General features: G+C 28.8%; 431 protein-coding genes, 1 other RNA gene, 8 pseudogenes, 1 riboswitch and 4 other annotated features (1 of these 445 running past the window's edge). Of the genes and pseudogenes, 384 read left to right on the top strand and 56 right to left on the bottom strand.

Annotated features, from left to right (window positions below):
• Positions 1 to 156 precede the first annotated feature (156 nt).
• The 3 genes from psyc5s11_RS23170 (at position 157) to psyc5s11_RS23160 (ending at position 6,677) form a co-directional block, all read left to right on the top strand.
• Positions 157 to 1,803: a putative manganese-dependent inorganic diphosphatase gene (locus psyc5s11_RS23170; protein WP_224034825.1), complete on the top strand. Its 1,647-nt coding sequence runs from the start codon at positions 157 to 159 to the stop codon at positions 1,801 to 1,803.
• A 633-nt stretch (positions 1,804 to 2,436) separates the two neighbouring features.
• Complete coding sequence (locus psyc5s11_RS23165; protein WP_224034824.1) at positions 2,437 to 3,297, top strand: IS1/IS1595 family N-terminal zinc-binding domain-containing protein; 861 nt, start codon at positions 2,437 to 2,439, stop codon at positions 3,295 to 3,297.
• Positions 3,298 to 4,076: 779 nt separating this feature from the next.
• Positions 4,077 to 6,677: a calcium-translocating P-type ATPase, SERCA-type gene (locus tag psyc5s11_RS23160; protein WP_224034823.1), complete on the top strand. Its 2,601-nt coding sequence runs from the start codon at positions 4,077 to 4,079 to the stop codon at positions 6,675 to 6,677.
• Positions 6,678 to 6,829: 152 nt separating this feature from the next.
• On the opposite strand, the gene psyc5s11_RS23155 is transcribed toward psyc5s11_RS23160, so the two are convergent.
• Positions 6,830 to 7,258, bottom strand: a complete 429-nt coding sequence (locus psyc5s11_RS23155) for a hypothetical protein (protein ID WP_224034822.1) — start codon at positions 7,256 to 7,258, stop codon at positions 6,830 to 6,832.
• Between the two features lie 470 nt (positions 7,259 to 7,728).
• On the opposite strand from psyc5s11_RS23155, the gene psyc5s11_RS23150 reads away from it, so the two are divergent.
• The 11 genes from psyc5s11_RS23150 (at position 7,729) to holA (ending at position 20,901) form a co-directional block, all read left to right on the top strand.
• Positions 7,729 to 8,775: a DNA polymerase IV gene (locus tag psyc5s11_RS23150; protein ID WP_224034821.1), complete on the top strand. Its 1,047-nt coding sequence runs from the start codon at positions 7,729 to 7,731 to the stop codon at positions 8,773 to 8,775.
• A gap of 172 nt (positions 8,776 to 8,947) precedes the next feature.
• Complete coding sequence (locus psyc5s11_RS23145; RefSeq protein ID WP_224034820.1) at positions 8,948 to 11,260, top strand: AAA family ATPase; 2,313 nt, start codon at positions 8,948 to 8,950, stop codon at positions 11,258 to 11,260.
• A 332-nt stretch (positions 11,261 to 11,592) separates the two neighbouring features.
• Complete coding sequence (gene spoIIAA, locus psyc5s11_RS23140) at positions 11,593 to 11,928, top strand: anti-sigma F factor antagonist (RefSeq protein WP_224034819.1); 336 nt, start codon at positions 11,593 to 11,595, stop codon at positions 11,926 to 11,928.
• A gap of 14 nt (positions 11,929 to 11,942) precedes the next feature.
• Positions 11,943 to 12,374: an anti-sigma F factor gene (spoIIAB, locus tag psyc5s11_RS23135; RefSeq protein WP_224034818.1), complete on the top strand. Its 432-nt coding sequence runs from the start codon at positions 11,943 to 11,945 to the stop codon at positions 12,372 to 12,374.
• 9 nt (positions 12,375 to 12,383) lie between these two features.
• Positions 12,384 to 13,139, top strand: coding sequence for an RNA polymerase sporulation sigma factor SigF (sigF, locus tag psyc5s11_RS23130; RefSeq protein ID WP_224034817.1), 756 nt, complete (start codon positions 12,384 to 12,386; stop codon positions 13,137 to 13,139).
• A 392-nt stretch (positions 13,140 to 13,531) separates the two neighbouring features.
• Positions 13,532 to 13,981 carry a stage V sporulation protein AC gene (gene spoVAC / locus psyc5s11_RS23125; protein ID WP_375542022.1) on the top strand — a complete coding sequence of 150 codons (450 nt, stop codon included), beginning with the start codon at positions 13,532 to 13,534 and terminating at the stop codon, positions 13,979 to 13,981.
• A 12-nt stretch (positions 13,982 to 13,993) separates the two neighbouring features.
• Positions 13,994 to 15,013, top strand: coding sequence for a stage V sporulation protein AD (spoVAD, locus tag psyc5s11_RS23120; RefSeq protein ID WP_224034815.1), 1,020 nt, complete (start codon positions 13,994 to 13,996; stop codon positions 15,011 to 15,013).
• Between the two features lie 67 nt (positions 15,014 to 15,080).
• Positions 15,081 to 15,437, top strand: a complete 357-nt coding sequence (gene spoVAE, locus psyc5s11_RS23115) for a stage V sporulation protein AE (RefSeq protein WP_224034814.1) — start codon at positions 15,081 to 15,083, stop codon at positions 15,435 to 15,437.
• Between the two features lie 149 nt (positions 15,438 to 15,586).
• Entirely contained in the window at positions 15,587 to 18,106 is a 2,520-nt protein-coding gene (locus psyc5s11_RS23110; protein WP_224034813.1) for a P-type ATPase, read from the top strand.
• A gap of 4 nt (positions 18,107 to 18,110) precedes the next feature.
• Positions 18,111 to 19,811 carry a ComEC/Rec2 family competence protein gene (locus tag psyc5s11_RS23105; RefSeq protein WP_224034812.1) on the top strand — a complete coding sequence of 567 codons (1,701 nt, stop codon included), beginning with the start codon at positions 18,111 to 18,113 and terminating at the stop codon, positions 19,809 to 19,811.
• Positions 19,812 to 19,866: 55 nt separating this feature from the next.
• Positions 19,867 to 20,901: a DNA polymerase III subunit delta gene (gene holA, locus psyc5s11_RS23100; protein WP_224034811.1), complete on the top strand. Its 1,035-nt coding sequence runs from the start codon at positions 19,867 to 19,869 to the stop codon at positions 20,899 to 20,901.
• A 55-nt stretch (positions 20,902 to 20,956) separates the two neighbouring features.
• Here the strand turns inward: holA and rpsT are convergent, their stop codons facing one another.
• Complete coding sequence (rpsT, locus tag psyc5s11_RS23095) at positions 20,957 to 21,220, bottom strand: 30S ribosomal protein S20 (protein ID WP_224034810.1); 264 nt, start codon at positions 21,218 to 21,220, stop codon at positions 20,957 to 20,959.
• 173 nt (positions 21,221 to 21,393) lie between these two features.
• On the opposite strand from rpsT, the gene gpr reads away from it, so the two are divergent.
• From gpr to psyc5s11_RS22920, 35 genes are all read left to right on the top strand, one after another.
• Positions 21,394 to 22,377, top strand: a complete 984-nt coding sequence (gene gpr / locus psyc5s11_RS23090) for a GPR endopeptidase (protein ID WP_224034809.1) — start codon at positions 21,394 to 21,396, stop codon at positions 22,375 to 22,377.
• Positions 22,378 to 22,555: 178 nt separating this feature from the next.
• Complete coding sequence (locus psyc5s11_RS23085) at positions 22,556 to 22,765, top strand: alpha/beta-type small acid-soluble spore protein (RefSeq protein ID WP_224034808.1); 210 nt, start codon at positions 22,556 to 22,558, stop codon at positions 22,763 to 22,765.
• Positions 22,766 to 22,927: 162 nt separating this feature from the next.
• Positions 22,928 to 23,992 (top strand): stage II sporulation protein P, encoded by a 1,065-nt coding sequence (locus psyc5s11_RS23080; protein WP_224038255.1) that lies wholly within the window; start codon positions 22,928 to 22,930, stop codon positions 23,990 to 23,992.
• A gap of 544 nt (positions 23,993 to 24,536) precedes the next feature.
• Positions 24,537 to 24,866 (top strand): hypothetical protein, encoded by a 330-nt coding sequence (locus tag psyc5s11_RS23075; protein WP_224034807.1) that lies wholly within the window; start codon positions 24,537 to 24,539, stop codon positions 24,864 to 24,866.
• Between the two features lie 231 nt (positions 24,867 to 25,097).
• Positions 25,098 to 26,903 carry a translation elongation factor 4 gene (gene lepA, locus psyc5s11_RS23070; RefSeq protein ID WP_224038254.1) on the top strand — a complete coding sequence of 602 codons (1,806 nt, stop codon included), beginning with the start codon at positions 25,098 to 25,100 and terminating at the stop codon, positions 26,901 to 26,903.
• 307 nt (positions 26,904 to 27,210) lie between these two features.
• Positions 27,211 to 27,651 carry a hypothetical protein gene (locus psyc5s11_RS23065; RefSeq protein WP_224034806.1) on the top strand — a complete coding sequence of 147 codons (441 nt, stop codon included), beginning with the start codon at positions 27,211 to 27,213 and terminating at the stop codon, positions 27,649 to 27,651.
• A gap of 473 nt (positions 27,652 to 28,124) precedes the next feature.
• Positions 28,125 to 29,252: a radical SAM family heme chaperone HemW gene (gene hemW / locus psyc5s11_RS23060; RefSeq protein ID WP_224034805.1), complete on the top strand. Its 1,128-nt coding sequence runs from the start codon at positions 28,125 to 28,127 to the stop codon at positions 29,250 to 29,252.
• A 240-nt stretch (positions 29,253 to 29,492) separates the two neighbouring features.
• The gene (gene hrcA, locus psyc5s11_RS23055; protein WP_224034804.1) at positions 29,493 to 30,524 is read left to right on the top strand and encodes a heat-inducible transcriptional repressor HrcA; all 1,032 of its coding nucleotides are present in this window, start codon (positions 29,493 to 29,495) and stop codon (positions 30,522 to 30,524) included.
• 38 nt (positions 30,525 to 30,562) lie between these two features.
• A complete protein-coding gene (gene grpE, locus psyc5s11_RS23050) occupies positions 30,563 to 31,198 on the top strand; it encodes a nucleotide exchange factor GrpE (RefSeq protein ID WP_224034803.1) in 636 nt (211 codons plus the stop codon).
• A gap of 81 nt (positions 31,199 to 31,279) precedes the next feature.
• On the top strand, positions 31,280 to 33,127 hold the full coding sequence (gene dnaK / locus psyc5s11_RS23045; protein ID WP_224034802.1) for a molecular chaperone DnaK: 1,848 nt from the start codon (positions 31,280 to 31,282) through the stop codon (positions 33,125 to 33,127).
• 140 nt (positions 33,128 to 33,267) lie between these two features.
• Positions 33,268 to 34,389: a molecular chaperone DnaJ gene (dnaJ, locus tag psyc5s11_RS23040; RefSeq protein ID WP_224034801.1), complete on the top strand. Its 1,122-nt coding sequence runs from the start codon at positions 33,268 to 33,270 to the stop codon at positions 34,387 to 34,389.
• A 294-nt stretch (positions 34,390 to 34,683) separates the two neighbouring features.
• Entirely contained in the window at positions 34,684 to 35,637 is a 954-nt protein-coding gene (locus psyc5s11_RS23035) for an L-lactate dehydrogenase (RefSeq protein WP_224034800.1), read from the top strand.
• A gap of 296 nt (positions 35,638 to 35,933) precedes the next feature.
• Positions 35,934 to 36,593 (top strand): tRNA (guanosine(46)-N7)-methyltransferase TrmB, encoded by a 660-nt coding sequence (gene trmB, locus psyc5s11_RS23030; RefSeq protein WP_224034799.1) that lies wholly within the window; start codon positions 35,934 to 35,936, stop codon positions 36,591 to 36,593.
• A gap of 169 nt (positions 36,594 to 36,762) precedes the next feature.
• Positions 36,763 to 37,707, top strand: a complete 945-nt coding sequence (prmA, locus tag psyc5s11_RS23025; protein ID WP_224034798.1) for a 50S ribosomal protein L11 methyltransferase — start codon at positions 36,763 to 36,765, stop codon at positions 37,705 to 37,707.
• A gap of 8 nt (positions 37,708 to 37,715) precedes the next feature.
• Positions 37,716 to 38,483: an RsmE family RNA methyltransferase gene (locus tag psyc5s11_RS23020; protein WP_224034797.1), complete on the top strand. Its 768-nt coding sequence runs from the start codon at positions 37,716 to 37,718 to the stop codon at positions 38,481 to 38,483.
• Positions 38,483 to 39,886 (top strand): tRNA (N(6)-L-threonylcarbamoyladenosine(37)-C(2))-methylthiotransferase MtaB, encoded by a 1,404-nt coding sequence (gene mtaB / locus psyc5s11_RS23015; protein WP_224034796.1) that lies wholly within the window; start codon positions 38,483 to 38,485, stop codon positions 39,884 to 39,886. The genes psyc5s11_RS23020 and mtaB overlap by 1 nt, the downstream gene beginning before the upstream one ends.
• A 34-nt stretch (positions 39,887 to 39,920) precedes the next feature.
• On the top strand, positions 39,921 to 40,265 hold the full coding sequence (locus psyc5s11_RS23010; protein ID WP_224034795.1) for a histidine triad nucleotide-binding protein: 345 nt from the start codon (positions 39,921 to 39,923) through the stop codon (positions 40,263 to 40,265).
• Between the two features lie 144 nt (positions 40,266 to 40,409).
• Positions 40,410 to 40,586 carry a 30S ribosomal protein S21 gene (rpsU, locus tag psyc5s11_RS23005; protein WP_224034794.1) on the top strand — a complete coding sequence of 59 codons (177 nt, stop codon included), beginning with the start codon at positions 40,410 to 40,412 and terminating at the stop codon, positions 40,584 to 40,586.
• A 30-nt stretch (positions 40,587 to 40,616) separates the two neighbouring features.
• Complete coding sequence (locus psyc5s11_RS23000) at positions 40,617 to 41,066, top strand: GatB/YqeY domain-containing protein (protein ID WP_224038253.1); 450 nt, start codon at positions 40,617 to 40,619, stop codon at positions 41,064 to 41,066.
• Between the two features lie 206 nt (positions 41,067 to 41,272).
• Entirely contained in the window at positions 41,273 to 41,551 is a 279-nt protein-coding gene (yqfC, locus tag psyc5s11_RS22995) for a sporulation protein YqfC (protein ID WP_224034793.1), read from the top strand.
• Positions 41,552 to 41,554: 3 nt separating this feature from the next.
• Positions 41,555 to 42,685 (top strand): sporulation protein YqfD, encoded by a 1,131-nt coding sequence (gene yqfD, locus psyc5s11_RS22990; RefSeq protein ID WP_224034792.1) that lies wholly within the window; start codon positions 41,555 to 41,557, stop codon positions 42,683 to 42,685.
• 87 nt (positions 42,686 to 42,772) lie between these two features.
• On the top strand, positions 42,773 to 44,884 hold the full coding sequence (locus psyc5s11_RS22985) for an HD family phosphohydrolase (RefSeq protein ID WP_224034791.1): 2,112 nt from the start codon (positions 42,773 to 42,775) through the stop codon (positions 44,882 to 44,884).
• 8 nt (positions 44,885 to 44,892) lie between these two features.
• Positions 44,893 to 45,402, top strand: coding sequence for an rRNA maturation RNase YbeY (gene ybeY, locus psyc5s11_RS22980; RefSeq protein ID WP_224034790.1), 510 nt, complete (start codon positions 44,893 to 44,895; stop codon positions 45,400 to 45,402).
• 357 nt (positions 45,403 to 45,759) lie between these two features.
• Entirely contained in the window at positions 45,760 to 46,461 is a 702-nt protein-coding gene (locus psyc5s11_RS22975) for a diacylglycerol kinase (RefSeq protein ID WP_224034789.1), read from the top strand.
• A 285-nt stretch (positions 46,462 to 46,746) separates the two neighbouring features.
• The gene (gene era, locus psyc5s11_RS22970; RefSeq protein WP_224034788.1) at positions 46,747 to 47,637 is read left to right on the top strand and encodes a GTPase Era; all 891 of its coding nucleotides are present in this window, start codon (positions 46,747 to 46,749) and stop codon (positions 47,635 to 47,637) included.
• Between the two features lie 134 nt (positions 47,638 to 47,771).
• Positions 47,772 to 48,521, top strand: coding sequence for a DNA repair protein RecO (recO, locus tag psyc5s11_RS22965; RefSeq protein WP_224034787.1), 750 nt, complete (start codon positions 47,772 to 47,774; stop codon positions 48,519 to 48,521).
• A 6-nt stretch (positions 48,522 to 48,527) separates the two neighbouring features.
• Positions 48,528 to 49,166 carry a DUF4342 domain-containing protein gene (locus tag psyc5s11_RS22960; RefSeq protein WP_224034786.1) on the top strand — a complete coding sequence of 213 codons (639 nt, stop codon included), beginning with the start codon at positions 48,528 to 48,530 and terminating at the stop codon, positions 49,164 to 49,166.
• Positions 49,167 to 49,354: 188 nt separating this feature from the next.
• A complete protein-coding gene (locus tag psyc5s11_RS22955; RefSeq protein ID WP_224034785.1) occupies positions 49,355 to 49,993 on the top strand; it encodes a helix-turn-helix transcriptional regulator in 639 nt (212 codons plus the stop codon).
• A 76-nt stretch (positions 49,994 to 50,069) separates the two neighbouring features.
• Positions 50,070 to 52,697: a pyruvate, phosphate dikinase gene (gene ppdK / locus psyc5s11_RS22950; protein WP_224034784.1), complete on the top strand. Its 2,628-nt coding sequence runs from the start codon at positions 50,070 to 50,072 to the stop codon at positions 52,695 to 52,697.
• A gap of 513 nt (positions 52,698 to 53,210) precedes the next feature.
• Entirely contained in the window at positions 53,211 to 54,044 is an 834-nt protein-coding gene (licT, locus tag psyc5s11_RS22945; protein ID WP_224034783.1) for a BglG family transcription antiterminator LicT, read from the top strand.
• Positions 54,045 to 54,122: 78 nt separating this feature from the next.
• A complete protein-coding gene (locus tag psyc5s11_RS22940) occupies positions 54,123 to 55,955 on the top strand; it encodes a beta-glucoside-specific PTS transporter subunit IIABC (RefSeq protein WP_224034782.1) in 1,833 nt (610 codons plus the stop codon).
• Between the two features lie 22 nt (positions 55,956 to 55,977).
• A complete protein-coding gene (locus psyc5s11_RS22935; RefSeq protein WP_375541971.1) occupies positions 55,978 to 57,411 on the top strand; it encodes a glycoside hydrolase family 1 protein in 1,434 nt (477 codons plus the stop codon).
• A 372-nt stretch (positions 57,412 to 57,783) separates the two neighbouring features.
• Entirely contained in the window at positions 57,784 to 58,116 is a 333-nt protein-coding gene (locus psyc5s11_RS22930; RefSeq protein WP_224034781.1) for a PadR family transcriptional regulator, read from the top strand.
• Positions 58,117 to 58,118: 2 nt separating this feature from the next.
• On the top strand, positions 58,119 to 58,937 hold the full coding sequence (locus tag psyc5s11_RS22925; RefSeq protein WP_224034780.1) for a permease prefix domain 1-containing protein: 819 nt from the start codon (positions 58,119 to 58,121) through the stop codon (positions 58,935 to 58,937).
• A 4-nt stretch (positions 58,938 to 58,941) separates the two neighbouring features.
• On the top strand, positions 58,942 to 59,124 hold the full coding sequence (locus psyc5s11_RS22920) for a hypothetical protein (RefSeq protein ID WP_224034779.1): 183 nt from the start codon (positions 58,942 to 58,944) through the stop codon (positions 59,122 to 59,124).
• 53 nt (positions 59,125 to 59,177) lie between these two features.
• Here psyc5s11_RS22920 and psyc5s11_RS22915 read toward each other — a convergent pair whose 3' ends face one another.
• The gene (locus psyc5s11_RS22915; RefSeq protein ID WP_224034778.1) at positions 59,178 to 60,245 is read right to left on the bottom strand and encodes a CotS family spore coat protein; all 1,068 of its coding nucleotides are present in this window, start codon (positions 60,243 to 60,245) and stop codon (positions 59,178 to 59,180) included.
• Between the two features lie 259 nt (positions 60,246 to 60,504).
• Here psyc5s11_RS22915 and psyc5s11_RS22910 point away from each other — a divergent pair, with 259 nt between their 5' ends.
• The 7 genes from psyc5s11_RS22910 to rnpB all read left to right on the top strand — a co-directional run bounded on the left by psyc5s11_RS22910 (position 60,505) and on the right by rnpB (position 67,782).
• The gene (locus psyc5s11_RS22910; RefSeq protein WP_224034777.1) at positions 60,505 to 61,530 is read left to right on the top strand and encodes a deoxyguanosinetriphosphate triphosphohydrolase; all 1,026 of its coding nucleotides are present in this window, start codon (positions 60,505 to 60,507) and stop codon (positions 61,528 to 61,530) included.
• Between the two features lie 273 nt (positions 61,531 to 61,803).
• A complete protein-coding gene (dnaG, locus tag psyc5s11_RS22905) occupies positions 61,804 to 63,585 on the top strand; it encodes a DNA primase (protein ID WP_224034776.1) in 1,782 nt (593 codons plus the stop codon).
• Positions 63,586 to 63,614: 29 nt separating this feature from the next.
• Positions 63,615 to 64,724, top strand: a complete 1,110-nt coding sequence (gene rpoD / locus psyc5s11_RS22900) for an RNA polymerase sigma factor RpoD (RefSeq protein WP_224034775.1) — start codon at positions 63,615 to 63,617, stop codon at positions 64,722 to 64,724.
• Positions 64,725 to 64,856: 132 nt separating this feature from the next.
• Positions 64,857 to 65,549 (top strand): tRNA (adenine(22)-N(1))-methyltransferase, encoded by a 693-nt coding sequence (locus psyc5s11_RS22895; RefSeq protein ID WP_224034774.1) that lies wholly within the window; start codon positions 64,857 to 64,859, stop codon positions 65,547 to 65,549.
• Positions 65,550 to 65,560: 11 nt separating this feature from the next.
• The gene (locus psyc5s11_RS22890) at positions 65,561 to 66,352 is read left to right on the top strand and encodes a Nif3-like dinuclear metal center hexameric protein (protein WP_224034773.1); all 792 of its coding nucleotides are present in this window, start codon (positions 65,561 to 65,563) and stop codon (positions 66,350 to 66,352) included.
• A gap of 579 nt (positions 66,353 to 66,931) precedes the next feature.
• Positions 66,932 to 67,237 (top strand): hypothetical protein, encoded by a 306-nt coding sequence (locus psyc5s11_RS22885; RefSeq protein ID WP_224034772.1) that lies wholly within the window; start codon positions 66,932 to 66,934, stop codon positions 67,235 to 67,237.
• Positions 67,238 to 67,434: 197 nt separating this feature from the next.
• Positions 67,435 to 67,782: RNase P RNA component class A (gene rnpB / locus psyc5s11_RS22880), an RNA gene on the top strand.
• 128 nt (positions 67,783 to 67,910) lie between these two features.
• On the opposite strand, the gene psyc5s11_RS22875 is transcribed toward rnpB, so the two are convergent.
• A complete protein-coding gene (locus psyc5s11_RS22875) occupies positions 67,911 to 68,639 on the bottom strand; it encodes a gamma-glutamyl-gamma-aminobutyrate hydrolase family protein (RefSeq protein WP_224034771.1) in 729 nt (242 codons plus the stop codon).
• A 226-nt stretch (positions 68,640 to 68,865) separates the two neighbouring features.
• Here psyc5s11_RS22875 and psyc5s11_RS22870 point away from each other — a divergent pair, with 226 nt between their 5' ends.
• From psyc5s11_RS22870 to psyc5s11_RS22780, 19 genes are all read left to right on the top strand, one after another.
• The gene (locus psyc5s11_RS22870) at positions 68,866 to 69,627 is read left to right on the top strand and encodes a transglutaminase domain-containing protein (protein ID WP_224034770.1); all 762 of its coding nucleotides are present in this window, start codon (positions 68,866 to 68,868) and stop codon (positions 69,625 to 69,627) included.
• 167 nt (positions 69,628 to 69,794) lie between these two features.
• Positions 69,795 to 70,904 carry an ABC transporter ATP-binding protein gene (locus tag psyc5s11_RS22865; RefSeq protein WP_224034769.1) on the top strand — a complete coding sequence of 370 codons (1,110 nt, stop codon included), beginning with the start codon at positions 69,795 to 69,797 and terminating at the stop codon, positions 70,902 to 70,904.
• A gap of 188 nt (positions 70,905 to 71,092) precedes the next feature.
• Entirely contained in the window at positions 71,093 to 72,037 is a 945-nt protein-coding gene (locus tag psyc5s11_RS22860; RefSeq protein WP_224034768.1) for a PucR family transcriptional regulator, read from the top strand.
• 318 nt (positions 72,038 to 72,355) lie between these two features.
• On the top strand, positions 72,356 to 73,375 hold the full coding sequence (locus psyc5s11_RS22855; protein ID WP_224034767.1) for a LacI family DNA-binding transcriptional regulator: 1,020 nt from the start codon (positions 72,356 to 72,358) through the stop codon (positions 73,373 to 73,375).
• Positions 73,376 to 73,407: 32 nt separating this feature from the next.
• On the top strand, positions 73,408 to 74,898 hold the full coding sequence (gene malQ, locus psyc5s11_RS22850) for a 4-alpha-glucanotransferase (RefSeq protein WP_224034766.1): 1,491 nt from the start codon (positions 73,408 to 73,410) through the stop codon (positions 74,896 to 74,898).
• A gap of 3 nt (positions 74,899 to 74,901) precedes the next feature.
• Positions 74,902 to 77,262 (top strand): glycogen/starch/alpha-glucan phosphorylase, encoded by a 2,361-nt coding sequence (locus psyc5s11_RS22845; RefSeq protein WP_224034765.1) that lies wholly within the window; start codon positions 74,902 to 74,904, stop codon positions 77,260 to 77,262.
• Positions 77,263 to 77,395: 133 nt separating this feature from the next.
• Positions 77,396 to 78,355 carry a D-2-hydroxyacid dehydrogenase gene (locus tag psyc5s11_RS22840; RefSeq protein WP_224034764.1) on the top strand — a complete coding sequence of 320 codons (960 nt, stop codon included), beginning with the start codon at positions 77,396 to 77,398 and terminating at the stop codon, positions 78,353 to 78,355.
• A gap of 107 nt (positions 78,356 to 78,462) precedes the next feature.
• On the top strand, positions 78,463 to 80,622 hold the full coding sequence (locus tag psyc5s11_RS22835; RefSeq protein ID WP_224034763.1) for a type IA DNA topoisomerase: 2,160 nt from the start codon (positions 78,463 to 78,465) through the stop codon (positions 80,620 to 80,622).
• 285 nt (positions 80,623 to 80,907) lie between these two features.
• Positions 80,908 to 81,762, top strand: coding sequence for a HepT-like ribonuclease domain-containing protein (locus psyc5s11_RS22830; RefSeq protein WP_224034762.1), 855 nt, complete (start codon positions 80,908 to 80,910; stop codon positions 81,760 to 81,762).
• A 393-nt stretch (positions 81,763 to 82,155) separates the two neighbouring features.
• A complete protein-coding gene (locus psyc5s11_RS22825; protein ID WP_224034761.1) occupies positions 82,156 to 84,549 on the top strand; it encodes a hypothetical protein in 2,394 nt (797 codons plus the stop codon).
• On the top strand, positions 84,549 to 85,487 hold the full coding sequence (locus tag psyc5s11_RS22820) for an ABC transporter ATP-binding protein (protein ID WP_224034760.1): 939 nt from the start codon (positions 84,549 to 84,551) through the stop codon (positions 85,485 to 85,487). The genes psyc5s11_RS22825 and psyc5s11_RS22820 overlap by 1 nt, the downstream gene beginning before the upstream one ends.
• On the top strand, positions 85,487 to 86,395 hold the full coding sequence (locus psyc5s11_RS22815) for an ABC transporter permease (protein ID WP_224034759.1): 909 nt from the start codon (positions 85,487 to 85,489) through the stop codon (positions 86,393 to 86,395). Before psyc5s11_RS22820 ends, psyc5s11_RS22815 begins: the two co-directional genes overlap by 1 nt.
• Before the next feature lie 44 nt (positions 86,396 to 86,439).
• Positions 86,440 to 87,993 (top strand): pectinesterase, encoded by a 1,554-nt coding sequence (locus psyc5s11_RS22810; protein ID WP_224034758.1) that lies wholly within the window; start codon positions 86,440 to 86,442, stop codon positions 87,991 to 87,993.
• A gap of 467 nt (positions 87,994 to 88,460) precedes the next feature.
• Positions 88,461 to 88,715 (top strand): hypothetical protein, encoded by a 255-nt coding sequence (locus psyc5s11_RS22805; RefSeq protein WP_224034757.1) that lies wholly within the window; start codon positions 88,461 to 88,463, stop codon positions 88,713 to 88,715.
• Positions 88,716 to 88,878: 163 nt separating this feature from the next.
• Positions 88,879 to 89,862 (top strand): AAA family ATPase, encoded by a 984-nt coding sequence (locus psyc5s11_RS22800; protein ID WP_224034756.1) that lies wholly within the window; start codon positions 88,879 to 88,881, stop codon positions 89,860 to 89,862.
• Between the two features lie 81 nt (positions 89,863 to 89,943).
• On the top strand, positions 89,944 to 90,828 hold the full coding sequence (locus psyc5s11_RS22795; protein WP_224034755.1) for a DUF58 domain-containing protein: 885 nt from the start codon (positions 89,944 to 89,946) through the stop codon (positions 90,826 to 90,828).
• Positions 90,829 to 90,957: 129 nt separating this feature from the next.
• On the top strand, positions 90,958 to 91,467 hold the full coding sequence (locus tag psyc5s11_RS22790) for a VanZ family protein (RefSeq protein ID WP_224034754.1): 510 nt from the start codon (positions 90,958 to 90,960) through the stop codon (positions 91,465 to 91,467).
• 131 nt (positions 91,468 to 91,598) lie between these two features.
• Positions 91,599 to 93,371, top strand: coding sequence for a vWA domain-containing protein (locus tag psyc5s11_RS22785; RefSeq protein ID WP_224034753.1), 1,773 nt, complete (start codon positions 91,599 to 91,601; stop codon positions 93,369 to 93,371).
• Positions 93,372 to 93,382: 11 nt separating this feature from the next.
• Positions 93,383 to 96,235, top strand: a complete 2,853-nt coding sequence (locus psyc5s11_RS22780) for a VWA domain-containing protein (protein ID WP_224034752.1) — start codon at positions 93,383 to 93,385, stop codon at positions 96,233 to 96,235.
• On the opposite strand, the gene psyc5s11_RS22775 is transcribed toward psyc5s11_RS22780, so the two are convergent.
• Positions 96,232 to 96,429, bottom strand: a complete 198-nt coding sequence (locus psyc5s11_RS22775; RefSeq protein ID WP_224034751.1) for a hypothetical protein — start codon at positions 96,427 to 96,429, stop codon at positions 96,232 to 96,234. The two genes, psyc5s11_RS22780 and psyc5s11_RS22775, sit on opposite strands and share 4 nt — an antisense overlap.
• A 266-nt stretch (positions 96,430 to 96,695) precedes the next feature.
• Between psyc5s11_RS22775 and tnpC (psyc5s11_RS22770) the strand changes: the two genes are divergently transcribed.
• The 3 genes from tnpC (psyc5s11_RS22770) to psyc5s11_RS22760 all read left to right on the top strand — a co-directional run bounded on the left by tnpC (psyc5s11_RS22770) (position 96,696) and on the right by psyc5s11_RS22760 (position 100,878).
• Positions 96,696 to 98,165, top strand: a complete 1,470-nt coding sequence (gene tnpC, locus psyc5s11_RS22770) for an IS66 family transposase (RefSeq protein WP_224033641.1) — start codon at positions 96,696 to 96,698, stop codon at positions 98,163 to 98,165.
• Positions 98,166 to 98,372: 207 nt separating this feature from the next.
• Complete coding sequence (locus tag psyc5s11_RS22765) at positions 98,373 to 99,815, top strand: FAD-dependent oxidoreductase (RefSeq protein ID WP_224034750.1); 1,443 nt, start codon at positions 98,373 to 98,375, stop codon at positions 99,813 to 99,815.
• Between the two features lie 205 nt (positions 99,816 to 100,020).
• Positions 100,021 to 100,878: a DUF4261 domain-containing protein gene (locus psyc5s11_RS22760; protein WP_224034749.1), complete on the top strand. Its 858-nt coding sequence runs from the start codon at positions 100,021 to 100,023 to the stop codon at positions 100,876 to 100,878.
• Positions 100,879 to 101,000: 122 nt separating this feature from the next.
• On the opposite strand, the gene psyc5s11_RS22755 is transcribed toward psyc5s11_RS22760, so the two are convergent.
• Positions 101,001 to 101,387, bottom strand: a complete 387-nt coding sequence (locus psyc5s11_RS22755) for a hypothetical protein (RefSeq protein ID WP_224034748.1) — start codon at positions 101,385 to 101,387, stop codon at positions 101,001 to 101,003.
• A gap of 420 nt (positions 101,388 to 101,807) precedes the next feature.
• Here psyc5s11_RS22755 and psyc5s11_RS22750 point away from each other — a divergent pair, with 420 nt between their 5' ends.
• From psyc5s11_RS22750 to psyc5s11_RS22735, 4 genes are all read left to right on the top strand, one after another.
• The gene (locus tag psyc5s11_RS22750; protein WP_224034747.1) at positions 101,808 to 103,040 is read left to right on the top strand and encodes an ammonium transporter; all 1,233 of its coding nucleotides are present in this window, start codon (positions 101,808 to 101,810) and stop codon (positions 103,038 to 103,040) included.
• Between the two features lie 330 nt (positions 103,041 to 103,370).
• Positions 103,371 to 105,371 (top strand): methyl-accepting chemotaxis protein, encoded by a 2,001-nt coding sequence (locus psyc5s11_RS22745; RefSeq protein WP_224034746.1) that lies wholly within the window; start codon positions 103,371 to 103,373, stop codon positions 105,369 to 105,371.
• A gap of 393 nt (positions 105,372 to 105,764) precedes the next feature.
• The gene (locus tag psyc5s11_RS22740; protein WP_224034745.1) at positions 105,765 to 106,667 is read left to right on the top strand and encodes a metallophosphoesterase family protein; all 903 of its coding nucleotides are present in this window, start codon (positions 105,765 to 105,767) and stop codon (positions 106,665 to 106,667) included.
• Between the two features lie 162 nt (positions 106,668 to 106,829).
• Positions 106,830 to 107,264 (top strand): hypothetical protein, encoded by a 435-nt coding sequence (locus tag psyc5s11_RS22735; protein WP_224034744.1) that lies wholly within the window; start codon positions 106,830 to 106,832, stop codon positions 107,262 to 107,264.
• A 109-nt stretch (positions 107,265 to 107,373) separates the two neighbouring features.
• Here the strand turns inward: psyc5s11_RS22735 and putP are convergent, their stop codons facing one another.
• The 8 genes from putP to psyc5s11_RS22695 form a co-directional block, all read right to left on the bottom strand.
• Positions 107,374 to 108,849, bottom strand: a complete 1,476-nt coding sequence (putP, locus tag psyc5s11_RS22730; protein WP_224034743.1) for a sodium/proline symporter PutP — start codon at positions 108,847 to 108,849, stop codon at positions 107,374 to 107,376.
• Between the two features lie 208 nt (positions 108,850 to 109,057).
• Complete coding sequence (locus psyc5s11_RS22725) at positions 109,058 to 109,213, bottom strand: hypothetical protein (RefSeq protein WP_224034742.1); 156 nt, start codon at positions 109,211 to 109,213, stop codon at positions 109,058 to 109,060.
• Between the two features lie 316 nt (positions 109,214 to 109,529).
• A complete protein-coding gene (locus tag psyc5s11_RS22720) occupies positions 109,530 to 109,733 on the bottom strand; it encodes a DUF1657 domain-containing protein (RefSeq protein ID WP_224034741.1) in 204 nt (67 codons plus the stop codon).
• Positions 109,734 to 109,783: 50 nt separating this feature from the next.
• Positions 109,784 to 110,137, bottom strand: a complete 354-nt coding sequence (gene spoVAE, locus psyc5s11_RS22715) for a stage V sporulation protein AE (RefSeq protein WP_224034740.1) — start codon at positions 110,135 to 110,137, stop codon at positions 109,784 to 109,786.
• Positions 110,138 to 110,159: 22 nt separating this feature from the next.
• On the bottom strand, positions 110,160 to 111,161 hold the full coding sequence (gene spoVAD, locus psyc5s11_RS22710; protein ID WP_224034739.1) for a stage V sporulation protein AD: 1,002 nt from the start codon (positions 111,159 to 111,161) through the stop codon (positions 110,160 to 110,162).
• Positions 111,162 to 111,641: a stage V sporulation protein AC gene (gene spoVAC / locus psyc5s11_RS22705; RefSeq protein WP_224034738.1), complete on the bottom strand. Its 480-nt coding sequence runs from the start codon at positions 111,639 to 111,641 to the stop codon at positions 111,162 to 111,164.
• 13 nt (positions 111,642 to 111,654) lie between these two features.
• Positions 111,655 to 112,515, bottom strand: a complete 861-nt coding sequence (locus psyc5s11_RS22700) for a DUF421 domain-containing protein (protein WP_224034737.1) — start codon at positions 112,513 to 112,515, stop codon at positions 111,655 to 111,657.
• Between the two features lie 12 nt (positions 112,516 to 112,527).
• The gene (locus tag psyc5s11_RS22695) at positions 112,528 to 112,734 is read right to left on the bottom strand and encodes a DUF1657 domain-containing protein (RefSeq protein WP_224034736.1); all 207 of its coding nucleotides are present in this window, start codon (positions 112,732 to 112,734) and stop codon (positions 112,528 to 112,530) included.
• A 445-nt stretch (positions 112,735 to 113,179) separates the two neighbouring features.
• Between psyc5s11_RS22695 and psyc5s11_RS22690 the strand changes: the two genes are divergently transcribed.
• Positions 113,180 to 113,419, top strand: a complete 240-nt coding sequence (locus tag psyc5s11_RS22690) for a substrate-binding domain-containing protein (protein ID WP_224034735.1) — start codon at positions 113,180 to 113,182, stop codon at positions 113,417 to 113,419.
• A 33-nt stretch (positions 113,420 to 113,452) separates the two neighbouring features.
• On the opposite strand, the gene psyc5s11_RS22685 is transcribed toward psyc5s11_RS22690, so the two are convergent.
• Positions 113,453 to 115,084, bottom strand: coding sequence for a recombinase family protein (locus psyc5s11_RS22685; protein ID WP_224034734.1), 1,632 nt, complete (start codon positions 115,082 to 115,084; stop codon positions 113,453 to 113,455).
• Positions 115,085 to 115,492: 408 nt separating this feature from the next.
• On the opposite strand from psyc5s11_RS22685, the gene psyc5s11_RS22680 reads away from it, so the two are divergent.
• From psyc5s11_RS22680 to psyc5s11_RS22670, 3 genes and pseudogenes are all read left to right on the top strand, one after another.
• Complete coding sequence (locus psyc5s11_RS22680; protein ID WP_224034733.1) at positions 115,493 to 115,654, top strand: hypothetical protein; 162 nt, start codon at positions 115,493 to 115,495, stop codon at positions 115,652 to 115,654.
• Between the two features lie 416 nt (positions 115,655 to 116,070).
• The gene (locus psyc5s11_RS22675; protein WP_224034732.1) at positions 116,071 to 117,771 is read left to right on the top strand and encodes an RNA-binding domain-containing protein; all 1,701 of its coding nucleotides are present in this window, start codon (positions 116,071 to 116,073) and stop codon (positions 117,769 to 117,771) included.
• 378 nt (positions 117,772 to 118,149) lie between these two features.
• Positions 118,150 to 118,488: pseudogene (locus tag psyc5s11_RS22670) on the top strand (ABC transporter substrate-binding protein); the annotation flags it as partial.
• Between the two features lie 10 nt (positions 118,489 to 118,498).
• Here psyc5s11_RS22670 and psyc5s11_RS22665 read toward each other — a convergent pair.
• Together psyc5s11_RS22665 and psyc5s11_RS22660 are read right to left on the bottom strand one after the other, a co-directional pair.
• Positions 118,499 to 120,109 carry a recombinase family protein gene (locus psyc5s11_RS22665; protein WP_224034731.1) on the bottom strand — a complete coding sequence of 537 codons (1,611 nt, stop codon included), beginning with the start codon at positions 120,107 to 120,109 and terminating at the stop codon, positions 118,499 to 118,501.
• Positions 120,110 to 120,212: 103 nt separating this feature from the next.
• Complete coding sequence (locus tag psyc5s11_RS22660) at positions 120,213 to 120,710, bottom strand: ImmA/IrrE family metallo-endopeptidase (RefSeq protein ID WP_224034730.1); 498 nt, start codon at positions 120,708 to 120,710, stop codon at positions 120,213 to 120,215.
• A gap of 243 nt (positions 120,711 to 120,953) precedes the next feature.
• Between psyc5s11_RS22660 and psyc5s11_RS22655 the strand changes: the two genes are divergently transcribed.
• From psyc5s11_RS22655 to psyc5s11_RS22630, 6 genes are all read left to right on the top strand, one after another.
• Positions 120,954 to 121,715, top strand: coding sequence for an ABC-three component system protein (locus psyc5s11_RS22655; protein ID WP_224034729.1), 762 nt, complete (start codon positions 120,954 to 120,956; stop codon positions 121,713 to 121,715).
• The gene (locus tag psyc5s11_RS22650; protein ID WP_224034728.1) at positions 121,712 to 121,951 is read left to right on the top strand and encodes an ABC-three component system middle component 7; all 240 of its coding nucleotides are present in this window, start codon (positions 121,712 to 121,714) and stop codon (positions 121,949 to 121,951) included. Before psyc5s11_RS22655 ends, psyc5s11_RS22650 begins: the two co-directional genes overlap by 4 nt.
• On the top strand, positions 121,929 to 123,542 hold the full coding sequence (locus psyc5s11_RS22645; RefSeq protein WP_224034727.1) for a DUF2326 domain-containing protein: 1,614 nt from the start codon (positions 121,929 to 121,931) through the stop codon (positions 123,540 to 123,542). Before psyc5s11_RS22650 ends, psyc5s11_RS22645 begins: the two co-directional genes overlap by 23 nt.
• 172 nt (positions 123,543 to 123,714) lie before the next feature.
• Positions 123,715 to 124,470 (top strand): hypothetical protein, encoded by a 756-nt coding sequence (locus psyc5s11_RS22640; protein ID WP_224034726.1) that lies wholly within the window; start codon positions 123,715 to 123,717, stop codon positions 124,468 to 124,470.
• 205 nt (positions 124,471 to 124,675) lie between these two features.
• On the top strand, positions 124,676 to 125,752 hold the full coding sequence (locus tag psyc5s11_RS22635) for a hypothetical protein (RefSeq protein ID WP_224034725.1): 1,077 nt from the start codon (positions 124,676 to 124,678) through the stop codon (positions 125,750 to 125,752).
• A gap of 2 nt (positions 125,753 to 125,754) precedes the next feature.
• Positions 125,755 to 126,675, top strand: coding sequence for a reverse transcriptase family protein (locus tag psyc5s11_RS22630; RefSeq protein ID WP_224034724.1), 921 nt, complete (start codon positions 125,755 to 125,757; stop codon positions 126,673 to 126,675).
• A gap of 265 nt (positions 126,676 to 126,940) precedes the next feature.
• Here the strand turns inward: psyc5s11_RS22630 and psyc5s11_RS22625 are convergent, their stop codons facing one another.
• Entirely contained in the window at positions 126,941 to 127,309 is a 369-nt protein-coding gene (locus psyc5s11_RS22625) for a helix-turn-helix domain-containing protein (protein ID WP_224038251.1), read from the bottom strand.
• A 143-nt stretch (positions 127,310 to 127,452) separates the two neighbouring features.
• On the opposite strand from psyc5s11_RS22625, the gene psyc5s11_RS22620 reads away from it, so the two are divergent.
• From psyc5s11_RS22620 to psyc5s11_RS22355, 54 genes are all read left to right on the top strand, one after another.
• The gene (locus tag psyc5s11_RS22620) at positions 127,453 to 127,644 is read left to right on the top strand and encodes a helix-turn-helix domain-containing protein (RefSeq protein ID WP_224034723.1); all 192 of its coding nucleotides are present in this window, start codon (positions 127,453 to 127,455) and stop codon (positions 127,642 to 127,644) included.
• Positions 127,645 to 127,694: 50 nt separating this feature from the next.
• Positions 127,695 to 128,129, top strand: a complete 435-nt coding sequence (locus tag psyc5s11_RS22615) for a helix-turn-helix domain-containing protein (RefSeq protein WP_224034722.1) — start codon at positions 127,695 to 127,697, stop codon at positions 128,127 to 128,129.
• Positions 128,119 to 128,352 carry a hypothetical protein gene (locus psyc5s11_RS22610; RefSeq protein WP_224034721.1) on the top strand — a complete coding sequence of 78 codons (234 nt, stop codon included), beginning with the start codon at positions 128,119 to 128,121 and terminating at the stop codon, positions 128,350 to 128,352. The genes psyc5s11_RS22615 and psyc5s11_RS22610 overlap by 11 nt, the downstream gene beginning before the upstream one ends.
• A gap of 32 nt (positions 128,353 to 128,384) precedes the next feature.
• Positions 128,385 to 128,621, top strand: coding sequence for an AbrB/MazE/SpoVT family DNA-binding domain-containing protein (locus psyc5s11_RS22605; RefSeq protein WP_224034720.1), 237 nt, complete (start codon positions 128,385 to 128,387; stop codon positions 128,619 to 128,621).
• Between the two features lie 13 nt (positions 128,622 to 128,634).
• Positions 128,635 to 128,817 (top strand): hypothetical protein, encoded by a 183-nt coding sequence (locus psyc5s11_RS22600; protein ID WP_224034719.1) that lies wholly within the window; start codon positions 128,635 to 128,637, stop codon positions 128,815 to 128,817.
• Between the two features lie 231 nt (positions 128,818 to 129,048).
• On the top strand, positions 129,049 to 129,543 hold the full coding sequence (locus tag psyc5s11_RS22595) for a hypothetical protein (RefSeq protein ID WP_224034718.1): 495 nt from the start codon (positions 129,049 to 129,051) through the stop codon (positions 129,541 to 129,543).
• Between the two features lie 203 nt (positions 129,544 to 129,746).
• Positions 129,747 to 129,944, top strand: coding sequence for a hypothetical protein (locus psyc5s11_RS22590; RefSeq protein ID WP_224034717.1), 198 nt, complete (start codon positions 129,747 to 129,749; stop codon positions 129,942 to 129,944).
• Entirely contained in the window at positions 129,941 to 130,693 is a 753-nt protein-coding gene (locus tag psyc5s11_RS22585; RefSeq protein ID WP_224034716.1) for a ParA family protein, read from the top strand. Before psyc5s11_RS22590 ends, psyc5s11_RS22585 begins: the two co-directional genes overlap by 4 nt.
• Positions 130,678 to 131,799 (top strand): ParB/RepB/Spo0J family partition protein, encoded by a 1,122-nt coding sequence (locus psyc5s11_RS22580; protein ID WP_224034715.1) that lies wholly within the window; start codon positions 130,678 to 130,680, stop codon positions 131,797 to 131,799. Before psyc5s11_RS22585 ends, psyc5s11_RS22580 begins: the two co-directional genes overlap by 16 nt.
• A 15-nt stretch (positions 131,800 to 131,814) precedes the next feature.
• On the top strand, positions 131,815 to 132,705 hold the full coding sequence (locus psyc5s11_RS22575) for a hypothetical protein (protein ID WP_224034714.1): 891 nt from the start codon (positions 131,815 to 131,817) through the stop codon (positions 132,703 to 132,705).
• A gap of 1 nt (position 132,706) precedes the next feature.
• Positions 132,707 to 134,020: a replicative DNA helicase gene (gene dnaB, locus psyc5s11_RS22570; protein ID WP_224034713.1), complete on the top strand. Its 1,314-nt coding sequence runs from the start codon at positions 132,707 to 132,709 to the stop codon at positions 134,018 to 134,020.
• 5 nt (positions 134,021 to 134,025) lie between these two features.
• Positions 134,026 to 134,181 (top strand): MarR family transcriptional regulator, encoded by a 156-nt coding sequence (locus psyc5s11_RS22565; RefSeq protein ID WP_224034712.1) that lies wholly within the window; start codon positions 134,026 to 134,028, stop codon positions 134,179 to 134,181.
• Between the two features lie 114 nt (positions 134,182 to 134,295).
• Positions 134,296 to 134,535 carry a hypothetical protein gene (locus psyc5s11_RS22560; RefSeq protein WP_224034711.1) on the top strand — a complete coding sequence of 80 codons (240 nt, stop codon included), beginning with the start codon at positions 134,296 to 134,298 and terminating at the stop codon, positions 134,533 to 134,535.
• Positions 134,536 to 134,565: 30 nt separating this feature from the next.
• Positions 134,566 to 135,255, top strand: coding sequence for a DUF2786 domain-containing protein (locus tag psyc5s11_RS22555; protein ID WP_224034710.1), 690 nt, complete (start codon positions 134,566 to 134,568; stop codon positions 135,253 to 135,255).
• A gap of 149 nt (positions 135,256 to 135,404) precedes the next feature.
• Positions 135,405 to 136,337: an alpha/beta hydrolase gene (locus psyc5s11_RS22550; protein WP_224034709.1), complete on the top strand. Its 933-nt coding sequence runs from the start codon at positions 135,405 to 135,407 to the stop codon at positions 136,335 to 136,337.
• 403 nt (positions 136,338 to 136,740) lie between these two features.
• Positions 136,741 to 137,130 (top strand): nitroreductase, encoded by a 390-nt coding sequence (locus psyc5s11_RS22545; protein WP_224034708.1) that lies wholly within the window; start codon positions 136,741 to 136,743, stop codon positions 137,128 to 137,130.
• A gap of 353 nt (positions 137,131 to 137,483) precedes the next feature.
• Positions 137,484 to 138,212, top strand: coding sequence for a hypothetical protein (locus psyc5s11_RS22540; protein ID WP_224034707.1), 729 nt, complete (start codon positions 137,484 to 137,486; stop codon positions 138,210 to 138,212).
• A 65-nt stretch (positions 138,213 to 138,277) separates the two neighbouring features.
• Positions 138,278 to 138,583, top strand: coding sequence for an HNH endonuclease (locus psyc5s11_RS22535; protein ID WP_224034706.1), 306 nt, complete (start codon positions 138,278 to 138,280; stop codon positions 138,581 to 138,583).
• A gap of 538 nt (positions 138,584 to 139,121) precedes the next feature.
• Entirely contained in the window at positions 139,122 to 139,355 is a 234-nt protein-coding gene (locus psyc5s11_RS22530) for a hypothetical protein (RefSeq protein ID WP_224034705.1), read from the top strand.
• Positions 139,352 to 139,921, top strand: coding sequence for a tyrosine-type recombinase/integrase (locus psyc5s11_RS22525; RefSeq protein WP_224034704.1), 570 nt, complete (start codon positions 139,352 to 139,354; stop codon positions 139,919 to 139,921). Before psyc5s11_RS22530 ends, psyc5s11_RS22525 begins: the two co-directional genes overlap by 4 nt.
• Before the next feature lie 337 nt (positions 139,922 to 140,258).
• A complete protein-coding gene (locus psyc5s11_RS22520) occupies positions 140,259 to 140,891 on the top strand; it encodes a hypothetical protein (protein WP_224034703.1) in 633 nt (210 codons plus the stop codon).
• Between the two features lie 340 nt (positions 140,892 to 141,231).
• Positions 141,232 to 141,828, top strand: a complete 597-nt coding sequence (locus psyc5s11_RS22515; protein WP_224034702.1) for a hypothetical protein — start codon at positions 141,232 to 141,234, stop codon at positions 141,826 to 141,828.
• Entirely contained in the window at positions 141,803 to 143,626 is a 1,824-nt protein-coding gene (locus psyc5s11_RS22510; protein ID WP_224034701.1) for a phage terminase large subunit family protein, read from the top strand. Before psyc5s11_RS22515 ends, psyc5s11_RS22510 begins: the two co-directional genes overlap by 26 nt.
• Positions 143,627 to 143,639: 13 nt before the next feature.
• A complete protein-coding gene (locus psyc5s11_RS22505) occupies positions 143,640 to 143,873 on the top strand; it encodes a DUF6148 family protein (RefSeq protein WP_224034700.1) in 234 nt (77 codons plus the stop codon).
• A 27-nt stretch (positions 143,874 to 143,900) separates the two neighbouring features.
• Positions 143,901 to 145,433, top strand: coding sequence for a phage portal protein (locus psyc5s11_RS22500; RefSeq protein WP_375541970.1), 1,533 nt, complete (start codon positions 143,901 to 143,903; stop codon positions 145,431 to 145,433).
• On the top strand, positions 145,434 to 146,510 hold the full coding sequence (locus psyc5s11_RS22495; RefSeq protein ID WP_224034698.1) for a head maturation protease, ClpP-related: 1,077 nt from the start codon (positions 145,434 to 145,436) through the stop codon (positions 146,508 to 146,510).
• The gene (locus psyc5s11_RS22490; protein ID WP_224034697.1) at positions 146,510 to 146,917 is read left to right on the top strand and encodes a hypothetical protein; all 408 of its coding nucleotides are present in this window, start codon (positions 146,510 to 146,512) and stop codon (positions 146,915 to 146,917) included. Before psyc5s11_RS22495 ends, psyc5s11_RS22490 begins: the two co-directional genes overlap by 1 nt.
• A gap of 16 nt (positions 146,918 to 146,933) precedes the next feature.
• Positions 146,934 to 147,950 (top strand): major capsid protein, encoded by a 1,017-nt coding sequence (locus tag psyc5s11_RS22485; RefSeq protein WP_224034696.1) that lies wholly within the window; start codon positions 146,934 to 146,936, stop codon positions 147,948 to 147,950.
• A 27-nt stretch (positions 147,951 to 147,977) separates the two neighbouring features.
• Positions 147,978 to 148,205, top strand: a complete 228-nt coding sequence (locus psyc5s11_RS22480) for a hypothetical protein (protein WP_224034695.1) — start codon at positions 147,978 to 147,980, stop codon at positions 148,203 to 148,205.
• Positions 148,195 to 148,506: a hypothetical protein gene (locus tag psyc5s11_RS22475; RefSeq protein ID WP_224034694.1), complete on the top strand. Its 312-nt coding sequence runs from the start codon at positions 148,195 to 148,197 to the stop codon at positions 148,504 to 148,506. The genes psyc5s11_RS22480 and psyc5s11_RS22475 overlap by 11 nt, the downstream gene beginning before the upstream one ends.
• The gene (locus psyc5s11_RS22470) at positions 148,506 to 149,078 is read left to right on the top strand and encodes a phage tail protein (RefSeq protein WP_224034693.1); all 573 of its coding nucleotides are present in this window, start codon (positions 148,506 to 148,508) and stop codon (positions 149,076 to 149,078) included. Before psyc5s11_RS22475 ends, psyc5s11_RS22470 begins: the two co-directional genes overlap by 1 nt.
• Before the next feature lie 9 nt (positions 149,079 to 149,087).
• Positions 149,088 to 149,618: a hypothetical protein gene (locus tag psyc5s11_RS22465; RefSeq protein WP_224034692.1), complete on the top strand. Its 531-nt coding sequence runs from the start codon at positions 149,088 to 149,090 to the stop codon at positions 149,616 to 149,618.
• A 14-nt stretch (positions 149,619 to 149,632) separates the two neighbouring features.
• Positions 149,633 to 151,057: a phage tail sheath protein gene (locus psyc5s11_RS22460; protein WP_224034691.1), complete on the top strand. Its 1,425-nt coding sequence runs from the start codon at positions 149,633 to 149,635 to the stop codon at positions 151,055 to 151,057.
• A complete protein-coding gene (locus psyc5s11_RS22455; RefSeq protein ID WP_224034690.1) occupies positions 151,057 to 151,575 on the top strand; it encodes a phage major tail tube protein in 519 nt (172 codons plus the stop codon). Before psyc5s11_RS22460 ends, psyc5s11_RS22455 begins: the two co-directional genes overlap by 1 nt.
• Before the next feature lie 61 nt (positions 151,576 to 151,636).
• Entirely contained in the window at positions 151,637 to 151,960 is a 324-nt protein-coding gene (locus tag psyc5s11_RS22450) for a phage tail assembly protein (protein WP_224034689.1), read from the top strand.
• A 165-nt stretch (positions 151,961 to 152,125) separates the two neighbouring features.
• On the top strand, positions 152,126 to 154,207 hold the full coding sequence (locus psyc5s11_RS22445; RefSeq protein WP_224034688.1) for a hypothetical protein: 2,082 nt from the start codon (positions 152,126 to 152,128) through the stop codon (positions 154,205 to 154,207).
• Positions 154,200 to 154,418: a LysM domain-containing protein gene (locus psyc5s11_RS22440; protein ID WP_224034687.1), complete on the top strand. Its 219-nt coding sequence runs from the start codon at positions 154,200 to 154,202 to the stop codon at positions 154,416 to 154,418. The genes psyc5s11_RS22445 and psyc5s11_RS22440 overlap by 8 nt, the downstream gene beginning before the upstream one ends.
• Positions 154,419 to 154,422: 4 nt before the next feature.
• Complete coding sequence (locus tag psyc5s11_RS22435) at positions 154,423 to 155,337, top strand: phage late control D family protein (RefSeq protein WP_224034686.1); 915 nt, start codon at positions 154,423 to 154,425, stop codon at positions 155,335 to 155,337.
• Positions 155,337 to 155,525 carry a hypothetical protein gene (locus tag psyc5s11_RS22430; RefSeq protein WP_224034685.1) on the top strand — a complete coding sequence of 63 codons (189 nt, stop codon included), beginning with the start codon at positions 155,337 to 155,339 and terminating at the stop codon, positions 155,523 to 155,525. The genes psyc5s11_RS22435 and psyc5s11_RS22430 overlap by 1 nt, the downstream gene beginning before the upstream one ends.
• A 4-nt stretch (positions 155,526 to 155,529) precedes the next feature.
• Positions 155,530 to 156,081, top strand: coding sequence for a hypothetical protein (locus psyc5s11_RS22425; RefSeq protein WP_224034684.1), 552 nt, complete (start codon positions 155,530 to 155,532; stop codon positions 156,079 to 156,081).
• 4 nt (positions 156,082 to 156,085) lie between these two features.
• Positions 156,086 to 156,376 (top strand): hypothetical protein, encoded by a 291-nt coding sequence (locus psyc5s11_RS22420; RefSeq protein ID WP_224034683.1) that lies wholly within the window; start codon positions 156,086 to 156,088, stop codon positions 156,374 to 156,376.
• On the top strand, positions 156,369 to 157,520 hold the full coding sequence (locus psyc5s11_RS22415; RefSeq protein ID WP_224034682.1) for a baseplate J/gp47 family protein: 1,152 nt from the start codon (positions 156,369 to 156,371) through the stop codon (positions 157,518 to 157,520). Before psyc5s11_RS22420 ends, psyc5s11_RS22415 begins: the two co-directional genes overlap by 8 nt.
• Positions 157,520 to 158,212 carry a phage tail protein I gene (locus psyc5s11_RS22410; protein WP_224034681.1) on the top strand — a complete coding sequence of 231 codons (693 nt, stop codon included), beginning with the start codon at positions 157,520 to 157,522 and terminating at the stop codon, positions 158,210 to 158,212. Before psyc5s11_RS22415 ends, psyc5s11_RS22410 begins: the two co-directional genes overlap by 1 nt.
• Positions 158,209 to 158,508: a hypothetical protein gene (locus tag psyc5s11_RS22405; RefSeq protein WP_224034680.1), complete on the top strand. Its 300-nt coding sequence runs from the start codon at positions 158,209 to 158,211 to the stop codon at positions 158,506 to 158,508. The genes psyc5s11_RS22410 and psyc5s11_RS22405 overlap by 4 nt, the downstream gene beginning before the upstream one ends.
• Positions 158,505 to 158,873, top strand: a complete 369-nt coding sequence (locus tag psyc5s11_RS22400; protein WP_224034679.1) for a hypothetical protein — start codon at positions 158,505 to 158,507, stop codon at positions 158,871 to 158,873. The genes psyc5s11_RS22405 and psyc5s11_RS22400 overlap by 4 nt, the downstream gene beginning before the upstream one ends.
• A gap of 15 nt (positions 158,874 to 158,888) precedes the next feature.
• Positions 158,889 to 160,286, top strand: coding sequence for a hypothetical protein (locus tag psyc5s11_RS22395; protein ID WP_224034678.1), 1,398 nt, complete (start codon positions 158,889 to 158,891; stop codon positions 160,284 to 160,286).
• Positions 160,286 to 160,465 (top strand): hypothetical protein, encoded by a 180-nt coding sequence (locus psyc5s11_RS22390; protein WP_224034677.1) that lies wholly within the window; start codon positions 160,286 to 160,288, stop codon positions 160,463 to 160,465. The genes psyc5s11_RS22395 and psyc5s11_RS22390 overlap by 1 nt, the downstream gene beginning before the upstream one ends.
• A gap of 1 nt (position 160,466) precedes the next feature.
• Positions 160,467 to 160,610 (top strand): CD1375 family protein, encoded by a 144-nt coding sequence (locus tag psyc5s11_RS22385; RefSeq protein ID WP_224034676.1) that lies wholly within the window; start codon positions 160,467 to 160,469, stop codon positions 160,608 to 160,610.
• A gap of 89 nt (positions 160,611 to 160,699) precedes the next feature.
• A complete protein-coding gene (locus tag psyc5s11_RS22380) occupies positions 160,700 to 160,936 on the top strand; it encodes a hemolysin XhlA family protein (protein ID WP_224034675.1) in 237 nt (78 codons plus the stop codon).
• Between the two features lie 24 nt (positions 160,937 to 160,960).
• On the top strand, positions 160,961 to 161,467 hold the full coding sequence (locus tag psyc5s11_RS22375; protein WP_224034674.1) for a cobalt ABC transporter permease: 507 nt from the start codon (positions 160,961 to 160,963) through the stop codon (positions 161,465 to 161,467).
• Between the two features lie 63 nt (positions 161,468 to 161,530).
• Positions 161,531 to 162,472 carry an N-acetylmuramoyl-L-alanine amidase gene (locus psyc5s11_RS22370; protein ID WP_224034673.1) on the top strand — a complete coding sequence of 314 codons (942 nt, stop codon included), beginning with the start codon at positions 161,531 to 161,533 and terminating at the stop codon, positions 162,470 to 162,472.
• A gap of 215 nt (positions 162,473 to 162,687) precedes the next feature.
• Positions 162,688 to 162,858, top strand: coding sequence for a hypothetical protein (locus psyc5s11_RS22365; protein ID WP_224034672.1), 171 nt, complete (start codon positions 162,688 to 162,690; stop codon positions 162,856 to 162,858).
• Between the two features lie 636 nt (positions 162,859 to 163,494).
• Positions 163,495 to 164,157 carry a hypothetical protein gene (locus tag psyc5s11_RS22360; protein WP_224034671.1) on the top strand — a complete coding sequence of 221 codons (663 nt, stop codon included), beginning with the start codon at positions 163,495 to 163,497 and terminating at the stop codon, positions 164,155 to 164,157.
• Between the two features lie 11 nt (positions 164,158 to 164,168).
• Complete coding sequence (locus psyc5s11_RS22355) at positions 164,169 to 164,465, top strand: hypothetical protein (RefSeq protein ID WP_224034670.1); 297 nt, start codon at positions 164,169 to 164,171, stop codon at positions 164,463 to 164,465.
• A gap of 365 nt (positions 164,466 to 164,830) precedes the next feature.
• Here the strand turns inward: psyc5s11_RS22355 and psyc5s11_RS22350 are convergent, their stop codons facing one another.
• Positions 164,831 to 165,256: a helix-turn-helix domain-containing protein gene (locus tag psyc5s11_RS22350; protein WP_224034669.1), complete on the bottom strand. Its 426-nt coding sequence runs from the start codon at positions 165,254 to 165,256 to the stop codon at positions 164,831 to 164,833.
• Positions 165,257 to 165,292: 36 nt separating this feature from the next.
• Between psyc5s11_RS22350 and psyc5s11_RS22345 the strand changes: the two are divergent.
• The 3 genes and pseudogenes from psyc5s11_RS22345 to psyc5s11_RS22335 all read left to right on the top strand — a co-directional run.
• Positions 165,293 to 165,760 (top strand): annotated as a pseudogene (locus tag psyc5s11_RS22345) (ABC transporter substrate-binding protein); the annotation flags it as partial.
• Between the two features lie 36 nt (positions 165,761 to 165,796).
• Positions 165,797 to 166,564: an ABC transporter ATP-binding protein gene (locus tag psyc5s11_RS22340; protein ID WP_224034668.1), complete on the top strand. Its 768-nt coding sequence runs from the start codon at positions 165,797 to 165,799 to the stop codon at positions 166,562 to 166,564.
• A gap of 82 nt (positions 166,565 to 166,646) precedes the next feature.
• Complete coding sequence (locus psyc5s11_RS22335; protein WP_224038250.1) at positions 166,647 to 167,438, top strand: ABC transporter permease; 792 nt, start codon at positions 166,647 to 166,649, stop codon at positions 167,436 to 167,438.
• 122 nt (positions 167,439 to 167,560) lie between these two features.
• On the opposite strand, the gene psyc5s11_RS22330 is transcribed toward psyc5s11_RS22335, so the two are convergent.
• The 3 genes from psyc5s11_RS22330 to psyc5s11_RS22320 all read right to left on the bottom strand — a co-directional run bounded on the left by psyc5s11_RS22330 (position 167,561) and on the right by psyc5s11_RS22320 (position 168,340).
• Positions 167,561 to 167,734, bottom strand: a complete 174-nt coding sequence (locus psyc5s11_RS22330) for a hypothetical protein (protein WP_224034667.1) — start codon at positions 167,732 to 167,734, stop codon at positions 167,561 to 167,563.
• Between the two features lie 101 nt (positions 167,735 to 167,835).
• Positions 167,836 to 168,093, bottom strand: a complete 258-nt coding sequence (locus psyc5s11_RS22325) for a hypothetical protein (protein ID WP_224034666.1) — start codon at positions 168,091 to 168,093, stop codon at positions 167,836 to 167,838.
• A gap of 13 nt (positions 168,094 to 168,106) precedes the next feature.
• Positions 168,107 to 168,340 (bottom strand): hypothetical protein, encoded by a 234-nt coding sequence (locus psyc5s11_RS22320; protein ID WP_224034665.1) that lies wholly within the window; start codon positions 168,338 to 168,340, stop codon positions 168,107 to 168,109.
• A gap of 378 nt (positions 168,341 to 168,718) precedes the next feature.
• Between psyc5s11_RS22320 and psyc5s11_RS22315 the strand changes: the two genes are divergently transcribed.
• The 4 genes from psyc5s11_RS22315 (at position 168,719) to psyc5s11_RS22300 (ending at position 172,139) form a co-directional block, all read left to right on the top strand.
• Positions 168,719 to 169,075, top strand: coding sequence for a CidA/LrgA family protein (locus psyc5s11_RS22315; RefSeq protein WP_224034664.1), 357 nt, complete (start codon positions 168,719 to 168,721; stop codon positions 169,073 to 169,075).
• Between the two features lie 20 nt (positions 169,076 to 169,095).
• The gene (locus psyc5s11_RS22310) at positions 169,096 to 169,809 is read left to right on the top strand and encodes an LrgB family protein (RefSeq protein WP_224034663.1); all 714 of its coding nucleotides are present in this window, start codon (positions 169,096 to 169,098) and stop codon (positions 169,807 to 169,809) included.
• A gap of 144 nt (positions 169,810 to 169,953) precedes the next feature.
• The gene (locus tag psyc5s11_RS22305) at positions 169,954 to 170,796 is read left to right on the top strand and encodes a YitT family protein (RefSeq protein ID WP_224034662.1); all 843 of its coding nucleotides are present in this window, start codon (positions 169,954 to 169,956) and stop codon (positions 170,794 to 170,796) included.
• 188 nt (positions 170,797 to 170,984) lie between these two features.
• Positions 170,985 to 172,139: a hypothetical protein gene (locus tag psyc5s11_RS22300; RefSeq protein WP_224034661.1), complete on the top strand. Its 1,155-nt coding sequence runs from the start codon at positions 170,985 to 170,987 to the stop codon at positions 172,137 to 172,139.
• 331 nt (positions 172,140 to 172,470) lie between these two features.
• Here the strand turns inward: psyc5s11_RS22300 and psyc5s11_RS22295 are convergent, their stop codons facing one another.
• The 4 genes from psyc5s11_RS22295 to psyc5s11_RS22280 all read right to left on the bottom strand — a co-directional run bounded on the left by psyc5s11_RS22295 (position 172,471) and on the right by psyc5s11_RS22280 (position 176,768).
• Positions 172,471 to 173,079 carry a flavin reductase family protein gene (locus psyc5s11_RS22295; protein WP_224034660.1) on the bottom strand — a complete coding sequence of 203 codons (609 nt, stop codon included), beginning with the start codon at positions 173,077 to 173,079 and terminating at the stop codon, positions 172,471 to 172,473.
• A 107-nt stretch (positions 173,080 to 173,186) separates the two neighbouring features.
• Complete coding sequence (locus psyc5s11_RS22290) at positions 173,187 to 174,503, bottom strand: D-alanyl-D-alanine carboxypeptidase family protein (protein ID WP_224034659.1); 1,317 nt, start codon at positions 174,501 to 174,503, stop codon at positions 173,187 to 173,189.
• A gap of 170 nt (positions 174,504 to 174,673) precedes the next feature.
• Positions 174,674 to 175,396, bottom strand: a complete 723-nt coding sequence (locus tag psyc5s11_RS22285; protein WP_224034658.1) for a type 1 glutamine amidotransferase — start codon at positions 175,394 to 175,396, stop codon at positions 174,674 to 174,676.
• Between the two features lie 13 nt (positions 175,397 to 175,409).
• On the bottom strand, positions 175,410 to 176,768 hold the full coding sequence (locus psyc5s11_RS22280; RefSeq protein ID WP_224034657.1) for a Mur ligase family protein: 1,359 nt from the start codon (positions 176,766 to 176,768) through the stop codon (positions 175,410 to 175,412).
• 457 nt (positions 176,769 to 177,225) lie between these two features.
• Between psyc5s11_RS22280 and zapA the strand changes: the two genes are divergently transcribed.
• The 6 genes from zapA to psyc5s11_RS22250 all read left to right on the top strand — a co-directional run bounded on the left by zapA (position 177,226) and on the right by psyc5s11_RS22250 (position 186,825).
• Positions 177,226 to 179,808 (top strand): cell division protein ZapA, encoded by a 2,583-nt coding sequence (zapA, locus tag psyc5s11_RS22275; protein WP_224034656.1) that lies wholly within the window; start codon positions 177,226 to 177,228, stop codon positions 179,806 to 179,808.
• Positions 179,809 to 180,445: 637 nt separating this feature from the next.
• Positions 180,446 to 182,809 carry a DUF3656 domain-containing U32 family peptidase gene (locus psyc5s11_RS22270; protein ID WP_224034655.1) on the top strand — a complete coding sequence of 788 codons (2,364 nt, stop codon included), beginning with the start codon at positions 180,446 to 180,448 and terminating at the stop codon, positions 182,807 to 182,809.
• A 19-nt stretch (positions 182,810 to 182,828) separates the two neighbouring features.
• Positions 182,829 to 185,189, top strand: a complete 2,361-nt coding sequence (locus psyc5s11_RS22265) for an endonuclease MutS2 (RefSeq protein ID WP_224034654.1) — start codon at positions 182,829 to 182,831, stop codon at positions 185,187 to 185,189.
• Positions 185,190 to 185,200: 11 nt separating this feature from the next.
• Positions 185,201 to 185,926, top strand: a complete 726-nt coding sequence (locus psyc5s11_RS22260; RefSeq protein WP_224034653.1) for a DUF523 domain-containing protein — start codon at positions 185,201 to 185,203, stop codon at positions 185,924 to 185,926.
• 77 nt (positions 185,927 to 186,003) lie between these two features.
• Positions 186,004 to 186,270 carry a hypothetical protein gene (locus psyc5s11_RS22255; RefSeq protein WP_224034652.1) on the top strand — a complete coding sequence of 89 codons (267 nt, stop codon included), beginning with the start codon at positions 186,004 to 186,006 and terminating at the stop codon, positions 186,268 to 186,270.
• Positions 186,271 to 186,291: 21 nt separating this feature from the next.
• Entirely contained in the window at positions 186,292 to 186,825 is a 534-nt protein-coding gene (locus psyc5s11_RS22250) for a GNAT family N-acetyltransferase (RefSeq protein WP_224034651.1), read from the top strand.
• Positions 186,826 to 186,932: 107 nt separating this feature from the next.
• On the opposite strand, the gene psyc5s11_RS22245 is transcribed toward psyc5s11_RS22250, so the two are convergent.
• On the bottom strand, positions 186,933 to 187,265 hold the full coding sequence (locus psyc5s11_RS22245) for a YddF family protein (RefSeq protein WP_224034650.1): 333 nt from the start codon (positions 187,263 to 187,265) through the stop codon (positions 186,933 to 186,935).
• Between the two features lie 359 nt (positions 187,266 to 187,624).
• Here psyc5s11_RS22245 and psyc5s11_RS22240 point away from each other — a divergent pair, with 359 nt between their 5' ends.
• The 4 genes from psyc5s11_RS22240 (at position 187,625) to psyc5s11_RS22225 (ending at position 193,600) form a co-directional block, all read left to right on the top strand.
• Positions 187,625 to 189,316, top strand: a complete 1,692-nt coding sequence (locus tag psyc5s11_RS22240; protein WP_224034649.1) for an ABC transporter ATP-binding protein — start codon at positions 187,625 to 187,627, stop codon at positions 189,314 to 189,316.
• A gap of 184 nt (positions 189,317 to 189,500) precedes the next feature.
• Positions 189,501 to 191,180, top strand: coding sequence for a M3 family oligoendopeptidase (locus psyc5s11_RS22235; RefSeq protein WP_224034648.1), 1,680 nt, complete (start codon positions 189,501 to 189,503; stop codon positions 191,178 to 191,180).
• A 352-nt stretch (positions 191,181 to 191,532) separates the two neighbouring features.
• A complete protein-coding gene (locus psyc5s11_RS22230; RefSeq protein WP_224034647.1) occupies positions 191,533 to 192,315 on the top strand; it encodes a MerR family transcriptional regulator in 783 nt (260 codons plus the stop codon).
• The gene (locus psyc5s11_RS22225; protein ID WP_224034646.1) at positions 192,308 to 193,600 is read left to right on the top strand and encodes an MFS transporter; all 1,293 of its coding nucleotides are present in this window, start codon (positions 192,308 to 192,310) and stop codon (positions 193,598 to 193,600) included. The genes psyc5s11_RS22230 and psyc5s11_RS22225 overlap by 8 nt, the downstream gene beginning before the upstream one ends.
• A gap of 224 nt (positions 193,601 to 193,824) precedes the next feature.
• Here psyc5s11_RS22225 and psyc5s11_RS22220 read toward each other — a convergent pair whose 3' ends face one another.
• On the bottom strand, positions 193,825 to 194,730 hold the full coding sequence (locus psyc5s11_RS22220; RefSeq protein WP_224034645.1) for a LuxR C-terminal-related transcriptional regulator: 906 nt from the start codon (positions 194,728 to 194,730) through the stop codon (positions 193,825 to 193,827).
• A gap of 337 nt (positions 194,731 to 195,067) precedes the next feature.
• Between psyc5s11_RS22220 and psyc5s11_RS22215 the strand changes: the two genes are divergently transcribed.
• Positions 195,068 to 195,967, top strand: a complete 900-nt coding sequence (locus psyc5s11_RS22215; protein WP_224034644.1) for an FMN-binding protein — start codon at positions 195,068 to 195,070, stop codon at positions 195,965 to 195,967.
• Positions 195,968 to 196,169: 202 nt separating this feature from the next.
• Here psyc5s11_RS22215 and psyc5s11_RS22210 read toward each other — a convergent pair whose 3' ends face one another.
• Entirely contained in the window at positions 196,170 to 196,721 is a 552-nt protein-coding gene (locus tag psyc5s11_RS22210) for an NUDIX hydrolase (RefSeq protein WP_224034643.1), read from the bottom strand.
• 321 nt (positions 196,722 to 197,042) lie between these two features.
• On the opposite strand from psyc5s11_RS22210, the gene psyc5s11_RS22205 reads away from it, so the two are divergent.
• The 19 genes and pseudogenes from psyc5s11_RS22205 to psyc5s11_RS22115 all read left to right on the top strand — a co-directional run bounded on the left by psyc5s11_RS22205 (position 197,043) and on the right by psyc5s11_RS22115 (position 217,952).
• Positions 197,043 to 197,384, top strand: a complete 342-nt coding sequence (locus tag psyc5s11_RS22205; RefSeq protein WP_258712378.1) for a zinc ribbon domain-containing protein YjdM — start codon at positions 197,043 to 197,045, stop codon at positions 197,382 to 197,384.
• Between the two features lie 248 nt (positions 197,385 to 197,632).
• Positions 197,633 to 198,490 carry a Cof-type HAD-IIB family hydrolase gene (locus tag psyc5s11_RS22200; RefSeq protein WP_224034642.1) on the top strand — a complete coding sequence of 286 codons (858 nt, stop codon included), beginning with the start codon at positions 197,633 to 197,635 and terminating at the stop codon, positions 198,488 to 198,490.
• 264 nt (positions 198,491 to 198,754) lie between these two features.
• Positions 198,755 to 199,420 (top strand): phage replisome organizer N-terminal domain-containing protein, encoded by a 666-nt coding sequence (locus tag psyc5s11_RS22195; protein WP_224034641.1) that lies wholly within the window; start codon positions 198,755 to 198,757, stop codon positions 199,418 to 199,420.
• Between the two features lie 135 nt (positions 199,421 to 199,555).
• The gene (locus psyc5s11_RS22190) at positions 199,556 to 200,782 is read left to right on the top strand and encodes an exonuclease SbcCD subunit D (protein WP_224034640.1); all 1,227 of its coding nucleotides are present in this window, start codon (positions 199,556 to 199,558) and stop codon (positions 200,780 to 200,782) included.
• Complete coding sequence (locus tag psyc5s11_RS22185; protein ID WP_224034639.1) at positions 200,763 to 204,257, top strand: AAA family ATPase; 3,495 nt, start codon at positions 200,763 to 200,765, stop codon at positions 204,255 to 204,257. Before psyc5s11_RS22190 ends, psyc5s11_RS22185 begins: the two co-directional genes overlap by 20 nt.
• Positions 204,258 to 204,375: 118 nt before the next feature.
• The gene (locus psyc5s11_RS22180) at positions 204,376 to 204,519 is read left to right on the top strand and encodes a hypothetical protein (RefSeq protein WP_224034638.1); all 144 of its coding nucleotides are present in this window, start codon (positions 204,376 to 204,378) and stop codon (positions 204,517 to 204,519) included.
• Positions 204,520 to 204,578: 59 nt separating this feature from the next.
• Positions 204,579 to 205,163 carry a 50S ribosomal protein L25 gene (locus psyc5s11_RS22175; RefSeq protein WP_224034637.1) on the top strand — a complete coding sequence of 195 codons (585 nt, stop codon included), beginning with the start codon at positions 204,579 to 204,581 and terminating at the stop codon, positions 205,161 to 205,163.
• 150 nt (positions 205,164 to 205,313) lie between these two features.
• Positions 205,314 to 205,638: pseudogene (locus psyc5s11_RS22170) on the top strand (SbcC/MukB-like Walker B domain-containing protein); the annotation flags it as partial.
• A 341-nt stretch (positions 205,639 to 205,979) separates the two neighbouring features.
• The gene (locus psyc5s11_RS22165) at positions 205,980 to 206,570 is read left to right on the top strand and encodes a 50S ribosomal protein L25 (RefSeq protein ID WP_224034636.1); all 591 of its coding nucleotides are present in this window, start codon (positions 205,980 to 205,982) and stop codon (positions 206,568 to 206,570) included.
• A gap of 568 nt (positions 206,571 to 207,138) precedes the next feature.
• Positions 207,139 to 207,714 (top strand): 50S ribosomal protein L25, encoded by a 576-nt coding sequence (locus psyc5s11_RS22160; protein WP_224034635.1) that lies wholly within the window; start codon positions 207,139 to 207,141, stop codon positions 207,712 to 207,714.
• Between the two features lie 247 nt (positions 207,715 to 207,961).
• Positions 207,962 to 209,689, top strand: coding sequence for a phospho-sugar mutase (locus psyc5s11_RS22155; RefSeq protein ID WP_224034634.1), 1,728 nt, complete (start codon positions 207,962 to 207,964; stop codon positions 209,687 to 209,689).
• Between the two features lie 13 nt (positions 209,690 to 209,702).
• Positions 209,703 to 209,921, top strand: coding sequence for a hypothetical protein (locus tag psyc5s11_RS22150; protein WP_224034633.1), 219 nt, complete (start codon positions 209,703 to 209,705; stop codon positions 209,919 to 209,921).
• A gap of 150 nt (positions 209,922 to 210,071) precedes the next feature.
• Positions 210,072 to 211,172 (top strand): tetratricopeptide repeat protein, encoded by a 1,101-nt coding sequence (locus psyc5s11_RS22145; RefSeq protein WP_224034632.1) that lies wholly within the window; start codon positions 210,072 to 210,074, stop codon positions 211,170 to 211,172.
• A 15-nt stretch (positions 211,173 to 211,187) separates the two neighbouring features.
• Entirely contained in the window at positions 211,188 to 211,913 is a 726-nt protein-coding gene (locus psyc5s11_RS22140) for a WecB/TagA/CpsF family glycosyltransferase (protein WP_224034631.1), read from the top strand.
• Between the two features lie 93 nt (positions 211,914 to 212,006).
• On the top strand, positions 212,007 to 213,533 hold the full coding sequence (gene murJ / locus psyc5s11_RS22135) for a murein biosynthesis integral membrane protein MurJ (protein WP_224038248.1): 1,527 nt from the start codon (positions 212,007 to 212,009) through the stop codon (positions 213,531 to 213,533).
• An 8-nt stretch (positions 213,534 to 213,541) separates the two neighbouring features.
• Positions 213,542 to 214,849, top strand: coding sequence for a glycosyltransferase family protein (locus tag psyc5s11_RS22130; protein ID WP_224034630.1), 1,308 nt, complete (start codon positions 213,542 to 213,544; stop codon positions 214,847 to 214,849).
• Entirely contained in the window at positions 214,850 to 216,016 is a 1,167-nt protein-coding gene (locus psyc5s11_RS22125) for a glycosyltransferase (protein WP_224034629.1), read from the top strand. It abuts the gene before it with no gap.
• Positions 216,000 to 217,229 (top strand): O-antigen ligase family protein, encoded by a 1,230-nt coding sequence (locus tag psyc5s11_RS22120; protein WP_224034628.1) that lies wholly within the window; start codon positions 216,000 to 216,002, stop codon positions 217,227 to 217,229. Before psyc5s11_RS22125 ends, psyc5s11_RS22120 begins: the two co-directional genes overlap by 17 nt.
• 72 nt (positions 217,230 to 217,301) lie before the next feature.
• Positions 217,302 to 217,952 carry a cyclodeaminase/cyclohydrolase family protein gene (locus tag psyc5s11_RS22115; RefSeq protein WP_224034627.1) on the top strand — a complete coding sequence of 217 codons (651 nt, stop codon included), beginning with the start codon at positions 217,302 to 217,304 and terminating at the stop codon, positions 217,950 to 217,952.
• A 151-nt stretch (positions 217,953 to 218,103) separates the two neighbouring features.
• On the opposite strand, the gene psyc5s11_RS22110 is transcribed toward psyc5s11_RS22115, so the two are convergent.
• On the bottom strand, positions 218,104 to 218,244 hold the full coding sequence (locus psyc5s11_RS22110) for a clostri-philic family protein (RefSeq protein ID WP_224034626.1): 141 nt from the start codon (positions 218,242 to 218,244) through the stop codon (positions 218,104 to 218,106).
• Positions 218,245 to 218,545: 301 nt separating this feature from the next.
• Between psyc5s11_RS22110 and psyc5s11_RS22105 the strand changes: the two genes are divergently transcribed.
• On the top strand, positions 218,546 to 219,031 hold the full coding sequence (locus psyc5s11_RS22105; RefSeq protein WP_224034625.1) for a hypothetical protein: 486 nt from the start codon (positions 218,546 to 218,548) through the stop codon (positions 219,029 to 219,031).
• A gap of 65 nt (positions 219,032 to 219,096) precedes the next feature.
• On the opposite strand, the gene pdaA is transcribed toward psyc5s11_RS22105, so the two are convergent.
• Positions 219,097 to 219,984, bottom strand: a complete 888-nt coding sequence (gene pdaA, locus psyc5s11_RS22100; protein ID WP_224034624.1) for a delta-lactam-biosynthetic de-N-acetylase — start codon at positions 219,982 to 219,984, stop codon at positions 219,097 to 219,099.
• A 282-nt stretch (positions 219,985 to 220,266) separates the two neighbouring features.
• Between pdaA and ychF the strand changes: the two genes are divergently transcribed.
• From ychF to pyrE, 13 genes are all read left to right on the top strand, one after another.
• The gene (gene ychF, locus psyc5s11_RS22095) at positions 220,267 to 221,364 is read left to right on the top strand and encodes a redox-regulated ATPase YchF (RefSeq protein WP_224034623.1); all 1,098 of its coding nucleotides are present in this window, start codon (positions 220,267 to 220,269) and stop codon (positions 221,362 to 221,364) included.
• A 296-nt stretch (positions 221,365 to 221,660) separates the two neighbouring features.
• Entirely contained in the window at positions 221,661 to 223,421 is a 1,761-nt protein-coding gene (locus psyc5s11_RS22090) for a tetratricopeptide repeat protein (RefSeq protein WP_224034622.1), read from the top strand.
• A gap of 81 nt (positions 223,422 to 223,502) precedes the next feature.
• Entirely contained in the window at positions 223,503 to 224,480 is a 978-nt protein-coding gene (locus tag psyc5s11_RS22085) for a type I phosphomannose isomerase catalytic subunit (RefSeq protein WP_224034621.1), read from the top strand.
• 435 nt (positions 224,481 to 224,915) lie between these two features.
• Positions 224,916 to 225,770, top strand: coding sequence for an undecaprenyl-diphosphate phosphatase (locus psyc5s11_RS22080; protein ID WP_224034620.1), 855 nt, complete (start codon positions 224,916 to 224,918; stop codon positions 225,768 to 225,770).
• A 204-nt stretch (positions 225,771 to 225,974) separates the two neighbouring features.
• A complete protein-coding gene (locus psyc5s11_RS22075; RefSeq protein ID WP_224034619.1) occupies positions 225,975 to 227,072 on the top strand; it encodes a 6-phosphofructokinase in 1,098 nt (365 codons plus the stop codon).
• 92 nt (positions 227,073 to 227,164) lie between these two features.
• On the top strand, positions 227,165 to 227,941 hold the full coding sequence (locus psyc5s11_RS22070; RefSeq protein WP_224034618.1) for a serine hydrolase: 777 nt from the start codon (positions 227,165 to 227,167) through the stop codon (positions 227,939 to 227,941).
• A 449-nt stretch (positions 227,942 to 228,390) separates the two neighbouring features.
• The gene (gene pyrB, locus psyc5s11_RS22065; RefSeq protein ID WP_224034617.1) at positions 228,391 to 229,317 is read left to right on the top strand and encodes an aspartate carbamoyltransferase; all 927 of its coding nucleotides are present in this window, start codon (positions 228,391 to 228,393) and stop codon (positions 229,315 to 229,317) included.
• Positions 229,318 to 229,749, top strand: a complete 432-nt coding sequence (locus psyc5s11_RS22060) for an aspartate carbamoyltransferase regulatory subunit (protein WP_224034616.1) — start codon at positions 229,318 to 229,320, stop codon at positions 229,747 to 229,749. It abuts the gene before it with no gap.
• A 121-nt stretch (positions 229,750 to 229,870) separates the two neighbouring features.
• On the top strand, positions 229,871 to 231,073 hold the full coding sequence (locus tag psyc5s11_RS22055; protein ID WP_224034615.1) for a dihydroorotase: 1,203 nt from the start codon (positions 229,871 to 229,873) through the stop codon (positions 231,071 to 231,073).
• Between the two features lie 20 nt (positions 231,074 to 231,093).
• Positions 231,094 to 231,966 (top strand): orotidine-5'-phosphate decarboxylase, encoded by an 873-nt coding sequence (gene pyrF, locus psyc5s11_RS22050; protein WP_224034614.1) that lies wholly within the window; start codon positions 231,094 to 231,096, stop codon positions 231,964 to 231,966.
• A 144-nt stretch (positions 231,967 to 232,110) separates the two neighbouring features.
• Positions 232,111 to 232,854, top strand: a complete 744-nt coding sequence (locus tag psyc5s11_RS22045; protein WP_224034613.1) for a dihydroorotate dehydrogenase electron transfer subunit — start codon at positions 232,111 to 232,113, stop codon at positions 232,852 to 232,854.
• A 23-nt stretch (positions 232,855 to 232,877) separates the two neighbouring features.
• Complete coding sequence (locus tag psyc5s11_RS22040; protein ID WP_224034612.1) at positions 232,878 to 233,774, top strand: dihydroorotate dehydrogenase; 897 nt, start codon at positions 232,878 to 232,880, stop codon at positions 233,772 to 233,774.
• Positions 233,775 to 234,008: 234 nt separating this feature from the next.
• Positions 234,009 to 234,683 carry an orotate phosphoribosyltransferase gene (gene pyrE, locus psyc5s11_RS22035; RefSeq protein ID WP_224034611.1) on the top strand — a complete coding sequence of 225 codons (675 nt, stop codon included), beginning with the start codon at positions 234,009 to 234,011 and terminating at the stop codon, positions 234,681 to 234,683.
• 91 nt (positions 234,684 to 234,774) lie between these two features.
• Here pyrE and psyc5s11_RS22030 read toward each other — a convergent pair whose 3' ends face one another.
• Positions 234,775 to 236,151 (bottom strand): DUF2334 domain-containing protein, encoded by a 1,377-nt coding sequence (locus tag psyc5s11_RS22030; RefSeq protein WP_224034610.1) that lies wholly within the window; start codon positions 236,149 to 236,151, stop codon positions 234,775 to 234,777.
• Positions 236,152 to 236,754: 603 nt separating this feature from the next.
• Positions 236,755 to 236,831: riboswitch (ZMP/ZTP riboswitch) on the top strand.
• Between the two features lie 215 nt (positions 236,832 to 237,046).
• On the opposite strand from psyc5s11_RS22030, the gene pflB reads away from it, so the two are divergent.
• Both pflB and pflA read left to right on the top strand, forming a co-directional pair.
• Positions 237,047 to 239,278, top strand: a complete 2,232-nt coding sequence (gene pflB / locus psyc5s11_RS22025; protein ID WP_224034609.1) for a formate C-acetyltransferase — start codon at positions 237,047 to 237,049, stop codon at positions 239,276 to 239,278.
• Between the two features lie 138 nt (positions 239,279 to 239,416).
• A complete protein-coding gene (gene pflA / locus psyc5s11_RS22020; RefSeq protein WP_224034608.1) occupies positions 239,417 to 240,124 on the top strand; it encodes a pyruvate formate-lyase-activating protein in 708 nt (235 codons plus the stop codon).
• A 134-nt stretch (positions 240,125 to 240,258) separates the two neighbouring features.
• On the opposite strand, the gene rd is transcribed toward pflA, so the two are convergent.
• Together rd and psyc5s11_RS22010 are read right to left on the bottom strand one after the other, a co-directional pair.
• Positions 240,259 to 240,420, bottom strand: coding sequence for a rubredoxin (rd, locus tag psyc5s11_RS22015; RefSeq protein ID WP_224034607.1), 162 nt, complete (start codon positions 240,418 to 240,420; stop codon positions 240,259 to 240,261).
• Between the two features lie 367 nt (positions 240,421 to 240,787).
• Entirely contained in the window at positions 240,788 to 241,405 is a 618-nt protein-coding gene (locus psyc5s11_RS22010; RefSeq protein ID WP_224034606.1) for a 3'-5' exonuclease, read from the bottom strand.
• A gap of 321 nt (positions 241,406 to 241,726) precedes the next feature.
• Between psyc5s11_RS22010 and psyc5s11_RS22005 the strand changes: the two genes are divergently transcribed.
• Entirely contained in the window at positions 241,727 to 242,680 is a 954-nt protein-coding gene (locus tag psyc5s11_RS22005) for an L-lactate dehydrogenase (protein WP_224034605.1), read from the top strand.
• Positions 242,681 to 242,754: 74 nt separating this feature from the next.
• Here the strand turns inward: psyc5s11_RS22005 and psyc5s11_RS22000 are convergent, their stop codons facing one another.
• On the bottom strand, positions 242,755 to 243,729 hold the full coding sequence (locus psyc5s11_RS22000; RefSeq protein ID WP_224034604.1) for a biotin--[acetyl-CoA-carboxylase] ligase: 975 nt from the start codon (positions 243,727 to 243,729) through the stop codon (positions 242,755 to 242,757).
• A gap of 289 nt (positions 243,730 to 244,018) precedes the next feature.
• On the opposite strand from psyc5s11_RS22000, the gene psyc5s11_RS21995 reads away from it, so the two are divergent.
• The 3 genes from psyc5s11_RS21995 (at position 244,019) to psyc5s11_RS21985 (ending at position 246,961) form a co-directional block, all read left to right on the top strand.
• Positions 244,019 to 245,056, top strand: coding sequence for a phosphodiester glycosidase family protein (locus tag psyc5s11_RS21995; protein WP_224034603.1), 1,038 nt, complete (start codon positions 244,019 to 244,021; stop codon positions 245,054 to 245,056).
• A gap of 20 nt (positions 245,057 to 245,076) precedes the next feature.
• The gene (locus tag psyc5s11_RS21990; protein WP_224034602.1) at positions 245,077 to 246,114 is read left to right on the top strand and encodes a dipeptidyl-peptidase IV; all 1,038 of its coding nucleotides are present in this window, start codon (positions 245,077 to 245,079) and stop codon (positions 246,112 to 246,114) included.
• Positions 246,115 to 246,280: 166 nt separating this feature from the next.
• Positions 246,281 to 246,961, top strand: a complete 681-nt coding sequence (locus tag psyc5s11_RS21985; protein WP_375541969.1) for a site-2 protease family protein — start codon at positions 246,281 to 246,283, stop codon at positions 246,959 to 246,961.
• Positions 246,962 to 247,137: 176 nt separating this feature from the next.
• Here psyc5s11_RS21985 and psyc5s11_RS21980 read toward each other — a convergent pair whose 3' ends face one another.
• Positions 247,138 to 248,643 (bottom strand): Ppx/GppA phosphatase family protein, encoded by a 1,506-nt coding sequence (locus psyc5s11_RS21980; protein ID WP_224034601.1) that lies wholly within the window; start codon positions 248,641 to 248,643, stop codon positions 247,138 to 247,140.
• 214 nt (positions 248,644 to 248,857) lie between these two features.
• Positions 248,858 to 249,104 (top strand) — a binding site (T-box leader).
• Between the two features lie 120 nt (positions 249,105 to 249,224).
• On the opposite strand from psyc5s11_RS21980, the gene argS reads away from it, so the two are divergent.
• From argS to psyc5s11_RS21925, 11 genes are all read left to right on the top strand, one after another.
• The gene (argS, locus tag psyc5s11_RS21975; protein ID WP_224034600.1) at positions 249,225 to 250,916 is read left to right on the top strand and encodes an arginine--tRNA ligase; all 1,692 of its coding nucleotides are present in this window, start codon (positions 249,225 to 249,227) and stop codon (positions 250,914 to 250,916) included.
• 237 nt (positions 250,917 to 251,153) lie between these two features.
• A complete protein-coding gene (locus tag psyc5s11_RS21970) occupies positions 251,154 to 251,570 on the top strand; it encodes a MarR family winged helix-turn-helix transcriptional regulator (RefSeq protein WP_224034599.1) in 417 nt (138 codons plus the stop codon).
• 43 nt (positions 251,571 to 251,613) lie between these two features.
• Entirely contained in the window at positions 251,614 to 252,921 is a 1,308-nt protein-coding gene (locus psyc5s11_RS21965; protein ID WP_224034598.1) for a cytidylate kinase family protein, read from the top strand.
• A gap of 555 nt (positions 252,922 to 253,476) precedes the next feature.
• Positions 253,477 to 254,610: an AI-2E family transporter gene (locus tag psyc5s11_RS21960; RefSeq protein WP_224034597.1), complete on the top strand. Its 1,134-nt coding sequence runs from the start codon at positions 253,477 to 253,479 to the stop codon at positions 254,608 to 254,610.
• Between the two features lie 34 nt (positions 254,611 to 254,644).
• Positions 254,645 to 255,745 carry an acyltransferase family protein gene (locus psyc5s11_RS21955; protein WP_224034596.1) on the top strand — a complete coding sequence of 367 codons (1,101 nt, stop codon included), beginning with the start codon at positions 254,645 to 254,647 and terminating at the stop codon, positions 255,743 to 255,745.
• Positions 255,746 to 255,802: 57 nt separating this feature from the next.
• Positions 255,803 to 256,618, top strand: coding sequence for an EFR1 family ferrodoxin (locus tag psyc5s11_RS21950; protein ID WP_224034595.1), 816 nt, complete (start codon positions 255,803 to 255,805; stop codon positions 256,616 to 256,618).
• A gap of 30 nt (positions 256,619 to 256,648) precedes the next feature.
• Positions 256,649 to 257,185: a nitroreductase family protein gene (locus tag psyc5s11_RS21945; protein ID WP_224034594.1), complete on the top strand. Its 537-nt coding sequence runs from the start codon at positions 256,649 to 256,651 to the stop codon at positions 257,183 to 257,185.
• A gap of 379 nt (positions 257,186 to 257,564) precedes the next feature.
• Positions 257,565 to 258,293 (top strand): HAD-IB family hydrolase, encoded by a 729-nt coding sequence (locus psyc5s11_RS21940; RefSeq protein WP_224034593.1) that lies wholly within the window; start codon positions 257,565 to 257,567, stop codon positions 258,291 to 258,293.
• Between the two features lie 14 nt (positions 258,294 to 258,307).
• Complete coding sequence (locus psyc5s11_RS21935) at positions 258,308 to 259,036, top strand: ribonuclease H-like domain-containing protein (protein ID WP_224034592.1); 729 nt, start codon at positions 258,308 to 258,310, stop codon at positions 259,034 to 259,036.
• Positions 259,037 to 259,229: 193 nt separating this feature from the next.
• Entirely contained in the window at positions 259,230 to 260,891 is a 1,662-nt protein-coding gene (locus psyc5s11_RS21930; RefSeq protein WP_224034591.1) for a glutamine--tRNA ligase/YqeY domain fusion protein, read from the top strand.
• Positions 260,892 to 261,165: 274 nt separating this feature from the next.
• A complete protein-coding gene (locus psyc5s11_RS21925) occupies positions 261,166 to 261,930 on the top strand; it encodes a DODA-type extradiol aromatic ring-opening family dioxygenase (protein ID WP_224034590.1) in 765 nt (254 codons plus the stop codon).
• A gap of 316 nt (positions 261,931 to 262,246) precedes the next feature.
• On the opposite strand, the gene gltX is transcribed toward psyc5s11_RS21925, so the two are convergent.
• From gltX to psyc5s11_RS21910, 3 genes are all read right to left on the bottom strand, one after another.
• A complete protein-coding gene (gltX, locus tag psyc5s11_RS21920) occupies positions 262,247 to 263,908 on the bottom strand; it encodes a glutamate--tRNA ligase (protein ID WP_224034589.1) in 1,662 nt (553 codons plus the stop codon).
• 146 nt (positions 263,909 to 264,054) lie between these two features.
• On the bottom strand, positions 264,055 to 264,471 hold the full coding sequence (locus psyc5s11_RS21915) for an HIT family protein (RefSeq protein WP_224034588.1): 417 nt from the start codon (positions 264,469 to 264,471) through the stop codon (positions 264,055 to 264,057).
• A 102-nt stretch (positions 264,472 to 264,573) separates the two neighbouring features.
• Positions 264,574 to 264,807: a binding site (T-box leader), on the bottom strand.
• 446 nt (positions 264,808 to 265,253) lie between these two features.
• Positions 265,254 to 266,132, bottom strand: coding sequence for a ComEC/Rec2 family competence protein (locus tag psyc5s11_RS21910; RefSeq protein WP_224034587.1), 879 nt, complete (start codon positions 266,130 to 266,132; stop codon positions 265,254 to 265,256).
• A gap of 433 nt (positions 266,133 to 266,565) precedes the next feature.
• Here psyc5s11_RS21910 and psyc5s11_RS21905 point away from each other — a divergent pair, with 433 nt between their 5' ends.
• A complete protein-coding gene (locus tag psyc5s11_RS21905; RefSeq protein WP_224034586.1) occupies positions 266,566 to 268,317 on the top strand; it encodes a phosphoenolpyruvate carboxykinase (ATP) in 1,752 nt (583 codons plus the stop codon).
• A 37-nt stretch (positions 268,318 to 268,354) separates the two neighbouring features.
• Here psyc5s11_RS21905 and psyc5s11_RS21900 read toward each other — a convergent pair whose 3' ends face one another.
• Both psyc5s11_RS21900 and psyc5s11_RS21895 read right to left on the bottom strand, forming a co-directional pair.
• Positions 268,355 to 269,116 carry a putative ABC transporter permease gene (locus psyc5s11_RS21900; RefSeq protein WP_224034585.1) on the bottom strand — a complete coding sequence of 254 codons (762 nt, stop codon included), beginning with the start codon at positions 269,114 to 269,116 and terminating at the stop codon, positions 268,355 to 268,357.
• 178 nt (positions 269,117 to 269,294) lie between these two features.
• A complete protein-coding gene (locus psyc5s11_RS21895; protein ID WP_224034584.1) occupies positions 269,295 to 269,762 on the bottom strand; it encodes an Lrp/AsnC ligand binding domain-containing protein in 468 nt (155 codons plus the stop codon).
• Positions 269,763 to 270,057: 295 nt separating this feature from the next.
• On the opposite strand from psyc5s11_RS21895, the gene psyc5s11_RS21890 reads away from it, so the two are divergent.
• Complete coding sequence (locus psyc5s11_RS21890) at positions 270,058 to 270,390, top strand: hypothetical protein (RefSeq protein WP_224034583.1); 333 nt, start codon at positions 270,058 to 270,060, stop codon at positions 270,388 to 270,390.
• Between the two features lie 448 nt (positions 270,391 to 270,838).
• Here psyc5s11_RS21890 and psyc5s11_RS21885 read toward each other — a convergent pair whose 3' ends face one another.
• Complete coding sequence (locus psyc5s11_RS21885) at positions 270,839 to 271,843, bottom strand: CehA/McbA family metallohydrolase (RefSeq protein ID WP_224034582.1); 1,005 nt, start codon at positions 271,841 to 271,843, stop codon at positions 270,839 to 270,841.
• Positions 271,844 to 271,958: 115 nt separating this feature from the next.
• Between psyc5s11_RS21885 and psyc5s11_RS21880 the strand changes: the two genes are divergently transcribed.
• Both psyc5s11_RS21880 and psyc5s11_RS21875 read left to right on the top strand, forming a co-directional pair.
• Positions 271,959 to 272,462: a gamma carbonic anhydrase family protein gene (locus tag psyc5s11_RS21880; protein ID WP_224034581.1), complete on the top strand. Its 504-nt coding sequence runs from the start codon at positions 271,959 to 271,961 to the stop codon at positions 272,460 to 272,462.
• A gap of 49 nt (positions 272,463 to 272,511) precedes the next feature.
• Positions 272,512 to 273,348 (top strand): CvfB family protein, encoded by an 837-nt coding sequence (locus psyc5s11_RS21875; protein ID WP_224034580.1) that lies wholly within the window; start codon positions 272,512 to 272,514, stop codon positions 273,346 to 273,348.
• Positions 273,349 to 273,474: 126 nt separating this feature from the next.
• Here psyc5s11_RS21875 and psyc5s11_RS21870 read toward each other — a convergent pair whose 3' ends face one another.
• The gene (locus psyc5s11_RS21870; RefSeq protein ID WP_224034579.1) at positions 273,475 to 274,890 is read right to left on the bottom strand and encodes a spore germination protein; all 1,416 of its coding nucleotides are present in this window, start codon (positions 274,888 to 274,890) and stop codon (positions 273,475 to 273,477) included.
• Positions 274,891 to 275,280: 390 nt separating this feature from the next.
• On the opposite strand from psyc5s11_RS21870, the gene asnB reads away from it, so the two are divergent.
• A complete protein-coding gene (asnB, locus tag psyc5s11_RS21865; RefSeq protein ID WP_224034578.1) occupies positions 275,281 to 277,125 on the top strand; it encodes an asparagine synthase (glutamine-hydrolyzing) in 1,845 nt (614 codons plus the stop codon).
• A 405-nt stretch (positions 277,126 to 277,530) separates the two neighbouring features.
• Here asnB and psyc5s11_RS21860 read toward each other — a convergent pair whose 3' ends face one another.
• Positions 277,531 to 277,833: a hypothetical protein gene (locus psyc5s11_RS21860; protein WP_224034577.1), complete on the bottom strand. Its 303-nt coding sequence runs from the start codon at positions 277,831 to 277,833 to the stop codon at positions 277,531 to 277,533.
• Between the two features lie 574 nt (positions 277,834 to 278,407).
• On the opposite strand from psyc5s11_RS21860, the gene psyc5s11_RS21855 reads away from it, so the two are divergent.
• The 6 genes from psyc5s11_RS21855 to psyc5s11_RS21830 all read left to right on the top strand — a co-directional run bounded on the left by psyc5s11_RS21855 (position 278,408) and on the right by psyc5s11_RS21830 (position 283,472).
• Positions 278,408 to 278,827 carry a YaaR family protein gene (locus tag psyc5s11_RS21855; RefSeq protein ID WP_224034576.1) on the top strand — a complete coding sequence of 140 codons (420 nt, stop codon included), beginning with the start codon at positions 278,408 to 278,410 and terminating at the stop codon, positions 278,825 to 278,827.
• Between the two features lie 19 nt (positions 278,828 to 278,846).
• On the top strand, positions 278,847 to 279,848 hold the full coding sequence (locus psyc5s11_RS21850; RefSeq protein WP_224034575.1) for an ABC transporter substrate-binding protein: 1,002 nt from the start codon (positions 278,847 to 278,849) through the stop codon (positions 279,846 to 279,848).
• Positions 279,823 to 280,578: an ABC transporter permease gene (locus psyc5s11_RS21845; protein WP_224034574.1), complete on the top strand. Its 756-nt coding sequence runs from the start codon at positions 279,823 to 279,825 to the stop codon at positions 280,576 to 280,578. Before psyc5s11_RS21850 ends, psyc5s11_RS21845 begins: the two co-directional genes overlap by 26 nt.
• Positions 280,575 to 281,252, top strand: a complete 678-nt coding sequence (locus tag psyc5s11_RS21840) for an ABC transporter ATP-binding protein (protein WP_224034573.1) — start codon at positions 280,575 to 280,577, stop codon at positions 281,250 to 281,252. Before psyc5s11_RS21845 ends, psyc5s11_RS21840 begins: the two co-directional genes overlap by 4 nt.
• A gap of 139 nt (positions 281,253 to 281,391) precedes the next feature.
• The gene (locus psyc5s11_RS21835; protein ID WP_224034572.1) at positions 281,392 to 281,532 is read left to right on the top strand and encodes a hypothetical protein; all 141 of its coding nucleotides are present in this window, start codon (positions 281,392 to 281,394) and stop codon (positions 281,530 to 281,532) included.
• A 233-nt stretch (positions 281,533 to 281,765) separates the two neighbouring features.
• A complete protein-coding gene (locus psyc5s11_RS21830; RefSeq protein ID WP_224034571.1) occupies positions 281,766 to 283,472 on the top strand; it encodes an ABC transporter ATP-binding protein in 1,707 nt (568 codons plus the stop codon).
• A gap of 111 nt (positions 283,473 to 283,583) precedes the next feature.
• Here psyc5s11_RS21830 and psyc5s11_RS21825 read toward each other — a convergent pair whose 3' ends face one another.
• The 3 genes from psyc5s11_RS21825 to psyc5s11_RS21815 form a co-directional block, all read right to left on the bottom strand.
• Positions 283,584 to 284,024 carry a hypothetical protein gene (locus tag psyc5s11_RS21825; protein ID WP_224034570.1) on the bottom strand — a complete coding sequence of 147 codons (441 nt, stop codon included), beginning with the start codon at positions 284,022 to 284,024 and terminating at the stop codon, positions 283,584 to 283,586.
• A 362-nt stretch (positions 284,025 to 284,386) separates the two neighbouring features.
• Entirely contained in the window at positions 284,387 to 285,415 is a 1,029-nt protein-coding gene (locus tag psyc5s11_RS21820; RefSeq protein WP_224034569.1) for a branched-chain amino acid aminotransferase, read from the bottom strand.
• A 240-nt stretch (positions 285,416 to 285,655) separates the two neighbouring features.
• Positions 285,656 to 287,554 carry an NAD(+) synthase gene (locus tag psyc5s11_RS21815; protein WP_224034568.1) on the bottom strand — a complete coding sequence of 633 codons (1,899 nt, stop codon included), beginning with the start codon at positions 287,552 to 287,554 and terminating at the stop codon, positions 285,656 to 285,658.
• Positions 287,555 to 287,832: 278 nt separating this feature from the next.
• On the opposite strand from psyc5s11_RS21815, the gene psyc5s11_RS21810 reads away from it, so the two are divergent.
• The 24 genes and pseudogenes from psyc5s11_RS21810 to psyc5s11_RS21695 all read left to right on the top strand — a co-directional run bounded on the left by psyc5s11_RS21810 (position 287,833) and on the right by psyc5s11_RS21695 (position 313,859).
• Positions 287,833 to 288,255, top strand: a complete 423-nt coding sequence (locus psyc5s11_RS21810) for an NfeD family protein (protein ID WP_224034567.1) — start codon at positions 287,833 to 287,835, stop codon at positions 288,253 to 288,255.
• An 11-nt stretch (positions 288,256 to 288,266) separates the two neighbouring features.
• Positions 288,267 to 289,208: an SPFH domain-containing protein gene (locus tag psyc5s11_RS21805; RefSeq protein WP_224034566.1), complete on the top strand. Its 942-nt coding sequence runs from the start codon at positions 288,267 to 288,269 to the stop codon at positions 289,206 to 289,208.
• A 150-nt stretch (positions 289,209 to 289,358) separates the two neighbouring features.
• A complete protein-coding gene (locus tag psyc5s11_RS21800) occupies positions 289,359 to 290,165 on the top strand; it encodes an EcsC family protein (protein ID WP_224034565.1) in 807 nt (268 codons plus the stop codon).
• A gap of 294 nt (positions 290,166 to 290,459) precedes the next feature.
• Positions 290,460 to 290,975 (top strand): hypothetical protein, encoded by a 516-nt coding sequence (locus tag psyc5s11_RS21795; RefSeq protein WP_224034564.1) that lies wholly within the window; start codon positions 290,460 to 290,462, stop codon positions 290,973 to 290,975.
• A gap of 155 nt (positions 290,976 to 291,130) precedes the next feature.
• Positions 291,131 to 291,967: an amino acid ABC transporter substrate-binding protein gene (locus tag psyc5s11_RS21790; RefSeq protein ID WP_224034563.1), complete on the top strand. Its 837-nt coding sequence runs from the start codon at positions 291,131 to 291,133 to the stop codon at positions 291,965 to 291,967.
• Positions 291,968 to 292,063: 96 nt separating this feature from the next.
• Positions 292,064 to 292,705, top strand: coding sequence for an amino acid ABC transporter permease (locus tag psyc5s11_RS21785; RefSeq protein ID WP_224034562.1), 642 nt, complete (start codon positions 292,064 to 292,066; stop codon positions 292,703 to 292,705).
• A gap of 80 nt (positions 292,706 to 292,785) precedes the next feature.
• Positions 292,786 to 293,469, top strand: coding sequence for an amino acid ABC transporter ATP-binding protein (locus psyc5s11_RS21780; protein WP_224034561.1), 684 nt, complete (start codon positions 292,786 to 292,788; stop codon positions 293,467 to 293,469).
• A gap of 33 nt (positions 293,470 to 293,502) precedes the next feature.
• Positions 293,503 to 293,592, top strand: a pseudogene (locus psyc5s11_RS21775) (zinc-ribbon domain containing protein); the annotation flags it as partial.
• Between the two features lie 506 nt (positions 293,593 to 294,098).
• On the top strand, positions 294,099 to 297,845 hold the full coding sequence (locus psyc5s11_RS21770) for a phosphoribosylformylglycinamidine synthase (RefSeq protein WP_224034560.1): 3,747 nt from the start codon (positions 294,099 to 294,101) through the stop codon (positions 297,843 to 297,845).
• A 225-nt stretch (positions 297,846 to 298,070) separates the two neighbouring features.
• A complete protein-coding gene (gene purE / locus psyc5s11_RS21765) occupies positions 298,071 to 298,550 on the top strand; it encodes a 5-(carboxyamino)imidazole ribonucleotide mutase (protein WP_224034559.1) in 480 nt (159 codons plus the stop codon).
• A complete protein-coding gene (purC, locus tag psyc5s11_RS21760; protein WP_224034558.1) occupies positions 298,550 to 299,257 on the top strand; it encodes a phosphoribosylaminoimidazolesuccinocarboxamide synthase in 708 nt (235 codons plus the stop codon). Before purE ends, purC begins: the two co-directional genes overlap by 1 nt.
• A gap of 191 nt (positions 299,258 to 299,448) precedes the next feature.
• Positions 299,449 to 300,867 carry an amidophosphoribosyltransferase gene (purF, locus tag psyc5s11_RS21755; protein ID WP_311196385.1) on the top strand — a complete coding sequence of 473 codons (1,419 nt, stop codon included), beginning with the start codon at positions 299,449 to 299,451 and terminating at the stop codon, positions 300,865 to 300,867.
• A gap of 38 nt (positions 300,868 to 300,905) precedes the next feature.
• On the top strand, positions 300,906 to 301,907 hold the full coding sequence (gene purM, locus psyc5s11_RS21750) for a phosphoribosylformylglycinamidine cyclo-ligase (protein ID WP_224034557.1): 1,002 nt from the start codon (positions 300,906 to 300,908) through the stop codon (positions 301,905 to 301,907).
• A complete protein-coding gene (gene purN, locus psyc5s11_RS21745; RefSeq protein ID WP_224034556.1) occupies positions 301,895 to 302,506 on the top strand; it encodes a phosphoribosylglycinamide formyltransferase in 612 nt (203 codons plus the stop codon). The genes purM and purN overlap by 13 nt, the downstream gene beginning before the upstream one ends.
• A 12-nt stretch (positions 302,507 to 302,518) precedes the next feature.
• Entirely contained in the window at positions 302,519 to 304,027 is a 1,509-nt protein-coding gene (purH, locus tag psyc5s11_RS21740) for a bifunctional phosphoribosylaminoimidazolecarboxamide formyltransferase/IMP cyclohydrolase (protein WP_224034555.1), read from the top strand.
• Between the two features lie 211 nt (positions 304,028 to 304,238).
• On the top strand, positions 304,239 to 305,489 hold the full coding sequence (purD, locus tag psyc5s11_RS21735) for a phosphoribosylamine--glycine ligase (protein WP_224034554.1): 1,251 nt from the start codon (positions 304,239 to 304,241) through the stop codon (positions 305,487 to 305,489).
• Positions 305,490 to 305,646: 157 nt separating this feature from the next.
• Positions 305,647 to 305,857: a binding site (T-box leader), on the top strand.
• A gap of 50 nt (positions 305,858 to 305,907) precedes the next feature.
• Positions 305,908 to 307,185 (top strand): serine--tRNA ligase, encoded by a 1,278-nt coding sequence (gene serS, locus psyc5s11_RS21730; protein ID WP_224034553.1) that lies wholly within the window; start codon positions 305,908 to 305,910, stop codon positions 307,183 to 307,185.
• Positions 307,186 to 307,440: 255 nt separating this feature from the next.
• Positions 307,441 to 307,809 (top strand): BlaI/MecI/CopY family transcriptional regulator, encoded by a 369-nt coding sequence (locus tag psyc5s11_RS21725; protein WP_224034552.1) that lies wholly within the window; start codon positions 307,441 to 307,443, stop codon positions 307,807 to 307,809.
• A gap of 2 nt (positions 307,810 to 307,811) precedes the next feature.
• The gene (locus psyc5s11_RS21720) at positions 307,812 to 310,115 is read left to right on the top strand and encodes a M56 family metallopeptidase (protein WP_224034551.1); all 2,304 of its coding nucleotides are present in this window, start codon (positions 307,812 to 307,814) and stop codon (positions 310,113 to 310,115) included.
• Positions 310,116 to 310,341: 226 nt separating this feature from the next.
• Positions 310,342 to 310,677, top strand: coding sequence for a hypothetical protein (locus tag psyc5s11_RS21715; protein ID WP_224034550.1), 336 nt, complete (start codon positions 310,342 to 310,344; stop codon positions 310,675 to 310,677).
• On the top strand, positions 310,674 to 310,967 hold the full coding sequence (locus psyc5s11_RS21710) for a hypothetical protein (protein WP_224034549.1): 294 nt from the start codon (positions 310,674 to 310,676) through the stop codon (positions 310,965 to 310,967). The genes psyc5s11_RS21715 and psyc5s11_RS21710 overlap by 4 nt, the downstream gene beginning before the upstream one ends.
• Positions 310,954 to 311,163, top strand: a complete 210-nt coding sequence (locus psyc5s11_RS21705) for a M56 family metallopeptidase (RefSeq protein WP_224038246.1) — start codon at positions 310,954 to 310,956, stop codon at positions 311,161 to 311,163. Before psyc5s11_RS21710 ends, psyc5s11_RS21705 begins: the two co-directional genes overlap by 14 nt.
• Before the next feature lie 33 nt (positions 311,164 to 311,196).
• Positions 311,197 to 312,540, top strand: coding sequence for a TolB family protein (locus tag psyc5s11_RS21700; RefSeq protein ID WP_224034548.1), 1,344 nt, complete (start codon positions 311,197 to 311,199; stop codon positions 312,538 to 312,540).
• Positions 312,541 to 312,932: 392 nt separating this feature from the next.
• On the top strand, positions 312,933 to 313,859 hold the full coding sequence (locus psyc5s11_RS21695) for a tetratricopeptide repeat protein (protein WP_224034547.1): 927 nt from the start codon (positions 312,933 to 312,935) through the stop codon (positions 313,857 to 313,859).
• A gap of 84 nt (positions 313,860 to 313,943) precedes the next feature.
• Here the strand turns inward: psyc5s11_RS21695 and psyc5s11_RS21690 are convergent, their stop codons facing one another.
• Positions 313,944 to 314,534, bottom strand: coding sequence for a hypothetical protein (locus psyc5s11_RS21690; protein ID WP_224034546.1), 591 nt, complete (start codon positions 314,532 to 314,534; stop codon positions 313,944 to 313,946).
• Between the two features lie 432 nt (positions 314,535 to 314,966).
• Between psyc5s11_RS21690 and psyc5s11_RS21685 the strand changes: the two genes are divergently transcribed.
• From psyc5s11_RS21685 to phoU (psyc5s11_RS21330), 72 genes and pseudogenes are all read left to right on the top strand, one after another.
• A complete protein-coding gene (locus tag psyc5s11_RS21685) occupies positions 314,967 to 315,416 on the top strand; it encodes a MarR family winged helix-turn-helix transcriptional regulator (protein WP_224034545.1) in 450 nt (149 codons plus the stop codon).
• Between the two features lie 14 nt (positions 315,417 to 315,430).
• Positions 315,431 to 316,402: a beta-ketoacyl-ACP synthase III gene (locus psyc5s11_RS21680; protein ID WP_224034544.1), complete on the top strand. Its 972-nt coding sequence runs from the start codon at positions 315,431 to 315,433 to the stop codon at positions 316,400 to 316,402.
• 163 nt (positions 316,403 to 316,565) lie between these two features.
• Positions 316,566 to 316,793 (top strand): acyl carrier protein, encoded by a 228-nt coding sequence (locus tag psyc5s11_RS21675; protein ID WP_224034543.1) that lies wholly within the window; start codon positions 316,566 to 316,568, stop codon positions 316,791 to 316,793.
• A 199-nt stretch (positions 316,794 to 316,992) separates the two neighbouring features.
• Positions 316,993 to 317,934, top strand: coding sequence for an enoyl-[acyl-carrier-protein] reductase FabK (gene fabK / locus psyc5s11_RS21670; protein ID WP_224034542.1), 942 nt, complete (start codon positions 316,993 to 316,995; stop codon positions 317,932 to 317,934).
• Positions 317,927 to 318,856: an ACP S-malonyltransferase gene (gene fabD, locus psyc5s11_RS21665; protein ID WP_224034541.1), complete on the top strand. Its 930-nt coding sequence runs from the start codon at positions 317,927 to 317,929 to the stop codon at positions 318,854 to 318,856. Before fabK ends, fabD begins: the two co-directional genes overlap by 8 nt.
• 121 nt (positions 318,857 to 318,977) lie before the next feature.
• Positions 318,978 to 319,718, top strand: coding sequence for a 3-oxoacyl-[acyl-carrier-protein] reductase (fabG, locus tag psyc5s11_RS21660; RefSeq protein WP_224034540.1), 741 nt, complete (start codon positions 318,978 to 318,980; stop codon positions 319,716 to 319,718).
• Positions 319,719 to 319,736: 18 nt separating this feature from the next.
• Positions 319,737 to 320,972, top strand: a complete 1,236-nt coding sequence (gene fabF / locus psyc5s11_RS21655) for a beta-ketoacyl-ACP synthase II (protein ID WP_224034539.1) — start codon at positions 319,737 to 319,739, stop codon at positions 320,970 to 320,972.
• A 98-nt stretch (positions 320,973 to 321,070) separates the two neighbouring features.
• Entirely contained in the window at positions 321,071 to 321,598 is a 528-nt protein-coding gene (accB, locus tag psyc5s11_RS21650; protein WP_224034538.1) for an acetyl-CoA carboxylase biotin carboxyl carrier protein, read from the top strand.
• Positions 321,599 to 321,601: 3 nt separating this feature from the next.
• Complete coding sequence (gene fabZ, locus psyc5s11_RS21645) at positions 321,602 to 322,030, top strand: 3-hydroxyacyl-ACP dehydratase FabZ (protein ID WP_224034537.1); 429 nt, start codon at positions 321,602 to 321,604, stop codon at positions 322,028 to 322,030.
• 9 nt (positions 322,031 to 322,039) lie between these two features.
• Positions 322,040 to 323,392, top strand: coding sequence for an acetyl-CoA carboxylase biotin carboxylase subunit (locus psyc5s11_RS21640; RefSeq protein WP_224034536.1), 1,353 nt, complete (start codon positions 322,040 to 322,042; stop codon positions 323,390 to 323,392).
• Positions 323,385 to 324,266, top strand: a complete 882-nt coding sequence (gene accD, locus psyc5s11_RS21635) for an acetyl-CoA carboxylase, carboxyltransferase subunit beta (protein WP_224034535.1) — start codon at positions 323,385 to 323,387, stop codon at positions 324,264 to 324,266. The genes psyc5s11_RS21640 and accD overlap by 8 nt, the downstream gene beginning before the upstream one ends.
• Complete coding sequence (locus psyc5s11_RS21630) at positions 324,259 to 325,077, top strand: acetyl-CoA carboxylase carboxyltransferase subunit alpha (RefSeq protein ID WP_224034534.1); 819 nt, start codon at positions 324,259 to 324,261, stop codon at positions 325,075 to 325,077. The genes accD and psyc5s11_RS21630 overlap by 8 nt, the downstream gene beginning before the upstream one ends.
• Before the next feature lie 248 nt (positions 325,078 to 325,325).
• Complete coding sequence (locus tag psyc5s11_RS21625) at positions 325,326 to 326,093, top strand: ABC transporter ATP-binding protein (RefSeq protein ID WP_224034533.1); 768 nt, start codon at positions 325,326 to 325,328, stop codon at positions 326,091 to 326,093.
• Positions 326,080 to 328,059 (top strand): FtsX-like permease family protein, encoded by a 1,980-nt coding sequence (locus psyc5s11_RS21620; protein WP_224034532.1) that lies wholly within the window; start codon positions 326,080 to 326,082, stop codon positions 328,057 to 328,059. Before psyc5s11_RS21625 ends, psyc5s11_RS21620 begins: the two co-directional genes overlap by 14 nt.
• A 139-nt stretch (positions 328,060 to 328,198) precedes the next feature.
• Positions 328,199 to 328,924 (top strand): response regulator transcription factor, encoded by a 726-nt coding sequence (locus psyc5s11_RS21615; protein ID WP_224034531.1) that lies wholly within the window; start codon positions 328,199 to 328,201, stop codon positions 328,922 to 328,924.
• Positions 328,925 to 329,012: 88 nt separating this feature from the next.
• Positions 329,013 to 330,338: a sensor histidine kinase gene (locus tag psyc5s11_RS21610; RefSeq protein ID WP_224034530.1), complete on the top strand. Its 1,326-nt coding sequence runs from the start codon at positions 329,013 to 329,015 to the stop codon at positions 330,336 to 330,338.
• Between the two features lie 217 nt (positions 330,339 to 330,555).
• Positions 330,556 to 330,969, top strand: a complete 414-nt coding sequence (locus tag psyc5s11_RS21605; RefSeq protein WP_224034529.1) for a HutP family protein — start codon at positions 330,556 to 330,558, stop codon at positions 330,967 to 330,969.
• Between the two features lie 351 nt (positions 330,970 to 331,320).
• Positions 331,321 to 332,340 (top strand): ABC transporter substrate-binding protein, encoded by a 1,020-nt coding sequence (locus psyc5s11_RS21600; RefSeq protein ID WP_224034528.1) that lies wholly within the window; start codon positions 331,321 to 331,323, stop codon positions 332,338 to 332,340.
• Positions 332,340 to 333,254: an ABC transporter permease gene (locus psyc5s11_RS21595; protein ID WP_224034527.1), complete on the top strand. Its 915-nt coding sequence runs from the start codon at positions 332,340 to 332,342 to the stop codon at positions 333,252 to 333,254. Before psyc5s11_RS21600 ends, psyc5s11_RS21595 begins: the two co-directional genes overlap by 1 nt.
• Positions 333,220 to 334,014, top strand: a complete 795-nt coding sequence (locus psyc5s11_RS21590; RefSeq protein WP_224034526.1) for an ABC transporter ATP-binding protein — start codon at positions 333,220 to 333,222, stop codon at positions 334,012 to 334,014. The genes psyc5s11_RS21595 and psyc5s11_RS21590 overlap by 35 nt, the downstream gene beginning before the upstream one ends.
• A gap of 208 nt (positions 334,015 to 334,222) precedes the next feature.
• Positions 334,223 to 334,897, top strand: coding sequence for a YveK family protein (locus psyc5s11_RS21585; protein ID WP_224034525.1), 675 nt, complete (start codon positions 334,223 to 334,225; stop codon positions 334,895 to 334,897).
• Between the two features lie 14 nt (positions 334,898 to 334,911).
• The gene (locus psyc5s11_RS21580; RefSeq protein ID WP_224034524.1) at positions 334,912 to 335,640 is read left to right on the top strand and encodes a CpsD/CapB family tyrosine-protein kinase; all 729 of its coding nucleotides are present in this window, start codon (positions 334,912 to 334,914) and stop codon (positions 335,638 to 335,640) included.
• A gap of 27 nt (positions 335,641 to 335,667) precedes the next feature.
• On the top strand, positions 335,668 to 336,435 hold the full coding sequence (locus psyc5s11_RS21575) for a tyrosine-protein phosphatase (protein WP_224034523.1): 768 nt from the start codon (positions 335,668 to 335,670) through the stop codon (positions 336,433 to 336,435).
• A 490-nt stretch (positions 336,436 to 336,925) separates the two neighbouring features.
• Complete coding sequence (locus tag psyc5s11_RS21570; RefSeq protein WP_224034522.1) at positions 336,926 to 337,588, top strand: sugar transferase; 663 nt, start codon at positions 336,926 to 336,928, stop codon at positions 337,586 to 337,588.
• A gap of 73 nt (positions 337,589 to 337,661) precedes the next feature.
• Complete coding sequence (locus psyc5s11_RS21565; RefSeq protein WP_224034521.1) at positions 337,662 to 338,708, top strand: mannose-1-phosphate guanylyltransferase; 1,047 nt, start codon at positions 337,662 to 337,664, stop codon at positions 338,706 to 338,708.
• 84 nt (positions 338,709 to 338,792) lie between these two features.
• Entirely contained in the window at positions 338,793 to 339,527 is a 735-nt protein-coding gene (locus tag psyc5s11_RS21560) for a WecB/TagA/CpsF family glycosyltransferase (protein ID WP_224034520.1), read from the top strand.
• A gap of 11 nt (positions 339,528 to 339,538) precedes the next feature.
• Positions 339,539 to 340,036 carry a serine O-acetyltransferase gene (locus tag psyc5s11_RS21555; protein WP_224034519.1) on the top strand — a complete coding sequence of 166 codons (498 nt, stop codon included), beginning with the start codon at positions 339,539 to 339,541 and terminating at the stop codon, positions 340,034 to 340,036.
• A gap of 231 nt (positions 340,037 to 340,267) precedes the next feature.
• Entirely contained in the window at positions 340,268 to 341,359 is a 1,092-nt protein-coding gene (locus psyc5s11_RS21550; protein WP_224034518.1) for a glycosyltransferase family 4 protein, read from the top strand.
• 84 nt (positions 341,360 to 341,443) lie between these two features.
• Positions 341,444 to 342,001 (top strand): acyltransferase, encoded by a 558-nt coding sequence (locus psyc5s11_RS21545; RefSeq protein ID WP_224034517.1) that lies wholly within the window; start codon positions 341,444 to 341,446, stop codon positions 341,999 to 342,001.
• Positions 342,002 to 342,303: 302 nt separating this feature from the next.
• Complete coding sequence (locus tag psyc5s11_RS21540) at positions 342,304 to 343,311, top strand: glycosyltransferase family 2 protein (RefSeq protein ID WP_224034516.1); 1,008 nt, start codon at positions 342,304 to 342,306, stop codon at positions 343,309 to 343,311.
• A 129-nt stretch (positions 343,312 to 343,440) separates the two neighbouring features.
• The gene (locus psyc5s11_RS21535) at positions 343,441 to 344,586 is read left to right on the top strand and encodes a polysaccharide pyruvyl transferase family protein (protein WP_224034515.1); all 1,146 of its coding nucleotides are present in this window, start codon (positions 343,441 to 343,443) and stop codon (positions 344,584 to 344,586) included.
• The gene (locus psyc5s11_RS21530; protein WP_224034514.1) at positions 344,579 to 345,847 is read left to right on the top strand and encodes an O-antigen ligase family protein; all 1,269 of its coding nucleotides are present in this window, start codon (positions 344,579 to 344,581) and stop codon (positions 345,845 to 345,847) included. Before psyc5s11_RS21535 ends, psyc5s11_RS21530 begins: the two co-directional genes overlap by 8 nt.
• A 95-nt stretch (positions 345,848 to 345,942) precedes the next feature.
• The gene (locus tag psyc5s11_RS21525) at positions 345,943 to 347,457 is read left to right on the top strand and encodes a lipopolysaccharide biosynthesis protein (protein ID WP_224034513.1); all 1,515 of its coding nucleotides are present in this window, start codon (positions 345,943 to 345,945) and stop codon (positions 347,455 to 347,457) included.
• Between the two features lie 55 nt (positions 347,458 to 347,512).
• The gene (locus psyc5s11_RS21520; protein ID WP_224034512.1) at positions 347,513 to 348,670 is read left to right on the top strand and encodes a Coenzyme F420 hydrogenase/dehydrogenase, beta subunit C-terminal domain; all 1,158 of its coding nucleotides are present in this window, start codon (positions 347,513 to 347,515) and stop codon (positions 348,668 to 348,670) included.
• A gap of 47 nt (positions 348,671 to 348,717) precedes the next feature.
• Positions 348,718 to 349,359, top strand: a complete 642-nt coding sequence (locus tag psyc5s11_RS28130; RefSeq protein ID WP_311196384.1) for an acyltransferase — start codon at positions 348,718 to 348,720, stop codon at positions 349,357 to 349,359.
• Positions 349,360 to 349,595: 236 nt separating this feature from the next.
• Positions 349,596 to 351,575, top strand: a complete 1,980-nt coding sequence (locus psyc5s11_RS21510; RefSeq protein ID WP_224034511.1) for an ABC transporter ATP-binding protein/permease — start codon at positions 349,596 to 349,598, stop codon at positions 351,573 to 351,575.
• A gap of 579 nt (positions 351,576 to 352,154) precedes the next feature.
• Positions 352,155 to 353,399 carry a replication-associated recombination protein A gene (locus psyc5s11_RS21505; protein WP_224034510.1) on the top strand — a complete coding sequence of 415 codons (1,245 nt, stop codon included), beginning with the start codon at positions 352,155 to 352,157 and terminating at the stop codon, positions 353,397 to 353,399.
• 81 nt (positions 353,400 to 353,480) lie between these two features.
• Entirely contained in the window at positions 353,481 to 353,933 is a 453-nt protein-coding gene (locus psyc5s11_RS21500) for an RrF2 family transcriptional regulator (protein WP_224034509.1), read from the top strand.
• Between the two features lie 2 nt (positions 353,934 to 353,935).
• Positions 353,936 to 355,117 (top strand): cysteine desulfurase NifS, encoded by a 1,182-nt coding sequence (gene nifS / locus psyc5s11_RS21495; RefSeq protein WP_224034508.1) that lies wholly within the window; start codon positions 353,936 to 353,938, stop codon positions 355,115 to 355,117.
• Between the two features lies 1 nt (position 355,118).
• On the top strand, positions 355,119 to 355,556 hold the full coding sequence (gene nifU, locus psyc5s11_RS21490; RefSeq protein ID WP_224034507.1) for a Fe-S cluster assembly scaffold protein NifU: 438 nt from the start codon (positions 355,119 to 355,121) through the stop codon (positions 355,554 to 355,556).
• A gap of 11 nt (positions 355,557 to 355,567) precedes the next feature.
• Positions 355,568 to 356,644, top strand: a complete 1,077-nt coding sequence (gene mnmA / locus psyc5s11_RS21485; protein ID WP_224034506.1) for a tRNA 2-thiouridine(34) synthase MnmA — start codon at positions 355,568 to 355,570, stop codon at positions 356,642 to 356,644.
• Positions 356,645 to 357,474: 830 nt separating this feature from the next.
• Positions 357,475 to 357,975, top strand: coding sequence for a PRC-barrel domain-containing protein (locus tag psyc5s11_RS21480; protein WP_224034505.1), 501 nt, complete (start codon positions 357,475 to 357,477; stop codon positions 357,973 to 357,975).
• Positions 357,956 to 358,984 (top strand): AI-2E family transporter, encoded by a 1,029-nt coding sequence (locus tag psyc5s11_RS21475; protein WP_224034504.1) that lies wholly within the window; start codon positions 357,956 to 357,958, stop codon positions 358,982 to 358,984. Before psyc5s11_RS21480 ends, psyc5s11_RS21475 begins: the two co-directional genes overlap by 20 nt.
• A gap of 177 nt (positions 358,985 to 359,161) precedes the next feature.
• Positions 359,162 to 359,340 (top strand) — a binding site (T-box leader).
• Between the two features lie 193 nt (positions 359,341 to 359,533).
• On the top strand, positions 359,534 to 362,173 hold the full coding sequence (gene alaS, locus psyc5s11_RS21470) for an alanine--tRNA ligase (protein ID WP_224034503.1): 2,640 nt from the start codon (positions 359,534 to 359,536) through the stop codon (positions 362,171 to 362,173).
• A 138-nt stretch (positions 362,174 to 362,311) separates the two neighbouring features.
• Entirely contained in the window at positions 362,312 to 362,569 is a 258-nt protein-coding gene (locus psyc5s11_RS21465; RefSeq protein WP_158518138.1) for an IreB family regulatory phosphoprotein, read from the top strand.
• Between the two features lie 57 nt (positions 362,570 to 362,626).
• Positions 362,627 to 363,040, top strand: coding sequence for a Holliday junction resolvase RuvX (ruvX, locus tag psyc5s11_RS21460; RefSeq protein ID WP_224038245.1), 414 nt, complete (start codon positions 362,627 to 362,629; stop codon positions 363,038 to 363,040).
• 94 nt (positions 363,041 to 363,134) lie between these two features.
• Positions 363,135 to 363,413, top strand: a complete 279-nt coding sequence (locus tag psyc5s11_RS21455) for a DUF1292 domain-containing protein (protein WP_224034502.1) — start codon at positions 363,135 to 363,137, stop codon at positions 363,411 to 363,413.
• Between the two features lie 82 nt (positions 363,414 to 363,495).
• A complete protein-coding gene (locus psyc5s11_RS21450; protein ID WP_224034501.1) occupies positions 363,496 to 363,960 on the top strand; it encodes a Fur family transcriptional regulator in 465 nt (154 codons plus the stop codon).
• A gap of 61 nt (positions 363,961 to 364,021) precedes the next feature.
• Positions 364,022 to 365,689, top strand: a complete 1,668-nt coding sequence (locus tag psyc5s11_RS21445; protein WP_224034500.1) for a ribonuclease J — start codon at positions 364,022 to 364,024, stop codon at positions 365,687 to 365,689.
• Between the two features lie 494 nt (positions 365,690 to 366,183).
• Positions 366,184 to 368,010, top strand: a complete 1,827-nt coding sequence (gene typA / locus psyc5s11_RS21440; RefSeq protein WP_224034499.1) for a translational GTPase TypA — start codon at positions 366,184 to 366,186, stop codon at positions 368,008 to 368,010.
• 182 nt (positions 368,011 to 368,192) lie between these two features.
• The gene (mltG, locus tag psyc5s11_RS21435; RefSeq protein WP_224034498.1) at positions 368,193 to 369,218 is read left to right on the top strand and encodes an endolytic transglycosylase MltG; all 1,026 of its coding nucleotides are present in this window, start codon (positions 368,193 to 368,195) and stop codon (positions 369,216 to 369,218) included.
• Positions 369,219 to 369,518: 300 nt separating this feature from the next.
• Positions 369,519 to 370,163 carry an O-methyltransferase gene (locus psyc5s11_RS21430; RefSeq protein ID WP_224034497.1) on the top strand — a complete coding sequence of 215 codons (645 nt, stop codon included), beginning with the start codon at positions 369,519 to 369,521 and terminating at the stop codon, positions 370,161 to 370,163.
• Positions 370,164 to 370,170: 7 nt separating this feature from the next.
• Entirely contained in the window at positions 370,171 to 371,391 is a 1,221-nt protein-coding gene (locus tag psyc5s11_RS21425) for a peptidase U32 family protein (RefSeq protein WP_224034496.1), read from the top strand.
• A 63-nt stretch (positions 371,392 to 371,454) separates the two neighbouring features.
• Complete coding sequence (locus tag psyc5s11_RS21420) at positions 371,455 to 373,074, top strand: penicillin-binding transpeptidase domain-containing protein (protein ID WP_224034495.1); 1,620 nt, start codon at positions 371,455 to 371,457, stop codon at positions 373,072 to 373,074.
• Positions 373,075 to 373,200: 126 nt separating this feature from the next.
• Positions 373,201 to 373,899, top strand: coding sequence for an RNA polymerase sporulation sigma factor SigK (sigK, locus tag psyc5s11_RS21415; protein WP_224034494.1), 699 nt, complete (start codon positions 373,201 to 373,203; stop codon positions 373,897 to 373,899).
• 130 nt (positions 373,900 to 374,029) lie between these two features.
• Positions 374,030 to 374,346: pseudogene (locus psyc5s11_RS21410) on the top strand (type IV pili twitching motility protein PilT); the annotation flags it as partial.
• Between the two features lie 99 nt (positions 374,347 to 374,445).
• Complete coding sequence (locus psyc5s11_RS21405) at positions 374,446 to 375,702, top strand: cell division FtsA domain-containing protein (protein WP_375542021.1); 1,257 nt, start codon at positions 374,446 to 374,448, stop codon at positions 375,700 to 375,702.
• Between the two features lie 14 nt (positions 375,703 to 375,716).
• Positions 375,717 to 376,847, top strand: coding sequence for a cell division protein FtsZ (ftsZ, locus tag psyc5s11_RS21400; protein ID WP_224034492.1), 1,131 nt, complete (start codon positions 375,717 to 375,719; stop codon positions 376,845 to 376,847).
• A 402-nt stretch (positions 376,848 to 377,249) separates the two neighbouring features.
• A complete protein-coding gene (locus psyc5s11_RS21395) occupies positions 377,250 to 378,092 on the top strand; it encodes a sigma-E processing peptidase SpoIIGA (RefSeq protein ID WP_224034491.1) in 843 nt (280 codons plus the stop codon).
• Positions 378,067 to 378,774, top strand: coding sequence for an RNA polymerase sporulation sigma factor SigE (gene sigE, locus psyc5s11_RS21390; RefSeq protein WP_224034490.1), 708 nt, complete (start codon positions 378,067 to 378,069; stop codon positions 378,772 to 378,774). Before psyc5s11_RS21395 ends, sigE begins: the two co-directional genes overlap by 26 nt.
• A gap of 82 nt (positions 378,775 to 378,856) precedes the next feature.
• Positions 378,857 to 379,630, top strand: coding sequence for an RNA polymerase sporulation sigma factor SigG (sigG, locus tag psyc5s11_RS21385; RefSeq protein ID WP_224034489.1), 774 nt, complete (start codon positions 378,857 to 378,859; stop codon positions 379,628 to 379,630).
• 40 nt (positions 379,631 to 379,670) lie between these two features.
• A complete protein-coding gene (locus tag psyc5s11_RS21380; protein WP_224034488.1) occupies positions 379,671 to 379,934 on the top strand; it encodes a YlmC/YmxH family sporulation protein in 264 nt (87 codons plus the stop codon).
• Positions 379,935 to 380,004: 70 nt separating this feature from the next.
• Entirely contained in the window at positions 380,005 to 380,454 is a 450-nt protein-coding gene (nrdR, locus tag psyc5s11_RS21375; protein ID WP_224034487.1) for a transcriptional regulator NrdR, read from the top strand.
• A gap of 325 nt (positions 380,455 to 380,779) precedes the next feature.
• Positions 380,780 to 381,493, top strand: a complete 714-nt coding sequence (pgeF, locus tag psyc5s11_RS21370; protein ID WP_375542020.1) for a peptidoglycan editing factor PgeF — start codon at positions 380,780 to 380,782, stop codon at positions 381,491 to 381,493.
• Entirely contained in the window at positions 381,486 to 382,187 is a 702-nt protein-coding gene (locus psyc5s11_RS21365; RefSeq protein ID WP_224034485.1) for a winged helix-turn-helix domain-containing protein, read from the top strand. Before pgeF ends, psyc5s11_RS21365 begins: the two co-directional genes overlap by 8 nt.
• 2 nt (positions 382,188 to 382,189) lie before the next feature.
• On the top strand, positions 382,190 to 383,896 hold the full coding sequence (locus tag psyc5s11_RS21360) for a sensor histidine kinase (protein WP_224034484.1): 1,707 nt from the start codon (positions 382,190 to 382,192) through the stop codon (positions 383,894 to 383,896).
• A gap of 469 nt (positions 383,897 to 384,365) precedes the next feature.
• Positions 384,366 to 384,803 carry a GNAT family N-acetyltransferase gene (locus psyc5s11_RS21355; protein WP_224034483.1) on the top strand — a complete coding sequence of 146 codons (438 nt, stop codon included), beginning with the start codon at positions 384,366 to 384,368 and terminating at the stop codon, positions 384,801 to 384,803.
• Positions 384,804 to 385,218: 415 nt separating this feature from the next.
• Positions 385,219 to 386,112 carry a phosphate ABC transporter permease subunit PstC gene (gene pstC / locus psyc5s11_RS21350; RefSeq protein ID WP_224034482.1) on the top strand — a complete coding sequence of 298 codons (894 nt, stop codon included), beginning with the start codon at positions 385,219 to 385,221 and terminating at the stop codon, positions 386,110 to 386,112.
• On the top strand, positions 386,112 to 386,996 hold the full coding sequence (gene pstA / locus psyc5s11_RS21345; RefSeq protein WP_224034481.1) for a phosphate ABC transporter permease PstA: 885 nt from the start codon (positions 386,112 to 386,114) through the stop codon (positions 386,994 to 386,996). Before pstC ends, pstA begins: the two co-directional genes overlap by 1 nt.
• Positions 386,997 to 387,004: 8 nt before the next feature.
• A complete protein-coding gene (pstB, locus tag psyc5s11_RS21340) occupies positions 387,005 to 387,754 on the top strand; it encodes a phosphate ABC transporter ATP-binding protein PstB (RefSeq protein ID WP_224034480.1) in 750 nt (249 codons plus the stop codon).
• Positions 387,755 to 387,771: 17 nt separating this feature from the next.
• Positions 387,772 to 388,434, top strand: a complete 663-nt coding sequence (phoU, locus tag psyc5s11_RS21335; protein ID WP_224034479.1) for a phosphate signaling complex protein PhoU — start codon at positions 387,772 to 387,774, stop codon at positions 388,432 to 388,434.
• Positions 388,435 to 388,789: 355 nt separating this feature from the next.
• Positions 388,790 to 389,452 (top strand): phosphate signaling complex protein PhoU, encoded by a 663-nt coding sequence (gene phoU, locus psyc5s11_RS21330; protein WP_224034478.1) that lies wholly within the window; start codon positions 388,790 to 388,792, stop codon positions 389,450 to 389,452.
• Positions 389,453 to 389,768: 316 nt separating this feature from the next.
• On the opposite strand, the gene psyc5s11_RS21325 is transcribed toward phoU (psyc5s11_RS21330), so the two are convergent.
• Positions 389,769 to 390,497, bottom strand: a complete 729-nt coding sequence (locus psyc5s11_RS21325) for a UTRA domain-containing protein (RefSeq protein WP_224034477.1) — start codon at positions 390,495 to 390,497, stop codon at positions 389,769 to 389,771.
• Positions 390,498 to 391,058: 561 nt separating this feature from the next.
• Between psyc5s11_RS21325 and treP the strand changes: the two genes are divergently transcribed.
• The 25 genes from treP (at position 391,059) to psyc5s11_RS21200 (ending at position 419,103) form a co-directional block, all read left to right on the top strand.
• On the top strand, positions 391,059 to 392,468 hold the full coding sequence (gene treP, locus psyc5s11_RS21320; RefSeq protein WP_224034476.1) for a PTS system trehalose-specific EIIBC component: 1,410 nt from the start codon (positions 391,059 to 391,061) through the stop codon (positions 392,466 to 392,468).
• 23 nt (positions 392,469 to 392,491) lie between these two features.
• Positions 392,492 to 394,138: an alpha,alpha-phosphotrehalase gene (gene treC / locus psyc5s11_RS21315; RefSeq protein ID WP_224034475.1), complete on the top strand. Its 1,647-nt coding sequence runs from the start codon at positions 392,492 to 392,494 to the stop codon at positions 394,136 to 394,138.
• 113 nt (positions 394,139 to 394,251) lie between these two features.
• Positions 394,252 to 394,803, top strand: coding sequence for a PTS sugar transporter subunit IIA (locus psyc5s11_RS21310; protein WP_224034474.1), 552 nt, complete (start codon positions 394,252 to 394,254; stop codon positions 394,801 to 394,803).
• A 162-nt stretch (positions 394,804 to 394,965) separates the two neighbouring features.
• Positions 394,966 to 395,649, top strand: a complete 684-nt coding sequence (locus psyc5s11_RS21305; RefSeq protein WP_224034473.1) for a DUF421 domain-containing protein — start codon at positions 394,966 to 394,968, stop codon at positions 395,647 to 395,649.
• A gap of 121 nt (positions 395,650 to 395,770) precedes the next feature.
• Positions 395,771 to 396,271, top strand: coding sequence for a MarR family transcriptional regulator (locus psyc5s11_RS21300; RefSeq protein WP_224034472.1), 501 nt, complete (start codon positions 395,771 to 395,773; stop codon positions 396,269 to 396,271).
• A 107-nt stretch (positions 396,272 to 396,378) separates the two neighbouring features.
• Positions 396,379 to 397,545 (top strand): ArsA family ATPase, encoded by a 1,167-nt coding sequence (locus psyc5s11_RS21295; protein ID WP_224034471.1) that lies wholly within the window; start codon positions 396,379 to 396,381, stop codon positions 397,543 to 397,545.
• Positions 397,546 to 397,556: 11 nt separating this feature from the next.
• Positions 397,557 to 397,817 carry a hypothetical protein gene (locus psyc5s11_RS21290; RefSeq protein ID WP_224034470.1) on the top strand — a complete coding sequence of 87 codons (261 nt, stop codon included), beginning with the start codon at positions 397,557 to 397,559 and terminating at the stop codon, positions 397,815 to 397,817.
• Between the two features lie 17 nt (positions 397,818 to 397,834).
• A complete protein-coding gene (locus psyc5s11_RS21285; protein WP_224034469.1) occupies positions 397,835 to 398,995 on the top strand; it encodes an ArsA family ATPase in 1,161 nt (386 codons plus the stop codon).
• A gap of 54 nt (positions 398,996 to 399,049) precedes the next feature.
• Complete coding sequence (locus tag psyc5s11_RS21280) at positions 399,050 to 400,426, top strand: aldehyde dehydrogenase (RefSeq protein ID WP_224034468.1); 1,377 nt, start codon at positions 399,050 to 399,052, stop codon at positions 400,424 to 400,426.
• Between the two features lie 271 nt (positions 400,427 to 400,697).
• A complete protein-coding gene (locus psyc5s11_RS21275) occupies positions 400,698 to 402,083 on the top strand; it encodes a L,D-transpeptidase family protein (RefSeq protein ID WP_224034467.1) in 1,386 nt (461 codons plus the stop codon).
• A gap of 157 nt (positions 402,084 to 402,240) precedes the next feature.
• Complete coding sequence (locus psyc5s11_RS21270; protein WP_224034466.1) at positions 402,241 to 403,638, top strand: L,D-transpeptidase family protein; 1,398 nt, start codon at positions 402,241 to 402,243, stop codon at positions 403,636 to 403,638.
• 309 nt (positions 403,639 to 403,947) lie between these two features.
• Complete coding sequence (trxB, locus tag psyc5s11_RS21265) at positions 403,948 to 404,856, top strand: thioredoxin-disulfide reductase (protein ID WP_224034465.1); 909 nt, start codon at positions 403,948 to 403,950, stop codon at positions 404,854 to 404,856.
• A 322-nt stretch (positions 404,857 to 405,178) separates the two neighbouring features.
• Positions 405,179 to 405,811, top strand: a complete 633-nt coding sequence (locus psyc5s11_RS21260; protein ID WP_224034464.1) for a class I SAM-dependent methyltransferase — start codon at positions 405,179 to 405,181, stop codon at positions 405,809 to 405,811.
• 25 nt (positions 405,812 to 405,836) lie between these two features.
• A complete protein-coding gene (locus psyc5s11_RS21255) occupies positions 405,837 to 406,286 on the top strand; it encodes a MarR family winged helix-turn-helix transcriptional regulator (RefSeq protein ID WP_224034463.1) in 450 nt (149 codons plus the stop codon).
• A gap of 353 nt (positions 406,287 to 406,639) precedes the next feature.
• Positions 406,640 to 407,938: a histidine--tRNA ligase gene (hisS, locus tag psyc5s11_RS21250; RefSeq protein WP_224034462.1), complete on the top strand. Its 1,299-nt coding sequence runs from the start codon at positions 406,640 to 406,642 to the stop codon at positions 407,936 to 407,938.
• Between the two features lie 224 nt (positions 407,939 to 408,162).
• Complete coding sequence (locus psyc5s11_RS21245; protein WP_224034461.1) at positions 408,163 to 410,028, top strand: ComEA family DNA-binding protein; 1,866 nt, start codon at positions 408,163 to 408,165, stop codon at positions 410,026 to 410,028.
• Between the two features lie 32 nt (positions 410,029 to 410,060).
• A complete protein-coding gene (locus tag psyc5s11_RS21240) occupies positions 410,061 to 410,750 on the top strand; it encodes a response regulator transcription factor (protein ID WP_224034460.1) in 690 nt (229 codons plus the stop codon).
• Positions 410,740 to 412,086: a sensor histidine kinase gene (locus psyc5s11_RS21235; RefSeq protein WP_224034459.1), complete on the top strand. Its 1,347-nt coding sequence runs from the start codon at positions 410,740 to 410,742 to the stop codon at positions 412,084 to 412,086. Before psyc5s11_RS21240 ends, psyc5s11_RS21235 begins: the two co-directional genes overlap by 11 nt.
• Before the next feature lie 372 nt (positions 412,087 to 412,458).
• Positions 412,459 to 413,442, top strand: a complete 984-nt coding sequence (locus tag psyc5s11_RS21230) for an HlyD family secretion protein (RefSeq protein ID WP_224034458.1) — start codon at positions 412,459 to 412,461, stop codon at positions 413,440 to 413,442.
• Between the two features lie 16 nt (positions 413,443 to 413,458).
• Positions 413,459 to 414,112 (top strand): HlyD family secretion protein, encoded by a 654-nt coding sequence (locus tag psyc5s11_RS21225; RefSeq protein ID WP_224034457.1) that lies wholly within the window; start codon positions 413,459 to 413,461, stop codon positions 414,110 to 414,112.
• An 11-nt stretch (positions 414,113 to 414,123) separates the two neighbouring features.
• Positions 414,124 to 415,650, top strand: a complete 1,527-nt coding sequence (locus psyc5s11_RS21220; RefSeq protein ID WP_224034456.1) for a DHA2 family efflux MFS transporter permease subunit — start codon at positions 414,124 to 414,126, stop codon at positions 415,648 to 415,650.
• Between the two features lie 26 nt (positions 415,651 to 415,676).
• Positions 415,677 to 416,159, top strand: coding sequence for a MarR family winged helix-turn-helix transcriptional regulator (locus psyc5s11_RS21215; RefSeq protein ID WP_224034455.1), 483 nt, complete (start codon positions 415,677 to 415,679; stop codon positions 416,157 to 416,159).
• Between the two features lie 237 nt (positions 416,160 to 416,396).
• Positions 416,397 to 417,362 carry a tRNA dihydrouridine synthase gene (locus tag psyc5s11_RS21210; RefSeq protein ID WP_224034454.1) on the top strand — a complete coding sequence of 322 codons (966 nt, stop codon included), beginning with the start codon at positions 416,397 to 416,399 and terminating at the stop codon, positions 417,360 to 417,362.
• Positions 417,363 to 417,530: 168 nt separating this feature from the next.
• Entirely contained in the window at positions 417,531 to 418,043 is a 513-nt protein-coding gene (locus tag psyc5s11_RS21205) for a GNAT family N-acetyltransferase (protein ID WP_224034453.1), read from the top strand.
• A gap of 253 nt (positions 418,044 to 418,296) precedes the next feature.
• On the top strand, positions 418,297 to 419,103 hold the full coding sequence (locus psyc5s11_RS21200; protein ID WP_224034452.1) for a pyruvate, water dikinase regulatory protein: 807 nt from the start codon (positions 418,297 to 418,299) through the stop codon (positions 419,101 to 419,103).
• A 404-nt stretch (positions 419,104 to 419,507) separates the two neighbouring features.
• On the opposite strand, the gene psyc5s11_RS21195 is transcribed toward psyc5s11_RS21200, so the two are convergent.
• A complete protein-coding gene (locus psyc5s11_RS21195) occupies positions 419,508 to 419,825 on the bottom strand; it encodes a hypothetical protein (protein ID WP_224034451.1) in 318 nt (105 codons plus the stop codon).
• 35 nt (positions 419,826 to 419,860) lie between these two features.
• Positions 419,861 to 420,193, bottom strand: coding sequence for a hypothetical protein (locus tag psyc5s11_RS21190; protein ID WP_224034450.1), 333 nt, complete (start codon positions 420,191 to 420,193; stop codon positions 419,861 to 419,863).
• A 710-nt stretch (positions 420,194 to 420,903) separates the two neighbouring features.
• Between psyc5s11_RS21190 and psyc5s11_RS21185 the strand changes: the two genes are divergently transcribed.
• From psyc5s11_RS21185 to psyc5s11_RS21145, 9 genes are all read left to right on the top strand, one after another.
• A complete protein-coding gene (locus psyc5s11_RS21185) occupies positions 420,904 to 421,944 on the top strand; it encodes an inorganic phosphate transporter (RefSeq protein ID WP_224034449.1) in 1,041 nt (346 codons plus the stop codon).
• A 61-nt stretch (positions 421,945 to 422,005) separates the two neighbouring features.
• Positions 422,006 to 422,629, top strand: coding sequence for a DUF47 domain-containing protein (locus psyc5s11_RS21180; protein WP_224034448.1), 624 nt, complete (start codon positions 422,006 to 422,008; stop codon positions 422,627 to 422,629).
• Positions 422,630 to 423,225: 596 nt separating this feature from the next.
• Complete coding sequence (locus tag psyc5s11_RS21175; protein ID WP_224034447.1) at positions 423,226 to 423,480, top strand: DUF1653 domain-containing protein; 255 nt, start codon at positions 423,226 to 423,228, stop codon at positions 423,478 to 423,480.
• 57 nt (positions 423,481 to 423,537) lie between these two features.
• On the top strand, positions 423,538 to 424,245 hold the full coding sequence (locus tag psyc5s11_RS21170) for an SDR family NAD(P)-dependent oxidoreductase (protein WP_224034446.1): 708 nt from the start codon (positions 423,538 to 423,540) through the stop codon (positions 424,243 to 424,245).
• 423 nt (positions 424,246 to 424,668) lie between these two features.
• A complete protein-coding gene (gene tnpA / locus psyc5s11_RS21165) occupies positions 424,669 to 424,992 on the top strand; it encodes an IS66 family insertion sequence element accessory protein TnpA (protein ID WP_224033074.1) in 324 nt (107 codons plus the stop codon).
• A complete protein-coding gene (tnpB, locus tag psyc5s11_RS21160; RefSeq protein ID WP_224033073.1) occupies positions 424,985 to 425,335 on the top strand; it encodes an IS66 family insertion sequence element accessory protein TnpB in 351 nt (116 codons plus the stop codon). The genes tnpA and tnpB overlap by 8 nt, the downstream gene beginning before the upstream one ends.
• Positions 425,336 to 425,434: 99 nt before the next feature.
• The gene (gene tnpC / locus psyc5s11_RS21155) at positions 425,435 to 427,045 is read left to right on the top strand and encodes an IS66 family transposase (protein WP_224033072.1); all 1,611 of its coding nucleotides are present in this window, start codon (positions 425,435 to 425,437) and stop codon (positions 427,043 to 427,045) included.
• Positions 427,046 to 427,147: 102 nt separating this feature from the next.
• Positions 427,148 to 427,828: a helix-turn-helix domain-containing protein gene (locus tag psyc5s11_RS21150; RefSeq protein WP_224034445.1), complete on the top strand. Its 681-nt coding sequence runs from the start codon at positions 427,148 to 427,150 to the stop codon at positions 427,826 to 427,828.
• Positions 427,801 to 428,715, top strand: coding sequence for an IS3 family transposase (locus psyc5s11_RS21145; RefSeq protein ID WP_311196456.1), 915 nt, complete (start codon positions 427,801 to 427,803; stop codon positions 428,713 to 428,715). The genes psyc5s11_RS21150 and psyc5s11_RS21145 overlap by 28 nt, the downstream gene beginning before the upstream one ends.
• 43 nt (positions 428,716 to 428,758) lie before the next feature.
• Here the strand turns inward: psyc5s11_RS21145 and psyc5s11_RS21140 are convergent.
• A pseudogene (locus tag psyc5s11_RS21140) lies at positions 428,759 to 429,682 on the bottom strand (transposase); the annotation flags it as partial.
• Between the two features lie 578 nt (positions 429,683 to 430,260).
• On the opposite strand from psyc5s11_RS21140, the gene psyc5s11_RS21135 reads away from it, so the two are divergent.
• A complete protein-coding gene (locus tag psyc5s11_RS21135) occupies positions 430,261 to 430,482 on the top strand; it encodes a hypothetical protein (protein WP_224038243.1) in 222 nt (73 codons plus the stop codon).
• Positions 430,483 to 431,441: 959 nt separating this feature from the next.
• Here the strand turns inward: psyc5s11_RS21135 and psyc5s11_RS21130 are convergent.
• Positions 431,442 to 432,116, bottom strand: a pseudogene (locus psyc5s11_RS21130) (haloacid dehalogenase type II).
• A gap of 128 nt (positions 432,117 to 432,244) precedes the next feature.
• Between psyc5s11_RS21130 and psyc5s11_RS21125 the strand changes: the two are divergent.
• Positions 432,245 to 432,928 (top strand): ArsR/SmtB family transcription factor, encoded by a 684-nt coding sequence (locus psyc5s11_RS21125; protein WP_224034444.1) that lies wholly within the window; start codon positions 432,245 to 432,247, stop codon positions 432,926 to 432,928.
• 162 nt (positions 432,929 to 433,090) lie between these two features.
• On the top strand, positions 433,091 to 433,282 hold the full coding sequence (locus tag psyc5s11_RS21120; RefSeq protein WP_224034443.1) for a hypothetical protein: 192 nt from the start codon (positions 433,091 to 433,093) through the stop codon (positions 433,280 to 433,282).
• A 67-nt stretch (positions 433,283 to 433,349) separates the two neighbouring features.
• Here the strand turns inward: psyc5s11_RS21120 and psyc5s11_RS21115 are convergent, their stop codons facing one another.
• The gene (locus psyc5s11_RS21115; protein WP_224034442.1) at positions 433,350 to 434,210 is read right to left on the bottom strand and encodes a LysR family transcriptional regulator; all 861 of its coding nucleotides are present in this window, start codon (positions 434,208 to 434,210) and stop codon (positions 433,350 to 433,352) included.
• A gap of 202 nt (positions 434,211 to 434,412) precedes the next feature.
• Here psyc5s11_RS21115 and psyc5s11_RS21110 point away from each other — a divergent pair, with 202 nt between their 5' ends.
• The 9 genes from psyc5s11_RS21110 (at position 434,413) to psyc5s11_RS21070 (ending at position 443,728) form a co-directional block, all read left to right on the top strand.
• Positions 434,413 to 434,961 carry a DUF4865 family protein gene (locus tag psyc5s11_RS21110; RefSeq protein WP_224034441.1) on the top strand — a complete coding sequence of 183 codons (549 nt, stop codon included), beginning with the start codon at positions 434,413 to 434,415 and terminating at the stop codon, positions 434,959 to 434,961.
• A 454-nt stretch (positions 434,962 to 435,415) separates the two neighbouring features.
• The gene (locus tag psyc5s11_RS21105; RefSeq protein ID WP_224034440.1) at positions 435,416 to 435,598 is read left to right on the top strand and encodes a hypothetical protein; all 183 of its coding nucleotides are present in this window, start codon (positions 435,416 to 435,418) and stop codon (positions 435,596 to 435,598) included.
• 343 nt (positions 435,599 to 435,941) lie between these two features.
• Positions 435,942 to 436,574 carry a manganese efflux pump MntP gene (locus psyc5s11_RS21100; RefSeq protein ID WP_224034439.1) on the top strand — a complete coding sequence of 211 codons (633 nt, stop codon included), beginning with the start codon at positions 435,942 to 435,944 and terminating at the stop codon, positions 436,572 to 436,574.
• 413 nt (positions 436,575 to 436,987) lie between these two features.
• Positions 436,988 to 438,508 (top strand): glutamate synthase-related protein, encoded by a 1,521-nt coding sequence (locus psyc5s11_RS21095; RefSeq protein ID WP_224034438.1) that lies wholly within the window; start codon positions 436,988 to 436,990, stop codon positions 438,506 to 438,508.
• A gap of 233 nt (positions 438,509 to 438,741) precedes the next feature.
• Positions 438,742 to 439,320, top strand: a complete 579-nt coding sequence (locus tag psyc5s11_RS21090; protein ID WP_224034437.1) for a TetR/AcrR family transcriptional regulator — start codon at positions 438,742 to 438,744, stop codon at positions 439,318 to 439,320.
• Between the two features lie 285 nt (positions 439,321 to 439,605).
• Positions 439,606 to 440,826 carry an NADH:flavin oxidoreductase gene (locus psyc5s11_RS21085; RefSeq protein ID WP_224034436.1) on the top strand — a complete coding sequence of 407 codons (1,221 nt, stop codon included), beginning with the start codon at positions 439,606 to 439,608 and terminating at the stop codon, positions 440,824 to 440,826.
• Positions 440,827 to 441,066: 240 nt separating this feature from the next.
• Positions 441,067 to 441,642: an NAD(P)H-dependent oxidoreductase gene (locus tag psyc5s11_RS21080; protein WP_224034435.1), complete on the top strand. Its 576-nt coding sequence runs from the start codon at positions 441,067 to 441,069 to the stop codon at positions 441,640 to 441,642.
• 457 nt (positions 441,643 to 442,099) lie between these two features.
• Positions 442,100 to 442,591 (top strand): sigma-70 family RNA polymerase sigma factor, encoded by a 492-nt coding sequence (locus psyc5s11_RS21075; protein ID WP_224034434.1) that lies wholly within the window; start codon positions 442,100 to 442,102, stop codon positions 442,589 to 442,591.
• Positions 442,592 to 443,728 (top strand): anti-sigma-I factor RsgI family protein, encoded by a 1,137-nt coding sequence (locus psyc5s11_RS21070; RefSeq protein ID WP_224034433.1) that lies wholly within the window; start codon positions 442,592 to 442,594, stop codon positions 443,726 to 443,728.
• 111 nt (positions 443,729 to 443,839) lie between these two features.
• On the opposite strand, the gene psyc5s11_RS21065 is transcribed toward psyc5s11_RS21070, so the two are convergent.
• Complete coding sequence (locus tag psyc5s11_RS21065) at positions 443,840 to 444,493, bottom strand: flavodoxin family protein (protein ID WP_224034432.1); 654 nt, start codon at positions 444,491 to 444,493, stop codon at positions 443,840 to 443,842.
• A 140-nt stretch (positions 444,494 to 444,633) separates the two neighbouring features.
• Here psyc5s11_RS21065 and psyc5s11_RS21060 point away from each other — a divergent pair, with 140 nt between their 5' ends.
• The 6 genes from psyc5s11_RS21060 (at position 444,634) to psyc5s11_RS21035 (ending at position 452,126) form a co-directional block, all read left to right on the top strand.
• Positions 444,634 to 445,008, top strand: coding sequence for a winged helix-turn-helix transcriptional regulator (locus tag psyc5s11_RS21060; protein WP_224034431.1), 375 nt, complete (start codon positions 444,634 to 444,636; stop codon positions 445,006 to 445,008).
• 248 nt (positions 445,009 to 445,256) lie between these two features.
• Positions 445,257 to 446,027: a DUF2087 domain-containing protein gene (locus psyc5s11_RS21055; protein WP_224034430.1), complete on the top strand. Its 771-nt coding sequence runs from the start codon at positions 445,257 to 445,259 to the stop codon at positions 446,025 to 446,027.
• A 38-nt stretch (positions 446,028 to 446,065) separates the two neighbouring features.
• Positions 446,066 to 447,082, top strand: a complete 1,017-nt coding sequence (locus psyc5s11_RS21050) for a phosphotransferase (RefSeq protein WP_224034429.1) — start codon at positions 446,066 to 446,068, stop codon at positions 447,080 to 447,082.
• Positions 447,083 to 447,500: 418 nt separating this feature from the next.
• Positions 447,501 to 450,368: an ATP-binding protein gene (locus psyc5s11_RS21045; protein ID WP_224034428.1), complete on the top strand. Its 2,868-nt coding sequence runs from the start codon at positions 447,501 to 447,503 to the stop codon at positions 450,366 to 450,368.
• Positions 450,361 to 451,038 (top strand): response regulator, encoded by a 678-nt coding sequence (locus psyc5s11_RS28125; RefSeq protein ID WP_311196382.1) that lies wholly within the window; start codon positions 450,361 to 450,363, stop codon positions 451,036 to 451,038. Before psyc5s11_RS21045 ends, psyc5s11_RS28125 begins: the two co-directional genes overlap by 8 nt.
• 467 nt (positions 451,039 to 451,505) lie before the next feature.
• Complete coding sequence (locus psyc5s11_RS21035; RefSeq protein WP_224034427.1) at positions 451,506 to 452,126, top strand: hypothetical protein; 621 nt, start codon at positions 451,506 to 451,508, stop codon at positions 452,124 to 452,126.
• A 234-nt stretch (positions 452,127 to 452,360) separates the two neighbouring features.
• On the opposite strand, the gene psyc5s11_RS21030 is transcribed toward psyc5s11_RS21035, so the two are convergent.
• Entirely contained in the window at positions 452,361 to 453,125 is a 765-nt protein-coding gene (locus psyc5s11_RS21030) for a DeoR/GlpR family DNA-binding transcription regulator (RefSeq protein WP_224034426.1), read from the bottom strand.
• A gap of 156 nt (positions 453,126 to 453,281) precedes the next feature.
• Between psyc5s11_RS21030 and psyc5s11_RS21025 the strand changes: the two genes are divergently transcribed.
• The 11 genes and pseudogenes from psyc5s11_RS21025 to psyc5s11_RS20975 form a co-directional block, all read left to right on the top strand.
• Positions 453,282 to 454,067, top strand: coding sequence for an HAD family hydrolase (locus psyc5s11_RS21025; protein WP_224034425.1), 786 nt, complete (start codon positions 453,282 to 453,284; stop codon positions 454,065 to 454,067).
• A 21-nt stretch (positions 454,068 to 454,088) separates the two neighbouring features.
• On the top strand, positions 454,089 to 454,844 hold the full coding sequence (locus psyc5s11_RS21020) for a DeoR/GlpR family DNA-binding transcription regulator (protein WP_224034424.1): 756 nt from the start codon (positions 454,089 to 454,091) through the stop codon (positions 454,842 to 454,844).
• A gap of 105 nt (positions 454,845 to 454,949) precedes the next feature.
• Positions 454,950 to 455,630 carry a YczE/YyaS/YitT family protein gene (locus psyc5s11_RS21015; protein ID WP_224034423.1) on the top strand — a complete coding sequence of 227 codons (681 nt, stop codon included), beginning with the start codon at positions 454,950 to 454,952 and terminating at the stop codon, positions 455,628 to 455,630.
• 44 nt (positions 455,631 to 455,674) lie between these two features.
• A pseudogene (locus psyc5s11_RS21010) lies at positions 455,675 to 456,316 on the top strand (class I SAM-dependent methyltransferase); the annotation flags it as partial.
• A 92-nt stretch (positions 456,317 to 456,408) separates the two neighbouring features.
• Positions 456,409 to 456,561, top strand: a complete 153-nt coding sequence (locus tag psyc5s11_RS21005; RefSeq protein ID WP_224034422.1) for a hypothetical protein — start codon at positions 456,409 to 456,411, stop codon at positions 456,559 to 456,561.
• Positions 456,562 to 456,670: 109 nt separating this feature from the next.
• Positions 456,671 to 456,886: a hypothetical protein gene (locus tag psyc5s11_RS21000; RefSeq protein ID WP_224034421.1), complete on the top strand. Its 216-nt coding sequence runs from the start codon at positions 456,671 to 456,673 to the stop codon at positions 456,884 to 456,886.
• A gap of 58 nt (positions 456,887 to 456,944) precedes the next feature.
• Positions 456,945 to 458,216 (top strand): MFS transporter, encoded by a 1,272-nt coding sequence (locus psyc5s11_RS20995; RefSeq protein WP_224034420.1) that lies wholly within the window; start codon positions 456,945 to 456,947, stop codon positions 458,214 to 458,216.
• A 298-nt stretch (positions 458,217 to 458,514) separates the two neighbouring features.
• Positions 458,515 to 458,829 (top strand): GyrI-like domain-containing protein, encoded by a 315-nt coding sequence (locus psyc5s11_RS20990; RefSeq protein ID WP_224034419.1) that lies wholly within the window; start codon positions 458,515 to 458,517, stop codon positions 458,827 to 458,829.
• A 423-nt stretch (positions 458,830 to 459,252) separates the two neighbouring features.
• Complete coding sequence (locus psyc5s11_RS20985; protein ID WP_224034418.1) at positions 459,253 to 460,296, top strand: hypothetical protein; 1,044 nt, start codon at positions 459,253 to 459,255, stop codon at positions 460,294 to 460,296.
• 43 nt (positions 460,297 to 460,339) lie between these two features.
• Positions 460,340 to 460,600, top strand: a complete 261-nt coding sequence (locus tag psyc5s11_RS20980) for a CD3324 family protein (protein WP_224034417.1) — start codon at positions 460,340 to 460,342, stop codon at positions 460,598 to 460,600.
• Between the two features lie 410 nt (positions 460,601 to 461,010).
• Positions 461,011 to 461,373, top strand: the 5' end (the start) of a protein-coding gene (locus psyc5s11_RS20975) for a LuxE/PaaK family acyltransferase (protein ID WP_224034416.1). It continues 756 nt past the right edge of the window; only the first 363 of its 1,119 coding nucleotides appear in the window; it begins with the start codon at positions 461,011 to 461,013; the stop codon falls past the right edge of the window.

Raw genomic sequence — 461,373 nt, 5'->3', positions numbered from 1 at the left:
GGGGTATTTGCGAGGCCACCTATTAAAAATCTCTTAAATTATTCATCATTCATTTTTAATCATTCATCACAAAGTCTTTACATTATTTCACTTTATAAGTAAAATAAATAATGTATGAATTATGTAAATGAAATGAAAACTAGGGGAGGAATTATTTTGGAAAATATAGTTTATGTAACTGGCCATAAAAATCCTGATTCAGATTCTATTTGTGCTGCATATGGTTATTCTGAATTTAAAAATAAGACTAGCAAGATTCCAACTATACCTGTAAGATTAGGTAATGTAAATGCAGAAACACAATTTATTTTGGATTACTTTGGAGTTAAAGCACCAAAATTATTGGAAACAGTTAAACTTAAAGTGGAGGATTTAGATATTGATACTATTGCATCAATATTACCAGAGCTTTCTTTAAAGATGGCATGGAATATTATTCGAGATAATCATATTAAATCTTTACCAGTAGTTGATAATAAGAACAGATTAGTAGGAATTCTTTCAATATCAAACTTAGCATCATCATATATGGATATATCAGATGAGAATATATTGGCTAAAAGTAAGACGTCAATAGAAAATATATTAGATACACTTTCAGCTAGAAGTATATATATAAATGAAGATTGTAAAATATTTAAAGGTAAAATTGCAGTTACAGCAATGAAACCAGACAGCTTAAAGGAACTTATCAATGAAGGGGATATTGCACTTGTAGGAGATAGACCTGATGCTCAAGAAGCTTTAATTGATTTAAAAACATCATTAATTATAATAACTGGTTCTCATACACTTGCAGAAAATTTACTTTCTAAAGCTAAAGAAAATGGAGTTACTGTAATAAGTACACCTTATCATTCTTTTGTAGCTTCAAGATTATTAACTCAAAGTATACCAGTAAGTTATGTTATGGCTACTGGTGATTTAATATCATTTTCAAAGGATGACTTAGTTGAAGACATTAAAGATGTTATGGCTGAAACTAGATATAATAGCTATCCTGTAACTGATGAGGATGGAAGGGTTGTTGGAACTGTTTCAAGATATCATCTTATTTCAAATCATAAGAAAAAGGTTATTCAAGTAGATCATAATGAAAGAGGTCAATCTGTTGATGGACTCGAAGAAGCTGAAGTTCTTGAAATAATAGATCACCATAGAGTTGCAGATATTCAAACAAGTAATCCAATATATTTTAGAAATGAGCCACTGGGGAGTTCTTCAACGATAGTTGGTAAATGTTACTTTGAACTTAACATGACACCATCTAAAGAAGTTGCAGGATTATTATGTGGAGCAATTATTTCAGATACTTTATTGTTTAAAAGCCCTACTTGTACCGAACAAGATAGGATTGTATGCAAAAAGTTAGCTGAAATAGCTGGAATCCAAAGCTTAGAAGAATTTGCAAAGGCAATGTTTAAAGCAGGGACTTCTTTAAAAGGAAAGAGTGTATCTCAAATTTTCAACCAAGACTTCAAGCCATTTAAAATGGGAGAAGCTAAGGTTGGTGTAGCTCAAGTTAATACTATGGATATTGATGGATTTATGCCATTAAAAGATGAAATGTTAAGTTTCATGAAGAGTGAAGCAGATAGTAAAGACTATGATGTAGTTATGCTACTATTAACAGATATATTAACAGAAGGTTCACAAGTGTTAGTTGCGGGTGAAAGACAGGACTATATTGAAAAGACATTTAATGTTGAATTAAAGGATTCGATGGCATTTTTACCTGGAGTATTATCGAGAAAGAAACAAGTAATACCACCACTTACAAATGTAATTAATTCAATGAAATAAAAACATTATTAACATAAATTGAAATAAGCTACATACTGAGCAAGTATGTAGCTTATTTATTTGATTAGGGATAAAATTTATTCTAACATAGTTGGATTATTTAGATTTTCTAGAATAAGTTTTAGTTGAAGCATATAGGGAATTATAGCTTCGGGAGATTTTGGGATAACATTTAAAAGTAGTATAAATAGATGGTTGGTAAATCAATTTTAAATATGAATGAATTATTAACCCAAGTTATTAATAAGAAAATAAGAAGAATAACATAGTCTGAGAAACAGATTTTCTTCTTTGTTTATAGGAAATTATATTGATAAAAGTTGCAAAACACTAGTACCGATAATCAGTAAGTAGCCTACCTATATTAATATTTATTTCCATAGTGGGTATTTAAAATAAATGTTGTTAATATGTTTAGAAATTGTATGATATGTAAAGGATTAAAAAGGAAGCATGTATATACATATTTTATATTCATATTGCAATTAACAAGATAAATTCATATACAGATTAAAATATATATTAAAGTATAAAGTAGATTTATATTAAAATACAAAGTAGATTTGTATCAAAAATGTTAATTGTTATCTGTAAATTAATGAAAATTAAGAATTAGAGGAAGAAGTGACCTTTTTGATACAAAAAAATGTAAATTCAAAGAAATTAAAAGAGAATATAAATAGTTTGTTGAAAAACTACATTTATAAAAATAGAAATATTGAGTGTTGCCCATCTTGTGGGGGGAAAAAATATATTAAACATGGATCATATAAGGGAATACAACGTTATAAATGTAAAGAGTGCAAAAAAACTTTTTCAAATACTACAAATTCACTATGGAGTTACTCAAAGAAGGATATAAATGTATGGATAAAATTTGTTGAACTAATGATACAAAAGAAATCCCTAAGGTTTTGTGCAAAAAAGTTAAAGATAAGTATAACAACAGCATTTTATTGGAGGCATAAAATTTTGCATGGATTAAAATTAGATAGTGTACCCAACAAATTAGAAGGAAATGTACATATTAATAAAACTATAGTAATAGAGAATTTTAAAGGATGCAGAAATATACTAACAACTAGAAGAAGTAATATTTGGATTGTAGCAGCAAAAGGAGATGAAGACTCAATGCTTGTGATGCCAACATTTAGGGATTGTTGGAATTGGAAAACCTTTGATGAAAAGATATATTCTAAAATTCAAAAAGAGTCATATATTGTTGCATACAATGATAGATATATTGGTGTAAAAGCAAAAGCACATAATAAAAAAATAGTTAAAGAAGTAAAAAAGGATGATAGGGTAGGATATATTATGGCAAACATAATGGAATGGTTTGCTCCTTTTAAAGGAATTGCGACTAAGTATTTGGAGGAATATCTTTCATTTTATATTCTATTTTATTTAGATAAAATTTTTAATTATATTGATATAATATCTTATTTGTCTTTGGGAAGCAGATTCATAAGAATAAAAGAAATAGGAGCATAGAATATTAAATAATATGCTTGTACATAAAAATCTAAAATCAGCCTTGTACATGAAGTAGTAAAAATCACTGCATATGGCGAGCTACGAACAGACTTGTACATAATAGATTAAAATTATTTTTGCATGCAATGAGTTAAGAGCAGACTTGTACATGATGGATTGAAGTTATTTTTGCATAGAATTAGCTAAGAGCAGATTTGCACATGAAAAACTAAAATCATTCTTGCACATGATGAGTTAAAAGCAGATTGGTTGTGAGAAACTAAAAATACATTTGTCATAAATATTTAAAAAGGCTTATACATAATGTGAATTATCTAAAATATTTGCTATCTGATATTACTAATCTTAACAACATTTTTTTAAAACACTCACTATGGAATTTAAATAGGTATATTAATGCAACTCAGCATAGCAGATTTTATTTTTATATGCAAACAGCTTACGGAACTGGCTGTGGATAACATTTATACTCGACTGTAGGGAGATTTTGTTCTAAAGAGCTTTTTTTATATGTGGAAATATTTTGGTTGTGCTGATGTACTTTTTTAAAATGGGATAAGATCTTGGTTGTGCTAGCGCACTTTTTTTAATGTGGAAAGATATTGGCTGTGCTGACGCATTTTTTTTATATGTGAAAAGATCTTAATTGTGCTGACGCACTTTTTTAAAATGTGAAAAGATCATGGTTGTGCTAAAGCACTTTTTTAAAAGGTGCATAACTTTTCCAAAGTAAAATATATATAGTATATGAAGAATCTTATATAGGAGGAGAAGTTGTGATACAGGAAAAGGAATTTACATGTGGTCTTAGCACTAAGGAAGTAGAAAAGAGAATTAATAACTTTGGACTTAATGAATTAACACATAATAATAAAGTATCGGCATTTAAAATATTCTTATCTCAATTTAATGATTTTATTGTTTGGGTTTTAATTGCTGCTACTATAATTTCAGGGGTCATTGGAGATAAAGCAGATGCTATTACTATACTTATAATAGTTATTATTAATGCAATACTAGGATTTGTTCAAGAATTTAGGACTGAAAAATCATTAGAAGCATTAAAGGAACTAGCAGCACCAACTTGTAAGGTTTTAAGAAATTCAAGTATAAAAATTATAAATTCAATTTATTTAACAATTGGAGATATTGTTATTTTAGAGGCTGGAGATAGGATACCTGCTGATGGCTTTTTTGTTGAAAGTTCAGGAATAGTTGTTGATGAATCTTTATTAACAGGGGAATCAGTTGGTGTAAATAAAGATGCTAAACAATATAAAATTAATGATTCACAATTAAAAGTAGCGAATGGACAAAGCGCATCAAAGAAAAACAATATAGGATTTATGGGGACAACTGTAGTAAAAGGAAAAGGGTTATTTAAAGTTGATAGTATAGGCATGAAAACTGAAATGGGTAAAATAGCAGATTTAATTCAAAATATTGAGGAAGAAAAGTCTCCTTTAAATAAAAGATTGGATTCATTAGGTAAAATTTTAGTTGTTATTTGCATTATAATATGTGCTATTGTGACTGGGATGGGGATAATAAGAGGAAATGATGTAACGGAGATGTTCTTACTTGGGGTTAGTCTTGCAGTTGCTGCAATTCCAGAAGGATTAGCTGCCATTGTTACAGTTTCATTAGCTCTTGGAGTATCTAGGATGCTTAAAAAAAATGCACTTGTAAGAAAGCTCCCCGCAGTAGAGACATTAGGCTGTACATCAATAATATGTTCTGATAAGACTGGAACGTTAACTCAAAATAAAATGACGGTGAAAGAAGTTTATATAAATGGTAGACTTCATGAACTTGAGAAAGAAAAAATAAGTGACTATACAAAGTTTATGAAATCTCTTGTTTATTGTAATGATTGTAATTATGATTTTACTAAGAATAAAATGAGTGAATCGCTTCATGGAGATCCAACAGAAACGGCATTAATAAATATGTTTTTTCAGGAAGTTAAAGACCTTGAAAGTTTCATAAAAAAGACTACTAGAATATTTGATATACCTTTTGACTCAAATAGAAAGATGATGTCAGTTATAGTAAAAGAAGGAGAAAAGGAAACTTGTTATGTAAAAGGCGCTCCAGAAAGAGTAATAGAAAGATGTGATTATATATTAGAAAATAATAAAATTAAGCCTTTCACATATCAAAAGAAAAAGCAAGTAGCTGATTTTATTACAGCCATGTCATCTAGGGCACTAAGATGTATAGCTGGGGCATATAAAGAAGAACATCTAACTCACGGAGATGAGTTAGAAGAAAACTTAATTTTCTTGGGAATAGCAGGAAGCATAGATCCTCCTAGAGAAGAAGCTAGAGATGCAGTTTTAAAATGTAAACTTGCAGGGATAAAGCCTGTTATGATAACAGGAGATCATCAAAATACTGCACTTGCAATAGCAAAAGCTTTAAACATATGTAATACTTCTGAGCAAGTTATGACAGGTGACGAAATTGAGCAAATAAGTGATTTAGAATTAGAAGGTAAGATAAAAAAAATAAGGGTATTTGCTAGGGTTTCACCTAGTCACAAATTAAGAATTGTAAGAGCATTTAAGAAAAAAGGAAACATTGTTGCTATGACAGGCGATGGTGTAAATGATGCACCAGCTATTAAAGAATCTGATATAGGCATTGCCATGGGTATTTCTGGGACAGATGTAACTAAAGAAGCATCATCTATGATTCTTATGGATGATAATTTTTCAACTATAGTTGCAGCGGTGGAAGAGGGAAGAATAATATATGATAATATAAGAAAATTTATAAGATATTTATTATCTTGCAACCTTGGAGAAGTATTAACAATGTTTTTAGCAACATTATTTTATTTACCTAATCCATTAAGTCCAATACAAATTTTACTTGTAAATTTAGCTACAGATGGACTTCCAGCAATAGCACTCGGAATTGATCCACCAGAACAAGATATAATGAGACAGCCACCAAGAGAAAAGAAAGAAAGCATATTTGCTAGAGGACTTGTGGAAAAGATAGTAATTAGAGGGGCATTAATAGGGTTGTGTACTTTATTATCATTTATGGTAGGTAGATATTATAAAATGAATTTGGAAACATGTAGGACTTTAGCATTATGCACATTAGTTATGTCTCAGCTTATACATGTATTTGAATGTAGATCAGAAAGACATTCAATTTTCCAAATAAACTTATTTACAAATCCATATTTAGTTGGAGCAGTTACAATATCAATAATACTATTATGTTCAGTATTATATGTACCATTTTTGCAAGGTGTATTCCATACTGTAGCCTTATCCGTTAATCAATGGCTTATTGTAATATTCTTTTCAGGGATAATAGCATTTATTAATAGTGTTTATTTGTTGATTAAGTCAAAATAATTAAGGATGAATGATGAAAAATGAATGATTAAGGAAAAAATCCCTTACAGGGATTTTGGAAATTTATTCTTAAGAAAATCTGTAATTTTCCTCCATAATTATTCATTATTAATTATTCATCATTCATCAAAAAAAGGGCGTCAGCCCTTTTTTTATCTTCTCATGTTTGGTGCTTGTTGACGTGATTTTTTTAGTTGACTGTGATCTATCGGAACTAAATCTTTTTTTGTTGTAAGATTTAATACATTCATAATTTGAACTTGTTGTGAATTTTCCTTCTTGTTATCTTTTTCTCCTGTAACACCCATAATAATAACTTTATTACCTTGTTTTACAGTAATGAATTCAGGTTTCTTAAACCATCTATTTTTTTTGTACCAACATTTAACAATTGTCTTGCCAGCTTCAGGCTTGATAACCATTTCAACCATTAATCTATTGAAGATAATGTAACTTTTTTCAATAACTTTTATAGACAAAACAGTTCCAGATATACTTGTAATTCTGTCCCTATATTTTTCCATATAAGCATTTTGAAAGTAGTTACCAAATTTACCACTTAATTTTTCTTTAAGACTCATAATAATTACTCCTTCACATATAAATATCGATAATAAGACTATTATATATAATAATACTTTATTATTATATCATATGTAATGTTGCAATGGTAATGTTTTTAAAGATATTAGATAAGGCACAATCAAAAAAATAACAAATCCATCTGACAGCATATTTTCCATCATAAATGAAGCTCGACTCGCTGCGCTCACTGAGTAAGCGATTCACACAAAATCGTAGATTTTGGTTCTCTGCTCATCGGCAAAATGCCAGAATAGACGAGCTATGATGGCACTTCGTCTCCTTGTCTGATGAAAAATATTCATGCCAGCTTTGGAATTGTTATTTTATTTTATGTGCCTAATATGAAAAAACTTAATTTTGAAATCTAAAATTCGTTTATTATTGCTAATTATTCATTGTATTGTCTATAATATAAGAAAGAATAGTGAGTGATATATTTTAATATGATAATGAGGTGATATGTATAATGGAAAATGTAATATTACATGTAGATATGGATGCTTTTTTTGCGTCTGTTGAGCAAAGGGATAATCCAGATCTTCGTGGTAAGCCTGTTATTGTAGGGGGAGTAAGTGAACGAGGGGTAGTCTCAACGTGCTCTTATGAAGCTAGAAAATTTGGTGTACATTCAGCTATGCCAATGTTTATGGCTAGGGAGAAATGTCCAAATGGGATTTATGTTTCAGGAAGATATGGTAAGTATACGAAGGTTTCTCAAGATGTATTTAAAATACTTAATGGGGTTACCCCTTTAGTTGAACAAGTATCGATTGATGAGGGATTTTTGGATTTATCACAAGGGAAATTTAGAGATGGGATGGAAGCTGCAAGATATATTAAAAATAGAGTCTTTAGAGAAGTTGAATTAACCTTATCCATTGGTATATCTTATAATAAATTCTTAGCAAAGCTTGCTTCAGATTGGAATAAGCCAAATGGAATTAAAGAAATAAAGAAAGAAATGTTACCAGATATACTTATGCCTCTTCCTATATCAAAGATTCATGGACTCGGCAAAGTATCGGTAGCTAAACTAAATAATATGGGAATATATTTTATAAGAGATTTATATAGAATGCCGAAGGAATTCTACACAGAATATTTAGGGAAAAATGGTACTGAAATATATGATAGAATTCGAGGTATTGATAATAGAAAAGTTGAGATTGTCCGTGAAAGAAAGTCTGTTGGGAAAGAAAAAACTTTGAGATCTGACACGAAAAATAAGGAAGAATTGCTAGAATACATAAAAGAATTTTCTTTTGAAATAGAAGAGGTTTTAAGTAGAAAAAATATTAGTGGAAAAACGGTAACTTTAAAATTTAAAACTAAGGATTTTGAAAATCACTCGAGGAGTAAAACTTTAAATAATTATATTGGAACTCATAGTGAGATATTTAAGGTTGCGGAGGAATTATTAGAATGTGAAGATCTAAAAGAAGAGGTAAGACTAATTGGCGTTAGCATATCTTCATTCAAAGAAACAGAAGTTCAGCAATTAAGTTTGCTGTAAATAATGTATATATATAATTATTTCGATGGGATATAATTATAAAAGTTTTAAAAAAGTATATCTATTTTGGTAGTTAAAGAATATTAATATTATATACAATAAATTTAGGGAGGAGTCTGCTTTGGAATATTTTAGTATATTATTCAATAATAACTTCAAAGTAGGATAAAATATGAAAAAAGAGTTAACTCCAAGTGAAATTATTTTTTGTGCATCATGTGCAGATAACATTAAAAAAAGTAATATTAATAGAATCCCAGAAATTACATCTACGTTAAATAAAATAAAAAAGAATTTGAGCATTAAAAAGGACGGATACAATATATACTATGTAGATTCATTTTCAAAAGAAAAATTAGAAAATTTAGTGGAGTATGTTGAGAATATATATGAAAAACTTCCTCCACCTAAGGACATTTGTTATGTAACAAGTCAAGAACAAGTGAATCCAAAAGCCTTATTAATGCAAAATGGTAAAGGCAATATATTAAAAGAAATGATTGAAGATATTAAAGAAAAATATTTTGAATGCATAATAGATTTTTACAACAGTTCTTCAGATGATGAAAAGGAAGATATAATTGAAGATATAAGCGAAAAGAGGAATGACTATATAACTAAGCTTATGGATTCAGCAAAGACTAAAAATTTTGATGTTAAAGCAACTAGTGGTGGATTTGTTTTTATTCCTTTAAAAGATGAAGGGGATGAGATGAGTGAGAAGGAATATAATCAATTAAAAAGTCCCTCTCAAGAAACTATTGAAAAGCAAGCATCAAAGCTAAAAAAAGAGGCTGAAGTTATATTAGAAACATTAAAGGATATTGAAGTAAAATCAATCGAAAAACTTAAAGAGATTTATAGAGATTATATAAAAAATACTATGCAGAAAGATAAAGACGATTTATTATTGCAGTTTATATCTCAAGATGAGGTCTATAAATATTTACTTCAAATGTATGATGATTTTGATGAAACAATAGTTGATTGTTATACAATAAATTTAGAAGATGATGAGGAATATATAAAAGATATATTTTCTAAATATGATGTAAATGTAATTGTTGATAATTCTAAAAAAAGTCACCCGAGCGTTATATATGAAGAAGATCCCACTATTTCAAATTTAATTGGAAATATTGAGTATAGAAATAATAATGGGGCGTATAGCACAGATATTTCTTTAATTAATGGAGGAAGCCTAATAATGGCTAATGAGGGATGCTTAATATTAAGATTAAATTCATTAATAAGTAGTGGGCTTAGTTATTATTATTTAAAGAAATCATTGATTCATGGAAAGGCAAATTATAATTATACAAAAAGCTATTTAGAAATGCTTTCTATTGCAGGACTAAAACCAGAATCCATTCCTATCAGCGTAAAGGTTATTTTAATAGGAGATTATGAAAGTTATCAAATATTATATGATAATGATGAAGATTTTAAAAGGATATTTCCACTTAGAATTGAAGCAGATATGGAACTAAAATATACGGATACTAATAGAAACTCTATTTTGGAAATAGTTAAGGAGAAAATAAGAAAAGAAAATTTATTAAATATAACTGATGATGCACTTAATGAAATGATTAAATTTTTATCTAGAGTTACAGGTCAAAGAAATAAAATGTCTATAGATGATTATTATATAAATAAAATATTGTATTTAGCTAATAACAATGCGAGTGAGGACAACAGAACAAATATAGAAAAGAAAGATATAATAGATATTGCTTATGAAGATGAAAAGATTTTAGAAGATATTATGGAGAATTATAAAAATAAAAAAATATTAATTACTACAAGTGGTAAAAAAGTGGGGATAATTAATGCACTTGCCGTAGTTGGAAATGGTTGTTATAGTTTTGGTAAACCTATGAGAATAACATGCTTATCAAATAAAGGCGAAGGAAGAATAATTGATATTCATAAAGAATGTAAAATGAGTGGAAACATTCATGAAAAATCAATCGCTATACTTCGAGGACTTTTGAGTAATTTAATAAGTCCATATGAAAAATTACCGGTAGACCTTCAATTAAGTTTTGAACAAACCTATGGGATGGTTGAAGGTGATAGTGCATCTGTTGCAGAAATAATTTGCATTTTATCAGCCTTAAGCAATAGAGGAATAAGGCAAAATATTGCAGTAACTGGATCTATAAATCAATTTGGAGAAATTCAAGCAATTGGTGGAGTTAATGAAAAAATTGAAGGGTTTCATAGGGTTTGTACTATGATAGATAAAATAAATGGTAAGGGTGTTCTAATTCCAAATACAAATGCTGATGAATTAATACTACGAAGTGAAGTTGAAGAAGATATTAAAATAGGGAAATTTCACATTTATACTATGGAAACGTTAGAAGATGCAATTGAGGTTTTGATACTTGATGAAGGTGAATCTATCAAAAGCTTTTTTAAGGAAATAGAAAATGAAATTTCGAAATATAAAGGTGTAAAAAGAAAAAGTAAGATATAGAGAAGTGTACCCAAGAAGGTAAAGTCTAATAAAAAGAAACTTTACTTAAAAGGGTACGCTTTATCTTTATTCTATAAATTAATTATAAAAATATTAAAAAATAGAAATAATTGTAATAAATAGTTTGACGTTGAAGGAAGACCTATGTTAAAATATGGTAAATAGACAAAACAAAGGTAAAGAAGGAGGTGAAAGCAGAATATCTCAAAACTAGAATATTTGAGTTTATATTATAATATATAGGTTGCAATTATGACTTTACAATAATTATCAAATGTAAAGTTAAACATATATTTATATTTTTAACTTTAAATTGGGATATTCTTAATAATATGTATTTAAAATTTGAAAAACAAAAAAATATTCTAATTACTGCTCTTAGTGGAGAACTAGATCATAATAGTGCTGAGGAGGTTAGGGTAAGGATTGATGATAGAATTGATAGAGATAATATAGAAAAGGTAATTTTAGATTTTTCAGGAGTAACTTTTATGGATAGCTCAGGAATTGGAGCTGTACTCGGTAGATATAAGAAGCTAGTTAATAAAAATGGAGTGCTTTGTATTGCAGAGCCTAATAAAAATGTTAATAGAATATTTGAACTAGCAGGTTTATATAAGGTGATTAAAAATTATAATACTGTAGATGAAGCAGTAAGGAACATTTAGATGGAGGGGTTATCATGTCTGACAATAAAATGAGCATAGAATTTGTAAGCAAATCTCAAAATGAGGGTTTTGCAAGAGTTGCTGTTGCAGCTTTTGTTGCTCAATTGGATCCAACAATTGATGAAATAAATGATGTAAAAACAGCAGTATCTGAAGCAGTTACTAATTCTATAATACATGGATATGAGAATAGAGAAGATGGATTAGTTAAAATTGAAGCTGAAATTAATGAAAATGAAGTTACTATAGTGATCATTGATAAGGGGATTGGAATTGATGATATAGAGCAGGCTATGGAACCGTTGTATACATCAAGACCAGACATAGAAAGATCCGGGATGGGCTTTACTGTAATGGAAACATTTATGGATGATTTAAAGGTAGAAAGCGAAAAAGGGATTGGTACAAAGATAGTAATCAAGAAGAAATTTAACGTGGTAAGTTAGGTGAAATATATGGAAAAAGAGGATTTAAAACGAGAGGATTATAATTATGACAAGAATCCAGAGCTAATAGCTTTAGCTAGAAATGGTGATAGAGATGCTATGAACTCATTAATAGAAATGAATTTACCATTAGTATCATCTCTAAGCAAAAAGTTTCTAAATAGGGGATATGATTATGAAGATATATTTCAGATAGGATCAATTGGATTGGTTAAAGCTATAAATAATTTTGATTTAACTTACAATGTTAAGTTTTCAACTTATGCAGTTCCTATGATTATAGGTGAAATTAAAAGATTTTTAAGAGATGATGGAATGATAAAAGTAAGCCGTAATGTAAAAAGTTTAGCGAGAAAGGTATATTTTTATAAAGAAGTTTTAACTAAAAAGCTTAAACGATCACCTACTATAGATGAACTTGCAGAATATGCAGATGTTGATAAGGAAGAAATTTTATTTGCAATAGAATCTTCTAATAGTTTACAGTATTTATATGATACAATACATCAAGATGATGGAGCACCAGTTCTTTTAATAGATAAATTAAGTGAAAAAGGTGTTGATGATGGGAATATTATTGAAAGGATAGCTCTTAAAGAAGCTTTAAGTAGTTTAGATAAAAAATCAAGACAAATTATATTGTTACGATATTTTAAAGATAAGACACAAGTCCAGGTGGCTAAGATGCTCGGAATAAACCAAGTTCAAGTGTCTAGAATCGAGAAAAAGGTTTTAGCTGAAATGAGAAAAAAATTAGAAGAATAAAAAACACAGCAAAAATAAAGAAATAGAATGTATGTTTGTTCAAATTAAATTGGATAAATAAACATTCTATTTTTTTGATGATACTAGAAATGTATAGAATTCTAATAAAATCTAAGGCTAGAGATATTAAAAGAATTGACAATTGAAAAATGTATCTTACCAAAAAATAACATGATTAATTTTAATAATTTTGCAAATGATAAGTATATAGATAAAGTGAAATTTTTCAGGTGTAGTTTTATACTCCAACTGAATTTAGTTGAACTAATACCAAGAAGGGATACAACGTCCAGCAACGTGCAAGCGTTATCTCCCACTTAAAGAAGAGGGCGTATTACGGATGATAGCTATCAGATAAAGGAGCGTGAGTAATTTTGAGTAGCAATAGGGAAATGAGAGAAGCAAAAATTAAACAAAAGTATGAGACTATGGCAAATGAAGTTATACCAAAATCTAAAGTATTTCAAGATTGCTTAAAGGCTTTTTTAGTTGGAGGATTAATTTGTGATGTAGGTCAATTTATTAATAATATAGCAACGAACTATGGATTTCCTGAAGAGCAAGTTATGAGTATAGTTCCAATTATAATGATATTTTTAGGGGCACTGTTAACCGGAACAGGTATCTATGGTAAGTTAGCTCAATTTGGTGGAGCAGGTACAGTTGTTCCTATAACAGGCTTCTCAAATGCTGTAGTTTCTCCTGCAATAGAATTTAAAAAAGAAGGATTTATATTTGGAGTTGCAGCAAAGATGTTTACAATTGCAGGACCTGTTTTAGTATATGGAATTGGAATGTCTGTAATTATAGGCATGGTTTATTATGTAATCTCATTATTTTGAGGAGGGGTTAATATGCAAATGCATAATAAGAAAATAGGGAGGCAAACAGTAAAACTTGAGAATCCACCTAAAATAATAGCAGCACATTCTATAGTAGGCCCCAAAGAAGGTGAAGGTCCTTTAAGTGGATATTTTGATGAAATCTTAAATGATGATACATTGGGAAAAGATAGTTTTGAAAAAGCAGAAAGTCAAATGATGTTTACTGCTATAACAGAAACATTAAAGAAAGCAAAACTTAAAGAAACAGATATAGATTACTTATTTTCTGGAGATTTACTAAATCAAATAATTTCCTCAAGTTTTGCTGCAAGGGAATTTAGCATTCCATTTTTTGGATTATATGGAGCATGTTCTACCATGTCAGAATCTTTAAGTTTAGCGTCAATTATAATGGATGGTGGATTTGCTAAGTATGTAATTGCAACAACTTCCTCTCATTTTAGTTCAGCAGAAAGGCAATTTAGATTTCCACTGGATTACGGTTCTCAAAGAGCACAGACAGCACAGTGGACAGTAACAGGGTCAGGAGCAGTAATTCTTGGGCATGAAGGAAATTATCCAGAAGTAACTTATGTGACAACTGGAAAAGTAAAAGATTTTGGGCAAAAAGATGCTAATAACATGGGAGCTGCTATGGCACCAGCGGCTGTTGATACAATAGTAAATCATTTTAAAGATACAGGAAGAAAACCAAGTGATTATGATGTTATAGCAACAGGGGACTTGGGGATAATAGGGAGAGAGCTTGCAGATAAGTTAATTCAAGAGTTTGGTTATGATATTAGGAAACAACATATAGACTGTGGTGAGATTATATTTGATAAGGAAAAACAAAAAACTGAAGCTGGTGGCAGTGGCTGTGGATGTTCAGCAGTTGTATTTACAGGATATTTATATAAGAAGCTTATGAAAAAAGAAATAAAGAAATTATTATTAGTTTCAACAGGTGCACTTATGAGTACAACATCATCACTTCAAGGTGAAACAATTCCAGGAATAGCGCATGCAGTTGCTATAGAAATGATGTGATGATGAAAAATGAATAATGTTGCAGGCACTCTGTTCTAAAGAGTTAGCATAAAGGAAGGGAAATTTTATGGATTATATAAGTGCATTTATAGTTGGAGGTATTATTTGTATTATAGGTCAAATATTAATAGATGTTACAAAATTGACACCAGGTAGAATATTGGTTGTGTTTGTTGTACTTGGGGCAATATTCGGAGCTTTTGGCTGGTATGATAAATTAATTGATATTGGTGGAGCGGGAGCTACAGTGCCATTGCCAAGCTTTGGAAATTCCTTGGCTAAGGCTGCAATAAAGGAAGTAAAAGAAATTGGGTTACTAGGAGCATTTACAGGAGGGATTAAAGGAGCAGCAGCTGGAATTACTGCATCAATATTCTTTGGATATTTAATGGCGCTTATTTTTAATCCGAAAACTAAAAAATAAGAATATATTAAAATTTTGCCTTTTAATATATTTGCAAGTATAATTATACTATGAATGATTATACCTACATAAATTGATAAATTATAGTATAATAATTTAATAATGATAATAATGATAATAATGAAGTGATTTAGAATGGTGGGGTTCTTTTGGAAAAGTATTGTATTAATTCCTGGGCTCAAATAGTTGAAATATTAAATAGCAATGTTAAAACTGGAATTAGTGAAAATAATTGTGAAGCAATAAGGTTAAAATATGGTACAAATAAAATTGATTTGCCAAGTGGAAATGGCTTTTATAAACATGCTATTAATGTGTTAAAACAAAGATCCATAATGATATATATTGTAATTACAATAGCATTATTTGTATTTAAGTTTTATTTATTTGGTGGAATGTCAGCCTTAATGTTAATATCCAATATAATAACAATAATAATGCATACGATAAAAAGAGATAAAGAAATTGGGGTTTTAGAAAGACTAAATTCTGCAGATACGATAGTTATTAGAGATGGAACACAGAAAATTATTAAATCTGAAGAATTAGTAATGGGGGATCTAGTTAGGTTTAATAGGGATTCTGTTATTCAAGCAGATTTAAGAATAATAAGTGCTAAAGATATAAAGGTAGATGAAAAGAGTATAACAGGAGAAAATTTTTATAAAGAGAAGTTCGAAAGCAAAGTAATAGGAAGCATTTCTTCTCTTTCAGATATGAAGAATATATTGTTTAAAGGCTCTGTAATAAAATCTGGTGATGGCTTGGGAATAGTTATCGCTACTGGAAACTTCACTCAATTAGGAAGAATCCTTGCAATGCTTACGTATGCAAGTAATAGGAAACATAATTTTGGGATAATGTTATCAAAGTTTTTAGAAAAATATTTATTGATATATTTTCTGGCAATTGTAATTATAGGTTCATACTTTGTGTATAGTGGACAAGATTCTCAAAGGAACTATATATTTACAGCATTATTTATACTTAGTTGTTCTCCAATTGCTATAATTGCAAATATTATTTTTAAAAGTGTAGTTAAAATATTTTTCAAAGAAAATATTGAAATAATAAATTTCTCAGTATTTAATTTAATAAAAGATGTTAATATTTTATTTTTAGATAAAGTTGGAGCCATAAGTAAAAAGGAAATGATTGTAAAAAAGATATTTATTAATAATAATGTTATAGCTACTAGTGATCCTTATTTAAAAGAAATAACTTTTGATAGAATAGTAGAAATATCATTAATATGTAATAACGCCATTTATAACTCAAATGAGGATAATGCAAAAGGCGAATTAGATGAACTTGCTTTTATAAATTATGGTGCCAAAAAGAAAATTTATAAGGCAACTATAGACAAGACAAATTCAAGAACTTTAGAAATACCTATGGATTCTGATAAACGTTTTTTGACTGTTGTAAGTAAATTGAATAGAAGATATAGAGCAAATACTAGAGGAAATGTAGATGATGTTGTAGAACAATGTAAGTATATCATGCTTGAAGGCGTTGAGAGAGAACTTACAGATGAGTATAAGGCTATAATAAAAGATACAGATATGAATTTATCTATAGAGGGCTTGATAACAGAAGGTTTCGCGTATAGAAATTTTAGTTATGAACCATCTAGAGATGAAAATATAGAAAGTAATATGGTTTTTGTGGGTATAATAGGGCTTGAAAACCCTCTTGAAGAAAACCTTGAAAATAGTATAAATCGCATTAAAGATAAAGCGATAGTACCTATTTTATTTACAGAAGAAAGTAAATTAAGTGCTATAACAAATGCTAAACGCGCAAATATAATAAGAAATGATAATCAAGTAGTAGCAGGAATAGAATTAGACTCTTTAAATCACCAAGAACTTAGAGATTTGCTTTGTAGAGTTAGAGTGTTTTGTAGAGTAAATCCTGAAATTAAATCAAAAATAGTTTCATTATTCATAAAAGATGGACATAAAGTTGCGACTACAGGAGAAAATTTAGGAGATTTACCAGCACTTAATTTATCCAATGTTGGAATAGGAAAAGGAAAAGCATCTGTAATGGTAAAAAGATTATGCGATGTTTATATTCAAGAAAACTATTTAGATGGATTTTTCAAAATAAGAGATTTTTCAAGGCGATTTGAAAAGAATATAGATAGAGTTTTCAAAATATACTTTATGACTATTCTTTCGGAACTTTTAGTTTTATTAGGTTGCCTTATAATGGGACAAACAGAAAGTTTGGATTTTTGGAACATACTAGTTATAAATGGTATATTATTCATTCCATTATCTCTAATAATTTTGTTAAAAGGTGGCCGAGATATTAGTAATAATGAAGTAATAACTAGAGCTTCAATATTAAGTATAATTACTATGATTTCAATTTATAAGGTTGATGGTAAAGAAGCAACCTTAATACCGTTAGTTATAATATCTATGGGTATTTTGATTTACACATTGTTTAATAGCAATGTTTCTATAAGAAGATCATCTAAAGAGTTAGTTATGGGAATAGTATCATTTTTAATAATTATTATAGGTATAGTTGGTGTTATTTTAATTAATAATGTATTACCTAGAGATATAGTTGTAATAGAATTAGGGACTTCATTAATATTTTTTATTATTTTTGAAATTTTAGCTAGAAAGTGGCAAAACTCATTAATGAGGTGAGTTTATGTTTTCTAAAAAAATAGAGGAAGTAGGAAATCCTGTAGTATATATTTTTTTAACACTAGCAATTAGTTGTATTTCTTATGGAATAAATCAAGAAATTAGAGGGCTTGCAATATTTATTGTGGTCTTCTTTTTTCTTTCTTTATTTTATTACTGTGGAATAAGTTTTACCTGTATTATGATTATGTTTTTCACTATTGGAATTCTTATAAATTTTTCATATTATAGAATTGGAAATGAAATAAGTGGTGAAGTAAGAATATTGAAAATGAATAATTACGGTATTATGGGAAATTATGAAGGGAAAAATATTATATTAAAAACTGATAAAAAGAATTTAAATGTTGGGGAAAAATATGAAGTTACAGGGAACGTTAAAAATATACAAGATAAGATTAATGGAATAGTTGGAGAAGTTGAGCCAAAAGCAATAAATAAAGCTAATGGAGATTTTATAACTAAACTTTATGAGTTTAAAAGAAAGATATATAATAATTTAGAAGAAAACTTAGGCAAACGAAAAGCAGGGTTAATAGCCTCAATTGCTTTTGGATATTCTGATTATTTAGATGAAGAAGATAAAGACGATATGAAAAACTTTGGAGTCATACATAGCATAAGTGTTTCAGGATTGCATGTAGCTATAGTATATGGATTTTTAAGAATTTTTATGGGAGGTAAGGCAGGACTTTTGGCTACAATGATATATGTTATATTCACAGGAAGTAATTATTCAAGTATAAGAGCATTTTTAATGCTTTCTTCAGTAGAAGTGGGACATATATTGAAAAGGAATAATAGTTCAATCTCAGCACTATGTTTTTCAGCTATGATTTTAATAATTTATCAGCCTTATAGTATTTTCAGTATATCTCTTCATTTATCATATTTAGCTACACTTGGAATAATAATGTTTAATAATAAATTTAATAATATATTATATAAATTGCATGTAAAGCTCAGGCAATCACTAAGCTTAACATTAAGTGCTCAAATTTTTACAGTGCCATATTTGATTTTAATATTTAAAGATTTTTCTGTAAACTTTATTATTGGTAACTTATTTTTAGTTCCATTTGTAGATCTTATAGTTATTACTGGAAACATATTAGCACTTACATATGTATTTCCTAAACTATTTGATTTTTGTTGTTATTTAAATTTAAATATAATAAAAGTATTTGATTGGATGTTAAATATTATTGATAAAATTTCATTGCCTATGTTTTATGGAAATGAGTATGTAGTATTTTTTTATTTATTTTTAATGCTAAGTTTTTATTTTGTTCGGAAAGGTTATAAGAAATTTATTTATCTTCCACTTATATCTATTTTAGCAATAACATTTCAAATATATAGTCCGATTCTTAATATAAAATATTATAAAGAAGGAGCTATTTTAGTTAGTTATAGAAATCAAAGAGTTCTTATTGCTAATAAAAATCAAATTGATTGGAAAAGACTTTCAGAAATTACAATGGCAACACAATCTTATAGACAAGGAAGAGTAATTAATATAGATGGAATTTATAATGTTAAATTACAGGGAAAAAATTATATCTTAGAGACTTCAAAAGAAAAATATTTATTAAAAATGGTAAGTGGCAAGGAGTCAAGTGAATATGATATAATAAATTTTAAAGATGGACTTACTAAAAAGATATTTATAATAAATGGTAAAGCAATAGAAGTCTACTCATAGGTTGCAATTGTACATTGCATCAATAATTTATTTGTTATGCGAGAGGAAAATAAAATTGATTAATTATGAAGTTTATGAACAAGAAATTGAAAAAGGTAATGTGAAGAATGGATATATATTTTGCGGATTAGATGAAGAACTTATTAAAGATGGGATAAGTCTAATTATTAAAAGAGAAGTATCAGAAGAATTTAAAGAGCTTAATTTAATCAGAATAGATGGAATGAATACAAGTTTTGATGATATTATGAATGCCTGTGAAACAATGCCTTTTATGAGTGCTAAGAAAGTTGTTGTTATTTATAGAGCAAATTTTTTGCATGAAAAAAGTGATTCGACAGGTACTAAAATATATAATGATATTAAGAAATATGTTGAGAACTTGCCTCCAGATACTATTTTGATAATGTATTACTTGTTAAATGATAAGAGGGATAAACCTAACAAAAACAAAAAATTAAATACTACAGGTAAGTTTTTACATGTAGTATATTGTGATAAGCTAAAAAGGGATAAATATTTAAAAAAGGTTTCTGAGGTATTTAAGGAAAAAGGAAAGCAAATTGGGAAAGTTGAATTAATGTATTTTTGCGAGAAAGTACAAAGTAATTTTGACATTATAAAAAGAGAAGCTGATAAGCTTATATCATATTGTGAAGGTAGAGAAATAAAGAAAGATGATATTAATTTACTTATTTTAAATTCAAATGAAGATGATATTTTTGATTTAATAGAGTTGATAGCTACAAGAAAGATTGATAAGGCTATAGACATAATGAAAGAAATTCTGTATAAATCAGACCAACATATGCTTATAATAAGTGCAATTGAAAAACATTTTTTAAGATTATATGAAATAAAAATTAAAATTAGTAAAGGGAAAAGATTGGAAGATATTATATCAGAATATAGATTACCGCAGTTTGTATGTGAAAAATTAATGACCCAAACCAATAGATTTACTGAAAAACAGTTAATGGAGTTAATTAAAATTTGTGTTAAAACAGAAACAAAATTAAAATCCACAGGAATAGATAAGAATATGGAAATGGAATTTCTCCTTATAAATACTCTTACAGTGAAGAAATAAACTAAGGATTTTGCGCAAAAAAATAACCCATCTAGTGATAGATGGGTTTTTAAGATTATGCCATAGCGTGTAACTTTGTAGCTAATCTTGATTTCTTTCTAGCAGCCATGTTCTTATGAACAACTCCCTTAGTAGTCGCCATATCTAATGACTTAACAACTGATGTATATAAAGTTGTAGCTTCTTCGTTATTCTTAGCTTCTACAGCAGCTTCAAATTTCTTTATAACAGTCTTTAAAGCAGACTTAACCATTCTGTTCTTTAAAGTCTTAGTTTCAGTAACTTTAATTCTCTTTTTTGCTGATTGGATATTTGCCATTCTTAATTCACCCCCCTTAAATTTTTATAGGGTCTCTGCAGTTTTTGGGGAAATCTGCGTACGAGTTCATATTCAACAAACCTTATTATAGCATCAGAAGTTATGTAATTCAAGTATTAAATTCAAAGAAAAAGGAAAAATAAGACTGACTAAATATATAAAGAGGTGTTTATATGATAAATGTTAGAACAGACCTAGTACTTGAAGCAAGGGAAATCTATAAAGCAAACCATAAGGACGAGGGTGATATTGATGGAATAGAAGTTATTGAAGAAAGTGAAAAAGATATTAAGGTAACTACAGTAAAAGTAAAAAATGAAGAAGGATCTAAAAAAATTGGAAAACCAAAAGGGAATTATATAACTATAGATATTCCTGATTTTACTATTTATGATGGAGAAACTATGAATAGAGTTTCAGAAGTAGTATCAGAAATTTTAGGAAGATTAATAAAAATTGACACTGAAAAAACTGCTTTAATTGTAGGTCTTGGAAATTGGCAGGTAACTCCAGATGCATTAGGTCCAAAAGTTACAGAAAAAATAATGGTAACAAGACATTTAAGTGCAGTAATGCCTGAAGTAATTGATGACTCTGTTAGACCAGTTTGTTCAATATCCCCTGGAGTACTAGGAGTTACAGGTATTGAAACTGTGGAAATAATTAAGGGTGTTGTGGAAAAAATAAAACCAGATTTAGTAATATGCATAGATGCATTAGCTGCAAGACGGGTTCAAAGAGTAAATACAACAATCCAAATTGGAGATACAGGAATAGCTCCGGGTGCTGGAGTTGGAAATAATAGAAAGCAGATAAATGAAGAAAACTTGGGTGTTAAAGTTATTGCTATAGGAGTACCAACAGTTGTAGATGCAATTACAATTGCTAATGATACTATAGATTTAGTTGTAGATTCACTAATAAGCAATTCCTCAAGTGGAACTGATTTTTATAAAATGCTAAAATCTTTAGATAAAAATGAAAAGGAGAATCTTATTAAGGAAGTATTATCATCACAAGTTAGTACAGACATGATAGTTACACCAAAAGATATTGATTTAGTTATTAATTCTTTATCAAAAATAATAGCCAATGGAATAAATATGGCTGTGCAACCTAACATGAATATGGAGGAAATTAATAAATTTATGGGTTGAAATAGCTTACATATAGAGAAACTATAAAGAACTATAAAGGAAAAATATCTAAAGTTATCTAATACAAGCTATTAATTCTACCTTTGTCAGCATTTAAATAGATTATAATTTTGAATAGTGGTTAATATATTAATGCCGGTAGATAATAAATAATAAGATTTTGAGGAGGTAGATTTATATGGCTTCAAACAATAGTGGAAGTAACAGAACTTTAGTACCAGAAGCAAGACAAGGTTTAAACAGATTAAAAACTGAGGTTGCATCTGAAGTTGGATTAAGTGATTATGAAAACGTTGATAAAGGAAACCTTTCTTCAAGACAAAATGGAAGTGTTGGTGGAAACATGGTTAAACATATGGTAGAAAGCTATGAACAAGGACTTAAATAATAAACAAATAAATAAATAATAGTAAATGCACTAAGCTCGTCTTGGTGCATTTACTATTTATATTTAGAATACTGTTAATCTTCATTTTCTACTCCCAATTTAATTAGAATAATTATGTAAATTTATTAATATAATTATAAAAGAGTACAAGGGGGGAGAATGGTGATATATATGAGCAGAGGAGAAAGAAGAAATAGCATAAATAAAAAAATAAAAGTAAAACCGAATATAAATATAGGTATAGTAGTTCTCATTTTGTTTTTAAGTATTTTTTTTATAAGACTTGGTAATATTCTAAAAAATAATAGAGAAAGAGGAGCCTTTGCTTATGTTCAATTATTAAATTTAGGAATGCCAATAATACAATCTCAAGTTTATGATGAAGGGACTTATGCTGAAAATAAGCTTTCGCTAAGGAATGTTTGCTTTGAAGTATTAGGTTTAAACAATTTTAGCTATAGAGGAATAATACAAAATGAAAATAGCTTTTTTTATGATATAGATGATACGGACACTAAATCAGTGTTTACCTTTAATCCGTTCCAAGTAAGTGAAGATAGTATTTCTAAGTTGCCTGTAAATAATGATAGTAAAAATACACAAATTTACAATCCAAGTTTGAAAAAGGAAATAAATAAGTCAAAGCCAGAAATATTGATATACCACACTCATACAACTGAAAGTTATGGCACTGAATCAGAAAGCTCGGATGAAAATATAAATGTTGTGGGAGTTGGAGATGTTCTTGCAAATGAACTTGAGGGGAATTATGGAATCTCGGTAATACATGATAAAACAGATCACTGTATTTCTTATAATGATAGTTATACAAGATCTGGAGAAACAGTTGACAAGTACTTGAAAGAATATGGGGATTTTAAAATGATTATAGACTTGCATAGAGATTCATTGGAAAATAAAGCTGCAACAACAACAGAAATTTATGGTATGAGTGCATCTAAAATAATGTTTGTTAATGCTGAAAATAGTACAAGATATCCTAAAAATAAAGCGCTTACAGAAAAAATATTTAATAAAACAGGTGAATTATTTCCAAGTTTGCCTATAAAAATATTTACTTATCCTAGGGGGATTAAGGCATTTAATCAAAGTAAGAGCGATGGATGCTTGCTTTTTGAAATAGGTGCCAATAAAAATACCCCACAAGAATCAAAAGTTACGGCAGAATGTATGGCCAGAGTAATTGCAGAAATTATAAATAAATAGATACCAAGGGTGAAAATTGCACTTATGCGTATAATCCTCCGAAATTGGATACATGTGTGTTCCATCGGACTAAGAAAAGTTCGCTGGAAGCTTCTAAATGGCAGGTTGCACCCATTTCTGCATGATCCTAAGACGAGCTTAGGACAAGCAATAAATGGAACAACCTGCCATTAAGAGGCTTCAACAGCTTATTTTCTAATGCCGATTTAACAAACATGTATCCAATTTCTCTGTTTTGATAGACTCTTAAGTATTGAAAATAGTATATATATTCTCAAATAATATGCACCAATAAAAAAAGTTCAATAACACAATCAGAATTTTTACACATATAAAAATCCAAAGCATTTAGTTAGATATTATAAAACAATACGTAACATAGTGATACAGTAGAAAATTACCTGTAAATATGCATCGATAACATAATAATTTAGATTAATGAATAATACTTTATAAATATGGAAAGAATGTAAATAGAAAAAATAAAGAAAGTTTTAGGGATAGTTAAAAAATAAATCAACTAATTGAAAAGGGTGTTTATTTATTGAAGAATATTTTTAAGGGTTACATATTTAAAAAAGTAGTACCAGCAATTTTAATTTTATTTTCGGTCTTAGTTGGAATTATTAAAATTGATGTGATTAATACTAAAGCATTATCACCTCTTGGGAATACAAATGAAAATTATAAACTTGTAAGTGAAAAATTTGGAGAAGATTTTTCAAATTTCATAAAAGATAATTCATTTTTAAAAATTTATAAAGAATCAGAAAAAGACATATTGGTTAGACTAGGGGATAGTAATTTTAAAATAAGAAATGAATCTGATTTTATAAAAAAAATACAAGGAATTTTTAATAATATACATATATGAAAAAGTGTAAAACACAATTGAGAACTTATAGCATAAAGGAATTATGAAATTAAGTTAATCTTAGTTGAACTTATCTAGGAGCTAGCAGATAAACTTATATGTAATTATCATAGAAAAGTTTGCAAGTAGATTTTCTTGTAGCCTTTTTAAATGGATGTATGTTATAATTTAGCTGATTTAATTATAACGGGGGTGAATGAACTGCCTTAAGGTTAGAAGGTAGTTATGCGTATGAAAAGTGTAAGACAAGAACATATAAGAAATTTTTCAATAGTAGCACATATTGATCATGGTAAGTCAACCCTTGCTGATAGATTACTTGAAACTACAGGGACCTTAACTAAAAGGGAAATGGAAGAACAAGTTCTAGATAATATGGATATAGAAAAAGAAAGAGGAATTACAATAAAGTCTCAAGCAGCGAGACTTATATATAAAAGAGATAATGGTGAAGAATATATTTTTAATTTAATTGATACTCCAGGGCATGTGGATTTTAATTATGAAGTGTCAAGAAGTTTAGCAGCCTGTGAAGGTGCTATATTAGTTGTTGATGCAACGCAAGGTGTTCAAGCTCAAACTTTAGCTAATTGCTATTTGGCATTAGATAATAATTTGGAAATTGCACCAGTAATAAATAAGATTGATTTACCATCTGCAAGACCAGAAGAAATTAAAAAAGAAATTGAAGATGTAATAGGAATAGACGCATCAGAAGCACCAATGATATCTGCCAAGACAGGACTTAATATAGGCGATGTGCTAGAATATATTGTTAAGAACATACCGTCACCAGATGGGGACGAAGAAGCACCTTTAAAGGCATTAATTTTCGATTCATATTATGATAGCTATAAGGGTGTTGTGTGCATAGTAAGAGTAATGGATGGAAAAGTAAAAATTGGAAGCAAAATTAAGCTTATGGCGACTAATAAATTTTATGAGGTTACAGAAGTAGGTGTATTTACTCCTGGAGTACTTCCAATTGATGAATTAATAGCAGGAGATGTTGGATATGTAACAGCGTCAATTAAAAATGTTAGAGATGCTAGAGTTGGCGATACAATAACAGAAGCTAATAGACCAACACAAAAGGCACTTGTAGGTTACAAACCTGCTATACCAATGGTCTATTCGGGAATATTTCCAGTGGATGGAGCAAAGTATGATGAATTAAGAGAAGCTCTAGAAAAATTGCAAATAAATGATGCAGCATTAAACTTTGAACCAGAAACATCGATGGCCTTAGGGTTTGGATTTAGATGTGGATTCTTAGGATTATTGCACATGGAAATAATTCAAGAGAGAGTTGAAAGAGAGTTTAATTTAGATATAATTACAACTGCACCATCAGTTATATATAAAGTAATCAAAACAGATGGTGAAATATTAGAAATAACAAATCCAACTAATCTACCACCTTTAACTGAAGTGGATTATATGGAAGAACCAGTGGTTAAGGCATCTATAATTACTCCGAAAGATTATGTTGGATCGGTTATGGAATTGTGCCAAGACCGAAGAGGCGTATATATTGATATGGAATATGTAGAAGAAACTAGAGCAGTTGTAAAATATGATATTCCACTAAATGAAATAATATATGATTTCTTTGACACTCTAAAATCTAGAACTAAAGGATATGCATCTTTAGATTATGAATTAAAAGGATATATTAGAACTAAACTAGTTAAGTTAGATATATTATTAAATGCTGAGATAGTTGATGCATTATCAATGATAGTTCCAGAGGAAAGAGCATATCATAAAGGACGAGGAATAGTTGAAAAATTAAAAGAAGCAATTCCAAGGCAAATGTTTGAAGTTCCAATTCAAGCAGCAATTGGTGGTAAGATTATAGCAAGAGAAACTGTAAAGGCTATGAGAAAAGATGTATTAGCTAAATGTTATGGTGGAGATATTTCAAGAAAGAAGAAGCTCTTAGAAAAGCAAAAAGAAGGAAAGAAGAGAATGAGACAGGTCGGATCTGTTGAAGTTCCACAAGAAGCATTTATGGCAATCTTAAAGGTAGATTAATCAAGTGAAACTTGATTCAGGTGGGGTTTGATCCCCATCTGAATCTTAGTTGAACTTATCTAGGAGCGTGCAGCCGTTATCTCCCACTTTAAGAAGTGGGAGTGTTACGGATGCTAGCTATCAGATAAATATAATGGGGTATTTCATACATATAAATTAGGGGAATTAATCAAAATTCCAATTGAGTATAATAAAAAAATATAAATGTATGAAAGAAAAATATATTAATTTTAAGGAATTATTTGTATAATAATAATTAGTATTATACAAATAATTTTTTGTTGATAGAAATTTAGGAGGGGTTTGAATGTTTTTAAATGAATTAAGTAAAAATGAAGGAATTGCTTTTATGCAATTGGTCAAAGGTCTTGCAAATTCAGACAATACTTTCGCAAAAGAAGAAAAGAATCTTTATACTGATTATCTTGAGGAACTAAGTATAAAAGAAAATGAAATACCAGACGCAAATTTAAATTCCATATATGAAAAATTAAAAAATTCTTCTGAAAGAAAGAAAAATATTATTTATTTTGAGTTAATAGGTCTTGCGCTTATTGATGGAGAATACGATGAAAAAGAAGTGGAATTTTTAGAAGGAATAGGCGGAAAATTAGAGATAAAACGTGATAAAAGAATATCTTTTGCTAATTATTTCTATAACTTCGTAGATGTATATGGCTTTTCAGTTGTTGATGCAGAAAGCAAAATTAATTTACTAAAAGAACAAGCAGAAAAATTACTAGCATAAATAAGTTCACAATATGCGGATATTGCGGATTATTTAAAGTGCGGCGATAGCCCTCCGAAAGAGAATACAAACATGTTCCGCAGGACTAGAAAAACTTCGCTGGGTATATCTAAATGGAACAACTTTCCATTGAGATATGCCATCAGCTCATTTTTCAATGCCTGCTCCACACGTATGTATTCTCTTTCTTTGTATAGGAATAAGGCAAAATCAAAAAAATAACAAGTCAATATGCTAGTCTATTTCGTGTCATACTTCGTCAGTATGTTCACATAATAGCCCGCTATGAGGTAAACATACTTCCTCGTCTGACGCAAAATATACATCGAATTTTGGACTTGTTATTTTCTTTCATATGCCTAACTGCAATAGCATGACCGTTATTTCGGTAGTTTGTACAATTAACCTGAGTATTCATTAGGGTTAGCTATGTTACGCAATACCTATCAAAAAGAATTTTTAGGAGGATTATAATGGGAGAAATATCTTTATATATACATATTCCATTTTGTAAACAAAAATGTCTTTATTGTGATTTTCCATCTTATTCGGGAAAAGAAAAATTTATGGATGAATATGTAGATGCATTAAATAAAGAAATATTACAAAAAGCTAAAAAATATAGTATAAATAGCATATTTATTGGTGGTGGGACGCCTTCTTACTTAAATGAATCAAGTTTACAAAGTTTATTAGATACTATAAATAAATTAAATTTAAAGGAAAATTTGGAATTTACTGTTGAATGTAATCCGGGAACGTTGAATAAAAGAAATCTGGATATTATGAAAAAATATAATGTAAATAGAATCAGTATGGGGTTGCAATCCACAAAGAACTCTATTTTAAAAGAGATTGGAAGAATACATAGTTATGAGGAATTTAGAAACAACTATTATTTAGCTAGAGATATAGGATTTGACAACATAAATATAGATTTAATGTTTGGATTACCAAATCAAACTATTGAAGATTGGAAAGAATCATTAACGGAAATAGCAAAGCTTGAACCGGATCACATATCAGCATATAGCTTAATAATTGAAGAAGGAACACATTTTTATAATTTATATGAAAAAGATAAATTAAAGTTACCCAATGAAGATATAGAAAGAATGATGTATTTATCAACTAAAGATATTTTAAATAAATATGGGTATCACCAATATGAAATATCTAATTTTGCAAGGATAGATAAAGAATGTTTTCATAACAAAGTTTATTGGAAATGTAATGAATATTTAGGATTAGGCGTGTCAGCTAGTTCGTTTGTAGATGAAAAGCGGATTAAAAATATAGATGATATTGAAAAATATATAGAGAAGATTAATAAAAATGAAACTGTAATAGAAGAAATTCATGAAAATGACATAAATGATGACATGGAAGAATTTGTGTTTATGGGACTTAGAATGATTGAAGGAATAAAAATAAATGAATTTAAGAAAAAATTTAATAAAGATATATATGAAGTCTATGGAGATATAATTGAAAAAAATATAAAAAAGGAATTATTAATTTGTAATTCGGATAAACTATTCTTAAGTTCTAGAGGCATGGAAATATCTAATTATGTAATGAGTGACTTCATATTATCATAGAGAATTTATACTAAAAATATTAGAATAAATATCTAAAATTTGTATATGAAAATAAATAATATAGAAAATTAAAGCAAATAGGAGATATAAAGAGATAAAGTGATGAAATTAAATTATTATTACCTGTAGAAAGCTATAATAAATAGAATTGGAATTGACAAAAAACATCAAAAATAATATATTAAAAACATAGTCATTAGCACTCGAGGTTAATGAGTGCTAACAAAAAGAGGTGAAGTTATGAGTATTGATGGAAGAAAAATAAAAATACTTCAAGCTATTATCAATGACTATATTCGTACAGGAGATCCTGTAGGCTCAAGAACAATTGCTAAAAACTATAATTTAGGTATCGGTTCTGCAACTATAAGAAATGAAATGGCCGATCTTGAAGATATGGGATACTTAGAACAACCTCATGCTTCTGCAGGAAGAATTCCTTCTAGTAAGGGATATAGATTATATGTTGATAAACTTATGGATAGTCAAAGGCTAACAGTTGAGGAAGATTTGAAAATCAAGCAATATATAATTGATTCAGCAATGCTTGAAGTAGATAAAATTGTAAGGCAAACTAGTGCATTGTTGTCAGAGCTTACTAAATTGACTTGTGTGATTGAATCGCCATCAGTTAAAAAGAGTTTTGTTAAATCAATTCAGCTTATCAAGGTTGATGAATATAATTTAGTATCAGTTTTTTTAACAGATACTGGATTTATAAAAAATCATATGCTTAAGTTGAATAGTGGAGTTCCTAAAATTGAAACTTTAATGAGAATAAATCAAGTTATTAATAACAGATTGGTAAATCTCTCAATAGAAGAAATTAATCTAGAAGTAATTAATAATCTTAAAAAAGATTTAGGAGAATATGAAGAAATATTTAATGCAATTCTACCAGTTTTGTATGAGACATTAAATTCTACAGATTCGTCAGAAGTATTTATGGAAGGAACAACAAATATATTCAATTATGCAGAATATAACGACATTGATAAAGCTAAAGAAATATTATCGCTTTTTAATGATAAAAAATCTATAATGGATCTATTTAACCCACAGGATAATATTACAATTAGTATAGGCGATGAAAATTATAGAAAGCAAGCTAAGGACTGTAGTATAATATCTGCTGAATATTCTTTTAGAGATAGACCAATTGGTAAAATTGGATTAATTGGACCTAGAAGAATTAATTATTCAAAGGTAATAACAATTATGGCGGAAGTCATAAAAGAACTTAATAATATGTTAAGTAATGAAAAAATATAGATGTAAGATTTAAAGAGAAGAGGTGTGTTTTTAGAGCTATGAAAAAAAAGAAAGATATAAAAAATGAAGAACTAAATAATGAAGAAATTAAAGATGAAGCAGTAACTGAAAAAGAAACACAAGGAACTGTGAATAATGACCAAATGGAAAACGAGGAATCTAGTGAAATATGTGATGAAGTCTCTGAAAATGATGAGACTACAGAAGATGATGAACTAAATATAGTAAAAAAACAAAAAGAGGAAAATAAGAAATTGCAAGAAGAATTAGATGCGACTAAAGATAGACTTTTAAGAGTGACAGCTGAATATGATAATTATAGAAAAAGAACTACTAAAGAAAAAGAAGGAATATATAGTGATGCATATGTAGATGTATTAAAAGAAATTGTTCCAATTCTTGATAACTTAGAAAGAGCTATTGCAGCTGATGGAAGTGTAGAAGATTTGAAAAAAGGAATTGAGATGACAATAAAAGGGTGTCAAGATTCATTTACAAAGCTTGGAATTGAAGAAATAGATGCTTCTGGAGAATTTGATCCTAATGTTCACAATGCAGTAATGCATATAGAAGATGAAAGCTTAGATAAAAATGTAATAGCAGAAGTATTCCAAAAGGGATACAAAAAGGATGAAAAAATAATAAGACATACAATGGTTAAAGTAGCTAATTAAAAATTTATAGAATGTAAAAAAAATTAAATAAAAAATTTAAATTAAAATAAATTAATAAAGTTTTAGGAGGAATAATATATTATGGGAAAAATTATAGGAATTGACTTAGGAACTACAAATTCATGTGTAGCAGTTATGGAAGGTGGAGAACCAACAGTTATTGCAAATGCAGAGGGATCTAGAACTACTCCATCAGTAGTATCATTTCAAGCAGGTGGCGAAAGATTAGTTGGTCAAGTTGCAAAAAGACAATCAATAACAAATCCAGACAAAACAATTATCTCAATAAAGAGACACATGGGAACTGGATACAAAGTTGATATAGATGGAAAAAACTATTCACCACAAGAAATTTCAGCTATGGTACTTCAAAAAATTAAAGCAGACGCTGAAAGTTATTTAGGTGAAACAGTAACTCAAGCAGTAATAACTGTACCAGCTTACTTTAATGATAGCCAAAGACAAGCAACTAAGGATGCAGGAAAAATTGCAGGTCTTGAAGTTTTAAGAATAATAAATGAACCAACAGCAGCAGCATTAGCTTATGGTTTAGATAAAACAGATAATAATCACAAAATATTAGTTTATGACTTAGGTGGAGGTACTTTCGATGTATCTATTCTAGACCTTGGAGATGGTGTATTCGAAGTATTATCAACTAATGGAGATACAAAGCTTGGTGGAGATGACTTTGATGAAAAGATCATGCACTACATTGCAGACACATTTAAATCAGATAATGGAATTGACTTAATGCAAGATAAAATGGCACTTCAAAGATTAAAAGAAGCTGCTGAAAAAGCTAAGATTGAATTATCATCATCAACTCAAACAAATATAAACTTACCATTTATTACAGCAGATGCAACAGGTCCAAAACATATAGATTTAACTTTAACTAGAGCGAAATTTAATGAAATTACTAGTGACTTAGTTCAAAGATCAATTGAACCAATGAAAAAAGCATTAGCTGATGCTAAACTTTCATTAAGTGATATTGAAAAAATAATCTTAGTTGGTGGATCAACAAGAATTCCAGCAGTAGTAGATGCAGTTAAGAACTTTACAGGAAAAGAACCATCTAAGGGAGTTAATCCAGATGAATGTGTTGCAGTTGGTGCAGCTATTCAAGCAGGAGTACTAACAGGAGAAGTTAAGGATATAGTATTACTTGATGTTTCTCCATTAACACTTGGAATTGAAACAGCAGGTGGAATAGCTACTCCATTAATCGAAAGAAATACAACTATTCCAACAAAGAAGAGCCAAGTATTCTCAACTGCTGCAGACAGTCAAACATCAGTTGAAATCAATGTAGTTCAAGGTGAAAGACAAATGGCTATGGATAATAAGTCACTTGGACAATTTACACTTTCAGGAATAGCTCCAGCACCAAGAGGAATTCCTCAAATCGAAGTAACATTTGATATAGATGCTAATGGTATTGTTAAGGTATCAGCTTTAGATAAAGGAACTGGAAAGCAAGCTAATATCACAATTACAGCTTCAACTAACTTAAATGATGATGAAGTTGATAAGGCTGTAAAAGAAGCTGAGAAGTTTGCAGAAGAAGATAAGAAGAGAAAAGAAAAAGTTGAAACTGCAAACACTGCAGATCAAACAATCTATCAAATAGAAAAAACACTAAGTGAAGTTGGAGATAAAGCTACAGAAGAAGAAAAAGCTGGAGTTCAAGCTAAGATTGAAGAGCTTAAGAAGATTAAAGATAGCGATGATGTAGAAGCTGTTAAAGCTGCAATTGAAGCAGTAAACCAAGCATTCTATCCAATAGCTACAAAGATGTATCAACAACCAGAAGGCGCAGAAGGTGCAGGATTTGATCCAAATGCATCAGCTGGTAATGCTCAAAGTGCACCACATGATGATAATGTTGTAGATGCAGATTTTAAGGTAGATGAAGACAAATAGGATAAATAGGTTGTACTAAACACTAGTTATCTAATATAATGGGATAGGGAAGGCAACTCGTCTTCCCTTTTCTAAAGTATATAATTGGAATTTATATATACTTAAATTAAAAAATAAAACCAGGTGGTGAATATAAACAAATGGCAAGTAAAGACTATTATGAATTACTTGGACTTCAAAAGGGTGCAGGTGATGATGAAATAAAAAGAGCCTTTAGAAAAATGGCAGTAAAATATCATCCAGATAAAAATCAAGGAAATGATGAAGCCGAAGAAAAGTTTAAAGAAATAAATGAGGCTTATCAAATTCTTTCAGATCCAGAAAAGAGAGCTAAGTATGACCAATTTGGATCAGCTGCTTTTGATGGTAGTGGAGGCTTTGGAGGCGGAGGCTTCGATGGCTTTGATATGGGTGGTTTTGGTGATATATTCGAGTCATTCTTTGGAGGTGGCGGAGGAAGTTCTAGAAGAAAGAATGGACCAGCACGTGGAAGCGACCTTGAATATGCAATGACATTAACTTTTGAGGAAGCTATATTTGGTGTTGAAAAAGAAATATCAATTACTAGAAATGAAAATTGTGAACACTGCAGCGGAAGTGGTGCTGAACCAGGAACTAATGCAAAAACTTGTCCAACTTGTGGTGGGGCAGGTCAAGTAAGAGTACAAAGACAAACTCCTCTTGGAAGCTTTGTTTCAACATCAACATGTGATACATGTAGGGGTACTGGTAAAATAATAGAAAAACCATGCTCACATTGTAGAGGAAAAGGTAATGTTAGAAAGACAAGAAATATAAAAGTTAACATACCAGCAGGTGTTGATACAGGAAATGTAATGCCACTTAGAGGACAAGGGGAACATGGATTAAGAGGTGGAAGTCCTGGAGATTTATATGTGAAAATTAATGTGGCGCCATCAAAAATATTCACAAGAAAAGGAAATGATGTGTATATAGATACTCATGTTTCTATGGCTAAGGCTGCCTTAGGTACAGAAATAACTGTAGCTACAGTAGATGGGAATGTTAAATATAATGTTCCAGCAGGTACTCAATCAGGAACAATGTTTAGATTAAAGGGCAAGGGTATACAAAGAGTTAATTCAAGTGGAAAAGGAGATCAATATGTAAAAGTTGTAGTTGATATTCCTAAGACATTGAATAAGGAACAAAAAGAAGCATTATATGAATTAATGAGAGCATCAGGTGAAGAATTTGATGAAGCTAATGCTCCTAAGAAAAAATTATTTGGGAAAAAATAAATAATAAAAATATATACGTAAAGAGACTATTTTTAATAGGGATAAAGTTTTTATCGTTATTTAGATAGTTTCTTTTTTGCATAAAAAGTTAAGAAACATGAATGAGTATACTTAATTATTTTAGAGAAATAGTATATAATAAAATGATATATTGCCAGTAATTTATATATATATGAATGTGATAACTTTTGTGAGATTCATGAAGTGGTAGCAATAAGATTCGTCGTAAAGTGTAAAAAGATAACAATTAATAGTTAACTCTGAACTCATAACTAAATTAAAGGGGGCTTTAAAATGGGGATAAGAACTAGAAAAGTAGTGATAATAGGAGCTGGACATGTTGGATCTCATTGTGGATTTGCACTAGCAACTCAAGGTGTTTGCGATGAGATTATAATGGTAGATATAGATGAAGCGAAAGCTAATTCGCAAGCAGTTGATTTAAGTGATGCTGTAGCATATTTACCGCACCATGTTGAAACAAGACAGGGTTCACTTGAAGAATGTACAGATGCAGATATTGTTGTAATAAGCGCAGGACCATTACCAATGAAGGATCAAACTCGTTTGGATACATTAGAAGCAACAATAAAAATTGTTGATACAATAATTGATCCAATAGTTAAATCAGGATTTAAAGGTATAATTGTGTCTATTTCAAATCCGTGTGATGTTATAGCACATTATATTTGGAAGAGAACAGGTTTCCCTAAAAACAGAGTTATAGGAACCGGGACAGCTTTAGATTCATCTAGGCTTAGGAGAATATTAGCAAGTGAAATAGGTATAGATCAAAAATCTATACAAGGATATTCTATGGGAGAACATGGTGATTCTCAAATGGTTCCATGGTCTCATGTATCTATAGGAGGCAAGCCATTATTTGATTTAATTAAAGAAAAACCAGACACATATGGAAAATTAGATCTACCAGACATAGTTAAAAGAACAGCTTATGCAGGCTGGGTAGTGTTAAATGGAAAAGGATCTACTGAATTTGGAATAGGAACTGCATTAACAGAAGTAGTTAAAACAATATTCCATGATGAAAAGAGAATTTTACCATGCTCTGTTTTATTAGAAGGAGAATATGCACAAGAGAATGTGTTCGCAAGTGTGCCGGCTATATTAGGTAAAAATGGAGTAGAAGGAATAATTGAAATAAATTTAACACAACAAGAACAAAAAGAATTTGACAATACTTGTGGGATATTAAAAGATTATATAGAGAAAGCAAAAGCACTTTAAATTCACCAATTTAATGCAGGTATTGTAGAATAATCAAAGTATTTTACAATACCTGTAAATTTTGCAGATAAAAATTGCAATATAAATTTTTATAGGTATAATTATTATGAATGCTAAGGCACATTCATAAAAATAACAAGTCAGCATGCTAGTCTATTTTTTGTCATACCACGTCGGTATGTTCACCTAATAGGCCTGCTATGAGGTGAATATATCTCCTTGTCTGACAAAAAATATACATCGCATCATTGGCTTGTTATTTTCTTTCATGTGCCTAAAAGATGGAGTGAATTAACATGAGAATGAGAAAAAAACCGTGGGCGAGACCTGAACTTGAAAGTTGCAACTTTTTTGTTATAAGTCCTAAAGAATATAAAGGTAAATGGAAAGAATTATTTGGAAATGATAAACCTATATATTTAGAACTTGGATGTGGAAAAGGAACCTTTATAGCAGTGCATGGCTCTGAAAATGCTAGTATTAATTATATTGCAATTGATATAAAAGATGAAGTTTTAGGATTAGCCAAGAGAAATATCGAAGAAGCATATAATGAAAAAAATAAATGTGTAGATAATATTAAGCTAATGGCTCAAGAAATAGGACTTATTAATGAAATCTTAAATGAAGAAGATTTAATAAGCAAAATATACATAAACTTTTGTAATCCGTGGCCTAAGGAAAAAAATAAAAAGAGAAGACTAACACATACAAGACAGTTGAATCAATATAAGATATTTCTAAAAGATAATGGGGAAATTTATTTTAAAACAGATGATGATGAATTATTTGAAGAATCACTACAATATTTTAAGGATGCTGCGTTTAAAATTAAATATATAACTTATGATCTTCATAATAGTGATTTTGAAGGTAATGTAGAAACAGAACATGAAAAGATGTTTACAAAGCTGGGAATAAAAACTAAATTCTTAATTGCGATTAATGCACATTAAAAGAAATAGCTAGTTGAATAATTTATATAGATAATTTATAATGCCGAGAATTTTAGAATTTTAGAATTTTAGAATTTTAGAATTTTAGAATTTGCTTAAAAAATCCGGGTTAGAGGGATTAATGGTTAACAAAAATATTATTGTATTATAAAATGAAGGGATGATAAACATGGATGGAATATGGATTGAAATTAGTGTAATAACAAAAAGTGAGGCTCTAGAGCCAATAACAGGAATATTTTATGGATTAAATTGCCCGAACATTGCAATTGAGGATCCAGATGATTTACTTTTAAGAGAACAAGGACCATTAACTTGGGATTTTGCAGATATAAACATTTTAGAACATAAAGGAAATGCAGCTGTAATTAAAGCTTATTTTTCTCAAGATGATAAGGTTGAAGAAATTGTTGAATATGTAAAAGAAAAACTTATAGAAATTAAAGAACTTGGATTTGATATTGGTGAAGGCATCGTAGAAGTTAAAAAAATGCATGAAGAAGATTGGGCAAATAATTGGAAGCAATATTATAAACCAGTTAAAATAACAGATAAAATTGTCATTAAACCAATTTGGGAAGAATATGAGAAGACTGCTGAAGAATTAATCATAGAATTAGACCCAGGTATGGCATTTGGAACTGGAACTCATGAAACTACTAGAATGTGTATTAAAGCCTTAGATAAGTATGTAAAGCCTAATACAACAGTGTTTGATATTGGGTGTGGATCAGGAATACTTTCAATAGCCGCTGCAAAACTTGGCGCTAAGCATGTAGTAGGAGTTGATTTAGATCCTGTTGCAGTTGACTCATCTAATCAAAATATAAGCTATAATGATTTAAATAATATTGAAGTGCTAGAAGGAAATCTTTTAGATGTAGTAGATGGAAAAGCTGATATAGTAGTTGCTAATATAATAGCAGAAATTATTTGCGTATTAACAGCTGATGTTAAGAAGGCTTTAAATGATGGCGGAATATTCATCACATCAGGGATAATTCATGATAGAGTAGATATGGTTAAAGAAAAATTTGAAGAATGTGGTTTTGAAGTTATAGAAATCAATAAAGATGGAGAATGGAACTGCATAGTAGCAAAATCTATCGGTTAGGAGTTTGTATGCATAAGTTTTTTACAGAGCCTTATAATATTACTGAAACGGAAGGTAAGATACTTGGAGATGATGTAAAACATATTTACAAAGTTTTAAGGTTATCAGAAGGGGAAGAAGTAGTATTAAATAATTGTGAAGGCACCGAATACTTAGGAGAAATAAAATATATAGCTAAAAATGAAGTTATAGTTAACATAATTAAGAAGCTAGATATAAATAATGAAAGTAAAGTCAAAGTACATCTTTTTCAAGGGTTACCTAAAGGGCAAAAGATGGATTTGATAGTACAAAAGGGAACTGAGCTTGGCGTGTTTGAATTTATTCCTACAATTACAGCTAGAGTTGATGTAAAGCTTAAGGGAGAATTCAAAAAGCTTGATAGATTAAATAGAATTGCATTAGAAGCATCAAAACAATCTAAAAGAAGTATTGTTCCATGTGTTAAAGAAGTTATTGACTTTAATGAAGCTTTAAAAGAACTAAAAGAAATGGATTTAGTTATAATCCCTTATGAAAATGCAGAAGATTTTGGTATTAAAAGTCTTGTAAATCATTTTAAGAAAGAAAACATAAATTTAGATAATATAAAGGATGTTGGGATTTTAATTGGACCTGAGGGTGGATTTGAAGAAGATGAAATTAATATTTTAAAAGAACAGGGCTCTTATATTGTAACCCTTGGAAATAGGATATTACGTACAGAAACAGCTGGATTTACAGCAACTGCTTTAATTCAGTATGAACTTGGAGATTTAGGAGGGACGCTACTGTAATGGGAGAAAACCAAATAAAAATAGTCAGATCAAATAACGATAATGGTACACTAAAAAAATTATCTAAGAAAGAGCCAAAGATAAATTCAGAAGGAAAAAATCTTGTAGCCTTTTCCACATTAGGATGTAGAGTAAATCATTATGAGACAGAAGCCATGGCGGAGAAGTTTATTAGAGAAGGCTATGAGGTTACAGATTTTGAAAACTTTGCGGATGTTTATGTTATAAATACATGTTCAGTAACGAACATGAGTGATAAAAAATCAAGACAAATAATAAGCAGAGCAAGAAGAACAAATGAAAATGCTATAATTGCAGCTGTTGGTTGTTATTCGCAAGTATCACCAGAAGAAGTGTCTAAAATAGAAGGTGTAGATGTTGTCCTTGGAACTAGGAATAAAGGCGATGTTGTTTATTATGTAAATAAAGCTCGCGATGAGCAAAAACCACAATTAATGGTTGGAGAAGTTCTTAAAAATAAACAATTTGAAGAATTAAACATAGAAGAATATCAAGATAAGACTAGAGCCTTTTTAAAGATACAAGATGGTTGCAATAGATTTTGTGCATATTGTTTAATACCATATACAAGAGGAACAACTTGTTCTAAAGATCCAGAAAAGGTATTAAATGAAATAAAGAAGTTAAGTGAACATGGATTTAAGGAGATAATATTATCTGGAATTCATACAGCTTCTTATGGTGTTGATTTAGATGGAAATATAACTTTAATAACTTTATTAGAAGAAATTGAGAAGATGGATGGTATAGAAAGAGTAAGAATAGGTTCTATTGAACCAATTTTCTTTACTGATGAAGTAATAGACAAGATGAAGAATATGAAAAAGCTATGTCCACAATTCCATTTATCACTTCAAAGTGGATGTGATGCTACTTTAAAAAGAATGAATAGAAGATATACTGCTAAAGAATATGAAGATGCAGTTAATAAAATAAGAAAAAATCTAAATGATGCTTCCATAACAACTGATGTCATTGTTGGTTTTCCAGGAGAAACTGATGAGGAATTTAATGAAACATATGAATATTTAAAGAAAATTAAGTTAACTAAAACTCATATATTCAAATTTAGTCCAAGAAAAGGTACTAAAGCAGCAGATATGACACATCAATTAGATGGTACTGTTAAGGATAAACGAAGTAAGACTTTAATTGAATTAAATGCAAAAAATGAGGGCGATTTTAGTGAATCTTTAGTTGGAAGAGAATTAGATGTTTTAGTTGAACAAGAAGTTCCTAAAAAGCCAGGAGTATTTGAAGGTTATACTAGAAATTATGTAAAAGTTGAAATAATTAATGGTAATGAAGATATGATAGGCAAAATAATTCCTTGCTCTATAAAAGAAGCAAATGGAGATTGTGTTGCTGGAAAAATTATATAAATTTTGATATAATTTAAATAAGGAGGTGAAATTTATGAGAGACTGTTTATTTTGTAAAATTGCAAAAGGAGAAATTCCGAGTGAAAAAGTATATGAAGATGATAAAGTATATGCTTTTTATGATATAAATCCGGAAGCACCTACTCATTTTTTAGTAATACCAAAAGAGCATATTGAAAGTGCTAATGATTTAAATGATAATAATATTGATATTGTTTCACATATATTTAAGGTTATCAATAAGCTAGTAGTAGAACTTAAGATAGCTGATGCAGGATATAGAATTATCAATAATTGTGGCGAAGACGGAGGTCAAACTGTAAAACATCTTCATTTTCATGTAATTGGAGGGCGAAGTTTAAAGTGGCCACCAGGTTAAAATAAAGCTATTATTTAGGGGAGAAATGGGGAACAATTTTTTTCTTGAATTATTGACATTATCTGTTTGATTATTGTATAATATAGCATGTGTTATTAAGCCCATAGCTGAGTTAATATTAGCTAGCGGAGGGAGGGATAGTAAATGTCAGAGGTTAAAATTGGAGAAAATGAAACAATTGAAAGTGCATTGAGAAGATTTAAGAAGAAATGTGCTACAGCTGGAATTATTTCTGAAGCTAAGAAGAGGGAACATTATGAAAAACCAAGCGTTAAGAAAAAGCATAAATCAGAAGCTGCTAGAAAGAGAAAAATTAAATAGTAATTATTCCTTTTGAAAGAAGGTAGAAATATGACAGCAATTAAAGATAGATTACAGGATGATTGGAAAACTGCTTTAAAAGCAAAAGATAGATTCACAACTAGTGTAATTAGTACAGCTAGAGCTGCAATATTATTAGTTGAAAAAACTGATAATAGGAAGCTTGAAGAGGATGAAGTTATTAGTATATTAGCTAAAGAAGTTAAGCAAAGAAGAGAATCTATGCTTGAATTTGAAAAAGGGAATAGACAAGATTTGGTAGACGAGTGTGAAGCTGAAATAAAGATTTTGTTAGAATATCTTCCTCAGCAGTTAGGTGAAGAAGAAATAAAACAAATAGTAAAAGAATCAGCTGAAGAAGTGGGTGCAAATAGCATTAAGGATATGGGAAAAGTTATGTCAGCTGTTAGACCTAAGGTATTAGGAAAAGCTGATGGTAAACTTGTAAGCCAGATTGTTAAAGAATATTTAAATAAATAAACAAAAGAACTCAAGATTTTCTTGAGTTCTTTTTTGATTGTGCCTTATTCCTATAAACCAATTAATAATACATAATGTGTAGTGTTAATTGATTTATAGGCATATCTATTTTGATTGAAAAAGATATGTTAAGCATAAAGATTTTATGTATTAATTTTATAATCCTATCATAAGTTAAAATGAAGAAGTTTATGTAGGAGGATAATATGGAAGAGAAATTTCAGAATGGAAAAGAAAAAGTACTTAATAAATTAGATTTTCCACGTGATATTTCACTGGATCTACCAAAGATTATAGTTGTAGGAAATAGAGAAATAACAATTGAAAATCATAAAGGCATTATATTTTTTGAAACTAATGTGGTTAAAATAAATTCTAGGATTGGCGCTATCATAATAGAAGGGAAAGGATTTGAGATACTTTTCATTGCAGAAACAAGCATTACCATAAGTGGAATTTTTAATGGTATTTCATATGAGAGGTAAAATATGATATTTAACAAGCTAAGTTTAGGACAAATAACCATAGAAGTTAGTGCTTTAATGCCAGAGAAAATATTAAATATACTTTGGAATAATGAAATTTATACTTGTAATATTATTAAAATTGATTTGATGACAATTAGAGTTAGTATATATTTTAAAGACTATAAAGAAGCTGAGATGTTAATTAAAAAGTATAAAGGAAAAGTTAGAATAGTTAAGAAAAGTGGTATAATAGTGTTACTTATGAAAATGAAAAGGAAAGTTTCTTTGGTTATTGGAGCCGTGATATTTTTTATAGTTATATATATATTATCTAATTATATATGGGCTATAGATATACAAACACAAAGAAATTTAAGTCCTTTTGAAATAAGGCAACAACTTTCATCAATTGGAATTAAGCCGGGTCTTAATAAGTCACAAATAGATGTATATGCAATAGAAAAAAAGATGGAAGATTTAAATAATCAAATAATGTGGATTAGAATTAGAGTAGAGGGATCAACTCTAAAGCTTGTTATAAAAGAAAAGGTAAATCCGCCAGCTACAGAAAAAAAATTATTTAATCAAGTTGTTGCTAAAATGGATGGTGAAGTAAAAAGGGTATATACGAGTTCTGGTAATCCAGCAGTAGTTCCTGGGGATATAGTGAAAACTGGCGATGATTTAATATTACCTATCCAAGGGAGAGAAGGTTTTGAACAAGAAGTAAAACCTAAAGGAACAGTTATAGCTAATACTTTTTATGAAAAATTTATGGAAGTTCAAATAAGTGGAGAAAAACTTGAAAGAACAGGAGAAAAAAATAATGATATTTACTTAAGCTTTTATGGAAAAAAATTTTACTTGAAAAAAGCTATAAATCAATTTCAATATTATGATAAAATAGAAGAAAAGGATGGAGTTATTAATAAAATAATATATTTTAAAAAAAAGGGAAAGACTGTAAATTTGGATAGAGAGAATACAATTAAGGAAGCTACTCAAAAATTACAGGAATCATTAAGAAAGACACTTAGTAATGATGCTAAAATTATGGACAGCAAAACTACAGTAGAAAATATTAAAGATGGAAAGATATTAGTTAAAGTTATATTTACAGTAGAACAAGATATTGCAAGGAACATATCATAACTCATATTAAAAAAATTGTCAATTAATGATTGGTGTAACCACTTTATTTTGCTCAATTACTTATTATAAGATGAAAAGGTGAATAACATGAATATAAAAAAAAATTATAAAAATAATAATAAGATTCAAAGAATTGTATTATTTATACTTGTATTTGCTATAGGTTATTTATTGCTTGTTACTGAGATAACTCCAAAACAATATAGTTTAAAAGAAGGAGATATACCTAGCGTAGATATAAAAGCTCCAAGAGACACTGTGGATGAAAAGGCAACTAAAGAAAAGGAAGAACAAGCCCTTGAAAAAGTAGGAAAACAATATACGTTAAAACCTGAAGTTAAAAAAGAGGCGAAAGAGAATATTGAAGCTTTATTTGAAGAGCTTAAAAATTTATATGTTACTGTCAATTCTAAAGTTGAAAAAAATGAAAGTGAGAAAATAACTGAACTAGAAAAATTAACAGAATTTCAGCTTACAGAAGCACAATGTAAGACTTTAATAAGTATTCCTAAGGACAATTTAGCAGATTTGGAAACTAAAACAATTAATATAATTAATAAAGTATATGAAAAAAATATAAATGAAAATGATGAAGTTGCCCTTCAAGGAGTACGAGGAGCGGCTATGTTAGAAATAGATGCTCTAAAGCTAGATGATGGAGTATCAAGCGTATTAAAGCCAATTATTCAGAAGCAAATAAATGCAAATGTTTTTTTTGATGGAGAAAAGACAAATGAAAAAATACAAGAAACTCAAAAAAATATATCTAAAGTAATAATAAAACAAAATCAGATTATAGTAAAAGAAGGGGAACCTGTAACGCAAGTTCAAATAGATATTTTATCAGATTTAGGAATGTTGGATGATAAAAATGAAACAGTAAATATATATGTCTATGTAGCACTTGCAGTATTTTTAGCACTAGTTCTAGTTCTTCAATATAGTTATATTAAACTAAATTATAAGGAAATATTTAAGAGTAATAAAAAATTGATTTTAATAAGCGTTATAAATTTAATTTCACTAATATTTGCTAGAACAATAGGAATTATATCACCATTTTTAATTCCATTTGCTTGCGCACCTATGATGCTTACATTATTATTAAATTATAAAATATCACTTGTACTTAGTACCTTAAACATAATAATTATAGGAGCATTAAATGGATTTGATGCTCAAGTTATGATGTTAGGCATGGTAAGCTCAATACTCGGAGCTACATTGCTTAAAAAGATGCAACAAAGAAATGAACTATTATATTCAACAATAGCTATTGCAATTGTAGGTGCAATACTAACATTGTCCACAGGACTATTAATATCAAGTAATGTTGGAGATGTACTAATAAAAGCTGGTATTACAGTTATAGGAGGACTTCTATCAGGGGTATTTGCACTGGGAATATTGCCATTTTTGGAAGGTATGTTTAATGAGGTTACAACTTTAAAATTATTAGAATTATCAAATCCTAATAATCCACTTTTAAAGAAATTATTAATGGAAGCACCAGGCACATATCATCATAGTATGCTTGTTGCAAATCTTGCTGAGATGGCGGCAGAAGAAGTTGGTGCTAATTCAGTAATTACTAGAATAGGGTGTTATTATCATGATATTGGAAAAATAGAAAGACCATACTTTTTTGGAGAGAATCAAATGGGGGGAGATAATCCTCATAATAATATAACTCCTAGTTTAAGCGCCATGATAATAAAATCTCATGTGAAGGATGGTCTTGAGTTAGCCCAAAAACATAACTTACCCAAGGTAATTCAAGATATCATAGAAGAACATCATGGAAATACTTTGGTTAAATATTTTTATTATACGATGAAAAATAGTGCTGAAGATCCAAACAAAATAAAAGAAGAGGATTATATGTATGAAGGGCCTATACCAAGTTCCAAGGAAGCTGGCATAGTAATGCTTTCAGATAGCGTTGAAGCTGCTGTAAGATCAATTAAAGAGCCGGATAAAGAGAAAATAAAGGAAATGGTTAATAGTATTATGGATGATAAGTTATCATCTGGTCAATTAAATAACTGCGATTTGACATTAAAGGATATAGAAAAAATTAGAACATGCTTTTTAACTACATTAAATGGTATATATCACCATAGAATAGAATATCCTAAAGAGAAAATTAAAGACTTAAATGGCGAAAATAAAGAGAATAAAATCAAAACTAAGGGGTAGTTAAAATAATGATTTATGTAGATAATAGACAAAGCAAATTAGAAGTAAATGATAGTTTAATAGAAAACCTATCAAAAGTAATAGAATTCGCATTAAAAGAAGAAGAAGTTGATATAAAATGTGAGGTTTCTTTGGTCTTTGTAGATAATGATGAAATTAAAGAAATTAATAATGATACTAGAGGAATAAATAAGGAAACGGATGTATTATCGTTTCCTATGTTAGAATACGAAAATAAAAAAGTATTTAAGGAAATTTATAAAAATTATAAATTCGCTCAATCTGATTTTGATGGTGATGAACTTGTACTTGGTGATATTGTGATTTCACTAGAAAAAGCATTAGAGCAAAGCAAGGAATTTAATCACTCCTATGAAAGGGAAGCTTCATATTTAGTAGTACACTCAGTATTACATCTTTTGGGGTATGATCATATGGAAGATGGAGAAAAAAGTGTTATGAGAAGTAGAGAAGAAGAAATACTAAATAAACTTAGCATAACTAGAGAAGGCATATAGCATAGATACCACCGTGAAAACTTGACTTATGTGGATATCCGCCGAAATAAGGGATACTCAGTTGTTCCGGTTGCTAGAGAATAAGGCTGTGGATTTCTATCATTAGAAGTTGCACAATTTAGGCTTGCTCCTTAGGCAAGCTAATGACAAGCCTAAATGGAACAACTTCTAATGAAGAAATACCTACAGCCCTATTCTCAATGCAACACTCCACAACAGAGTATCCTTTATTTCTAGAATTGTATATACGCCTAGGTGTAGTAAATGTTGAATATAATACCAAGTATATGTATAACTTATAAGTTATACATATATATAATTTCTTGAATCACTAAATAGAAAAGTAGGTGAAGGTAAATGAAGATTAAAAAAACTTTAGAAAGTTTTAATAATGCAATAACTGGGATTATTGATACTGTAAGAACCGAAAGAAATATGAAAATACATTTGATTGTAGCTTTAGGGGTTCTAATTATAAGTTTTTTCTTTGATATAACAAAATATGAATTTCTTATTTTGGCAATTACAATAACTATGGTAATAACGGCTGAACTAATAAATACAGCTATAGAGGCAACTATAGATATGACAACTAATTATTATCATCCATTGGCTAAAATAGCTAAAAATGCAGCAGCAGGTGGTGTGCTCATTGCAGCTATAAATGCATTGCTAGTTGGGTATATTATATTTTGGGATAAATTATCTAGCTTTTCATTTGATTTAATTAAAAAAGTTAAGAATTCAGAGCCATACACAATATTTATTGTACTCGTAATAGTTTGTATAGCAACAATAATAGCAAAAGCAATATTTGGAGAGGGTACTCCATTAAAGGGTGGAATGCCAAGCGGGCATAGTGCACTTGGTTTTTCTATTGCAACTGCAATATCGTTGATAACAGAAGAACCAATTTGCATACTACTTAGTTTCTTATTAGCATTTATAACTGCGCAAAGTAGAGTAGATTCAGAAGTTCATAGTATTCTTGAGGTAATAGTTGGAGCAATTTTTGGGATAGTATTAACTTTATCCATATTCACTTTGTTTAGGCTTTAAGAATTTTGCGGAGCAAAATTGATGAATAATGAATTATCAATGATGAATAATTAAAGGATATTTTGCAGAGCAAAATTTAAATATATAAGTTGCAATGAACCCTAAATTAAAAATCCCTTAATGGATTTTTTCCTAAATTATTCATCATTCGTTTTTAATCATTCATCAAAAATGCTCCGGACTTTTTATGCATTGTCAATTAACTTATAAATAGAGTATACTATTTATAAAGTATCAGAATGTTATTGAAGCTTCCTATATGAAGCTTATTTCGAGGAGGAAAAAATGTTTAAATCAGGATTTGTTACAATAGTTGGAAGACCAAATGTAGGGAAATCAACTTTATTAAATTACATAATGGGAGAAAAGTTATCAATAGTTTCAAATAAGCCACAAACAACAAGGAACAATATTCAAACAATATTAACAGGTGATGACTTTCAAATGGTGTTTGTTGATACACCAGGTATACATAAGCCTAAGCATAAATTAGGCGAGTTTATGGTAAATTCAGCAAAGGAATCAACTAAGGATGTTGATTTAGTGCTGTTTTTAACAAACCCAGATGAGGAAATAGGAAAAGGGGACAAATTTATATTAGAAACCTTAAGAGATAAAAAGTGCCCAGTATTTTTAGTGTTAAATAAAGTTGATGAAAGTACACAAGATAGAGTGGCAAAAAGCTTAGAAATGTACGCACAAGAATTTAGTTTCGCGGAAATAATACCTATATCTGCGATTAAGGGAAAAAATGTTGATGTATTAGTAGAGCTTATGAAAAAAAGAATGCCAGAAGGACCTAAATATTATCCAGATGATATGATAACAGATGTTCAAGAAAAATTTGTAGTATCTGAAATAATCAGAGAAAAAGCTTTAAGAACATTAAGAGATGAAGTACCTCACGGTATAGCAGTAGATATAATTCAAATGAAACAAAATGATATTGGTACATATCATATAGAAGTAGATTTGATATGCGAAAAAGATTCTCATAAAGGAATAATAATAGGTAAGAATGGGCAAACACTTAAAAAAATTGGGGAAACTGCTAGATACGAATTGGAAAAATTCTTAAGAGCTAAAGTTAATGTAAAGATATGGGTTAAGGTTAGAAAAGAGTGGAGAGATAATCAAAACTTATTAAGGGAATTAGGTTATAAGTCTAAGAAATAAAATTAATGAATGATGAATAATGAAGGTGGAAATTACTTCGTAATTTCTTTGATTTATATTTTAATATAAATTACAAAGTAATTTCATCAGCAATCATTAATTATTCATCATTAATTCTTAATTATTTATAGGGGATGATTAATCTGTCAACTTTTGAAACTAAAGCTGTGATTATAAAAACACAAGATTTTAAAGAAAATGACAAATTAGTTTGGCTTTATACTGAAAAACTAGGCAAAATCACAGCTGTAGTTAGAGGTGCAAAAAAAAGTAAAAGCAAGTTTTTAGCATTGACATTACCGTTATGTTATGGCGAATATATGGTGTATAAAGGAAAGAACTTATACACACTCCAAGAAGGAAAGATAATTAATTCATTTCAAGGGCTTTTAAATGATTTGTATAAACTTACATATTCATCGTATTTATGTGAGCTCACAGATATTGCGTGTGCTGATAATGAAGTGAATATTGAGCTTTTCAAAAATTTAGTCACAACATTATATTTATTAAATACAGATGCAATAGATTATGAATTACTAATAAGATCATTTGAATTAAAACTACTTCGAACTACAGGATATAATTTAACATTGGATAATTGCAGTATTTGTAGAAAAAAAATATCTTCATCAAATTATATAAATTTATCTTACTATGGAGGAATATGTGATGAATGTCCCAAAGAACAAGGGATCTTCATATCAAAGGGTGCATATAATGCACTCAGATTCTTGAAGAATCTGAGTGTAGATAAGTTATATAGGTTAAATTTAAGCCAGGAGATAAAAGATGAAATAGCAAAGGTAACCACTTTTTTTATATGTAATAATTATGCAAGAAAACCTAAAAGTTTAGATATGTTAAAATTTATTAAGGAGTGATGATTTATGGAAAATATAACATTAGAAAAAGTTGATATGGTACGCGAAAGAACAGGGGTAAGTTATGAAAAAGCAAAGCAAGCCTTAGAGCTATGTGAAGGAGATGTATTAGAAGCTTTAATATACATTGAGAAGACTGAAGGTATATTAAATGACAATAGTGAATCTTTTGATGACGATGAAGAAAATAAAACTCAAATTTCTATAGAAGAGTTAAAAGTTTGGTTCAAACAAATAATAGAAAAAGGTAATATTGCTAGAATAAAAATTAAAAAAGATGATATTGAGATAATTGATATTCCTGTAAATGCTGGAATTGCAGCAGGCGTTGTAGCTATTATAATTCCACCAATACTTGCAGCAGGAGTTATTGCAGCAATAGCAACTAAAATCACAATAGAAATAACTAACGAAGATGGTTCTGTAGAAATAATAAACAAACAAGTTGCTAAAGTTGCAAGTGATGTTAAAAATAAAGCAAATGATTTTGCTGATATGGTTAAAAATAAAGTTAATGAAATGAAGAAAGATACTAATAAGGATAATTCTGATTCAAAGCAAAAGGTATATACTGGTTCTGATACAGTATATAGTTATACTGTTAATTTTGATGATGAAAAGAAAAAAGATAATTCAGAAGATTAAATGATATTAAGAGTAATATAGAGAAAAACAAACATAAAATTATTATACAAGAAATAATTAGTGAATTTATTTGATTTTTCTGAAAATTTAGTCTAGTCAAACAATAATTACGTGATATAATGAGAGAGTAGTAAAAATTATTGAATATTAACTAAATATTTCTTGTATTTATAGAAAGAGGGATAAGATTGAAATTATCACCTAGGCAAGAAGAAATAGTATGCTTAGTTAAAGAGAACCAACCAATAACAAGTGAAGCGCTTGCGGGGAGACTTGGAGTAACAAGAGCAGCACTTAGAGCAGATTTAGCAGTTCTTACAATGATAGGAACTTTAGATGCTAAACCTAAAGTTGGATATGTATATTCTGGAAAATCTTCTAGTGGATTAGTTTATTCGCACATAAGTAAAATCAAAGTGTCTGAAATAATGTCTAAACCAGTGACAGTAAATGAAGATACAATGGTATATGATGCAATCGTATACCTATTTCTTAATGATGTAGGGACATTATTTATAGAAAACAATGGAATACTTACAGGTGCAGTTTCTAGAAAAGATTTTTTGAAAATTTCAATAGGAGGAACTGATATACATAAAGTTCCGGTTGGCGTAATAATGACTAGAATGCCAAATATAATTTGTGCAAACGAAAATGACAATGCTTATGATTTAGCTAAAAAAATTATTGAACACGAGATTGATAGTATTCCAGTTGTTGAGATATTAAAAAAGACAAATGGAAAAGATCAAATAAAAGTAATTGGTAAGGTCTCAAAGACTAATATAACCAAATTATTTGTTAAACTTGGAGAAAATGAAAATTAATTATTATGGTAACTACGAAGTCTTTAGGCATCGATAGTAATATATGAGAAAATTATAGAAAAGAGGGAATATTGAGATGACAAATAAGTATGTATATCTTTTTAATGAAGGAAACGCTTCAATGAAAAATTTACTTGGAGGGAAAGGCGCTAATCTAGCAGAAATGACTAATATAGGAATTCCTGTACCATTTGGTTTTACTGTTACAACGGAAGTGTGTAATAAGTATTATGAAGATGGTAAAAAGATTTCTGATGATATAATGAGTCAAATTTATGATAGTTTAACAAAGCTTGAAGAATCAACTGGTAAAAAATTTGGAGATAATTCAAATCCTCTATTAGTTTCAGTAAGATCTGGTTCAAGAGTTTCAATGCCAGGTATGATGGATACTATTTTAAATTTAGGACTAAATGACGTGGCTGTAGAAGCTATGGCAGGATTAACTAACAATCCTAGATTTGCATATGATTCTTATAGAAGATTTATTCAAATGTTTTCTGATGTTGTTATGAATGTAGAAAAAAGATTGTTTGAAAACAAGATTGATGAACTTAAGGAAAGAAAAGGCGTTGAAATTGATACAGATTTAACTGCTGATGATTTAAAAGAATTAGTTGGTGAATTTAAAGAACTATATAAAAAAGAAAAGGGCGAAGAATTCCCTAGTGATCCTAAAATACAATTGATGGACTCTATAGCAGCTGTATTTAGGTCATGGGATAATCCAAGAGCTATAGTATATAGAAGAATGAATGATTATCCAGGAGAATGGGGTACAGCAGTAAATGTACAAGAAATGGTATTTGGTAATAAAGGAGAAACATCAGGAACAGGAGTTGTATTCTCTAGGAACCCAGCTAATGGTGATAATGAAATATATGGAGAATATTTAATGAATGCACAAGGTGAAGACGTTGTTGCTGGAATTAGAACACCACTGCCAATATCAAAATTAAAGGATCAAAATCCTACAATATATAAAGAGTTTGAAGATATTGTTAATAAATTAGAATCTCATTATAAAGATATGCAAGACATGGAAATAACAATAGAAGAAGGTAAATTATACTTCTTGCAAACTAGAAATGGTAAAAGAACAGCTCAAGCAGCTTTAAAGATTGCTGTTGATTTAGTTGAAGAAGGAATGCTTAGTAAAGAACAAGCAATTTTAAAAGTTGAACCTAAGCAATTAGATACATTGTTACATCCAGCATTTTATACAGAAGATTTAAAGAAAGCAGTTCCAATTGGTAAGGGGCTTCCTGCATCTCCAGGAGCTGCATGTGGTAAGATTGCATTTACAGCTGATGAAGCTAAAGATAGAAATGCACTTGGTGAAGATGTAGTACTTGTAAGACTTGAAACTTCTCCAGAAGATATAGAAGGTATGGTAGCTGCAAAAGGAATCCTTACAGTAAGAGGTGGTATGACATCTCATGCTGCTGTTGTTGCAAGAGGAATGGGAACTTGTTGTGTAGCTGGATGTGGAACTATTAAAGTTGATGAAAAAAAGAGAACTGTAGAAGTTAATGGAAAAGTTTATACAGATGAAGATTTTATTTCAATTGATGGAACTTCTGGTAATGTATATGGAGAAAAAATAAAGACAGTTACTCCAGAAATTTTAGGGCATTTCGCAATATTCATGGGTTGGGCAGATGAAATAAGAAAGTTAAAAGTTAGAGCTAATGCAGATAGTCCAAAAGATGCAGAACAAGCAGTTGAATTTGGAGCAGAAGGTGTAGGTCTTTGTAGAACAGAGCATATGTTCTTTGCAGAAGATAGAATAATGGCTGTAAGACAAATGATTACATCTAATGATTTAGAACAAAGAAAAGTTGCATTAGATAAAATATTACCAATGCAAAAAGCAGACTTTATAGGAATCTATGAGGCATTAGAAGGAAAACCTGTTACTATAAGATTGTTGGATCCACCATTACATGAATTCTTACCATCTGCAGAGACAGATATTAAAGAATTAGCAAATGAAATGGGAATAACTTTTGACGAATTACAATCTACAGTGCAAGAGTTGCATGAATTCAATCCAATGATGGGTCATAGAGGATGCCGTCTTGCAGTATCGTATCCAGAAATTGCAGAGATGCAAGCTAGAGCAATCATAGAGGCTGCTATAGAAGTTAAAAAGAACAAAGGCTATGACATTGTTCCAGAAATAATGATTCCATTAGTTGGAGAAATTAAGGAATTGAAATATGTTAAAGATGTTATAGTAAATACAGTAAAGAAAGTTATTGAAGAAAATGGAGTAACGTTAGAATATAAAGTTGGTACTATGATAGAAATTCCAAGAGCTGCTTTAACAGCTGATGAAATAGCTAAAGAAGCTGAATTCTTCTCTTTTGGTACAAATGACTTAACTCAAATGACATTTGGATTCTCAAGAGATGATGCTGCTAAATTCTTAGGTGCATACTATGATAAGAAAATATATGAACAAGATCCATTTGCTAAATTAGATCAAACTGGAGTAGGTGCATTAATTAAAATCGCAGTAGAAAAAGGAAGATCTACAAGACCAGACATCCATCTTGGAATTTGTGGAGAACATGGTGGAGATCCATCATCAATTGAATTCTGTCACAATATAGGTCTTGACTATGTATCATGTTCACCATTTAGAGTGCCACTTGCAAGACTTGCGGCAGCACAAGCACAAGTAAAACAACCAAGATAAAGTAAATAATAAAATAGTATGAGCATAGCATAAAAAGATTATATATTAAGTGTTCTTGATATATGTGCTATAAAAAATATGAGGTATAATTACTTGGAATCAAAAAGTGATTCTAGGTATAATACCTCATTTTTTATGCGAAAATAATCTAGTACGGACATTTTTCAACATTGATTTGATGAAAAAAAGAAGATGAGTAAGATATTTGCATAAAATTACAAAACTATTTAACATTAAAGTAATAAATTTATTGCTGGAATTTTGGCGTTAAAGCTCTTTAATATTAAAATTTATATTGCCAAAAGTTATTTATTATAATATAATATTATCAATGGATGGTGATTGCAAGAGCAAGCTATACCTGTTTATATATTATTATGAGATATTATATTCATAATAATATATAAGCAGGTATTTTTTTGTACAAGAGTAAAGTAGTATAACCAAGGTATAAAAAGTATATTTAATACTTAATTTAGATAAAAATAAAATTACTATAAAGGGTGGTGTATGATGGTAATTTATAAAATTTTCAATAATAATGCTGTATTAATTAAAGATGAAGAAGGCGTGGAAAAAATTGTTATGGGATGTGGACTTGCGTTTAAGAAAAAGTGCGGAGAAGAAGTTGATATGAGCAAGATAGATAAGGTATTTATATTATCTGACCCAGATATTAATAACAAGTTCCAAGAAATGATGACGTATATTCCATCTGAGTATGTTGAATTGGGCGAGGACATTATAAAATACGTTGCGAAGGCTTTAGATAAGACATTAAATGATACAATTTACATTTCTCTAATTGATCATTTATATGCGGCAGTAAAACGTTATCAAGAGGGCATTTCAGTGAAAAATGCTATTCTATGGGATATAAAAAGATTCTATAAGGATGAATATAAAATTGGATTGAAAGTTCTTGATATGATTGAAGAGCGATTTTTAGTTAGGTTGCCTGATGATGAGGCAGGATTTATAGCAATCCATATTGTTGAATCAGTATTAAGCGAAAATACTGAAGATATGCATAGAATAACAGAAATAATATCGGAAATATCAAATATAGTCAAATATAATTTTCATATTTCTTTTAATGAAGATTCAGTATATTATTATCGTTTCATTACACACTTAAAATTTTTCGCACAAAGATTATTAGAAGGAAAAACTTATCTTGATAATGCTCAAGATGATTTGCTATATACAATAAAAGAAAAGTATGTGAACTCATATGAATGTGCGGATACGATAAGTAAGTTTATTAAAACAAAGTACAGTTACGATCTATCTAATGACGAAAAGTTATATTTAACTATTCATATTGAGCGAATAGTTTATAAGTAAGTTCTATGACTGGATGGTGACATTAAGTTGGCTATACCTTCATATTTCAAATAAAAAAGAAAAATGGAGGAATAAAAAATGGGAAAGTATGAATTACTAGCAAAAGACATTATTAAAAATGTTGGTGGAAAAGATAACATTATCAGCTTATCACATTGTGTTACTAGGTTGCGTTTTAATTTGAAAGATGAAAGTCTTGCAAATGACCAAGTATTAAAAAATATGGATGGGATAATTACTGTTATGCACAGTGCTGGACAGTATCAAGTCGTTATTGGAAATCATGTACCACAAGTGTATGAAGATGTTTGCAAAAGTGCAAAGATAACTTCTACGTCATCTGTAGTTAAAGAAAAGAAAATGAGTTTTAAAGAAAAAGCGTTAGACTTAATTACTGGTATTATGATGCCATCAATTGCATTACTATGTGCATGTGGTATGTTAAAAGGTTTAAACTCTATTCTATCTTATATGGGGTTATATTCTAATGCTGATGGAATTTATGTATTGTTTAATGCAATTGGAGATTCAGTATTCTATTTCCTTCCAATTGTGCTTGGATACAATATGGCAAAGAAGATTGATATGAATCCTTTCATAGGGTTAATGATTGGTGCTTCTTTATGTTATCCCACACTCAACGGCGTGGATGTTAATTTATTTGGATATGTGATCAATGCAACTTATACTTCTACGTTATTACCAGTTATATTGATTGTTGCAATTGCAAAACCATTAGAAACTTTCTTTAATCGTGTAATTCCTGATATGGTTAAAACTTTTATTACACCAATGCTCGTATTATTGATTTCAGTTTCATTAGGTTTTGTTGTTATAGGACCAATTGCAAACATGATTTCCAACGCAATTACTGCTACAGTTTTATATGTGTATCAATTAAATCCTGTTATTGCGGGATTATTGGTTGGTGGATTATGGCAAGTACTAATCATTTTTGGAGTTCATATCGTTTTAGTTGTTTTATGTATCACCAATATCGCATCTGGTACTCCTGATCCAATTTTAGCGTTTACTACATTCGTAACATTTACTACTACCGGTATGGTTTTTGCGATTTGGTTAAAGACAAAAGACAAAGCTTTAAAACAAATTGCTTTACCAGCATGGATTTCTGGAATCTTTGGTGTTACTGAACCAGCAATTTATGGTGTATTGTTACCACGAATGAAACAGTTTGTACTTTCATGCTTTAGTGGAGCACTTGCTGGAGCGGCAACTGCTATTTTCGGATTAAAGTATCATACAATGGCAGGTATGGGCATTTTTGAAATACCTGCATTATTAGATCCTAGTCAACCTGGCACAAGTTTAGTTCGATGTTTAATTGTGACTGTTATAGCATTTGTAATTGGATTTTTTGTATCATTTATAACATACAAAGATGAAGATATTTCTGCAGATGAAAGCCAAGGACAGATTAGTACTAAAAACGGAAAAGAAGTTATCTCTTCACCAATGACTGGTACTTTAAAATCTTTAGACCAAGTGAAAGATGCCGCATTTGCAGAAGGAGCGTTAGGTAAGGGAATTTCTATAATACCAAGTGAAGGAAATGTTATTGCACCATTTGATTGTACAGTAATTGCATTGTTCCCAACTAAACATGCTATTGGATTACTATCAGACAAAGGTTGTGAAGTATTAATTCATATTGGCATGGATACAGTGCAATTGGAAGGCAAATACTTTGAAACATATGTAAAACAAGGTGATAAAGTAAAAAAAGGCGATTTGTTAATTTCTTTTGATAAAGAAGCTATTGTAAAGGAAGGGTATTCACTAGATACACCTATTTTAGTAACAAATACAAAAGATTATTTAGATATTGTAGTAGCAAAAGATAGTAATTCTTCTATTAATGCAGGTGAAGATTTAATAGTCGTATTATAATTAGGGCAAAGGAGGAATTAAAGTGTTTCCAAAAGAATTTTTATGGGGTGGAGCCGTAGCGGCAAATCAATGTGAAGGAGCTTGGAACATAGGTGGCAAAAAAGAAAGCATATGCGATCACTTAACAGCAGGGTCAATTAATAAAAACAGAAAATTTACGTCTAAGATATTATCAGAAGAAAATTATCCAAGTCATGAAGCGGTAGAGTTTTATCACCATTATAAAGAAGATATTGCATTACTTGCTGAAATGGGTTTTAAAGTATTTCGTTTATCAATAGCTTGGAGTCGTATTTTCCCAAATGGAGATGATGAGCAGCCAAACGAAGAAGGACTGCAATTTTATGATGATGTGTTTAACGAGTGTATTAAATATGGAATTGAACCACTAGTAACATTAAGTCATTTTGAAATTCCATATCATTTAGTGAAAGTATATCAAGGGTTTGCTAGCCGTAAAGTTATTGCATTTTTTGAACGTTATGCTAGGACTGTGTTTGAACGTTATAAAAATAAAGTGAAATATTGGTTGACATTTAATGAAATTAATTTTGGAACTATGCCAATGGGAAACTTAGAGGTTTTAGGTATATTAAATAAAGAAGATGAGGAAATAGCAAATCCTTTAGATGATATGCAATTACGCTTTCAGGCATTACATCATGTTTTTCTAGCAAGTGCAGGAGCAGTGAAAATAGCACATGAGATTAATCCAGATTTTAAAGTAGGATGCATGATTGCACATATTACTATGTATCCTTTAACTTGCAGACCAGAAGATTTACTTCTTCAACAGGAATTAGATAACATTATTAATAACTTTTGTGCAGATGTACAAGTAAGAGGGGTATATCCTTATTATATATTCCATTATTTAAAAAAGAATAATATTGAGATTAATTTTGAAGAAGAGGATGAGAAGATTCTTAAAGAGGGGTATGTTGATTTTTATTCATTTTCATATTATATGAGTAATTGTATAACTACAGAAGAAGGTCATGAGACTACCCTTGGAAATTTACTAGGTGGAGTAAAAAATCCATATTTGCATGTAAGTGAATGGGGATGGCAGATTGATCCAAAGGGTCTTAGATATACATTAAATAAGATTTATGATAGATATAAAATTCCTTTATTTGTTGTAGAAAATGGATTAGGTGCTGTTGACGAAATAGATGATGAGGGATGTATTAATGATGATTATAGAATTAGTTATTTAAAAAGCCATATTGTAGAAATGAATAAAGCTATAGAAAATAATGTGGATTTAATGGGATATACTATGTGGTCTGCTATTGATTTGGTTAGTTCTGGTACAGGCGAAATGAGGAAAAGATATGGTTTAATCTATGTTGATAAAGACGATAATGGAAATGGCACACTTAAGAGGATAAAGAAAAAATCATTTTATTGGTATAAAAAAATTATTGAAACGAATGGAGAAGAATTAGAATAAATAATTTAAATGTTAAGGCATAGTGAATAGCTCAAGATTTTAATAGATGTAAAAAAAATTTATATTAATGATTGCAGTTACACAAGCACAAGTGAAAAATAAAAGATAGAAATTAAAAGAGCCCCTTGAACTTTTAAGTTCAAGGGGCTCTTTTAATGAAAACTATACTTATGCAGATAAATCGCCGAAATAGGATACATATTTGTTCCGTAGGACTAGGAAAATTTCGATGGAAGCCACTAAATGGCAGGCTGAACCTATTTCAGTTTGCTCCCAATGTAAAATTGGGGCAAACTAAAATTGAACAACATACCATAAAGTACTGTACACTATAGAGTACTTTATGATACTCTATATATGGAGGTGCAAATATTGAAAATTAATAAAGAAATGATTAAAGGATATATAGAAAGTATAATTTTAAGTTTACTTCTCGTTGAAGATTTGTATGGATATGAAATTTCAAAAAGAATACGTACAATTAGCAACAATAACTTTGAAATTAAAGAAGGAACTATGTATGTTGTACTAAAAAGGCTTGAAAGCAACGAGTTGGTTACAACTTATTGGGATGATTCAGAAAGTGGAGGTGGAAGAAGGCGCTTTCACAAAATTACAGAGAAAGGTAAAGATTATTTACAATCTAAAAAAGAAGAATGGATATTTTTTAGAAATATTGTAGATACGTTTTTTAAGGAGGTATAGTAATGAAGAGAATTGAAACATATATTAAATCTGTATATAAAAATGTACAAGGAAATCAGAATGAAATAGAAGATTTAAAGCAAGATATGAGAAGTCATTTGTTACAAACAGTAGAAGATCTTAAAAATGAAGGAAAAACCGAAGAAGAAAGTATTGAAATAGCCATTAGTAGGTTTGGAGAGCGAGGACAAGTAGAAAATGAATTATCTAAGGTGTTTAAAGTTCAAAGAAAATTTGCAAAAACTTTATTAATAATATCAATAGTATCGTTATTATTATCAGCAATTTGTTACATTAGCTATGGGATAACTGATGATATGTTTAGGTTAAAGATTCCAGATTCACTTCGCACTGCTGTAGATTATAAGCTTGAAGCAGGAAAAATAATATCCAATGAAGAAGTAACTCAATTGCTTACAAAATACAAAAAACAATTTAGATATGTTGCTTTATATAAACAAGATAATTATAGCGAAACTCCTAATATCTTATATCCTTCAAATTTTTCAGTTGAAAAAGTTGAAAATGATGAGTGTACTCTTACTAAGTACCCAACTTCATTTGAAGGTATTGTCTGGAAAGTAAAATATGGATTTGATTATAATGGATTTAATTTTTCAATTCCAATTTATTTACATTATGCTGTAGAAATACTCTTTGTAGCGTATTGGTTACTATTTGCTATTTGGTGTGTTATTAATGCACATTATAAGAATAACTTAAGCTTAGTATGGATAATCTTATTTTTCACTTTAAATGTGGTTGGATATATGATTTATGTTTTAGATAGTATGAAGAGTTTAAGACTAAAGCATGCATAATATTTTGAATGTATCTAAAACTAGAACTAAAGGGTACTCTTTTGTGAAGTGTTACATCAGAGAATTTGGCTGTAGGTATTTCTTCATTAGAAGTTGTTCCATTTTTGCATGTCCTAAGCTTGTCTTAGGAGCATGCAGAAATGGTGCAACTTCTAATGTTAGAAATCCACAGCCAAATTCTCAGTAACCGCAACAACAGAGTACCCTTTAGTTCGAAGGGATGTATCCATAACCCTAGTTTTAAAGCAAAGTTGTGTCAAATTCTTTTTGTACTTCATCTACTATGCTTATTGCAAAGTCATATTGAAGATTTGTTTTTGAAGTTGCATTTGATAGTAAAGTTAAAAAAGCAGATTTATTGCACTTGTTAATATTTTTATAATAATCTCTTGATATTTTCCAGTATTTTTGTGGAAAACATATATATGAAATCAAATATCGTAAATCTGATTCTGTTAAAGGGGAATATTCGTTATAAGTTTTGAGTATAGATAAAGCTAAATCAAGGTTCCATTTCGTATTTTCACGTTTAAGTAATCTACGCATAAAGTATGCTAAGTCGCGTGCTGAATAATCTGTTTGACATTTGTCGAAGTCTATTATCCAAGGATCTAAATCAGATGGGAAAATCAAATTTTTATTTACATAATCACCATGGCATAAAGATTTACTTAAATCAGCATTATCAATTTTATAAGATATATCTAAAGAAATTTTAGCGAGACGTAGATTTGTATCAAAGGTTGAAATAAATTGTCTCGAAAATGTATCTTTATACTTAAAGGCTTCATTTGAAGTTTTAAGTAAATCTTGAAAATGTTTTAAGGTTGATATGTAATAATCATCATATCCTTCTTTTAATGAACTACCTAAAATGGGCTGAAAGTCACGAGATATTGAATGAATTCTAGAAAGCTTTTTTACAGAGCAAATAACATGGTCAATATTATCAAAACTACATTTCTCACCTTCAATCCAAGGGGTTAGTATAAAAAGCATATCGTCATAAGATACAAATCTATTATTGTCAACAGTAGGCAAAAGTTTTGGTGCTCTAATATTATTTCTATACAGCCATTCAATTGCTGAATATACATATAGCAAATCTTTCATATTATAATAAACTTTTTTTAGACAATAGCTTTTTTCTTTGAAATCTATTCGATATACTGCTCTTTGTTTATCTGTATCTTTAAATTTAATTATTGAAATTTGAGAGTTTTGTAAATTGTAGCATGGCAAAACATTTTGTTTTATGATTTCAGGGGAAAGATTACATTCGCGTAAAGATAAAACTTCATTACCCATAAATACACTCCTTTATAAGGTGATTATTGTGTTATAAGAAAGTAAAAAATTTTAAAGATAGTTTCAATACTCAAAAGAAAATTCTTTATTATTAAATAATATTAAAATTATTTTAGTAATATACTAAAATAATTTGATAAAAATAAAAAAAATATATGTAAACGATAGTATTTTTTAAATTTTTGCAAATAATAAATAAGGTCGATAAATAGAGGAATATAATGATAAATATAGAATACATAGAAAGAGGTGATAAAATATGATTGTGAGAGAAAAAATTCAGAGTTTTGAAAGCTTGACATTAATTAAAGAAGCGGCTTTTTCAAAAAATACGTTAGGTAGAAAAATTAGAGAAGAAGAAGACTGTATTAGAACCTGTTATATGCTTGATAGAGATAGAATTATTCAAAGCAAATCATTTAGACGCCTTAAACATAAAACACAAGTATATATAAAAACTTTTGGTGATCACTATAGAACTAGACTAACTCATACATTAGAGGTATCACAAGTTGCGAGAAATATTGGTGTTGGAATTGGATTAAATGAAAATTTAATTGAAGCAATAGCATTAGGACATGATTTAGGGCATGTTGCTTTTGCACATAATGGGGAAGAAGTGTTAAATGAATATTTAAAAGGTGGATTCCGTCATAATGAACAAAGTGTGAGAGTAGTTACTAGACTTGAAAATGATGGGCGTGGACTTAATTTAACAGAAGAAGTAATTAATGGAATACTTAATCATAGTGGGCTTGGAACCACAAAAGATATAATTACTTTAGAAGGAATTGTAGTTAAATTTAGTGATAAAATGGCTTATTTAAATCATGATATAGATGATTCTATAAGAGCAGGACTTTTAAGTGAAGAACAACTACCTAAAGATATTGTTGAAGTTTTAGGAGATAATTCTACTCTAAGACTAGATACTTTAATAAAAGATTTTGTGAAAACTTCAAATGATAATATTAATAATGGAATAAAAGAAGTTGGATTAAGTAAAGAAATTAATGCAGCAATGATAGAACTTAGGGAATTTATGTTTAAAAATATATATTTAGGAGATACATTAAAGGTTGAGAGAAATAAGGCAAAATTTATATTAGAGCAATTAATTAAATATTTTGAAGAAAATCCAGAAGAAATGCCAGAAATTTATTTAACAATAGCTAAAAAGGAAAGTCTACAAAGAGCAGTAGCGGATTATATTGCTGGTATGAGTGATGATTATTGCTTATTATTATTTAATAAAATATTTGTGCCTAAAGCAATAATAGATTAATATCTTTCAATTAAGAATTTATTTTATGGCTAACTGATCTATAAACCAATATGGTTTGGAAGTTATAAACAGAATTTTAAAATAAAAAAAGAGGATTTTAAAATAAAAAAAAGAATTATTAAATAATAGTGCTATCCAACTAGATATTATTTCAAAATGAGTTGAATTTTCAAATAAATTTTAAATTATTATTATAAATTAGAAGGAAAATTCGTTATTGTGTCGAATAATATATAATTGTTGGAAAAAAGCAGTAGGGAGGGAGATGTCTCCTTGCAGATACCAGAAGAAGTAATAGAAAAAATAAAAGAACAAAATGACATTGTTGATATTATTTCAGAAAATGTAAGGTTAAAAAAATCAGGAAGAAATTATATGGGGTTATGTCCATTCCATAATGATAAATCCCCATCATTTAGTGTTTCTAGTGAAAAGCAAATATATAAATGTTTTTCGTGTGGTGAAGCAGGAAATGTGCTTACATTTGTTATGAAATATAAAAAATTTACTTTTCTAGAGGCAGCAAAGCATTTAGCAGACAAAGCTAATATTACATTACAAATAGAAGGGCAGGAAAATGATAAAATTTCTAGAAAAAAGGAGCTTTTATACAAGATAAATGTAGATGCTGCTAGATATTATTTTGCAAATTTACAAAAAAATAAAATAGCAAAAGAGTATTTCTTAAAAAGAGGAATAAAAGAAGAAACTATAAAACGATTTGGATTGGGTTATTCACATGACAACTGGCATGGAGTAATAAATGGTTTAAGAGCAAAAGGATATAAGGATGATTTGTTATTTGAAGCTGGGTTGATTTCTAAAAATGAAAAAACAGGGAATACATATGACAGATTTAGAAATAGAGTAATGTTTCCTGTATTTGATGCCAAAGGAAAAGTTATTGGGTTTGGAGGTAGGGTTTTAGATGATTCAAAACCAAAATATTTAAATTCACCAGAGACAATGATTTTTCAAAAGGGAACTAATCTGTATGGATTAAATTTTGCAATTAAAAATATGCTGCAAGAAGATTACATTATTATAGTTGAAGGGTATATGGATTTAATAGCACTTCATCAATATGGTATAACGAATACTGTAGCATCACTTGGAACTGCACTTACTGTAAATCAAGCAAGACTTCTTAAGAGATATGTAAATAAAGTAATAATTTCTTATGATGCCGACTTGGCTGGGCAGACTGCTACAATAAGAGGACTTGAAATTTTAAGGAATGCTGGATTTGACGTGAAAGTATTAACAGTACCAGAGGGTAAAGATCCAGATGAATTTGTGAGAAAAAATGGAAGAGATGCGTTTTTAAGATTAGCAAAAGAAGCATTGCCTCTAATTGAATATAGAATTAAAAGAGCAGCAAACGGCATAGATTTAAAAAATGGGAATGAATTAGTTGCATACGGAGAGAAATTTGCGGAAATTTTGGCAGAGCTAAATCCTATAGAAAAAGATGTATATATAAAGAAAATTTCAGAAGAAACATCAATTAAGGAGCAATCATTATATGACCTACTTTCGCAAGTAATAGCAAAAAAACAGAAAGAGGAAAATTTTACAAATAAAAAAGAAGATTTTGGAACAAAATTATATGTAGAACCAGGATATCTAAAAGCCGAGAGAGCTTTAATTAAATTGATGCTGAAAGATGAATTTTATGAGGAACTTAAAAATCTCATAAAACCAGGAGATTTTGTAATAGAATCACACAATAAAATTTATTCATTAATATTACAAGGAAAAAATGTGGATACTATTAATATAATATCTTATGTAGAAAACAGATGTGATGACATAGAAAGTTCTAAAGAGCTTACTAAAATAAAAGAACATGAAATTTTAACTTTCGCACATAGCGATAGATTAATAGAAGATTATCTAAATGAAGTCAAAAGTTTTAAACTAAAATTACAAATTGAAGATTTAAAGAAAAAGCAAAATAGATTTGAAAAGAATGGGGAAATTGAAGAATCTATAAGAATTGCTATGGAGCTTACTAAATTGTCCAAAACACTAAAAAGGAGAGAGAGAGGTTAAAGGTTATAACGGAAGGAGGCAGTAATAATATGGAACAAAAAACTAGTGGAAAAGCAGCAAAACCAAAAGATGATAAAAAAGATAAGAATATCAAAATGCTGGCCGTGAAGGAATTACTTGATAAAGGTAAAAAAAATGGATCATTAACATATAAAGAGATTATGGAAACAATGGAGCACATTGACTTAAGTCCAGATCAAATAGAAAAGATATATGAGGTATTAGAACTGGCAAATGTTGAAATTATAGGTGATGTGAACGATACGGATACTGCACATGAAGAAATTGATTTATCAGTGCCAGAAGGTATAGCAATAGATGATCCAGTTAGAATGTATTTAAAAGAAATTGGAAAAGTGCCTTTATTGTCTTCAGAACAAGAAATAACATATGCTAGAGAAATAGAAGAAGGAAATCAAAAATCTAGAAAGAAATTAGCAGAGGCAAATTTAAGATTAGTTGTAAGTATAGCTAAAAGATATGTTGGAAGAGGAATGCTTTTCTTAGATTTAATACAAGAAGGAAACTTAGGTCTTATAAAAGCTGTTGAAAAATTTGATTATAGAAAAGGATACAAATTTTCAACTTATGCTACATGGTGGATTAGGCAAGCAATAACAAGAGCTATTGCGGATCAAGCTAGAACAATTAGAATACCTGTTCATATGGTAGAAACTATAAATAAGCTTATAAGAGTACAAAGACAATTATTACAAGAATTAGGTAGGGATCCATTCCCAGAAGAAATTTCAAAGGTTATGGAACTTCCAGTAGAAAAGGTTCGTGAAATTCAAAAGATAGCACAAGAACCAGTTTCGTTAGAAACTCCAATAGGTGAAGAAGAAGATTCTCATTTAGGAGATTTTATTCCAGATGATGAAGCACTAGCACCAGCAGAAGCTGCTGCATTTACAATGCTTAAGGAACAATTAATCAATGTATTGGATACATTGACTCCTAGAGAAGAAAAGGTATTAAGACTAAGATTTGGACTTGATGATGGAAGAGCTAGGACTCTTGAAGAAGTAGGTAAAGAATTTAGTGTTACAAGAGAAAGAATTAGACAAATTGAAGCGAAAGCTTTAAGAAAGTTAAGACATCCATCAAGAAGTAAAAAATTAAAAGATTATTTAGATTAAACAAATAAGCACCTATATTTTAGGTGCTTATTTTTCAAATTACGTAGTAATTTGTTCATTAATTGTTAACTGTCCACAGGATGCCCTAAAGGGTATACATTGTTAACTGTTAATTGAATTAAGGGGGTAAACATGGAATTAAGTAAAAGATTAAATTGGATTATAGAAAAACTTGATAAAGTCCAAATTATTATGGATGTTGGAACAGATCATGGCTATATACCTATTTATTTAGTTAAAAATAATATAGCAAAAAAAGTTATTGCATCAGATATAAACAAAGAACCTTTGAAAAAAGCAAAAATTAATGCATCATTAGATGGCGTGTTAGATAAAATAGACTTAAGATTAGGTGGGGGACTATCTCCTTTAAAAAATAAAGAAGCAGAGGCTGTAATAATTGCTGGAATGGGTGGAAATTTAATTAGAGATATATTAGAAAATGATTTGGATAAAGTTAAAAATTTAGATTATTTAATACTTCAACCTGCTCAAAACCCTGAAGTCTTGAGAAGATACTTATATAATAATAACTATGAAATTTTAGGTGAAGATATATGTTTAGATGAAAATAAGTATTATGAGATATTTAAAGTAAAATATAAAACTGGAGATTATATATTATTAGAAGATATATTCTATGAAATAAGTCCGACTATGTTAAGTAAAAAAATGCCTTTATTAAAGTCATATATACAAAGCAAAATTCAAAAAAATGAAAAAGTCATGGATTTTATTACAGATAATACTGAACATGCAATTGACCGTAAAAATGAATTAAGAGAAAAAAATCAAAAATTAGAGAAGTTATTAAAAAATTTTTAGGTGGTGAAATTATGACTAAAGTAATAGATATATCAAAAGAAATTGAAAAATTTGCTCCGAAGTTTCTAATGGAAGATTATGATAATGTTGGATTGATGGTTGGGGATGAAAATAAAGAAGTGAAGAAAGTTTTGTTAGCCTTAGATTGTACAAATGAAGTAATTAAAGAAGCTACAAGATTTAATTGTGATTTAATAATTACTCATCATCCACTATTATTTAAAAGACCTAAAAATATAATTAAGGGAGATCTAATAGGAGATAAAGTTATTGCTTTAGTTAAAGACGACATAGCACTTTACTCATGTCATACTAATTTAGATAGTGCTAAAAATGGCATAAATGAAACTATAGTTAAAATATTGGGATTTAATTCCAATATAATAATTGAACCTAATGAATCTGAAAACTACAAAGATGTTGGTATTGGAAGGTTAGTAAAATTAGACGAAGAAATTTTACTGTGTGATATCATAAAGATTGTTAAAAAGAATTTAAATATAGAAAATATGAGAATTGTTAGAGGATCTGAGAAAGTAAAAGTATTGGCAATAATAAATGGAAGTGGTCAAGATTTATTTTATAAAGCGAAAAGCCTCGGAGCTGATTGTATAATAACTGGAGACACAACTTATCATTTTGCATCAGACTTTAAAGAAATGAAAATAAGTATAATAGATGCAGGACATTTCTCAACAGAATATCTTGTATTTCTAAAAACATTAGAATTTCTAAAAGAAAAATTTAAATCTGTAGAATTCATTGCTTCAGAAAAATGCAAAGACCCATATGACTTTGTTTAGCAATATAGATACCCACAGTGGAAATCATACTTAGGCGTATACATCGCCAAAATTGAATACATATTTATTCTGTAGGACTGTGAAAGTTTCGCTGGAAGCATTCTAAATGGGAGGTTGCACCCATTATAGTTTGCTCCAAATGTAAAATTTGGACAAACTATAATGGAACAACCTCCCATTAAGAAGCTTCATCAGCTTATTTTCAATGCCTACTTCACAAATATGTATCCAATTTCTCTGTTTGGATATGCTCCTAAGTATAGTAAATGTTGAATATAATACCAAGCATAAGTAAAACTTTAGTAGTGGGCATCTATAGATAGATAAACAAAGTGAAAATTACATAGATATATTAAATAACTAAAATATTACTCATATGCATATACTGATAGTGTAAGGCACAATCAAAAAATAACAAGTCCATTTGCCAGCCTATTTTCCATCATGCTACGTCGGCAAATTGACTTAATAGGCTCTCTATGAGGGCAATTCGTCTCCTTGTCTGATGAAAAATATTCATGGCAACTATGGACTTGTTATTTATTTTCATGTGCCTAATAATAATTTTGTGGGTGGGTTATGAGTAGAGATGATGATTTTACTAATGGAGCTGGAGAAGACTTGAAGAAGGATTTTAAAAATATATTTAAACATAGTAAAAGAGCAGTTAAAGGCTTTTTTAGAGGCGGAAACAGAAGAAATAACTGTGGAAGACGACCCAATTGGTGTCCACCAATGTTCGCTTTTAAATCTCCTCTTTTAATGTTACTTTGGCCTAAGTTAATTGTTGGAGGAATAATACTTTTAGCATTATTATTTTGTGGGGTAAGTTTATATGGAGTAATAATAATACTTTTGTTAACAGTAATATTTATTTTAATATAGTTTCATATATTTAAATTCACAATATAATATTTAAACTTTTTAGTGGATATTTAGGGATTAGAAGAACAAATCCTTAGGCAGGTTTAGGAAAATTGTATACTAAAATTAACAGGTTAGGATTATAGTTCGTTTTATACCATATATTTAATTTAAAATTTATTTGTATAATTAAATAAAATATGTTAAGATAAATCTTGCGAGTGAGACGTGCAATCGCTGCTAGACTTAGATCTAGGAGAGGAAAGTCCGAGCTCCATAGGGCAGGGTGCTGGCTAATGACCAGTCAAGGCGACTTGAAGGACAGTGCAACAGAGATATACCGCCTAAGTTTTACTTAGGTAAGGGTGGAAAGGTGATGGTAAGAGCTCACCAGCGTGATGGAGACTTCACGGCTATGTAAACCCCACTTGGAGCAAGACCGAATAGAGAGGCATTAAGGGGCTGCCCGTCCCGCCTCCGGGTGCGTCGCTTGAGTCTAATGGCAACATTAGACCTAGATAGATGATTGCTTAATACAGAACTCGGCTTATGGCTTATCTCGCAACAAGTAATTGCAAGGATTTAAGGAATACATTATGTGTATTTTCCCTTAACTTTCCCTTGCTTTTTTTGCGTAAAGGATATTTGATATAGCATATGTAGCTTTATCATTCATTTCTTTATGACAAGTTAATTAATTTGATGAAGCATTAATAAATGCTTCAAAAAGTTTAAGCATATTTGTATCATTATAAACAGTCATAATTTCAGGGTGAAATTGAACTCCAACAACAAAGTTTTCATCACATTTTTCAATCCCTTCAATTACATTATCTTTAGAATAAGCAGTAACTTTAAAACCAGGAGCTAAAACTTTGATTGCTTGATGATGAAAACTATTAGTAACAATAGAATTCCCGAGTATACTGTGTAAAATTGAATTTGGAGTAATGTCTATTGTGTGTGTTGCGGCACCATCTTTTGTTTGTTGTTGATGTTTAATATAACTACCTTCCATATCGGACAAATCTTGATACAAGGTACCACCGAAGGCAACATTTAAAATTTGTTGACCTCTGCATATGGCTAAAATAGGCTTATTAAGTTCACAAGCTATTTTAACTATTAAAATATCAAAAGTATCTCTATCAGGGAATATATAACCTAATTTAGGAGACGGTTCTTCATTGTATACTAAAGGATTTATATCTATACCACCTGAAAGTAGAACACCATCAAGAAGTTCAATTTGTCTCCTAATTGATTCTTCATCATTAAGAATAGGAAGTATAACAGGAATTCCGCCAGCTTTGATTATTGATTCTACATAATCGTTACTGAGTGACTCTATAACAGAATGAGAATAAGCAGTTTCATGCTTAATAACTCTACTTGAATTTATACCAATAATAGGTTTTTTCATAATAATATTACCTCCATTAAAATGTCTATAAATTATACTATATAAGCACAAGTAAATATTGTCAATTGGAGTTTTATGGTATAAATATAGAAAGATTCTAAAGAAAATATAAACAAAATGTAAAATAAATATTTACAAAATAAATAAAGCAAGTAAAATAGAAATGAATAGAATGGATTTTTTTATAAACTTAAGATAAAAGGAATAGTTTTAGGGGGATATATTAATGAAAAGATTTTTAAAAACTATGATAATTGCATGTACTATAATGCAAATTATGACGATGACAGCATTTGCATATGAGAAAGTTCAGAAATTAGAAGATATGGAAAATAGTATTTATAAACATTTTGAAAATAGAGATTCAAATTTCACTTTTTTATATACAGGAACAAGGAAAGAATTTGAAGATAATATACGTAAGTGTATTGATGATGCATATTCTAAGGATGATTATTTGGAAAGATCATGGTTAGAAATAAAACCTAGGGCGAATAGTACAGAAAATGGTATAGAAACAACTATAGATGCAACTTATTTAACTACAAGGGAACAGGAAAAATATATAGAAACTGAATTAGAAGGTATTATCAAGTCTATAATCAATACAAAAATGTCTGATTTAGAAAAGGTAAGAGTTATAAATGATTATATAGTTAATAGATACGAATATGATTATACATTAAAATCAATAAGTGTTTATTCGGGATTAACTACATCAGTAGCTGTATGTCAAGGATATTCAATGACTGCTTATAAGATGTTTAATTATGCTGGTATAGAAAATAGGATTGTTGTTGGAAAGATTAAAGATATTCTACATTCATGGAATAGTGTTAAGATTCAAGGAAACTGGTATCAATTAGATATTACAAATAATGATTCTATTGAAAAAGATAAATATTTCTTAGTAGGAGATGATGACCTGATCGCCAATAATTATAGTTGGGATAGAGAAAAGTATCCTAAAGCACTGAAGAAATATTAATAATATAAAAGAATATTATTCTTTTATATTATTTCACAAAAAAGCTAATATAGTTTTGTAAATTTTCAATATAGTATTAAAAGGGTTACATATAGTAGAATAGATTTATAGCAAATAAGAAAATAAAAATCAGGAAATATATGAATGAGATAAGGGAGGAAATAATTATGGCAGATTTGTCACTACAACATATTTATAAAGTTTATGAAGGGGATGTAACTGCGGTTAAAGATTTTAACTTGGAAATTGCAGATAAAGAATTTATCGTTTTTGTTGGACCATCAGGTTGCGGTAAATCAACTACTTTAAGAATGATTGCAGGACTTGAAGAAATATCTAAAGGTGAATTATATATAGGTGGAAAATTAGTTAATGATGTAGAACCTAAGGAAAGAGATATAGCAATGGTATTCCAAAACTATGCATTATATCCACACATGACTGTATATGATAATATGGCTTTTGCTTTAAAATTAAGAAAAGCACCTAAAGAAGAAATAGAAAAAAAGGTTAGAGATGCAGCAAAAAGATTAGATATTGAACATTTATTAGATAGAAAGCCAAAGGCTTTATCAGGAGGTCAAAGACAAAGAGTTGCACTTGGACGTGCTATTGTTAGAGAACCAAAAGTATTCTTAATGGATGAACCTTTATCAAATCTTGATGCAAAACTAAGAGTTCAAATGAGAACAGTAATATCAAAACTTTATCAAACTTTAGAAACAACATTTATATATGTTACACATGACCAAGTTGAAGCATTAACAATGGGAACTAGAATTGTTGTAATGAAAGATGGTATAGTTCAACAAGTTGCAACTCCTCTTGACCTATATAATATGCCAATTAATTTATTTGTTGCAGGATTCATTGGAAGTCCTCAAATGAATTTAGTAAATGGTATTGTTGTAGAAAAAGAAGGAAAAATATATTGTAACTTTGAAGAAAACAGTATAGTATTTACTGACGATAAAGCAAAAGTATTAAAAGACAATGGATATGTAGGAAAAGAAGTAGTATTTGGTATTAGACCAGAGCACTTAGATGATAATGAAGAACTTATTTCAAACAACCCAGCTGCAACTCTTACTGGAGAAGTGGAAGTTGTAGAACGTATGGGAGCTGAAAGTTATATTTATTTCAAATCAGGAAATAATGATATGACTGCAAGACTTGATGGAAGTTCTAAATCTCAACCTAAGGATAAAATTAAATTGTATGTAGAACACGAAAATATTCATGTATTTGATAAAGAAACAGAATTAAGAATATGTTAATATAATCATACAAAGTGAAACTAAATTCAGGTGGAGTTTTATGCTCCGCCTGAATTTAGTTAGTATTTTCTAGGAATATATTAGTATTACAACGGTTAACATAAGATTAGATACCTTCTGCGGGGATATTGTGACACTTGAGGGCACATTGCGACCCTTGTGGGTGAAAAAATAGTTGAGGTGATAAAATGAAGGGATTAGTTAAATATCTTAAAGAAATATATGAAAATTGTGAAATACCTTTTGAGATTTATATGGATGATGAAATAATATTTAAAGCTAATCTCGATTCTCATAAAGATAATTTATTAGAAAGTAAATTTTTAATTGGAACAAAACAATTTAAAATAAAAATTGAAGAAAAGTACAAAGATTCTATGAAAATATTAGAATTTTGTATTAAAGATAAATATAAAGATGATTATAATAAAAAAGAAAAAGTTATTACTCAATTATTGCAAAATTTAAGTATATCAAAAGAGAAAATAAAAGAAGTTTTACCACAAACAAAGGAAGATACATTTTTAATTACAATAAGTGTAAAAGAGAAATTAATAGAATCATTAGATGCTTTAAAAAACATTTATAATGATACTGATATTATAATATTAAATTATGAAGATAGTATAATTTTAATAGGAGTATTTGAAGATATAAATGAGCATGTATCAAGTATAAGTGAGACAATATATATTTCTCTTTATCAAAAATGCCGTATAAGTTTTTCTCATATTCAAGATTATGAATTTTTAAGTGATTTATATAGCGAAAATATGTATAAAATTGCTTTGGCTAAAAAATATAAATTATCTTCAATGATATTTGGACAAAATAGTCTTTTATTTGAAAAAATTATGGATAATTTACATGAAGAGACTAAGGAAAAAGTTCTAGATGATTTTAATGATAGTTTCTCCAAATTAGATGAAGATATGATAAAAACAATAGAAGTTTTCTTTAAATTAGATTTAAATTTAAGTGAAGCATCAAAAGAATTGTATGTTCATAGAAATACTTTAATTTATAGATTAGATAAGATTCAAAAGTACACTGATTATGATATTAGAAAATTTAATGATGCATCATTGTTTAAAATAGCTTTCTTTATTTGGAAACAGAAAAATAAAATATAAGTTAAAATAGAAATAAGAGATCTTTTCAAAAAAATATTATAAAGGTTAATTTTTTTTGAAAAGATTTTTTATTTGTTAAATTATTGTATAAATATTTAAGGTTTGTTAAAATGTTATTAAGTTGAAGTAAAATAAATTATATTTCATAAACATTATTAAAAATGGAACGAATATAATATTGTATGTTTAAAATTTATTATAGAAGCTAAAATCAATAACAAGAATTTCAAATTCATAAACATAATTTAAGATTAAACTAACTAAAAACGGTAACGATACCGAAGTACTATATTTAAATAGTAGTACAGGAGAAAGCATATGAATATAAAAGATATAGCAAAATTGGCACAAGTTGGCGTTAGTACAGTTTCAAGAGTTCTTAATAATCATACTGATGTCAAAGAAAGTACGCGAGAAAAAGTTTTGGGAATTATAAGAGAGAGTAATTACATACCTAATAATAGTGCTAGGATATTAAAACAACATAATACAAAGAATATTGGTATTTTAGTAAAAGGAGTATTTAATCCATTTTTTTCTCAAATAACCAATGTTATAGGAAGAATTATAAATGAAAATGGATATACAATGATAATGCGCCAAAATGATTATAATATTTATCAAGATGTTGATACTTTAATAGCTTTTGTAAAAGAAAAAAGGCTACAGGGTGTTATATGTTTAGGCGGTAATTTTACTGAAATTACAGATGACTGTTTTAAAGAAATAAATGTACCTATAGTATTAACATCTGTAAATACTATTTCAAAACAAGGAAAGATATATTATTCATCAATAGGTATAGATAATGTAAAAGGCGCATATGATGCAACAACCTATTTAATAAATAAGGGTCATAAAAATATAGCACTAATTTTAGGGGACGTTAATGATATGGGAGTAAGCTTGTGGCGGTTAGAAGGATATAAAAAAGCCTTAGATGAAAAAGGAATAGACAAAGAAAATGATTTGATTTTAATAGGACAATATTCAAGCAAAGGAGCCTACACGGCAACTTTAGAATTATTGAAAAAAAGAAAAGACATTACAGCAGTATTTGCTTTTTCGGATATTATGGCAGTTGGAGCAGCTAAAGCAATACTTGATAGTGGATTAAGAATTCCAAAGGATATTTCAATAGTTGGCTTTGATGGTATGGATGAAAGTGAATTTTATAATCCAAGTATCACAACTGTAAAACAACCAAAGAAGTTAATGGCAGAAATGAGTATAAACTTATTAATGTCACTAATAAAGGGCGAGACGGAAAACAAACATGTACTATTGGAAACTAAATTAATTGAGAGAGATTCATGTTTTGATTTATGCAATCTATAATTTTAAACAATTGAGGGGTTGGGGGAATGAGAATGAAAAGAGGTAGTGGGATTATTATGCACATAGCATCTCTACCAGGTAAATATGGAATAGGTACATTTGGAAAAGAAGCATATGAATTTGCAGACTTTTTAAAAAAGGCTGGTCAAAGGTATTGGCAAATACTCCCTTTGGGTCAAACGAGCTATGGAGATTCCCCATATCAGTCATTTTCAGCATTTGCTGGGAATCCATACTTTATTGATTTTGATATTTTAGAAAAGGATGGATTACTAAATAAAAATGATTATAATCAGATAAGCTGGGGAGATAATTCAGAAGTAATAGATTATGGATTAATATTTACAGAAAAGATGAAAGTATTAAGACTTGCATATGAAAATTCTAAAAAAAATAATAAACCAGAGGATTTAAAAAGTTTTGAAGAAATAGAAGCATCTTGGCTTGATGATTATGCTTTGTTTATGTCAGTCAAAGCTGAGTTTAATTTAGAAAGTTCTCAAACATGGGATGATAATATTAGACTAAGAAAAGAAAAAACTTTAAAAATAAAAAAAGAGCAGCTTACGGATGAAATAGAGTATTGGAAATTTTTGCAATATGAATTTTTTAAGCAATGGAAGAATTTAAAAGATTATGTAAATAAATTGGAGATTGAAATTATAGGGGATATTCCAATATACGTGGCAGAAGATAGTTCTGATTTATGGAGTAATCCAAAAATATTTTTGTTGGATCAGAAAACTTTAAAACCAATAAAAATTGCAGGATGCCCACCGGATGCATTTTCAGAAACGGGGCAACTTTGGGGAAATCCTATTTATAATTGGAAATACCTTAATAAGACTGGTTATAGATGGTGGGTAGATAGAATTAAGCAAAGTCTAAAACTTTATGATGTACTCCGAATAGATCATTTTAGGGGATTTGAAGCTTATTGGGCGATACCTTATGGAGATACAACAGCAAAAAATGGAGAGTGGGTAAAAGGCCCGGAAATGAAATTATTTGATGCAATAAAAGAAGAGCTTGGAGATATAAATATTATAGCGGAAGATTTAGGATTACTAACTGAAGAAACTATAAGCTTTAGAAAAAAGACAGGCTTTCCAGGCATGAAAGTATTAGCATTTGCATTTTCTGGTGAAAGTGAAAATCCATATCTACCACATAATTATGAACAAAATTGTGTGGCTTATACAGGAACACATGATAATGATACAGCACGCGGTTGGATTGAAACTACAGGCAACAAAGCTGAAGTTGAAAATGCAATTGAATATTTAAAATTGACTGAAGAAGAAGGGTATAATTGGGGAACTATAAGAGGAATATGGGGAAGTGTTGCAAATACTTCCATTGCACTTATGCAGGATTTCTTAAATCTTGGCAATGAAGCAAGAATTAATTTTCCTTCGACAATGGAAAACAATTGGTGTTGGAGAGCAAAAGATGGCGTCTTCACAAATGAGCTAGCAAATAAAATTTATATATTAACTAGAATTTATGGAAGGTGTGAATAAACAGTGGAAAAACAAAAAATAAAAGAGGGTATTGAAAGATACTTAAAAGTAAAACATGGGGTAAAACTGAAGGATGCTCAAGATTATGAAATTTTTAATGCAGTTTCATTAACAGTTTTGGAGGAAATCGTTGATGATTGGAATACTACATCTGAAACTTACAATAAAGGGAGAATGGCATACTATTTATCAGCAGAATTTTTAATGGGTAGAGCCTTAGGTAATAATTTAATGAATTTAGGGTTATATGATGAAATTAAAGATGTATTAAAAGAATTGAATATAGACTTAAATAAAATTGAAGAAATTGAAGAAGATGCAGGTCTTGGAAATGGAGGACTTGGTAGACTCGCAGCATGTTTTGTAGAATCAGCAGCAACTTTAGACATGCCTTTAGTGGGATATGGAATAAGATATAGCAATGGATTATTTAAACAAAATATTGAAAATGGATTTCAAACTGAATGTGAAGATACATGGCTTAAATATGGAGAGGCATGGAGTATTAGAAAAGATGATGAAACTCAAATAATAAATTATTCTGATATGACAGTAAAAGCAGTTCCTTATGATGTACCAATAATAGGATACGGAACTAAAAATATTAATACATTAAGATTATGGCAATGTGAAGCTTTAAGAGAATTTGATTTTAATTTATTTAATAATCAACAATATATTGAAGCAGTATCAGGCAGAAATAAAGCAGAAGATATATCAAGAGTATTATACCCAAATGATACAGCAGAAGCAGGGAAAATATTAAGACTTAGACAACAATATTTCTTCTCAAGTGCATCAATGAAGGATATCATAAAGAAACATAAAGCTAAATTTGGAAGTGATTTTTCAGAATTTGCAAAATATAATGTGGCTCAATTAAATGATACTCATCCAACAATATCAATTCTTGAATTTATAAGAATATTGGTAGATGAAGAAAATGTTGATTTCTGGAATGCTTTGAATATTGCTAAACAATTTTTTGGATATACAAATCATACTATACTTGCAGAAGCTTTAGAAAAATGGGATATAAGATTAATAGAGAGATTATTCCCAAGAATATTACAAATTGCATATCAAGTTGATGATGCTTTAATGAATGAATTAAGACAAAAAGGTTATGATGAGGGCGCAATTTGGAGTTTTAGAATTATTGCAAATGATCAAATGAGAATGGCTAATTTAGCTATATTTGTAGGAAGAGCTGTAAATGGAGTTGCTGCACTTCATACAGAACTTTTAAAGACAACTGAATTAAATAATTGGTATAATTTATATCCAAATAAATTCCAAAACAAAACCAATGGAATTACTCCAAGAAGATGGCTTAGACTTTGTAACCCTGAATTATCTGAATTTATAACGGACTTATTGGGAAGTGAAGATTGGGTTAAACATTTAGAATTACTTAAGGGATTAGAAAAATATAAAGAAGATGATGAAGTACTTAAAAAACTTATGGCTGTTAAACATAAAAAGAAAGTTGAACTAGCAGAGTATATTAAACAAGAAGAAGGAATTGACGTAGATCCAAATTCAATCTTTGATATTCAAGTAAAAAGAATGCATGAATATAAGAGACAATTATCAAATGCTTTATATATTTTAGATTTATATTATAGAATTAAAGAAAATCCAAATTTAGACATACCAAAGACTACATTTATATTTGGAGCTAAAGCATTCCCAGGATATAGAAGAGCTAAAGGAATCGTTAAATTTATAAATGAAATAGCTAGACTTATTGACAATGACGTAGATGCTTCTAAGAAAATTAAAGTTGTATTTGTACATAACTATAGAGTATCCTATGCACAAAAGTTATTCCCAGGTTCTGATTTATCTAAGCAAGTTTCTACGGCTGGAAAAGAAGCTTCAGGAACAGGAAATATGAAGTTTATGTTAAATGCAACTCCTACATTTGGAACTTATGATGGAGCTAATATAGAAATTGTTCAAGAAAGTGGAGAAGAGAATAACTATATATTTGGACTTAGAGTTGAAGATATTGAAAGAATAAAGCATAACTATGATCCTAAGTGGTATTATAGAGAAAATCCAAGTATCAAGAGAGTATTAGATACATTAATTAATGGTACATTAGATGATGGTCATACAGGATATTTCGAAGATTTATATAATGCTTTACTAGAAGAAAGAGATCAATATTATGTACTTGCTGATTTTGACTCATTTAAAAATACACAAGAAAGAGTATTTGAAGATTATAAAGATCAAAAGAAATGGGCTCAAAAATGTTTTGCTAACCTTTATAATGCAGGCTATTTCTCTAGTGACAGAACTATAAAGCAATATGCTGATGAGATTTGGGACATAAAGCCAGCACCTGTTAAATAAAAACTAGTTAGAGATCTATAGATATAGGAATTTAAATTTTTATATCTATAGATCTTTATTTTGGTTATAATATAATTAGTAGGAATTTTATCGTGAAATGGAATCATTTTAAAGTTAGAAAAGGGGATTGAATATGAAGAAAATAGTAGTATTAGATGGTAAAACCTTAGGTAATGTAGATTACATTAGATTAAATGAATTTGGTCAAGTAATTTATTATGATTTAACTTTAAAGCAAGAGGTTGCTGAGAGAATTAAGGATGCTAATATCATACTAACAAATAAAGTCGTATTAAATAGGGAAAATTTAAGTGGTGCAACTGATTTAGAGCTTATATGTGAAATGGCAACAGGATATAATAATATAGACACAAAGTATGCTAAAGAAAATAATATTGCAGTAACTAATGTTACTGGATATTCTACTACTACTGTAGCGCAACATACATTTGCTATGTTACTTCACTTGTATGATAATATAAACTATTTTGATAATTTCATTAAAAGTGGTGAATATTCTAAGTCAGTAATGTTTACTAACTTAGAAATGCCATATAAAGATTTATGTGGTAAGGTATGGGGAATAATTGGACTTGGTAATATTGGAAAAAGAGTAGCCAAAATAGCTCAAGCTTTTGGTGCAAGAGTAGTATATTATTCAACTTCAGGAAAAAATGCAGATTCAGATTATGCAAGGGTAGAGTTTGATTCATTATTAAAGCAATGCGATATCATTTCTATACATGCTCCTTTGAATGAAAAAACAGAAGGCTTAATTAATTATGAAGCTTTTACTAGAATGAAAAAGGATGCTGTATTAATAAATGTAGCAAGGGGTCCTATAGTAGTAGATGAAGATTTGGCTAGAGCTATAGATGAAGAAATAATAGGTGGAGCAGCATTAGATGTATTTAAAGTTGAACCAATTCCAGCAAAAAATCCATTACTAGATATTAAAAATAAAGAAAGATTAGTATTAACACCACATGTAGCATGGGCAAGCATAGAAGCTAGAAATAGGCTATTTGTAGACCAACTCGAAAACATTAGTGCATACAATAGAGGCGAAATAAGAAACAGAGTAGAACTTTAAATATCCCATTGTATAGTTTTATGGATAACTTCAACTGGTTTTATTTTTGGTTTAGTGTTAATATATATATTGCTGAAAATAATAACTAAAGGAGGACAAAAAATATCATGGCGAAGGTTATTATTGCGGAAAAACCATCCGTTGCTAAGAATATTGCAGATGCATTTAAGATAAAAAATAGGAAAGATGGTTATTTTGAAGGTAATGGATATTATATAACATGGGCTTTTGGACATCTTTTGCAGCTTTATGATGCAAAGGATTATGATGAAAGCATGAAGGGCTGGAGATTTGAAAAGTTTCCGTTTATTCCAGATAATTTTTTATATAAGGTAAAATGTGATAGCGCAGATAGAACTATAGAAGATAAGGGTGCTAAAAAGCAACTTGGAATAATAAAGAGTTTAATAGATAAAGAAGATGTTGATGGTATTATTTCAGCTACCGATTTTGATCGGGAAGGTCAGGTTATAGCCGATGAATTATTTGGTTATTTTGAAGTAAAAAAGCCTATATATAGATTGCTTTTAAATGAATGGACACCTGATGAAGTTAAAAGTGGTATGGAATCTTTAAAGGACAATAAAGAAATGCAATCACTTCAAGATGCGGGAATAGGAAGACAATGGAGCGATTGGATTATTGGAATTAATTTAACTTCTGTTAGTACATTAAAATATAAGTTTGAAGAAAATAAGACTATTAATATAGGTAGAGTTTTATTACCTACATTAAAGATTATTTATGATAGAGATAAAGAAATAGAAAATTTTGAAGCAACAACTTATTATAAGTTAATATCAAATCTTAAAACTTCAAGAAATGAAGAATTTGAAGGACTTTATTATGAAAATGATTCTGAAAAATTTGAAAAAAAAGAAGATTTAGATAAGTATATTCCTTTTCTAGAAGGAGCAACAGCTAAGATTATTGATAAACAAACAGAACTAAAAAAGGAATATCCACCGTATTTATTTAACTTATCAAACTTACAAGGGTATGTTACAAGTAAATATAAAGGTTGGACATCTGACAAGGTTTTAAAGGTTGCGCAATCCCTTTATGAAAAGAAACTTACAACTTATCCTAGAACAGCAAGTGTAGTTTTAGAGGAAAGTTTGAAGGATAGGGCAAAAAAGGTTTTAGATACTTTAAAAGTAGGACTACCATATGAAAAGGATATTAAGTTTAATACATCTAAAAGAATTTTTGATAGTTCAAAGGTTGAAAGCCATAGTGCAATAACTCCAACATACATTAAACCATCAGGATTATCACCAGATGAAAGGACTGTATATGAAGCTATTAAAAATAGGTTTATAATGCAATTTATGCCTATAGCTGAGTCAGAAGAAACAAAGGTAACTTTAAAAGCTAATAACTCAGAAGTTAAGGGTACTTTTATTTCTAAGGGAAAAGTGAAACTTATTGAAGGTTGGAAGGTAGTAGAAAAAATAGAAAGTAAAGATATAATCCTTCCAAAGATTGAAATAGATGAAAATGTAGATATTATAAACTCAAAGGTAAGTTCTGTTACTAAAAAGCCACCGAAGTATCATACTGAAAAAACTTTACTTAGAGTTATGGAAACTTGCGGAAAAGGTGTTGAAGGCAAAGACGAAGATTCAGAAGAAATGATGCAAGCTATTTTAAGTGGATATAGTATAGGCACACCCGCAACTCGTGCAGAAACTATAAAAAAGTTAAAGGATATAGGATACTTAAATTCTAAAGGAAAAAATCTTATGTGCACACAACTTGGAAGAAATTTAGTGGAAATTTTCCCCGTGAAAGATTTATTGGATTTAGAGTATACAGGAAAACTAGAAAAAACTCTCTCGGATATTGAAAAAGGTAAATTTGCTAAAAGTGATTTTATGAAAATGATAACAGATTTTACTATAAAGTCTGTTGATTCAATAAAAAAGGATGAGGGTGCATTATCAAGATTTAAAGTGGAAATACCTAAAGATGTTGAAAGTTTAGGACCTTGTCCGATTTGTGGAAATCCAATAATTGAAGGCGAAAAAGGTTTTGGATGTAGCAATTGGAAAAATGGTTGCAAATATACCATTTGGAAGGATGATAAATATATTGCATCTTTTGGTAAACAAATATCTAAGGAAATGGTAGAGCTTTTACTCAAGAATGGGAAGGTTGGCTTTAGAAATTTGAAAAGTAAAAAAGGAAATACATTTTCAGCTTATTTTAGGTATGAAAAAAATGAAGAAACTGGATATTTCAATTGGAAGATTGAATTTATCTAATGGCTAGTAACTAAAATACTCCTATATCTGTGCATAGGAGCTAAGAATGTCATGAACATAGATGAAATTAATATTAAAGGTATAAATGGCTATCATAGTAGAAAAAGAATATATAATAAAAGTTATAATGTGGCAGATATTGATTTTAGAGAATTGATATCTGCTTTTTGAAGTACATTGTTCTAAGTTAAGGAAAATTTAAGGGCTGAATATATACATGTGTTTTAAAGTTACATATTGTATAATGAACTTATATAATAGTTTTTAGATGTGGAAGTGATGAAAGTGGATAAAATTAAAATTAGTAGTTGCAATTTAGATTTAATTAAACTTAAAGATATTATATGTATTGCTACATTTGGAAGTTATAATGAAGAATGTTTCAATAAAGATAGAAGTGATATAGATGTTATGATTTTAAGTGATAGGCAACTAGAATGGGAAGAGGAACTTGAAATTGAAGATTATTTGCAACCAATTCTAAAAAATCATTTTAGTCATGAAAATATACACTTAACATTTATTAATAATTTTGTTTATCCATTTAGTGAATTACTTATTACAAGTAAAGATAAGATAATTATCATAGAAGAAAATTATTTAGATTATAGCCTCGGATATTCTTGTTTCAAAAGGGAGAGAGAGTATTTGGAAATAATAAGGAAAGAAAATTTGAAAGAGATAAGAAGTATAAAAGTGGTCTATTATAAATATAAAAAAGAAAAAATAGAAGAAAAGTTCTCGGAAATCAAAGTTTTTTTAGTTAGAATAAGAGAATGTTTAAAAAGAAGTCCGAATAGTGAGGATGAAATAGTTGATGAAGCAATGATTTCATATTTTAATTCTTTTTGTGAGTTTATAATTGATATGTGTGAAACTTATTTAGTTTCTACAGATAATTTTATACCTAATAAATCAGGTCCAGATATAGTTGTGATATCTAGTGATTTTGGGTTTATATCGGCAGAAGATTCAAAAAAGTTGCAAGGAATTATTAAATTGCGTAATAGATATGTTCATGATTATTATCAACGAAAATTATCACGAACAAGAATTTTAGATGTTTGTAGAAAAGAAATGAAAACTTTAGATATGTTTCTTGACATATCTACTGAAAAAATAATGTTGGTATTAAAATAGTAGTTTTATATAGAGATGAAGTTATTTGATTATACGATTATCAATAGTAAATGAATTTAATTTTTTAGTGTAAGTGCATATAGCAGTATAAATAAAGAGGTTATCTTGAAATAAAGATAACCTCTTTATTTTAAATTCACTTAATTAAGCTGAAAGATAGTAATATATCTGCTTTTTGAGGTATATTATTCTAAATTAAGGAAAAATTAAGAAATTATCCGTTGATAAATACTATATTTTACTTTATAATCCAAGTGTACCAATTAAGGTAGTACACTTGGTACAATGGAAAGCGAAATAATAAAGAATTTCTTAAGAATAGCAAATATTTACAACGATATATGATAAATATGTTAAAATTTAATTAATTATGTAATATGGGGGAATAAATGAATGGAAAAATTTAATAATGCTAAGTTGCTAAGCATATTAGTTATGATTTTTATATTAGTTGGTTTTATGCCAACAATATGCAAGGCAGAGGAAAAAGCAGAAGAAAATAATTCAATTACAATGAATGTTAGTTATGGAATTGATGGGAAATTTAAAGGTTCTATGGCAATACCAGTAAATGTAGAAGTGGAAAATAAGGGGGAAGACATAGAAGGGCAAGTAGAGGTAAGAGTTCCTACAAATAGTTATAATACATATGATGCATTTGTATCTGAAGTTAAGTTAGCGTCTAAAGAAAAAAGAACAGTAACTATTCCAATTAATTTACCAGAAGATTGTTCTAAAATGTCAGTAGTGTTTACTAAAGGGAAAAATATTTTAAAGGAAAATAAGATTACAGTAAGTAGTGGGAGAGTTAATGAAAATGATTTGTTTATGGCTATATTAACAGATGATTTTAATGGTATTAATATTAAGGATTTAAATTTTGCTGATTTAAATAATAAGAATAGAAAGGGTGAAATTAACAAGACTGTTAATGTGCCTTTGAATTTAGATTCTTTATCAAAAGGTTCTAAGAATATTTCACAATTAGATGTAATTGTAATTAATAATTACAATATTTCTAATTTGCAAAAAGAACAATATGAAAATCTATCTACATGGATTAATAATGGTGGAACATTAATAATAGGAAGTGGAGAAAATGCTTCAAAGACAATAGGAAGTATCGATAAAGAATTTTTAGATGTAAATTATAAGGGGACTAAGGATGTCAACGGATATACTCTTGCTAACTTAAGCTTAAAAGATTCTTCTATTAAATTACAACAAGGAGAAAATCCGTTAATATATTTACTTAACAAAGGAAAAGGTAAGGTATATATTGGAGCGTTTGATTTAGGAAATAAAAACATAGCATCAAAAGATAATGTTATGAATACATGGAAGGAATCTTTAGGAAATGATTTTATAAATAAAAATAATATTCGTAATAGATATGGAAATGGTAATAATGTACCGCATCAAATGGATCAGTTAAGTAATGATGTTCCTGTGAAAGAAGATTTTAAAATGGGCGTATTAATATCTATATTCATATGCTATGCATTAATTGCGGGAATTATAGTTTATTTAATAATGAAGAAGTTAAATAAAAGAGAATGGTTATGGGGAGTTGTTCCTGCTATAGCAATAGGTTTTTCACTTGTACTTTATTTACTTGGAGGTAGCACAAGAATTCAAGATTTAGTATTAAATCAGGTAAATATTATTATAACTGATGAAAGTGGTACAAGCACAACTAGCGGATATGTAGGAATTGGTTCTAAATATAAGGATGATTTAATAGTTAAAGAGCCTAATGGAGCTAGTATTCAAGCGTATTATAGTAATAATGATAACTATAATGGCCGTAATAAAGATGCAAATGCTCTCACAAAATTAGGAACAAAAACTGTATATAGAGAAAATAATTCTTATTATGAATTTAAAGGTTTATCAGCATTACAAATGAAGAAATTTGAGATTTCTGGCCATAAAGAAATAGTCCCTAAGATTGAAGCAAATTTAAATTATAATTCTCAAAAATTAGTGGGAAAAGTAAAAAATACATTTGGATATGATATTAAAAATTTATTAGTAGTATCTTCTAATAGTGTTTGGGATTTGGGCGAAATAAAATCTGGAGAAGAAAAACAAACAGAAGTAGATACTTGTGCTTCTTCTGGATTAAATCAATATGCAAGTAATATAAGTAAGAACTATCGTGATTATAAAAATAGTAATGATAAAAAACAAAATAAAGAAGAGTTTAAAGATGTATTAAGAATGAGTTCTTTGTTAAGAGGTATAGAACAATCACAGTTATCAAAGAAATCAACTTATTTAGTTGCAATAACTAATATACCTGTAGATTATGGATTTGATTTTGGTGAAAAGTCAATATCTAAGTATGATACTACTGCAATTATTCAAGAGATAAATATAGATTTTACTGATACAGAAGGAAATTTAAGTTATCCTTTGGGATATTTTAAAGGAGAAGTAGCACAAGCTGATCAAAATATGGATATCGATACTCAAAATAATGTAGTTCATGGAAGTGGAGATATGGTTTTGGATTATTTAGTTGGCAATGAAATAAACTTATTAGACTTAAAGGTAGGATATACAGAGAATCAAAATCAAAAGAAATCAGGACTAAAGGGTACTGTATATATTTTTAATTATGAAAAAAATGATTATGAGGCAATAAATTATATAGTAAATGGTGAAAGTTTAAAAAATCCTAATCAATACATTAAAGATGGAAAAGTAACAGTAAAATTACAAGGTAATGATGAAGAAGGAATAGGAAGTCCACAAATTACTGTAAAGGGGAGGGCTAAATAATGTTATTAATTAAAGATTTAGAAAAATCGTATGGAAAATTTAAGGCCCTTAATAAAATGAATTTAGATATTAAAAAGGGTGAAATATTTGGATTTATAGGTCCAAATGGAGCTGGTAAAAGTACTACTATGAAAATAGTATCAGGATTATTATATCCAGATAGTGGTGAAGTATATGTTGATGGAATCGATGCTATTAAAAACAACAAGAAGCTAAAAGAAAAAATAGGATATATGCCAGATTTCTTTGGAGTATACGACAATTTGAAGGCTTATGAATACTTAGAGTTTTATGGATCAATTTACGGAATTTCAGGAAAAGAAATTAAAGATTTATCAATGGATTTATTAGCGTTAGTTAATTTGGAAAATAAATGTGATGCTTATGTTGATGGATTATCAAGAGGTATGAAGCAAAGATTATGTTTAGCTAGATGTTTAATTCATAATCCACAATTACTTATTTTGGATGAACCTGCGTCAGGAATGGATCCCAGAGCAAGATTTGAAATGAAGAACATCCTTAAGAATCTTAAGGATATGGGGAAAACCATATTAGTTAGCTCTCATATATTATCTGAGCTAGGGGAGATATGTACGAATATTGGAATCGTAGAAAGTGGACAGCTAGTATGTCAAGGGACAGTAGAAGACATAATGAATACAGCAACTGGAAATGAAAATATTATTATTACAGTAATGAATAAGGAAGAGAAAGCTGTTAAATTATTAAAGGAAATGCCAAAGGTCGGCAAAGTAAAATTTGAAAATAAAATAATAACAATAACTTTTAATGGAAATGAAGAGGAATGTGTGGGTTTACTTAAGACAATGATAATGAATGATATACCTATAATTTCGTTTAATAAAGAAGTGAGTAGTCTTGAAGATTTATTTATTAAGATTACTGATAAAAACGAATTAAAGGAGGCATTATAGTGAGAATTAATCCAGTTTTAAAAAATGAAACAAAGCTTGCAGTAAGAAGCTTTAAATTTACATTAATGATATTCTTTTATGTAGCACTATTATCTAGTGGAGCATTATTTATATTTAATATGAATGTTGGGGATGCATATTTTAATGGAGTAAATCTGCAATCTATAGTTTACTTCTATATTGGAATGGCTGTAATTCAAGCTATTTTATTAATGTTTATTGTACCATCACTAACATCTACAGCGATTTGCGCAGAAAGAGAAAAGCAAACCTTAGAGGTGCTTTTATCAACTAAAATGAGTACATTATCAATAGTAATTGGAAAATTATTAGCATCTATAAGCAGAGTTATAATTTTAATTATTTGTACTATGCCAATATATTCAATTACATTTTTAATTGGAGGAGTAAATTTAGTAAATATATTAGAATTAAGTTTATTCTTTATTGTAACTACAATATTTGTTGGTTCGATTGGAGTTTTTATATCAACATTTGTAAAAACATCAAGGGTAGCAACAGCAATAGCTTATGGAGTAACATTATTTATATATGTAGGAATAATAATTTTGGCATATATAGTTATAATGTATAATGCTTCTAAAGCTAATAATGCTCAAGACATAGCTATTCCATTATTTACTTATTTAAGCCCTACATTTGGTTTTGCAAGTTTGCTTATTAACCAATTAGGAAATGTAAGTGGTTTGGGCTTTTATGGAATGGATGTTGTTAATATGGCTCAATTTGAATATGGCAATATTATATCTATAGGAATTCAAATAGTATTCAGTGTAATATTAGTACTTGTATCTGCATATAAACTAAACCCATTAAATAAAGGAATTAAATTTAAGAGAAGAAATAAGAAAAAAGTAAAAAACGAATTTAAGAAAATAGCTGTTTGAACATCATTATATTAGGCACATGAAAATAAATAAAGGAGAATTTTATGAATGCTTTAGATAAGAAAATATTAGACTTTATAAAAAAATCTGGGCGAAGAATAAAATTGAATTTTCTTATAAGCAAAATATTAATGGGGCTTCAGGCCTCATTAGTTTTAACTTTAATTATCTTAACAATAGCTTTAGTTGTACCTTTTGAAAGCTGTTATAAGTTAAGTGGTGTAATTATAGTCATTTCTTTAATTGTTAGTATTATTTTTGGAATTATAAAGGCACCTAAGAAAAAGGAAATAGCTTTAATAGCGGATTCTAAAGGATTAAATGAAAGAGTAATTACAGCTTTAGAGTTTCTAGGAGATAATAGTGAAATAGCTATAGCTCAAAAAGAGGATACAGTAAGGAGTATAGAGTTATATAACTTTAAACGAAATTTGCCTATAAGCGTAGAAAAGAAAGAAATATATAAAATTATAATATTAATAATTTTATGTTTTATAACTACTGTAATTCCTACAGGTGCTAAAAAAGATGCGGAAAATTTAAGAGATTTTAACAAGATGAAAAGTGAAACTTTAAAGAAAATAGATAAGGAAGAAAAGAAAATTGAAAAAGAAGATGAGTTAACAAAAGAAGAAAAAGAAGAATTAAAAAAGATATTACAAGACGCAAAAAAGGAATTAAAGGAAACAAAGAAAAAAGAAGATACAAATAAATTAATGGATAGATTAGATAAGAAATTTGATTCGTTAAAAGAAAAAACAGATTCAGAAAAGAAAAAGCAATTAGTTGATGATATAAAGAAAAATTTAGTTGAAAAGCAAAAAAGTGAAGAAGCTCGTGAAGCTTTAAAAGATTTAAATGAAATAAATAAGAGTTTAAATAAAAGTAAATTGGGAAAAGAGCTTTTGGAAACTTTGAAAACTGGAGATAAGGAAGCTTTAGAAAATAAGTTAAAAGCATTAAATAATTCATTGCCAAATTTAAGTGATAAAGAAAAAAGTGAACTTTCAAATGCACTAAAGGAAGCAGCAGCAAATTTAAGAGATGAACAATTAAAAGAATTATTAGAGCAAGCATCAGATAATGCACTAGATGGACAAATAGATCCATCAGAACTTGCAGGAGCATTAGCAGCATTAAAATCTGCTTCAAATAGTGGAGCTAATAATGGAAACAAACCAGGGGATGGAAAGAGCCCAGGCTCAGGAAATGGTAGTGGATCAGGTTCTGGGAGCGGAAATGGCTCTGGTTCAGGAAGTGGTAGTGGCGCAGGTTCTGGAGGAAGTGGAAACGGTGTGGGATGGAATACTGGAAGTAAGAATGGGAAAGAAAATACTTCTATGCCAAGCAGTGGAGAGCAGGTATTTATTCCAGGTAGAGAAACTGGAGATGATGCTAATTTAAAAGGAAATAAAAATAATGGTGGAACATCTCAAAGTATTGAAACCCAAAATGGATTAAATTTTAATGGAGAAAAGAAAGATTACAACAGCATAGTAGGAGATTATAGTAAAGAAGAAATTGATTCAATGAATAATTCATCGCTACCAGAAAATTTACAAGGTGTAGTTAAAGAGTATTTTAACAATATCAAATAAGTAAAGTGAAGCTATTTATAGATAACCACAGCGGAGCTCATACTTATGCCTACATCCGCCGAAATTGAATACATATTTATTCCGTAGGACTGTGAAAATTTCGCTGGAAGCATTCTAAATGGGAGGTTGCACCCATTATAGTTTGCTCCAAATATAAAATTTGGACAAACTATAATGGAACAACCTCCCATTAAGAAGCTTCAGCAGCTTATTTTCAATGCCTACTTCACAAATATGTATCCAATTTCTCTGTTTGGATATGCTCCTAAGTATAGTAAATGTTGAATATAATACCAAGCATAAGTAAAACTTTAGTAGTGGGCATCTATATAGATATCCAAAGCAAGAATTAGAGTTATGATGTGACCTACAGAAATCATATAAATACTTTATAGTTATTCAATCAATAAGTCTATTTTATAAATTGCTTATCTATAAATATAGTTATAAAAAGGAGTAGTGAAATAATGAAGATAACAGAAAGATGGTTGAAGGGTATAAATATAATACTGATAATGGGAATGGCTTTTATAAATTTCTATGACAATCAACAATTAAGACATATAGCATTTGGTATATATTTGGTAATAACAGTGCCTTTATTAACATGGTATACATTAAATAAAAAGCCAATTAAGAAGTTTGATAAATTTGGATTAATAGGTTTTTATATAATTGTTATTATAGTGATAATTTATACATTTTTTAGAAACTTTAAGTGATGGATTATTAATATTGAAGGGTGGTGAACTTTAGTAAGAATTTAATAAGATATATAGCAAATTAATTATTTTTTAAATTTCAATTTTAATTGTCTACAGGATATCCTAAATGGCATGAATTGAGAATTGCAACATATATATAAATTCTTGCTGAAGATAAATAATGAATATAAATGAAGAGATAATAAAAGAAGTAGTAGAAAAGTTAGAAAAATGCAAAAGTGAAATAGGAAAAGGAATTATTGGGCAAGAGGAAACAGTTAGAGACGTTTTAATTGCTATTTTTTCTGGTGGGAATGTCCTTTTAGAAGGTATGCCTGGTCTTGGGAAAACACAGCTTGTTAAGACAATAGGAAAGGTTTTGAATCTTGGCTTTTCTAGAATTCAATTTACACCTGATTTAATGCCAGCAGATGTAGTTGGAACAAATTTAATTATTAAGGAAAATGGTTCTACTAAATTTGAATTTGAAAAGGGGCCTGTATTTACTAATTTGCTTCTTGCAGATGAAATTAACAGGGCAACACCTAAAACTCAATCTTCTTTATTAGAAGCCATGGGAGAAAAGTCTGTAACAGTTGGGAAAACAACTTATGAATTACCAAAGCCTTTTATGGTACTCGCAACTCAAAATCCAATTGAACAAGAAGGAACATATCCTCTTCCAGAAGCACAACTTGATAGATTTCAATTTAAGCTAAAGGTAGACTTCCCTAAGCTAGATGAGCTTATGAAAATAATGGATTTAACTTTATCTAATGAATCTGTTTCCATTGAATCTATTTTAAGTGACAATGAAATTTTAGAAATTAGAAAGATAATTTCAGAAATACCAATGGCAAAACCAGTTAAAGAATATGCTTTGAAAATAATACTTGCGACTCATCCAGAAATGGAAGAGGGACATCCTTTAGTTAAAAAATATGTAGAAGTGGGAGCAAGTCCGAGAGCAGCTCAAGGATTATTTAGTGGCTCAAAAGTTAGAGCAATAATGGAAGGTAGACTAAATGTATCATTTGATGATATTAAAGCTATTGCTTATCCAATATTAAGACATAGAATCATATTAAACTTTGAAGGAATAACTGAAGGAATAACCGAAGAATTTGTTATAGATAAAATTTTAGAGGATTTAAAGGTTGTTTAATATATTAATTGTTAACTGTTCATTGCCCACAGGGTACCCTAAAGGGCATTAATTGTTAACTGAAAAAGGGTTGTGTAAAGAATGGAAGAGAGAATTTTTAATGAGGATTTCTTTAAAAAGTTAAATAAAATAAATTTAAATATAAATTTAAGATTATCAAATGGTGCTCAAGGCGGAAGAAAATCTAAAGCAAAGGGAGCATCGGTTGAATTTTCGGATTTTAGAGAATATGCTCCGGGAGATGATTTTAGAAGAGTTGATTGGAATGCCTATGGAAGACTGGACAAGCTATTTATTAAAGTTTTTATGGAAGAAAGAGAAGGTGTTTTTAATTTCTTTTTAGATAAAAGTAAATCCATGGATTTTGGAGAAAATAATAAAAAGAATAAGGCACTTCAAATTATAGGGGCGTTAAGTTATATTGCATTAAATAATTTAGATAGAGTTTATGTTAATGTGGCAGAAGAAGCAAATCTCTCACTTTTGCGTGGAGGAACTGGAAAAAAAGGCTTTCAAATGATTTTAAAAGAACTTGAGAATGTAGAATTTAGTGGAGCCACAAAGCTTTCAGAGGCTATTAAAAAAAGAAGAATAAATAATAAGGGAGTAAGTATTGTTGTTTCAGATTTCTTCAATAATGAAGGGTTAGATTCTATAGAGCAAGGATTAAAATATTTAGCATATAAGAAGCAACAAATTGTTTTAGTTCAGATACTTTCAGATGAAGAAGAGAATCCATCTATGGAAGAAGAAGTTACATTAGTTGATTCAGAGACAGGGGAAAAAGTTAAACTAAATCTTAATTATAAACTTATTGAAGCATATAAAAATGCGTTAAAAGATTTTAATAAGAAATTGGAGAATTTAGCTACTAAATATGGTGGAACACTAATAAGTGTAAATACAAATAAAAGCTTAGAAGAAATAATTTTAAATGATTTTGGAAAGAAGAGAGTAATTTATTAGGCAGGACAACTTGTCAGTATATGGTGTTATGGATATGAAAAGAAAAATTATATTCTAAAAGAACGTATTTTTGAGCTTAAGAGCAATAGGAGAAGAGTAAAATTTATAAAAAACGTTACGGGGGTACATATGGAAAATAAAGAAACAAAACAACGGTTATTAACAACTTGCTTACTAGTAGTGTATTTGCTCATATTAACTTGGATTATAATATTCAAAATGCAATTTTCAATTCAAGAATTAGACCATTTGCGAAGTATTAACTTAATTCCATTTCATGAATCGGTAATAGTGAATAACAGGATTGAATTTTTAGAAATATATTATAACATACTTGTATTTGTTCCATTTGGACTTTATGTTGGTATGTTAAAAAACAATTGGTCTTTCTTAAAAAAAGTTGCTCCAATAGCAAGTGCAAGTTTACTCTACGAGGTATTACAGTTTATATTTGCAATAGGTGCGTCAGATATAACTGATCTCATAGGAAATACTCTTGGAGGAATAATTGGAATTGCAACTTATCTTGTTTTTCGTAGATTATTAAAAACAGATTTTAAAACAAATAAAATTCTTAATATTATTGCATTAATTGGGACAATATGTGTGGCTATATTGTTAGCACTTTTAGTTAGTTAATTTTAATGCACGATATTCTCATAAGATGAATTATTAACATGTTATACACATGAAAGAGTATAAAAAAGAAAGGAAGTGAATTTTAGTGAGAGCTCGGTACTTATAATACCCCCTCTCACTAAATATAAGAAATGGGAACAGGAAGTCTTTGGCCCTTAGCTTTGTTAATAACAATTCCTTTAGTAATTTTACTCTACATATTAAAAAGGAAGTATAGAGAAAAAGAAGTATCATCTTCATTACTATGGAAGGAAGCTTATAAAAATACACAAGCAAATACTCCATGGGAAAAGCTAAAGGTAAGCATAATGATGATACTTCAAATTTTAATAATATTGTTAATAATATTTGCTTTAATGAGTCCATTTTTAAAATTTGGTGGGAAGACTTATAAGAATTTAATAATAGTTATGGATACTACAGCAAGTATGAGTACTTTATATGAAAGGGACAAAACTAGACTTGATGAAGGCAAAGAAATGACTAAAGAATATATAAAATCAATAAAAGAAAGTACTAATAATTATATAATTGCTTTTAATGGAACATCTAATATAGAAACTAAAAATAGCATAGACGAAGTTACTCAAACCTATGGAAGTGGTGATATAAGTAGCGTTTTATCTTATGTAAGATCTTTAGGTGAAGGATTAGAAGAATACGAAGTTTTAGTAGTAACTGATAAAAATATTGATTTAGGTGATGTTAATGGAAAGGTAATTTCCCTTGCTAATAGCGGAGAAAATGCAGCTATAACAAATTTATCACATAAATTTGTAGAGGGCAAAATGAAGGTTATAGCAACTGTAAAGAATACTGGGAATAGTGATTATTCTGGTGATTTTTCATTATATAATGGAGACGAATTACTAAAGGTAGAATCATTAGATTTACCTAAGGGTGAAAGTAAGACCTTAAATTTTGAATTAGAAGACTTTAAAGGAGATTATTTAAAGGGAGAATTATCAAAGAAGGATTTAATATCAGGGGATAATACCTATTATGACGTAGTAAGCAATAATAAAGGTAAAAAGGTATTACTCGTAACTGAAAAAAATGTTTTTTTAGAAAAGAGTTTTAATAATATAGAAAATGTTGATTTATATAAGACAAATGATGTAAATAACATGACGGAAGAAGATTATGACTTATATGTTTTTGATAATGTAACACCAGAGATAATGCCAAAGAAAGGAAGTATATTATTTATAAATCCTACATCAAATGAATTTTTCAAGGTGGAAAACAAAGAAGAACTAGGACAAGCTACAGGAGTTCAAGAAGAGTTATCAAAATATACAAAAGATATTAAGTTTACTCTTTCAAGCTATAAGAATATAGAACTACCTTACTTTGGAAAAGCATTTTTAAAAGTCGATGGAAATACAATTGGATTTTTAGGAGAAATAAACGGAAGAAGTATTGCTGCTTTAGGATTTGATGTTCATAATAGTGATTTTGTACTTAAGAAAGAGTTTCCAATTTTAGTTTATGAGCTTGGTGAAAAACTAATTAAATCTGGAATTTTATATAAGAACAATTACAAGGCAGGGGATGAAATTGTAATTAAAGGAACTCCATTTGGAAAAAGCCTTAAGGTTAAATCTCTAAATAAAAATTATATAGGAGTTACGCAAGGTTCAAGATACAATAGTATTTCTGAGCTAGGTCTTTATAAGGTTCAAGAAGAGTCTAATGAAAATGAAAAGAGTGAAGAAATGTTTTCTATTAATTTCCCTACAGATGAGGAAACTAATTTAGGTGAAGAAAACATTGGGGAAGAAAATAATTTAAAATCAGAGGTAAAGATTTTAAAGAAAGGTTTAAGTTTAGTTCCATTATTGTTGATGCTTGCAATAATAGGTTTATTAACAGAGTGGATATTATACTTAAAGGGAAATTAGGTGTGTAATTTATGGGGATAGAAATAACAAGGCCATATGTGCCAATATTGGTACCAGTAATTTTACTTTTTATGTATTTAATTTTGAAGAAGTTAAAAGGTGTAGTAAGAAAAGACAAATTAATATTAATTAGCAGAATAATTATATTAATTCTTATAGTTACAGGAATTTCTGATATAACTTTAAATTTAAAGGGAGAAAATGTATCCACAGTATTTTTGTTAGATGTTTCAGATAGCATGAGTGGCTTTAAAAATGAAGGAATTAAATTTATTGATAATGCATTAAAAGAAATACCAAAAAATAATAAGGCTGGAGTAGTTGTTTTTGGAGATAATGCGTCCATAGACAAATTTATGGATGCTAGTAAAGAATATAAGCAAATTAAAAGTGCACCAGTTGTAAATTCAACTAACATAGAAGAGGCAATTAATAGTTCTTTGGGCTTATTTGATAAAGGAGCTGCTAAGAGAATTGTTCTTATTTCTGATGGTGAAGAAAATCAAGGAGATGTATTAAAGAATATACCTGTAATAAATAAGGAAAACATAGATCTAAAGGTGTATAAGGTTGAAAATGCTGTAGGTGACGAAGCTTATGTAGAAGATGTTAAGGTTCCAGATAACATTTCCATTGGAGAAGAATTTTCAGTAATTACAAAAATCCAATCAAATGTTCAAACTAAGGCAAAATTAACACTATTTTCAGGCAGAGATAAAAAAGGTCAGCAAGAAGTGCAGTTACAAAAGGGGACTAATACTTTTGTATTTAAAGATGTTCAAACTACTGGTGGATTTAAATCTTATAGGGTTTTAATTGAACCAGAAAATGATAGTAATAAAAGTAATAATGAATATAGTTGTTTTACTAATGTTATTTCAAAGCCGAATATATTAGTTCTTGAGGGGACCGCAGGTAGCAGCGCAGGAGTAGTAGAGACTTTAAAGTCAGCTAATAGTGAGTTCAGTGTAATATCAGCATTAGGTGCACCAACAACACTAAATGAGATGCTAGAATACAAAACTATAGTGCTTGCAGATGTTCATGTTGATGATTTAAACAAAGGCTTTATGGACAATATAGAATCTTATGTTAAAGATTATGGTGGTGGAGTAGTTACTTTTGGAGGAGAAAATTCTTATGCATTAGGTGGATATAAGGATACTGCTTTAGAAAAAATATTGCCAGTTAACATGGATAAGAAGGGGAAAAATGAAGTCCCTCAAATAAGCATAAGTTTAGTAATAGATAAATCGGGAAGTATGTCTGGAGGAGAAGGCAGTGTTAGTAAGCTTACTTTAGCTAAAGAAGCTGCTATGAATTCATTAGATAATTTAAGAGCTACTGACGAAATAAATGTAATTGCTTTTGATGATAAATATCAAAAAGTAGTTGAAAGACAAAAAGTACAAGATAAAGAAGCAATTAAAGGTATGATTGCAGGAATTGGTGGAGGTGGCGGAACATCAATTTATCCAGCCTTAGAAGAAGCATATAAGGCCCAAAGTGAAAGCAGTGCTAAAATTAAACACATTATACTTTTAACAGATGGGCAAGATAGCTTTGGAATAAGCAATTATACAGAATTAATAGGAAATATGAATACTGGAGGAATAACATTATCCACAGTGTCTGTAGGAGAAGATGCAGATAATGCTTTACTTGGAAAGCTAGCAGAAATGGGAAAGGGCAGAACTTATCATAGTGATAAGTATACTGATATACCTAGAATCTTTGCAAAGGAAGTCTTATTATCAAGTGGGACTTACATTATTAATGAAGAATTTACTCCTAAAATTGTAAGCAATCATGAGATCTTAAATGGAGTATTAGTAGATAATTCATTACCTACGTTGCTTGGATATGTAGGAACATCGACTAAGGATAAAGCTATAGAAATTTTATCATCAAATCATGATGAGCCAATCTTAGCTTGCAATCAATATGGACTAGGTAAGACTGTAAGTTGGACTTCAGATATTAATGGTCAATGGAGTAGAAATTTTCTAACATGGAATAAAGGCGCACAATTAATAAAAAATGCTATTTATTGGACTATTCCAGATCTTAGTGATGAAGGAAAAATATCAATAACTCAAAGTGGAGATGAAGCCGTTGTAGAATTTTATAGTGATTCAGTTAAAAATGGATCTAAAATAAAAGGAGTATACAGCAGTGAAAAAGGAGAAAGTGGTGAATTAGAATTAACACAAGAAGAGCCGGGAAAGTTTGTAGGACGAGTTAAATTAAGTGATTTAGGCTTTTATACTTTTAATATAAGAGAAGAAAATAATGATGAGGTATTAAATAATTATAATGGTGCCTTTTCATTTCAATACTCTGATGAATATAAGTTCAATAAAAATAAGGATAAAATAGATACCTTGGTTAGTGAAGTAAAAGGCAGTTTTATTAATAAACCTAAAGAAGTATTCATAGGTGATCTTAAGAGTTCTTATAAACCTATAAATTTAACAGTGCCAGTATTAATAATTGCTATTTTATTATTTCTTTTTGATATAACTTATAGAAGATTGAATTTAGATTTTAAAAAATATTTTCATAAGTTTAAAATTAGATTTAATATTAATAAAGGAAAATTAAATAGAGATGTGTATAAACAAAATGGGGAAAATGCTTCTGATAATAGGAGAGTATCAAGTACAGTAAATGATAAGGATTATAAAAGTGATTTAGATTCTAGTAAGATATCTAGTAGTCAAAGTAAGGAAGAGGTAATAACTAAAGAGTCTATAGAAAAAAGAAAAGATAAGAAAAATAAAAAGGTTGATAAGACTGAAAAAAAATCAGAAAGATTAGATACATCTTCTTTATTAAAAAACAAAAAGCAACGTGAAAATTAATCACGTTGCTTTTTAGCTACTACCATTATTACAATTACTGCAATTATAGAAGTTAGGAATAGTAAGCCATATATGATCATTAGATTATCAAAAATATTATCAGATAATTTATGATTTTGAGATACTGTTAATAACATTATAGATATTGTAATAAGTTGGAATATACTTATACAAAAAAGTTTTTTATTTTTCAAAGTAATTCACCTCAAGTGTGTTTATAAATTTATACTTTCTAAATTCATAATAACATTGTCAATATATTTATGCAATATATTGAAATGTATTAAGATTATGAAATATATGTAACAAATAATAAATAAAAAAATTTAAGTAACTATTCAGCTATTGAATAAATTTATTATATATTAAATAATTTTTCAAAAAATTATTCCTATTATTCTTAGCTTTTGGTATTATAAATATTGTCTTTTAAAAAACTAATGATAAGGTGGTGACTATCGTGAGCGAAGGCAAAATTATAGAAATCTATAATCAAGGATTAACGCAAGTTATGAGTGTTATAAAAGAACTTACAAATGAAATAAAAGGTCTAAATTCTCAAGTAGAAAAAATTTCAAAAGAAAATAAAGCTCTCGGTGAGCGTGTTCAATCTTTAGAAAAACAAACTCAAAAGAATAGTAATAACAGTAGCAAACCACCATCGACAGATGGTTTTAAAAAGAAAACTAAAACTTTAAGAACTAAATCAGGCAAAAAACCTGGTGGTCAAGAAGGTCATGATGGAAAGACACTTGAGCTTACTGAAAATCCAGATGAAATAATTGTACACACTGTAGATAAATGTGATATTTGCGGAGAATCCTTACAGGATGTAGCTCCGGACAGTATAATTGTACGACAAGTGGTTGATCTACCAGAGACTAAAGTAAAAGTTACTGAACATAGATCAGAAGTTAAAAAATGTCCAAAGTGTAGAAGAAAAAACACCGGTAAATTCCCTGAGGGAATAACAAACACAGTTCAATATGGCGATAAAGTAAAAGCGATAGCTGTTTATTTAACTCAATATCAATTAATTCCGTTTAAACGTGGTGCTGAATTGATTTCTGATATGTTTAATATAAGTTTAAGTCAAGGTACAATAGTCAATTTTAATAATAACTGTCATGAAAAATTAGAACTTGTTGAAGAAAATATAAAAAATGCAATAACTAATTATCAAGGTGCTGTACATTATGACGAAACTGGAATATATATAGATAAAAAACGCCAATGGCTACATGTTGCTTCAAATGATAAATATACTTATTATGAAGCACATGAAAAACGAGGTAAAGAAGCTATTGATGATATAAATATATTACCTAAATTTACCGGAACAGCAGTACATGACTGCTGGAAGACATATCATCAATACTCTTGTGAGCACGCTTTATGCAATGCTCACATATTAAGAGAGTTAAATGCTATATCAGAGCTAGAAAAACAAAAATGGGCAGAGCCTTTGAAAAATCTATTAGTAGAAATAAAAAAAGAAGTAGATTTATCTTGGAATACTGCCAATGCCTTAACTTTAGATAAAATTGAAGCCTTTGAAAAAAGATATGATCAAATATTAGAAGATGGCTTCAAAGAAGATTATATAGCAAATAGTAAAGCATACAGTAAAAAGAAAGTAAAGAAAAGTACTAGTCTTAATCTATTAAATAGATTAAGCGGTTATAAAAATCAAATACTTGCTTTTATGTATGATTTTGAAATACCTTTTGATAATAATCTTGCAGAGCGTGATCTACGAATGACTAAGGTTAAACAAAAAATCTCTGGAACATTTAGAAGTAAAGATGGCGCAAAAGCATTTACTAGAATTCGTGGATATGTATCCACGGTTCGAAAAAATAGCTTGAATACTTTGGATTGTATAAAATCAGTATTTACTTCAAATATAATCGATCCGACCTTAGTTTAACTAAGATATTTCTAGGGGTATTGAGAATAAGTTGATACCCCTATTTGCCATACCTAAAAGTATATCTATTAAAATTTTAAATGACTACAGCTGAATAGTTACAAATTTAATTATTAAGATGAAAATATAAAAAGTTCAATAGATTTTTATTCTATGAGTACGTTTATATTATCAAAAATATGGAATACTAAAGATGAGGTGAGTTACATGGAGAGTGTATGGAATTCTAGTGCTGAGTTTAGAAAAAGAGAATCATTAAGTGAAGACATAGAATGTGATATTGTTATAATAGGGGCTGGGATGGCTGGATTATTAATAGCATATATGCTTAATAAAAGTGGAAGAAAAGTTGTAGTTATTGATGCAAAAAACATTGCAAGTGGAAATACAAGAAATACAACTGCAAAAATAACAGCTCAGCATGACTTAATTTATGATAAGTTAATTAAAGAATTTGGTGAAGAAAAAGCAAGACAATATGCTAAGGCTAATGAGCTTGCAATAAAAAAATACAAAGAAATAATTGATGAAGAAATAATAGCTTGTGATTTTGAGGAAAAGGATGCATATGTATATTCTTTAACTAATGTTCAAAACATTGAAGATGAATGTGAAGCAGCTAAGAAACTAGGAATTGATGCAGAATTAGTGCATGAAGTAAATCTTCCTTTTGATATTGAGGTAGCATTAAAGTTTAAGCATCAAGCTCAATTTAATCCACTTAAATTCTTAGAGCGCATTTCAGAGAATTTGACTATTTACGAAAATACAAGAGCAATAGATATTAAAGAAAATTTAGTAGTTACAGAGGGTGGAAAGATTACTGCAAATCATATAGTAGTAGCAACACATTTTCCGGTTTTAAACGTTCCAGGGTATTATTTTATGAGAATGCATCAAGAAAGAGCATATGTATTAGCTTTAGAAAATGCTGCAGATATAAATGGAATGTACAAAGACAGCGATAAAAACGGATATTCCTTTAGAAATTATAAAGATTTATTATTGCTTGGAGGAGTAGCACAAAGAACTGGGGAGAATGAGGATGGTGGAGCTTATGAAAAACTTAGAAAAGTAGCAAAAGAGCTTTATCCAAATTCTATAGAAAAATATCATTGGTCAGCACAAGATTGCATGACCTTAGATAATATACCTTATATAGGATATTATTCATTTAAAATACCTAATCTTTATGTTGCAACTGGATTTAAAAAATGGGGAATGACAAGTTCTATGGTATCTGCAATGATAATAAATGATATGATTCTTGAGAATGAAAATGATTTTTTAGAAATATTTTCGCCTGCTCGTTTTGATATGTCAGCATCTATGGAAAATGCAGCTAAGGATATTACAATAACTGCAAAAAACTTTATTGCACAAAGAATAGATATTCCTGAGGATCATATAGGCACTATTGAAAAAGGCAGTGGCGGCATAATAGAATATAAAGGTCAAAAAGCTGGAGTATATAAAGATAAAGATGGCAAGGTATTTGCAGTATCAACAAAATGTCCTCATTTAGGTTGTGAGCTTCATTGGAATGCTGATGAATTAACATGGGATTGTCCTTGTCATGGCTCAAGATTTGATTATGAAGGAAATTGGGTAGAAAGTCCTGCAACTACATCTCTTCTTGATAATGTGTAAGTTTCATTTACACGGAGTAAAAGTAATAAAGTGTAGTACTTTCTGATTATAGAGAAAAATGAAAATAAAAAAGGTAAAAAAAGTATTAAATTTTATTTTATTATGTTATAATTAATTTATATTTAATAGACGAAGCTGTCTCAAAATGAGTAACATTTTGAGGCAGCTTTTTTATTCTTCAAAATGAGAAAGAAGGTTTGTAATAATGAAAAAGTATAGAGAAAAATTAAAAAATGTAGCGGATGGATTTGCAGAAACATATAGTGTAGAACTTTATATGAGGGAGCAACCAATTATTTTAGAAAATAAATTACTAGAAAATATCAAAAAATATTGCGGAAATGTTGAAATTATATCTAATCAAGATACAAATATTACATTTTCATTTACGGATTACGTACTAGAATATAAAAATGCAAGTGTTCCTGTTTCAATAATGATTAGTATGAGTGATGAAGAGCCAGATGGTGAAAAATTAAAAAGATCTTTAGAACAATCATGGAATTATGATAAGGATAGAGAATCAATTAAAAATTGTAAAATTAAAGTTATTGTTACAGATTTAATGGCCATTGGACTAGAGTATACTAAAAGAGTGGAACTTTTTCAAAAGGCACTTTATGCTATAGTGGAATTGATACCATGTGTAGGAATTAATTTTCATATTACAGAGCAAGTAATAAGCAGGGAAGATTACTTGGGAAATAATCCGTTAAATGATGAATATGATCCTTTGTTTGGTCTCTTAAATGTACGACTATTCAATATTGAAGGTAAAGAAAATGAGTATATAATGGATACATTAGGACTTTCAGCAGTGGGATTATGTGATTTACAATGTCATTTTAAGAATTTGAATACTGATGAAGTATCAAATATTTTATATTCTTATGGATATTATATTTTTGATAACCCAGATGCTGTAGATGATATGAAAGCAATAGAAGGAATTTCTGAGAATGATAAATGGAAATGCCAACATGAAGTTGCGCTGGCAGAGCCAGAACGTGTGGTATTAGATATTAATCCAGGAAAAGAATTCTCAAGTGAAAGTAGATATTAAATAAGTTAATTAAAAAAGTAGGATATGTTTTAATATAGTGTTGAAATAGAGTGGAAAAAATTATAGGTGGACTTGTTCACCTATAATGCTTAATAAAAGAACATTGCGTATTATTTAAAAAATTATTCATTTGTAATTCTCTTATTGAATATTTTATGTATAAAGATTATTAAAAAAGTCACTATCAGAGAAATAACTGTACTTGCTAAGCTATAAGAAACTCCCCGTCCATTATCAATACTCGAATATATCTTAAAAAAATCAATATTAAATCCATAACTAATAGATTGACCAATTAGAAAAGTAATAATAAAAATCATAGCAACACTTCTAAATTTATTTATCTGAAAAATTGCAAGAGCAACAGCTAATACACAACATATATTACCCGCTATAGCTACAAAATGATTTTCAAGCCCATATTGATTAGGTATTCCAATTAAATAAATAATAAACAAAATTGTTATTATAATTTTTAATCTGTTGTTGAAAATTATAATTATAATCATCTCCCTTGTATTATATATCAAAAATGTTATCGACTATTGTTTATTATGTTATAGTTTAATTATTCTTATTATAACATATTTTTCTAATTGAATTATAAATATATTATCGCTTTATTTTTGATTAAATTACTGATTCATTATAAAGTTTATAATTTGTAATATAACAGTGCATATAAAAACATAAAATGAAAAGAAAATTACATTTTGTATTGACATGTAAAACTTATGATAGTAAACTAATAAAAGAAATTTAAAAAAAATTAATAGAATTTGTAGAAAACAATGACGTTTTCATTTCGAAGAGAAGATATATCACATTATTGATATACCTTTTTGAAATGAGGACGTTTTTTTATTGTAAAAGGGCTTAAGAATAGGATTGAAAATTTAATAAGTAATTATTCAAGGGGGAATAAAAAAATGGAATTGTTAAATGGCGCAGACATGGGATTCGTAATTATTTGTGCTGCATTAGTAATGCTAATGGTGCCAGGATTAGCTTTATTTTATGGTGGTATGGTAAGGAGTAAAAATGTATTGAGTATTACAGTACAGAATTATGCAGCTCTTGTTATTATATCGTTGCAATGGATTTTCATTGGTTATACTTTAGCCTTTGGACATGATGTAAATGGCGTAATTGGAGGGTTAGAGTGGAGCTTTCTTAGAAATATAGGAATTGCACCTAATGTAGATTATGCAGGTACAATACCACATTTAGAATTTGTAGTATTTCAATTAATGTTTGCAGCAATTACTGCTGCCGTTATTTGTGGTTCTGTTGCTGAACGTATGACTTTTCCAGCCTTTTTGATATTTATTATTTTATGGAGTACATTAGTTTATGATCCTATTACTCATTGGGTATGGGGAACAAATGGATGGTTAAAAAACTTAGGAGTTCTTGATTTCGCGGGAGGACATCCTGTTGAGATAAATTCAGGTATTTCTGGACTTGTCGCAGCAATATTTATTGGTAAAAGAAAGAAATCAAGCCCAGAGCCACATCATATACCTATGTCTATACTAGGTGGAGGGCTTTTATGGTTTGGATGGTTTGGATTTAATGCAGGAAGTGCTCTTGCTATGAATTTTACAGCTGTTAATGCTTTTGTTACTACAAATACATCTGCTGCAGCAGGAGCTGTTGGGTGGGTAGCTTGTGAATGGATTATTTATAAGAAACCTACAGCCCTTGGAATAATCAGTGGAGCTATAGCTGGATTAGTTGCAATAACTCAAGGTGCGGGTTTTGTAAGTCCTATATCAGCTATGTTTATGGGACTAGTTGGAGGAGCATTAAGTTTCTTTGCTATAGCAGTATTAAAAAGAAGATTAGGATATGACGATGCTTTAGATGCTTTTGGTTGTCACGGAGTAGCTGGAATCTGGGGATCTATAGCTACAGCTATATTTGCATCAAAGGCAATTAATCCAGCAGGTGCTGATGGATTAATATATGGTAACTTTGCTCTTCTAAAGGTTCATTTAATATCAACATGTGCTACTGCACTTTATGCAGCAACTGTAACTTTTATAATACTTAAGATTATGAGTTATGTGATGAATATAAGAGTTTCTAAGAACGAAGAAGCAGAAGGATTAGATATTTCTTTACATGGAGAAGAAGCATATTCAGGTTTTAATAGATAGAAATTAGTTTGAATAAGAAAAGAGTCTGATTTTCTTAAAAGTATATAGGTGGTATTTTCATCTATATACTTTTAAGATTTTCAGGCTCTTTTTTATATAATCAATTATATGGATAAGAATAATAAAGATGATGCACATTTAAGAAAGTAATAAACTAATATGTCACTTGCAATCTAATTACCAATGTCGTAAAAAGAGTCGGAAAAAGATACCGATTTATTAACAGTAAAGGATTTTATGTAAGTAAATGTAGAAAAATATATAAAAATGACATGCAGGAAACGATTGTGAGGTATAATATAACGATAAAATTAAACTATGAGGTGAAATATGAGAAAAACTGAAAATAAAATTAAAGGTAGAAGTATAAAGTCGTATTTATTAATTACAATTATTATGTTAGCCATAATACCAGTCATAGTTCTAGGAATTATTTCTGGAATAATATCAAAAAATGCTAATGAAAAAAGCTTTGATGAAAATGGAATTTTACTTACTAATGTGAGTCAAGAAATCATAAATAATAAAACTATATATTATGAAAATGTATTAGAAACAATAATTAAAAGTGGGAAATTTAATATTGAAGAATCACCATATAACGATTTAAAAGAACAAATGAATTTAATTAAAGATACAGATAAAAGTATTTTAAATATATATTTTTCAGATAACACTGGAGGATTATTTCAATTACTAGATGCAAAACTACCAGAAGGGTATAATGCTACAGAAAAAGCATGGTTTAAAGATGCTATAAAAAATTCAGATACATATACTATACATATTCCTTACAAAGATACACTAACAGGTAAGAGTGCAATAACAATATATAAAGCTGTAATTAAAGATAATGTAAAGCGTGGAGTTCTTGCTATAGATATAGATTTAACTTCTTTAGCAGAACAATTATCAAGCATAAAATATGGACAAAGTGGAGAACTTATTATTACAGATAAAGATGGTAATGTTATTTCTGATAGTGATAAATCTAAAATTTCAGGAAAAGAACCAGCTGAATATAAGGTTTGGGATCAGATAGCAAATAATGATAATGGAAAAATTAAATTTGATTATAATAATATTAAATATGAAGGTTACTTTGAAACTTCAGAGTTAACTGGATGGAAGTTAATAATTAAAATACCTTCAGAAGAATTAAGACAATCTGAAATAAACTCTATAAAATCATCGATTATAACTATTTTTGTAATAATGATAATTGCATCAATTTCAACTTTAGCTATTGCTAGAAGGATAAGTAAAAATATAAATATAGTAAAAGATGGTATGGAAAGAACTGCAAATGCACAATTTAATGAAAAAATCATTGTGGATAGTTCTATTTATGAATTTACGATTTTAGGAAATAGTTTTAATAAGATGCAAGAACATGTTTCAGAATTAATTAAAAATGTTGAGAGTTCTGTAACTAATGTAAATGATAATGCAATAAATTCAGCTAATATGAGTAAAGATATAGCAGATTCAATGAATCAAGTTAGTGGAACAATAACTCAAATATCTGATGGAACTATTGAATCAGCTAATAATCTAGAAGAAATAACAAAAAGTATGCAGTCCTTATCAGATGCTATAAACAATATAAAAGAAGTATCGGAAGATGTAAATAATGTGACAGTAAAAACTAATAATTTAGGTAAAAGTGGAATAAGTGTTATAAAAACAGTAATGGATAAATCTAATGAAACTAAAGAAAGCACTGAATCAGTTAAAAAAGTAGTAAGTGAAGTTTCAGAAAGCATCATAAAAATAGGCACAATGAATCAAACCATAAGTGCAATTACAGAACAAACTAATCTATTAGCTTTAAATGCAGCAATAGAAGCTGCAAGAGCTGGAGAATCTGGAAAAGGATTTGCAGTAGTTGCTGATGAAATAAAAAAACTTGCAGAACAAACCTCAGGTTCAGCTAAGCAAATAGATCAAATAATAACAGAAATAAGAATTAAATCAGAAATGGCTGTGGAGAAAGTTTTAATAACAAGTGAAACAGTAGATAATCAAGAAACGGCTGTAAAAGAATCTCAAGAAATATTTGTAAAAATAGTCTCATCTATAGATGACTTAACAGAAAAAATAAAACAAATAGGTGAAGGAGCAATTTCTATAAAAGGCATGAAAGATGCTGTTGTAGTAAAAGTAGAAAATTTATCTGCAATATTAGAAGAAACAGTAGCAGGAGCAGAGGAAGTTTCAGCAACTGCACAGGAAGTTACAACGTCAACAGAACAGTTTGTTCATAATTTTAATAATTTAAAAGAAACAGCAAACGAACTTAAAGAAAAGATTAATAGATTTAAGTTATAGGATGAATCGTTCTTATAAATAAGCAAATAAATAAATAAATAAATAAAGTATACAAAGGGATAACTCAAGAATTAGTTTGAGTTATCCCTTTTAAAAAAATTATTATAGTTTTAATTATAATATTAAGACATATTAAAATAAATAACAAGTCAGTATGCTTGTCTATTTTGCGTAATACTTCGTCAGCAGTATTAGCTAATAGCCCGCTATGAACTAATATTGCTTCCTCGACTTACGTAAAATATACGTCGCATCTTTGACTTGTTATTTTCTTTAATATGCCTAAGTTGGAATTAGAAATAAATAATGTAACTTGGTTAAATCTTGGAAAGGTATCAAATTAAATATATATCCCATAGGATAATATTATCTTAATGAAAGTAGGTTGATTATATGAAGCTTCCACTTAAATTTGATACTAATGGTAATTTTAAAATTGTTCAATTCACAGATTTACACCAAGGTCCAGATAGAGATAAAACTATAGATTTAATGAACAAGATTTTAGAATATGAGAAACCTAATATGGTAGTATTAACTGGAGATAATATTGATGGTAAATGTAAAACAATAGATGATGTGAAAAATGCTATTAATTATATAGCTGAGCCAATGGAAACTAGAGATATACCTTGGTGCATTGTTTTTGGTAATCATGACGATGAACATAATCTGATGAGTAAAGAAGAAATGATGAATGTATATATGACTTTTGAACACAATGTAAGTCAAATAGGCTATAAAACATTTGATAGAATTGGTAATTATAATCTTCTTATAGAAAGCTCAAAAGAAAACATACCTAAATTTAATATTTACATGATTGATTCAGGAAAATATGCTCCATCTTTCATTGGTGGATATAATTGGATAAAGTTTACTCAAATTTGTTGGTATAAGAGAACTGCCTTAAAAATAAAACAAAAATATAACAAAAGGATACCATCTCTTATGTTTTTCCATATACCATTAAAAAGATTTAAAGACGCATGGAGTAGTGGGTTAATAGATGGTGAAAGAATTGAAGAAGAAAGTTGTGCCAAGATAAATTTATGTCTTTTTAATACTATTGTTAAAACTGGTGATGTAAAAGGTGTATTCGTAGGTCATGACCATCTAAATAATTATTTAGCTGCTATTAATGGAATTAAACTCGGATATGCAGGATATACTGGTTATGGGGGTTATGGGGGTTATGGACAAGATAATATTCCTCGTAGTGCAAGAGTATTTCTTATTAATGAATCAGATTCAGCTAATTTTAAAACATGGCTGCGGAAAGAAGGAGATAAATAATAAAGAAGTAGCATTTAAGATTGTTCTTTCATATTTTATAGTATTAAGTGAAACTTTTTAGGTTGGATTTTATATTCTAACTGAAGTTAGTTGAACTTCTTTACACATTAGACTAAGTATTTATTGAAGGTATAAAATAAGGAAGAAGGATGTTATATTTATATGTTAAAAACAGTTTTAAAACAATCATCTAAAGTGTTGAAAGGTAAATTAAATAAACTTGGATTAGAAGAAAAATTGGCAAAACGTGCAGATTACCTTGAAAAAGCAAAAGAGATTTGGGCGATGATAAATAAGGATTTAGGAATTTCATATACAGTTGTAAATAAGGTGATGTCAAAAGTAGATAAATTTGAAAAAGCATTACTTGCTAAGTTTCCAGAATTATCAAAAGATGATGTTATAGAAATAAAACAAAGTATAATTGGGGATGGTAATGCAAGTGAAGATGTATTGGATAAAGTAGATGTTATTAAGCAATTACAAGAAGAAAATGATAATCTTAAAAACCAACTAAGTAAGTTTCAAGGATTAGACACTGAAAATACTGTTACAACATCTAATGAAACTGATACAACAACTAATATAAATGTATAATAAAAAATATAAAAACTCAATAAATTCATAATGAAAAATACAGGAGTGAAACTATTTTGTTTTGGACAAAATTATAGAAGAAACTATTAATTAGTTTCTTCTATAATTTTTATTTCATGTCTGCTAATATTTTTTCCATATCAGAAAAATCTTTATCAACAGAGTCATCTTGTTTTTCAGTTAAAAGGCTAACAACTATAACTGCTATAAGAGATAGTGCAAATCCAGGTACCATTTCATAAATGTAACTAGATAGACCAGAAACGATCCATAGAATAACGGTTAATCCGCCAACAACCATACCTGATAGGGCACCCCACTTAGTCATTTTCTTCCAATGAAGGCTTAATAAAAGAACTGGACCAAATGCTGAACCGAAACCAGCCCATGCTTGTCCGACTATATTAAGTATGGTTTTGTTTGGTAAATATGCAAAGATAGTTGCAAAAAGTGCAACTACTAGTACAGACAATCTACCTATTACCATTTGTTGCTTATCTGAAGCTTCTTTGTTAAAAAATGTTAGATAAAAATCCTTTGTAATAGAACTTGAGCAAACTAAAAGTTGAGATGAAAGAGTGCTCATAATGGCAGCAAGTACTGCAGCGAGTATCAATCCTGTAATAAATGGATGAAATAGAATATCTCCAAGACGAAGAAAAACTGTTTCAGGATCACTTAAGGGAATGTTATGATCAGTAAAGTATACAAGTCCTATAAGGCCACTTGCAACTGCACCTAAAAGACCTATAGCCATCCAGCCAATACCTATTCGTCTTGCAGATTTTAATTCGTTTGCAGATTTAATTGCCATAAAACGAACAATGATATGTGGCTGACCAAAGTAACCAAGTCCCCAAGCCATGAAACCAATAATAGTAGAAATACTTGTTCCCCTAAACATATCAAATAATGCGGGATCAATATTTTTTACTTTATTTGCAAACATACCAGGATCTACACCTATATTCATAAATGCTACAATTGGTACCATAACTAAGCAAATAAACATTAATGTTCCTTGGAAGCAATCTGTAAGACTTACAGCTAAAAATCCACCAAAGTATGTATAAAGAACAACAACAGCTAAAGTAACTATGACACCCATTGTATAAGTGAATCCAAAAGTAGATTCAAATAATTTGCCTCCAGCTACAATTCCAGATGAAACATAAAGAACAAAGAAAACAAGTATTACTATACCTGATACAAGCCTAAGCATGTTAGATTTGTCTTTAAAACGATTTTCTAAATAGTCTGGAACTGTTAATGAGTCATTTGCAACTTCTGTATAAACTCTAAACCTTGGAGCTAATAAACGATAGTTTAAGTAAGCTCCTATTGTTAATCCTATTCCTAGCCAAAGACTAGAAATTCCAGTTAAATAAACTGCCCCAGGAAGTCCCATAAGCATCCAACCACTCATGTCACTTGCACCCGCAGATAGTGCAGTAACCATTGGGCCAAGCCCTCTGCCACCTAGCATATAGTCTGAAATATTAGATGTTTTTCTGTAAGAATAGTATCCTATTACAAGCAGGATAAGTAGATATATTGCAATAGCAATAATCGACCAATGTTCCATATTAAGCCCCCCTTAATGATTTGATTTTATGCAATATTACTTTTTAAAAAATTAATATTGCATAAAATATGTCTTTTATAAAAACGCTATCATTATATTATCATATTAATTAAAAATCGACAAATAAATTTACAAATTCACATCTTCTATATTAGTTTATAGGATGGGGGAGTTGAGACTGAATTTCTATTTTGCAACATCCCAATCTTTAGTTAAATGAATTACTTCCTTTTTTAGAACTATTAGTATTATTAATATTTTCTTTGGTGTTTGTAGCATTAGATGCATTAAGATTATTGTTTGATTCAATATATTCAATACTTTTATTCATTTTAACATTTTTAGTTTTTTTATTTCTATTCATAAGCAATCTCCTTTCAAATTATAATAGTTGTTTTTTTGTTTAGCAATTATAGTATTTGTAGATTGAGAGAGGATATGTGTGGGATTTTTTTCATATATTTAAATTTAGTTTTTATTGATTAAATCTATAAGCACTATAAATTGCTTTAAATTAAAACATGAGTGATTTTTGAGAAAATTATTTTATAAAGAAATATTTGTAGAACACAGAAAACTCACGACAAATATCGTGAGTTTCCATTAAGCTAAAGTGTTTAAATAATATAATAATTTCGTTGCAAATTTAGTATATTATTATTTTTTTGTGAATGTAAAAATTAACACTTATATTGAGGTTCTTGCTGTTGAATATAATCTTGTCGTCCTTTTAATATCTCTAATTGAGAATCAAGTTGTTGTGCTATTTGTTGAAAATCATTTTTTGCTTGTTGATCTTGAGTTTCTAGAGAAAATGTTTTCATTGTAGCAGCGGCACTTTGTATTCCAGCAATTGCTTGTTGCATTTGAGTTCCTACAGTCATTGTTGTCACCTCCCTTCAAAGGTATTTTTTAATTTACCAATAACTGATACTTAGCCTTTTGGTTTAAATATTATTGCAGCAATGAAACCGCAGATTATTGCTCCAGAAACTCCAGAACTTACTGTTTTTAAAATACCAGTAAAAATTCCTATAAAGCCTGTTTCTTCAGCATCAAGTAGGGCACCAGTAACAAGGGTATTTCCAAAGCTACTTATAGGTACAAATGCACCAGCACCAGCAAGCTTTACCAAAGGATCATATAAACCCAATCCTCCGAGTATCGCACCGATTACAACTAATGTACAAGTAGTATGAGCAGGAGTAATTTCTAATATATCCATTATAAGTTGCCCAATAACACAAATTAAGCCACCTATTATAAATGCAAAAATAAATTTTTCCATAAATTAAATCACACCTTCTTTTTTACATTTCTATAGAAACAGCATGAGCAATGCAAGGAATAGTTTCCTTTTGTTGAAAGGATATTGGAGACATCAAAGCACCTGTTGCAACAATTAGTATTCTCTTTAATTCTCCTCTTTTCATACGGTTAAGTAAATGCCCATAAGTTACTGTCGCAGAACAGCCACAGCCACTACCACCACCAAAGGATAGTTGATCTTCTGTATAGATTAAAAGCCCACAATCTGTAAATATATCTACGGGCATTTCTATGCCATGGTTTTTTAATAAACGATTAGCAAGTTCATGTCCTACCTTTCCTAAATCACCGGTAGCAATAAGATCATAATAGGAGGCATCAATATTCAAATCTCTAAAATGAGCTTCAATAGTATCTACAGCAGCTGGTGCCATAGCAGCTCCAACATTATATGGATCTGATATTCCCATATCTATTACTCTTCCTATGGTAGCAGAAGTTACTTTTGGTCCAACTCCATCAGCTCCGAGTACAGCAGCTCCAGCCCCTGTTACTGTCCATTGAGCAGAAGGGGGCCTTTGTACGCCGTATTCTGTAGGATATCTAAATTGCTTTTCTGCAGCTGCATTATGGCTACTTGCAGAGGCTAAAACATATTTAGCAGCTTTAGTTTCTATCAATTGGGCAGCTAGTGCTAAACTTTCCATGGAGCTAGAGCAAGCACCAAAGATTCCTAAAAAGGGTATTCCTAAAGTTCGTGCAGTAAAACAACTAGAAATAATTTGATTCATCAAGTCTCCACTTAAGAAAAAGTTGATATCCTCTTTTTTTATGGTTGATTTTTTTATTGCTCTTTCACAAGCATGTTCAAGAAGAACTCTTTCTGCCTTTTCATAGCTATCCTGTCCAAGCCATAAATCTTCATGAAGTATATCAAAGTCATCAGCTATAGCACCATTAGCTTCAAAAGGACCTCCAACGGCTGAAGAAGCTAATATTGTAGGCTTAGAATTAAAAATCCATGATTGATGCCCTTTAAGCATTTACATCACCCCCAGCCATTTTATTGTTATTTTTATAGTAGCAACTATAAAAGCAGAAAAAACTCCATAAACAATAATTGCTCCAGCAAGACCAAACATATTTCCAGCTACCCCAAGTACAAATCCTTCACTCTTATGCTCAATTGAAGCAGAAGCTATAGAATTAGCAAAACCTGTAATTGGAACAGCAGATCCAGCACCAGCCCATTGAGCAAGATGATCGTAGATTCCAAGACCAGTAAGCAGTGCTGAAGTAAAGATTAAGACTAGTGTAGTAGGAGAGACTGCTGTTTTTTCATCAAAATTAAAATAGGTTATAAAAAACACTTGTAAGATTTGACCTATGGTGCATATGATACCTCCTACAAGAAAGGCTCTAACACAATTTTTAAAAATGGGTCTTTTAGGTTCTATATCATCTACCAATTCATTATATTGTAACTGAGCTGCAGTTAATCTTTTCTTTTTCATATTGGACATTTACATTCACCTTCTAACGTAATAAATAGGGTTCTAATTTTTCTAAGACTTTTTTCAATTTTTCAGCATCGTTTAAGTACATAGCTTTTGCTACTTTATTATTAGTATCTAAAGAAAAAGTCATAAGGTCAGCCTGGGTTTTTTCAAGACTTGCATATAACATTTCTTTAATCTGTGTTTTAGGAACTTCTATTAAATCATCAAAGAGATCTACGTATAAATCCCCAGAAGAATCTACTTGCCCAATAAAAACATTTTCAAGTGCAACTCCTTTGTTTTCTAATTCGGATGTAAGCCAACCTTTATTTAAGCCACTATTAGTAAGTCCTTCATTTAATATATTTCCATCTAAAATAACCGTTTGTGGCTCAGTCTTACGTGCAACCTTTTTCCCTAAATCATAGGAGGTAACAGGGTTTTTGTCAGCTTTTAAACTAACATTTATATCTCCAGTTGTTTCCATTACAGCAAATTCAACGTTAGCTAAATTGAATACTTTTTTTGAACGTAATAATTGTAGAAATTCTTGTCCCGTCAATCTTTCTTTAGATAAGTTATCTTCCATTACTTTGCCATCTTTAATTAATACTCTTTCCTTACCATTTATTGTGTTGTAGATCCATTTACTTTTCATGGAGGCGTAATCTAAAACAATAGGCATAACTGCCCAAACAGCTAGGGAAAGCAGTCCAAAGTAAATGTTGGTAATAATATTTAATGAAATTAAAGTAATTATAATAGCAATAACAGCATAAGAAATAAAATCAAAAGGGGTAGCAGCAGATAAGGTTTTTTTCTTCATAAATCTTGTTATAACTAATGCAACGAAAAAGAAAATTATTGAATTAAATAATAGTATTAACCAAGTATCCATAGTTCACCTCACTTAATTTCCTTTATATTGTGGCTCTTCAAATTCCATAACGCCGACTCTTTTTTCTAAATCTATTTTAATTTTACTTATTTCTTCAAATGCTGCAGCATAAGTATCCCTAGCCTCTTTATCACGTTCCTGCAATGAGTAAACTCGCAAAGTAGCCTCAGCTCCTCTTAATGTAGCTAAAGTTTGTTTTACCTTTGAACCAACAGTCATATATAAGTCCCCTTTATTTTATTAAATTGTTTCCTAACATACTTTAACCAATAAGCTTAATATTAATTCATTTAATTAATATATTTCTAAAAACAACTTTTAAGTATTGTTAAAATACAAAGAACAATATTCGCAAATACTCAGTGGTAACTAAAAATGTATTCTAAAAGCATAAAGATATATTTTAATATGATCCACCATAGATATGGTTCACCATATATATGGTGAAGAATATGCGCCAAAAATGCGGACTGAGGGGTTACGGGAATAGAAAAGTAAAAATAAATACTATGATATTTATTGATAAATGTTATTATAATGGTAAAATTGGCGAGCGGTTTTAATATAAGGGAGTTGATTTTATGAAATGGAGTGGAGTTATAGAACAATCTTCGATTAAATATCATATTATACACCATGAATATTATTGGGAGATGCACTCTTTATGAGAAAGAAGCTAAAGGTGTTAACTGCTTTATTAATTTCAACTGTAACAGCTATATCTATGTTTGGATGTGGTAATGCCAAAACTAATGAAGGCAAAGTTACAGTACGTTTAAATGAAGTAACTCGTTCTGTTTTCTATGCACCAATGTATGTTGCAATGAGTGAAGGATTTTTTGAGGAAAATGGAATTGAGATTGACCTGCAAACAGGTCAAGGTGTTTACATTCACTTGCGATGAATTGGATATAAGTTGTAGTGAAAAATTTATTTTTTAAGCATGGTTACTACCAACAAAATAAAAATTAAAATCTCCAATATCTCCATCCCAGGTAATGCTATATGTTAGACCTCTAATAAGTTCTTTTGTTTCATCGTGAGAGAGAGTATCGATTATGGAGCATTTGTCTAACAATAGTTTTATGAAAGAGAGATTTCGTTCTTCGTTATCTAAGTGACTAATTGCAGTGTTTGATTTTTGTAAGTCACCTTTAAGTACGGATAGTTCCATTTTTAATTCTTTAACTTTAGGTATTATTAAATCTCCAAGATCTGGGTCTAGTGACAGTTTATTAAGAAGGTTATCTATTTGAGATTCTTTTTGCTTAATTAATATATTAAGAGTTCCTTCTTGTTTATCACATTCAACTATTTTTCTTTTTTGCTTAGTTCTATTTATAAGATCATTTAGGAAAACTTCTTTGTTTTTATAAAGGTCTTTTATTGCATCAATAACAACCGGATCTATTTGTTCTACTTTTCCGTTTGGATTATCACATCTTGTTCCTTTGGAGTCTTTTTTCATTGTACATACGTAGTAAAATAGTTTGGTTCCTGTTTTTTTACTAACTGGACCATGCATTATTCTCATAGGAGATCCACATTTAGCACATTTAATTATACCAGTTAATAGAGCATTATGACTTCTTGCTGATACTGTGAATTTATCACTATTTCCTGCGTATATTTTTTGCACATCAAGCCAATCAGAAGAATTGATAATACCTTTATGTTTAGCAATTGCAACTATCCAATCTGATGTATCTCTAAATTCACGACCATGATTACCATTTTTAAAATAGATTGTTTTAAGTTTATTGTAGGTTAAGAATCCATGAATTCCATCAGGTGTTCCACATAGCATCATACCTTGTGATGAAAGATAATCAAATATTTCTTCACTTGATTTTGCATAAACAGGATTAGTTAAAATTGATCTTAAGCTTGATTTTCTAAAATCTAATCCATTCCTTGTTTTATAGTAGTGCTCAAGCATATAAGCTTCAACATTACTTAAGGATTTAAGTTCGAGGTACTTATCAAATATAAGTTTAACTATTTTTAATTCTTCATCATCACTTGCTAATTTAACCATTGAGCGTTCTGTCATATTTTCATCAAAGTAGGAAACAGTCTTAGATTTATATCCAAGTGGGGGAGTTCCTCCAAGCCATCGACCTGACTTTGCAAGCTCAAGCATATTATCTCTAACACGTTCTGCAATTGTTTCACGTTCTAGCTGAGCAAATACTGAAGCTATATAAATCATGGCTCTACCCATTGGTGAACTAGTATCAAATTGTTCTCTTATACTTACAAAATCAACATTGTATATTTGAAGAGTTTCTAAAGTAGAAGAGAAGTCAGCTACATTTCTAGATATACGATCTAATCTATAGCATATTAATATATCAAATTTCTTTAAAGCAACATCACTCATTAGCCTTTGAAATTCAGGACGATTAGTATTTCCGCCAGAGAAACCTTCATCCTCATATATTAGAAACTCAAAGGATTTATTTCTATTTTGATTAAATAAGTAATCTTTACACATTTGAACTTGATTTTCTATACTTTCACCTTTTCCAGTGAATTTTGATTTTCTACTGTAAATTGCCACTTTCATAAGGACACCTCATTTCGTCGTCGTACACTTTATTTTGGAGGGGTTTACCACTTAGGCACATGAAAGAAAATAACAGATCAAAGATACGAGGTCACTGAAAAAGGAGCATTTTAGCTAAAATCACACTTTGTAAACATCATGAATGAATTGTGATTTTATTAAAATATTAACTTTTTCAGTGGCTTCTCCAAATGAAGTTTATATTTTTTTACATGCCTTATATATAATATGATTATTAATTTAGAAAATTATAGGTTTTATGTAATTTTAATTATTGTGGTAATACATGCAATTATATTTTTTATGCAGTATAGAGTCTCCTATAAACTTAACTGATTTACTGGAAATTAACGAAGTGTTGTGTATCTGCATATTATAAACTAATTAAGATTTAAGGGAGGGGTGAGTTTGAAGATAAATGTGCATATAAGATATCCAGATAACATGGAAGAGTTACAAAGAAAAGCAGCAGATTTATTATCTTCAATACTCATAAAAAAACTTAAGCCTAAAGAAATTGATCAATTAGTTAAGATACTTAAAGATGATTCAAATAATATTACTTGGTAGAAATAACTGGTTGAAAGTGAAATAGATATTATTACTTAATTTATAAATGATTCAAAATAGAAATACAAAAGTAAAAACTAAAGTAATTGCAATGATGAATATATACAATAAAATACACTAAGTTAAAATTTGGTATAATTATTCAACACACACCTCATGAGGAAACAAGTATCCAACATGAGGTGTGTTTTACAATGTTGAGGTTAAATATCTTACTAAAAAAATATTATCTGTTTTGATGAAATTCAAATCTTATATCAAACTTTTAGATAACATCAGATTAGTATATAATTTAATTACAAAATCAAATAATATTGATATAATAGAAGAAATAAATTACAATAAAATGGAAAAACTAAAGTAATTAAATTAAAATATGAATTTTTCATTTCAATATGAAGAAGGTGAGAGCTAAAATGACAGATATAGAATTATTGGAGATATTAAAAATTGGTGAAACTGTTGATGTAGAATGCAAAGAAGGAGAAAGTAAAATTCCTAATTCTTTGTGGGAAAGTTATTCTGCTATGGCAAATACAAATGGTGGAATAATAATTTTAGGAATAAAAGAAAACAAAAGTAAAGGCACGTTTGAAGTTCAGGGTGTAAAAAACATTGATAAAAGAATACAGGATTTTTGGAATACTATAAATGGAAGTAAAGCTAACAGAAATTTATTAAGAGATGAAGATGTACAAAAATTAGATATTGAAGGAATGGATGTTTTAATAATAAATGTTCCAAGAGCTAATTATAAAGAACGCCCAATATATTTAAATGAAAATCTATATAAAGGGACATATAAACGTAATGCAGAAGGTGATTACAAATCTACAGAAGATGAAGTCAATGCTATGATAAGAGATGCATCAGAAGAAGGTAATGATGGTGTAATACTTGAAGATTATATAGTAAAGGATTTAGATGAAGATACAATAAAGAAATATAGAAATAGGTTTAGTTCTAGAGAACCAGATCATCCTTGGAATGCACTTGATAATGAAGAATTTATGGAAATGCTAGGTGGAATAAAGGAAGATAGAAGAAGAAAAATCAAAGGAGTAACAGTAGCAGGAATGCTTATGTTTGGAAAAGGTCTTTATATTAGAGATTTATTTGCAAAGATAAATTTTGATTTTAGAGAAGAGATAGATGTAAATTCTAATCAAAGATGGTCTGATAGATTTACTATAGATGGAACATGGGAAAACAATCTTTATAATTTTTATTTCACAGTAATTAATAAATTAACAACCAATGTAAAAGTACCATTTAAATTAGAAAATTTAGAGCGTAAGGATGATACTTTAGTTCATCAAGCAATAAGAGAAGCATTTGTAAATCAAATAATACATGCAGATTTTAATATTCAAGGAACATTAAAAATTATAAAAACAAAAGATAGTTTGGAGTTTACTAATCCAGGGAGCTTAAAGATAGATTTAGAAAGTATATTTAAGGGTGGAAATTCTAAAAGCAGAAATCCTAGAATTCAAAAGATGTTTTCTTTAATAGGTCTAGGTGAAGGGGCAGGATCTGGATTCCCTAAAATTTTAGCAGCATGGAATGAACAAAGTTGGAGAACACCTGAATTAAAAGAAGAAATTAATTTAAGCCAAGTTTCTTTAAAATTATGGATGATATCTATGCTGCCAGAAGAATGTTTAGAATCATTAAAAGGAATATTTGGGAAAGCTTTTAATTCATTTAATAAGGACGAAGTATTAATACTTGCAACAGCATATTTAGAAGGTAGTGTGAATAATGCACGAATTCAATTAATGATGGATAAACATTCATATGACATAACTGGAATACTACATGACTTAGTAGAAAAGGAAACTTTAGTAGTAGATGGTTATGGTAAAGGAAAAGTATATTATTTAAATCATGAATATAATTCTGCAATAAAAGAGGCTAATGAAAGTAGTTTAAGTGAAGATGAAATTAAAATGATAGATTATATCAAGGAAAATGGATCTATAAATAATCAACAAAGTAGAGATAAGCTAGGATTTGGTAAGGATAAGAATGTTTCATTATTTAATAGTTTAATAAAAAAAGGAAAGATAAAAAAAGAAGGCTCGAGCAGCAGTACAAGGTATGTATTAAATTAAATTTATGCATATGAAATAAAATAACAAGTCAATATTTATGTATTTTTACATCAATACTGACTTGTTATTTTTATTTGAATACACTTTACTATTATTCTTTTATTAAAAATACGACGAGAGCCGACGAGATGACAACGTGACGTTAATAAAACCGACGAGAGCCGACGAGAATAAGTATCAAATAGCAGTACAATTGGAAATACTTTCAGCATTAATCATCTTAGCAAATTCTTTTCTTTCAATATTTCGAATTAATCGCTGTTTTAGAATTTTTTGACCAACAGTTTTAGTAGGTATTTGATTATAGAGCTCGTTGGTTAAATTTAATGTTAATGGAGTAAATATTTGGTGGAATATCGCAAGTGAGTTCGTGCAGCACAGGGTGCTGACAAGACTATGCAAGCAGTTTTAAGCAAGTCAGCAGATATTGGTTTTTGTGGACCTGAGCAAACAATTTACATTAACAATCAAGGAAGAGAGGATTATCCAGTACTTTTTGGACAGCTTACTCAAAAGGATGGTTCCTTCTTGGTTGGAAGAACTAAGGATGATAATTTTAATTGGAAGAATATAAAAGGAAAAGATGTTATAGGGGGAAGACCTGGGGGAGTTCCTGCCATGGCACTAGAATATGCATTGAAGCATAACAAAATTAATCCTAAGACTGATGTTAACATGGTTACTAATATAGATTTTGCAGCAACAGCTGGTGCATTCGCTCAGTACATTAAAGAACGACTTTTTTTTTAGCACAAAACAGCTTGATCTCAGTAAGTTTTGTTTTTGAATCATAAGATATTTTATTCACCAATGAATTTACAAGTAATCTTTTCATTTGATAATCTGCATTTTTAAATAGATCTTCAAAATTTAATAACATAGCAGTATAGGTATCAATTTTCTTAAGAGCTTCTTTTATATTACTTTGACTATTTTCTATTTCAAATTTTTTAAACTGTAAAGATTTAATCTCATTATTCAATTCTTCAATTCTTGTAGCTAATACATCATAGATATTAGGGTTTATACCTATTTTATCCACCAAATTTTTAACTTGTAACTCTTTTGTAGAAATTTGTGTGGATAAAGTTTTAATATCTACCTTACTAGAAGTTTCATTTTCTAAATCTTGCTTATATTTATTAATAGCATTAATTAAATCTCCATGATCACTAGTAACTTCAAAGATTTCTTTCATGACTTCATTTTCTAATTTATCTAATCTTATATTTTTGCAGTCGCAATCTCTACCATAGGTATTTGTTTTTGTAGAACATACATAATATCTAATTGTTTCACCAGTCTTTACAGATGCATGGCCTTGTTTAGATATCATTCTTCCACCGCACTTAGAGCATCGAAGAACAGAATTAAATAAACCACAGTCACTACCAGTAACGAGTCTTGGTGCAAGGATTTTATTTTTATCTAATAACCGTTGTACATTAAGCCATTCTGTATCACTAATAATTCCATCATGTTTAGCAACAGATAAGATCCATTCATTAACATCTTTAGCAACACCTTTAGAATTTTTTTTATTATATGAATTAATTCCATTTCCATTAGGAACACCTAGTACTGTAGCTCCTTTAGTTGCAAGATAACTAACTACTAGTTCAGAAGAGTTTACATAAGCAGGATTCCTAAGAACTATATTTAAGGCCTTGATATCCCATCTAGCATTTCTTTTAGTTTTAATATTCTCTTGAACTAAGTGTTTTTGTAATTGACCTAAGCTCCCAAGAGATAAATATTGTGAATAAAAATATTTAACCAGGTCAATTTCTTCAGCAATTGGTGAAAGAGTCATCATCTTTTTTTGTTTAGAATTATTATCTAAATAATAAATTGGCTCAGAACAAAAGCCAAAAGGGGGAGTACCACCAAGCCAGCGACCAGTCTTAGCTAATTCATACATATTATCTTTAATACGCTCAGCTATGGTTTCACGCTCCAATTGAGCAAATACACTACTAATAAACATCATAGCAGTTCCCATAGGACTAGAGGTGTCAAATTGCTCTCTTATAGATATGAAATCAATGCTTAAATCTTTTAACTTATCAATAAGAGTAGAAAAGTCAGAAACATTTCTGCTTATCCTATCTAATCTATAACAAATAATAGCATCAAACTTTTTTAATTTAGCATCCTTCATCATGGATCTAAACATAGGACGATTTATATTACCACCTGAAAACCCTTCGTCTTCATATATTGAAAAATCAGTATAGCCATTACTCGCACCATAAGTTTTGCATAACTCTATTTGATTTTCTACACTTTCACCTTTACCAGTAAATTTTGATTTTCTTGAATAAATAGCAGCTTTCATAATATCCCCCCATATTAATGTATACATTGATTGTAGTGTTATAAATAATTAAAGTTAATTGATTATAACTACATATATTTATTGAAAAGTAGTAGAAAAAATACTATATAGCACAACTATTATAGGGGACTTCTCTATTTTTAAAATTATTTCTAATATTAATATATTTAAGTTCGTTTAAAGTTATGGATAAAATTTTATAGTTTATTATTTCTTCTGTTACATTAAAATATTCAGCCATGGTATTTATAGAAGAAATACAAGAATTTAAAGCATGTACAAAGTCTTCATCACTTATTAAAAAGTTAGCAGCCCATAACTTAGCATTTTTCTCTTTTTTATTTTTTTGAAGTTCGTCAGAGTAAGTATTACAATCATCAAGCAAGTTACCTGAGGTTGTGAAATGATGTCCAAGTTCTTCAGATAATACTGATATGTATATAACGCTGTATGAAACAATAGATTTATCGATCCCTATTGTTGGTGGAATACCAGGGATGCTAAAATATATTCCTTTTAGGTAAGTATGACTAAGATTTGTTTCTTCAAGAATTATATTTTCATTGTCAATTATTTTAAAAATGCCATTTAATTTCTTCATTTGTCTATCACCACCATGTAATTTATGATGTTATTATAATACAACGCAAACGTACGTTCAAGAGTATGCTCGAATATTTTGAATTCGAATGAGAGTAAATTTACAAAATATGCTATAATAAGAACATATTTATAAATTTATCCCTAAAGTATATATATATACAAGAAGAAGTTGATAGAAACGTGATAGATAGTAAAATAAATTGAATTATTATAATAAAAGGTTGGGAGTGGGTGAGAAATTATGCAAGATAATAGAAAAGATTTTACAAATAATGAAAAAATGGTACTTTATAGTGAAGTAGAAGGACACTGCCCAGTTTGTGGAGATATCTTGACTCATAAAAAGAATGGACAGATACATAAAACATTTGAAGTTGCTCATATCTACCCTGCAAACCCTCGATTAAATGAGATTGAGTTATTAAAAAATGAAATTCGATTAAGTGAGGATGTTAATGATCTTAATAATGTAATTGCTGTTTGCCGAAAATGCCACAAGCAGTTTGATACGCCTCGTACGGTAGAAGAATATAAAAAATGGTATAGGATAAAGCAAAAATTAGTTCAAGATATAGAAAGAAAAAATACATATCAACTCTTCAATATAGAAGCAGAAATAAAAATAGTTTTAGAAAAATTAAATAATCCTAATAGTGAGAGTGAGTTAATTCATCTTAGTTATGAATCACTAAAAATCGATGTAAAGGCAAATGAATCACTATCATATATTATAAAGAGAACCATAAAAAGTGATGTGGTCGATTACTTTGATTTTATCAAAAGATTATTTATAGAGATTAACAAGGTTACGCCGTATAAATTTGAAACGCTAGCTTCTCAAATTAAAGTTTTTTATTTTAAATGTATGCAGATAAACCAAAGCCAGGATTATGTTTATGGTGCCCTAGTGGATTGGATTTATGAAAAAACTGACTGCTATTCAAAAAGGGCGTGTGAAGTAGTGGTTGCTTATTTTGTACAGGACTGTGAGGTGTTTTCATGATATTACCTAATAAACTGATACCATATAAAGATAGTATTTTAGCTAAAACGGTGTATGTTCTTGATGTATTGATTTTAGGAAATGAAAGTTTACAAACACTATATGAGAAAATAAAGAATAACTTTGAAGATATAAATCAATATATTTTAACATTAGATGTTTTATTTACACTTGAAAAAATTCAATTAGATGATGAATTAAGGGTGGTTAAATATGTTAAAACAAATAATATGTGATAAATTTGCGCAACAACAAATAAATTTTCATTATGGACTAAATGCTATTGTTGGGGATGATATTGCATCTAACTCCATTGGCAAATCAACTATGTTAATGATAATAGATTTTGTTTTTGGCGGAGAAGACTATATAAAAAAGAATCATGATGTTATAGATAATTTAGGTCATCATATGTTCAAATTTTCGTTCATATTTAATGATAGCGAATTATTCTTTATCCGAACAACAAATGAGTATAAATTTGTTTCGATATGCAATGAAAAATTTGAGGTTCAAAAAATAATAAAACTTGATAATTTTACAAAACTACTGCAAGGTAAATATAAAGCAGAACTTGAAGAATTATCATTTCGGAATATCATTGGTAGATACTTTAGGGTGTATGGGAAAGAGAATCTTAATGAGAGAAAGCCAATTCAATATTTTGAGAAAGAAATTACACATAAATCTATTATTGCATTACTAAAGCTATTTGATAAATATAAAATTATAAATGGGCTTGAAAAGCAAATCCAAAAGTTAACAGATGAAAAGAAGTTTCTAGTTGATGCTGCAAAAAAAGACTTTATACCTAAAATGACTAAATCTTTAGTTAATCAAAATGAAAATAAAATTAAATTATTAAATGGAGAATTGAATAGGCTTAAAGAAAGTATTGTTAGTGCTTCAGCGGATATTGAAGCTCTTGTTTCAAAGGAAATATTAGATCTGAGTAGAAACAAGAGTATCTTAATTACTAAAAGAAACATGTGTGAAAGTCGATTAACACGTACATTAACGAATCTAGCAAATAAAAATATAAACATTGAATCGGAATTAGAAAGGTTAGTTACATATTTTCCTGATTTCAATGTTGAACAGATAAAAAAGATTGATGCATTCCATGTGACTATAACAAAGATATTGAAGGAAGAACTTCAAAAAACTGAAAAAGAGATTAGAGCACAAATTATTGAACTTGATAACCAAATTGACGATTTAGATAAAAAGATTAATGAAAAATTGACAATTAAAAATGTTCCAATATATGCAATCGATAAGATTGTGGAGTTAGCGGCTAATGTTAAACAATTAGTAGACGAAAATGGGTACTATACAAAGAAACAAGAGCTTGAAGAATCAATTAAAACATCCATAGATAATTTGGCTGTTTTAAAAGAAACTTTGCAAGATAGTGTATGTAGTGAAATTAATACGAAATTGTATGAATTAAACAAAGAAATATATACTGATAATAGGCGAACACCTACGATTAATATACATGGTGATAAATATACTTTTAATACATATGGGGATACAGGTACGGGAACAGCATTTGCAAATTTAATTACTTTTGATTTAGCAATTTTGGATTTAACTTGCTTACCAGCTATTGCTCATGATTTACCATTGTTAAAGAATATTGAAAACCAAGCATTAGAAAATATAGTTGAATTGTATAGCAAAAGAAATAAGCAAATTTTTATAGCTATTGATAAAATCAACTCTTATTCTTATAATACTGAAAGTATTATAAGAAAGTATAAAGTTTTAGAATTATCAAAAGATAAACTCTTATTTATAAAAAATTGGAAAAAAGAAGATTGATAAGAAAAATAAATTACTAATAAATTTAATCTTAAATTTCAACAAAGTATAGATACAATTATATTTATTATTTTTAATCTAAATAAATTAATGGTATAATAAAACTCAAATGGCAATTAATATATACAAAAATTATGTAAGATAATTTTAATAAGCATAAGAGAGGGTAGAAATGGGTCACTTCTTAGATGATATAGATGAAATATACGAAAGCAAAAAGAATTATATAATAAATAAATATCCAGGATGGAAAATAGATGGAAGGTTTACTACATATACGCCAATAATACCAAACACAGAAGGTATTAAATTTAGCACAACTCTACAGCTAAAAAAAATGATAAAAACTAGTGTAATATTTGAACAAGAGTATGAAGGGAGAACGGTTAGATTTTATTTTGATGAATATAATATAATATGTACTCTTATTTATATATATGATAATTTCAACCAGGAAGGTAAGTATATTTGCGATAAGATGCATTTATTGATTAACGACAATGGAGAAGATATCAGTTTTAAAATTAATGATAAAAAGTATGAATTTAAGGGAATTAAGTACATGCCTAAAGATAAAAAGTTTTTAACTCTTAGTGATTATGAAATTGGAATTAATGACTTTATATGCTTAGTAAATCTGGTAATTGAGAAAGATAGGTATAGTAAACAAGATGAGAATGGTAAAAAAGATGAGAATGGTAAAAGTACAATACTTAAATATTTATTATTTTTATTTCTTTTCAGTAAGAAAACATCAAAAGAATTCAAAGCAAAAATGATAGAAGTGCTACAAGAAGAAAAAATATATAAAGGAGATAAATTAATAAACTATAAAAAGATTATTAATGCTATCGGTTCCCAAAAAATATATTTTGATAATAGTTTAAGTAATAAGATTTTATGTTATAATAATAATGAGGAATCCTAGCATGGAGTTTATCCAACCTTAGCAGTTAAGGTAGTTGAAAGCACAAAATATTGTAAAATTATTATCGGCTACCGCCGATAATATGAGAGTGAAAATTTACTATTTTGCGCAGCAAGAACAGCTGGTTCTAGCTACAAAAATAGTAAATTTTCGGTGAGTTACAAAGAATAATTTTAGTAGGATTCCTCCCAATAGTAGGTGAAATATGAAGTATTATTTTAGACAAATAAATGAATATAAAAATCCAGTTCCATTATACTTTCTATGTGGGGTTCAATATAATAAAAAGAATCCTCAGGATGATAAAAGGGTTGTTTTAAAAGAATATTTAAAGGAAAAAAAATGTTGTTCTATAATATTAGAACAATACTTTAATCCTAAAAAAAGTAGTGGAAAATTAGGATATGATACTATAGGCTTACAAAATCTTAATGATGTTGAAACCTTAGCTTGCATGGCTGTTGATGGAGTATTTATTATACATGAAAGTCATTCAACAGCAGCAGAGATAGCTTTATTCGCATCTACCGAAGCAGTTGCGGAGAAAACATTTGTTTTGGTTCCAGATAAAGAAAATGCTGAGACAAACCATTTTTCAGGATTCTTGGAATTGGGATATAAGAGTTTAATGCCTAGGCATATAACCTTTACACCAGTTATAGAAAAACATATAGTAAATGAAAGTAAAGTTGAAATAAAGACATTTTTTAAGAATAACAAAATAGGAAAAAATTTAGAAAAAAAAATAGATGATTGTATTAATAATGCATATAGATTTAAAGTACTTAATATAAAAAAATCTAATTATCATTTAAATTATAATGAATCAATTTCATACTATATTGATTCTAATAATTTAATTAATATGTCTATAGATGTTCAACTTTTGAAATATTATATGATAGCCATTTTTAGTATTTCTGAATTTAGGAAAGAAATTAGGAAGACTTTGAGATATTTTGATGGATTAACTGTTTGTGAGGTTTGGTTTAAGAAAATTTTGTTGAATTCAATCCAGCGAAACGAAGCGAGTAGTATTGGAAAATTAAATTGTAAATTTGAAATATCAAATTCGATAAATGGCAGATTAGATTTTAGAAAAGCAATTTCGTTTATTTTGTATATTTTCCACGGTCTTGGATGGATTGAAATTGACATAAATGATAAAAAAGGAATTACAATGTCTAAAAAAACTGATGATTCAACAGGATTTAAATATATATATGAGAAATATTCTAATATCATCTGCGAAGATACTTATTTAGATATTGAAGGTATATGATTATGAAAGAAAAAGATTTTAAAGTTTTCTATATTCCTAAAAAGAATGGATATAGAAAGATAATAACTTACAATGACGAAAATAGAAAACTTCGTGAGTTCCACCAAAGAGTTGGTGATATTTTATATAAAAGAATATTACCATCCAAATTTGCTAAAGCTTATATAAAAAAACGATCTATAATTAAGAATGCCAAAACTCACATGTATAATGATAGTTTTTTACTGTTTGATATAAAGGATTTTTTCCAAAGTATTAACCATAATTGGTTAATAGAAAAATTATATTACGAAATAAATTTAAATCATAAAAAAAAGATAAGTAAGATTACGTGTGCTAAAATAGTGGATTCTTGCTCTGTATCAAACAGAGGCTTAGCAGTAGGTCTTATCCCATCACCGTTTTTAGCAAATATTTATTTAAAAGATTTTGACAACATTTTATATGGAAATCTAAAGAAACTAGGTATTAAACGTATTATTTATACAAGATATGCAGATGATTTAGTAATTTCTTACAATGGAATTGAACCTAAAAATATAGATGATATAAAAAAAATTGTTTGTGAAAATCTAAAGAAATTCGGTTTGAAGTTAAATGATAAAAAGACTCGTATTATTGATTTTAAACAATCTAATCATGTTAAAATAACTGGAATTAATATAACAAAGACAGAAGATGACGGTAGAAAATTATCTGTTGGGCGGAAAAGAAAAGATGATTTATATGTATTAGCTGTTGAGTTAGCTAAAAGAAAGCCTGATGAACGGAAAAATAACGAAATTCTTACATTGAAGGGGCTTCAATCATTTATACTATCTGTTGAAGGAGTGAAGTACGAAGAATGTTATTCGAAGAATATGATATCAGTGATTAATGGACTTGGATATAATGCACTCAAAGATCTTATTGATAGCTTGTAATACTATAATATAAAAGAATTATAAATTAAACTAGGATTATCAGTGGACTTCATGATAAAGCATTATTAAGTCATCATTAATGAAAAACAGATGTATTTATAAAGAAGAGGTTTCCATATATATATGAACCTCTTTATTTTCGCATAGAAAATCATAGGATTTTTTAACCTTCAAAGTTTTATTAAATTCTTTTGAATAGTTTACATTTCTAAAATTAGATATTAATTGTACAATATAAAAAAATAAGGTGTTCGTGAAGAACACCTTATTTTTTATCCTTATATTTTTGTTTAACATAATCTATAAAATTATAAATCTCATCTTTAGCTTCTTGAGGAAGATCCTTGTAATCAACATCACTATGAAGTGCTATAGTTGTTTCTTTATAATCATGATTTTTTATATTAGTTTTTCCAAGAAGAAAATCTACAGAAACATTAAAGTATTCAGAAAGCTTTAATTTTATTTCATCATTAGGAGTGCTATTCCCATTTTCATACATAGAGATAGTAGTTTTTCCAACACCCAATATTTTACCTAATTCTGTTTGAGTTAAATTATTAGATTTTCTAATTTCTTTTAATCTATCTGCCAATGTAATCATCTTACCATCTCCTTGCTTTCGTAGTTCAATATAATTGTACCTTTTTTAGAATATAAATAATAGTAAGTTCAAAAAGTTTGGATTTTTTATAAATAAAGGATTGACAGTTCAAGTATTTTGGATTAATATAAAAATATATTAATTCAAGAAACTTGAACAAGGAGGGAGCGCAAATGAATGAATTATTAAAAGCATTACGTTTGAAAAATAATAAAACTCAAGATGAAGTTGCAAAAGCATTAGGGTATAGTGGGAAAAGTGGTTACTCCATGCTAGAAAATGGGAAAGTAGAGCTTACTATTCTAAAAGCTAAAATTTTAGCTGAATTTTACAATGTGGATGCAAAAATTTTTTTAGAGATATAATCCAAGATACTTGAATATATATATTTTAATACATATTGGAGGTGAAATGAATGGTACAAGAATACAGAAATATTTACCAAATAGCGAGAGAGTCAACAGGTTTAACTCAAGAAAAATCATCAGAACTACTAGATATATCAGTTGATAGCTTAAGAGCTTATGAAGGAGGGAAGAGAACTCCACCAGATAAAATAGTTATCAAGATGATTGAAATCTATGATACTCAATATTTAGCTTATCAACATTTAAAGACAAGTGCTGAGATAGGACAAAAATATTTACCTAACATTGAGATTAGAGAACTACCAGTTGCTATATTAAAGCTTCAAAAAGAAGTTACAGATTTTATTAAATGCAAAGATTTAATGATAGAAATTACATGTGATGGGATTATTGATGATGATGAACGCCCACAATGGAATCAAATCATGAAAGAACTTGATGATGTTGCTGAGGCTATTATGACTTTAAAGTTTGCAAAGTAACACATTAAATGATGAATCATATTATGAAGTGATTGATATGTTTGGAGGGGTAGATATGAAAGGTGATGAATTGAAAGTAACAATAATAGGATTGGAAGATGAAAAAGGCTTCAGTGAATTGATAGCAGAATTGAAAGTTGCTGCTGTTATGAAAATGTGTCCTCCAGAATTAAGAATGCAAGTTTTGGATAACGCTCTAAAAAAATTAACAGCTAATCAATAAATTATAAACATATTGAAAGGGGAATTTTTAAGATGAAAAGTACAGGCATAGTAAGAAAAATTGATGAACTAGGAAGAATAGTAATTCCAATGGAATTAAGAAGGACTATGAGTATTAAGGAGGGGGATGCATTAGAAATTTATACAGAAAATAGCGACATAATTTTTAGAAAGTATACTCCAGGTTGTAACTGTTGTGGAGAAACGCAAGAACTAAAAGAAATTAATGGGGTTAGGTTATGTAAAAAGTGCGTGGAGAAATTTAAATGAAGGAGCAATTTAAATGAGTTCAGTAGTTAATGATTTATTACACAGATTGGAAATAAAAGGTGGGAAAATTAAATTAGATGATTTTTCAATAAAAGGTGTTACTGGATATGAAATTAAAAAAGATTCTGTTAAACCTGGAAGCTTAACAGAATTAACAATAAAAATAAAAATTAAGGAGTTTGAAATTGAGACTTAATTACTTCAGATATAACTGTAGCAATATCTTTAATTGCAGTTAAAGAATTTTACCACATTAAGGAGAAGAAAGGGGATATAAAAAATGTGTAAGATAAAATGTCCTAAATTCGTTCAGAATAGCCATAAATTATGCAACAAAATTGTTGATAAAAATTTTAGAAAAGAGCATTTGATTAAAGTTTGTTGTGGAAATTATAAAAGATGCAATTTGTGTAAGGAGGATTAGATTATGAAAAGAAATGAAGTTGAGAAAATTTATTTAGAGCATGGATTATCCGATTTTAGACTTACATGCTTAGATGATTTAAAGACTTGTCATGGCATTGATGCGGAGCAGGTAAATGGATATGAGAATTTAACCGAAGAGAATAAAGTTATTTTCAAGAATTTTATTATTAACTTTTTCAACTCTATGGGAATGGATAGAAAGACTATTACAGCACCAAAGGCTATAAATTATGTTGAGGAAATAGATTATATAGCACCACATCCTGATGCAGATACGAATGAAGAGTATAGAGATTGTTATGTTAGCGTAGATACTAAAATAATTGTATTAAAAGCTGATGGAAGTAAAAAACAATTACACAAATTTTCAGATAAAGAGTATAAGAACTTAAAAGCTATAGATCAAGAGAGAAAAGAATATTTAAGGTTTGCATTTTTAGAAGGTAAGAATAAGGTTTGGTTTCATGTAACACATGAAGGTAAACAATGGTACTAATTTTCATGGGAGGTGAGGGGAATGGGGAACTTTTCTATATCATGCAAGGCTAAGGATTTAAAAGATAAACTTGCAAGAACATTGCTGGAAATGAAAAAAGAACCTTTTGTAAAGGTTCAATTATAAAATCTAATTTTAAATTCTTTGAGAAACAGATTGCCGTCTGTATCTCCATTATAAGATAGAATGGGGGAAATGTAAACATGGTTTCAGAATTTTTAAATGAATTAAAGGCTAAGGTTAGTAAAGAAGATTATAAAACTATTTTTGATATGACGATAGATGACATAAAATTTAATAGGTCAAGTTTTAATAAAAAGACAAGTCCAGGAGAATTTATTGAAATATGTAAAAGGTGCTGGGATGCATTAAATAGATGTAATGGAGGGGTAGAAGTATGAAAATAATATCAATTTTGAATATAAAAGGTGGAGTTGCAAAAACAGTATCGACTGTTAATGTTGCAGCTGAATTAGGAAAACAAGGTTATAAAGTATTAATAATAGACTTAGATCCACAAAGTAATGCAACAAAATATTTAGGATCATATTATCCTAATTCGTTAGGTTCTTATAATTTACTAAAAGGTGAGGATGTTGGAGTAACTATAACTAAATATGACAATGTGTGGCTTATACCTGCAAATATCAATTTAATTGCTAGTGAATCAGAGATTTTAGCGGATACAAAGAAAGCTAGAGAAACAAGACTCAAAAAATGGTTGGATAAGTCACCAGAGCAATTTGATTATGTTCTTATAGATTGTCCACCGTCATTGGGTATGATTTCAATAAATGCATTGGCTGCTAGCGATCACGTTCTAGTACCACTTAAAATAGACAAATTTTCACTAGATGGATTTGAATATTTGATTGGCAGCGTAAATTCTGTAAAAGAAGAATTTAATGAAAAATTAAATTTACTTGGTGTATTTATAACTATGGACAGAGCTACAAAAATAAATAGAGAGATAAAGGAAGAGCTTAGGGGAGAGTTAGGAGATTTAATATTTAAACAAACAATAAGAGAAAATGTTGATGTTATTAAAAGTACTTTCGAAGTTACTCCAGTGATTTATTTTAATAGCAAAGCTAATGCATCTAAAGATTATAAGGCATTAGTGGAGGAATTGAAATGTCGTCTTATTTAAAGGGTTTAGCAGATAAGGTAAATGGAGTAGAGAAGGAAAGTTTCACTAAGGAATTAGATATAAATAGTCTAGTTCCTTCCTCAAATAATTTTTATGGTATTAGAGAGATAGAAGAGCTTGCAGTATCAATTAAAGAAAATGGACTTATGCATAATCTAGTAGTTAGAAAAAAAGATAATGAAACTTATGAAATAATTTCTGGTGAAAGAAGATTTCATGCAGCTAAAAGATTGGGGTATAAAACATTACCATGCCAGGTCAAAGAAATTAGCGACTTAGATGCAGAGCTTATATTAATACAAGCTAATGCAGAACAAAGAGAATTAACTCCATCTGAAAAGATGGAAGGTATCAAACGCCTTAAAGCCATATATGAGCAAAAGAAAGCTAATGGAGAACAATTGCCTAAAGGAAAGGTTAGAGACTTAATAGGGCAGGATATGAAGCTTTCAGGGGTACAAGTAGGACGCTATCAAAAGGTAGACAAGGATTTGATTAAACCACTTAAAGAAAAGCTGGATAAGGAAGAGATAACATTAACTCAAGCTCATACTTTAAGTAGCTTATCAGAGATAGAGCAGCACGTAATTCATGAAGAAATTAAAGACTTAGATTCTAAGGAGTCAAAAGAAGAAATTGAAGTTTTGGTACAAGGCATAAAGCAGCCTATTGAAAGTAAATTGGATAAAAAATTGCTTAATGAAATGTATTCAGAAAAAGTAGCGGATAAACCTAAAGATGAAGGTCTAGCCACTTTGTCAGAGAAATATTTAACTAAAGCTAAAAAGAAATCTGAAAGTGATTTAAATTCTTTTGAATCCAGATTAGAAGAGTTAAAAGAATTAATAAATAGCCATGAAAAAGTAAAACTTGTAATTTATGATTTTAAATTTAGTGCAATGCTAAATATAAAAGAACTTGCAATCAATTATAGGACACTTGAATTTTATTTAGAAGGTCAAATAAATATATGCAAAATAATATTTCAAGACTCCGACCCTAATCAATTTAAAAGAGTTGAAGAAATAGATTATGCTGGTGGAACTATTAAAACAAAGGCAGCATTTAAAATTACTTTTGATACGTACTTATGGTTTGAAAACTAAAGAAGGAGGTGCACTATGAAATTTACTCATTTAGGGTTTAGTCAAGAGAGAGCTATAAAGATGGAGCTAGATGATAAAGACTTAGCAATATTAAGATGGTTTATCGACTTCAAAGACAGTAAAAAAATAACTAAAAAGATATTTGATGATGAAGTATTCTATTGGGTTAAATATGAAGCGGTTATTGAAGAATACCCTATATTTAAATTTAAGAAAGATACTGTATATAGAAGACTTAAGAGTCTTGCAAATAAAGATATATTAAAGCATAGGACACTAAAGCAAGGTGGTGTATGGAGCTATTACACGTTAGGAAATAGATATATTGAATTAATTTCAGATAAAGATCCAGAAGAAAAAATTGAAGATGAATTAGAGGTGAAAAAATCTGAAATTACTCAAGAAATCAGTGAATCTCAAGATGTCGGAAATGAATCCGAAGGGTTCGGATACAAATCCGAATCAAACGGATTGAAACACGGAACGAAAAGGGTCGGAAATATATCCGAACTAAACGGAACTGAATCCGAATCAAACGGATTGAAATCCCGAACGAAAAACCCATCTACTATATCCATCTACCATAATATATATAGTGCAAATGATGCACATGATATTTGGATTATATATCCTAACAAAAAAGGAAAGGCTCAAGCTATTAAAAAAATACCTAAGATTTTAGAGAAATATGGTAAGGAGCAGATAACAAGGTGTGTTGAAAGATATGCAAAGGAAGTTCAAGGGAAAGATATACAATTCATTCTAAATGGGTCAACATACTTTAATGGGAGATTTGAAGATTACCTTGATGATAATTATAAATTAGCTCCAGTTATAAATATAAATAAAAATAATGCTGAACCTAAAACAATAAAAATAGATAGATCAAAGTTTGGAGCGTTGTGATATGGAAAATTTAAATAGAATATTGCCTAATAGTATTGATGCAGAGCAAGCAGTTTTAGGTTGCTTAATAAGTAATTCAGATAAATTGCTAGATGTTGAATTTTTATTGCCAGATGATTTTTATGTTAGTAAACACAAGAAAATCTACGAGATAGTAAAATCACTTTTTAACCGAGGAATAGGAATAGATTTAGTTACAGTTTTAGAAGAAATAAGAAAGAAAAGCTTACTTGATGAATGTGGTGGAGTGACATATGTAACAGAATTAGCCACATCATATTTTGAAATTGTTAATATTAAAACATATGCAGATATAATTAAAGAAAAATCAAATAGGAGAAAATTAATTAAAGCAAGCAGATTTCTCTTGGAAAGTGCTTATGAAGAAGACATAAAAATCATTATTGATAAAACTGAAAATCATTTGTATGAAATTTCAAGTAATCAAAATACAAATAATGTTATAACGATAGATAAAGCAATGGAGCAATCACTTAGAGCCTTAGAAGAAAGATATAGAAATGGTGGGAAACTTATTGGATTATCAACAGGTTTTTCAGATATAGACAAAATAACATGTGGACTTATAAAAAAAGATTTAATAATAATAGCAGCAAGACCATCAATGGGTAAGACAGCTTTTGCATTAAATTTAGGACAAGCAGCTTCAAAGTATGCAAGTGTAGCAATTTTTTCTCTTGAAATGTCTAAAGAGCAATTAACAGATAGACTTTTATCTGCTCAATGTTTAGTAGATTTTAGCAAGGTTAGAACTGGTCAATTAGATATTGAGGAATTTGAAAAAATTGCTATTGGAGCTAATGAGATAATGACAAGGAAATTGGTATTAGATGATACAACAACACTTTTAAGTGATATAAAAGCTAGATGTAGAAAGTTAAAAATACAAAGTGGACTAGATCTTGTAATCATAGATTATTTACAGCTTATAAGAACAACACTAAAAACAACAAGTAGAGAACAAGAAGTTTCATATATTTCAAGAGAACTTAAAGCATTAGCAAAGGAATTAGACATTACGATGATTGCTTTGTCACAATTATCAAGAGCACCAGAGCAAAGAGCAGACCATAGACCAATATTATCTGATTTAAGAGAATCAGGGTCTATAGAACAGGATGCAGATGTAATACATTTTCTTTATAGGGATGAATATTACAACAAAGAGACAGAAGATAAGAGTATTGCAGAAGTTATTACAGCTAAAAACAGAAATGGACAAACAACTACAACAAAGCTTGCATGGTTAGGACAATTTCAAAGGTTTGGTTGCTTGGATGTTATAAGGGGATAAAATCAATGGATAAGAATGATGAGATTATAGATAAAGTTGTTGAGACATATTTTGAGGAGCCTGATAAAACTTTGAAAGAAATTTTTAAAGAATATACAAAAGGTTTTTCAGAGGATAAAACAAAAGCTTTTTATGAAAGATTAAAAGAAATAGTGAATTAAATGCACTTGCAGGACTAGGAGCTTTGGCAGGGATTACATAATTGCTAATGTTAAGGTTACTGCAAATAAAAAATGCAAGAGGAGAAATCCTCTTGTAGAAAATAAGGTGGGAATATGGATATTAAGAAAATAAATAAAACAATTGAATATACATTCCTGGAAGCTTGGGAAAAGAGTATTGATGATGAAAATGTTGTTATTACTAGCAAGAGCAGTGGTGATAGTTACAAAATTGATATATTGGAAAAGAAGAATAAACTTAAATTTTATAATCCAACAATATCTGGCTGGCAATCATGTACTTATGTGCTACCAGAAGAGATATTTAATGGGTGGTATGTTACTACAGAATAATCAGAATATGTAGAGTGGAAGGTGAAGATCATGGATATAAAAGTAATTGAAAAAATTAAGAAACTATTAGCATTAAGTGAAAGTAGTAATGAAAATGAGGCACAATTATCATTGCTAAAAGCTCAAGAACTACTTGTGAAACATAAATTATCTTTAAAAGAAGTAAAGGAGTTTAAAGTTTATAATAGTGAAATTAAAGAAAAGAGAAGCAATGTATCTTTTACTAAAGCAAAATGGAAGGCGAGATTAGGAAGATTAATAGCAGAAAACTTTGGTTGCTATATGTACTATAAAACGCACAGAACACAGACTATTACTTTCTTTGGGAGAGAGGAAGATATTATTATATGTACAATAGTGCTGGAATATGCGATAGATTCAATAAATAGTAAAGTTAGAAGACTAAGGTATCAATATTCAAAGGATGGATATAGTACTAGAGGAGTAGAAAATGATTATGCGCTTGGTTTTATATCTGGATTAGCAGAAAAGTTTGAAGAACAAAAAAGGAAAAATCAAGAATGGGGATTAATATTAGTTAAAGACAAAGAAGTAACTGAGGCGCATGAGAATATTAAATTTAAAGGTTCAATCAATACTTCAACGAAATTTCAAGGACATGATGGGGCTTATTATGAAGGTCAAGATGATGGAAAACAGTTTAGCATATCAGATAAAATAGCTGAAGAGCAAACAGAGGAACAATTGGGATTAGCGTAAAGAGGTAGTCCAACATAATGTGTAGAAAAGGCGCAGTAAATTATAAATATGTTCTTTGAAAACTGAATAGTGTGATATTTACAAAATATGCTATAATTGATTCGTGATAGTAAAATAACGAATAATTATTTATTGTAGGAGAAGTTTGAATGGAAATCATAGTGATAAAGATAATTATAATTATAATTATTTTCTTTGGGGTAATAGCGAGTTATCATCATATTATGTTGTTAAAGGAAGAAAACTATATAGAAACTGCAGGAACATTGGTTAAAGTAGATGGCTACAATATGAATATATATGTTGAAGGAGCAGACTCAGAGGAGGAAACGCCTACTATCGTTTTGTTATCAGGATCTGGTGTACAAGCTCCTATATATGATTATAAAGTGTTGTATTCAAAGCTGACGGATATTTATAGAATTGCGGTAGTTGAAAAGTTTGGATACGGTTATTCAGATGTTGCAAGGATAAAGAGAGATGTAGCAACAATGGTAGAAGAAGATAGAGCTGCTCTTAAAAAGGTTGGAGAAAATGGTCCATATGTTTTAATGCCACATTCTATGTCTGCATTAGAAACGATATATTGGGCAACAACCTATCCTGATGAAGTTAAAGGAATTATAGCGCTAGATATGGCTGTACCAATAAGTTACGATGAAAATGATAGCAATTTATCAAGTATAAAATTTAATAAAATAATGACATTTTTTGGGATGCATAGAATTCCAAAGTTTTGTCCTGTTAATGAAGAAACACTAACGGTTGAGGAGATAAAACAGCATAAATATTTAGTTTATAAAAATTCTTTAAATAATAATGTTTATGAGGAAATTAAATTAGTTTATGATAATGCAAAAACTGTAGAGAAAATAGGAACGCCAGATATCCCTATTTTAATGTTTGCTAGCAAATTAACAGGTTCTGACACCAGTAAAAGATGGAGGGATGCACAAGGAAAATTTGCCGCAAAATCAGATAAGTGTAAACTAATTATATTAGATTGTGGACATTGTATACATTATTATAAATCTGACTATATAGCTGAACAGATAAAAGAGTTTATGGAAGAACTGAAATAAATAAAAAAAATTTTTGTTTCATGTATCGTTGGTTAATCCACAAGCAAAGAAAATCATACTAAATTGTACTGCATATTTGGAAAATGAAGAGTTTATATCAATCATTTAACATTTTCCTGCGAAAGTTGAATTAATAAAAATCAATAACAGACGGAAATATCGCATTATTCAGAAATGAATTTGGGATATTTTTTTCTGCGCAATTCTAAAATTTGATGCAGAAAATCAGAATTATGAAATATTAATTATGATAAAGAAAATATAAAAATTTGAAAAATAAAATACAAAAAGGTGTTCCTGACGAACACCTTCCAAAAATTAGAGAATATTAATAGTTTGGAACACTAGTTCTCTAATTGATCTATTCCAATTATAACATAAAAAAGGGATAGGTGATATAAAAATGAGAATCGATAAAGACAAATATAAAAAAATCAAAAGAGAAGTAGAAAATGATTTAAGGAATTATCCTTATTACTTGATTTCAATAGAAACACCAGGATTAGGATCATCAATTAGACCTGATGTAGTGATTGATAAAAACTTAAGTCCATCAGATCCAGTTAGCAGAAATGCAATAGATAATGAATATAAAACAATATTAGTTAATGCAGTTGGATTTGTATATGATAAATTAGATACGAGCAGTAAAAGAATTATTGAATGTAGCTATTTTAGAGATGATGTAACTGTTGGTGAGGTAATGGAAGAATTAAAAATAGATAAGAATAAATATTATAAGCTTAAGAATAATTCAATCTATAAATTTGCTATGGGGTTATGTTATTGCTAAAAAGATAAATATAGAAAAATATCATCAATATCAAAAGTCATTAAATGTTTTTGAATATTGATGATTTTTTTATGTAATATATCAATGTTTAATTTTTGAATGTATTAATATTCATGGTAAAAAACTAAAGACGTATAGAAGTAGAAAAAATTTAAAATGAATGTTTGATTCACCTATATAATTAAAAATTCAAATTAAAAAACACGAATGTTTAACCGATACTTATTCATGTTTTTAACAATCTTTTTATATGATTTGGAGGATGAAATGAAACAAGGAAATGTAACAATTTAAGGGAATATATGTTATAATGGTGAAAGATTGTTGTATGTGGATATAAGGAGGAGTTAATCTTGAAATCAATATTAAATAAATATAAATTAATACTCGGTATTACATTTGGTGTATTTATGTTTTTACTTGTTTGTGCAGCAATACCATTTATATTAGATTGGAAATTATACAATTTGCATTTATATGATTCACATTTGGATAGTGCAGGGTGGTCAAGCTTTAATGGAAGTTATATAGGAGCAATAATTGGAGGAATAGCGACACTATTAGGTGTATTCATTACTTTAGTGTATACTGATAAGAAAAATAAGGAATCTGAATTACAAGAAAATAGCTTCATTGTATATTATGATTTATATTTTGCAATAAAGGATTTAAAGAGAATTTATTATCAATGTAAAAAATCAAGATTTTCAGTTAAGCAGTCAATAATGTTTCCTAGTAAAGAGTGGAATAAAAATATAGCAAAACTATCTGGAAGAATTGACGATATTAAGAATATATATGAGTTATATGGTTACTTAGAACAAGTAAGTAATTCCGTTAAAAAGTACAATGATTCAATGACTTTACAAGATGAAAGACGTTATAGTACAGCTTATCATAAAGATTTGATTGAGTTTATATCAGCTAAAATATTTAGTGAGGAATTTATTTTAAGAGGTGACGATATAGAGGATGAATATGAAATACATATTGATATGCATGAGTTGCATATGAATGAGTTAGATGATAAATACAGATATATATTAGATGATCTTCGTAATATTCAAAAAAGAAAATATTAAAAAAGTAAAGCACCTACATATGTAGGTGTTTTTATTATGTCAACTTGCCAAGGAGTGGATAGGAAATGGCTAAAGAGTTTGCAAAAGCTTTTTATAACAGTTCAGCATGGAAGAAATGCAAAGCATCTTATATTGAATCAGTTCATGGTTTATGTGAGAGATGTGAAAGACCAGGATACATTGTGCATCATAAAAAAGAATTAACATCTAACAACATTAATGATCCTAATGTAACACTTAACCATGATAATTTAGAATATTTATGTTTGGATTGTCATAATGCAGAGCATGACTTCAATAGAGAAAAGAAAAGTGCAACTAAGAAAGGCTACAAGTTCAATGATAAAGGAGAATTGATTCCAAGTACATAGCCCCCCCACAAAAACATATGTGGGCTGAATTTGGAAGACCATATAGGGTACAACAATTTTCCTTAGAACAAAATCTTTGAATAAGGGTGAGGTATATTTTTGATTATTTCCGAATAATTAGAAAAGAATCTTAAACAAGATATAAACGAAGTTGGAAAATTATATAAAGATTTCCCTAAGTAAAATGTTAAAGTTTTAGAGCAATTAAGAAACTAAATATTATTTATTTGTTAATGTAGCTATTTTACATATGATATGTCTATGAGTGAGGTAATGAAAGAATTGAAAAATACTATAAACTTAAGAATAATTCTATCTATAAATTTGCAATGGGATTATGTTATTTCTAAAAAGATAAATATAGAAAAAATAAGGAAAAATTGAGGATAAATTAAGGAAAAAACAAAGAAAATATTATGTACAAATATAGAAAGCAATGGTAGAGTTTATGTATGGTCAAAAATTATATATGAATTTAAATTTTTAAGCACAGGCGTAATGTTTGTGCTTTTTATTTTGCAAGAAAGCTGGTGAGAACATGGAAGGATATTATACAAGCTATAGCTGTAAATACTGCAATAAAGAAATTATTTTAATAACTGAAGAAGTAAAGAGAACTCTTGCATCAGGGAAATATGTTTCATGTTCTCATTGTGGATGTAAGAAATTGAAAAGTGGAATTACAACAGATGATTTACGAAAACTTATGAGTGAAAGAAGTTATAGAAGACATAATGGAGCTATAGTTCAAAAAGGTGGTGGTTCCATGTGAATAGTGTAGAACCTATACGTAAAATGCAAGATATTTATGATGTAGCTGATTATTTAAGATCGCATAGCGAAAGAAATTATGTATTGTTTATGTTTGGAATTTATACAGGATTAAGAATATCAGATATACTTCAGTTTAGAGTGAGAGATATAAAAGAGATGAAAGGTAATATTAAAGAATACTTTTATATTAGAGAAGGAAAAACAGGAAAAGAAAAACGTATGAAAATCCCTAAAGATTTGAAATACATTTTAGGTGATTTTGTAAAAGGTAAATTAGATTATGAATATTTGTTTCTAAGCAAAAAAGGTAATAATAAGGCAATATCAAGACAACAGGCTTATAGAATATTAAGTGATGCAGCTAAAACATTTGGACTTGAATCAATAGGGTGTCATACTCTTAGGAAAACATTTGGATATCAATTATATCAACGTACTCATGATGGAATAACAATTAAAGAGATACTAAATCATTCAGATCTATCAACAACATTAAGATATATAGGAGTTAACCAAGATAGAAAAGATAAGATTATAGAGGAAGTGAGTTATCTTAGAAGGTGAAAAAACGGAAGCTCTTTTTTATTTATCCTATCATGTTACATAAAAAAGCATTGTAATATTAGAGTACTAAAAAATGATCTCTTATATTAGAAAAAACTTTTTAAAATAAATGTAACAGAATTATTAGATATGTAACATTGCATATGAGAATATTATCGATTATTAGATAGAATAAATTGCGTAGAGATTAAATAAAATATAACGTTCTTTGAAAATTTAATAATATCGTAGTTGAGATAAAATGGTATAATTATGATGTTGCATTATGTAAAACTTGAATCAAAATAAGTTTAGCTTTGCTAATGACAACCGATTAAGTAAGAAGGAAGTGAATTAAATGGATATGGAAGTATTTTATAAAGTATATATAATTGAATCTCCTAATGGCATGGATTTATTAGAAAAGAGGACAGAGGGAAAAGCAATGACTCAAATGTTAGAAATGTCAGAAGTTCCTTATGAATACTTTTTGGCAACAACTGAAGAAGTATTTAAAGTGGCTTTTGAACTAATTAAGGAAGATGTAATTGAATTGCAAGATTCTTATGCTTTCGTTTGGCCCATTATACATATATCATGTCATGGAAATAGTAAAGGAATTGCTCTGACTGATAATAATTTTATACCATGGACAAGTTTAGAATACTATTTGTCTATAATTAATATTTGTTTTGAAGATGATCCTGTTAGTCCCATAGTGTTATCTATGTCATCATGCTATGGTTTAAATGCAATTAGAACTGATTGGGAGAAAAAGAAAGAACGTTCACCATTTGCCTTTGTTTTAGGTCATGAGGATGAAATACCATGGGATGATGCTTTAATAGCATTTTCAGTATTCTTTCATAATTTTGTTAACAAAAAAACAAATTCACAAGTAGCATTGAAATGTATGAATGATAGTATAAATTCTCAAGATTATTTTAAATTATTTTGTAGTAAAGAATGTCGTGAAGTTCTTATAGAATAGATTTAAAATAACATAGGGTTCGTTATTAAAAATTAATAAATAGCAAAGTTTAAATATCGTATTATTCAAGAAATGAATTTACGATATTTTTTTGTGCAAAATCCTAAGATACTATGAAGGTGGAATTGGGGAAAATAATTTGATATGGTATTAGTTTAGTAGTTATAACTAATAGAAGAAAAAAGAAATAAATCAAAAAACATAAATGTTGTTATATGTAAAAAGGTACTGTGAAAAGGCATTAACTTAGTGAGGGTCTAGCGATGCCCGAAGTAGATCTAGTTATAAAAAATTTTTTAAAGGTGTTTCCGTTACCGCATTAAAGAAAGGAGGGGCTGCTTTGAGTGATGAAACTAAAAAAATTGATTCAGTTGATCAGGTAACAGTATCAAGTACAGTTTTATCAAATCTATTTGGATTAACAACAAGAAGAATAAGGCAACTTGAAAATGAAGGTGTTATAAAAAAGATTGCCAGAGGTAAATATTCATTACAAGATAATATAAAAAGTTATATTACTTTTATAAAAGCTTCAGCAGATCTTAAAGAAAACAAAACTGAAGAGGGCAAAGTAGATTATGATGAAGAACATGCGTTACTTGAAAGACGAAAAAGAGAAAAGATTGAATTAGAGCTTGCATCAATGAGAGGGACAATGCATTTTAGTGAAGATGTTGAAAGAGTAATGAACGATATGTTATCAAATTTCAGAGCAAAAATTTTAGCTTTACCTTCAAGAGTAGCTCCAAGACTTATGGGGATAGATACTATTGCTGATATACAAGAAATTTTGCAGATTGAGGTATTGGATGCGCTTAATGAGTTAAGCAAGTACAACCCTAGTGATTTCTATAGTGAAAAGTATGTTGATATTGTCGAGGATGAAATTAATGATGAGGATTTAGAAACAAATGAAGAAGAAACAACAGATTCATAAGAAAACAATAGATTTATTTAAAAAATTAGTTTCAATATTAGCACCACCACCACTTTTAACTGTATCTAAATGGGCAGATAGCTATAGAAAACTATCTCCAGAAAGTTCTGCTGAACCAGGACAATGGAGAACATCAAGAGCAGAATATCAGCGTGAAATAATGGATTCACTTTCGAATAAAGAAACTGAAATTATAGTTGTTATGTCTTCAGCTCAAGTTGGAAAAACAGAATTAATTAATAATATAATTGGTTATTTTATTGACTACGACCCTTCACCAATAATGTTATTAATGCCAACTTTAGATTTAGCACAATCTTATTCTAAAAAAAGACTAGCTCCAATGATTCGTGATACTCCAGTGCTTAGAGGAAAAGTTAAAGACGCAAAATCAAGAGATTCTGATAATACTTTATTAGAAAAAGGATTCCCAGGAGGATATATTGCATTAACAGGAGCAAATTCACCAACAGGATTATCTTCAAGACCTATTAGGATTTTATTAGCTGATGAAGTTGATAGATTTCCAAAGAGTGCAGGGATTGAAGGTGATCCTTTATCTTTGGCAGAAAAAAGAACAAAAACATTTTGGAATAAGAAGAAATTCTTTGTTTCGACTCCAACAGAAAAAGGAATTTCAAGAATTGACAAGGAATTTGATGATAGCTCTCAAGAAAAATGGTGTCTACCTTGTCCGGTTTGTGGTAAGCTTCAACCTTTAAGATGGGCTCAAATTCATTTTGAAGATATAACGCATGAATGTAAATTTTGTGGAGACAGATGTAATGAATTTGAATGGAAAGCTGGAAGTGGAGAGTGGATTGCTAAATATCCTAAAAGAATTAAAAAGAGAGGATTTCATCTTAATGCATTGGCCTCATCCTGGGAGCGTTGGGAAAATATTATAGAGGAATTTAAATTAGCAAAGAAAAATGGACATGAAACCTTAAAGACTTGGGTTAATACAACTCTAGGTGAAGTGTGGGAAGCAGATGAAGGTGAGGGGGCTGATAATGATGATTTAGTTGCAAGACGGGAACTTTATATTAATGATATTCCAAGAAAAGTTATTGTCCTTACTGCTGGAGTAGATGTTCAAGACGATAGACTTGAGGTTGAAGTTGTTGGATGGGGAGCAGGTAAAGAAAGTTGGGGAATACAATATAAAGTTTTTTATGGAGATCTAGGACAAAAAATAGTTTGGCAGCAGTTAGATGAATATCTCCTTAAGACCTTTTGGTTTGAAGAGGGCGATGGACTTATATTATCTTGTGTATGCATAGATAGTGGAGGTCATTATACAACTGAAGTTTATAAGTTCTGCAAAGAAAGAGAACATAGAAGAGTATTTGCAATTAAAGGCGTAGGGGGATATGGAAAACCATTCATAAGCAAACCAACTAGAAATAATAGAGAAAGAGCTGCCTTATTTTCTTTAGGTGTTGATAATGGAAAAGAGACAATATTATCAAGATTAAAAATTAAAGAAGATGGGCCAGGTTATTGTCATTTTCCTAAAGAGGTAGATAGGGGATATGATGAAAGTTATTTTAAAGGTTTAACATCAGAAAAAAGGGTTATTAGATATAAAAAAGGTGTAGCAACATTTGAATGGGTAAAGAAGAGTAGCAGTATAAGAAATGAACCTATGGATTTAAGAAATTATGCAAATGCTGCATTTGAAATATTAAATCCTGATTTAGATACAATGGCTGCTAGAAATATCAATGGAAATGTTTTTGCACAAGGTAAAAAAGTAGCTAAAAAGAAAAAAAGAATAGTATCAAAAGGACTATAGGAAGGAGAAATTTATGGCATTTACATTTGAAATAGCACAAAAACACTTAGATGCATGGCTTGATGCTGAAATTGCAGTAACAAATGGTCAAAGTTATACAATTGGAAGTAAATCATTAGATAGGGCAAATTTATATCAAATAAGGGAACAAGTTAAGTATTGGAGCAATGAACTTTCAAAAGCTAAAAATATACTTAAAAATAAAGGCAGAAATAGAGTAATGAGAGTGGTTCCAAGAGACTTATAGAACAATAACTAAAGGTAGGTGATGGGATTGAATGTAATAGATAGGACAATAGGAGTGATTTCACCAAATGCAGCATTGAAAAGACAGGTTGCGAGGCAAAAGCTATCAATAATGAATAGTGGTTACTCACATCATGGAGCTAGTAGAACAAAAAAGAGTTTATTAGGTTGGATGTTTGGAGGGGGAAGTCCTAAAGAAGATATAGAAGATAATATCCAGGTATTAAGGGAACGTTCAAGAGATTTATATATGGGAACTCCAATTGCAACAAGTGCCATAAAAACATTAAGAACCAATGTGGTTGGTGGTGGGCTTAGATTAAAATCCCAAATTGATTATGAATTTCTGGGATTAAGTGATGAAGAGGCAGAAAAATTAGAAACTACAATAGAAAGAGAATTCTCTTTATGGGCTGATAGTGTTAATTGTGATTTAGCAAGACTAAATAATTTTTATGAGTTACAACAACTTATATTTTTGAGTAGTCTGATGTGTGGAGATGCCTTTGCTTTACTTCCCTATACTCAAAGAATTGGAATGCCTTACGATTTGAGAATTCAATTAATAGAAGCGGATAGAGTTTGTGATCCTTATTATAAAAAAGGATATAACAATATAAGTGCAGGCATTGAATGTAATGACAATGGAGAAATAACAGCATATCATATAGCAAATTTTCATCCATTATCTACGTATAGGAGCAATAGTACATGGACTAGAGTTGAAGCTTTCGGTGAAAAGACAGGTAGAAGGAATGTAATTCATATAATGGAAAGTGAACGTATAGGGCAACGAAGAGGAGTTCCAATACTCGCACCTGTTATTGAAGCTTTAAAACAATTAGGGAGATATACAGAAGCAGAATTAATGGCAGCAGTTATATCAGGAATGTTTACAGTTTTCATTGAAAGTAAATCTAATAGCGAAGAAGCGCCACTTGGTTCGATGATACCAGAAGATGAAGAAGTCGATGGAGGTGATGAAAACAGTTATGAATTAGGTAATGGTGCAATAGTAGCACTTGGAGAAGGAGAAACTGCTAAAGAGACTAATCCAGGGAGACCTAATACTGCTTTTGATGGATTTATAGCTTCAGTATGTAAACAAATTGGGGCAGCGCTTGAAATACCACATGATTTATTATTAAAACAATTCAATGCTTCATATTCAGCTAGTAGAGCAGCATTACTTGAAGCTTGGAAAATGTTTAGAATGAGAAGAATTTGGCTTTCAAATGATTTTTGTCAACCTATATATGAAGAGTGGCTTTCAGAAGCCGTAGCCAAGAGCAGAATTTATGCTCCTGGCTTTTTTGATAGTCCAATTATTAAAAAGGCTTATTGTAATGCTGAATGGAGTGGCCCATCTCAAGGACAATTAGATCCAGTCAAAGAAGCTAATGCAGCAGTAATTCGTGTGGAAAATTGCTTCTCGACAAGAGCAAAAGAAACTATAGAGCTTACAGGTGGAGATTTTGTTAAAAACAATAGGCAAAGAATTAAGGAAGAAAAGATGAGACAAGAGTTACTAGCTTTAAATAAAAAGGAGGTACAGTTATAAATGAAAAAAGTTGAGGTAAAAGGAACAATAATATCTCAAGAGGATAAGTGGATTTATGATTGGCTTGAATATCCATATACAACATCAAATGATATTAATAAACAATTACTTGATGCTAAAGGTGAAGATGTACAAGTTGATATTAATTCCAATGGTGGTTCAGTATATGTTGGAAGTGAGATATATACAAGCCTAAAATCTTATTCAGGAAACTTAACTATAAATATAGTTGGTATGGCTGCAAGTGCTGCATCAGTTGTAGCTATGGCGGCAAAATGTTTAATGTCACCAACAGGGCAACTAATGATTCATAATGCATCAATGGGAGCACAAGGCGATTATCGAGATATGAATAAAGCAAGTGAGATTCTACAATCTGTGAACAAGTCTATTGCCAATGCATACAAATTGAAAACTGGAATGTCTGATGAAGAACTTAAAAACATTATGGATAATGAAACATGGCTTACAGCTCAAGAAGCTAAAGACTTAGGATTAATTGATGAAATAATGTTTGAAAATACGCAACAATATAATAATTCAACACCAAATTTTTATAATAGCTTGGTTACACCTAGTAATAAAGCCATTGAAGAATTGAAAAAATGTGGAAGTGTTGAAGCATTTAAAGAAAATATAATCAATAATAAAGTTCAAAATACTGTTAATTCAGTAATTGATAATAAAGAAAATGAAGAGGAGGGAAAAATAATGGATGTAAACACATTAAAAAATGAACACAAAGACATCTATGATCAAGTTGTATTAGAAGCAACTAATTCTGAAAGGGCAAGGATTAAAGGAATAGAGGACTTAGCTATTCCAGGTAATGAAGATATAATTGATAAAGCTAAATTTGAAACTGGAATTTCGGCAGAAGCCGTTGCAGTTGAAATTATTAAGGCTCAAAAAGGAAAAGGAACAGAGTTTATAAATCAAGCAAAACAAGATGCAATAGATGCTAAGCTATTAGAAGTAAATGAGGTAGCAGCACCTGGAAATGATAAGTCTGATGATATTAAAGACAAAGAAAATGCCGATTATATGGCAAAATACATGAATGGAGGCGTTAAATAATGAACTTATATGGGAATGAAGAAACTTTTGTACCCGATAGTATTTTTGCAGGAAATAATATTCCTGTAATTGTTAAAGGTGTAAATCTAGCACCTACTTCAAGCGGATCTTATACTAGAGGTTCAGTATTAATGGTTTCAGCAAGTGGAAATGCAGAATTATTAGATATAAGCGAATTAGAGAGTACATTTACAGTCGCAGGTACAGCTGTAACAGAAACAAAAGGTGCAACAATCGTTGGAGTACTAACCGACGATGTTATAGTTCCAGTAGACGGAATTGTAGCTACAGAAGCTAGTGTATATATTTGCGGATACTTCCATAAAGAAGCATTAACATTTGCTGATGGAACTACTGTAGCTACTTCAGAATTAGAATTAAGAAAATTAAATATTTTTATAGATTAAGGGAGGGATAATAAATATGAGTATATATGAAACTAAAACAATGCTTCTAGCAATTGAACAAAAGAAACCAGTATTTACATTTTTAAGAGACACATTTTTTCCAAACATTGAGACACTTTTAACTGAAAAAGCAGAGGTAGATATTAAAAAAGGTAAAAGAAAACTTGCACCTTTTGTTGCTCCACGTGTTGGTGGAAAAGTAATGACAAGAGAAGGTTTTAAAACAGATGTTATTACTACACCTAAGATTGCACCGATAAGAGTAATCACAGCAGATGATATTAAAAAAAGAACGCCAGGAGAAAATGTTTATAGCACTAAGACGCCAGAAGAAAGAGCAGCATTATTGCTTGCTAAAGACTTAGTAGAGTTAGATGAAGCTATAACAAGAAGAGAAGAGTGGATGTGTGCCCAAGTAGTATTAGGGGAATCAATTGATATTGATGTTGATGGAGTAAAACAAAATATTGATTTTGGCTTTACAAATACAGTAACACTTTCAGGAGCTAAATTATGGAGTGCTTCAACTTCTAAACCACTTGCTGATTTAAAAACTTGGCGATTAAAAATAATAAAAGCAACTGGGAAAACTCCAAATATGTGTTTAATGGCTGATGATGTAGTGGATAATTTTATTGAGAATGCAGCTGTTCAAAAGTTATTAGATATTCAAAGATTAAATATTGGGGCAATAGAGCCAAGCTATCAAGGAAATGGAGTTACATTTATTGGTAAATTACCATCTTTAGGACTTGAATTATATTCTTATTCAGAATATTACATTGATGATGATGGTCAAGAAAAACAACTTATTCCAACTGGAAAAGTTATTGTTGGTGTATCTGGTAGCGGAAAGCGTTACTATGGTTCAGTAACTCAAAAAGAAAAAGGAACATGGGTAACATATGAAGGTGATAGAATTCCTAAATATACTACGGATGATAAAAATGAAATTGATGAATTAAGACTTACATCAAGACCATTACCAACACCAGAAGATGTTGATAGTTGGGTAGTTGCTACAGTGTTATAGGAAAGGCCTTAGGGCCATTTTAAAATTATGAGTATTAAATGTTTAAAAACAATAATTAATGATGAAGCTGAATATGTAAAAGATGACATCATAACCAATATTACTAAAGAAGAAGCTGAGAGACTGATCAAGTTAAAAGTTGCTATAAAAATTAATGATAAGTTTAAGAGAAGTAAGCAAGATCTAAAAAAAGTATATGCAAATAAATATAAAAGAAATAAATTTGCAGAGTTGGAGGGTGGCTATGAATTTTAAGGAACAGATCGAGGCTGATTTAAATATATTCTTTAATCCAGATGAATTTGGAGAAGATCATAGTATAGATGGCAAAGTTGTTAATGTTATTGTCGATAATGAAACTTTAAAAAGTAGAAATAAGAAAGAATACGATGGAATTGTTCAAGCCGATATGTTGTATTTTGCTAAAGAAGAGGATTTGTTAAAAGAGCCTAGGCCTGATGGTGTGCAAATGTTTGATGGTATTCCTTATATAATATTTGATGCCAAACTTGATGATGGAGTATATGAAGTAATACTTCAGGCAAATAAGAATTAATGGCTATAAATATTAAAATTGATGATAAGGAATTAAAAAGAACAGTTGCTAAATTAAGAGATTTTCCTAAGGAAATTCCAAAAGCTACATCAGCTGCACTTAATAGAACAATTAGTTTTGTAACAAAGAAAGTTAAAAAAGAGGTTACAAATGAATATTCTATTAAATCAGGTGAAGTAGCTGCTACATTTAAGATAAAAAAGGCAAATAGCAGTAGTTTAACAGCTAGTATTAATTCAAAAGGAAGAGTATTAACATTAAGTCATTTTCCAGCAAATTTAAAAGCAGGATGGGGTAAAGGTTCAAAGGTAAAAGTTAAAGTAAAAAGGACAGGGTATAAACAAGTTAATGGAAATCCAACACCTTTTGTTGCTTCACTTGGTGGAAATTTGCAAATAGTAAGAAGGAAAACATCAAAATCTTATCCAGTAGAAGTTTTAAAAACTTTATCAATTCCACAAATGATAAGCAATGCTAAAATAAATGAAAATATTAGTAGAGAAGCTTCAGAACAACTACAAAAAAGAGTTGAACATGAAGTTGAGTATAGGCTAAATAAGTTAACAAAATAGGAGGAGTATATGACAGAGGTTGATGTAATAAAAGGTCTAGCTATATTTTTAGAAAAAAATGTAGCCAGTAAAATTCTATTAGAAAAACCACCTGAAAAGGGCATTATAGATAGAAAAGGAAGTTATGAATTAGTTAATCCATCAGTTTATAAGGGATGGATACCATTAAAGAATTTAGATGAATATAATTATTCAGTTCCATCTATTGTTGTAATGCTTGATGAAGGTATAGATGATACTAGTGATTCAAACCTTAATATACGACTTAAAATTGCTACTTATGATCCTGGAGAAACTCAAGAAGATGGAAATGTAAATTTAAATGGTAAAGGTTATATGGATTTATTAAATTTAACGACCAAAATTAGATTGGAGTTAGCACAAAATCCAATAATTGAAGAAAAAGTTAGTATAAATAAACCAATTAAATGGAGCATGGACAACCAGCAAAGCTACCCATATTGGACAGCCAATATGAGCTTTACGGTGTCTATTGCTCCATTACCATTTAATACAGAACAATATCAAAATTATTTATAAGGTGGTGTTAAAACATGGGATATAAGCATGGTATATATGGAGAATTGGTTGCAAGTGGTGAATCAATCACAACAACCAAAACAGTTGCAGTATATATTGGAACAGCTCCAATCCATAGAGTAAAAACAAGAGTAATAAATAAACCGTTATTAATTAGAAATTTAGAAGAGGTACAAACAAAACTTGGTTATAGAGATAATGATGACTTTGATATATTCACATTATCTGCAGTAGTCTTTGCACACTTTGCAAATAAAATAAAACCAATTGGGCCTATAGTTGTAATAGTATTAGATACAACTATAGGAGCTCAGGTAACAAAAGATATAAGTATCATTAATGGAATAGGATATATTGAAGATCATGCATTAATAGAAAGTGTAGAAATTACAGATGAGGTTTTAGGTCTTGATTATAACGTTAAATACAACGATTCAGGAAAACTTCAAATTACAGGAGATAATTTAGCTGCTACAGTTTCAGTAATCTATAAGAAAGTAGATCCAACAATAATTATTGCAGCTGATGTTATTGGAACATATGATGAAACCAGTGAAAAAAGAACTGGTATAAAGGCAATTGCTGATGTATATGAGGAACTTAATTTAGTACCTGCAATTACATCAGCGCCAGGATTTACACAAATTAAAGAAGTTGAACAGGCACTCGTATCTACTACATCTAAAATAACTGATAGATGGGAAGCTGTTTGCTATGTTGACATTGATTCTAAATTAGCAACTAGTAGAGAGGCAGCTATAAAGTGGAAAACCGATAATAACTATAAATCCAACAGTGAAAAAGTATGTTGGCCAAAGGTTAAAGTTGGTGATAAAGAATTATGGATGTCTATAGTGGCTATTGTAAGAAAGCTACAGACAGATGTAAAAAACAAAGATGTTCCATATGATAGTGCATCAAATAAACCGATTGACATTAATGGGCTAGTTACAAATGGTCAAAAAATAAAATTTAGTCAGGAAAAAGCTAATGGTTTAAATGAAAAAGGAATTACTACAGCAATTTATTCCGGAGGTAAGTATGTTCTTTGGGGTCCTCATATGGGAAATTATGATTATATTGAGACAACAAAGCCGGAAGAAATATTTGATATAAATCTAATGATGAATAAGTATCTGTTGAATGATTTTCAACTTAGAAATATTGATTTAATAGATTCGCCTATGACTCGCCATGACATTGATGCATTACTTGTTTCAGAACAAATGATATTAAGTGCATATGTAAGTGCTGGCGAATTATTATATGGAGAAATTAAGTTTAATCAAGATGATAATTCACGTTCAGACTTAATTCAAGGTGACTTTGCATTTAATACGCTTGTTACCAATACTCCACCGGCTAAATCTATTACTCAAAAAGTTCAATATACTTCAAAAGGTGTTGATACTTTATATGGAGAGGAGAGTGAAGAATAATGGATCCAATTACTAATAAGGTTATAGATTATACTGTTTATGTTAGAGAGAATGGAAAAGCCACAAAAATAGGAGATACAACATCGGTGACTTTACCATCAATAGAAAAATTAACAGATACAATTAAAGGTTCTGGAATAATTGGAGAAATAGACCTACCATCGTATGGTCAAATAGGTTCTATGGAAACAGAGATTGCAATAAGAACTGCTAATGATAAATGGGGGATACTAATTACTGCATATGAATTAGAATATAGATGGGCTACAGATGTAGTAGATCCATCAACAGGAAAAGTTGCTGTAGTAGCTCATAAAGCGTTTTTAAAAGTAATAAATAAAAAAGCTGAAGAAGGGAAACTTGAAACAGGTGCCGCACAGGATGGAAGTGCTGCATATGAGGTTATAGCATATAAGAGAATTATCAATGGTAGTGAAATAATTAATATTGATAAATTAAATGGAATTTTTTCTGTTAATGGAATCAATATGTTTGATAATATAAGCCAATATTTATAAAAGTAATATTTAAAACAGCTAGGAGTTTTCTTAGCTGTTTATTTTTGAGGAGGAAACTTAGATGGAAAATAAAGAAAATGTATTAACACTGAAGAAACCTATAATGATTGATGGAGCGGAAACAAAAGAAATTAATTATGATTTTGATGAATTAACAGGTAGGGATTTAGAAAATGTTTTTAAAGAGTCGACTAAAAGTGGATATATGGTTTCGGCTAGTTATGAATTAGATCCAGTTATAGGGGGGAGAGTTTTTGCAGAGGCAGCTAATATTGCGTATACAGATGTACAAAGATTTTCATTAGCTGATTATGGTAAGGCGGCATCACTTGCAAGAGATTTTTTTATGCTAGGCTTGGTTGGAAGCCAAGACGAAAACATTTAAAAGAAATAGTTGCACAGATAACTCTTGAAACTTCAAATTCTAGAAAGGACTGTTACGAAATGGCATTGCTTGACTTGTTTGAGTACTATGAAGCATTAGCTGATGAAGCTGACAGAAGAAATAATGAATACAAGAAGTTAGCAAATAAAGAGAAGAGGTGAGGCTATGGCAAAAACTTTACAAACCAATATTGCCATTGGTGGAATTTTAAATCCAAGCCTTCAAAAAGCGTTTGCAGGTGTAGCACAATTTGCTAGTAAAGCATCAAATTCAATAGCTCAAGTAAATTCAAAAAGTATATCACTTGCACAAAATGCTGGAGCTCAAGTGCAAGGAATGTCAGGTAAAATAAAAGCAGCTCTAGTGACAGGAGCAATTGCAACAGCAGGAGTACAAGTTGGTAAATCTATGTTAGAACAAGCTTCAAGTTTAGAGCAGTATAGAAATACATTAAACATTGTAATGAAGGACAATACAAAAGCAGCACAAACATTTGCATGGGCAACTCAATATGCAAATAAAACTCCTTATGAAACAGGAGAAATAGTGGAGGCAACTGTAAAACTCACAAATTATGGTCTTGAGGCACAAAAAACATTGCCGATAATTGGTGATATGGCTGCGGTATTTGCAGGTAGTGGGAAGACAATAAATGATGCTACTGAAGCTGTTGCTGATGCACAAACAGGAGAACTTGAAAGATTAAAAGAATTTGGTATAACAAAAGATATGATAATAGCTCAAGGTGCAAAAAGTTTAGCAGGCATAGAACTTGTTAATAACAAGGGACAGATTACAAATCAAAAGGCTTTTAATGTTGCTTTATTTTCACTTATGAAAGAACGATATGCAGGAGCGATGGATATTCAATCAAAGTCATATAAAGGATTAATGTCAACCGTAACTGGTGTTGCTAAAAGTGGACTTGCAAGAATAATGGGTATAAATGAAGAAGGAGATGCAATAGCAGGTTCAGCATTTGATATAGTGAAGCAAAAATTATCAGGGTTAGCAGACAAATTAACGCAAATGCAAGCAGATGGAACATTTGAAATAATGGCAGACAAATTTACTGCATTTGCTCAAAATGTTTCGTCAGGCATTGATTATGCATGGCCAAAGATACAAAGTTTTTTTAGTTATGTTCGAGATAATGGCCCACGAATAATGGAAATTGCAAAATATATTGGAGAAGCTTTTATAGCATGGAAAGTTATATCAGGAATATCATCAGGTATTCAAGCTATACATGGGGTATACACTTCAATAATGTTACTTAAAACTGGGATTTTAGCATTAAATTTAGCAAAGTTAAAAGATAAAGCGACAACATTATATCTACATGGCTTATATATAAAAGATGCGATCATAAAAGGGGCTTCAACATTGGCAACAGGGGCACAAACTGTAGCACAATGGGCATTAAATTCAGCATTTTTAGCATGTCCTTTGACTTGGATAGTTTTAGGAATAGCTGCTTTAATTGTAATATTTGTTTTGCTATGGACTAAATGCGAAGGATTTAGAAACTTCTTTATTGAAATGTGGCAAAGTATACAAGCTGGTATACAAGCGTTTGATATTTGGCTTACCACTGCAATGCAAACTGATTGGACTACATCTTTTGGAGCATTAGGTGCTATATTAAATAGTTTTTTCTATATTGTTGGCGGTATATGGAATTCAATTAAACTTGTTTTTAGTGGAGTTATTGATTTTGTTAGTGGAGTATTTGCTGGTGATTGGTCATTAGCTTGGAATGGAATTGTTCAGATATTTTCAGGAATAATGAATGGTATAGGAACTGTAATGAAAGCACCACTTAATGCAGTTATAGGATTAATAAATGCAGCAATAAGTGGAATTAATTCAAGTGTTCAGTTAGATATTCCTGAATGGGTTCCAAGTGTTGGAGGACAACATTTTGGAGTCAATATTCCCGCTATTCCAATGTTTGCAAATGGTGGATTTACAAATATTCCTTCTATTTTTGGTGAAGCTGGCCCAGAAGCAGCAATTCCGCTTAAGAGAAATAATCCAAGAAGTATATCGTTACTAGAAAAAACAGCAGCTACTATTGGGTATAATGGAAAACAACGTAGTGAAGGTCATACATTTGTATATTCACCTCAAATTGGAGGCAATGCAGATTCAGAAACTGTTAATCAAATAAAACAAAGTTTTGAAGAATTTAAAGAAATGGTATTAAGTGCTATGGATGATGAAAGAAGGGAAGCTTATGAGTGATAGAACATATTATAAGCATATAACTAATGAAAATGATACTTTTGATAAACTTGCTTTAGATTTTTATAGTGATGAAAAGTATTCAATTTTTATTATGCAAATTAATCCTGATTTTATCGGAACTATTCAATTTGAATATGGAGTAGAGCTTATGATCCCAATATTAAAAAATAGAGATACATCAACACTACCACCTTGGAAGAGCAGGTGATTTAATGAGAGTTATATATGAAAACACTGAGATTAATATTCAGGTATCTGATTGTAAAGTTATAGATAATATGGGTGGCAAGGCTGATAGCCTTGCTATTACTTTTGCAGATATAAAAAATGAATGTAGGAAATGGGGCTTTAAGAAAAATCATACTATAGAAGTTATTGAGGAACCATTTTCAACAGGAAAAATGTATGTAGATGAGTTTGGATGTGGAGTTGGAATATATTCAATAAGAGCTCTTTCTATAAAGAAAAAGGTAAAAACTAAATTCACAAGAACCTGGGAAAGTGTAAGATTTTTAGCATTGGTTAATGATCTTATAAAAGATGAGGGGTTAAAGTTAGAAACATATGGAACAATTGAAAATTACGAGTATGCAAGGGTAGACCAAATAGAAAAAAATAATATTGAATTTCTAAACGAAAGATGTATTTTAGAAGGTTATAATTTAAAAATTTGTGATGGAAAAGCAATTATTGTTTCAGAAGTATTTTTAGAAGGGCAAAAAGAATCATTAACATTAGACCCATCTATGTTTGTTGGAAAATATAATTTTAACTGTATATCTAAAGATATATATAGTGGTTGTGAAATAAACTATGCTTCAAGAAAGTTTATTAAAGGAAATTGCATATTAAATCGAGATGGTGAGTTGCTTAAATTAAGAAACATAATGGTTAGTAACAGTTATGAAGCTGATAGATTTGCAAAAAATATACTAAGATCATATAACAAATATGAAATCACTGGAACATTTTATTTAAATAAAAATGCAAAGGTTGCAGCAGGTGCTACAGTAAAAATTGAAAATCTAGATTCTTTTAATGGCAAATATATAGTTGATAGAGTGTATCAAGATTTTATTCAAGGGAAAACAAAAGTTAGAGTTAGAAAAGTACTGGAGGGATTTTAGTGAATAATATAGGTATAGTATCGGATGTAAATAATAATGTTGCTAGAGTAACATTACAAGATATGGACAATGCTGTTACTGATTGGTTACCTATAAATTCAATAAATATTTCTGTGGGAGATCAAGTAGTAATATGTTTTTATAATCAAAATTTGAAAGATGGAGTTATAGTAGAAAAAGTGGGGTGATTAGATGTCATTAGGAGGTTTTTCAGGAAAGTTATTTGAAGTTAGTTCTAATAAAATATATACATTTGATGATTATACTAAATCTTTTTCATTAAATGTTGAAAGCCAAGAGGTAGATGGAGATAAGCCTTCAACTTATATAAAGGGAAAAGGACTTCAAAACCCTAGCATTTCAATTAAATTAAGACAATCATCAAGTATTGATGTTGGAACAGAAGTAGAAGATTGGGGAACAATTTGTGAAAGTGGTGCACCTAATATGCTTTTTTTAGGTGATAATCCTGTAAGTACTAATAAGTTTCTACTTAAGAATGTAGGTTTATCTGATACAACTTATTTTGGTAGTAAATTAATCAAAGCAACACTAAAATTAGATTTTGAAGAATATGTTAGAGCTGGAGTAAAGAAAGAATCAGGAACATCAGATGAAGATAAAGAAAAGGCTAGTAAATCATCAAAGGCTAAATCAAAAGCTAAGGCAAGTGGTGAAGAAACTATGTCAGAAGAAGATTCTCAAAAGGTAAGTGCATTAGAAAATCAAGTTTTTGGAGGATAAGAATATGGATTATACAGTAAGCAGTTCTGACTTAATAGATTGGAATGCAAAGGGAAACAATAGAATTCTTCAAAATATAAACAATATAATTAATACAGTTAAAAATGAAGTACCTTATGATCGACTCATGGGAAGAAATCCTAAAAATGTAGATAAAACAAATAAAAATAGAAATGCATTAATTGAAGAAACTTATGATTTAATAAAAACATATGAGCCGAGAGCTACAGTAAAAAGTGTTGAAATAGAAGATATTGAAAATTTAGAAATAAAGGTGGTGGTTACTATTGATTAACTTTGTTGAAATAATTCCTCAGAACATATTAGATAATATGTTTGATACAGTGGAATCTTATCTTGGGATAAAGTTAAGTGATGGTGATGAACGTAATTTATTTTTACATTCATTAGCACCTATAATAATTGGGCTATACAATTCAATTAATGATACTGCAAATCAAAATTTATTAAGGTATGCAAGAGATGAAAAGCTAGATGAAGTAGCAGAGGATTTTTATAAAACAACTAGATTAGATTCAACAAAATCATTTTGCAAGGGAATAGCAAAGCTTTCGGAAGTTCAGGCTCAAGATGTTACAATTCAAGCTGGAACCAAAGTAACTCCAGATGGATTATTAATATATCTAATTAGAGATAATGCAGTAATTAAAGCAGGACAAACCCAAACAGAAGTTACTCTTATTGCTGCAGAACCTGGAGAAAAATATAATGGATTCTTACCAATGAAAATTAAATTTATAGTAGATCCAATATCATATGTATCAGAAATATATAATACTGAAATATCAGCTTCAGGATCAGATATAGAAGATGATGAAACGTATAGACAAAGAGCAAGACTATATATGGAGAGTCTTAGTACTACAGGCCCAGAAGGAGCGTATGAATATTATGCATTATCTGCAGATAATTCTGTTTCAAGTATAAAAATAACATCACCTTCACCAGGCGTTGTTCGAATATATGCTTTAGTTGATAATGGAGAAATACCAAGCCAGGAAATATTAGATAAGATTTATAATGCTTGTTCTCAAAAAGATAGAAGGCCACTTACAGATAAGGTTGAAGTAGTTGTTCCAGAAGTAGTTAATTACAATATTGAATTAACATATTATCTAGATAAAAATTTTTCAATAAAAGAAGAGGAATGGAGAAAGAGCATTGAAGGAGATCATCTTGATCATTCAAATGGAGCCATAAGAGATTTTATAAAATGGCAACAAAGTGATATTGGAAAAGCAATAAATCCTGATGAACTAAAGTACTTTATACAAAATGCTGCATCATTTGAAGTTGAAGGAATTAAAATTACAGGTGTAAGGAGATTAGAAGTAACTTCGCCAGTTCATGCAACTATAACGGAAAATCAAGTGGCTAAAGCTGCTAATATAATTGTAACTTATGGAGGCAAAGAGTAATGAATCTTAATGAATTTGATTTATTAGAATTACAAACTTCATACCTTCAACAAGATTCAATGATTCAAGCATTATGTGTTGCACTTACTCCATATCTGAAAGAAATAAATGATTCTATTAAATTAACATATTTATATGGAAGAATGGATGAACTAGATAAAAAAACAATAGATGAACTAGCATGGCAATTTCATGTTGATTTTTATGATCCTACGTTGTCTGTTGAAATAAAAAGACAGCTTGTTAAAAATTCTCCTAGATGGCACAAAATAAAAGGCACACCACAAGCCACAGAAGAATTGACTAAGACTATATTTGGTGGAGATGCAGAGGTTGTAGAGTGGTTTCAATATAATGGTGAACCATATACATTTCAAGTATATGCAAATATAGAAGCATTAAAAGATGGGCTTAAAACATTCTATAAAATGTTAGATACCATAAAAAACAAGAGATCTCATTTAGATTCGATAATAGGTGTAATAAGTGACGAATTAAAGTTAGAAACTAAATATAAGGAGTATTCGTATCCTTTTTTCATGTGTGGTGCATTCCTCTGTGGAACTAAGCCAGATGCGAACACTCTAGGAACTAAAGTGACAACAGAACTCAATACAGTAACCAATAATACAACTACTATGCAAAAGTATAATATGGCAGGTGCTTTTAATACAGGAGGCGATACAATTTGATAACAGAAAAAGGCATAAATAAAATAGCAAACTTAATAGTTGGACTTGTGAAAAAAGGTCAAGTAACAGTTGAGGGAATAACAAAAGATGTAGAGCTGTATAGAACAGCAGTTAATAAAGATACACTTAAAATATTTTTATTATTAGATGATACCTTCACTGGAAAAATTGAAAATAAAAATCTTATAGATCAGGATGGAGAAATAATTTTTCAAAATTCTAATGTAGTTCAAAAAGATACTACTAAAGGATTACTTATTGTATTTAGCGTAAAGATAAGTGAGGTGGAAGTATGATAGGTGAATATGAAAAGACAGAGTGGCAGGATCATATAGTAGAAAGTCCATTTGCATTTGTACAAACAGTAAATACGGATGGTTCTATAAATTTAGCTCCAAAACAAGGAGAAATATTGCAACAAGGAACTCCAGTAAGTGCTAATAATTTAAATCATTTAGAAGAAGGAGTATATCTCAATTATAGTTTTTTAAAAGAGTTATTTGATGAAATAATGAAATTAAAATTAGATGTATTGACACTTAAAAATGTAACTATAAATGATATGAGTAATAATATGTTTTTTATATCTTTTGCAACTTTAGATGATATTAAATTAAAAAGTGGAATATACGATTCTGTAAATAAGAAAATTTACGTTTAGAAAGGGGATAGAAAAATGTCAATTATTTGGACTCAAGGAGAGAGTAACTCGACTATCACCATAGGTGCTACGATGTTAGCAGAAGACATATATATGAGTGCTCCAGTAAAGGTATCTGCTCTATGGTTTAAGAATCCTTATACTTTTGGGAATGTGAAAGCATATATATTTAGAGTCTCAGACAAAGCACTGATTGCTTCAAGTAGTCAATTAGCTTTCGCCCAAGGATGGCTTCAAATTCCTATATCTTGTACCTTAGAAGCAAGTGTAGTTTATAGAATAGCATTCGAACGCGTGGGTTATAACGAGCATGTCGCAAATTATTATAATGCTACTACTTCACCAATAGTAACTACTGTAAGTGGAATAAGTATGACTGTTACGAGCGAATATAACGGCACTTTCATATTTTGCAAAAATGTAAGTGGTGTCTACCCAGATATGGGTGTAAGCGTTGGGACATCATATGGTTCCCATGTAGCGTTGTCATTTAAGGTAGAGGGCTCTGTCAATACTGCACCGACAATTAGCGGAAGTGCAAATGAAAGCTTAGGAAATAAAAATACGCCATTCGACATTCTGTTCTCTGTAAATGATGTAGATAGTGCAAATATCTTAAATGTCATAGAAAAATTAAATGGCAGTCAGATTAATTCAATTAGCAATGCTCCAAGAAATACTAATTTTACTATTAGTATAACTAAAGCAATATTAGACAGTTTACCTTTAAATCAACAAAGCACAATTCTTATAAGTGTAACAGACGGAACTGCAACTACCTATAAGACTATTACATTTACGAGAACCAATAGTGGACCAAGTATAACAAATAGTGATAAGAATTTAGGGCAAGTTGTAAGAACTGGAATAGCTGAAAAATATATTTGCCATGATGTTGAAGGAAATACCTTCTCTATAGTTGAAAAGGTGAATGATATAGTGCTTAAAAATATTACTGGTGTTGATGGTACGGAGTATACAATAGGTATTCCGGAAGCCACGTGGATTATAATGCCTAATGGAATTCATAAATATACTATAACTGCAACAGATTCACTTGGAGCAAGTATAGTAAGAACATTTACTTTTACAAAAAAAGAAACTGTAATTGAAAGTACAGGGTTTACCAATATAGTGCCAACAGATTTAGCTGCCACAAAAATTCTATTGACTCCAAACTGGATAGGTAAAGAAAATGTAGATGCTTTATTTGAGGTTTGTAATAATGCATATGATGCAGTACCGACATGGGAAAATGCTACAAGTCAGACATTGTTAAATAAATCTTATATATTTACTAATAAGGTCAAGACAGGTACTAAATGGGGAATAGATATAAGATTTAAATTAACATTAAAATCAGGTGTAACAGATAATATTGAGTTCTATGGATTGGGAGGTGCTTTTGAATAATGGAAATTATAAATAAAAAACCATTGCAAGAGATTCAGGAAGATAGAAAACAAGAGGCAGAAAATGCAACTGTTGATATTTGGGAAGCAATAGCTGCTATGGGTGCAGATTTGGCAGAAGCACAATCAACAATAGTAGATCTAAAAAATGAAATAGCTACATTGAAGGGAGGTGTTTAGTATGAATTTGAAGCCATATTTAATTACTGCCTATGCAGTATTAGTTAGAGTTGAAAAGTGGAATTTAGAGCTAGTGGAAGGATCTACAAAGAAAGTAGTTCCAGAAGATTATAGAACTGCAGTTGCAGAATATTTAGCAGAATAATTTAATAGAAGATAGGCATAACGAGGACTTTAAGAAGTCTTTTTTTCATGCTTATTTTTATAAATAATTTGAAATTAGGAAGGTGAAATATGAATGAAGAATTAATAAAAGACAAGCTAGAAACTCATGAAAAGAGGCTTAATAACCACGGAGGTAGATTAGATAAACTGGAGCAAGACTCAAGAGAGCTTAAGACAGAAATTAAAAATTTATGTGAAAATCTTAAATCACTAACAAATATGATGAAGTGGTTTATAACTGCAATGGGTGGAGCTTTGATAAGCTTCTTTTTTTATGCAATTCAAACAGGAATATTTAATAAATAAAATAAGAAAAGGTGGAATTCAAAAATGAAAGAATTATTGATTAGTCAAATTGCCCCAATAGTAGCTACTGCAATAGTAGCAATTTTAGTAGCAACAATTAAAAAAGTAGGAAGTGCAGCAATAGAAGTATTTACTAAGAAAAAAGAAGAGATTGAACAAAAAATTAAAATTTCAGGACATGAATCAGAATTGCAACAAGCCAAAGAAGCATGGAACATAATAGAAGAAAAGTTTAGGATCACAGAGAATGCAACTCAAATTTTAGGTTCTAAAGCTGATTTGTTTAACCAATTACTATTGCAAAAGATACCAGGATTAACTCAATCTAATTTAGATGATTTAAGACAAGCTATAGCTGGAGAATTTAACAAGGGTAAAGTAGCATTAACAGATGATTCAGCTAAACAACAAATTTCATTATTACAAGAAAATAAAGTTAACCTTGAGGCAGAAAATGCAGATTTAAAAGCAAAAATAGATAAAATAAACAATGCATTAAATCCAGGAGATGCTTTAATCACACAAGCATAGCAAATTAAGAGTAGCCTTTATGGTTACTCTTTTGAAAATATTATAAAGAAAGAAGGTCTTTGAATGAGTAAATATATTATAGCAGATGGACATACAGCATCAGGTAATGCAGGCTGTGGTGCAGTAGACCAATTAGATGAAAGTAATTGCACAAGAGAAGTTGGGCCACTAGTATGTAAATACTTAGAACAAGAAGGGGAAACAGCTATTCATTCAAGAATAGATACATCTAATAGTTATAATTTTGAAGACTGTTATGTGAGATCTAATTTAGCTAATAAAATCGGAGCTGATTGGTATATTGAAATACATTTCAACTCAGGGAAAGAACACACTGGTGATGGAGCGGAGGTATGTGTTGGCAGAGGTTCTACTGGAGAAAAAGTAGAAATGGCATCTAGAATATCAAGCAGTATAGCAAATGCTTTAGGTATAGAGGACAGGGGCGTAAAAGAAGAAGGTCTTATAGTTCTTAGTAGAACTAATATGAGAGCTTTATTAGTGGAGTGTATGTTTGTAGATTCCAATGCGCCTACTAAATATGATCCTGCTATTATTGCTAGAGCAATAGTTGAGGGTATATTAGCTATTTCTATAAATGATGAATGGAAAGAAGGTTGGAACAGTAAGAGTGGTAGATGGTGGTATTCACCAGATCCAGTTAGTAAAACTTACTATAAATCAGAATGGAACCTTATTGATAATAAGTGGTATCTATTTGATTCTAATGGTTGGTGTATAACGGGTTGGGTATACTATCAAACTTGTAAAGATAAAAAAGATGTATGGTATTATTTAGATTCAAGTAATTGTGATATGACTATAGGTTGGAAGAAAATTGATGGTAAATGGTACTATTTCAATTCAAGTGGAGAAATGCAAACTGGATGGATTAAAGATAATGGAAAAGATTATTGTTTATACAGTTCTGGAGCTATGATTTACAATTGTGATATGTACGGATATAGATTTGATAGGAATGGAATTGCGACAAAGATACAATAACTAAATAAGTTAATGACAAGAATGTAGTAAGGGTATGGGAGTTAATCTTGTACCCTTTAATTTTTTATATAAAAATAAAGAGGAAACATGTACAAGTTTGACAAATAACTGACATAAACTAATGATAATATATTAATTAGAAATGATAAGGTTTACTTAAGTCTTTAGGTTATTCAATTTAACAGTATTATAAGCATAAAAGGAAGGTGAGGAAGATGGGGAATATAATTAAGATTAACATGTATGTAGAAATGAAAAGGAAAAAGAATAATCAGATAAGATTAAAAACTGTAGAAGAAACTATTTTAGAATATAACGATTGGATAAAAAAGACCAACAGAGAGGATAAAATAGAGAACTATGAAAGATTTTTGCAAGCTCAATAATTATTTTTAGAGGTAGGTTAGACGTTTAGGTTTAATCTACCTCATTTTTTATTTTGTCGAAAAACAATAAATAAATATTATCAATTAATATAGATTATTTTATAATAGTGTGTTATTATAAAGGTATCCAAAAGCCCCTTACTAAATTACTCTCCCCATAAAATTATATAAGATGCAGTCATTAATTTGGCTGCATCTTTTTGTTATTTTATTGATTTGAATTCTTCTAGCAGTTCTTTTTCAATACTTATTAATGATCTTTGCATTAGTAGAAATTTAGTGGAATAGGATTTTTAAACTTAATTATTAAAGCATTGATTTATCAGCGAGTTAAATTCTCGAAGAGATAATTGTAGATTTAAAAAATGAAAAATTGCAAATAGATGTTATGTATTACTACTATAGTAAAAAGGGTGATATATATGAATACTATGCAGTATATGATGGTTATAAAGTTTGTTTAACAGAAATTTGAATAAAATAAATAGATAATAAAGTTCATAACTAAATTAGGTGAAGATTAGTAAAAGGTAGATTAAGCATATGATTAGTCTATTTTTTATTTCTAACAACTTGTGTATTTGCTAGGAATATTATACAATAAAAGAAATTATTCTGTATAATTGGAGAGATAATATGAAAAATGTGGATGAAAATTTAAAATATATACATGAATGTGCAAAAGAAAAATCAAATGAAATATTATCAAGAAAACAACATGTCGAAATAAAAATATTATACTTATTGCAGGCAGTTGCAATTCTAGGAGGACTTTCTGTATTTGGAAAGCCAGAAGCATCAACTATTTGGCAAATCGAATTGACGGGTAAAATTTTATCAGCATTATTATATTCAGCTTTAACAATTGCTGTTATTACTTTAATGTTAGGATTAAATGATAATTTACTAAATATTAAAATAGTTAAATTATTTTTATCGAAAAAGTTGAAAAGAAAAGTAAGGATTTTTGTACGAAAAGAGGTTAATAAAAGATTAGAAAATAAAACACAAGAAAATATTGAAGAGCAAATTGAAAAGGGTAAATTTTCTTATAAAGAAACACCTTTTCCAGATATAGAATTAGAGGAATACTTGAAGTATTCTGATTTCGCTGAAATTGAAACGTACAAAGATATTAATAATTATTATAAATTAATGATTGAAACTTTTGGAAATTCAGCAAGAACTGGAGATTATATAACAAATGCTAAAAGCAGATGTTTTACTATTGGTTTACAATCATTTATTGCGGCAGTAATATTAAGGCTATTTTGTAGCTGTATATTTTATATAGTATAGGAGAGTAAAAAATGCCAAAGAAAATTTTTAGAGGGAAATATATAAAAGATAATATTAATAAAGATTCAAAAGAAAAAGAACTAAAAACTAGTACTAAAAAAGTTAGTACAAGAACTGAAATTACTCAGGCATTTTGTAGAATTCTTACCGAAGAACATGCTGGTTATATTGTGAGATCTCAAAAATCACATTATAGAGAACGTAAGAATAATTCGACAATGGTAAGAAAGGATGGTCAAGCTTATAATGGTAAAAATCCATTTGATGAAGATGGAGATTATATGTTTAATCCTAAGGAAGAAAGATAAGAAATTCACTTTGAATAAATCATATGTTTGGATTAGATATTATATTGTATAAGATTTATGCATGATATGTCTATAGAGCTAGTTGAAAATATTACTAGAAAAAGGTGAGGATAATAGTAGACATGTAAAATGCTGAATAAAGAATATATAACTAATATTTATTACCACACTTTTCCCACAAAAGTTCTAAATTCATATAAATTAAGATGAACTGATTTAAATCAATAAGTTAGATGTATGCAACATATAAGCTCAAATAAATTAGAGTAAATTAAAAGTTAACTAATCCAGAAGTTGTAGGTTCTTAAATGAAATAGATTAAGAAATTATAAAACATAAAGACTAGAAAACTGTAAATAGTTTTTCTAGTCTTTATTAAAATGTTTTTGAATTTTAATAAATATAGTTCTAGATGGAAGATCATTATGATAACAATATCTATATAAAGTTCTTTTGGATATACCTAACAATTTACATAATTGATTTTTACTAATATAAATATCTGGCTTAAGTAAATCTGATATATATTGCTGAAAGTTATCCATAGCTTCAAAATAATTATCATAAAAATACTTATTATTAATATTAAAAAAGTCAGCTAATCTCATAGACATTTCTTTTGTGGGAAATAACTTTCCACGTTCATATTTAGAAATATTGGATTTACTAATCCCTAAAGCAGTGGCTAAATATTGCTGGGTTAAATTATTTAACTTCCTAAGTCTAACTAAATTTTCAGCTATTGTATTAGCAGGCAATTCTCTAAATTCATTTGTTAAATCAATCCTCAAAATATAATTATCAAATATCGTATTTTCATGTAACGTGCATTTAAAGGTGGTACCGGAGACTATGTAGCACTTTTTGAACCAACAGCATCAGTTCTTGCAAAAGAGGGTACTGGAACTATACTTGCATCAGTTGGTGAAGAGTCAGGTCTTATTCCTTATACTTGCTACTTCGCTACAAAATCTTATATGGATAAAAATCCTGAGGTTATTGAAAAATTTACAAAGTCAATTTATAAAGGGCAACAATGGTTCTTTACCCATAGTACAGAAGAAGTTGCTGATAGTATAATTAAATATTTTCCTGGAACTGATAAAGAGACAATTATGACTGTTATAGATAATTATAAAAATATTGATGCGATTGCCCATACACCAGAGATTAAAGAAGAAAATTTAAATAGACTTATGGAAATAATTGCAGACTATGATGCAAATTTAATGCAAAAAAAACCTGAATTTAATAAAATAGTAGATAATTCATATGCTCAAAAAGTAGTTAAGTAGAGGACACGGTAAAGATGAGAAGGTGGTGATTTTAATTTGAGCTTGCTTAAAATATCAGACGTATCCATGAATTATCATTCTATTAAAGGCGAAACACAAGCTTTAAATAATGTTAATTTCAAAGTGAATGAGGGTGAGTTTATTTCTATATTAGGACCCTCTGGATGTGGCAAATCTACTTTGCTTAATATAATGAATGGACTTTTAGAACCATCTAGTGGATATGTATTATACAAAGGTGAAGATATAAAAAGTAATTTAGATAAAATAGGATACATGTTTCAAAAGGATCATCTTTTTGAATGGAATACTGTTTGGGAAAATGTAATTCTTGGATTGAAAATAAAAAAACAATTAAATGATGAATCAAAAGATAGAGTAAATGAATTATTAGACGCTTATGGATTACTAAGATTTAAAAATCATTATCCAAGTGAACTTTCTGGAGGAATGAGGCAAAGAGTTGCCCTTATAAGAACTTTAGCTTTAAAACCTGAAATACTTTTTTTAGATGAACCATTTTCAGCATTGGATTATCAATCAAGACTACTAGTATGTGATGATGTTTATAAGATAATAAAAACAGAAAAGAAGACAGCAATTATGGTAACGCATGATATTGCAGAAGCTATTTCTATATCACAAAAAGTAATAGTGTTAACTAAAAGGCCATCAAATGTAAAAGCTGAAATTCCTATAGATTTTGAGAACCATAACTTAACTCCATTTGAAAAGAGGAGATCTCCAGAGTTTAGTGGTTATTTCAATAGACTATGGAAGGAGTTGAATGATGGTAATGAGTAAGAAACAAGGGAGAACTTTCTTTAAAAAACAAAGCTCAGATAAATTCAGTAAAAAACATGAAATGATAAGTGAGACAAGCACAATTAGTAAAGAACATGAAGTATATTTGAAAAAAGTAAAATCAACTAAAAGAAGAATTGTAATTACTAGAATCCTTATACTTGTAATTTTTGTTGGTTTATGGCAAATAGCTGCTAGTTTAAAATGGATTGACCCATTTCTAACTTCAAGTCCAACTAGAGTTATTAAATCTTTAGTATCCTTATATGAAGATGGAAGTTTGTTTAAGCATATAGGTATTACTTGTTATGAAACTATTTTAGGCTTTTCACTGGGAACAATATTAGGTGGATTAATTGCAGTAATTTTATGGTCATGTCCTCTTGTAGCAAAAATATTAGACCCATATATAGTAGTTTTGAATGCACTTCCTAAGGTTGCTTTAGCTCCAATTATAATTTTTTGGATTGGAAATGGTATGCCAGCTATAATTGTTATTGCACTATTAATTTCAGTAGTTACAACAATTATAAGTGTTTTAACTGGATTTAATGAAATAGATAAAGAAAAAATTATGCTGATGAATACCTTCAGAGCATCTAAGACGCAAATATTAAGGTATTTAATATTCCCATATTCTATTCCAATCTTTATTTCAGCATTAAAAATAAATGTAGGATTATCTTGGGTAGGTGTAATAATGGGTGAGTTCTTGGTAGCTAAGAATGGGTTAGGATTCTTAATAGTTTATGGAGGACAAGTTGCTCAATTAGATATGGTAATGATGAGTATTGTAATACTCTCTATAATTGCATTTGTTATGTATGAAATGGTTGCATTTGTAGAAAATAGACTTGTAAAAGATAAAAATTAAAAGTATAAAAGGATTTTAAAGTATAGAGTTTAAAATTAGCTGTGTTTTAATATACCGTTGAAATATAAAAAAATTATAGGTGGGGTTGTCCACCTATAATTTTAAAGTTATTTATATGTTTGTTATTTTTTATTACAAGATGTATATATAGCAAGTCCTATTGGACCTAAAATGGCACCCAAAATTGCATATCCCCAAATAGGCATTTCTGTTTTAGTAAATCCCAAAATAGCACCTAAAATTATTCCTGCTATAGCACCAAATAAAATCATTCTTATTACTCCATGTTTAAACATCCAAACTTACCTCTCAACTTCCCAATCTATGCTATTCATATTGTACATTAAGTTTACTATAGATTATGCGTATACTATAAACGATACTTATATAATTATTTTCATGATAATGAAAGAATAATCCCAGATAAAGCACATCCTAAAGGGAATAATATAAATATAATTCCTAAAATTATTGAGCTTGTATTAAATATAGGTTTTAATACACTATTTTCTGTTTTCATCTGTTTCAAGTATATTTTATTCATTGCTATGCCTGTGCCACCTATAATTATCAAACATGTCCCTATAAAACAAATAAGAGCAATAATAATTCCAATTATAGCTGCAATAAATGGTAGAAAAATTAAAAAGCCCATAAGATCACATCCCTTATAATTTATTCAAAATCAATACTCCTGCAATCAAATAACACGAAGTTATTAAAATGCCCACCCACATATGTACAGCCGAAAGCAACCAATAACCAACTTTTATTTTATTATCAGATGTATCAAAACGTTTGCTCATCTTCATACCTTTATATCCTCGTATTATTGCAATAACAGCTAAAAATAGAGCCATTATAAGTGCTAAAAGAATAAGTACGTTTCCTAGTAGTATCATCTTTTCAACCCCTTTTTCCTTAAATATTAATGTTAATTAGAATTGATATATATCCACAGTATATAAATAATCTATACTTTTATATAACATTGATTATAACATAATTTGAGAAGTATTTCACATGTTATACATATATTGGTTTTAATGAGTCTAAATTAAGTTATTGAATATTAAAAGTTCAATTAAGATAGAATACTTAAAATATAGAAATAGAATGGTATTTATTAAAAAGGTAACCTTTACTTAAAGGGAAACACAGTTTTACTTATTCATATAACAGTGGTAAATTAAATTATAAAGGATATCTAAAAAATAATAGCTAATAGCGTAGAATAGTTATTGTTTTGAATATGTTTAAGTAATAGGGGGCTAGAGAAGTTGAAATTATTTAGAGAAGCACTAATTATATTTGGAATTTATCTCTTAGGGGAATTATTATCATCAGTACTACATTTGCCAATACCAGGGAATATATTAGGGATGTTGATACTATTTATTTTATTATGCACTAAGACAGTTAAAGTAGATAACATTTCTAATGTGACAAGTTTTTTATTAGATCATTTATCTTTCTTTTTTATTCCTGCAGGAGTAGGACTTATGACCTCAATTGGAATAATAAAGTCAACATGGTGGCAAATATTAATAGTATGTATATCCACAACAATAATAATGATAGGAGTGACTGGAATTATTGTTCAAACAATTTTAAGAAAAACAAAAGATAAAAATTGAAAGAAATGAAGGTGAATTATTTGGAGATAGTAACGAATAATATTTTATTTGGAGTAGTGCTTTCATTAGCAGCTTTTGAAATAGGTATATTTATTAACAGAAGTACAAGAATACCAATTTTAAATCCATTACTTATAGCAATGGCAATTGTAATATGTTTTTTATTTGCATTTAATATTAATTTTGATACATATAATAAGGGGGGGCAAGTTATAAATATGTTTCTTGGACCTGCAACTGTAGTACTTGCAGTACCTTTATATAAGCAATTAGATTTACTTAAAAGACACGCTAAAGCTATTTTAACTGGAATATTTTTAGGCAGTATTATAGGAATAGTTTGCATAATTGGAATATCGCATTTGGTAGGGTTAGATGAAAATATAATTAAATCATTGGTTCCTAAATCAGTAACAACACCTATAGGAATAGCAGTCAGCAGTCAGCTAGGTGGATTAGTTCCAATAACAGTACTTGCCATTATTGTTACAGGTATAACAGGTGCTGTATTTGGACCAACTATATGTAACGTATTTAAGATAAAAGATAAAGTGGCAATTGGAGTATCTATAGGAACTGCTTCTCATGCTGTTGGAACTAGTAAAGCGCTTCAACTAGGAGAAATAGAAGGGGCTATGAGTAGCCTTTCAATAGGGATTGCGGGAATAATGACAGTGATAATTGCACCGCTTGTATATAATGCATCAATATTTGTATATCACATGATAAAATAATTAACAGTTCACAAATGGATTATTTCAAAAGGAGTAAAAATAATTTTGAAATAATTCTTTATTTTTTATATAAATAGGTACGAGATGTAGCATAATATAACTTATAGATAAAATAATATTGAAATGAAAAACATGGAGGATAACATGAAAATATTAAAAGAATATGGAATTATAACAATAGGAGTAATATTAGTACTTATATCATTAGAGTTTTTCTTCTTTCCTAATAAAATAGCTTCAGGTGGAGTATCGGGATTAGCACTTGCAATGAATAATATATTTAAAATTGATACAGGAATAGTAATGATAATATGTAATGGGATATTATTTGTATTAGCATTTGTGTTTATTGGTGGGAATTTCGGAATTAAAAGCATGTATGCAGCATTTGGATTATCAGTTGCTTTATCAGTTACGGAAAAAATATATAAACCAATAGCTTTTACGAATAATTTAATGCTTGCGTCAATATTTGGAAGCGTACTTTTAGCCTTGGGAACAGCAATTATGCTTACTCAAGATGCTACAACAGGAGGAACTAGCATTACAGCAAAAATATTAAGCAAATATGGGAATATAGATTTTGGGAAAGGACTTTTAATATCTGATTCAATTGTAATATTAATTGCAATGTATACATTTGGTACAGAGTTAGCACTATTTGGGCTATTAAGCATATATTTAACGGGTACTTTAATTGATAAATTTATAGATGGTTTTTATTTATCAAAACAAGTTATGGTATTTACTGAACAAGAAAAACTTGTTTCTGATTATATAATTAAGACTATAAATAAAGGTTGTACTGTGTTTTATGGAAAGGGTGGGTATACTGGAAAACATAACTGCATGATTTTAACCATATTAAGTAGAAGTCAATTTATAAAATTAAAAAAGTTCATTAAAAATAATGATTCCAATGCATTTATTACAGTTAGTGAAACAAGCGAAGTTTTAGGTGAAGGGTTTAAAAGTTTAAATGAATAAAAATTCAACACCATATTTATGTAAGAAATTTGTGCATAATGGCACTAGAAAGGGACTTTAGCATTATTTACTTGTTGATTATAATCATGATTACAAATTATAATTATGTAGACAAACTAATTATAAAAAAATAGTGAAATAATAAACAAATGAGGATGTTAAATATAATAAATGCGGGAGACAGCAATATGGGTTGTGACGATGAACTACTTATAACATACGGATTAGGGTATGCTTTTGAAAGAAGCAAATTATTAATTATTACAGAAATTGAAGAAAAGACCGTATTGAAACACGAAATTAATATTATAGAAGAAATAAATAGTATTAATAAGTTCAAAGAAAAACTTGATAGGAAATGTAATTTGAAATTTCCAAGCGACTATATTATAAATATAGAGGAAGCTTTAGAAGAAAGGCTATTAAAGACTATTCCTATAATTACATCAATAAAGTTTAAAAATATGGACAAGCAATCTCATATTATGGAGGAATACATAAAAAGGGATTTAAACCAAGTACGATTAAGAAAAGAAGGGTATATACAAAAAGACTCAACCTTAGTTAAAGAATATTTAGATAATTGTTCTAAAAATCTAGAGATAAATGCAAAAGATACAAAGCAAAAATTGTTGAAATATAATAAAATAATTCTGAAAGTTATTTTAACTACTAGCTTTGGAACTGAGTTTAGTAAGTTTTTAAGTAAACATGGACAAGCTAGTATTATAAGTAGAAATGATAAGCTTATAGAGGAACAATTAGAGTATGAAATTAGAAACAATTTCTTAATAAAGAAGAAATATAGTGAACTTGATTTTTTAAATTTATTACTATTTCTTGAAGAATGGCAAAAGAAATATTTTTTATGGGATGAAAAGTATACAAGCCTAATGTTTTCAATTGATAAAAATGGCAAAAAGTATAAGGGATCAAAATCGGAGTTAAAAGATTTCATGATCTCTTTTATTAAAGGAAAGAAATATTTATATTTTCCTTTTGGAAAATATAATGAAAGTAATATATGTATAACCTTAAATGATGAAAAGTATCAGAATAATACTAAGAAAAAAGAAAGTGATACAAAATTAGATAATAAACAAAGTAAGATGATTTTAGAAAAAAAAGAAAATAATTTATACGAAATTATGTCTATTAATTATAAAGAAATTGATTTAGAATATAACAAAGAAATAGGGTATTTACTTTCATATAGCAATGATCAGGTTTATATTTCTGTAGTTACTTATGACCTAATGAATCACGAAGTAAGTTATGTAAATAAATTTGAAGTTTTTAAAACCAAAATGATGGAAGCCTTAGAAAAATACTTTATAATATAAACAGTTTTTTTAAATTTGAATGATTTGAATATAGATACCAAAATTAGAGGTTGTTATTTATAGTTGGTATATTCAATATTTACTATACTTAGGTGTATTACTAAACAGAGAAATTGGATACATGTTTGTGAAAGAGGCATTAGAAAATAAGCTGTTGAAGCCACTTAATGGCAGGTTGTTCCATTTTAGTTTGTCCCAATTTTATATTGGGAGCAAACTGAAATGGATGCAACCTGCCATTTAGTAGCTTCCAGCGAAATTTTCTTAGTCCGCTGGAATAAACATGTATTCAATTTCGGCGAGTTATAAACATAAGTATGGGTATCTACAGTTATTTTTTTGAGTCTACATTAAGTCGTCTACGTTTTTTAGTTTTCTTTTTCATAACTGAAAAGCCAAAGGAACCAATAGGATTTTTAGATAATGGAAAATATTCGCCATGACAGTAAGACATCATATTTGCATTTTCAAAATGAATTTTACCTTTTTCATCTAATAAGTCTTCATTAACATGAGAAGCAACCACTTCAGCTATAAACATATCATGAGTTCCAAGTGGGATTATATTTTTAACTTTACATTCTATATTTACAGGACATTCATCTATATATGGAGTTGATACATTATGTGCTTCTTTTAAAGTAAAGCCCATTTCAGTTATTTTATCATTTTTTTTGCCAGATCTAACACCACAATAATCCACTTTTTTTACTAAATCAGAACTTGGCAAGTTTACAACAAATTCCATAGATTCTTTTATATATTCATAAGATAATCTTTCTGGTCTTATGGATATATAGAGCATAGGCGGTTTTGTATTTATAGTACCGGTCCATCCAACTGTAAAAACATTGGTTTTGCCAGCATTATTTTTGGAAGTAATTAAAACCACAGGTACTGGGTTTAGAATTACACTTCCTTTAAAATCAATTTTATCCATTTTAAATTACTCCTTTAAAGAAAAAGCATCTTCAAAATAACTAGGAAGCATATCATCCTAGTTATTAGAAGATGATTAAATCAATTTTTAAAATAAGTAAGTGAGTACTATCTTCTTCTTTTCCTAGAACCATTAGTATAACGGTTCTTTTTACGTTTTGAATTAGATGCCATATTTTTAATCAGAGCAATTAAAGTAATCACAATAATGATAGCTACTATAGTAGCTATATATGTAATTAAATTATCATTAACTATTGCACCAAGTGAAACATCTACGGTCCCTTTAACTGTCTCAGTATAATTTCTTGTACTATAAGTTAACGTAGTCTCTTTATTAGAAAGTAAATTCCATGCGTTAGAATCTGTGACCTTATAAGTGATTTGAGATTCAGCATCATTAATTGTATTTTTATAGTAAGATACATCTTGAGCTAATTTAAGTGGTACTGTAATAGTTTTTGTAGGTCCAAAAACAATAAAAGGTTTATATTGTACTTCAGCAGTTCCAATATTTTCTCCATTTGTCTTATAAGTTTCTTTAGTGGCAGCATAACCATAATTCATAATAGAATCCATATCATTGAATTTAGTCATATCTAAAAGGTTAATTTGTTTATCTTTAAGAACAATACCTATTAATTGTCTGCCAGATCTCTCATATACAGTAGCTAAACATCCGCCAGCCTCATTAGTTGTTCCAGTTTTTCCTGCAATATTACCATTTTTACCAAGAGTTAAATTCCTATTTTCTAGAATTATTTTAGAATTATTTATGTTTATAGGAGCTTTTGGAAGTTCCATAGTTTCTTTTACCCAAGGATCTGCAAAAGCAGCTTTTGTAATTAATGAAAGATCATATGCAGTAGTATAATGATTTTCATCATGTAATCCATTAGCAGTAATAAAATTACTGTTATTTGCACCAAGTTCTTTTGCTTTTTTATTCATTAATTCAGCAAATGATTTAGAATCACCTGAAACATTGTCTGCAATTACATATGCAGTATCATTACCTGAAAATAATAATAATCCTTTCATTATATCATCAGCTAATATTTTATCTCCAACTTTCATAGAGTTATGCATATAATTGATATTTAAAGAATACTCAGGTTGTGCCTTTGCTGATTTAGTATATTCAAGCTGATCAGTTCTATTTTTGTTTTGAGCTAATAATAAACCTGTTAAAAGCTTAGTTGTACTAGCTGGATATCTTTTGCTATCAGCATCTTTACAATATATTATTTCCCCAGTTTCTAAATCCATAACTAAAGCTGATTCAGCAGTAATTTCGGGTAAGCTTTGTGCGGCAGTTTCAGTTTTAGTTGTAGAATTTGCTGCATAGCTTGCTGTAGTTAATGGACTAAATAAAGAAAGAGAAAGGGTTAATGCAAGTGCTTTTAATATTAAATTTTTCTTCAAGTCAAATCTCTCCACTTCTATTTAGGCATATGAAAAAATAATTTATTTTTCTGTACATGCCATAAGTATATTTAAACAGTATTAGTATAACATTTATGCAATGCCATAACAATCAATGAAAGACAGGAAAATTCATACAATATATAACAATTTATCATATGATTTTCAAATTATTTCAATCTTTCGAGCATCGATTTTTTTGCTTTTAGTTCAAATTCATCATTTAATGAATTTAATTGTATTTCGTCACCATATTTATTTTTTAATGCTAAAGTTAAAAGCCTATCTGCAAATTCAGGATTTTTTGAAAGAAAAGAACCGTGGAAGTATGAGCCAAAAGTATTTTTATATATACATCCTTCAAATCCATCTTCTCCATTATTACCATATCCATGAATGCATTTTCCAAGGGGCGTATGATTATTTATGTAAGTCCTGCCTGAATGATTTTCAAAGCCTACATAAGTCTCATTGAAGGTTTCATTGAATATTTCAGTATTTCCAATAAATCTAGTATCACCACCATCAGTATAAACATCTAAAATTCCAATTCCTTCTATTTTTTCACCATTTGGTGCAGTATAGTATTTTCCCAGTAGTTGATATCCGCCACATATGGCAAGAAGAACTTTATTATTTTCAATATAACTCGTTAAAGCTTCTTTTTTTATTTCATTTAAATCATTTGAAACTATGGATTGTTCAAAATCTTGGCCACCACCAAAGAAAATAATGTCCACATTTTCTTCATCTATACTGTCTCCTAAAGAACAATTGATTATATTTACATCAATGCCTCTAAGTGCTGCTCTATGCTTTAAAATAAGTACATTACCCACATCACCATATACATTTAATAAATCGGGATATAAGTGACAAATAGTTAATTCCATGACTTAAGCCTCCTTACCATAATTTATTGATATAACCTTTTGAATGAAGATATTTTCTATAATTAATCATTGCAGTATAAGTTGCAAGTATATATATTTTTTTAGAAACTGAATTTTTAATCTTTTCAGTTAACGCTTCATAATCTTCTTCTAAAATAAATTTATCAACATTTAAACCAGCAATTTTTAATCTTACTGCCATATCATACATTCTAACTCCTGATACAAAAACATCTTCTATTTTTAACGTTGATATTTTTTCAAAATCTACATCCCATATCCAAGAAACATCACGCCCGTCAGCATAATTATCATTTAACATAAATAGTGCTGAAAATTCATTTTGATTAAGAGCAAGGGTATCTAATGCTTGATTATATCCAGCAGGGTTTTTAACTAATATAATTTGTATATCCTTGTCCTCTATAGTAATTTGCTCTTGTCTACCAAAGCTTGAACTTTGATTTTGAAGAGAAGCTTTGATTACTGAATCTTCTACGCCAAGTTCTTTTGAAATAGCAAAAGCACACAAAGCATTATAAATATTATATGCACCTGATTGACTTATGAAAACTTCAGTATCATTAATTAATACAGAAGAATTTTCAGGAGTTAAATCAAAGATTTTATTTACAGCATAATTAAGCCCAGAACGTTTATATCCACACTTTGGACAGTAAAAATCTCCTAAATGATTATAAGTAACTAAGTTATATGAATAAGGAGATTTGCAAAACTTACAAAATTTTGCATCAGCATTTATATCTATAGAAGTATTTTCTTTAATTGGTATATTAAAACCGTAATAAACAATTGGATTTTTAACATCCAATTTTCCAAGTAAAGACTCATCACCATTTAAAACTAATTTAGATTCTGGTACCTTAACTACGCCCTCTAAGATTTTAACCAAAGTTGTATAAACTTCCCCATATCTGTCTAATTGATCCCTAAATAAATTAGTTACAGTTATTATTTCTGGAGTTAAATGTTCTGCAATAAACTTTACATTAGCTTCATCAACTTCTATTACAGCATAAGTATCTACATTCTTTTTAAAAAAAGAATAATGTAGAGTAAAACAAGCTACAATTCCTGGATACAAATTAGCACCAGTATTATTAGTAATAACATTAAATTTATTTTCTTTTAATATGTTGTAAATCATGCTAGTTGTAGTTGTTTTACCATTAGTTCCTGTTACTAAAATTACCTTATATCCTTTGCTTACTGTTTTTAAGATTGATTTATCAATTTTTAATGCTATTTTACCAGGGAAATTACTACCACCTTTAAAAATGTGTTTTGACAGAAATGCAGTAATTTTTGATAATAATATGCTTAAAATAGACTTAATATTTATTTTACTCACCGCCCAATTCTAAGGCATACTGAATTGTTATATTTTGAATATGCCTAATTATATATTAAGAATGATTAACAAAATAAAGTAATGTTAATCATTTATAAATGAAACACTTTAAGTTTAATCTACATTAAAATAAGGATGGATAAATGTTTTTGTTAACAATAAAATATTAACTATGCAAAAAGTTTTATACAATTATTAAACAAAAAAATAATCAAAATAAGTATAGCACAAAAATTAAAAACTACGAAAATATTTTTAATAGCTAAAATAAAATTGAGATTTTCAGATAATTCAAAAAAGAAGATTTGAATATTGATATTTAGGTAAGTTATTCTCAAAAATATCTAATATAATAGACTTTGATTTTTTTTTAGATGCTTAACGTTACATAATTGTTTTATTACTCAAAATACCCTATAATTGAAGGTAATAAAGAATTTTAAGAGGTGTTATTATTATGATTAAAGTAACAATTAATATAAATGGTATGAATTATAACCTGACAGGAGAAAAAGATGAAAAATATTTGCTAGGTGTGGCAAATTATGTTGATACAAGAATTAAAGAAATACTATCTAAAAAAGAGAATCTTAGTACAACAGCAGCAACTGTTTTAGCGGCTGTAAATATTGCAGATGAACTTTATGAATGTGATTTTGAATTAGACAAGGCTATTAAAGCGAAGAATAATATTGATGATGAAAATGTTTTATTGAAGCAAAAATTAGACGAAATTAATATACAACTAGAAAATGCTCAAAAAGAAAAATTAAATATTAAAGATACATTTGGTAAAAGAGAAGGTGAATTAAATAAAAGATATGAAAATGTTGAAGTAACATTTAATTCATTGAATAATCAAATCAAGGAACTTAAAACAGAAAATGAAAATCTGAAAAATGAAAAAAAATTAATAACTGATGAAGTTAAGAAAAATAAGAATAGTAATGAAACTTTAAATAAAGAAATTATTGAATTAAAGAATAAAAATAAGATTCTTTATAAAAATATAGATGAATCTAAAAACAAGGAACATAAATTAAATAAAAATATTCAAGAATCTAATGAACAAGTAACTACTTTAACAAATGAAATAACTAATATTAATAAAGAAAAGGATAAAATAAGTACACAATTAAATGAAATAAGTGCTAAGAATTTAGAATTAAATACACAAATTGAAAAGCTTAACGAAGTTAAAGTTGATTTAGATAGTAAAAGTTTATTATTAAAAGAAAAGACTGTATTATTTGAATCAGACTATTCAGTTGTCTATGAAGAATTAGAAAAGGTAAAGGCAAGTTTGAAATGTGAAATTATAAATAAAGAAGCTATTAATAAAGAATATGATTTATGTAAGATAAACTTGGAGAAATTAAATGAATTATATTCTGAGGGTAATAAAGAACTTACTGAATGTAAGGAAAGCTTAGAAAATCAAATAAATATAAATAGTGAAATTGAATCTAGATTAAATATGGAAAAACAAGAATTAAGTAATAGAATTGAAGAATTATTATTAAACAAGGAAGAGTTAAATAACAAAATTAATGAACTAATTAGAAATGAAGAAGGATTAAATAATAATTTAATGGCTGAAAAAGCAAATATTAGTGAGCTAACTAAGATAATAGATGAAAGTAATATGGAAAAGGCTGACCTTAATAAACAATTAAATGATTTATTTGAAGAATCAGATAGGGAAATTGCAGAATGTAAAGAAAAAATTAGTAATTTAAATAAAGAACATGAGAACTGCATAAATCAAATTAATTTATTAATTGAGGAAAAAGAAAATCTAGAAGGTGAAATTAATAAATTAAACACAGATCAAGAGAATTTAAATAATGAAATCAATAATATGAGTGATATTAATGATCAATTATCAAAGGAAATTGAAACATGTGATAGAGAGAAAACAGTTTTAAATGGCGAAATTAATAAGTTAAAGACAGATAAAGATAACTTAAATAATGAGAATAATAATATGCTAACTAGGAATGAAGAATTAGCACAAAAAATAGAAGAATGTGACATGGAGAAAGAAGTGTTAGAAGGCGAAATTAATAAGTTAATGGCTGATCAAGATATCTTAAATAATGAAATCAATAATATGAGAGCTAAAAATGAAGAATTATCAAATGAAATAGAAACATGCAGCTTAGAGAAAGAAGCTTTAGATAATGAAATTAATAAGTTAAAGGCAGATCAAGATATCTTAAATAATGAAATCAATAATATGAGAGTTAATAATGAAGACTTATCAAGCGAAATAGAAATCTATAGATTAGAGAAAGAAGATTTAGAGGGTGAAATTAATAAATTAAAGACAGGTCGAGACATCTTAAATAATGAGATCAATAATATGAGAGTTAATAATGAAGACTTATCAAATGAAATAGAAATCTATGGTTTAGAGAAAGAAGATTTAGAGAGTGAAATTAATAAATTAAAGACAGATCAAGATATCTTAAATAATGAAATTAATAATATGAAAAATGTTAAGGATAAATTATCAAAGGAAATAGAAAAAAGTGATAGAGAGAAAGATGTTTTAAAAGAGGAAATAGAAATTACAAGAAGTAACAATGAAAGAGTGAAGTATGAAGCTAATGAAGCCCACGAGCAAAGTGAAGAACAAATTAATCTTAAAAATATAGAAATAGAAGGCTTAAGTAAAACTTTAGCAACAGCAGAATCTGATTTAAGAAGAACTAAAGAAGAATTAGGAAGTAAAGAAAGAGCTGTAGCAAGATTAGAAAAGGAATTAGACGATAAAGAAGGCATTTTCTTAAATTTAAAAAGACAAATAGAAGCTAAGGAAAAAAACTTGTTAGTTATAAATCAAGAATTTGAAGACAAAATTTCAGTATTAGTTAAAGAAAAAGAAGAAGTAACTAATGAAAATAATAAACTTAATCAAGAATCTAGAACTTTTCAACATAAGGTATTTGAATTACAAGCTAAGATAATAGATACAGAAATAGAAGTAGCAAAATTTAAAAAAGAGCAAGTTGGACCTATTGTTAGAAGAAGATAAATCCTTGAACCATACTTATGATGATATCCCGCCGAAATTGGACACATATTTGTTCCATAGGACTAAGAAAATTTCGCTGGAAGCTTCTAAATGCCAGGTTGCACCCATTTCTGCATGCTCCTGAGGCAAGCTCAGGACAAGCAAAAATGGAACAACCTGCCATTAAGAAGCTTCAACAGCCTATTTTCAAGGCCTATTCCACAAACATGTGTCCAATTTCTCTGTTTAACTATACTCTTGAGTATAGTAAATATTGAATATAATACTAGGTAGAAATAAGAAGTTATGCTTTTATGTGCGAAATTTAAAGAATATTTCAGATTATTAAAAATCAAATAAGAGGGACATTATTTAATACAAGTAAATCAAAGTATAGATAAACAGGTTAAAAGCTGTATGTGTACTTTGTATTATATTAATAGAAGAGGTATAGAAACTTGACTCATTTACAAACATTGGTTAAGATTTAATATGATATAATAAATTAGCTACTCATATGAGTAGCTAATTTAAAATAGAAAAAATAAAAGTCATGATATCAAAATCTTTTTTATAAGGAAGCTCGACTAATATACGTCGCTGATTAAGTTCGAGTAACCAAGTACAAGATTTGGTTATTTAAACTTAGGAGGAAAATATGAATAAAATTGAATTACTAGCTCCAGCAGGTAGCATGGAGAGTTTAATTGCAGCTATAAATAATGGAGCAGATGCAATATATCTTGGGGGAAATAAGTTTTCAGCTAGAGCGTATGCATCAAATTTTGATAATGAAACTATGATGAAAGCTGTGGATTATGCACATAGTTATAATGTGAAAGTCCATGTTACTATAAATACTGTTTTAAAACAAAATGAATTAAAAGAAGCTTTAAAATATGTTGGTTATCTTTATGAAATTGGTGTAGATGCACTAATAATTCAGGATGTTGGATTAATAAGCTTAATTAGAGATATATATCCAAACTTTGAACTTCATGCATCAACTCAAATAACAGTTCATAATGGAGAGGGAGCCTTATATTTTAAAGAAAAAGGTCTTCAAAGAATTGTTTTATCTAGAGAACTTTCATTAGATGAAATCAAACATATTTCAAAGGATTTAGGAATTGAAACAGAAATATTTGTACATGGTGCTTTATGTGTATGTTATTCTGGACAATGTTTAATGAGTTCTATGATTGGTGGAAGAAGTGGAAATAGAGGAAGATGTGCTCAACCTTGCAGAATGCAATATACTTTAAAGAGTGAAACTTTAGGAGAAAAAAAGGGATATCTTTTAAGTCCTAAGGACACATGTTTGATTGAGGATATAGATTCAATTATAAAAAGTGGAACTTCATCTTTAAAGATTGAAGGAAGAATGAAAAAGCCAGAATATGTAGCGGGTGTTACAAGAAATTACAGACAATCCATTGACAAGGTATTAAAAAATGGAAAGTTTGATTTACATAAGGGAAAAAATGAATTAGCTCAGTTATTTAATAGAGAAGGTTTTGCTAAAGCGTATTTACATAAAAATGTAGGAAAAGACATGATGAGCTATAACTATCCTAAAAACACTGGAGTGTTTATAGGACAGGTTACAAATAGTGGAGAAGTTGTCTTAGAAGAAAATGTAGCTTTAGGTGATGGAATAAGATTTCATGATGACGGATTTACTTTAAGCAAGATTTTAAAAAATAATAGTGAAGTTAAAGAAGCTTTTAGAGGGGATACAGTTAAATTATTTCCAGTTGGAGGATATAAAAAGGGTTATAGATTATATAAAATGTCTGATAAAAAGTTGTATGATGAGTTAAAAGAAGATTTAAAACTTTATAAGAAGAAGATATCTTTAACCTTAGAAGTTGAGTTTAAAGTTAATGCTCCTCTTGTTATTAAAACTAAGTTTAATGGTAAAGAATACAAAGTTTATGGCGAAAATGTTGAAGTTGCAACTAATGCCCCTATGACAAGAGAAAGAGTTGAAGATTCTTTAAAGAAGTCAGGAGAAATTCCTTATAAGTTTGACCAAATAGTTTTTGATACATTTGATGATGGATTTATGAAAATAGCATCCATAAATAATTTGAGAAGAGAATTATTTGAAAAGATTTTGAAAGAAGAAGTGAGTTCACATAGAAAAAGAAGAATTCAAGAAAGTCTTAAAATAAAGAATGTAAAATCTAATGAAGATTTAGGTTATATTTATAGCTGTATTACAAAAGATCAATTAAAAGCATTAAGTGAAAATAAAAAGGTTCAAAATATAGCGCTAGATATATTCTTTAGCAGACAAAAGAATGCTTTAAATAAAGATGATTTGAAAAAGTTCCATGAACAAAATTCAAATGATAAAAATATCTATTTAAAAATACCTAATATTATTAAAGGTGAATTTAATAATATAGTAAAAACTATAGAAGAATTAATGCCTTTCATAAAAGGAATAATAACATCTAACGTTGGAATAATAAGAATTTATAAAGATAAATTATTTATAATAGGAGATTATAAATTAAATATTTTCAATAAGGAAGCAGCAGAATTTTATGCAGAAGATGTGGATATTCCATGTTTAAGCTTAGAATTAAATAGAAAAGAAATAAAGGAAATGATGAAAAATATTAATTGCAAAATTGGAGTTAATATTTATGGTAATACTGAGCTTATGGTTAGTGAATATTGTCCTGTAGGTAGCACTTTTGGAGGGAAAGCTTCTAAAAAAGAATGTAATGGTGTATGTATGAAAGATAACTTTAAATTAATTGATAGAATGAATGAAAATTTTAGTGTTCTATGTGATAATAATTGTAGAAGTCATATATTAAATTCAGTGGCTACAAATTTGATTGAACAAGTAGAAGAACTTAAATCTTTTAATATTACAAACTTTAGAGTAGACTTTAAAGATGAGAGCTATGAAGAAGTTAGTGATATTTTAAATCAAATTACTAAAGGCACAAAAAATGAAAATAAAAAATATACTCAAGGTCATTATAGACGAGGAGTAGAATAAGACCAAGGATGTGTTGTAAATGAATGAACGTTCTCTAAGAATATTAGAGTTTTATAAAATCAAAGAGAAAATTAAAAAATATGCAAGAACAAATGCTGGTAAGGCAATGGTTGAAGCCCTTGAACCTTACGATAATTTATATGAAATAAATAATAAATTAGATGAAACTAATGAAGCACTTGAAATTTTAATTACTAAAGGAAATCCACCTCTTGAAGGTCTTTTTGATATACACGAAGGAATTGAAAGGGCTAAAAAAGGCGGCGTATTAACACCAGAACAATTACTTAGAGTTTCCAGCATGCTTAGAGTTTCTAGGGTGATTAAAGAATTCTTTAAGAGAGAAGAAGCTGAAAAAGCATATCCAAGACTTGAAGATTTAGCTTACATATTAGCTCCTATAAAACCCTTGGAAGATGAAATAGACAGAGCTATAGTATCGGAAGAGGAAATTAGCGATAAAGCTAGTCAAACTTTATTTAATATAAGAAGAAGTCTTAAGGAAAAGAATTCTTCAGTTAGAGAAAAAATAAATTCTATAGTTAGAAGTAATTCAAAGTATTTACAAGATGATTTGTATACTATGAGGGGCGATAGGTACGTAATTCCAGTAAAATCAGAATATAAGAGCCAAGTGCCTGGACTTGTACATGATCAAAGTTCAACTGGAGCTACATTTTTTATTGAGCCTATGAGCTTAGTAAATTTAAATAATGAAATAAGAGAGTTAGTTTTAAAAGAGAAAGCTGAAATCGAGAGAATATTAACTGAACTTTCTTCAAAAGTTCAAGATAATGGAGAACAATGTTTAAGTAATTTGAAAATACTTATTGAATTAGATTTTATATTTGCAAAAGGTAGATATGCATCTTATTTAAATGCAATAAAACCAATAGTTCGCGAAGATGGAATATTTAATATAATATCAGCAAGACATCCTTTAATAGAAAGTGATAAGGTTGTACCAGCTGATATTTACCTAGGAGAAGAATTTCAAACATTGATGATTACAGGACCCAATACTGGAGGTAAAACTGTTACTATAAAAACTGTAGGATTACTTCATATTATGGGGTTAAGTGGACTTTTAATACCAGCTCGTGATAATTCATCAATAGCTTTCTTTAAAGAAATTTTTGCAGATATAGGTGATGAACAAAGTATTGAGCAAAGCCTTTCTACTTTCTCATCTCATATGACCAATATAGTTAATATTATGAAACATGTAGACAATAAGTCAATGGTACTTTTTGATGAAATTGGTGCAGGTACTGATCCAGCAGAAGGTGCAGCACTTGCTGTATCTATTTTAGAAACCTTAAGAAGACGAGGCGCAAAACAAATTGCAACAACTCATTATAGCGAACTTAAAGCATATGCATTAAAAACAGATGGTGTTGAAAATGCTTCTGTTGAATTTGATATAGAAACTTTAAGCCCAACTTATAGATTATTAATTGGAGTACCAGGAAAATCTAATGCTTTTGAAATTTCTAAGAGATTAGGACTTGTAGAAGGTGTAATAAAACGAGCAAAAGAATATATGTCAGAAGAAAATCTTCAATTTGAGAATTTGATTAGGGAGCTTCAAGAAAAGAGTATAATAGCAAAACAAGAGGCAAGGGAAGCTAAGAAGCTTAGAGATGAAGCTGAGGAACTTAAGGCAAAATTTGAAGATAAGCTTGAAAAATTAGAAAAAACTAGAGAAAAAGCTTATATGGATGCTAGACGTGAAGCAAAAGATATGTTATCAAATGCAAAAGATGAAGCAGACGATATTTTAAAAGCTATGAGAGAGCTTGAAAAGCTTGGTTTCTCAACTGGTGGAAGGCAAAAGCTTGAAGAAGAGCGTAAAAAGCTTAAAGCAAGTTTGGAAAAACAAGAAAAAGGCATTCATAATATGAAAGAAAATGAAGGTGAAGTAATAACTAAAGTAACCCTTGGAATGGAAGCATTTTTACCTTCATTGAATCAACAAGTAGTAATTATTTCTATGCCAGACAATAGGGGTGAAGTTCAAGTCGAAGCTGGAATTATGAAAATAAATGTTAAATTAAAAGATTTAAGAAAAACTAAAGTTACCAAAGCAGAAAAGGTAAGGCAAAAGAGAGAAGTAAAGCTTAATTTAAGTAGTGTGGAATCTCGAGTGGATTTAAGAGGTTTAGATGCAGAAGAAGCATGTTATAAAGCTGATAAATATTTAGATGATGCTTATTTGGCTAACCTAGGAGAAGTAACTATAGTTCATGGTAAAGGGACTGGAGTACTTAGAAAAGCTATAAACGATATGCTTAAAAGACATAGTCATGTAAAGTCATATAGATTAGGTGCATATGGCGAAGGTGGAGATGGAGTTACTATGGTTGAACTTAAAGGATAAGAGGTGGTTTTATGTATATAATAAGTGCATGTTTATGTGGAGTTAACTGCAGATATGATGGAAAGAGTAATATAAATGACAGATGTTTAAAGTTATTTAGAGAAGGAAAGGCTGTTTTAGTTTGTCCAGAACAATTAGGGGGATTACAAACACCAAGAAATCCTGTTGAACTAAATAATATGGCAAGTGAAGTTGTAGAGAATAACGGAAAAGCATTAAGTAACAAAGGCGAAGATGTAACTAAACAATTTTTAAATGGGGCTTATGAAACATTAAAAATTGCAAACGAACTTGGAGCGAGTAGAGCTATATTAAAAGAAGGAAGTCCTTCATGTGGATCTAATTTTGTATATGATGGAACATTTACAGGCAATAAAATTAGAGGTAAAGGAATAACAGCATACATATTAGAAAATGAAGGGATAACTGTATTCTCAGATGAAGATTTAGAAGTAAATAATAGTAAATTAGTCTATCTTAATGAATTTGACAGAGAAAAGGCTAAAAAAAGAAAACTTTTTGAGTTAGAAGAAGAATCAGACTATGAGGAAGAATATTTTGATTTAACTGAAAATTTAACAGATATGTCAGAATTACCGCCAAAGGTTGAAGAAAATGTTAAGAAGCTCATGATTTCATTAGCACGTGATTTAATGGGGTTTGAAGAGGTAGATGAAATTGCAGAGGCAACAGGATTAAGTATTGAAGAAGTAGAAGAAATATTGAAAGAAAAGTAAGCTTTAAATATTCATATCAATAAATATATTATAATCGTTTAAAAATACAACATGGATACAAAAGGAGAACATTTAAATTGAGTAAAGAGTTAAATATACAAGAAAAAGAAATTAAAACAAGAGATTTATTTTTAAAGATATTTCAAGAAGAAGGAGTTTCAACAGAAGAATTAAAGGAAGCGATATGTCAATCATATATTGATTCAGGCTTTAATTGTAAAACATTTGATGAGATACCTATGACAGAAATGGAGATTGCAATTCTTGATTGTTATGAAACTGGTGGGCTAAGCTTTGAAAATATTGATGAAGTAATTGAACATTATAATAGTGAAGAAGACTAAATTATGGGGTGGAGTGTAAAGATGGGGAATGCAAATTTGGTAAAATTTCAACATTGTGATTTTGATAGCTTTTTTAAATTAATGAGTGAAGCATTTCCTAGTGTTGAAAGGCGAAATTATGCGGATGCGAAGAACCTTCTTAATGAAGAGTTATATAATATAATTGTAGATATGGATGATAATAAGAATATAACTGCTTTTATAGCAAGTTGGGAATTCAGAGATTTCAATTTTATTGAACATTTTGCTGTGGATAGTAAGATAAGAGGAAATGGTGTTGGGACATCGATGATAAGGGATTATTTGAAGAAATCTAACAAGCCTATATTTCTAGAAGTTGAGCTACCAGAAAATGATATTTCTATACGTAGAATTGAATTTTACAAGCGGTTAGGATTTCATTTAAATAGCTTTGAATATTTTCAGCCACCTATGCAAAAAAAACATGATTTTTTACCTCTTAAGGTTATGAGTTATCCTAAGAGCATTGACCAGGAAGAATTTATAAATTTTAAGAATATTGTATATAGAAGAGTATATAAAGTCATTAAATAATTTAAAAGATTAAAGTATTATAAAAAAATAAAAGATATCACTGGAATAAAGGGGGACTCTAATGTAATAGATACAAAAGAGTCCCTTTTATTTCATAATTAATATTGTTATTCGAATCTTTCCATTAATTTAAAGGAATATCCTATTTCCTCAATCTCAGTCCTACACAGGATACTTCCTTCTGGTGGTCTTCTGTTTAATTTAAACACCACTGCTTTTTGTCCAACCTGTTGTTTAAAATCTATACGACTCATGGGTATATCCATATTAAATGAATCTGAAATGGCTTCAGCAGTTGATTTATGTCCTATTGCAGATATAAATCCATTTTTACATATAAGCTTTTTCGCATCACTTACATTTATATCACTTATCTTATATACGCCATTTGTTGTAGCAATAGTTCCATTGAATATGCCAACTTTCATAGATTCATCCATCATATCACCCCTATAAATTACTTATATTCATATTTTAACACATTTCTATAAAATATATAGTATTAAATACTAATATTTACTAGTATTTAAGATAAAGGAAACTTGATTAGATCTATAGTTGAGATTATAATTAAATAAATCAAGTGTTTTATATAAGGCATATTTTGGTCTGTGAATTTACGTCATATGATTAATACTTGTGGAAGGTCGTGAACTCTATGATGAGATTTAAACGAGGTAACTACTCAGTACAGTTGAAATAATCTGTTAGCAGATTGTACTGAGGTTAAAATTATTTGCTTACAGTGTCAGCTGTACTAATTTTTGATATCATATTAAAAATTAGAAGGAGTACAGTTATGAAACATTATTTAGACATTTTAATCAAAAAGAAATTATGGATTGTCATTTATATATTACTTGGAATAGTACTGGCTTTGTTGAATTCTTTTAGCGCTAGATATTTTCAAAAGGTATTAGATGATTTTGGAGATAATACTCTTTCTATTACCACACTATGTATTTATGGATTTGTTTTAATACTAGTATGTGGCCTTAACTATTTTGATGAATATCCAAGCTCTAAATTGTCACAAAGTATATATTTAGATTTTAAATTAAAGGCACTCAGAAAAATGAGTACCATAGATTATAAACACTATCAATTATTGGGTACAGGCAGTCTTATTCAAAAAATAGAAAATGGAGCGAGTGCAGGGAAAAGCATAATATTCGATTTTTACTTTCGATTATTTCGTGAATTGATTCCGAGTATAGTTTTCAGTTTGATTTTTATTTCGAGTATTAACAAAAATATTATGATTTATATTGCAATTGGCTATATATTTGTTTTTGCCATAACTAATATTTTGCTGAAATATTTATATAAGATTAAAGAACGTATTTTGAATAATGAGGAAATATTTAATAAATATTTAATTCGTGGTTTCATGGAGTTGGTTGTATTTAGAACTAACAAAAGATTTGACTATGAGATAGGTAAGGCAACTAATGCATCACAAGAGATTGTAAAATCAAAGACGAAAATGAAGATGATTCATGAAGCATTTTTTGCTATTTTTGCATTGTTTATTACAGTGATTAAAGTGATCATTATATTCATTAGTTGGAAAAGCAATTCATTGTCAGTAGGATCTGTAGTTGCGTTACTTACATTGATTGATAAGGCATATTCGCCTATTGCTATATTTAATGTATTGTTCGTACAATGCAAATTAGATAAGAGTGCCTTTGAAAGATATATGGATTTATTGAACATGCCAGATGATGTTACATTGAATTCTGGAAAGATAGTAAATTTCATAGATGGAAATATATCTTTTAAGAATGTATGCTTTTCCTATGATGAGAAGAACATCTTTAAGGATTTATCTTTTGATATTCCAGAGGGGACTTCAGTTGCATTTGTAGGGGAAAGTGGCTGCGGAAAGTCAACAATTGTTAAGCAAATCATTGGTTTACTTAAGACAGATACAGGGAATATTTATGTAGATGGAAATGATTTATCAGAGCTTAATTTAAATCATTTTTACAAGTATGTTTCCTATACTTCACAGGAATCGCCTATTTTTGATGGAACCTTGCGAGAAAATATTGTTTTTGACAAGGATATTTCTGATAATAAGATTATTAAAGTATTAGAACATGTTGGTCTAAAATCATTCTATTTCGCTTTAACTAAAGGACTTGATACAGAAGTTGGCGAAAGAGGTGTTATGCTTTCAGGTGGAGAACGCCAAAGATTAGCATTAGCTAGAGTATTCTTTAACGATGCAAAAGTTGTTATATTGGATGAAGCTACATCAGCCATGGATAATGTTACAGAAGAATTAGTAATGAAAAATATGATGCAATTCTTAAAAAACAAAACAATTATTACAATCGCTCATCGTCTGAATACAATAAAGGATTTTGAGAAAATATATGTATTCAAGGATGGAAAAATTGTTGGAGATGGTGATTTTAAGGAGCTTTCACAAAATAACAAATATTTTAAGCAGTTATGGAATTGTACATTGGAAAATTTCTGATCATGGTTTTGTTTTACATTCATATAATGAGAACATAATAAATCAAAGAAGGCACTAAACATTTCAAGTTTTAAAGGTTAGTGCCTTGTTTAATATTTAATCTTGTTATTGTATTTTGAATAGATAATAAGGAGTATTGTTTTGATATAATAATTTAGTATGAGATATATTGGGAGGAACAAGAATGAAAAACGAAAATTTTAAATTATCAGAACTTCCTTACGAAAGAATAACAATTGAATCTTTTGAAAAGGAAGCTTTGGAAATAGTAAAAGACTTTAATGCTGCTGAAAATGGAGAAGAACAATTTTTAGTTCATAAAAAATATTATACTTTAATAGAAAAAGTAAGTACTACAATGATTTTAGCGACACTAAGGCATGATGGCGATGTGTCAAATAAATTTTATGAAGAAGAGCAAGAGTATTATGATGAAATATCTCCTAAAATTGAAAGCTTCAAAGTAAAATATCAAAAACTACTTTTTGATTCTAAGTATAGAACTTACCTTGAAAATAAAATAGGGCAAGTTCCGTTTAAAGATATTGAAATTCAGTTAAAAGCTTTTGATGATGTACTTATTCCACTTAAACAGGAAGAAAATGCTCTTACATCAAGATATAATAAATTAGTTGCACAAACTAAGTTTGAATTTAGAGGAGAAACACTTAATCTTTCTTTACTTGGAAAATATTTAAAATCAAAAGATAGACCAACAAGAATTGAAGCAGCAAAAGTGAGAAGCGAAAAGCTCCTTACTATTACAGATGAATTAGATGAGATTTTTGATAAACTTGTAGCTAACCGTAATTCACAAGCAAAGGCAATGAAATATGATAATTATGTGGAACTTGGTTATTACAATATGAAACGTAATTCATATGACAAAAATGATGTAGCTAACTTTAGAAATCAAGTTAAAGAGTTTTTTGTTCCACTTGCATCTAAAATGCATGAAGAAAGAAGAAACCGTCTTGGTTTAGAAAAACTTGACTTTGTTGATGAAGGGGTTTATTTCCTTGAAGGAAATCCTATTCCTATTGGAACTGCTGATGATATTTTTGCAGCAGGCAAAAAAATGTATAGTGAATTATCCTCTGAGACAAATGAATTTTTTAACTTTATGTTAAATCATGAATTGTTTGATGTACTTGGAAGACCTAATAAAGCTACAGGTGGATATATGGATATGCTTATGCTTTATAAGGCACCAATTATCTTTGCTAATTTTAATGGTACAAGCGATGATGTAGATGTTATGACACATGAATGTGGTCATGCTTTCCAAGGCTATCTAACAAGAAATTATGAAATAGTAGAGAATAACAATATAACTATGGAAACTGCTGAAACTCACTCAATGTCGATGGAATTTTTTACAGACAAATGGATGGATTTATTCTTTGGAAACAGAGGCGATGATTATAGAAAAATGCACCTTGAAGATGCAATCGCATTTATACCATATGGATGTATGATAGATGAATTTCAAGAAATAATATATACAAAGCCAGAGCTTACTCCTGATGAAAGAAGAGAAGCTTGGAAACAGTTGGAAAAAGAATATAAGCCACATCTTTCTTTTAAGGATGATGAATTTTTTGGCGATGCGCGTACTTGGCAAATGCAGAAGCATGTGTATAATTGGCCATTCTATTATATTGATTATTGTCTTGCACAAACATGTGCACTTCAATTTAAAATAAGAATGGATGAAGATCACAATGATGCTTGGCAAAAATATATTGCATTCTGCCAAGAATCAGCAAAAGATTATTTTCCTAATATGCTTCATAATGCTCAGCTTAAAAGTCCTTTTGAAGATGGCTTTATGAAGGAACTTGTTCAGAAGATTAAATTATAAGGATGAAACTAAAGCTGTATTAAAGCTAATAGAAAAAAATATGCACAAGAACTTATTGCAAGTGGAGTAAATGAGATAATAAAACTTGCTAAGGAAAAGAAATTAAAATTACTCGAGAATAAAGTATTTAGTACTAAACTAAGCTAAAAGAGATACTTGTGGAATAAGTATCTCTTTTAGCTTATATGTATTTTAAATAAAAAAAACTGTATCTTAGGAAAGGCATATTGTAAATCTTTTATTGACATCAACGTTACGTATGCGTTTATAATTTGAAATATATTGATCCTTAATTCTATAGGTAACGAGTAAATGGATAAATAATATAAATTCTAGTTGGTAGGTGAAGTAAATGAAAGATAAAGTATACATAGGCGAACTTTCAAAGCAACTTAATATTTCTAAACGAACAATTCTTTATTATGAAGATATAGGTTTGATAAAGAGTATAAGAGAATCAATTTCTAATTATAGACTATATGAAAAGGAAGAGATAATTAAATTGCAACAAATTATTCTGTTCAAAAAAATCAATTTACCATTAAATGAAATTTGTAGGATTATAACGTTAAGGGATAGTGAATATGCAGTCAATATGTTTGAGAAGCAACTAAAAAAGATTAATAATGAAATTTCAAACTTAAGCTATTCAAAGACGATTCTACAATCTTTTATTAATATCAGCAATAAAAATGGAGTACAAAATATAGATGTTATTGAACTATTAACTGATCTTACCTGTGTTGATAGTAAATACGAAAAAATTATAGGATTAAATAATATGTATGAAATTAATTTAGAAATACATATTGGCATAAATTTAATACCTATAGCTGATATAAATTCTGATGGAAGTTTGATTAAGAAGATTAGAAAATTGAGAGATGAACTTAAAGATGAAATGAATATTATATTACCATTATTAAGAATATGTGATAAAGAAGAATTGGACAAGGATGAATATTTAATTAAATTGCGAGAGTGCATAGTTGCTAGGGAAAAGATTGATACTGCTCATGTAAGTGGAAATTATGCTAAATGTTTATTAATTACGAACAATCTCAAAAAAATAATTTCTAATAATATAGAATTATTTAAAGTTAACAATATAGAGGGAACGTTGAAGAATGAATAAACTTACATACACTAATAAGTATTTAACTAAATTAAAAAATCAGGAATTTATTAATATTATATTATTAATTTCCGGTGAGTTTGTTTCTACTTTTGGAACAAGAATTTATAATTTTGCTATTGCATATTATATTTTACAAACAACAGGTTCAGCACTAGCTTTCAGTATATCATTAGCACTTGGAACAATTCCAAGGATTCTAATATCACCATTTGCAGGAGCTATTGTTGATGCATTAGACAGAAAAAAGATTGTAATTTTCATGGATTTAGGAAGGTGGATAACTTTACTTGCATTATATTTCATAGCAGTTTTAAGTAACATTCAAATTATACATATTTACATTACGATTTTATTTTTGAGTACTATGGATATATTTTTTAATATAGCTTCAGGTTCATCTATACCTAATATTGTACATAAAAAGAATATTATTAAGATAAATTCAATTAAACAAACTCTTTCATCCCTTGGCAGTATATTAGCTCCTTCTATAGGTGGAATTGTTATTAGTTTTATAAGTATTAAATATTTTATAATTATAAATGCTTTTTCCTTTCTAATTTCAGGGATTTCACAATACTTTATTAATTATAATATAAATAATACATCAGTATTTAGTACAAGCAATAAAACAAAGCTCTCAGTGAATTCCATATTACAAAATACCAAAGAAAGTATAGGTTATATTAAAACTCAATCTTTGATTATAATACTCACAATTTACTCTATGGTTGGTAACTTTTTAATTTATTTAGGTTTTGTAATTCCCATGCCTTATTTGGTTCTAAAATGCTTTAATTTAGGTTCTACTCAGTATGGAATAATTCAAAGTGGTATATCTATAGGAGCTGTAATTGCTGCTATTTTATTATCTATTATTCCTTTGCCTGAAAAGAAATTTAAATTAGTTATGTATTCTTCCTTAGTTTTTTGCGCTCCATTTATATTATTAGGGATTGGTGCAATAATGAATATGATACATATTAGCAAAAGTATACTATTTGTTTACATGGTAGTGGTAACATTTATGTATGGTTCTGGCACTGTTTTAATTAATGTACCAACTAATGCAATTCAACAAGAAAATATTGAAAATAGTTATTTAGGAAGAGTTCTTGGTTTTCAAAACACATTTGGAGGAATAATAACTCCAGTATCTATGATTTTATCTGGAAAATTAATTGGAATGGTTGCACCATATATACTTCCTTTAATTTCTGGAGTAATGTTTATTATACTTGTAATAGTTACATGTTCAAATAGGACAATGAAAGCAATTTAGCAATATTTAAAGGAGACACTTGTTTTATAAGTATCTCCTTTAGTTTAGGCATAATCAAAAAAATAACAAGTCAGCATGCTAGTCTATTTTGATTCATACTTCATCAGTATATTCACCTAATAGCCCGCTATGAGGCAAATATACTTCTTCGTCTGAAGGCAAAATATACATCGCATCATGGACTTGTTATTTTCTTTCATATGCCTTATATATGCTAAAAAATCTTATTTTTCATTTGAGCGCACGAAATGTGATAATTGCATTTTACTGTTAACATTTAATTTTTTATAAATATTTTGCACGTGATTATCAACAGTTTTAGGTGATATAAAAAGTTTTTCAGCAATTTGTTTATATGTTATTCCTTCAATCATGAGTTCTATAATTTCACTTTGTTTTTCTGTAATATCATATTTTTGCTTAAAGTAATCTGTAAGTTTATTATTAGCGATAAATGATGGGGTATTAAAATATTTTAAAACAAATATGAGATTAAAGATATTTATTATTAAAAAATAAGAAGGAAGTGATGTTATTTTGAATAATTCTATGTTTTTAATAAGTTGAATATAGGGCTTATATGATTCAAGAATCATAAAAGGGAGAAATATTATAGTTATTAAAAGAAAAGATTTTATAGCTTGTTTTAAATCTTTATTAACAACCTGTTTAAAGTTTTTTAGTCCAACATAGAGTTCATATAAAATTACTATAAAAATTGAAGCACGCATTATAAATTTAAAAATATAGTGTGTTTCAAATAAATAATATATAGCTAGTCCAGTAAATTGAAATGTAAAAATAGAAAGAAATATTTTCTTCTTTATGTTTGTTATTTCTAAACCGAAAAGATAATTTATAAAGAATACTCCGAATAAAGAGCTAAATGATGTACCAAGAAAATCTAGAAGTTTATATAAGAATGGTATAAATGAGCTTACTTGATCCGCATATTTTGAGTACAGTCCTAATGCTATTGAATTTTGAATAACAAAAAAAGAAAGGTTCAATGCTATAAAAAGTTTTAGCGCTTTCTTTTTAGTACTATTGTATATGAAACAGGAAATTGAAATAGATGATACACCTGCAAATAATGAAATAATACAAAACAATAAATAAATATCTTTCATAAGGAAACTCCTTTCATGCTTTTTAATTTCAGAAAAGATTTAGTTCGTTTAATAGAATAATTCTGAATATATACAATATTTAGTATAAAGCAGGTAAGCTTAGCTTTCAAGTTGCTTAATTGTTGGTAGGGATAGAATTGATATATTAATAATAGCGTAAATATAGTAAAAATTAGCATAGGGAATATACCCTATGCTAATTTTTTTAAATAATAAGGGTGTTTTACCTATTGTTACTATGTATTTTTGGTAGTTTAATAATCTCAAGAAAACAAATAATTATATTTTGAATTCTTATATTATAAAAAGTTAAATATATTTCAAAGGGGAAATGGTTATGGAGAAAAATTGGACTATAAGTATTTATAACAAAAAAATATTAAAAATAGTTCATATTATTTTTGCTGCAAGTATGTCTGGTAGTTTAATATCTATTTTAGTTATTCTTATGGTTAAAGAAAATTGCAATATACCAGCTGAAAATATTTTTGGAGTTGATTTGAGTATTCTAAAAATATTCACATGGGGGGTGAATTATGTTTTCTTTGCATTAGCATTAACCTCATTTATTTTTGGGTTATTCACAGAATGGGGATTTGTTAAATACAGATGGATAATAGCTAAATGGATAATTACATTAAGTATGTTTGCATTAACTTGGTTTGGATTGGGACCAGCTATAAATGGTATGACTTCTATATCTGATGCAGGTTTAAATAATTCAGCAATGAGTGGAGAATATTTAAATTTTCAAAGAAGTGCTATTATATTTTCTGTAATGGAGACGATAGCTATTTTACTTGTTTTTTTTGTTTCTGTTTTAAAGCCATTGGGAGCAAGGAAGGCTACACAACGTATTAAACAAAAAACAGTTGTACTGATAATAACACCTTTAATAATTATAGGAATAGGATTTGCAGCTATGAATGCTATAGAATTAAATAAAATAAGAAATCTACATATAAAAAGTATGAATATTGGAAGTATTGGTGATGGAACATATAATGGAGAGGCAAAAGCTGGAAGTTATGTATATAAAGTGAAAGTAGAAGTTAAAAATCATAGAATTGTTAATATTGAAGGGATAGATAATCGAAAAAGCCCTTATGTGAGCTATGCGGAAGGAGTTTTCACTAAAATCATAAAGCAACAGAATGTAGATGTGGACGCAATAACTGGAGCTACAACAACTAGCAAGGCATTTATGAAGGCAGTAGAGAATGCACTTGATAAATAAGTTTATAGTATTATAAGCAAGTTTTTATTAGTATAGATAATAAAGATTTATAAGCTTAGAATAAATACTCTTAGAGCCTACGTTATATCGCTATGTGAAGTATATCAGAAATATAATAGGTAAAGTAGGATCATAATTCATAATTAAATAGTGCATTAAAAAATAGCAGGAAATGCAAAAAAATTCTGTTATTCTAATGCAATTATTTAATTTTAGATATTATTTTATCATATACTTTTTTCATATGATCTTCATTAGAATAAGCATTTATTTCAGAAATAGGAATCCACTTAACACCACTATTTTCATCATCCTTAACAATAAGTGGTTCTGTTTCATCAGCTTCCATTAAATAAGCAACTGATACATGCAAATGTGAAGAAACATACTTCCCACTTTTTACATGCCCAAACACTGGTAGAATATCTAAAGCATAGATATTATCACTAACAGGGTAAATATTTTTCACTCCAGTTTCTTCTTTAGCCTCATTAATTGCAACAAGCAATAAATCTGCTTCACCATCTGAATGTCCGCCTGTCCAACACCAGGAATTATATATATTATGATGAACCATTAGAGTTTTATCTCTATTTTTATTTACTACAAATGCAGAGCTTGTTATATGTATAACTTCATTATCTCGTGTTAAAATATCATTAAACATATCAATTGATTTTAATATTATTTTCTTATCATTTTTTTCTTGCTCATTGCAAGGAATATAATTTTTAATTGAATCAATCCAATTCATATGTTGCCTCACTTTCAGCACAATAAATTTTTAATAACTAAATATTGCGCTCTATGTTATTACTATAGCATAAATATATAAAATTTTTATTTAACATATGGTATTCCTATTTTTAAAATATAAATCACATAATTGGAAAATGAATGTAAAGGGGTATTTTAAGGCGTATTTGCCAATGTGAGAAGATTATGATAGTATATTAACTCATATAGGGAGCATCCTATATGTTTATAAATTTCAAGTTTGTAATTGATATTATTACGAATTTAGAAAAACAATTTTAAAATAATTGTTTAATATACGAATGGAGGACATGAAAATATGTTGGATTTACCAAAGTGCCCAAAATGTAATTCGGAATATACTTATGAAGATGGAGGCCTTTTCATTTGCCCAGAATGTGCTCATGAATGGACTTTAGAATCAGAAAATAAAACTAATGAAACTGAAAATGTTGTTAAAGATTCAAATGGAAATATCTTAAATGATGGAGATTCTGTAACTATAATAAAAGATCTTAAAGTAAAAGGAAGTTCATCATCAATAAAAATAGGTACAAAAGTAAAAAATATACGTTTGGTTGATGGAGATCATGATATTGATTGTAAAATTGATGGTTTTGGAGCTATGCAATTAAAATCTGAATTTGTTAAAAAGGCATAATTGAAGTTTTAATGAAACAGAATTGAAATAGTTTCTGTTATTTACCAAGTATAGATTCAGCTAGGCATTAAGCCTAGCTTTTTTGTACTTTCACTTTTCTAAAATACCGTTTTTAAATTTAATTATGTTATAATATGTATAGTAAAATATATTAGATATTTTATTATAATTTTAAACTATTAAGGTGAAAATTATGTATTAATAATTATTGAATACAATCTTTTATTATAATGAAATGAGGTACTTTTATGTTAGAAAGAAAAATTATATTTATAGATGTTGATGGAACTTTATGTAATGATTGTGGACTAGTTCCTGAGTCTGCGGCTATAGCTATAAAACAAGCAAGAAAAAATGGACATCTAGTTTATTTATGTACAGGCCGTTCAAAAGCAGAAATATATGATTTTATTATTGATATTGGTTTTGATGGAATAATTGGTGCTGGTGGAGGTTTTGTACAAGTTGGTAATGAAATGCTTTATCACAAAAAGGTTAGTAACGAAAATGTAAAGCATTTAGTAGATTTCTTTAATGAGCACAATGTAAATTTTTATATAGAATCTAATGGCGGATTATACGCAAGTAAGAATTTAATTCCTCAATTAGAAAAGTGCATTTATGGAGATGTGGAAAATGATGCAGATGCTAAATATGAAAAAGAAAATAATCCTAATCATTTCATTGAAGCGTTAATTATTGGACAAGATTTATATAGAGGTGATGTTAACAAAGCTTGTTTCTTAGAGCCTAAAGATATTTCTTTCGAAGAAATAAAAAATGAATTTAAAAATGAATTTGAAGTTATCCATTGTACAGTTCCAGCTTTCGGTGATGATAGTGGGGAACTTGGAGTTCCGGGTATACATAAAGCAACTGCAATTGAAGTTCTTCTAAAACATTTGGACATAGATGTAAAAGATACAATTGCAATTGGTGATGGAATGAATGATGCAGAAATGTTTGAGTTTTGTGAACTAGGTATTGCAATGGGAAATGCTAAACCAGGTTTAAAAGAAATTGCTGATGAAGTTACAGATACCCATGATGAAGGTGGAATTTATAATAGTTTTAAGAAACATAATTTAATGTGGAAGAACATCTGAAATTATTATCAAAATAACAATTTGTGATTAAGAATTAAGATTGATTTTGTTTACAGTACTTTGAAGATGATTTTAGATTAAAAGAACTAAACTAAAGGACAATTAAATTTATTGTCTTTTGTGCAGTTCTTTTTTCTTTGGAAAGTTAAAGATAATTAGGTCGAAACGAAAAAAATATAAAAAATATAAATTTTACATAACAAAAAGTATAAAAAAGCATATATCCTATATAGAAAATAAAATTTGTATGGGAGTGTGCTAAAAATGAGAGAAAGAAAATTTGTTAAAATAAGAGTGGATATGTTTGAGGATACTAAGTTTAAGATAATAGATACAAAACCTGAAAGGGATCTTATTCATTATATTTGGACTAGACTTTTAACTTTGGCTGGAAAAGTTAATTTAGAAGGTGAGTTATATTTATCAAGAAATATCCCATATACAATAGAAACATTGGCAATAGAATTTAATAGAGAAACTGAACAAGTAAAATTAGCTCTAAATACATTAATTGATTTAGAAATGATTGAATTAGTAAAGGATAAAATTTATAGAGTGAAAAATTTTGCAAAGCACCAAAATATCAAAATAAAAGAAAAAGTTGAAATACAAGATAATAAAGTTGAAACTAGAGATAATACTGAAGATATAATAAATAAAGAAAAAATAGATAGTGATTGCAAAAATACTAATGAGAGTCTTAAAAATATTAAGGACTATCAACCTAAAAGTGATTTACAATTGAATATTCCAATATCATTAGAAAAGAAGAAATCCCAAAAGGCAAATAAAAATATATCAAAGAATATAAGTTGCATTGATGAAGATTGTGGAGAAAACAAACAAGAGGATATAACAGGATTTTTTGAGGGGGAAAGTAGTATGATACTGGGTAAAGATGATAGGGTTATTATGAATTTTTGTGTATAATTTATTAATGGAATTATTTGATATAAACATTCAATACAATATTATTGAAATAGTGTTGGAAAAACTATATTTAATTAGTTTATAATAATATTATTAGTTACCATAAGAAAATGGATTATAGGGAGGCAGTAAATTTTGAGAATATTGCATACAGCGGATTGGCATTTAGGTAAAAATTTAGAAGGCCAAAGTAGAATGGATGAGCAAGAAGAATTCTTAAATGATTTTGTTAAAATTGTTGAAGAAAATAATATAGATTTAATTATGATTGCAGGAGATGTTTATGATAGTTCAAATCCTCCAGCAAGAGCTGAAAAAATGTTTTATGATACCCTAAAGAGATTATCAGGGAATGGAGAGAGGCTTACTTTAATTATTTCTGGTAATCATGATAATCCAGATAGATTGGTTGCAGCAGGGCCACTGGCTCGTGATCATGGGATCATTATGGTTGGAACCCCTAAGACTGTAGTACCTTGTGGTGAATATGGAAATCACAAAGTAATAAAATCAGGAGAAGGGTTCATTGAAATTGAAATGAATAATGAAAAGGCAGTTATTTTAACAGTGCCATACCCAAGTGAAAAAAGGTTAAATGAAGTGATTTATAATGGTATGGATGATGAGGACGAAAAAGCTAAATCTTATAGTGATAGAATATTTTCTTTATTTGATGCCTTAAAAAGTAATTATAGAGAAGATACTATTAATTTGGCCATATCTCATTTATTTGCTATGGGAAGTGAAGAAAGTGGCTCGGAAAGAAGTGTTCAATTAGGTGGTACTTACATAGTTGATGGTAGTTGTTTTCCAAAGGAAGCGCAGTATGTAGCCTTAGGGCATGTACATAAGCCACAAATAGTTCCGGGGACAAATAAGAAAGCTAGATATTGCGGTTCACCTATTCATTATAATAAAAAGGAAATTAATTTTAGTAAGAAATGCTTTATAGTTGATGTTAAAGCAAGTGAAGAGTGTAATATAGAAGAGGTTGATTTAAAAGTTTATAAGCCTATTGAAGTTTGGAAATGTTCGAGTATTGAAGAGGCTATCTTAAAATGTGATGAAAATAAGGAAAGAGATTGCTGGGTTTATTTAGAGATCAATACAGATAGATATATAAGAGAAGATGAAATAAAACAAATGAAGGATTTGAAGAAGGATATTTTAGAAATAATGCCTAAAATTAAGAGCTTAGAAGAAGAAGAAATTGCTTTAGATTTAAATGATAAGTCCTTTGAAGAAATATTTAGAGATTTTTATTTAAAAGAAAGAGAAACAGCACCTGAAGAAGAAGTTGTTGAATTACTTTTATCAATTATTAGTGAAGAAGGTGAAATAGATGAAACCAATCAAGCTTAAGATTAAAGGATTAAATAGCTTTATAGAAGAGCAAACTATAGACTTTGATAAATTAACTGATAGAGGATTTTTTGGTATATTTGGTCCTACAGGGAGTGGAAAATCAACTATATTAGATGGTATAACTTTAGCTTTATACGGAAATGTATCAAGAAAAAGTTCTAATTATATAAATACAAATTGTGATAGATTAAATGTATATTTTGAATTCCAAATATCAGGAGCTGAAACTAAAAGGTATGCTATAGACAGGGAATTTAGAAGAAAAAAAGATGAGAGCATAAATTCTGGAAAGTGCAAAATAGTGGATATAACAAATCCAGAGGATGAAGAAGTTTTAGCAGATGGTGTTAAAACTATAAATAAAATAGTTGAAGAAATAATAGGTCTAAATTTAGAAGACTTTACAAGAACTGTTGTACTTCCACAAGGAAAATTCAGTGAGTTTTTAAAGCTTGAGGGCAAAGATAGGCGAGATATGCTTGAAAGACTATTTAATCTGCAACAATATGGAGATAATTTGTCTAGAAAGCTAAATACGAAGATTGGTAAAGAAAAAACTGATAACAATATTTTAATTGGACAATTAAGTGGCTACAATGATATAAGTGAAGATAAATTAAAAGAAAAAGATGAAATACTTGAGGAACTTAAGAATAAATTAGGAATTTTAAAAAGTGAATTAGAAGTAATTGAAAAAAATTATAAGGAAAATGAAGAAATCTGGAAATTACAGTTAGAATTATTAGAATACAAAGATAAAGAAAAAATCCTTAAAGAAAAGGAATCTGAGATAAATGAAGATATTAAAAAAATAAAATTAGGTGAAGCAGGTGCAAAGGTTGTACCTTATATAAAGGCTTTCGAAAATACTATAAAAGAATTTGGTAAAAATGAAACTGAGTTAGATAAATTGAAATTAGCAATAGATAATATTAAGGAAGAAAAGGAAAAGATAGAAAAGCTATGGATCATGGCAAAGGATAATAAGGAAAATAAACTTCCTCAATTTATTGTAGAAGAACAAAAGGTTAAAGATGCCATTGAAGAAAAAAAGTTAATAGATGAGATACAAAATAAAATAAATTCTTTAGCAGTACAAATTAAAGAATTGGATACTAGAAGTAAAGAGAGCCAAGCTGAACTTCTTAAAATAGAGACGGAAATAAAAGATAAAAATAAATCAATCAAAGAAGATGAAAAAAATTGTGATGATTTAAAAACTGATGAAAAGCTTAAAGAAAAGGTTCAAGAAGGAATAATTATAGAAGAAAAAGTGAGTGATTTAAAATCTATTGTTACTAAGGACCAAGAAAAAAAGGTTTCTCTTGAAAAAGAAAATAGTGAAACTATATTAAAAGGAAAAGCCTTAAAAGACATAATTGAAAAAGCAAAGAAGGACTTGGAAGATAATGAAAAGCAATATGATCATTTGCTTAAAAATTCACCTGGCGAGCAAAAGGATTTGGTGAATTTAAATCAATTGATAGTTGAAAATGATCAAAAGTGGAAGATATATCATAAGTCAAATGATGATATAAAGGTTTCAGAAGCTGAAATAAAATCTTTGAATATTGAAATTGTAAATGCAAAAGAAGAAGTAAAAAAACAAGAAGAAGAATTAGAAAAAATAAAAAATAAACAAAATGAAATTATAAGAGAAAATTTAGCACATAAGCTAAGAGAAGAACTTAATGATGGAGAAATATGCCCAGTATGTGGCTCTACGCATCATCTGAAAGAAAATATAAAAATTGTAGATACAGTAGATCTAAAAGATATAGAAGATGAAATAAAAAGCAAAGAGAATTTAATAAAAGTTATTAATAATAAGGTTGTTCAAAATGAAACTAAAGTGACTAATTTCAATGAAAAGATAAATGTAAGCAAAGAAGAAATAAAGAAATTAGGAACTGAATTTAAAGAAAAGCCATTAGAAAAATTAAAAGATGAATTTATAAATTTGCAAAATGCTTTAGAAAATTATACTAAAGAAAAAGAAAGATTAGAAAAAAGCATTAATAAATTCAAAAATGAAATAAGTATTAAAACTGGAGAAATAAATGAATTAAGAGCTGTAGTAAGAACTAAACAAACACAATTAGTAGAATTAGAAAATAATATTAAACTAAATTCAGAAGAATTAAGTGTTTTGCAGAATAAGGTGAGTTTATTAAAATCAGAAACATCAGTAGATGATTTTAATAAAAAGAATGAAGAAATTAAGGCAATTGAAAAAGAAATAGATAAATTAGCTAAAGTAGTTAAGAACAATAGGGAACTAGTGGAGAAATCAGTAAGAAAAAGGGAAGAATTAAATAGTGAATTAACATCTATAAAAGAAAAATTAGCTAAAGATAATGCAGATTTAGCTGGATATGAAAAAAATAAAGAAGAAAAACTTCAAGCAATAAAAAATAAAGTTGAGGATGAAAATGATTTAGATACCTTACTTAATAAAGTTCAAAAAAATATAAAAAATATTAATGATGAATTTCAAGTTGCTGAAAATAATAAAAATAAAATAGAAAAAGAATTTACTGATAATAATGAAAAATTAATAGCTACAATTAGTAAAGATAAAGAATTGAGTAAGAGAAAAAAAGAGCAGGAAGCCCAATTAGAAGTAGCTATTGATAGTGAAGGATTTAATTCTCTGGAGGAAGTTAAGAAAAATATAATTGGAAAAGATGAAATTAATGAATATAAGGAAAATGTAGACAACTATAATAACAATATAGCAAGAGTAAGCGGAACAATTGAAAGTTTACTTAAGAAAAAAAATGGTAAGGAAATAACAAAAGAAAATTATGAACAATTAAAATCATTAAAGAATGAAAAAGAAAAAGATGTTAATTATGTTAATGAAAATAAAATTAAAATTGAGGAAGAATTAAATAATATAAGATTAAAGCTCGCAGAACAAAAGGATCTTTTAGAAAAAAAGAAAAAATTAGAACATAAACTAGCGTTACTTAGTGATTTGGATAAATTATTTAAGGGGAAAAAATTTGTTGAATTTGTAGCAACAAATAAGCTGAAATATGTATCTATTGAAGCTTCTAAAAGATTGAAAGAAATAACTCATGGAAATTATGGCTTAGAAGTTGATGAAAATGGTAAATTTATTATTAGAGATTATAAAAATGGTGGGGCTAAAAGAGATGCAACAACTTTATCTGGAGGGGAGACCTTCTTAGCGTCACTCGCACTAGCTTTAGCATTATCAGCTCAAATTCAATTGAAAGGAACGGCACCACTTGAATTATTTTTCCTTGATGAAGGGTTTGGAACATTAGATGATGAACTTCTTGAAGTTGTTATGAGTTCATTGGAAAGAATTCACAATGATAAATTAAAAGTAGGAATTATAAGTCATGTAGAGGCTATAAAAAATAGAGTGCCGGTAAAACTTATAATTACACCAGCAGAATGCGGCATGGGAGGAAGTAAGGTTAAAATTGAGAGAAGCTAGAGCAATTTAAATAACAGGTAAATTCAGATAAGTCAATTTATTTCATATAATAGTGTTATACTATAATAGTGACAGTCAGAGGAGGATGAAAAAATTCATAAAAATAGAGGCTAAATAAATGTTTAATTGTAAATCTAAATTGAGTTTATCTTTTCACAATTATTCAGATAAGGTGGATATTAGCAAAATAGTAGACCTTATGAATGTAATGGGTATTTTTATTTCAGCCAGACATGAATATAATAGAATAACATCTCATTAAATGCGGAATAACTAGATATAACTAGATAATTATGAAAGCAAATTTAAGGAGGAATTAGAATGAATGAATTAATTTTAAATAAAAGAACAAAGACAACTAGTAATGTTGCTAGAAAAGAAAGTGCTAAAGGTAAGATTCCTGGAGTAATCTATGGTAAGGAAATTGGGAGTGAACTTTTTTATGTAGATGCAATAACATTAAAAAAAGAACTTTCAGTTAGTGGTGAACATGGTGTATTAACATTTGATATGGATGGTAAGAAGGGTACTGCTTTAATTAAACAAGTACAAAAAAATGCCTTCGGACACCAAGTAATTCATATTGATTTAGAAGAAATAGCAGCCAATGCTATTATGCACACTGAAATTTCAATTAAAGTTATTGGTAAAGGAGAATTAGAGAACAAAGGGTTAATGTTACAAACTCAAAGAGATTTAGTTAAAGTATCTTGTACAGCCAATAATTTACCAAAGGATGTTGAGTTAGATGTTTCTAATGGAGAAGCAGGAACTGTTTATACATTTGAAGATTTAAAACTTGGAAAAGATGTTTCATTTGTAGATGATTTATCAACTGTTATAAGTTCAGTATCTGAAGATGAAAAACAAGGAGAAGAAGTAGAAGAAGTAGAAGAAGCAAAGTAGAGTAGAATAATGATTTGCTATTTGTTCTAATATCCATAATATAACAATTTAAGACATTATAAAAAAACATCCCTATAAGTATTTTATTAATAAAATATTATAGGGGTGTTTTTTATACCTATGTAAATAAAATCTCCTTAAATGAGAAATAATTATAAAAATGGTGGAGCTAAAAGAGATGCTACAACATTATCAGGGGGAAACCTTCTTAGCATCATTAGCATTATCAGCTCAAATTCAATTAAAAGGAACAGCACCACTTGAATTATTTTTCCTTGATGAAGGGTTTGGAACATTAGATGATGAACTTCTTGAAGTTGTTATGAGTTCATTAGAAAGAATTCACAATGAAAAATTAAAAGTTGGAATTATAAGTCATGTGGAAGCTATAAAAAATAGAGTGCCTGTAAAACATATAATTACACCAGCAGAATGCGGCAAAGGTGGAAGTAAAGTTAAAATTGAGAGAAGATAAAGTTATAAAAATAACAAGTCAGTATATTAATATATTTGACTTGTTATTTTCTTTTATATTATAATTCAAGCAATTTTATACAAAATGCCTATAAAGTGCTATAATATAATAGCAATAACACAGACGGAAAAAAATTCAATAAATTAGAGGCGATATAAATGTTTAATTGAAAGTCCAAATTGATTTTATCTTTTCACAATTCTTCAGATAAAATTGAGATTGGCAAAATCGTTAGACCTTATGAATGTAATAGGCCTACTTATTTCATTCCTACATGAATAAACACTCTTAAATAATAAAAAGTTAAATAATTAAAAAATAAATTTTGGGAGATGTTCATAATGGAGGAATTAAATTTAAATAAAAGAATAAACACAGTTGGTCATAGTGCTAGACAGGAAAGAAAACATGGAAAGATCCCTGGAGTAATCTATGGTAATAAAATAGGAAATGAACTTTTTTATGTAGATTCAATAGCATTAGCAAAAGAACTTTCAGTTAGTGGAGAACATGGAGTATTAACTTTTAATCTTGATGGTAAGAAGAAGGGTACTGCTGTAATTAAAGAAGTACAAAAAAATGCATTGGGAAATAAAATAACTCATATTGATTTAGAAGAAATAGCAGCTAATGCAAAGTTGCACACTGAAATTTCAATTAAAGTTATTGGTAAAGAAATTTTAGAAAGCAAAGGATTATTGCTACAAACTCAAAGAGATTTAGTTAAGGTAACTTGCACAGCAGAAAATCTACCAAAAGATGTTGAGTTAGATGTTTCGGCAGGAACAGCAGGAACTGTTTATACATTTAATGATTTAGATCTTGGCAAGGATGTTTCATTTGTAGATGATTTATCAACTGTTATAAGTTCAATAAGTGAAGACAAAAAAGAAGACGTAGAAGCAGAAGTAGATTCAGAAGAAACTAAATAATATAATATCTTAAAATATTATAAAAAATCATTCCTCTAAGTATTTTAGTAAAATATTAGAGGAATGATTTTTTTAGATTATTCAATTTTACTTAAAAGTGTCACTATAGATAACCACAGTGAAAATCGTACTTATGCGTATACCTACCGAAATTGAATACATATTTATTCCAGCGGACTAAGAAAATTTCGCTGGAAACTTCTAAATGGGAGGTTGCACCCATTTTTGCTTGCTCCTGCGACAAGCGCAGGACAAGCAAAAATGGAACAACCTCCCATAAAGAAGTTTCAACAGCTCATTTTCTAATGCCGCTTTCACAAATATGTATCCAATTTCTCTGTTTGGATATGTTCCTAAGTATAGTAAATGTTAAATATAATACCAAGCATAAGTAAAATTTCAGTTGTGGGTATCTATATAATTGTGCACAATGAATGATACATTGAAAATTGTGGGCAAACACGTTTGTTCTACATATGTGAATAAAATCTCCTTAAATGAGAAATAATTATAAAATAGCTAGCTAATAACTAGCTTATTATAAAATAAAATTTAAGGAGGATTTAGGATGAATGAATTAGTATTAAATAAAAGATTAAATAAAACTGCTAATGAGGTTAAGCAAAAAAGAAGAGAAGGAAAGGTTCCAGGAGTGGTTTATGGTAAGAAATTAGGAAGTTTAATGTTTGAAATAGGTGAAATGGAATTAGTAGAAGAACTTTCAAAGTCTGGTGAACATGGTGTTTTAAGATTTGATTTAGACGGCTACAATGGAACAGCTATAATTAAAGAAGTTCAAAAAGATCCAATATCCCATAAAGTAATGCATATAGATTTAAAAGAAGTAAGTAGGTACGGTGAGTTACAGACAGAAGTTCCAATTAAATTTCAAGGTAAAGAATTTTTAAGTAAGAAGGGGATAGTAATACAAAATCAAAAAGATTCTGTAAAAGTATCTTGCACCGCTCAAAATATACCTAAAGCTATAATGCTTGACGTTTCAAATGCAAAATTAGGTAGTGTATATAAATTAAGTGACTTAGAGGTAGGAAGTGAAATTTCTATTATAGATAATTTATCAACTGTATTTGCATCTGTAGTTACACGTCAATTTATAGCAACAGAAAATTCAGATGAAGAGTAAGTACTACAAAATGGATATTGTTTAATAATACTAATATTGTAAGCAAGAGCAGTCTGACGGTTTAAGAACTCAGGCTGTTTTATTAAGGTTAGGGATGTTCAAATAAATAACTTAGTAAAAATTATAAAATAATAATGGATATTTTGTTAATAGTATAAAAGTTACTCAATAAAATGGATAAAACTATTTTTAAATATAAACAAATATTGTATAATAGAGTAGAGAAAAAATGGGGAGGGGACATAAAATGAATTACAAAGAAAAATACAATACATGGATTAACTCTGATATTATTGATGAGGTAACAAAAAACGAGTTGAAAAGCATATCTGATGATAAAGAAATTGAAGATAGATTTTATAAAGACTTGGATTTTGGTACTGGTGGACTAAGAGGAGAAATTGGTGCTGGAAGCAATAGAATGAACGTATATACTGTTGCTCAAGCTACACAAGGATTTGCAAATTACTTAAATGATAGCTTTAAAGATCCTTCAGTTGCAATTGCATATGATTCAAGAAACATGTCTAAGGAATTTGCAAAAGCTGCAGCCCTTACTTTATGTGCAAGCAATATAAAAGTATATTTATATGAAAGTTTAAGACCAACACCAGTACTATCTTACACAGTAAGAGAATTAAAATGTAGTGGTGGTATTGTAGTTACTGCGTCTCATAATCCAAAGATATATAATGGTTATAAAGTGTATGATGAATTTGGTGGACAGGTAACAGATGAAAAAGCAAATATAATTATTGATAAAGTTAATGCAGTAGATGATTTTTCGAAGATTAAGAATATAGATGAAAAAATTGCTTTGGAAAAAGGTCTATTAACTTATATTGGAGAAGATTTAGATAAACTTTATTATGAAAAAGTTAAGGGATTAACTATAAGAACAGATTTAGTTAAAGAAAAAGCTGGGAATTTAAATGTTATATACACTCCAATTCATGGTTCAGGTAATGTTCCGGTAAGAAGTGTATTAGAACAATTAGGATATAGTAATGTTAAAGTAGTTAAGGAACAAGAAGCTCCAGATGGGAATTTCCCAACAGCATCTTATCCTAATCCAGAAAATCCAGATGTATTTGAATTAGCTGTAAAGATGGCTAAAACTGAGAATCCTGATATAATATTTGGAACTGATCCGGATTGTGATAGAATAGGTCTTGTAGCTAAAGATAGCACAGGAGAATATAAAGTGCTAACTGGTAATCAAACAGGTTTACTTTTGACTCATTATGTATTAAGCTCACTAAAAGAAACTAATAAATTACCACAAAATGGAGTTGTTATTAAAACAATTGTAACAACAGAAGGTGCTAGAAGTATAGCAGAAGATTTTGATATTGAAATTATGGATGTTTTAACAGGATTCAAATATATCGGTGAAAAAATCAGAGAATTTGAAGATGCAGGAAATAAAACTTATCTTTTTGGATTTGAAGAAAGTTATGGATATCTTGCAGGAAACTTTGTACGTGATAAAGATGCAGTAATAGCTGCTATGTTAGTATGTGAAATGTGTCTCTACTATAAAGAACAAGGAAAGAGTATATATGATGCATTAATAGAACTATATGAAAAATATGGATACTTTAAAGAAAATCTTGTATCATTAGAACTAAAGGGTAAAGAAGGTCAAGAAAAGATAACTGCTTGTATAGAAGCACTCAGAAATGATCCGATAAATGAAGTTGATAAAGTTAAGATTGTTACAAGATTAGATTATAAATTAAGCATTGAAGAAAATACTGTAAACAATACTAAAGCTACTATTGACTTACCTAAGTCTAATGTATTAAAGTACATCTTAGAGGATGGTTCATATTTTGTAGTAAGACCATCAGGAACAGAGCCTAAGATGAAGGTTTATTTAGCAGTAAAAAGCAGTAGTTTAGACAATGCAGATATAGATATTGCTAAATTTAAAGAAAAAGTAATGGAAATAATTAATGCAAAATTAAACTAAGTTTCCATGTAAATTGCTATCATCATTTTCGGTGATAGCAATTTCTTTACAATATGAAATATTTACTCAGTTAACAGTTAACAGTGAACAATTAACAGTTAAGGAACAAAGTCTTTTGGACTTTGAAAAATTAAATGTTTTAAAGAAAGCTGAGTCTTTCTTTATTAAGTGTTTAGCGTTAAATGTTAACTATGTTTTAATGGTTGTTCCAATGTATATAAAGAAAAACTGAAGACTATATATGTTAATATATTAATGTATAACATTGTAATAGTGTATAATCAACAATGAAAACTTAAATAGAAAGTTAAACCAACAACTGTTAACTGTTAATTGTTAATTGTTAATTTTCAACTGTTAACTGAAATAAAGAGGTGTAAAAATGAGTAATTATAAGACAATGTATAAAGATAAATTAAGTAAATTATTATTTTTAGAAATGAAGAAGGATGGATTTAAAAAAAGTATTAACATTCCAGATAGTGTTAAATTTAAGAATGATGATTTATATATTCCTATAAGTGCTGAATATGTTGCAGATAATGCAAATAACCAGATAGCATTAAATAATTTACCAATATATTATTTTATTGAAGGCATGTTTATTGCTTTTGGTGCGGATAAAAATATTAAATATAACGAGGACTATGGAATAATTTTATCATATATTTCTGATTCTGAAGAATGTGTAAAAAGTCTTATTGCAGACAGAATAAAGAAAAATAGACTAGAGGATGCTTATGTTTTGTTAAAAGGGCTTTATAGATATACAAAGGAAGAAGAAATTCTAACTAAGCTATTGGCTGTAGGAGAAACCATAAGAGAACAGGATTCAAGTTTTGTGGAACTATTATTAGAAGATATTGAAGAATGTAAAGAAAACTTTGAAAAATCTCCAGAACCATATCTTTATAATGCTTTAATACTTAAAGATAAAGGCGATTACAAAGGTGCAGAAGTAGAAATAAATGAATATATAAACAAAGGTGGGAAAAAAACACCTGAAATTGAGCAGATAGGAACTGATATTACTAATATAAGTAGTTTTGAAAAAGCAATTGATTATTTAAAAGATGAACCTAAAAAATCAATTGAACTATTACTTCCGTTATGTGAAGAATTTAAAGAAAATCCTTTGGTTTATTATTATTTGGGCGTAGGGTACAGAAAAATTGAAAATTATAAAACAGCTATATATTACTTAGAAAAAAGTATTTTACTTGAGTCTGGAAGCCTTGAAGCTGTTAATGAACTTGGAATGAATTATGCATCTATTGGAGAGTATGAAGATGCCTTGAAATATTTTAGAAAAGCTTTTGAAGCTTCAAAAGAAGTAGATATATGCACTAATATAATAATGTGCTACATAAATTTGGGAGATAAAGAACAAGCAAAACTCAACTTAGATATTGCAAAGAAATTAGCTCCTGATGATGAAATAGTCATAGAAATCGATCAAATGCTAAATAGAACAATAAAATAAGTTTTAGGAGATAAGATGTTTACAAAAATACTTAATTTTAAGATATTTAATAAAAATAAAAATGCTTTAATGAATTACATAGAAGGTCTTGAAAAAGTAAATATAATATCTGGGAATCCAGAAATTTTATTTAATGGATTGAATAATCCTATGCTTAAGGAAAATTTTAATCATAAATCTTCTATAATAATACCAGATGGAATTGGAACTGTTCTTGCAGCAAAATTATTAAAAAAACCTGTTGAAGAGAAAATAGCTGGAATTGATGTTGTTAGAGAAGTTTTAATTAAAGCAAATTCAGAAGCAAAATCAATTTATTTATTAGGTGCAAAAGAAGAAATTCTAAAAAAATGCGTAGAAAATATTAAGCTTGAATTTCCTAATTTAAAGGTTTTGGGATTTCATAATGGATTTTTTGATTTAAATAATTGTGATGATATAATTGAAGATGTCAAAATGAGTGAACCATGGGCTATTTTTGTTGCTATGGGGTCTCCAAGGCAAGAAATATTTTTAAGTAAAATTATGAATATTTCAAACACTCATATATTTATGGGTGTAGGCGGTGTTTTTGATATATTTGCAGGAGAACTTAAAAGAGCACCAAAATGGATGATATCTTTAGGATTAGAATGGTTGTACAGAGTTATAAAAGAGCCTTTTAGAATAAAAAGATTAATGGTAATACCAAAGTTTTTATTATTGGTATTAAGGAATAAAGATAAAGTGAATAATGTTTAGGGATGTTTATTTATTAACTCATATCTTTTAAAGATATAGAACATTAGAAATGAAGACATGAGACAAAGTATACATGGAAAAATAGGTGAAAAAATGAAAAAAAAAAGCAGTTTAATTAAATCTACATTTATAATAATGATAGTATCTTTAATAAGTAGAGCTTTAGGTTTTATTCGTGATATGCTTATTGCAAAAAACTTTGGTGCAGGAATGTATACTGATGCTTATAATATTGCTGTATCTGTACCAGAGATAATATTTACATTAGTTGGACTTGCAATATCAACTGCTTTTTTACCAATGTTAAGCAAGGTTAAAGCTAGAAGTGGAAAAAAAGAAATGTATAGTTTTGCTAATAACTTAATCAACATACTTTTTATTGTATCGTTACTTTTTTTTATTGTGACAAGTATTTTCTCAAAAGAAATAGTTTATATATTTGGATTTTCAGAAGAAACATCATTAATTGCAATTAAATTATTAAAAATTACACTTTTGAATCTTTTATTCTTAGCAGTTAATGCATGTTTTACAGCAATGCTACAAGTAAATGAAGATTTTATAATTCCATCCATTTTAGGATTGTTTTTTAATTTACCTATGATAATATATTTATTGTTATTTAAAAATTATGACATCGTTGGTTTAACAATTGCAAATGTTATAGGAAATTTCTTTAGAGTAGCTGTTCAAGTACCATCATTGATTACACACGGCTATAGGTATAAGTTTTTAATAAAATTCAAAGATGAAAGATTAAAAGAAATTATCATATTAATAATTCCAGTAATTGTTGGAGCAGGGGCAAATTCATTAAATATGGTAGTAGATAAGTATATTGCTTCATATTTAGAGGTTGGATCAGTTTCAGCCTTGGATTATGCGCAAAAGTTAATATTATTTATTAATACTATTATCACCACTTCAGTCACAAGTGTGGTATATCCGCTTATGGCGAATATGCGACATAGTGGTGATAATAATGGATTTATAAATACATTGAAAAAATCTATTTTATACTTAGCTATATTATTAATTCCTATTACTGTAGGGGTTATAATATTTGGGAATGATATAGTAAAAGTTGTATATGCAAGAGGAAAATTTACAGAGCATGCAGTGTATATTACAACCCTTGCTTTACTTGGTTATGGATTTGGAATATTCTTTACAGGAATAAGGGATATATTAAATTCAACATTATTTTCTATGGGAAAAACAAAGATTACTACACTAAATGGAATTATAGGTGTTATCATTAATATAATTTTCAGTATAGTTTTATCAAAGTATATAGGTATAATGGGTGTTGCATTAGCTTCAGTAATAGCTATGGTAGTGACAGCTATACTTTTATTCATAAGTATTATTAAATTGGAAAAAAGTTTTATAATAAAAGATATAATTAAAAAGATAATCATAATAACGATGAATTCTATAATTATGGGAGTCGTAATTATAATATTAGTGATTTGTTTAAGAACTAGACTAAATTCAGTAGTTCTTTTATTACTTGGAACTATTATTGGAAGTATTATATACTTTATATTATGTTATTTATTTAAAATTGAAGAAGTTATTGAAATAAGAAGTTTGATTTTAAAGAAAATCAAAAGATAGGAGGAAATATGAAAATACTATTTATTGCCTGCTATTCCCCATTAATAAACAATTCTGCGGCTATAGAGACGCTACAATATTTAAATAAGTTAAGTGAAATTAATAATAATGAAGTACATCTTTTAACTGTTAATTTTCCAACGAATTCAATATATTATGATGAAGCACTTAGGTCTATGATGGATCATAATATAAAAATTCATACTGTTGATGGTGGGATTGTCTTTAAAAAATTAATGCCTAAAAACATTGATAATTCTAATGAGAAATCTAAGAATTTACCTCTGAAAAATAAAAGTGGTAATTGCAAGAAGGTGCTTAGAAAAATAAAAAATGCCATAGTAATACCAGATATGTATTATGGATGGGCAATAAAAGCAGGGAAATATGGGATAGATTTAATGGGAAAAGAAAAATTTGATGTTATATTTTCGATGCATGAGCCTCCATCTTCTCATTTATGTGCTTATTATATAAAAAAACAATATAGAAATATACCATGGATTACTTATTGGAGTGATCCGTGGCTTAAGGATTCTACAAGAGAAAAGTCTTTTATTATAAAAAAAATACTCGAAAGAAAGATGGAAAAGAATATTGTTACTTTAGCAGATAAATTTATATTTGTTACAGAAGCAAATAAAAATGAGTATTTTAAAGATTATAAGGATTTAAGAGATGGACAGAAAAAGACCTTTATATTAAACAGAGGTTTTGATGCGAAATTATATGATAAATTGTCTCATGAAGAAATTCCAATGCTTATAAAAAAAGACAAGATTAATATGATTTATACTGGGGAAATATTTTCAAAGCTTAGAGATATAAAACCCTTTATTAAAGCAATTGAAGAAATAAAGGAAGAAGATATAAAATCCTATAGTTTGCTAAATGTATTATTTTTCGGGAATATAGATGATATAGAGGGTAAAAAGAAACTAGAAAATTTAGAAGTAGCAAAGGTGTCGCCTAGAATACCTTTTGATGAAGCGCTTAAATATATGCTAAATGGAGATGCACTGCTTTTATTTGGAAATAAAAATTCTAAGCAAATACCAGCTAAGGTTTATGATTATTTTGGAGCTAAGGGCAGAATATTTGTAATTTATGGAGATGAAAATGATCCGATTAAAAGAGTCGTAGAAAATAACTCAAAGTGTATTGTGTGTGAAAATAATGTTCAAGGAATAAAAGACAAAATTTATGAATTAATTGAAATGCATAACAGCAAGGAAATAGACTGTGCTCCAGATTTTAATTATGAATGGAATTCAATAGCTCTGAGATTAAACCACATATTGGAAGGGAGTGATTAAATGCATATAATGGTCATTCCATCGTGGTATTCTTCTTCAACAAATAAGATTCATGGGAGCTTTTTTAAAGAGCAATTCAAAGCTCTTGCAAATGATAAAGAAAAAATTACTGTAGCATATAATGAAATTTGGCCACTTACTATGTTTGGCAGGATTAATGAAAAATCCGGGATAAGCTTTAATATAGAAGATAATCTCAGAACCTATAGATATAAAGATTATAATTATTTGCCTAAAAGTCCATTGATGTTTAAAAGCTTTAATAAAAGAATGGATAAACTGTATCAAGAAATTGTCAAAAAGGAAGGTAAGGTTGATGTTATTCATGCTCATTCAGCTTTTTGGGGGGGAATAGCGGCTGCGCATTTAAGCAAAAAATATAATATCCCACTAGTGTTAACAGAACATTCATCTCTTAAACATGCTAAATATACTAAAGAAAGCTATAAAAAATATATTTTTGAAGCTTATGAAAATGCAGAGTGTTTAATTGCAGTTGGAAATGGATTAAAGAAGGAACTACAGGAATATGTTGACAGGCCTATTGAAGTGATTCATAATATGGTTGATTTGGAGTTATTTTATATTGATGAAGATAATAAAGACGAAGATTCACAATGTAATGGAAAATTTAAATTCTTTTCATGCGCTTTTCTTGAAGATGGAAAAGGAATGAAATGTTTGATTAAAGCATTTGCAGAAGCATTTAGAGATGAAAAAGTAAGTTTAAGAATAGGTGGAGATGGCTCACTTAAATTATCATTAAAGGAACTTATTAAAGAATTAGGTATGGATAATCAGATAAAACTTTTGGGTGCTTTATCAAGAGAAGACGTTTCTAATGAAATGAGGGCTTGTGATGCGTTTGCGTTGCCATCTGAACATGAAACATTTGGCGTTGTTTACATTGAAGCTCTTGCATGTGGCAAACCTGTTATTGGAGCTGATAATGGTGGCGCAGAAGATATAATAAGAGAAGATAATGGAATAATAGCTAAAAAGAAAAGTATTGAGGATTTAGCCGAAGCATTAAAAAAAATAAAAGATAATTATGAAATGTATGATAAACATAAAATAAGAGAGAAAACAGTTTTTAGCTATTCAGAAAAAGTATTAGTTGAAAGGCTAAAAGGAGTGTATAAAAAAGCATATGAAGGAAATAATTAAAAATATATATGATTTCGTAGATAATAAACTTTATTTTAAGTTGCTATATTTATTTGTGAGTTTAACTTCTGTAACCATGTTAAAATATGTACCAGGAATAAAGATATTAAATTATCTAGCGTTTGCTTGGGGAATAATTTTAATATTACTTATGATAAGTGAAAACTATAAAAGAAGAAAGATTTATAAATTTGATATTCCATTAGGACTTTTTATGATACTAACATTAGCATTTAATGTGATTGCTTACAGAAGTATTCATAATATAGAATTTTGGATGATTAACTTAATATTATTTGTCATAATATTTACAATAGATGTTTTTAAATGTAAAAATACTATGATTAAGGAAATGAATATAATAACTTATTTTTATGCTATTTTTATGTTTATTGTTTCTAGTATTTCATTAATAATGAAATTTTTTGATATAAAAATAGAGCTTGGAGGTTTTGTATTTGAATTTTATGGCGTTAATGGCGGTGTATTTGAAAATAAAAATGCCATTGCAATAGCAGCTGCATTAGCTATTGTTATGTGTATTTATCTTTATGATATATCTAAAAGCCATAGACGTAAGATGTTTTTGATAGCTAATATAATATTGCAGGGTATAACTATGATGGGGGAACATGGAAGAAGTGCTTTTTTAATAGTAGCAGCGGTAGTTTACACATTTATTTTTGTATATAATAAAAATAAATATTTTAGAATTATATTTTTATTAATACCAATATTAATGTGTGGAACATTCTTAACAAATGAGGATAATATTAGAAATTTTACAAGTGGAAGAAGTAGTCTTTGGACTTCAGCAGCTATTGTAATAAAAGATCATCCTTTAAATGGAGTTGGGAATAGTGACCTTGTAGAGGCAATTAAAGGTGCACGTGAAACTGATGATTTACCAGGATTAGAAGTTGGAGGGTTGCACAATATCTATGTGCAAATAGCAACAGTAAATGGTATCATTTCGTTATTATTATTTCTTACTTTTATAGCAATGATTTTAATATTTATAGTGCAACATTTAGATAAATTAAGAAGGAAAGAAAAATTTCAAATGACAACATTAACTTCACTTGTAGTTGGAATTCTTGCAGTAAATTTATTCGAGAGTACATTAATATATATAGTAAGCTTTATTTCTATGATATTTTGGATATACTTGGGTTACTTAGTGTCAATTTTGGATAATAAGAATATTGACTAATTAATATATGGAAATTGACGAAGATACTTTCGTTCTAGGAGATATTAATAATAGAGAGGGGAATAATAGAATATGAAATTTTGTGATGAAAGTATTAAACAGTTCTTAGAGGAATTAGGGTCAGATTTATCAGCACCAGGTGGTGGAAGTGTAGCTGGACTTATTGCTGCATTATCTGGAGCATTAAATTCTATGGTTTATTCTTTGACTGTAGGCAAAAAAAAATATATAAACCTACAAGATAACGAAAAAGCGATTATAGATAAATTTGAAAAACAATCTAAAGAATTTACATTAAGAAGCTTAGAACTTATGGAAGAAGACAGAGATAACTTTTTGAAATTAATGGATGCTTATAAATTACCAAAAGATACTTATGAAGATAAGAAAAAAAGAACATTAGAGATAAAAGAAAATACAATAAAATCTATGGAAGCACCTTTGATATTAGCAAGAGAAAGTTTAGAATTCTATGAAAATTTAAAAATCATGTCTAAATACGGTAATAAAATGTTATTATCAGATTTGGCGATTTCTGCAATTTTACTTCACTCAGCTATAGAAAGCTCTATAGTAAATGTTAAAGTGAATTTAAATGGACTTAGAAGTGAAAAGTTTTTTTATAAAATTGATAATGAATTAAATGGAATCATGGAAAAATCAATCAAAGAAAAGAATTTAATTACTGAAGATGTAAACAGTGTAATTTATCCTAATTCATAATACTAGTTAGAACAAGTATATAAGAGATACTTAATTATATTTATTCAGTTAAGGCACAATCAAAAAAATAACAAGTCAGCATGATAGTCTATTTTGCGTCATTGACTTGTTATTTTATTTCATGTGCCTTAACTAAGTATCTCTTTAAATTTTAGTCTATTGGTTTTCCATCAAAGTTCGTATATTCAGGCTTATTTTTATGATTTTCGCCAACATTATCTTGCTTATCGTGTAAATTTTGTCTTCGTGCTCCTTTTTGTATTGGGTTAATTGAGCCTTCTTTATTTGGCATAGTATACACCTCCCTTTTATGTACTGTATTAATTTCTTTCAGATACCTTAATTATTTTATGCTTATATGAAATTTTGATACATATTATTTTCATATATTTATAAGCATATTAAAAAGTGATAATTCAGTATGATAATCTGATTTGTATCATAAGGCTAAATTAAAAAAACATAATAATATGTATAAGTGTTGAAAATTATTACATATATGATATATAATAATTGATAGACTAAGATGTATACGTATAATTATAATTGGAAAGAAAAACATAGAACTAAATAAGCTAGAGGGGGAGTAGACAATGGAGAGTACAGAGTTTCCTATTGTTATAAAAAAAAGAAATGGTATAATGATAGCCGCTGCAATAAGCGAAATAGTAGTGGGAATAATTTTTGGAATTACTCAAGGAGGATTAAGCAACATTCTTCTATGGATATTGGTATTTGTTGGAATAATAACTGGACTTCAAGTTTTTGTAGAATACAGTGAAAATATATTGCTTAAAGAAAATAAAATTGAATTTTATAAAAATAAAGATTTAATAAAAGAAATAAAATATAGTAACATAAAATCTATTTATGTTGATAGAGGCAAAGAAACTAAAACTAAGAAAAAAGACTTTTTTGCAATTGGGTTTTGTGGTAATAAAAGTGCTAATGTTGAGAGCTATTTAATTAATCCTATGAACTATGGTGGAGGAGACTTAGCTAAAGTAAAAGACATTATTGTAATGAAAAATTCTTCTGTAAAAGTAAACGATGAAGTAGACAAGTTTGTAAGAAAATAAGATTTTAGAATAATTAATACATAAATAAACTCCCCAAAAATAAAAGTTATTTTTGGGGAGTTTATTTATTCAGTAGGTAAATCATTTAATGATTTAAATTCATATCCCTCATCTTGAAAAGTTTTAATAACGGTTGCAAGTACTTTTGTATTTGTATTTGAAACTGCATGAAGAAGCATTATGGAACCAGGGTGTGCGCCATTACCTATTTTTTTGATAGCATAATTTTCAGTTGGTTGATCATTAACTAACCAATCTTTATATGCAAAACTCCAAAATATAGTTTTATATCCCAAGTCCTTTGTCATTTGCAAAGATTCCTTGGAATATTTCCCCATTGGAGGTCTAAAGAATTTAGGCATATCTTCCCCAATAAGCTCTTTATAAGCATCTTCTACACCTTTAAGTTCCGCTTCGAATTTTTCTTTATCATGTATTTGTGGCATAGATGGATGATGTACACTATGATTACCAACTATATGTCCTTCATTAACCATCCGTTTGATTAAGTCAGGTTCTTTATTAATATAAGGTTTAACAACAAAAAAAGCAGCAGGTACTTTATAATCTTTTAATATATCTAGAATTTGTCCAGTATGACCATTTTCGTACCCCTCATCAAAAGTAAGATATATAACTTTACTTAAAGTATCGCCTAAGTAATAAGCAGAATTTTCTTTAAGAAAATCAACAGATTCTCTCGGTGCTTCAGCAATTTGATCTTTTCCTTTTCCAATATAGTACCAGTTAAGTTCGTTTTCATCGCTAAAAGAGAAAAAAATATCCATTATATTATCAATATCTGAGATATCTCCAAAGACTCCATCTTCTTGAAAACATTCATTTGCATCAGCATCTTCAGTACTTGTAGCACTTGCATATTGGGATGGAGAAATTACAATTAGATTTACAATTAAAGAAAGAGCAATAGCAGATTTTATAGATTTGTTCATTTTTTCACCTTCAATCTTAAAAATAGTTTAGTAATAAGTCTTATATTAATAACATAAGGCTTAATTACTTATAGTATTTGAACTTTATTAAAGAATAATCATGGTAAATAATATCTATACCTTAACCAAAAGGAAATTTTGGTATATATCTTAGGGAAATAAGATGAACTTTTTGAATATTCAGTGCTGGTATTCAGAAGTTAGAGTTGAAATAAAAAATGTTCTAGAGTATAATTTTTAAAGATATATTAAAAGTTAGAAGTTAGAAAGGAATGTACATAGATGAAATTAGGTATGGTAGGATTACCCAATGTAGGAAAGAGCACATTGTTTAATGCAATAACAAAGGCTGGAGCGGAATCAGCTAATTATCCATTCTGTACAATTGAACCAAATGTTGGCGTTGTAAGTGTTCCAGATAAGAGATTAGATGTTTTAGAAAAAATGTATAGTACAAAGAAAAAAGTATATACAGCAATAGAATTTTATGATATAGCAGGATTAGTTAAGGGAGCTTCAAAGGGTGAAGGATTAGGAAATAAGTTCTTATCACATATTAGAGAAGTTGAAGCAATAGTTCATGTTGTTAGATGTTTTGATGATGGAAATGTTGTTCATGTTGAGGGCTCTATTGATCCAATACGTGATATAGAAACTATAAATTTAGAATTAATATTTTCTGATTTAGAAATTTTAGAAAGAAGAATGGAAAAATCACTAAAACTTGTAAGATCTGGCGATAAGACTGCGAAGTTTGAATATGAAATTATGGAAAGACTTAAGCAACAATTAGAAGCAGGTAAGCCTGTTAGAACTTTAGAATCTACAGAAGAAGAAAATGATTTTATAAAAAGCTTATTCTTAATTACTTCAAAGCAAGTTGTTTATGCTTGTAATATTTCAGAAGAAGATGTTATGGAAAGCAATGTTGATAATGAGTATGTTAAAAAAGTCAAAGAATATGCAGGAACTGAAAATTCAGAAGTTATGGTAGTAAGCGCTAAAATTGAAGAAGAGTTATCAGGTCTTGAAGATGATGAAAAAGCTGAAATGCTAAGTGAATATGGGTTAGATGAATCAGGATTAGATAAATTAATTCAAACTAGCTATAAATTACTTGGTCTTATGAGCTACTTAACAGCTGGAGTTCAAGAAGTTAGAGCTTGGACAATTAAAATAGGAACTAAAGCACCTGAGGCAGCAGGTAAAATTCACTCTGATATTGAAAAAGGATTTATTAGAGCAGAAGTAGTTGGATATGATGATTTAGTTGAATGTGGTTCAGAAGCAGCTGCTAAGGAAAAAGGAAAGTTCAGACTTGAAGGAAAAGAATATATAATGAAAGATGGAGATGTAGTTAATTTTAGATTTAACGTTTAAATATATATTTTTAATTGATATAAAAGTAAGGAATAAATATTTTTAGGAAAAGTGATATTCCAAGTTTTATATTTTGATGATTAAATTACCCGGCGAACATTTTAGTGAGTCGGGTTTCTTTTATTAGTTAACAGAACTTTCTCCGTGAGATATATCCTCAATTGTGTATAAAAAGTATTTATGAATATATAGTTACAATTGAATGAATATTATGCAAAATGTAGATTTTTATATCAAAGTTTGTTAAAATAAAGTGCAAGTATAAGCAGAGTATAAAAGTAAGGTGTGATTTATTCATGGAAAAATCAACTAAAGAATATATAAGTGATTTTAAAAAATATATTAGTATTTTGAAAAAAAATAAATATTTCATTCCAGCTATAACTATGACTATGTGTTTAAGTATAACAATAGGAATTACGGGAGTGGTAAAATCTGTTGTTGGAACCAAGAAAGAAGAAGTATCAATTGCGACTAATAGTGCAGAGGCAGCATTTTATAATAAAAAATATGATGTAGCAATTGCAGGGTATACAAAGCTTCAAGAGGAAGAAGAATGGCCAATATGGAATATGAAAATTGCAGAAATTTATTCTGTTAAAGGTGATTATACAAAATCAAATGATATTATTAAAACAGTTTATGAGAGTAGGAATAGACTTATAGACACTAAAAAAGAAAAAATAGATACACTTGAAATAAAAGATAGAGAATTAGCAAATTATATAGTTTTCACAACTCTTATGAATGGCGAAGAAAAGAAAGCTTTAGAGTATGGAGAAATGTTTTTACAAGATTATTCTAATGATAAGAATTTGTTGAAAACAATGTTTACTGTTTATATGGTAAATGGTAATAAGGACAAGGCAAAGGAAATACTTACCAATTATTCAACAAGCGATGAAACTGCAAGTGACATAGCTATTTTAGCAAGAATGAATATGTTAGTTGATGATTTTGATAAAGGATTCATTTTATTAAAAGATGCTTGGTATAAAGATAAGAATGAAGTGAAGATATTTGATGTTATAGCTCAAATTGCAGATTATAATCAAGTTGATATTTTAAATAGAATTTCAAAACTTGAAAAAAAGGACCCTGATGAAATTGCATATAAAATGTGGGAAGCAAAAATTTATTCAATGAGCAAAGATTCAATAGAAAAAGCTGGTCAATTAGTTGCTGAATTGGAAAATGAAGATGTTGGAAATATTAATTTAATGCTTATTAAGTCTAATATGTACCAAAACATGGGGGAATTGGAGAAGGGAAAAGAAGTTTTAGATGAAATAATAGATAATGATCCAAATTCATTCATAGGATATCATGCTGCTGCTTGGCAAGCATATAATAATAAAGAATATAATGAAGCTTTTAAATACTGTGAGAAAAGTATAATTATGAACAAAGATTATCCTGATAACTATGGATTTCTAATACCTGAAATAATGACTAAGCAAAAGAAAGCCGAAGAAATAGAGCCGTATTTTAGAACTGCTTTATATAAAGAACCTTTTAATTATAATATTATAATTAAAATAGCAGAGTATTATGGAAATACAGTAAAAGATACATCTAAGGCTTTACATTATTATGAGTTGGCTTCTAAAATAAAACCAAATGATGCTGAAATATATTATAATATGGCATTAATAAAAATTAATACTCAAAGAGAAGATGAAGCTATAGAACTATTAAAGAAGAGTATTTCACTAAATGATAAGGTTACAAAATATCATAGAGCTCTTGGAACTGTATATTTAAATAAAGAAAAAAAGGAAGATGCACTTAAAGAAATAAGAAATGCATATACTCTTGATAAAAAGGATATTTTAACATTAAATAATGCAGGATGTTATTATATAGCTATTGATGGAGATGTAGATAGAGCTATGGTTAATTTAAAAGCAGCATATGAGGGTATAAATGAAAAAACAAGTTTAGAAGATAAAGAGACAATAACTCAGAATTATAATAGAGTTAAAAATCTATCTGATGTATACAATAAAAGGAATGGAGCAACGCTAACAGTGCCGGATCTTAAATTATTTTATTAGAATAATTGTCTTATGCTAATTAAAATGCAGAGTAGTCAATTTTTATAAAAATACAATACCGTAAGTAAGGGAGAGAATAGTATGTATCCAATTAAATTTGAAAACCTATATTATGAGAGAATATGGGGAGGAAAAGACTTAGAGAAATTTAGAAATAATGTTCCTGAAGGTGTAATAGGCGAAAGCTGGGATATTGCTTGTCATAAAAATGGCACAGGCAAAGTTGAAAATGGTGAATTAAAAGGAAAAACTTTTGATGAGATAATACAACTTTATGGTAAAAAACTTCTAGGTAATGAAATAGATACGAAAGAATTTCCACTTTTAATTAAATTAATAACTGCACAAGATAAACTTTCAGTTCAAGTTCATCCAAATGATGAATATGCAAATAGAGTTGAGAAGGATTCAGGAAAGACAGAAGCTTGGTATGTATTGGATGCAGAGAAAAATGCTTCATTAATAGTTGGAACAAAAGATTGTGATAAAGAAACATTTAAAAAAGCAATCGATGAAGGAAACTTAGATAAATATTTAAATAAAATTCCAGTTAAAAAAGGTGACTTTTTCTATGTACAAAGTGGACTTGTGCATGCTATATGTGAAGGTGTATTAATTGCTGAGATCCAACAAAATAGTGATACTACATATAGAGTTTATGATTATAATAGAGGCAGAGAAATACATGTGGAAAAAGGCTTAGATGTAATAGATTTTTCTCTTAAGATCGAAAATTCAAATGGCATATTAGTACAAAAAGATGGATATGATAAAACATATCTTTGTTTAGGCGAATATTTTACAATACAAAAATATAAAATTAATACATCTGTAAAGGAAAAGAGTGATGAAGATAGATTTTATTTATTCACTTGTGTTGACGGTAATGGTGTAATAAAATACAGTGGTGGAGAAGAAAAAATATTTATGGGAGATAGTATTTTTATTCCTGCAACCCTTGGAGATTATGAATTAGTTGGAGATTTTACATTGCTAAAAAGTTATGTGCCTAATTTAAAAAATGAAGAAAAAGAGGTATTGAGTATAATAGAGAAATAGAAATAAGTTTTAAGGAGGAACTTTAAAGTTGTTCCTTAATTATTATTAAATGGATAAGCTACTTTAGTAATGTTTTAGGCACAATCAAAAAAATAACAAGTCCCTTTGTCAGCCTATTTTCCATCATGCTACGTCGGTAAATTGACCTGATAGGACCGCTATGAGGGCAATTCGTCTCCTTGCCTGATGAAAAATATTCATAACAACTTTGGACTTGTTATTTATTTTCATGTGCCTTAATAGAAAAAGAATTGATATATAAGAAAATTAAATTTAGGCAATAATAAAATATCTTTCGAATTTGTAAGGAAGTTGAAAGATATTTCAATATGAAAAAAACTAAAGTAGTTTACAATGCAGTAATAGGATTAAATAAGCACTTGCGTAATTTTGCAAGCAGCTAAATAAAAATAACAGAAAGTGAGTGAAGTTTAAATGGGATTGGACATTTTATTTATAATTAAGGCTATTATTATGGGTATAGTTGAAGGTTTAACAGAATTTATTCCAGTATCATCCACAGGACATCTTATATTAACGGGAAGTATTATTAACTTTCAAGGTAAATTTGCAAATATGTTTGAAGTTGTAATTCAATTAGGTGCAATACTAGCAGTTGTAGTCTTGTATTGGGAAAAAATCAAGAATAGTGTAATTGAATTTTTTACTTATATATGTACAAAAGGTAAAAAAGGAAAAGTTGGGTTTGCATTTGGTATTAATATTATTATTGGATCAATTCCAGCTATGATAATAGGATTGATTTTACATGATAAAATAAAATCAGTATTATTCGGAGTAGGACCTGTTGTAATTGGATTTATTGTTGGAGGTATTCTATTAATAGTAATTGAAAATAAATTTAGAAAAAATAAACATTCAATAAGAGATATAGATAAAATTACACCTATAGATTCTTTTAAAATAGGGTGTTTTCAATGTCTTGCTATGTGGCCAGGAATGTCAAGAAGTGCATCTACAATAATGGGTGGTTGGATAGCAGGACTTTCAACTACTGTTGCAGCGGAATATTCATTTTTCTTAGCGATTCCAGCCATGGTTGGTTCATCAGCATTAGATTTAATAAAATATGATTATTCTACAATGAATTTGACATATGTACTTGCTTTAATTATCGGATTTGTTATATCATTTATTGTTGCATTAATAGTTATGAGGAAATTTATAGATTATTTAAAGAAGAGACCTATGAGAGTATTTGCAGTATATAGAATAGGCGCAGGTATAATATTTGCTATACTAGGATTTTTCAAATTCATATCAATGTAGATAGAAATGAGCATAAGTTTCCATGTAATATATCTTTACTTAAATATAAATTTTCAATTCTTATTTAAGTAAAGAATATATTGTAAATTAATGCTTTTCATAAATTAAAGTTTGTGATATTATTAAGTAAATAGTCAGAAAATAATGATAATTTACTTTTAGTACTATTTTCAAAAGAAGATTATGGTATAGGGGGATTTTAAGATGACCAAAGATATTAAAAAGATAGCTTTATTAACTGGAGGAGGCGACTGTCCAGGATTAAATGCAGTTATAAGAGCTGTAACAAAGTCGGCAATATTAAACTATGGATATGAAGTTATTGGATATAAATTTGGGTATAGAGGATTATATAACAATGATTTTATTAAGTTAGATTTAGCAACTGTATCAGGTCTTGTATCTAAAGGTGGAACAATACTTTATAGTTCAAATAAAGATAATTTATTTGATTATACAGTAGAGGAAGATGGAAAAACTGTTAAAAAAGATGTATCGGATGTAGCAGTTGAAAATCTAAAAAAAGAAGGTGTAGACGTTTTAATAGTCATTGGTGGTGATGGAACATTAACATCAGCTAGAGATTTTTCAAGAAAAGGCGTTAAGGTTATAGGTGTTCCTAAAACTATAGATAATGACTTAGGGTCAACAGATATAACATTTGGTTTTAATACGGCAATAGATATTGCAACTGAGGCTTTAGATAGATTGCATACAACTGCAGAATCTCATCATAGAATTATGATTCTTGAAGTTATGGGAAGAAATGCAGGTTTTATAGCTTTAGAATCAGGAATAGCTGGCTCAGCTAGTGTTATTATATTACCGGAAATTCCATATGACATAAATAAAATTGTTCAAAAAATTGAAGAAAGAAAAAGAAATGGATACTTATTTACTATAATTGTTGTATCAGAAGGTGCGAAGCCTAAAGATGGTGAAGTTGTTGTTGCTAAAATAGTTTCAGATAGTCCAGACCCAATAAGACTTGGAGGAATTGGAAACAAATTGGCTGCAGATTTAGAAAAATTAGTTAAAGATAGAGAAGTTAGATGTACAGTTTTAGGTCACCTTCAAAGAGGTGGAACTACATGCACAGTTGATAGAATATTATCAACAAGATATGGAGTTGCTGCTGTAGAGCTTATCAATGAAGGTAAATTTGGAAGTATGGTATGTTTAAAAGGCAATGAAGTTTCGTATGATAGTTTAGAAAATGTTATTGGAAACAATAAACAAGTAGATCCAAGTGGAGAATTGGTAACTATAGCAAAGAAAACAGGTATATCATTTGCAGATTAGTTAGACTACTAACATGAGTATTAACGAATAATAGTTAGGTACTCATAAGATACCTAATGACATTAAGAGTATTTTAGAAAGCGGTGGGTATTATGAAAGAAATTAAAAGATATTTAGAGTCTAGAATAGGAACATATTCATTTTTCTTTGAAGATTTAGAAAGTGGATTTAGTTTTGGGTATAATGAAAATGTACAGATGACAAGTGCTGGGTGTATGAAACTTCCAATATCAGTATCTGTAATAAAGTATGTTGAAGATGGAAAAGGTTCATTTTTAGATAAAATAAAAATTGAAGAAGAAGATAAAGTTTATGGAACTGGAATATTACATGAATTTGATAATAGAGAATACACTATATTTGAATTGTTAGTTGCAATGCTTATACAAAGTGATAACACAGCAGCAAACAAACTTATAGATATAGTAGGTATTGATAATATAAATGAGGATATAATAGCTCAAGGATTAAAAAATACTAAATTAAATAGAAAGACTTCAGATGAAAGAGCATTAAGTAGTGGAGTTGAAAATATAACAAGTGCTTTAGATTTAGCAAAGATATGGAGGCACTTATATAATGCAAGTTTTTTAAATAAGAAAAATAGCACAATGCTTACGGATATATTACAAAGACAACAAATGAAAAATAAGCTAGCTCTTTATATACCAGATGATTTGAAATATGAAATTTGTAGCAAAACAGGTGATAAGACTAGTGTAGAAAATGATACAGCATTAATTCATGTTAAAAAAGGATCTTTCACATTCACTGTTCTTTCAATGGGAATTCCTAATAGTGTATATGGAACAGTAACACTTGCAAAGTGTGGTAAGATGATGTGGGATAGTGTAATGAATAATTTTTAGAGTAACATAATAACTCCTAGAAAACTAGGAGTTATTTTTCATACTCAGATATAAAAAATCAAAATCAGGGTAAATTATTTTTATTGACACAACATCAAAGAAATGTTATCCTTACAAAAAGAATAACCTTTAATTTGATTCAGAGAGATCATTAAGGAAGTTATATAATGCCATATATTTAGGATTATTATGCCTTCCTTTATTTATTTAAAGGAAGCTTTTTTTATATATAGGCATATTCAAAAAAATAAAAAGTCAGCATGCTAGTCTATTTCGTACCATACTTCGTCAGCATGTTTACCTAATAGCCCACTATGAGGCAAACATACTTCATTGTCTAGTGCGAAATATACATAGCATCATTAACTTTTTATTTTCCTTCATATGCCTTATTATATAATGTTCTCCCTTTAAATTAACACAGAGAGGTTAGCAAGGAGTGATAAAAAATGAAAAAAGAGATTAAACATCTAATAGAGCCTATGGACTTTACAATAGAGGAATTAGATGAAATATTTAATTTAGCACATCAAATAATGACACATCCAGAAGAGTTTTCTCATATATGTGATGGAAAAATTTTAGCTACTTTATTTTATGAACCAAGTACAAGGACTAGATTGAGCTTTGAAGCAGCAATGATGAGACTTGGTGGTAAAATTCTTGGTTTTTCAGAACCAAATTCAACATCAATTTCAAAAGGTGAAACATTAGCTGACACCATTAAAATGGTATCAATATATTCGGATATTATAACTATGAGACATCCTAAAGAAGGTGCAGCAAAAGTTGCAAGTATCTATTCAAACGTTCCAATAATAAATGCAGGAGATGGGGGCCATCAGCACCCAACTCAAACTTTAGCAGATTTGCTTACAATAACAAGTTTAAAGAAGGGCTTAAATAATCATACCATTGGAATTTGTGGAGATTTAAAATTTGGTAGAACAGTACATTCTCTTATAAAAGCAATGTCAAGATATCAAAATAATAAGTTTGTATTGATATCACCAAAGGAACTTGCAGTGCCACAATATATCAGAGAAGAAATATTAGAAAAGAATAATATTGAATATACAGAAGTCGAGAAATTGGAAGATGTAATTGGAAATTTGGATATTTTATATATGACAAGAGTCCAAAAAGAAAGATTCTTTAATGAAGAGGAATATTTAAGGCTTAAGAATAGCTATATATTAGATAAAGCAAAAATGAACATAGCTAAAGATGATATGATAGTAATGCATCCGCTACCAAGAGTAAATGAAATTGCATATGAAGTAGATGAAGATAACAGAGCTTCATATTTTAAACAAGCTGAATATGGAATGTATGTAAGAATGGCATTAATGATTAAACTTTTAGGGGTGATGTAAATGCTTGAGATAACAAGTATCAAAAATGGAATAGTAATAGATCATATTCAAGCAGGAATAGGCGTTAAGATATTTAATTATTTAGGATTAGATACTAAAGATTACAGTGTTGCCCTTATAATTAATGCAGATAGTAAGAAACTTGGGAAGAAGGATATAATAAAGATAGAGCAATGTGATAAGCTTGATTATACTGTTTTAGGATTACTTTCGCCAACAATAACTATATGCGAAGTGAAGGATGAAAAAATAATTAATAAAGTTATTCCAACATTACCAAGTAATGTTTTTAATATTATAAAATGTAAGAATCCAAGTTGTATAACAATTCAGGAGGAGTATGTACCACATTCATTTATACTTGTTGATAAAGAAACAGGTAGGTATAGATGTGAGTACTGTGATGAAATAACAAAATTATCAGATTTGTAATACGTAGAAAACAAAAATTTAATCATAGAAATATATATAGTTTAAGTAGACTGATTTAATTAATACACAATTCACAGTACATTATAAAGGGCATGAATTGTGCATTGGAAGTAGGTGTTATATGGAACTATTAATTAAAAATGCAAGAATCATAGATGTAACTCAAGATTTTGTAGGAGACATATATATTAATAATGGATTAATAGAAGAAATAGCCAAAGAAATACATAAAGAAAATATCAAGACACTTAATTGTAATGGTAAGACTTTAATGCCAGCATTTATAGATACTCATGCCCATTTTAGAGACCCAGGACTTACATGGAAAGAAGACATTGAAACAGGTTCTAGAGCAGCGCTTAAGGGAGGATATACAGGAGTTTGTTTAATGGCAAATACAAATCCTATATGCTCATCAAAAGAAACTTTAGAATATGTAAGAAATAAATCAAACGAACTTAATTTAATAGATATACATCAATGTTTATCAGTTACAAAGAACTTTGATGGAATTACTTTAAGTCATTTAGAAGAACTTGGTTATGACAAGAAAATCAAAGCAATTTCAGACGATGGAGTTGGAGTAAATAATTCAAATACAATGCTTGAAGCAATGGAAATTGCAAAGAGAAATAATTGGGTTATAATGTCTCATGCAGAAAGTCCGGAATTTTCAAAAATAGACATGAGAATAGCTGAAAATATGATGACACTTAGAGATGTTGAATTAGCTAAATTAAGTAAAGCTAGATTACATATGTGCCATGTTAGCACAAAAGAATCTATAAAGTATATTATTGATGGAAAAATGAGTGGAGCCAATATCACATTAGAGGTTACACCTCATCACATTGGACTTACAAGAGATATAAATGACTATAGGGTTAATCCACCAATTAGAGAAAAAGAAGATGTAGAGGCAATAATAGAGGCTATAAAACTAGGAATGGTTGATACCATAGGAACAGATCATGCTCCTCATACAGACGAGGAAAAGAGAAAAGGTTCTCCAGGAATGGTTGGTCTCGAAACAGCTTTTTCAATTTGTTTTACTAAATTAGTTAAGGAAAATGATATTTCATTGAATAAATTGAGTGAACTTATGTCTTATAATCCAGCAAAAATTTTAGATATGAATAAGGGAAAGATTAGTGTAGGAATAGATGGAGATTTTGTTTTAGTAGATGTTGATAAAAAAATAAAAGTCAATTGTGAAGAATTTGCATCAAAAGGAAGAAATACACCATTTGAGGGTATGGAGTTTTATGGCGAAATACTTGCCACAATAAAGGGTGGAGAAATTAAATTTAGTAAAGATGAATAATGAAAGAAGGGTGATTTAAAATGACAAGTTACATAATCGATAAGTTATATGATAGAGTTGAAAAAAGAGGAGTTGTTTGTGTAGGGTTAGATACGGCATTGGACTATGTACCAGACCACATAAGAAACGGTAGAACTCCAGGAAGCGCAATATTTGAATTTAACAAACAAATCATAGATGCAACATATGATGTATCTGCATGTTTTAAGGTTCAAATTGCATATTATGAAGCATTAGGATTAGAGGGTTTAACTGCTTATAAGAAGACTTTAGATTATTTAAGAGAAAAAGATGAAATAATAATAGCAGATATAAAAAGAGGAGATATAGCAGCAACGGCTAGCATGTATGCAAAGGCTCACTTTGAAGGAGACTTTGAAGCAGACTTTATAACTTTAAGTCCATATATGGGAATGGATAGTATAGAACCATATTTGCCTTATTTAGAAAAAGGTAATAAGGGAGTATTTAGCTTAGTTAGAACATCCAATCCAGGAGCAGAAGATATTGAATATTTAGATACTACTGAGAATAAAAAAGTTTATGAAGTTGTAGCAGATAAGATAACTGAAATTGGAAAAAACTTCACAGGGAAATGTGGATATACTGCAATAGGCGGAGTTATGGGATGTACTCATGTTGAAGAAGGAAAGAAGATAAGAGCAAACTATAATAACATGTTCTTCTTAATTCCAGGTTATGGCGCGCAAGGCGGAAAAGCAGAAGATGTTGCATTATATTTAAATAATGGAAATGGTGGCGTTGTTAATTCTTCAAGAGGAATATTACTTGCTTATAAGAAGGAAAACAAACCAGAAGAATTTGCAGCGTGTGCTAGAGAAGAAGCTATAAAGATGAGAGATGCAATTAGAGCGGCAGTAAAACAAGCATAATTGATAGCAAAATTACAGATGAGAATAAAAATTCTAAAGTTCTAAACCATGAATATTTTAAGAATATAAGAATTTTACAATTTTAGAATTTGCTTAGAAAATGCGGGTTACAGGAATATAGATTTAAATTTGAGGAGGCAGAACATGGCTATAACTTATAGAAATGCAAAGGTGATTTCAAATGAAGAGATTTCAAAGGATATATATAAATTAGTTGTAGAAGATGATAGTGAAATAAAAGCAGGTCAATTTTATATGCTGAAACTTAATGGAGTAACATTCCTTCCAAGACCAATAAGTATATGTGAAAAGTCTGAAAATAAGCTAACATTTTTATATGCAGTAATGGGAACTGGAACTAAAGAATATGCAAAACTTAAAGAAAATGATGAAATAAGTTTAACAGGGCCTCTTGGAAATGGATTTGATTTAGAAAAAGATTATAAGAAGGTTGCATTAGTTGCAGGAGGAATAGGAACTGCACCTATGCTAGAACTTGCAAAGAAATTGAGAAAAAAGAATGCAAATCAAATAATAGATTTATATGTAGGTTTTAGAGATGAAATTTATTTAATAGATGAATTAAAAGAATATGTAAATGAAGTTCGTATATCTACCAATACAGGAAAGCATGGCCATAAGGGCTTTGTTACGGATATTTTAAAACCAGAAAATTATGATACAGTTCTATGTTGTGGACCTGAAATCATGATGAAAAAAGTTGTAGACATGTGCAAAGAAAAAAATGTTTCTATATACGTATCAATGGAAAAACATATGGCTTGTGGAGTTGGAGCTTGTTTAGTATGCACTTGTAAAACAAAAGAGGGTAATAAGAGAACGTGCAAAGATGGTCCAATATTTGATGGGTACTACGTGGAATTATAAGAAACCAGAGGAGGAATACTAAAATGATGAAAGTAAACATTAATGGAGTAGAATTTAAGAATCCTGTAATTGCTGCTTCAGGAACCTTTGGTTTCGGCAACGAATACAATAATTTTTATGATGTTGGAATCCTTGGAGGAATATCTTCAAAGGGGCTTACAATTAATCCTAAAGAGGGAAATGATGGTCTTAGAGTATATGAAACGCCATCTGGAATGATGAATTCAGTAGGATTAAATAATCCGGGAATAGATGCATTTATACAAAACGAACTTCCTAAGATGAGAAAGCTAGGGACTAACGTCATAGCAAATATTGGAGGTGGATGTTTAGAAGATTATGAAGCAGCTGTAGCTAAAATTAATAATACAGATGTAGATATGATTGAACTTAACATTTCTTGCCCTAATGTAAAACATGGTGGAATGGCATTTGGAATTAAAGCAGATGTAGCTTACGATGTAGTGAAAAAAATTAAAGATATGTCTAAAAAGCCGTTAATGGTAAAGTTATCTCCTAATGCAGAAGATATAGTAGAGATGGCTTTTAAATGTCAAGAAGCTGGAGCAGATTCTATTTCTCTTATAAATACATTAAAGGGAATGGCTATAGATGTATATAAGAGAAAGCCAGTTTTCAATAACATAACAGCAGGCCTTTCGGGCCCAGCAATTAAACCAATAGCCCTTAGAATGGTTTATGAAGTATCTAAAGCTGTTGAGATACCAGTAATAGGCCTTGGGGGAATAGCAAGCGGAAAAGATGCTATTGAATTTATGATGGCAGGGGCTAGTGCAATTCAAATTGGAACTATTAACTTTGTAAACCCTATGGCTGGAAAAGAAATTATTCAAGAAATGGAAGCCTTTCTAAAAGAACAAGGTATAAAAGATATTAATGAAATAGTAGGGATAATATAAAAGCTAATGAGATATCTTTAGGTTTGAAAAATTAATATACTTAGATATAATATAAACTATAGTTAAAAAGAAAAGACGTGAAAATAATGACTTTAGGTGAAGAAAAAGAAGTAAAATAAACTAAAAATTTAATAGACAGCTTGGCTACTGAATATGATGAAGCATTAAATGAATTAGCTAAATAATAAAAAAATATTATGTACATAGAAAATAGAATTAACGGAGGGATTATTAATGAAAGCTTATAAAAAAGAATTTATTGATTTTATGATAGAATGTGGAGTATTAACATTTGGGGACTTTGTTACTAAGAGCGGAAGAAAGACACCCTTCTTTGTAAATACAGGAAATTATCAAACGGGAAGTGAATTAAAAAGACTTGGAGAATTTTATGCAGAAGCTATAAATGAGAACTTCGGTGATGACTATGATGTATTATTTGGACCTGCATATAAAGGGATTCCATTAGGTGTTACAACAGCTATAGCGCTTTCAAATTCATTTGATATTGATGTAAGATATTGTTCAAATAGAAAAGAAGTGAAGGATCATGGAGATACAGGAATTCTTCTAGGAAGCAAATTAAAAGATGGGGATAAAGTAATAATCGTTGAAGATGTTACAACAGCAGGAACTTCAATTTATGAAACTATGCCTATATTAAAGAGTCAAGGAGACGTTAATGTTAAAGGGCTTATAATATCAGTAGATAGAATGGAACGAGGTCAAGGAGAACAATCAGCATTAGTTGAAATTAGAGAAAAATTTGGATTTAAAACATGTGCTATAGTTACTATGAGTGAAGTTATAGAGTATCTATATAACAGAGAAATTAATGGAAACATACTTATAACAGATGACATCAAAGAAAGAATTGATGACTACTATAAACAATACGGAGCAAAATAAAAATAGTGTACAATATAAAAAATACTTGCAGTAAACTTAATTATTAAAGATTACTGCAAGTATTTTTGCATTTTATAAAATATAGATTCTCTTATTTTGCTGTAAGTTCACCAATATGAACGGTTGTATATTTATCATCGTTAAGGGTTTTAACTATTTGTTGTAATGGTGACTTTTCATCAAAGGTTACATTTAATTTATTACCTATAGTGTTAAAATTTATATAATCTATTTCAATAGATGGATGATAGTAAAAACTATTTAGTACGTCAGGATCATTTTTATTGAGTCCATTAATTATATCAGAAGTATCTAAATCATGTACACGTCCTAAAGGCGCTGGAACGTATAAGTGATAATCATCAGGTGAATAAACATTCTTTTTTGTGCTGTCAAAGGGAACGTATAAAAACTGAAAATAGTCTTCAATAACTTTTCGTTGAAGCTCAGTGCCTCTATAATGAGGGCTTTCGTAAAAGGAAATAGGAATGTTTAAAGCACTTGCAACATCAATTCCATTTTCAATTATAGCTCTAGTTTCGGGAATTGTGTTATTTACATCTTTAGACATCTCTTCGCCAGATCCACTTATCTCATTACCATGTTGATGAGTATAGCCATGAAGTCCGATTTCTCCACCTTTATTAAGTATATAGTCAAGTAAGTTTACAAATCCCACATTTGTTATATTATTAACTTTCAATAAGTCATTATCAATATTGTCTGGAGGAGATACAAATCTAGGAATCCAGCCAACATGAAATTTCATGCCTTGAGAATATAGAAGATCAGCCATGCATTTAATTTTTGTTTGATTTTTGTCCACAGTGTTTGAATAACCACAAGTAAAGTCTTCAAATCTAATTAAAGCAATTTTATCACTATACAATACTGATGAATCTTCAGGTGTCGTAATATTATTAGGAAGTAAACTAATATTATTATTTTTAAAGTCAAACACAGCAATTAAATTAAAAATTTCTTCTATATCGGATATTGAAATATAATTAGTACCATTACTGTTTATCAAATTACCACGAAGAGTGCCTGTCCTAGAATTTTTATCATAAGAATTTTCAGTTAACTCTATTTTATTATCATCACTAGATAATAAAATAGAGTCAGCAGAAGTATCGATCGTATAATTAAGTTTATTACAAATAAACTTAAGAGGTATATAATATCTTTGAGCCTTAAGTAACATAGGAACATTGGTTATATTAGTTTCATTTAAGATATTTAAGCTTACACCATTAATTTTGGTTACAGGTCTATCTGCAAATTTGATTTTGGGAGTATAGGGACTTTTAAAGTCATTTTCTGGAAGTAAGTTAGAGTATACAGTCTTATTTATAATAATTAAATCATTTCTAAAAAAATTACAATAAGAAAGAATTTGGTAAATTATAAAGATAGATAAAAGTATTCCTATAAATGAAAAAAAGTATGTTTTTGCAGTCCTCTCCATTGGCTCGTCTCTCCTTCTAATTATGTATAAAGTAATTGCTAGTATTAAGTATTCTAAAAATAGACATAAGATTATACGATTCCATATACCTGAAGCTTAGAAGAACTTATAACCTCAAGGGCCAAAATCTATCTATAAGGGGGCTGCAGTTCAGGATCATGCAATTGTTGTTTCCTAATTAATGGATATATCACGAGTCTAGCTAATGGATAAATTAAATTTGTAATAAAATTATACCATCGATTTATGTCAATTGTTTTTTAAACATGTTAAATTTATGTTATAAATTTAAAAAAGTAGTTAATGGGAATGTAAAGCGATTTGATATTCAAATATATGAAGTAATATTTAGAACTTCAATATATTTTATTGGATTTATATTATTCGATTTATATTAAATTATAAATCATAATTAAAAAAATTCAATTATTATTTGAAAAAATTAAATAATAATTTTTCAAAGAGTGAAAATCAACATTAATTGATGAATAATATCATGGATAATATATAAAAGTATGTATATAATAAAGTATGATTTAACTCATGAAATGAACAAAGTATTATTGACAAATTAATTTGCTCGTAGTATTATTATGACAAGAAATCTAGTCATATGACTGACGGAAGTGGGTTACCACGTGAAGTATGACTATTGAAAGCCGACCGTCTGGGCATGAAAGCCTGGATAGTGGGTTTTTTTTATTCGTAAAAATAAGTTTTGCTTAATGAAAATAATTTTGAGGAGGAATATATTTTTCGCAAAAAAATGATAACGAATATTAAATGATAGAAGATATCATTGACAAGAGATGAGTTAATGTATACAATAAAGGTATGAATTGATTGATAAAAAAATAACTATTTTTTTACTACAAAGTATAAAGGAGGATAACAAATGTTTAAACAATGGGATGGCTTTAAAGATGGAACTTGGCAAGAAGGTATAGATGTAAGAAATTTTATACAAAAAAATTATAACTTATATGAAGGTGATTCAAGCTTCTTAGAAGGTATATCTGAAAAAACAAATGAAGTATGGAAAAAAGCATATGAATTAATTGTTGAAGAAGTTAAGAAGGGAATTATTGATGTAGCTACTGATGTAGTATCAGGAATTGATAATTATGCTCCAGGATATATAGATAAAGATAATGAAGTAATAGTTGGACTTCAAACAGATGCCCCTCTTAAGAGAATTGTAAATCCATTTGGTGGACTTAGAATGGTTCAAAGTTCATTAAAGGAATATGGATATAAATTAGATGAAAATATTGAAAAGTATTTTCCACAATATAGAAAAACTCATAATCAAGGAGTATTTGATGCTTATACAAAAGAAATCAGAGCTGCAAGAAGTGCGGGGCTTTTAACAGGGCTTCCAGATGCTTATGGTAGAGGTAGAATAGTAGGTGACTATAGAAGAGTAGCACTTTATGGTATTGATTATTTAATAGAAGAAAAGAAAAGAGATCTTGATAATTTGATTGGCGATATGCTTGATGAATTAGTAAGAAAAAGAGAAGAAGTAAATGAACAAATAAGAGCATTAGCTGCTATAAAATCAATGGCCGCTAAATATGGAGTCGATATTTCGGCGCCAGCTGAAAATGCTAAAGAAGCAGTTCAAGCTTTATACTTTGGATATTTAGCAGGTATTAAAGAAAATAATGGAGCTGCAACATCATTTGGAAGAACTTCTACTTTCTTAGATATATATATTGAAAGAGATTTAGAAGCAGGATTAATAAATGAAAAAGAGGCTCAAGAATTAGTTGATCAACTTATAATAAAATTGAGATTGGTTAGACATCTTAGAACTCCAGAATATAATGAATTGTTTGGTGGAGATCCAACTTGGGTAACTGAGTCAATTGGAGGTATGGGGATAAGCGGTAAGTCTCTTGTAACAAAGAATTCATATAGATATCTTCATACTTTAATTAATCTCGGAACATCAGCAGAACCTAATCTTACAGTTTTATGGTCGGATAAATTGCCAGAAAACTTTAAAAGGTATTGTGCAGAAATTTCAATAAAGACAGATGCTATTCAATATGAAAATGATGAAGTTATGAGACCAGTTTATGGAGATGATTATACTATAGCTTGTTGTGTATCTGCCATGAAGGTTGGTAAGCAAATGCAATTCTTTGGAGCTAGAGCTAATGTAGCTAAATCATTATTGTATGCTATAAACGGCGGCGTAGATGAATTAAAGGGCATAAAAGTAGTACCAGGAATTCAAAAGCTTACAGATGAAGAAATTCTTGATTATGCTAAGGTTAAAGCAAATTATGACAAGGTATTAGAGTATATTGCTAAAATATATGTAGATACAATGAATATTATTCACTGCATGCATGATAAATATGCTTATGAAGCTAGTCAAATGGCGCTTCATGATACAAATGTAGAAAGATTAATGGCCTTTGGTATTGCTGGACTTTCAGTTGCTATAGATTCATTATCAGCTATTAAGTATGCTAAGGTTAAGCCAATCAGAAATGAAGATGGAATAGCTATAGATTTTGAAGTAGAAGGGGAATTTCCTAAATATGGAAATGATGATGATAGAGCAGATGATTTAGGCGTAGCATTGGTTACTAAGTTCTCAAATGAACTTAAGAGACATCCATTATATAGAGATGCTAAGCATACATTATCAGCACTTACAATTACATCTAATGTTATGTATGGTAAAAAGACAGGTACAACTCCAGATGGTAGAAAGAAGGGTGAACCACTAGCGCCAGGAGCTAATCCAATGCATGGTAGAGATGTAAATGGAGCGTTAGCATCACTTAACTCAGTAGCTAAAATACCATATAATGAAATATGCCAAGATGGTGTTTCTAATACATTCTCAATTGTTCCAGAAGCACTTGGAAAAAATGAAGAGCAAAAGATTAATAACTTAGTTGCGATTTTAGATGGATATTTTGTTCAAGGAGCTCATCACTTAAATGTTAATGTTCTTAACAGACAAACATTAATTGATGCTATGGAAAATCCAGATAAGTATCCAACACTAACAATTAGAGTTTCAGGATATGCAGTTAACTTCAGTAGATTATCAAAGGAACAACAATTAGAAGTAATAAGCAGAACATTCCATGAAAGTATCTAATCAATAGATTGGATTAGGATTATATAAGAGTATAGAGACGGAGCCTTGGATAAAAAGTAAATTTACTTGATTAATCTAAGGTTCTGTTCAGTTATGAGTTAACAGTTCATTGCTAACTGTTAACTGAAAGGAGTATTTATGGTTAAAGGGAGAGTTCACTCAATAGAATCAATGGGGCTTGTAGATGGCCCAGGAATACGTGTAGTAGTATTTCTTCAAGGATGTGCGCTTCGATGTAAGTTTTGTCATAATCCTGATACTTGGACATCTAATGGAGGTGAAGAGTATACTCCAGAAGATTTAGTAAAAAAAATAGAAAGGTTTAAAACTTATTTTGCAAGTAGTGGAGGCGGAGTTACATTTTCTGGAGGAGATCCTTTAAGGCAACCAGAATTTCTTCTTGAGGCATTAAAATTATGCAAAAGCAAAGGGATAAATACCTGTCTTGACACATCAGGATATGGATTTGGAGATTATGATGAAATATTAAAGTATACAGATTTAGTATTATTTGATGTAAAACATTTTACTAAAGATGGATATAAAAATATTACAGGCATGGAAATTTATGAATCATTAAGATTCTTAGAAGCAATGAAAAAAAATAATACTAAGATGTGGATAAGACATGTTGTAGTACCTGGATTAACAGATGGAGAGGAACATCTAAAAAAGCTTAAAGCATATATAGATACAGTGCCAAATGTTGAAAAGGTAGAATTATTGCCTTATCATGTTTTAGGCGTAAACAAATATGAAGTTTTAGAAATTAATTATCCGTTAGATGGAGTAAAAGCTATGGATAAAGAAATTACAAAAAAATATCAAGAGGAATTGTTTAAGTAAGATGATGCATATAATTTGTTAGTTTTGAATGTTTTCAAATAAAAAAGACTATAGGTGAAATTGAGGTCACTGAAAAGTACCCTCTATTTATCCTATAGTTTTTTTGAGGCTATTAGGTATACATGCTATGGAAATTAAACTTCAGTGGAAAAATTATCTTTGTTAAAAGAACATATAGGACAAACCCAATAATCTGGTAAATCATCAAAGGTTATACCAGGATTAATTCCACCATCAGAATCTCCAACTTCGGGGTCATAAATATATCCACAGACTTCACAAACATATTTTTTCATTTTCTCACCTCATTTATAATTTAGGGATGTGAAAGAAAATAATAAGTCAAAGATGCGATGTATATTTTGTGTCAGACAAGGAGCTAAGGATTGCTCATAGTGGACTATTAGTGAGACTTAGCAAAGCAGTATGACACAAAATAGACTAGCATACTGACTTGTTATTTCTTTGAACATCCCTTAAGGCACATGAAAGAAAATAACATTTATATAACGGCAAAATTATAAATGTTAAAAGAATCATAAATTATTAAGATTATAAAGTATAGTATATTATATGATTCACTTATTAAGGTGTTAATGATATATATGTTCAAATTTTTATTCTTTAGAAAAAACAGGTAATTGTCACTGATTTGGAAGAATATTATTTTTTTGAGTTAAGAATATTTGTAAAATATCCTTTAGGAAAATGACCTTTCTTTAATCCTTCAATAACAGTTAAATAAGTTGCAGCTGTATCAAATCTTGCATCGTGATAATTGCCACTACCTTCAAATAACTTCTCAGATGTTTGAGAAATTTGAGAAGTTGAAATATTAAGCCAATCTATTACTTCAGATAATTTAGGATTTTTAATTTCGCCGTTAGCTTTTGGGATTTTACATATGTCTCTATAATAAGCCATAGTACAGAAGGCATTTTTGGGTACAAAATCTTCGCCTAAGGTTAATAATTCATGTTTCAAAAATCTCACATCAAAATTAACATTGTGCCCTATTAAGAAATCAGAACTTGTGAAATCTTCAATAAATTCTGGAACTAAATCTTCAAAATATTGTCCGTTAGATAATTCATAAAGTTTTTCTAATGAGAAACCATGAATTTCCTGCGCAGAAGGATCCATTTCATCAACTGTAAAGAAAAAGTTTTTACCGGTTGTTATTTGAGGTTTTACTCCTGCATCAACAGTTATATAACTCAATTGACATATGCTACCAGGCTTTATGCTGGTGGTTTCTGTATCAAAAAATAATAATTTCATTAAATTGTACCTCCATATTAGATATAAGGCATCTGAAAAAATAGTAATTAAGAGATGCCTAAATTATAAATTAACTATTCAGGCATATTGATTGATATTTTTTCGATGTGCCATAAGTTTCTAAATTTAATTATATAGTATTTACGAAAAATTTCAAATGAGTTATAATGGTAGTGAGAATAATTATTAACTAGTAATATCTATAGTATAACGATATTAAATAAATAATTGATTATTTATAATAAAATATTTGGAAAGTAATAATAAATTCAGAGGTTGGAAATAATAAATTAATAATGAAAAATAAGGAGGAAATTAATTATGATAGAAAGAAGACGTAAAGTATCTATAATAGGAGCAGGATTTGTAGGCGCAACAACAGCATTTGCTTTAATGAATAGTGGGGTAGCTACCGAAATATGTTTATTCGATATAAATATGGATAAGGCAATGGGAGAGGTCATGGATCTAGTGCATGGCACGTCTTTTGTAAAACCAGTTAATATTTATGCTGGGAATATTGAAGAAACTAAGGATTCGGATATTGTTATAATCACAGCTGGAGCAGCACAAAAAGAAGGTGAAACTAGATTAGATTTAATTGAAAAAAATTATAATATATTCAAAGGATTTGTTCCAGAAATAGCAAAGATGAGCCCAAATGCAATTTTATTAGTTGTATCAAATCCATGTGATGTATTAGCATATATAACATACAAATTATCAGGATTTCCAAGTGAAAGGGTTATTGCATCCGGTACTGTATTAGATACATCAAGATTAAAATATATTATAGGTAAGTACTTAAATGTAAATAATAATAATGTTCATGCATATGTTTTAGGAGAACATGGTGATAGTGAAATTGTAAGTTGGAGTACTGCAAGTATAGCTGGAGAAAGTTTTGATGAATATGCAAAGAAGTTTAATCTAGAATGGGATAAGGAGGTAAAAGCAGTAATTGAAAGTGATGTTAAAAATGCTGCTTACGAAATAATAAGTAGAAAAAATGCAACTTATTTTGCAGTAGCATTAGCAGTAAACAGAATAGTAGAAGCTATATTAAGAGATGAAAATACTATTTTAACTGTATCTTGCTTAATGCAAGGGGAATATGAAATTGAGGATGTTTATTTAGCAGTGCCAACTATTCTTAATAGCACAGGTGTTGTGAGAATTGTTAATCCAATAATAAATGATGAAGAGGAGCTTGGAAAATTACAAGAATCAGCTAAGGTATTAAAGGGGTATATCCAAAAAGTTATTAATAAATGAAGAAAATAGAATTACTTTGTTATAAATCCTATAAAAAATACAGGTATTGTGAAATATCTGTATTTTTTATTAATTTAATTATTCAATCCATTGAAACTTATTTCGCCAGCAAGTACGAATTTTTCATTTCCATTACTGTCTTTCACAATAAGATCCCCAGTATCTGATAAAGAAATACAAGTGACAATTTCTTCAGTATTATATGTAATCAATTTTGCTTGTTTTCCAAATATATTTGAGTGCTCTCTACAAATTGAAATTGTCTCAGAAAGATCAAAATTATATACAAATTTATTATATAATGTTTCAAAGTGACTTAAAAATCCTGCAAGTATTTCTCTTCTTTCAAATTGTTTATTATATTGAAGTTTCAGAGAGGTTGCAATACATTTTACGCTTTCATCAAAAGCACTTTCATCTATATTAATATTCATACCTATACCTAAAATTAAATAATGTACGCTATCCATATCACATTTCATTTCAGCGAGTATCCCACAAAGTTTTTTATCATTAAGAAGTATGTCGTTAGGCCACTTTATTGTTGTGTTAATATTAAAATCTTTTAAAGTTTTATAAATTGAAGCAGCAGCAATTTGAGTAATTTTAGGAGCTTCAGTTGGAGGAATGGTTGGCCTTAAGACTAAAGTAAACCAAAGTCCACCACTTGGAGAAAACCACTTTCTATTGAAACGTCCACTGCCAAGAGTTTGTTTTTCCGCAATTATTATACTACCATCTACAATGTTTTTTTGAGCAAGTTCTTTTGCTTTAATGTTTGTAGAATCTATGTCATCAAAGTGAATTATATTTTTCCCGATTATAGATGTCTTTAATAAGGGGAAAAGTTCACTTTTATTCAATAAATCAGGAGAAGAAATTAATTTATAACCCTTATTTGATATTCCATCTATTATATAGCCTTTTGATTTCAAATTTTTTATGTGTTTCCATATAGCACTTCTTGAAACATTTAATGTTAAACTTAAATATTCACCAGAAATATAATTTTCAGCTCTTTTTAATTCATCTAAAATTTTATCTTCCATAAATGTGCACCTCCTTAAAGTGATTATAGCATAATAATAGACTTCAAATGTCAATTTACAAGTGATAATGCTCAATTGTAAATATAACATATATTTTCAAAAGTTTACATATGAGGCTAAATAACATTAATTTATAAAGAGGTTTATAAATGCTAATTTGAAGAAAAATGTTATATATTGGAGAAATAATAAATTAGCTCTAGCCTTTTAAATAGAAATAATATATAATAAAACCTGGTATATTTCAAAATGCAAGTAAACGCAAGGCATTTCTAGAGAGGATAATAAAATGAATACAAATAAAAATATAAATAACAAATTAAAATCTAAATTAAAAAAAGGGAAGAAAAAGGCGAAAAGATTTTCGACTTTAACAGTAGTGTCATTTTTTATATTTGAACTTCTTTTTACAGCATGTATATTTCCTTTTATACTTTTATATGGACCGTTTGAAAATGCAAAAAGTACATATGTTGGAGCTGCAATGACTTCAATGAATCATCAATATTTAGCAAAATGGTTTTTGTCTGATGAAAAAATAGCAAAGATTATGGGACAGAATTCAACTGAAACAACTGACGAAACAACTAATACAGCTCAAATTGATATTCCAAAGGTCAAGGATGAGACTATAGAGTATTATAAAATAACAGATAATCCTAAATATACAGGGCACTATCTTGTAATAAAGGATTCAACGAGAGTGAAAATTGGATATACTTCGAAGTTAAAAGAAGAAGGTGAAACTACATCTCAAATTGCTGAAAATAATGATGCGATTGCAGCTATTAATGGTGGAGGATTTACAGATAAATCATCTAATCAGGACTGGACAGGAACTGGTGGATTACCAATAGGCATTATTATGAGTGGTGGGAAAGTTGTATATAATGATTTGGAAAAAGATAAAGAAACTGACTTACTTGCAATAAATAAAGAGGGCGTAATGCTTGTAGGTAAGTATTCCATAGAGAAACTTCAAGAACTTGGAGCTCAAGAAGCCTTAAGTTTTGGACCATCATTAGTTATTAATGGAAAGATGACTCCTATGAGTGGAGATGGCGGTTGGGGTATAGCTCCAAGAACTGTCATAGGTCAAAGCAAAGATGGTGCGATAATCCTCTTAGCCATAGATGGTAGAGGGGCAAGTAGCCTAGGCGCTACGTTGAAAGAGGCACAAGAAGTTATATATAAACTTGGCGCAGTTAATGCAATGAATTTAGATGGTGGAAAATCAACAACAATGTATTATGATGGAGAAATTATTAATACACCGTCGTTTAGTATGGGTGAAAGATCTATCCCAACAGCAATTATTGTTAAATAAACAGAAGGTGAGGTCAGATTATGAAAGTGTTTAAGAAGATAATTGCGTGGGCAATATTATCTATAATATTACAAATTGGTGTATTATATGTTTTAGATAAAGTTGTATTTAAGCATTCATCAGATTTTAAAAGTGAAAAGCAAGACATTAAGAAAGATAATACAAAAGATATTAATGCAACTATTCCTACTGATGCTGAAGCAATAAATGTATCTTATGATGGAAAATATTTAACTTATAATGAAAATGGTAATTTATGTATGCGAGATACTAAAATAGGTACAAATACTGTAGTAACAAAAGAAAATGAAGGCAATATTCTTTATTACAAATGGTTATCAGATAGGGATATTCTTATTATAGCTAAAAAAGTTGAAAAAAATGGAGAATCTAAAATTCAACTTGTAACATATAATCCTAAGAATTCTTCTGAAACATCTGTTAGTGAAAATGATATATGTAATTACCAAAAGGATATGGAAGTTAAAAAAGTAAGTGAATCTACTATTACGGGTGTATATTATGTAGATATTTATAAAGGTGGTTTAAAGAATACAGTTTATAGGATAGATATAAATGGTACTTTAACTAAGATTTCACTTCAAACTAATGTTTTAGGGAATATGCAAGTAATACCACATGAAGATAGATTAATTTATGAAGATAAATTAAATGGTAATTTCTTTGTTACAAGTCCTAATAAACAATTAAAATTTAATTCAAACAAAAAATTAACACTTCTAGGCATTGACAGAAAAGATGTAATATATATTGGAGAACTTAACGGAGATAAGATATCAAGTATAATTTATGGTAAAGTTAGTGAAGATACATCTACTTGGAAGAAAGTCACTCTTGATTCTGTTGTGAGTAGTAATGATTTATACTTCAGCAATAAGAGTGAGATATTAATAAATGATAATCTTAAAGGTAGTGTTAACAACTTAACTACTGGAAATGAAATTGAATATGAAGGAAAACTTGTACAAATTAAAGAAGATTTTATAGCTACTACTGATAGTAGTGGAAAGCTGGTTTATAAGAATTTAAAATCATAAAATGAATAATAATTAAGTATATCTAAAGAAGATAGATTAGCATGATGGCTTGTTGTTTTTTTGAATGTGGTTTGAAAAGAGCAATCAATCTTAAGGGTTGAATGCTCTTTGCTTTTTTAAAATTATGTATGAGTATATGTGAAATATGGTATAATACAAGACAGATATGATTAATAAGGAGGAAAATATGCTTTCAAACTTTGATATAAGTACAATAATATATGATAAGATAATAATGCTTCCAGCGATACTAATTGCCTTTACATTTCATGAATACGCACATGCATTAGTGGCTGATAAACTTGGAGATAAAACGCCAAGATTTCAAGGTAGATTAAATTTAAATCCAATTACACATATTGATCCAATGGGATTTATATTAGTAATACTTTTTGGATTTGGATGGGCAAAACCGGTGCAAACTAATCCTTCAGCTTTTAAAAATTATCATAAAGATCATTTAAAGGTAAGTTTAGCAGGACCAATTGCAAACTTTATAATTGCTATAGTAGCTACAATAATCCTAGCAGTCTATAGGCGTTACGCATATGGAGCTTTACCATCAGCTTTGTATAAGGTGTTATTTGACATGATACTTACAGTTCTTACGCTTAATGTAGGTTTAGGATTTTTTAATTTAATACCAGTGCCACCGTTAGATGGATTTAGTCTTTTAAGAGATTTAAGTCCAAGTACATTTTATAAATTTGAAGAGAAATTTTATCAATATCAAATGATAATAATGCTAATCCTTTTATATTTTGGTGGAAAAATAATTGCAGTACCGGTAAATGTTGTAGTGAACGCATTGTTAAGGGTTGCATCTCTAATCATTAAGTCACTTTAATGTGAAAAGATTATTTAGCAGGTTGTTCCATTTTTGCTTGTCCCAATGTATATTGGGAGTATGCAGAAATGGTGGCAACCTGCTATTTAGTGACTTTCAGCAAAAGTTTCTTAGTCCTATGGAATATTATGCCCCTTGAGAGTAAAAATATGTATTTAATTTCTGCTGTATATACTCTAAATTTGTTCTATTTTAAGTTCTCTATGATATATTTCCTTGAATTTATGTTTAATTCTAAGGACTTTATTTATTTCAAAACTAATATTTACATCTGATGATAGTGTGATTAAAACAAATTCATCTGTAACATCAATATTCATTGACTCAATTGGATTTTCAAGACTTTTATGAAGAGTCTCAGAAATTGATAATAATATTCCAATAGCATCTATAGCCTTAAGGTCAAGTTTGCTTATTATAGAAAAGAAGGCTGGAAGTGGCACTGTATTTTTATTCTTGTGATTTGCAGCAATTGCAGCACTTACTACTAATTCCTTATGTGAAAGTCCATTAATGTTTGAATGAAGTATTACATAAAATGAATGAATATTATGGTGATAATAATCAACTGATATACCTGAATTATTTAATAAAGCAGCAGTCTTTAAGGCATTATCATATGAAGTTCCAAGTCTATGTAATGACTTTAAATTGTTGAAAAGTTTGTAAGTCATATTAAATACACGATAAGCATGCTCCTTATTAATATGTAGGTAATCAATTATACCATTTAAGTTATAATCTAATATGTCTTTAATAGGACCATAATTATTTTCAATATAAGAAAATATAAATCCTTCTCTAAGTCCCCTGCCTGAAATTATTATATCTTCACAATTAACAGTTTTGATTATAGTATCAAATATTGTTAAGCCACCAACTATTAAGTCTGCTCTTTCAGGTGATAATGCTTCAACCTTTATTCTTTGATTATAATCATTACACTTTAATGAGTTATAAATTTGATGTACATCTTGAGAAATAAGTCTATAGTTATGAAGGATATCGAAAGGATATCTTTTTTTAGCTCTATCGATTTTACAGATAGCTCTAGCAGTCCCTCCCACAGCAATGATAGAATCATAGGTATATTTATGAAGCCAATCGATCTCATCTAAAGCAGTTTGAACAACTAAAATAGAATTTTTTAAATCATCATAAAGAATTCTATCATCTAAATGATACTCATAAGTATGACTTAAGCTTCCGAATGGAAGTGTAACACTATTTTCAATCTGTCCATCTTTTAGAGCAGTTAGATGAGTACAGGCACCACATATATCTACAATTAAAGAATTGGAGGTATAAATGCTTTTTGTTACGCCTAAATAAGTACAATTTATTTCATCTTCATCAGATAACAAAGTTACATCTATATCAAATTCTCTCTTTATTAGGTTAATAAAATACTCATAATTGCTAGCCTTATTTAATGTAGAAGTAGAAACGGCAATTGTATCTTTAACATATGAAATTTTACACAATGATTTAAAGGAACGAAAATTTGATAATGTATCATTGATTTTTTGCTCTGATATTTTATCACTGTTAATTAAATCTTGAGCTAATTTTATATCACTACTAGACTCATCTATTATTTTGTAATAACCAGAATCAAGTACATTCATTAATGTAAATTTAACTGAATTAGCACCAATATAAATAACACCTATTTTATTCATTTTAAAACTCCTCATATAATGATTTTTCAATGTGGCTAAAATAATTAGCAAATATTTTGTAAAAATAACGTTTAATTTATAACATTTTAATATATAAACATATTAATTATACATTATTTGAATAATATTTTATATGAACAAGAGTACAAAATCGGAAAATAATTGAGTTGACAAAATTTCATACAATTTGTATAATTTAATAACATTAATATTGAAATATTCGGAGAAAAGGAGAGTATTTTAATTGATTCCTTAAGCGAATAGGAGATAGTGAAAGCCCTGTGGATAGATTAAAAGAAGAGAACCTTGGAGAAATCACCTGAAATGAGTAGGGATGATCGCAATTAAACTTTGCGTTAAAAGTTAAGGGGTATTTTATTTAGGAACATATAAAAAATAACAAGTCATATGTCTTGTATAAAATGCAATTAGAGTGGTACCGCGGATAATCCGTCTCTTTATTATTAATAAGAGACGGTTTTTTTATGTGTCTGAAATTACTGAATGAAATTGACGATTGTTAATTAAATAGTGGCGTAGCCACAATTGTTAACTGTTAACTAAATTAGAGGAGGATATTTATGGATTATAAAGTTAAAGTTGCAGAACTAATAAAAGCACATGTGGATTTAGATATTGAATCTATAGAAAAATCAATTGAAATACCACCAAAGCCAGAAATGGGGGATTATGCTTTTCCATGTTTTCAATTATCAAAGGTTATGAGAAAAGCTCCTAACATGATAGCAGAGGAATTAAAAAAATCTATGTGTATTGATGGATTTGAAAGAATTGAAAGCCTTGGACCATATGTTAATTTCTTTGTAGATAAAGGCGTATTTGCAGAAAATGCAATTAAGAAGATTTTAGAAGATGGTGATAACTATGGAGCATCAAATATAGGAAACGGAAAAACTGTATGTGTGGAATACTCTTCACCTAATATAGCAAAGCCTTTCCATGTTGGTCATTTATTTACTACAGCTATAGGAAATGCTTTATATAAGATGTTTCAAAAAGAAGGATATAATACTGTAGGATTAAATCATTTAGGAGATTGGGGAACTCAATTTGGTAAGCTTATATCAGCTTATGACAGATGGGTAGATGAAGATGCATTAGAAAAGGCCCCTATTGATGAATTACTTAGAATATATGTTAAATTCCATGAAGAAGCTGAAAAAGATCCTACTTTAGATGATGAAGCAAGAGCAAACTTTAAAGCATTAGAAACAGGCGATGAAAAAGCTACAGCTCTTTGGACTAGATTTAGAGATTTAAGTTTAAAGGAATTTGAAAGAGTTTATGATATTTTAGGTGTTAAATTTGATTCATTAGCTGGAGAAGCATTTTATAATGATAAAATGGATGTAGTTGTTAATGAATTAAAAGAAAAAAAATTACTTGTTGAAAGTAATGGGGCACAAGTTGTAATGCTTGATGATTATAATATGCCACCATGTATAGTACTTAAAGGTGATGGTGCATCAATATATGCAACAAGAGATTTAGCAGCTGCTATGTATAGAAAGAAAACTTATGATTTCCATAAATGTGTGTATGTAGTTGGAAGCCCACAAGCGCTACATTTCAAGCAAGTATTTAAGGTGTTAGAACTTGCAGGGCATGAATGGTCAAAAGACTGTGTGCATGTAGGCTTTGGATTAGTTAAGTTTGCAGATAGAAAGCTTTCAACTAGAAATGGATCAATTGTTTTACTTGACGATTTACTTCGCGAAGCTGTTGAAAAGACAATGGAAGTTATAAATGAAAAGAATCCAGAACTTGAAAATAAAGAAGAAGTCGCAAAGAAAATTGGTGTTGGAGCAGTAATTTTCACTTATCTTAAAAATTCAAGAGAAAAAGATATTGTTTTTGATTGGAAGGAAATTTTATCTTTTGATGGAGAAACAGGTCCGTATGTACAATATTCATATGCTAGAGGAAATAGTATATTAAATAAAGGTAATGAATGCAAAGGAACTGTTGATTATAGTAAATTATCTTCAAAAGAAGAATTTGAATTAGTTAAAAGCATGGCTAATTTTAATAATGCAATAACTTATGCATTAGAAAAGCTAGAACCATCAATATTAACTAGATATGTAATTGAAGTAGCAAAAGGATTTAATAAATTCTATAATGCACATTCAGTATTAAACTTAGAAGATGAAGATTTAAAAGCTACTAGATTAAATTTAGTTAAAGCAACTCTTCAAGTATTAAAAAATGGATTAGAACTACTTGGAATAGATGTAGTAGAACAAATGTAAAAATTCAACTAAAACATAGTTGTGGAAATGTAAATAGAGGAAAAGCTCTCAGCACAGAGTTTTTTCTCTATTTTTGCGTACTCAGCATGGAAGCACTTGGAGGTGGAAGTCCAGCGTAGACTTATAGTGTTAACCAGTAGATTTGTATTAAAAATTTGATTAAGTTTTTATTTAGGTGTAGACTAATATAGTTAGCTTTCTAATTGTTTCTATTCTAATTAAAAGGAGGGGATAAATATGAATCAAGGACTTCACTACATAATACGGCTTTGTCAAACTCTTTGTAACAAAAAAATATTGAAGAAAACGAGTATATTAGGATTGTCACCAGGTCAACCTAAAATTTTGGAATTTCTTTTTGATCACAATGGTTGTGAGCAAAAAGAAATTGCAAAAGCTTGTGAAATTGAGCCAGCTACAGTCACTCATTTACTAGTCAGAATGGAGGAAACTCATCTGATTGAACGGAAACAGCTAAATGGAAATCGACGCTCCTGGCATGTTTTTTTAACAATGGAAGGAGAAAGAGTAAACAAAAAAGTCTTTAAAATCTTTGATGAAGTAAGAAAAGAAGCCTTTGAGGGCTTTTCAGCAGAGGAACAAGTAGAGACGTTTCGTCTACTTACAAAGATGTTTGACAATTTGTCAAAATAGAAACAGAACATATGAAAAAAGGTAAGGAGAGTGAAACTTTATAATGTCAATTCGTGAAACAATAAAACGTTATTTGTTTTTTATTTTTGGTCTATTTTTAATGGCAGTTGGGGTTGCGTTATCAACGCGATCTAATTTAGGAACATCGCCTATTTCAGCTGTGCCGTATGTATTAAGTTTGGGATTGCCTATGACGATTGGGCAATTTACTTTTTTTATGAACTTATTATTTATTGCTTTTCAAATTCTCTTACTAAGAAAACAATTTAAGTGGATTCAGTTGCTTCAAATTGTCGTAGCTGTTATATTTGGTTTTTTTACCGATTTTACCATGGGGTTATTTTCATGGATAAATGTGACAAGCTATCCTGCTCAACTAGGATTATTTACATTAAGTTGTTTAGTTCTTGCGCTTGGAGTAAGTATGGAAGTTACTGCTGATGTTGTCATGATGGCTGGTGAAGGAGTCGTTAGTGCCATCTCAATCGTTACGAAGAAGGGTTTTGGAAAATTAAAAGTATCTTTTGATTCTACACTTGTGGTCTGCAGTTGTATTTTTTCATTTATTCTGTTTCATAAACTAAATGGGGTAAGAGAAGGAACAATTTTAGCAGCTTTGTTGGTAGGAACTATGGTCCGCTTTATAAATAAACGTTTGTCTTTTATGGACAACGTATTTAAGGGTGAACTTATAATTGCGAATGAAAATAAAAATGAAATTGTAGAGGCTGTTGAAAAAACTCATCCACGCATAGTGGTTACGATTAGTCGTGAATATGGTAGTGGAGGGCTTGAAATCGCTCGAAAAATAGCAGACGATTTAGGTATTTCTTTCTACGATGAACAATTAGTAAAAGTGGCTACTGAAGAAACAGGGTTTTCTGAAGAATTTATTGTAGAAAATGACCAATCCATATATAACCTGCTATTAAATGAAATATCAGCTCAAGGATATGCCTTTTCTAAAAAGGAAAAGGCACCTTTAGACGCTATTTATGAAGTAAACAAGAAAGCCATTATGAAACTAGCAAATACAGAATCTTGCGTTATTATGGGACATTGTTCAGATTCAATTCTAACTGGTTTCCCTGGTAGCTTCCATGTGTTTATTCATGCTGATAAAGCAAGTCGAATGAAGCGTATTCAATATGAATATGGAATATTAGAAAAAGATGTCGAAGAAACGCTACACAAAAAAGATAAAGCAAGAGAAACTTATTATCAAATATATGCTAAACGTAAATGGGGACACATTAAGAATTATGATTTAACTATTAATAGTGCGACCTTTGGGATAGAGAAAACTATTGAATTAATCGAGGACGCAATTAAGGCACAATCAAATAAATAACAAGTCCATTTGCCATCCTATTTTCCATCATCCTACGTCGGTAAATTGACCTAATAGGCTTGCTATGAGGGCAATTTACCTCCTTGCCTGATAAAAAATATCCATGGCAACATTGAACTTGGTATTTATTCTCATGTGACTAAAGGAAAATAAGCTTAATAAAGTGAAGATAGTAGTTAGGGGTATAAATCAGAAAAACTGATTTATACCCCTATTTTGATGTAAGCCTAGTAAATAGATATATATTAATCGGTGAAAGTTCGTAATATGGTGTATAGTGCCAACCATTTAATTTATATAAAAGATATATTAATTTTTATAAATCAAATTGCCGTATGCAGAATTGCACGTTCGATTGCGTCAGTATATGTAGTCTTATTAAATTAGGAAATTATAATATTTAGAAATATATAATATTAAAAAAATAAATATATGATATAATTATGGCATCGTTGAAAAGTTTTAGGAATATGAAAAAAATACCAAGTGAAATATAATAGCATAAAAACTTGTTATTTTTTTGAATGTTTATTAACAGAAGGGATTTGAAATAGATTGTTTATAAATAACAACATTAAATATAGAGATATATTAATATTTGCACTAATAGGGGTAATGGGCTATAAACTTATAGATAATTATGATTATTTCTTTGATATAGGTAAGAAAATTTTATCTATTATGACTCCGTTTATATATGCTATGATTTGTGCTTATGTATTAAACCCAGTAGTAAGTTTTTTTGAAAGAAATTTTAAACTAAAGAGAGCAGTAGCAATAGCAATTACTTATTTTATAATTATATCATTAGTATTTATAATACTATTTTTCACTATACCAAGTATAATAGATAGTATATTAAATATAACTAAAGAAATGCCAACTTATGTAGAAGTCGTACAAAAATGGATTAATGCTATTCTTCAAAATGGAAGAATAAAAGGATTGATTATACAAGCAGGACTTTTAGATAAATTTCAAGAAATGTCTAGTCAAATAGGAAATGTAACAATAGGATTGTTGCAAAGTTTGGTTATGTACTTATTATCATTTACATCAAATTTACTAAATGTGATTTTAGGATTCTTAGTTTCAGTTTATGTTTTAGCAGACAAAGAAAAAATCGCAAAAGGTGCTAGAACTATTACATATATGATTCTTAAGGAAGAAAAAGGAACAAAATTAATAACTTTCATTAGAACGTATAACAAAATGATAGGAGTTTATATTGGAATAAAAGCAATTGATTCTGCAATAATAGGAATGATAGCACTTGTCGGTTTACTAATTGTTGGAGAACCGTATGCACCATTGATTGCATTGATTACGGGTGTGACTAATATGATTCCTTATTTTGGACCACTTATCGGTGAACTTATTGGCGTTATAGTTGCAATTTTTATTTCTCCTATTAAGGCTTTGATAGTATTTATACTTCTACTTTGCATTCACACATTTGATGCATGGTATCTTGATCCTAAGCTCATAGGAAAAAAGGTTGGAGTTAGCCCTTTTGGAATTGTTTTAGGAGTAACTATTGGAGGAGGATTTTGGGGACCCGTTGGAATGTTATTAGGATCACCTACAATGGCGACAATAAAAATATATTATGAAAAGTTTTTATTAAAATTTAAGGAAAATAACCCTAAACTAGTTAAAGAGGAGAAGCTTGATGATTTGAATGAGTAAAGTATAAAAGGATATTTAGTAATATGGAGGAAACATGAGACGGAATGAAATTGATTGGATTAGAAATATTTGTGTATTATTGCTATTTGTATTTCATACAGCATCTATATTTACATATTATGAACCTTGGTATATTTGGTCTAATAGTAAAAGCTGGTTAGCTACAATGATTTTCATAGTATGTATTCCTTGGCATATGCCTGTATTATTTTTTTTAGCCGGAGCATCCACAAGATTCTCCTTGGGTAGCAGGAGTGAAAAAATATATATTTGGGAAAGAGTAAAAAAACTTCTAATTCCATTTATACTTGGAATGTTAATTTTAGTTCCACCTCAAGGATATTTCGCACGTGCAAGTAGGGGAAAACCTGTAGGAAATTATTTCGAACAATGGAAGTATTTTTGGACTACTATTTCAGATATACCTTATGATGGGGGATTTGGACCTGCTCATTTATGGTTTATATTGTACCTATTTATTATTTCAATAATTGGGTTATTTATTATTAGGAGCTTTAAAAAACAAGGAATGAAAAAGTTTTTATTAAAACTTAAGGATATATTGACTAGTAGATATTCTTTAATTTTCACAGTAGTACTTTTATTTATTGCCGATATGATTCCACTTGCAATTGCAGAAAAGAATATACTAATATTCTTGATAGTATTTTTAATGGGATATATTGTTTATGGTGATAATGATTATTTAGAATATATAGATAAAAATAAAAAGAAGAGTTTAATTATAACAGTAATCTTTTTTGTACTGTACATAAGTATAATTTTACCTTACTATAATTTAGGAAATAGTGATGACAAGGGTTTGAAAGTTCTATTATCTATAACAAGAAATGGTGCGATGATAACTAATATTGTAACTATTATTGGATATGGAACGAAATATTTAACTAGTAGAGGAAAATTACTTGATTATTTAAACAAAGCTTGTTTTCCAGTATACATATTACATCAACCCGTAATCGTTATAATTGCATATTATTTGCTTGAGTACAGTACGTTACCTATGTATTTATCAATTTTAATAATACTCGGAAGTTCAGTTCCTATAACTTTTGGAATCTATGAAATATTTAGGCGAATAAAAATAACGAAATATTTAATTGGAGTTAAGTAACGTATCAAAAATAATTTTAATTTACATAATAATATATTCTTAGGGGGTTTGAGAATAATGATAATAAATTCAGCAACAAGTATTTATTTTTCACCAACAGGAACTACAAAGAAGATTATTGATCAAATTATAAAGGGGATGGGATTAGAGAAAGTTAACTTAGTTGATTTAACGTTACCTAAAATTCGAGAATCTGTTCTTAATGAAATTAATGAGGATATTGTTTTAATTGGAGTACCAGTGTATGAGGATAAGGTCCCTGAAATATTATTAGAGTTTTTAAATAATTTAAAGGGGAATAATAAACCAGTTATTTTAGTTTGTGTTTATGGAAATATTACAGATGGAATAACGTTGAATGAATTATATGAAATAACCGAAAATAATGGATTTAAAGTAATTGCAGCAGGTTCATTTATTGGGGAACATTCATTTTCTACAAAAAAATTACCTGTAGCTGAAGGGCGTCCAAATTATGAGGATTTAAGTAGAGCAGAGATATTTGGAGCTGAAATAGTAGAAAAACTAAAAAGAATAAACGAAATTAGTGACATTCACATAAAGATCCCAGAAGGTAAGATTGAATTAATGGCTAAGGTTGTATCTAAAAATAGTGCTAGGATGTTTACAAAACAACCTATGGTGGATAAAAGCATTTGTAATGATTGTGGAGTATGCGTATATTTTTGTCCAATGGCGGCGATTAATCAAGATACATTAGATATAAATGAAGATAAATGTATTAGATGTTTTGCTTGTGTTAAGAGATGTCCTAAAAAAGCTAGAGAAATTATTTATAAGAAAAAATTATTAGTAACCAACGTATTAAGATTTAAAAGTAGAATAAAAAGAGACGTGAAAACTTATTTATAAAACAGAATTAAAAATATAAGGAGAATTTTAATGGGAGAATTTTTTAATTTAATAAATAATCGTCAGAGCTGTAGAAAATATTTAGATAAACCTGTTGAAAAGGAAAAATTAATTAAATGTATTGAAGCGGCAAGGGTAGCACCATCTGCATGCAACAGTCAACCATGGCATTTTGTTGTTGTAAATAATAAAGAAATAGCATCAAAGGTTGCAATGTGCGTGCAAGATAAGGTTATGAATAAGTTTACCAGTGAATGTCAATCATTTATTATTGTTGTTGAGGAAAATGGCAATTTGACCTCACGTGCAGGTGCGTTAATGAAGCAACAGGATTATAGGTCTGTTGATCTTGGAATTGCTACAGAGCATATATGCCTCTCTGCAACACAGCAGGATTTGGGAACTTGTATATTAGGATGGTTTAATGAAAAGGAGCTTAAAAAGCTTTTAAATATTAATAAATTGAAAAGAATTAGGTTAGTAGTAGCCATAGGATATCCAGAAACTAATGAGATAAGACAGAAAACAAGAAAAAGTGTAAATGAAATTTCAACTTTTATGGAATGAGAAACATAAAACAAAACAAAATACTGATTTGTATTTTTTTATGTGTATAACCATGGATAACTAAAAAGCACTATCGATATAATTATATTTTGATAGTGTTTTAATTATGTCAACCATCTTTAATTTGTTACTTTAAAACGATTAATTTAATTTTATCCGATAGCTAGCATCCGTAACACTCCAACTTCTTCAAGTGGGAGATAACGGATGCACGCTCCTGGATTAGTTCAACTAAATTCAGCTGGAGTATAAAACTCCACCTGAAAAGTTTCACTTTATGTATAAGTATGACTTGAGAATTAAATATATATATTGTGTTCAAGCTTTTCTGAATTGAAAAAATAAAGTATAATAAATAAGTAAAAAAGGATGTGGTAAAATGTCAAATATAGGAGCGTTCTTTGATTTGGATGGAACGTTATATAGAGAAGGGTTAATAACAGAAGTATTTAAAAAAATGGTTAAATACGAGATTATAGGAGAAGAAAGATGGTATAATGATGTAAGACCACATTTTATGAAATGGGATAAAAGGCAAGGTGATTATGATAATTACCTTTTAAAGATGATAGATATATATATTGAATCCATTAAAGGATTGCAAAAATATCAAATGGACTATATAGCACAAAAAGTAGTGGAGCAAAAAGGGGATAGAGTATATACTTTCACAAGAGATAGAATAAAGTGGCATCAAGCTAATAACCATACTTTAATAATAATATCAGGCTCACCTTCAGAACTTGTAGGTGAAATGGCTAAAAAATATGGATTTACAGATTACATAGGTGCTAGATATATTATAAATAATGAAGGGGTATATACAGGAGATGTTATTCCAATGTGGGATAGTAAAAGTAAAGCTAAGGCAATAAATGATTTTGTTAAAAAGTATAATATAGATTTAAATGAAAGCTATGCTTATGGAGATACAGCGGGAGATTATACTATGTTTAAAAATGTAAAACACCCTTATTGTATGAATCCAACTAAAGAACTTTTGCAAAAAGTGTTAAAAGATAGGGAATTAATAAAAAAAGTTAATGTTGTAGTTGAAAGAAAGGATGTAATATATAATTTGGATATTGAAGATATACAATTCTTATAGGAAAGAGTGATACTGTGATTATTCGTGAAAATAAGATCAACGTAGAAGAGTTTGAGAATGAATTTATGATGAAGTCTCAAGAGGGAGAGTATAATCCAGAAGAAATTATCTTCTTTGATCTTGAGCATTATGTTTATAAAAAACCTAAATGCATTGGAGTTTTTGGTGCATGTGAATATGACAATAAAAATAAGAATATATTGGTTACTCAATATATGATTGAAGATAGAGATGAAGCCTTAAATATATTATATCTTGCAAAAGAGTATTTCATAAGAATGAAGAAAAAAGGTAAAAAAACAATAGTTACGTTTTCTGGGAATAATGATTTTACAGTTATTAATTATCTTTTTAAGGAAAATGGTATAGACTACAATTTTACTGAAGAATTTGATTCCATTGATATTCAAAAGGAATATGAAAAAGAGAAAAAGGTATCCACAGGACTTAAAAAATTAGAAAAGGTATTTGGCATTGAAAGAGAAAGTGAGGTTATTAGTGGATCTAATTTAGCTAAAACTTTTCACAAAGTTATGAAAGATAAAAGTTATTTTAAAAGAATGCCAGAAGAAAAGATAGAAAAAATTCTTCTTTATAATGAACAAGATGTTATAAATCTATATTATATATATGTAAATTGGAAAAAATATATATTTGAAGATGTGATAGAAGAAAACTATTTTGAAGAAGATATAGAAGAAGATGTTAATGTGAATGAAGATGAAGTAAGCAATGGTTTGTAAATTAAAAATATATTAATCACTACTTTATTTTTAATTTACAACTTTCGGTAATTTTAATAGATTTATCTTTATTTTTTCGCTATATTAGATTAAAATTATTATTAAGTAAAAATACAATATACTTAAGAAGGAGTATTATTTTAAGTAATATATTCTTTTTTAATAAAAATACATTTATAAGTGAGGTAAAACTATGTCAAACGAAATTAATTCATCTAATTTTATAAGAAATATCGTTATAGAGGATCTAGAACAAGGTAAACATAAGGAAATAATTACTCGTTTTCCACCGGAACCTAACGGTTACTTGCATATAGGTCATGCTAAATCTATTCTTTTGAATTTTGGTTTAGCAGAGGAATTTAAAGGAAAGACTCATTTAAGATTTGATGATACTAACCCTGTTAAAGAGGATACAGAATATGTTGAATCAATTAAAGAAGATGTAAAATGGCTTGGTGGAAATTGGAATGAACTTTTCTTTGCATCAAATTATTTTGATGAAATGTATACTCGGGCTATTCTACTAATAAAAAAAGGTAAAGCTTATGTTTGTGATTTAACAGTTGAAGAAGCTAAAGAATATAGAGGAACATTAACTAAGCCTGGAACGGAAAGTCCTTACAGAAATAGAACAGTTTCTGAAAATTTAGATTTATTTGAAAGAATGAAAAATGGAGAATTTGCTGATGGTGAAAAAGTTCTTAGAGCTAAAATAGATATGGCTTCAGCTAATATAAATATGAGAGATCCTATTATATACAGAATATCTCATTCTACTCACCACAATACGGGTGATAAATGGTGTATATATCCTATGTATGACTTCGCACATCCATTAGAAGATGCTATTGAACATATAACTCATTCTATTTGTACTTTAGAATTTGAAGATCATAGACCACTTTACGACTGGGTTGTAAGTGAATGTGAAATGGAAGCTTCTCCAAGACAAATAGAATTTGCAAGATTAAATATTACTAATACAGTTATGAGTAAGAGAAAGCTTAAACAACTAGTTGACGAAAAAGTTGTTGATGGATGGGATGATCCTAGAATGCCAACTATTTGTGGACTTAGAAGAAAAGGTTGCACTCCAGAAGCACTTCGAAATTTCTGCACAGCTATTGGAGTTGCTAAATCTAATTCTACAGTTGACTCTCAAATGCTAGATTACTTTGTAAGAGAAGACCTGCAGCTTAAAGCACCACTAGCTATGGCTGTATTAAATCCATTAAAGCTTGTAATAACTAACTATCCTGAAAATGAAACAGAAATGCTTGAAATAGAAAATAATTCTAAAGATGAAACGCAAGGTACACGACTCGTTCAATTCTCTAGAGAAATATATATTGAAAGAGAAGACTTTATGGAAATTCCAGCTAAGAAATACTTTAGATTGTTCCCTGGAAATGAAGTTAGACTAAAGGGAGCATATTTTGTTAAATGTAATGAAATAATCAAAGATGAAAATGGCATAGTTAAAGAGATTCATTGTACTTATGATCCAGAAACTAAGAGTGGTTCTGGCTTCACTGGTCGAAAAGTTAAGGCAACTATCCATTGGGTAGATGTGAAAACTTGCGTTTCTGCTGAATTTAGATTATATGAACCATTAATATTAGATGATGATAATGATGAAAATGAAGGAAACTTCTTAGAGCACATAAATCCAAATTCAATGGAAGTATTACAAGGTTTTATTGAACCAACTGCATTTAAAGATGCTAAACCACAAGATAAATTCCAAATGGTTAGAAATGGTTTCTTTGCTGTGGACACTAAGTATACTACTAAAGACAAATTAGTATTTAATAGAATAGTGCCATTGAAATCGTCATTTAAATTAAGTTAAAAGATAAATAGAACTTTTGAAAATTATAATTATGTGACAGACCATAATTATAAAGGTATTCTTTTGTTGTGTTGCTACAGATAGGCTGCATTATACAAAAGAATACCTTTTTTTAATTTCAAGTTTATTCGTATTTCTCAATATAACTACTTTAAAAAATCTATTAAAAGGTATATAATTAATAATAATTATTAATCGAAAATCTATATCTATAGTATGAATTATATTTTATAAATTATTATTAGAATAGATTTTAAAGGGAGGAATTTATTATATGATTAAACCTTTATTTTTAGCTCATGGTTCTCCAATGATGGCCATTGAAGAAAGTGAGTATACTAAATTTTTAAATAAACTTGGAAATAGTATTAAGCCAAAGGCTATAGTTGTATTTACAGCTCATTGGGATAGCAAGGTACTTACTATATCAGCTTCTGATTCTATATATAACACTATTTATGATTTTTATGGGTTCCCTAAAGAACTTTATGAAATCAAATATCCTGCAAAAGGTTCTAATATAATTGCATCAGAAATCGAAGAGAAACTAATAAATCAAGGTATTAAAGTACAAAAAGATTTAACTAGAGGATTGGACCACGGAGCTTGGACACTTCTAAAGCATCTTTATCCTAAAGCTGATATACCAATTGTTCAAATTTCTATAAGCTCAAATCTATCTATTGAAAATCAAATTAAAATAGGTAATGCTCTAAAATCTCTTGGCAATGAAGATATTTTAGTTATTGGCAGTGGAAATACAGTTCACAATTTAAGATTAGTTGACTTTGATAAAACAACCACAGATTCTTGGTCAGAAAAATTTGATGACTGGTTAATTGATAAAATAAAACTGAACGATTTAAATTCACTTTTTAATTATAGAGAGCTTGCTCCTAATGCTAGTTTAGCTGTTCCAACAGCGGAACACTTTGTTCCATTATTTATAGCCTTAGGCAGCAGTATAAACTTAACACCTAAAGTCATATTTAGAGATTATCAATTGGGAAATTTAAGTTATCTTTGTTTTGAATTTTAAGAATATAAACTTAATAGTTCATTTAAAATGTTTTATAAAATCCTCTGTTTTACCGGGGAATTTTTATCAAGTTACTTTGGAATTTTTTCCTTAATTTCAGATACAATTAAATATAATCTTGCTAAAAGACTATATTTTTTTATCTAATAAATTTATATCATTACTGTAATATCTATTATTATATATTTAATATCCTTTGATTTAATATTCCTGGCTTTGCTTATAATAATTTTGGGGATTAGCACACGCATGTAAGAGCAATAACTTTAAAAAAGGCATAGTCCCCAAAATAAATTTAGGTTCTATGCCTTTTTTATTATAAACTTAAAAATTTATCAAATCTGCTTCTAGTATTTTCTTCACCGATTATTTGCATAATAGTATAAATATCAGGTGAATTAGTTCTATGAGTTAAAGCAGCTCTAACTGCTCCTGCAACATCAGAAATCATCCCTTTATATTGATCTGGATTTGCTTTGAAGTCTTTTCTATTAGCGCAATATCCAAGTCTAAGTCCGATTTCTTTTAAATCATCAAACCAAGCTTCTTGGCTTTCCACATTAAAGTTAAATTCATTTTTATAAGTTTCTACAACAGCCTTAGATGATTCTAATGTAACTCCTTTTGGTAATTCTATTTGTTCGACTGTTTCTTTAACGAATAATTCATCGAAGAAATAGAATACCTTATCTTTTACTTCATCCCATTTAGCAAAGTCTTTTCTTGGCTTTGGACCTTCTTTATCTATGTTAAACATTTCTTTTGTCATAGTTTCATTTTCTGTAACTAATTTATACATATCTTCATCAAACTGTTTAGCCCAAGCTATATAATTTTCATAAACATCACTAGCTTTCATAACAGCTATACGATCTTTAGCTACGTCATTTAATTTAATTAAGTCAAATAACGCTCCACTTTTACCCATCTTTTCTAAATGAACTTCAAATTCATGATAATCAGCTTTTAGGTTTTCGGCTCTCCATTCTTCAAAAGTAGAGTTGACTATATTAAGTAAATATTCAATTACTGTTATTGTTGGGAATCCAACTTCCTTATAATATGAAACGGCAGCTTCTGGATCTTTTCTTTTTGAAAGCTTTCTTTTTGATCCTCCGTCTTGTTTCATTATTGTTGGGATATGAGCATATCTTGGAGCTTCAAAACCTAAAACTTCAAATAATTGAACGTGTATAGGAAGTGAAGATAACCATTCTTCTCCTCTTATTACATCAGTAGTTCTCATTAAGAAATCATCTATTGCATGTGCAAAGTGATATGTTGGAAGTCCATCACCCTTAATAAGTACTATATCTTGATTATTTTCTGGAAATGATATATCACCCTTTATTAAATCATGGAATTCAACTCTCTTTTCTGGAGTTCCTGGTGATTTTAATCTTATTATATATTGCTCTCCATTTTCAATTCTTTTTATAGCTTCTTCTTCAGTTATATTTCTAAACTTAGCATATTCTCCATAGTAACCTGGAGTTATTTTGTTAGCTATTTGTCTTTCACGGAGTTCGGCTAATTCTTCTGGAGTGCAGAAGCATGGATAAGCTAAACCTTTTTTTAGTAAATCTTTTGCAAAAGTATTATATATATCAGCTCTTTGACTTTGTCTATATGGGGCATATTCACCTTTAGACGTTTCTTGACCTGTCATACCTTCATTAAAATCCATACCAAAGTTATGCATAGTTGCTATAGTATCATCTATTGCACCTTCAACTTCTCTTTTTTGGTCAGTATCTTCTATTCTTAAATAAAAAACACCTTCACTTTGACTTGCTAATCTTTCATTTATTAATGCAGCAAATATTCCACCTATATGTTGGAATCCAGTTGGACTTGGTGCATATCTTGTAACCCTTGCACCTTCTTTAAGATTTCTCTTTGGATATTTTTCAATATAATATTCAGTAGTATGCTCAACATTATTAAATATCATCTCTGCTATTTTTCCAAAATTCATTATTTATTTCTCTCCTTACTCTATCTTTTTTACAAGGTATTATAAGCCCCTTGTAGGGCAAGTTATATAAAACAATGTGCCTAAAATAAAACTATTTCATGATTATAATTAAAATATTCATAAAAGGATATTTTTTGCTAATAAAATTATAGTTCTTGTAATATTACTTTTAAATTTTCTTTTACAACATCGAAACTCTTTTTATTATCAATATTTTTGCAAGTCCATCCAAATTCATCATCTATATACCTTGGAAATACATGCATATGATAATGCCCAAAATCAGTAAATAGCCCTCCATTTTGCATAATTGTATATCCATCAGGATTAAATGCTTTTTTTATGACCTTGGTAAGTTTTGCAGATAACTTTGTAATTCTTAATAAAGTTTCATCATCTAAATCATCAATATCATGGTAATGTTCTTTAGGTACTATCAATACATGCCCTTCATTTATAGGGTCTATATCTAAAAAACAACACACAAGTTTATCTTCATAAATAATATTTGAAGGTTCTTCCTTGTTTACTATTTTACAAAACACGCAATCTTTATTTTTCATCATCATTCCCTCCAATATATGTTTTACGCAATAATTTACAATTGCGTACTTTAATTTTTTTATATTTAATATAAATATAAAAAAACCTTTCGTCCTAAAAAACATTAGGACGAAAGGCTAACTTCCGCGTTACCACCTAAATTGATTAGTAAAGTATACCTCCACTTAATCCACTTAATTATCTTTAAGGGAATAACCCCATAAATATACTACATCTCACGACTTTCTATTCATTGCTCCAAAGCTTCTTTCAATAGTTTTAAATTCTAGGATTACACTATCCCTAGATCTCTTAAATTTAAAATACTATCTACTCCTCTTTATCATCGCATTTTATTCAATTGGTAATTATTATTTACTAAATACAAATTTATTATACATTTTGAAAATAATAATGTAAAGATAATTTATTTTTATATGTAAGACAAAGGAATCAAGTTGTAGAAGTTATTTCGTGATGCATATACAGATATTAGGCATGGTAATGCATAATATCTAAATTGTGAATATTTCAAAGCTGATTTAAAGGTATATTCAAAATTTACTATACTTATACGTATATCCAAACAGAGAAATTGGATACATATTTGTGGAGTAGGCATTGAAAATAAGCTGTTGAAGCCACTTAATGGGAGGTTGTTCCATTATAGTTTGTCCCAATTTTATATTTGGAGCAAACTGTAATGGGTGCAACCTCCCATTTAGTGGCTTCCAGCGAAATTTTCGTAGTCCTACGGAATAAATATGTATCTAATTTCGGTGCGTATACGCCTAAGTGTCGGTTATTTTTTTGTTATCTTTGAGCCATCAGAGGATAGTATTACAGTTCCATCTTTATCCGTTCTATATATAGTTACTTTATTATCATTTAAACGCTTAATAGTGCCATCATTTGGATGATTATAGGTATTATCTTGGCCTACAGAAATTACTCCTAGTGATGGATTTACTTTCTTTAGGAAATCGTTAGTAGTAGAAGTTGATGAGCCGTGATGACCAACCTTAAGGACATCAGCACTAATATCTTCATTGGTAGCCAAAATTTCTTTTTCAACATCTTTTTGAGCATCTCCAGTAAATAAAAATGAAGTTTTTCCATATTCAATTTTTATAACTGGGGAATAATTATTCAAATCCTCGTAATAATCTTTATTAGGAGAGAACACTGTAACTTTAGTATTTTCACCTAAATCAATAGAATCTGTACCTTTCTTTATTACATTTATTTTCAAATTCTTAGATTTTAATGATTCAACCATTTTTTCAAAGGCCTTTGTTGTAGATTGAACCTTTGGTGAGTAAAAAGCTAAAACATTATAATCATTTATTACATTATCCATGTTACCAATATGGTCTTCATGGGGATGAGTTGCAATGACATAATCTAATGTTTCTAAGTTTAAAGCAGATAAGTAATTTAAAAGCTTCTTTTTATCAGAATTAGGTCCTGCATCTATTAAGAGATTCTTATTATTTACCTGAATGAGAATAGAGTCTCCTTGACCTACATCTATATAATGTACAAGCATTTTATTGGAATCAATTTGGGTATTTTTATTAGAATTGGGTGCAAAAAGATTGCAACCTATTGTTAACGATGAAATTAGTATAGCTAGCAAAACTAGAAACAAATATTTTTTTCTAAGATAATTTTTAATCATAAAGTCAAATGTTACTCCTTTTTATATCTTTTTATATACTATTGTATCATTAGAAATGATAATTTTATATAAAGTAATTCAATACATAATTCTTACAGAATACCTGAAACGCATAAATTGTACACTTAGAATATTATAATAATTATAATAAGTACGAACAAGATGATGAAAAATGAGAATAATATTCATAAAATTCAATGTTATTGATTATATTAGTATAATAAGGAGTAAAATGGATATATTCATTTTTATATGGAAATAAAATTTCGATTTTAATGTAATATTTATTTATGATTATGTAGTAAATATGCAATAAATGCAAAAAAGTAAGGTTGAATATTGCAAAAAGTATGATATAATGATTTTAATGTGAGCAAATTTAAAGGAAAATGAAATATTATAGCTTGTAAGAATTCATATGGGGGGCGGAAAAATGAAAAAAGAATTTTCCATGAGTAATGACAAAGTGATGATAAATTTTACAGCAAAGTACTGTAATAGTTTTGAGTGTATATTAGAAAGTGATGGATTTAGACGAATTTTAGAGGTTTATTTAAAAAGAGCTAAAAAGAGAAAATCACTATCGTATAGATACTTAAATGAAACATTAGAAACCGATAGTCTTCTGGATATTAGAAGAGATTTAACAGTGATCATAAAATATTTAACAGTTATGAGTGTGGAAGAAGTTGTAGAAATTAGTGTAGCATATTCAAAATTATTAGACGATAGAGATGAATTTATAGCATTTATAGAAGACTTATATTTATTTTGGAGAAAACTTGAAAGATATACTATAGTTCATAGATATAAAGTTCAAGATGGACTTGCTGCTGTTAGTTTTACAGAAGCAAATGCTAATTTCTCTACATTAATTTTAAAGTTATATAGAAAAATTGAACAACATGTTACAGGATATCAACCCAAAGTTTATAGACAAATACCTGCAGGTGGAAATGCTTGCATTATGATTCATGGAATGGAATGGGTAAGACCAAATGGTTATGAAATATTGGATGAAGTTCCATTTATAGATCATATTCTTCTAGAAACACCATTCATTACTTATCCTAAAAAAAATACAAGAGATGGTATGTTTGCAGAAGTAAAATATAATCCATTAAAATATGCTCAAATAAATAAGGAACATTGGTTTTGCTATCCAGCTAAAATAGGAGGATTAATTGCTTTTATTTATTTTCATAGAGATTTTATGGAACATGGAGTAAGTTTATGTAATTTATTTGAAATGGCAAGAAGTGAGGAGACAAGAGGTAGAAAGCCAGACATTATTTATGTCTTTGGAGCTAAGGATGATGGTGAAGAACTAAAAACAGTATTTTATGATGATATTCAAAATGATATAATGCTTGGATATGTAAGTCATTCTGAAAAAATTGATTATTTTGGTTATATAAAGAAGATGACGCTAACACTTTATAATTTAATTATGATAAAAAGAGACTTTCTACCAATACATGGATCAATGGTAAATATTATTCTTAAAAGTGGTGATGAAGCTAATGTCGTTATTATGGGGGATAGTGGGGCAGGTAAATCTGAAAGCTTAGAGGCCTTTAGAAGTTTAAGTGAAGACTATATTTCAGATATGACAATTATCTTTGATGATATGGGTACATTTAAATTAGAAGAGGGGATAATTAAAGGATATGGAACTGAAATTGGTGCTTTCGTTAGGTTAGATGATTTAGATCAAGGATATGCATTTAAAGAAATGGATAGAAGTATATTCATGAATCCGGATAAGATTAATGCAAGATTGGTTGTGCCAGTAGCATCATACAAAGAAATATCTAAAGGGCATAGAGTAGATTTCTTCTTTTATGCTAATAACTATGAAGGTGTTGAAAGTGGAGGGAAATATTTAAATTACTTTAAGAATCCAGAGGAGGCAATAAAAGTATTTAAATCAGGTGCTAGAATGGCTAAAGGAACTACTACTGAAACTGGACTCGTGGAATCGTTTTTTGCAAATCCTTTTGGACCAGCTCAAAAACAAGATGAAACTAATGCTCTTATTGAGAAATACTTTAAAACTATGTTCGAAAAAGGACAAGTTAAAGTTGGACAAATTAGAACTTGTTTAGGAGTAAAAGGTCAGGAAAAAGATGGTCCGAGGAATGCAGCAATAGAATTGTTTGATGAAATAAAGAAAATGAAATAAGGCATATTAAAAAAGGATTAAGGTGATTTAGTTTACCTCAATCCTTTTTTAACTTGTCTTTTAAAGATTTAAATATATTATTCAATTGGTTATATGAACGATATGAAAAATTGTATCTTGAGTTTTTATTATTAAAATTAAATTTGAATTTACCAAGAAGAGATTCAAAAGTTCTAATTTTATCTATAGCTTTTTCTCTTGTAGAAGATAATAATATACCAGGTTTTTCAAACAAAAAATTAACTGGTACAAACTGAAATGCATAGAACATTTTATCAAATTGCATTAAAGAAGCTAAAGTAAAACAAAAATCAAAAATAAAATAAATAACAATGACAGAGAGGACTATATCGCCTAATATTGATGGAATATTCGTAACTATATCATTAAGAATAGGATGTATGATTCTTATTATAACAACTTCACCAACACCCCACATTAAAGAATAAAGTAAACAAACGCGTCCGTGTATATTAAATGGATCATCAGTATAATCCCACCATTTAGTTTTAAAAGCTTTTTCTAATATAAATCCTGTAAAATACTCTAAAATTGAAGTTAATAAAACTGCTAAGAAAAATAGTATAAATATATTATTCTTATAGTTATCTAAAAATACTACAAGAGATACAGCTCCACAACCATATATTGGGCAAAAAGGACCATATAAAAATCCTCGATTAACAAACTTATGTTCATTTTTAAAATAATATAAAACTTCAATGCACCAACCACCAAAGGAATAAAATGTAAAGAAATATATTAAATTATAAAAATTAAAATTCACTATTGTATGCAAAAATATAACTACCTCCTAATAAAAAATTGAGTATTTAGAATTTATTATATTATATATCAAAATACAATATAATAATATTAATTTTACATTAAAAATTTCTTAGCACATACTTAAGAAAGATATGAATACATATAATATGTACTCATACATGTATTTTTATTCTATACTTAATATTTTTTTATAAGGAAATGTTTCTATCTATAGGTTGAGATAAAGAAACAAATGTGTCAGTTCGTTCTATTCCATCAATATTATTTATCTTATTAAGTAATACATCTTGTAAATCTGAAATATTAGTACAAACTATTTTTGCAAACATAGAATAGTTACCTGTAGTTAAATGTAACTCCACAACTTCGTTTATAGTGGACATTTCATCAAATACAGCATTAAAAGAAGATGTTTTACCAACATATATTCCAACAAAACAACATACGTCATATCCTAATTTTGGAAGATTTAAAATTATTCGAGAACCTTTTATTATTCCCATATCCTCCATTTTTTTCATTCTTACGTGAATAGTACCACCACTTACATGACATATTCTTGCGATTTCTAAATAGGGAGTTCTACAATCTTTCACTAATAGGTCTAATATTTGTAAGTCTAATTCATCTAAATGATTATTTGAAACTAAAGCCATTAATATCACCTCACATTATTTATATACATACTTTTTTTAATTTTATCAAATTTATAGGAAGAATTAAAGGAAAAAATATAAAATTGTAAAAATAAATTTTATAATATTGATATTTTAATAAAAATTGTTATGTTATACTGATAATAGAAATTAATAAATCTTAAAATAAACTACAAGGAATACTTGATAATAGTTTATATATAAATTATTATATAACTATATGAAATTATAACAATTAGACAGCAGACGAGGTGCCCCTTGAGGGTATAAACTTTTTTAGGAGGATGTGTGACAGATGAATTTATTAATAACAATTATTTCATTCGTATTATTATTTGGAGTTATAGTGGTAGCTTATGTAGTAGCTAAAAAATATATATTTGTTAAAGTGCGAATAACTAAATGGATTCCCTTATCAATATCTATAATATTATTTGCAGCTCAAATATTTGCAGATAAAATATTTCCATATGAAATAACTAAATATATTTCATATGGACTATCAATATTTGCAGTATTATTTTTCTTATGGTTCATGGACATTATGCAAACCGGTGGACCTAAAAAGAAAGAAAAACAAATAGTAATTAAACCAAAAGCCAAGCCAAATAGAGTGAAAAAAAGATAAGTAAAAATATACTTATGTGTATAACTCGCCGAACTTGAATACATGTTTGTTCCAGCGGACTAAGAAAATTTCGCTGGAAGCCACTAAATGGCAGGTTGCATCCATTTCAGTTTGCTCCCAATATAAAATTGGGACAAACTAAAAATGGAACAACCCACCATTAAGTGGCTTCAACAGCTTATTTTCTAATGCCGCTTTCACAAACATGTATCCAAGTTCTCGGTTTAGACATATACATAGCATAGTAAATGTTAAATATAATACCTAGTATAAGTGCAACTCCTAAGTAGAAATTATACTAGGAAAATATACTCAACTAGAAATAAGGAGCATGTTTTGTGAAGTGTTTCATTAGGAATCTTAGAAGCACCCAGCAAAATTCCTTAGAAACGGTCACAAAAGCATGCTCATTATTTCGGCGGATCATCCACATAAGTACAAGTTTCCTTTAATCTATAAAGATAGGGGAGCTTATGGCAATTTTATGATTATCTAAGGTTATTTTTATTATATACCACAATTCATTTTTTATAGATTCATGATTATATAGATATTTTACTTTATTTAAGTTCAAATTAGTTATTTTTTTTACTACTATCCCACCAGTAGAAATAATATCAATTTCTACTATTTTATGAACCGGATCATGAGCAAAGATTGAAAATTGTAAGTCTTCATTTTCTGATGGAATTACATCACCCATGAAATTATCATTTATTGTAAAATACATAATTAAAGTTCTAGATTCAGTTGAATATGTGTGGCGATTTCTGAAAGCATCAACTAATGAAGTGCTTGTGAGTTCATCAGCAATTACACATGTTAAGTTTTCATCGTCACCGAAATTTAATTTGTGATTGTCTTGACCGTTTATAGCACCTAATTTCCAACCATTATTAAGTAAGTAATAATAATATTTTTCATATCTTAAATATTTGTTAGGAGAAGAACCATTTCCAACTTCTATAGAAGTGATTAATTTATTTAAAATAGGGTTATATTCTAAATATTCTATTGTCTTATGTGGATGGTTAATTGAAACGCATGCAGTAGGGTTGTTAAGCATCCAAAGAACTAATAATTGAAGATTAGTTACTGTGCCTGTGAAGAACTTATTAGAATTTATTACATTAATATCTCCAAATGGATTAGTTTTACTTTCAAAGCCTATTAAGGCTAAAAAATTTTCATGTTTTTTATTATAGCGTGAAGCTAAATGTCTAGCTGTATCCCACTTACTTAATTCAGTTCCTTTTATTTGTACAGTCTTAGTTAGATAATTATTATGATCTGTTAAAATTAGAAAATCTAGACCAGCATGCCTTGCATAATCAAAAGCTTCAATGGGAGTACCACGTCCTGTTGAAAATTCACAGTGAGCATGAGGGATGCCGTAATAGAAATTCAAATCATCTATAATAAAGTTGGTTTTAGTTGATTTTTTTTTACCCAATATTATACCTCTAAAAATTATTTATAATATATATTATTATAAAGATGGGCAAAATAATGACAATAACTCAATGTAATGTTAAAATAACTTTAGGATTTAAATGGGGTGAGCAATTATGATAAAAAATTTTATAGATAAGAAACCTACTTTTGAAGAAGAAGTTTATATTGCAGAAACTGCAGTAATTATTGGAGATGTCACATTAAAAAGAAATACAAACATTTGGTTTGGTGCTGTTCTTAGAGGAGACGTAGAAAGCATAGTTATAGGAGAAAATACTAATATTCAAGAAAATTCTATAGTACATGTAGACGAAAATAATAAAGTAGAAGTTGGGAATGGATGTACAATTGGACATGGAGTAATAGTCCATGGATGCAAGATTGGAGATAATACTTTAATTGGTATGGGTGCTATAATATTAAATGGAGCTCAAATAGGCAATAATACTATTGTAGGAGCAGGTAGTTTAATAACCCAGAATAAAAAATTTGATGATGGAGTTCTAATTATTGGAAACCCTGCTAAGGTAGTGAGAAGATTAACAGATGGAGAAATTGAGAATAATAAAAAATCTTGTTTAAATTATATAGAACTAAGCAAAAGAATTAGAGTGTAGAAAAAAGAATAAGATAGGATCTTAAATAGTTAATGGAGGAAATAACAAAATGATGATAGTTGGAGAATACAATCAATTAAAAGTGAGCAAAAAGGTAGAATTTGGATATTACCTTGAGGATGATTTTGGTGACGAAGTTTTACTTCCAAATAGTGCAACAAAGGGACATGAAATTAAAGTGGGAGATAGATTAGAGGTGTTTATTTACAGAGACTCTAAAGATAGACTAATTTCAACTTTAAAAAAGCCACTTTTAACAGTAGGTAAAATTGGTTATTTGGAAGTTGTGACTCAAAATAATATTGGAGCATTTGTAAATATTGGACTTGAAAGAGACTTGTTTATTCCACTTAGAGAGCAAAGTTTTAATATTAAAGAAGGCAAAAAATATTTATTTGGTATGTATGTAGATAAAACTGATAGATTAGCTGGTACAACAAGAATAGATTCATACATGGAGATAGCAGAAGAAGGCACGTATAAGTCTTCAGATGAGATTAGTGCAATAGTTTATGATACATGTGAAAATGGTACGTTAAATGTAATGGTTGATGGGAAATATAGAGGATTAATATTAGCAAATGAGCATTTTGAATATATACACCCAGGTGAAGAAATACAAGCAAGAGTTAAGATAATTTATGAAGATGGTACTCTTGGAATAACAACAAGAAAAAAAAGATTAGATGAAAGAGAAATATTAACAGATAAAATACTTAAGTATTTAAAAGAAAATGGAGGATTTATGCCATTCAATGATAAATCTTCTTCAGAAGATATAAAAAAAGAATTTAATACAAGTAAAAATTACTTTAAAATGACTCTTGGTGGATTAATGAAGCAAAAAATAATAACACAAGATAAAGAAGGAACCAGAATTCTTTAAAATTATATAAGGCATGTTAAAAAATAGAAAGTCACTATGTGTAAATAAAGAAGGTATTTGAAAGTAGATATACTATATTTCAAATACCTTCTATTATTTTTTAGATTACATGTGTGATAAAAAATATTATTGAACATCTTTTGAGATTCTTGTTCTGAATAATAAATTTTTGAGCTTTTTCCAATTGAATGGTACTAATGGATAGAAGTACTTATCTCCTGCTACTGTTTTAGTAGTTCCCATGATTATAAGTAAAAGTATAATACCGCCTATAAATCCCCAAAATCCAAATATTGCACAAAGTACTAATAATGTCATTCTTGAAAATTTAATTGCAAAAGTCATTTCTAAACTAGGTTGAGTGAAATCTCCAAGAGTTACTATAGCCATATATAATATAGACTGAGTTGTAAACCAACCTGTCTTTATTGCATATTCACCAAGAATTAAACCTCCAATTAAAGAAAGTGAACTTCCAAGTGGACTGGGAGTATTTAAACCTGCTAATTTTAACACATCTACAGCAAATTCTAAAATTATGAATTGAATTGCCATAGGAATAGCAAAGTAGTCTTGTGGTTTTAAAAAATCAAAAAACGGTGGCAAAAAAACATTACCGTTTACAAAAAGTAAATAAAGAGGCGTAATTAGAATAGTTGATAATAATGTTAAATTTCTAATAATCCTTAAATAATTTCCTGTAAATACTGGGAAATAATAATCATTAACATCTTGTAAAAAATCGAAAAGTCCAGTTGGAAGAATCATAACATTTGGAGAATTATCTACAATTACTATTATTTTTCCTTCAACTATATGTGCAGCAGCTACATCAGGTCTTTCCGTATATCTTACCTTGGGAAATGGATTAAGCCAATTTTTTTTGCACATAATATCAACTAAACTTTGATCGCCAAGAGTTAAGGCTTTTATATCTAATTCTGACAAACTATTAACTATTAAATCATGGACTTTAGGATCTGAAACTCCATCAATGTACGCAAGACACACATCTGTTTTTGAAATATCACCAACTGAATGCATTTCAAAAACTAATCTAGGATCACGTATTCTTCTTCTTATAAAGGCAGAATTAAAAACTAATTTTTCTATAAAGGCATCTCTTCCACCTCTTAAAGTTTTTTCTTTTTCGGGTTTTGATGAATCTGTTCCTGGATAAGTACGCAAATCAAGAACTATAAATGAATCATAACCACCAACAAACATTATTGTTTGACCAGTTAATAATGCATGTATAATTTTTTCTAAATCACTTTGTCTTTCAATAGATACATGAGGAATTTCATGATTCATAAAATCATCAATAGTTATATATGAATTCATAGTTTCAGGAGATATTTTAAAAAATGATCTTAATATATCTTCCATGATGTTGTCTTTAATAAAACCATTCAGGAAATATAGGACAGCATCATGTCCGCCTACTACAAATGTTCTTTCAACAATATCGAAACTTTTGTCTATTGCTAAATGTGAATGAATTAGCTCAATATTTTGTTTGCAATCATATGTGACATTCAAATTATCTAACCTTCTCTCTCTAATGAAATAGTATAAATATAGTATGTGATATATGAAAAATTGTATTCATAAATTATTTTCTTTAAATAATATATACACCTAGCTCTTAAGTTACTTAAATTTCCACGTATAACTATAGAAATAAGAGTTTCGCACTTTTTTTTGGTGTAAAAGATTTTAGTGTGCTGTCGCACTTTTTATAGAGGTGAAAAGATCTTGGTTGTGCTGTCGCACTTTTTTTATAAGTGTAAAAGATCTTGGTTGTGCTGTCGCACTTTTTTTAGATGTGCATATTTTAATAATGTAAGGCATATTAAACAAGATTTTAATAAGGTGTGGAGTTGTGATTTTTGAATATGCTTAACTAAATACAATTAGAGGGTGAAATGAATGTGTGGTATTGCAGGACTCGTAAATTTCAAAAAAGATATAATACAAGATAAAGAGATATTAGAAAAGATGATAAAAACATTGGAGAGAAGAGGTCCAGATTCTAAGGGGTATTATATTTCTCAAAATGTCTTGTTAGGTCATAGAAGATTGATTGTAGTAGACCCTAAGGGTGGAATGCAACCAATGACCAAAATATTTCAAGGTAAAAAGTATACATTAGTTTATAATGGAGAACTTTATAATACAGAAGATTTAAGGAAAGAATTAAAAACTAAAGGATTTACTTTTGATTCTTATTCTGATACGGAAGTATTGCTTACATCGTACATTTGCTTTGGCAAAGAATGTATTAATAAATTAATAGGTATTTTTGCTTTTGGGATTTTTGATGAAGATAAAAAAGAAGTATTTTTAGCTAGAGATCAAATGGGAGTTAAACCATTATTTTATACTGTGAATAATAATACTCTTGTCTTTGGATCAGAAATAAAAACTATTTTAGCAGATCCAAGAATTAAGAGAGAAATTGATAGAGATGGGTTGACTGAAATTTTTGGACTTGGACCTGCTACAGTGCCAGGAAGTGCAATATTTAAAAATATAAAAGAAGTTGCACCAGCAAATTGTCTTTTGATTTCAAGTGATAATAATATTAAAACGTGGGAATATTGGAAATTGGAAGCAAAGGAATTCCATGAAACTCCAGAAGAAGCAATAGTTCATACAAGAGAATTGCTAACAGATGCAATAAAAAGACAATTAGTTGGAGATGTACCAGTTTGTACATTTTTATCAGGTGGATTAGATTCATCCATTATTTCCATGATAGCAGCAGAGGAATTTAGAAAACAAGGAAAGACCCTTACTACTTATTCTATAAATTATGAAGACAATGAAAAGTATTTTAAATCATCATTATTCCAACCTACCTCAGATGAATATTGGTCAGAGGAAATGTCTAAATTCATTGGTAGTAATCATAGAAAAGTGGTTTTGGATCATACAGATTTGGCAGTAGCATTAAAAGACGCTGTAATTTCAAGGGATTTACCAGGTATGGCAGATATTGATTCATCTATGCTTTTATTCTGCAAAGAAATTCGTAAGGACTTTGTAGTTGGTCTTACTGGAGAATGTGCTGATGAAATCTTTGGAGGATATCCTTGGTTTACAAGAGATGAAATGTTCTATTTAGATACCTTTCCGTGGTCAAGATTTGTTAGTAATAGAAAAGCTATAGTGAATTCGAGTTTAAAGAATATGCCGCTAGAAGATTTAGTTAGAACACAATATGAAAAATCTTTAAGTAAAGTGCCTCATCTTGATGGTGAGAGCAGACGAGATCATAGAATGAGAGAAGTATCTTATCTTAATTTAAAATGGTTCATGGTACAACTTCTTACAAGAAAAGATAGGGTTAGTATGTATAATGGTTTAGAGGCAAGAGTTCCATTTGCAGATATTAGATTAGTAGATTATGCGTTCAATTTACCAGCAGAGATAAAGTTATATAAAGGCAGAGAAAAAGGCCTACTCAGAGCAGCCTTTGAAGGAATATTACCAAAGGATATTATATACAGAAAGAAGAGCCCATATCCAAAGACACATAACCCAATATATACAGATATAGTATGTAACATGATGAGAAAAATATTAGATGATAAATCATCACCAATTCATGAAGTCATTGATGATAAAGCAATCAGAGAAATTCTAAGAACTAAAGGAGAATCCTATAAAGTACCATGGTATGGACAGCTAATGACAGGGCCACAATTAATTGCTTATTTGATACAAGTAAATATTTGGCTTAAAGAATATAATATTAATATACTAACTTAATTTTCAATGCATAATTATGGTTAAAAACTCACTAGAAAGTTCGAGTGTCCAAATACAAGATTTGAACTCTCACTTTTAGAGCATCACTTTTCCAGTGGAGTTTTTAACTAAATACAGATACCTAAGATGAAAATTTTGATTAGGTTTATATCCAAACAGAGAAATTGGATACATGTTTGTGGAATAGGCATTGAAAATAAGCTGCTGAAACTTCTTAAGGGCAGGTTGTTCCATTTTTGCTTGTCCTGAGCTTGCCTCAGGAGCATGCAGAAATGGGTGCAACCTGCCATTTAGAAGTTTCCAGCGAAATTTTCTTAGTCCTATGGAACAAATATGTATTCAATTTCGGCGGATTATTTACATAAGTGCATTAAAAAAAGTTCTGCGATTAGCAGAACTTTTCTCTTAGTTATATTTAAATTTTACAGCTATTTCTTTGATTTCACCTTTAGAATTTTTTCTGATTGAGAATTGTTTAATGTCTTTAAAATTATTTTCCAATTGATAACTTAATTCTGTAATAGTAGCTTTAGCTTTTTTAGTTAAGCCACCATCTTCAACAATTTCAAATCTTGTTTTTCTGCAAGTTGTTTCTTCATTTTGGTCATCAAGAATTACATAATATTCAGAAGCTTCCTCTAGAACTATGTAGTCTCTACTTAATGTTAAAGTTGAACAAAGATTATTATCTATACATCTTATTATCATAATTATTACCTCCTAAAATCCCTTTTATAACTTAAATTTTAGTATAAATATTTCTTTTTTTCAAGTGTATTTGAAAATATAAAAAAACTTTGTTAATATACATAAAAAACTATAATTTAAATAGTAAAATATTATAATGATAATATAGTAAAATTGCTCCATTAAAATAAATTAATATACACAAATATATTTACAGATTTTGCGAAATTATATACGTGTGAAAAAATGAAATATATGTTTTAATCACATTCAAAAAATATAAGTGGAGAAGACGACATAACTTTGATATAATTAATTATGGATAGTTATATTTTTAAGGAATTATACATCTACATATGAGGAATTACTAAGGTATTTGATTTTAATTAAGTAGAATATAGACGTAATAAACAATTAATGATTGATAATTATTTTAATGCACAATCTTATAGTTCATGCCTTTAGTGTAGTGTGGCACAAGTTGCAATGTACAATTATTTTTAAACATTCTTTGGAGCTTTAAAAATATATATTTGGAATTTTAAAGGTATTTAAGTTTAAATTGTATATTGATATAAGAAAGGATTGAGTATATATGGAAATAGGAAGAGTAAGAAGAGGAAGTGCAACATCTGAAAGAAAAGTTGTTTCTGAAAAGAAGGATTTTTCTCAAAGTTTTAGTCAAGAAAGACATAAAAAATCAGAAGAACAACTTAACAAGATGATAGATGATATAAAAAAAAGAGGTAGTAAGCTTATAACTACAAAGACTTATGTTGATGTAATTATGTACAAGAAGATGATAAAAGAGTATTTGGAGTCAATACTAAAATATATGTATGAAACAAAAAAGGATATAAGTTTTTGGCAAACTCAATATTTCATAACTGTTGATACTGTTGATAATAAGCTTGAAGAATTAACAAAAGGATTACTTTCAGATGAAAAAGACAATATAAATATTGCATCAACAATAGATGAAATACAAGGAATGATTGTGGACATATATAGGTAGTAGAGAAGGAGACTTAAAAATGAAAAAGAAATTATCGTTATTGTTAGTTATAATATTATCAATGTTAACATTGATAGGATGTGGAAATAGCAATACAACGAAAAGTGAATCTGCAAAAAATGCCACTGAAATTAAAGAAATTAAGTTTGTAGCGCCAGATGGACTGCCATCAATAGCAGTGGCTAAGCTTATAAAGGAAAAACCAGAAGTTAAAGCTGGATATAATATTAATTATACAATTGAGAAAAACTCTGAAAGTTTAGGTACAAGTGTTATGAAGAGTGAACCAGATATAGCAATAGTACCTTCTAATTTAGCGGCGACTGTATACAATAAGAATAAAGAATATAAAATAGCAGGGACTGTTGGATTTGGATCGTTTTACATAGGTTCAACTAATGAAAATCAAACTTTTGAGGATTTAAAAGGAAAAGAAGTTTATAACATAGGTAAGGGATTAACACCTGACATAATTGCGAGAACAATACTTAAAGATAAAGGTATTGATGTTGATAAAGATATTAATTTTAGTTATGTTGATGGAGTGAATGAGCTTGCACCAATAATTTTATCAGGAAAGACACAATATGCAGTAATACCAGAACCTGCTTTGTCTACAGTTCAAAGCAAAAATGAAAAGTTTAAAGTCATATTAGATTTAAATGAAGAGTGGAAAAAGATAAATAATTCAGAATATGGATATCCACAATCAACAATCATAGTTAAAAAAGATTTATATGAAAATAATAAGGAATTTGTAAAAGAATTTTTAAATCAAGTTAAGGCAGGAATTGAATGGGCATATAGTGATAAGGAAACTCTGGGTACGTATTGCGAAGAAATAGGGATTTCTGCTAAAAAGCCAATAATAATAAAAGCTATTGATAAATCTAATATTAAGTATGTAGATATCAAGGATTCTTATAAAGAATATAAAACTTATTTTGAAAAATTAAATAAATTTGATCCAAAGACAATAGGAGGAAGTGTACCTGATGATGAAATATTCATGGAAAAGTAAATTATATACTTTGATATCATGTTTATTTTTCATAGGACTATGGCAGTTGATTGCAGTAATAACAAATAACGATATATATATTCCAAGAATACAGCAAGTTATTGAAGCTATTAAGATTATCTTTATGGAACAAGATTTCTTGAAAGTTATTTTAAGTAGTTTTTATAGGACTATTCTTAGTTATATATTAGCTTTAGCTTTTTCTATGATTTTAGGGGTACTCGGAGCGGTGTATCCCTTTTTTCAGTATTTAATCCAACCTATAAATTCATTTGCTAAAACAATCCCAACTATGGTTCTTGTTGTTCTTTTATTAGTATGGTTTGACAAAGATATAACGCCTTTTGCAGTTGGATTTGCTATAATTTTTCCAATACTTTATGAAGGTGTAAGAAATGGTCTTATGCAAATAGATAAAAGAATAATTGATATGACAAAAATATATGAAGTTAGCATAAAAGATAAAATTAAAAAAATTTATTTACCAGTTATGAAATTTTATTTTATGAGTATTTTTGTATCAACATTATCACTAACTTTTAAGGTGGTAATTACAGGTGAGGTATACGGTCAGCCAAAGTTTGGAATAGGATCTCAAATACAATTGGAAAAAGTAAATTTTAATGTATCAGGAATTTTTGCATGGATTGTAATTATTGTTTTTATATCACTATTTTTAGAAATAATAAATAAGTTATTGAAGAAAAGAATATATAGGTGGACTAAATGAACATAAGTATTAAAAATTTAAATAAATCCTATGAAAATGAAGAGATTTTTAATGATTTTAATATGGATTTTTACGATGAAAAGGTAAATTGCATAATAGGAAGGTCAGGGTGTGGGAAAAGCACACTTTTAAATATCATAGCAGGATTAACAGACATACAAAGTGGAGGAATACATGGAGTTTCTTTAAGTGATATAAGCTATATATTTCAAGAGGATAGATTAATAGAATGGCTTACAGTTAAAGAAAATTTAGAACTTACATTAAAAAAATATTATGATAAATTTGTCATAGATGAAAAAATTAATGAGCTTTTAGAATTAGTGGGTATTTATGATATAAAGAATAAGTATCCTAATGCTTTAAGTGGTGGAATGAAACAAAGAGTAAATATAGCAAGGGCATTTGGAAAGCCATCAAAAGTGATTTTGATGGACGAACCTTTTAAATCTTTAGATTATAAATTAAAATATACTATAATAGATGAATTTAAGACTTTATTAAATAAAGAAAAAAGAATGGTTATACTAGTTACCCATGACTTAGATGAGGCAATATATTTCCAAGGAAATATAACAGTATTTAGTAATAAGCCAGTCCAAATAAAAGGCATTTTTAATAAAGATTTAGATAAAAGCAAGGATGAAATTTTAAAAATAATATACACAGATTAAGAAAGTGCGAAGCACAATTAAGAACAATTCACAGATGAAGAAAGTGCGAAGCACAACTAAGATCATTTCACCGATTAAAAAGTGCGAAGCACAAACAAGATAAGTTCATAAATTAAATTATTAATTATATATAAATATTTTGCTTCCAACTAAAATAAACAAGAAACTTGCTAATATAAAACTTGAGAAGCTTAATACTTTTTTATTTGCATTTAGTAAAGTTATACCAAGTAATGTATCACAAAAACCTAAACAAATAAAAATTAATGGAAAGAAATAATTTGGATCAGATTTACTGGCTATTATATTTAAAGAGAATAAAGGCAAGAGTATTGCCAAACTTAAATTAAGTATATAAAAAGTTCTTTTAATCAAATTTATTCACCACCTAACAATTGTAAAAATATGTATCTTAATTTAATTATATACAAGCTATGTAGATTTTATTCCTTATACAAATGAAAAAATGGAATAAAAAAATATGACTTAAAGAAAGTCGAGGAGATATTCAATATGATAAAGAAATTCATTTCATTTTATAAACCATATAAATTATTATTTACTTTAGATTTGGTAGTAGCATTTATAGCATCTTTATGTGATTTGGTATATCCAATGATGACAAGAGATCTTATTAATGAATCAATTCCCAATAAAGATGTTAGAATGATAGTCATGTTTGCTATCACTCTGCTTATAATCTTTATTATAAAAGCAGCATGTGGATACTTTATGCAGTATTGGGGACATGTTGTTGGAGTGAGAATGCAAGGAGATATGAGACGGCATATATTCAAGCATCTTCAAAAGTTGCCTAATAGTTTTTTTGATAATAATAAAACTGGTGATATAATGTCTAGAATTATAAATGATTTAATGGATATTTCAGAACTTGCTCATCATGGGCCAGAGGATTTATTCATATCTATTGTTATGCTTATAGGATCATTTGCAATTCTGTGTACTATAAATGTTCCACTTACATTATTAATTTTCGCATTTATACCTGTTATAGTTTTATTCACATTATATGAGAGAAAGAAAATGAATAAAGCCTTTCTTGATACTAAAGTAGAGACAGGTGCGGTAAATGCTAATCTGCAAAATAGCATTTCAGGTATAAAGATTTCGAAAGCTTTTGTAAGTCATAAGTCTGAAGAGGAAAAATTTGAAAAAGGCAATGTCAAATTTGTTAAAACAAGAGAAAAAGCATATAAAGTTATGGCTGAATATTCTTCAGGTGCTGGATTTGGAATTGATGTATTAAACTATGTGGGATTAATAGGCGGTGGGGCATTTACACTTATTGGGATTGTAAATATTGGAGATTTCATGGCATATATGCTATTTATAAAAATATTTATGACTCCAATAAAGAAGCTTATTGATTTTATGGAACAATTTCAAAATGGAATTACAGGTTTCCAAAGATATCTAGAAATAATGAGTGAAGATAAAGAAAAAGATAAAAAAAATGCAATTGAGATTGAAAATGTTAAAGGGGAAATAGAATTTAAAAATGTTTCCTTTAGCTACGAGGGTAAGGAAGTTTTAAAGGATATTTCTGTCAAACTGAATAAGGGTAAAATGTTAGCACTAGTGGGAGCATCTGGTGGTGGAAAAACAACTTTTTGCAACCTTATTCCAAGATTTTATGAAGTAGATAGAGGAGATATTTTAATCGATAATAGCAGTATTTATGATGTTAAATTAGATTCACTTAGAGAAAATATTGGAGTAGTTCAACAAGAAGTATTCTTATTTACAGGAACTATAAGAGATAATATATTGTATGGAAAAGTTGATGCAACTGAAGAAGAATTATTAAAGGCAGCTAAAATGGCTAATATACATGAATTTATAAATACTTTACCAGAAGGTTATGATACTTATATTGGTGAAAGAGGTGTAAAATTATCTGGAGGACAAAAGCAACGTATTTCTATTGCAAGGGTTTTTCTTAAAAATCCACCAATACTAATATTAGATGAAGCAACATCAGCTTTGGATAATGTAACTGAACGTATAATTCAAAAATCATTAGAAAAATTATGTGCAGAAAGAACAACAATAGTAGTAGCACATAGATTATCTACCATTAAAAATGCAGATGAAATTATTGTTCTTGGTGACGCAGGAATAATAGAAAAAGGAACTCATAAAGAATTAATGGAGAAGCAAGGTGAATATAGTAAACTACATAAATTAGCAACGATATAAAGTTTAAAATAAAAACAGTCCAATTGAAAAGATTAAATGTATATTGAATTTAGATATGTAAAAGAGGTTGCCCGAAAGTCTAACTTAATTAGCTTTTGGACAACCTTTATTTTAATTATTAGATTCATTTCTTAATGCATTAAGCAATTCAACTTTTTTATATATAGTAGAAGTATCTACTTTAACTTCCATGGCTTGACTTAATTTGTTATGCAATTCAGTTTCAACAAGAGTATTGGTATTATTCTTTGAACTAGAATCACTTAAGGTATTATGGTTAAATTTTGATTGAACTAATCTAGCATTTTCTTCACTTTTTAACCTTAACATATTTTCTAATTCATTAGAGAATGGTGCTGAATCATCATTTGATGAATTGTGTGAAATAGTTGAGTGTAAAGTATCATCAAATGAATCAGAAGGTTTTTCCTTTTTACGAGGAGGAACAGTTGGTTTAGTATAAGGTCTTTTGCTTATTCTATTATCAACAGTAGAACCATTTATACTAGCTACAACATAGTGACTGTCAGAGATTATTCTATTATCATACATACTTATCACTCCTTTAAGTAGAGAATCAAAATCTATGATTTTGTATGAATCACTTACTCAGTGAAGGCCTGTGAGTCGAGTTTCCTTCAAAATTATAAATTTATACTTTCAATATTGAATTTAATATCTTATTTATATATTCGTATGTTTTCTACAAAAGTTTATAAAATGTGAAATAAATATTATTTGAATTCCTTATATTTATTTATATGAATAATAAAATTGAATATGATAAGAAAGGATTAAAAATTAAATTCTGGTTAGGTATTTTTGATATATTATTTTATATATCTAGTATAAAAATATGGTAGAATCATTTGTTGTGAAATGATTCTACCATATTTTTTATTTATTCATGTGAATTATTTTACTTCGTATATCCAACCTTCTGGAGCTTCAACATCGCCAAGTTGAATTCCATAAAGAGTATCATATAATTTCTTAATTACTGGACCAACTTCAGTTTCACTATGCAATACATGTCTTGTACCTTTGTAATCAATAGCACCAATTGGAGTTATTACAGCAGCAGTACCACATGCTCCAGCTTCTGCAAATTCATCTAAATTATCAACAAAAACATCTCTTTCATAAACTGGAATTTTCAAATAATGTTCAGCAAGATAAAGTAAAGAATATTTTGTTATACTTGGTAAAATTGAAGATGAGTTAGGTGTTACAAATTCACCTTTTTTAGTTATTCCAATAAAGTTTGCTGCTCCAACTTCATCAATTTTTGTATGAGTAGCAGGATCTAAGTAAATACAATCTGCATATCCGCCTTCAGAAGCCTTTTTATGAGCCAATAGTGAAGCGGCATAATTACCACCGACTTTCTGTTTACCAGTACCATGAGGAGCCGCTCTATCATATTCGTCTTCAACAACAAAATTACATGGCTTTAAACCACCTGAAAAATAAGGGCCTACTGGCATACAGAATACTGTAAATATATATTCATTTGCAGGTTTTACGCCAATGTTATCTCCAACACCCATAAGAACAGGTCTAATATATAAAGTTGCACCAGTGCCATATGGTGGCACATATTTTTCATTAGCTTTTACAACTTGCATAATTGCATCAATAAATTTTTCTTCAGGAATATATGGCATAAGTAATTTATCACAACTTTCATTCATACGAGCAGCATTTCTGTCAGGTCTAAATAATTGGATTTTACCTTCCTTTGTTGTATATGCCTTAAGTCCTTCAAAACAACTTTGACCATAATGAAGAACTGGAGAAGCTTCACTTATATGAAGAGTATTATCTTCAGTAAGTTGTCCACCATCCCATTTTCCATCTTTCCAAACTGAAATATAACGAAGATCTGTTTTAATATAATTAAATCCTAATTTACTCCAGTCTATATCTGCTTTTTTCCCCATTTTATTTTCCTCCATATCTATATAGGCTTTGGCTTAATTAATATTGTTTTATATGCCTTATTGCCATTGTTTATTTAATAACATCTATTGTAGCACTACTTGAAAAAAAATTCCACAATTCATCATAAAAAGTGGAATTTTATTATTAAATCATTAAGTATTTCCAATGAAAAATAAAGGATTAACAATAAACATTAAGTAATTATCACAAAACAATAGTTAATTAATATGATTATAAATCTATTTCCAAGGTTCAGCATCTGATGGCATGCGCCAATCACCTCTAGGGCTTAATGAAATACTTCCGACTTTAGGACCATCAGGAAGAGCACTTCTCTTAAATTGTTGAGTAAAGAATCTAAACATAAACTTATCTAACCATTTTTGTATTTCTTCTTGTGAATAATCATTTTTGAAAGCAACATTAGCTAAGAAAAATATTCTTTCTTTTGTAGAGCCATGTTTTATAAAATGATATAAGAAAAAATCATGAAGTTCATAAGGCCCTACTATATCTTCTGTCTTTTGAGATATCTCACCATTTTTATCTTTAGGTAATAGCTCAGGACTAACAGGTGTATCTAATATATCCATAAGTGTATCACATACAACATCGGTGGATTCATTTTCAGCTACGTATTTTACTAAATATCTAACAAGAGTCTTAGGTATAGATGGATTTACAGAATACATTGACATATGATCGCCATTATAAGTACACCAGCCAAGGGCAAGTTCCGATAAATCACCAGTACCTATTAAAAGTCCTCTTTCTTTATTTGCAAGATCCATTAAAATTTGAGTTCTTTCTCTTGCTTGAACATTTTCATAAGTAACATCATGAATATTTTTATCATGACCAATATCTTCAAAATGTTGAATACAAGCTTTTACTATATTTATTTCTCTAAGGTCTGTACCTAGTTCTCTGCATAAATCAATTGCATTGTTATAAGTTCTATCAGTTGTACCAAAGCCAGGCATAGTAATAGTAACAATATTCTTTTTATCTAAGTTAAGTAATTCAAAGGTTTTAACTATTACAAGTAGTGCTAAGGTTGAATCTAATCCACCTGAAATTCCAATAACTACTTTCTGTGATTTAGTATGTTCCAATCTCTTAGCTAAGCTTGCTGATTGTATATTGAATATTTCTTTGCAACGTATCTCTCTTTCTTTTTCAAAAGAAGGAACAAAAGGATGTTTATCTACAAATCTATCAAAACCTTTAAGAACAGTATCACTAAATTCAAAGTTAATTATAGTAGGCTTTTTATTGATAAATTTATATGAATCTCTAAAACTAAGATTTTTCATTCTTTCAGCTTTGAGTTTAAAAATATCAACTATAGAAGATATTACTTCATTATCTCTTTGAAAGCGGTTATTTTCTTTTAATAATGAACCATTTTCACTTATTAATAAATGACCACTAAATAACACATCAGTGGTAGATTCATGAACTCCAGCAGAAGAATATATGTAACTACACATTGATCTAGCACTTTGATTTGAGATAAGGCTTTTTCTATAATCCATCTTACTTACAAGCTCATTTGATGCTGAAAGATTTCCGATTATGTGTGCACCCATAAGAGAAAGATAAGAACTAGGAGGAATTGTTACCCACAAGTCTTCACAAATTTCAACTCCAAAAGTTGCAATGCTAGATGAAAAAATTAAATTAGTACCAAAGGGTACATCTTTTTGAAAAGGTAAGGTTACTTTTTCATTTTCTATAGAGATTCCTTCACTAAACCATCTTTTTTCGTAAAATTCACTATAGTTTGGAATATATGATTTTGGAACTATTCCAAGTACTCTTCCCTTAAATAAAAGATAAGCACAATTATATAAAACACTACCAGAAAGAAGCGGTGCACCAACTGCAATTAAAATATCAGAATCGCAAGTTGCATCTAGTATTTGATTAATGCCATTTAAAGATTTGTTTATTAGATATTCTTGTAAAAATAAATCTCCGCAAGTATAAGACGTAATGCAAAGTTCAGGAAAAACTATAAATTTAGTTCCCTTATCACAAGCATCATTTATGCATAGTAGAATATTTTCAACATTATAGTCAACATCAGAAATCCTAGTCTTAGGACAAGCTGCTGCAACTTTAATAAAATCCATGTAATCACTCCCTATAAACTTTTAATTGAATTTTCTAAGATGATGTATATTTGTATATGTATAATTTTATTATAAATGAATATATAAGTAATTATATTTTTAGTTTTAAATAAAAATATGTTTTAATAATTATAAACCAAATAGTAATAAAATCAAAATTAAAGATAAGGGTTAACAAATAACTTATTTAGTGATAAAAAGTACTTGTAAAAACTAAAGAAAAGTTATATACTAAAAATAGAAAAAATTAGTATAATAAGATTGGAGGGGTGGATAACATGGGGTCAGCAGTATTTTGGTTAATTGTTGCAATTTGTGCATTTGCAATAGATGTTTTAACAAGTAATTTTTGTTTCATGTTGTTTTCTATAGGAGCTGTTGTAGCTGCAATATGCGGAGCTTTAGGTGTACCATTTGTAATGCAAGTAGTGATTTTTTCTATAATAAGCATAATATCCTTAGCAATTGGTTATCCGTGGTTAAAGAAAAAATATAAAGGTATGTCAAAAAATATACCGCTTATGGAAGAAACCTATATTGGGAAAATTATGGAAAGTGAAAAGGAAATTGTTAGCCAAGCTCAAGTTAAGGTTAATGGAGAATACTGGACCGTAATAAATGAAGACGATATAATTCATGTTGGAGAAAAATTCGTAATTACAGGTATTCAAGGAATAAAATTAAAGATAAAGAAAGCGTAGGGGGATACAAAATGGTTTTAATGATAATTTTAGGTGTAATATTACTATGTATATTGGCAGTAGTAGTATCATCAATTAAAGTGGTAAATACAGGTTATTTATATGTTGTAGAAAGATTTGGTAAGTTTGATAAGGTATTAGAGCCAGGCTGGCATTTTATAATACCATTTGTAGATTTTGTTAGAAGAAAAGTTTCAACAAAGCAACAAATTTTAGATGTACAACCACAATCAGTTATAACTAAGGATAATGTTAAAATTTTAGTAGACAATGTTATTTTTTATAAATTATTAAATGCAAGAGATGCTGTTTATAATATAGAAGATTTTAAATCAGGTATAGTATATTCAGCAACAACAAATATGAGAAATATACTTGGTAATATGACATTAGATGAAATATTATCAGGAAGAGATGCTATAAATCAAGATCTTTTATGTATTATAGATGAAGTTACTGATGCATATGGTATAAAAATACTTTCAGTTGAAATTAAAAACATAGTTCCACCAAATGAAATTCAACAAGCAATGGAAAAACAAATGAGAGCTGAAAGAGATAAAAGAGCTATGATTCTTCAAGCAGAAGGTTTAAGACAATCTCAAATAGAAAAAGCTGAAGGTGAAAAGCAAGCTAAAATATTAACAGCAGAAGCAGAAAAACAAGCTAATATTAGAAGAGCTGAAGGGTTAAAGGAATCTCAATTACTAGAAGCAGAAGGTAAAGCGAAGGCTATTGAACAAATAGCTATTGCAGAAGCAGAAGCTATTAGAAAAGTTAATAAAGCTATTATTGAATCAGGCACAAATGCAACTGTTATAGCTTTAAAGCAAGTTGAAGCCCTTATAGAAATGTCTAAAAATCCAGCTAATAAGCTTATATTACCAAATGAAACATTATCATCTTTTGGAAGTATAGCAGCAATTGGAGACTTACTTAAAGGCAATAAATAATAAAATATTAAAAATTAAAGGAGCAGGGAGACTTGCTCCTTTTTGGATTTTAAATATAAAAAGTTTAAATATTGATGTTTATGGAATTAATATATAATATAATATACAACAATACCAAAAAAGTTTACAATGGAGGTATCATAAAAGAATATGAGATATAAAGGTTTTAATGAAGAAAGAGTTATACTTAATCAAAAAAAGAAACTAATGAAAATGGAAGATAAACTTTTAAATAAAAGGGAAAATATTTATATAAAAAATAAGATATCTAAAGTAAAAGAAAAACTAGAGGAAAAGATTCCAACTAAAATGATGGATACATTTCAAAAAGCTTTTGAAAAAGGATTTTATTATGTATTTGAAAAAGGAACTATGATAATAGAGAAAAGTTATAATTCGAAAAAATTAAAAAATGAAGCGGATATAAATGAAAATATTTTATCTAAGCAAATAAATAATAAAAACTTAGACAGAATTGATAAAACTGTAAAAAAAGGTTCGCTTATAAACAAAGGTATTACAACGGCAGAGGGAACTGTACTTGGAGTACTCGGAATAGGACTTCCAGATATACCAGTATTTATAGGGATAATATTAAAGACTGTATATGAAATCTGTTTGAATTATGGTTTTGACTATGATTCAGAAGAAGAGAAAGGTTTTATTTTGAATATAATTTGTGCAAGTGTGAATAAAACAGAAGAAAGAATTATATATTCTAATGAAGCAGATAAAATTGGATATAGTATCGATAACGGTTTTCATAATAAAGTAAATATTACTAAGATGATAGAAATAACTTCTAGAAATTTATCTGAAAATATAATTTTATCTAAAATTATACAGGGTGTTCCTATAATAGGCGTATATGGTGGAATTTCAAATTATATATTAATAAGAGATATAAGTGAAATGGCATGTTTGAAGTATAAAAAAAGATTATTATTGAAATTATAAAATAAAGTGAATCTTAGTTGAACTTATCTAGGGTCGTGCCGCTGTTAACTCTCACTTAAGCAGAGAACCTAAATCTATGATTTAGTGTGAATCGATTACTCACCCGACTTCAGGAGGAGGAGTTTCATATAAAGTGGGAGTGTTACAGCGGCTAGACATCAGATAAATTAGCAAGCTTATTTGTTATCTTTTTCAATCGTCTTATCATTAAAGGTTGAAATACTAATGAAAAAACAGTAATATATACTAAGCAGTACAAAAATATCAGGCATATGCCTAAGCCGGGGTGAAAAGATGAAGAAGAAAAATATAATAAGTTTAATATTATGCAGTATAATATCTTTTTCTATGATTGGATGTAATATTAAAGATGATTATATAATTGAAACGAAAAAGAATACTGATGAAAAACCATCGGGTGATAAAGTCAATGAAGTGTTTGATTCAGAGAAAATGGCCGAATTAATGGATAAATTAAAAACTACGCCTAAAGAAGTTTCAGATAAATTAGATGAAGTAGATAGTGATACAACAAGAACAATGCAAGAATTAAATGATAAAGCTGATGAATTAACTGATACCTTAAATAGTGCTGATTTTGAAGGAAAAAGTGAAGATATAAAGAAGCAATTTGATGATATATCAGACAAATTAGATGAATTAAAAGATAATGTTAATGACGCTAAAGACAAAGCAGATACATTTGAAGATCCTATTGACAAAATACAAGTTACAGATACAATAGATGAATTTACATCACATTCAGATAACTTACAAAGAGCATTAAATAGGGCATCTTCAACTAGATAAAAACTTAGTGTGTTAGTCTATAGATATTAGTAGTATCTTTGACTAACATTTTCTTTACAAATAGTTAAAAGTGGGAATAAAAAATACTTGAATATTTTGCTTTAGTATGGTAAAGTGATAAATAGAGAAACGTGAATTTTAGGAGGAGATAATTTATGAAAATGAATAATTTAATAAGAAAATTAACAATAGTTGCTATTGTAGCGACACTAGGAATAAGTTTAGTTGCATGCGGAGGAACTACTCAAAATAAATCATCAGAAACAAAGAAGGTAGCGAGCACTTTGGATAAAGATGAATTAGTAATTGGTTTAGATGATACTTTTGTTCCAATGGGATTTAAAGATGAGAGCGGAAAATTAGTTGGATTTGATGTTGAACTAGCAGAGGCAGTTGCTAAAAAACTTAATAAAAAAATAAAATTTCAAGCAATTGATTGGAGTATGAAAGAAACAGAACTTAATAATGGAAATATAGATTTAATATGGAACGGATATTCAATTAGTGATGAAAGAAAAGAAAAGGTTGAATTTTCAAAACCATATTTAAACAATACTCAAGTTATAGTAACACTTGCAGATTCGAATATAAAATCTAAATCAGATTTAGCAGGTAAAAAAGTTGGCGCTCAAAATGAATCTACTGCAGTTGATGCTGTAGCAGCTGATGGAAATATAATGAAAAGTTTTGATGGTGGAAAGATCGTTACTTTTGCAGATAATAATGATGCATTAATGGATTTAGAAGCAAAAAGATTAGATGCCATTGTTGTAGATGAGATTTTAGCTAGATACTATATGAAAGCAAGAGGAACAGAAAAATATAAAATTCTAGATGAAAATTTTGGTAAAGAACAATATGGTGTTGGAATTAGAAAAGGTGATACTAAATTTGTAGAAGCTTTTAATAAAGCTTTAGATGAAGTAATAGCAGATAAAACTGCTGGAGAAATATCTAAGAAATGGTTTGAAGAAGATATACTTGTTAAATAGAAAATTTATATTTTTTGAATGTTAATTAGATAGAATATTTTTAATGCAATTTTGAATATGACTAATGATGGAAACCATAAAGAGGAGGAAATGACCTTGACTTATATTTTAGAAATAATGCCTCAAGTACTAGAGGGGCTTAAAGTCACATTAGAAATTTTTGCACTTACGTTAATATTATCTATTCCCCTTGGAATAGTAGTTGCTGTGATGAGAACATCTAAATCTCTAATACTAAGAGAAATAAGTGGGCTATATGTTCTTATAATGAGAGGGACTCCTCTATTGTTACAAATTATTGTAATATTTTTTGGTTTGCCTATAGTGGGTATAACCTTTGATAGGTTTCCAGCTGCAATTTTTGCATTTACTTTAAATTATGCAGCTTATTTTGGTGAAATATTTAGATCGGGAATAATGTCTATTGATGATGGACAAGTTGAAGGCGCTCAAGTTTTAGGCTTAAGTTCAAAAAATATATTTTTTAGAATTATACTTCCACAAGCATTTAAAAGAGTTATTCCACCAGTTGCAAATGAGATAACAACTTTAGTGAAGGATACTTCTTTGGTTTATGTATTGGGATTAGATGAAATGCTAAAGATAGGAAAAATGGCTGCCAATAGAGATGTTTCATTAATGCCACTTTTAATAGTTGGAGTTGTATACTTAATTGTAATAGCAATTTTCACTCAAGTATTAAAGAAAATTGAAGAAAAATATGACTATTATAAGTAAGCACATTCAAAAAATAACAGATCAGTATACTTACATTTGGTTTGTTATATTATTGTATGCGCCTAAGTGGAGGAATTTATATGCTTAAAGTTAATAATATAAAAAAGAAATTTGGAAGTACAGAAGTTTTGAAAGGTGTTAATCTTGAAATAAAACAAGGTGAAATATTAGTTGTTGTAGGTCATTCTGGAGGCGGAAAAACTACATTACTTAGATGCGTAAATGCATTAGAACATTGTGATGAAGGCGATATAGAAATAAACGGAAAAATTCTATGTAAGGATGGCAAGTATGTAGATAAAAAAAACCTCAAAGAAATAAGAAAAGATATAGGATTGGTATTTCAAAATTTTAACTTGTTTCCACATATGACTGTTTTAGAGAATTTAATTGAAGCACCACAAAGAGTATTTGGATGGAAAAAAGAAGATGCAATTAAAAAAGCAGAAGAAACTCTTGGATTTTTAGATTTATTAGAAAAAAAGGATAATTATCCTTTTGAGTTATCGGGTGGACAAAAACAAAGAGTTGCTATTGGTAGGGCATTAGTATTAGAACCTAAAATTATGTGTTTTGATGAACCAACTTCTGCATTAGATCCAGGACTTACTGGAGAGGTTGCAAATTTAATAAAGAGTTTAAGTGTAAAAGGTATGAGTATGATGATTATAACACACGATATGGATTTTGCTAAAAATGTAGCTGATAGAATAGTTTCTATGAATGCAGGGAAACTTCAAGAGGGTTTAATTTTTGAAGAATAGGTATTTTGAAAAGTTCTAATTTGTATGTAAGGATTCTGCAAGGAAAAAGGATTGGATAATGATCCAGTTAGATGTCTAGATTGTAGAAGAGCTAGAAAACAACAAAGAAACTACGACAGATAGTAAACAATAAGGTCATAAGAGCAATCTTATGACCTTTTTTGCTTGTAATATTTTTCTTTGGATTTAAAACCAACATTCATGTAAAGTTTTTATGGCAATAATCTTGGTGCAGACTGTTGATAAATCATATATTGCTGTTCATAAATATTAAGAAATATTTTTGGTAGAACTAAATAACCTATTCTCATTGTGATGTTATGAGTATATTATTTCTTTAATAAATACAAACTAAGATGTCTAGCATAAGCTGAACTTTTGCTTATATTAGGAATCTTAGTTTTTGTGAATAAAAAATAAGACGAATTATAAAAGCAAACAATCACTACATAATTCGGAAAAACACAAATTAAATGAAAAATTAACACAATAAAAGTTGACATCATACGTGTTAGATGATAATCTTAGAGTATAGATACGAAAGTTAATAGAGTACTGTTAGAAAACATTCGCCATTGAAAAAAGTGGTGATTAAGCTAAATCTCATAATATTTTTTGGAGGAATTAAGATGTTAGATATTAGAAGCGTATTCGTTGAAAAGAAAAAAGGATTTAATGTAGAAGCTAAAAGTTTATTAAATGATTTTAGAGACAATCTAGGAGTAGCAAATTTAGATGAGGTAAGACTTGTTAATAAATATGTTATTGCGGATATATCTGAAGAATATTATAAAAAGGCATTACATACAATTTTTTCTGAAGCAACAGTAGACGTAGTTTACGAATCAGAATTATCAATGAATCAAGGAGAAGTAGCGTTTGGCGTAGAATTTTTACCAGGTCAATATGACCAAAGAGCAGATTCAGCATCAGAGTGTTTAGCACTATTAACTGCTGAAGATAAGGTAGAAATAAAATCAGCTAAAATAGTTATATTAAAAGGAAAGTTATCACAAAATGATATTGAAAAAATTAAGAATTATTATATTAATCCAGTCGATTCAAGAGAAGTTGATATAAATAGCAAAGATTTATCATCACTTTCAAACATACCTAAAGATGTTCAAATCTTAGATGAATTTACCCAAAAGACTTTAGAACAATTAAAAGAATTTCATAGTGAACAAGGTTTAGCTATGAGCAGCGACGATCTTCTTATGATTCAAGATTATTTTAAAGAAGAAAAGAGAGATCCAAGTATAACTGAAATTAAAGTTATAGATACATATTGGTCAGATCACTGTAGACATACAACATTTTCTACAATATTAGAAGATGTTCAAATAGAAGATAACAAGTATACAAAACCTATAAAAGCAAGTTATGAAGGATACATAAAATCAAGAGAATATGTTTATGGGGAAAAAGAAAAGAGCAAAACTCTTATGGATATGGCAGTAATTGCTATGAAAGAACTTAGAAAAAGAGGAAAGCTTGAGGATTTAGACATTTCTGAAGAAATTAATGCTTGTTCAATTAATGTGAAAATTGAAACAGATAAGGGCATGGAAGATTATTTAGTAATGTTTAAAAACGAAACTCATAATCATCCAACAGAAATTGAACCTTTTGGTGGAGCAGCAACTTGTCTTGGCGGAGCTATAAGAGATCCACTTTCAGGAAGAACTTATGTATATCAAGCAATGAGAGTTACAGGCGCAGCAGATCCAACAGTTGCAATTGAAGATACATTAGAAGGTAAACTTCCTCAAAGAAAAATAGTACTTGGAGCAGCTCATGGATATAGTTCATATGGAAATCAAATTGGTCTTGCAACAGGTCAAGTTGAAGAAGTATATCATCCCAATTATGCAGCTAAGAGAATGGAAGTTGGAGCAGTTATAGCAGCAGCACCAAAAGAAAATGTTGTAAGAGAAGAGCCGGTTCTTGGAGATGTAATAATATTACTTGGTGGTAGAACTGGAAGAGATGGTGTTGGTGGAGCTACAGGTTCATCTAAGGAACATACAGTAGATTCAATTAATGAATGTGGAGCAGAAGTTCAAAAGGGAAATGCACCTACTGAAAGAAAAATTCAAAGATTATTTAGAAATGCAACAGTAGCAAAAATGATTAAAAGATGTAATGATTTTGGTGCTGGTGGAGTTTCAGTAGCAATTGGAGAACTTTGCAGAGGTTTAGATATAGATTTAGATAAGGTTCCTAAGAAATATGATGGATTAGATGGAACAGAACTTGCAGTTTCAGAATCACAAGAAAGAATGGCAGTTGTGGTAACAAAAGAAAATGCAGATGAATTTATAAGACTTTGTAATGAAGAGAATTTAGAAGCTAATTTAGTAGCTAATGTTACTGATACAGATAAATTAAGGTTATTCTGGAGAGGTAAGAATATTGTTGATTTAAAGAGAACTTTCTTAGATACAAATGGAGCTACTCAAAAAACAAACGTTACAGTTAAAGCACCAAGTGATTATCCATATACAGTAGCAGATATAAATGTTAAAGAAGAATGGATAAATAACTTAAAGAAATTAAATGTATCATCTAAGCAAGGATTAGCAGAAAGATTTGATGCAACAATTGGCGGTGGAACAGTACTTATGCCATTCGGTGGTAAGTATGCAAAAACTCCAGCAGAAGGTATGGCAGCTAAAATTCCAGTACTTCATGGTGAAAGCAAAGATGCAACTTTGATGACTTTTGGATTTAATCCAGAACTTGGTACTTGGAGTCCATATCATATGGCATATTATTCAGTAATTGAAAGTATTACAAAGCTTGTAGCTATGGGTGGAGATTATAGACGTGCTAGATTAACTTTTCAAGAATATTTTGAAAGATTAGGTACAGATGCTTCAAGATGGGGTAAACCATTTGCAGCATTACTTGGTGCATATAACGCACAAATGGCATTTGAGATTCCAGCAATTGGTGGTAAAGATTCAATGTCAGGAAGTTTTGGAGATTTAGATGTACCTCCAACACTTGTATCTTTCGCCGTAGGAGTTGAAAAAGCTAAAAATATAATATCACCAGAATTTAAAAAGATAGGCTCAAGTTTAGTTTTATTACAAACTGAAAAGTTAGAAGATGGAACTATAAACATAGATAAGCTTAAAAAGAATTTAGATGTTCTGTATACATTAATACAAGATAAAAAAGTAATTTCTGCATCAGCTATTAAATTTGGAGGAGTTTCAGAAGCTCTTACTAAAATGGCACTTGGAAATAGAATTGGTATAGAATTTGAGAACTTAACAAAAGATGAATTATTTGCTTTCAACTATGGAACTATAATATTAGAAGTTAAAAAGGGTATTAATATAGAAGAAGAATTTAAGAATTGTCTTTACAAAATGGTTGGTAAGACAATAGATTCTGCAGCTATAGTAAGTAAAGAATATGATTTCAACTTAAAAGTTGAAGATTTAGAAAAAACTTATGAGAAAAAATTACTTTCAGTATTCAAGATTAAAACTACAGATGTTAAAGAAAAAATAGAAACAGTTTTGTATGATCATAAATGTGTGCTTTCTCCTAAGCTTAAAATAGCTAAGCCAAGAGTTGTAATTCCAGTATTCCCAGGAAACAATTGTGAATATGATTGTGCTAGAGCCTTTGAGAAAGAAGGAGCAGAAGTAACTCAAGTTGTATTTAGAAATATAACTAAAGAAGCACTTAATGAATCAATAGAAAGACTTGCAAATGAAATAAGCAAATCTCAAATTCTTATGATTCCAGGAGGTTTCTCAGCAGGGGATGAGCCAGATGGTTCTGGTAAGTTTATTGCGAATGCTCTTAGAAATGAAAAGATAATGAATAGCGTAATGGAATTACTTAATAATAGAGATGGACTCGCAATTGGTATTTGTAACGGCTTCCAAGCATTAATCAAATTAGGATTAGTGCCATACGGAGAAATAGTTGATATAAAAGAAGATATGGCAACATTAACTTATAATAATATAAATAGACATATGTCTTCAATTATAAACACAAAGGTAGTTTCAAATAAATCACCTTGGTTTAATGAAGTTAATGTAGGAGATATACATTCAGTTGCAATTTCACATGGTGAAGGAAGATTTGTAGCTCCTAAAAACTTAATTAAGGAATTAATTAAAAATGGTCAAGTTGCAACTCAATATGTTGATCTAGAAGGAAATATTTCTTTAGATATGCCATTTAATCCAAATGGTTCAATGTATGGAATTGAAGGTATAACAAGTCCAGATGGAAGAGTTCTAGGTAAGATGGCTCATAGTGAAAGAATTGGAGAAGACTTATATAGAAATATTCCAGGAGACTTTGATCAAAAAATATTCAAGGCAGGAGTTAATTATTTCAGTTAAGAGTTAAGAGTTAAGGATGAATGTTGGATGTGACTCTTGGCGCTTGACTGTTTAGAAGGGTAAAATGTCCAGAATTTAAGAATTTAAGAATTTAAGAATTTAAGAATTTAAGAATTTAAGAATTTAAGAATTTAAGAATTTAAGAATATTACCATATATATTCTTCAGAATATGCGCCAAAAATGCGGGTTTAGATATAATCTTATAAATAAATAGGGGGTCTTTATGCAAGTAGGAATATTTTTTGGAAGTAAGTCTGATACAGAAGTTATGAGAGGTGCTGCAAATGCTTTAAAAGAATTTGGAATAGAATATAAAGCGTTTGTACTTTCAGCTCATAGAGTACCAGAAAAATTAGAAGAAACGCTTCAAGAAATTGAAGCACAAGGATGTCAAGTTATAATTGCTGGAGCAGGTTTAGCTGCACATTTGCCAGGAGTTATAGCGTCAAAGACAATACTTCCTGTAATAGGAGTTCCAGTTAAAGCTGCGCTTGAAGGTGTTGATGCATTATATTCTATAGTACAAATGCCAAAGTCAATTCCAGTTGCAACTGTTGGAATTAATAACAGTTACAATGCAGGAATGTTAGCAGTTCAAATGTTATCAGTTAATAATGAAGAGTTAAAAAACAAATTAAAACAATTTAGAATAGATATGAAGAAAAAATTTATTGAAGATAATGCAGAAGGAGTAGATTTATAATGGAAAAATTAGAAATGTTATATGAGGGAAAAGCAAAGAAGATTTACGCTACAGAGAAGGCTGATGAAGTAATTGTATATTACAAAGATGATGCAACAGCATTTAATGGAGAAAAGAAGGGTCAAATTGAAGACAAAGGTGTTATGAATAATGAAATCACTTCAATTTTGTTTGAACTTTTAGAAAAAAAAGGTGTAAAGACTCATTTTATTAAAAAGCTTAACGAGAGAGAACAATTATGTAAAAAGGTTGAAATAGTACCACTTGAAGTAATAGTAAGAAATGTAGCAGCTGGTAGTATGGCTAAAAGATTAGGTCTTGAAGAAGGATATAAACTTAAGACTACAGTATTTGAATTCTCTTACAAAGATGATGAACTAGGAGATCCATTAATAAATAGTTATCATGCTGTAGCAATTGGAGCAGCAACTTTTGAAGAAATAGATATACTTTTAGCTATGACAGCTAAAATAAATGATATACTAAAAGAAGTATTTGCAGCACAAAATATTAACTTAATTGATTTTAAAATTGAATTTGGTAGAATGGCTGATGGAACTATAGTTTTAGCTGATGAAATTTCACCAGATACTTGTAGATTCTGGGATGCGACTACTGGAGAAAAATTAGATAAAGATAGATTCAGAAGAGATTTAGGTAATGTTAAAGATGCTTATATTGAAATATTAAAGAGAATCTCAAAATAACAGTTAACAATGTACAGTTAACAAGGAACAATTGAGGAACAAAACTCACAGAGAAAGTTCTGCTAACCAAATATAAAATTTGGAGCATTACTTTTCTTTCAGAGTTTGAAAAAAATATTTTTAGAAATCCCTTTCGGATTTCATCCTTAATTGTCAACTGTTAACTGAATAATGATGAAAGGATTGTGCAGATGAATAATCCAAATTTTGAATTAATAATGGATCCAAGTAATGATAAATTTAAGGATGAGTGTGGAGTTTTTGGTGTTTATGCCAATAATCCTATAGATGTTGCATCTATGACTTATTATGGACTTTATGCCCTTCAACACAGAGGACAAGAAAGTGCAGGAATAGCAGTTGCGGATGGAGAAAAAATTGACATACATAAAGGTTTAGGTCTAATTACAGAAGCATTTAAACAAGATGATTTACAAAAATTAAAGGGTCATATAGCTATAGGCCATGTAAGATATTCAACTGCTGGAGGAAAAGGCATTGAAAATGCTCAACCGATATTAGCTATGTCAAAAATGGGACCAATAGCTATGGCTCACAACGGAACCTTGGTAAATGCTGATGTAATAAAAGAATTGCTTGAAGATGGAGGACAAATTTTTCATACTTCAACAGATTCAGAAGTAATTTCTTGTCTTATAGCAAGAAGTGCAAAAAAAGGTTTTGCAAAAGCAGTAGTTGATGCTATGTCAGCTATTAGAGGATCATTTGCATTAACTATTATGTCAAAAGACAAATTAATTGGAGCTAGAGATCCTCATGGAATTAGACCACTTTGTCTTGGTAAAATTGATGAAGGATATGTATTAGCTTCAGAAAGTTGTGCATTAGATGCAATAGGCGCTGAACTTATAAGAGATATAGAACCAGGGGAAATAGTTATAATAGACGCAGAGGGCGTACATTCATATAGATATTCTGAAAATACTCAATGTCAAACTTGTGCTTTCGAATATATATATTTTGCAAGACCAGACTCAAGAATTGATGGACTTGAAGTACATACAACTAGAGTAAAAGCTGGAGAACAATTATTTAAGGAACATCCATTAAAGGCTGACCTAGTTATTGCTGTTCCAGATTCAGGAATACCAGCAGCTATAGGATATGCAAAGGCATCTGGAATACCTTATGATACTGGATTTATTAAAAACAGATATGTTGGAAGAACTTTTATATCACCATCTCAAGAAATAAGAGAGAGAGCAGTTGCTGTAAAATTAAATCCATTAAAGGTAAACTTGGAAGGCAAGAATGTTATACTTATTGATGATTCAATAGTAAGAGGAACTACTTCAAAACATTTAGTTGAATCTCTAAGACGTGCAGGAGTAAAAGAAATTAGCTTTTTAATTGCATCACCAGGTGTTAAGTATCCATGTTACTTTGGAATAGATACACCTTATAGAAGTGAGCTTGTTGCTGCTAATAATACTGTGGAAGAAATCAGAGATATGATTGGCGCAGATTATTTAGGATATTTAAGTGAAGAAGGCGTTTATAAGAGTTGCGTAGGAAAAGAAGGATTCTGCATGGGATGCTTTAATGGAGTTTATCCAGTTGCCGCACCAGTAGAAAACCAAGTACAATAGAAATATCAAAAGACCATCTTGAAAGGTAGGAATAATAAATGATTACTTACAAAGAAGCCGGAGTTAATATAGAAGAAGGATACAAATCAGTTAAATTAATAAAAGAATATGCAGCTAGAACTATGAGCGAATATGTACTAAACGGACTTGGTAGTTTTGCAGGAATGGTTGAATTACCATCAGGATATGAAAAGCCAGTTTTAGTTTCAGGAACTGATGGAGTAGGAACTAAGCTTGAAATTGCATTTAAAAACAAGAAATATGATACAGTTGGAATTGACTGCGTAGCTATGTGCGTAAATGATATTTTATGTCATGGAGCTAAACCTTTATTTTTCTTAGATTATATAGCTTGTGGAAAACTTGAAGCTGAAGTCGCTTCAGATTTAGTTAAGGGTGTCTCAGATGGTTGTGTAGAATCTGATTGCGCTTTAATTGGAGGAGAAACAGCTGAAATGCCTGGTTTCTATTCAGATGGTGAATATGATATGGCCGGATTTGCCGTGGGTATTGCAGATAAAGATAAAATCATAAACGGTAGCAATATCAAAGATGGAGATAAATTAATTGGGATAGCTTCTTCAGGAGTTCATTCTAATGGTTATTCATTAATTAGAAAAGTATTCCCAGATTTAAATGAAGAATTTAATGGCGAAGAAGTATGGAAGACATTAATTACTCCAACTAAGATTTATGTGAAGCCAGTACTTAAATTATTAGAAAGTTATGAAATTAAAGGAATGGCTCATGTTACTGGTGGAGGATTTATTGAAAATGTTCCAAGAATGTTCAACGGTGGAGATTTTACAGCTGTAATTAAAAAGGATTCATATCCACTTCCAGCTATATTTGAAAGAATCGTTGAAAAAGGTGTAGATAAAGATCATATGTACAATACCTTCAATATGGGAATTGGATTTGTTCTTGCGGTTAAAGAAGCAGATGTTGCACCTATTATTAAAGCTTTAGTAGAAATGGGAGAAAAAGCTTATGAAATAGGATATGTAACATCTGGGGGTGAAGGTATTTGTTTAAAATAGCAGTCTTAGTTTCAGGTGGGGGAACAGACCTTCAATCTGTAGTAGATGCAGTAGAAAATAAATATATTAATGGCAAAATAGAAATGGTTATAGGGAGCAAAGAGGGTATTTATGCCCTCGAAAGAGCCCAAAAACATAATATAGATACTTTTGTTGTAACAAGACGTGAATATGGAGAAGAGTCTTCAGACAAGATATTAGAATTAACAAAGGGGAAAGTTGATTTAATAGTTCTTGCAGGATTTTTAGCAATTTTAGATGGAGAAATATTAAAAGAATTTGATAATAAAATTATAAATATTCATCCATCTTTAATTCCTTCTTTTTGTGGACCTGGAATGTACGGATTGAAGGTTCATGAAGCTGTAATTAAAAGTGGGGTAAGATTTTCAGGGTGTACAGTACACTTTGTAAATTCAGAAGTTGATGGAGGAGCAATACTTCTTCAAGAAGCTGTTCCAGTTTATTTTGAAGATGATGCAGAGACTCTTCAAAAGAGAATATTAGAAAAAGAACATATAATATTACCTAAAGCAATTAAATTACTTAGTGAAGAAAGAATTAAAGTAATTAATGGCAGAGTTAAGATAGAAGAATAAGGGGGCCTTTTCGTGAATAAGAGAGCTTTAATAAGTGTATTTGATAAAGATGGAGTTTTAGATTTTGCTAAATTTTTAGTATCCAAGGATGTTGAAATTGTATCAACAGGTGGGACTTATAAATACTTAAAAGGAAATGGTTTAAATGTAATTGAAATTAACGAAGTCACAAATTTTCCTGAAATGTTAGATGGAAGAGTCAAGACTCTTCATCCATTAGTTCATGCAGGAATTCTTGCTATACGCGATAATGAAGAACATATGAATACATTAAAAGAAAGAGATATTCATACAATAGATTATGTTGTAGTAAATCTATATCCATTTTTTGAAAAAGTTAAAGAAGATTTAGAATTTGAAGAAAAGGTTGAATTTATAGATATCGGTGGACCTACAATGCTTAGAGCTGCAGCCAAGAACTTCCAAGATGTTGTAGTAATTTCTGATAAGAATGACTATAAGGTTGTCATGGAAGAAGTTGAAGCAAATGGTGTAACTTCTTTAAAGACTAAGAAGAAATTAGCAGGTAAGGTATTTAATCTTATGAGTGCTTATGATGGTGCTATTTCAAACTTCTTATTAGCAGATGATGAAGAAGAATACCCAGAATATCTTTCTGTTTCATACAAGAAGATGCAAGGCTTAAGATACGGAGAAAATTCACATCAAAGCGCAGCGGTTTATTCTTCTACAATGCTTGATGGGGCTATGAACACTTTTGATATATTAAATGGGAAAGAATTATCTTACAATAATTTTAAAGATTGTGATATTGCTTGGAAATGTGCTAATGAATTCGATGAGCCAGCATGTTGTGCTTTAAAACATAATACACCTTGTGGAGTAGCAGTTGGTACTGATAACTATGAAGCTTATATGAAAGCTTATGAGGTAGATCCAACTTCAATATTTGGTGGGATTATTGGCTTTAATAGAAAAGTAGACAAGAGAACAGCTGAAGAAATGGTTAAGATTTTCTTAGAAGTTATAGCAGCACCAGAGTATGATGAAGATGCTTTAGAGGTATTAAAAACTAAAAAGAATCTAAGAGTTCTTAAGTTTAACAATACACCAAAAGCTGATAAATGCATGGTTACAGTTGACGGAGCAATGCTAGTTCAAGAAGAAGATAGCAAGTTAATTGAAGAAATAAAAGTTGTAACTGAAAAGAAACCAACTGATGAGGAAATGAAAGATTTATTATTTGGTATGAAGGTAGTTAAATATGTTAAATCAAATGCTATAGTTGTAGCTCATGATGGAATAGCACTTGGAATTGGTGGAGGTCAAGTTAATAGAATTTGGCCAACTGAAGATGCTCTAAAGAGAGGAACAGGAGCTACAATATTAGCTTCAGATGCTTTCTTCCCATTTGGAGACGTTGCAGAAATAGCAGCAAAGTCTGGTATAAAAGCAATAATACAACCAGGTGGATCTGTTCGAGATCAAGAATCTATAGATGTTTGTAACAAATATGGAATTGCAATGGTATTTACAGGATTTAGACATTTTAAACATTAGATTATAATGTTATAATTAAATATAATCATTCATAAATTAATGCTCAATGGTCAATTTTCAATGACGGAATTCATAATTGGAATTTGAAAATTGGGCATTAGAACGTAATAACAATAACTGAAAAACTAAATTTAATAATAATTGTCAATAGGTAACAGTATATTAAATATTAATAAATTAGAATTAAAATTTGATTCGGAGGTATATTTTTATGAAAATTCTCTTAATAGGTGCAGGTGGTAGAGAACATGCTTTAGCTTGGAAACTTGCAAAAAGTGAAAAGGTAGAAAAAATATTTGTTGCACCAGGTAATGGTGGAACTGCAATTGAAAATAAATGTGAAAATGTTAATATAACTGATATTTGTGAGTTAGTTAAATTTGCACAAAAAGAAATAATTGATCTTACAATAGTTGGACCAGAAGATCCTTTGACAAAGGGGATTGTTAATGAGTTTAAAAAAGAAGGATTAAAGATATTTGGGCCAGCTGAAAATGGTGCACAGCTTGAAGGTAGTAAAAGTTTTTCTAAGGAATTTATGAAAAAGTATGGAGTTAAAACTGCAGAATATGAAAAATTTACGAATGTAGATGAAGCACTTAAATACTTAGAAACTTGCCCATATCCAACAGTTGTTAAAGCTGATGGACTAGCTGCTGGAAAAGGTGTTGCTATATGTGCAAATAAAGAAGAAGCAATTATTGCTGTAAAATCATATATGGTAGAGGATATTTTCAATGGTGCAGGTCAAAAGATAATAATCGAAGAATTCCTTGAAGGTGTTGAAGCTTCAATTCTTTCTATAACAGATGGAAAAACAATAATTCCATTTATATCAGGAAAAGACCACAAACAAATATTTGATGGTGGCATTGGCCCTAATACAGGTGGAATGGGAGTTCTAGCTCCAAATCCTTATGTTACAGATAATGTAATGAAAGACTTTGAAGATAATATAATGGCTAGGACTTTAACTGGAATACGCGAAGAAGGCTTTGATTATAAGGGAATTATTTTCTTTGGTATTATGATTACTGAAAAGGGAACTTATCTTTTAGAATATAATGTTAGAATGGGAGATCCTGAAACACAATCAGTTCTTTATTTAATGGAAAGTGATTTAGTAGAAGTGATTGAAGCAGCACTCAGAGAAGAATTAGATAAGACTACTATTAAGTGGAATGATGGAGTTTGTATAAATGTTGTTCTATCATCAGGAGGATATCCAGGGGAATTTGTTAAGGGATATGAAATAAGCATAGATGAAAAAGTAAGAGACAAGGTGTTTTTAGCAGGAGCTAAAGCTGAAGATGGAGTTTTAAAGACAAATGGCGGTAGAGTATTATCAGTTGTTGGTCTTGGAAAAACTGTAGAGGAAGCTAGAATTGATGCATATGAAAACATCAAATATGTAACTTTCAAAGATGCATATTGCAGAACCGATATAGGAATTCATAAATAAAATTAATATTTTAGATAGATGATTTAAAACAGTAAATAAATTTTTATAAAAACAAGTTTATTTACTGTTTTACTGTTTTACTGTTTTTAGATATGATTTATTTACTTGTAAATATGAATAAATAAGTATATAATGACAGAAGATATAAATATAGAGAAAATAAGCGATGATAGAAGCTACGATTTATTAATTTTCTTCAGAGAGCCGATGGGTGGTGTGAATCGGTGAGAATATAAATCCTTCCACTTTTTGAGCTGTCGGCGATGAGTCGAAAGTTTTGTGCCCTTTAAAGCACTCTAAAGAGGTCAAGTAATATTAATTAATTGACAATTTGGGTGGCAACGCGTGAATATACTTTCGTCCCATATTTTATGGGAGGGAAGTTTTTTTATTATAATAAATTATTTAGGAGGCAAATATGTTAGATTTAAAATTTGTAAGAGAGAATCCAGATGTTGTAAAGCAAAACATTAAAAATAAGTTTCAAGATCATAAGCTTGCTTTGGTTGATGAGGTAATAGAGCTTGATGTTGAAAGTAGAAAAACGCAAATGGAAGCAGATGCACTTAGACAAAATAGAAAGTCAATATCTAAGCAAATTGGAGGCTTAATGGGTCAAGGTAAAAAAGAAGAAGCTGAAAGTTTAAAAGATCAAGTTAATAAAGGTGCTGAGCGCCTTAGCGAATTAGAAACTCTTGAAGGTGAATTACAAGAGAAAATCAAAGACATAATGATGAAGATTCCAAACATTATCGATCCATCAGTTCCAATAGGAAAAGATGACAGCGCAAATGTTGAAATTGAACGTTTTGGAGATCCATTTGTACCTGAATATGAAATCCCTTACCATGCAGAAATAATGGAAAAATTCGATGGTCTTGATTTAGACAGTGCAAGAAAAGTTGCTGGTAATGGTTTTTACTACTTAATGGGAGATATGGCAAGACTTCATTCTGCTGTAATTTCATATGCTAGAGATTTTATGATTGATAGAGGATTTACATATTGTATACCACCTTATATGATAAGAAGCAGTGTTGTTACGGGTGTTATGAGTTTCGAAGAAATGGATGCAATGATGTATAAAATTGAAGGTGAAGACTTATACTTAATTGGAACTAGTGAACATTCAATGATTGGTAAGTTTATAGATACTATTTTAGATGAAAAAGCATTACCACAAACATTAACTAGTTATTCACCTTGTTTTAGAAAAGAAAAAGGTGCTCATGGTATTGAAGAAAGAGGAGTATATAGAATACATCAATTTGAAAAACAAGAGATGATAGTTGTATGCAAACCAGAAGAAAGTAAAGTATGGTTTGACAAGCTATGGAAAGATACTGTTGATTTATTCAGAACTTTAGATATTCCAGTAAGAACATTAGAATGTTGTTCTGGTGATCTTGCAGATTTAAAGGTTAAATCTATAGATGTAGAAGCATGGTCTCCTAGACAAAAGAAGTATTTTGAAGTAGGAAGTTGTTCAAATCTTTCAGATGCGCAAGCACGTAGATTAAAGATTCGTGCAGATGGAAAAGATGGAAAGTATTTCCCACATACTTTAAATAATACAGTTGTTGCACCTCCAAGAATGCTTATTGCATTTTTAGAAAATAATCTAAATGAAGATGGAACTGTAAATGTTCCAGAAGCTTTAAGACCATATATGGGTGGAAAAAGTATTATAAAGTAATATATAAATTATGGCGTTACTGCAAAATGATTTCAAATCAATAAGCGGTAACGCCTTTTTCATATAAATTAATAAAAAAGTATTTTTCAAAAATCAAATAAACTATTTAAATTAAAATATTGATATATATAGGTTTATTTCCATCTAAGTAAATTTTTATAATTATTTACCAGGGATATATTGACATGATATTCTACAAGGTGTAGTATGTACATATACTACACCTTGTAGAATATAGTGGGAGGGAAGATGAATATGAAATTAACGAAAATTTCAGATGCAGAAATGGAAATAATGAAGATTATATGGAAAGGAAATAAACAAATTACTACAGCAGATATTTTAGAAAAGTTACCCAAAGAAAACTCATGGAAAACTACTACAGTAATGACACTTGTAACAAGATTAATTGAAAAAGGAATTTTAAGTGTAATCAAAGTGGGAAAATTAAATCATTATTCTCCTAAAGTTACGGAAGAAGAGTATAAAGAAGCTCAAACCAATGTTTTTTTGGATGATATGTTTAATGGCTCAGTTAAAAGTTTTATGGCAACCCTTTATAATAGTAGAAAAATAAGTAAAAAAGATATTGCAGATTTGAAGAATTGGATTAAAGAGGTATAAACATGGAATGGTTAGATTTCATTTTTAAAATGTCACTTAGTGGAAGCATATTATTTTTAATTATGTTTATATTTAAACCACTTACAAAAAAAATATTTAGTGATACTTGGCATTATTATATGTTGGTTATAACACTTTTAATTTTCATTTTACCTATAGGAAGTTTTGTAACATTACCTAAAATAGTAGATTATAAAGTTCCCACACCTATAGAAACAGTAAATAAAATAACACAAAATAATAAAATATCCAATGTAAAGCAAGATAATAATAAAGAAATAACACAAGATAATAATGAAGAAAAAACTGTAGAAAAAAATAAGACAAGCATTGAGGAGACAAAGACATCTTATTCAATGTCTGCAAAACAAATAATACTATATATTTGGATAGTAGGAGCTATATTGTTTTTAACAAAAGAAATACATGTTTATCGATCTTTTTATATAAAGCTAAAGAGCATGAGCGATGAAATACAAGATGATAGTTATGAACATGGTGTTTTAGAAGTGTGCAAAAAAAGCTTAAAAATAAATAAAACAATAATAATTAAAGAATGTTCAAGAATAAAAAGTCCAATGATAACGGGAATATCTAAACCAGTAATTACAATACCTAAGATGGAATATAATGAAAATAAACTTGAAATGATATTTACACATGAATTAATTCATTATAAACGTAAAGACTTAGTTGTAAAAACAATAGCATTAATAGTAAATGTTATAAATTGGTTTAACCCTATTGTTTATATTATTAGAAATAGTATAAATGTAACTTGTGAATTATCATTAGATGAGCAGCTAGTTAAAAATTTAGATAAATCAAAGAGAAAATATTATGGAGAAACAATTTTAGAATTAATAGAGTATTCACAAAAGAAATCATTAGTTCTTGGTGCATCAGTTTGTAAAAGTAGAAAGGAGCTTGAAACAAGGTTGAAAAAGATTATATATTTTAAAAAATCAAAAAAAGCAATTGCTTGTATATCAATTATAGCTACTATAATTATTACATCTACAAGTGTATTTGCTGCAAATAATATTACATCGAACAGTATTATTAAACCAGATGAATTTGCTGTATTTGTATCAAATGATGGTTTATATATGTCACAGATTAAGGAAAATAACTCAGTTAAGCTTGATGAAGGAACACAAATTAAATTACCTGAAATATCTAAAGATGGTTTGTTTGTTGCATATACAAAAAATGATAATTTATATATATGTAATATAAAAACTAACGAAAAAGAAGAAGTAGCAAAAGATATAGTGTCATATAACTTTGATAGCAAAGGTGATTTGATTTATTCTACAAAGAATACAGGAATGGCAATGTATAACACTAATACAAAAGAATCAGCGAGTCTTATTAGTAATGAATATACATATTATAATATTAATTGTGATAGTAAGAATAAGATATATGCTAACAAGAATTCCGAATATACTCAAGGAAAGGACTTATATTCAAAACCACTTGGAATAATTAGTTATGACTTAGATAATAAAGTAGAAAAACTTATTTTAGAAGGAAAAGAAGGAACTAATAAAGAAATTGGAGAAGAATATACAAAGTCTGATATATTTGAATCACTTGGATCAACTCCTACAATTTCACAAATATCCAAGGATGATAAATATATATATATATGGAACAGACCTAAGTCTGGTTCAGCATCAGCAGATATGACAGAATATGCAGTATATGATATTTTAAATAATAAATTAATAGAATCTAGTAAGGATAATAATATGTATGCGCTAGGATATAAAAATAATATTTCTCAAAATCCAGTAAATAGTGATCTTGTAGCATTAAATGCAGGAAATGGAAGGGAAATGTATAATAATAAAACTTTGGGTATTTTAAATACAAAAACAAATGCGTTTATAAATTTACTTCCTGAAAATCAAGTTTCAATGACACCAAGTTATTCTGATGATGGGAAAAATATTTTGTATTCATCAGCGAAGACGTTAGAAGATATACACAATTCAGGAAATTTGAAAACATGGCAAAGTGAGCCTCACAATATTTATGAAGTAAATGCGGAAACACAAAAAATAACACAAATCACTAATGGTAAATATTTTGATTTCATGCCTAAATATTTATCCGATAATGAAATATTATTTGTACGAGGCGATGGAGATTCATTTAGCTTGTGGAAAACAAAGGATGGAGTTGAAACTAAACTTGGAGATTCATTAAGTTTTAATTCTGATAGTAAAACTTATACACATAGTTGGTATTATGGACATTATGAAACTGAAATGGTTATGGATGTATTTACAAAATAAAATAATTAAATAAATAGAAAAGGACTAGCATTTACATTGTTTAATTGATTAAACTAAGCAAATACTAGTCCTTGTTTTGTAACTGGAATTAGTGAATAAATTGGTTTGAATAAAGAAATAAACAAAATAGAATTTTTTTAAAAAATATATAATTCAATCCCATAAATGGACGATATACAATATAAAGGGAATAATTACAGCTTGTGTTTTATGCACAGTGAAAGGTGTGGAATGTTTTATGGAATTAAATCAAGTTATGAATTTATTAGCTAATAATGTAGCTCTTAATGAAAAAAAAGCTAATAATGTAAATCAAGACAATAGCTTAGTTGCATTTGAAAATTATTTGAGTGAGGCAGGTTATACACAAGAAAGTAGTGCTGCAAGAAATATAAGAGAAGATATAGAAAATAGACTTCAAAAGATAACTTTTGGTTCACCCAAAGTTAAATTAACTGTGTCACCTAAGGTTTATGAAAATATGGCTAAGGATCCTAATATAAAAAGATGGATGCTATATTTGATGATTACCTTTCTGAGAATGGAACCTTGTCATGGATGATTAAAGAGGCAAGAGTAGGTGGAGGGGAGATTTCATTAACAATTGATAATGATGGAAATACAACATATACTGGTAAGCTTTATGGTATTCCAGGTTGGGATGAAAAAGAAGAATCGTCATATTCATCAAAAATATCATCGAACAAACTAATAACATTATTAAAAGAGAAAAATTCAATTAATAATACATGTGATTTTCATTATACTAATAATTTAAACAACAATAATAATACTTTAAATCAATTAATTATGGGAAGTCAACTATTGAGAACAGCTTATCAAAAAAAATAAGTATAAAGTAAACGCAGTAAATTGGTTTAATCCTATTGAGTATATTATTAGAAATAAGATTAATGTAACCTGCGAATTATCATTAGATGAACAGTTAGTAAAAAATTTAAACAAATCAAAGAGAAAATATTATGGAGAAACAATTTTAGAATTAATAGAGTATTCGCAAAACAGTTCGTTAGTAATAAGAATATAAGCTTGTAAAAATAGAAGGGAGTTTGAAACAAAATTGAAAAGCATAGTATATTTTAAAAAATCAAGAAAATTAATGTTTGGTATATCGCTTATGGCGACTATAGTGTTGGCATCTACAGGTGTATTTGCAACCAATACTATTACATCTAACTCTACTATAAAGCCAGATGAATTTGCTGTATTTGTATCAAATGATGGCTTATATATGTCTGACCTTAAAGAAAATAAACCAGTTAAGCTTGATGAAGGAGTAGCAGAAATTAAGTTACCTATAATATCTAGAGATGGTTTATATGTTGCATATACTAAAAGAGATGTTTTATATGTTTGCAATATTAAGACAAATGAAAAAGTGGAAGTTGCAAAAGATACAGAGTCATATGACTGGGATGCTAAAAATGAGTTGATTTATTCTACAAAAAATACAGGAATGTCAATGTATAACACAAGTACAAAGAAATCAACAGATATTATTAATAATGAATATAAATATTATAATATTAAGTGTGATAGTAAAACTAAGATATATGCTAATAAGGAATTTGAATATACTGAAGGGAAAAATTTAAATTCAAAAGCTCTTGGTATAATTAGCTATGACTTAGATAATAAAACAGAAAAACTTATTTTAGAAGGAAAAACAGGAACTGATGAGGATTTTGAGGGAAAAGAGACAAATGCTCAAATGTTTGAATCACTTGGATCAACTCCTAATGTTTCAAAAATATCAAATGATGATAAATATATTTATATATGGAACAAACCTAAGGCAGGTTCAATGTCAGCAGATATTACAGAATATACAGTATATGATATTTCAAACAATAAGTTTATAGAATTTAATAATGATAGTGCTTATGCATTAGCATATAAAGATAATATTTCACAAAATCCTGTAAATAGCAATCTTGTTGCATTGAATTCAGGGATTTACAGAGATATGTTTTCAAATAAGACTTTAGGAATTTTAAATACAGAGAATAATACATTTACTAATTTACTTCCTGAAAATCAAGTTTCAATGACACCTAGCTATTCTAAGGATGGGAAAAATATTTTATATTCAGCGGGATTACAATTATACGCAAACGAAAAATCATATCCACTAAAAGAATGGAAAAGTGAACCTCATAATATTTATGAAGTAAATGCAGAAACTCAAAAAATAACACAAATCACCAATGGAAAATATTTTGACTTCATGCCAACATATTTATCAAATAATGAAATATTATTTGTAAGAGGTGATGGAGATTCATTTAGTTTGTGGAAAACAAAGGATGGAGTTGAAACTAAGGTTGGAGATTCATTGTATGCAAATAGCTGGTATTATGGACATTACAAAACTGAAATGATTATGGATGTATTTACAAAGTAAAAAAAGCAAATAATAATATAAATAGAAAGGACTAGCATTTTCATTGTTTTTGATTAAACTAAGTAAATGCTAGTCCTTTTATGATTAACCATCAATAATAGTTTTTATAAGGCACGTGAAAGAAAATAACAAGTTTATGATGATTGAGTTAGACAAGGAGGTATGTTTGCCTCATAGCAGGCTATTAGACTAACATGCCGACGAAATATGACTCAAAATATACTAGCATGATGACTTGTTATTTATTTGAATGTTCCTAAAGAATAATACTTTAAAAATATACTCTTTTGCCATTGTATTTACGGTGATATAATAGAATAGATTTATTTTCATATAAAATAGGTTTGAAATAAATTATTAAATTTATATAAAGGGATGTGCCTAGTAGTATTATGGAAAATAAAAATTATTTATATATCAATTATTTAAATATGGCAAGAAACTTAAGAACGGAAAATAATTTATTAAAAGCTCTTAAATTTTATAAGAAGGCATATTCACTTGATACAGGTAAAAATGATATAGAACTATTAATGGATATGGCATTAATATATGATGAAATTGGACTCTTTAGTGAAGCTGAGGAAAAATATCGTGAAGTTTTAAAGCTAGATGAAGATGAGGCGATGGCTTACTATGGATTAGCTATATTATATGATAAAAGTGCTGATTTAGAAAAAGCTAAGACATATTATAAAAAGGCAATAGAAAAAAATCCTAATTATGATAAAGCATATTTTTTCTTAGCTAATTTATATGATGAACAGGGAGAAACGGATAAAGCAATTTATAATTATAAAATAGTAATTGAAATAAATCCTAAAGACTTATGGGGATATGCTAATTTAGCTTGTATTTTAGAGGAATTAAATAGAAATGAAGAAGCATTGAATTGTATAGATAAGGCCCTAGAAGTTTCGCCTAAACATTATAAGATACTTTTTAATAAAGGTGTTATATTAAATAAACTAAACAACGTAGAGGAAAGTAAAGAATACTATAAACAATCAATAGTTGAAAATCCTAAATACCCATATAGCTTTTTAAATTTAGCTGTTATATATAGGGAAGAAGAAAACTTTGAAAAGGCCATTGAAGTAATTAGTAAAGGAATAATGGAAAACGAAGAAGAAGGATTTTTATATTATAATAGAGCATGTTTTTATGTGAATATAAAAGAAAACTTAAAGGCGTTGAAAGATGTAGAAAAAAGCATACAATTGGATGACTTATTTTTGGATTATATGAAAAAAGATAAAGAATTAAATCCAATAAGGGAATTTGAAGAATATAAAAAGTTTAATTATATAGGAGAATAGAAGAAGAATATAAATTTTGTAATTGATAAAAAAGAAACTAAACTTTATTTGTTTAAAGCTTAGTTTCTTTAAATTTATATTATTTTAATTTCTATATTGAATGGTAGATAAATCTGATACATGTTCATACTCTATTGCTTTATTGTTATATAAGAATTTTACACCATCAATCCATTCACCTTTAGATTTGTTATTAGTTTGAAGGAAATTTTCAATTAAAGTATTTGATGTTACTGCACCACCAGTTGAACCTTGAAATTTTTGGGTCCATTTATTGGCGCCAGAATCAGCTAAATTTATAGTAGCAACTTTTTTTCCATCCACTGTATCTATAGATTTAACATCAATAGTTAATTTATCAAATTTCTTTTCAGACACTGTTTTTGATAATTCTTTCAATTTATCTTCTAAACTTAAATTTTCATTTACTTCAATGGTACTAGATTCATTTGGCTCTAAAGAATTATCATCTATAGTATAGATAGAAAGTTTTATCTTATTTACCTTTGCTTCTTCTTTAGGCTTATCATTTGCTGTTTTAGAAGAGCTATCGCTGTCTTTATTTTCTTCTACAGTAGTAGTAGTAGAGCTAGTATTATTATTAGGTGTTGTAGTACAAGAAACCATCGTAATACTTAACATCAAAACTGTAGCTAAAATTAATTTTTTAGTCATAATATGTATACCTCCTATATTTAGGGATTAATTCTATAAATAATCTTAACTAATTATAGCATATAGAATTTGAAAATAAAAGTGTACTAGCAACTGGAAAATTTTGAAAAATATTTGACAATGTATTTTCAGTATAGTATATTTTGATTATCAAACTATTTGATATTAAAACTTTTTAATTGTAAGTATTTTATAGATGAAATAGTCATCTTATTATTATTGTTTGAAAAAATAAGGCATATTCAAAAGATAAGTAACTATAGTATGTGGTCTATTTTGTATAAGATTAAAATTGTAAATTTACTTATAGATTTTTTGTCAATCAAGCATACATTTTCTATGGCGCAAGTGTACAATTTTGTTAAATATAAAATATAAGTTTCATATTTGGAAAAATATTTTTTTAAAGGCCAAACTGGAGAGTGCGGATAAATGGATAAAACAACATTAATGATTAATGAACTTTTGGTACAGTTATTTAATGATGTCTTACAAATTGAAGAACAAAGTTTGAAAAATGGTGTACTTTCAGATATTTCAATAACGGAAGTACATACAATAGAAGCTATTGGAATGTACAGTGAAAGAACAATGTCAGAGGTAGCTCAAATCTTAAAGATTACTGTAAGTACATTAACAACTGCTATTAATAAATTAATAAATAAAGGCTATGTAGAAAGAAAAAGAATAGAAGAAGATAGAAGGGTTGTCTTGGTTAAGCTAACTAAAAGAGGCAAATTAGCTTTTAGACTTCATCAAAAGTTTCATGGAGAAATGATAAATAATGCAATAGAAGGATTCAGTTTAGATGAGGAAGAAATTTTGATTTCCTCTTTAAATAAAATTAACGACTTTTTTAAAGAAAAATATAAATTACAATAATAAAGGAGAATACTATGAGTAATGTTGAGATTTCTGCAATTGGTGCATATTTACCACCATTAGTAGTTACAAATGATAAAATAAGTGAGTTCGTTGAAACTAATGATGAATGGATAGTTCAAAGGACAGGCGTTAGTGAAAGAAGAATTTCAGAAGGTGAAAATACATCTGATATAGCTACAAAAGCAGCTAAAATTGCTCTTGAAAGAGCAGGAGTTAATCCAGAAGATTTAGATCTTATAATAGTTGCAACTATTAGCCCTGATATGTTTATACCATCAGTTGCATGTATAGTTCAAAGTAATTTAAATGCAGATAATGCGGCTTGTTTTGATATAAGTGTTGCATGCTCAGGATTTGTATATGCTTTAGAAATAGCAAATGGATTGATGCAGTCTATGAAGTATAAAAATGCATTAATAATTGGTGCAGAAGTTCTTTCAAAGGTAACAGATTGGACAGATAGATCAACCTGCATTTTGTTTGGTGATGGTGCTGGAGCAGCTGTACTTAAGCAAAGTAAAACAAAAGGTATTATTAAATCATATTTAAGAGCAGATGGAAAGAAAGGAAATGCACTGACTATAGGTGGTGCAGACATTGATACTCCTTTTTCTAAAGAAAAAATATTACAAGATAAATATATAAAAATGAATGGTAGAGAAATACTTAGATTCGCAGTACCAGCAATAGCAGAGGCTGTTACTGAAGTGCTAAAAGATACTAATATTTCATTAGATGAGATTAAATATATAGTTCCTCATCAAGCAAATTATAGAATTATAAAATTAGCAGCTGAAAAATTAAAATTAAATGAAGATAAATTTTATTTAAATCTAGATAAAGTTGCAAATACATCATCAGCAACAGTGCCTATAGCTTTAAATGAAATGTATGAAAAAGGCTTATTAAATAAAGGAGATAAACTTATTTTAGTAGCATTTGGTGGCGGGTTAACTTATGCAGCTTCAGTAATAGAGTGGTAAGTGATATTTCAAACTTAGTTAATGACAAACGGAGTTAACATCTTAAAAAAACATTTGGGTATTCAAACTTACTCGATCAAAATTAATGATTTAAGTTTCGTTTTTAGAATATCCAATTTATATTTATAAATAAAAAAATAAAGGGTTATTGGGGGATAAGATTATGTTATTTGAAGAAATCAAGGGGGTTATATGTGAACAACTGAGAGTTGAAGAGGCTGAAGTAAAATTAGAAACAACATTTGAATCATTAGGTGCTGATTCTTTGGATTTATTTCAAATAGTTATTGAACTTGAAGAGAAATATAATATACAAATAGAGGACGTTGAAGGATTAAAAACTATAAAAGATGCAGTAGATTATGTAGAAAAAATAAATATAGATAAATAGATAACAATTTTATAAGATATGAACTTATTTTTAATTTTTTAGTCATGTAATTGCTAATTAAATGTAATAATAGTAAAATTAATTAGCAGAGTAGGTTATTTTACCTACAATAAATAAAATAAAATTTTTTCGGTATTATATTTTCAGAAATAATAGTAGTTAGTATTTAATAATTTGATAATAGTAGGAGGATTTTTTGGTGGGAAAAAATAGAGTATGTGAACTATTAGAAATAAAACACCCTATATTCCAAGGGGCTATGGCAAGAATTGCAGATGCTTCTCTAGCTTCAGCGGTAAGTGAGGCTGGTGGACTTGGAATAATAACTGGTGCAGCACCGACAGAATGGGTAAGGGAGCAAATACAAAAAACTAAGGAAATGACAAATAAACCATTCGGTGTAAATATAATGTTAATGGCGGAAAATGCTAGTGAAATAGCTGAATTAGTATGTGAAGAAGGCGTATCAGTAGTTACAACTGGTGCCGGTAGCCCGGGAAAGTATATGGAAAAGTGGAAAGCACATGGAATAAAAGTTATTCCAGTAGTAGCTTCAGTGGCACTTGCTAAAAGAATGGAGAAATCAGGTGCTGATGCAATTATTGCAGAAGGAATGGAATCAGGCGGGCATATAGGTCAATTAACTACAATGACATTAGTACCACAAGTAGTGGATGCAGTATGTATTCCTGTTATAGCAGCTGGTGGTATTGGTGATGGTAGAGGAGTAGCAGCATCATTTATGTTAGGAGCTGAAGGTATTCAAGTTGGAACAAGATTCTTAGTAGCTAAAGAATGTACAATACATCAGAATTATAAAGATAAAATATTAAAAGCTAATGATATAGATACAGAAGTTACAGGAAGACCAACAGGGCACCCCGTTAGAGCTCTCAGAAATAAGCTTTCAAGAGCTTATTTAAAGCTAGAAAAAGAAGGCGCAAGTGCTGAAGAAATGGAGAAACTGGGCATTGGTGGCTTAAAAAAAGCCGTTGTAGATGGAGATGTTGAGAATGGAACTCTTATGTCAGGACAAATAGCAGGACTTATTAATAAAGAACAAACAAGTAAAGAAATTATTGAAGAATTATTTGAAGAAGCAAATGAAATATTTAAGCGTTTTGGAGGACAAAATGAATAGTAAGAAAACTGCATTTCTTTTTCCTGGCCAAGGGGTTCAAACTATTGGAATGGCAAAAGAACTTTGTGAAAATATACCTGAATGTAAAGGAATTTTAGATCGTAGTGAAGAAATTTTAAATATGCCTATAAAGAAAATGATGTTTGAGGGACCTGAAGAACTTATTACTGCAACAGAAAATGCACAGCCATTAATAGTTGTTGCTTCTCTTATTGCATTAAAGGCTTTAGAAATAAACGGCATTGAAGCGGATTATGCGGCAGGACTTAGTTTAGGAGAATATGTAGCATTAATATATGGAGGAGCACTTTCTTTAGAAGAGGGATTATTACTCATAAAAGAAAGAGGAAGAATTATGGGAAGTGCACTTCCAAAAGGACTTGGGAAAATGGCTGCTGTTCTAAAGCTAAACGATGAAAAATTAAAAGAATTATTAACTAAAGCAGGGGAATTTGGAATAATAGAAGGTGCTAATTTTAATTGCCCAGGCCAAATAGTAGTTTCGGGTGAAAATGAAGCAATTGATGAAGCTGTAAAGATAGCAAAAGAACTTGGGGGTCTTGGGATTCCACTAAAAGTTAGTGGACCATTCCATAGCTCACTTCTTGAACCTGCAAGTGAAGAATTCTTTAATACTATAAAAACTGTAAATATTAAAGAACTTAATAAAATAGTATATTCAAATGTTAAGGGACTTCCTTATGAACCAAATGATGACGTTAGAGATTTACTTAAAAAACATATAAGAACATCAGTACTTTTTGAGAAAACTATAAATCATATGATAGATAGTGGTGTAGACACATTTGTTGAAGTTGGACCAGGTAAGGCACTTAGGGGATTTGTTAAGAAAATTAATAAAAGTGCAAATCTTTTAAATGTAGAAGATATGGAATCATTGCAATTAACAATTAACAATTGACAATTGTCAGCGAAGGATGAAATACTGAAAGGCTTTCTAAAAATTATGTTTTTCAAATTCTGAAAGAATTTGTTCATTAATTGTTAATTGTACATTGTCAATTGAATTAAGGGAGGTAATTATGTTAAAAGGAAAGTGTGCTATAATTACAGGAGCATCAAGAGGGCTAGGAAAAGCTATTGCTTTAAAGTTTGCATCTCTTGGAGCTAATATAGTTTTAAACTATAGAAGCAGCGAAAAAGAAGCATTAGAAGTTGAAAATGAAATAAAAGAAATGGGCGTTGAAGTTCTAAGTGTAAAAGGAGATATTTCTAAATTACAAGAAGTAGAAAATCTTGTATCATTAGCTAAAGAGAGATTTGGGAATATTGATATTATTGTAAACAATGCGGGAATTACAAAGGACACATTAATACTTAGAATGAAAGAAGAAGATTTTGATAGTGTTATTGATGTAAACTTAAAGGGAGTATTTAATTGTTTAAAGGCTATTACTCCAATTATGGTTAAGCAAAAACATGGAAAGATAATAAATATGTCATCAGTAGTTGGACTTACAGGAAATGCAGGGCAAGTTAATTATGCGGCATCTAAGGCTGGGGTAATTGGAATGACAAAGTCACTTGCTAGAGAAGTTGGTTCTAGAGGGATTACTGTAAATGCAGTAGCACCAGGATTTATTGAAACAGATATGACACATGAGTTAAATGATAAAGTTAAAGAAGAAGCAAAGAAAAATATACCACTTAAGAGATTTGGAAACCCAGAGGATGTAGCAAATGTTGTAGCTTTCCTTGCAAGTGAAAGCTCTGACTATATTACTGGTCAAGTTATCCAAGTTGATGGTGGAATGTTAATGTAATGGAGGAAGAGTTGAGTTATGGAAAGAAGAGTTGTTATTACGGGAATGGGAGCTTTAACTCCTATAGGAAATGATGTAAATACATTTTGGAATAATGCAAAAGAAGGCAAATTAGGGATAGATTTTATTACTTTAATAGATCAAGATTTAATAGATGTAAAAATTGCAGCAGAGGTTAAAGATTTTGATCCAGATACTTTAATTGGTAAAAAAGAAGCTAAAAGATTAGACAGATTTGCTCAATTTGGTTTAGTTGCAGCAGAGGAAGCAATAAATGATTCTGGAATAGATTTAGAAAAAGAAAATTTAGAGAGATTTGGGGTAATGCTAGGATCTGGAATCGGTGGATTTGAAACTATTGAAGATGAATGCAGTAAGCTGGCTACTGGAAAAACAAGAAGATTAACACCATTCTTTATTACTAAGGCAATAATAAATTTAGGCGCAGGAAATGTAGCTATTAAATATGGTTTAAAAGGACCTTGTACATCAGCAGTAACTGCTTGTGCTACAGGAACTAATAATATTGGAGATGCATTTAGAACAATCAAGCATGGTTATGCAGATGTAATGCTTGCAGGTGGAACAGAAGCATCAATAACAAGACTTGCAATTAGTGGATTCCATAGCATGAAGGCATTAAATTCGGATAATAATCCTAAGAGAGCATCTATTCCTTTTGATAAGGAAAGAAGTGGATTTGTAATGGGTGAAGGTGCAGGACTTGTAGTTCTTGAATCTTTAGAACATGCAGAATCTAGAGGCGCAAATATTATAGCTGAAATAGTTGGATATGGTTCAACTTGTGATGCGTATCACATTACATCTCCAGATCCAGAAGGTAGTGGGGCTGCAAGGGCTATGAAAGATGCTATAGCTGAAGCTGGAATTAAGCCAGAGGATGTTTCTTATATAAATGCTCATGGAACTTCAACACCATTAAATGATCAATTTGAAACAGCAGCTATAAAAAAAGCATTTGGAGAAACTGCATATAAGGTTCCAATATCTTCAACAAAATCTATGACTGGTCATTTACTTGGAGCAGCAGGAGCAATTGAAGCAATAATATGTGCAAAAGCTCTTCAAGAAGGATTCATTCCACCAACAATTGGATATGAAATTAAAGATGAAGAATTAGATTTAGATTATGTACCTAATGTTGGAAGAAAACAAGAATTAGAATATGCACTTACAAATTCATTAGGATTTGGTGGACATAATGCAACTTTACTTTTAAAGAAGTGGAAGTAATACGGCATATTCAAAAAAATAAAAGTCAAAGGTGCTATATGAGTATCTTTGGCTAAGTATTTTTTTTGAAGATGTCCTAATTATAGGAGGATATATTTATGGACTTTGAAAAAATTAAAGAACTTATTAAATTAGTTGATTCATCAAACTTAGCTTTTTTTGAGCTTACAAGTGGCAATGACCATATAAAAATGGATAAATCATTAAACAGAGGTGTATCTGATAATAATTTGAATAAATTGAGTAATGCTAATAACGCAAATAATGTGGATAATATTAATGCTGTATTAAATTCAGTTAATTCAATAGAAAAATCAGAAATTCATGTAGTAAAAAACGAAGAGTTAAAAGCTACAGAAAAAGAGATCGTTATAGAAGATAAGAATATAAGTGTTATAAAATCTCCTATGGTAGGAACATTTTATTCTTCAGCATCACCAGAGAGCCCAGCTTTTGTAGGAAGTGGAGATGCGATTCCAAAAGGAAAAGTTATTTGTATAATTGAAGCTATGAAACTTATGAATGAAATAGAAAGTGAATATAGTGGAGTAATTGTTGAACGTTTAGTTAACGATGGAGATATGGTAGAATACGGTCAACCACTATTTAAGATTAAGGGGGAATAGAAATTGCTTAATATACAAGAAATAAAAGAAATATTACCTCATAGATATCCGTTTTTATTAGTTGATAGAGTTATTGAAATGGAAATAGGAGAGAAAAAATTTGTAAGAGCATATAAAAATGTTTCTGCTAATGAAGAATTTTTTAATGGCCATTTTCCAGTAGAGCCAGTCATGCCTGGCGTGCTTATATTAGAAGCATTAGCTCAAGCAGGAGCAGTTGCAATTTTATCAATGGATGAATTTAAAGGAAAAATACCTTTATTTGCAGGTACAAATAAAGTAAGATTTAAGAGTAAAGTAGTACCTGGCGATAAATTAGAATTATATTGTGAAATTACAAGACTTAAAGGACCAATAGGCATTGGAAAAGGAATAGCTACAGTTGATGGAAAAACAGTTTGTGAAGCGGAAATACTTTTTGCAATAGGATAGGTGATAAAAATGTTCAAGAAAGTACTGATTGCCAATAGAGGCGAAATTGCGGTTAGAATAATTAGAGCATGTAGAGAAATGGGAATAAGTACAGTTGCTGTTTATTCAGAAATAGATAAAGAAGCACTTCATACGCAACTTGCAGATGAAGCTGTATGTATTGGACCTGCAATGCCTAAAGATAGTTATTTAAATATAGCTAACATTTTAAGTGCATGTGTTTTAACTGGTGCGGATGCTATACATCCAGGGTTTGGATTTTTGTCAGAAAATCCAAAGTTTGCAAAGATGTGTAGACAATGTAATATAAAGTTTATAGGACCTGATTATGAAACCATTGAATGGATAGGAAATAAGGCAAAGGCTAGAGAAATCATGAAGTCTTGTAATGTTCCAGTAGTACCAGGATATGAAGGGGTAATAAGAGATGAAGCACACGCATTAGAACTAGGAAAAAACATCGGATATCCTGTAATGATAAAAGCAGCAGCAGGTGGCGGTGGAAAAGGAATAAGAATTGCTTATAATGATGAAGAATTCTTAATGGGATTCAAAACAGCTAAAGCAGAAGCAAAAGCTTGCTTTGGAGATGATACATTATATTTAGAAAAATTTGTTCAAAAACCAAAACATATTGAATTTCAAATATTAGCTGATGAATATGGGCATGTAATACATTTAGGTGAAAGAGAATGTTCAATGCAAAGAAAAAACCAAAAGGTTTTAGAAGAAGCACCATCTAATGTATTAAGTGAAGAATTACGTGCTAAAATGGGTGAAGCTGCAAAGATGGCAGCTCTTGCTGTAGATTATAAAAATGCAGGAACTATAGAATTTTTATTTGATAAAGACAATAATTACTATTTCATGGAAATGAATACAAGAATACAAGTAGAACATCCAATTACGGAGATGATTACAGGTATAGATTTAGTAAAAGAGCAATTAAGAATAGCAGATGGAGAAAAGCTTAGATATACTCAAGAAGATATAAAGCTTAAAGGTCACGCTATAGAATGTAGAATTAATGCAGAAGATCCAGAACATGATTTTAGACCATGTCCAGGAACTATAGAAGAACTTTGTGTTCCGGGTGGCTTAGGCGTAAGAATAGATTCAGCAATATTTTGTGGATATAAAATACCACATTGTTATGATTCTATGATAGCTAAGGTAATCACTTTCGGAAATGATAGAAATGAAGCCATTGTAAAAATGCATAGAGCATTATCAGAATTTGCAGTAGGTGGAGTAAAGACTAACATTAATTTTGAATTATCTATACTTGAAAGCAAGGAATTCTTAGAAGGAGATTATGATACTTCATTTTTATCAGAAAAGATGGTGAAGAAGGATGCTTAAGGATTTATTTACAAAAAGGCAATATGCGACTGTTAAGCCTTCAGTAATAAAAAAAAGTGTTGAAGAAGCTTTAGAAAAGCCTAATATTCCGTCAGGAATGTGGACTAAATGTGATAAATGTAATGCAATGATTTATGCTGAAGACTTGGAAAATTCTAAATATGTTTGTACATCTTGTGGTCATCATTTTAGATTAAATGCAAAAGAAAGAGTAGGGATATTCTTTGATAAGCATACTTTTAAAGAATTATGGAGAGAATTAAAAACTACAAATCCACTAAACTTTGAAGGTTATGAAGATAAATTAAAGATTGGGAAATCAAAAACAGATAGTACAGAAGCAGTTGTTACTGGTGTTGGACAATTAAATGGAACAAATGTGGCTTGTGCAATTATGGATAGTTTCTTTATGATGGGAAGCATGGGAACTGTAGTTGGAGAAAAGATTACAAGACTTGTGGAATATGCTACAGAAAATAAACTTCCAGTTATTATTTTTACAGCATCAGGTGGTGCAAGAATGCAAGAAGGAATATTTTCACTTATGCAAATGGCTAAGGTAAGTGCAGCACTTGCAAGACATGATGAAGCTGGTCTTTTATATATTTCAGTATTGACAGACCCGACTACTGGAGGCGTAACAGCGAGCTTTGCCATGGAAGGTGACATTATTTTAAGTGAACCTGATGCATTAGTTGGATTTGCAGGAAGAAGAGTAATTGAAAATACAATTAAAGAAAGTCTTCCTGATGATTTTCAAAAAGCGGAATTTTTACTACAAAAGGGTTTTGTAGATAGCATTGTTGAAAGAAAGAACATGAGAGCATGTATATATAAAATTCTTATTTTACATGGAGTGAGGAATTATGGATAAAGACTTTATAAAAATAAATACAACACCATGGGAAAACGTTGAAATTGCAAGGCATAAAGACAGACCTAATGGAAAATATTATATAGACAATATATTTAAAGATTTTATTGAATTTCATGGGGATAGAACTTTTGGAGATGATAAGTCTATAATTGGCGGAATTGCATCATTTAATGATATAAATGTGACAGTTATTGCAATAACAAAAGGTTCAAATACTATTGAAAACATAGAAAGAAATTTTGGGATGCCCAATCCAGAGGGCTATAGAAAAGCACTAAGACTTATGAAGCAAGCTGAAAAATTCAAAAGACCTATAATTTGTTTTGTAGATACGCCAGGAGCATTTCCAGGTATTGGAGCAGAAGAAAGAGGTCAAGGGCAAGCTATAGCAAACAATCTTTTTGAATTAAGTAGATTAAAGACTCCTATAATTTCTATAATTACAGGTGAAGGTGGTAGCGGTGGAGCATTAGCATTAGCTGTAGCTGATAGAATTTTTATGTTAGAGCATTCTGTATATTCTATTCTTACACCAGAAGGATTTGCTTCGATATTATGGAAAGATGCGTCTAGAGCTAAAGAAGCAGCAACAGTTATGAAAATTACTGCCAAAGATTTAAAGGGTTTTAACATAATTGATGATGTGATAAAGGAACCTAGAGGTGGAGCTCATAAAAATCCAGCTAAACTTGCAGAAGTTATGAAAAAAAGTATCTTAGATTCCTTAACAGAATTAAGAGAAAAAGATTTAGATACATTGATTAGCGAAAGATATGATAAATTTAGAGCGATGGGAAATTTTTATTAATGGAATTAAAATTTATATATTATAAATAAAAAGGTATGAAATTTAAGTGTTTAATCTTAAATTTCACACCTTTTTTATTAATTTAAGAATTAAATAAATATGCATAAGAAATTATAATATTAAATGGTGAATGGTTAATAATAGAATTTAAAAAGTTAAATTAAGATGAAATTAAGATGGTCTAAGATTCAAATTAAGACTCTACAGATATAATCTAACTGAAGTTAAAAATCGAGGAGGCAATAATTATGAATGTAATGGAAGTTAGAAATATTAAAAAAGTATATAGTTCAAAATTTGGTGGAAATGAATCGCAAGCATTAAAGGATGTGACCTTTTCTGTAGAGAAAGGTGAATTCTTAGGTATTATGGGACCTTCAGGTTCAGGAAAATCAACGTTATTAAATGTAATATCTACTATTGATACACCAAGTGATGGAACTGTAAAAATTGGAGGAAAAAGTATAATTAATCTTGATGAAGATGAATTATCAAATTTTAGGCGAAGAAAGCTTGGTTTTATTTTTCAAGATTACAATTTATTGGATACGCTTACTCTTAAGGAAAATATAATTCTTCCTTTATCGCTTGCAAAGGTAAGTGTTACGTTAATAGAAGAAAAGGTTAAGAAAATAAGTACTATACTTGGGATTGAGGATATACTTAACAAATATCCATATGAAGTTTCAGGGGGACAAAAACAAAGGGCAGCTGCAGCAAGAGCAATTATTACAGAACCAGAATTAATTTTAGCAGATGAACCAACAGGAGCATTGGATTCAAAATCTTCAACTGAGCTTTTAGGCAGTCTTTCTGATCTTAATAAACAAAATGAAGCAACAATAGTTATGGTTACTCATGATGCTTTTGCAGCAAGTTATTGTAGCAGAATTATTTTTATTAAAGATGGACTTTTAGATTGTGAAATTGAAAGAAATGGTAGTAGAAAAGAATTCTTTACTGAAATTCTTAAAATACTTTCAGTAGTTGGAGGTGATTCAAATGACATTGTTTAATCTTGCACTAAATAATGTAAGGCATAATTTTAAAAATTATGTTTCATATTTTATTAGTACGTTATCATCAGTTTGTATTCTTATGATATTTTATTCTATATACTATAATCGTGAAATACAATCTTTTAGTGCAGAAAAAGCTAAGGTTATAATTCTTTTTAAAGTAGCAGCTTTTATAGTTATAATATTCTCAGCTCTTTTTATAGGTTATGCAAATAGCTTTTTTATAAAAAATAAAAAGAAGGAAGTTGCATTATATTCACTTCTTGGTATGAAAAAGAAGGAAATAGGTAGGCTGATGTTCTTCGAAAATATTTTTCTTGGAGTTTTAGCGTTAATTATTGGTGTACCTTTAGGAACGTTTGCATCAAGTTTTTTTTTGAAATTACTTACTGTATGTATGAAATCAGATACTGCAATTAAGTATACTTTTGATATTAGATCCATAGTAATAACAATTTTGGCTTTCATGGTCATATTTTTACTAAACTCTATAAAAGCATATGGCATAATATATAAATATAAGCTTATGGAGCTTATGAATGCTACTAAGGAAGGGGAAAAGAGACCGAAGTTTTCAAAATTACTAGCATTAGTATCATTAATTATGGTTGTAAGTGGATATTTTATTGCACTAAAAGTACAATTGTCTGGAGTAATCCAAATTTTGTATTATGCTATTGCCATAATGGTGCTAGTTATTGCAGGAACTTATATTTTGTTCAACAACTTAATAATTTATATGTTTAAAATATTTAAGAACAATAAAAAAATGTATTATAAGGGAGAAAATCTTATAGGCATATCTCAAATTATATACAGAATTAAAGGGAATTCTAATCTTCTTGCAACTATAGCTGTTATCTCAGCTGTTGCTATTACAGCTCTGTGTTTCACATTTAGTTTTTATATGTTTCTTGATAAAGTTGTACCCAATGGATGTCCATTTTCAATAATGTATCAAGGTGGCAATGAGGATTTGGATAAAAGCGTTGAGGAAATTATTAATAATCATAAAGAAAATAAAGTAACATATAAAACAGATATTGTAATGATAAATGGAAATGGCTTTACACAACAATATAAAGGTCCATTTGGAAAAAATCTGAAGGCTCCTTTTAATGTGTTTGTAATATCAGAATCTGAATACCAGGATATTGTTAATAATTCAGGTTTTAATACTGGGACAGATATTGTAGAGAGGCCTACTGACATTAAAATTAATAAAGAAAACCAATGTTACTTTATTGAATTAAGTAACTTAGCTAGTGGGAGAGGAAGATTAACTGGAGATGAACTTAATACGACTATTGGGGAGAAATCCTATAAACTTGATATCTCAGACTCAGATGTTACAGGTGTTTTAGGAGTTAAGTTTCAAAAAACAACCATAGTTGTATCAGATAACTTTTTTAAGGAACTTTTAGATACTAACAGAAATAATTTAACTATTATAAGAGCATATAATCTTGAAAATCCATTAAAAAGTGAAAATATTGTTTCAGATATTAGCGAAATCATTCCAAAGGATAGGAATTTTGACTCTTACTATGGTTTGTATACATGGTCATATACTAACTATGGTAGCTATGTATTTATAGGTATGTTTTTAGGTATTCTTTTTGTTGTCTCTACTGGAAGCATATTGTATTATAAACAATTGACAGAAGCATACGAAGATAAGAATAGATATGAGATACTTTCCAAGATAGGCCTTAGCAGAAAAGAAATTTTAAGAATCATAGTAAAACAGTTGGGCCTAATTTTTGGAATGCCAATGTTGTTTGCAATTATGCATAGTACAGTTGCACTTGGAGTTTATATAAAATATTGTGCTAATGGTGGGTCAAGTTCAAAATATATAATAGAATGTATTGGGGGAATGATGGGAATATATGTAGTAATATATTTATGTTATTATTTGCTTTCCATTAAATCTTATATGAAAGTTATAACAGATAAGTAGCTAGATATTATATTTAAAGTAAATTTAGTTTTATATATCTAATAAAACTAAATATAAAGATTATTAGATTACAAAATTTGTTTTTTAAGGTAAACTTATTACAGAAGTATTGATATACGAATGGAGAGTTGATTTTCACATGAATTGTATAAATTTTTCAAATGTAAAAGTGTTACTAATAGATGATGAAAAAGATATAACTGACTTAATAGAGGATGTTCTAATAAAAGATGGTTTGAAAAATATATTAAAAGCGCATTGTGGTTTAGATGGAATAAAAATATGTAGGGAAGAAAAACCTAATATAGTTATCTTAGATATAATGCTTCCAGATATTGATGGTATTGAAGTATGCAAAAAAATAAGAGAATTTTCTTATTGTCCAATTTTATTTTTATCTTCAAAAAATGATGATATTGATAAAATTCTTGGGTTTAGTACAGGCGGAGATGATTATATAACTAAACCATTTAGTCCAAGAGAAATAGTTTTTCGAATAAAGGCTCAACTTAGAAGACAAATGTATGATGGAATAAAGGAAGAAACAGTTCAAAATAATAATATAAACATTGGTAATATTTCTATTGATATAGAACATTCTCAGGTATATAAACAAGGTGCAGAAGTTAATCTTACAGCAAAGGAGTATAAAATTCTTTTATATTTAGCAGAGAATCCTAATAATATAGTAAGTAAGGAAAGGCTATGCGATATTATATGGGGAGAAGAATATATTGGATATGATAATACAATTACAGTCCATGTGAGACATTTAAGAGAAAAGTTAGAGGAAGACCCTTCTAAACCTAAGTTAATTGTTACTGTAATCGGACTTGGCTATAAAATTGTGAAAAGAGATGAGTAGAATGAAAAAATCAGGTTATAAATTAATCTTTCATTTATATTCTATATTTTTCATTATCTTTTTAATAATAGTTTTCCTTTTGGCAGGAATGAGTGTTTATTTTTTAAAGACCAACATTAGCAAAGATAATAGTGAGATTAACTGGAGTAGCGCCCCTATACAATTTACAAATGATTTTTCTAAAGAGATTACTTTTAAGGATAGTAAGCCAGAACTTAAGGATTCAGGGATAGAAGAGCTAAAGAAAAATAAACTTTGGATTCAAATTATTGATAAAAATGGAGAAGTAAGTACAAGCTATGATAGTCCTAAAGAAGTATCAACTCATTATTCTCCAATAGAGATGATTGAGCTTTATAAAAATGCAGGTGATATTAAAGATTGTACTGTGTTCGTTGGATGCATTGAAAGTAATGGGGAAGAATGGACATATGTAATAGGATTTCCTGTAAAGATATCAAAAGTTATTATGTATTTGAATTATAATAATTTATCAAATTTAAAGTGGGTTGTATTAAGCCTGTTTGCCGCAATTATGTTTCTTATTCTTATTTTAGGTGCAGTTTATGGTATATGGATGAACCGTCTTTTGTCAAACATAATAACATCGATAAAGAAACTCACTTCAAATTCTTATGTGGCAATAAAGAAAAGTGGAATGTATGGGGATGTGTATGAAAGTCTTAATTTACTTCATAATAAGCTTGAGGAAAGCGAACTTGAGAGAAGAAAAAATGAAATATCAAGAGAGGAATGGATCTCAAATATTTCACATGATTTGAAAACTCCGTTGTCGCCAATAAAAGGTTATGCAGAGATGTTATCAGATTCAGAATATAATGTTAATTCAGAAGAGATAAAAAAATATGGTGGAATAATACTTAAAAATGCAGTATATGTAGAAGCTTTAGTAGAGGATTTAAAACTTACATATAAGTTGAAGAATGGTATGTTAATTTTAAAGAAAAAAGATGGAAATATAGTAAGTTTATTAAAAGAAATAATAATAAATATATTAAATAATCCAGAATACAAAAACAGAAATATTACATTTTACTTTTATAAGGATAAAGTAAATTTAAGCTATGATAGTATACTTCTTCAACGAGCTTTAAGTAATTTAATAAATAATGCAATAATTCATAATTCTCCAGATACAATAATAAAGGTTTTTATTAAAGAGGAAGACAAAATATATATAAAGATTGAGGATAATGGAAAGGGCATAGGAGAGAAAGATTTAGAAAAACTTTTTGAGAGATATTATAGAGGTGCAAATACTGATGCTAATGTTCAAGGATCTGGACTTGGTATGGCAATTGCAAAGCAAATAATAGAAGTTCATGATGGAACGATTACTGTGGACAGTGAACTAAATGTAGGTACAAGCGTAGATATAGAATTTGAAATATAACATTTACATAGATGTAAAAATTGTAGTAAAAAATATAATTAATACTGATAAAGATGAATTATTTTAAAAGACTGAACTTAAGTAATTAAGGAAATCATAATTTTATATAGAATAATAGAACTTGATGAAGTGAAAACTACATTAGGTTCTATTATTTTTAAGTTATAAAAACTAGTGTGTTATAATAATTTATAGATTGAATTGGAGGGGATATTTTATGGAAAGCAATAGTACGAAAATTGCTAAAATTGCGACCAAGATGGCTATATGCAATAGAAATGAAGAAGATGAGTTGAAAAGATTTTATAATGAACAAGGAATCAAGGTTACAGCTGCAAATATGGGTGGGAATATTAATTCATCTATATCAAAAATACTTGAAAGCGCTCTGGTAGCAGCAAAAAGAAATGGATTAATTAGAGAAGAACATTTACATGAAGGAGCTGTTATAGGAGCAACTAGAGATGCAATAATTCAAATTTCGACTCGTGCTAATGGATTAAATGTTGGTGGTAAGATAGGAATAGCAAGAGGCGGAGAACATATATCTGTTTGTATATTTTTAAGCATTGGATTATTACATTTGGATGAAGTAGTTATTGGAATAGGCCATAGATCATTACCAGTATAATATAAGTATTTTATAAATAAAGATTGATTAATAGAGTTTGGAATTTCGCAAATTTCACTTATTATGTTAAAATTTCATGGATAAGGTTTCAGAAATAAATGATATTTACATTTATTCACATAAATATATAATTTTCATATTAAAATACTAAATAATAATAGAAATGAGGCTAGGTAAACTTTACAACTATTTTAAATTATGATATCATAACTTAAAAGATTTATAAATTATTATCAATTTATTTGAGTATTTATCATAAATATAGGCATATATTTATGATATTAGGTAGTATTAGTAGTATGTAGAAGTGTAGTAGGGAATTGATAATAAGAATAATAGGGGGACAGTATTATGGTAGGAAAAAGAAAGTTATCGATGTTATTATGTACGGTTTTAGTAGGCGGAGTCCTTGCAGGATGCGGAAATAGTGCAACAGATTCTAAAGGCTCAGAAACAGCTTCAACAACAGCTGTGAAAAATATTGGAGTTGTACAATTAGTACAACATGATGCTTTAGATGCATCTAATAAAGGGTTTGTTGATGGTTTAAAAGAAAAAGGATATGAAGACGGAAAAAACATTAAAATTGAACAACAAAATGCTCAAGGTGAACAAGCAAATGCACAAACTATTAGTAAGCAATTCGTAGATGCAAAAAAAGATTTGATTTTTGCAATTGCAACACCAGCAGTTCAAGCAGCATATAATTCTACAAAGGAAATACCAATAATATTTACAGCTGTAACAGATCCAGTAAAAGCAGAAGTTGCAAAAGATTGGAAGAGTTCAGGTACTAATGTTACTGGTACATCAGATAAGGTTCCTGTGGATAAGCAAATAGAGTTATTAAAAAAATTAGTTCCTAATGCTAAAACAGTAGGAGTAATTTATAGTACTTCAGAAACAAATTCAGTAATTCAAGTTGAAGAACTTAAGGCTGCAGCAACAAAACAAGGACTTGCAGTAAAAGAAATTGGAGTTACTACTGTAAATGAAATAAATCAAAACTTATCAAGTGCTCTTGGAGACATTGATGTATTATATACACCAACAGATAATACAGTAGCTTCAGGATATGCATTAGTAGGTAAGCTTTGCTTAGAAAAAAATATTCCTATAATAGGTGCAGAAGAAGCTATTGTAACTAAAGGTGGTCTTGCATCTATAGGCATAGATTATTATAAATTAGGAAAAGAAGCAGGATTTAAGGCTGCTGAAGTATTAGCTGGAAAGAAACCTTCAGAGGTTGAAATAACTACATTAAGTGAAATGTCATTCACTATAAACACAGATGTTGCAAAGAAATTAAATATAACAATTCCAAAAGATATAGAAACAAATGCTAAGAAAGTAACAGGAGGCGTTCAGTAGTGGGTGTTTTAATTAACATTTTAGAACAAGGACTACTATTCTCAATTGTTGCAATTGCCGTATATATAACTTACAAGATATTAGATTTCCCAGACATGTCAGTTGATGGTACTTTTCCTATGGGAGCTGCTATTTCAGCAGCTCTTTTAGTACAAGGTGTTAATCCATGGGTTAGTATTATTGCAGCAGCTATTGGAGGCGCAATAGCTGGCGCAATAACAGGGATTTTACATGTTAAGTTTAAAATTGATAATTTAATGGCTGGAATACTTGTTATGATAGGATTATATTCAATAAACTTAAGAATAATGGGAAAAGCAAATGTTCCTTTATTCAATGTACCAAATGTATTTAAACTTGGAATACCAACTATGGTTATTATTATAGTATTCCTTGCTGTAGTGAAAATATTATTTGATTTATATTTTAAAACTAAATCGGGGTTTTTACTTAGAGCAGTAGGTGATAATGAACAAGTAGTATCTTCAATTGGAGTCAATAAGGATTTAGTTAAAATATTAGGTCTTGTAATAAGTAATTCACTAGTGGGAATGGCAGGAGCATTGACAGCTCAATACCAAGGGTTTAGTGATGTTGGAATGGGAACGGGTACTGTAGTAATGGCACTTGCAGCAGTAATTATTGGAAGTTCATTATTCGAGAGAGTATCTTTTATAAAAGCAACTACATTATCAATATTTGGTGCAATTATTTATAAAGGTGCAATTGCTCTTGTATTAAAATATGGTGGAGTAATAGGATTAACTGCTAATGATATAAAGTTAATGACAGCAGTAATTGTAGTTGTAGCACTATGTTCTAGTAATGGAATTTTCAAGTTCAAGAAGAAAAAACTTGTGGAAGGTGGTACGCAAGGTAATGTTAATCGTAAAACAACTATCCAAAGTATTTAATCCAAATACTATAAATGAGAACAGAGTTTTTGATAAGTTATCATTAGATGTTGCTCAAGGTGATTTTATAAGTATTATTGGTTCAAATGGAGCAGGTAAATCAACTTTGCTAAATATGATATCTGGAACAATAGAAGCAGATTCTGGATCTATATTATTAGATGGAAATGAAGTAATTAATAAACCAGAGTATATTAGGTCAAAATCTATTGGAAGAGTATTTCAAAATCCATCAATGGGTGTTGCACCTAATATGACTATTTTGGAGAATATCGCTCTTGCAGATAATAAATGCAAAACTTTTGGTCTTGGATTTGGAATAAATAAAAAGAGAATAGGTTATTATAAAGAAATGGTAAGTGAACTTAATTTAGGTTTAGAAGATAAAATTTATAACAAAGTATTACTTTTATCTGGTGGACAAAGGCAAGCATTAACATTACTTATGGCAGTAATGTCAAAACCTAAACTATTATTACTAGATGAACATACTGCAGCCTTAGATCCTAAGACTTCAGAAACAATAATGGATATAACGAGAAGTATTGTTAAAGATAGCGGAATAACAACACTTATGGTTACACATAATCTTAAACATGCTCTTGAAAATGGTAATAGACTTTTTATGATGCATAGAGGTCAAATTTTAGTTGACATTAAGGGCGAAGAAAAAGAAAAATTAGATAATAATAAGCTTCTTGGACTTTTCGAAAAAGCAAATGGTGCAGATGCTTTGAATGATAGAACTTTATTTGGTTAAAATTTAAGTGAGTATAAATTTGAATAGAAGATAAGTAGTTGTATGTTAAAGTGCTAAGAATATTTTATATTCTTAGTGCTTTTTTTGTATAAGGAACATTCAAAAAAATAACAAATCAGTATGCTGGTCTATTTTGTATAAAGAAATGCTTTTTGTATATACTAAAATTTAAAGGCAAAAAAATAGTATTTATGGAGAGCTGAGAGATATGAATGAAGAAAATATAAAAATTGAAGACATATTTGACAGTGTAATTAAAAGGTGGAAAATGATACTTTTAATAACGTTAGCTACAACTTTAATGGTTGCAAGTATTAGCTTTTTTGTAATTGCACCTAAATATACAGCAAATACAAAGGTGTTTATAGGAAAGGAAAATACTAAAGATCAGACTTACAATAGTAATGATGTTCAAATGTATCAAAAATTATTAAAAACATATGCAGAAATGATATTGACTAATGATTTGGTTAATAAAGCAATTGTAACAAATAATTTAAATATAACGTCAGAAGCGGTAATTAAAAGTTTAACAGTTACTCCAAGAGCTGATACTCAAATTTTAGAAATTGAATATATTAATACAGACAAAGCATTAGCTAAAGATGTAGTGAATACAATTACAAATGAATTTATAACATCATCTAAAGAACTTATACCAAATGTTAATGTAAAAATAATAGAAAGTGTAAAAATGCCTGAAAAGCCAACTAGTCCTAATAAAAAGATGAATATAGGTATTGCATTTTTGCTTGGTCTTATGATTAGTGTAGGGTTGGCATTTCTATTAGAGTTTATGGATAATACATTTAAAACAAAAGAACAATTACAAGAAATATTAGGAATACCTGTTATTGGTGCAATTCCTGATGATTTGAGCTAAAGGGGATAATATAAATGTTTGGATCAAGAAAAATGGAAAGAGCAGTTAAAGTGCAGCAATATAACGGTTTCATAGTTGAGAAAAAACCAAAATCAATAGCATCAGAGGCGTATAGAACTTTAAGAACTAATATACAATATTCATCATTTGATAAGCAAATAAAAACAATAGTAGTTACAAGTGCAGAAGCAGCAGAAGGAAAATCTACAGTAGCAGGAAATCTTGCTTTATGTTTTGCTCAAAATGAAAAAAAGGTTATAATAGTGGATTGTGATTTAAGGAAACCTTCAGTGCATAAGAATTTTCAAATGTCTAATTTAATAGGACTTTCAGAAGTGCTTATAGGGAAAGAACGTTTAGAAGAAGCAATACAAAGACGTAATGAAAACCTAGATGTATTGCCATCAGGCAAAATTCCACCCAATCCATCAGAAATGTTATCATCAAGTGCAATGACTACATTAATAGAAGAATTAAAAGAAAAGTATGACATAATTATTTTAGATAGTGCTCCACTTAAGGCAGTTACAGATGCTCAAATTCTTTCTACAAAAACAGATGGAACTATACTTGTTATAAGAGCTGCAAGAACTAATAAAGAATCAGTAATTGAAGCTAAGAATCTTTTGACTAAAGTAGGAGCAAATATAATAGGTACTGTTTTACATGCAATTGAAAATACTAGAGGAAAGTATTACTATTATTATGGAAGTGATGATAATAGAGAGAAAGATGAAAAATAATAAATTAATAATTAAATGGGAGTAAATATGATAGTAGATATTCATTCACATATAATAGCAGGTATTGATGATGGACCTAAAAATATGGAAATGACTTTGGAAATGCTAAAGAATGCAGAAAGAGATGGTACTAAAGAAATAATAGCGACGCCACATTATCTATTAGAATATGGCGAATCTATAATCTCAGACGTGAAAGCATTTGTTAAAGAAATTAATTCTATTATAAGTAATGAAGGATTAAACATAAAAGTATACAGCGGACAAGAAATATATTACACTGAAAATATAATACAAAATTATATAGAAGGAAAAATAGGAACCTTAAATGATTCCAGATATATGCTAATTGAATTTCCAATGAGAAAGCTTGATGATAATATATGTGATATAATCTATGAACTTCAAATTAGGAATATAACACCAATAATAGCTCATCCTGAAAGATATAAGATTATTATAGAAAAACCTATATATATTAATAAATTCATTAATGAAGGATATTTATTTCAAATGAATACTGGCAGTATAGAAGGAAAATTTGGATCAGATGTAAAAAAGACTGCGGAAATTCTTTTAGAGAATGGAATATATAATTTCATTGGATCAGATGCTCATAATACTAAAAACAGAAATACAGGATTATCAAATGCAATTAGATTAGCCAATAAATATAATAGTATTGAAGAAATATTTACACAAAGTTCAAAAAAAATTCTAAATAATGAACATATTGACTTTTTAGGAGAAAGAATTAAAGAAAAGAAATCAATATTTTCATTTTTAAAAAAGTAGATTTAAGTAATAAATTAAAAATAGTTATATCAAGATAATATAAAGTTATTTTGATATAACTATTTTTTATATTATATATCTTTAATGTTCAATTATTAAATTATATATGATTTAAGAAAGTTTCTGTATCTTAATACATAGCCTGTCTATTGCTTGAAAAAGAGCATTATTTCTATTTAATAAAAAAAATCAAAAGATACCTTTGTTTTATATTTTAAGTGTTCATATCAATAAATATTATTTGTTATATTTATACTTTAAGCATTTAAATCGTAATAAACTATTACAATTTAATCATAATAAAAAGAAATACAAAATACATATTATACAAAAAAAACAAAAAGTTTCAAATAAAAATATACTTTATACTATGTTATAATAAATTACGACATAAATATACTTAATTATTAATCAAATGATATATATAATATGAAAAACAAATAAAATTAAGTAATATTATGGTAAGCAAAAAATCTTAGGGGGTATATACATGCAGCAAATGAATTTACAACGAAGAGAAGTTTTGCTCACGGAACAAATTAAAATGAGAAGAGGATATTGTTTTTTTAAGAGAATTATGGACATAGTATGTTCACTAATAGGACTTATAGCATTAAGTCCAGTATTATTTATAGTAGCATTTGCAATTAAAATTGAATCAAAAGGATCAATAGTTTTTATGCAGGAAAGAGTTGGAGAAAATGGATTAAAATTTAATATGTACAAGTTTAGGTCTATGGTGCAAAATGCAGAAAAATTAAAAGAAAAATTAACAGATAAAAATGAAATGGATGGTCCAATGTTTAAAATGAAAGAAGATCCTAGAGTAACTAAAATTGGTAAATTCATAAGAAAGACAAGTATAGATGAACTTCCTCAATTAGTGAATATATTAAAAGGTGAAATGAGTCTTGTAGGACCAAGACCGTCACTTCCAAGTGAAGTTATGAAGTTTGAAAAATGGATGAAGAAAAGATTAGAAGTTAAACCAGGGCTTACGTGCTATTGGCAAGTATCAGGAAGAAATGATATTGAGTTTAAAGAATGGATGGAACTTGATCTTAAATATGTAGAAGAAAGAAGTACTTTAGTTGATATAAAATTGATATATAAAACATTTTTTATTCTTTTTGGGGACGAGCATGCTAGCTAGAAAAGAGCGTAATGTAAATGGACAAGTTCTAGCAAAAATAATCTAGAAACTTATTAAATGAGGGGGTAAATCAATGATTTGTGCTTTAATAATGGCTGGAGGGAAAGGAACAAGATTTTGGCCTTTATCAACAGAGGAAAAACCTAAACAGTTTTTAAGTTTATTAGGTGAAGACACCATGATACAAATGACTGTAAATAGAATTAAATCTATTATACCAATGGAAAGAATATTTGTTTGCACTGCAGCAATATATGTAGGCTTAGTAAAAGAACAACTACCAGAATTGCTAGAAAAAAATATAATAATAGAGCCAGAGGGAAGAAATACAGCTCCTTGTATTGCATTATCAGCATTTGTTATAAAAAGATATTATAATGATGCAAATATGATAGTACTCCCTTCTGACCATTTAATAAATGATGAAGATGAATTTAGAAATATAGTAAATAGAGCAAATAACTTCTTAGAAAATAATGAAGAAGCAATAATAACACTGGGAATGAAACCAGATAGACCAGAAACAGGATATGGTTATATAAAATATTCTAATAACATAGAGTCAAACCATAAGTTTAATATTTTTAAAGTTGATAGATTTGTTGAAAAGCCAAATGAAGAGAACGCTAAGAAATATCTAGAAGATGATTCATATCTTTGGAATGGTGGAATGTTTTTATGGAAAGTTTCCAATATAATTAATGAAATAAAAAAATATTCGCCACAAACATATGAAGCTTTACATGAAATAGAATTTGCACAGGAAGAACTCTTACAAAAAATAATAAATGATAACTATAACAAAACAGAAGTCATATCAATTGACTATGCAATATTAGAAAAATCAAAAAACATATATGTTGTTCCAAGTAACATTGGATGGGATGATATTGGAACTTGGAAATCAGTAGAGAGGTATAAAGAAAAAGATATTGATAATAATATACTTGAGGGTAATACAACAGTAATTGAATCTAAATCTAATATATCTATCAATACTGGGAAGAAAATAGTTATGATTGGAATAGAAGATGTTATGACATTGGAAACTGAGGATAGCATTTATATAATTAACAAGGATTATATGGAGAATCTACGTGATTATAAAAATGTTATTTAATACAAATATGAATTTGTTGTAAAATTAACCGGAATTTAAAAGACGAATTCATAGAGTATAGAGAAAGAAAGCGTTGTGATTCAAATGAGTAGGATAAAATTTCTTAATACAGAAATAGATAATTTATCAATGTCAGAAGCTATAGAAGAAATAGATAAACTAGTGGTAAATAGAAAATCTAGTTATGTGGTTACACCTAATGTAGATCATATAGTTAAACTAGAAAAAGACGAGGAATTTAAAGAAGTATACAAAAATGCAGATTTGATTTTAACAGATGGTATGCCATTAATATGGATATCAAAAATGAAGTTTACACCAATAAAAGAAAAAGTATCAGGATCAGATTTATTTCCTAGAGTGTGTGAATTAGCAGCTAAAAAATCATACAGTATGTTTTTACTTGGAGCAGCAGAAGGTGTTGCAGCAAAAGCAGCTGAAAATTTGAAAGAAAAGTTTAGTGGATTAAATATTGTTGGATCATATTCACCTAGTTATGGTTTTGAAAAAAAAGAAGATGAAATTGAAAAAATCATAAAAATTATAAATGAAGTAAAACCAGATATTTTAGCAATAGGGCTCGGAGCTCCTAAACAAGAAAAATTTATATATAAATATAATAAGAGATTAAATGTACCGGTATCATTAGCTATAGGTGCTAGTATAGATTTTGAAGCAGGAAATATAGAAAGAGCACCTAAATTTATGCAAAAATGTGGATTTGAATGGTTTTATAGATTATGTAAACAGCCTAAAAGAATGTTTAAAAGATATTTAATTGATGACTTGAAAATTATTAAAATAATATTTAAATATTAAGGAGATACTATATGTTTGAAGCATTAAAGGAAGACATAAAGGTAAATGATAGGAGGCTTACACCTATAATTATATTGATGTTTTATAGAAGTGCAAATAGTTTATACTATTCAAACATACCCAAATCTATAAAAAAAGTACCATTAATATTGTTGAAAATATTACAAAAAGTATTTGCTGACGTGATTTTTGGCGTAGAGATTCCGTATAAAGCTAAAATTGCAAAGGGACTAAGAATAGTACACCCTAAAGATATAGTTATAGCTGAAACAGCAATTATAGGTGAGCATTGCACTATATTTAATCAAACTACAATAGGTGTTAATGAGCATAAAGAAATTAATAAGGCACCGAAAATTGGGAATTATGTTTACATTGCAGCAGGTGGAAAAGTAATAGGTGATATAGCTATTGGGGATAATTGTAGAATAGGTGCAAATGCAGTTATTACCAAAAGTATTAAGAATAATACTACAGTTGTTTGCGTGCAGCGTATTATAGAAAGATAAGGCACAATCAAAAAAATAGCAAGTCCATCTGCCAGAAAAGTTCCGTAGTGTAGCACAGCTACTCTTTTCTAATGTGCCCATTTTCCATCATCCTGCGTCAGCAAAATGCCATAATAGGCCCGATATGATAGCACTTTACTTCCTTGCCTGATGAAAAATATTCATGGCAGTTTCGGACCTGTTATTTATTTTCATGTGCCTAAATTAAAAAGTTTTAAAGAGGGTGTTGCTATGTGTAACAAAAATATTCTATATTTGACTCGAACTATGGGACTAGGTGGAACAGAAAAAGTTATTTTACAGTTATGTGAAGGATTGAAAGATGACTTTAATAAGATTGTTGTTGCATCAAGAGGTGGGTTACATGAGGACGTATTAAATAAAAGTGGAATCACTCATTATAAAATAAGTGATTTTGAGAATAAGAATCCAATTGTGATTCTAAAAACCATAATTGAATTAATCAAAATAATAAAAAGTGAAGATATAGATATTGTACATAGCCATCACAGAATGGGAACGTTCTATACAAATATAGTTGCAAAGTTAATAAAAGTTAAAGTTGTTCATACAGCACATAATACTTTTAATGATAAAAAGATGTTTACAAAATTAGCATTAAAAAATGTTGAAATAATAGCTGTAGGAGAAAAAGTAAAAGAAAACTTAGTTGATTTTTATAAAATTAAAAATAGTAATGTTAAAGTAATATATAATGGCATAAAACAGGAAAAAAATACTTGCCAAAAAGTAATAGAAGAATTATCAACCTTAAAGGAAAATGGATTTTACATAGTTGGTAATATAGGTAGATTATCAAAGCAAAAAGGTATGGAATATTTTATAAAATCAATTCCTCAAATAATTGAAAAAGAGCATAAAATCAGATTTGTTATTGTTGGAGATGGAGAGTTGCGAGAAGAGTTAGAATGCTTAACAAAAAAAATAAATATAGAAGATAGTATAATTTTTTTGGGATATAGAGATGATATTACTAATGTTATTAATCATTTAGATTTAGTAGTATTATCTTCATTGTGGGAAGGGCTACCATTAACCCCTATAGAAACATTTATGCAAGGAAAGACTATAGTTGCAACAGATGTAGATGGAACAGGGGAAATAGTTGAGAATGGGTTTAATGGAATCTTGATAAATTCAAGAAGTGAAAATGAGATTGCAGAAGCAGTTTTAAGGTTATATAGAAATGATGGAATGAAAAAACAAATGGAAAAAAGAGCATTAGAAACCTATATTAATAAATTTACATATGAAAGATTTATTGATAAATATAGAAACTTTTACAATGATTTGATAAAGTGAAATTAATGGGATACAACAGAGAAATGGAAAAAAGTATTTAAAATTATTTGTATGAGAATTAATTCAAGGAGGCTTTATTTATTAATGATAACCAAAATATGTAAATGGATGGTTTCTGCATTACGCATTGGGTATTTTAAAATTAAATATGGAAAAAGATTAATACTGCAAATAGATAAAAATGCTAAACCAATATATTTTGGAAAGGGAATTAAATTAAGAATTGATAAAAATAGTTACATTAAAATTGAACCAGGTGTTTATTTAAGCGATTTTACTACTCTTGAATGTTATTCCGGTGGAAGTATAGAACTAGGTATAAGCACTTTTATAAATACTTATTCTAGATTAATTGCTCTTAAAAGTATTACTTTAGGAGGAAATTGTATTATTGGAACTAATGTATCGATTTATGATCATGATCATGAATATCGTAAAGATGGTTTTATAAAAGATCAAGGTTTTATAATTAATTCAGTAAATATTGAAAAAGATGTTTGGATTGGCACTAATGCAGTAGTTACGCAAAATACACACATAAAAGAACATGTTATAATTGGTGCAAATTCAATTGTTACTAAAAATATTCCAAGTAGGGTTGTCTGTGCAGGTAGTCCAGCAGTGATAATTAAAAATATTTAATTATATTATACTTACTTAGGCACAATCAAAAAAATAACAAGTCCATCTGCGAGAAAAGTTCCGTATTGTAGCACAGCTACTCTTTTCTAATGTGCCCATTTTCCATCATCCTGCGTCGGCAGATTGTACTAATAGGCTTGCTATGAGCACAATCAGTCTCCTTGCCTGATGAAAAATATGCATGGCATTTTGGACTTGTTATTTTCTTTCATGTGCCTTAATAGAAAATATGAAGAAATAATATTTTTTATCTCAATATTGAAACAAATGTAAAATTATATAATTTATAAGGGAGGAATAAAATGGAACCAACTCTTTCAATTATTGTGCCAATTTATCAAGCAGAAAAAAGTTTACATAATTGTATACAGAGTATCCTTAGACAAACTATGTCAAACTTTGAATTATTATTAATTGATGATGGCTCAAAAGATAAATCTTCTTTGATTTGTAAAGAGTATTTACAAAAAGATAAGCGAATTAGATTTTTTGAAAAATCTAATAGTGGGGTCTCTGAAACGAGAAATTTGGGCATAAAAAAAGCTAGCGGAAAATATATTCAATTTGTTGATAGTGATGATACACTTGTTGATTATATGTGTGAAAGAATGATAAATACAGCAGAAGAAAATAACTGTGAGTTGGTTATATGTGGATATAAAAAATGTGAAGGGTATCTAGATGAGGTAATTAATTATGAAAATTTATTCATAAATAATATGAATAATAGTGGCGAAATTTTCGGCAATTTATACGTAAAAGAGCTCATAAGCACTCCTTGGAATAAATTATTTTTAAAAAGTAAGATAAAAGAATACTTTGATAAAAACCTGAGTCTTGGAGAAGATCTAGTCTTTAATCTTGAATATATGAGAAACATTTCTTCAATATCAATTATTAGTGATCCATTATATAATTATTTTATAAACCCGAAAATTGCTCTAAAGCAACTATATAAAAGAACTAACTATGAAACGATTTTGAGAGGTTATACAGAAGTAATAGCATTTTGTAATGAGGTATTTGGTGTTAAATATAACTCAAATTTAATTAATCAATATTTTGTTAAATTTGTTCAAGGATGCTTTTTAGCTATTGTTGCGAATAAGGATAATTCCCAAAAATTAAAATTACAGCAAATTAAACAAATAGTTTATAATGAAAAATTAAATAGTGTTTGCAATACTGTAAATTATGATAATAGATTATTAGCATTTCAAAGTAATCTAATATTAAATAAAAATATTTATTTAATATATTATTTTCAAATTATAAAAAGGATAATCAAAAATATCAAAAGTAATATTTAATAAATAGACATGAAAAAAATATATTGTATAAAATGATTTCTTAATAAAATTTATCTCTAGAGTAGTCGAAATGATATCGTTTTCTGAATAAACTAATATATATATGTTGAAATAAAGAGAGGGATAATTATGAAAATAGGAATATTAACATTTCATAGAGCACTAAATTACGGAGCAGTTTTGCAAACATATGCTTTAAGGAAAGCTTTAAATAACTTAGGTGTTGATGCTGAAGTTATTGATTATAGATGTAAAGTAATTGAAAAAAGTTATGCACCAATACAATTTAATAGTAAAAATATTTTAAAAGTTGTAGTAAGTAATATGTTCTATTATTCTACAAGAAAAAAAATGAGAGAAAAATTTAATGAATTTATAAACCTTAAGGTTAATTTAAGTAAAGAGAAATATTTTAATATTAAAGAATTAGCTAAAATTGAAAACACATATGGTTTATTTATTACTGGAAGTGATCAGGTGTTTAATTATGAATGCACAGATTTTGATAAAACTTATTTTTTAGATTTTGTTAAAGATGATTACAAGAAAAATTCTTATGCTGCAAGTTTTGGATTTGATTCTATTCCTAATAATTATGTAGAAGAATATCAAAGATTATTACAAGGTTTTGCTAATATTTCTGTAAGAGAAGAAAGCGGAAGAAATATCATTAAGAAAATGTTTGAAAAGGATATTAATATTTCATTGGATCCTGTATTTTTATTATCTAAAGAAGAATGGATTTCTATAATAAATCCAGTTAAAAGAAAACGTAAATATATTTTAATGTATACAATAGCCTCGCCAAATAATTTAATACCCTTTGCTGAAAATCTCGCTAAGAAAATTGGTTGTGAATTAGTTTATTTAAATGATAGATTTAAAAAGAATTCAACAGCAGAATATATTAGATTTTGTTCACCAACAGATTTTTTGGACTTATTTGCTGGTGCTGAGTATGTTGTTACTAATTCTTTTCATGGAACAGCTTTTTCTATTTTATTTCAAAAGACATTCTATTGTGAAGTTGTGCCTAAAAATGGTAAAAAGAATTTTAGAGTAATTGATTTATTAAATATGTTGAATCTTAATGAGCAAATTTTCAATAGTGAAGGTATAAATCGTATAACTAATTCTTGCATTGATTATAAAGCTGTTAATAATATTTTAGAAACTCAAAAAAAGTCAGCTCTAGATTATCTTGAAAAATTATCAAATAGCATGAAAAATACTTCTATTGATGCAAAAAATGAAAAGGGAATAATTAATGGATAATGAAAATAATATAATAAATTTAAGATATTTGTCAGGTGTTACATATTTAGGGCTAATTATTAGTATATACTTTATGATATTTACTAATTCTACTATTTTATATCATACATCAGCAATGTATTTAATAGCTATTTTAATTTTTCTACTTTTATTAATGAAAAATGTACATATTTATAGATTAAATTTTCTAAAAGTAAATTGGCTTTTAGTATCTAGTTTTAGTATATTAAATATTTTCTATTCAAAAAATCCTTTGTTATCTATGGAGTGTGTGATTTTTTTATTAATCAGTATTTCTATTTTAGAGATTGATTTTGAAATTATATTTTTTGAAGTATTGTTTTCTAAAATTGTGCCAATAACAATTCTCTTAGCAATAACAATTTTTTTGAATGCGTTTATTAAAGATTTAATGACTAACTATTTATCTTCTTTAGTAGTACCCAGTTCGTTGGATCTTTTATATATAGAAGTTAGCCAAGGGATATATTCTGGAATATTAGCAGAAAAAGCTAATGCAGCAGTAGCTATGGTACTTGGAATAGGTGCAGTATTTGCAAAATTTCTAACGAATGAGAAATTCAAAGTAAAGCATGTTTTATTGTTAGGCGCATACCTTATTGCTATATTTTTAACTGGTAAAAGATCATTAACATTAATTCCGATTGCAGCATGTATGTTTATTTTTTTTGTTCACAGAGGAAAAGCGAAATATAGGAAGCTTATTATTCTGATATTAGTTAGTATAATACTTTGTTATATTGCTATAACATTTATTCCACAAACACAAATAATAATTGAAAGACTTTTATTAGTTACTGATAGTGGGACAATAGATACAAGTGGAAGAGACACGGCATTATGGCCAGCAGCAATGGAAATGTATGAAACTAATAAATTATTTGGATATGGCTTAAATACATTTAATAATTATTTTACTACTTATGGAACATGGGGAGTTTGGAATTCATATGCACATAATACATATATAGGATTATTAGCTGAAACAGGTATAGTTGGAACAATACTTTTTTGTATGGCATTTTCTATATCTCTAATAAAAGCAATTTATTTATTTACAAATAAACAGAAAATATTAGAAAAAAAGCATAAGGAACTGTTAATATTTGCATTGTTTATTGAATTATTTTGGCTAGCCTATGGTATGACTGGAAACCCTTTCTATAATCCAGGTCAATTTTTGATTTATGTTTTATGTATATCTATGGTTTCAAGTATTGAAAAGTTATATAGAGTTTGAATTTAGATAAGTTCAGAGCTAAGATTCAGATGAGGATCAAACTCACCTGAATCAAGTTTCACTTGATAGAGTAAATACAATAATAGGAGAATACAATGACTAGATCACAAAAATTTATGTATAATACAATTTCATCTGCTATTTATCAAGTTATTGTAATGGTAGTTGGATTTATTACCCCAAGAGTTATGCTTATAACATATGGTTCGGAAATAAATGGACTTGTTTCGTCAATTACTCAGTTTATTTCGTATTTTAATTTAGTTGAGGCAGGATTGTCAGGCGCAGCCATATATGCATTATATAAACCATTAGCTGATAATGATCACAAGGCTATCAATGGAGTAGTTTCTGCAGCAAAGAAGTTTTATTATATTTCAGGATATATATTTGTTTTATTAGTAATTGGTCTTGCTTTCGTCTATCCAATACTTGTACAAACTGAATATTTATCGCCTTTATTTGTTGGAACATTAGTACTAATCATGGGCGTGAGTGGCACCTTGGAATTTTTTACATTGGCAAAATATAGAGCAATTATATCTGCTGATCAAAAGTCATATGTAATTTCATTTGCATCAATTGTTCATATGATATTAAATACAATTATTGTTGTATCATTAGCAAAACTTAAAGTTAATATTGTCTTGTTAGAGCTTATAGCTTTACTATCAATTTTTTTACGTTCATTAATTTTAATGATATATACTCATAGGAAATATTCATATATAGATTACAAGGCTGAGCCAAATGAAAAAGCTTTAGACAAAAGATGGGATGCACTTTATTTGCAAGTTTTAAATGTTGTTCAAAAAGGTGCTCCTACAGTACTCGCAACAATATTTACTAATTTGAAAAGTGTTAGTGTTTATTCAATATTTAATATGGTGGTATCTGGAATTTCAAGTCTGCTTGACATATTTATGAGTGGATTATCTGCTTCATTTGGCGATATTATTGCAAGAAAAGATATTAAGACTTTACAAAAGGCATATAGAGAGTTTGAATTTACATACTATGGATTGATTACGGTTGTATATACAACTGCACTGGTAATGATAATGTCATTTGTAAAAATATATACAAATGGTATAACAGATGTAAGCTATAATCAACCATTAATTGGATTTCTATTTGTTATAAATGGTTTTTTGTACAATATAAAAACACCACAAGGGATGCTAGTAATTTCTGCTGGATTATATAAAGAAACTAAAGTTCAATCTACTATACAGGCAGTAATTGTTATTATTTCAGGAGTAATATTGACACCTTTTACTGGGTTGGCAGGTGTTTTAATAGCATTGTGTTTATCAAATGTTTATAGAGATATTGATTTGATTCTATTTATACCTAAACATGTAACACATTTACCCGTAAAAGAAACTATTTTTAGATTGATTTATACATTTATTGCAATAGGACTAATTATAGTTCCATTCATATTTATTAATATTAATATACAGAATATCGTTCAGTGGTGTTTATATGCTTTTGTTATTTTTACATATTCAGCAGTAGTTATTTGCATTATTTATTTTATATTCGATAAGCAACAATTTAAAAGTGTACTGTTAAGAATTAAAAGTATGTTAAAAAGAAGAAAATAGGCTGGTTAATGGACTTGTTATTTTTTAATTGTGCCTTATATGAGGAGAGTATTTTATGATTAAAATAAATTCAAAAAAAGAATGTTGTGGTTGTGCAGCTTGTAATAATATATGCCCAAAGCAGTGTATTAATATGAAGATGGATGAAGAAGGTTTTTTATATCCTAAAGTTAATGAAGAAAAATGTACTGATTGTGGGTTATGTGAAAAAGTTTGTCCAATGCTAAATATAAATATTTATGATATGAAGCCAGGTATTTATGCATGTAAAAGTAAGGATGAGGAAATTAAGTTCAAAAGTTCATCTGGTGGAGTTTTTTCAGTAATTGCTGATTATGTACTAGATAATAACGGTATAGTATATGGTGCAGGATTTAATGAGGAGTTTGAAGTTATGCATATGATGATTGATAACAAACAAGATTTACAAAAACTAAGGGGTTCAAAATATTTACAAAGTGATATTAATGAATCTTTTGAAAAAGTTAAAGAATATTTAAAAGAGAATCGATTAGTTTTATTTTCAGGAACTCCATGCCAGATAGCTGGCTTAAACAATTATCTTAATAAATCAAATGATAACTTAATATTATTTGATATAGTATGTCATGGCGTTCCTTCACCAGGTGTATTTAAAAGCTATTTATGTTATATAAAAGACATATTTAAAGAAAACATTGTAAATATTAATTTTAGAGCAAAAGAATTAGCCATTCAAGCATTAAAAATCACTTTTGCTAATAGCAAAGTGTATTTGAAGAATTCAGGTGATGATTTATATTACAAAGCTTTTTTAAGTAACTTAATATTAAGGCCTTCTTGTTATAATTGCAAATCTAATAATTTTAGAAGTGGAAGTGATATTACAGTTGCAGACTATTGGGGTGCTTCAACTAAATTTTCGGATTATGACGAAAAAAAAGGTGTTTCTCTTGTTATTACAAAAACTAAAAAGGGCAAGGAATTATTTAATTTATTATATGATAAATTTGAAGTAGTAGAATCAGAATTGGAACATGCAATAAAGTATAATCCTAATATTATTAAGTCTTGTTCAGTACATTCTAATAGGGATAAGTTCTTTATTGAATATAAAAAAAATAGAACACCTATTAATAATCTTATGATGAAATATACTAAAGAATGTTTTACAAAAAGAGTTTTAAGAAAAGTAAAAAGGATTGCTATTAGCAAGTTCGGAGCAAACTCATAAAAAAGAGCCAAACAGAATTTGGGGTTATTTTATGGAGGATATACAAATTGAATACATTAAAAAGAATAACGAAAAAGATTTATTTTGTTTTTTGTAAAATTTCAATAATAAAATCACTATATTATTCGGTAAAATTTAAAGCAAAAATATTTATCGGAAAAGGTACTAAATTAAATTTACACAAAAATTCTAAAATAATTGTTAACAAAGGTAAATTATTTATAGGCTGTAGGTTTAGTTTACCGTTTAAAACAGTTGTGGATATATATGAAAATGGAAAACTTATTGTTAATGGTAGAGTAGAAATTTGCAAGGGAACAAAAGTAATGATAGGAAATGATGCAATACTAAAGATTGGCAATAACAGCTATATTAATGAAAATTCAAGAATTCAATGTCGAGAAGAGATTCAGGTAGGGGAAGAATGTGCAATATCATGGAATGTTAATATTCTGGATACTGATGAACACATTTTAATAATTGATGGTGTAAAAAAACAAAGTGTAAAAAAGGTAGTGATAGGAGATAAAGTATGGATTGGTTCAAAGGCTACAATATTAAAGGGAGTTGAAATTGGTAATGGGGCCGTTATTGCGGCCGGAGCATTTGTAAGTAAAAATGTATCTACAAACTGTCTTGTGGGAGGTATACCTGCAAAAACCATTTATGAAAATGTAACTTGGAATTAATTCACAAGAGAACTATAGAGCTAATCAAATAAGAAAGCAGATGAAAAACTAATTCATCTGCTTTTTTATTTGCGGAAGTTTTATTCTGTTTAAAAATTAAAAAACAGGAGTCATAAGGTAAATACATGTATAGAGTATAAATTATTGTAGCAAACTGATATTGTAGGTTCTCAGAAAAACCATAAGAGAATCATATGGAAATTTTGTAACAAAATGGACATAAGGAGAACATAAATATGAGTTTATTAGAATTAAACAATATTAATAAGTGCTATAAATTGAATGGTAATAAGAAATTTTATGCACTACTTGATGTTAATCTATCTTTTAATAAGACAGAGTTAGTATCTGTTATTGGAGAATCAGGTAGCGGGAAATCTACATTAATGAATTTAATTGGCGGATTAGATTCAGATTATTGTGGAGAATTATTCGTAGATGGAAAAGATATTAGAAAGTTTAGAAAAAAAGAACTTGATAAATATAGGAAAAATAAGGTTGGATTTGTGTTTCAAAGTTTCAATTTAATATCACATTTATCTATTTTGGATAATGTAACAATTGCGATGACATTATCAAATGTTAAAAAAAAAGAAAGAATTAAACGTGCAAAAGAAATATTAACAGAATTCGGTTTGGAAAACCATATAAATAAAAAACCAAATCAATTATCTGGAGGTCAAAAGCAAAGGGTTGCTATTGCGAGAGCTTTAATTAATGATCCGGAAATAATTATTGCTGATGAACCTACAGGTAGTTTAGATTCTAAGACATCAATGCAAGTTTTAGATATATTAAAGGGGATTGCTCAAAGCGGAAAACTTGTAATTATGGTTACTCATTCTGAAAAAGTAGCCTCTTGTTCAAGTAGAGTAATTAAAATAGCAGATGGTAAAATAATTAATGATAGAAAAGTTTTTGAATTAGAAAATAAAACTAATGAAGAGAAAGTTCATAAAGACAAAATTAATATTAATAAGAAAAGGCAGAATTTAAATCTAACATCTGCCATAAAGCTGGCTCTTGTTAATATGAAGGAAAAATTAATACGTAATATATTTATTTCAATAGGAGCAAGTATTGGAATAATGAGTATTATTGTAATGTTATCTGTGGGTAATGGAGTTAAGGAATATTTTAATAAGACCATGAAGAGTTATGTGAATCCGCAAGTAATAGAGGTTAATATGCCTAGCAATGAAGACGAAACAGTTAACTTAGATATTACTACTATACAAAAACCTAATATTAACACACCAAACTCATTTAAAGAAGAGGACATACAAAATTTATCTAAGATAGAAAATGTATCTTCTGTAGAAAAAGGGTTTACTGAAATTTCTATGGGTGCTAATTCATTAGAGTATGGTGGTAAAGAAAGTAATTTAATGAGGATTTCAACTATATCATCAAATATAACAGATTCAAATCTTGAAGAAGGAGCTTTGCCGAGTGAAGGTGAGGTACTAATTAATAAATCTGTAAATGATAAACTTGGTGGAGAGGTTATTGGAAAAAAAGTAAGTCTACATATTTTGGTAAATCAAAAAATATTAACTAAAGAGTTTATTGTAAGTGGAATTTATACTACAGCAGGCGGAGATTTAACAGCAGTGATGAAATCTGTTTTTTTAAATTATTCGGATTTAGAAAAATTGTATTCAGAAAATGAATATGAATTAAAACCAAATGTAATGTATATTAATATAGCTAGTGTTAAGTATACAACTGCAATTAAAGAAAAGATTAAGGAACTTGGATATTCAGGATCTTCACAAGAACAAATGACAGAAATGTTTAATCAAATGATAAGTATTTTAACATATGTATTATCAGGGATTGCAGCAATATCTTTGGTAGTATCATCAATTATGATAATAGTTGTTATGTATATTAGTGTTGTAGAAAGAACAAAAGAAATAGGAATAATTAAAGCCATTGGTGCAAGGGAAAAAGATATAAGAAGAATTTTTATTTGTGAGGCATTTTTAATTGGATTCTTTAGTGGGATTGTTGGACTTGGATTTGCACTTTTATTAATGAAAGGTATAAATATTATATCAAATAAATTGTTCGGCATTAATTTAGTTTTAATAAAGAATTCTTATGGAGTATTTGGAGTTGCAGCAAGTATTGTTATAAGTACTTTATCTGGATTATTACCAGCAAATAAAGCTGCAAAATTAGATCCAGTAGAGTCTTTGAGAAGGGAATAATTAAGTGAGAAAATTAAATTAGGTATTTAAAGATTCAAAAAATATAGATAACCACAGTGGAACGACTACATCCGCCGAAATTGAATACATATTTATTCCGTAGGACTGTGAAAATTTCGCTGGAAGCATTCTAAATGGGAGGTTGCACCCATTATAGTTTGCTCCAAATGTAAAATTTGGACAAACTATAATGGAACAACCTCCCATTAAGAAGCTTCAGCAGCTTATTTTCAATGCCTACTTCATATTATGACCCTTGTGGTTACAAATATGTATCCAATTTCTCTGTTTGGATATGCTACTAAGTATAGTAAATGTTGAATATAATACCAAGCATAAGTAAAACTTTAGTAGTGGTTATATATAGTAGTATAATTAATTAAATAATTTAAGAAAAGTAGCAAGAATATTTTAGATTCTTACTGCTTTTTTATTTTTGTATATCTGCTATAATATTATTGGTTATAAACTTAAGTTTTTTAGGAACAAATTGTTAAAATGTAACTATTTTCATAAAATATAGTTTGGAGTTTATGGAATAAATTGGAACAATATGTAATGGCATAAGGGGTGGTAAAAATGAGACCATTAGCAGATTTAATGAGACCTAGTGATTTACAAGATTTTGTAGGACAACAAGATATATTAAGCCAAGGAAAACCGTTATATAATTTGATAAAAAGTAAGAATATATGTAATTGCATATTTTATGGACCTCCAGGAACTGGTAAGACAACATTAGCTAATATAATGGCTAATTATGTAGATAAGAAGTTTTATAAATTAAATGCAACAACTGCGTCTGTAAAAGATATTCAAGATATAACTAACAATATGGATAATTTATTAAATTACAATGGAGTAGTTTTATACATAGATGAACTTCAACATTTTAATAAGAAACAGCAACAATCATTGCTGGAATTTATAGAAGATGGAAGAATAACTTTAATAGCAAGTACTACTGAAAATCCGTACTTTGTCATACATAAAGCTATAATAAGCAGATGTAATATATTTTCTTTTAAGCCATTAAGTACAAATGATATTATAATTGGGCTTGAAAATTCTATACAAAGATTAATAACTGAAGGTATAGAAATTGAATACTCAAAGGAGTCCCTTGACTATATAGGAGAGATATCACAAGGGGATTATAGAAAGGCGTATAATATTTTAGAATTAGCTATAAATTCGCAAGTTAAGAATGTTAGAGTAATTTCAAGTGAATATATAGAAAGTTTGGGGCAGTCTACTATGAGGGCTGATAATAATGGAGATGAATTCTATAATTTATTAAGTGCTCTTCAAAAGAGTATTAGAGGGAGTGACCCAAGTGCTGCGATTCATTATTTAGCCAGATTAATTAAAGGTGGAAACTTAACAGCTATAGTTAGAAGGCTATCTGTTATTGTAGCTGAAGATATAGGGCTTGCATTTCCAAATGCCTTATCGGTTGTTAATTCTGGTATAGAACTTGTTTTAAAAGTTGGATTGCCAGAAGCAAGAATAATTCTTTCAGAAATAGTAATATATTTAGCAACACTTCCTAAATCAAATAGTGCTACTTTAGCTATTGATGCTGCTATGAATGATTTGGAGAATATTAATTTTGGCGATGTTCCTATGCATTTAAAAGATGCACATTATGGGGGAGCAGTGAAACTTGGTGTTGGAGGATATAAATATCCACATAATTATAACAATCATTATGTAGAACAAGATTATCTGCCGAAAGAATTAGATGGGAAAATATATTACAATGAACAAAATAATAAGTATGAAGAAAGCATAAAGAAATATTGGGAAAAAATAAAGAAGTAATAATAATTATTTGACAAAAGCCGAGTATTTTGATACGATATAAACAAAACTAGTATTTAATATAAAAAAAGGGGTGAGAAAATGAAACTTTCAACAAAAGGAAGATATGGAGTTAGAGCCATGGTTGACTTAGCAGCTAGTTATGGTGGTGCCCCAGTTTCAATTAAAAGTATATCTAAAAGAGAAAATCTTTCGGAATATTATTTAGAACAATTATTTAGCCCGCTTAGACGTGCTAATATTATAAGAAGTATAAGAGGTGCGCAAGGTGGATATGTTTTATGCAAACCACCAAATGAAATAACTGTTGGAGATATAATGACTATTTTAGAGGGACCTATTGAAATAGCAGATTGTATTGATGGCGTTGAATGTGAAAGTTCAGATTGTTGCGCAACTAAAGCTGTATGGGAAAAAATTAAAAATAGCATAGATAGTGTTATGGATTCAATTACCTTACAAGATATAATTGATGATCACAAAGCTATGAAAAATAAAAAAAGTAGTATTAAGATTGCAGACAGGAGTGAATAATTATGAAAAATGTATATATGGACTATTCAGCTACAACTTATGTTAAGCCAGAAGTTCTAGAAGAAATGCTTCCTTACTTTACTGAAAAATTTGGAAATCCATCTTCATTTTATGGAATATCTAGAGTAACAAAGATGGCTATAGATAAAGCTAGAGAACAAGTAGCAAAATCATTAAACTGCGCACCATCTGAAGTATATTTTACAGGGGGCGGATCAGAAGCTGATAACTGGGCAATAAAAGGTATTGCATCAGCTCATAAAAATAAAGGAAATCATATAATAACTACTAAAGTAGAACATCATGCAGTTATTAATACTTGTGAATACTTAGAGAAAAATGGGTTTGATGTTACATATTTAGATGTTGATGAAGAAGGTTTTATTAGTATAGATGATTTAAAGAATGCAATTACTGATAAAACAATTTTAGTTAGCATTATGTTTGCTAACAATGAAATAGGAACAATCCAACCAATAAAAGAAATCGGAGAAATTTGTAAAGAGAAGAAGGTTTTTTTCCATACAGATGCAGTTCAAGCAGTTGGAAATATACCAGTAGACGTTAAAGAATTGAATATAGATATGTTGTCACTTGCAGGTCATAAAATTTATGGACCTAAAGGTATTGGAGTTCTATATATAAAGAAAGGAATTAAGATTGATAACTTAATTCATGGTGGAGGACAAGAAAAGAATAGAAGAGCAGGAACAGAAAATATTGCATCTATTGTAGGGCTTGGAAAAGCACTTGAACTTGCAACTGGTAATTTAGAAGAGCATATGGAAAAAATGACTATACTTAGAGATAAATTAATGGATGGACTTTTAAAAGTTCCATATACTAGATTAAATGGACCTAGAGGAGATAAAAGATTACCAGGAAATGTTAATATATGTTTTAGGTTTATTGAAGGGGAATCAATTCTTTTGTCCTTAGATTTTAAAGGAGTTTGTGCATCAAGTGGTAGTGCTTGTACATCAGGATCATTAGATCCATCACATGTATTACTTGCAATTGGACTTCCTCATGAAATAGCTCATGGATCATTAAGACTTTCAATGGGAGACGGATCAACAGAAGAAGATGTAGATTATGTTCTTGAAGTTGTACCACCAATAATTGAAAGATTAAGAAATATGTCACCATTATGGGATGACTTTTTAAAGAAAGGGGAAAAATAATATGATATATAGTGAAAAGGTAATGGAACATTTCCAAAACCCAAGAAATGTTGGAGAAATAGAGGATGCAAATGGTGTAGGTGAAGTTGGAAACGCTAAGTGTGGCGATATAATGAAAATCTACCTTAAGGTTGAAGATAATATTATAAAAGATGTTAAATTTAAAACTTTTGGATGTGGATCAGCTATTGCATCATCATCAATGGCAACTGAATTAATTAAAGGAAAAACTTTAGATGAAGCTTGGGATTTGACTAATAAAGCAGTTGCAGAAGCATTAGATGGACTCCCACCAGTAAAAATGCATTGTTCAGTACTTGCAGAAGAAGCAATTCATAAAGCTATAAACGATTATAGATCAAAAAATGGATTAGAAGTAATACCAATGGAAGAGCATAGTGATGAAGAGTTACATGCTGCTGTACATGGCGAAGATTAATAGGAGGATTTATGAAGAAAAAAGTTTTAATAGGTATGAGTGGTGGTGTAGATAGTTCTGTAGCTGCATATTTATTGAAACAGCAGGGATATGAAGTCATTGGTGCTACAATGCAAATTTGGCAACAAGATGATGAATTTGAAGAAATAGAAGGGGGCTGCTGCTCCCTTTCTGCTGTTGATGATGCAAGACGCGTGTGCGACAAACTTGATATACCTTTTTATGTTTTGAATTTCAGAGATTATTTTAAGGAAAAGGTTATAGAGCCTTTTGTTCAGGAATACATAGATGGAAAAACACCTAATCCTTGTATTGAGTGTAACAAACATTTGAAATTTGATGAACTTTTAAGGCGAGCAAGAGGGATAGGAGCAGATTATGTAGCTACAGGTCATTATGCTAAAATTGAAAAATGTGATGACAGGTATCTTTTAATCCGATCTGATGATGATACTAAGGATCAAACCTATGCCTTATATAATTTTACACAAGATCAATTAGAACATACCTTAATGCCTTGTGGAGAATATGAAAAGACAAAAATAAGAGAAATAGCAAAAGAAATTGGTTTGGCTGTTCATAATAAAAAAGATAGTGAAGAAATTTGCTTTATTCCTGATAATAATCATGGAAGATTTATTACAGAAGCAAAACCAGGTAGAGTTAAATCAGGCAACTTTGTTGATAAAAGTGGTAATATACTTGGAAAACATAAAGGGATTGTATACTATACTATAGGGCAAAGAAAGGGACTTGGACTCTCTCTTGGAAGACCAGTTTTTGTAATAGGTATAAATGCAAAAACTAATGAGGTTGTATTAGGTGCTGAAGATGATATATTTAAAACAGATTTAATAGCAATGGATTTGAATTTCATTCCTTTTAATAAGTTAGAAAAAGAAATAGAAGTTCAAGCTAAAATAAGATATTCTGCAAAACCAGCAGATGCAATTTTGACCCCCCTTCCAAATGGAAGAGTTAAAGTTTCTTTTAAAGAAAAACAAAGAGCAATAACTAAAGGTCAATCAGTTGTATTTTATGACAATGAAGTAGTAGTTGGTGGCGGAATAATCGAAACAATACTTTAGATACTTACGGTAAAAATCGTAATATATGAGGATAATCCACCGAAATAAGGGGGCATGCATTTATTGCGGGTTTCTAAGGAATTTTGATGGGTACTTCTAAGATTACAAGTTGTACCCAAAATGCTTGCTTCAAAGGCAAGCTTCGAACAAGCATTTTGGAACAACTTATAATCTAAGAAGTATAATCATTAAAATTTCTAATGAAACACTTCACAAAAGCATGCCCCCTTATTTCTACTTTGACAAATATATAAGGCATAAAAGTAACTTCTGATGTTGGTATATAGTATAAAAATAACTGTAAAAATTTTTTTGAAGTAGATAATTTATGAATTACACTTATACTGAATTCATAATCTAAGCTAGAAACAAAGGATACTCTTTCAAAGGATATTACATCTTGGTAACGTTGCAATAGAGTATCCTTTTATAGATATCGAATTTCTAAATTATATTTATGTTTGGTATTATATTTAAAAGTTACTATATTTAGGTGCATATACAAGCAGAGGAATTGGATACGTGTTTGTGGAATAGGCATTGGAAAATAAGCTGTTGAAGCCACTTGATGGTAGGTTGTTCCCTTTTAGTTTGTCCCAAAAGTGAGAGTCCAAATTTTATATTTGACTTCTCGAACTTTCACATAGTGCTTTTATATTGGGAGCAAACTGAAATGGGTGCAACCTGCCATTTAGTGACTTCCAGCGAAATTTTCCTAGTCCTATGGAATAAATATGTATCCGATTTCGCGAGTTATCTGTATAATTTCGTTTTTATCGGGTAATATATATACAATAACATTGCCTATATTAATGCACTGGAGGAAGAAGATGTTTAAGACTAGGGATTTCTACTTCAAAAAAGTTTATAATATTAGAGGTAAAAAAATTGGAATTATAGAAGATTTATATATAGATTTTTATCAAGGGAAAGTTGTAGGCTTTAAAGTATCTAATAGTATCTTATTTTCTAAAAAAAATTATTTAGATATGCAAGATATTATAGATATAGGTGAAGATGTAATAGTAAATTCCATAAGGCAAGGAGAAGGTTTAACTTTTAAAGAAATTAAATATATGGAGGTTATTGATACATTAAGTAATATAAAGGGTGTACTGGAAGATATAATAATAGATATACAAGATTATTCAATAAAAGCTATAGTAATAAGTTCAGGGCTAATAGATAAAATGATAAAAGGTAAGCAAATAATTATTTTAAATAGATGTATACTTGGAGAAGAATATATATTGTATACAGGAAATGAAGGCATTTCATTTAAATCAATGCCACATAATATGGAGCAATATAATGCAACTAAAAAAGCATAAAAAATTAATAGTATCTATATTAATTTTAGTATGTGTTATATCTTTAATTTTAGCTTACTTTTTTAACCATTCAATAAATACAATAGTAAATATTATTGTTATATCTTTTATTTTAGCTTATACTTTAAGTCCTATTAGAGATGCACTTGAAGCAAAACTTAAGGTTAGCAAGAGAGCAGCATCTATAATAGTTATAGCAATGATTATAGGAATTATTATAACTTGCATAATAGTTATAGTACCTGATTTGTTTAATGAAATACATAATATTAGCAATATATTTGATAATATTAATAGCTTTTTAGAAGAAGTAACTTTAAAATATAATTTAAATAACAGTTTTGTGATTAATGTAATATATAACCAGGTTTTAGAAAAAGGAAATGCTATTTGGATAAGTTTTTCAGAAAGTGCCGTTGATAATTTAATTAAGTTCAGTGATAATATTATTTCATTTGCAATTATACCCATTATGATTTATTATTTTCTCTGCGATGGAAGTAAGATATACAATAAAAGTTTATTATTATTGCCAACAGAAAAAAGGGCAATAACTAAAAAAATTTTAAAAGACATAGATAGTGTATTAACAAGATACATAGCAAGTCAATTATTACTCTCAGGGGTTGTAGGAGTCTTAACATTTGTTTTGCTCTTAGCATTAAAAGTTAAATTTCCTTTATGGATTTCTATTTTGAATGCAATATTAAATATAATACCTTATTTTGGACCAATATTTGGTGCAATACCAGCAGTTATAGTTGCACTTTTAGACTCGCCTGTAAAAGCACTTTGGGTGATTGTTGGAATGTTTGTGATTCAACAATTAGAAGGTGATATTTTAGCTCCTAAAATGACAGGAGATAGCACAGATATGCATCCTTTTGTAATAATAATTTTATTAATTACAGGGGATAATTTTGGCGGGTTAATAGGAATGGTGTTGGTGGTTCCTATAGCCGTTATAATAAAGGTTTTATATGACGATATAAATTACTATTTATTTTAGCTGGAAGTTAAAAGTTGAAAGTCGAGAGTTAATAGTTTTTGAAAAAATTAATATATTTTAAAATCTCAATTTTCTATTTTTAATGATTAAATGATAAAAAATTACTTATTGAAGATGTCTAAGTTAGTTATTGACATAATTAGCTATATGAAATATAATTTTGATGAAATAATAAAATATTAAGCGATGAATAGGAAAAGTAGATTTAGTATAGATATTCAGAGAAGAAGTGGCTTTGGTGAAAACTTCTTATCTATGTATTTCGAAGCTACCTAGGAGCTATAAATTACTAAGTGATGTATATGATTTATACATAATTAGGGTGGTACCACGGAATTTCAGCTTTCGTCCCTTTGTTTATTTAGGGAGAAAGCTTTTTTTGTATGGTAAATTATAAAAATATTAAAATTTACAATCTAACGTGAAAGATTGGCAATCAAGGATAAATGTTTTATTTGAAGATTTCTATAATGGAATTTAGTTAACATATTCCTTAATTGTTAACTGTTCATTGTTAATTGTTAACTGAAAAAATTGGAGGAATAGTTTATGAAATTTACAAAAACAAATGACCTTAGAGAAGCATATTTGAAATTTTTTGAGGGGAAAGAACATTTAAGACTTGAAAGTTTTTCTCTAGTTCCAAAGAATGATAAGAGTTTATTATTAGTAAATGCTGGTATGGCTCCATTGAAGCCTTATTTTACAGGATTACAACAACCACCAAGAAAAAGAATTACAACTTGTCAAAAGTGCGTGAGAACTGGTGATATTGAGAATGTAGGAATTACAAGCAGACATGGTACATTTTTTGAAATGCTTGGAAACTTTTCTTTTGGAGATTATTTTAAAAAGGAAATAATTCCATGGGCATGGGAATTCATAACAGATGTTTTAGAACTTCCCAAAGACAAATTATATGTAACGATATATTTAGATGATGATGAAGCATATGAATATTGGACTACTCTTACAGATGTAGATAAAACTCATATATTTAGATTAGGAAAAGAAGAAAACTTTTGGGAACATGGTGCAGGTCCTTGCGGTCCTTGTACAGAAATTCATTTTAATAGAACTTCTGAAATTGTAACTACAGCAGAAGAATTTTTAAACGCAGCAGATGAAGACAAGATTATTGAATTTTGGAATCTTGTGTTTACACAATTCGATGGAGATGGAAAAGGTAACTATGAAAAGCTTGCAACAACTAATATTGATACAGGAATGGGACTTGAAAGACTTGCAACTATAATGCAAGAAAAAAATAGTATATTTGAAATTGATACTTTAGAAAACATATTAAATGAAGCTTCAAATCTTGCAAAGGTTAAATATGGAGAAGCTCATAAAATAGATATTTCTTTAAGACTTATAACTGACCATATTAGATCTATAACTTTTATGATTTCAGATGATGTAATGCCATCTAACGAAGGAAGAGGATATGTACTTAGAAGACTTCTTAGAAGAGCAGCAAGACATGGAAAAACATTAGGTATTAAAGATGCTTTCCTTTGCAATTTATGTGATATTGTTATTAGAGATTCAAAGGATGCATATCCAGAAATAGAAGCAAAAAAAGAATATATTAAAAAAGTAATTAAAATAGAAGAAGATAAATTTAGAGAAACTTTAGATTCTGGAATTGAAATATTAAATGGATTCGTAGCTGAATTAAAAGAAAATAATAAAAAAGTTCTTAAAGGTGCAGATGGATTTAAATTATATGATACTTTTGGTTTTCCTATGGAATTAACAAAAGAAATATTAGAAGATGAAGGTTTATCTTTAGATGAAGATGCTTTTCATGAAGAAATGAAAATTCAAAGAGATAGAGCTAGAAGTGCAAGAAAGACTTCTAACTATATGGGAGCAGATGTTAATATTTCAGATGCAATAGCTGCAGATGTTGAAACTGTTTTTGATGGTTATGACAATGATACTTTAAGTGCAGAAATTAAAGTATTAATTGAAGGTGACGATTTTGCAGAAACAATAACTGAAGGAAATAAGGCTATTGTAGTTACAGATGTTACTCCTTTATATGCAGAAATGGGTGGACAAATAGGAGACACGGGTATTATATTCAATGATAGCTTTAAAGGTAATGTTTGCGATACTAAAAAGAATATTGGGGGAAAGATAATTCACTTTGTGGAAGTTTTATCTGGAGAACTTAAAGTAGGGGATAAGGTTACTTTAGAAGTAGACAGAACTAGACGTGAAAGTATTAAGAAAAATCATACGGCAACGCATCTTTTAGATAGAGCATTAGTTGAAGTTCTTGGATCACATGTTCATCAAGCTGGATCATATGTAAGTAATGAGAGACTTAGATTTGATTTCTCTCACTTTGAAGGGCTAACAGAAGAAGAAATAACAAGGGTTGAAGATTTAGTTAATGAAGCAATAACTAGTGTAACACCAGTTATTACAGATGTTATGGATCTTCAAGAAGCAAAAAATAGTGGCGCTATAGGTATATTTGATGATAAATATTCTGATAAAGTAAGAGTTGTAAAAGCTGGAGAATATTCTAAAGAATTATGTGGTGGAACTCATATAGATAATACTGGAAAGATAGGATTATTTAAAATAATATCTGAGAGTGGTATTGCAGCAGGAACTAGAAGAATAGAAGCTGTAATTGGAAAAGAAGCTTATAAATTAGTGAATGAAAAGAAAGATTTGTTAAAAGAAATCACAGGTAAATTTAAATGTTCAGAAAAAGAACTTTTAAATAAACTTGAACAACAAGTTAAAGAATTAAAAGAAAAAGATAAAGAAATAGTAGCTTTAAAATCTAAATTTGCATCAATGGGATTAGATGATATAGTAGCATGTGCAAAAAGCATTAAGGATATTAATGTAATAGCATATGAATTAAAAGATGTTGATTCTGATGCTTTAAGGGATGTTTGCGAAAAAGTAAGAGATAAGGTAGAAAATAGCATGGTATTACTTATGAGCGAAAATGCTGGAAAAGTTATTATATGTGCTATGGCAACTAAAGACGCAGTAGCTAAAGGCGCTCATTGTGGGAAGTTAATTAAAGAGGTATCAACTATACTTGGTGGTGGTGGTGGTGGAAGACCAGACATGGCTCAAGCTGGTGGGAAATTACCGGGAAAAATACAAGAAGCAATAAATGAGTCTTATAAAATAGTCGAAACTTTAGCAAAATAGTATACTTTTTATAAAATATAGGTTATAATCTAAGTATTGATTGGTGAATAAATTTAACAGATTAAGTTAATAATTAATATAAAAGATAGTTTCCTTAGATATTGAGTAAGGGGGTGTGTTGCTTTACGCAGCGGTGCTATGAGTAATAATATTGAACATACAATGCAATTTGATTTAAGTAAGAATAAAGAAGCTCTTACCAAAACAATACTAACAGAGGTTTATAATTCATTACAACAAAAAGGATATAATCCTATAAATCAATTAGTTGGATATTTGATTTCAGGAGACCCTACTTACATCACTAATTACAACGGAGCAAGAGCTTTAGTACGAAAACTTGAAAGAGATGACATACTAGAAGAAGTTATAAAGTCTTATTTAGAGATAAAGTAGAGAGTGCCCGTTAATTTAACGGGCACTCTTATTTTTTAAGAGGTGCACAAATTGTTAATAAGAATATTAGGATTAGATGTAGGTTCAAAGACTATCGGAGTTGCAATAAGTGATCCATTAGGGTTCACAGCTCAAGGTTTGACTACAATAAGAAGAACTAAAAAAGAACAAGATATACAAGAAATAAAGAAGTTTTGTGATGAATATGATGTAAAAGTTATAGTAATTGGACTTCCAAAGAATATGAATGGAACAATAGGACCATCTGGAGAAATTACAATGGCTTTTGGTAAGCTCATTGAAGAAGAACTTAAAGTTGAAATAAAATTTTGGGATGAACGTTTAACTACTGTTGCAGCTCATAAAGCAATGATTGAAGCAGATTTGTCAAGAAGTAAAAGGAAAAAGATAGTAGATAAAGTAGCATCAACTTATATACTGCAAGGTTATTTAGATTTGATTTCAAGATAATAAATGTAATTGTTTGAAATTTGAAAAAATATATTTATAGAAAAAATATACTTTTGTTAATAATAAAAAAATATAAAGGAGAAGAGATATATTTATGGATAAAGACGCAAAATATGTATATATACCAGATCAAGACGGAAATGATGTTAAATTTGAGGTTATTATATACTTTGAAATAGAAAAATTAAAGGGACAGTATATAATTGCAGCGCCAGCATTTGAAGATAGTGAGGATGCATATGCTTTTAAAATTTTCAAAGATGAAGATGGTAGTGAAGTGTTTATAGCTCTAGAAGATGAAGATGAAGAATTTGAAATGGTATTAGAAACTTATGACACACTCATGAATGAAGATGGTTTAGAGATAGAATAGTATTTAAATTAAGTGTCTTAATTAGTACGTGAAAATTAATTAGTTTTAACGTAAATTTAATGAGAAGAGTGGGGTATTATGTATGGATGTATCAAATTTAATTGATATGAATGCCTTGAAAGAAGATTTAAAAAAGAAGGGTTATAAATTAACACCACAAAGAAGATCTATTGTTGATACAATTATTGATAATGAAGGTAACCATTTAACAGCAGAAGAAATATATGATAAAGTGAAAAAAAGTTGTCCGGAAATTGGTTTGGCAACAGTGTATAGAACTATTCTTTTGTTAGAAGAACTAGGTGTTATATCTAGATTAGATTTAAATGATGGATGCAGTAGATATGAAATTGTACATTCAAATGAAACACACAGGCATCATCATCTTATTTGTAATACTTGTCATAAAGTTTTAGAAGTTCAAGATGATTTGTTAGAAGAACTTGAAGCAAGTATTGATAAACAATATAAATTCAAAATTCTAGATCATAGTGTAAAATTTTATGGATTATGTGATGAATGTCAAAAAAAGCTTAATGATGAATAGAAGGACTTTTGATTAAAAAGTAACCTTTGTTTATAAATAATATAGGAAAAGGAGGGGAAATATGAAAAATGAAAGAGCGAAGATAAAGATAATTCCTCTTGGCGGCATAAACGAAATTGGGAAAAACATAACAGCTATTGAATATAAGGATGATATTATAATAATAGATTGTGGATTGAAATTCCCAGATGACGATATGTTTGGAATAGATATTGTAATACCTGATGTTTCATATCTACTTAAGAATTTAGACAAGATTAAAGGAATATTTTTAACTCATGGACATGAAGACCATATAGGAGCATTACCATATGTATTAAAACAATTGAATGTTCCAGTTTATGGCACTAAGCTTACTCTTGGTATAGTTGAGACAAAACTAAAAGAACACGGACTGCTTGCTTCAACAGAATTAGTAAGAGTTAAGCCAAAAGATATAATTAAATTAGACAGCGTTTCAGTAGAATTCATAAAAGTGAATCATTCAATTGCAGATTCAGTTGCAATTGCGATTCATACACCACTTGGAGTAATACTTCATACAGGAGATTTTAAAGTTGATTATACACCAATCGATGGAGAAATGATGGATTTTGGGAGATTAGCAGAACTCGGAAGAAAAGGTGTTTTGGTAATGATGGCTGATTCAACAAATGTTGAAAGGCCAGGGTATACCATGACAGAAAGAGTTGTAGGGGAAACTTTTTTAAGGCTATTTAATAAAGCAAAAGGTAGAATACTAGTTGCTACATTTGCATCTAATGTTCATAGAATTCAACAAATTATTACAGCAGCAGAGGCTTATGAAAAAAAGGTCGCGGTGTCTGGAAGAAGTATGGAGAATATTGTTCAAGTAGCAGTAGAACTTGGATACCTTACAATTGGAACAGATGTACTTATACCAGTAGATCAAATTTCAAAATATCCCAATGATAAAGTTGTAATAATAACAACTGGTAGCCAAGGAGAGCCAATGTCTGCACTTGCAAGAATGGCTGCTTCAGAACATAGGAAAATTAATGTAGTACCAGGAGATACAGTTATTATTTCAGCAACACCAATACCTGGAAATGAAAAATTAGTTTCAAAGGTTGTAAATCTATTGTTTAAAAAAGGTGCAGAGGTAATATATGATTCTCAAGAAAAGATTCATGTATCAGGTCATGCTTGCCAAGAAGAACTGAAATTAATGCACTCATTAGTTAAGCCAAGATTTTTCATTCCAGTTCATGGAGAGTATAGACATTTGAAACAACATGGAGAATTAGCAATGGAACTTGGACTTCCAGAGAAAAACTTATTGATACCTGAGAATGGCGATATAATTGAAGTTGCAAGGAATTATATTAAAAAAAATGGTACTGTTATTTCAGGGCAAGTCTTTGTTGATGGACTTGGAGTTGGAGATGTTGGAAATATTGTCTTAAGAGATAGAAAACATCTTTCACAAGATGGTATTTTAACAATTGTAGTTACAATTGAGAAACAAAGTGGTAAAGTTGTATCTGGACCAGATATAATTTCGAGAGGATTCGTATATGTAAGAGAATCAGAAGGACTTATGGATGAAGCAAGAGAAATTGTAAAGTCAGTGCTTAGAGATTGTGAAGAAAGACAAATCACTGATTGGGCAACATTAAAGTCTAAAATGAGGGATGAACTTAGAGAATTCCTTTATGAAAAGACTAAGAGAAAACCTATGATATTACCAATAATTATGGAATTTTAAAATATCTAAAGAAAGATAAATGGCTAAATATGAAAGCTAATTATTTTTAAAATTATAAATTTTATAAATATTTATAATAGGGTTGACTTTTTTTGATGAAAAGAGTAAAATTAACAATAGTTGTGTAGGAAATTGGATGCGTTAAGTATCCAATTTTCTTTTGGAAAAAAACAGTTATAGGTTTACATTGACATATAAGTAGATTTAACTAAGTTTATATTTAATGAGAAACAGGATTTTCTAAATATAGGATTTGATAAGAAATTATTTACAATTTATACTTAAATTTTTACTTATTTATTACATAACTAGAGACAAACTAATAAAGTGAAACTTTTTAGGTGGAGTTTTTTACTCCAGTTGAATTTAGTTGAACTTATCTAGGGCCGTGACGTTCTTAGCTACATAGTTTAAAGATATGAGACTGTTAGAACGGCTAGGCATCAGATAAAAAGAAAAATTTGCAGTTTAATGCTGTTTGGAGGAATAAAAAAATGGAATTAATTAAAAGAGAAGACATAAGAAATATTGCTATCATAGCCCACGTTGACCATGGTAAGACAACTTTAGTAGATGCATTACTTAGACAAAGTCATACATTTAGAGCTAATGAAAAAGTAGAAGAAAGAGTAATGGATTCTAATGACTTAGAAAAAGAAAGAGGAATTACAATTCTTTCGAAAAATACTGCAGTAATTTATAATGATATAAAAATAAATATAGTAGATACACCAGGACATGCAGATTTTGGCGGAGAAGTTGAACGTGTACTTAAGATGGTTGACTCAGTTTTGCTTGTTGTTGACTCATATGAAGGACCAATGCCACAAACTAAATTCGTTTTAAAGAAATCATTAGAACTAGGTTTAAAACCAATAGTTATAATTAACAAAATAGATAAACCAAATGCTAGACCAACAGATGTTATTGATGAAGTATTTGACCTATTTGTAGAACTAGGAGCAAATGATGAACAATTAGATTTCCAAATTATTTATGCATCAGCTAGAGAAGGTTATGCAAAACATAATGTAGATGATGAAAATAGCGATATGACTCCTATATTTGACACAATAGTAAAATATGTTGCACCACCAGAAGGTTATGCGGATGAACCACTTCAAATGCTTGTTAGTACATTAGATACAAATGCATTTGTTGGGAAAATTGCAATTGGTAAAATACACAGAGGTACAGTAAAGAGAAATCAAACTGTTACTTTATTAAAGAATGATGGATCAAATGGTAATTTCAAAATAACTAGCATATTTACATACAAGGGATTAAAAAGAGAAGAAGCAGAAGAAGCTTCAATGGGAGATATAGTTGCAGTAAGTGGTGTTCTTGATGCTAATATTGGTGATACTATAGCAGATTCTTCATCGCCAGAAGCATTACCATTTTTAGAAATAGATGAACCAACATTAAACATGAACTTCATGGTTAATGATTCACCATTTGCAGGTCAAGAAGGTGACTTTGTAACATCAAGACATTTAAGAGATAGATTAATGAAAGAACTTGAAACAAATGTAAGTTTAAGAGTAAATGAACTTACTCCAGATTGTTTTGAAGTTTCAGGAAGAGGAGAACTTCATCTTTCAGTTTTAATTGAAACAATGAGAAGAGAAGGATATGAATTCCAAGTTTCAAAAGCAAATGTTATATTTAGAGAACATAATGGCCACAAGGAAGAGCCAATGGAGTACTTAACAATTGATGTTCCAGAAGAATTTATGGGACCTGTTATGGAAAAATTAGGGCCTAGAAAAGCTGAAATGGTTAATATGACATCAGCAGTAAATGGATATACAAGATTAGAATTCACAGTTCCAGCTAGAGGTCTTATTGGATTTAGAAGTGAATTAATGACTGATACAAAGGGTAATGGAATTATGAATCACGTATTCCATTCATATGAAAAATATAAAGGAGAAATTCCTGGTAGAAGTAGAGGATCAATAGTTTCATTTGAAACTGGAGATTCAATAGCATATGGATTATATAGTGCTCAAGAAAGAGGTCAATTATTCATAGGAGCTGGTGTTCCAGTATATGGTGGTATGGTTGTTGGTGTTTCTGCAAGAGCAGATGATCTTGAAATTAATGTATGTAAAATGAAGAAACTTACTAATACAAGATCATCAGGTGCTGATGATGCATTAAAATTAACTCCACCACTTGAAATGTCTCTTGAACAATGTTTAGAATTCATAAATGGTGATGAATTAGTAGAAGTTACACCAAAAAACATAAGAATGAGAAAAAGAATTTTAGATAGTTCTGAAAGAAGAAGAACAAGTAGCAGAAGTAAAAAATAATTTTGTTAAAAATATTTTAAATATGTGGCACATTCAAAAAATAACAAACAAGTATGAGTGTATATTTTACATCATACTGTGTGGATAAATTTCTTTTATGTGCCTTAAACAAAATAAATATAATTAAAAGTAAATAGTCTTTATTAGATTATTTACTTTTAATTATATCTAGGAGAAAGTTTATGAAGAAATATAAACCCTTTAGAAAATTAATATTGTTATCTGTATTTCTTATATTTGTTATAGTGTTAATTTTTGTTAATTCTTATAATAAAGTTATAGAAAAACCATTAAAATCTAGTGAGAATACGATTTTAATTGAAGTAAAACAAGGTGAAGGATTTTATGATATATTAAATAAATTAGATAAAGAAGATAGATTATCCAATAAACTTTTGATTAAAGTAAAATTAGCTATAGATAAAAAAAACATAAAATTAAGAGAAGGTATATATGAAATAGATACTAACACAACACTAGTAAATTTGATAAATTCGCTTGAAGACGCAGCTGATGATAAAGATTTGGTGAAATTAACAATTCCGGAAGGATATTCCATAGAAGATATTGCAAGCAATTTAGAAGAAAAAGAGATTTGCTCTAAAGATGAATTCTTAAAAGCAGTTAAAAATTATGAATTGCCTAAATTCATTAAAGCTAATAATAAAAAAAGATATAATTTAGAAGGCTTTTTATATCCAGATACATATTTGATAGGAAAAAACTTAGATGCAAATTCTATAATTAAACTTATGTTAACTAGGTTTGAAGAGATGCTAAAACAAGTAAAAGATGAAACTGAAGTTGATATAAAAGATGAAGATGTGGAAAAGATAATAAATATAGCTTCTTTGATAGAAAAAGAAGCAAGAGTTGAAAAAGACAGACCATTAATTTCATCAGTGATTTATAATAGATTAGAAAAGGATATGAAACTTCAATTAGATGCTGCAGTAATTTATTCTTTAGGATATCATGTAGATGTAGTATTAAATAAGCATTTAGAAATAGATTCACCATATAATGTTTATAAGTATAAAGGACTACCGGTAGGTCCTATAGCAAATCCGGGAATTGATTGTATTAAAGCTGCATTAAGTCCCGCAAAAACTGATTATTTATATTATATTTTGCAAGAAGATAGTTCTCATTATTTTACTAATAATTATGACGACTTTTTAAAGAAGAAAAAAGAATTAGGATATTAGTACATTCGTACTTATGCGTATAATCCGCCGAAATAAGAGGGCATGCATTTGTTACGGTTACTGAAGATTTTGATGGGTGCTTCTAAGATCATAAGTTGCACCCAAAACGCTTGCTTCAAAGGCAAGCTTTGAACAAGCATTTTGGAACAACTTATAATCTAAGAAGCACAACAATCAAAATCTTCTGATGTAACACTTCACAAAAGCAAGCCCTCTTATTTCTAGTTTGTATATATACAGAAGGTATAAGCGTAACTTGGAATGTGGGTATTTATAATATTAGAAGTATGGAGGAAATTTATGAGTGAGATTACATATGACTATATGGAAGAGTATATTAGAGGGTTAATTACTGACAGAGACGGTACTTTAAAAGAAATAGAAGATTTTGCAAGAGAAAATAGGGTACCTATCGTTCAAAAGGAAACAGGAGTGTTTCTTGAATTTATGACTAGTATGAAAAAACCTAAAAGAATATTAGAACTTGGAACAGCAGTAGGTTTTTCAGCAATACTAATGTATGAAGCTTCAGGGACAGAACCAGATATTGTAACAATTGAACGTGATGAAAAAATGATAGAACTCGCAACTTTAAATTTAGAAAAGTTTAATTTAAGCAATAAAATAAAGATTGAAGAAGGAGATTGTTTAGAAATTTTAGAAAAGCTAAATGAACCTTTTGATTTAATTTTTATGGATGCAGGCAAAGGTCATTATAATCATTTTTTACCTCATTGCTTAAGATTACTTAACAAAGATGGTATAATAGTAGCAGATAATGTTCTATTTAGAGGAATGGTTGCATCTCAAGAATTAGTTAAAAGAAGAAAAATAACTATAGTAAAAAGAATGAGGACTTATTTGGAATTAGTTACTCACGATAAAGACTTAATAACATCTGTCATACCTATGGGAGATGGAATTGCAGTTACTAAGAGGAGGTAAATTTAAAATGATAAGACCAGAAATTTTAGCACCAGCAGGAAATATAGATAAACTTAAAATAGCAATAGATTTTGGAGCTGATGCAGTATACCTTGGAGGAAGCAAACTTAATTTAAGAGCATTTGCTGATAATTTTACAAATGAACAATTAAAAGAGGGTGTAGAATATGCCCACGAAAGAAACAGAAAAGTATATGTGACGATGAATGTTTTTCCTCATAATGAAGATTTAATGGGGGTTGAAGATTATTTAAGAGATTTATATACAATAGGTGTTGATGCAATAATAGCATCAGATGCAGCAATAATATCTGCTGCTAGAGAAGTTGTTCCAGAATTAGAAATTCATTTAAGTACTCAAGCTAATAATGTTAATTGGAGATCAGCGAAGTTTTGGTATGATCAAGGGGTTAAGAGAATAGTAATGGCTAGAGAACTTACTTTAATTGAAATAAAACAGATGAGAGATAATTTACCAGAACAATGTGAAATAGAAGCTTTTGTTCATGGTTCAATGTGTATAAGTTATTCAGGAAGATGTTTACTTTCTAATTATATGGTAGGAAGAGATGCCAACAGAGGCGCTTGTGCTCAACCATGCAGATATAACTATAGTTTGGTCGAAGAAAAAAGACCTGGAGAATATTATCCTATAGTTGAAGATGAAAATGGAACATATATAATGAATTCTAAAGATTTATGTATGATTGAACATATTGATGATGTTATTAATGCAGGAGTATACTCACTTAAGATAGAAGGCAGAATGAAAAGCTTATATTATGTAGCAGCTGTGGTTAAATCATATAAGCAAGCTGTAGACGCATATATGAAAGATCCTGAAAATTATAAGTTTGATCCAAAATGGATTGAAAATTTGAATAATGTAAGTCATAGACAATATCATACAGGTTTTTATTATGGACAAAACAATGAACAAGTATATGAAGATTCTGGATATATAAGAAATGCTGATATAGTTGGAATTGTAAGAGCATACGATGAAGAAACAAAAACAGCTACTATTGAGCATAAAAATAAAGTTTTAAATGGTGATACAGTAGAAGTTTTAAGAGCAGAAGGCGATAATTTTGAAATTGTACTTCATGATATGACAGAAGAAAATGGAACTTCAATTGAGAAAGCAGCTAGAGCTCAAATGACGTATAAAGTAAAAGTTGAGATTCCTTTAATGCCAAAAGATTTATTGATTAAAAATAAAGAATAAAATAAATATAGATTTTTGAATAAAACACTTTCCTTAAGGCTAGAATTTAAGCTATAAAGGGAGGTGTTTTATATTTTTACTGGAAAATTTAATAGAAATAAGAGATTAGCACAAATTACAGCTATGTTTTTAATATTAATTATGATTTTGACGGCGAAGTTATATGTGTTACAGGTATATCCATCAGAAAAGGTTCAGAGTTCTTATCAGAATCATCAAGAAGAAAATATTAGCAATATAAATTATATGATTTTAGATACTAATGGAAAAGATTTAATGACGTATGATAAAAAGTATGTACTTGTAATAGATACTAAACCATTCAGTTTAAATAATTATGAAGAAACACTAGAAGACTTAATGGCTTTAAATTTTATAATGAAGTCTGAAAATCCTGAGTTTAATTATGCAAATATAATGAAGCAAAGTGGAAAAGTATATTTTAATATTTCAGAAGATACCTATAATAAAATAAATAATCTTAAAAATATAAAAGGAATATATACTTATATTAAAGATGAAATAGATACTAAAAAAGCATGGAGTATAAATAATATGTTTTCAAAAATATTAGATGAAGAGCATGAAACTGGATCTCTTGAAGGTGAAGTTTATAATTATTTAAAAGACAATGAAAAGCCAAAAAGTGAATTTTACTTAGACAATAGGGCAGTTTATGCAAAACAATGTGTGAGTATAAGTGATAATAATAAAAATATAAAGTTAACAATAGATAAAGATATTGAAGATAAGGTCAGAAAAGTTTTAGATAAAGAAGAATACTCATATTTAAGTAATATAGGCATAAGTATAGTGGAAACCAGTAGTGGGAAAATAAGAGCTATGGTACAAAAAGATGAAAGCGCAGCTAATATAAATTTAGGAATTCAACAAATAGGATATGAACCAGGCTCAATTTATAAAATAATAACACTTGGCGCAGCTTTAGATATGGGATTAATAAATATAAATGACACTTTCACATGCAATGGTAAAATATGCAAAGAGGTTCATGGTAAATTATCAGTTGAACAAGCGTTTGAAAAATCATGTAATGATATATTTGCAGAAGTAGGTTCTAAGGTGGGATACGAAAAATTAATGGAATACTCAGAAGCACAAGGATTATATGATAGAGTATTAAATTTAGAAAGTGGAAATAGGAATGAGGCAAAAGGTGTAAAGCCACTTAAGGAAGCAGGAATAAATAATATATCTATAGGACAATGTATGAATGTAACCCCAGTACAGATGTTAGGTGCAATAAATACTATAGTCAATAATGGAGTATATGAAAAGCCATATATAGTTGAAAGTATTTTAGATAAAGATGATAATGTCATAAAAGAATTCAAAACTGATAAAAAAAAGGTGTATAGTGAAACAACGTCTAAATTGATTAAGAATTCTATGAGACAAGTTGTTATAAAAGGAACAGGAATTAAGGCATATATAGGAGATTTAGATATAGGAGGTAAAACAGGTTCTGCAACAGGTAATGAAGGAAAGACACATGGCTGGTTTGCAGGATATTTCAATATAGGAGAAAAAAATTATACAATGGTAGTATTTACACCTGAGATAGAGTCGCGTAAAGATAAGGAGTATGGAGAACTAGGAGGAGGAGATACGGCTGCACCAATATTTAAAGACATAGTTAAAACTTTAAATATGAGAGAATAAAAAAATAATATTATAATATAAATGTAAAATATTATAATAGAACTAATATAAAAAATAAAAGAGTACACGCAACTTTTCTAAATTTCAAACATATTATAATATTAAGCACTGCTATGGAGGAAAAAGGTGTTTATATTAAATAGCTTTATAGACTTAATATGTAATTCATTATTTTTAACGGGATATGTAACAAATAGTAATACTTTTCCAATGCCCTTAGATGAAACAGAAGAACGAATGTATTTAAAGAAGTTTAAAGAGGGAGATAAAACTGCAAAAAGCATTTTGATTGAAAGAAACTTAAGATTAGTAGCTCATATAGTTAAAAAGTATTCATTTCCTAATAAAGATGTAGATGAATTAATTTCCATAGGTACTGTTGGATTAATAAAAGCTATTGATTCCTTTGATTCTAGTAAGGGAACTAGACTTGCTACTTATGCTTCAAGGTGTATTGAAAATGAAATTTTAATGCTGTTTAGAAATAATAAAAAACAAAAAAATGAAATTTATCTGCAAGATCCAATTGGAGTGGATAAAGAGGGAAATGAATTTTGCCTTATGGACATATTAAGTAGTGAAAAAGATTGCGTTTTAGAAAAAGTTGAAAGTAATTTACAAATTAGAGCTTTATATAAAAAATTAGTTGAGTCATTAACTAAAAGAGAAAGTTCTATTTTAATAATGCGATATGGATTAATAGATGGAAAGTGCAAAACACAAAGAGAAATAGCGGTAAATTTAGGGATTTCCCGTTCTTATGTATCGAGAATAGAAAAGAAAGCTTTAAAAAAATTAAAAAAAGAGTTATTTACAAAAAATTAAAAAGATAAATGTATTTTATGTATATAAAGAAATATTGACATACTTAGAATAAGGGTGCTATTTTTAATATAGCACCCTTATTATTTGCTATATATGGAATTAAAGGAAAATAAAATTGTTAATAACCAAAAAGATAATTAGCTCATTTGAATCTGGACATCAAAATGAAGTTAAAATTCAATTATCTTCGTTACTTAGAGTGTTGTTTCACAGGTGCTATTACCAATGGCCTCGGGAAAAGGTAGAACATCAGCAATGTGAATAATGGTATGTACACCAAGTATAAAAAATATTATTAGAGAATGGAATTATGAGCAAATTAATAGTTTTATTCAAATGGGATAAAAATTTGGAATGCAAACTATTGATATGGATTTGAAAAGATTAGTAAATAATAATATTATATTAAGGGAACAATATGAGATGTGGATAAAAAATAATAAATAAATTTAATGAATTGTAAAAAAAAAAGAGGAATTTCGAAATATATGTTGAATTATAGTGCAAGTAGATTTTTTCCTCGAAGGAAATGAAAGGCTTGATTTTATGCAACAAGATATAATTACGGTTGTAGATTTTGGAAGCAAAAAGTTATCTGCAACTGTAGCAGCTAAAGGAAAAGAGGATCTTGAAATATTATGTGTTAAATCCTGTAAATCAATAGGTATAGAAAAAGGATTGTTAACAGACATTAAGAAATGTAAAGAAGTTGTAATTAACTTATTACAGGAAGTGGAAGGAACAGCGAACAGCGAAATTAAATCCTTAGCAATTGGGATTTCTTCAAGCAAAGTTAGAATTTCAGAAACAACAATTTCAATTATGTTAAAAGAAGAAAAGGTTACAAGCGGAGATATAAAAAGAGCACTAAAAAAGGCACATGAAACCATTACTATAAGTAGTGATGAGTCTATAGTGGATGCACTTATAAATTTCTATATGTTGGATGGAAATGTAATACATAAAGATATACTTAATTGGAAAGGCAAAAAACTTGAATTAAATCTTACATTAGTAATAGCAAAAACAAAAGAAATTGAAAAATATTATGAACTTTTTAAAGAAACTAAATACAATATTGAATTTATAAAACTTAATATATTAGCAGGAAAACAAATATTTTTAAATGAAAAAAATTCTATAGGTCATGTTGCGTTAGCAGATATTGGAGCTGGAATTGTTGATGTAGTTTTGTTTAATAATGGCATTCCTAAAAATATAGATTGTGTGCAAATAGGTGGAAATAATATCACTAATGATTTAGCTATTTGTGGAGAATTTTCTTTTTTAGAAGCAGATAATATGAAAAAGATTTATTCAAGTAATTACAAGGCTTTGTATAACGATACTTCTATTCCTGATGAAATTGAAGTAGGGACTATAAAAGTGTCTAGGAAATTATTTTATGAAGTTACAAATGCTAGGATAGAAGAGATATTGAATCATATTAATATTAAATTAAAAAATACTGGTCATTATGATAGAATTTGTAGTATAATTCTATATGGGGATGGAGTCGGTTATTTTGAAGATATAAATGAAACTGTTCACAAGATCTTTAAAATGAAAAACAAGGTCATAAAAAGAACTGATTTAGGGATAAAGAACTCTGAAAATATAACTTCATTGGCAATTGCTAAAGAAGTATATGATAGATTGAATTTATTAGAGGATAAGATCATAGTTCTAACTAATAAAAGTAATGAAAATAAGAAAAAAAGTAAAATGGAAAATTTACACAATATTGAAGATGAAAATCATATTTTGAGAAAAGTTAAAGGTTTTTTTGATAAGCTTTTTTAAGGGGAGGAATTATTTTGTTGGATTTTGAAGCAGATATGCAAGAATTAACCAATATAAAAGTTGTTGGTTGCGGTGGCGGTGGAAGTAACGCCGTGAATAGAATGATAGTTGAGGGATTGAAAAATGTTGAATTTATTGCAATAAATACAGATAAGCAAGCGTTATTGCTTTCTAATGCAAATCAAAAAATTCAAATTGGAGAAAAACTAACTAAAGGTTTAGGTGCTGGTGCAAATCCTGAAATAGGAAAGAAAGCAGCAGAAGAAAGTAGAGAAGAAATTACAGCTTCAGTAAAGGGTGCTAATATGGTATTTATTACTGCTGGAATGGGTGGCGGAACAGGAACTGGAGCTGCTCCAATCGTTGCAGAAATAGCTAAATCTATGGAGATATTAACTGTAGGAGTAGTTACAAAGCCATTTCCTTTTGAAGGTAAAAGGAGAATGAGACATGCTGAAATTGGAATTGAAAATTTAAAAGAAAAAGTTGATACATTAGTTATAATTCCAAATGAAAGATTACTTAGCATGGCAGATAAGAAAACTACACTGCTTGACTCATTTAAATTAGCTGATGAAGTTCTAAGACAAGGTGTACAAGCGATTTCAGACTTAATTACAATAACAGGTGTAATTAACGCAGACTTTGCTGACATAAAAGCAGTAATGCTTGATAAAGGATTAGCTCATATGGGTGTTGGATTTGGTAAAGGGGATACTAGAGCTCAAGATGCTGTTAAGCAAGCTATATCATCTCCGCTATTAGAAACATCAATAGAGGGAGCTACAGATGTTATTATAAACTTTACTGGTGGAGCAGACATGGGAGCACTAGAAGTATATGATGCAGCAGATGTTGTACGTGAAGCTGTTGATCCAGATGCAAATATAATAGTAGGAGCTGTAATAGATGAAAGTCTTAGCGAAGAAATAAGAATTACTGTTATAGCAACTGGATTTGAAATTGAAAAGAATAAAATAATAGTAAATCCTATAGAAGAAATAAAGAAATCACAAGTACAAGAAGTTGTAAATCAAGAACCAGAAGTTGCTATAGACATAAAACAACCAGAAACTAGTTCTAGTACTTTTGAAGCAGATGATTTAGATATACCTGTTTTTTTAAGAAGACAAAAGAGACATTAATATACAAATAAAAATTAATTATTTTTAATAATCATAAATAAAAAAATAGACAGTCAATATACATAATATATTGATTGTCTATTTTTTTTATTTATGTATAGGAAATTATAGAGTTTTAGACACATGAAAATAAATAACAAGTCCAAAGTTGCCTTTTTGATTGTGCCCTACTGGATGGAAATTAGATTTTAATATACTTTTTATAGCAAATTTATATAAGATAAAAGAATTTATTTTTATATATTAGGTTAGTTTTAAATATAAAAAAGCAAACAAAAAAATATGGTGCAAGTATATGTAAAAAGTTAAATTAAAAAAACAAATTTATATAATGTGATTGCGACAAATTTTTAGGATTGATAAGTATATAATAAAATTCATACAGATAGGAGGAGTTAAGACATGGAAGTTTATGCTGATGTTGTAATTTTAGAGAATTGTATAGTAAATTTCTTTTTATTAACTTTGACTATGAAGTGTATAAAACATAAGTGTAAGATGGTTGCATTAATATATTCTAGCCTCATAGGAGGAATATATACTATAGTTTTGCTAATTCCTAAGCTAAAGATACTATCATACTTGCCCTGTGAACTTGCAATAGCTTGCATAATGATTAGAATAGTATACGGAAAGACAAGCGTTTTCAATATGATTAAAGTATTAGGTATATTTTTAATGGTGACATTTACGTTGAGTGGAATTTGTTTTTTATTTTCATTAAAGCAAAACGTATATTTACTAGGACATACATTTAGAATAGAAAAATATTCAGTTAAATATATTATGTTAGGAATAATGATTATATATTTAATTTACAGTAGATTTATAGAGTATATTAAAGATAAATTATTTACAAATAACTTTAGTTTTAATATTGAATTTGAAGCCCAAAATAGACAATATAGTTTTAAAAGTTTTTTGGATACTGGAAATGAATTAAGAGAGCCAATTACTAATCTTCCGTGTATTTTAATTGAAGAAAATTTAATAAATGATATAAACTTTGAAGGTAAGAATGTATATTATATACTTTATAGTTCAATTGGGTATGGAGGAACGCTTAAAGGTATAAGAGTTAATAATATAAAAGTGAAAAAAAAGAACTGTTTGTATGAACAAATTGATGCAATAATATGTCCGTGTAAAGAAAAGTTAAGTAGTGAACATGAATTTAATGCGTTATTATCAAGAGGAGTAACATATAAGGGGGATATATATGGAAAAACTAATTCTGTTTTTTAATAAGTTGATATGTAAACTTAAATTATTTAGAGGAAAATTATATTATGTTGGAGGAAATGATGCACTTCCACCACCATTATCAAAGGATGAAGAAGAAGAGTTAGTAAATAAATTAGGTAATGGGGATGAAAAAACTAGAGCTACATTAATTGAGAGAAATTTAAGATTAGTTGTTTATATTGCTAGAAAATTTGAAAATACAGGTGTATATGTAGAAGATTTAATATCTGTTGGAACTATTGGGCTAATAAAAGCTGTAAATACTTTCAATCCAGAGAAAAAGATAAAACTAGCAACCTATGCATCAAGATGTATAGAAAATGAAATATTAATGTATTTAAGAAGAAACAGCAAGATAAAAGCTGAAATTTCATTTTATGAACCTCTAAATATTGATTGGGATGGAAATGAACTATTATTATCAGATATCTTGGGTACTGAAAATGATACGGTTTATAATTTAATAGAAGATGAAGTTGATAAGCAGTTATTAGTTATGGCCTTAAAAAGTTTAAATGATAGAGAAAAAGAAATAGTACGTCTTAGATTTGGATTAAATGGAACAATGGAAAAGACACAAAAAGAAGTTGCCGATATGCTTGGAATATCACAATCGTATATATCTAGATTAGAAAAAAAGATAATTAAAAGATTAAAAAAAGAAATAAGTAGAATGATTTAGCTTGTCTGCAAGTATAAAAGTATTGCCTATCGGAGATAATGTTTAATGCAATGGATTATTACTTTCGAAGGGGTTGATACTTGTGATAATTAACAAAGTAGAAATATGTGGCGTTAATACTTCAAAACTCCCTATACTTAAAGAAAAAGAAAAAAAGCAACTTTTTCTACAGATGAAGGCAGGAGACAAAAGTGCAAGAGAAACTTTTATAAAGGGAAATTTAAGATTAGTACTTAGTGTTATTAAAAGGTTTAACAATAGAGGAGAAAACATTGATGATTTATTTCAAGTTGGCTGTATAGGATTGATGAAGTCAATAGATAATTTTGATTTAGGCCAAAATGTTAAATTTTCAACTTATGCAGTTCCAATGATAATTGGAGAAATTAGAAGATATTTAAGAGATAATAATTCTATTAGAGTTAGCAGATCTCTAAGGGATATTGCGTATAAAGCTTTAATTATGAGAGAGCGGTTTATAAAAGATAATAATAAAGAACCTACTATATCGCAAATTGCAAAAGAACTTGAATTGCCAAGAGAAGATGTTGTTTTTGCGCTAGATGCAATACAAGATCCTGTATCATTATTTGAGCCAATTTATCATGATGGCGGAGATGCTATATTTGTAATGGATCAAATAAGTGACCAAAAAAATACTGATGAACATTGGCTTGAAAACATTTCCATAAAAGAGGCCATGAAGAAACTTACCGATAGAGAAAAATTAATATTAAATTTAAGATTTTTTAATGGAAGAACTCAAATGGAAGTTGCAGATGAAATTGGAATTTCACAAGCTCAAGTTTCAAGATTAGAAAAAACAGCTTTAAAGCATATGAGAAAACATGTATAGAAATAAGATATTAATAATATTATAATTATGGGGGATAATTATGGAACTCGAACTACACTCACTTAATGCTATGAGAAATATGGAAGTAATAGATATATTAACAGGAACTAAAATAGGATTTATAAAAGATTTTAAAATAAACTGTGATGATAATAAAATAATTTCATTAATATTGCCTGGAGAAATAAAGACATGGTTTGGAAAAGAAGACGAAAAAGAAATTTTGTGGAAAGATATAATTAAAATAGGAACTGATGTTATATTGGTAAACACAAAAGATGGAGAACCTGTAAACAATATATAGCCATATTTCCAAAATGTATGTATAATAACTATAGGGTTTGATACACGAAAGCTATGAGGTGAGTTAAAGTATGAAATGTCCATTTTGCGGATTTGAAGAAAGTAAGGTTGTTGATTCTAGATCAACAGATGATAACACAACAATTAGAAGAAGAAGAGAATGTTTAAAATGTTCTAAGCGTTATACTACATATGAAAAGATAGAGGATTTTCCTATTTTAGTAATAAAAAAAGACTTAACTAGAGAAAACTTTAATAAAGAAAAAATAATTAATGGCTTAATTATAGCATGCCAAAAAAGACCTATATCTAGAAAGCAAATAGAAGATCTGGCATATGATATAGAAAAAACAATTTCTAATAGTATGCTTACGGAAATTCCAACAAAGGATATAGGAGAAATGGTTATGGCTAGACTTAAAGATTTAGATGAAATATCATATGTAAGATTTGCATCTGTTTATAGACAATTTAAGGATATAAATACTTTTCTAGAAGAAATAAAAAATCTTGTGAGATAATCATATTAGTAAGGATGTTGAAAAAAATTTCAACATCCTTTTTCTTATAAGGCACATGAAGATAAATAATAAGTCCAAAGTTGCCATGGAAGGTTCTTGATTGTGCCTAATGTTATATATAAGTTAAACTTTAGTTAATAAAGATGATAAATATTAAATAAAATGTTAATATTAAATTATATATAGTAATTAGTATTTTTATAATAAATAATGTAGTAGAAGTTTTATTTAAGAAAATTATAAGAAATTTTTAGTATTACAAATTTTATGGAGGATTAGATTGAATAAATTAGATTTTAACTTATTAAAGAAAAAAGATGATTTTATGATAATAGATAATGAGAAATTTCAAATTGTATTTACAAATGCGGAGAAAGAAAGAAGTTTTAATAGAAGTACAGAAGAGGGCATAAAAGAACTTAATTCATTGAAAAAAGAGTTTAATGTTAAGGATATAATATATCTTAAGCAAATTCACAGTGATAAGATATTGAAATATACAGCAAAAGAAAAAAGTATTAAGGATGAAGAAGGTGATGCAATAATAACAAATGAAAAAGATGTTATTATTGGAGTTTTTACTGCAGACTGTGTACCGGTTATATTGATTGATGAGGAAAACCAAGTTGTGGCTGCAATTCATAGTGGCTGGAAAGGAACTTTTGAATCAATTACATTTAAAACTATTGAAAAAATGAAGCTTGAATTTAATGCAAATGAAAGTAATATTAAAGCATATATAGGTCCACATATTAAGAAATGTTGTTATGAAGTTTCAGAAGAACTAAAATTTAAGTTTATAGATAAAAAGAATACAATAAATAAAGAAGAATTATTTGATAAAAATAATCTTAACTTAGAAGCATGTATAATGGATGATTTAAAAAGAGCTGGAGTAAAAAATTCTAATATAAATAACTTGGATTTATGCACGTATTGTAGTGAGGATATTAAATTACATTCATATAGGAAGTCGCAGGGCTCTTATGGAAGAATGTTTTCTTTTATTACGTTAAGGGGGAAAAGAAAAGATGACTAAAGAAAAAGTATTAATAGTTGATGATGAGGAACATATAGTTGAATTATTAAAATTTAATTTGCTTAATGCAGGATATGATGTTTATACAGCTAATGATGGTATAAATGCAGTGAAGATAGCTAAAGCAGAAAAACCTGGTCTAATGTTACTTGATTTAATGTTGCCTGGGATAGATGGATTTGATGTTTGTAAGGAAATAAAAAGAGATGATGAAATGAAAAAGACATCAATAATAATGTTAACAGCAAAAGGGGAAGAACTAGATAAAATATTAGGTTTGGAACTTGGAGCAGATGACTACATAACAAAACCATTTTCAGTTAGAGAATTACTTGCACGAGTAAAAGCTGTTTTAAGAAGAACAAATTCAATTGGAGAAATGGAAAATGATATATATGATTCACAAAATCTTAAAGTGGATTATGAACGTCATGAAGTATATGTTAAAGGGAACAAGGTAGATTTAACATTAAAAGAATTTGAACTTTTACAAATATTAATAAAAAATAAAGGTAAAATTCTTACGAGAGAAACTTTATTGGACAAGATATGGGGTTATGAGTATATAGGTGAAACAAGAACTGTAGATGTTCATATAAGATATCTTAGAAAGAAGATAGAAGAAGATGATAAAAATCCACGATTTATTGAAACTATAAGAGGAGTGGGTTATAGATTTAACCCGGCAGAATAATAATGAAAAATAAGATATTGTCTTCTGTTATTATAACAGTATTATTTGCAATAGTGATTGTAACATCTTCTTTTATGATGCTAATGAATTTAGAAGAAATTAAAAATACAAAAGAAGAACTTAAAAATGTTAATTATTTGATTTCTGAACTTAATAATATTACAGATATTAGTCACAATGATTATGAGAATTTAAAAAGATTAAATGATTTGAAAATAAACAATATAAATGTACGATTTACACTTATAGATAATAATGGAATTGTATTATATGATAATGAGGAAAAAAGTAGTGAAAATCATAGCAGTAGACTAGAAGTTAAAGACGCTCTTGAAAAGGGTGAAGGATATTCTAGAAGATATAGTAGCACAATTAAAGCTAATTTTCTTTATTATGCAACTAGGTTGGATAATAATTTATTAATTAGAAGCTCTGTTCCTATATATACAATAACTATATTACATCAAGAAAATATTATGTATTGTTTACTAATATTAGCTTTAGTTCTTATATTTTCTATATTCTTATCTTTGAGATTGGTTAAGAAAATCATTGAACCAGTAAAAGAATTAGAGAGAGTAACTTTAAAAATGACTAAAGGGGATTATAAAATAAGAGCTGACGTTAAAACTAATGATGAACTTGGAACACTGGGTAATAGTTTTAATAACATGGCAGATCAATTACAAATGAAGATTCATGAAGTTATAGAGAAACAAACAAAAATAGAATCAATATTGAAGAGCATGGAAAGTGGAGTTATAGCCGTGGACAACCATAATAGGGTAATTTCTATTAATCCATGTGCAGAATCATTACTTGGAATAAAGAAAAGTATTATTGGGGAATGTCTGTTAGATTACGTGAATGATTATGATATAAATAAATTTTTAGAGCAAGAAGAGGAAAATGATAAAGAGATAAAAATACTTCATCCAATAGAAAGAGATTTTAAAATTAAAAAATCAGAAATGTTTGATGGTGTAGAGAATATCGGTAAAGTTATAACATTCCAAGATATTACAGATATAAATAGAGTTGAACTTATGAGAAGTCAGTTTGTTGCTAATGTATCCCATGAACTAAAAACTCCTTTAACATCTATAAAAGGATTTGCTGAAACGTTAAAATTTGTCAAAGACGATGAAACAAGAGAGAAGTTTTTGGATATTATAGATAAGGAAGCTGAACGATTATCAAGGCTTATAAATGACATATTAGTTTTATCAAGTATTGAAAGTAATTTAATTGCTGATGTTGATGAGTTTGAACCAGGATTAGTAATTGAAGAAGTCTTAAACATTATGAGAAAAAGTGCAATTAATAGAAATATTAAAATAGAATTCATAAATAATAATACTGAATGTATTCTAGGAGATAGAGATAAGTTTTATCAATTAGGCTTAAACTTGATTGAAAATGCAATAAAATATTCAAAAGATATATCAGGGATAGTAGAGGTTGAAAGTTTTAGTAAAGATGAATATTATTGTTTGACAGTAAAAGATAATGGATTAGGTATACCTAAAGAAGACATATCAAGAATATTTGAGAGATTTTATAGAGTAGATAAGTCAAGGAAAAAAGGTGGAACAGGTCTTGGATTAGCTATTGTAAAACATATTGTTAAAATATTTAATGGAGAAATTAATGTTAAAAGTGAACTTGAAGAAGGAACGACTTTTGAGGTAAAAATACCATACGTTTAGATACATAAGGTGAAAACTATACTTATGAGAATAAATCGCTGAAATTGGATACATGTTTATTCCGTTGGACTAAGAAAATTTCGCTGGAAACTTCTAAATGGCAGGTTGCACCCATTTCTGCTTGCTCCTGAGGCAAGCTCAGGACAAGCAGAAATGGAACAACCTGCCATAAAGAAGTTTCAACAGCTTATTTTCTAATGCCAACTGCACAAACATGTATCCAATTTCTCTGTTTGTACTTATATATAATATTTAATTAATAGGCTATGTTTTAAATCAATGTTAAAAATGGATATTTATTAAAAATAGCAAATATATATGTGTGTAACATTTTGTAAATTATGTTATAATAAGTGCTGCGAAAACTATAATCTAATGAACAATAGTAGATTATAACGTAACAACAATATATTAGGTTAATCAATGACTGTAGATTCTTACACAATGATTATTAAAAGGAGAGATATACATGGATAAAGAAACTACTTATGTTAAAGAATTATTGAATAAAGAAGATTTACTTAAAGCATTTCCAGTAATGAAACAGTTGAGAACTCATTTAGTTGAGCAAACATATTTAAATTTAATTGAAGATATGAAAAAAGAAGGCTATAAAATGTTTGCACTTTATGTAGGCAAAGAAATTGTTGCAGTAGCAGGTGTGATTAGACTTACAAATCTATATTATGGCAAACATGTATGGGTCAATGATTTAGTTACTGATGTAAATCAAAGGTCAAAGAAATATGGACAAATTCTCCTATCATTTATTAATGAATGGGCAAAAGAAAATGGTTGTGATGTGGTTGCATTATCATCTGGATTACAACGAGTAGAAGCACATAAGTTTTATGAATTCAAAATGGGATTTGATAAAACCAGTTTTGTATTTAAAAAGCACCTATAATTTTTATATTTAATAGATATAATACACAATGTTCTTTTATTTAGCATTATAGGTGGACAATCCCACCTATAATTTTTTTGCCTATATTTCAACACTATATTAAAACATAGCCAATTGATAAAAATATTTAACATTAATTCTAATTGAAATGTTAAATCTTTTTAACATTCATCTAATATAATTTAACATATATCTAATAATAGATTAACTAAAAGGGTATATTATAAAATATGTAATAATAAAAGAATATAAGGCCAACGTAGTAAGTAATTTATTATTGGAGGTAGGGAATAATGAAAATAAGAACATTGAAATTAATAGCAAGTGAAGATAATAGGTCTAGTGCAGAAAATCTAGGATTTATTTTAGGGACTGAAATGAAAGTAAAATAATTCAATTAAAGGATGAGTAAAAGATGGAAAAAAGAAGTTTTAAAGAAAGGCTTAGAAATGAATATTTAGGCCAAGGTTTTGCAATAATGTGTGGAATATTAATAATACTTATAACAATATCAATTATAGTATTTATAACATCAAAGGGATTAAGAATATTTACACAAGACGGATATAGCCTCTCAGAATTCTTATTTAAAAATAATTGGAAGCCTAATAAAGGTGGAGAACCTTCTTTTGGAGCACTAGCTTTTATATTAGGTTCAACATTTGTATCAATAGGTGCAGTAATTTTAAGTGCTCCTATTGCCATTGCCTTAGCAATATTTGTAAATGTTATATCTAGTAAATTTGGAAAGAAGATAATAAAGCCATCTTTAGAAATATTAGTTGGAATACCCTCTGTTGTTTATGGGTGGGTTGGTATTTCTGTATTAGTTCCATTTATTAAAAATAACTTTACAGGAATGGGATTTTCATTAATTGCAGGTGTTTTAGTTCTTTCATTAATGATATTACCGACTATAGCAACTTTAGCTATTGATGCTATAAAAATTATACCTAAAGATCACATCGAAGCCTCTTATGGACTTGGAGCTACAAGATGGCAAACAATTTCTAGAGTTATAGTTCCAGGTGCAAAAACTGGAATACTTACAGGTGTTGTCCTTGGTATAGCAAGAGCTTTTGGAGAAGCATTAGCAGTACAAATGGTTATTGGTAATACTGTGAAAATACCAGATGGAATTTTTTCTTCAATGTCTACACTCACAAGTATTATAACTATGGACATGGCTAATACAGTTTCTGGAACAGCATGGAATGATGCACTATGGACTTTGGCATTGATTTTGCTCATAATTTCCTTTGTCTTTATAGTTATAGTTAGAATGATTGAAAAAAGGAGTGAAGCATAATGGATGCAAAAAAAGTTGATAAGATTGCAACGATTATATTTTATATAATAAGTATCTTCGTAGTATTATTACTCGGTGCATTTATCTTATACATTTTATATAAAGGCGGCAGTATGCTAAAGCCTTCATTCATATTTGGTAAACCTAAATTAACAGGAGCTGGTGGTGGAATTGGACCACAATTGTTCAATTCATTTTACATGTTAGTTGTTTCTTTAATAGTTACAGTTCCAATTGGAATTGGAGCAGGTATCTATTTAGCTGAGTATGCAAAGGAAGGGCCTGTTCTTAGATTTATAAGAATGTCTCTTGAAACAATGTCTTCACTTCCATCTATTGTTATAGGTATGTTTGGATTACTAGTTTTTGTTAATATGGCAGGATGGGGATACTCAATACTTGCAGGAGCTTTATCAGTAAGTATATTAAATATACCATCTATGACTAGAATTTCTGAAAATGCTATAGTAGCAGCAAGTAAAAGAGTAAAAGAAGCTTCACTTGGCCTTGGGGCAACTAGATGGCAAACTTTAGCCAAACTTACAGTACCAACAGCCATGGGTGAAGTATTAACAGGTATAATACTCGCAGCTGGAAGGATATTTGGTGAAGCAGCAGCATTCTTGTATACTGCAGGATTAAGTTCAAAAAATTTAGACTTTAATTCAATAAGTTTAACTGGGAACAGTTCACCATTTTCACTTTTCAGACCATCAGAAACCTTAGCAGTTCATATATGGAAGTTAAACTCAGAGGGAATAGTACCTGATGCAGCAGCAATTGCAAATGGAACAGCAGCAGTACTTATAATAGCAGTTCTATTATTTAATATAGGCGCAAGGTTACTTGGAAATAGATTAATGAAATCTTATAGTGGGAAGTAGGTAGAATTATGAATATTATAGAAACTAAAGACTTATGTTTATATTATGCAGATAATCAAGCTCTTAAAAATATAAATATGTCTATAAATAAAAATGAGGTTACAGCACTTATTGGACCTTCTGGTTGTGGAAAATCAACTTTCTTAAGAACTTTAAATAGAATGAATGATTTAATTGAAATTGTAAGAATAACAGGTGAAGTTTTTTTTGAAGATAAGGATATATATAAAGATTATGATGAGATATCTTTAAGAAAAAGAATAGGTATGGTATTTCAAAGACCAAATCCATTTCCAATGTCTATTTATGATAACATTGCATATGGAGCTAGAATACATGGGACAAAAAATAAAAAGGTTTTAGATGAAATTGTAGAAAAGAGTTTAAAAGGAGCAGCACTTTGGGATGAGGCTAAAGATAGATTAAAGTCAAGTGCTCTTGGAATGTCAGGTGGACAGCAACAAAGATTATGTATTGCTAGAACACTAGCAGTTTCACCAGAAGTAATTTTAATGGATGAACCAACATCAGCATTAGACCCTATTTCGACGGGTAAAATGGAAGAACTTATGGATGAACTTAAAAAGAAGTATACAGTAATAATAGTAACGCATAATATGCAACAAGCAGGAAGAATAGCTGATAAAACTGCCTTCTTCTTAAATGGTGAAGTTATTGAATATGGAAAAACGGAAGATATATTTTATAATCCAAGAGATAAAAGAACAGAAGATTATATTACGGGTAGATTTGGCTAAAAAGGAGTGTTAGTATTATGACAAGAGGATCTCAAGATGCAAGGGTAAAAATTATAAATAGAGAATTGTTAAATATGTCGAGTTTAGTAGAAAAACAAATATATGAGAGTATGGTTAGTCTGAAAAATTACGATGTAGAAAAAGCTAATAAAGTTATTAAAGATGATGATAAAGTTGATGAAATGCAAAAAACAATAGAAGAGGAATGTATTAAATTTATTGCGACAGAACAACCACTGGCAACAGATTTAAGAAGAGTATTTACTGCTTCAAAGATAGTAACAGATTTAGAAAGAATGGCAGATCATGCAGTAGATATATGCAAGATAACAAAGCGCTTAGGTGAGAAGGTAAAATCATTTGGTGGAAGTTCAGATGAATTATGGGAAATGGATAAAAAAGTCAGATCTATGATTAAAGCATCTATAGATTCATATATTAATGAAGATGAAGAAATGGCGTATAGGATTTGTGAGAAAGATGATGAAATAGATGCATTTTACAAGTCTTTATTTGCTGCATTAATTGATGCAATCAAAGTAGATGAAAATTCAATTCATAAAGGGACTCAATTGTTATTTGTCATAAAGTATTTAGAAAGAATAGGAGATCATGTAACTAATATATGTGAGTGGACTATTTTCTCTAAAACGGGAGTTTATGTAGATTTAAATGAATAGAAATCGTGTTAATGTGTAAAACCCTTCTAAATTGAATATAATACTAATGATAAGTGTAAATTTGAATGCAGGTATCTATGGAGATATGATAAAAAATTAAGCTGTCTCAAAATAGAAAGATAATTTCTATTTTGAAACAGCTTAATTTTTTTACAGGACATTTTTTGTAAGAACCATATAGTATAGAATTTAAATGAAGAATATTAATTTTTATTCTCGATTTATTTAGAACGAAATTTTGAATGATAATAGTTATGTGTTATTGACATAACGTTTACATTGATGTAATATAAAAAAATATACAGGAATTATATCTGTAATATAGTAGATTTGGCTAGAGAGGGGCAAGGTTAGAATGACAAGAGGATCACAGGATATTAAGGTTAAAAATATACATAGAGAATTAGTAACTATGGCTAGCTTAGTAGAAAAACAAATATATCAAAGCATGCTTAGTTTGAAGAATTATGATATAGAATTAGCAAATAAGATTATAAATAATGATGATAAAGTTGATGATATGCAAAAGGTAATAGAAGAACAATGCATTAAGTATATTGCATCAGAACAACCTTTAGCAACGGATTTAAGAAAGATAATGACAGCTTCAAAAATAGTTACAGATTTAGAAAGAATGGCAGATCATGCAGTTGATATATGCAAAATAACAAAAAAGATAGGTGAAGATATAAAGTTATTTAAGAAAAGTTTAGATGCTTTATGGGAAATGGAAGAAAAGGTAAGGTCCATGATAGGCCTCGCTATAAATTCATATATTAATGATGATGATGATATGGCATATAAGATTTGCCTTAAGGATGATGAGATAGATTCGTTTTATAAAGATTTATTTGCCAAATTCGTTAGTGAAATGAAATTGGATGAGAGTTTAACTGAAAAGGGAATTAGACTTTTATTTGTAATAAAATACTTAGAGAGAATAGGCGATCATGTAACAAATATTTGTGAATCAACGGTTTATTCTAAAAGTGGAGTTTATGTAGACTTAAATGAATAATTTTCTAATAGTTACGTTTTTCTTTAATCTATTAAAAAGTCAGGTATACAATTTGAATTTTGTATGCCTGACTTTTTATTGCTTAAATATCTTAGGGTGATTATTAGTACTAAGCTACTTCATATTTCATTATATTCTTTTAATTTCAAAAACTATTTAACTTTATTGATAAAGGAATGCATTATAAAAAATAATATCAATTTTTATGAAAAGGTTCTATAGAAATCTTATATGGACAATCTACTTATAGTATTTATGATTATATTTATTAGTAAAGCTTACTAAAATAACGTCTAGTAAGCTTTTGAAATTACAACTATTCAATTTTTCTCATAGATGAAGACTCGACGAATACAAATTTATCTGGTCTATGCCGAGATTCAGTATATTCAAAAAGCTTACCAGAATCAGTATAAGCATATGTTTTTACAACAGCAACACAATCAAATGTTCCTAAATCTAAAAAGCTTTTATCTAATTCATTTGCATGCTCAACCACAATAACCTTTTTTGAAGCAAGAATTTTTGTATGTAGTTCTTTTTCAATATACTCATATACAGAATTTTGAGCTATTTCTATGGTCAAATCTTTTACAACTTCTGCACTAAAGTAATTTACATCAAGAATTATAGGTTCATTATCAAAAAATCTTATTCTATGAAGATGATATACTTCAGTATTTAACTTTAAAGCAGTTTTTTTTGACAAAGATTCATCTATGGTTATTCTTGAAAAATTTACAACACTAGTAGTGAATTTCTTTTTTAAGTGCAATTCTTGTAAGCCTAATAAATTTCCAATAGGAAGTTCTATTGATTCTCTACTTTCTAATATAATAACTCCCTTACCTTTAACACTTTCAACATAGCCATCCTTACTTAACTCACCAATAGCTCTTCTAACAGTATTTCTACTACAATTAAATTTTCCTATTAGTTCCATTTCTGTAGGAAGCATCATGGAAATATCATATTTTCCATTATCTATATTGGCTTTTAATGTGTGATATATATCTTTAAATTTTACGTTGGGCAAAAAAAACACTCCCTTAATTATCTTTAATGAATATATTATACTTTATTTTTACAAAGAAGTTAACTGAATATGTAAACAAAGTTCTAGATTACACTTATGTGTAGAGGCCGTCGAAATAAAAGGTACCCTTTATTTCTACTTTGAGATATACATCTTTAAAGTGGAAATGTAATTAAAAAGTAGAATTCTAAATTAAGTTATTTAAAAAATTCTGTATAGATTTTATCTTACGTTGCTAATTAGAAAATATTTAGAAGAATATTACTATATAAACACATTTTGAACATAAACAGAATATGTTTAAACAAATTTTATATAATAATATGTTGATGAAATGCTTTGCTTACAAGATTTGAACAACATTATAATAATTTGTTTAAACAAATTATTATAAAAGTATTGACTATATGTTCACAATAAATTAAAATAAGGATGTAAACATTTAAATGTTAAATTAAATTTAGAAACTAAGTAAGAAAATATTATTAAATTAATAAGTAAAGCAGATCTGCATCATAATCTAGGAAATTATTTATAAAGTAACAAAATGAATTTTAGGAGGTTTTATTAATGGGAAGATTTGAAAGTGATTCTAAAGAACTATTAAAGTTTGTTGGTGGAAGTGAAAACATATCAGCAGTTACGCATTGTGTTACTAGAATGAGATTTGTATTAAATGATCCAAGCAAGGCTGATAAAGATGCAATTGAAAAGTTAAAAAGTGTTAAAGGTACATTTACGCAAGCAGGACAATTTCAAGTTATTATTGGAAATGAGGTATCAGATTTCTATAATGATTTTATAAAAATATCAGGAGTAGATGGTGTAAGTAAAGATGCAGTAAAAGAAGTAGCTAAAAATAATATGACTTTTATGCAAAAACTTATGGCTAATATATCAGAAATATTCTCACCACTTATTCCAGCTATTATTGTTGGAGGATTAATTTTAGGATTTAGGAATATTATTGGAGATATGAAATTGTTAGAAGATGGAACAAAATCCTTGGTAGAAGTATCGCAGTTTTGGGCTGGAACAAATAGTTTCTTATGGTTAATTGGAGAAGCAGTATTCCACTTCTTACCGGTTGGAATAACATGGTCAATAACAAAGAAAATGGGGACAACCCAAATTCTTGGTATAGTACTAGGTATTACGTTAGTTTCACCACAACTTTTAAATGCTTATTCAGTAGCAGGTGCTGAAAAGATTCCTTTCTGGGATTTTGGATTTGCACATGTAAACATGATTGGATATCAAGCACAAGTTATACCAGCAATATTGGCAGGTTTCGTATTAGTATTCCTTGAAAAAGGAATGAGAAAAATAAGTCCACCATCAATATCAATGATAATTGTACCATTTTTTGCATTAGTACCAGCTGTTTTAATAGCGCATGTAGTAGTGGGACCTATAGGTTGGGCAATTGGTTCAGTAATTTCAAAAGTAGTATATGTTGGATTAACATCATCATTTGGAATGATTTTTGCAGCAATTTTTGGATTCTTATATGCACCATTAGTTATTACAGGACTTCATCATATGACAAATGCAATAGATCTTCAATTAATGGCACAATTTGGAGGAACATCACTTTGGCCAATGATAGCTTTATCTAATATTGCACAAGGTTCAGCAGTACTCGCAATGATATATTTACAAAGAAAAAATGAAGAAGCAAAGCAAATAAACATACCAGCTTGTATTTCAGCTTATCTTGGAGTAACAGAACCTGCAATGTTTGGTGTTAATTTAAAACATGGTTTCCCATTTTTCTGTGGAATGGTAGGATCAGCAATAGCAGCAATAATTTCAGTTGGTAGTGGGGTAATGGCAAATTCAATTGGTGTTGGAGGTCTTCCAGGTATATTATCAATTAAACCAGCATTTATGGTGATATTTTCAATATGTATGATTGTGGCTATAGTTGTACCATTTGTTCTTACTGTAATTATAGGAAAAAGAAAATCAATTAAATAGAGAAAATGAAAGGATAGAATACCATGAAGGATTTTAAGAAAAGTACTGTTTATCAAATATATCCTAAATCATTTTATGATACAAACGGTGATGGATTTGGAGATTTAAACGGAGTAATAGAAAAATTAGATTATTTAAAAAATTTAGGTATAGATTATATATGGATTACTCCTTTCTATCCTTCACCTCAAGTAGATAATGGATATGATATTGCTGATTATTACAATATAGATCCAAGCTTTGGGACGTTAGAAGACTTTGAAAAATTAGTTGTGGAAGCTAAAGCAAGAAATATATATATTATGTTGGATATGGTTTTTAATCATACATCAACTGAACATAATTGGTTCAAAAAAGCATTAGACGGTGAAGAAAAATATAAGGAATTCTATATTTTTAAAGAAGCAGTAAATAATGAACTACCTACAAATTGGAAATCTAAATTTGGAGGTACTGCATGGGAATACATAGATAAGTTTGAGGAGTATTACCTACATCTTTTTGATAGAACTCAAGCTGATCTAAATTGGGATAATGAAGAAGTAAGAAAAGAGATTTATTCCATAGTCAACTATTGGATAGAAAAGGGCGTTAAGGGATTAAGATTTGATGTTATAAACTTAATTTCAAAACCAGAAAAGTTTGAAAATGACTTAGATGGTGATGGTAGAAGATTTTATACAGATGGCCCTAAGATACATGAATATATTAAAGAACTTAATGAAAACACATATGGAAAATATGATGATATTATAACAGTAGGTGAAATGTCATCAACTTCTATTGAAAATTGCATAGGATATTCCAATCCAAAAGAAAAAGAGTTATCAATGGTATTTAATTTTCATCATGTAAAAGTTGATTATAAAAACCAAAATAAGTGGGAATTACAGGTATGTAACTTTGATAATCTGAAGAAAATATTAAATGATTGGCAATTGGGGATGCAAGATGGAAATGGATGGAATGCAAATTTTTGGTGTAATCATGATCAACCCCGTATAGTTTCAAGATTTGGAAATGATAAAGAATATCATAAAGAGTCTGCTAAAATGTTAGCAACAATGATTCATCTTTTAAGAGGAACACCATATATATATCAAGGTGAAGAAATAGGAATGACAAATGCATATTTTACAGATATAAATCAATATGTGGATGTAGAGAGTTTAAACTATTTTAAAATATTAAAAGAACAAGAGATAAATGAAGATGAAATATACAAGGTTTTACAAGAACGCTCAAGAGATAATTCTAGAACGCCAATGCAATGGAATAGCTCTAAAAATGCTGGATTTAGTCAAGGAAAACCATGGCTAAGTATAAATGATAATTATACGGATATCAATGTAGAGAATGGCATTAAAGATAAAAGTTCTATTTTATATCATTATAAAAAGCTAATTTCATTAAGAAAACAATATGATGTTATAGCTTATGGTAACTACCTACCGATGTTAGAAGATAATGAATCTGTATTTGCTTATAAAAGGGAATACAAGGATGAATATTTAATTGTATTAAATAATTTTTATGGAAGAGAAGTAGAGATTGAGTTAGATATTCAAGACTTGGAAAAATATAAATGTATTATCACAAATTATGAAGAAAGAAATTTAAAATTAAGATTTACTTTAAAACCATATGAATCTATAGCTTTTATAAAGTAATTTCAAAATAGTAGCTTATTTTCATAATCATTTGCATAAAAGTATGAAACATAAAAATAAAGACCTTTAATGAGGGGCACCCAAAATTACAAAAAATTGAGGTGAAAGAAAATATGTTCAAAATAAAAGAAATATTTAGTAAAATTCTCAATAAAAATGACGATTCAAATAAAAATCAGTATACATTACCATTAAGAGAAGATGGGAAAAAACAATTTCCCATACTTAGTCCATTAAAAGGAGAAATTTTAGAATTATCAAAAGTATCAGACCAAACATTTAGTACAGGGTGTATGGGGCAAGGAATTGCTATTATTCCTGATGAAGGAAAATTATTTTCACCTGTAAAAGGAAAAGTAGTTTCTATATTTCCTACTAAACATGCATTTTGTATTCAATGTGATGATGGTATGGAATTATTAATTCATATTGGTATTGATACAGTAATGTTAAATGGAAAAGGTTTTAAATCATTAGTGAGTAACGGTGATTCAATTGAAGTAGGTACACCATTATTAGAATTTGATTTAAATTTAATAAAGAATAGTGGGTATGAAACAACAACATTAATAATAATTACAAATAGTTCAATTTATTCGGAGGTAATTTATAACAAAGAAAAGAATATTGATGTTTCAAATTTGTTATTAACAATTGTAGAATAAATAAGGCTGACATAAGAACAGTTAATAACCTGATAATCCTGAAAAAAATTTGAAGGAAAAATTAATTTGCAAAAACCAATTTACTAGGAATGGTTGCTTATTGTTATTAAAATAATATAAAAAGGAAATAATATAAGTATTAGCTGATAAGGAAGTGTTTATATGAATGAATATTTAATTCTCTTTATTAGGTCAGTTGTTACTTATTTTACTTTGGTTCTTTTTGCAAGAATTATGGGAAGAAAGCAAATCTCCCAACTAACCTACTTTGATTATGTGGTTGGAATAACAATAGGTTCTATTGCATCAACAGCGTCAGTGGAAAAAAATGTTGATATATATGAGGGTATCTTTTGTATTATTATATGGAGTGTTCTTACAATATTGATTTCAGAAATAACGTTAAAAAATATTAAATTAAGATTACTAATAGATAGCGAGCCACTATTAATAATAGATAAAGGGAAAGTTATTTACAAAAACATGAAGAAAGCAAGATATAATATTGGAGATTTATTAATGCAATTGAGAGTTAAAGATATTTTTTATATTACAGAGGTTGAAATAGCAATATTAGAACCAGATGGTAAACTTAGTGTTTTAAAGAAATCTGAACATACCACATTAACTATAGAAGATATGAATATTATAAAACCCAAAACTGGTATGATGGTGGATTTGATTTTAGATGGAAATATTTTATCTTCCCACCTACAGCAAATTCAAAAAGATGAAGATTGGGTTATTGCACAATTAAAAGCAAGAAATATTAATAATATAAAAGATGTTGTTTTTGCAGGTATACAAGCAGATCAGCAGATGTATATTGTTACTAAGGATGATTAAATTATAAATATATTAGTAAACTTTAGAAAGAAAGTTTTTAATAAAGCAGTTGACAAAAATATACTTCGAGCATAGAATGAAAATATACTTCGAGAAGAGAACTATATAAAGGAGAACTGTCATGACAACTAATAAAGATTTCAATATTGAATCAATAATTTTCAAATATATAGATGAATTCAAATTCTTATTATTCCCAGATCAATGGAGTAGTGTTTTTTTAGATTATTCTAAGAATGAAATATTAGCAATGTTACTTATATATAGAAAAAATAAAGTAAATATGAGTGAAGTTGCTGAATATATTAATGCTCCTTTAAATACTGCGACTGGTGTAATTACTAGATTAGAAAAAAAGATGATAGTTGAAAGAACAAGAGATACTGAAGATAAGAGAATAGTAATGATTAACCTAACTCAAAATGGTCAAGAATTCATAAGGGATGAGAAAAAGCAAATTGAGTATTATGTTAAGAAAGTATATAGTTCCTTAACTGAAGAGGAGAAAAGTGTTGCTATAAGTATAGTTAATAAGGTGATTCATACATTAAAAATGGGTATGGATAGGTCTGAAGATGAAGAGAAACCAGTTAAAAAAGTTAAAAGAATAATAATTGAATAATAAATCAATCAAGATTTGAAACATTTATTAAAGTGGCAATGCCACTTTTTATATAAAAAGTACTTCGAGAGGAGAACTAATCGTAAAGCGAATTAAGGAGGGCTATTATGGGTAGAATTATTATTTTCACAGGAAAAGGTGGAGTGGGAAAAACAAGTACTGCTGCAGCACATGCAGTTAAGGCTGCTAAGGGAGGCAAAAAAACATTAATTGTAAGTACAGATATGGCTCACAATTTAAGTGATATATTTGAAAAGAAAATAAAGGAAGAGCCTGTAGAGGTCATAAATAATCTTTATGCCTTAGAAATAGATCCAAATCATGAAATGGATAAGCATTATGGAAGTATTTCTAAAGCATTTAAAAATATGATTCCAAACTTAGATGAAGAAAGTTCTGAGAGTCTAGAAGATATAGTTGTGTTTCCTGGCATTGAAGAATTATTTTCATTAATTAAGATTAAAGAACTATATGATAAAAATATATATGATTTAATAATTGTTGATTGTGCTCCAACAGGAGAAACCTTATCTTTATTAAAATTTCCAGAACTTCTTTCTTGGTATATGGAAAAATTATTTCCAATAGAAAAGATAGCTTTAAAAGTGTTAAGACCAATTTCTAAAATAGCATTTAAGCTTGAGATGCCAGATGAAATTGCCATGAATGATGTTGAAAAGTTATATGTTAAACTTGGTAGTTTACAAGAACTTTTAAAAAACAAAGATGTATGTAGCATTAGAATTGTCACAATACCAGAAAAAATGGTTGTAGAGGAAAGTAAGAGAAGTTATATGTATTTAAATTTATATAATTTCAATGTTGATGGATTATATATTAATAGAATAATTCCTCAAGATATAGAAAATAGTTTTTTTGATAAATGGAAACAGCTCCAAAATGATTATTTAGATGAACTAAATTGTGTATTTGGAAGTATTCCTACATATAAAATAAAGTGGTATGAGGTTGATATAAATGGAATTGAGGGATTAGATAGAATTGCAAAAGATTCTCTAACTGATGAACATTTATTTGAAGTTCTCAAAACAACACCAAATGAGACTTTTGAAAAGATAGAAAATGGGTATCGCCTTGAGATTTATATACCTTTTGCTGATAAAACTGACTTTGATTTATTAGAGTCTGGTACAGACATCATTATAAAAATAGGAAATTTCAAGAGAAATATTCCTATACCTAATGTAATAAGAAAATATTCAATTTCATCTGCAAAGTTAGAAGATGAAAAATTAAGTATCATTTTTGAATAAGGGGTGTTTTTATGAATAAAGAGTTTGTTAAAAAGATGATAAAAGCTAAGAAACTTGAGTACGAAGCTATTAAAGAAATAATGCCGGAGACTATTAAGAATAGAATAGATTCTTTTCAAAAGGAAGCATTTGATCTTATAAAAAATGTAGCAATTGAAATTATAAAAGAAGATATGCAAAACACAAATACTAATAAAAGTAAATGTGATATAGATAATGAAACAAATACAACTAATAAAAATATCAAAAAAATAAGTGTGGATTTTAATTGAGGAAGGAGTGATTAAATATGAGAATAATATTATATACAGGAAAAGGTGGCGTTGGTAAAACTAGCATCGCTGCTGCCACAGCATGTAAAATTGCTAGTGAAGGCAAGAAAGTATTAGTTATGAGTACAGATCAAGCTCATAGTTTAAGTGACTCCTTTGATATGAAATTAGGTAATGAACCTTTGAAAATATCCGATAATCTTTATGCAATGGAAATAGATACTGTTATAGAAAATGAGAATACCTGGGGGAACCTAAAGGGGTATATTGAAAAACTCATGGTATTAAAATCAAAGGAAACTATAGAAAGTGAAGAATTATTAGTATTTCCTGGATTTGAAGAATTACTATCATTAATTAAGATTAAGGAAATACATGATGATGGAAAATATGATGTTTTGATAGTAGATTGTGCTCCTACAGGAGAAACTATGTCGCTACTTAAATTCCCTGATTTATTTAAATGGTGGATGGAAAAAATATTTCCTTTTAAAAGAAAGGCAGCTAAGATTGTAAAACCAATTATTGAAGCTACTATTAAAATACCAATGCCTACAGATGATACATTTGATGAAATTGAAAGACTATATTCTAAAATCGATGAACTTCATTGTCTTATGCTTAATAAGGATATAGTTAGTATAAGAATAGTAACTACTCCTGAAAAAATTGTTGTAAAGGAAGCTAAAAGAAGTTTTTCTTATCTTCATCTTTTTGATTATAATGTTGATGGAATTATAATAAATAAGATTTTTCCACAGGAATCTTTAAAGGGCTATTTTGAAAGATGGGAAAAGATTCAAAAAGAAAGTATTCAAGATATTAATGATAGCTTTAAAGGCATACCTATCTTCAAATTAGAATTAATGGATAATGAACTTAGGAAATATGAAATGCTTCAAAAAGTTGCAAATGAAATTTATAGAGAAGTTAAACCAGAGGACGTGCTTTATAAAGATAAAATATTTACAGTTAAAAAGCATGAAAATGGATATAAACTCAGTATAAATATGCCATTCGTAGATAAAAATGAGTTAAATCTATCACAAAACGGTGATGAAATTACAATATCGATTAAAAATGAAAGAAGAAGCCTTGTATTGCCAACTAAGCTTCAATCTAAAGAAATAACAAGTGCAAAATATGAGAAGGATAAGTTGAATATTTATTTTGCTTAACAATTTTTAGACATGGCAAGTATAATAATAAATTAGAATGTTAAAGGAGTAATTATGGAAATTAATGAATTAGTGAGCAAACAAAAGGAATATTTTCAAAAGGGTGAACAATCGAATATAAACTTTAGAAAGCAAAATTTAATGAAGCTCAAAAGAATAATAAAGGATAATGAGCAAGAAATAATGAATGCCCTAAAAAAAGATTTGAACAAATCTGAATTTGAAAGTTATCTTACAGAAATTGGTGTGTTGTATGAAGAAATAAACATGCATTTAAAAAATATTGAAAAATGGAGCAAAAGAAAAAGAGTTAAAAGCTCAGTTATGTTTTTTCCAAGCAAAAATTATATTGTAAAAGAGCCGTATGGTACAGTTTTAATAATAGGACCGTTTAATTATCCATTTCAATTGGTTATTTCTCCTTTAATAGGGGCTATAGCTGCAGGAAATACTGCAATAATTAAACCTTCAGAGCATACAGTAAATACATCAAGAATAATAGAAAAGATTATAAATGAAAATTTTAATGAAGAATATGTAACAGTAGTGGGTGCAAATGAAGGAAAAGAATGTGTTGAAGAATTGTTAGAACAGGAATTTGATTATATATTCTTTACTGGGAGCATAAAGGTTGGCAAAATAATAATGGAGAAATCATCAAAAAGATTGATTCCTGTAACTTTAGAATTAGGTGGAAAAAGTCCGTGTATTATAGATAAGGATGCTAATTTAGAAAAGGCAGCAAAACGAATTGTCTGGGGAAAATTATTAAATGCTGGACAAACTTGTGTTGCACCAGATTACTTATTTATACAAAATGAAGTTAAAGAAGAATTTTTAAAGTTAATAGTAAAAGAATTTAAGCTTCAATATGGAGAAAACATTAAAGCAAGTAAAGACTATCCTAGAATAATAAGTAGCCGTGAAATAAAAAGATTATCTGGATATTTAAAAGATGGGAATATATATTATGGTGGAAGTTATGATGAGGAAACATTATATTTTGAACCAACTATTTTAACAGATGTAAAAGAGGAAACAAGTGTATTAAAGAAAGAAATATTTGGACCAATATTTCCAGTTATGACTTTTAATAATTTGAATGAAGTAATAAAATATGTGAATAAAAGAGATAAGCCTTTAGCATTATATTATTTTTCAGAAGAAAAAAAGAATATAGAAAAGGTCATAAGAGAAACATCATCAGGAGGTGTTACTATAAATGATACGGTGCTTCATGTTGGAACATCTAATCTTCCTTTTGGAGGAGTCGGAACAAGTGGAATGGGTTCATATCATGGAAAGAAAAGTTTTGATACATTTACACATGAAAAAAGTGTAGTGGAGAGAGGAACATATATTGAATTTTCATTTAGATTTGCACCGTTTAAAGATAAGATTAATCTTTTGAGAAAAGTTATACACAGTTAAAAAAAGCACGAAGTGTAACCAAGAACTTATAAAATAAAGATATTGCAAATATGAGTGAGAAAATAAAAAAAACTTATGCTATTATAAATTTGTTAGTATAAGTTTTTTTGTTGCTATTATTTTTTGTTAGGATATATTTTTTTAAATAAGTAAGAAACAATAAGTATTATATTGTAGGTAAAAGGAAGATAAAAGAGTTTAATAATCATTAAAAAGACAAATAACTCCTTCCAAATTTTGGTATAATAGTAACGGGGGTGAGAGCGTTATTATGGAAAAACAAAAAAGTAAATGGAATAAAATTATAAGAGGCATTATAATTTCTTTTTGTGCTCTAATTGTTATATATGTTGGTATAACAATGTATTTTACAAATCATTTTTATTTGGGATCAACAATTAGCTGTGTCAATGTTTCAGGGAAAACAGTGGAAGAAGTAAATGAACAAATGCCAGCGGAAGTTGAGGAATATACATTGGAACTTGAAGAAAGAGAAAACGTAAAAGAACAAATTAGAGGTTCTGATATTGGGTTAGAATATAATTCAGATGGAAAGGTCAAGGAATTAAAAGATAAGCAGAATCCATTTGGATGGATTATTGCACTTTTTGATAAAAATGATTCAAAAGTATCAGAAGTAGTAACCTATGATGAAGAATTATTGCAAACATGTTTGGATAAACTCTCTTGTTTTGATAGCAGTAATATAATTGAACCGCAAAATTCTAAATTTCAATATACAGATGAAGGTTATGTGATTTTAGATGAAGTTTCGGGAAACAAAATCAATAAAGAGATTTTATATGATAAGGTTATAGATGCAATTCTTAAAGGGGAGAAAACAATAAATTTGGAAGCAAGTAATTGTTATGAAAATCCACAATATACTTCAAATTCCCAGGAAGTTATAGATACTAAAGATATGCTTAATAAATATATAAATTCAGAAATAACTTATACATTTGGAGATAAGACAGAAGTTTTAAATGGAGCTACAATAAATAACTGGATTGAAACTAATGAAGATTTAGAAATTACGTTTGATGAGAAAAAAATCAAAAGTTATATAGATAAACTTTCTAGCACATATGATACAGTTGGCAAGACTCGAGATTTTATTACCTCACTAGGAACAACAATAAAAATTAGTGGCGGTGATTATGGTTGGTCAATTAGTAAGAATGATGAAGTAAAAGAATTAATTGAAATCATAAAGGAAGGGCAAACTATAAACAAAGAACCAATATACATGCAAGCTGCACTAGCTCATGGTAATAATGATATTGGGAATACCTATGTAGAAATTAATATGGCAAAACAGCATTTATGGTTTTATAAAAATGGTTCTCTTGTAGTGCAAGGAGATGTGGTTACAGGCAATGTAAATAATAATTGTTCAACGCCCATAGGTATATATAAATTAAAATATAAACAAAAAGATGCAACTTTAAAAGGCGATAATTATAGTACACAAGTAAGTTTTTGGATGCCATTTAATGGAGGAATCGGAATTCATGATGCAATCTGGAGGTATGAGTTTGGTGGAAATATCTATAGGACAAATGGCTCTCATGGTTGTGTAAATGCACCATATGAGTTAGCAAATAAAATATTTGATAATATTGAGGGTGGAATTCCCATTATTTGTTATTATTGAGTGAGGCAACAAGGAAATTTCTGTTTTTCACACATATTAAATAATTATAATTTGTAGAAAGATCAGCATTTTGTTGGTCTTTTGTTATTTTAAGAAAAAGCACCTATTATTAAGTTTGATTTTTTAGTATAATACAATACAGGAGGGAGTTATTATAATGAGAAGAAAAAGAAGAGATAAAAATAGTAAAAGCAGTAAAGTTGTACCAGGGATTATGATTTCTCTTTGTGCTTTAATTATTATATATTTAGGTATGACAATTTATTTTAAAAATAATTTTTATTTTGGTTCAACAATTAACGGCATTAATATTGCAGGTAAAACCGTTGAGGAAGTTGAAAAAGAACTATCATCGCAAATAGATACATATTCATTGGAATTAGAAGAACGGGGAGATATAAAAGAACAAATTAAAGCAATTGATATTGGTTTAAAATATGATGGAAACAAAATCAAAGAATTGAAGGATGAACAGAATACTAATTCATGGGTTCCTGGACTTTTTAAGAAAAAAGATCCTGTAATGTCTAAAGTAGTGACTTATGATGAAGAATTGTTAAATAAGAGTTTTGACAAGCTGTCTTGCTTTGATAGTAGTAATAAAATTGAACCTAAAAATGCTAGCTTTAATTATACAGATGATGGCTATGAAATTGTAGATGAAGTTAAGGGGAATATAATAAATAAAGATGCTTTACATGACAGTATAGTAGATGCAATTATTAATTCAAAATCAAAAATAAATTTAGAAACAGAAAATTGTTATAAAGAGCCACAATATAATTCAAAGTCACAAGAAGTTATCGATACTAAAGATTTACTTGATAAGTATACAGATTTGAAAATTACTTATTCATTAGGTAATGATACAGAAGTGGTAGATGGTTCTAAAATACATAACTGGCTACACGTTAATGATAAGATGGAAGTTACATTTGATGAAGAAAAAATTAGCAATTATGTATATAAGATATCTAGTATGTTTAATACATTTGAGGATACAAGAGGTTTTGTTACTACCACTAAAAAAACAATAAAAGTCAGTGGGGGTAATTATGGATGGATTGTTGATAAGTCTAAAGAAGTGAAAGATTTAATTCAAACCATAAAAAATGGACAATCAATAACTAAGGAACCAATATATTCACAAAAAGCAATGTCACGTGATAAAAATGATATTGGTAATACATATGTGGAAATTAATTTAACGAAACAACATTTATGGTTTTATAAAAATGGTGCTCTCGTTGTAGAAGGAGACTTTGTTTCTGGTAATGCAAGTACTAATACTTTAACACCAGCTGGGACTTATATATTAAATTATAAAGAAAAAAATGCAACTTTAAAAGGTGAGGACTACAGTTCACCAGTTGAATTTTGGATGCCTTTTAATGGGAATATAGGAATTCATGATGCAAGTTGGAGAACAGAGTTTGGGAAAAACATATATATGACAAATGGTTCTCATGGTTGTATAAATTCACCATATGAGTTAGCAAGTACAATATTTAAGAACATTGATGCAGGGACTCCAATTGTTTGTTTTTATGAGTAATTTATAACAGAAGAAATATTAACTAATATACAATATTTATTAAATTCAAATAAAGGTTGGAGCGGTAAGATTAGCTCCAACCTTTTAAATTTATATTTTTATTAAATGTTGTAAAACAAAATAATAATAATTATCAACAGAAAGTAAAAACTAATTGACAAATTATATCTATAGCATTATGATAAGATTATAAAATATAGTTTAATAAAATTAAATTTAGATAAACAATATAAAAGTAATTTTAATGAATAATTTGTAATCAAATAGATTAAGATAAAATATATAAAATAAAAGAGGGAGAGGAAAAGAATGAAAGATATTATTATTATTGGCGGAGGGCCAGCAGGTTTAGTTGCAGCATTGTATGCAGGTCGAGCACAATTAGATGCTCTAATGATTGAAAAACAATTTCAAGGTGGTCAAATGGTGACTACTAATGAAGTTGAAAATTATCCGGGTTTTATAGATATAACAGGATCAGATCTTGCTAATATTATGTATGAGCATGCAAAGAAGTTTGGTGGAACTATGGAATATAAAGAAGTTCTAGATATACAGCTTGATGGAGATGTTAAAAAGGTTATAACTGATACTGAAACCTATGAAACTAAAGTAGTCATTTTATCAATGGGAGCTAAGCCTAGAAAGTTAGGACTTGATAGAGAAGATATATTAGGTGGAAGAGGAATATCATATTGTGCTACTTGTGACGGTGGATTTTTTAGAAATAAAGTAGTATCTGTTGTAGGTGGTGGAGACACAGCTGTAGAAGATGCACTCCATCTTTCAAGAATAGCTGAGAAAGTTTATTTGATTAGTAGAAGCGATTCTCTAACAGCTAATAAAGTTGCACAAGAAAAACTGTTTAGTACTGAAAATGTAGAAATACTTTGGAATAGCACAGTTACAAAACTTAATGGAGAAGGAAATTTAAATGGAATACAAGTTACAAATACTAAGGAAAATAAAATAATTGAATTGGAAATGAATGGTCTTTTTGTAGCAGTTGGAAGTAGCCCATCAACAGATCTTGTTAAAGGTTTAGTTGATTTAAATAAACAAGGGTATATTATTGCAGATGAAAGCTGCAAAACAAGTGTAGATGGAATATTTGCAATTGGAGATATTCGTACAAAATCGGTTAGACAAGTATTAACAGCAGCAGCTGATGGCGCAGTTAGCATATATGAAGCAGAAAAATATTTGATAAATCACTAGAAAGGAACAAATTTAACTAAATAAAAGTTTATTTCTAAAATAGTTATGAAATTATTAATAATAGAAAACACTACCGTACTGTGAAAATTAACAGTACGGTTTTTTTTGTGTATATATTTACTAGGGTTGATAATTTTGAACTTAAATCTGTATATGTAAATATTGTCTATATAATGATTATTGCGCTTGTGACATTTGTAAGTACTTTGGTTAATTTTGTATTTAAGCAGTTTATCAAAAAAACAGTTGAATTTGAATTACAAGAGTAGTACTATGAAAGTATAGTACGAATGTGGAACTATTATTTAATGGAGGGATTTATATGGAAATTAAGAAAAATATTTTTAAGGAAAATTCAAAAATAAATTATAATAAGCAAGCTGAAATTTATGATGAAAAAGGTGATGGAAAATTTGTAGCACCAATGTATGGTGAAATTATTAATAGGATAATTAGTGCAAAGCCTAAAAAATTATTAGATGTTGGATGTGGGACTGGAAATGTATTGATTAAGTTAAGTTCAAATGAAGACTTGAAGTTATATGGATTAGACATATCAGAAAATATGATAGAAACAGCTAAGAAAAATATTGGGAATAAAGCTGAATTAAAAGTTGGTGATTCAGAGTGTATGCCTTGGGAAAATAATTCTTTTGATGTGATTGTATGTAATGCATCATTTCATCATTATCCAAATCCAGAAAAGGTTTTATCAGAAATGAAAAGAATGCTAAAGAGTGATGGAACATTAATTATTGGAGATCCAACAGCACCAGTAATTATTAGACAATTAATAAATTTAAACTTTAAAAGATCTAATAAAGGTGATTATAGATTATATTCTAAGAGAGAAATTGAGGAGATTTTAATAAAATGTGGTTTTGTACCATTTGAATTTAAAATGATTAACTGTAAGAGTTTCGCAATCAATGCTAAAATAAAAAATAAACAATAATGAAAATGGATTTTGGAGTGACAATATGGATAAAAAGTGTAAAGGACAAGTGGATGAATTAAATAAATTATGGCATCGTATGTTAGTAGAATCTAATTATGAAGATATAGAATCAAAATATTCTAATATACAAGAATTAAGTACTAATGAGATTGCAATAATCAGAATTATTTCTGAAAAGGAAGAGGTTATTATAAAAGATATTTTAGAAGTGTTAAAGCTTCCTAAAAGTACATTAACTAGTATAATTGATAGATTAGAAAAGCGTAATTTGATTGTTAGAGCTATTAGTAAAAGGGATAGACGATCTTATAAATTAGAACTTACTGAAAAAGGTAAAATAGCGCAAGATGAGCATATTAGATTTGAAGAAGAAGTTTATGGAAAGATAATGATTTCTCTTGACACTTATGAAGAAAGAGAAGAATTATTAAAACTTATAAGAAAGATTGTAGACAATATTTCTAGTAGATAATAGTAATAGTTAATAAATAATTATTTAAATTACAATTATCATTGAAAACAAAAGTTCTATAATGTATAATAATAACAATTAAATTCAAGGAGGAATATTATGAAAGCATTTAATATGAAAATAGTAAATTTCATACATCATCATCACTAGCAAGACTTGGTTTGTTTAAAAGCAGATACAGGTCTATGTTTGTAGGCTTGTATCTTGCTTGTGATGATGAATTAGATGTAATCATAATTTGTTAAACCATGCGGGATATATGCCAGCATGGTTTTTTTGCATATAAAATAACTTTGGAAATTAAAAACAATCCGTTTGACTTATATTAAACGAGATATTAGGAGAGATGAATTATGAAGAATTATAAAATACAACCAAGTATATTACCAGGATTTATGGAACTACTACCAAAGGAACAACAAATATTTAATGACATAGTAAAAAAGATTACTACAGTTTACGAAGAAAATGGATGTTTACCAATGGATACACCAGTAATAGAAAAATCAGAAGTATTGCTTGCAAAAACAGCAGGAGAAACAGAAAAGCAAGTTTATAGTTTTAAAAGAGGAAGTAATGATTTAACATTGAGATTTGATTTAACAGTACCAGCTGCAAGATTTGTAGCTCAATATTTTAATGAATTAACTTTTCCTTTTAAAAGATATCAAGTTGGAAAGGTATATAGAGGTGAAAGAAATCAAAGAGGGCGATATAGAGAATTTTATCAATGCGATGTAGATATAATAGGAAGCAATAAACTAAGCATAAATAATGATGCATTAGTAATAAGTATGGTATCAAAAGGATTTAAATCTATTGGATTAAAAGATTATAAATTTCAAATAAGCAATAGAAAAATATTATCATCAATATTAAAAGAAATAGGAGTTATAGAAATAGCTGAGACAATGACTTTAATAGATAAGTATGAAAAGATAGGTCCAGAAGTATTTACTAAATCTCTTAATGAATTAGTAGGTAATGAAAAAAGCAATTTCGTAAATGAAGTTATGAATATAAAAGGAAGCAATGATGAAATAATAACTAAGTTAAAGGAGTTGGAATTAAAAGGGAAAGAGCTAGAAGTTGGGATAGAAGAGCTTAAAAAAGTAAGAGATATGTTATCAATTTTAGGTGTAGAAGATGATGAGTATATAATAAATTTACAAATTATAAGGGGGCTGGACTATTATACAGGAACAGTATTTGAAACATTTCTAACAGGAAATGAAAGTTATGGATCTATTTGTTCAGGAGGAAGATATGATAATTTAGCTCAAAATTATACTGATAACATTTTACCTGGAGTTGGCATATCCATAGGACTTACAAGGTTATTCTTTGTTTTAAAAGAAATGGGTTTTATAGATAACTATGAAATAAAAAGGTCAGTAGATTATTTAATCATACCTATTGGAAATACACTAAAATATTGTGGAGAGCTATGTAGGAAACTACAGGATAATGGCAAGAAAGTAGAGATTTACTTAGAGGATGATAAGCTAAAGAAAAAATTAAATTATGCTAATAAACTAGGGATACCAAAGGTAATATTAATTGGGGAAGACGAAGTTGCAAGTGGTGAAATAAAGATAAAGGACATGGTAAGTGGAAATGAGAGTGTACTAAATTATAATCAAATTATATAGTTAAATAGTGAAGTTAAAAATATAGAAAAATAGTAATAAGAGCCTCTAAATAAGGAATTATATAAATTTCTTCAGAAATTCTTCAGATTTGCTCCATATTTTTCTGATATATATTTTTTACAATTAAACCAAGGAATGTAACTTGAATAAGGCATATGGAGAAAAATAATATATCAAAGATGTGTCGTATATTTTGTATATCAATAAAATTAAAGGAGTGAATTATGAAGAAGTATATTTTTATTTTAATTTTTGCATTATGCATAATATCTTTTGTAACAAAAGAAAATGTATTAGCAAAAGAAATTTCAACAGAAAAACCTAATGTAATAGTACTTAAAGGAACAGATGAAACTAAGGATGGATTCCCTGTTTATGAACTTGCAGATGATGATAAATTATTTATGGATATTTACAATAAATCTTTTATAAAGAAATCAGTTGAACTTTATGGACAAGCACAGAAATATTCTAATTTAAAAAGCCAAGATATGTATTTTGCTTTTCGTGAAGATTCTGGATGCTTTGGTAATATTGGTTTTTATCTAAAAAAGAATGGAGAACTTTATGATAAGACAAAGTCGCCTTATATTGAGCTTCGTATTGGGCAATTGAAAAATTATGATACCCTTGAATCTATAACGCAGCTTTTACCGCATGAAATGGGTCATGTATTATATGGAATTACCACATATAATAATAGTTATAAAAGTGCAGATGAGGAGAAGTATTATGAAATGATTTCGAATTATAATGAAGGACTACATTATTCTAATATAATTACAGACTATAATATTGCATTTAATGAGGGCTTTGGAGAACATTTTGAAGTTATTTCAAGAATGTATGAAGAAAATAAACAAATTAAGGATGGAATTTATTTCAACATGGAAAGAATTAAAAATAATACCAAAACATTGGTGGATAGAGGAAATAGGGATTTTTATCTTCCATTAAGATTAGACTATTATAGGGAAATATCACCATTTTGGCAACAAAATTATGAAAATCTGAAGAGGAATGAATTAGGGCTAAATGGGGGTGGTAAGTACAAGAATCTAAGTTATGATTTTATAGAACCTGAGAAATCAATTCTATATAGAAATATGGGAATTTCTCAAGATAAGACTAAGATGAGAAGTTTGGAACAGAGTGTATCTACAGAAATAGTGGTTTCTAATTTCTTTATCAAACTTATAACAACTGATAATGGAGACTTAAATGAAAGATATGCTAAAGTTTTTAAGATTTTTAACCAATACTTAAATAAAGATAATAGACCTCAGTTTATACAATTTGTTAAAGGATATATAGAAGAATATCCACAAGACACAGAAAGAGTATTGAAGGATTTTAAAGATAGTACAGGCTACGATTTTACAGAAGAATGTGCTCCGGAAATATGGTGCATCAGTGAAGAGCAACATAGTAGCTATATTTTTGATCAATTTGGAGGAAATAAAAATCCATTTTATCTATTTAATATAAATACCTGTGATAAAGAAGATTTAATTAAACTAAAAGGTTTAAGTAAAAATGATGCAGAAAAAATAATTGCGTATAGAGATAAAAATAAAGGGGTTAAAGATACTCGGGAATTTGCCCAAATAGAAGGTATAAGTAGTAAATCTGTTGAAATATTAACGAATAATACAAGTCAAGAAAAGATTGAAAAATTAATAAATAATACAGAAGACAGTAAGTTTGAGAAGAGTTTTTCTAATATATTTTTAGCTAATTTTGAACATTTAATTTTGAGAACTATGGTGTGGTTTGTAATTTTCTTCATAATTTATTATTTGTTCTTTAATAAAGCCAGCGTTAAAGATAAAATGAGTTTATTTAAAGTTGCTATTAAGGAATTTCTGAAATTAATGTTTTATGTATTAGTAGGGTTTATTGGTGTAGCAGTTCGTAGTAATATTATCAAAGGGCTTGAAAATTTAAATCCTATAATAATTTTTATTGTAATGATTTTAATATGTGAAAGTATAACACTTTTAGTTATAAGGAAAGACAAGCTTAAGGTAAGAGAAAGTCTAATATCTACCTTAATGATGATGGCAATAATTATATACTCACAATATTAGACACATTTACGTGCCTTAAGGAGGAATATTAAGTGGTAAAACCTACTATATTGGTAGTTGACGATGAAAAGGAAATTAGAGAGCTTATAGAAATATATTTAAGAAATGAAGGGTACAATGTAATCATGGCAGAAGATGGACTGGAAGCTTTGAAGATAGCAAAGAAAGATACAATCCATCTTATTATCCTTGATATTATGTTGCCTAATATTGATGGAATACAAGTTTGTAAAAACATAAGAGAATATTTAGATGTACCTATTATAATGCTTTCAGCAAAGAGAGAAGATAATGATAAAATTTTAGGCATAATTACTGGTGCTGATGATTATATAGCCAAGCCATTTAATCCTTTAGAACTTGTAGTAAGAGTAAAAGCTCAACTTAGAAGATATCTTAGGACCACGACACTTCCTAAAAATGATGAAATAGTAATTGATGATTTAGTTATAAATTCAAATACACATCAAGTTACAATAGGAGAGAATGAAATAAAGTTTACAAGTAAGGAATTTGAGATATTAAAACTGTTAGCAGAAAATAAAAATGTGGTCTTTAGTAGTAGAAAGATTTATGAAAGTGTGTGGAATGAGGAGTTTTATGAATCAGATTCTACTATAATGACTCATATAAAAAATATAAGAGAAAAACTTGGTGATAATGTTAAACATCCTAAGTATATAAAAACAGTATGGGGAGTTGGATATAAAATTGAAGGGTAAAAATTTTGGTGGGATTAGAGCTACATTTCTTTTTATCTTTTTAGTATCTTTAATTTTTAGTATAGTAATTACTCTTATTATAAATGATAGTTGGAGAAGTAAACAAACAGACTACTCAGGTCAAATAAGAAATTTCACTTATAATTGTAAAGAAATATATGAAGAAATAGATGAAAACATAAACAATGACGAAAAACTTCAAGGTATTGTAAGCAGAGATACAATTAAATTCAAAGTATTTATAGTTGATAAACAAGGAAAAGTTCTATTTAGTCCTGAAAATAATGGTATAAAGCAGTTTGATATAAATAAAATTTTAAATCAGCAATATAAGTCTAATTTTGATAAAAATAATATTATTTATTATGACATAAAATTATTAGGGGAGGATAGATATGTTGTAGTTTCAAATGTTTTGTACAAGGGAGATAATTCAAATCTTTTTCCTTTAGAAATAGTAATATTTGTAGTGTTATTTTTATTATTAACTTATGGAAAAGTAAAGTATATAAATAGTCTGTCAAAAGGACTTGTAGAAATATCAAAAGGGAATTTAAATTATAGAGTTGAAGTGAAGGGGCGAGATGAGTTATCTATTCTTGGGAAAAATATAAATTATATGACTGAAAAACTAATGAATTTGAAAGAGCGAGAAAAAGAAATTGAAAAAAATAAAGACAGACTTATAGTAAGTGTATCTCATGATTTAAGAACGCCTTTAACATCAATTATTGGTTATATAAAATTAATAAAAGAGAATTATAAAGAGAAAGATGAGTTAAATAAGTATATAGATATAATTGATAATAAATCTAATAGATTAGAAGAGTTAATAAATGATCTTTTTGAATATACAAAGCTTACATCTTGCGATATTAAACTTGAAAAGGTGATTATTTCATTAAATGAATTTATGAGACAAGTTGTAGAGGGGATGATGATTGTCTGCAACCAAAATGATTTGAATATTTTATTAGAAGCACCAAATGAAGATTTAAATGTAAATGTAGATCCAACAAAAATGGTAAGAGTTTTTGAAAATATAATTTCGAATGCTATAAGGTATAGTAATAAGAAAAGTAACATAAATATAAAGATTTCTAAAGCTGAAAATGGAGCAATGGTAAGTATTAGAAATGAAGGTAATCCTATAAAAGAAGAAGAGTTGAATAAAATTTTTGATATGTTTTATAGAGCTGATGAATCAAGAAATAATCAAACCGGTGGCTCTGGTATTGGACTTTCAATTGCTAAAAGCATTGTGGAATTACATGAAGGAGAGTTATGGGCAGAGTGTGAAGGTAATAAAGTATACTTTAATGTATTAATAAACTAAAAACATTAAACTTAATAAAATTATAAACATAGAATAAGTTATATGAAATAAAATAACAAGTCAAATATCATTGCATATTGACTTGTTATTTTTTGATTGTGCCTAAATTCCCTTTTACATAGTTAATACTCTTTTAATGTATAAAAAATTTTAAAACAATTCTTTTGAATTAATACAAAATATTACCAATAAGCAATAGAAAATATACAGGTTAAGAAGATGTGAGTGGAATATAATGATGATAAGGATTTCAAAAAAAAAATATAAATTTGTAGAAAAATATCCTTGAATATGAAAAATATTAGTTGTATAATAAGCATTGTTAGTACACGAACAATAAGTACAAGAATGATTTATGTGTGGAGGGGTAATATGAAAAAAACTATGTTAGTTTGTTTAGTTGTAGCAATGATGTTAAGTGGATGTAGTTCAACTAACAGTGCAAGTGTTAGCGATAATGTACAAGCTACTAAAAATACAGAAATGCAATCTAGAAATAAATACATAATGGCTGGAAAAGTTGAAGCAAATGATCAAGTAAATATAGCTTCAAAGATTTCTGCAAGAGTTTCAGAAGTATTAGTTGATATTGGTTCAAATGTGAATCAAGGAGATACTATTATTAAATTAGATACTAAAGATTTGCAAGCACAAGTGGATCAAGCTCAAGCAGCAGTAAATACTGCAAATGCAACTTTAACTAATGCTACGAGCAGTACACGTCCTGAACAAATAGCTGTGGCTCAAGCAACTTTAGATAATGCAAATAAAACCTATGAAGTTTCAAAAAAGAATTATGAACGTACAAAAACTTTAGTTGAGGCAGAGGCAAATACAACGCAACAACTTGAGACTGCAGAGCAACAACTTGTGGCAGCAGAGTCGCAACAAAAATCAGCACAGGAACAGTTTGATATATTGAAAAATGGACCAACAACTACGAGTGTAGATGTATATAAGGCTCAAGTAGAACAAGCTGAAGCAGCTTTAAAAACTGCACAAACATCATTAAGTAATGGAATTATTACATCACCAATATCAGGTGTAGTAAATGCTAAAAGTATTAATGTTGGTGAAATGGCGTCTCCAGGTGCAACTCTTGCATCAATATCTAATCCTAATGCTTTATGCGTAAATGCTTATGCGCCATTAGATATTGTAAATCAGCTCAAAGAAGGACAAGATGTAGTTGTTAAAGTATCAGAAGTAGAAAATGTAGAATTTGAAGGGAAGATAACTGTTATAAATTCAAAATTAAATTCTCAAAGTAGAAATATTTTAGTTAAAGTAAGTTTGTTAGATCCAAATTCACAATTGAAACCTGGTATGTTTGCAGAAGTTGGATTAAAGGAATAGGAGAGAGGTGAATTCTATGAAGGAAAAACGTAAAATATTAATAATTGGAATTTTAATAACGATTGTAGTAGCATTAGGTGGGATAGTTTTTTATTATTGGTATGAAAATGCATATTATGTTTCAACTGAGGATGCAAGAGTTAGTGCAGATATAGTTAGTGCAACTCCGCAAATTTCAGGCAAATTATTAGAACTTAATGTGACAGAAGGCGATACAGTTACTAAAAATGAAATATTAGCTCGTCAAGATATGAATGGGCTCCCAGATACAAGTGTTGAACAATCTTTGATGAGGTCACCTATTGATGGTGTAGTTGTAAAAAAACAAGGAACGGTTGGAGAGCTTTTGTCAGCAGGGCAAAGTGTATTTAGTTTAATAGATCCGACTAAACTATATATAACTTCAGATATTGAAGAAACAAAAATTGGGAAAATAAAAGCTGGCCAACCTGTTGAGATTACTATAGATCAGTATGATTCTAAAAAATTTACTGGAAAAGTTAAATCTATAGGAGAAGTTTCAAATTCAGCTTTATCAATTTTACCAGCATCAACTAGTGGAACATTTACAAAAGTAGTTCAAAGAGTAGCTGTAAAAATTGAACTTAATGATTTTGACAGCAAGATTCTTCCGGGAACCAATGCAGTTGTTAAGATCCATGTTAAGTAGTGGGTGATAACATGGAGAAGAATAATAAAGGATTATTAAATAGCTGGTTAGCTTTGGGTGTAGTTGTAATAGGAACCTTTATGTCTATACTAGACAGTAGTATAGTTAATATTGCTCTTCCTAAGATGATGTCTGTTTTTGGAATGCCTTTAGATGATGCTAAATGGATTATAACAGCTTATTCATTAACACTCGGAGCTATTATACCATTAACAGGATTTCTTCAGGATACTTTTGGATCTAAAAAAATATATATGTTTGCTTTAGGTATGTTTTCTGTAGGGTCTTTATTGTGTGGTTTTGCTTGGAGTGGTGGAACTATGATAGCATTTCGTATACTCCAAGCTCTTGGCGGTGGGATGATAATGCCAGTAGGAATGTCCATCATATATAGCTTGTTCCCTAGAGAAAAAATAGGACTAGCTCTTGGTTATTGGGGAATAGCAGCTATGGCTGCGCCTGCTATAGGACCAACCCTCGGAGGATTTATTATCGAAAAGATGGACTGGAGAATGATTTTCAATGTAAATGTTCCTATAGGGATAGTCGGCGTAATAATGGCAGGAATTTTATTAAAAGATTCGGAAAGAAAGCCTATTAAATCCTTTGATATAATAGGATTTTTATCTTGTACAATTGGACTCGTAAGTGTATTATATGTGCTTGGAGAAGGTTCTTCAATTGATTGGAGCAAGATGGAAAATGCAATATTAATGACACTTGGGATATTAAGTCTTATATTATTTGTAGTAAATGAGCTTACACATCCAAATCCATTATTAGATTTGCGAATTCTTAAGTTATTTGATTTTAGTATAAGTTTAATTATATCTAGTGTCTTAACCTTGGCACTTATGGGATCAGCTTATATATTACCTATGTTTTTGCAAAATATAAGAGGATATACTGCTATGGAAACAGGAGTCATTATGTTACCCTCTGCCTTGGTAATGGGAGTTTTGATGCCTGTAAGTGGAAAGCTGTTTGATAAGTTGGGTGCAAAACCTCTTGTAATACCTGGACTAATTATATTAGGTATTACATCTTATGAACTTGCAAATACTATAAATATGAATACAAGTAAAGAGTATATAATATTAGTTACTTGTATTAGATCAATAGGACTCGGGCTTGCTATGATGCCAATTAGTACAGCTGGAATGAATGCTGTAAAATCAGAATTAGTATCAAGGGCATCAGCTCTTAATAATACGATTAGGCAAGTATCTGGTGCGCTTGCTGTAACTATAATATCTACAATAATGCAAGGGAGAGGTGATTATAATTACGCTAAATTAGCAGAACAAATAAATGTTTATAATAAAGCATCAAATGATTTCTTAACTTCAATAACAAGTGCATATATACATTCGGGGATGTCACAAAGCATGGCTAAAGTTTCTGCTTTATCTAGCTTGATGCAAAAGATAAAGGGGCAAGCAACTATAGACGGAATGCAATATGCTGTTATGGTAACAGTAGCAGCAGTAGCAGTAGCTTTGATTTTAACTTTCTTTATGAAAACTAAAAGAGTGTAAAAACTTAAATTTAGGAGGTGAATATAGTGAACTTTAAAGAAGATTCATCCAGTGCAAATGTTGAACTAGCTCAAAAACAAGCGGATGAGATAATTGAAATATTTAAAATTATTAGAAAATCTATTGGTTTTAAATCTGAAAAAAGTGCAAAAAAATATGGTTTTACAGCACCTCAAATAGGCGTTATATTTCATTTGCATATGATGCCATCAATAACGCTTCAATCTTTAAGTGAGCATATGAATTTAACTAAAAGTACAGTTTCAGGTATAGTTGATCGTTTAGAAAAACAAGGTGTTGTAACAAGAGAGATCCCAAAAGATAATCGTAGAATTGTAAATTTATCAATTTCTGAAGAATTTAAAAAAAATAATGATATATGTAAAATGAAAAAAGAATTTATGGCTGATTTTATATCTGAGTCAATAAAAAATGCTGATCCCAAAGAATTAGAAAAGATGATTTATGGATTAAGACAATTAAGTATATTATTAAATGAAAATAAATAATATGAATAAAACCACTTTATTAATGTAAGAGTTTCATTAAATTAATCTTACATTAATAAAGTGGTTTGTTTAGGCACAATCAAATAAATGGCAAAGCCAAAAATCTCATTTCTTTGAAAATAAAAAACGTGAATTCAGAAAAACTTAAAACCACGTTCTTAAATAAAATTAAGTAGATAAGAATAGATTAGGCTGATATAATATTTTTAGAAAATTTATTATACGAGGAGTTATTAAATGAAATATTACTTAGCACCAATGGAAGGAATTACAGGATATATATATAGGAATACTTATGAAAAATATTTTCATAATATTGATAAATACTTTACGCCGTTTATTGTTCCAAATAAAAGCAGAAGTTTTAATACTAAAGAATTAAAGGATACTTTGCCTGAAAACAATAAAGGTATGAATATAGTGCCTCAAATACTTACTAATGATTCAGAAGGTTTCATCACACTTTCTAGTAAGTTACAACAATTAGGTTATAATGAGGTTAACTTAAATTTAGGCTGTCCTGCTGGAACAGTTGTTTCAAAAAATAGAGGCTCAGGATTTCTAGCTAAAAGAGAAGAACTTGATATGTTTTTAGATGAAATATTTAAAATGGATTATATGAAAATTTCTATAAAAACTAGAATAGGAAAAGATGATTCAGAAGAATTTTATGAGTTAATAAAAATTTATAATAAATATCCTATAGAAGAATTAATTATTCATCCTAGAACTCAAAAAGATTTTTATGGAAATAAACCCAATTTAGAGGTATTCAAAGACGCATTAGCTTTAAGCACTAATCCAATATGTTATAATGGTGATATTTTCACTACTAAGGATAATAATAAATTAATAAAATCTTTTCCAGAAGCAAAAACAATAATGATAGGAAGAGGGATAATATCCAATCCAGGCTTAATGAATGAAATTAAAAATAATACTAATATAAATAAAAAAATATTAAAAGATTTTCATGATGAACTTTTAAATGAATATGTAGAATTATTTAAGGAAGATAGAAATACATTATTTAAAATGAAAGAATTATGGGGATATATGATTTACATATTTTCAGATAATAAAAAATATGCTAAAAAAATAAAGAAGTCACAAAAGTTGAGTGATTATAATGAAGCCGTTTCAAGTTTATTTATGGAGCAAGAAATCATAAAAGGGGCAGGATTGTTTAGTAGTCAAAATTAAACTATCTATATATGTTGCAATTAACAATTTACAATGTACAATTGACAATTATGGATGAAATTCTTACAGAATTTCTTGAATTTGAAATGAAGAATTATTTTTGCAACATATATAGATTTGAAGGTGCTAAAATAAGAAGAACTAGTTTATTGTGAAAGGAATAAAAAAATGGTGAGAGAAGCAACAAAAAAAGATTTAATGGATATTTTGGAGATTTACAACGATGCTATATTGAATACAACAGCAATTTATGATTATAAGGCTCACACTATTGATGATAGAATACAATGGTATGAAAAAAGGAAGCAAGATGGATATCCATTATTAGTATTTGAAAAAGATAATAGGGTAGTTGCATTTGCTACGTTTGGACCATTTAGAGCTTATCCAGCTTTTAAATATACAATAGAACATTCCATATATGTTCATAAGGATTATAGGAACCTTAGAATAGGTAAGATTTTATTGAAAGAACTAATAGACATTGCGAGTGTAGATGAATATGCAACTATAGTAGCATGCATAGATAGTTTAAATGAAAATAGTATTAAAATTCATGAAAAGTTTGGATTTAAGTATTCAGGTACAATAACAAAAGCAGGCTTTAAATTTGGTAAATGGCTAGATTTAGTTTTTTATCAATTGGATCTATCAGGACCTGAAATTCCTTTAGAAGGATAAGTAACTAAAAGAAGAGACTCGTATTGGATTTATTTATAAAAAGATATTACATTTTAAGATGTAGTGTCTTTTTTCTTTTCTCTAAAAATCAATATATGAAATATATTAATGATTATTTGCAAAGAAGGCATACAATACAGCAATTATTGTTGAATAAAGTCTAGTTATGTTATACTATACAGAATGTGATTAAATCGTTAGTGCTTAGTTATTCCTAAGTGCGGAGGAAAAATGAAAAATGGGGGAGATATAAATGATAACACTTTTTGCTGTTTCAGATTCTGTAGGGGAAACTGCAGAAACGCTTGCAAAAGCTGTTGCAATACATTTTAAGAATAATGTGGATATAAAAACAATACCATTTGTGAGAGGCTTGAAGGATGTTGAAAATGCAGTTCAAATCTTTGAAGCATCAATGTCATGTATTGTTATTTCAACAATAGTTTCATTAGATATTATGGAGAGTCTTACTAAAAGGTGTTATGAAAAAAACATTAAACTTATTAATTTGCTTGAGCCAATCATAAATTCTGTAGAATCCATGATGAATATGCACCAAGATTATAAGCCAGGAGCACTTAGGGTATTAGATAGTATTTATTTTAAGAGAATTGAGGCAATGGAATTTGCCATGAAGTATGATGATGCGAAGGATAACAGTGGGATTGAAAAAGCAGATGTGGTAATTGTGGGATTATCTAGAACATCAAAAACCCCACTATGTATGTATCTGGCGAACAAAGGAATTAAAGCAATGAATATACCATTAGTTCCTGAGGTTGAAATTCCAGAACAACTATTTAATATGTCACAAAAGAAGATATTTGGATTAACAGTTGATCCGCTACGATTAATTGATATTCGAAAGAAAAGGTTAGATGAGTATACGGCAATTTATAATAATATTCAATATTATAATGATGCTAGAATACTCGAAGAATTGGAGTTTTCAGATAAAGTAATGAGAAAGCTCAAGTGTAAAGTTATTGATGTAAGCAAAATTGCTATTGAAGAAACAGCCCTTATTATTATGAATGCTCTAGGATATAAAAATGATTAAACGTACTAAAAATTATAAACTATAATAGCTAATAACTTAACTTTCATGCATTAATTAATTATGTGAAAGTTGAGTTATTATTATGTTGCATACCAAAAACTGCGTAGAAAATTAGAAAATATTATCCAAAGCTAGAGAAAACAACATTGTAGAGATTTTATTAAATTTACTTAAAAAATGTATAAAAAAGTGCCCTTGTATGTTATTATTAATCGTCAAAAAAACAAACATAATAAGCAGATTTTCAAATTCAAATGTTGGTATACAATCTTTTTCTTATGTTCAAGCAAGAACATAAGAAAAATGAACATTTTTAACAAATAAAAACTTTTAGACTAAAATATACTTTTTAGTAGCTAAGATTGTGAAAACAGGTAGACAAATAATAATGAAAATAATGTTTGTTAATCTATAGATACGTCTCCATCACCTAGTATTACAATAGTAAAATTAGGATCTAGGGCAATTATGTCATACTTTAGTGAGTTAGGGGTTAAGTTTATAGCCTGTATCATTTTTCCATTTCCATCAAAAAATTGAATGAAAGAAGTATTTGTTTTTGAAAAATTTTGAACAGTATAAAATTTATTTTGTGGGATATTTAAATCACTTACTTTATAAATACCTTGTTTAAGTGTATTTTGAGCAAATACAGGCAATGGATTAATAATATTAAATGATATACATAAAAAAACTAAAAATAAAACCATAAATTTTTTCACGAATATACAACCACCTTTCAAATTCATTATGAATATCAGTCTATAGAAATAAATAGTTCTCCTTTGCCTAGTATTACAAGGCGATAATTAGGTTTTACGGGAATTAAAGTTAGTTTTCTTGAGGAGGGCGGTAATTTCATATATTGTTGTATTTCTTTATTTTCATCATAAATTTGTAAGATAAGATCATCTGTTGATACATTTTGAGCAGAATAAAGATGATCTTGTGAAAGGTATAAATCACTTGCTTGGTAAATTCCTTCTTTATATATATTTGAAGTAGGTTGAGTTATTGCATTAACTTCAATATTAAATGATGAGCATATAAAAACTAAAAATAAAATAATATAAAGCTTAATATTATTCATAATAGAATAGTCATCTCCAATCTTGTATATTCTATTCAATATTGTGTGCAAGTTTAGATTAAATATTCAATAAAGAAATACCTGTGCAGGGAATAAAAGTAATGAAGTTTTCTTTTAATTTGATAGATATAGATAAACACAGTGGAACTCATACTTATGCCTACATCCGCCGAAATTGAATACATATTTATTCCGTAGGACTGTGAAAATTTCGCTGGAAGCATTCTAAATGGGAGGTTGCACCCATTATAGTTTGCTCCAAATGTAAAATTTGGACAAACTATAATGGAACAACCTCCCATTAAGAAGCTTCAGCAGCTTATTTTCAATGCCTACTTCACAAATATGTATCCAATTTCTCTGTTTTGATATGCTCCTAAGTATGGTAAATATTAAATATAATACCAAGCATAAGTGAAATTTCAGTTGTGGGTATCTATAGCAGCAGTAACATTCAAATATATATGAAACTTCTATAGAAAGAACTTTATTTGTTATTGATAAGAAATACAAAGATGATAAAATAGAGGTACTAGATTATTATGAAATGAATGTTAAAATAGAAAACTTAAATTTATATTTAAATAGATAGGTTAAATTCATATTTGAATGAATAGCTTAAATTCATATTTAAATTTAATACCTTAAATTCATATTAAAATGAATAGCTTAAATTTGAATTTTATAGGGAAGACTAGGAGGAATTGTAGATGGTGTCTATCAGCATAACCATAATTTTAATAGCAGTAATTCTAATAGCACTTATTTTTGCACTGTCCAATGGGCTCCATGATGCAAGTTCTGTAGTTGCAACTTGTATTGTTTGCGGTGCAGCAACGCCAAAGCAAGCAATTGCAATTGCATCAATTTTTGGAATGATTGGTTCTATTTTTGGTGGAAGTGCAGTAGCGGATACTATCTCTAAGGTTATAGATTTACCAGTGAATACTTCCATGCTCACAATACTTTTTGCAGCAATTATGGGAGCAGTTATATGGAATTTAGTAACCTGGAGATTAGGATTGCCTTCAAGCTCTACACATGCCTTGATAGGAGGAATTATTGGATCGGTATGGGTATCTTCAGGTTATAAACATATACTATGGGGCTGGAATGAACTAATTGGTGGACAACATGAGCTTACTGGAATTTTAAAAGTAGTTGCTGGTTTAATTATTTCACCAATCCTTGGATTTATAATTGCATTTATTCTTCAAAAACTTACGAAATTGCTACTCCGGAATGCGAAATATACATTAAATAATAGTTTAAATAAGCTACAATTAGGAATAGCTGCAGCACTTGCCTACAGCCATGGTGCTAATGATACACAAAAGATAATTGGAATAATAGCATTAGCGCTGATGGCAGGGAAGGGTATAACTACAATACCCCTTGGAATAAGAATAGCTGGTGGACTTGTAATGTTTATTGGAACAATGCTTGGAGGATGGACAATAATGAAAACTATCGGCAGAGGAATATTTAAAATAAGGGTTATTCATAGTGTGAATTCTCAATTAGCTTCTTCAGGGTCATTACTATTGGCTACTTTTATTGGGGCACCTGTTTCTACTACTCATGTAGTAGTTGGTAGTGTTATGGGGGCTGGTGCGGCTGATGAATATAAAATGGTTCATTGGGGTGTAGCAAAGGAGATTATTTTAGCTTGGTTTATTACAATACCACTATCTGCGGTAGTTTCTGCTATTATATATAGTTTAGCTAATTTTATTTTCAAAGTAATATAAGGCACTATCAAAAATTTAACTTGTTATTTTTTTTATAGTGATTAAAGTGAGGGTGGGAAATATGGATAAAAGAAATATTTTTGATAGGTTTTTTCCAGTAAAATATGATTTTTATGGAATGTTAAATAAACAGGCAGAGTTTAATATGTTAGGTATTCATATGTTACACAAATGGCTAACAAGTAGATCAAATAATGAAAAAGAAGAACTTCTACGGCATGTTAAAGAAGCAGATGAAGTTAGATTAGATATGGAAAGTAAACTTATAGAGGCGTTTATAACACCTTTTGATAGGGAAGATATTTATTCTATATCCGTTGAAATGGATAAAGTAATTGAGTTTGCTAAATCAACATTAGAATCAATGGAAGCATTTGACGTGGAACCTAATGATGTCATTATTAATATGGTGGAAAAGCTTAAGGAAGGTATAGATTATCTATTTGAATCCTTGAAAGTATTGGAAAGTAATCCAATAAAATCTCAGCAAAACATTATTAAAATGCGGGAAACATATGTTAAGGTAGAACAGCTTTATCGAGATGGAATGTCTGAATTGTTTAAGTGTAATGATCCAATGCATGCTCTTAAACAAAGAGAAGTGTACCATCATATAAAAGATGCCTCAGCTTATTTAGAATATACTGTTGATATATTTCACAGGATAATTGTAAGAAGAGTATAAGTATAATATTTATTTTCAATTCTCAAGTGAAATATGGCAAGAGGTATAACTGGAAAGAAAGTGGAACTTGAATTTTAATAATAGATAAACCAATAAACACTCACGGGAAACTTCCCGTGAGTGCTTATTTCATATTAAGTTATTTCAAATGATATTAAACTTATTACATAGTTGTAATGAGTTTTTTGTTATTCAATACTTAGATAATCCTCCTAAATATGATGATTCATGGCACGATGAAAGCGTAATGTTTATCACCTCTTGTTAAGGATATATGGACTTAATGCAATTAATTTTTATATATTAAAGTATATTAATATCATAAAAAAATATGTATTTATTAGACAATAGTATCAATATAATCATATGAAAAACTTGTAAAAAAATACAATTATAATATAATAGTTGTATGATATCAGACAGAATTAGTAATTTATTGTGTGGAAATATTATAATTAGTAAAAATAAAAAAGAGGGATGATTTTATTTGTTAAATTTGCTAATAGGGGAATTAAAGCACTTGATATTTACATAAATGAAAGAACTAATAAAAAATCATAATACATAGTTTTCTATTTTAACGAAGGAGTGATTAAGTGCAAGATATAGATTTGACAGAATTAAAAGGAAAAATATTTACACATTTTAAAGGCGATTTATATTTACTTATAGATATAGCAGAGCATACAGAAACAGGAGAAAAAATGGTTATATACAAAGCGTTATATGGAAAGTGCGGGGTATATGCAAGACCTATTAATATATTCCTAAGTGAAGTAGATAAAGTGAAATATCCTAATGTTATACAGAAATATAGATTTGAGCCAGTAATTATTAAAAGTGTTAAGTAGTACATGATAGTAGAATATTATGTAGCAAAGGTGCAAATTGATAAGGAGAATTAAGTTATGAAAAATGTATTAATTACTGGTGGAGCAAGAGGTATTGGCAAAGAATTGATAGAAGTTTATTATGCAAATAATTATAATATTTTTTCTGTTGTGAGAAAACAAGAAGATGCAGAAGAATTGAATAAAGAATTTAAAAATAACTTTACTCCAATTGTAACAGATTTAACAGATGATAAATGCATTAATATTATAAAAAATACTTTATCTAAAACTGTAAATCATCTTGATTTATTAATTAATAATGCAGGTATTCCAGGAAATGCGTATAAAATTGAAGATGTAACATCAATAGAAATGAAGTCTTTATTTGATATTCATTGTATTGCAATTATTAGAAGCACTCAAGCGACATTAGATTTTTTGAAAAAGTCTAAAAAGCCAAAAATAGTTAATATTACATCAAGATTAGGATCATTAAGTGCAATGGCATCAGGAGAATTTGAGGATCGAAATTTTTCATATTCTTATCGCATTGCTAAAGCGTCTCAAAATATGTTGAGTATTTGCTTGAAAGAAGAACTTAAATCATACAACATAGATGTTATTTCAATTCATCCAGGAAAAGTTAAAACACAATCAGGTTCATCTGATGCGAATTCAAGTGCATATGAATCTGCTATAAAGATATTCAAATGGATTGAAGGCGATAATATAAATAAAAAAGGTACATTTACTGAGCCATATGAAAGAGATTGGTTATGGTAATGATTGTATATTTGATATTATTATTTCACAACATTCATAAAGGGTGTAACAATTAAGGTTTGTAGTTACTGCAACCTTGCGATTTATAACTAAACATTTATCAATTTAATTTGGGGAGATGTAAGTTGAGAAAAGTCATCATAAATCTTGATGGAAAGATACAAACAATTGACTTGAAAAATGAACAGTAATTTTTATTGATTACAGTTACTTGTGGCATAAACTTCCTAATTTGTATATTAACAAATAATTTAAATTCAAATTGAACTGTTTAGTTTTAGTGTGCATATATCAATAATCTAATCTAACAGAACCCAAAATATAAACAAAATTAAAGGTAAGCGTAAAAAAATTAACGGATAGATAAATGTAAGCCTCTATTGTTAAAATTAACATAGATTTTAACAATGGAGGTTTATTTACATGAATAATAATGAGAAGATAAATTGGAGAGAAATTGTTGCTACCTTTTCTTCTTACGAAGGAACGTTAGGAACTTTCTGCAATGCAAATCACATTACTAAAAGTCAATTTCATTACTATAAAAAGAAATTCAAGAATGAAGATAATAATTTACAGTTTCATGCAATTTCAATGAGAGAAGAAAAAGTAACAACTGAAGTCACCGTAGTTCCAGCTGATAGACCTAATATAATAATAGAAATAGGAGCCGCTAAAATATATGTACCGGCTAATGAAATAGCTATTTTGAGTAAGTTGCTTAAGGATTTGATTACAAATGTTTAATCTTAATAAAGTTAATACAGTTTATCTTGCATGTGGAATAACAGATTTGAGAAAAAGTATTGATGGACTAGTAGTGATTGTGCAAACGCAGCTAAAGTTGGATCCGTTTGAAAAAGCCTTGTTTGTTTTTTGCAATAGGCAAATGAATAAAATTAAGATACTTCACTTTGATGAAGGATTCTGGCTGTACTATTTCCGACTTGAAAATAGTAAATTGAAATGGCCGATGACTCCAGACGAAGCTCTTAAAATCAACAAAGAGGAATTGAAATGGTTGCTTATGGGATATGAAGTTAGAACTAAGTCTAAATTTAAGCCAATTGAAGTAAGAAATAGCTTTTAAAACAAATATCGCTGTAAACCCTTAATTTTGAACTTTTACAAGTTTCGGAATTGAGGGTTTTGTGGTAAAATACCCCTATATTTGTTGTGAGGTATAGGGATGGATATTTTAGATTTAGAAGATCAACTTGATAAAAAAACAAAATTATTGATTTCTAAAATGGAAAAAGACATTGAATCAAAAGATAAGGAAATTGATGATTTAAAAAAGGAATTGGCTTTTCTTAAAGGACAGCTCCTTAATAAAAACAGAAAAATTTTTGGACAATCTAGTGAACAAGTTGATTCAAGACAGCTCTCACTTTTTAATGATGCTGAAAAAAACAGTGATATTAAAATAGATGAGCCTTCCATTGAAGAAATTACATATACAAGAAAAAAATCATCTTCTCATTTAGGAAAGAAAGATAATCTATCCGGCCTAGATAGAGTTACAATTGAGCATAAACTTGCTGACTCTGAAACATTTTGCGATAAATGTGGGAATGATTTAATTATAATCGGTAAAAAATCAAAAGAAATTTTAAAATATAAGCCAGCAGAACTTTACATAGAAGAACATATTTCATATACATATGCTTGCAAAAATTGCGAAGCGGATGCTGATAAAGCCAATATAATTTCTGCAAAAATTCCAAATACTTTCTTATATAAAAGTATGGCTTCAAATGAATTATTAGCTCATGTTGTGAGCATGAAATATCAATATGCAATGCCATTATATAGAATGGAATCATATTTTAAGATGATGAATGTTAATCTTTCAAGACAGACATTATCCAACTGGATAATAAGTTGTGCAAATGAACTTCAGCCTGTTTTTCATTATATGAAAGAGGAACTCTTAAGAAGAAATTATATCCACGCCGATGAAACTTATGTGAAGGTTATTGAGGAAAATGGAAAAGACTCCAACTCAAAAAGGTTCATGTGGCTATATCGCTCCGGAGGCATAGAGAACCATATAATTTTATATGATTATCAGAAAACAAGATCTGGTTCTTGTGCTGAAGAATTTCTTGAAGGTTTCTCTGGATATCTTCAAACAGATGGATATGATGGCTATAATAAAGTTAAGAATATAAAAAGACTATATTGTATGGCCCATATTCGAAGAAAATTCTTTGATATAATATCAACCTTAAACCCCGAAGCTCTAAAGCAGTCTCACGCAATAGAAGGGTTTAATTATTGTGAGCGACTTTATAAAGTTGAAAAAGATCTAAGGGAACAATATATATGTAGTGATGATTATTATGGTGATCGACATGCAATAAGGCTCAAGAGATCTGCACCCATTCTTAATAAATTTCAAGAATATGTAGATAATGAAATTGTTAATGCTCTTCCTAAAAGTCCTTTAGGTAAAGCTCTTGCATATGCTCAAAAGTTGTTGCCATATATGAGAACTTTCTTGACAAATGGATGTCTTGAAATTGATAATAATGCAGCTGAAAGAGCTATAAAACCATTTGTAATTGGCAGAAAAAACTGGATGTTCTCCAAGACAGTAAAAGGCGCAAAATCAAGTGCATTACTTTATAGTATTACTGAAACGGCTAAAGCCAATGGCTTAGCAGTGGAAAAGTATTTAGTATATTTATTTGAAATGTTTGCAAATTCAGAAGTTAAGGAAATGGACATATTAGAAAAATGTATGCCATGGTCTGAAAGCATTCAAGATGAACTGCGCGTTAAGACTACCAAATAATTATTTCTATATAAAATTATACCCAACAGAGAATATATGATATGCTCCCTTTATAGTAGACAGTTAAAATAATAAAACTGTTTCTATAAAGGGGGTATTTTAATGTCAAGAAAAACGAAATGCTCTCTGGAAGAGAAATTGAAAGGAATTAAAGAATATCTATCAGGAGAAAAAGCAGTTATACAGATATGTGATGAGATGGCAATTCATAGTGCCACATTTTATGACTGGTTGAAAATATATAATGATGTTGGGGAAGCAAATTTAATAGTTTCTACAAAAAATAAATATTATTCTGATTCGCTTAAACTTAATGCAGTTAAAGATTATCTAGCCGGAAAAGGTTCTTTAAGAAATATATGCTGCATATATGAAATTTCATCTCCTCGTGTTCTCAGAGATTGGATTAAGAAGTATAATGGTCATAAAATATTTAAATCTCATAGTAAGCAAGGAGATAGAATTATGACTAATGGAAGAAAAACTACTTATGAAGAAAGAATTGAGATTGTTGCATTCTGCATTTCGAATAATGGTGATTATCAAGCCACTGCTAATAAATTTAAAGTTTCTTATCAACAAGTTTATGCATGGGTAAGAAAATACGAAGCTAATGGATATGAGGCACTAATGGATCGACGCGGTAAGCGTAAAGAAGCTACTGAGCTTACTGAATTGGAAAAATTATCTGTACAATTGAAACTTATCGAATCAGAAAATACACGTTTAAAGATGGAGATTGATTTCTTAAAAAAATTGAAGGAAGTAGAAAGAAGGCGATAAGTACTAGAATATTTCAAGAATATAAATATATTTCTATAAAAGAATTACATGAGGAAAACGACTATCCAATAGCTGATTTATGCAATTTAGCTAATATTGCACGATCATCTTACTACAAATGGATTAACCGTTCAGAGACTGAATTAGATAAAGAGAATTCACTAATACTAAAAGAAATTGTTAAACTTTATGAAGATGTACATGGTATCTATGGATACCGTCGGATAACAATGAATATAAATCGACGTCTTAATAAACAGTATAATCATAAACGAATTTATAGATTAATGAAGTCTATTAACATGAAATCAGTTATAAGAAAAAAGAGAAAGTCTTATTTGCAAAGTACTCCACAAATCACGGCAGAAAACAAATTAAATAGAGAATTCTATGCAACGAAACCAAATGAAAAATGGTTAACAGATGTTACTGAATTCAAGCTACTTAATGGTCAAAAGGCTTACCTCAGTGCAATATTTAATTTATCTGATAAAAGCATTATTTCTTATGTGGTCGGTCACTCAAATAACAATCAACTTGTTTTTGATACACTTGACTTAGCAGTAATTGCTAATCCGACCGCAAAGCCACTTTTTCATAGTGACAGGGGATTTCAGTATACCAATAGAACTTTTAAGGCTAAACTTGATAAAATCAATGCAACTCAAAGCATGTCACGTGTCAGTAGGTGTATCGACAACGGACCAATGGAAGGTTTTTGGGGAACTCTCAAATGTGAGATGTATTATTTGCAAAAGTTTTATACATATGAAGAATTGAGACAATCAATTGATGAGTACATAGTATTTTATAATACAAAAAGGTTACAGAAAAACTTAAAAGGTCTGACTCCAATTGAATATCGAAATCAGACCTTAGCTTCATAATTTTTTTGTTTTTTCATCTGTCTACTTGACAGGGAGCAGTTCAAAATATTCCGACCCCGGTTACGTATTCACTTTCAACTGCGATTTGTGCATTATATGCAGGTTTCAATTGACCATTTCTCATATGGTCATCTTTCATACGCATAAAAGTTGCATCTGTATCAGTTTTAGAATAACTATTTCTTTTTGATAATATGTTTTTACTGAAATTATATTTTTCTTGTCTTTCTTTATATTCAAATAGTTGCTCTATCCATTTCTGAATTGCAGTTTTTCTTTTACCAATACCGTGAACAAACTCTATGTTTCTTTTGTCTTTTTCATATAAAAGCCATTCGAGAATTTTATCAATATCATATATCAATGTTTCTTTTTTAACAATAAAGTCTCTCGATTCTTCAAGATTGATATTTTCAGCAAGAGTAAGAATCTTATCAAACATTTTTTCCTCATTTTTATAAATGGATTTCTTCCAAACAAAAGTATAACGATTGGCATTCGCTTCGATTTTAGTACCATCAATAAATACATTTTCAAATAATATTTCCTTTTGAGCTGCTAGATATTTAACTTGTTGATAAAATAAATCTTCAATTACTTCATTTGAAAGATATTCTTTACGGAATCTACTAATGGTAGCATGATCAGGTGCTTTATAACCTTGAAGTAGCCACTTGAAATTTATATCTCTTTTGCATGCTTTCTCTATTTTTCTACTAGAATAAACATTTTGAGAATAAGCATACGATACTATTTTGAACATGATTTTTGGTTCCACTGCCGGTTTTCTTCCAACGGAAGAGTACGCCTGATACAACTGTGTATAATTTAATCCCTCCAATATATGGCTTAGCAAGCGGACTGAATCATCTTCTGGTATTAAGTTTTCTAAATTTAATGGTAATATAAGTTGATAATTATCATTAAATTGATTATAATTTTTATTGTATAATTTGGTTTTTAACATAATTTAATTATACTAAAAATGTGAATTCTTTTGAATTCACATTTTTTATTTTTTTATAAAAAAATGAGCTGCCACAAAACTAACTACGTTAGTTTTGCAACAGCCCCTAAGTTTGAATAACCAAATACAAGATGCTCACAGAGAAAGTTCATGTATCCAAATATAAATTTGGACAGTCACTTTTTGGACATTCACTTTTCGATTCTCACTTATCTCACTTAAGATATATGAATAAAACTAATATATTCTAATATTCTTGACCATAAATATTCTTTAAACTTCCTAGTTGTGATATCGCACTCTTTATAAAGATGCATATTTATTCTGAACCATATATATGGAGAAGAATATGCGCCCAAAATGCGGGTTAAGAGGTTATGGTGATAGAAAAGTTAGTTGTTTTTATGTGATTTTTGAGATTAAAATATATATCCATAGTAACAGTGAAAAATTTTTTGGCTGTAAATAAATTTTGGAGTGTGTTGTAAATGATTAAAGATAACAGAGGAAACCCGACTCGTATCCACTCGCTGGGGAAGTTGGAAGAGCCAAATACAAGATTTGGATTCTCACTTCAAATGACTACAGAAAATAGTGAGTGGTTTGATAAGAAACAGATAGCATTGGCGATTAGAAATTCTACTTTGGATGATAAAATCGGGTGTTCATTATTAGCAGGGGAAATTATAAAATATTGCAAAGGGTGTAGCCTTAAATGTATTTGTGATTTGATTGATGAGGTTCGAGAGGAATATATAGAAGAGACTACAAATGTTATTAGTACTTTTAAGGTTGACTAATAGTCATTTTAGATCAAGAGGATACTTAAAGATACTATCGCTTTTCATGGGTATTAAAATAACATTATATTTGATATAACAAAAAGAGGCAGTGTACGATTATTAACACTATCTCTTTTTGCTTGTAGTTATTATTTTTTTCATTATAATTATTGTCAATAAGTAATGATAATATACAAAGGTTCTATAATGTTTTGAAAAGTATTAGGAAGATGCTTTTATTTCTACAATTTTTTATATTTGTTGCCACTTTACTTACTGTTATGAACAGATTCCCTGGATTTATACAAAGTATAATCCAAAAATATTATATTTTATTTCACTTTATTATTGCCATTATTTTTATTTTTTATATTTTCATTTTTGTCAGTATTACTCTTTTCGTTCTTATTCTTGTTGTATTGAGAAGCACACATTTGTATCACCACCTTACTTTACTTTTTATTATTTACGGAAAGAGTTTACGTTATTCATCTTTGCAATTAAATTTTAGGTAGAATGGAGTAATACTGTAATTGATCCTTATACCTTAGATGAGAGTGGAACTTGGATTTTAATAATAGATAAACCAATAAGCACTCGCTGGAAACTTCCAGTGAGTGCTTATTTCAATTATTGGTAAGTTATAGAATTGTTGGAGTTTGTAAGGCTGATAAAATTTAGGATAATGAAGGGTGAATCATATCATAAATAAAGAATAGTATGTAAAATTAAAGAGTTATGCTATGGCTATCAAGCTATACTTTAAGGGAGCAGCAAAGGAAACTATTGCATATGATAATCTCAAAAATAACTATAAGCAAAACTAGAGAGATTGGGTCAATTGAGCTTAACATAAATGACAACGTAATAATGGAGGAGAACCAAGTCCAGAGGGAGGAGGTTCTCCTTTTTTTGTGGTTCTAAGAAGAATGCTTACGATAAATTCTATGAATATAAAAATTCGCATATAATAATGTTTAAAGTATATTAGGTAAGTCCATTAGAGATTTTAATTCAATATCTGATTCAAATGGTAAGACTTCTTTTTTATTATTAAAGCGATTTATCCAAGATACATTAAAGCCAAAACTTTTAGCACCAGCTACATCCCAACTATTAGAAGAAGTAAATAATATTTCATTTCTGTGAAGGTTATATTTCTCTAAAACTAAATTATAAACGCTAGGATGAGGTTTATATATTTTAAGATTATCGACAGAAAAACAGTAATCTATATAGCAATCTAGTTTAGAATTTTTAATAGCTCCAATTAACATGCTAGGTGAGGCGTTGGATAGTATGGCAGTTGATATTTTTCTTTCTTTTAATTTAGATAAAATTGTAGGAACTTCTTCGTAACAGCTAATGTTTTCATATGATTTTAAAAGGTTGTTTTTTTAAAGTTCACTTTTGATATTAAAATAATCCAGAGTATAATCTAGCGATTCTTCAGTTACACACCAAAAATCTTCATATCTATTCATAAGACTACGTAACCAAGAATATTCTAATTGTTTAGACCTCCAAAGAGTTGAAAAAGGTTCTGCAATATCCCCTAACTCTTCACAATATTGTTTAGTGACTGAATTAATATCAAATAATGTACCATATGCATCAAAAACGCATAGTTTAATATTTTTAAATTTTTTCATAAAAAATACCTTCCTTCTTTATATCAAATAAAATTTTAAGTTACCTTATGATATAATTATAAAACGATATTATTTCGATGAAGATAGAAATGATACTTTTAATTTATAAAAGTTTGGAGGAATTTATTTTGAAACCAGACCCTATGGTAAATGATATTGCATCATTAATAGCAGATTCATCTAGAAGCATAATGCTTATGAGTTTATTAGGAGGTCAACGTACAGCAGGAGAATTAGCAAAAATAGCTTGTATTAAACCGCAAACCGCAACATTTCACCTATCTAAAATGGTTAGTGCAGGAATTATTGAAAAAACTATATATGGTAGATATAGATATTTTAAATTAGCTAATGATGACGTTGCAAAATTACTTGAATTACTCATGAAACTTTCAAAATCACCTAAAATTAATTCATTAAATCAATCAATACGTTCTGAAGCTTTAAGAAAAGCACGACTTTGTTATGACCATATTGCTGGAACGTTAGGAATAAAGCTTACAGAAGCTCTTTTAAAATTTAACTATATTCAATTGGAAAATGATATATTTTATATTACTGAATTAGGTATAAAGAAATTAATTGAATTAGAAATAATAAATCATAGATTGAAAGATATAAGAGAACTAAGTGGAACTAAATGTTATGATTGGAGTGAAAAGAATTATCATATAGCTGGAAAATTGGGACAAGCTATTACAAGTGGCTTAATTGGATTATGCTGGATTAAAAAATCTCTGATAAATAGAGAATTAGAAATCACAAACAAGGGTAAAGTAAATTTAGCTAAACATTTTGGAATAGAATTTTAAATCATTCTATTATTGAAAAGATAGTTGATAACAAAATAGTGTTATCACTTGCGAGTGTTACGGTGAACTATATCATAAATAAAGGATAATATGTAAAATTAAAGAGTTATGCTATGACTATCAAGCTACACTTCAAGGGAACAGCAAAGGAAACTATTGCATATGCTAATCTCAAAAATAACTATAAGCAAAACTAGAGAGATTGGGTCAATTGAGCTTAACATAAATGACAACTTAATAATGTATCTAATTAATGGAGGAGAACCAAGTCCAGAGGGAGGAGGTTCTCCTTTTTCTGTGGTTCCAAGAAGAATGCTTACGATAAATCCTGTGAATATAAAAATTTGCATATGAATATAAAATGATTATTTATAAAAATGAAGAGCGACTGGTGATAATATTGATGCTAAAGATTAAAAAATTAATCAATAGAATTGCCAATACAGCGAGTTGCTATATTAATAAAGCTTTTAAGAAAAGAATTAATTTGTATATCTTTATTAACTACAAATTTAATTGTTAATTTATTAAATTCATCTCCTAAATCATAAACAAAGAAATTATTATTTTTAGGTAAAATGCTTTTGGGTAAAAGTGATATGCCTAGACATTCAGCTATGCCACTAAGAATAGACTCTAATGTGTCAAATTCAAAGATAGTGGTAGGCTTAGAATTATTATAAATTAACCATTTTTCTAGGTGCTTACGATAAGGACAATTAGTATCTGAATTTACTATTATTGGAGTAGATAAATTACTAGTATCATTAATACGTATAGAAGATACTAGTACAAACTCTTCCTTGAAGCTAAAGACTTCTTTAACTTTTGAAGAGGTATTTTCTCCAAAGATAAAAGCACCGTCTAATTCACTATTTATAAGCATATCTAAAAGAACTTCTTGTTTTTCTGTTTTTAATACTAAAGATGTTGTAGGATTTTCCTCATAAAATAATGTAAATAATTTAGGTAATATAGAGGCAGAAATAGTTTGAGTGGCACCGATTTTAAGCTTAGATTCAATTTTAGCAGGAAGGAACTCTTCATTAACTTCATCTATTAATTTAAGGATTTTATCTGCATATTTAAGTAGTTTTTCTCCTTGAAGTGTAATAATAGTACCTTTATTGTTTCTTGTGAATAAAGTAGTGTTCAATTTATGCTCAAGTACTTTAATTCGCATAGTTATATTTGATTGTGCATAGCCAAGTTTTGACGCAGCTTTTGATATAGATTTTTCATAAGCAACCACTTGAAATATTCTTAAATCGTTAATTTCCATATTATAAAAACCTTTCACAAAAATTAATGTATATTTAGTATCACTATTAGTGATATTAAATATTATTTATAAGTATTATACAATTTTTATATAAGAAGTTAAACTATAAGAGTAAAAACTAATAAAAGAATTAATTTACTTATGAATTTGCAGTTAGGATATATATAAATAAAATATAAAGTAAATGGGAGGATACAATCAAATGATAGCAACACAATACAAAATTATATTACCAAGTGATTATGATATGAACATAATAAAGGATAGAGTGAAAAATAACGGTTATAAAACAGATGGATTTGAGGACTTGAAGTTTAAATTGTATCTAATAACAGAAAAAGGAACAAATAAAAGTTTGCAGAATAGTTATTGTCCTTTATATCTTTGGAAAGATAGTAATGGATTAAACAAGTTCTTATTTAATGGTTTTTATGACAATATAATAACTTCTTTTGGATGGCAAAAAGTAAATGTAGGAATACCATTAATTGATACAACAACGCATAAAATTAAAGGCAGTAAATATGTATTTGAAATAACAAAAGAAATACATCCACAAGAAAGTCTTAATAATTTAAAAGATAAAATAGAAAAAGATATTCCGAGCTTTGGAGATACAGAATATATGGTTATTTACAATCCTGACAAATGGAAATATCATGTATTTTACTTTATAGATGATTTAAGCAACGTAAAATCAGAAGAAGGGATAATTTATGATATACTTCACATATCACAAGAAAAGATATAAATAAATAATTTTACAAAGAATTTTTACTTGGTTTAATACAAAATATTTTTAAGATGTTATAAGTATTAACTACAAGGTACGATTATTTTTTTATATGGATTGAAGATAAAGTGCTTTAGACAATTAGATTATGATAGATAAGCTAATTTATAATCTTCTTATATGACGTAACAGTTAAAATAATATAAATTCTCCTGTGTTTTCACAATGCAGGAGAATTACTATTTTAAAGGGATAACCCAAGGCTCTTAGTATAATTATCAATAAATTCACAATCATTTTCACATTGGTTATAAATTTATTCTTACTGTGATTTCATATATGATTTTTTATGCTAATTTAATGTATAATATAAAAATGAGAATAAGAAATGATTTTATTAAATTAACTTTAAGGGTGCAATATGAGAATAACCAGAAGTATTAAAATCAAAATTTAGAAAGGTGGAATTAAGATGGCAAATAAAATAAAAGTAAATTATCAACATGATGAAGAGGAAGATAATGAGCAATTCCTAAGGATCTTTGAATATAAAGGAGATGAAATATTTGCCTGTGACACTTGCGAAACTGAAATATCAGAAGAGGAATATAATCGTAATGACGGCATATGTGATGAATGTAACGCTGATATATAGGAGCATTAGTTAAAAATTATCTTTGATTAGTCTTAAGTAAATTAAGTCGCAACCTTTTTTTATAATATAATAATTAAAAGTAGAATCATAAGAAGTATCTAAATAGGTGCTTCTTAAAAGATATATATAGTAAATATAACATTGACAGTATAGATATTATTTTGTAAAATTGTTAATGTGATAAGGGAGTAGTTAACGCAAAAAAAGATTGTGTAATAAAGTCAACATACTGATAATTTTTTATCTGGCTTTATTTTAAATAACGAGACTTATCTACAGAAATAGCTGTAGATAAGTCTCATTTTTTTGCTTCCAAAACTTGAAAGATGAAGGGGAATAAAACATGGGTCTAATTCAATTATTTATTCTGGCAGTTGGTTTATCAATGGATGCATTTGCAGTAGCCATTTGCAAGGGCTTGTCAATGAAGAAAATTACTATTAAGAAAGCAGGGATTGTAGGCTTATACTTTGGAGCATTTCAAGCAGGAATGCCTTTGATTGGCTATTTTTTGGGAATTCAGTTTCGAGATAAAATTACGTCTATTGATCATTGGATAGCATTTGTATTGCTTGCACTTATAGGCATGAACATGATTCGAGAGTCGAGAAAAAATGAATGCGAATGTGAATGTGAGATTGCCGTTGATTGTATGAGTGATGAGAATACAGAGGATTCAATTGTTAAAAAGAATTCAAAGGATCCTCTTGCTTTTAAAAATATGTGTGCTTTAGCAATTGCAACAAGTATTGATGCTTTAGCAGTAGGAGTAACGTTTGCATTTCTTAATGTAAATATTGCATCAGCAGCTTCATTTATTGGAATTGTAACTTTTGCATTATCAATGATTGGGGTAAAGATAGGCCACGTATTTGGAACAATATATAAGTCAAAAGCAGAATTTATTGGTGGATTAATATTAATACTTATGGGAATTAAGATTTTGCTTGAGCATTTAGGCATTATTACTTTTTAAGAACAAGTTACACTAATAAAATATTATGTAAATCCTTGAAGTTACCAGGGTAATTAGAGAATGTCAATATTTTGATTTTTAATCAAAATATTGACATTCTCTAATTTTTTGATATTATAAACAAAAGAATTTCAGATTTATCCGGTGGTCAAAAGCAGAGAGTTTGGATAGCAATTTCCTTTTGATAAATTAAGTTAAGTTAATTGTAATAATAATTCTACTATAGTAATAAATATAAAAATATATATATGTTTTTATATAAATGAAGTATTTTAGGAGGTAAGTAAATGACTCAATATCAAAAGAACAATGATGTTTTAAACAGCGTAAATAGGGGTGATCCAGCCGAGTCAGGCGTTTGTACACTTTGTCGGGCAGATTGTAAAGGTAAATGTGAAACATGGATGTCTAGTATGAAAGGAAGAAAACTTTTATACCCAAGAGATTTTGGAACTGTAACAGCTGGAAGTTCAAATATAAATCATGTGGGTGTATGTTACAATAATCTTAGAATACAAGGTTATAATTATGGTGCCCATGGCCTTGGAGAAGGTCTTTCTAATAATGCAGATGACTGCATATTCCCAAATGTTAAACTTGAAACAGAATTTGGAAAGAATATAAAAACAAAGAGTAGAGTTCCTTTTATGACAGGTGCTTTAGGCTCGACATTTATAGCACAAAAATATTGGGAATCCTTTGCTGTTGGTGCGGCACTCGTGGGTTTCCCAATTGTAATAGGTGAAAACGTTGTTGGGGTAGATAAAGCTTCAATTATGAAAAATGGCAAGATTATTAGTTCACCAGAACTTGAGCGCAGAATTGATGTATATCTAAAATATTATGATGGATATGGAGCAATAATCGTTCAAATGAATGTTGAAGATACAAGAAATGGTGTTGCAGAATATGTTATTGAAAAGTATGGTGATAAGGTAATTATTGAGCTTAAATGGGGACAAGGAGCAAAGGATATTGGAGGCGAAATTCAGGTAAATAGCATTGACTATGCTGTATTCTTAAAAAATAGAGGTTATATCGTTGATCCTGATCCAACAAAACCAGAAGTTCAAGCAGCATTTAAGAGTGGAGCTATTAAGTCATTTGCACGTCACAGCAGACTTGGATATACTAATTTAAATAGCTATAATGAAGTTAAAGATGACTTTATGACATCAGTTCAATATCTAAGAGGACTTGGGTATAAGAGAATTACACTTAAGACTGGTTCATACGGAATGGAAGCACTTGCAATGGCAATTAAGTTTGCGACTGAAGCAAAACTTGATTTGTTAACTGTTGATGGATCAGGTGGTGGCACAGGGATGAGTCCATGGAATATGATGGAGTCTTGGGGTGTACCTTCTATATTCCTTCATGCAAAAGCTTATGAATATGCGAAAATACTTCAAGAGAAAGGATATGATGTAGTAGACATGGCATTTGCAGGAGGACTTGCAAGGGAAGACCACATATTTAAAGCTCTTGCCCTTGGAGCACCTTTTACTAAGCTTGTTTGCATGGGAAGAGCTCTAATGATTCCTGGTTTCCTTGGATCTAATATTGAAGGAGCATTAAATCCAGATAAGAGAGTTAAACTGAATGGAAACTGGGATACGCTACCTAGGAATATAATTGATGAATTCGGCACAAGTCCTGAAGAGATATTTGCTGGTTACTATGATGTGAAAAATAAAGTTGGTGCTGATGAAATGAAGAATATTCCGCTAGGAGCAATTGGTGTTTGGACTTTATCAGATAAACTTGCTGCCGGATTACAACAATTAATGGCAGGAGCTAGGAAGTTTAAAGTATCTGACATTTCCAGAGATGACTTATTTGCAGCAAATAGGGAAACTGAAAATGAGACAGGAATCAAATTTATGACAGACGTTAATGACGAGATGGCTAAAAAGATTCTAAATGAGAAATAATAAAACATCTAAAAATTAAATAAAGATTAGGATAATGAATGGTGAACCATATCATAAGTTAATGGGAAGTTTACCAGAATTGGATAGTGAAATGGAGGTTAGGTGCGCTTAGCCTCTATCATAAAATTCACGAAAATATAGATATAAAATTTAGATATGACGAATATGAAAACAATTCTTGACCGATCGTTCTCAAAATGTTATTGTTAATATTATAAAGAGGAGGGAAGTTAATGGGACGAAGCAGGGAATTTGATGAAAATTTGGTTCTACAGAAAGCAATGGAGTTATTTTGGGAACAAGGCTACGAAAAGACATCTTTGAATGATTTAGTAGAGCATATGGGAATACATCGTAGAAGTTTATATGATACATTCGGTGACAAGCATACATTATTTTTAAAAACCATAGATTGTTACGAAGAATTAATAAAAGACAAAGTACAAGTTGGAATTTTACATTCAGAAACGGCAAAACAAGCCATACAATTTGTCTTTGATTTTATGATCGAAGGATACGAGGATAGACAATGGGGTTGCTTAATTGTAAACTCAGCAACAGAAATGGCTCTTCGAGATAAAGAAGTACAAGAAAAGACGGAAGAAGCATTTATGCAAACAGAACAACTTCTTGCGGATCTTGTTCGAAAAGGACAACAAGCAGGTGAATTTTCTTGTGATTATGATGCTGAAGTTTTAGCAGAAATATTGCAAAATACTTTGCTTGGAATTCGTGTACATTTAAGAACCTCAGCAAGCAAAGAAAAATTGCATCGTATAGCGAATTTTTTCTTGGATTTGTTAAATAAATAATTTTTTACACTAATAAGAATGTTCATTCTCAAAAACGTGTCCATGTTCTTCTAGAACCCTTTTACATATTAGAGAAAGTAAAATCGTTATATAAATCATTAATGTAAGAAACTCAGAGAGCAAAGAAAAAGTGCGTGATATAGCGGATTTTTTCTTGAATCTGTTAAATAAATAGTTTTTTTTACATTAATTAGAATGATTGTTCTCAAAATCACACAAAGGTGAATTCATGCAAGTAATACTTAATAATGAAAAGCATAAAGATAATGCGAAGGAGCGAGTTTAATGAAAACAGTATTAGATAAAACAAAATTACCAGAAAATAAGGTATTTGAGCCATTTGAATTGGCAGGTATAACATTTCCTAACAAAATTATTAGATCGGCAACTTTTGAAGGTGTGGGTGATGAAAATGGCAAGCCTACAGATCAATTACTTAAAAAGTACGAAGCATTGGCTAAAGGAGGGATTGGTGGAATTATTACTGGTTTTATTGGAGTGGGTCAGCAAGGAAAGGCTTCAGGCAATATGGTTATGATTAATAAAGCTGAAAATATTGAGACCTTGAAAGAATTAACGAAGAGAATGCATGAAATGGGAACTCCAATTATTGCACAACTTAATCATTGTGGCGGTCAGTCCAAAGAAGAAAGTGCCCATATGGCGATTGTTGCGCCTTCTAAAATATCTGACTATAAAGCAAGAGAAATGACTAAAGCTGAAATTTTAGAAGTAATAGAAGCGTTTGTTCAAGGAATAAAAAATGCAAAAGAAGCAGGTTTTGATGGTGTACAAATTCATGTGGCCCATGGATACTTACTTTCAGAATTTGTATCGCCAAGAATGAATAGGAGAAAAGATGAATGGGGAGGAAGTACAGAAAACAGATTTAGAATTGTTAAAATGATATTTGAAAAAGCTAGAAAAGAAGTTGGAAGTTTCCCAATGATTGTAAAAATAAATGGATATGAAACATTAAAAAATGGTTTGACAATTGAAGAGTCAGTGAAAATTGCTAAACTATTAGAGCAGGTGGGATGTGACGGAATTGAAGTTTCAAATGGAACATTAAAAGCTGGACTGGCAACAATGCGTGGGCAGGTTCCATGGAAAATGATAGTAGCTCAAAATGATAAGTTAAATAAAATGCCAGAATTTATGAAGAATTTCGTTGGCATAGTTGCAGAGAAAACAGTACCACAACCTCAGCCGAAAAGCTTATATAATTTGGAAGCAGCCATGTCAATCAAGAAAGCTGTAAATATTCCAGTTATTCTAGTAGGAGGAATAACGAAATTAGAAGAAATAGAAGACTTAATTAATAATGATAAATTTGATGCAATTTCCATGTCAAGGCCACTTATAATCGAATCAGATTTAGTAAATAAATTTAAAACAGGAAAACAGACACAGTCAAAATGTATACAATGCAATTTCTGTATAATCGGCGTAGAAAAGGGACCACTTAAATGCTATTACGGGAATGTTCCAGTAAGCAAGTCTTAGGATTTACTAGATAATTGATTTTTCATATTATTTACGATTGTAATAGTGTAAACATAAAGATCCGTGAAATGGATCAAAGTAACATAGATGAATTTAATCAAGAACAGCAAGAAATAAAATCCAGAAAATATAATTACAATTTATTATTTCTAAAAATATGGCATAATAAAGATACTGGTAAATATTTCATCATTAATAAATAATGCAGATAATAAAATAATGGAAAAGGAGGAGAAGTATTTGAGTAAAACATTGGTAATTTATTGTCACCCATATGAAAAGAGTTTTAACCATGCGATCTTTCAAAGGGTTGTTAAACATCTTGAAGATAAAAAACAAGAGGTGGAAATTATTGATTTGTATAAAGATAAATTTGATCCATGTTATTCAAAAGAAGAATTAGCTCTTTTTAAACATGGAAAAACATTAGATCCATTAGTAGAAAAGTATCAAAAATCTATTAAGAATGCAGAAAAAGTAATTATGATTGCACCAGTATGGTGGAATGATGTTCCAGCAATTCTTAAAGGTTTTATAGATAAAGTTATGAAAATGGATTTTGCATATGAAGTTACGAAAACTGGTGTGAAGGGGCGTTTAACAAATGTACAAGAAACAGTAGTTATTACGACTTCTACTTCACCAACATGGTACTTACGATGGTTTATTGGAAATCCTATTGGTAAGATCTTTGTAAATAGGACTTTAAAACAAGTAGGTTTTCAAAAACGTAAATGGATCCACTTTGGAGGTCTAACCAATTCTCAGCCAAGTCAAAGAGAAAAGTTCTTGCAAGATATTATCCACAAAATTTAATAGTTAATTGTAATGTTTAAAAAGGGAGATTATAAAAAAATCTCTCTTTTTTTGAGTTATGCAGAAAGGCCAACTATTAAAAGTCAAGTTCTTATTATTGATGAAATTTATAATAAATAATAAGTTTCAGTATAAAATAGCATTAATAAAAGAACTTTTTTAATTTAATATTTATTTTGTCATATTTTCTTACTGGATTACGAAGGTATTATATAAGGTCCCTAACAAAATAATAATTCTAAAATCATAAAAAAACGTGCATAAATGAGAATAAAGAAGAAAATATACATAAACAATTAATTTAATTATATATTTTATTAATTTATTGTCAGATTTATATGATATATTGCGAAATGTATTATGTAAATCAAATTTGATAGAAAGAAGGTGCGTTGTCATTTCTGATATCGAACTACTTGAGTTATTGCGTAATAAGCCTGAACAAGGGCTAAAGATTATGATGGATAATTACATGGCACTTATTTATACAATAATATTTAATAAACTTTCTCGTATGTATTCTAAAGAGGATATAGAAGAATGTGTAAGTGATGTCTTTTTTGAAGTATTTCACTATAGAAGTAGAATTGATCTACAAAAAGGATCAATTAAAGCATTTCTAGCAGTAGTAGCAAAAAGAAAAGCCATAGATATGTATAGAAAAAATAAGAATCATCATCATGTTCCTATAGATGATGTATCACAAGGCTTATATACTGCAGAAGACCATGTAGAACATGCAATCTTGTTAAAAGAGAGTAATTCAGAATTGATAGATGCTATAAATTCTTTAGGGGAACCAGATAGTGAAATAATTTTAAGAAGATATTATTTGCGTCAAAGTTCAAAAGATATTTCTAAGAATATTGGTCTGAAAGTTAATACTATTGATAAAAAAGTATCAAGATGTATCCAAAAACTAAGCAAATTATTAGGAGGGATTATATAATTGGACGATAGGTTATTTGAATTATTAGATGATCTAAATATTACAGACACTAAATTACTATTATATAAAGATATTAATTTAACAGTAGATTCTTATACTAGGAAACGTATTGAAAACTCTATAAAGAGGAAGACAGGCTATGATAATAAAGACATTACAATTATAGAAAAGATAAATGATATTTTAGGAGGAATTTTTATGAAAAGAAAGATAGCGTTAGCACTAGGAGCATGTATGATTTTAGGTTCAGGTGGAGGAGCATATGCATATGCTAAAACTCCAGTTGCATATGTAAGTATGGATATTAATCCAAGCGTTGAATTAGGAGTGAATGCGTTTGATAAAGTAGTGTCAGTTGAAGCTTATAATAAAGATGGTGAAAAAATATTAGAAGGTACTAACTTAATAAATTCTAATGTTTCGGATGCGGTTAGTACTGTAATTTCAAATGCAATCTCTGATGGATATATAACTAAAGATGCTACAACTACAACTACAGCTGCAGTTGCAGTTGAAATTACTACATCTACAGATAAGGAAAATGTGGCAACTAAATTGAATGAATCTTTAAAAGAAGTTGCAGAGGTAACCTTAGATAACAATAATATGGATGTAGAAGTTGAAACTGAAAACGTAGCTCTTGCAAGAAGAGATGAAGCAAGGAAGCTTGGACTAACACCTGGTAAATTAAATCTTATACAAAAGCTTCAAGCATTGGATTCAACTATAGATGTAGAAGATTATAAAGATAGTTCTGTAAAAGAAATACAAAAGAAAACTAAAGAATTAAGAAAAGAAAATAAGGTTGATGAAACTACTACTGATAGTAACATAACTTCTGATGAAGTTACTGAAGAAAATAACAATTCTTCTGATAATAAACATAATAATGGTAATAACAAAAAAGAAGAAAATAGTAATGCTAATAAACAAGAAACTACTATAACTACGACTACTGAAAAACAAAATAATAGCAATAATGCAAATTCACAAGGTAATAATAATTCTTTAAAGTCAGAAAATAGTAGTAATTCAAAGTCAGAAAATAATAGTAGTAACAGCAATTCTTCAAAATCAGAAAATAGTGGCAATGGTAATTCAAACTCACAAAATAAAGACAAAAACAAGAACAATTAAATAAATCATTAACCAATAAGCACTCACGGGAAACTTCCCTTGAGTGCTTATTAAAACTTTATAAAAAGCGTTATGATTAAGTATAAGAAAATTACATCATAATTTAATATACTACTTTATTAAATTTACACCTAGTTCAAATGCTTTTTCGCAATCTAAGGGAAATTGTATTTTTCTATGTTCTGCTTTTTCTTCTTCAGAGAAGCATTCAACTTTATATTTTGAGTAATCATCAAATTGATAAGTATCGTTTGAATACATAACTAATGGTTTTGCAAATAGTCTTTCAAGATAGAATTCCACCTTATTAAAAGTTGATAAATATCCAATTTCTTTCATTTTTTCTTCCGTTACATTCATTGTATAAATGAATGCTGTTTGCATCCTCTTTGGTGAAATTGAGGAATAGTTACTATCATACACTAAGTAAGGGAAGAATAATCTTTCTAAAAACGACTGTAATTGGCCAGATATATTACCAAAATATACTGGGGAGCCAAAAATAAGCCCATCAGCTTGAGAAAGTTTTTCTAAAATTTCATAAAGATCATCTCTTATAGCGCATTTACCATAACTGCTTCCTCCAAGTCTTTTACAAGCAAAGCAACTTTTACATCCTGTATATTTTAAATCATATAAATTAATGATTTCAGTTTCAACTTCTTGATCTTTTACTGATTGCTTCACTCCATCTAAAGCTTTTTGAAGTAATGTAGCTGTATTTTTATTCTTTCTTGGACTTCCATTAATAGCATAAATTTTCATATTAACACTCCTAATATAGTATTTTAATTATAATTTTTTCTGTTACAATTAATATATCATAGAGGAATAAATGTACAAGTATGCAGTTTTTTCTGTGATAGTATAAAAAAGATACTATTGGATTTAAAGGAGTTGTAAGCATGAATGATAATATAGATTATAAGGTAGAATTACCTAGTGATAATGTATATGAGACAAAATGTCCTGTTATATATGCACTTGATATTGTGGGATCAAAATGGAAATTACCTATTATGTGGTACTTATTTGAAAATGAGATTACTAGATATAATGAATTAAAACGTAGAGTAAAAGGTATTAGTTATATGATGCTTACAAAATCTTTACAAGAATTAGAAGCACATAAACTTGTTATAAGAACTCAATATGAGATGATTCCTCCTAAAGTTGAATATTATTTAACAGAAAGAGGAAAAGAGCTACTTCCTACTTTTAAGGAACTATATAGGTGGGGTGAAAAACAAATTAAACTTGATAAATCAGATTATAAATAATATAAAATAAAGGGATAGTATGTAAGTTTTAGTGAAAATAAATCTAGATATATTTGTGAAAAATTTACATAGTATAAGTAATAAATACAGATAATAAAAATAGTAGCTCTTATATAGGGTTACTTTTTTTAGTGATAATATTAAGCGATACATAGACTTAAAACCAAAAAGTTTATATATATGTAGACATAAAGTTAAAATTAACATATAATTAACATATAAATAGATGTAAAGGGGTATTGAATAATATGAATGAAAATAATAAAGAAGTATTTTGGGATGCAACTATTGAAGAGGTAAAAAAAGGGTATGTTGAATTAGAAGAAAGTTATAAATGTATAATTTGTGATGATGAATTTACAAAGGGAAGAATATATGAAATAGATTCTATGCTCTATGATTCAAGAAAGGCTACTGAATTTCATATATCAGAAAAGCATGGATCTACATTAGAATATTTATTAGGGATTAACCCAGCATTTATAGGAGTATCACAGGTTCAAAGAGAGTTGTTAGTATTAATAGCATCAGGATTAACGGATAAGGAAATTGCCATAAATCTAGGGGTAGCACAATCTACTATAAGAAATCATCGTTATAAATTACGAGAAAAAGAAAAGCAAGCAAGATTATTTTTAGCAATGATGGAATTAATATCATCCAGCACAAAGAAGAAGGTAAACATATTAGATAAGGATAATCTATGTGATGCTCACAAAACAGCAACTACCCTAGATGATAGATATAACATTACTGAAAAGGAAAGAGAAAGTACAATTAAAAATTATATGGATGAAAATGGAGCAATAAAAACTTTTCCTGCTAAGGAAAAGAAGAAAATAATAGTTTTATCTGAAATAGTTAAGCAGTTTTATAAAGGAAAGAAGTACTCTGAAAAAGAGGTAAATAGAATTTTAGAAAGAATATATGAGGACTATGCCACTATTAGGAGAGCCTTAATAGAGTATGGGTTTATTGAACGTTCGAATGATTGTAGTAGTTACTGGGTAAAAGAGTAATTTTTTAGGGATATAGCATAGATAAAGGGGGGATTCAAATGGATAAGGAGAATTTTATAATATCAGAAATAAGAGAAATAATAGAAAAAAATTATGACATTGGAATTATTAAAGAGATAAATCCAATTTTAGAAGGTGCTTCATCAGAATGTTTTCATATAATTACAGAAGATAGAGAATATCTATTTAAGGATATCGAGATGATATTTATAAATCATCCTGATAAAGAACCTTTAATAAATAATATGCTTTCAGAAAATGGGATTCCTGTGTCAGAATTTTATAAAACTAAGAATGGTGAATACTTATTAGAGTACTCTGGACATACTTTTCATTTGCAAAGTTTTATAAAAGGTAAAATATTAGAAGTAAATACAGCACCTGAATGGTTTATGAAAGAAAGTGCTGAAATGTTGGGGAAAATTCACAAAGTATTAGAAGGTTTTATTTCATTAACTAGTGGAATAGGTAAAGATTTTTTTAATTTTATAACCCCTGAAGCAGCTAAAGCATCTTATGAAAAATCCTTAGATATAGCATTAAAGCAGGGAGAAAAGCAGAATGTCATTGATTTGGAGTATAGAATTAGTTTATTAGATAAAATAAAAAATATTAAATTTGAAATGGATAGATTTACTTATAAAAATACTCATGGTGATTATTTTATAAGTCAGATCATATGTGGTCAGAAGTGTATTAATGCCATAATTGATTTTACTTCAGCTTGTGTTCATCCTGCTTGCTTCGAATTAATAAGATCATATTCTTATGCAGATCCTGAGTGCGTTCATGGAAAAATAGATTATCATAACTTGGTAAAATATATAAAGGATTATATGAAATATAGTAATTTGGGTACTTATGATATAAAAATGATGGCATATTTGTACTATTATCAACTTGCAGTATGTGACTATTTTAGTCAGTATTATGAGTCTAATAATTCAAATAAAAATGTACTGTGCCATTATGCTCATTGGTCAACTATGCTTTGTAGATGGTTCGAGGAAAATATTGATGAGTTAACAGATAAGCTAGAAAAGGAATTCTGTTAAGTTAAATAAATTAGAAATAATTATATTTAATTTCTATATATTTATGATATGGAATTAACCACGCTTACTTATGATACGGAGAACCATATCATAAGTAAATGAGATTAATAGCCTTAAACATTGTTTTTACGTGGTTAAGGCTATTTTTTATAAGTGAGAATACTGCATCACAAGTAATCGTGTCGGGTATGAAAATTTAAATTATTACTTTTAGAATTAAGGTAAGTACCAGTAATTGATGTTTATATGTTACATTAATAAAGTAGGAGTTTTAGATTCTACGAAATATGGCTTGATAAATTGATATTTTAGTTTTATATAAATATTCTTATGAAAAGTTTATATTATATGATAAAATCAAGATAGTTAAAGATAATTATACAATTTAAAGGGGAAAATTTTTATATGAGGTAGTAATATGGGTAAAAAACTTAATAAAAGAAGTTTACAAAGACGAATAAAAAATATGACATTTTTATTGAATTTAAACAGTTTATTAATAATGATGCTTTTTATGATATTTGCATTAGGAGCGACCTTTAAAATTTTCAGCACCATAATATCAGAAATAGCAGCTAATCAAATCAGCTTTCAACTTAGAGATGAATACTCAAAAGAATTGCACCAAGGAAAAATAAAAGCTGAATTTACAGAAATAACAGATGAATATAAAGAAATGTTTAAAAGGGTAGGATTTTCATATGTACTTCATTTTAATACTGAATCGAAAATTGACATAAGTAAGAAAAATCATGACGATGTAAAAGAATTAGCAAATATGCCTTTATTAATAGTTGACTATAATATACTTAAAGATAATAAATTAATTTACTCTTCGGTACCTGAATTTGTTTTTGATCCTGTTAAATTAACATCTAAAGACGAGAATTGGGTAACGCGAATTTTAAACACAACGACTACAACAATTGTAAACGATGATGAAGATAAGCCTTTGTTTACACTACAAGTGAATCTTAACCCAAAGATTATTTATGGTGGATATATAGCTTTAGTAGCAATATGCTCCATTATTTTTCTTATAACTTTAATAATATCTAAAATAACTTCTTATAAGTTAAGTACTGTTATTATTAAACCTTTATCAGATCTCAATAAGATAATGAAAGATTTAGCAAATGGAAATATAGAAGAAGCAATTCATACTGAAATCAAATTTAAAAAACCAATTAGTGAAGTTGAGGAATTAGTTAAGTCTACCAATATAATTATGGCAAATATGCATGATTATGTTGATATATTGGGGAATCAAAAGATAGAATTAGAAGCTCAAAATGCTACTCTTAATGAAAATAGCAGAGAATTAGAGAATATTAATCAAACTTTAGACAATAAAAACTTAAAGTTGAAGAATATTTTAAATAACGTGGAACAAGGTTTTTTTAACTTAGGACAGGATTTACTTATACAGGAAGAATATAGTCTTCAGTGTGAAAAAATATTTAATAGCGTAATTTCATACAAAAAGTTATCTTCAATATTATATCCTAAAGATGACAATATGATGAAGTTCATAGATGAGTTACTTGTAAAAATATTTGAAGCAGATATCTCCCAGAGAAAATTATATTTGACACTACTACCAGAAGAGATTGCTATAAATGACAAAGTTTTAAGTTTATGTTTTAAAGTTGCTAAAGATTCAAAAGATGAAGATATAATTATGACCATCATAACTGATATAACGGAAAAACGATTTTTAGAAAAAAAGATGCATGAAGAACAAACAATTTTAAAAATGGTGGTAAAAGCCATAATAAATAGAGATGAATTTAGAGAACTTGTAAATGAATATGAAGAATTCACAGGTACATCATTTAAAAATATACCTAAGGAAGAACATGAGCATACATTTAGGCAAATTCATAATTTCAAAGGCAATTTTAGTCAGTATGAAATGGTAAGTCTTATAAATAAGCTTAATGAGTTGGAAAATAAATTATATGAAGGTAATCATAAATTTCATATAGAAGATATAGATGGTACGGAATTAAGTGCATGGTTAAGAGAAGATTTAGATATAATAGAAACCTATGCAGGTAAAGATTTTATGAAATATGGTGAACTCTGCTATGTAAGGAAAGAAAAGCTTATTGAAATTGAAAATAAAATTCGAGAAGTATTGCCTCAAAATGAACTTAAAGTAATTTTACCTCTTATAAGAGATTTGAGAAGTAAATCTTTAAAGGACTTAATGAGGACATATCCAGATTATGTTATGAAATTAAGTGAACGACTAGGCAAAAGTGTAAATCCTTTTGAAATAGTTGGTGATGATATAAGGATAGATGCTAGTTCTTATCAGGATATGTTAAAAGCTATTGTGCATATTTTTAGAAATTCTGTAGACCATGGTATAGAAACAGAGGATGAAAGATTAGAAGCTGGAAAAGGACAAGTTGGTAATATTACTTGCAGAATTCGGGATTTGCAGGATGATTTCCAAATAATTATTTCAGATGATGGAAGAGGAATTAATGTAAAACTTCTAGAACAAAAGAGTTTAGACAAGGGTATATATACTGAAGAAGAATTAAAGAAAATGAATTATGAAGAAAAAATCAATTTGATATTTGAGCAAGGAATAACCACAAAAGAAGAAGCTAACAATATCTCTGGTAGGGGAGTGGGGATGAGTGCTGTTAAGCAAAGCGTAGAAGAGTGCGGTGGAAGAATAAAAGTGGATAACAGTGAAGGATATGGCACCGTATTCATTTTAACACTCCCAAAGCTGAAAGATGAGGATAAAGATCCAATTACAGCTACTGATTTTATTAAAGAAATTGCTGAAACGTCTATAGATATTATTTTTAAACAAACTGGACTCAATTTTGAGTTAAGAGAAATTCAAGCCAAAAATATCATAGCTTTAAATGAGATAACAGCAATTTTAAGTGTTAGTGGAACTATCAATTGTATTTTAACAATTAGTGTTAATAATTCTATGGGCAAAAAGCTAGTAGAAGGTTTTATGATTGATGATATTAACGAAGAAGATAAGACAAATTATTTCGAAGATGTGCTTGGGGAAATATCTAATACCGTAATAGGATTAACTTCAGGTAAATTTGATGATGAAAATGTGATATTTCATATGGGAATACCTTCAATGATATCAAATAGCATTGGAGGATATATTAAGAATACTCAAACTCAAATATTATGTTGCAATTTAATTTGTTCAGAATATGAATTCAATATTAATATGATCTTAGACCTAGAAGAAATTAATTTAAATGACTTATATGGAGGTAATATAGATGGCTAGAATATTAATAGTAGATGATTCAACAGTTATGAGAAAGAACTTGTATAGCATATTTACCAAAAGTGGGCATGAAGTAGTAGGTGAAGCAGCAGATGGTAGGCAAGCAATAATATCATATGTAACTTTAAAACCTGATATAGTTACTATGGATATAACGATGCCTAAGCTTAGCGGTGTTGATGCCGTAGGTGAAATAATAAAAAAAGATATTAATGCTAAAATAATAATGCTTAGTGCTTTAAATCAGAAACAGATGGTTTTTGAAGCACTAAAAAATGGAGCTAAGCATTATATTATAAAACCTATTGATCCGGATAATTTAATTGCAGTGGTAGATGAAGTGCTTAGGGATGATTCTAAAAAAGTAGAGAAGAAAAAGACAGAGATTATTGAAGATAAACCTGGTTTTGAAATAGATAACAAAAATGGAAAATTTATTGTAGAATTTAATGAATACTTAGGTGAAAAGGATTTAATAAGCATAGATACTGCAATAAAGGGATTGCTATTTATAAAACCTCTCAATATGGTATTTGATTTTGGTGATTTACATAATACCACTGATGAACTAGTAAAATCAATAATAGGTTTTGGAAAAAGTGTTGAAAGCTCTGGTGGGAATGTAGAATATAAATCACAAGATGAAAGAATTAGTAACATAATAAACTAGGGAGGTTATTATGAAATATGGTATATTATTGTAGAGAAATAAAGTATATTTTAGTTAAAAAGTGTTATCACTTGCTACTGATATGGTGAACCATATCATAAGTAATATCAATGATAAATTAATATATTTAAGTAAGGTCGAAGAACTAAGTCGAGATGTAGGCGGTTCTTCTTTTTTGTTTACAATAAAAATATAATATTGGAATCAATATAAACTTATAATATAATGGTGAATAAAAAGCAATTGCTAATGATAAAATTAATGGCGTAAATAGCTCCATTGACAATTTAATAAAGGTAGCAAATGAATACAATGTTAAATATAAAATTAATAAATTGTTCACTAGATTCTCAATGAATTCTAAGCAAACTTTAAGGATATATTAAGTTTTAATGTATATAATTCATATTAAAGTATAATTTAGCAGTTTAGGATATAAACTCTAAAATTAAGGAGCTGAAAAAATAATGAGGAAAACATTCTTATTAAGATTAACGAGAATATTTGTAGCAATGGTAGCGGTAGTAGGTATAGCGTTACATCCAACTAGTAAGTTAGTAGATGGAGTATCTGGAGCTACTAGACAAAAGAATCGTGCTAGCACTTCTGAGGATAGCAGTACAACTTCTGATAACAGTATTAAGACTTCGGATAACAGCAGTAGCACTTCTGATAACAGTATTAAAACTTCAGATAACATTAGTACAACTTCTGATAACCGTATTAAAACTTCGGATAATAGTAGTCCTACTTCTAATAATAGTACTAGCACTAATAATCCTACTATTGCCATAGGTTGGGTAAGAGAAGGAGCTAACTGGAAATATATCAGAAAAGACGGTTATAAAACCACTGATTGGTTAAATGATGGTGGTAAATGGTACTATTTTTCATCTAATGGAGAAATGTTAACAGGATGGAATCAAACAGGTGGAAGATGGTATTATATGGCTAGTAGTGGTACAATGCAAACTGGTTGGATAAAAGATAGTTCTGGTAGTTGGTATTATTTAGATACTTCAGGAGTCATGTTAGCAAATACTAAAATAGGTGGTTATACATTAGGTTCTGATGGTAGAATGCAGTAATACTGTAATTGATCGTTATATTTTAGATGAAAGTGGAACTTGGATTTTAATAATATATAGAATAATAAGCACTCACGGGAAACGTCCCGTGAGTGCTTATTTCAATGTCTAGTAAATTATAGAATTATTAGAGTTTGCAAGGCTGATAAAATGGAAATTGAATAATATGTTGTTAGATATAAAAGTACAATTATACTAAATTGAGGTATTCCTCAAAGGAAGCAGGGCACAGCTTTAAATTAAATTTACATCGTATTGTTCGAGCAAAGTCATTATAGTATTATTGGGTGTAGTTTCTGTAATAATACTATGGAAATCTGTTATATTTGAGAAATTGAAAATTCCATCTAGATTGAATCTCTCATTTGGTGCCATCAGAAATAATTCTTTAGATATTTTCATAATTGCTTTTTTAGTACCAGCATCCTCAGATTCACCAGTACTAAGACTTCCATCTCGAAGATCTATTCCACTACATCCTATAAATGCTTTATTACAACGATAAAGTTTTATTTGTTCAATAGAATGAGAACCTATATTTCCACCTACAAGAGGATTGTAATCTCCGCCTATAAAAATAACATGTATCTTCGAATCTAAGTTAATCATTGATGATATTTCAACCATATTTGTAATTAAAGTGACGTTTTTATTATTTTGTGTAATTAGTTTCGCAAGAAAATATGAAATACTTGATGCATCTAAAAAAATGGTATCATTTTCTTTTATTAGTTCATATGCCTTTTTTGCAATGATTTCTTTTAAATTTGTATTCTTTTCAACTCGCTTGAAGAAACTTTCACCATTTACTATAGTACGTTTTATGTTAATAGCACCACCATAAGTACGTTGTAGCAAGTTATTTTTCTCTAAAACTTGAAGATCCTTTCGAATCATACTTTCACTTACTTCAAATTGTGCGCTTAAATCTTTTACTAATACTTTGCCATCTCTATCTAAAATATCTAAAATGTGTTTGTGTCTTTCTTCAATAAACATAGTTTCCTCCAATTTATTCTCATTTACTTCTATTTTAGCAATCATATTATTAAAATGCAATTAAATTAATTGACAAATGAGAACAAGCGGAATAAAATGATATTAAACGGTAACAAATCACACAGAATAAACTATATACAGGGAGAAGCGGAATTTATGAATAAAGTAGTATTTTTTGATATTGATGGAACTTTAATAGATTGTTTAAATGGAATAACAGACATTACTCCTAGAGTAAAAAAGGCTATACGTGGATTGCAGGAAAAAGGAAATTATGTTTTTATAGCTACAGGCAGACCGTATGCTTTTCTAAATGAAGATTTACTTAATTTTGGATTTGATGGATTTGTACTTACCAATGGATCATATGTAAAAGTTGCAGATAAATGCATATATAAGGAATCTATTAAAAAAGAAATTGTAAAGGAACTAGTAGGTAATTTTGAAGAACTTAATATTGAATATATATTGCAGGGGGAGACATATTCATATATTAAAGATGAATATAAGAAGCTACATTCATATTATGATTCTTTTAGTATACCTAAAAAACATTTGGAAGGTAATTATAATCTTGAAGAAGTAGACATATATAAAATCGAAATGTTACTTAATGATAAAAAAGGAATAGATTATTGCTTATCCTTAGAAGATGATAATTTTGATTATGTTCATAACGTAGAACTAGGTTCTTTTGAATTATATTCAAAAACAAATTCAAAAGCATCAGGAATTTTAAAAGTACTAAACTTTTTAAATATTCCTTTAGAAAATAGTTATGCTTTTGGTGACGGAAAAAATGACATAGAAATGTTATCTACAGTAGGCTGTGGAATAGCAATGGGAAATGCTGATGATTCTGTGAAAAGTTATGCTAAAAAAGTTACAGATACAGTACAAAATGATGGAGTAGCTTTAGAAATAGAAAAGTTTATTATTTGATTGTGAAATGAGGTGATTATATTGTTAAAACCTTTAAATGTTGAAAGAAGAACTAAACTGGCTAAGTTTATTATGCTAAATGGAAGTATATCAGTTAAAGAATTAGCCAAAGAATTTAATGTTTCTACTGAAACTATTAGAAAAGATTTAATATCATTAGAAAAAGATAATATTATAAATAAAGGCCATTGTGCTACCATATCATCTAATTATTTAGAAAAATATTTTGATGATAAATTATTAAAAAATATAGATAAAAAATTCAATATTGCTCGAAAAGCAGTTGAAATGATACCAGAAAAAGGTGTTGTTATTTTAGATTCTGGAACTACTGTTCTACAAATTGCTAAGTTATTAAAATTTAAAAGTAATCTAGTTATTGTTACAAATTCATTAGTTGTAGCACAAGCTTTAGAAAACTCTAATAACCAGCTCATTGTAACTGGTGGAGAATTACGGAAAAAGAGTATGTCTTTTGTTGGTTATTTGGCAACTAAAGCTATTAAAAGTATACACGCTGATATAGCATTTATGGGTTGTGATGGATTTCATGTAGATGGTCCTTGCACTAGATCATATAGAGAGTTAGAGGTTAAACAGAGGATTCTTGAGAATTCTAAAGAAGTTGTTTTAGTAACTGATAGCTCGAAATTTAGTATGGATGGTTTATATGGATTTGCAACTTTTGATCAAATTAATAATTTAATAACTGACACAAATGTTACAGAGCAACAACTTGAATTACTTCCATCAAATATTAAAGTTAGTATTGTATAGTGGCTCCACTGAAACTAGTAGAAAGAATTTAATATAATTAGAAAAATTATATACAAACTTTTACATAAGATGGCACATGAAATAAATAGAAAGGGGAGAGAGAAGATGAATAAAGCAATTAACTTAACCAAAAGATTAATTCTATTTTTGGTGGGAATGATTATAATTCAATTTGGAGTTGCATTATATTTAAAAACTAACATAGGTTCTGATCCATTTACAGTTTTTGCACAAGGATTAGCGTTTACATTAGATAAAACAGCATTAAAAGATTTTGAAATAGTTAAATTAATAGCAGGAAAAGCAGAAGTAACACCTGGTATAGCTAATATAATAATATTAGTAGTACTATTTGCAATAATATTTTGTGTTGAAAGAAAACGTATAAAGATAGGAACATTAATTTGTGTTGCGGGAGTTGGACCAATAATAGACTTTGGGGTAAAGGTAATTTCATTTTTCCCAGTTGAATATTATAACTATGTAGTAAGAATGCTTTTAATTGTATTTGGATGTGCAGTAATAGCTATGGGATTTTCAGTGCTTTCAGCAACTAATATTGGAGTTGCACCTAATGATATAATTCCATTTATAATACAAGATAAAACTAAATGCCACTATCGTTGGATTAGAATGGGATGGGATGCTACATTTTTAGTAATGGGATTAGCATTAGGAGGAATTGTTGGAGTTGGTACAGTGATAGCTATGGTTGTAACTGGACCATTTATACAAATTTCTCTTCCATATGGAGAGAAATTTGTAAGAAAAATAGTAAGAAAATGATGCGATATCTAAGCTTACAGGACTTACAGATAAAGAAATAAACTATTAATGCAGCTAAAAAGTATAAAGTTAAGGGTATAACTCTAAGCTCAGAACAATTTGCTAAGATTAATGAAAGAATAAAAGAAGAGGGCTTAAGTGATCTCGTTGAAGTCCAACTTCTAGACTATAGAGAGATAAAAAACAGAACATTTGATAGAATAGTTAGTGTGGGTATGATAGAACATGTTGGAAAGGATCATCTTAATGAATATTTTTCTAAAGTTAATAATTTATTAACACAAGGTGGATTATCTATGGTTCACTGCATAACAGGAGCAGAAGAATATGAAGATGGTGGAACAAATTCATGGATTAATAAGTATATTTTCCCAGGTGGATATATACCATCAGTTAAAGAATTAGTCTCTTATATGGAGTCTGAAAAATTTTACTTAACTGATATAGAAAGTCTTAGAAGACATTATGGAAGAACCTTAGAGCATTGGGCAGCAAATTTTGAAAATGCATTACCTGAAATAGGTAAAACCAAGGATGAAACCTTTATAAGAATGTGGAGATTATATTTAAATTCTTGTGCAGCATCTTTTAATTGTGGTAATCTTGATCTTCATCAATTTTTATTTACTAAAGAAATAAATAATAAGTTGCCATGGACTAGGGAGTATATGTATGAAAATCATTAATATGAATAAATAAAATATGTAACCATAATTGAAAAAATATATGGAATTATTAATGATGAGTATTGTTGCCATATTGATATAACTATTGAGGAATGGAAACAATTAATAGTTATTTAGATGATAACTTAATAATGTATTTAAGTGATAGAGGAGAGCCAAGTCCAGATGGAGGAGGTTCTCCTTCTTCTTTTGTTTCAAAAAGAACGCTAATGAGAAATCCTGTTAAAACAAAAATTAGTATATGATAGTGCTGACTATGTAAATTTGACGTATTAAATTAAAAACTTGTTCTTTAGAAGTTGAATAATAGGGTATTTATAAAATATGTTATAATTAATGCGTCGCGATGGATAAATGTGTAGTAAAAGAGAATATATGTCTGATAGAAATACAGTTCTTATTATTAAAGAGGAAATTCTTAAGTTGCTTATTGATATTCAGAATGAGCTTTTAGAGTTTTACATAAGACAACAATTATATAAAACACAATTTTCTGAGCTACTTGATTTACAAAGTACTGGGATGTTTATGGAAAGTGCAAAATATTTACACGCTTATAACCATTTTTAGTTCCACTACTATACAAACTTCGTATTTTACTGCGAAGTAATTAATAAGAGGTGATTAAATGAATAATAAATCTTTTGAAGAATTGAAGAATGAGGGGAGTTCAGTTTTAAGACTGCTTCCACACCGATTGGGCAATTCTATCTCTAAACAGTTGCCCCTTCAATTTATTATTTTCCTAATGGGACAACTAGTTTCAAAACTAGGTGACGCACTTTACACCTTTGCAATACCATGGATTTCATATGAACTAACACATTCAGTTATTGTTATGGGTTCAATGTATGCAGTCAGCGTATTGCCAGTTGTGTTATTTGGTCCAATCATTGGCGTGTATGTTGATCGCTGGGACCGTCGACGACTGATGATGTTCGCTGATGTAACACGAGGGATTCTAGTCGCTTTAGTTCCACTTATGCAAATGCTGGGCATCCTGCAACTTTGGCAACTCTATGTTGTATCATTTATTTTGGCAGGATTGTCATTACTTTTTGACGTATCGGTTGTAGCTTCTATCCCAAATATAATAGGAAATAAAAATCTTACTAAGGCAAATGCATCGTATCAATTAATAAATCAAGCTGGTGATTTAATTGGTCCTCTTTTTGCTGGTATTATGATAACCACTTTAGGAGGCTACCGTACCTTATGGTTTGATGCTGTATCTTTCGCAGGGACACTGTGGGCTATATGGAGAATAAAGACCTTGAAAAAACCGGTTGAGAAAACACGGCTAAGGGAGATTTTTCATGGAATGAATGAGGGACTGCATTTTTTAACCCACGACAAGTTGAATTTAAGTTTCTCCCTACAGGCCATGATTGGCAACTTTGGATATAGTGCAGCCTATGGAGTTTTGATGTTCTATCTGCTCTCCACACTCCATCTAAGTGCAACTCAAGTTAGTTACAACTACTCGTTTATTGGACTTGGTGGTTTATTGGGAAGTATTATTGTGGTTCCTTTGGAACGCTATTTCAGGCGTGGAGTACTTATACCTATACTTTTAATTGTAGGGACATGTGGTTTTCTATATGCATTAATTACCCCCCTTTGGCTAGGCCCAGGAATCGCTTTTGGTATTGTTACAATCTGCAATGTGGCATGGAACACGATTGTGACATCAGTACGGCAGGAAACTGTCCCTTCAAATATGTTAGGAAGAGTGCTTAGTTTCTCTCGTGTGTTTACACGCTTGGCTATGCCTCTTGGCATGATGGTAGGTAGTTTAGTTTCCAATTCAATCAGTCCAGTTGCAGTATTCGCTATTGCCGCTGTTTCCAAGGGAGTTGAGGTTTCAATTGCCTTATTGTCCCCAATTCGCAAGTTATGAAAACTTTACTAAAACTGTAATATGTATAAGATGTTGCTTAAGATGGATTTTGGGGATTGACTCTATGGTTACCCAAGACTATATAATAAATATAGACGACAGGGGTGTACACCTGTGAAGCCTAATAAATGGAGGTAGATTATGTTTAAGATAGGTGGATTTTCAAATTTAAGTGGATTATCAATTAACACTTTACATCATTATAATGAAATAGGTATTCTAAAACCTTAGCAAGTGGATGAATTTACAGGATACCGTTACTATAGTGCTATGCAACTTGTTACTGTAAATAAAATTATTGTTTTATAATTCAACATGGAACTGGAAAACATCAGAATCATGGGATATGGAAGTGGCTGAACCTGTGACTAAATGCGTTGCTGATAACAATATTGTTAAAGTGTATGAGTTACCTGCTGTAGATAAAGTGGCTTGTGTTGTTCATCAAGGTTCATTTAATACAATAGGAGAAACCTACAAAGCATTACATCAATGGATTGAGAAAAATAATTATAAGATAGATGGACCAGTTCGTGAAATATACCATAAGGGTGAATGGGAAACAAATAATCCAGAAGAATATGTGACTGAACTACAGTTTCCTTTAGCATAATTTTAATCTACACAAAGGATGTAACAGTTAAAATTAGAATGATAAGAAGTATCTTAAAGAGGTGCTTCTTATTTTCAATAAAAGAACTTGTTATATAAGTAAGAATCCAAATCTTGTATTTGGTTATTCGAACTTATCCAACGCAGTCGGATAAGTTCGAAAGACAATTGGTTATCACTTGCTACTGATACGGTAAACCGTATCATAAGTAGTATGTTTAACAAATATATTTAGAACTAATGATCTATAAAAAAATCATGTTTTAAAACTAATCTAATAATATAGTTGGAAAAAGATGTGAAGTTATGGGAGAGAATTAGTAAGAAAAAATGATGGCATTGAAGGCTGTCATTTTTTTGTATAAAATGAGAATATAGAAAACAGCTGTTACTTCTAAATAAAAAGTTTGTGAGGCGAGTATATATGAAAAAAATAGATAAAGAGTTAATTGAATGGGCTATCAATAAAATAGAAACAGAATTTAATGGAGATATAAGTCTACTACTTGGAAGAAAAGGGGCATGCAAGGTACCAGAGGATGGAGATGATATGGCATTTGACTTTTTTATACCAACTTGTGACCATGGATATTCTCTTGCAAGAACTTTTATAATTGATGATATGGGATATGATTTGTTTCCAATGTCATGGGAAAGAGTAGCGGGACTAGCAACATTAAATGAAGGTATTGCATTTTGTTTAGCAGATAGTGAAATCCTATATGCTAGAAGTGATACTGATAGAGAGCGTTTTGAATTGCTAAGAAAAACTATGTTTAATAATTTAAAGGATAAAGATTTTTTATATATGAAATCTTTAGAAAAGATTAATTCTGCAATGGATATATACAAAATTATGCTCTTTGAAAAGATTCTCAGTAATGTTAGAAAGGCTGCAGGAGGAATTATTGAGTATTTAAGTCAGTCATTAGCAATAATTAATGGGACTTATATTAATAGGGATTACGGATATTCAGAAAGAATGGAACAGATAAAGAGATTCCCTAGTATTCCAGCTAATTTTTTAAAAAACTATGAAGAAATTCTTAGGGCAACAGACATTGATAATATATTCAAAGCAGTCCATAATTTAATAGAAGAAACAAGAGAGTTTTTTGAGCAGTTCATGCCTGAGAGAAATTTAAAAGGCTATAATTATGATGAATTGGCAGGATGGTATGAAGAAGCTAGATATACCTTCAGACGCATTGCTTATGCATGTAAGAATAATAAGTCTATAGAATGTTTTCATTTGGGATATTATTTGCAAGTAGAATTTGATATTCTTACTGAAGAAGCAGGCTTAGATAAGATGGATTTACTTGGTAGTTATGATGTTAAAGATTTGTCTGTCTTTGGGAAGCGTGCAAAGGATATAGAGGAATACATCCTTAGTGAAATAAAAAAGCATGGGGCAGTTTTAATAAAGTATGATAATCTAGATGAATTTTTAAAGAAACAAGGATAGAGGTAGGTAGATAATAAAATATTGAATTGGGAATGGGGTAGTTATGAAATATAGAAATGCCTTAGATATTTTGCCGGATAAATTGCTTCGTGAAATACAGAAATACACATCAGGAGAGGCGATATATATTCCTCAGGTTACTGAAAGACAGAAATGGGGGGAAGGTTCTGGTGCACGTAGATATTATGAGGAACGAAACCAAAAAATATGTAAGGAACATAAAGCTGGGGCTTCAATGGAAGAACTAGCAGATACTTTTAATTTGTCTATAGAAACTATTAGAAAGATTTTATATCGTAAATAGGGTTGATTTAAACAATTTGCAACAGTAACTATATTCCCCTTTATAATATACCTTGGGTATATTATAAAGGGGGATTTTTTTATGTTATATTCAGTTGAGAAAATAAAAACTAATTCATTAAGGATGGTTGGTATAGATATCTCTTTAGATGAGTTGATTAATCTATATAAAAATGATAAATGAATAATAGGATTTAATTCATCGGCAAAGTAACTAATTAAAAAATAGCATTAGCTGAAAACTGCAGTTAAAGCAGTATGGTGATGTATGTCATAAATAAATGAAAACATACTACAAAGTAACATGGTAAGTTTTGCTTAATTTGTATATAATATAGATGTGAAAATGTAAATCAACACATGCTATGAAGAGCTTAGGTGAGAACTCTAATATGCAAAGGGGGAATGGGCATGACGGCCAGGGAGGAATTATTTGCTTATAGTAAAATCTATGATCAAAAGGGGAGTGAAACCTTATTTCTAGAAGCAATGAGAGAATCCATAAATCATCATCGGACTCATTGTGAATTTTATGATAAGTTATTAAAAGATCGTAATTTTTCAAGTGAACAAATAAAGTCCATTGAGGATTGTGGAAAAATACCAACAATAACTGCAGAATTTTTTAAACATCATGAAGTGCTTAGTGTAAAAAATGAAGAAATTGAAATTCACGCTACATCCTCTGGTACGCAAGGTCAAAAAAGCCAGATATTTCTTGATTCTACTTCAATTAAACTTGGAACTAAAATGGCAATTAAAGCTATAAAGCAT

This window comes from Clostridium gelidum (genome assembly GCF_019977655.1).
Classification (GTDB): Bacteria; Bacillota; Clostridia; order Clostridiales; family Clostridiaceae; genus Clostridium; species Clostridium gelidum.
The sequence above is the reverse complement of the archived record's forward strand: the minus strand, read 5'-3'. Positions and strand labels throughout refer to the sequence as shown.

What these genes read in the sequence shown, in the direction of transcription:
- psyc5s11_RS23155 (WP_224034822.1), bottom strand. Translation starts at nt 7,258, where the DNA reads ATGAGTCTTAAAGAAAAATTAAGTGGTAAATTTGGTAACTACTTTCAA.
- psyc5s11_RS23150 (WP_224034821.1), top strand. Translation starts at nt 7,729, where the DNA reads ATGGAAAATGTAATATTACATGTAGATATGGATGCTTTTTTTGCGTCT.
- psyc5s11_RS23145 (WP_224034820.1), top strand. Translation starts at nt 8,948, where the DNA reads ATGAAAAAAGAGTTAACTCCAAGTGAAATTATTTTTTGTGCATCATGT.
- spoIIAA (WP_224034819.1), top strand. Translation starts at nt 11,593, where the DNA reads ATGTATTTAAAATTTGAAAAACAAAAAAATATTCTAATTACTGCTCTT.
- spoIIAB (WP_224034818.1), top strand. Translation starts at nt 11,943, where the DNA reads ATGTCTGACAATAAAATGAGCATAGAATTTGTAAGCAAATCTCAAAAT.
- sigF (WP_224034817.1), top strand. Translation starts at nt 12,384, where the DNA reads ATGGAAAAAGAGGATTTAAAACGAGAGGATTATAATTATGACAAGAAT.
- spoVAC (WP_375542022.1), top strand. Translation starts at nt 13,532, where the DNA reads ATGAGAGAAGCAAAAATTAAACAAAAGTATGAGACTATGGCAAATGAA.
- spoVAD (WP_224034815.1), top strand. Translation starts at nt 13,994, where the DNA reads ATGCAAATGCATAATAAGAAAATAGGGAGGCAAACAGTAAAACTTGAG.
- spoVAE (WP_224034814.1), top strand. Translation starts at nt 15,081, where the DNA reads ATGGATTATATAAGTGCATTTATAGTTGGAGGTATTATTTGTATTATA.
- psyc5s11_RS23105 (WP_224034812.1), top strand. Translation starts at nt 18,111, where the DNA reads ATGTTTTCTAAAAAAATAGAGGAAGTAGGAAATCCTGTAGTATATATT.
- rpsT (WP_224034810.1), bottom strand. Translation starts at nt 21,220, where the DNA reads ATGGCAAATATCCAATCAGCAAAAAAGAGAATTAAAGTTACTGAAACT.
- gpr (WP_224034809.1), top strand. Translation starts at nt 21,394, where the DNA reads ATGATAAATGTTAGAACAGACCTAGTACTTGAAGCAAGGGAAATCTAT.
- psyc5s11_RS23085 (WP_224034808.1), top strand. Translation starts at nt 22,556, where the DNA reads ATGGCTTCAAACAATAGTGGAAGTAACAGAACTTTAGTACCAGAAGCA.
- lepA (WP_224038254.1), top strand. Translation starts at nt 25,098, where the DNA reads ATGAAAAGTGTAAGACAAGAACATATAAGAAATTTTTCAATAGTAGCA.
- psyc5s11_RS23065 (WP_224034806.1), top strand. Translation starts at nt 27,211, where the DNA reads ATGTTTTTAAATGAATTAAGTAAAAATGAAGGAATTGCTTTTATGCAA.
- hemW (WP_224034805.1), top strand. Translation starts at nt 28,125, where the DNA reads ATGGGAGAAATATCTTTATATATACATATTCCATTTTGTAAACAAAAA.
- hrcA (WP_224034804.1), top strand. Translation starts at nt 29,493, where the DNA reads ATGAGTATTGATGGAAGAAAAATAAAAATACTTCAAGCTATTATCAAT.
- grpE (WP_224034803.1), top strand. Translation starts at nt 30,563, where the DNA reads ATGAAAAAAAAGAAAGATATAAAAAATGAAGAACTAAATAATGAAGAA.
- dnaK (WP_224034802.1), top strand. Translation starts at nt 31,280, where the DNA reads ATGGGAAAAATTATAGGAATTGACTTAGGAACTACAAATTCATGTGTA.
- dnaJ (WP_224034801.1), top strand. Translation starts at nt 33,268, where the DNA reads ATGGCAAGTAAAGACTATTATGAATTACTTGGACTTCAAAAGGGTGCA.
- psyc5s11_RS23035 (WP_224034800.1), top strand. Translation starts at nt 34,684, where the DNA reads ATGGGGATAAGAACTAGAAAAGTAGTGATAATAGGAGCTGGACATGTT.
- trmB (WP_224034799.1), top strand. Translation starts at nt 35,934, where the DNA reads ATGAGAATGAGAAAAAAACCGTGGGCGAGACCTGAACTTGAAAGTTGC.
- prmA (WP_224034798.1), top strand. Translation starts at nt 36,763, where the DNA reads ATGGATGGAATATGGATTGAAATTAGTGTAATAACAAAAAGTGAGGCT.
- psyc5s11_RS23020 (WP_224034797.1), top strand. Translation starts at nt 37,716, where the DNA reads ATGCATAAGTTTTTTACAGAGCCTTATAATATTACTGAAACGGAAGGT.
- mtaB (WP_224034796.1), top strand. Translation starts at nt 38,483, where the DNA reads ATGGGAGAAAACCAAATAAAAATAGTCAGATCAAATAACGATAATGGT.
- psyc5s11_RS23010 (WP_224034795.1), top strand. Translation starts at nt 39,921, where the DNA reads ATGAGAGACTGTTTATTTTGTAAAATTGCAAAAGGAGAAATTCCGAGT.
- rpsU (WP_224034794.1), top strand. Translation starts at nt 40,410, where the DNA reads ATGTCAGAGGTTAAAATTGGAGAAAATGAAACAATTGAAAGTGCATTG.
- psyc5s11_RS23000 (WP_224038253.1), top strand. Translation starts at nt 40,617, where the DNA reads ATGACAGCAATTAAAGATAGATTACAGGATGATTGGAAAACTGCTTTA.
- yqfC (WP_224034793.1), top strand. Translation starts at nt 41,273, where the DNA reads ATGGAAGAGAAATTTCAGAATGGAAAAGAAAAAGTACTTAATAAATTA.
- yqfD (WP_224034792.1), top strand. Translation starts at nt 41,555, where the DNA reads ATGATATTTAACAAGCTAAGTTTAGGACAAATAACCATAGAAGTTAGT.
- psyc5s11_RS22985 (WP_224034791.1), top strand. Translation starts at nt 42,773, where the DNA reads ATGAATATAAAAAAAAATTATAAAAATAATAATAAGATTCAAAGAATT.
- ybeY (WP_224034790.1), top strand. Translation starts at nt 44,893, where the DNA reads ATGATTTATGTAGATAATAGACAAAGCAAATTAGAAGTAAATGATAGT.
- psyc5s11_RS22975 (WP_224034789.1), top strand. Translation starts at nt 45,760, where the DNA reads ATGAAGATTAAAAAAACTTTAGAAAGTTTTAATAATGCAATAACTGGG.
- era (WP_224034788.1), top strand. Translation starts at nt 46,747, where the DNA reads ATGTTTAAATCAGGATTTGTTACAATAGTTGGAAGACCAAATGTAGGG.
- recO (WP_224034787.1), top strand. Translation starts at nt 47,772, where the DNA reads ATGATTAATCTGTCAACTTTTGAAACTAAAGCTGTGATTATAAAAACA.
- psyc5s11_RS22960 (WP_224034786.1), top strand. Translation starts at nt 48,528, where the DNA reads ATGGAAAATATAACATTAGAAAAAGTTGATATGGTACGCGAAAGAACA.
- ppdK (WP_224034784.1), top strand. Translation starts at nt 50,070, where the DNA reads ATGACAAATAAGTATGTATATCTTTTTAATGAAGGAAACGCTTCAATG.
- licT (WP_224034783.1), top strand. Translation starts at nt 53,211, where the DNA reads ATGGTAATTTATAAAATTTTCAATAATAATGCTGTATTAATTAAAGAT.
- psyc5s11_RS22940 (WP_224034782.1), top strand. Translation starts at nt 54,123, where the DNA reads ATGGGAAAGTATGAATTACTAGCAAAAGACATTATTAAAAATGTTGGT.
- psyc5s11_RS22925 (WP_224034780.1), top strand. Translation starts at nt 58,119, where the DNA reads ATGAAGAGAATTGAAACATATATTAAATCTGTATATAAAAATGTACAA.
- psyc5s11_RS22915 (WP_224034778.1), bottom strand. Translation starts at nt 60,245, where the DNA reads ATGGGTAATGAAGTTTTATCTTTACGCGAATGTAATCTTTCCCCTGAA.
- psyc5s11_RS22910 (WP_224034777.1), top strand. Translation starts at nt 60,505, where the DNA reads ATGATTGTGAGAGAAAAAATTCAGAGTTTTGAAAGCTTGACATTAATT.
- rpoD (WP_224034775.1), top strand. Translation starts at nt 63,615, where the DNA reads ATGGAACAAAAAACTAGTGGAAAAGCAGCAAAACCAAAAGATGATAAA.
- psyc5s11_RS22895 (WP_224034774.1), top strand. Translation starts at nt 64,857, where the DNA reads ATGGAATTAAGTAAAAGATTAAATTGGATTATAGAAAAACTTGATAAA.
- psyc5s11_RS22890 (WP_224034773.1), top strand. Translation starts at nt 65,561, where the DNA reads ATGACTAAAGTAATAGATATATCAAAAGAAATTGAAAAATTTGCTCCG.
- psyc5s11_RS22885 (WP_224034772.1), top strand. Translation starts at nt 66,932, where the DNA reads ATGAGTAGAGATGATGATTTTACTAATGGAGCTGGAGAAGACTTGAAG.
- psyc5s11_RS22875 (WP_224034771.1), bottom strand. Translation starts at nt 68,639, where the DNA reads ATGAAAAAACCTATTATTGGTATAAATTCAAGTAGAGTTATTAAGCAT.
- psyc5s11_RS22870 (WP_224034770.1), top strand. Translation starts at nt 68,866, where the DNA reads ATGAAAAGATTTTTAAAAACTATGATAATTGCATGTACTATAATGCAA.
- psyc5s11_RS22865 (WP_224034769.1), top strand. Translation starts at nt 69,795, where the DNA reads ATGGCAGATTTGTCACTACAACATATTTATAAAGTTTATGAAGGGGAT.
- psyc5s11_RS22860 (WP_224034768.1), top strand. Translation starts at nt 71,093, where the DNA reads ATGAAGGGATTAGTTAAATATCTTAAAGAAATATATGAAAATTGTGAA.
- psyc5s11_RS22855 (WP_224034767.1), top strand. Translation starts at nt 72,356, where the DNA reads ATGAATATAAAAGATATAGCAAAATTGGCACAAGTTGGCGTTAGTACA.
- malQ (WP_224034766.1), top strand. Translation starts at nt 73,408, where the DNA reads ATGAAAAGAGGTAGTGGGATTATTATGCACATAGCATCTCTACCAGGT.
- psyc5s11_RS22840 (WP_224034764.1), top strand. Translation starts at nt 77,396, where the DNA reads ATGAAGAAAATAGTAGTATTAGATGGTAAAACCTTAGGTAATGTAGAT.
- psyc5s11_RS22835 (WP_224034763.1), top strand. Translation starts at nt 78,463, where the DNA reads ATGGCGAAGGTTATTATTGCGGAAAAACCATCCGTTGCTAAGAATATT.
- psyc5s11_RS22825 (WP_224034761.1), top strand. Translation starts at nt 82,156, where the DNA reads ATGGAAAAATTTAATAATGCTAAGTTGCTAAGCATATTAGTTATGATT.
- psyc5s11_RS22820 (WP_224034760.1), top strand. Translation starts at nt 84,549, where the DNA reads ATGTTATTAATTAAAGATTTAGAAAAATCGTATGGAAAATTTAAGGCC.
- psyc5s11_RS22810 (WP_224034758.1), top strand. Translation starts at nt 86,440, where the DNA reads ATGAATGCTTTAGATAAGAAAATATTAGACTTTATAAAAAAATCTGGG.
- psyc5s11_RS22805 (WP_224034757.1), top strand. Translation starts at nt 88,461, where the DNA reads ATGAAGATAACAGAAAGATGGTTGAAGGGTATAAATATAATACTGATA.
- psyc5s11_RS22800 (WP_224034756.1), top strand. Translation starts at nt 88,879, where the DNA reads ATGAATATAAATGAAGAGATAATAAAAGAAGTAGTAGAAAAGTTAGAA.
- psyc5s11_RS22795 (WP_224034755.1), top strand. Translation starts at nt 89,944, where the DNA reads ATGGAAGAGAGAATTTTTAATGAGGATTTCTTTAAAAAGTTAAATAAA.
- psyc5s11_RS22790 (WP_224034754.1), top strand. Translation starts at nt 90,958, where the DNA reads ATGGAAAATAAAGAAACAAAACAACGGTTATTAACAACTTGCTTACTA.
- psyc5s11_RS22785 (WP_224034753.1), top strand. Translation starts at nt 91,599, where the DNA reads ATGGGAACAGGAAGTCTTTGGCCCTTAGCTTTGTTAATAACAATTCCT.
- psyc5s11_RS22780 (WP_224034752.1), top strand. Translation starts at nt 93,383, where the DNA reads ATGGGGATAGAAATAACAAGGCCATATGTGCCAATATTGGTACCAGTA.
- psyc5s11_RS22765 (WP_224034750.1), top strand. Translation starts at nt 98,373, where the DNA reads ATGGAGAGTGTATGGAATTCTAGTGCTGAGTTTAGAAAAAGAGAATCA.
- psyc5s11_RS22760 (WP_224034749.1), top strand. Translation starts at nt 100,021, where the DNA reads ATGAAAAAGTATAGAGAAAAATTAAAAAATGTAGCGGATGGATTTGCA.
- psyc5s11_RS22755 (WP_224034748.1), bottom strand. Translation starts at nt 101,387, where the DNA reads ATGATTATAATTATAATTTTCAACAACAGATTAAAAATTATAATAACA.
- psyc5s11_RS22750 (WP_224034747.1), top strand. Translation starts at nt 101,808, where the DNA reads ATGGAATTGTTAAATGGCGCAGACATGGGATTCGTAATTATTTGTGCT.
- psyc5s11_RS22745 (WP_224034746.1), top strand. Translation starts at nt 103,371, where the DNA reads ATGAGAAAAACTGAAAATAAAATTAAAGGTAGAAGTATAAAGTCGTAT.
- psyc5s11_RS22740 (WP_224034745.1), top strand. Translation starts at nt 105,765, where the DNA reads ATGAAGCTTCCACTTAAATTTGATACTAATGGTAATTTTAAAATTGTT.
- psyc5s11_RS22735 (WP_224034744.1), top strand. Translation starts at nt 106,830, where the DNA reads ATGTTAAAAACAGTTTTAAAACAATCATCTAAAGTGTTGAAAGGTAAA.
- putP (WP_224034743.1), bottom strand. Translation starts at nt 108,849, where the DNA reads ATGGAACATTGGTCGATTATTGCTATTGCAATATATCTACTTATCCTG.
- psyc5s11_RS22725 (WP_224034742.1), bottom strand. Translation starts at nt 109,213, where the DNA reads ATGAATAGAAATAAAAAAACTAAAAATGTTAAAATGAATAAAAGTATT.
- psyc5s11_RS22720 (WP_224034741.1), bottom strand. Translation starts at nt 109,733, where the DNA reads ATGACTGTAGGAACTCAAATGCAACAAGCAATTGCTGGAATACAAAGT.
- spoVAE (WP_224034740.1), bottom strand. Translation starts at nt 110,137, where the DNA reads ATGGAAAAATTTATTTTTGCATTTATAATAGGTGGCTTAATTTGTGTT.
- spoVAD (WP_224034739.1), bottom strand. Translation starts at nt 111,161, where the DNA reads ATGCTTAAAGGGCATCAATCATGGATTTTTAATTCTAAGCCTACAATA.
- spoVAC (WP_224034738.1), bottom strand. Translation starts at nt 111,641, where the DNA reads ATGTCCAATATGAAAAAGAAAAGATTAACTGCAGCTCAGTTACAATAT.
- psyc5s11_RS22700 (WP_224034737.1), bottom strand. Translation starts at nt 112,515, where the DNA reads ATGGATACTTGGTTAATACTATTATTTAATTCAATAATTTTCTTTTTC.
- psyc5s11_RS22695 (WP_224034736.1), bottom strand. Translation starts at nt 112,734, where the DNA reads ATGACTGTTGGTTCAAAGGTAAAACAAACTTTAGCTACATTAAGAGGA.
- psyc5s11_RS22690 (WP_224034735.1), top strand. Translation starts at nt 113,180, where the DNA reads ATGAGAAAGAAGCTAAAGGTGTTAACTGCTTTATTAATTTCAACTGTA.
- psyc5s11_RS22685 (WP_224034734.1), bottom strand. Translation starts at nt 115,084, where the DNA reads ATGAAAGTGGCAATTTACAGTAGAAAATCAAAATTCACTGGAAAAGGT.
- psyc5s11_RS22675 (WP_224034732.1), top strand. Translation starts at nt 116,071, where the DNA reads ATGACAGATATAGAATTATTGGAGATATTAAAAATTGGTGAAACTGTT.
- psyc5s11_RS22665 (WP_224034731.1), bottom strand. Translation starts at nt 120,109, where the DNA reads ATGAAAGCTGCTATTTATTCAAGAAAATCAAAATTTACTGGTAAAGGT.
- psyc5s11_RS22660 (WP_224034730.1), bottom strand. Translation starts at nt 120,710, where the DNA reads ATGAAGAAATTAAATGGCATTTTTAAAATAATTGACAATGAAAATATA.
- psyc5s11_RS22655 (WP_224034729.1), top strand. Translation starts at nt 120,954, where the DNA reads ATGCAAGATAATAGAAAAGATTTTACAAATAATGAAAAAATGGTACTT.
- psyc5s11_RS22650 (WP_224034728.1), top strand. Translation starts at nt 121,712, where the DNA reads ATGATATTACCTAATAAACTGATACCATATAAAGATAGTATTTTAGCT.
- psyc5s11_RS22645 (WP_224034727.1), top strand. Translation starts at nt 121,929, where the DNA reads ATGTTAAAACAAATAATATGTGATAAATTTGCGCAACAACAAATAAAT.
- psyc5s11_RS22640 (WP_224034726.1), top strand. Translation starts at nt 123,715, where the DNA reads ATGGGTCACTTCTTAGATGATATAGATGAAATATACGAAAGCAAAAAG.
- psyc5s11_RS22635 (WP_224034725.1), top strand. Translation starts at nt 124,676, where the DNA reads ATGAAGTATTATTTTAGACAAATAAATGAATATAAAAATCCAGTTCCA.
- psyc5s11_RS22630 (WP_224034724.1), top strand. Translation starts at nt 125,755, where the DNA reads ATGAAAGAAAAAGATTTTAAAGTTTTCTATATTCCTAAAAAGAATGGA.
- psyc5s11_RS22620 (WP_224034723.1), top strand. Translation starts at nt 127,453, where the DNA reads ATGAATGAATTATTAAAAGCATTACGTTTGAAAAATAATAAAACTCAA.
- psyc5s11_RS22615 (WP_224034722.1), top strand. Translation starts at nt 127,695, where the DNA reads ATGGTACAAGAATACAGAAATATTTACCAAATAGCGAGAGAGTCAACA.
- psyc5s11_RS22605 (WP_224034720.1), top strand. Translation starts at nt 128,385, where the DNA reads ATGAAAAGTACAGGCATAGTAAGAAAAATTGATGAACTAGGAAGAATA.
- psyc5s11_RS22600 (WP_224034719.1), top strand. Translation starts at nt 128,635, where the DNA reads ATGAGTTCAGTAGTTAATGATTTATTACACAGATTGGAAATAAAAGGT.
- psyc5s11_RS22595 (WP_224034718.1), top strand. Translation starts at nt 129,049, where the DNA reads ATGAAAAGAAATGAAGTTGAGAAAATTTATTTAGAGCATGGATTATCC.
- psyc5s11_RS22590 (WP_224034717.1), top strand. Translation starts at nt 129,747, where the DNA reads ATGGTTTCAGAATTTTTAAATGAATTAAAGGCTAAGGTTAGTAAAGAA.
- psyc5s11_RS22585 (WP_224034716.1), top strand. Translation starts at nt 129,941, where the DNA reads ATGAAAATAATATCAATTTTGAATATAAAAGGTGGAGTTGCAAAAACA.
- psyc5s11_RS22580 (WP_224034715.1), top strand. Translation starts at nt 130,678, where the DNA reads ATGTCGTCTTATTTAAAGGGTTTAGCAGATAAGGTAAATGGAGTAGAG.
- psyc5s11_RS22575 (WP_224034714.1), top strand. Translation starts at nt 131,815, where the DNA reads ATGAAATTTACTCATTTAGGGTTTAGTCAAGAGAGAGCTATAAAGATG.
- dnaB (WP_224034713.1), top strand. Translation starts at nt 132,707, where the DNA reads ATGGAAAATTTAAATAGAATATTGCCTAATAGTATTGATGCAGAGCAA.
- psyc5s11_RS22565 (WP_224034712.1), top strand. Translation starts at nt 134,026, where the DNA reads ATGGATAAGAATGATGAGATTATAGATAAAGTTGTTGAGACATATTTT.
- psyc5s11_RS22560 (WP_224034711.1), top strand. Translation starts at nt 134,296, where the DNA reads ATGGATATTAAGAAAATAAATAAAACAATTGAATATACATTCCTGGAA.
- psyc5s11_RS22555 (WP_224034710.1), top strand. Translation starts at nt 134,566, where the DNA reads ATGGATATAAAAGTAATTGAAAAAATTAAGAAACTATTAGCATTAAGT.
- psyc5s11_RS22550 (WP_224034709.1), top strand. Translation starts at nt 135,405, where the DNA reads ATGGAAATCATAGTGATAAAGATAATTATAATTATAATTATTTTCTTT.
- psyc5s11_RS22545 (WP_224034708.1), top strand. Translation starts at nt 136,741, where the DNA reads ATGAGAATCGATAAAGACAAATATAAAAAAATCAAAAGAGAAGTAGAA.
- psyc5s11_RS22535 (WP_224034706.1), top strand. Translation starts at nt 138,278, where the DNA reads ATGGCTAAAGAGTTTGCAAAAGCTTTTTATAACAGTTCAGCATGGAAG.
- psyc5s11_RS22530 (WP_224034705.1), top strand. Translation starts at nt 139,122, where the DNA reads ATGGAAGGATATTATACAAGCTATAGCTGTAAATACTGCAATAAAGAA.
- psyc5s11_RS22520 (WP_224034703.1), top strand. Translation starts at nt 140,259, where the DNA reads ATGGATATGGAAGTATTTTATAAAGTATATATAATTGAATCTCCTAAT.
- psyc5s11_RS22510 (WP_224034701.1), top strand. Translation starts at nt 141,803, where the DNA reads ATGAAGAAGAAACAACAGATTCATAAGAAAACAATAGATTTATTTAAA.
- psyc5s11_RS22505 (WP_224034700.1), top strand. Translation starts at nt 143,640, where the DNA reads ATGGCATTTACATTTGAAATAGCACAAAAACACTTAGATGCATGGCTT.
- psyc5s11_RS22495 (WP_224034698.1), top strand. Translation starts at nt 145,434, where the DNA reads ATGAAAAAAGTTGAGGTAAAAGGAACAATAATATCTCAAGAGGATAAG.
- psyc5s11_RS22490 (WP_224034697.1), top strand. Translation starts at nt 146,510, where the DNA reads ATGAACTTATATGGGAATGAAGAAACTTTTGTACCCGATAGTATTTTT.
- psyc5s11_RS22485 (WP_224034696.1), top strand. Translation starts at nt 146,934, where the DNA reads ATGAGTATATATGAAACTAAAACAATGCTTCTAGCAATTGAACAAAAG.
- psyc5s11_RS22480 (WP_224034695.1), top strand. Translation starts at nt 147,978, where the DNA reads ATGAGTATTAAATGTTTAAAAACAATAATTAATGATGAAGCTGAATAT.
- psyc5s11_RS22475 (WP_224034694.1), top strand. Translation starts at nt 148,195, where the DNA reads ATGAATTTTAAGGAACAGATCGAGGCTGATTTAAATATATTCTTTAAT.
- psyc5s11_RS22470 (WP_224034693.1), top strand. Translation starts at nt 148,506, where the DNA reads ATGGCTATAAATATTAAAATTGATGATAAGGAATTAAAAAGAACAGTT.
- psyc5s11_RS22465 (WP_224034692.1), top strand. Translation starts at nt 149,088, where the DNA reads ATGACAGAGGTTGATGTAATAAAAGGTCTAGCTATATTTTTAGAAAAA.
- psyc5s11_RS22460 (WP_224034691.1), top strand. Translation starts at nt 149,633, where the DNA reads ATGGGATATAAGCATGGTATATATGGAGAATTGGTTGCAAGTGGTGAA.
- psyc5s11_RS22455 (WP_224034690.1), top strand. Translation starts at nt 151,057, where the DNA reads ATGGATCCAATTACTAATAAGGTTATAGATTATACTGTTTATGTTAGA.
- psyc5s11_RS22450 (WP_224034689.1), top strand. Translation starts at nt 151,637, where the DNA reads ATGGAAAATAAAGAAAATGTATTAACACTGAAGAAACCTATAATGATT.
- psyc5s11_RS22445 (WP_224034688.1), top strand. Translation starts at nt 152,126, where the DNA reads ATGGCAAAAACTTTACAAACCAATATTGCCATTGGTGGAATTTTAAAT.
- psyc5s11_RS22440 (WP_224034687.1), top strand. Translation starts at nt 154,200, where the DNA reads ATGAGTGATAGAACATATTATAAGCATATAACTAATGAAAATGATACT.
- psyc5s11_RS22435 (WP_224034686.1), top strand. Translation starts at nt 154,423, where the DNA reads ATGAGAGTTATATATGAAAACACTGAGATTAATATTCAGGTATCTGAT.
- psyc5s11_RS22425 (WP_224034684.1), top strand. Translation starts at nt 155,530, where the DNA reads ATGTCATTAGGAGGTTTTTCAGGAAAGTTATTTGAAGTTAGTTCTAAT.
- psyc5s11_RS22420 (WP_224034683.1), top strand. Translation starts at nt 156,086, where the DNA reads ATGGATTATACAGTAAGCAGTTCTGACTTAATAGATTGGAATGCAAAG.
- psyc5s11_RS22410 (WP_224034681.1), top strand. Translation starts at nt 157,520, where the DNA reads ATGAATCTTAATGAATTTGATTTATTAGAATTACAAACTTCATACCTT.
- psyc5s11_RS22400 (WP_224034679.1), top strand. Translation starts at nt 158,505, where the DNA reads ATGATAGGTGAATATGAAAAGACAGAGTGGCAGGATCATATAGTAGAA.
- psyc5s11_RS22395 (WP_224034678.1), top strand. Translation starts at nt 158,889, where the DNA reads ATGTCAATTATTTGGACTCAAGGAGAGAGTAACTCGACTATCACCATA.
- psyc5s11_RS22390 (WP_224034677.1), top strand. Translation starts at nt 160,286, where the DNA reads ATGGAAATTATAAATAAAAAACCATTGCAAGAGATTCAGGAAGATAGA.
- psyc5s11_RS22385 (WP_224034676.1), top strand. Translation starts at nt 160,467, where the DNA reads ATGAATTTGAAGCCATATTTAATTACTGCCTATGCAGTATTAGTTAGA.
- psyc5s11_RS22380 (WP_224034675.1), top strand. Translation starts at nt 160,700, where the DNA reads ATGAATGAAGAATTAATAAAAGACAAGCTAGAAACTCATGAAAAGAGG.
- psyc5s11_RS22375 (WP_224034674.1), top strand. Translation starts at nt 160,961, where the DNA reads ATGAAAGAATTATTGATTAGTCAAATTGCCCCAATAGTAGCTACTGCA.
- psyc5s11_RS22370 (WP_224034673.1), top strand. Translation starts at nt 161,531, where the DNA reads ATGAGTAAATATATTATAGCAGATGGACATACAGCATCAGGTAATGCA.
- psyc5s11_RS22365 (WP_224034672.1), top strand. Translation starts at nt 162,688, where the DNA reads ATGGGGAATATAATTAAGATTAACATGTATGTAGAAATGAAAAGGAAA.
- psyc5s11_RS22360 (WP_224034671.1), top strand. Translation starts at nt 163,495, where the DNA reads ATGAAAAATGTGGATGAAAATTTAAAATATATACATGAATGTGCAAAA.
- psyc5s11_RS22355 (WP_224034670.1), top strand. Translation starts at nt 164,169, where the DNA reads ATGCCAAAGAAAATTTTTAGAGGGAAATATATAAAAGATAATATTAAT.
- psyc5s11_RS22330 (WP_224034667.1), bottom strand. Translation starts at nt 167,734, where the DNA reads ATGTTTAAACATGGAGTAATAAGAATGATTTTATTTGGTGCTATAGCA.
- psyc5s11_RS22325 (WP_224034666.1), bottom strand. Translation starts at nt 168,093, where the DNA reads ATGGGCTTTTTAATTTTTCTACCATTTATTGCAGCTATAATTGGAATT.
- psyc5s11_RS22320 (WP_224034665.1), bottom strand. Translation starts at nt 168,340, where the DNA reads ATGATACTACTAGGAAACGTACTTATTCTTTTAGCACTTATAATGGCT.
- psyc5s11_RS22305 (WP_224034662.1), top strand. Translation starts at nt 169,954, where the DNA reads ATGAAAATATTAAAAGAATATGGAATTATAACAATAGGAGTAATATTA.
- psyc5s11_RS22300 (WP_224034661.1), top strand. Translation starts at nt 170,985, where the DNA reads ATGGGTTGTGACGATGAACTACTTATAACATACGGATTAGGGTATGCT.
- psyc5s11_RS22295 (WP_224034660.1), bottom strand. Translation starts at nt 173,079, where the DNA reads ATGGATAAAATTGATTTTAAAGGAAGTGTAATTCTAAACCCAGTACCT.
- psyc5s11_RS22285 (WP_224034658.1), bottom strand. Translation starts at nt 175,396, where the DNA reads ATGGAATTAACTATTTGTCACTTATATCCCGATTTATTAAATGTATAT.
- zapA (WP_224034656.1), top strand. Translation starts at nt 177,226, where the DNA reads ATGATTAAAGTAACAATTAATATAAATGGTATGAATTATAACCTGACA.
- psyc5s11_RS22270 (WP_224034655.1), top strand. Translation starts at nt 180,446, where the DNA reads ATGAATAAAATTGAATTACTAGCTCCAGCAGGTAGCATGGAGAGTTTA.
- psyc5s11_RS22265 (WP_224034654.1), top strand. Translation starts at nt 182,829, where the DNA reads ATGAATGAACGTTCTCTAAGAATATTAGAGTTTTATAAAATCAAAGAG.
- psyc5s11_RS22260 (WP_224034653.1), top strand. Translation starts at nt 185,201, where the DNA reads ATGTATATAATAAGTGCATGTTTATGTGGAGTTAACTGCAGATATGAT.
- psyc5s11_RS22250 (WP_224034651.1), top strand. Translation starts at nt 186,292, where the DNA reads ATGGGGAATGCAAATTTGGTAAAATTTCAACATTGTGATTTTGATAGC.
- psyc5s11_RS22245 (WP_224034650.1), bottom strand. Translation starts at nt 187,265, where the DNA reads ATGGATGAATCTATGAAAGTTGGCATATTCAATGGAACTATTGCTACA.
- psyc5s11_RS22240 (WP_224034649.1), top strand. Translation starts at nt 187,625, where the DNA reads ATGAAACATTATTTAGACATTTTAATCAAAAAGAAATTATGGATTGTC.
- psyc5s11_RS22235 (WP_224034648.1), top strand. Translation starts at nt 189,501, where the DNA reads ATGAAAAACGAAAATTTTAAATTATCAGAACTTCCTTACGAAAGAATA.
- psyc5s11_RS22230 (WP_224034647.1), top strand. Translation starts at nt 191,533, where the DNA reads ATGAAAGATAAAGTATACATAGGCGAACTTTCAAAGCAACTTAATATT.
- psyc5s11_RS22225 (WP_224034646.1), top strand. Translation starts at nt 192,308, where the DNA reads ATGAATAAACTTACATACACTAATAAGTATTTAACTAAATTAAAAAAT.
- psyc5s11_RS22220 (WP_224034645.1), bottom strand. Translation starts at nt 194,730, where the DNA reads ATGAAAGATATTTATTTATTGTTTTGTATTATTTCATTATTTGCAGGT.
- psyc5s11_RS22215 (WP_224034644.1), top strand. Translation starts at nt 195,068, where the DNA reads ATGGAGAAAAATTGGACTATAAGTATTTATAACAAAAAAATATTAAAA.
- psyc5s11_RS22210 (WP_224034643.1), bottom strand. Translation starts at nt 196,721, where the DNA reads ATGAATTGGATTGATTCAATTAAAAATTATATTCCTTGCAATGAGCAA.
- psyc5s11_RS22205 (WP_258712378.1), top strand. Translation starts at nt 197,043, where the DNA reads ATGTTGGATTTACCAAAGTGCCCAAAATGTAATTCGGAATATACTTAT.
- psyc5s11_RS22200 (WP_224034642.1), top strand. Translation starts at nt 197,633, where the DNA reads ATGTTAGAAAGAAAAATTATATTTATAGATGTTGATGGAACTTTATGT.
- psyc5s11_RS22195 (WP_224034641.1), top strand. Translation starts at nt 198,755, where the DNA reads ATGAGAGAAAGAAAATTTGTTAAAATAAGAGTGGATATGTTTGAGGAT.
- psyc5s11_RS22185 (WP_224034639.1), top strand. Translation starts at nt 200,763, where the DNA reads ATGAAACCAATCAAGCTTAAGATTAAAGGATTAAATAGCTTTATAGAA.
- psyc5s11_RS22180 (WP_224034638.1), top strand. Translation starts at nt 204,376, where the DNA reads ATGTTTAATTGTAAATCTAAATTGAGTTTATCTTTTCACAATTATTCA.
- psyc5s11_RS22175 (WP_224034637.1), top strand. Translation starts at nt 204,579, where the DNA reads ATGAATGAATTAATTTTAAATAAAAGAACAAAGACAACTAGTAATGTT.
- psyc5s11_RS22165 (WP_224034636.1), top strand. Translation starts at nt 205,980, where the DNA reads ATGGAGGAATTAAATTTAAATAAAAGAATAAACACAGTTGGTCATAGT.
- psyc5s11_RS22160 (WP_224034635.1), top strand. Translation starts at nt 207,139, where the DNA reads ATGAATGAATTAGTATTAAATAAAAGATTAAATAAAACTGCTAATGAG.
- psyc5s11_RS22155 (WP_224034634.1), top strand. Translation starts at nt 207,962, where the DNA reads ATGAATTACAAAGAAAAATACAATACATGGATTAACTCTGATATTATT.
- psyc5s11_RS22145 (WP_224034632.1), top strand. Translation starts at nt 210,072, where the DNA reads ATGAGTAATTATAAGACAATGTATAAAGATAAATTAAGTAAATTATTA.
- psyc5s11_RS22140 (WP_224034631.1), top strand. Translation starts at nt 211,188, where the DNA reads ATGTTTACAAAAATACTTAATTTTAAGATATTTAATAAAAATAAAAAT.
- murJ (WP_224038248.1), top strand. Translation starts at nt 212,007, where the DNA reads ATGAAAAAAAAAAGCAGTTTAATTAAATCTACATTTATAATAATGATA.
- psyc5s11_RS22130 (WP_224034630.1), top strand. Translation starts at nt 213,542, where the DNA reads ATGAAAATACTATTTATTGCCTGCTATTCCCCATTAATAAACAATTCT.
- psyc5s11_RS22125 (WP_224034629.1), top strand. Translation starts at nt 214,850, where the DNA reads ATGCATATAATGGTCATTCCATCGTGGTATTCTTCTTCAACAAATAAG.
- psyc5s11_RS22120 (WP_224034628.1), top strand. Translation starts at nt 216,000, where the DNA reads ATGAAGGAAATAATTAAAAATATATATGATTTCGTAGATAATAAACTT.
- psyc5s11_RS22115 (WP_224034627.1), top strand. Translation starts at nt 217,302, where the DNA reads ATGAAATTTTGTGATGAAAGTATTAAACAGTTCTTAGAGGAATTAGGG.
- psyc5s11_RS22110 (WP_224034626.1), bottom strand. Translation starts at nt 218,244, where the DNA reads ATGCCAAATAAAGAAGGCTCAATTAACCCAATACAAAAAGGAGCACGA.
- psyc5s11_RS22105 (WP_224034625.1), top strand. Translation starts at nt 218,546, where the DNA reads ATGGAGAGTACAGAGTTTCCTATTGTTATAAAAAAAAGAAATGGTATA.
- pdaA (WP_224034624.1), bottom strand. Translation starts at nt 219,984, where the DNA reads ATGAACAAATCTATAAAATCTGCTATTGCTCTTTCTTTAATTGTAAAT.
- ychF (WP_224034623.1), top strand. Translation starts at nt 220,267, where the DNA reads ATGAAATTAGGTATGGTAGGATTACCCAATGTAGGAAAGAGCACATTG.
- psyc5s11_RS22090 (WP_224034622.1), top strand. Translation starts at nt 221,661, where the DNA reads ATGGAAAAATCAACTAAAGAATATATAAGTGATTTTAAAAAATATATT.
- psyc5s11_RS22085 (WP_224034621.1), top strand. Translation starts at nt 223,503, where the DNA reads ATGTATCCAATTAAATTTGAAAACCTATATTATGAGAGAATATGGGGA.
- psyc5s11_RS22080 (WP_224034620.1), top strand. Translation starts at nt 224,916, where the DNA reads ATGGGATTGGACATTTTATTTATAATTAAGGCTATTATTATGGGTATA.
- psyc5s11_RS22075 (WP_224034619.1), top strand. Translation starts at nt 225,975, where the DNA reads ATGACCAAAGATATTAAAAAGATAGCTTTATTAACTGGAGGAGGCGAC.
- psyc5s11_RS22070 (WP_224034618.1), top strand. Translation starts at nt 227,165, where the DNA reads ATGAAAGAAATTAAAAGATATTTAGAGTCTAGAATAGGAACATATTCA.
- pyrB (WP_224034617.1), top strand. Translation starts at nt 228,391, where the DNA reads ATGAAAAAAGAGATTAAACATCTAATAGAGCCTATGGACTTTACAATA.
- psyc5s11_RS22060 (WP_224034616.1), top strand. Translation starts at nt 229,318, where the DNA reads ATGCTTGAGATAACAAGTATCAAAAATGGAATAGTAATAGATCATATT.
- psyc5s11_RS22055 (WP_224034615.1), top strand. Translation starts at nt 229,871, where the DNA reads ATGGAACTATTAATTAAAAATGCAAGAATCATAGATGTAACTCAAGAT.
- pyrF (WP_224034614.1), top strand. Translation starts at nt 231,094, where the DNA reads ATGACAAGTTACATAATCGATAAGTTATATGATAGAGTTGAAAAAAGA.
- psyc5s11_RS22045 (WP_224034613.1), top strand. Translation starts at nt 232,111, where the DNA reads ATGGCTATAACTTATAGAAATGCAAAGGTGATTTCAAATGAAGAGATT.
- psyc5s11_RS22040 (WP_224034612.1), top strand. Translation starts at nt 232,878, where the DNA reads ATGATGAAAGTAAACATTAATGGAGTAGAATTTAAGAATCCTGTAATT.
- pyrE (WP_224034611.1), top strand. Translation starts at nt 234,009, where the DNA reads ATGAAAGCTTATAAAAAAGAATTTATTGATTTTATGATAGAATGTGGA.
- psyc5s11_RS22030 (WP_224034610.1), bottom strand. Translation starts at nt 236,151, where the DNA reads ATGGAGAGGACTGCAAAAACATACTTTTTTTCATTTATAGGAATACTT.
- pflB (WP_224034609.1), top strand. Translation starts at nt 237,047, where the DNA reads ATGTTTAAACAATGGGATGGCTTTAAAGATGGAACTTGGCAAGAAGGT.
- pflA (WP_224034608.1), top strand. Translation starts at nt 239,417, where the DNA reads ATGGTTAAAGGGAGAGTTCACTCAATAGAATCAATGGGGCTTGTAGAT.
- rd (WP_224034607.1), bottom strand. Translation starts at nt 240,420, where the DNA reads ATGAAAAAATATGTTTGTGAAGTCTGTGGATATATTTATGACCCCGAA.
- psyc5s11_RS22010 (WP_224034606.1), bottom strand. Translation starts at nt 241,405, where the DNA reads ATGAAATTATTATTTTTTGATACAGAAACCACCAGCATAAAGCCTGGT.
- psyc5s11_RS22005 (WP_224034605.1), top strand. Translation starts at nt 241,727, where the DNA reads ATGATAGAAAGAAGACGTAAAGTATCTATAATAGGAGCAGGATTTGTA.
- psyc5s11_RS22000 (WP_224034604.1), bottom strand. Translation starts at nt 243,729, where the DNA reads ATGGAAGATAAAATTTTAGATGAATTAAAAAGAGCTGAAAATTATATT.
- psyc5s11_RS21995 (WP_224034603.1), top strand. Translation starts at nt 244,019, where the DNA reads ATGAATACAAATAAAAATATAAATAACAAATTAAAATCTAAATTAAAA.
- psyc5s11_RS21990 (WP_224034602.1), top strand. Translation starts at nt 245,077, where the DNA reads ATGAAAGTGTTTAAGAAGATAATTGCGTGGGCAATATTATCTATAATA.
- psyc5s11_RS21985 (WP_375541969.1), top strand. Translation starts at nt 246,281, where the DNA reads ATGATTAATAAGGAGGAAAATATGCTTTCAAACTTTGATATAAGTACA.
- psyc5s11_RS21980 (WP_224034601.1), bottom strand. Translation starts at nt 248,643, where the DNA reads ATGAATAAAATAGGTGTTATTTATATTGGTGCTAATTCAGTTAAATTT.
- argS (WP_224034600.1), top strand. Translation starts at nt 249,225, where the DNA reads ATGGATTATAAAGTTAAAGTTGCAGAACTAATAAAAGCACATGTGGAT.
- psyc5s11_RS21970 (WP_224034599.1), top strand. Translation starts at nt 251,154, where the DNA reads ATGAATCAAGGACTTCACTACATAATACGGCTTTGTCAAACTCTTTGT.
- psyc5s11_RS21965 (WP_224034598.1), top strand. Translation starts at nt 251,614, where the DNA reads ATGTCAATTCGTGAAACAATAAAACGTTATTTGTTTTTTATTTTTGGT.
- psyc5s11_RS21955 (WP_224034596.1), top strand. Translation starts at nt 254,645, where the DNA reads ATGAGACGGAATGAAATTGATTGGATTAGAAATATTTGTGTATTATTG.
- psyc5s11_RS21950 (WP_224034595.1), top strand. Translation starts at nt 255,803, where the DNA reads ATGATAATAAATTCAGCAACAAGTATTTATTTTTCACCAACAGGAACT.
- psyc5s11_RS21945 (WP_224034594.1), top strand. Translation starts at nt 256,649, where the DNA reads ATGGGAGAATTTTTTAATTTAATAAATAATCGTCAGAGCTGTAGAAAA.
- psyc5s11_RS21940 (WP_224034593.1), top strand. Translation starts at nt 257,565, where the DNA reads ATGTCAAATATAGGAGCGTTCTTTGATTTGGATGGAACGTTATATAGA.
- psyc5s11_RS21930 (WP_224034591.1), top strand. Translation starts at nt 259,230, where the DNA reads ATGTCAAACGAAATTAATTCATCTAATTTTATAAGAAATATCGTTATA.
- psyc5s11_RS21925 (WP_224034590.1), top strand. Translation starts at nt 261,166, where the DNA reads ATGATTAAACCTTTATTTTTAGCTCATGGTTCTCCAATGATGGCCATT.
- gltX (WP_224034589.1), bottom strand. Translation starts at nt 263,908, where the DNA reads ATGAATTTTGGAAAAATAGCAGAGATGATATTTAATAATGTTGAGCAT.
- psyc5s11_RS21915 (WP_224034588.1), bottom strand. Translation starts at nt 264,471, where the DNA reads ATGAAAAATAAAGATTGCGTGTTTTGTAAAATAGTAAACAAGGAAGAA.
- psyc5s11_RS21910 (WP_224034587.1), bottom strand. Translation starts at nt 266,132, where the DNA reads ATGATTAAAAATTATCTTAGAAAAAAATATTTGTTTCTAGTTTTGCTA.
- psyc5s11_RS21905 (WP_224034586.1), top strand. Translation starts at nt 266,566, where the DNA reads ATGAAAAAAGAATTTTCCATGAGTAATGACAAAGTGATGATAAATTTT.
- psyc5s11_RS21895 (WP_224034584.1), bottom strand. Translation starts at nt 269,762, where the DNA reads ATGGCTTTAGTTTCAAATAATCATTTAGATGAATTAGACTTACAAATA.
- psyc5s11_RS21890 (WP_224034583.1), top strand. Translation starts at nt 270,058, where the DNA reads ATGAATTTATTAATAACAATTATTTCATTCGTATTATTATTTGGAGTT.
- psyc5s11_RS21880 (WP_224034581.1), top strand. Translation starts at nt 271,959, where the DNA reads ATGATAAAAAATTTTATAGATAAGAAACCTACTTTTGAAGAAGAAGTT.
- psyc5s11_RS21875 (WP_224034580.1), top strand. Translation starts at nt 272,512, where the DNA reads ATGATGATAGTTGGAGAATACAATCAATTAAAAGTGAGCAAAAAGGTA.
- asnB (WP_224034578.1), top strand. Translation starts at nt 275,281, where the DNA reads ATGTGTGGTATTGCAGGACTCGTAAATTTCAAAAAAGATATAATACAA.
- psyc5s11_RS21860 (WP_224034577.1), bottom strand. Translation starts at nt 277,833, where the DNA reads ATGATAATAAGATGTATAGATAATAATCTTTGTTCAACTTTAACATTA.
- psyc5s11_RS21855 (WP_224034576.1), top strand. Translation starts at nt 278,408, where the DNA reads ATGGAAATAGGAAGAGTAAGAAGAGGAAGTGCAACATCTGAAAGAAAA.
- psyc5s11_RS21850 (WP_224034575.1), top strand. Translation starts at nt 278,847, where the DNA reads ATGAAAAAGAAATTATCGTTATTGTTAGTTATAATATTATCAATGTTA.
- psyc5s11_RS21845 (WP_224034574.1), top strand. Translation starts at nt 279,823, where the DNA reads ATGATGAAATATTCATGGAAAAGTAAATTATATACTTTGATATCATGT.
- psyc5s11_RS21840 (WP_224034573.1), top strand. Translation starts at nt 280,575, where the DNA reads ATGAACATAAGTATTAAAAATTTAAATAAATCCTATGAAAATGAAGAG.
- psyc5s11_RS21830 (WP_224034571.1), top strand. Translation starts at nt 281,766, where the DNA reads ATGATAAAGAAATTCATTTCATTTTATAAACCATATAAATTATTATTT.
- psyc5s11_RS21825 (WP_224034570.1), bottom strand. Translation starts at nt 284,024, where the DNA reads ATGTATGATAATAGAATAATCTCTGACAGTCACTATGTTGTAGCTAGT.
- psyc5s11_RS21820 (WP_224034569.1), bottom strand. Translation starts at nt 285,415, where the DNA reads ATGGGGAAAAAAGCAGATATAGACTGGAGTAAATTAGGATTTAATTAT.
- psyc5s11_RS21815 (WP_224034568.1), bottom strand. Translation starts at nt 287,554, where the DNA reads ATGGATTTTATTAAAGTTGCAGCAGCTTGTCCTAAGACTAGGATTTCT.
- psyc5s11_RS21810 (WP_224034567.1), top strand. Translation starts at nt 287,833, where the DNA reads ATGGGGTCAGCAGTATTTTGGTTAATTGTTGCAATTTGTGCATTTGCA.
- psyc5s11_RS21805 (WP_224034566.1), top strand. Translation starts at nt 288,267, where the DNA reads ATGGTTTTAATGATAATTTTAGGTGTAATATTACTATGTATATTGGCA.
- psyc5s11_RS21800 (WP_224034565.1), top strand. Translation starts at nt 289,359, where the DNA reads ATGAGATATAAAGGTTTTAATGAAGAAAGAGTTATACTTAATCAAAAA.
- psyc5s11_RS21795 (WP_224034564.1), top strand. Translation starts at nt 290,460, where the DNA reads ATGAAGAAGAAAAATATAATAAGTTTAATATTATGCAGTATAATATCT.
- psyc5s11_RS21790 (WP_224034563.1), top strand. Translation starts at nt 291,131, where the DNA reads ATGAAAATGAATAATTTAATAAGAAAATTAACAATAGTTGCTATTGTA.
- psyc5s11_RS21780 (WP_224034561.1), top strand. Translation starts at nt 292,786, where the DNA reads ATGCTTAAAGTTAATAATATAAAAAAGAAATTTGGAAGTACAGAAGTT.
- psyc5s11_RS21770 (WP_224034560.1), top strand. Translation starts at nt 294,099, where the DNA reads ATGTTAGATATTAGAAGCGTATTCGTTGAAAAGAAAAAAGGATTTAAT.
- purE (WP_224034559.1), top strand. Translation starts at nt 298,071, where the DNA reads ATGCAAGTAGGAATATTTTTTGGAAGTAAGTCTGATACAGAAGTTATG.
- purC (WP_224034558.1), top strand. Translation starts at nt 298,550, where the DNA reads ATGGAAAAATTAGAAATGTTATATGAGGGAAAAGCAAAGAAGATTTAC.
- purF (WP_311196385.1), top strand. Translation starts at nt 299,449, where the DNA reads ATGAATAATCCAAATTTTGAATTAATAATGGATCCAAGTAATGATAAA.
- purM (WP_224034557.1), top strand. Translation starts at nt 300,906, where the DNA reads ATGATTACTTACAAAGAAGCCGGAGTTAATATAGAAGAAGGATACAAA.
- purD (WP_224034554.1), top strand. Translation starts at nt 304,239, where the DNA reads ATGAAAATTCTCTTAATAGGTGCAGGTGGTAGAGAACATGCTTTAGCT.
- serS (WP_224034553.1), top strand. Translation starts at nt 305,908, where the DNA reads ATGTTAGATTTAAAATTTGTAAGAGAGAATCCAGATGTTGTAAAGCAA.
- psyc5s11_RS21725 (WP_224034552.1), top strand. Translation starts at nt 307,441, where the DNA reads ATGAAATTAACGAAAATTTCAGATGCAGAAATGGAAATAATGAAGATT.
- psyc5s11_RS21720 (WP_224034551.1), top strand. Translation starts at nt 307,812, where the DNA reads ATGGAATGGTTAGATTTCATTTTTAAAATGTCACTTAGTGGAAGCATA.
- psyc5s11_RS21710 (WP_224034549.1), top strand. Translation starts at nt 310,674, where the DNA reads ATGATTAAAGAGGCAAGAGTAGGTGGAGGGGAGATTTCATTAACAATT.
- psyc5s11_RS21695 (WP_224034547.1), top strand. Translation starts at nt 312,933, where the DNA reads ATGGAAAATAAAAATTATTTATATATCAATTATTTAAATATGGCAAGA.
- psyc5s11_RS21690 (WP_224034546.1), bottom strand. Translation starts at nt 314,534, where the DNA reads ATGACTAAAAAATTAATTTTAGCTACAGTTTTGATGTTAAGTATTACG.
- psyc5s11_RS21685 (WP_224034545.1), top strand. Translation starts at nt 314,967, where the DNA reads ATGGATAAAACAACATTAATGATTAATGAACTTTTGGTACAGTTATTT.
- psyc5s11_RS21680 (WP_224034544.1), top strand. Translation starts at nt 315,431, where the DNA reads ATGAGTAATGTTGAGATTTCTGCAATTGGTGCATATTTACCACCATTA.
- psyc5s11_RS21675 (WP_224034543.1), top strand. Translation starts at nt 316,566, where the DNA reads ATGTTATTTGAAGAAATCAAGGGGGTTATATGTGAACAACTGAGAGTT.
- fabD (WP_224034541.1), top strand. Translation starts at nt 317,927, where the DNA reads ATGAATAGTAAGAAAACTGCATTTCTTTTTCCTGGCCAAGGGGTTCAA.
- fabG (WP_224034540.1), top strand. Translation starts at nt 318,978, where the DNA reads ATGTTAAAAGGAAAGTGTGCTATAATTACAGGAGCATCAAGAGGGCTA.
- fabF (WP_224034539.1), top strand. Translation starts at nt 319,737, where the DNA reads ATGGAAAGAAGAGTTGTTATTACGGGAATGGGAGCTTTAACTCCTATA.
- accB (WP_224034538.1), top strand. Translation starts at nt 321,071, where the DNA reads ATGGACTTTGAAAAAATTAAAGAACTTATTAAATTAGTTGATTCATCA.
- psyc5s11_RS21640 (WP_224034536.1), top strand. Translation starts at nt 322,040, where the DNA reads ATGTTCAAGAAAGTACTGATTGCCAATAGAGGCGAAATTGCGGTTAGA.
- accD (WP_224034535.1), top strand. Translation starts at nt 323,385, where the DNA reads ATGCTTAAGGATTTATTTACAAAAAGGCAATATGCGACTGTTAAGCCT.
- psyc5s11_RS21630 (WP_224034534.1), top strand. Translation starts at nt 324,259, where the DNA reads ATGGATAAAGACTTTATAAAAATAAATACAACACCATGGGAAAACGTT.
- psyc5s11_RS21625 (WP_224034533.1), top strand. Translation starts at nt 325,326, where the DNA reads ATGAATGTAATGGAAGTTAGAAATATTAAAAAAGTATATAGTTCAAAA.
- psyc5s11_RS21620 (WP_224034532.1), top strand. Translation starts at nt 326,080, where the DNA reads ATGACATTGTTTAATCTTGCACTAAATAATGTAAGGCATAATTTTAAA.
- psyc5s11_RS21615 (WP_224034531.1), top strand. Translation starts at nt 328,199, where the DNA reads ATGAATTGTATAAATTTTTCAAATGTAAAAGTGTTACTAATAGATGAT.
- psyc5s11_RS21610 (WP_224034530.1), top strand. Translation starts at nt 329,013, where the DNA reads ATGAGTGTTTATTTTTTAAAGACCAACATTAGCAAAGATAATAGTGAG.
- psyc5s11_RS21605 (WP_224034529.1), top strand. Translation starts at nt 330,556, where the DNA reads ATGGAAAGCAATAGTACGAAAATTGCTAAAATTGCGACCAAGATGGCT.
- psyc5s11_RS21600 (WP_224034528.1), top strand. Translation starts at nt 331,321, where the DNA reads ATGGTAGGAAAAAGAAAGTTATCGATGTTATTATGTACGGTTTTAGTA.
- psyc5s11_RS21590 (WP_224034526.1), top strand. Translation starts at nt 333,220, where the DNA reads ATGTTAATCGTAAAACAACTATCCAAAGTATTTAATCCAAATACTATA.
- psyc5s11_RS21585 (WP_224034525.1), top strand. Translation starts at nt 334,223, where the DNA reads ATGAATGAAGAAAATATAAAAATTGAAGACATATTTGACAGTGTAATT.
- psyc5s11_RS21580 (WP_224034524.1), top strand. Translation starts at nt 334,912, where the DNA reads ATGTTTGGATCAAGAAAAATGGAAAGAGCAGTTAAAGTGCAGCAATAT.
- psyc5s11_RS21575 (WP_224034523.1), top strand. Translation starts at nt 335,668, where the DNA reads ATGATAGTAGATATTCATTCACATATAATAGCAGGTATTGATGATGGA.
- psyc5s11_RS21570 (WP_224034522.1), top strand. Translation starts at nt 336,926, where the DNA reads ATGCAGCAAATGAATTTACAACGAAGAGAAGTTTTGCTCACGGAACAA.
- psyc5s11_RS21565 (WP_224034521.1), top strand. Translation starts at nt 337,662, where the DNA reads ATGATTTGTGCTTTAATAATGGCTGGAGGGAAAGGAACAAGATTTTGG.
- psyc5s11_RS21560 (WP_224034520.1), top strand. Translation starts at nt 338,793, where the DNA reads ATGAGTAGGATAAAATTTCTTAATACAGAAATAGATAATTTATCAATG.
- psyc5s11_RS21555 (WP_224034519.1), top strand. Translation starts at nt 339,539, where the DNA reads ATGTTTGAAGCATTAAAGGAAGACATAAAGGTAAATGATAGGAGGCTT.
- psyc5s11_RS21550 (WP_224034518.1), top strand. Translation starts at nt 340,268, where the DNA reads ATGTGTAACAAAAATATTCTATATTTGACTCGAACTATGGGACTAGGT.
- psyc5s11_RS21545 (WP_224034517.1), top strand. Translation starts at nt 341,444, where the DNA reads ATGATAACCAAAATATGTAAATGGATGGTTTCTGCATTACGCATTGGG.
- psyc5s11_RS21540 (WP_224034516.1), top strand. Translation starts at nt 342,304, where the DNA reads ATGGAACCAACTCTTTCAATTATTGTGCCAATTTATCAAGCAGAAAAA.
- psyc5s11_RS21535 (WP_224034515.1), top strand. Translation starts at nt 343,441, where the DNA reads ATGAAAATAGGAATATTAACATTTCATAGAGCACTAAATTACGGAGCA.
- psyc5s11_RS21530 (WP_224034514.1), top strand. Translation starts at nt 344,579, where the DNA reads ATGGATAATGAAAATAATATAATAAATTTAAGATATTTGTCAGGTGTT.
- psyc5s11_RS21525 (WP_224034513.1), top strand. Translation starts at nt 345,943, where the DNA reads ATGACTAGATCACAAAAATTTATGTATAATACAATTTCATCTGCTATT.
- psyc5s11_RS21520 (WP_224034512.1), top strand. Translation starts at nt 347,513, where the DNA reads ATGATTAAAATAAATTCAAAAAAAGAATGTTGTGGTTGTGCAGCTTGT.
- psyc5s11_RS21510 (WP_224034511.1), top strand. Translation starts at nt 349,596, where the DNA reads ATGAGTTTATTAGAATTAAACAATATTAATAAGTGCTATAAATTGAAT.
- psyc5s11_RS21505 (WP_224034510.1), top strand. Translation starts at nt 352,155, where the DNA reads ATGAGACCATTAGCAGATTTAATGAGACCTAGTGATTTACAAGATTTT.
- psyc5s11_RS21500 (WP_224034509.1), top strand. Translation starts at nt 353,481, where the DNA reads ATGAAACTTTCAACAAAAGGAAGATATGGAGTTAGAGCCATGGTTGAC.
- nifS (WP_224034508.1), top strand. Translation starts at nt 353,936, where the DNA reads ATGAAAAATGTATATATGGACTATTCAGCTACAACTTATGTTAAGCCA.
- nifU (WP_224034507.1), top strand. Translation starts at nt 355,119, where the DNA reads ATGATATATAGTGAAAAGGTAATGGAACATTTCCAAAACCCAAGAAAT.
- mnmA (WP_224034506.1), top strand. Translation starts at nt 355,568, where the DNA reads ATGAAGAAAAAAGTTTTAATAGGTATGAGTGGTGGTGTAGATAGTTCT.
- psyc5s11_RS21480 (WP_224034505.1), top strand. Translation starts at nt 357,475, where the DNA reads ATGTTTAAGACTAGGGATTTCTACTTCAAAAAAGTTTATAATATTAGA.
- psyc5s11_RS21475 (WP_224034504.1), top strand. Translation starts at nt 357,956, where the DNA reads ATGCAACTAAAAAAGCATAAAAAATTAATAGTATCTATATTAATTTTA.
- alaS (WP_224034503.1), top strand. Translation starts at nt 359,534, where the DNA reads ATGAAATTTACAAAAACAAATGACCTTAGAGAAGCATATTTGAAATTT.
- psyc5s11_RS21465 (WP_158518138.1), top strand. Translation starts at nt 362,312, where the DNA reads ATGAGTAATAATATTGAACATACAATGCAATTTGATTTAAGTAAGAAT.
- psyc5s11_RS21455 (WP_224034502.1), top strand. Translation starts at nt 363,135, where the DNA reads ATGGATAAAGACGCAAAATATGTATATATACCAGATCAAGACGGAAAT.
- psyc5s11_RS21450 (WP_224034501.1), top strand. Translation starts at nt 363,496, where the DNA reads ATGGATGTATCAAATTTAATTGATATGAATGCCTTGAAAGAAGATTTA.
- psyc5s11_RS21445 (WP_224034500.1), top strand. Translation starts at nt 364,022, where the DNA reads ATGAAAAATGAAAGAGCGAAGATAAAGATAATTCCTCTTGGCGGCATA.
- typA (WP_224034499.1), top strand. Translation starts at nt 366,184, where the DNA reads ATGGAATTAATTAAAAGAGAAGACATAAGAAATATTGCTATCATAGCC.
- mltG (WP_224034498.1), top strand. Translation starts at nt 368,193, where the DNA reads ATGAAGAAATATAAACCCTTTAGAAAATTAATATTGTTATCTGTATTT.
- psyc5s11_RS21430 (WP_224034497.1), top strand. Translation starts at nt 369,519, where the DNA reads ATGAGTGAGATTACATATGACTATATGGAAGAGTATATTAGAGGGTTA.
- psyc5s11_RS21425 (WP_224034496.1), top strand. Translation starts at nt 370,171, where the DNA reads ATGATAAGACCAGAAATTTTAGCACCAGCAGGAAATATAGATAAACTT.
- psyc5s11_RS21405 (WP_375542021.1), top strand. Translation starts at nt 374,446, where the DNA reads ATGCAACAAGATATAATTACGGTTGTAGATTTTGGAAGCAAAAAGTTA.
- psyc5s11_RS21395 (WP_224034491.1), top strand. Translation starts at nt 377,250, where the DNA reads ATGGAAGTTTATGCTGATGTTGTAATTTTAGAGAATTGTATAGTAAAT.
- sigE (WP_224034490.1), top strand. Translation starts at nt 378,067, where the DNA reads ATGGAAAAACTAATTCTGTTTTTTAATAAGTTGATATGTAAACTTAAA.
- psyc5s11_RS21380 (WP_224034488.1), top strand. Translation starts at nt 379,671, where the DNA reads ATGGAACTCGAACTACACTCACTTAATGCTATGAGAAATATGGAAGTA.
- nrdR (WP_224034487.1), top strand. Translation starts at nt 380,005, where the DNA reads ATGAAATGTCCATTTTGCGGATTTGAAGAAAGTAAGGTTGTTGATTCT.
- pgeF (WP_375542020.1), top strand. Translation starts at nt 380,780, where the DNA reads ATGATAATAGATAATGAGAAATTTCAAATTGTATTTACAAATGCGGAG.
- psyc5s11_RS21365 (WP_224034485.1), top strand. Translation starts at nt 381,486, where the DNA reads ATGACTAAAGAAAAAGTATTAATAGTTGATGATGAGGAACATATAGTT.
- psyc5s11_RS21360 (WP_224034484.1), top strand. Translation starts at nt 382,190, where the DNA reads ATGAAAAATAAGATATTGTCTTCTGTTATTATAACAGTATTATTTGCA.
- psyc5s11_RS21355 (WP_224034483.1), top strand. Translation starts at nt 384,366, where the DNA reads ATGGATAAAGAAACTACTTATGTTAAAGAATTATTGAATAAAGAAGAT.
- pstC (WP_224034482.1), top strand. Translation starts at nt 385,219, where the DNA reads ATGGAAAAAAGAAGTTTTAAAGAAAGGCTTAGAAATGAATATTTAGGC.
- pstA (WP_224034481.1), top strand. Translation starts at nt 386,112, where the DNA reads ATGGATGCAAAAAAAGTTGATAAGATTGCAACGATTATATTTTATATA.
- pstB (WP_224034480.1), top strand. Translation starts at nt 387,005, where the DNA reads ATGAATATTATAGAAACTAAAGACTTATGTTTATATTATGCAGATAAT.
- phoU (WP_224034479.1), top strand. Translation starts at nt 387,772, where the DNA reads ATGACAAGAGGATCTCAAGATGCAAGGGTAAAAATTATAAATAGAGAA.
- phoU (WP_224034478.1), top strand. Translation starts at nt 388,790, where the DNA reads ATGACAAGAGGATCACAGGATATTAAGGTTAAAAATATACATAGAGAA.
- treP (WP_224034476.1), top strand. Translation starts at nt 391,059, where the DNA reads ATGGGAAGATTTGAAAGTGATTCTAAAGAACTATTAAAGTTTGTTGGT.
- treC (WP_224034475.1), top strand. Translation starts at nt 392,492, where the DNA reads ATGAAGGATTTTAAGAAAAGTACTGTTTATCAAATATATCCTAAATCA.
- psyc5s11_RS21310 (WP_224034474.1), top strand. Translation starts at nt 394,252, where the DNA reads ATGTTCAAAATAAAAGAAATATTTAGTAAAATTCTCAATAAAAATGAC.
- psyc5s11_RS21305 (WP_224034473.1), top strand. Translation starts at nt 394,966, where the DNA reads ATGAATGAATATTTAATTCTCTTTATTAGGTCAGTTGTTACTTATTTT.
- psyc5s11_RS21300 (WP_224034472.1), top strand. Translation starts at nt 395,771, where the DNA reads ATGACAACTAATAAAGATTTCAATATTGAATCAATAATTTTCAAATAT.
- psyc5s11_RS21295 (WP_224034471.1), top strand. Translation starts at nt 396,379, where the DNA reads ATGGGTAGAATTATTATTTTCACAGGAAAAGGTGGAGTGGGAAAAACA.
- psyc5s11_RS21290 (WP_224034470.1), top strand. Translation starts at nt 397,557, where the DNA reads ATGAATAAAGAGTTTGTTAAAAAGATGATAAAAGCTAAGAAACTTGAG.
- psyc5s11_RS21285 (WP_224034469.1), top strand. Translation starts at nt 397,835, where the DNA reads ATGAGAATAATATTATATACAGGAAAAGGTGGCGTTGGTAAAACTAGC.
- psyc5s11_RS21280 (WP_224034468.1), top strand. Translation starts at nt 399,050, where the DNA reads ATGGAAATTAATGAATTAGTGAGCAAACAAAAGGAATATTTTCAAAAG.
- psyc5s11_RS21275 (WP_224034467.1), top strand. Translation starts at nt 400,698, where the DNA reads ATGGAAAAACAAAAAAGTAAATGGAATAAAATTATAAGAGGCATTATA.
- psyc5s11_RS21270 (WP_224034466.1), top strand. Translation starts at nt 402,241, where the DNA reads ATGAGAAGAAAAAGAAGAGATAAAAATAGTAAAAGCAGTAAAGTTGTA.
- trxB (WP_224034465.1), top strand. Translation starts at nt 403,948, where the DNA reads ATGAAAGATATTATTATTATTGGCGGAGGGCCAGCAGGTTTAGTTGCA.
- psyc5s11_RS21260 (WP_224034464.1), top strand. Translation starts at nt 405,179, where the DNA reads ATGGAAATTAAGAAAAATATTTTTAAGGAAAATTCAAAAATAAATTAT.
- psyc5s11_RS21255 (WP_224034463.1), top strand. Translation starts at nt 405,837, where the DNA reads ATGGATAAAAAGTGTAAAGGACAAGTGGATGAATTAAATAAATTATGG.
- hisS (WP_224034462.1), top strand. Translation starts at nt 406,640, where the DNA reads ATGAAGAATTATAAAATACAACCAAGTATATTACCAGGATTTATGGAA.
- psyc5s11_RS21245 (WP_224034461.1), top strand. Translation starts at nt 408,163, where the DNA reads ATGAAGAAGTATATTTTTATTTTAATTTTTGCATTATGCATAATATCT.
- psyc5s11_RS21230 (WP_224034458.1), top strand. Translation starts at nt 412,459, where the DNA reads ATGAAAAAAACTATGTTAGTTTGTTTAGTTGTAGCAATGATGTTAAGT.
- psyc5s11_RS21225 (WP_224034457.1), top strand. Translation starts at nt 413,459, where the DNA reads ATGAAGGAAAAACGTAAAATATTAATAATTGGAATTTTAATAACGATT.
- psyc5s11_RS21220 (WP_224034456.1), top strand. Translation starts at nt 414,124, where the DNA reads ATGGAGAAGAATAATAAAGGATTATTAAATAGCTGGTTAGCTTTGGGT.
- psyc5s11_RS21210 (WP_224034454.1), top strand. Translation starts at nt 416,397, where the DNA reads ATGAAATATTACTTAGCACCAATGGAAGGAATTACAGGATATATATAT.
- psyc5s11_RS21205 (WP_224034453.1), top strand. Translation starts at nt 417,531, where the DNA reads ATGGTGAGAGAAGCAACAAAAAAAGATTTAATGGATATTTTGGAGATT.
- psyc5s11_RS21200 (WP_224034452.1), top strand. Translation starts at nt 418,297, where the DNA reads ATGATAACACTTTTTGCTGTTTCAGATTCTGTAGGGGAAACTGCAGAA.
- psyc5s11_RS21190 (WP_224034450.1), bottom strand. Translation starts at nt 420,193, where the DNA reads ATGAATAATATTAAGCTTTATATTATTTTATTTTTAGTTTTTATATGC.
- psyc5s11_RS21185 (WP_224034449.1), top strand. Translation starts at nt 420,904, where the DNA reads ATGGTGTCTATCAGCATAACCATAATTTTAATAGCAGTAATTCTAATA.
- psyc5s11_RS21180 (WP_224034448.1), top strand. Translation starts at nt 422,006, where the DNA reads ATGGATAAAAGAAATATTTTTGATAGGTTTTTTCCAGTAAAATATGAT.
- psyc5s11_RS21170 (WP_224034446.1), top strand. Translation starts at nt 423,538, where the DNA reads ATGAAAAATGTATTAATTACTGGTGGAGCAAGAGGTATTGGCAAAGAA.
- tnpA (WP_224033074.1), top strand. Translation starts at nt 424,669, where the DNA reads ATGAATAATAATGAGAAGATAAATTGGAGAGAAATTGTTGCTACCTTT.
- tnpB (WP_224033073.1), top strand. Translation starts at nt 424,985, where the DNA reads ATGTTTAATCTTAATAAAGTTAATACAGTTTATCTTGCATGTGGAATA.
- tnpC (WP_224033072.1), top strand. Translation starts at nt 425,435, where the DNA reads ATGGATATTTTAGATTTAGAAGATCAACTTGATAAAAAAACAAAATTA.
- psyc5s11_RS21150 (WP_224034445.1), top strand. Translation starts at nt 427,148, where the DNA reads ATGTCAAGAAAAACGAAATGCTCTCTGGAAGAGAAATTGAAAGGAATT.
- psyc5s11_RS21135 (WP_224038243.1), top strand. Translation starts at nt 430,261, where the DNA reads ATGACTACAGAAAATAGTGAGTGGTTTGATAAGAAACAGATAGCATTG.
- psyc5s11_RS21120 (WP_224034443.1), top strand. Translation starts at nt 433,091, where the DNA reads ATGCTAATCTCAAAAATAACTATAAGCAAAACTAGAGAGATTGGGTCA.
- psyc5s11_RS21115 (WP_224034442.1), bottom strand. Translation starts at nt 434,210, where the DNA reads ATGGAAATTAACGATTTAAGAATATTTCAAGTGGTTGCTTATGAAAAA.
- psyc5s11_RS21110 (WP_224034441.1), top strand. Translation starts at nt 434,413, where the DNA reads ATGATAGCAACACAATACAAAATTATATTACCAAGTGATTATGATATG.
- psyc5s11_RS21105 (WP_224034440.1), top strand. Translation starts at nt 435,416, where the DNA reads ATGGCAAATAAAATAAAAGTAAATTATCAACATGATGAAGAGGAAGAT.
- psyc5s11_RS21100 (WP_224034439.1), top strand. Translation starts at nt 435,942, where the DNA reads ATGGGTCTAATTCAATTATTTATTCTGGCAGTTGGTTTATCAATGGAT.
- psyc5s11_RS21095 (WP_224034438.1), top strand. Translation starts at nt 436,988, where the DNA reads ATGAAAGGAAGAAAACTTTTATACCCAAGAGATTTTGGAACTGTAACA.
- psyc5s11_RS21090 (WP_224034437.1), top strand. Translation starts at nt 438,742, where the DNA reads ATGGGACGAAGCAGGGAATTTGATGAAAATTTGGTTCTACAGAAAGCA.
- psyc5s11_RS21085 (WP_224034436.1), top strand. Translation starts at nt 439,606, where the DNA reads ATGAAAACAGTATTAGATAAAACAAAATTACCAGAAAATAAGGTATTT.
- psyc5s11_RS21075 (WP_224034434.1), top strand. Translation starts at nt 442,100, where the DNA reads ATGATGGATAATTACATGGCACTTATTTATACAATAATATTTAATAAA.
- psyc5s11_RS21065 (WP_224034432.1), bottom strand. Translation starts at nt 444,493, where the DNA reads ATGAAAATTTATGCTATTAATGGAAGTCCAAGAAAGAATAAAAATACA.
- psyc5s11_RS21060 (WP_224034431.1), top strand. Translation starts at nt 444,634, where the DNA reads ATGAATGATAATATAGATTATAAGGTAGAATTACCTAGTGATAATGTA.
- psyc5s11_RS21055 (WP_224034430.1), top strand. Translation starts at nt 445,257, where the DNA reads ATGAATGAAAATAATAAAGAAGTATTTTGGGATGCAACTATTGAAGAG.
- psyc5s11_RS21050 (WP_224034429.1), top strand. Translation starts at nt 446,066, where the DNA reads ATGGATAAGGAGAATTTTATAATATCAGAAATAAGAGAAATAATAGAA.
- psyc5s11_RS21045 (WP_224034428.1), top strand. Translation starts at nt 447,501, where the DNA reads ATGGGTAAAAAACTTAATAAAAGAAGTTTACAAAGACGAATAAAAAAT.
- psyc5s11_RS28125 (WP_311196382.1), top strand. Translation starts at nt 450,361, where the DNA reads ATGGCTAGAATATTAATAGTAGATGATTCAACAGTTATGAGAAAGAAC.
- psyc5s11_RS21035 (WP_224034427.1), top strand. Translation starts at nt 451,506, where the DNA reads ATGAGGAAAACATTCTTATTAAGATTAACGAGAATATTTGTAGCAATG.
- psyc5s11_RS21030 (WP_224034426.1), bottom strand. Translation starts at nt 453,125, where the DNA reads ATGTTTATTGAAGAAAGACACAAACACATTTTAGATATTTTAGATAGA.
- psyc5s11_RS21025 (WP_224034425.1), top strand. Translation starts at nt 453,282, where the DNA reads ATGAATAAAGTAGTATTTTTTGATATTGATGGAACTTTAATAGATTGT.
- psyc5s11_RS21015 (WP_224034423.1), top strand. Translation starts at nt 454,950, where the DNA reads ATGAATAAAGCAATTAACTTAACCAAAAGATTAATTCTATTTTTGGTG.
- psyc5s11_RS21005 (WP_224034422.1), top strand. Translation starts at nt 456,409, where the DNA reads ATGGAAACAATTAATAGTTATTTAGATGATAACTTAATAATGTATTTA.
- psyc5s11_RS21000 (WP_224034421.1), top strand. Translation starts at nt 456,671, where the DNA reads ATGTGTAGTAAAAGAGAATATATGTCTGATAGAAATACAGTTCTTATT.
- psyc5s11_RS20995 (WP_224034420.1), top strand. Translation starts at nt 456,945, where the DNA reads ATGAATAATAAATCTTTTGAAGAATTGAAGAATGAGGGGAGTTCAGTT.
- psyc5s11_RS20985 (WP_224034418.1), top strand. Translation starts at nt 459,253, where the DNA reads ATGAAAAAAATAGATAAAGAGTTAATTGAATGGGCTATCAATAAAATA.
- psyc5s11_RS20980 (WP_224034417.1), top strand. Translation starts at nt 460,340, where the DNA reads ATGAAATATAGAAATGCCTTAGATATTTTGCCGGATAAATTGCTTCGT.